The following is a 461,373-nucleotide window of genomic DNA, read 5'->3' on the forward strand; positions in this document are numbered from 1 at the left end:
TGTTCCGGCTTGCCTTGCAGCACATCCACAATGTCTTTTAACACCACGGGCACACCCACATTCGCCACCTTGGACAAAATCAAGCAAGCCAGCGCAAACAACGCCCGCCCTCGGTATTCCCACAAAAACGGCAGTACCGATTGCAAATTATGCCAATCACGGCGGTTAACATCGGGGCGTTCAGTACGGTTGGGCATCATGAGGGGGTACGTATCCGGTTACAAGTTGACGGGGATGATAGCGTGAAATGACACAGCAAGCGCGGCATTTCACACGTCTTCATCAGCAAATGAATATATAATAACATTATAAATCAAATAGTTAATTATTGGTACGCTAATTGCTATGCCCATACATAAGCAACAGATTTTGAAAGGTTTACCTATGCAGCCCACTCTAGCCCGTTTGACCCTACTCAGCTCCTTACTGGTCTTGAGCACCACGCCCTTCGCCGCAGACACGCTGACCATCGACATTAAAGCCAAGAAAAAAGCTCCGTCACCCAATGAAGTGACCCCACTATCTGCCGAACGCAGCGCGGTATTGCCTGCCGATGGCGGCGATTTCCTCAAGCAATTGAACGGAATATCCGGCAGCCGCTTTGGTGGACGTGGCATCGAACCGATCATTCGCGGGCAATCACAAACCCAGCTCAACGTGTTGCTAGACGGCGCTTACGTGCACGGCGGCTGCCCTAATCGCATGGATCCACCCGCCAGTTGGGCAGCCTTAGAAACCTACGAAAAAGTCACGGTCGAAAAAGGCGTGCAAACCCTGCAACATGGCGCAGGCGGTAGCGGTGGCACGGTACTATTCGAGCGCGATACCCGCAGCATTATTGACCCCGAAGACGGCTGGAGCGGCAAAGCCTCCGCCACCACCATGAGTAACGGCGTGAAACACGACGTATCCGGCGATGTCACCAAAGCCACACAACAAGGCTATGTGCGTGTTTTCACACAGGATCGTGAAGCCGATAATTACGAAGACGGGGATGGCAAAACCGTGCGTTCCTCCTACCAACACAAACAAGCGGGCATCGTGCTAGGCGCAACGCCAACTCAAAACCGCCTGATCGAATACAGCTACGAAAACAACGACTTTGCCGACGCACTCTACTCCGGCGCGAGCATGGATAGCCCAGAAGAATCCGGCTCAATTCAACGCCTCAAATACCAAGACCAATTCGAGGGCAAGGTAAACAACGTCGATGCCGAGGTTTACACCAGCAATATCGACCACCTGATGGACAATTACAGCCTACGTCCACAAACGGGCATGAAAATGGCAGTACCCACCACCTCCGATACCGTCGGCGGCAAACTGGCACTGACCTCCCGCGTGGGCAATACTGACATTACTTACGGCGTAAACATCCAAAACCGTGCACGCGATGCCGTACAAAAAAATATGTCATCCGGCGGTGTTGTCACCGGGCTAATGTGGCCGGACGCGAGCACTGAGCAGAGTGGCGTATTTGCCGAAGCCACCCGCAAATTCGACACAGGCGACAAACTCAAAGTCGGGATGCGTGTTGACCAAGTGGATGCCGCCGCCGCGAAAGCTGGAGTCGTCGCAGGTGGGCGTACCGCCAACCAAAACTACAGCGCGGTTTACAGCACGACCGCCACCGATAAGCAAGAAACCAACGTCAGCGGCTTAGTACGCTACGAAAAATCCCTCAATGCCACCACCACTGCTTTCGCTGGTGCAAGCCGTACCGTGCGTACCGCCGATGAAACCGAACGTTATATCAGTAAATGGGGCATGACTGCGCCCGACCGTTGGGTAGGCAATCCCGACATTAAACCCGAAAAACACAACCAGCTCGACCTCGGTATTAGCCAACAACGCGACAAAGTGCGTTGGACAGGCACAGTCTTCGCCGACCAAGTAAACGATTTCATCTTGCGTGACAAGGTAGCTAGCGGTGCACAAACAGGCGCACAAATCTACCGCAACGTCGATGCGGAAATTCTCGGTGCGGAACTCGGCGCGGAAGCCAAATTGACCGACAAACTGCGCCTGTCTGGGGATGTTGCTTACGTCAAACGTACCAATACCGCCGATAATCGCCCGCTGGCACAAACGCCACCCGTCAACGGTAAAGTACAATTGGACTACAATGCAGGCAAGTGGAGTGGCGGCACACGCGTGCGCTTTGCTGCCGGACAAGACCGCATCGACACCAAAATGGTCGGCGTAACCGAAGTGGGTGAAAGTGCGGGTTACGGCGTGGTCGATGCTTACGGACGTTACAGCCTGAATAAATCGACTAAAATGCGCTTCGGGGTGGATAATCTCCTCGACAAGACTTACGCCGAACACGTCAGCCGCCGCAACCTTGATCTGGGCGGCACGATCGAACGTGTCAACGAGGCCGGACGCAGCGCATGGCTGAAACTCGAAACTGAATTTTAATGTTAACGTTAGACAGGATACACCGCATGAAACATTTAGTGCAAACCGCTATTCTCAGCACCCTCATTTCCTTGACCGCCGCGTGCCAAGCCGAACCGGATGCAGGCAAAGCCGCCGCCAACAACGCCACCGCAGCGGATAGCGTTACTGTGGAAAATGCTTACGCTCGCGCCGTGCCGCCGGGTCAACCCAATAGCGCCGCGTTCCTGACGCTAGTGAATACGTCAGACACGGATCACAGCTTAAAAGCGGCTGCCAGCCCCGTTGCCGCTACCGTAGAATTGCATACTCACACCAATAACAATGGCGTGATGGAAATGCGCCAAGTACCACAGATTGATGTGCCCGCCAAAGGGCGTACCGAGCTAAAACCGGGCGGTTTTCACATTATGTTGATTGGTCTGAAACAGGATATGAAAGCGGGTGAGAAAGCCGTGCTGACCCTGACCTTTGAAGACGGCAGTACCACCACCGTGGATGCACCGATTCAAGACATCAACGTTGGTCACTGATCAGACCACGCTGTTGGGAACAAGCGGCTGACGCGCCCCCGGAATACGCCCAAAGCTCACAAACCGCTTTTTCCAATACCCATCCAATTTGCTCACCATAATCGGCTTGCCGGTACGGGGCGCGTGTACGAATTTGTCCGATCCCAAATAAATGCCAACGTGACTCACGCGTTGCCCGCGTGTTTTGAAAAAGACCAAATCGCCGCGTTCGGCTTCTTTCAAAGGCACTTTATGCGCCACTTTATACTGTGCCGCTGCGGTACGTGGAATGTCCACCCTCGCGCCTTGCCCGAAGGAATACTGGGTCAAACCGCTGCAATCGAAGCCCTTCATCGGGGTATTTCCCCCCCAGCAATAGCCTTTACCGCATTGTTTGAGGGCGCAAAACGCTACTTTATCCAGCGTGGTTTTGGCAACGGATTGCGTCGCTAAGGGCGTAACGGCGGGTTCAATCGGCAGGGCTGCCACGGCAATCGGCACTTTTTGCAAGGTTGTGGTATGGGTTCTGGCAGGGTTTTGGGCGAACTTGGTTTTATCGGGCTGAATGGTTTGCAGGGGCAGTTTATCCGCCACCTGTGGATTTAACCCACAGCCCGTTAGCGTTAGCATTGCCGAACCCAATACGGAATATTTCAACACAGCCATTTCATCGCTTAACATCACTCAACACTCCTCAGCTTGTCCTTAACTATCAGTTTTGGCAGAGAAAATGTTGCTGTGCTTATCCTTCCCGACCTATGGCATGAAAGGAGCGCTAAACTGTTTTTTCAAGCGGTAATTGAGGGCATCACGGCTAATACCCAGCAAACGCGCCGCATGAGTTTTGTTATTTTGGGTGCGTTCTAAGGCTTGATTTAGCAAGTCACGTTCCAGTTCCTCCAGATTCACACCATCATCTGGCAGGCTAAACGGCAATGGGCAGGCAGCGGCGGCTGACGAGGAACGTACATCCAAGGGCAGATTAGACGCGGCAATGTCGCGCCCTGCTAGCAAAATACTCAAGCGTTCACACACATTGCGCAATTCGCGCACATTGCCGTGCCACGCGTGACGCTGTAAGTGCTGACGCGCGTCTTTCGTCAAGCTGGCTTCGGGCAAGTTGTGCTGTAACGCAAACTGGCGCAGGAAATGCTTGCTTAACAGCTCCACGTCTTCCTTGCGCTCGTGCAGCGTGGGGAGTTCCACCGGAATAATATTGAGGCGATAAAACAAGTCTTGGCGGAAAGTACCTGCTTGCGCCATTGCGTATAAATCGCGATGCGTTGCTGCAAACACGCGTACATTAAGGCGTTTAGGTTGCGTTTCACCTAAAGGCAGGATTTCGCCAGATTCGAGGAAACGCAACAGTTTGGCTTGCAAACTTAGCGGCAATTCACCGATTTCATCCAGAAACAGCGTACCACCGTCGGCTGCACTCACGAGTCCGGTGTGCTGACTGTCTGCACCCGTGAACGCGCCTTTGCGATGCCCAAACAGCAGCGATTCTGCCAAGGTTTCCGGCAATGCCGCGCAGTTAACGGTGATAAAGGCTTGTTTGGCACGAGGGCTGGTGGTGTGCATGGCACGCGCCACTAATTCCTTGCCTGTACCCGACGCGCCAGTGATCAGCACGCTGGCATCGGTTTGTGCAATCAGGTGCGCGGAACGCAAGATGGCTTCCATCAGGGGGGAACGGGTAAGAATGTTCGTAAACTGCATAGTAACGCCTGCCATTTTCGTCTATGTTCAACAAAGTCTGGCGTAATTTAGCATTGTTTAGCAAGAGCGTGTCATGACTTAAGGCAGATTTTGGGAAATGATCGGGGTAGCGCGTGCGTATTGGCATTGATTTGGGCGGAACGAAAATCGAAGTATTGTTGCTGGATGATGCGGGGCGGGAATGTTTCCGCAAACGTTTGCCCACGCCGCAAGGTCAGTACGACGCTATTTTACAAACCATCAAGCAATTGGTGGATGAGGCAGAATACCATGCGGGGCAAGCCTGTAGCGTGGGTTTGGGCACACCCGGAGCGATTTCACCCGCCACTGGCTTGATGAAAAATGCCAACTCCGTGGTATTGAATGGCAAACCCGTGCAACAGCATTTGGAAGCCTTGCTACAACGCCCGGTGCGCATCGAAAACGATGCCAATTGCCTTGCCCTATCCGAAGCCACCGATGGCGCAGCCGCTGGCGGCGGGTGCGTGTTTGGTGTCATCGTCGGCACGGGTACGGGTGCGGGCATCGTGATCCACGGCAAGGTCTTAACCGGCGCAAATGCGATTGCGGGCGAATGGGGGCATAACCCATTACCGTGGCCGCAACCGGATGAATTACCCGGCAAACCGTGTTATTGCGGCAAACACGGTTGCATCGAAACGTGGTTATCAGGAGTCGGCTTTGCAGCGGAATATCAGCTAGCCACTGGTACTACCCGCGCCTCGGCGGATATTGTGCGGTTGGCGACAACGGGCGATGCGCAGGCAGAACAGCTATTACAGGCTTACGAAGAGCGCATGGCGAAAAGCCTTGCGCACGTCATCAATATCCTCGACCCCGACGTGATCGTACTCGGCGGAGGCATGTCGAATATTCAACGACTGTATACCAACGTACCGCAACGTTGGGGACGCTATGTATTTTCGGATCAGGTCAATACGCGCTTAGTTGCGCCCCATTTTGGGGATTCCAGCGGCGTGCGTGGTGCAGCATGGCTAGGAACTAACCACCTCGATAAAAACGGTTATTAACCCCCAGTGGTCTGGGTGGTATAACGCTGGGGCTTGCACTAGGTAACGGTAACGGAGTCACCACAGCTCGCGGCAAAATAATGGGTTGAATGCCTAACAGCGTTAAGCTAGCCTGATGATCCACCGCTGCATCCGCCCGAAACGGGATGGATTGATTTTCCGAAAACGAACACGAACCACCATACGTCATCAGCAAACTGTGTAACGCTGCCGCACCTTGATCACGGCGGTGGGTGCAATGGGTGAGCTTGCCTGCATTGATGCCAAAGCGGCACGAGGTGTTATTGTCAGTGGCAATATAGAACGTACCAGTCTGTTTATGCCCAAGCACAACAGCTAGTCGCTCCAGAATTTGCGCCAGTGTGAGGGATGAATGCCTTTCCATAGAAACCTCTGGGGTGATAATGCGCTAGTTATTGGTGGTTACTGCTGGAAAGGTAGCAATAACCGTACCACTTTAGGCAAACCTCCCCCACAACGGTGGCATAGTCACGACATAACCATGCCACCCAACGGTTTGACGGCTTAGCTCTTGCACAAATCAAACTCAAAGCATTCATTGAGTATTTGATTGATGGTCACACCAAAGCATACCGCGCCCAGTTTCAACTGGTATTTGCCTGCGCGTGCACCACGCGTATACAGCACAAACTCACGGGATTTACAGGTCGGCTGATTGTCGTGGCAATGCGTAATATCCCCGAAACAAATCGGTCCAATGGGGACAACCATCACGGATGGCGTACCATCCGGCAAATACGGCACAGCATTGCCAGCGGCATCCACCACTTGCAGGTAATTGATCATGACATTGGTGAAGTCGATATTGGTATAGCAGTTACACAGGGTAATGCACAAAATTTCCACGTCATCGGTTTCCATGTGGTCACACTTGCTGTCACCCCATGCGATGGACATACACGGTTTAATCTCTGGCAACTTGACCGCTTTACAACGCTTGCAGGCATTGCAAATAGCTTCGGTCAATAGCGTGGTGTATTCCTCCACGGTCGGGGGATTGCCGATAAAGGCAGCACCACCCGTTTGCGCGGCGAGATCGTGGTAATTTTGCACCGTCGCGGGGTTAGATGCACCAGAACCGGGCGCAAGGTGCAAAAAGACACTGACCTGATTTGCCTGTGCTGCTGCAATGGCGTTGCTGGTCGCCAACGTATCACTCGCATTTTGCGGATCGCCCTGATCAAGCGCTTCGTCGCTGATGTAGAAAATGCTGCGACAAGCGCCTTCTCGCCAATCAAAACAGCGCGACAAATCGTTAATCGCATCCGCACCCTCTTCCATTTGCCCCTGCGCACTGCCGGAATTGGTCGTGGAAGCGGCAAAAGCACAGGGTGCGCCCCCATGAGTGAGGTAATCGCGGTAGGTTTCAGTGAATTGCGTACCTGCAAAACTGCCTTCGATACCCAACCATGTCACGCGCAAATGATTGGGGCAACGCTCGAACGCGGCTTGAATGGCTTGCTCAGCCGCTGCCGACACCGCCGCCGCCTTACCAGACATCGAGCCACTGGTATCAATCAAAACTACGAGGTCGGCGAGGCGCTGGTGATCCCCACACGGGGTACAATCACACGGCTCACGCTCGTCGCAGGGTTGTAAGTGCTTCTGTTTTTGCCCGCATTTACGCGCCACGTGTTCATCCACTTTTTGCATAATTTGATGGCATTTTTTACGCGGATTAGGATGCTTTTCATCAAGCATAGCGCTTAACGATTCCTTATAGAATTCCATGACGATTCTCCTTTTCAATGATGTAGTTAGCCCTTAATAACCTGTAACAATAACGTGTTATTAATTTAATCATCACCTCAAAGAGAGCAGAGAACCATCACCTTAATACGGTATTTTTTTTGACATATATAACGCACTCTAGTGATTATTATTAATATTGATAATAACTGGTTTTGCGAAGAGTTTAGCCACCAGCGTTGAAAAATCCAGCGACAGTGGCGCAATCAAGTTCAAAATATCGGCACTGTACGGATGGGTAAATTGCAACGTATGTGCGTGCAATAGCAACCGCTGGCAATCGAATTGCTCTCGAAACAAGCTATTATGTTTGCCATCCCCATGAGTCGTGTCGCCGACAATCGGGTGAAAAATATGTTTCAGGTGGCGGCGGAGCTGGTGTTTACGCCCCGTTTTGGGTTGCAATTCGAGTAGCGAATAACGGGCGCTAGCATAACGTCCCACGGGGTATGGCAATTCAGTCGTGGCAAGGCGCTGGTAATACGTCAGCGCTACCTGCGCCGGTTTATCTAGATCCGCGTGGGCATCCGCCATTTTATCGAGTTCCTCCCTGAGCGGATAATCAATCACCCCACTCTCAGCCGTATGCCCACGCACCACCGCACGGTAGGTTTTTTGCACCTGCCCTGCGGTAAATTGTGTGTTCAGGCATCGCGCTGTGTCGCTGTCGAGCGCAAACAGCAATACGCCAGAGGTGGGTTTATCGAGCCGATGCACCGGATACACCTTTTGCCCAATCTGGTCACGCGTAAGCTGAATAGCAAAGCGCGTTTCGTGGCGGTCAATCAGGCTGCGGTGTACCAGCAACCCGGCAGGTTTATTGATGGCGACGAGGTAGGGGTCGCGGTAGAGTATTTCCAGCATGGGCATGTGCGTTTTCCGTGGAGGGGGGCTAGTATTATAAGGGTGGGAAGCGGAGCGAAGGAGGAAAATGATGCAAACGATACAACAGGTACTCGCCAAAAAAGGCGGTGAAGTGTTCAGCACCAGTCCGTCAGTTGCGGTGATTGAAGCGATTAAAACGATGGCTGAGAAAAAAGTAGGCGCATTGCTGGTATTGGAGGATGGCAAACTCAAAGGCATTATCTCGGAACAGGATTACACCCGCAAAGTGATCCTGACCTGTCTTGATGCTGACAAAATGCGGGTGGAAGACATCATGACACGGCAGATCGTGGTGACACGACCTGACCAGTCGATTCAAGAGGTGATGGCAATCATGACCGACAAGCGCATCCGCCACCTGCCGGTGATGGTGGATGGCGAGTTGGTCGGGCTAGTGTCGATTGGCGATCTGGTCAAAGAAGTCATTTCTGAACAGCAGTTTATGATCACGCAATTGGTGCGGTATATTCAAGGGTAGTTCAGGCTTGCAGTGTCGGATGCACCTTCCGGTATGCTGCCAATAAACGCTGGTGCATGTCGCAGCCGTGCAATTCCAGCGTCGGCGCAGCTATGCCCCAGAAACGCAAACTGCCATCCAGCAGGCCTTGCGCCTGTTGCAATGCGGTTGCGCCGTACAGCAAACTAATGTTCGGTGAATAACCCTCGACATCATCCATATCCAGCAAGGCTTCGATACAGCGGTACACACGGCGGCGTTCTTCACTGATTTGCTCGAAATGGCGAATCCACTGGCAACCTTCACGGATAGCATCTTCATCATCCATCGCCAATGCCAGCAAGGTTTTCAACTCACCCACGCGCAAATCCGCCCACAAAGACCCCGCGTCCGGCGCAAGCCCAATCAAGGCGGCGACGGGCTGGTGATCATCCACGCCCAGCTCTTCGATGGTATCAAACAGCTCAGTGCATTCTTCATCTTCCAGTTCCGGTAAATGCAGAATCGCTTCACGCACTGCATTACCCGTGCTGTTATTATCCCACTCCAAATCTTCGATCTGATAGATTTCGGACATTTCCGGCACAATAATACGGCAGGCATACACGCCCAAATGCTCGTAATCCATGATGTACGCGTCGCAATCTTCCGCATAAACACGCTCCAGCAAATACTGGCATTCTTCCTGCGTGGTGCCGCTGAAATTCCAATCCACGAATTCATGGTCTGGCTCGCTCCACAAGAAATCCCAGTGAATCGGGCCACTAGAATCAATGAAATGCGTTTCCAGATTTTGCGGGCTAGCCACGTCTTCCAACTCAAAACTGGGTTCGGAGAAACCTGCCAAGCGATCCAACGCCCTGCCCTGCAATAACTCGGTCAAAGCACGTTCCAATGCCACTTCAAAGCGCGGATGTGCGCCAAAGCTAGCGTAACAACCTTGATCGTCGGGGTTCAGCAAGGTCACACACATCACCGGATATTCCCCACCCAATGACGCATCTTTCACCAGAATACCGAAACCCGCGTCACGCAACGCCTGAATTCCCGCCTCAATGTGTGGATAACGCGCAATCACCGCCGCTGGTACATCCGGCAGACAGATTCCCTCAGCAATAATGCGGAACTTGATGTGGCGCTCAAAAATTTCCGATAAGGCTTGGGTACGCGCTTCGGTAGCAGTATTGCCCGCCGACATGCCATTACTGACATATAAGTTGCCGACCACATTGACAGGAAACCATACCGTTGTGCCGTCGCTTTGGCGCACATACGGCAACGCACAAATGCCGCGCTCTTCATTACCGGAGTTCAGGTCAACCAGTTTAGGCGCATCCAACGCAGATTCAGGATCGTAAAAGCTTAAGGTGGACTCATCCAGCAAGCCTGCGGGTAATTGCCCGCTACCATCCAAGGGAAACCATTGCTCGCTGGGGTGATGCACGAAATTGCTATTGGCGATGGTTTTGCCCAGATAAAAATCTGCCCAGAAATAGTTGGTGCTGAGGCGTTCAAAGTATTCGCCTAACGCACTCGCCAACGCGGCTTTAGCGGATGAACCTTTGCCATTGGTAAATAACATCGGGCAATCGCGGTCGCGAATGTGTACTGACCACACGTTAGCCACGGGATTCAGCCAAGAGGCTTCTTCAATAGTAAAGCCGATGCGCTGGAGTTTTTCCTGCATCGTCGCGATAGAGGCTTCCAGTGCGGCATCTTTGCCCGGAATAAAGGTTTGTGCTGGCATGAGGGGAACTCAGTTGGGGGTGGTTCGTCAAACTTTAGGTGAACCATTTTAGCGCACTGCACAAACAGGCGTCTTATTATTCGTTATAATTAGAGGATATTGTTATGACTACATGTTGCAGTCCCGCTTTAAAAATAGACAAAAAGGAAGGTTGTATGTCACGGAGTGACGCTTCCAGCAAAAATTGGTTAATACTCGCGCTGCTATCGGTGTTACTGATCGTGGGGTTAGGGTATGCCATTCAGCACTTGCGCAGTGTCCATGCCGAAGCAACCACCACCGATGGCTTAGGTGAGCTACGCACGCGTCTCTTAGCTGACCCTAGCAGCGTTAGTGGTAATTGGTTGCGCACCCTAAACCCATTGGTCAAAACCGTACAAGGAGATGTGGTGTGGAACAGTGCGCAACAACAAGGCGTCATGCGCTTTATCGACTTGCCCAAGCCGAAAGCAGGCACATTTTATCAATTGTGGTTATACGATGCACGCGGTTCAAGCAGTGAACCTGTTTCAGGAGGAATCGTCACGCAAGGCGCGGGAGATAACGAATTACTGGCGCTCATTGAATCACCGCAAGTGGTGAATGAACCGTATAAATTCGAATTCAAACTACACCTTGCCCCTCAGACAACGGATGGCAAAGTGCTGCTCATGATGCAGCCTTAATGGGGCTTCACTGGCAGTGGCTGGCGTTTACTGGAAGACAAAATAATATTCATCCCCACCGATAACACCACTAATATGCCTAACATGTGAAAGAGCTCAGCCATGGGTAATTGTAAAAAACTTAGACCATAAAAAAAAGCGACTAAGATAAAGCCTAACGAATCAATCCAATTATCGACAACTGATCGCATTATTTTATAAAGTTCATTCATCACCGTTACATCCTCCAGCTAATCCTTGCTAATAAAGTATCCATTAAGTCTAGATAATGGTCAGACTAACTAACAACGCTTGAACCTTACCTTAATGTTTCAGTGAATTATTGTATACCCCCCATTAGGCTATTATGCTTAGCAGATTTTGGATAAACAGGCATTACAGATGAGTGATAGCACACCAGTTGAATTCACCGCGAGCAATGATTCGCATCAATTACTCAAACACGAACTTGCCCAACGTCAAGCACAGTTGATGCAATTAACCCCTGCCAGCAACCCGCTGGAACGTGCCCATGTGCAGTACGAAATTGCTGAAATCATGCTGGAGCTGGAAGAGCCGGGGATGCGCGAAGCCGCGTGGGGCATGACGCGTGAGTCGTTTGAGATTTTCCGCGACCAAGCGCAATGGGAAGATGCAGTGCGTTGCTGTGACGTACTGTTCCGCTGTGATTTGCCTGCATCTGTGCCCGCATTAGGGAATGGTTTGTGGCTGGCTGTCACCTATCCCATTGATCCACAAGTGACCATTATGATGCTCAACAACCTGATTGACGCCACGCCACCGCAAGCAGATGGCGCAGCCGTCGCCGCAACCGTAGCGCACTACATCGCCGATTTGCGCTTAGAAGGTGAAAAACGTGACAGCATGATGTTCCTCACCAGCGCCATGCTCGGCAAAGTGGCAGAACGTCATAGCAAGGTGAATTCACAGGAAGCCATGAATCTGTGGCTCAATCGGTTGGATTTGCTGAACCCTAAAGTCTTTTTGCCACGTTTAGGGCAAGTGATTGATGCCATCGTAGAAAATCAATGGTGGTATGACCGTGACGTATTACGCGCCAGCCTACCCGTACATTAATTAATGGTAATAATCGCAACCGTCTATTTTTCGTATTAGCCGGTTGCGATTATTCTCAAAGATTTTATTGCTTATCACCTATAAATAATAAAACATCATTAACAGAATTATTTAACGTGACACTCTGTAATTGATTATTAGCAGGGTTAACATAAGCTGTTCCGGTACTGCTGGTACTTCTGCCACTATTGCTTTCACTGCATCCTACTCCATACGTAATGGAAACATTATAAATATTCCCACGCAGACGCGGTGTCACATTACCACTAAACGTACAGCCATCAGTACGACTACCGGTAAGCTGCCCCGTCGCATAAATAACGAACGCGGTTGGCACATTACGATTCGCCAAACTGGTACTTGAACCCGTGTAACGCCCACTGATAGTGGCAACATTCGGGGTAATGTTATAACCGCTATCATGCGTCGTATTGAGTGTCACGATGCCGCCGGGAATATCGGTGTAAGTCAATGTGCCTTGCAAACGCGTTTTCGCGGTGTAGCTACCCGTCCATATGAGCGGGAATAAGCTATTGGTTTCAAAGTTGAAATCTTTGCCGTTGCTGGACGTGATTGAACCGTTAGAAGAAATCGTATTACCGACAATCACACCAGCAGTCGTGGCGTTATTACCTGCGGCGGAATACAACACCCAATAAAAGCCGTTATCCGCGATCAAAGCTGTTACCGTGCGGCTAGTATCGCTACTGCCGCGCCACAAGCCTTCCGCATTCAGCACAGCGGAAGTCGTATTACTGTTGCTCGTGCTGGTACTTGTGCTACTCGCACTGCCTAAGCCCACGCCGCTGGTGCTGGTCGTGCCACTCGTGCTGCTAGTATCGACCGTGCGCGTAATGGTGTTATTACCCGTAGAACCTGTCGGCGTGCTGGTGCTCCCCAACGTCGAGCCACTGCCGCCGCACGCGGACACGCCCAGCATTACCCCAAGAGAAAGAGCCATCGCGTGAATTTTCATGAGCCGTCCCAAGATAAGTGATTCATCTGAACCTGTACCTTAGTGCGACGCGAGCCATCGCCAGAGGCTTTACTGGCTAAAGTAACGATAGTGCCCGATGATCGGCCAAAAGAACAAAGCATCCTCAACATTCGTACCGTAAGCGATATTGTGCCCCATCAGCGGTCGCCCATCCTCGGTGACGTAATGCGTCACAATGCCGATATGCCCTTGCCCCTTGCCCAAATCCCACGCCACCACGTCACCGGGCTGGTAATCCGCCGGATCTTTGGTAATGGGTAGTGATTTACCCTTGCGCTCGAAAAACCGCATCAGGTTATACACGCGGCGATGGTCGATATTGCTATCGGGATTTCTCATGCCCCATTTGCGCGGATAGTCACTGAACGCCTTGCGCATGTCTTCATGCAATTCACGTTGAAGATCAATGCCTTGTGCACGAAATGCCCGCACAATTACATCCGCACACACGCCTGTGGATTCTGGCACGTCACCGCCGGGGTATTTCAGATTGACATACGCAGGGTCATACGCACGGGTCACTTCCACCTGTTTATAGACCGAATCCAACAAGGAACGCACATGCGCGGGTGGCTTCGGCTCAAGAATAGGCGGTGGCACAATAATTTGCGGCGGCAATACGGGCGGCAGCATAAAACGCCGATACGCATCCCACGCCAAATACAGGAACAAGATCAGCAAAAACAGCCAAACGAAATACCGCATAAAACGCCGCATGAGGTTATACCGTTACCAAAATGCGCCCATCTTCGACGCTGACCGCATAAGTTTTCAGTGGAATTTCGGCAGGTTCTGCCATTGGCGCACCCGTTTTGACGCTGAATTCTGCACCATGCAAGGAACATTGCACCCGATCCCCGTGCAAACAGCCGAGGTAGAGTGAAGCATCTTCGTGCGTACACATATCATCCACCGCGTAAAATTCGCCCTCGACGTGGCACACGAGAATGCGCTTGCCATTGCCTGCATCGACACGCTTCATCTTTCCGGGCTTGATTTCGTTTATACTGCCAGCATCGAGTCGGGAGTTGTTCATGAGTGTAGCTAACCAAAAAGTGTGGATTATGGGCTGTGGCGATATAGGTCGCCGTGTGGCACGGTTATACCAAAACGAGGGTACGAAGGCTATAGGCTGGGTACGCAGTGAGGAATCCTTGCAATTGGGGTTAGAACAAGGCTTCGCCATGCGCAAGGGTGACGTGGATCGCGGCAGTTTTTTCTCGATTTTCGCGCTGGATGAAGCACTGGTGTATTGGTTCATGCCGCCGCAACCGACGGGCGAAACCGATGACCGCATCCGTCGTTTCCTCAAAGGTGTCGATGCTGCACCCAAACGGGTGGTATTAATCAGCACCACTGGCGTATACGGCGATTGCGACGGACGTTGGATTGACGAATCCGAACCACTAAAACCCGTTGCCGACCGTGCCAAACGCCGCGCTGATGCCGAAAATACCGTGCAAGAATGGGCAGCGCGTTTTGGCGGCGACATCGTGATTTTGCGCGTCCCCGGCATTTACGCCCCCGACCGCTTGCCACTGGAACGCCTTAAACGCGGCGAACCCGTGCTGACAGAAGCCGAAGCACCTTGGACAAACCGCATTCACGCCGACGATTTAGCGATGGTCTGTAAACGCGCCATGGAAGCCGCCCCCGCTGGCGCGATTTATAACGCCACTGACGGACATCCCTCCACCATGACCGATTATTTCAATCAAGTCGCGGATTACGCCGGATTACCGCGCCCGCCGCAAATCAGCATGAGTGAAGCACAAGCCGCCATGAGTCCCGGAATGTTGTCGTATTTACAAGAATCGCGGCGGATTCGTAACGATAAACTATTGACTGAATTAAACATCCGGTTACAGTACCCGTCCTTGACCGCTGGTCTAGGCATGTAGAAAGGATAAGCCCATGATTGATTACGCCAATGACGATGAAGAAGACGATTACATCAGCCGCAGCCACTTCAAACGCGAAGCCGAAGCCGCACAAGCTTTGGGCGAACGCCTGATTACCCTGCGCAAAGAACAGCTAGACCAGTTGGATTTATCCGAAAAGCTCTACGACTCGATTTTGCTGGCACAACGCTTGACCGCGAACGGCGCGATTCGTCGCCAACGCCAATTCATCGGCAAGCTGATGCGCACCGAAATTCTTGAGCCGATTGAAGCAAAACTGGCGGAATGGGATCGGGGCGGCAAAGCCGAAACCGCACGTTTGCACCGTTTGGAACGCTGGCGTGATCGCCTGATTAGCGATGAAAACATGCTGGGCGAATGGTTGAAAGAATACCCCGAAACCGACACGCAACGAATGCGCAGCCTGATCCGCAACGCGCACAAGGAAAAAGAAGTCAACGCGCCACCGAAAAGCAGCCGTGAATTATTCAAGCTGCTACGCGAAATTACCGCGCACGAATCGTTACGCTAAGCGTGCTTTAATCGTACTCGGTATCTTTCCAAATACGCAGCACCGCGAATACGTCTTCCGGTGTATGCGTTTCGCGCCCAGCAATTTCTTCCGCTTTGGCAATCACTTCGGGAATATGAGTACGCAAAAACGGATTGGTGTCAAACTCGCGTCCCAATTCAAACGGCACGGTCGGATGCCCCGCATCCAGTAACTCCCAGCACTCTTCCATACGTGTATCCAGTGTCGTATTGTCTGGCTCAACCCATTTTGCAAAGCCGATATTGTCCACGGTGTATTCGTGGGTGCAATACACTTGTGTCTCCGCTGGCAGTGACGCAATACGCTGCAAGGAATGGTACAAGTCAGTCAACGTGCTACCAAATACCCGCCCACAGCCGTTGGCAAACAAGGTGTCACCACAGAACAAACTGCCTTCGCCATAATAGACAATATGTCCGACCGTATGCCCCGGCAATTCCATCACACTAAACGTTAGCCCTAACGACTCCAGCGCTACCGTAGCGCCGTCGCCTAAGGGCTGCGTGAGGTGTGGGATATTTTCATTCACGGGGCCATACACCGCCAAATTAGGAAAAGCTTCCAGCAATTTTTCAATGCCGCCCACATGGTCGCGATGATGGTGGGTAATCAAAATGGCAATAGGCTGCATTTGCAAACGTTCGAGCGCTGCCAGCACTGGGGCAGCATCACCGGGATCAACAATCGCCACCTGTTGCGCTGCTTCATTACTGATCAGCCAGATGTAGTTGTCGGTAAAAGCGGGTACAGGGGTTACTTGTATCATGGTTTAGACACCTCACTCGTGATTCCTACACTTCGACTATAATGCATACTTCTCTATAATCGAACCTTTATCAGCACATCGGGCGGAATTTCGGATGAACACACGTACAGGTCAGCTTTACATTGTTTCAGCCCCCTCTGGCGCAGGCAAATCCAGCCTACTCACCGCATTACGTGAGCGCGTCGACAATCTGGTGGTATCGGTGTCACACACCACGCGCCAACCACGCCCCGGCGAACAAGACGGCGTGCATTACCACTTTACCCCCGTGGAGATGTTCCGCCAACAAGTTGCCGAGGGTAACTTTTTGGAATACGCGCAAGTCTTCGACAATTACTACGGCACATCACGCTTGTCGGTGGATGCGCTGCGCGATGCGGGTAAGGATGTGATTCTCGAAATTGACTGGCAAGGGGCACAACAAGTGCGTGAACGGGCGGAAGCTGTTACCAGCATTTTCATCCTGCCACCGAGTATCGAAGCCTTGAACCAACGTTTGCACGGGCGCGGACAAGACAGCGCGGAAACCATTCAACGACGGATGCGGGATGCGCAAAGCGAAATGTCGCACTACCCTGAATACGATTATCTGATCATCAACGACGATTTTGATACGGCACTTGCTGACCTATCCTGTATTTTCCGCAGTGCACGCCTGAAACAAGCGCCACAATGCCAACAACATCGGGCATTATTCAACGCCTTAGTCAGCTAAAAAATGTACGGTGGTGGTGATACACCTACTGGAATAGTTGAAAATGTCAGGATCAGCAGCATAGAAATGGAATATGTGATAGTGGTCAATGTGAACTTGATGATTTTAATGTAGCTTAATAAATACATGATTTTAGGCTGCTATTGAGGTGGAATAATGTTTACGTTAAAACCAATATTAAAGGCAGGTGTGCCTGCATTTCTGGCTATATTATCACTGGCAAGTTGTAATACTGGTGATACATCAGCCGTTGTGCCCGAACCTATCGTAGTAACACCATCTCCTGTGATACCCCAACCCACCAAGGAAGAACAACGGGCAAAGCTGGAAGCAGAACTGACAACGGTAGATGCTGAGATCAAAGCAATGATCGGACAAGGACAATGTGCCAGCTCACTCGATTGCCGCCTGCTTGATGTTGTTACTCTGCCTGCATGTGGTGGTATTTCACCTTTTTATGCTGCTTATTCCATTCTCGAAACAAACCAAAATACGTTATTCGTGACTTATGAACAAAGGAGGGAATTGATTAGAAAGATTTCCTCACTCAACACATCACAAAATACTCCAGTGGTAGTTACTCCTCCTGATTCCCTGTGCACGGCGGTGCTGTCGTCTGATCCTGTCGCACAATGTATCAATAACCAGTGCAGAGGCATTTATTCACCAACTGTTAGTATGGGGAACAACGCAGGTGTTACATGGGGTGAAGTCAATACCATGATCGGTGATCCTGTGTGTAGCAGTTCTGAGCAATGTGGGGTATGGCAAGTAGGGTATTCTTTGACCGGAGAATCTCCAACACTTTGTGGTGAAGACACGACTTTTGCGTATTCTACTTTTGCAACCGATCCAAAGGAGATTGCCGAAAAGGTCGGACAATATGCCCAAAGTGTGGCAGCAAATTATAACGCACAGGGGTTAGACGCTGTTTGTCAGTCGAATGTTTCTTTCACAAACGGCGTATGCCGCAGCGAGAAATGTGAGGCAAACTGAAACTTGGGTTAGAATAGGCTACGTGTTGCAATGACTGGAGCAAAGTAGTGAATGCATCGGAAGTGCGTGCGGAAGTTATTTTAGGGGAAGACAGTACCCGCCAGTTTAAAGTCGATATTCGCAATGCCGAATCGTTGGCAGCGGAAATGGCAGCCTTTGCCAATTCTAGCGGTGGCGTGATCTTCATCGGGGTCGCCGATGACGGCACGTTGCCGGGGCTGCCAACCGCAGAGATCGGACGCATCAACCAATTAATCAGCAATGCCGCCAGCCAACTGGTGCGTAGCCCGCTAACCGTACAAACCGAAAATGTTTTACTGGAAAACGGACAATTAGTGATTCGTTTAAGCGTTCCCCAAGGTTTGGATAAACCTTATTTCGATAAAAGTGGAGTGATCTGGTTAAAAGTCGGTGCAGACAAACGCCGCGTTAATTCCAAAGAAGAATTACGGCGGTTATTCCAAATGACGGGACAATTTCATGCTGACGAACTACCGACTAAAGCGGGTATCGACAAGCTGGATAAGCTACGTTTCCAAGATTTCTTGCAAGATGCGTATGCTTTAGATTATCCCGAATCACCCGAAGCATTGATCAACCTTTTGCAAAACATGAGTCTTGCGACTGATGAGGGGCAATTAAATTTAGCGGGTGTTTTACTGTTTGCCAAACGCCCGGAGTGGATCAAACCGCAATTTGTGGTCAAAGCCATTCGCTATCCCGGCAATGACATCCACGCCGATACGTATTTGGATACCGAAGATTTTTCAGGCGCGTTGCGTAAGATTTACGAGGATACGTTGGGCTTTATTATGCGGAACTTGCATAAAGTGCAAGCGGGGCGCGGGGTGAATTCACCCGGTACACCCGAAATCCCCTCAGTGGTTTTCGAGGAATTACTGGTAAACGCACTGATACACCGTGATTACTTGATTGATGCACCGATACGGATATTCGTCTACGACAACCGCATCGACATTATCAGCCCCGGTCATTTACCCAACAATCTAACCGTGGCGAAAATCCGTAGCGGCAATGCGAACAGCCGCAATCCGATTTTGGTATCGTATGCGGCTAAAGGTGTGTTGCCCTATCATGGTTTGAGGTCAGGCATTCGTCGGGCATTGAGGGTTTTCCCGAACATCGACTTTGAGGATGATCGGGAGGGAAATTTGTTTAAGGTGACGGTGTGGCGAAACACAACGCCAACGTAAACCTAAACATTATTAGCCACGCCCACGCGGTTGTGGACGTTTACCACCCGGACGGGCTGAACTACTGGTACTAGGGCGTGACGAACTGCTAGGGCGTGAAGTTCCACTCGGTCTTGCAGAACCACCAGAACGCTCGGAACTACTAGGACGCGCCAAACTCGACCTCCGTGCTGACGGATGGCTTCCGCCAATCGCCGTGCGTCCACTGTCCACCGATTTCATTCCCGGTCTTGCACCAGAGCGGCGTTCTGGACGTTCGGCAGTAAAGTCCGAACCGTCTTCAAACGCCATGTTCACCAAGCCGTAGAGTTTGCGTAATTCGCGTACTTCCAGCTCTTTGTGATGCCCACTGCGCAAGTAACGCGGCAGCATAATATTGCCGTAACGCACCCGAATCAAACGGCTAATTTTCACGCCTTGCGATTCCCACAAGCGGCGTACTTCGCGGTTGCGACCTTCGGCAAGCACGACGTGATACCAGTGGTTGACCCCTTCGCCGCCTGCGTCTTTGATGCGCATGAAGTTGGCTTTGCCGTCTTCCAATTCCACGCCTTCCTGCAAACGGATCAGCATTTCATTGTTGACTTCGCCCAACACGCGGCAAGCGTATTCGCGCTCGATTTCAGACGACGGGTGCATGAGCTTGTTTGCCAATTCGCCATCGGTGGTAAACAGCAATAAGCCGTCAGTATTGATGTCGAGACGTCCCACCATAATCCAACGCCCAGCGCGGATTTTCGGCAAGCTGTCGAAGACCGTCGGGCGATTATCGGGGTCACTCAAGGTACACACTTCGCCCGCAGGCTTGTGATACATCAGCACTTTGTGGGTGGCATTGACGCGGGAACTCAAGTGTAGGCGTTGCCCGCGCAAGGTCACTTGATCGTTTTCGTCGATGGCTTGACCGGAGGCGGCACGCTGACCGTTCACCAGAATTTCACCAGCGTTGACCATGCGCTCAATTTCACGACGTGAGCCGTAACCAGCGCGGGAGAGGAGTTTTTGGATGCGTTCTTTCATGGCAGGGATATTACGCTTTGACCTTCTTTAACGCCACCGCATTCATGCAATAACGCAAGCCACTTGGAGCAGGACCATCGGGGAACACATGCCCCAAGTGTGCGCCGCAGGTATTACAGGTCGTTTCCACCCGCGTCATGCCGTAGGAACGATCCGCGTGGTAAGCAATCGCGTTTTCTGCAACCGGCTGTGTGAACGAAGGCCAGCCCGTCCCCGAATCAAATTTTTCCGACGCATCAAACAGCAGCGTATCGCAACACAAACACCCGTACAGCCCCGGCTCGAACAAGCTGCACATCGCGGAGCTAAACGGGCGTTCTGTGCCTTTGCGGCGGGTTACGTAATATTGATCATCGCTCAATTGCTTTTGCCACTCGGCATCCGTTTTGGTTACGGTACATGCAGGCACGGGGTTGCCGTGGTCGGCAAACTGCAAAATCATGTTCCAATTCAACATACTCACTACTCCTCGTTAAACTAAACGTATCATAGCAAATTCCCTAGTGCGTTAGGTGGTCATTCCAAACGCCTTGCCAATCTACACTACACTGGCGCGATTCGATTACCACGAGATTCGCCATGACTAACGTAGTCAAAAGCACCACCTGTTACGAATGCGATGCCAATTGCCTGTTCGATGTCACCATCGACCCCAGCGGTCGCGCCATTAAAGTCGAAGGCTTGCCGAATTGCCCACGCGGACAATTGCAGTTAGAGCGTCAATACCACCCCGACCGCCTGCTCTACCCGCTCAAGCGTATCGGCGCAAAAGGCTCTGGCGAATTCGAGCGCATCAGTTGGGAAGAAGCCCTCGACACCATCACCGCTGCTTTGCAAACAGCCAAAGCGCAGCACGGCGCACCCGCCGTGGGCTTTTTCGCCGGATACACCAAAGAAGCTCGCCCGCAATTGCAACGCCTTGCGCACGCTTTCGGCAGCCCGAATTACCTCACCGAATCCGGCTGCTGCTTCTCGGCAACGATGGTCGCGGAAAAACTCACTTACGGTTACAAACTCAAAACCACCTCCACCGTCGAATCGCCGAAAACCCAATGCGTGTTGGTGTGGTCAACCAACGCCTCCGGCTCGATTCCACCGTTTGAAAATCACCACCTTGCCAGCCGTAAAAAAGGGCGCAAGATGATCGTGGTTGACCCGCGCCGCACCGAAACCGCCGAAATTGCCGATATTCACCTGCAAATCCGCCCCGGCACGGACGGCGCACTCGCCCTCGGTTTCCACCACCTGATTTTTGCGAATGGCTGGCAAGATCAGGTATTTTTGGACGAATGGGCAAACGGGTTGGACGCTTTCCGCGACTACATCAAAGCATTTCCACCCGCACGAGTCGCGGCGATTTGCGGCATTAGCGAAGCTGATTTACGTGCAGCGGTAGAACTCTTTGCCACCACCAAGCCCGCGCAAATTGCCATGTCGCCCACCTCCACCGTGCAACACAGCAACGGTTTCCAGAATCACCGCGCGATGATTTTGCTCTCCGCCGCCACAGGCAATATTGACCGCGAAGGCGGCAACCGCTTCTTCAACGACAAAGTATTGCCCAAGCCAATCGAACTGTTCGACGTGTGCAAAAACGAATTGCCCCCGCGTATCGGCGACGAAATATTCCCGATTTGGACAAAATACTGGCCTGCCGCACAAAGCATGTTAATGCCAGACTGCATCCTCGAAGGCAAGCCGCAACCGCTCAAAGCCTTGCTCGCAATGGGCATTAATACCGCGATGTGGGCAAATTCCAAACGCATGGAACGTGCATTAGGCGAACTGGAATTTTTCGCCGTCTCCGACTTTTTCCACAACCCCGCCACCTTGCAAGCCGACATCGTATTGCCAGCGGCAACCAGTTTGGAACGCACTGCACTGATCGCCTACCCCGGCTGCGCGTATCAAGGCGAAGTGAAATACCGCCACCAAGCCCTGCCCCCTCGCGGCGAAGCCAAACCCGACGGGCAAATCTTCCTCGAACTCGGTGTCAAACTCGGCATGGCAGCACAATTCTGGCACGGCAACCTTGCCGCTTCGTGGGAAGAAATGGGCGAAGGTTTGCCGCCCGACATCCGCAAAGAAGCATGGGAAAATCCGGCTGGCGTGACCGTTTACAGCCCCGTGATCGACGAATTGGTCGACCTCGGCTTTTTGGATGCGGATCGGCAATGGCGCATCAACGGCTTCCGCACCGCCACCGGCAAAATCGAATTCGATTCAGTGGAACTGAAAGCGCACGGCTACGACGGCTTGCCAACTTACCGCGAACCGATGGAAAGCCCGTTGTCTACACCCGAATTACTGGCAGAGTATCCGCTGGTGCTAACGTCGGGCGGGCGGCAAAAGTTTTTCACGCATTCACAACAACACAATATTCCCGCGATGCTGGCGTATGACCCGTATCCACGGGTACAAATTCACCCCGATGATGCAACAACGCGGGGTATTGCAGACGGTGATTCAGTCGAAATCCGTTCACGACGCGGCGCAGTGACGTTTCGGGCAGCGGTGACAGACATAATGAAACCGGGCGTGGTGCATTGTTTCCACGGTTGGAATGAATCGAATATCAATGAGTTGACCGATGATACTCAGCTTGACCCGATCAGTGGATTTCCGCCGTTTAAGTCGTTGTTGTGTGAAGTGTCACGTCTTTAACAGGGAGATTGTCAATGCCGTTTCACGGAGTGTCACCTCACCGCCAAGCCTTGTTTCAGCCGAAGTCGCTGCATGATATTGGCGTTAATAATACCCATGCATAAAGCAAGTACCTTCTTTCGTCTTAAAAATTTAATAAATGAGCGATTGCGTGGAATCCAAACACTCTGATACAAAAGTCGCTCCCCCAACGATAACCGCACCATCGACCAACTCACCTTCCTTGACTTGGCGAGCACCAACGCACGGCCCACACACATACATTTTGCCACCGGCCTCTGCATATAAACCAATCAGCTCAACCAACGTTGGAAAACCTTTCGCTGCCACATGCTCTGCAATGCCTTTAATCATCAACATACTGCCATTGCCTTGGAATCCCATTACCACTTCTACATCGGATGCTTGCGCAGACGTTGCCATCACAAAAGGAATGGTTGCCAATTCTGGATTTTCAGGGCCATTCGTAACCATGATAAACAGCTTTTTTTTAGCCTCTGACATTTTGATTTCTCCTGTTATCAACAGCTTTATAGACAGTTTCATACTGGCACAAGTGACCAACACCAGAATTGATATGCGTCATAAACAGGTCACAGAAGCGTCAAACAAATCCCCCACAATCATAGCGTACACCTGCCTTCGACGCGAAAACGTATTACAAAGCACCAAACAATCAAGGAATGTCAGATGACTGCTGCCCTAGCTTCAGAATACCAACGCATCCGCCACACCAGCGCGGCGATTTGCGCCCCGCTTGCCCGTGACGATTACCAACTGCAAAGCATTGTCGAAACCAGCCCGCCAAAATGGCATTTGGGGCATGTGACGTGGTTTTTTGAAACCTTTTTGCTGCAAGCGTTTGTGAAAAATTACCAACCGTTTCGCGCTGAATACAACTACCTGTTCAATTCGTATTACCAAACCGTTGGCTCGATGCAACCCCGTGCCGAACGCGGCTTAATGTCACGCCCAACGGTGGAAGAAGTCTACGCCTACCGCGCTGCAATTGATGAGCGCATGGCGGATTTGCTAACGCACGCTGACCCCAGCCAAGCGCAAGCAATCGCCGCACGGGTCACACTCGGCTTACACCACGAACAGCAACACCAAGAACTGCTGTACATGGACATTAAACACAACTTCTGGCGCAACCCGCTGCGCCCGATTTACCTACCCAAAACCTTACCGGTGCGCGAAGCCACCTCGCTTACATGGGAAACCCGCGCGGGTGGTTTGCTGGAAAGCGGTTTCGAGGGCGACAGCTTCGCCTACGACAACGAACGCCCGCAACACAAGGTTTGGCTTGAACCGCATCGCCTCGCTTCGCGCTTGAGCACCAATGGCGAATACCTCGCTTTCATCGAAGATGGCGGCTACCAACGCGCCGAGCTGTGGCTAGCGGATGGCTGGTATCACCGCAAGCAACACGGCTGGCAAACGCCCTTGTATTGGGAACAACGTGATGGGCAGTGGTACGAATTCACCCTGCACGGTTTCGAGCCGCTCGATCTTGCCGCGCCCGTTGCCCACACCAGTTATTACGAAGCCGACGCTTTCGCCCGCTGGTCAGGCAACCGCTTACCGCTGGAAGCCGAACTCGAACACAAATTACGCGAATTGCCGATCACTGGGCATTTTACCAACAGTAACACCTTCCACCCGCAAGCAGGCACGGAGCAACACTACGGCTCGCTATGGGAATGGACAGCCTCACCCTACACCGCCTACCCGCGTTTCCAACCGTTGGAAGGTAGCATGGGCGAATATAACGGTAAATTCATGTGCAACCAGTGGGTATTGCGCGGCGGGGCGTGTATAACACCAGCCGACCACATTCGCCCCACGTACCGAAACTTTTTTTACCCCCACGACCGCTGGCAGTTCAGCGGTATCCGTCTCGCGGAGGACGTATGAACGCTATTTGCCCCAAAGCCACCAAGGTCAGCTTTCACGATTACCAGCCGGAGTTGGACAATTTCCGGCAAACCGTGCTGCACGGGCTGGCGCACGAACACAAACAGATTCCGCCGAAATTCTTCTATGACAAACGCGGCTCACAGTTGTTTGAAGCGATTTTAGAACAGCCAGAATATTACGTGCCACACGTTGAAAAGCAGCTCTACCGCGATTATGCAACGGAAATGGCAGCGCTGATCGGCGAGAATGCAGTGCTGATCGAACCCGGTAGCGGCAGTTGCGAAAAGGTGCAATTGTTGCTGGATGCACTGCGACCGGCTGCGTATGTGCCGATGGATATTTCCGGCGATTTCTTACGCCAATCGGCGGCAACCTTAGGGGCAGCATTTCCGTGGTTACAGGTTCACGCGGCGTGCCTCGATTTCACCCGCGAACTGCACTTGCCGCAAAATGTACCCGCTGGGCGGCGCGTGGTGTTTATTCCCGGCTCTAGCTTGGGCAATTTCGATGTGCCAGAAGCGCAGCATTTTCTGTTCAATATCGCGCAATTGGTCGGCAAAGGCGGCGGCTTGCTGATTGGGGTGGATCGCAAAAAGGCTAAAGCGGTGCTGGAAACAGCGTATAACGATGCGGCTGGCGTAACGGCGGCGTTTAATCTGAACTTGCTGATACGCATCAATAACGAGCTGGAAGGCACGTTCGACCTCGACCAGTTCGCACATTACGCTTGTTACAACGCGGCGATGGGGCGGATTGAAATGCACCTCACTAGCCTGCAAGAGCAACAAGTACAGGTGTCGGGCAAAACCTTTCACTTTGCGCGAGGGGAACGGATTCATACTGAAAATTCTTACAAATACCACCCTGAGGAGTTCATCACGCTAGCAACAGCAGCAGGCTTCAAATGTGAGCAACATTGGACAGATGCTGCTAATCTCTTCGGCATCTATTACTGCACTGTGTGAGCCGATCATGCCAACACCTGAAAGCCGCTTCCCTGCCCTGCAAAACTGCATTTACCTCAACCATGCAGCGGTAGCACCGTGGCCGCAAGTTACCGCCGATGCTGTGCAAGCGTTTGCCGCCGAAAATGCGCGGCAAGGCACACTCAATTACCCTCACTGGCTGACCGTGGAACAAGCCTTGCGTGAACAAGCGCGTGAATTGCTGAATGCCCCTGCCGCAGGCGATATTGCACTGGTAAAAAATACGTCGGAAGGCTTGTCATTCGTCGCCTATGGGCTGGATTGGCAAGCGGGCGATAACGTGGTGGGAATTCGTCAGGAATTTCCCTCTAACCGTTATGTCTGGCAATCATTGACAAAACAAGGTGTGGAATTCCGCCAATTGGATTTGTACGACCATCCCGATGATCCCGAAACAGCGTTGCTAGCATTGTGCGATGCACGTACTCGCTTGATCAGCATTAGCGCGGTGCAATACACCAACGGCTTGCGCATGGATTTGGCGAAAATCGGGGAATTTTGCCGAGCCAAGGGCATCCTATTTTGCGTGGATGCAATTCAACAACTCGGCGCAATGCCGTTTGATGTGCAGCAAGTGCAAGCCGATTTTGTAGTGGCGGATGGGCATAAGTGGATGCTGGGCGCGGAAGGCTTAGCACTGTTTTACGTGCGCCGTGAAATATTGGAGCAACTACACTTAACCCAATACGGCTGGCACATGGCGGAAGGTTTGACCGATTACACCATGGAAGAGTATCAACCTGCGCTGGATGCGCGGCGTTTTGAATGCGGCAGCCCGAATATGTTGGGGATTCATGCGCTACATGCTAGCCTTGGGGTATTGCTGGCAACGGGCATGACGATGGTGTGGGAACAGCTTAGTGCGCGAATACAGTATTTAGTGGATGGATTACAGGCACTGCCGGATGTGGAAATTCTCAGCGATACGCGCATAGAACGGCGTTCAGGCATTGTGACGTTCCGCTCACGCACAATACCTAACGATAAGCTATTTAAGCAGTTGCAGGATAACGGCGTATTTTGTGCGCCACGCGGCGGCGGCATTCGCTTTTCACCGCATTTTTATACGCCGTTTGCACAGTTAGCGCAGGTTTTACGGGTGTTAGCTACATAAGGCTATTTTTTGAGCTTGTCATCTTGCATAAAAGAAATCTATTATTGGAGGAGTAAAATCAACCTAACTAGCGACGCCATCTGTAAAAAGATGCACTATATTCAGACTTGGCCTCGACAGGGGCGTCATGCCAAGGCGCAGGAACATGACGGTTGCAACTAAGAAAGACTCCATGAATAAGAAAAAGATCAACTCACTCACATCGCCAATGATTCTTCAGGGGCAAATAACGTTTTTATCCCGCCACGGCTCGACTTGGTTTTGGGGAAATGTATTAGCGGCTAGTCTGTTCATTCTGCTACGTTGGGTAGAAAGCGATGATAGTTTACCGTTATTGCTGGTCTGGTATGGCGCGATCATCGCAATGAATGTTACCCGCTGGCTATTTGGTCAAGGCTTCCTGCCGTCACAACATTATTCGGGCGAAGAATTAAGTGAATTTGGGCAACGCTACCTGATTTACTCTACCTTGATCAGTGCCTTATGGGGCGTGTCAGGCATTATCTTATTTTCACCCACATCGCTCACGCAAGCCGTGCATGTATTGTTACTAGCGGGCGCAATCGTCGCGGCAATGCCTGTTCTAGCGTTATCCAGTTTTGCGTTGTACGTACAAATTGGGGCGATTTTACTGCCCATTACCCTCAATATGCTGTTATTAGGGGAAACGGCACAACAATCGCTGGCCTTAGCTACGCTGTTGTTGGGGGTGTTACTAGCGATGGCATCACGTTCGATTACCAGCTTGCTGAATGATCTTCATGCTGTGCAAATACAAGTGCAAGAACAAGCGCATACCGATCCCGTCACGCAAATTTCCAATCGGCGGTATTTTGATAGCACCTTTAAAACCGAATGGCGACGTGCGGCACGTGAAAGCAAGCCATTGTCTTTATTAATGATTGATGTTGACCATTTCAAACGTTATAACGACAAACACGGGCATCAAGCTGGTGATCAATGCCTACAAATTATTGCGCAATGCATTAAAGCCGTGGCACGCCGTGCGTCTGACGTAGTGGCACGGCATGGCGGCGAAGAATTCGCGATTTTGTTGCCGGATACATCCCCCGATGATGCAGCGTTACTCGCTGAACGGGTGCGTAAAAGCGTGGAAGATCAACGCATCCCGCATTCTGATGGCGCAATTCCGCGTATTGTGACCATTAGTATTGGGGTATCAAGCTGTACACCGAATCCCCCTCACGATTCTCATCCACCAAATGAAGCAGATGTCATTTACCCAGCAATGTTACTGAATGCGGCGGATCGCGCCCTGTACCGCGCCAAACGTAATGGTCGCAATCAGATTGCGCGGGAAAACTGTGGCGACAGCGTGCTCAAATTGCCAGTAGCACCGATAGCAGTTACGCACGCCGCTTGATTTACGTATTTAGCACTCTTTTCGTTACAATTTGTTACAAAAAGTTATCCCCATGCTTCTCGAAATAGTATTTTCGCCAGCGAAAAACATGCTATAAAGTGGAACGCTGCTTTTTAGAAAAAACACAAGAACATGGGGACGTGCTGGCTTGCATGAATACTGATAAAAAATACATTATTGCTGAACTAGACACTATTCTTAACAGCCCACGTTTCCGCGCCCGCAAAGTCATTAAATTGTTTCTGCAATATGTTGTGCAGGAAACGTTGGCAGGGCGCGGTAGCGAATTAAATCAGCAAAATATTGCCACCAAAGCTTTGGGTAAACCTGCCGATTTTTCCCCGGTATATAATCCTTTAGTACGCATTGAAGCTGGGCGGCTGCGTAAGCTCTTACAAGCGCATTACGCCACTAACGACAGTGCCATCATGATCACAATGCCCAAAGGCACGTATGCCGTGACTTTTTTACCGGGAAATCGTCCCGAACACGTTACACCGACAATTGTCCCAACAAGCATCTCAGTGGGATTAGTCCCCCATGTCACCGAAGGCCCTAAACTTGCTTTAAACTGCCAAGTACTCGATCTCACGCCCACCACAGCTACGCAGGTCTGTCACCGCTTACGCAGCGACTTACTGCTAATGCTGAACCGTTTCCGTAATATTCAACTGGTCGCACAAGCACAACGTTCAGATTATACGTTGAATCTTGACCTGCAAACCGCTGGTGCTGACGTTGAATTATTTATTCTATTAAGCCACACCCTCAGTGACGAATTAATCTGGGCAAACACCTTGCGACTACCCGCTCAGCCCAACCAAACCGACTTAGCGGCACTGTGCTTACAAATCGCGGCGAATACTGTGGCATTGCATTCCGGTAAAATTCTCTACCACTGGGCACAATACCAACAGAGCTTGAATGCTCCTATCCCCGCGCATCATGACGCATTAGTGTATTACCTCGCGTTCCTCCACGACATTCGCTACGCCAGCTTCAGGACAGCACTCACCGCTTGCCAACAGCGTTTGCAGCACTTTCCTGAGGACAATAAAGCGTTGGTCATTCTCGCCCGCTTGTGTGGTTACGACCACGTATTGCAATACCACTGTGTGGAACAGTTGGAAACGACGTGGACTCATGCGGCACGTACCGCCATGAAGCTCGACCCCGGCAATGCCGAAGCGCATTCTATTTTTGCGCATAACCGCTATTTTTTGGGGGATCACGCCCTGTGTCGGGCAGAGCTGGAAATAGCACGCCAAACCAACCCTTTCGACACGTCCATCGAATACCTCTACGGTTTTGGGTTGTATCTGACGGGTGATAAAATGGCAGGTATACACGCCATTCAGACACTCATGGCGATTTCTTTCCCACAACCGGATTGGTATCACGTCCTACCTTTCCTGCACGCCTTTAACGAAGCGAATTACACCGAGGCGTTAGCACTCGCCGAACGCATTCAACACTTCGGCTATTGGGGTGAAATGGCACGTTGCGTGAGTTATTTTCGACTCGGGCAAACCGAGCGTAGCCTACGGGAGCTTCAGGATTTATTTCAGTATAATTCCGCGTTGTTAAATAGCCAAAATTCTGATAATCGGTCTATTTTTTCGCATGAAGCATTAAAAAAAGTGTTATCAACACTGCAAGAAATCAAACAGCTTATTATTATTTAGCAATATCTAATCTTAATGACTTGCATAAACTATACTCAATAATTATCTATACAAAACATATAGATATAATCTATAATTCTTTAAAAAAATTGATTTAATTAATTACATCAACAAGCCTATAAATCAGCATAGTTTATCAAAACGCTAAGGCGGAGAATTTTTTATGTATACGATTCCACAATCCCGTGCACGCTGGATGCCTATCATCGCAGTACTATTAGTCATTACACCCTACGTAACAGGCTGTACAGGAGAAAGTACAACAGCACAAGATACAAGCACAACAAATACGGGATCAACAACGACTGCCACGGTAGCCACCACCGCAGTCACAACACCTTCCACGACGACATCCAGCAGTACAACAACAAGTACGAGCAAAAGAAGCTACAGCCTCGTTTCCAGTAGCGGACAAATCATTGATGCCAATAATTTGAACCAAAACAGCTCGCTGTCTTTTGGATCAACCGGAGTGGCAGGGCGTCCAGAACTCGAAGGTGCAGACTTAACCCCGTTAAGTGATGCTGAACTTACCGCGATGAAAACAACCACTACACCCGCATCTCGTATCATACAAGAATCTGTTTTAGGTTTTGATAGCCGTTTTCTCGTCAATCCGTATGCCTATCCCGAACGAGCGGTGGCACTGATTACTTATAATGGCAATACGCATTGCACTGGCTGGTTAGTGAGCAAGGATACCCTAGTCACCGCCGGACATTGCGTCCATAGCGGTGGCAGCAAGGGCAACTGGGGTGCAGCAACGTCTTTCAAAATTTATCCGGGTTTATCAAATGGCTATGCCCCTTACGGCTCTTGCGCTCCCAAAGAACTCTATTCTTCTTACGGGTGGATTACGGCTGCTGACGGTGATGCTGACATCGGCATTATCAAACTGAATTGCTCTGTCGGTAATTCCACTGGCTACTTCAGCTATTTCGTTGCCAACCCTGTCGATAATACCAGCATCACAATTAACGGTTACCCCGGAGACAAAGCCAACGGTGGTCAGAATCAACAATGGGGAAGTAAAGGCACAGTATCTCATTCTACAGAGTCTAAAATTTACTACGATAACGACACTGTTGGCGGCATGAGTGGTGCGCCGACTTGGGTCAGTAATAATGGAACAGCATGGGCATTAGGCATTCATACCAATGGTGAAAGTTTGCTGACCCCTAATACCAACGCTGGCACACGCATTTCCCAAGACGTATTCGACCTGATTACCGCCGTCAAAGAACTGCCATAAAACCCACATCCCCAAGCGACAGGTGAATCCCACAAGGCGGCGCGTTACAATGCCCGCCTTGCTTTAATGCTTAACGCTGGATTCCAACCTGACCGTGAGTACTCTCATCCAAAAACGCGCCCTGCGCCTACAAAATCTGCCCAAACCCGAATACCCAGAAGAACTGCCGGTCGCGGCTCGCCGTGCCGAAATCATCGAAGCCATTGCCGCCCATCAAGTCGTGATTATATGCGGCGAAACCGGCTCAGGCAAAACCACCCAGATCCCCAAAATGTGCTTGGAACTGGAACGCGGGGTAAACGGCTTCATCGGTCACACCCAACCACGGCGGATTGCGGCACGCAGCGTAGCAGCGCGGATTGCCGAAGAACTCAAGGTGCAACTGGGGCAGCAAGTCGGCTACAAAGTACGTTTCCACGACCGCTGTTCGCCCGACAGTTACGTAAAACTGATGACCGATGGCATTTTGCTCGCGGAAATTCAGCAAGACCGCTTCCTCAAGCAATACGACACCCTGATTATTGATGAGGCACACGAACGCAGCCTCAATATTGACTTCCTGCTCGGCTACCTCAAATGGCTGCTGCCAAAACGCCGTGATCTGAAAGTCATCATCACCTCTGCCACCATCGACCCCGAACGCTTTTCCCAGCATTTCGACAACGCCCCGATCATTAACGTGTCAGGGCGCACCTATCCAGTGGATATTCGCTACCGCCCGCTGATGGATGTGGATGCCGAGGAGGAATTCGAGCGCGACCAGACCCAAGCGATTTTAGAAGCTGTTGATGAATTAGGGCGCGAAGCCCCCGGCGATATTCTAATCTTCCTGCCCGGCGAACGTGAAATCCGTGAAACCGCCGAAGCCTTGCGCAAACATCACCCGCCCGCCACCGAAATTCTACCGCTGTACGCCCGCTTATCGAACGAAGAACAGCACCGTATTTTCGAGCCGCACGGTCGCCGCCGCATTGTGCTTTCCACCAACGTAGCGGAAACCTCCCTCACTGTCCCCGGCATTAAATACGTGGTGGATAGCGGTTACGCCCGCATCTCGCGCTATTCGTGGCGGGCAGGCGTGCAACGTTTGCCGATTGAAAAAGTCTCGCAAGCCTCCGCCAACCAACGTTCGGGGCGCTGCGGACGCGTCAGCAACGGCATCACCATTCGCCTCTACAGCGAAGACGATTACAACAAACGTCCCGTGTTTACCGAACCGGAAATTTTGCGCACCAACCTTGCCGCCGTCATCTTGCAACTGGCAACGATGTGGACGGCAGACGTGGAGCACTTCCCTTTCGTCGAGCCACCGGACACCCGCCTGATTCGCGACGGCTACAAACTGCTGTTTGAAATCGGTGCGGTAGATGCGGATTACAACGTCACCCCCAGCGGACACCAACTCGCCAAACTGCCGCTCGACCCGCGTTTCGGGCGCATGTTGCTCGCGGCACACGACAACGGTGCGTTACGCGAAGTGCTGATCATCGTCAGTGCTCTGACCTTGCAAGACCCGCGTGAACGCCCACTGGACAAACAACAAGCCTCCGACGAAAAACACGCGCGTTTCAAAGACGAACAATCCGATTTCCTCAGCTTCCTGAAGCTCTGGGACTATTTCCACGAGCAACGCAAACACCTCAGTCAGCGCAAATTCCGTGATCTATGCCAAAAAGAATTCCTCTCCTACATGCGCTTGCGCGAATGGCACGACATTCACACCCAACTGCATCAAATGGTGCTGGAAATGGGCGGTAAGGAAAATGATACGCCCGCCAGTTACGACGCGATTCATCTCAGCCTGCTAACCGGCTTGCTCGGCAATATCGGCATGAAAGACGAAGAGCGCGAATACATGGGTGCGGGTGGACGCAAATTTCACCTTTTTCCCGCATCCAGTCTACGCAAAAAGCCGCCGCAATGGGTCATGGCAGCCGAATTGGTGGAAACCTCGCGCCTGTTCGGGCGCACCCTTGCCAAAATTCAGCCAGAATGGGTGGAAAAACTCGCCGAACACCTGTTGCGCCACCATTACACCGAGCCGCATTGGGAACAAAAACAAGCACAAGTCGCCGCGTTTGAACGCACCTCGCTGTACGGCATTACCATCACGCCGCGCCGCAAAGTCAATTACGGGCGCATTGACCCTGTGTTGTGCCGTGAAATATTCATCCGCCACGCGCTAGTTTACGGCGAATACCGTACCCCTGCCCCGTTTTTCCAACACAATGCCGAGCTGATTGCGGACATTGAAATGTTGGAAGCCAAGGGTCGCCGCCGTGACATCCTCATCGACGAACACCGTTTGTATGCGTTTTATGACGAACGCATCCCCGCACAAGTCGTCAACGGACATTCCTTCGAGCGCTGGCGCAAAAAAGCCGAGCAAACGGACAGCCAGCTCCTCCACCTGAGCCGTGCTTACCTGATGGAGCGCGAAGCGGGGCATGAAAAAAGCGGGCAATTCCCCGACACCCTACATGTACAAGGCATGATTCTGCCGTTACGTTATCACTTTGATCCTAAAGCAGAAGATGATGGCGTCACCGTGCGCGTGCCACTACTGGGATTAAACCAATTGAACCCGATTCGCTTTGAATACTTAGTGCCGGGGATGTTGGAAGAAAAAATCACCGCGCTAATTCGTGCCTTGCCCAAACAAATCCGCAAACAGTTTGTACCAGCACCCGACTACGCCCGTGCCTGCATGGAAGCCATCCAACCCAGTGATACCCTGCCCCTGCAAACGGCGGTGGAAAAACAGTTATTACGCATGAGCGGTAGCCAAATTCAACCGGAAGTATGGGCAGAAGTGACGTTGGAAACACACCTGCAAATGCGCTTTGAAGTCGCCGACGAAGCAGGCAAAGTGATTCGCAGCGGACGTGATTTTGACACCTTGCGTGGTAAAGTTCGTCAGCAAACCCGCGCAGAACTTGCCAGCAAACCTGTGCAATCCATCGAACGGGTTGGCATTACAACATGGGATTTTGGCGACTTGCCGGAACTCTATTGGTTGGAAGCAGGCGGCACGAAATTGCGCACCTGGCCTGCCCTAGTCGATGCCACCAACAGCGTCACCATTCGTCTGTTTGATAATGAAGCCGATGCCAGCAACGCACATTGGCAAGGTGTATTGCGCCTGTTCTGGCTCACGCTACCCGCTGAAGTGAAAGATGTACCGAAATATGTGCCACAGATGCAGACTTTATGCCTGCACTACGCCGCCACCGGCAAATGCGACGAACTCAAAGAAAGTATTACTCGCTACGTGTTCCGGCAAGCATTTAAACATCACCTGACCATTCGCAAGCAAGACAGCTTCTCCCACGCACTAGGGGAATGCCGTTCACAGATTTTCCCGCAAACGCAAGAAACGGCACGACTGGTTGCACCGATACTCGCGCTCTACCACGAATTACGCAAGCAATTGAAAGGTAAAGTGCAACCCACTTGGTTGGAAGCCATGAATGACATCAGCGAACAACTGAACCATCTGGTGTACGTGGGTTTTTTGGACGCAGTATCCCACGAGGAGTTGCGGCACTTTCCGCGTTACCTCAAAGGCATTCAGAGACGTTTGCAAAAATTGGCGGAGAACCCGACCAAAGACAGAGCATTACGGGTGCAAGTACAACCGTATTGGGATCAGTGGAAAGCGGCTTCGGCTACGCTCAGTCACCGCAGCGAATACCGTTGGATGTTGGAAGAATTTCGGGTATCGCTGTTTGCGCAGGAGCTAGGCACCGCAAGGCCGGTATCGGCCAAGCGGTTAGAGGAATTGTGGAAGAAAGCACTTACTGAGTAGCCACCATCGCGGTCTGACCGCTACGTGGGTAGCGGTTCGGGTAGCCGTAGTACTTGTTAGACACTTCAGGCGATTTCATTTTAGTCAGCACCGCGCCAATGATATTGCACTGTGCTTGATTCAAACGACCGATAGCATCTTTCAAACCACGCTTACCGGTTTGACTGTAAGCACTCACGAACACAGTATTGCCAGTACGGTTGGAAATAATCAAGGCATCCGCCAAGCCCATGACTGGCGGACCGTCGATAATAATGTGGTCAAACATGCCTTCCACTTCGCTCAACAGGTCAGTAAAGCGGTCGCCTGCCAACAATTCTGTGGGGTTAGGCACAGCAGAACCCGCTGAAATAGCGGATAAGTTCTGCACAGTGGTTTCCTGAATCAGGTCAACCACTTGCTTCTCACCTAACAGAAAATCACTCACGCCAATACGGTTTTCCAGACCCAGCTTGTTATGGGCTTCAGGGTGGCGCATATCGCAATCAATCAGCAACACTTTTTTACCAGTGTAGGCAAACACCGTTGCCAAATTCACGGCAGTCGTGGTTTTACCTTCACTAGGAGCAGGGCTGGTGACATTCATAACCAACGCCAACCCTTGATGCGGCGGAGATTTCATCATCAGAATATTTTCACGCAAGGAACGAAAGGCTTCCAACATGAACGAACTACCCACCTGACCACGCAGTGCCAGCACGTTCTTATTATTGCGACCCGAAATATAAGGAATCACCCCTAACAAAGGGATAGAACCCAGCACACGACGCATGTCTTCCAGACTTCTCAGACGGTCATCCATGATTTCTGCCATGATCGCAGCTAACAGACCCAGCAACAAACCAATCGCCGTTCCCATCACCAAATTCAACGGAATATTGGGTGAATAGGGCTTAGATGGCACGCTAGCTTTATCCACAACGGCTACGTTGCTCGCACCACTGTCTTCAGCAAGGCGAACTTCACTTAAACGCGCCAACAAACCGTCATAAGTACGGCTATCAGCGGTGACTTTACGTTCTAAATTATTATACTCAACGGATTTATCGCGCTGTCCGATCAAACGACCTTCCTGCTTTTTAACCTCATTTTTCAACTCAGCTTCACGTTGCTTCGCCGCCTCAAACTCGGCCTGCAATTTGCCACGCGCCGTCGTATCAATACTGGAAGATTCTTTAGCGATTTCACTACGCAATTCGCTAATACGACCATCAAGTTGCTGCATTTCAGGGAAACCAGGTTTAAACAAACGTGATTTATCCCGATATTCTGCTTGCGCCCGCGCCAATTCTTCCTTCAATGCCTGAATTGCAGGATTTTCAAGAGTACGGTCAGCACCCGCCACATTTTTAGAGCGGTTAAATGCTGCTTCAGCGGCAATCCGCGCCCCCGTAGCCTCGGTTAGCGCTACGTTGAGTGAGTCCATCACACCAGAAGCAGATGAACGATCACCATCCAGCGTAATAATGCCTTGATCTTTCGCATATTTGACTAACGCGCTTTCAGATTTCTCAAGCTCACGTTTCGCTTCTCCCAGTTTCTTGGTTAGGGTTTCTTTCGCATGCGAAACGGCTTCATTACGTAAATCAAAACTCATCTGTTTATAATTATCAGCTAATTTATTAACCACATTGGCTGCTAATTCAGGATCTCCGTGATCAAAGCTGATTTTGAAAATTTGGGAATTTTCTACAGGGTAAATGGAAAGCAAACGTGTAAAGTTTTCCTCAACCACATGCGTTTTGTCATCCACTACGGCATCGCCTGTCAGGCTACGCTTCACCGATGCCAACCAATCATAGGCTTTGGTTTTGAGCGAATCTTGGCTCTCAAAGCGCGATTCAATACCTAATTCTTTAATGGTGAGATTGGTTAAACGCTCGCTACGTAATAATTCTGTCTGTGTCTGGTAAAAATCACGTTCGGTGACGGGAGCACGCGCCGCGCCCTCGCCTTCGCCAAAGTTCAGTGAAGGGCCTGCCTCAGGCGTTACTTGTAATGATGTCGTGGCACGATACACATTCGGCGTAGTCATGGTGATAAACATCGCCAGCAATAAAGTGGTTAGTGCGATACCCAGCACTAACCACTTGCGTTGCATGAGCCGACGCCACAATTCACCAAAGCCAAATTCTTCAACCTGTGCTTTCGGAGCCATGTCTTCTACAGGAATATACTCGATGACCTGCGCATTTCCCGCAGACCGTACCTCGAGGTTTTTCGACTGATTTGTATGATAATTTTCCATCACTGCTCCTTGAGCATTGCCACTATGGACAATATTTTTTCATTGACATAACGTTCTGAAATTCACCCAATAGTAGTACATTGTTCAATAAACAATGTACTTGAAAATAGCCCGAATATTCTACTAGGCTTCGTTGCGCCCATACTGATCTTCCAGACGAACGATGTCATCTTCCCCAAGATAACTGCCCGACTGTACTTCAACCAATTCGAGAGGCACTTTGCCCGGATTTGCCAAGCGGTGCACACTGCCCAGTGGAATATACGTTGATTGGTTTTCAGTCAGCAAAAAGGTTTTGTCATCACAGGTCACTTCAGCCGTGCCTTTCACCACAATCCAGTGTTCAGCGCGATGATGGTGTTTTTGCAGGGATAATTTCGCACCCGGCTTGACCGTAATACGCTTGACCTGAAAACGCTCACCCGCATCCACCGAGTCATAGCAACCCCACGGACGGTTTACCAAACGGTGAATAATAGCTTCGCTGCGCCCTTCCGCTTCCAGTGCTGTCACAATGCGCTTCACGTCTTGCGCTTTGCTTTTGTGAGCAACCAAGGTAGCATCTTTGGTTTCGATCACAATCAGGTCATCGACCCCCACCAGCGTCACCAAGCGGTCTTCGGTAAACACCAAATTATTGCTGGCATCATGCGTCATGACATTGCCGCGCAAGACGTTATTGGCGGCATCACGCTCGCTGACTTCCCACACAGCCGACCAAGCACCCACATCGTTCCAACCCGCATTGAGTGGCACAATCGCCGCATGGCGCGTGTGTTCCATTACCGCGTAGTCAATGGAATCGGACGGGCATTCTTTGAAAGTAGCCGCATCCAAGCGAATGAAATCCAAATCGTGTTGCGCTTGCTTGAACGTCTTTTTACAAGCTTCCAAAATCTCAGGCTTATACGTTTCCAGTTCGCGCAAAAAAGCGCTGGCTTTGAACATGAAAATGCCGGAATTCCACAAGTGTTTGCCACCGCACAGATACGCCGTCGCGGTTTCCAGATTGGGTTTTTCCGCAAACGCCGCTACTTGCCAAGCATTGGTAAAACCAGTGATGGCGCTACCCTGCTCGATATAACCGTAGCCGGTTTCGGGCGATATGGGAGTAATCCCAAACGTTACTAAAAAGCCGTCTTCTGCCAAGGCACTGGCTTGCTGAATGGCTTGCTGAAAGGCAGCAACATCGGGAATTACATGGTCAGCAGGCAATACCAACATCACCGGATCTGACCCATTTTTTTCCAGCAAAGACAAGGCAGCGACCGCAACCGCAGGTGCCGTATTACGCCCGACGGGTTCGAGCAAAATACCTTGATTGGCTTGACCGATTTCCTGTAACTGTTCTGCCACCATGAAACGGTGTTCTTCATTACACACAATAACAGCAGGTTGTTTATCAGCCAGCCCATCTAGACGTTCCAGCGTTGATTGAAACAACGTGCGATCTTCAGCAATCAACGGCAAAAATTGCTTGGGGCGCAGTTTGCGCGATACCGGCCACAAACGTGAACCAGAGCCACCGGAGAGGATTACGGGGGTGATTGGAGTCGCCATCTCTATACCTTCTTTCATTTTAGGATTGTCGGAAATCACGTTGGTGATCCACGAACCATGCATACGTTGATTTAAGCCCATCGGGTAAGGCGATTTGAGGTTGCCAGCCCAAACTTTTCAGGCGGGAAACATCCAGTAATTTGCGCGGTGTGCCATCCGGCTTACTCGCATCAAACACAATATTCCCTTGAAAACCGACCACTTCTGCCATGAGTTGCGCCAGTTGCGCAATGCTACAATCCACACCTGTACCAACGTTAATATGCGATTGGGTTTGTGGCACAAGTGCTTGATACTCCGCATCAGCCATTTCCATCACATGGATGGAAGCCGCTGCCATATCATCAACATGCAGAAACTCGCGCAGTGGTGTCCCCGAACCCCAGACCGTGACCTGCGGTTCTTGTGCCAACATCGCCTCATGGAAACGCCGCATCAGTGCGGGGATAACGTGGGAGTTTTCGGGGTGGAAATTATCGTTAAAGCCGTACAAATTGGTCGGCATGACACTGCGATATTGCGTACCGTACTGACGGTTATACGATTCACACAATTTGATACCAGCGATTTTGGCAATTGCATAAGGCTCGTTGGTAGCCTCTAACTCACCCTGCAACAATTCGGATTCAGACATCGGCTGCTTGGCAAACTTGGGGTAAATGCACGACGAACCGAGGAAAAGCAGGTGTTGAACACCTGCTTGCCACGCTGAATGAATGATATTGCTTTCAATCATCAGGTTTTCATAAATGAAATCCGCCGGATACGTGCTATTTGCATGAATCCCCCCGACTTTTGCCGCTGCCAGATAGACTTGATCAATGTTTTCCGTTTGGAAGAATTGCTCAACTTCCTGTTGACGGTTCAGGTTCAATTCCTGCCGGGAACGTAATACCAACTCCACCTCAGGGCGCTGTTGCAATTGACGAATCAAGGCAGAGCCAACCATTCCCTGATGGCCAGCGACATAAATACGGGTTTTTTTCATGCGGATTACTCGTGGTAAGACATAATGCGGTGGCCGTGGTCTTTCAGATGCTTTTCTTTCAGCATCAGCTTCAGGTCAGATTCCATCATGTCATTCACCAGTGAATTCAGGTCATGCTTAGGAACCCAGCCCAATTTTTCCTTGGCTTTCGTTGGGTCGCCAATCAGCAACTCGACTTCAGTTGGACGGAAATAACGTGGGTCAACTGATACCACTTCACGACCAACGGTTAAACCGTGTTGGTCAGGTGTTGCGCCCGTGACAGTTTCATACACAGCCAGATCAAAACCAGCAATCACGCCTTTTTCATCAACACCCTCACCGTGGAAGTCGATCTTGATACCTGCGCGGGCAAACGCCATGCGTACAAATTCACGTACTTCGGTGGTAACGCCAGTGGCAATCGCGAAGTCTTCTGGCTGGTCAGCTTGCAGAATCAACCACATCATTTCCACGTAGTCTTGTGCATGACCCCAGTCGCGCTTGGCGGACAGGTTGCCCAAGTGCAGGTCTTTCTGTAAACCCAATGCAATGCGGGAAGCCGCACGAGTAATTTTACGGGTAACAAACGTTTCACCACGCAATGGGGATTCGTGGTTGAACAAGATGCCGTTACACGCAAACATGCCGTAGGCTTCGCGGTAGTTAACCGTGATCCAGTACGCATACAACTTCGCCACCGCGTAAGGTGAACGCGGGTAGAATGGCGTGGTTTCTTTTTGCGGTACTTCTTGCACCAAACCGTACAACTCAGAGGTTGAGGCTTGATAAATACGGGTTTTCTTGGTCAAATTGAGGAAACGTACCGCCTCAAGGATACGCAATGTACCGATACCATCCGCATTGGCGGTGTATTCCGGCATATCAAACGAAACGTGAACGTGGCTCATTGCCGCGAGGTTGTAAATTTCATCCGGTTGCACCTGACCGATAATGCGAGTCAAGTTCATGCTGTCGGTCATGTCGCCGTAATGCAGCACAAATTTACCGTCAGAGGTATGTGGATCTTGGTACAGATGATCAATGCGGTCAGTATTCAGTGATGAAGAACGACGCTTGATGCCGTGTACGGTATAGCCCTTTTTCAACAAAAATTCAGCTAAGTAAGCACCGTCTTGACCAGTGATACCTGTAATTAAAGCCGTTTTGCTCATGATTATTCCTTATTTAGATAACTTGATTGTTAAGAGTGGTTTTGCTGCGCATCAACAAATATAAAGGGTAGGAAAATCGTTTCAAATTCATTAGACACACGGAACGTGCCGCATACAAAGCGGAGGATTGCGTGGAACATAATTCATTTTTCACTCGTAACCTGAAATCTTCCTTGATGCCGGACATGCGCCGACTATTGGAGACACCCGCCATATCAAAGCGCGAAATGACCATATCCAGTAGACGCAGATCAGCTGGTGTCTTTAGCATTTTCACTGCCCGAACGATATAGTCATAGTCTGCTGAGAGTTTGTACTCAAGATCATAACGCAACGACGCATAGCGATGATGAAAAAACATGGACTGGTGGTTACAGAACATGCCTTTTTCCAAGCTAATCGTGTTGTTTGCGGGTTTCACAACTTCGTTATCCGCAAACTCTTCACACGCATGACCGTAGACAATGGCAGGCTTGTCACCACCTAAGCCATTGATATTTGAGTCCAATTCTTGCAATGTTTCTGGTGAATACAAGGAATCCCCTGAGTTCAAGAAACAAAAATAGTCACATGAGGACATCCGTTCAAGCCCTTTATTCATAGCATCGTAGATACCACGATCAGGCTCAGACACTACCCGAATATTGCTCTGTTCATCCGCTAATTGTGTCAAATAAGCAGGCGTACCATCCTTAGATGCACCATCAATAATAACGCACTCCCAATCACAGTAAGATTGTTTCAAGAGCGATTCGACAGTACGCTGCAAACCCGCAAGGTTATTGTAACAAATAGTCACAAAGAAGAATTTATTACTCATAAATATATCTCAGCACTTCCTTGACTGCATTAAATTCCACTTTTTCATAAGGCTGTAAACCTTGTGTGCTTTGCTCAATCTTACTGATGGCGTGCGCAATCTCTTGAACATTCTGACAGACTGCACATAAATTCTGCGATTTCACGTACTGAGCCAGCTCAATCTGATGCTTGTCGGCGCGTTCAGTATTCGGCACAACCAAGACGCGCTTACGTTGTTCCAGCAACATGAAAATAGTGCCTGCCCCAGCATGAGTAATAAAAAAATCATACTCATGCAAACGATCTTTTAGCCCTTTGTCAAAATCAAAGGAAGGTTTATGCTTAGGCTGATAAGCACCTTCACCTGTTTGCAAGGTAATGTCATACCCTTTCTCTAATTCCCGACTCTCATCAATTTTGCGCACCAAAGAATCGAAACCGGTTGTTCCTGTAATCACCAGAACCCGGTTTTTCTTAGAGACGTCCTGCGAATTCAGCATCACGATACAACTCCTTCAATGATTCATTCTGCACAAAGAATTTGGTGCTGAATGGCGAACACGCTTTTCCTGAGAGACTTTTACTGGTGAAACGACACCAATCTTCAAAAAAGATGCGTTTTTTAACGTTAAGTACTTTGCAAACCATAAACACCGGAATACAAATACCAGGTCCAAAACCAATCACAGCGCGTGGCTTATGCTGCCGTACCAGCTTGACGGTTAATGCTACCGCTTTTAAGTAAGCATTCACAAAAGAGAGAGGATTGAAGGACTCATTTTTATGCCGAATGGGCGGCACAGTATAAATATTTCCAATACCATCACCTTTCATCGTTTCCGTATCGGTTACGTGAATGAATGCTAGATTCGGATCAAGCGACTGCATCTGTTTCATCAAACGCATCGCCTGATCATGATGCCCGCCCTCTCCATACACGAGCAATATACTTATGTTGTTCATGGTCTACTCCTTGCAACCTGACCAATACCATCAACAAGGCAAATTCTTCAGTGCCCCGCCCTAGAAAGTCTCCGAAGGGGGCTGTCATGAAATCTGTTAGCAACAATGCCACTAAAATAATTGAAAAATTATTTTTATACTTAGCGAATAATTGATAAACAATCATGACCATCAAAAACGCTAAAGGAAAGAATAAGATACCGTACTTAAACAGCAACCCCGTCACACCAATATCTGAAACATAAATATTAAGCCCATACACTGAGCGAAAACCTTCATTAAACTGGAGTGATAACGCACCGTGCGGCATCAAAAAGCCATTCAATGTTTCACGCAACATAATGACAAACTCACGATTACGGTGATAATCGTAAAAAGCCACCGACTCATTAAAAGTGTACACATACAGAAAATAAGTTAGATAACCTAAAATAGACACCACTGGAATTAACAGCAATGCGCTCACAGTAAAGTGATCAGCACGCTGGCGTAGAATCGTAATCCAAATAAAGGTTAAAACAATAGCCAAACCAAAACCACGGGTTTGGTTAATATACAGCATGTAAGCAGCCAACAGAATGATTGGCAATACAGCCTTCAAAAACTGCCCACGCGCCAACAAATAATACGGGTACAACGGCAGTAAAAACCCCGCCTCAAGGAAGCGTGTCGCAAAGCGATCATCTGTTGCAATAAAACCTTCCTCGAATTGCTCTGCATGTACGGAGAATGAGAAACCAGAATTGCGTGGAATTAACTCAAACGCATTCGCAACCGACCAGCCTAACGCCATATAAAACAAGTATTTCAGTATCGTTTCAAGATCAGCATCACCGTAACCTCTGCGCCCCCCCAATGTCACCATAATCAAGAAATACCACAAATACATCAAGGTACGGCGTTCTTCCAGAAAACCGTAATGTAACGGCTGCTGAAAATTCACATACGCAAAAATAGGAGGCATGATAAACAGCATTCCCACCATTGCCAAGAAATACCAATCAACTGTATCTAGCTGCTCTTTTTGAGCAATCAAAATATAAATAACTGCCACGAGTGACAGCGCAATGATGGCTTCACGCAGAAAAACAATGCCAAAACGATGGTCATCACTAAGAAAAAATAACCCAGAAACCAACGCAAGCGCCGCTATCATCAAGACCTTATCCCAAGTGGAAGCAACGATTCCCACTGCGGCTGGTACTTTCAACAATGTAGGTTTCAATGGCATAAGGGTTTCCGTTACTTCTCAAGAACACTAAGAATGTTGGTTGAATATCCCTTGTGGTCAAAACTGCTGACACGCTGCTGACCTCTGACGGCTAATTCTGCTGCCAACGCTTCATCGCGTAACAGTTGCAGCATTTTCTGTGACATATCAATAGGATCATTCGGATTGAAAATCAACGCCGCATCGCCGACCTGCTCTGGTAGCGCCACTACATTGGAACAGCACACTGGCACGCCTAACGCAAATGCTTCATAAATGGGGATACTCACGCTTTCAAACAGCGTTGGCATGACCAACATTCGCGCCATTTTGTAGAGGTAAGGAATATCCTCATAATCTATATAGCCCAAATGTTTGATGCGATATTCTAAACCTAGCTCTTGAATTTTCGCCATCAACTTAGGGTAATTATCCTGCTGAGACCCCGACAATATCAGGAAGACATCCTCATTGGTTTCTGTGACGATGCGATTGAACGCCTCAACCAACTGGATATGGTTCTTATGAAACCAGCACTGTGCAGGATAAAAAATATAGCGTTCTGGCAAACCATACTTTTGGCGAACTGCCGCAAAATTATCGGGTTTCGCCTCATAACGGAGCAGAAAATCCGGTGGTGGCGACTGAATTACCGCAATTTTATCGCTATTCGCACCCAAGAAATTCATGATGTCATTTCTGACATAGTTGGACTCACAAATGACTGCTTTGGCGGATTTAGTCAAGGCGCGATTACGTAACTCACGCTTAAATCGCTCTGTCCACGTAAACGCATGAGGATAGTACTTCTCCTGCATATCATGTAACGTGAACACAAACGGCTTTTTAAGAAATAAATGCGGATACACTGACGTAGCCGGGGATATAAATAAATCAATATCCGCGTAAGCCTGCTTTTCGTCGTCTCTGAGGAAAAAGGACTCGCGCATCCCTAACAATAGCTGAGAAAAAATAAGCGTCTGATTGAGCGTCGAGCGATTAGAAGGCGTTAGCTTTCTAACCTCCAAGCCATAACCATCAAAGCGGTCGTCATTGATGTCAGCAAAAATGATATACGTATTGGTTTTATCGACCGACAAGGCATCGACCATCGACTGGATGTATTGAAAAATACCCCCGCCGTGCATGGGATAAAATGTCAGGATACCGATTTTCTTATGCATACTCATTAACTCAGCTCTTCGTTATTTTTTCTTGAAAAAATAGATTAGTGCGGCAGCAACCAATCCCGCCAAGATGAAACCATCCGCCAAAATCATCCATAAAGGCGAAGGCAAATACCCGTGTAACAGTGCTAACAACCCAACAAGAAGCCCGCCGATGACCAAGAATATACCTGTTAACCACAAGTACTCACTAAACTTATGCCCAACATTGCGTTGCACCCACCCGTAGAAATACGGCATAGGCAACAGCAACAAAAACAGTGACATGGCAGCACCATTGTAACCGTAGGCTTGGGTCAACACGTAAATGCCCACCATGTAAGCCACTGTTCCGAGGAAGGAACTAATTGCCGTCACCTTCGCATTGCCCGACCCTTGCAGTGCCCAATACGCCACCACCGTATTGGATTGGAAGAAGAAGTACAGCGCGATAATCTGTAAGGTCAGCGTACTTTTCGCCGCAAATTCCGCCGAGATCCACAGCTCCAAAAACGCACCGCCCGCCGAAATCAACCCAACACTCAATGCCATGCTCACCACAAACACCAGCAACATGGAACGCTTGTACAATGCCAAACGCCCAACCGCATCATTCAGGCTGGATAGCTCACTGAAACGCGGGAAAGTGATCTGACTCAGCACCTGAATAATCCCGTTCGCCATCTGCGCAATCGTATGGGGTATCTGGTAATACGTCACCGCTTCTGTCCCTAGGATAGCGCCAATAATAAACTTATCCAGTCGTGAAACGACACCGCCTAAGAAATTGCTGACAAACGTATACACACTAAAACCGAGCATTTCGGCAAAAATATGCCTATCAAACGACAGCCCTAGCACCACCCCTTGCGGCAACACTTTTTTTACAAACGTGTAACCTGTCGTCAATGCCACGACTTGAATAGCAACATAGCCCCATAGAATGACCAGCAAATCATAATCCAACAGCAACAATACCGTGGCAGAAACGACGCCCGCAATGTTAGCCACATTCTGAATAACAGCTGGAATATCAAAGCGATGGTAGGCTTTGAAGACATTCAGGAAAAACTGATTGATATAACTCAACAAAAAAGCCAATGCCGTAATAGACAGTGCCTTAGAAGCCATTAACGCCTTGACAGCATCATCGTTATAGATCAACCGCCCCAACGGCAAGGAGAAAAGTGCCACCAATCCCGCTATAGCAATGCCCAAAACAACATACATCATCAAGGCAATGTCTAAGATGGGCTTAACTTTCAGGTATTCGCCCGTTGCTTCATATTGGGAAACATACTTAACGATCGCCTGACCCACGCCGAGGTCAACGAATGTCATAAAACCGATGAGTGAAATACAAATGATATACAAGCCGTAGACATCATCACCCATATATTTGATCATTAGCGGAATAGTCGCTAATGACGCAATCAGTGGCAAAATATAGCCCAAGCCGCTGAACGCAATGTTCCTATGTATGTTTTTCATTATTGGATAACTCTGGGGTTTGGCAAATCAGGTTCGTTTCCAAACCTGATACCAGCATTCTAACGGCTTATTGGAACATTTCCATACATTTTCTGACAGCCGCGCATACACGCTCGACGTCGCGCTTCTCCATATCAAAATACGATGGCAAGTTAATACCTGTCTGATAAACCGCGTAAGTCACCGGCGTGTGCGTACCAGGGTACTCCGCCATTTCAGATAAAGGGTAGAAATACGGGCGGCTATCCACATCAAATTCACGCAGTTTCTTCATGAAAATATCACGTTGTGCTTCATCAATACCTGCAATTTCCAATGTCACCATCCAGTAAACATTCTTTGCCCACGGCGCGGTGCGATTCAGCGAAATGCCATCGATACCTGCCAAACCTGCTTCATACCACTCAAAGGCTTCCTGCTTCTTAGCCAAAATCTCGTCGATACGCTCAAGTTGCGCCAAACCGAGTGCCGCTTGTAAATTCGTCATGCGGTAGTTAAAACCGACTTCCGTATGCCAGTAGCGCTTCGTCGGACTCATGGCATGGTCACGCAAATATTTAGCTCGGGTATACAGCGCCTCATCATCGGTGGTGATCATACCACCCTCACCGGACGTGATAACTTTGTTACCATAAAAACTGAAAGAGCCGCAGTGCCCCCAAGAGCCTACACGCTTACCATTGACTTCCGCACCGTGTGCTTCGGCAGCATCTTCGATAACCAATAAGTTGTATTTTTCGGCAATCGCCATGATGGCAGGCATATTAGCGGGGTGTCCATACAGGTGTACCGGCATAATCGCTTTGGTTTTTTCAGTAATCGCAGCCTCGATAGCTGCCGGATCAATACACAGCGTGTCACGTTCAATATCGACCAATACCGGCACAGCACCCACGTATTTGGCGGCATTGGCTGTCGCAATAAAGGTCAAATCGGGCATGATGATTTCATCGCCCACGCTAATACCCATTGTGACCAGTGCCAAATGCAAGGAGGTTGTCCCATTGCTACAGGTCAGTGCGTATTTTGTGCCACAAAACTCAGCAAACTTTTCTTCAAATGCCGTAATGTATTCTCCTAGAGAAGAAACCCACCCTGATGCGATAGCCGCTGTTACATACTCGATTTCTTTTTTAGTAATGGTCGGCCTAGAAACAGGCAGGAAACCATTGTTCTGTTGTAATTGAGTCATTTGTCTTATGTTCCTATTGCTAAATACTATTTTACTTTGCGTTTTTTTTAACCATTCGACCCACTAAGTGAGCGTATAAAGCAAATCCCACTACGAAGGTCAACATGATGATACCTTGATTCAGATTCCTAACATGCATTGCAATGCCCACAGTCGCAAAAAATGCCGACAAAGTGCAAATTTTCAGAAGCGCGATGCGCTTACTGTCGCCACTGGAATCTTGCAAAATATGATGAAGATGTGAGCGATCTGCCTCTAAAGGAGATTTCTTGCGCAACATACGTCCACCAATCACCCGTACCATATCCATCAACGGAAAGGCAATTAGCCATAAAGCCGTCGCTGCGGAAAAGGCAAACCCTTGTTTGGTATTGGCATCAAAGGCAACACCAGAACTCTGAGGAATTGCCGCGTGCGTACCTTGAATCAACAGCCATACGACGGTGAAACCAATCAACATTGAGCCAGTATCACCCATGAAGATTTTCTGGAACAATGATTGCGAAAGCCCTAGATTAGCCACCAAATAAGGAATCAGCGCTGCCGAGACAATTAAGGCTAAATTCATGTTGATGCTGTCATTATTGATGGAGAATAGGATCGCCATGCCCAAAAAGGTAATAAGCGAACAAATACCCAGCAAACCGTCAACACCATCTATCATATTGAAGGCGTTGATCGCCCCGATGACTGCCACTACCGTCAGTGCATAACCGAACATCCCTATATCAATCGTATTCCCCATACCGAAAAGATCACCGAGATTATGGATGTACAAACCCGTGCCACTACACATCAGCACAGCAACGACAGTCTGAACCAACAAACGTAATTTAGGTGACAGATCCTTAAGGTCATCAGCAACCCCTAATGCAACAATAATACTGCTACATAATAGGTAGGTTAATGAACTCATATCGGGTCTGATCGCTACCGCCAGCCCTATCACCAAACCCGCATAGATTGAGACGCCACCAATCAATGGAATATGCCCATCATGGAACTTACGCTGACTATTAGGCACATCCACCAAACCAAACCTTGACGCAAACGGCGTCAAGAGAAAGATGGATAACGCCGATATAAAAGAAACTAATAAAGCTATGCCCGCAAAACTCACTGGAACCTCCTGTTCACAAAAGCGCTTACTTTATCTCTCAATGACACATTAAAAACACTATCGCCCACACGCTACCGCCATGCAGAAACACATCCCCGCGTAGCAATATTAGGCGAAAAATCTTTTCCAAACACTGACATATCAATGTACTCAGATACATTGGCTTGGCGAGGAATTGAGAAAGCCTAGAACAGAAACCACTTGTCATGCACAGATGTTCCCGTTAAGCCCCTACAATTACCATAAGAGAAATCAATAGCATGAGCATAAAACAATCACTAGACCGTTACAGTTTGCTACTCATCACTAAGCATTTTACTTGCGCCAAGGATCAATCGCTGCCATATAGAAATAATTTATGACGCTTCTGCTCTTTCATAAAATACATCATTTAATTGATGTATAAACATAGTATAGTGTTTTATAGAAATATAGCAACGCTACCTATCACTGAAAGAGCACTTTTCATCAAAAAATCGTATTAAGATTTACTTATTAAAGCAACCATTTGTTAATCATTGTCAATTTTATTGATTAAAAATAAACATAAATCAATAAGAAAAACATATAAATATAAATAACCTTAATGCCTCAGGGTCAAACTATAGTTCGTTTTCTAGCAATTTCTGCTGATTTTCAGGGTTTTTGATATTTTTTTTTGATCGTAAATAAAAGAATGATCTCTTTATCAATCTTATGCTTATTTTTTGATCACAAATCAGCTACATGGCACAGAACGAGGGGATTTTCACGGCAACATACCTATTCTCATCCCTCCCCACTGCTACCTGTTTAAGCAGAAAATCACGGATGCAAACGGCAAAAATCGCACTGTTTTGGCGTGTTACCCAGAAATTGAATCCCTTTATTGGTGCCCCCCTCAATCTCATTCACTTTAGTATTCCAGAAAGTCCTACTCGACTCATCAGCTATTGCCTAAACTTATTGCTGAAGACTAATGTGGGCATTAGCAGATAAAGCTGACCAATGAATGAGGCCCCCCCCCTGACAAAGTAGAACCCACAGAAAATCCCACGCTGACGCTAGCATGGTCTGACTTAAAGCCGTTAAAATGCACGTACTGAATAGACACATAAAATACTGATCTCATGGAAAAACAAACTTCCCACCTCCTTTCCCCTCATATTCGGCGCGAAGAAGCCTACGCGGATGAACACATTCGCCCCCGCCGCCTACAAGACTACATAGGGCAACCCGTAGTGCGGGAACAGATGGAAATTTTCATCCACGCTGCTCGCCACCGAGGCGATGCACTGGATCATGTCCTGATCTTTGGTCCCCCCGGTCTAGGCAAAACCACCCTTTCCCACATTATCGCGCATGAAATGGGCGCAAACTTGCGCCAGACTTCGGGGCCGGTACTCGAAAAAGCGGGTGATTTAGCCGCCTTACTCACCAATCTCGAACCGCATGACGTGCTGTTTATTGACGAAATCCACCGCCTCAGCCCAATGGTAGAAGAAATTCTCTACCCCGCGATGGAAGATTTTCAGCTAGACATTATGATTGGCGATGGCCCCGCCGCACGCTCCATCAAGCTTGACCTGCCACCGTTCACACTGGTCGGTGCAACCACGCGAGCGGGCTTGCTCACCTCGCCGTTACGTGACCGTTTCGGCATTGTGCAACGCCTAGAGTTTTACAACGTCGCCGACCTTGCCTACATCGTGCAACGCGCCTCCACCATTATCGGTGCGACCATTGACGAAGGCGGTGCACACGAAATTGCCAAACGGTCACGCGGCACACCGCGTATTGCCAACCGCCTATTACGGCGCGTGCGTGATTACGCACAAGTCAAAGGCAATGGCTTGATTGATGCCGACATCGCCGACAAAGCCCTCAATATGCTCAATGTCGATCACCAAGGCTTCGATCACATGGACAGGCGCTTGCTACTTGCCATTATGGAAAAATTCGACGGCGGCCCCGTCGGGGTCGACAGCCTTGCCGCAGCCATCGGTGAAGAACGCGGCACGATTGAAGATGTCCTCGAACCCTTCCTGATCCAGCAAGGCTTTTTAATGCGTACCCCACGCGGGCGCGTGGCTACACGCCATGCGTGGCAACACTTCGGGCTAAACATTCCTGCCCGCCTCAACCTATCCGGTGACATCCCAATCGAGGGCAGTAGCGGTGACTTATTTGAATGAATTTACTTTCCCCGTGCGTGTGTATTACGAAGACACCGATGCAGGCGGCGTGGTGTATCACGCCAATTACCTCTGTTTCATGGAACGCGCCCGCACCGAATGGTTACGTGCCTTAGGGTTTGAACACGACACCCTAGCAACGACACTAAATATCTTGTTTGTCGTGGGTAGCATTGACATTCAATACCGCAAACCGGCACGCCTCAATGACGCCCTGAGCGTTAAAACCCGCATCGAGACACTTGGTCGGGCTAGCCTTGCTTTCAAACAAGAAATCTGGCGCGAAACCACAAATAATTCGCATGAACTCTTGACAACTGCCAGCGTCAAAGTAGTCTGCGTTGCCGTGGGCACATTTCGGGCAACAACTATTCCAACACAGATAAGGGAACTCCTTCAGTGACAACAGATCTCTCCATCCTCAAGCTGATCATGGATGCCAGCGTGGTCGTGAAAATCGTCATGACTTTACTGCTACTGGCTTCATTACTCTCTTGGACACTGATCATGGTTAAATCCGGCACGATCAGCAGCACCCAAAGCAGCGTCACCAAATTTGAAGAACGTTTCTGGAGCGGCGTGTCATTGAACTCCTTATACGAAGAGTTGTCTCAGAAAACGAATCGGTACGGCTTAGAGCGCATTTTTTACGACGGCTTCCACGAATACAAACGCGCCCTGAATACAGACCCCACCTCGCGCCTCTCCGTCACTGATTCTGTGCAACGCTCGATGCGGGTTGCCGCCTCCAAAGAGGTGGATGATCTGGAAAGAAATCTAGCGTTTTTAGCCACTGTCGGCTCTACCAGTCCTTATGTAGGTCTGTTTGGAACGGTCTGGGGGATCATGAACTCCTTTATTTCACTGGGACAAATGCAGCAAGCCACCCTCGGCGTGGTCGCCCCCGGCATTGCCGAAGCCCTAATTGCCACGGCAATCGGCTTGTTTGCGGCCATTCCCGCCGTAATTGCCTACAACCGTTTCAGTGACAAAATTGACCGTTTGGTGGTGAGCTATGACAACTTCCGCGAAGAATTCACTGCGCTGCTAGAACGCCATGCCAGTACGCAAAGGAAACCCGTATGAGCGCTCCCGCCCCACGCCGCCGCCGCAAAATCATGGCTGAAATGAACGTCGTGCCCTACATCGACGTTATGCTGGTACTGCTAGTCATCTTCATGGTCACAGCCCCCATTATGCAAACCGGCGTCAAAGTAGACGCACCCGATGCCCAAGCCGACCCCTTGGATGCCAATAACCAGCAAGCGCCACTCACCCTCTCCGTGGATGCCTCTGGCAAACTGTTTTTAGAAGATGGCGCAGAAATACCCGCTGCCGATGTTACCGCTTACGTGACCAGCCAACTCGATGCCAAAGCCGAGCGCCCCGTCTACGTCAAAGCAGACAGCACGGTAGAATACCGCCACCTCATGAACGCGATGGTTGCCGTACAAAAGGCAGGTGCAAAAAAGATCGGTTTAATGGCTGACCCCGCACCGCCCAACCAACCCTAATGATCTAAACAAGGGCTAACAAGATCATGTTTAAAGAAATACTCAATAGACCAAAAGCATTGTTCTGGGCAATCTTACTGCACATTCTCATCGTGTTCGTGCTCCTACTCAGTTTCAAATGGACAGATCGCCCCGAAGTCGCCGAAAACAAAGCGATTGAAGTCGTCGTCCCCGAAGAAACCATACCCAGCGAAAAGCCCACGGATAAAGCACCCGCCCGCAGTGCCTTAACAGCAACCGAAGACACATCGCCGGACGTTCCCGAAAAAGCGACCGAAACCGCCAAAGAAGCTGAGCAAAAAGCCGAAACCGAAGCCAAAGCCAAAGCTGCTGCCGCAAAAGCAGCCGCCACTCTTGCCAAACAACAAGCCGAAGCCCAACGCAAAACACTCACTGAAATCCAAGAAACAGCTCAACAAAAAGCCGCCGCCGAAAAAGCCAAAGCGGACGCCCGTGCCAAAGCCGCCACCGAAAAAGCAGCCGCACAACAAGAAAGTGCCGCCGAAGCCCGTGCCAAAGCGGAAGCCCGCCGTCGCGCCGAAGCCCGTGCCGATGCCAGAGAAGCCGAACAACGCAAAATCGAATCTGCGCAAAAAGAAACCGAACGCAAAGAAAGCCTTGCTGCCAACCGCGCCCGCGCCGAAGCAGAAGCCAAAGCCTTAGCTGCCGAAAAAGCCCGCGAAAAAGCCAAAGCGGACGCACGCGCTGAAGCGAAAGCAGAAGCCAAAGAAGCCGCTAACGCCCGTGCTGACGCAGAAGCCAAGGCAAAATCCGAGGCGAAAGCCAAAGAAGCTGCCAATGCTCGCGCTGACGCAGAAGCCAAGGCAAAATCCGAAGCGAAAGCCAAAGAAGCCGCTGATGCGCGTGCTGAAGCAGAAGCCAAAGCAAAATCCGAAGCCCTTGCTCGCAAAAAAGCCGACGCAGAAGAAGCCAAACTCGCCGCCGAACGCGAAGCTTGGAAAGCATCCGAAGCCAGACGCAAAGCGGCTGAAGACGATGCCCGTCGCGATGCCAATGCCGCAGCCGCTGCTGCCGCCGCAGGCCCTAGCAGCCGTGATTTAAGCAACGCACGCGCCGCGTGGACGAGTGCGATCAAACGCAAAGTCAAAGGCAACTGGAACAAACCGTCTGAAAGTTTCAGCATGTCCGCCACAGCGCGAGTCAGCGTGCGTAACGGTGGTGGCATTGGGCGCTTCTCACTGAATTGCGACGGTAGCCCAGCCTTTTGCGAATCCCTAAAATCCGCCATTCACAGTTCTGACCCATTCCCCAAGCCGGAATACGACGAATTGTACGGTGATACCCTTGTCATTACGTTTTGAGTAACAGTTATGAAAACAACACTACTAACCTCCCTCCTGTTATCCGCCAGCGTGTTATTCCCAGTCATGACACAGGCAGAAGAATTGCACATTCACATCGACAGTGACGCGTCCACCGACGGGACGCGCCTGCTGGTTGCGCCGTTCGGCCCTTTAGCTAAAGTGATTGAAGCCGACTTGCAACGCAGCGGACGCTTTGCGCTGATCGACCCTGCGCGGGCGGGCGGTGGCGTTACGCCGGATGCGCTACGTGCGGCAGGTGCAGAATACGCCGTGGTGGGCAGCCAAGCCGGTGGGCTGGATTTCCAGCTCATTAACGTCAATAGCGGGCAAGTGGTTGGCTCATTCCGCATTCCGGCGCACCCGAATGAACGCCGCATGGCACACAAAGCCGCTGACTTGGTGTTTGAAAAACTTACCGGCGTGAAAGGTGCATTCGATACACGCATTGCCTACGTATCGGCGAATGGCCCGGCAACCAAACAAACCTTCCAACTGATCGTGTCGGATGCAGATGGCTATAACCCGCGAACCATCGTGTCGTCCCAAAAACCGGTGATGTCGCCGAGTTGGTCGCCCGATGGCAAGCAAGTCGCCTACGTATCGTATGAAAACGGACGCCCCGTGGTTTACGCTCAAGATCTCGCGTCGGGTGGCAAACGCACCATTTCCGACCCAACCCGTTCCAGCACTTCGCCATCTTGGTCGCCAGATGGACGCTCCATTGCTTATAGCGTGGCGGAACGCGGTAATTACAATATTGTGGTGGCGGGTGCAAGCGGTGGCGGCGCACGTCAAATCACCAATACACGCGGCATCAATACTGAACCACAATGGGCGGACAGTGGCACGATCGTGTTTACCTCCGACCGCAGCGGGCAGCCGCAATTGTATAAAACCTCTGCCAGTGGCGGTGGCGAAAGCCGCATGTCATTCAGCGGTGGGTATAACGCTGGCGCAAGCATTGCAGGCAATGCCGTGGCAATGGTGCGCCAAAGCGGCAGCAGCTCCAGCATTACCATTATGGATGCCGCAACGAAACAGGAACGCACCATTTCACGCGGGACTCAGGATGATTCACCCGCCATTTCCCCGAATGGCATGATGGTGCTCTACGCCACCGACGCAGGTGGGCGCAATTCCTTGGCGGTGGCAAGCGACAACGGCAAAGCCCACCAAAGCCTGTATTCTCAGGCGGGTGATGTACGCGACCCCGCGTGGTCCCCCTATCTTGATTAATGAATAGCGAGATGAGTGTTATGAAACTGAAAGTATTAGCCTTTTCTGTATTGGTAGCCGCACTGAGTGTGACGGGTTGCCAACAAGTTCCCACCGCTGGTGCAGGTGGCACGGGCGGTGTTGGTGGTGCAGGCGGTAACGGCTATGGCACAGGTGGCGGCAACGGCGCAGGCGGCACGGGTGGTACAGGCGGCGCGTATGGCAATGGCTATGGGAACGGCGGCTACGGCAATGGCACAGGCAGCGGGCAATACACTCCCGCCGATTTGCGCAACCCTGGCAGCATTCTGGCGCAACGCGTCATTTACTTTGACCTTGACCGTTCTGAGATCAAACCGGAATACATGAGCGTGTTGAATGCCCATGCTGCCTTGCTGAGTGCTTACCCTAACCTACGTGTGCGGCTGGAAGGTCATGCGGATGAACGCGGTTCACGCGAATACAACGTCGCCCTCTCCGAACGCCGTGGCTACTCCGTGTTAGATTACATGCAGGTCAAAGGCACGAGCAGTAATCAGATGGAAGTCATCGGTTATGGGGAAGAAGTGCCAGCGATTTTCGGGCATAATGAAAGCGCGTGGGGCAAGAACCGCCGCGTCGAAATCAAATACGCCGGAGAATAATGCAATGCAAAACAAGCTAAGCCGCAGCGCCTTGAGCGCTCTGGTAGCTACCGTGTTGGCTATGCCTGCGTGGGCAGAGCCAATGCCTGATGAAGCGGCTTTACAATTACTGCAACGGGTCAATGATCTGGAGCAGGAATTGCGCAACCTCAGAGGCGATAACGAAAAGCTGCAAAACGAACTGGAAACAATGCGTAAAAGTCAGAAGGAAAACTTTCAGCAAGTCGATGACCGGCTGGAAAAGCTGCAAGACACCGCTGCGGATAAACCAGCTGATACGGCGGTTAAATCCGACAGTATCACGGCAGATAAACCAGCGGACAAACCAGCTGATAAACCGCTGGATAAAGACCCGAATGGTTTTTACAGCTACGGCACGGGCAAGTCCGATGACAAAAACCCGGCAACACCGCTGAATAAACCAGAGGACAAGCCGACAGACAAACCAGCGGACACGGCAAAAGCAACGGAAAGCACCCCGCCTGCGAGCGCCACTTCCAGTGCCAGCACCACGGGCGACAAAGACAAAGTTGCACCTGCACAGGATGAACGTTCGGTTTACGATCATGCTTTCCAAACTTTGCTGCAAGATCCGAAGGAAGCCGTACCGGAATTCCGTTCGTTCCTCAAGGAATACCCGAAAAGCTCCCTCGCCCCCAGTGCGCAGTATTGGGTGGGTGAAGCGCTGTATGCTGAAAAGGATTTCAAAGGAGCGATTGAAGAGTTTTTGGTAGTGCTAAAGGAACACAAAGGCAGCGATAAAGCCCCAGATGCCGCGCTCAAACTCGGTTACAGTTTCTATGAGCTGAAAGAGTGGGACAAGGCCAGCCAGACCTTAAAAGACGTGATCAGCTTCTTCCCAGACAGTGCTGAAACCGTCAAAATGGCGCAAGAACGCCTCGACAAAATGAAAACTGAGGGGCATTAGCCCCTCTTTTTTTAATCATGCCGACACCTTTCTCCAGCAAAATTGCGCATCTTTGCATATAGTTATCGGGCATGGATGACGATTAAATAACAGCGGAGATGCGCATGTTCGGCAAGAAAAGCCCTAAACCAGCCCCAACCCTTGATCTGATGCAGGCCATTGCGCCTGCGCCATTAAAAACAGCCGCTGCTCGGCGCTTCATGGAATTCTGCCAACAAGACTTTCCAACGCATGACAAAGCCGATGGTTTTGACCCAAAAGTGTACGTGGATGCGGTCAAATTAGTGATCGACCGCCTTGAAGCCACGCGGCACATGGAGTAAGCAGCATGATCATCACCTCTGTTATTGCCGACAATTTCCGTAAATATGCGCACCTGCAACTCGACAACTTGCCAAACCAAGGTTTAATCGCGTTAATCGGTGGCAATGAATCCGGCAAAAGCACCATTGGGGATGCCATCCAGTTCGGTCTGTTTGGGCGCACCGATCAAGTCCCCGCCGAAGATGCCGCGAAACTGATTCATTGGGGCGCAAACAAAGCTAGTGTGGCTTTGCGCTTGCAACATCGCGGGCATGAATACCGCTTGATTCGCTCGATTGACAGCGACGGCAATGTGGCGGCGACCCTATTTTCCACCGAGGAAGAAGTCACCCTCGCGGATACACCCGAAAGCGTGGAACGCCAACTGAAAGCCTTGTTTGGTTATTACTACGAGGCGTTTTCCAAAGCGTTTTATTGGGGGCAACAAAGCAGCAGCGCCAAAGATGGTGACAGCGACAACCTGCGAGCGATTGCGGGGCTGAAAGAACACGCCAACATCAGTGCGCAATTAGAACGCGAACAACAAGAACGCGTGCAAACCCTGAAGGAATTGCAGGCACGACGGCAGCATACTGCCAACGCCGTCGATACCTTGCACATTGATGAAACCCAACTGCCGCACTTCACAACCATCAGCGCCGATTTGCAAGATCGTCAGCAACAACTCACCCTGCTGGGGCAACGCTTAGACAAAGAATCGCTGGCTTACCCCAATAATTTAGAGACATTCCAACGGGTTGACAACCGCAGCCGTCAAATTGGGCGCTGGACACTCATGACGTTGCTGGTATTCCTCGTCGCTTTAGTCGTAGGCTTGTTCCTGATGTTTACGCCCGAATGGGGCAACAAACTGCTGAGCGGTGTGGCTTCGTCTACGCTGGATTTCATCGGTAGAAGCGCTATTCGCTTAGCCTCTGTCACCGCCTTGAGCGGAGCAGTATTGCTGGTATACGGGTGGTATGTGGAAATGCGCCATTTACGCCCTTTGCACAATCAAGCCAGACACCTGCGTAAAGCGTTTGAAGAAAGTTACCAAGCCTGTACGCAACCCCTTAACCGTGTGCTACCCACCGATAGCACTGATTATTTGGTCGGCAAGCACGTCGAATGGCCAGAAGCGAGCACCACCCACCCTGATATGGCTTCCATCCCTGCGTGGACACAACAAGCCAGCCAGTACAAAGCCAAAGCCTTGTACGTGCACAGTGCGGCGGATACGCTGAACGTGGGACTGGCTAACCGTAACAAGGAAATGGCAGAATACGTGGACTGGTTGAATGCTGATATTCATACCGCCGAGCAACAACTCGCCCACAAAGCCCAGTTACAAGCCTTAGTCACCCAACAAGAAGACGCGTTGGAATACGAACACCGTCAGCAAATCGTCACGGCTACCGCGTTGGATCTGTTAAAGCGCGATGCCAGCCATTCGATTGCACGCTTTAATCAATTGGTGAAAACGCGTTGCCCCGAATTGCTGCAACGTTTCACCCAAGCCCATTACAAATCACTGGAAATCACCCCTGAATTCAGCCTGAAATTATTGTCGGAAGAAAAAGGTGACTTCCTCGATTTCAATGAAATCTCCACGGGAACACAACGCCAAGTCGCGCTAGCCATGCGAATTGCGCTGGCGAATGCACTCGCAGATGCCACCAAAACCGATAAACAAATGCTGTTCTTGGATGAGCCATTCGCGTTCTTTGACCCCGAACGTACCAATAATACCCTGCAAAGCCTGACCGAAACCAGCAAAGGGGTGATCAGTCAAATTTGGCTTACCGCGCAAACCAAACCGGAAGGCGTGAAGTTGGCACAGGAAATTCACTGCGCCCAAGGCAATACTACTCTGAAGGTATAGATCGCTCTTTTTTGCGATTTCTCAAACTATAATCGCCTCTACACTACAGTTAGAGGAGAGGTTATGACGTTTGATAATTTTGCATCCGCGCAGTCATTTTTGCTGATGGCGGGTTTTGTGATTGCCTTCATCATGGGGGCAATCGTCAATAAAACACACTTCTGTACGATGGGCGCAATCTCCGATTGGATCAATATGGAACACACCGGGCGCTTGCGTGCGTGGGGTTTGGCGATTGGCGTGGCATTGCTGGGTGTGGTGGTTCTGGAAATGTTGGGGCTGGTCAATCTGAACAGTTCTTACCCCCCTTACCGTAACGGACAACTGATTTGGGCAGAAAATCTGCTGGGCGGTATCCTGTTCGGCATTGGCATGACCATCGCAGGCGGTTGCGGCAATAAGTGTTTGGTGCGCATCGGCGCGGGCAATCTGAAATCCATCATCGTGTTTTTAATCATCGGCGTGGTGGCGTATTTCATGCTGAACCCGTTCCCCGGTTCGGATAAAACCTTGTATTCACTATTGTTCTACCCGTGGCTGAATCCGCTGGCACTTAATCTGGGGAACTCGCAGGATTTGGGCAGCGTCGTGGCGGGGGAAGGCAATGCTGTCATGGCACGTTTGGTGATTGGCTTGCTCCTTGGCGCAGTATTGATCTGGTTAGCCTTCAAATCCAAAGACTTCCGCAGCAGTAGCGATTTTGCCGTGGGCGGTATGGCGGTGGGTTTGTGTGTGTTAGCCGCGTGGTACGTCACCAGCAATACCGTGGTGATGGTGGATGATCAACCTTATCCGCTGACGCAATATTACGGCGAATGGGACATGCTCGCTGAATCTGAGGAAGGCAAACCGGCGCTTGGAGCAGCGTTAGGCTCGCAATCGTTTACCTTCATTAACCCCATGGGGCAAGCCGTCGGTTATGCTGCGGGTGGCTTCAATAGCAGCTTGCTGACATTTGGTTTGATGGCATTGTTTGGGGTAGCGGCAGGTTCGTTCGTGTGGGCGTTGCTGACGCGAACTTTCCGCATCGAATGGTTCTCTTCCAAAGCAGATGTTGCCAATCATCTGTTGGGTGCAATCCTGATGGGCGTGGGCGGCGTATTGGCGATGGGTTGCACAGTTGGACAAGCGATTACCGGCGTATCGACGTTAGCGGTTGGCTCTTTCATTGCATTTGCGGGCATTGTGGTAGGCAGCGTGTTGACGATGAAGGTACAGTTCTACCAAATGATGTACGAAGACGAAGCCAGTTTTGGCAAAGCCTTAATCACCGGACTGGTAGATTTGCGACTTTTGCCCGAATCGTTGCGCAAACTTGAAAAAGTTTAACCGAAGCTGAAAAAAAGACTTGCCAGCCGCATTTCTTTCCCTATAATAGCGCTCTCTCACGGGACATTAGCTCAGTCGGTAGAGCATCTGACTTTTAATTAGGTGGTCGTGCGTTCGAGTCGCACATGTCCCACCATACAAAACAAAGGGTTGCATCCAACAAGATGCAGCCCTTTTTTGTTTTTGCGATTTACGGTACGGTTTACGGTGTCCTTTTGTCTTGCCAAGCAATACTGGCTTAGAAATTGCATACTAAATCACTCAACCACCAACAATCACGGAGACAATAATGGGTAGGGTACATTTCATCGGCGGCGAAAAAGGCGGCGTAGGCAAATCACTGACCGCACGCGTGCTGGCACAATATTTCATCGACAACGCCACCCCGTTCATGGGGTTTGATGCGGACGAATCTCATGGGACTTTTTCCCGCTTTTACAAAGACTTCTCTGCACCATTGCGGGTCGATGACTACGACAGCTTGGATAATATCGTCACCCTCGCGGAAACACACCCCGATCACGATCTGATTATCGACCTCGCTGCTCAAACCGCCTCGCGACTGGGGCAATGGCTCAAGGAAAGCGATGTCTTCGGTATTTTCACCGCAATGGGGCATCAAGTATTTCTCTGGCACGTTATGGATGATGGCGCGGATGCGATGAGCCTGCTGGACAAAACGCTGGAAAGCTATCCCCAGCAAGCCATTCAGTTCATTGTGGTACAGAACATGGGGCGCGGTGAGAATTTTGACATCTTCGAGAAATCGCCCATTTTCCAAAAAGCGCAGCAACGCAATGCCTATTGCATGACATTGGGCAAGCTACACCCCAAATTGGTGCAAAAAGTCGATTTCAATGACCTAAGCTTCTGGGCAGCCGCCAATAACCGCGACCTGATGAACACACCGGAACGGCAACGGTTACGGGTATGGTTAGACAATACCTACGCGCAATTAGATCACTTCCTCAAACACGACTCACCACAAGACGAGTAAATCTCATGCAAACGCTCACCGATTACGGTCAAAACGCTATCAATAACCTCGCGCAACGCTACGGTGTCTCCAACGATGCGGTAACGACGCTGCTCTACGCCGTCATGAATGGCAACGGTACGATGGCGCAGTTTTACCACCCCGAACTCGGCGGCGGCGGGCAATGGATGCAGGGCGGCATGACGATGGTGGGTGATATGTTCAACTACGGTCTGAAATCGACCGTGGATGGCTTGTGTCAGGCATTATCCAACCTCTTGAATCAGCCCAACGCACTCTTCGTCCCCCAACCACAACAGCAGGGCAACCGCAATTGGTGGCCGGATGATCTGGGCATGGCTGCTTCGACAGGTGGGCAAAACAACGTGCGCTACGCCTACTTCCCCAGCAGTTGCCGTTTAGCCATCGACATCAGCGGGCAAGTCACGATCTATAACACGCTGGATCATCAAATCGGCGGCGTTTCGCAACAGCAAGGTGGCAGTACTTCGCTGACTTTCAGCAGCCAATACGGCACGCTGACGGTGGATCAATTGCCCATCGTGTCGATTAACGGCGTAGCCCCGCAACCGCAGCCTGTGCAGCAACCGTTTCAACCCGCCGCCCCGCAGCTCTCTTTCAACACAAACGAGGGCGGTGATATTTTTGCGCTCATCGAACGCCTTGCCGACCTCAAGCAAAAAGGCGTGATCAGTGAAGATGAATTTGCCAGCAAGAAAGCCGAATTGCTGCAACGTTTGTAAGTTCATCCTCCCAGCCTGCACAACAAACAGGGGAGTCATCATCACGATGCCCCCCCTACTCTCAACGGTAATGTTATGCCAGTCGTGAAGGCTTAATGCTTACCACCCTTCCCGCCTTTAGCACCACCACCCATGCCAGCGTTGGCTGGGGCGACTGGCACTACAGTGAACTCCTCTAGTGACACGAGCTTGTTCGCATCGGTATCCAAACGCGCAAATTCCCACATGCCGCTGTTGCTGCCCTTGCTTTGCAATTCGGTGAATTCTGCTACACTCAGCACAGCATTAGCGTCTTTGTCTGCCAAATTGAATACGTTGGTCAGGTAAGTGGCTGCTGTACCCGTCGCAGTGGCGGTAAACTCAGCCAAGGTAATGTCGCTGGTTGTGTCGGTGTTAATCTTAGTAAACGCGGCGTTGACACGGCGGGTCTGGATAATGTTTTCCAAGCCTGCAAATTCAGCCAGTGTTAGGTCGTCGTTGGTATTGGTATTAGCGGTATTAAAATCAGCCGTTTTACCCGCAAGTGCTTCTTCAGCCGTCACCGTGCCGTTAGCGTCGGTGTCGTACTCAGCCATACCAGCATGAGCCGCCAGTACCAGAGAAGAGGCAGACAGCAGGACACCAGCAACCAGTAAAGACAGAGTAGTATTCGTTTTCATCGTTATTGCTCCAAACATTTTTCAAAAGCCTTACCCAACACGGGTAAGTGTTAGTTGACCCAGCGCTGCAACGCTGGGTTTTTTTATACCTCAACTCACGCTGAGGATTCGGTTAGTGACCCGCTTCACGCACCAGCGGAAGCAAGTCATCATTCGTATTCTTAGGGGGCATCAAAGGCAACATGCCGCCTTGCAAACGCAAAACCCGCAGCGTACCGTCGGCTTGCAACAACGCATCCACGGCCACCGTATCACCCACATTCAACAGCGCAAACGCCGTCGTGCTTTGATGATTGAGCGCATCGCGATCCCCCAGCAACATGCTGGCTTGATCGACCACAAAGGTACTACCCAATAAGCTGAAGGTTTTTTGCGCCGCATCTATCGCCGTAATCGCCCCCTGCCAGCGCACCCCAGCCGTATCTTTCGCATGGCGCAACGCCACCCGCGTGGCTTGCAACACGCCACTGGCATCCATCGTACCCTCCACTTCCAAACCCGCATTCAACACAATGCCGCTGGCGGATAAGCCATCAAAACGCGTACTGCTGCTGGTCGCCACCGCTTGCCCATTGAGCGTGAAACGGCTGCTTGATTCCAATGCTGTCACCACACCTTCCATTTCCAAGCGGGTATTTTGAGGATAATCCGTCCGCACGGGTTTCACGCGCACTTTCGTGGCGATGACGCGCTGCCCTTGCAAAGCTGCACGGCTTTCCACCTCGACAAACACACCGTTGCTCAGGCTTGTTCCTGCTGTAAAACCTTCCAACCGCGCCGTGGCATAATCCACCACCACATCGCCTAGTTGGAATGTGGTTTGCGCCGTTAATAAACCACTCACAGTCCCCGCCAGCTTCAACAACGCACCATCGTTGGCGTAGCGATCCCGCTGCAAGGTTACGCTGGAAGCCGTAATCATCCCCGCCGCATCACGCACGCCCGACACTTCCACCACATTGCCCCGCTGTAAGGCACTTAATTGCGTGAAACCGTGCAATACCGTCAAGTCATCCGTCGTGACCGTTTGCCCCATCACCGTCAGGCTGACGTTATCGCTGGAAAACGCCGTCACCTCACCCACCAATAAGCTCTCAAAGCTCACTTGCGTGGCGATGCTGGTACTGCCATCTTCTGCGGGTACGCCTGTCACCGTGACGAATTCGCCGACACTGAATGCCGCTTGCCCGCTCACCAACTCGCCCTCACGGTAAAACGTGGCTTGATCCACGTCATAGCGCACCCCATTGACGTAAATACTGCCAAAGCCGGTGATCCGCCCGCTGGAAATACCCGTGCCGCTCATGCCGCCTTCTACCAGCGTTAACGCACTTTCCACGCAACTGCTGAGTAATACCGCACTGAATACCGTTGCCAGCACGCGCTTAATCTTCATGTTTCGCATCCTTTTCCACATCCACGGGCTGCTCGAAATAATAAATACCGACACCCGCCTGCATTCGTCCTGTGCCTTTTATATCGGCATTGCTGTCACGGTCATGGCGGTATAACCACGCATTAAAACGCAGCAACAATTGTTGGGAATCGTGTTGCACAAATTCGCGGAATTCGGGCAAGACTTCGATAGGCAAATTGTCGTAACTGACCTTGCGCTGATACCGCAGGTCTTGGGGGTTACGACTGGTTAAGTTGTGGTCGATGGTGCTAATCAACAGCGGCACATCCAACCCTAGCAACGCGACTTTTTCGCCCTCATCGCCTTGCGGAAGGTAGACCTGACTAAGCAATTCCACGCTGCTGCCGTCCAACGTTTCGCGCACCACCTGAATACGCTTCATTTCTTCGAGCATCGCAAAATTCGACATATCACCGCTGTAACGCTGCACCAGCCGCTCGAAACTGCCCTGCTCCCCCCGAAACGGCAAAATCGCTGGTTGACCCGTGCTCGCATCCACGAATTCAGCATCATGTAACCAACCCGTCAACACGCGCACGCCACGGTTATAACGCTGGCTGGTTTCGGTCGCTTCACGTTCGCGCAATACTGCCACGTCTTTGCGGGTTAAGCCGGTAATCGCCGCCACGCGTGAAGTCGTCACGCGTTCACCGCCACGGGCTAGCTCTTGTTCGACCACATCGACATACGCTTGCTTGACCAATTGAGTGAAATCGCCAAGGGCGACCCCTTTGCGGTACAGAATCCGCATCAAGGTTTTGATGATGCGGTAAAAAGCGAGGCGTAGTGTTTTGTCCATGAATGGGAATTTATTCCCATTCATGGTAGACAGTCAAGCACTATTCCATAAAACAGGCTTATTTAGATGAACGATGATGAGGTTTCAGACAAAATCGGGCGATAACCTTCCGGCCAAACCGTGCCACACGCACGCTGAGTGGATTGGGAATAAATCGCCAATAAGTCCGGTGTGGTGGTTTTCAAGGCCGCCGCGACGGCTATCAGGGTGGAAAGTTTAGCCTCCTTGATGTCGGCGACCATCAGCTTATGCCAGGTTTGCCGGGAAATACCGGAATACTCGGCGGCTTCTTTTACACTTAATCCCAAGACTTTTGTGCGAGACTGCATATACTGCGCCAAATCCAATGCTGACATGTTGTCACCCCTCAATGACAAGTGTACATGGACTGAGTATCAGACTTTGGACAAACGGTATCAAGGTGGAAATTTCCACCCTTGACAAGCATTAGGATGAACCTTGTTAGCGCTGATCCAACAACTGGAGCAAACCGAGGTAATACAGCAACTGGGCTTTGTTGATGCTTCCAAACTTTTTCAGGATACTTTCGAGCAATTTTTCACCGTATTTCTGAGAAATACCCGGCAAATATTTCGGCAAGATTTTCATCGGCAAACCCGTGATCAGAAAAGGCAAAAGCTGGCGCTCTTTCACGCTAAGCTGTTCCAGCAATGCTGCTAGAAAAAAGGCGCGTAAGGCGGGCTTACTCATGACATGCTCATGAAAAATCTGCGTACAACACATCAAAGTCGACAAGTTCGTCGCTAGCAGCCGTTGGTAAAGCGCGTCTTTTTCGGCACTGATAATACTCGCACCGCCAAAACCCGCCGCTCCCACCAGCGGTAACGATAAACCATGTTTAATGCCATAGTCTTGCTCAGCAGTAATCACAACATGACGTTCTGGAGCAGTGGTCTCGGGTTTTCTAGCTTCTACCCACCAGTCAATGACGTGGGTTTCTCCTTGGGTTATTTTTTTGATAGTAAAATCATGCTTCTCAAACCCTGCCTCTTGATAGTGTTTGAGAAAATGCGGATTATAAGTATCTGAGGTAATAAACAACGGAGCGAGTGGCAGCCCTGACTGTAAATGTAACTGAGGGATGAAGGTGTATAAAACACCCTCAAACCCTAGAGACTGCACACACCGTGTATAAACGGCGAAGGCTTCATCAAACGTATTAGCTTGAAACAACGCGGCTACAAAGTCCAGCGGGTTAAAAACACCCGGTGCAGATAGTAGCGGTTTCACGGCTTTAGCACAGTCACCATACAGTACAAGCCCGCCTGCCGTGGAAACACAATATCCCCTGCCGCATTCACGCATTTCCATTGCGAAATAGCGTTACACGCCAACGTAGGCGCACGCAATTGCACGCTCAACTGTACGTGTTTCCCAGACGGCGTATCGGGAATCGCAATGCTATTATCCACAGGCTGTAAAGGTGATGTACCCGGAACATCCATACACTGCAAACGCCAACCCACCCACGATTCCGTGCCGACATTAGCGATTTCCCATGTTTTTTCAAACACTTCACCGGCACGCACCGTACTATTATCCGGGTAGGTCACATCCGCGATAAACCCCGAAACAAAACGGGTGTCACCACTGCGATGCGCCGCTTGGGTCACTTCGCGTCCATTAAAAAAGATACGCAACATACTCAGTGGATGCGTTTCCAACGTATCCGCTACCTGTATCAAGGTGGATAAACGCGCTTCACCAATCTCGGCACGCAGCAATTTATGCCATGTTTGCCGTGAAATTCCCGAACGTTTTGCCGCTTCAGTAGTGGTCAAACGCAACGCGCGTAAACGTAAACGCAGATATTCTGCTAAGTCCAATGCGGACATAATTATTTTCCCCTTCAATTCAACTGACTAGCGGCAATTTATCAGAAAGTAAACAACGACGATAGAATAAATCCTAGCAGATTAACGCTTATCAGGGGTAAAACACCTGAACCAGCAAAGAATTGCCGAGTTGATGGGTATCCTTTAGTATTCAAAACTGCTCTTGCCCCACAGGATTGTTAATGCCGTGATGAAATATTTAGCACAGATCGGTTTAATCGGTTGTTGCAGTTTACTGCTTGCTTTGCAAGGCTGCGATCAAACCGTCGATCCAACCCCTGCCCCTAAACACGTTTCCGTGCTGGAAACCTATATACAAGCCTTAGCCTTAGAAGATGAAGCCCTCGAAACACGCTTCGGTAAATTAGTCATCACCCACAGTAAACCGGATATGCCTCCCGACGCGCTGACCTTGGCGGGAAAACACATTTTTCAACAGGAAGGCTTTTACCTGTCATTGCATCAATACATCAAACAAAATGCCCGCGATGTGGTGTTATTTGGCTCAAATTGCGGCGGCACAGCTTGTCCACAAAACCAATTTTACTTCTTGCTGTTGGATAAAGATAAAGCACCAGAAATCATTACCCACTCTGATTTTACCGCTGATCCCGAAGACCTAAAACTCAGCGTGGATGGTGAACGCCTAATTCTTGATCTAGGTTTCCAAGCGGGTAAGCACAAAACTGCGGTCTTGCAAGGCAATACTTTCGGCATTGAGCTGGATACTGTGCCGAAAAGTTTCGTGGGCGAAGAAAATTGCCGCTGGCTCTACGACGAAGTATTAGGCTCTTGCAAAGAATACCAAGAAGCCGATGCAAGCTGTCGTGATCCCCAAAGCAGCTTCCCCGGTCACTTAATACGCGGTATTGCAGCGGTAGCAGAACACCCCGGTTTTGTCGCCGAATCCTTTGAACGGCGCTGCAAAATTGCCTGCGAAAGTGCCAAAATCGTCGATTACCCCACCTTCGCCAAGGAAGTGTGCAGCAAAAGCCATTAAAGCAAACCGCTACTCTTCCTGCGTCACAAAACGCAACTGCCGCTGGTTGCCGCTTTTAGCCCCGACCAGATACGGATTATGCGAATTCTTGCGCACTTCACTCAGGAAGGGAATCTGCCCTTTCTGACCCGTCAACGCATAATCTTGCAGCAAAGTATCTTCCAACACGGCGCGGTCAATGCCCAAGAGCGTCACCCCTGCCCCATGCACCAAGACAAACAAGCGCGGCAAAGCGATCTTATGCGTTTGCTGCACCTCGGCATAAATCCACGCCGTCAATGCCCAGAAACGCGCAAACGGCGCATCCCCCAGCAAGAGCGGCAACGTTTGCCCAAAGCGCCCCGAATTCGCGATCATATCCCAATAACGCGCAAAACGGTTCATCTGCTGCATCGTGGCAAAATCCACCCGATCCGTGCGTAAAATGTTGTACGGTGGTTGCGGGTTATACACCATTCCAAACGCTTCGGTATGCCGAATAATCGGTGTGCCACGCAAGCGCTTCAAAATGCCCACTTGAATTTCGTGCGGCTTCAGCGCGATCAAACGATCAAAGCCTTCGCCAAAACTCTGCAAATCCTCCCCCGGCAACCCAAAAATCAAATCGGTATGCAAATGCGCGGTGGAATGCTCGCACAACCAACGGATATTCTCGGCGGATTTGGCATTGTCCTGCTTACGACTCACCAACGCCTGCACTGCTGGGTTAAACGTTTGAATACCAATCTCAAACTGTAACGAACCCGCAGGAAAACGCGTAATACGTTCTTTCAGTGTTTCTGGCAAATGATCGGGGATCAATTCAAAGTGCAGAAACGTGTCGACATCCAAGCGTTCCAGAAAAAAATCCAGTATCGCAATGGTGGTTTGAATTTTCAGATTAAAAGTCCGATCAACGAAACGGAACTGACGCAAACCACGCTGCCAAAGCTGCTCCATTTCGGCTAAAAAGCGGCTCAGCTCAAACGGCAATGCGGTTTTATCGAGCGCCGATAGACAAAATTCACACTTAAACGGGCAGCCGCGTGAGGCTTCTACATAGATTGAACGCGTCGCCAAATCGTCCGACGTGTACTCAGAATAAGGCAAAACCAGTTGCGCCAAGGGAACTTGTTCCCCTTTAATCACTTTAAGCACCGGCTTCTGATGATTTAATAGTTGACTGCATAATTGGCGAAAACTCACCTCACCAGCCCCCGTCACCACATAATCAGCTAATCGCGTGATCGTTTGTTGTTCGGTTTCATAGCTCACCTCCGGGCCGCCCAAGACAATAACCACATCAGGATCAAGGGATTTAAGCAGTTCAACCAACGCCGTCGTTTCCGTGATATTCCAGATATAAACACCCAGCCCAATGATACGCGGCTTACCGCTTAATAATTGCTCTGCAATATCTAACGGACGCATAGTAATGGTAAATTCCATGATTTTTGCGTGCGCTTGCCACTCACCCAAATTCGCGAAAATGTAGCGTAAACCCAACGAGGCATGGGTATAGCGGGCATTCAACGTTGTAATAATAATAGGCTTATTCATAAATATAACTACAATTTAAATATATAAAATTCTAATAAAGAAGCGGTTAATGCCAAGTTCATATACAAGTCATTGTTTAACATGAATATAAATAACTGCTATTGATTAATACAACAGCCCTCAGAACATTTTATCACCAAAAACCTGACAAATGGCAAATGCTCCTATACACTCCGAGTCCTGATAGTATGTTGTTGTATGGATACAGTGAAGGTAATTAGTGTCGTAAATCATCCACCAATCAGTACCATTCGTCTCTTCTGACGCAACTTTTCCTTCATTAGTATATTTGAATATGCTAATCTCCGCCGAATTCCTTCAATCAAATTTAGTTATTTATTTTTGAAATCAAATATTTGGGTTAATTTATGTTTACTGTAAAACGTCTTCTCACAGTGGTTCTTCTAACCATTAGTATGGTTGGAATCGCCTCCGCTGGGCAGAAGCGGCCTAACAGCCTAAAGGTAACCGCTACCGCCTATAACTCGGTTTCTAAGCAAACCGACAGTACTCCAAACATCGCCGCATGGGGCGACAAACTGACACCGGGCAGAAAAGCCATTGCCGTTTCACGCGATTTGCTCAAGCAACATGGCTTAGCACATGGCGACAAAATCAAAATCAGAGGTCTCGAAGGTGAATACGAGGTTCTAGATAAAATGCACCCGCGCTGGCGCAAAAAAATTGATATTTACATGGGAAAAGATCCCCGCGACGCGAAGCGCTGGGGGAGACGCACCGTCACCATTCACTGGTGATCAGCTCCACGATTGAAGGAATTCTCGAAGCCCGCTCTATGCGGGCTTTTTTATCGCTTGAAACACGCATTTACTACGAATTCAGGCACGTAAAACAAGAATTTTAGTCTATCTTTAATACCATGCAACGACTCCAAGCCTTTAAATACGAACTGAAGCCCAGCGGCGAGCAACAGCGCAATCTGTGCCGTTATGCGGGTTCGGGTCGGTTTGTTTACAACAAGGCGTTAGCGTTGCAACAGGCTAACCATGCGGCGGGTGAAAAGTTCATCAACTATGTAGCGATGGCGGCATGGCTTCCCGTTTGGAAGCGAGAACAGGATTTCGCGATGCCAAACAAATCAAGCTCGATCAGCGCAACAACCGCGTTTTCCTGCCCAAACTGGGTTGGATTTGCTACCGCAACAGCCGCGAGGTGTTGGGTGAGTTGCAAACCCAACAAGCGAAACTCGCCAATGCCCACCGCAATTTCCTGCACAAAGCAACGACCAGGATCAGCCAAAACCACGCGCTCGTATTCGTCGAAGATTTGCAGGTACGGAATATGTCCAAATCAGCGGCAGGCATTGGCGATTTGTGTGCGTGAAGTGTCACTATGAAAATCACGCCGATCATGTTGGCGCAATCAATGTTAAAGAGCGGGGACACCGCTTGTTAGCCTGTGGAGATGCGGTATTAAGCCGCTCGATGAAGCAGGAACTCGCCGAAGTAAGTCAGCTATTTAGCTGAATGCAGTAGGAATCCCCTTTCTTCAGGGAGGGGAGGATGTCAAGATGCACCCATGCAAACCTTAAATCATAACTTAGCGACTTACGATGTCGTCATCCTCGGCGCGGGTGCTGCCGGATTACTGTGCGCAGCGACCGCTGGACAACGCGGGAGGCGCGTCTTGCTGCTCGATAAAGCCGACAAGATTGGTAAAAAGATCCTCATCTCCGGCGGTGGGCGTTGTAATTTCACCAACCTTCACGTTAACCCCGCCGCATACTTGTCGCAAAATCCCCACTTTTGCAAATCCGCTTTGGCACGCTACACCCCACAAGATTTCCTCAACTTGATGCGCAAGCACGACCTAAGCTGGCATGAAAAAACCCTAGGGCAACTATTCTGCGATCAAAAAGCCCCTGCTATCGTCGAGATGCTCTGGGAAGAATGCCGCGATGCTGGAGTGAACTTGCAACTCAATACCGAGATCGACACGCTAGTCCACGACGGTGAGCACTTCCATCTGCACACCATGCAAGGGCAGCAAATCCGCACCCAATCCCTAGTCATTGCCACAGGGGGACCCTCGATTCCGCGCATGGGTTCAAGCGATAGTGGCATACGCATTGCAAAACAGTTTGGTCTAAAAAATATCCCGTTCACCCCTGCCCTCGTACCGTTTACGTTGACACAAACCATGCTGGAAGGGTTATTCGCTGGTTTAGCGGGCGTGAGTACACCGATTGCGGTCAGTTGTGGGGAAGGCTATTTTCGTGAACAGATGTTGTTTACCCACCGTGGCTTGAGCGGGCCGGCCATGTTGCAAATTTCCTCGTATTGGCAACAAGGGCAAGCGGTACACATTGACCTGCTACCGGGGCAAGATGCGCTGGCGTGGTTACAAACCCTGCAAAAACAACGCCCGAAAGCCGAGCTAAAAACCGTCTTGGCAGACGTGCTCCCCAACCGTTTAGCGCAACGCTTGTGCGAAACCCTGTTCCCCAATCGTCCACTGGGGCAATACGGCGACAAACTGCTTCAGTCGATTGCGACACAATTGCACAACTGGGAATTAACCCCCGCAGGCACAGAAGGAATGCGTACCGCCGAAGTGAGCCTCGGTGGCGTTGACACCCGAGAGCTATCCTCCAAAACGCTGGAAGCACGAAAAGTAGCCGGGTTATATTTTATTGGGGAAACCGTCGATGTAACGGGTTGGTTAGGCGGGTATAACTTTCAGTGGGCGTGGGCATCCGGTTGGTGCGCGGGGCAAGTTGCCTAGCCCCGCTCATCTGCTTACACGCAGCCCGTCGGCTTAGGCAGACCACCGTATTTGGTAATCGGCTTCATCGGCCCGGTTTTCCACTGCGCGAACAGTTCTTTCTGATCCATATTAATGAATTTAGAGAACTTACGAATCGGCGGTACGACAGCTTGATCATCGTAATATTCGCGGGCTTTCAGGATTTGCTCCCACTTCGCATCGGTCAGTTCCACGCCGTCGGCTTCTGCCATGGCTTTGCCGATTTCCGGTGTCCAGTTGTCCATGCTCAGCAAGTAGCCGTCGCCGTCACGTTCAGGGATTTCTACACTCATTGTCAGTCTCCTCAAATTGCCTAGTAATTTAATCGGGTATAGCAATGAAATGACAAAAGGGCGGGTAGTGTCAATACTCACACTGGCTATGGACATATCCCCGCCCGCTTTTCACGGTGTTGCCGGAGCAATCACGCTGCTATCCCCAATACTAATCGCGGTGCCGCGAGCCAGTTGAAATGCCGCCACTTGCCGTTGCGTTTCCACCGTTGCCGCAAAACTGCTGGTCGGGTCAAGCAACGAGCCGTGTACCCCGCTGTTAAAGCGCACCATGCCATCTTCAGCCGCTGTTGTAGTCGTAATGCTACGTAACGGCATCACACTCGCCAAGGCTTCTGTCCCCGACAATGGCGCATTCGCTACCCGATTCGGAATCACCTGATCACCCAGCACTTCAATCACATGCAGCGGGTGCGTCGCGGCGGCTTTTGCGCCCAACACCACCGGATCAGCCGGATCAAGCGCAATTTGCGCCACTGCCATGAAGGTATCGTAATCCGGCGTACCTGCTGTCAGCCCCGCGCTCGCTAACCCTGCCTTAATCACGGGGCCAAAACTGGCAGAGCCATCCAATAACCGCGCAATCCCGCCACCGGGTGCAACCAAAGAAGCCGGAGTCACCAGCGGTTCTGCCGCCAAATACCCCGTGCCCACAATACCGCCCAAGGAATGCCCCACAAATCCCACCTTACTGGCATCCAACGGCACAGCACCAACATTGCCCAAGCTACGCCGCAACACCAACAAATCCGCAATGCCTTGGCGAATATTATCCCGCGAAGTCAGCAAACTGCTTAAATTGATGAAATGCGTACCCGAACTATCCACTAAGGTATCCGCCCCCGCTGCCCCGCTGGCGTTATTGCGCAAATCGAGGTTAAAGGTGCGCTCGGTATCGGTCGCAAACGCCGCATTCGTATCCGCCCGCAACGGATCAGTTGCCTCGGTCACGCCGTGCAAAGGCAAATCAATCGCCACGCCGACAAACCCCGCATCCGCCAGCGTATCCGCCACTGCCAACAAATCTTCACGATTACGGGTAATGCCGTGCTGGAAAATCACCACCGGCCAACCGCTCGCTGGTGGGGTTGCCCCCGCCAACGCTTGCGCATTCGGCACACTCATCAACACCGGAATGGTTTGCGCCCCCGTGGCGACAGGTACAGCGTTAAAGCGGGTCAGGAAAGCGCCACTCGCCCCCGTCCAAAACGTCGAGAGCGGCGCAGTAGGATTCGTGCTGCTCGGTGCCGTCAGGTAATACGGCACAGCCAATGTCCCCAGATGCACATTCGCTTTGCCTGCTAGCGCTGGCACAAACGCATTGGTTGCCCCCACTGAAGGCGACATGGGCATCGGGCTAGCACTTGCTTGCGTGACCAGCGTATTCAACACGGGCGTTACCGATTGCGTGGTAAAGCTCCAACTCAACACGATGGAGGAACGCGTTACGCCTTGGCTTACTGCCACAGTTTCCTGATTATTGATCAGTTGACGCAAGGGTTCTAAGGAGGCATTTTGCCCAGTTAATGGCGTTGTACCCTGCATGGCTTGATACGCCACGTCTCGCGCCGCCGCCAAACCATCTGTCCCACGGATGGCGTTAGTCAACACCACCAAGTAACTGGTGCTTTCCTTCAACGGTTTTAGCGGTAATAACGTCAGCGTTTCTTGCTGTGTGCCTGCTGCGGTGGCGAACAACTCTGCTGCCGTCAATTCACGGGTCACGCCTGTAATGGCTTGCGTCGCAGCATCCTTTGCAACTTCAAACACGCGTACACTGCTCCCCACTTGCAGGGATGCGGCATTCAGCCCACTGCCAAACGTTGCCGCAATCGGCGCAGTTAACCCAAAGCCATCCAACGTATTCAACGTATTGATCAAACCCAGTTGACCCGCGTTGGTGATCGTCGTGGTGGGAATGTTTAACGTGCCATCCTGCGTCCCCAGCAATAACAGATCATTGGTTTGGGGAATCTGCCCCGTCGCAGGGTCAAAACGGGCAACGGCTGCCCCCGTGGTGGTCGTATCCGTCGACACGGACTCATTCGATTGGCTACACGCCCCAACCCCTACTAAGGTCAAGGCGAGCAATACGCTCCGAGATAGGTAATGCAGTTTCATGAAAACGCCTCCTCGTGGTGATTATTATCCTCGCCCTCATAATCTACCAGAAATACCCAACGGATACGCAGCTTATCGCCGTTAATGCGCCTCGTCCCAGTTAGCACCAACCCCAGTATCCACCACCAAGGGAACGGCTAGCGTGACAGCATTCGTCATCAGCGCAATGACTTGCGCTCGCACCGTGTCCAGCTCCGCCTCCGGCACTTCAAACACCAATTCGTCATGCACCTGCATAATCATTTTGGTGTGCAAACCGCTGTCACGTAACCACGCTGCCACCGCAAGCATCGCCTTCTTAATAATATCCGCCGCCGTGCCCTGCATCGGCGCATTGATCGCGGTACGTTCCGCATACTGGCGCGTCGCCGCATTCTTGGACTTGATGTCGGGCAGGAACAGGCGACGCCCGAATAGCGTTTCCACATAGCCTTGCGCCCGTGCCTGTTCACGCGTGTCATCCATGTACTGCTTCACGCCGGGGTAACGCGCGAAATACAGATTCACGTAAGCTTGCGCGTCTTTACGATCCACCCCAAGCTGTTTTGCCAAACCAAACGTGGACATGCCGTAAATCAGCCCAAAATTGATCGCCTTAGCAGCACGGCGTTGCTCCGTCGTCACTTCATCCAATACCACGCCAAACACTTCTGCCGCCGTGGCACGATGCACATCCAACCCCTGCGCAAACGCGTCCAGTAAGCCCTGATCACCCGACAAATGCGCCATAATCCGTAATTCGATCTGCGAATAGTCCGCCGCCAACAGCTTGCACCCCGCCTCCGCGACAAAGGCTTGGCGAATGCGCCGCCCTTCTTCAGTACGAATCGGAATATTCTGCAAATTCGGATCAGATGACGATAGCCGCCCCGTCGAAGCCACTGCCTGATGGTAAGACGTGTGTACCCGCCCAGTACGCGGATTAATCTGTTCCGGTAATTTGTCGGTGTAAGTGGATTTAAGTTTCGCCAAACCGCGATGCACCAAAATCAGCGCAGGCAATTCATGCCCCATTTCCGCCAATTCCTCCAACACATCTTCAGCGGTAGACGGCTGCCCCTTGGGGGTTTTGCGCGGCGCAGTTAGACCCAGCTTGGTGTAGAGGATTTCCCCCAATTGTTTGGGTGATGCAAGGTTGAACTCCTGCCCTGCTGCTTCGTAAGCTTGCAAGATGACCGTGTGCATCCGCGTTTCCAGCTCCTTGCTGTGGATGGCTAGCAAAGTGGCATCGACCTTCACGCCATTGCGCTCAATGTCGGAGAGCACACTGACCAGCGGCACTTCCACTGCTTCATACAGCTTGCGCTGTGCATCCAAGGCTTGCAGTTGCGCCCAGAAATACTGGTGCAATTGCAGGGTCATATCGGCATCTTCGGCAGCGTAAGGCGTGGCTTCTTCCAGCCCCACCTGATTGAACGTAAGCTGGTTTTTGCCCTTGCCTGCAATGTCGGCAAAGCTAATATTGGTGTGGTTGAGGTGCTTGGCACACAGCGTATCCATGTCGTGGCGGCTGGCTGTGGAATCCAACACGTAGGATTCGAGCATGGTGTCGTGCGCAATGCCACGCAGTTCAATGCCGTGATTCAGCAGTACACTGCGGTCGTATTTGAGGTTTTGCCCGATCTTGCGTAACGTGGGGTCTTCCAGCAAGGGCTTAAGTTGCGCGAGTACCGCTTCGCGATTGAGTTGCGGGGGTGCGCCGAGGTAATCGTGGGCAAGCGGCAAATACGCCGCTTCACCAGGCTGAATCGCGAAGGAAACGCCGACGATTTCCGCCTCCATGTAATTGAGGCTGGTCGTTTCGGTGTCGAAAGCGAATTCACCAGCGGCTTGCAAGCGGTGCAGCCAAGTGTCGAGGTCGGGTTGGGTGAGGATGCAAGTGTAAGCAGCGTTGCCGCTGCTCTTCCCCCCTTCCCCAGCCCTTCCCCCGCAAGGGGGGCAGGGAGCAAAGAGGTCGCCGGTGACACCTTCTTGTTCCTTCACCCCTTGCGGGGGAAGGTTAGGATGGGGGGTAACGGCACTGCCAAGTGCCGCCAAGCGCGTCCGCAACCCATACCGCTCATACAACTCGCGCAAGGTTTCAGTATCTTCAGGATTAAACGCCAGCGTTTCCGGCTGCAAATCCAGCGCCACGTCGCACTTGATCGTCACCAGCTCATACGAAAGCGGCAAATGCGCCAAGGCTTCACGCAAGTAGTCGCCAATCTTGCCCTTGAACTCGTCAGCGTGCGCCATGATGTTTTCCAACGAGCCGTATTCTTGCAGCCACTTCACCGCTGTTTTGGGGCCGACTTTATTCACCCCCGGCACGTTATCCACACTATCGCCAATCAGCGTGAGGTAATCGCGGATGCGTTCCGGCGCGACCCCAAACTTTTCCAACACGCCAGCAGGATCCGCGTAATGTCCACTCATGGTATTAATCAGGTGCACACGTTCATCCACCAATTGCGCCATGTCCTTGTCACCGGTGGAAATGATCACTTTGCCTGCGTATTCCTGCGCTAGCGTGCCGATGACATCATCGGCTTCCACGTCGGGAATAATCAGTAACGGGTAGCCTTGCGCCCGAATAATCGTCAGCAACGGCTCAATCTGGCAGCGCAAATCCTCTGGCATCGGCGGGCGCGTGGCTTTGTATTGTGGGTATAAGTCGTCGCGGAAAGTTTTACCCGGTGCATCGAAAATCACCGCCATGTGGTCGGGGTTATAATCTTTGCGCAACTTATCGAGCATATTGAGCACGCCGTGCATTGCGCCCGTGGGTTCGCCATGCACATTGGTCAGCGGCGGCAGCGCGTGAAACGCACGAAACAGGTAGGAAGAACCGTCAACGAGAACAAGCGGCTTGGTGCTATTGTGAGTCATAGGGGGTCGGCTGGGGCTGGTAAAACACGGAGTATAGCCGTTTCTGTGAGCCTGCCCTATTCTCGAAACTGTTCACGCTCCAAGCCGTACTTTTTCAGCTTGTCGGTTAAGGTTTTGCGCGGCAAATCTAAGGCTTCCATCACCGCCCGCGTATTGCCTTGGTGGTGGTTCAACGCCTGCACCAGCAACGTTTTCTCGAAACACGCGACTTGCTCGGTCAGGGATAGCCCTTCCAGCCGATCCCCCGCATTCATCAGGGTAGCCAGATCAAAATTGTACGCTTCACCCAACAGCACATAACGTTCGGCAATATTGCGCAATTCGCGAATATTGCCCGGCCAGTCATGCCCCATCAAAACGTGCAGGGCTTGGCTATTCAGCGGCGGCACTTCGGTTTCGCAACGAGCCGCCGCAATCAGCACAAAATGCTGAAACAGCAGCGGAATGTCTTCACGCCGCGCCCGCAAAGGTGGAATTTCCAATGTCACCACATTGAGGCGGTAATACAAATCCTTGCGGAATTCAGCACGTTCGGCAGCATCTTTCAAATCCACCTTGGTCGCTGCAATCACGCGGATGTCGAGCGGAATCAGTTTATTAGAACCCAGTCGTTCGATCTTGCGTTCCTGCAATACCCGCAATAAGGGAGCTTGCGTGGTCAGTGGCATTCCCTCGATTTCATCCAGAAACAGCGTGCCGCCATTGGCATGTTCAAACTTACCAATGCGCTTGCCTTTTGCGCCCGTAAATGCGCCCGCTTCATGCCCAAACAACTCGCTATCCAGCAAGCTGGCGGGAATCGCCGCGCAATTGATTGCCACGTAATTGTGGTTACGCCGCTGGCTTTGTTCGTGGATGGAACGCGCCACCAGCTCTTTGCCCGTCCCCGTTTCGCCCCACACCAACACATCGGCGTTGACCGTAGCAATGCGGGTAATCATTTTGCGCAAATTCATAATACCGGGGGTTTGCCCAATAATTCTGGGGCCGGGGCGAGTTTGGTTCGCTAAGGCTTCTTTAAGCGCTCGGTTTTCCAACGTTAAACGGCGTTTGTCGCTAGCACGTTTCACCACCTCGACCAATTGGGTGTTGGAAAACGGCTTTTCCAGCAAGTCATATCCACCTTTGCGAATGGCGGAAACAGCGGTGGCAACATCGGCGTGTCCGCTGATCAGAATCACGGGTAAATCGCGATCAATGCTCAGAATGCGTTGGAGGAATTCCAAACCATCCATTGCTGGCATACGGATGTCGGAAATCACCACGCCAGCAAATTCAGCAGTGATTTTCGGCAACGCATCCAGCGCACTGCCAAAGGTTTCGACCGCGTAACCCGCCAGCAGCAGCGATTGCGCTGTGGCATCACGCACCGCTTTTTCATCATCGACCAGCAGGATATTCGGGGTAGTCATCACGGCACTCCGTCAGTGGCTTGTTGCAGGGTTAGGGTGAAAATCGCCCCACCTCGCGCAGCATTCGCCACACTTAACTGACCGTTCATGTCGCGAGCAAGGCGGTAGGAAATCGACAGCCCCAATCCTAACCCTTTACCGATGGTTTTGGTGGTAAAAAACGCCTCAAAGACATGCGGCATGGCATCTGAGCTAATGCCTGCGCCATTGTCACGTACACTGACGTTCACTTGCCCTGCGGTGGCTTGCAGGGTAATCCACACCCGTTGTTCCGCTTGTTCCTGCACCGCATCGGCAGCGTTGCTCAACAGATTCACCAGAATTTGTTCTAACCACACCAAATCGGCTTGCACATAACGGGTGTGCTCAGCACGTTGCTGTTCCAGCACAATGCGGATTTGGGCGAGTTTGGGCTGCACAATGTTCAACGCAGAATCCAATGCCCAATGCAAATCGCAGGTTTCAATTTGCCCTGCACTTTTGCGCGAAAAGGTTTTGAGCTGGCGGGTAATGGTCGCCATGCGTTCGGTCAGTGCCACAATTTCTAGCAGATTATTGCGAGCAATCTCCAGCTTACCAATATCGAGGAATTGCGTGGCATTGTCGGCATAAGCCCGAATCGCGGCGAGCGGATTATTCAGTTCGTGGTTGATGCCCGCCGACAGTTGCCCTAACGCCGCCATCTTTGCCGCTTGCACCAACTCTTCTTGGGTGCGCTGCAATTCGCGGGTGCGTTCGGCGACTTTCGCCTCCAACTCTTCACGGGCTTTTTGCTCGTAGTCGCGGCGTTGCCGCTGGTTTTTCCACAGCACATACAGCAACAACAAAGAGAGCAGCAACATGAACGCGGTCACGGATACAGTAATCAACACAGTACGCGTCACACTGCCCCAATCGGTGAGGATATACACATCCCAGTCGATGAAATCCATCGCCCGCTTGTGTACCAAATAGTGCTGTTGCCCCGTATTCAAGCGTTGCAACTCAAGCGTGGGATTAATCCGCCAATGACCTGCCAGCGGCTCAATCGGCAATTTATCGTAACGTTGGTTTTGGTATAACGCATCCTGCGTGGCAGCAGATAATGGCTGCAAAGCACGTAAACGCCAGTCACTATTACTCGACATAAACACCACGCCTGCACGATCTGTCACCATAAAATCGGCATTTTCCTGCTTCCACTGCGCTTCTTGGGTATTAATATCGACCTTTACCACCATCACACCAATAGGCTTACCCGCGCTATCATTCACCGCATGAGCGAAATAGTAGCCGCGCTTTTTGGAGGTTGTGCCCAGCGCGTAGTAGCGCCCCACTTGCCCCCGCATGGCTTGCTGGAAATATTGGCGAAAAGCGAAATTGCCCCCAATAAACGAGGCGCGAGTATTCCAATTACTCGCGGCAAGGGTCAAGCCATCCGCTCGCATCAGGTAAATATCGGCAGTGCTGGCAATGCGATTGGCTGTTTCGAGGGTTTGATTAAACGCCATGACGGCGGCAGGCGCAGGGCTGGGGGATTCCAGTAACGCACGTGCTGCGGGGTTTTGCGCCAAGAGTTCCGGCAAATAACGGTGCTTTTCGAGTTCTGCCGTCAATTGCCCGACCAATTGCTGGGAAAGGGCGACGGTTTCTTGCTGCAAACGCTGTTCGGCACTTTGGCGCACTGCGTAATACACGGTCAGTAACGTGAGTAGCGCGAACAGCGTTGCTAAGCCAAAAGCGACCGCACGCGAATGCACGGGTAGCTTTAAGTAAGACTTTATTCTAATACCTCAACTTTTACTTTGGCTGTTCCCATGCCCACCATGCCAATTTCCTTAGCAGCGGCTTTGGAGAGGTCAATCATTCGACCATGCTTGCTGAAACCACCTCGGTCGTTGACTTTGACTTCAACGGCTTTGTTATTGCGCAAATTCGTGACACGAATGCGGCAACCAAACGGCAAACTGCCGTGTGCACAGGTCAGATCTCCTTGGTCGAAACGTTCGCCGCTGGCAGTTTTACGCCCGTCAAATTTGTCGCTGTAGTAAGACGCTGTACCGACTTGGTGGGCTTTGCTTGATTCGGCACCTTCACGCGGGGTATCCGTGGGTGGGTTTAAATAAGCGGGCTGTTGTTGTGGCTTAGCGACTTCTCCCCTTAACGAATCCGGCATCACATAGTAAGCCTGTTTTTTTGCGATTTTCTTGTGTGAGGTGTGCTTATGCGAGGTAGTTTGTTTATGGGCAACGGTGCGGATCGCCTTGCGGTGCTTGCTGGTCACGGTTTTTTTCGTGATTTTCGCTTTCGCTTTTGAGGAGACTTTCGCGGTAGATTTCGTGGCAGATTGGGTGTGCTTTGCAACCGTTTTAGGCTTGCTGGACTTTTTGCTGAGCTTCTTACTAACCTTCTTTTCAACGCTGACTTTGCTCACTTTCGGCGACGTTTTCTTTTGCTTTGCCAGCGCGGCTGTGGGCAAACTAAACGTCACCGCAAGCGCTAAAGCGGTCATGCCGACCCCAATACGGCGCGTCAAACCTGATAAGAAAGTTGATTTTACAGTTTTCATTTTATAGATTTCCTCCGACTAAACTTGAGTCTTAAGTAAGGATAGCACGTCATAAGCCATTGTAAACACCCGTAGAATGGCATTCTGTCAAGGTCATTCACGCCCAAGATTGAACTTATTACGCGAATTAAGTCTCTATTTATGCAGGTCATGACAGACTTATCCGATAACTGGGCTTACAATACGCATTTTTTATCTAACCTGTTTGCAAACGGGGCGCTAGAATCATTAGGTACGGAAACATGAAAAACGGGGAATCCATGCGGATCTTGCATCTTGGTACACTTTTAATGCTGTCTATTTCGGTGACAGCGTGCAGTTCCCAAAATGTCCAACCGGGGGCTACGGTTGCTAATGCGGGCAATACGCATACGCAAACCGAATTATTTGGTGACGCAAAACCCACCGCACGCAGTAACCAAGCGCAAACCTACCGCCAAGACGCACACCCAGCACAACGGCAGGTCGCCTTTGCTGGAAATGCTGTTGGGGCGCAAATCCAACCCACGCAACTGGGTTCAGGCGGTGGCGACAAAGTGTATCGTGGCGAAGGCAAGCTCAACCGTTTGCCCGATAATATTGCCAGCAACTTACGCTTACGCGGTCTGTCAGAACAAAACCTTGGCGCTTATATCCGCCCAGTCAACGGCGCACAACCACTGTTGACCGCGTATTCTGATACCCCGCGCAACCCGGCTTCCACCATGAAACTGGTGACTAGCTATTCAGCCTTAGGCGTACTAGGACCGACGTACCGTTGGCCGACCGAAATTTACACCGCTGGCAACGTGGTGGGTGACACCCTGCAAGGCGATGTCATTATCAAAGGCTACGGCAATCCTGATTTCCGCGAAGCCGATTTCCGCCAATTGCTACAAGCGCTGCGCGGGCGCGGCATTCGCAATATCGCGGGCAATTTCGTGGTCGATAAAAGCTATTTCAACGTCCCCCCACAAGCCGCTATCGACGGCAATGCGGGCGCAGAATACAACGCGCAACCCGAAGCCTTGCTGTATAACGAGCGTGGCAGTTGCTATGAAATGCGCAACAAAGCCGGGCAAATCCAACGCATGTGCCCGATTGCCCCGCGTAACGGCGGCGACTTAAATGCCAACCTGTTTGGCGATTTCTGGAAGATCTGGGTCGGGGAAATGGGCGGTCGCCTCAACGGTGGCTTGCAAGTCAATGCTGTCCCTGCTGGCGCACAACTGGTTGATACCCACCATTCTGCCCCGCTGCGGGATGTCATTGTCGAAATCAACAAAGAGAGTAATAACGTCAAAGCGCGGCAATTATTGCTGTCGATGGGTGCAAAACAATTCGGCGCACCGGGTACGACCCAAAAAGGTGCAGGCGCAGTTGGGCAATTCATGGAAAGCCGTGGTTTACGCTTCTCCAGCTTGAAAATCGAAAACGGATCGGGTTTGAGCCGCGTCGAACGCATTTCCAGCCGCGAAATGGGTGAAATGCTAGTCGATGCGTATAACAGCCCGTACCGCGATGAGCTGATGAACTCAATGGCAGTATTGGGTGTGGATGGCACGGTCAAAAACCGCATGAAAAACCTAGCAGGGCGCGGCAAATTTAAAACTGGCACATTGCGTGATGTCCGTGCGCTAGCCGGTTACTTAACTGCTGCGAATGGGCAAACCTATGTCATTTCCTTGCTGCATAATGACGCGAGCATCCGTGCCACAGCGAAAGAAGCACACGATGATTTGGTGGAATGGGTGTATTACGGGGCGCAGAATAATGTAGCCAGTGCGCAATAAGCGATTGCTTATTGGACGTGATAAAAGCCCCACTAGCGTGGGGCTTTTTATTTTTATAGGATCATAATCATACCAAATGACACGAATACGACCCAGCCAACCATCTCCACGATGTCTTGCACCGGCAATTCTAGGATGGTCATCTGATAAAATATAGCTATAAGCAGAACAGGCAGTGCATCGTGTAAGTTTGTCACGACATTACCGCATAACCTATTGAATTTCTTAATCATCTTAGTTAGCCCTTGTAGAGGCGCTTTGTTAAACAGTCATTAGTTGAATTAATTTAAATGTATCATACGCCAGATGATGACACCGTGACAATGATCACTTCCTAAACAAATCAAACTATTTAACGCTCACTATCCCTGAATCGTTCTATTTTTAGTCAACTCTCAACCCCAAGAGTTCAATTTCAGAATAGATAAATCCAACAATTTGAGCAAACTAAAATATCTTATTGATAATGATTAAATTTTTCCCCACAGGTCATGCTCATCAGCGTGAGTAATCTGCACTTGCGCAAATTCACCTACCGGCAGCTCTACGCCTTCAATGATGACTTGCCCGTCAATCTCTGGTGCATCGCGGTGAGTACGCGCAATACTTAGCCCATCACCCGCTTCATCCACCAGCACGGTCATGGTCTTGCCAATCAAGCGGCTGAGCTTGGCGGCACTGATTTCGGCTTGTAATTCCATGAAGCGCTCTAGGCGTTCTTCTTTGACTTCTTCCGGCACAGCACCGTCGAGGGCATTGGCGGGCGCACCGTCCACTGGTGAATAAGTAAATGCGCCTACGCGGTCAAGTTGCGCTTCTTCCAAGAAATCCAGCAGCGTTTCAAAGTCGTCTTCGGTTTCACCGGGGAAGCCGACAATGAAGGTACTCCGCACGGCGATGTCTGGACAGGTTTGCCGCCAGCTTTGCAAGCGATCCAACACTTTTTCAGCATGGGCAGGGCGGCGCATGTTTCTCAATACGGAAGGGCTAGCGTGTTGGAAGGGAATATCCAAGTACGGCAGGATTTTGCCTTCCGCCATCAAGGGAATCAGGTGATCAACGTGCGGATACGGGTAAACATAATGCAAGCGCACCCATACGCCCATCTCGCCCAAGGCTTCTGCCAATTGCTGCGAATGCGTTTTGATCGGGCGACCTTGCCAGAAACCGGTACGGTATTTCACATCAATCCCGTAAGCACTGGTGTCTTGTGAAATTACCAGCAATTCTTTCACACCCGCATTCACCAGATTTTCGGCTTCTTGCAAGACATCGCCAATCGGGCGCGACACCAAATCACCACGTAATGAGGGAATAATGCAGAATGAGCACCGGTGGTTACAGCCTTCGGAAATTTTCAGGTAGGCATAATGGCGCGGGGTCAGGCGTACGCCTTGCGGTGGAATCAGATGCATGTACGGGTCATGCAGCGGCGGCAAATGCGCGTGTACCGATTGCATCACCGCTTCATACGCGTGCGGGCCGGTGACGGCTAAGACATTCGGGTAAGCATCCAACACGGTGTTGGCGTTCGCACCCAAACAGCCGGTGACGATCACTTTACCGTTTTCATGCAGGGCTTCACCAATCGCTTCCAGTGACTCTTCCACGGCGGAATCAATGAAACCACAGGTATTCACGACCACCAGATCGGCGTTGTCGTAACTGCCACTGATTTCGTAACCTTCGGCACGCAGTTGGGTAAGAATACGCTCGGAATCCACCAAGGCTTTGGGGCAACCGAGACTAACGAAACCGACGCGGGGTTGAGCTTGCTTCATAACATTGGGGGCTGAGTAATTGGAAAGGCGGATATAATAGCTGATCCTCAACAATTATGCTGCTAGTGTGTATGAAATCCTTGTAACACTACATGTTGTGTCAAGGGTTTTTGTAAGCCTTTCGTCGAGTTATGCACAACAATGCGCTAACTCGCTGAAAACAGCCAATAAAGCCTATAATAGCTGAGCACATCACTCAGAAACACGTAACCAATTGATTATATAAACAATAATAGTTGTTGTTTTTTTGATCATTTTGATAAGAACCGTTAAAAAACAAGGCTTACTCAGCCTTTTTTTGGTGTTGTCCACAGACTTATCCACAGGTTCTGGGGATAACCTACTTAACCATCTGATTAAGCTAATATTAAGACTTGATGACAAGCTGCTGGGCACATCCCTATCGAAAGGCATATACAGGCAAGCTACCCGTTTAGTTAGAATGTTGGTGGATTGCGCATTCACATTTCTTGAGAGGAGAAAACCTAATGTCCCAAAAACACCCAGTTATCGCCGTCACCGGCTCATCCGGTGCAGGTACAACGTTTGTCAAACGTGCGTTTGAGCACATTTTCTTCCGCGAAAAGATCACGGCAACCGTGGTTGAAGGCGATAGCTTTCACGGCGTTACCCGCACGGAATTCAAACAACGCTCAGCCGTAGAACCCAACTTCAGCCACTTTGGCCCTGAAGCCAATGATTTCCATGCGTTAGAAGCGCTGTTCAAAAGCTACGGCGAAACCGGCAGCGGCAAAAAGCGTTATTACTTGCACAACGATGCGGAAGCGGTGCATCACGTGCAGCGTTTGGCGAATAAGGGCGTGACTTGCACGGCAGGTTCTGGCGACTTCACCCCGTGGGAAGAGACTGAAGCCAATACCGACATTTTGTTTTACGAAGGTCTGCACGGCTTGGTACAAGACACAACCGGCGACAAAAAATACGGCGGTTATGACGTTGCCAAATACGTCGATCTGGGCATTGGTGTTGTGCCGAGTGTGAATCTGGAGTGGATTCAGAAAATCTCGCGTGACCATAAAGAGCGCGGCTATTCACCGGAAGCCACCGTCGACACCATCATGCGCCGGATGCCGGATTACATTACCCACATCACCCCGCAATTCTCGCGCACGCACATTAACTTCCAGCGTGTGCCGACGGTGGATACCTCTAACCCGTTCATTGCGCGTGATATTCCATCACCGGACGAAAGTTTCGTGATTATCCGTTTTGCTGATCCGAAATTGTTCAATGTGGATTTCCCGTTTCTGCTTTCCATGATCCATGACTCGTTTATGTCACGCCGCAACAGCATTGTTGTGCCGGGTGGCAAAATGGTACTGGCAATGGAATTGATTCTGAACCCAATCATTCATGAGATGATTGAGATGAAGAAAAAGGCGTAAGAATCCATCAATCGCGTAGGGGCGGTTCGCGAACCGCCCTTACAATCTACAATCCTGCCCTTACAATAATTGTAGTTGCGTGCGGAGGGCTTGGCAGCGTGAGGTGGCGGCATCGGCAGTGTAAGGCTCTGGCGCGAATTTGCCCCATACGGGCGCAGGCCATGAGGCATCGGTTTGGAAGCGGGCAATGTGATGGATGTGTAATTGCGGCACGATGTTTCCCAATGCGGCAATGTTCAACTTATCTGGCTGGAATAGCGCGGTTAACACGCGGCTAACGTGATCGGATTCTTCCCACAATTGCTGGCGGTCGGCGGGTAGCAATTCGTGAATTTCACGCAGATTTTCCCGACGTGGCACGAGAATTAACCACGGATAACGGGCTTCATTCATCAGCAACACACGGCAAAGCGGTAAGTCGACCACGAAGTGGGTGTCTTGCGCCAGTTGCGGGTGGAGGTTGAAGTCGTGATCACTCATGCCTGTTTTTCCTGTATCGCTTTCAGCGTATCGGGGCTGTATTCAAACGAATCGTAATACAACTGCTCTTCCGGCAAACCTTGCGCCAAAAACGCCGTTTTCGCGGCATTTACCATTGGCGGCGGGCCGCTCAAATACACGTCATACCCTGCCAAATCAGGGAAATCGGCAGCAACGGCAGCATGTACCCACCCCGTGCGCCCTGTCCACGCATCCGCCGCCAACGGCTCAGACAACACCGGCACATAAGTCAATTGCGGGTGACGTGATACCCAACTGCGCACCACGCTATCCATGTACAAATCCGCCTTGGCTCGCACGCCCCAATACAAATGCACGGGCTTGTCGATGCCTTGCGCCATCATCTGTTCCAACATACCTTTGAGCGGTGCAAAACCAGTGCCGCCGCCCATTAAAATCACCGGACGCTCAGAATCACGCAAGTAAAAACTCCCCAACGGCCCTTCAATACGTAGCAAGGCTTTTTCTTTCATCTCATTGAAAACGTAGCTAGTAAATTGCCCACCCGGAACATGCCGAATGTGCAATTCCAGCAATTGATCGTTAAACGGCGCATTCGCCAACGAAAAGCCGCGTCGCTTGCCATCTTTCAGCAAAATGTCGATGTATTGCCCCGCAAAAAAGCGTAAACGTTCGGAAGCGGGCAATTTCAGCGTCATCTCCATCACATCATCTGCCAACTTGCGCAGCTTTTCGACGCGCACGGGCAAGGCTTTAATCTCGATGTCCGGTTCTGCACCGACACGCGGCGCATCCATCACCACATCGCTCGCGGCGGCTGCCATGCACAAAAAGGCTTTGCCGCGCTCTTCCTCATACGGCGCTAAACCTTGCGGCTCACCAAACGGGTAATGCACTTGCCCACTCAACACGGTCGCGGCACATGACCCGCAAACCCCACCCCGACAGCCATACGGCAAGGCGACACCTTGACGTAACCCCGCTTCCAAAATCGACTCGTTGGCTTCGGCTAAAAAAGTATGCCCGGAAGGTTGCAGCGTTACTGTGTACGTCATGTTGTGTCCCGTTGAATAATCGAATGGCTGGATTTTAACGCGCTAAACAGCCTTGTGCTATTCTTCCCGCATTTACCCCCACTATTGCCAGAATGGAGACCCCGATGCGTATTGGAACACCGCTTTCCCCCTCCGCCACCCGTGTCATGCTGCTGGGCAGCGGCGAACTCGGCAAAGAAGTCATCATTGCCCTGCAACGCTTCGGCGTGGAGGTCATCGCGGTCGATCGCTACGCCAATGCGCCGGGGCACCACGTCGCCAACCGTTCCCACGTTATCAATATGGCAGACCCTGCCGCGTTACGTGCCTTGGTGGAAGCGGAACAGCCGCATTTTATCGTGCCGGAAATCGAAGCGATTGCGACCGATGAGCTGGCAGCAATTGAAGCGGATGGGCTGGCGACCGTCATCCCCACGGCGCGTGCCACGCAATTGACCATGAACCGCGAAGGCATTCGGCGCTTGGCGGCGGAAGAATTGGGTGTGCCGACCTCGCGTTACCACTTCGCCTCCAGCCTTGCCGAGATGCAGGCGGCGGCGGATGACGTGGGCTACCCCTGCTTCGTCAAGCCGGTGATGTCGTCGTCGGGCAAAGGGCAGTCGATGCTGAACAGTGCGGATGAGGTGGCAGCGGCGTGGGAATACGCACTGTCCGCCGGACGGGTAAACCACGGGCGCGTGATTGTGGAACAGTGCATTCATTTCGATTACGAAATCACCTTGCTGACCGTGCGGGCGAATGGCGCAAACGGTGAAGTCGAAACGCATTTCTGTACGCCGATTGGGCATCGTCAGGTGAAAGGCGATTACGTCGAAAGCTGGCAGGCACAGCCAATGACCGATACCGCCCTCGCCAAAGCGCAAGACATTGCAGCGAAAGTCACCGGCAATCTGGGCGGACGCGGTTTGTTTGGGGTGGAATTATTCGTCAAAGATGATGACGTGTGGTTCTCCGAAGTCAGCCCGCGCCCGCATGACACCGGCATGGTGACGATGGCGACGCAATTCCAGAACGAATTCGAGCTACATGCTCGGGCGATTTTGGGCTTGCCAGTGAATACGGCACTGCATTCTACGGGCGCAAGTGCGGTGATTTACGGCGGGATGGAAGCAGAAGGTATCGCGTTTGAAGGCGTGGAACATGCGCTGCAAGTGCCGGAAAGCGACGTGCGCTTGTTTGGCAAGCCAGTGGCGTTTGAACGTCGCCGTATGGGTGTGGCGTTAGCGCGGGGTAAGGATACGGATGAAGCGCGGGCGCGGGCGGTGGAAGCGGCGAGTCGCGTGAAGCTGGTGTTGGGTTAAATCGTTAGCGAGGGGCAGACGCATCCATTGCCTGCCCCGCGCCAGTTTTACCTGACAGTCTCAAACCAGTTCTCAACCCGCAAGCCACTGAACATCACAAAATCATCCACGTTGCGTGTCACCAAAATCAGGTTATTCACCACTGCCACGGCAGCAATTTCGCTGTCGTACTTCGGTGGTGTTAACCCTAAACGTTTGAGTCGAACACGTTCCAACGCCAACCATTCAGCCGCTTGCTCACAAAATGGGAGGATATGTAAACCACTCGCTTTTACAATCTCTAATGCCCCTACCAAACCTTGTTTGCGTTTGCCTTCATCCAGCAAATGTACCCCGTGCCAGAGTTCATGCCAGACGGTGGCGGAAGTACACGCAAAAATGCTATCCAACTCCCAACGGCGGATGACTCCAGCATTCGGTAGTGGCTTAGTTTGTTCGGAAATGACGTTGGTATCCAATAAGTAGCGCATCACCAACCTCAATCCCAAACCGAAGTCGTTTCAGGGTAGGGTTCGCGGGTGCGTTGGTGCATTTGTGCCTGCTCAGCATCCGTAAAACCTTGCGCATCAGGATATTGTTCGCGCCAACGACGGAAGGCACTGACAATAGTTGCCCCGCCCGTGAAGGCGTGTTGATACTTGGCTAGGGAAATCATCACCGCAACGGGTTTACCGTGGCGGGTAATGTGAATATCTTGCCCCGTTTCAGCTAAATGCACCCATTCGGGCAAGTGATTTTTGAGCGTGGAAATCGCTGCTTCTGACATGGAAACACCTCATTGCGGAGAAAATATAGCCACAATGATACTGAAAATAGCCAGAAACTTCAAAGCAATTCAGAGCTTGCTATTTTGGCAGCCAGCACTCGCGCACTCCCGAATACGGTCTTGCAAAAACTGCGAACGTTCGATGGTGGTATTCGTTGCACAATCCAGATTAACGAAAAACTCATCGCCTTCATGTTTTGAGCAACTGGAATTTCTGTCTTCAATCCACGCCAATTGACCGGATTTCAGAAGGTCTTTACCGTCACTATCCAATTTGCCTTTGAGCTTTTTATAATTCTCATTGAGTTCTTTATCGGCTTCTTGATAAACCTTGTTCAGGCAATATAAACCGTCGAAATCGTTTTGCGGCGCATCGCAGGCAGAATTTGCTAAGGCGATGCTGGATGAGCATAACAAGGCTATAAACGTGAAAGTAATTTTATCCATTTTAAACATTCCTGACTTAAGTATCGTTAACGTTAAGCCTGACGAGCAAGGCTGGGAGTAGATCAGACGAATAACGTTTGCTATCATCGCATTGGTCATCGAGTGCGATGATAGCAAACAATAAATCAATTATTTTTTATACGTTATAGTGAGCGATCCTGTAGCTATATTTTTTGCCACTTCGTAATCTGGATCCCATGTTGCTATGTTATGAGCGGCTATAAACAGACCTGCTGCCCATCCTCCAATTACTGTCGGAGATATTGGTATTGCTGCTGCTCCCATTGCTGCTGCTCGTCCTTTTGTATAAACACGGCATTTTAACCCTTCTGATTCTATTAGTTTTTCAACTGTACTTGTAGCATCAGAAAAAGATGTTCTATCAATATTATCAAGTACAAATGATTTATTACCTCTTATCATTTGTTTGATTTTATCATCACTGATTTCTCTTATAGGATAAACATTTATATCCATAATATAGCCCTCATGCATAAATTAATTTCAAACTGAAGCATTAAAAATTTCTTTGATTTACTTCAAGTTGTTTCTTGGCAATATCTGTCTGTGTAGTTTGCCAATTTGTATTAACTTTGGCTTGATTGTCATTCCAATTTTTTTGCACTTCAGCACTTTGTGAAAAAAATGCAATATCAAATTTTGTTTTCTGCTCAATTAATGAAACATAAGCCTTAACCATTTCCTGATTTTCAGGGTTTTGGGAAATGCATTGTTCAATAAAAAATTTACATTGATAGAATGCGTTATCATTCATTTTTTATTTAACCCTTGGTTTGAAAAATTCAATCGAAAATTCTAACAATCAATTGGGAAAAATTCAGAGTTTTATATAGCCCAGTATTTCCCAAGCTCTCACTCATAATAAGTGTCCCCAATGCCGCCAATCTTAACAAAAGCTGTATAGCTAAAAAGTGATCACTATCACACAAATAGCAATTAATGCACAAAAAATCCGCGACCTAAGATTTCTCCCGACTTTGCACCCACACTTGCTCCCCCACCAGACAACACCGCAGAAAATGGCGCAACGCCGCCGATTGCCTGTATAGTCAAACCTTCCCAGTGGAGGCAACCATGCAAGCCATCAAAACCCAGATCAGCCGCGATGACTATTTACGGCTAGACGAAGCCGCAACGGAAAAACACGAGTTCTACAGCGGGCAAATGTTTGCAATGGCAGGCGGTACATACCAACACGCCCGCATTGGCTTGAACGTCACCACGGAACTCGCGGTACGCTTGAGCGGCAAACCCTGCCAACCGATGAACAGCGATATGCGCGTAGCCACCCCCTCAGGGCTGAACACCTACCCCGATACCTCGGTCTATTGCCACGCCCCCGAATTGACCGACAACAACCGTACCCTACTGAACCCCGTACTGATCGTCGAAGTGCTATCCCCCAGCACCCGCAGCTATGACCGTGGCGACAAATTCATGCACTACCGCTCCATCCCCAGCTTGCAAGATTATGTGCTGATCGACTCAGAAATGGTTTTGGTCGAACACTACCAGCGCATCGGCACGTATGAATGGCATTTGCACGAATACCGCCAGTTGACGGATGTACTCACGCTGGAATCGGTTGGGCAAACGCTAGAGATTTCATGTTTTTATGATGGTGTTGAACTCCACGACCGCCAATATCCCTAAACCGCTGGCAGCATCTCCCACACCAGCCTATCAAACCCCAACGCCACCACCGCCAAACACCGCAAGCGCTGCGGTTCGTGGTATTTGTCGATCAACACCTGCTGATAATGCTGCAATTGCTCACTAGCTTCCCGCAAAGCCGCTTGCACCGCCGGAATAGCACGGGATTCATCGCGACTTTGCGCCCGCACCTGCTCACCCGTCAGATTCAGATCAGCCAGCGCCAAGTATTTAAATTCCATCACCATGTCCAACAGCGCGTACTGACGCATGTTCGGGCGCACAATCAAAGTTAAATCGCTATAGCGCCGTTGCAACGCCGTTTCCGAATCCACGATGTAATAGGTATCTTCAAACAGCACTGTCAAAAACGCCGTTTTAACCGTTAACTCATTGCTCCAACGGTAATCACGGTTATTAAAAACCGCGAAGTATTTGTCTTCCATAAACGCCACCAAGGGCTGCAAATCGGCAGTTTGGTAGAACGTTTTTGCCAATGCCTGCAAAGTACGGCGGTCTTGTGCAGCGGGTAGCGTATTGCGTTTCAACTCATCCACATACAAAGCGCGAATCACCAAATTAGGAATACTCAATTCCAACCCGCCCACCACGTCACGCCCACTCACGGTCAACACCCCAAAGAAATACAGCAAAGACACCATGTAATTGGGGTCAGTTTGCAAATCGTGGAGTTTTTCCATCCCAAATTGGCTTTCCAAATACGGAATGGCAACGGCGCGTTGCTCGTCGAGGATGTTAGCAATCACCTCTTGACCCAACGGCAAATTAGCAATGTAGCGGATTTTGTTCGCATCCATTGCCAGATTACCATCGAGAATTTGGTCGGGTGCAACGCAGTGTTTTTGGAAGTGGCGCAAGTAGTAAAAGCACAAGGTTGGGTTATAAACTTGTGATTCCGCCATGTCGCTGCAAAAACGGTAGCCGTTGTAAAACACCCGTAACGTTTCCAACGTAGTGGCAATGCTATCACTGGGTTGCTGGCAGTGCGTGCTAATGGTCGTGACCAGTGCTAACAATTCTGCGGTTGTTACCCCGCATAAACCATTGAACTCTTTATCAAGGTAAATATTGGTGGCAACGTTATAGCCGCTCGTCATATCGCTCATCACCAACGGCGACACGCCCGTAATGAAGACACGCCCCACTTTGCCTTCTGAGGCATTGGCTTTGACGGCTTTGAACAGCGTTTTGAGAATGCCTTCACTTTGCACCAAATCCTGATAACGCTCAGCGTTGGGCTGGATTTGCATCAGCACTTCGTTGGCGAAATTGTCGTATTCGTCGATCAACAAATATAACGGGTAGCCACTGTGGCGAACCGTATTAACCAGCGATTCAAACGAAGCAATCGCATTGGTAGGAAAAATCTCAATCTCAGCTTGTAACTGCGCTTGGTAGCGCATTTGAAAGCCGCGAATCGCTTGGTTGATGTGGTCAAACAAATGCTGGGTAATCGCGGCAGTATCGCCTTGCGCGGATACTTGCGAAAAATCCCAACGCAACACCATGTAAGTATTATGTTCCGGTGTCGGATGCTGCCCGACATGCAAATTGCCGAACAATTTATCAAAGTCAGCCGCACGGTTTATGTCGTAGTAATTCGCCAACGTGGATAGCAACAGCGATTTACCAAAACGGCGCGGACGCAGAAACACCAGTTGCTTGCCCGCCTGTTCCAGCGCTGGAAGGTATTGGGTGCGATCAAGGTATAACGCACCACTCGTGCGAATATCGTGAAAATCACTGTTGCCGTAGGGGAAAATAATCATGGCTACGTCCTGCTGCTTTTATGCGGTTCAGTATAGCATGGCGAAACATACCCGACTGCCTGAGCCCATTGTTAGGGCTACCTTCATGAACTCACAGCTATAATCGCCCCCCAACAATAACAACAAGGCAACACCTCATGGCACGCAAGCAAGCGCCGCGTCGCGCAAAAAAACCCCTGCGCCACACGATCGAACCCGTGATTAAAGGCTTTATTGCATGGGTAGGCACATTCGTTCTAGTCGGTGGCATAGGCATCGTTGCCAACGGCATTCGCAGCCTGTAGCACGGGAATGATTAGGCATTCAATATCAGCACATCAGAATATAACCAAGGGTTGATATTTATCATACTTGCACAAATTCATAAATTTATTTGATTTGCAAATCAATAAAAGCACCTATCCCTATCAGGGTACACGCTAGAATCCGGCGCATAAAATATAGTATGCTGCCTGCCACTAAAGAGCACGCCCTACCCTATACGTACACTGTGGGCCAATCGCAGGTGCTGCTTACAGGATTCCAAAATACTGTCTTTGACGGAGGAGCCTCAATGACGGCTGTCGTTGCAACCAATCAGACCATTATCGTCGTCGGCGGCGGTATCAGCGGCATGACCGCTGCACTCGAAGCTGCCGAAACGGGTAAACAGGTTATCCTGCTGGAACAGCGCCCTTACTTGGGCGGACGTGTTTCCCAGCTTTACAAATACTTCCCTAAAATGTGTCACCCGACCTGCGGTCAAGAAATCAATCAGCGCCGCATTAAGATGAACCATAACCTCACGGTGCTCACGCAAGCGGAAGTCTCCAATATCAGCGGTGACAAAGGCGATTACACGGTTTCCGTGACCCTGACCCCGCGTTACGTCAATAACAACTGTACTGCGTGCGGCGACTGCGCCAAAGCCGCAACCACTGAGTTTGACGACGAATTCAACTACAACCTCGGCAAGCGCAAAAGCGTGTACCTGCCGAACGCGATGGCGTTCCCGCAGCACTACGTGATCGACTCGCGCATTATCGGCACAGCCGAAGCGGACGCGGCGAAAGCAGCCTGCAAATACGGCGCAATCGACCTCGACCAGCAAACGGAAACCCTCGACCTGAAAGCAGGCGCGGTAATCTTTGCGACGGGCTGGAAACCTTACGACGCGAACAAGATTCAGGCTTACGGCTACGACCGTTTTGCTAACGTCATTACCAACGTCGAATTTGAACGCTTGATGGATCCACACGGCCCCACCAACGGCAAATTGCTGCGCCCATCTGATGGCAAAGAAGCGAAAAACATCGCCTTCATTCAGTGCGCGGGTTCGCGGGATAAAAACCATCTGGCGCATTGCTCACGCATTTGCTGCATGGCTTCCCTCAAGCAAACCAACTACGTGCAAGAAAAGTTTGGTGACGACGGCAAATCCACGATTTACTACATCGACATGCGGGCGATTGACCGGTTTGACGATTTCTACCAAAACGTGCAAGCCAACCCGAACGTCAGCTTCATTAAGTCCAAAGTGGCGAAAATCGACGAAGACAAAACAACCGGCAACCCTGTCCTGCACGGCGTGAATACCGAAGGCTACCACCGTTACGCCAACCAACACGATCTGGTGGTATTGGCAACGGGTATGGAACCGAGTGTGGATTTCAAAGGTTTCCCGATCAAGATTCTGGTCAACGATGAAGGCTTCATCGAACATGACGACAGCAACGGCGGCATTTTTGCGGCTGGGGTTGCCTCCGACGCGCTGGACGTAAACCGCGCAGTTCAACACGCCACGGCTGCGGCCTTGCGTGCGGTGCAAGTCGTCAATCAGGTAGCAGGAGCATAAGATGAAAATTGGTGGTTATCTGTGTACGGGTTGCGGTATTGGCGACCGTCTTGACACTAAATCCCTCGAATCAGTAGCCGTGCGCGAAGGTCGGATTGGCTTCTGCAAGACCCACGACTTCCTGTGCAGTCAGGCAGGCGTGGACATGATCAAAGCCGACATGGCAGCGGAAGGCGACGACAAAGTAACCAAAGCGGTCATTATGGCGTGTTCGCGCCGTGCCAAAACCGAAAGTTTCAACTTCGGTGCTGTGCCAACCGCTCGCGTCAACTTGCGTGAAGGTGTCATCTGGATTCGTCCCGAAGGCAGCGAACACGACGAAACCACGCAGGAAATGGCAGCCGACTACATCCGCATGGGTTGCGCCGAAGTCAAAGCGATGCAACAAGCCGATGCCAGTGGTGAGCAAGGCAAAAACAACCACATTATGGTGGTCGGCGGCGGCATTACTGGCATGACAGCGGCACTCGAAGCCTCCAAAGCCGGTTACTACGCCAGCATTATCGAAAAGTCCGACCGTTTGGGCGGCGTGATGGGGCAACTCAAACAACGCCAGCCGGAACATTCCCCGTTCCAAAACCCGCAAGATACCGGCGTTGCTGCCCTGATCGCAGCGGTGGAAGCGGATGACAAAATCACCGTTTACCTGAATTCTACCATTGCCAAAACAGCGGGTGCACCGGGTCGTTTCGAGGTGGATATTGCCTCTACCGTAGGCGCAGGCACGCACGCTGAGTTTGGCGCAATTGTGCAAGCCACTGGCTTCACCCCTTATGATGCGAATAACCTGCCGGAATTCAGCTACGGCAAATCGCCGAACGTGGTGACTCAACTGGAACTGGAAGCACTGGCTCGCGCCGCAGGCGATGGCCCGATCAAACGTGCTGACGGCAAAGTGGTCGAAAACGTGGTATTCGTGCAATGCGCGGGTCAACGCAGTACCAAGGAAGGGCATTTGTCCTACTGTTCGGGTCATTGCTGCGCTACCAGCATCAAACAAGCGATGTATTTCAAAGACAGCAACCCTGACATTGAAACCACCGTATTGTTTGACGACATCCGTACACCGGGTGCGGGCGGCGAAAACTTCTACCGCAGTGCGCAAGACAAGTTTGTGACTTTCCGTAAGGGCAAAGTTTCCACGGTTGACGTTAAAGGCAATGAGCTGCAAGTCAATTTCAAAGACTTGATCCTTGACGAAGATGCGCAGATGGGTGCTGATCTGGTGGTATTGGCGACGGGCATGTTACCCAACTCCGGTACTGACATCGACACCATGAAGGACAAGGACGAAAGCGGCGAAGTGAAAGTCTCCGTCCAATCCATCCTTAACCTGAACTACCGCCAAGGCCCGGATATGCCGCAATTGGTGAATGGTTTCACCGATTCGCATTTCATCTGCTTCCCGTATGAAACCCGCCGCACGGGTATCTACAGCGCAGGCCCAGTACGCCGCCCAATGGATGCCGCGCAAGCGCAAACTGACGCAATGGGCGCGGTGATGAAAGCGATTCAGGCGATTGAAAACTCCGCGATTGGTCGCGCTGCGCACCCACGTTCCGGTGACTTGAGCTTCCCGTCATTCCGTAAAGAAGGCTGCACCCAGTGCAAACGCTGCACGGTGGAATGCCCGTTCGGCGCGATTGACGAAGACGAAAAAGGCTACCCGAAATACAACGAAGCGCGTTGCCGCCGTTGCGGGACGTGCATGGGTGCTTGCCCGGTACAGGTTATTTCCTTCAAGAACTACTCCATCGAAACCGTCGGGGCGCAATTGAAAGCCGTCGATGTGCCGGATGAGTTCCAGGAAAAGCCGCGTATTCTGGTACTGGCGTGTGAAAACGATGCGTACCCCGCACTCGACATGGCAGCGATGAAACGTAACGAATCCAGCGCGTTTATCCGCGTGATTCCGGTACGTTGCCTCGGCTCTACCAACACCATCTGGATCAAGGATGCCTTGGGTAGCGGTTACGACGGCGTGGTCATGATGGGCTGCAAAAAAGGCGCAGATTATCAGTGCCATTTTGTCAAAGGCTCAGAAATGGCGCATGTTAGGATGGCAAAAATTGGCGACACCCTGTCTACCATGAACCTCGAATCCGATCGCGTCGCGGTGCATGAAGTCGCCATTACCGACATCGACCGCGCACCCAAACTGCTGGATGAGATGGTTGAAGTGATTAACCGTGTCGGCCTCAGCCCGTTCAAGTTCTAAGGAGGATGCTGGAATGACTACTGCTGTCAATCAAGCGATGGTTGAAAAATACAAAGGCAACTTCCTCAAAGAAGTGACGGATAACGTCGAGGAAGGCAACTGGGTCAAAATGTGTATGCAATGTGGCGTCTGTTCCGGTTCGTGCCCGCTGGGGCCGCACTGGGATCACCCGCCGCAAGAGCTGTTCATGATGATCCGCGCCAACAAGCGTGACGAAGTGCTGTCGTCCACCTCGATGTGGATGTGTACGTCGTGCTACAACTGCGTGGCGCGTTGCCCGCGTGGTCTGCCGATTACGCACATCATGCACGGCTTGGCGCACTACGGTAAGCGCATGGGCATGAAACCCAAGAACCAGCCGACGGAAAAATTCGGGCAAATGTTCTGGGATAACCTGATCAAAAAAGGTCGTGTCAACGAGCTGAAACTGGGTCTGGGCTTGTACTTCAAAGACGGTTTCGCGGAAGGCGTAAAAGTGTCGATGAGCAAGCAAAAACTGGGTTTGAACATGATGAAAGCCAAGCGTATGTCACCGATGGAAATGCTCGGTGGGCATGGCGTTAGCGATCTTTCTGGCTTCCACGCCATGCTGAAAAAAGCCGAAGAGCTGGAAGCAGCACGTGTCGGCACCAACACTGACGCGAAATGAGGAGGATGAGGTAACAATGGCAAAGCATGAATATTCTTACTACCCCGGCTGTTCTTCCCAGAAGGGAGCATCGTCTTCCAACTTGGAAAAGTCGGTCGTAACCCTGTGCGAAGAGCTGGACATCAAGCTGAATCCAATCCCGGATTGGAACTGCTGCGGCGCATCCATCGGTTATGCTGGCGGTGGCGAACTGCCGCGCATGACGCTTTCCGCGCGTAACTTGGCCTTGTCCGAAAAGCATCACCCGGATCAGGACGTGGTAGCCACTTGCGCTGCTTGCTGGCTCAACACCCGCGAAGTGCAAGAACGTTTGAACCACAACCCTACTCTGAAAGCCGAAACCAATATTGCCCTGCAATCGGTGAAGCTGGAATACAAGGGCAACAAAAAAGTCCGCCACATGGTGGAAGTCCTGATCGAAGACATCGGTTACGACGTGCTGGGTTCTAAGGTTAAAAAGCCGCTGGAAGGTCTGAAAATCGCTGGTTACGTCGGTTGCCAAACCAACCGCCCATTCGGGATTGCCGGTGAATCCTTCGAGAACCCGATGTATCTGGACAAGATGGTCGAAACCCTCGGCGCGGAAGCCCTCACCAAGTACGACAAAAAAGTCGCTTGCTGTAGCGGTGCGCTAATGTTCTCTGAACCCGAAAAAGGTCAGGCATTGGTGAAAGACATCATCGAATCCGCTTACGACAGCGGCGCGAACATGATCGTTACCCCTTGCCCATTGTGCCAAGCCAACGTGGAAATCTACCAAGATGACATCAATGCGCGTTACAAAACCAATTTCGATATGCCGGTCATGTACTACAGCCAGTTGATGGACGTAGCGTTTGGGCGTTCCGCGCTGGATGCGGCGTTGAATGGCAACATTATCCAGTCCAAGAAATTGCGTGAGATTGCTGACAAATAAGCGTTCAATAACCGTTTATCGCACGTTTAGGAGAAAAGGGGCATAATGCCCCTTTTTTCTTGCCAAGGAATTGATAAACATGAAAACAACCACATTATTGGCGCTGGCAGTGGCACTCTCCAGCAGCGTTTTTATGGCAGCGTGTTCGGACAAAACTGCCACGACGAGTACCACTGGCACTTCTTCCCCACAAGCAACGGATATTAAAATGGTCGATTTAGTTAAAACGGATGTAAAAGTAGGCGACGGTACGGAAGCCACCGCTGGCAAGATGGTGTCTGTGCATTACACGGGCTGGTTGTATGATGAAAAAGCCGCCGACAAGCACGGAACGAAGTTTGATAGTTCGCGTGATCGCGGACAGCCTTTCCAATTCCCACTCGGCGGCGGCCAAGTCATCAAAGGCTGGGATCAAGGCGTGGTTGGCATGAAAATCGGCGGGCAACGCACCTTAGTCATTCCTGCTGAAATGGGCTACGGGGCGCGGGGCGCGGGCGGCGTAATTCCACCGAACGCCACACTGGTGTTTGATGTTGAGCTGCTCGGCGTCAACTAATCCGCAAAGCGGATTTCCCGCACATCCCACACCTGATCGTTCGCGGTCAGCACCAAACAGGATGGCCCGCCATGATTGCGGGTCAGCCCTGCTGCACCGGGGTTCACCACCCACGGCAGCGCACTTTTATCCTGCACCATCTTATGTGTATGCCCGTACACGATCATCCGCGCATCGGGGTGTTGCGCACGTAATGAATCGTGGCAAGGGGTGTGATGCCCATGCTCATGCCCGTGCTCAATGCAAATTTTACCGCCCGGCAACTCCAGCTCACTGCTGGTGGGCAGTGGGAAATCGACCATGCAACGCGGCTCATTATTACCCGCCACCGCAATCACCATTGCGCTTTTAGGCTGCATCGCCGCGAGTACATTTTCCCCGCAAATATCACCCGCATGAATGGCGTAATCGCACTCACGAATGATGTCGATAATGCGTGGATCAAGATGCCCATGCGTATCGGAAATAATTGCCACAGAAACCGTCATTGTTCTATACCCTAAAAGTTTTATTCAAATTGAATGGTCACAACGGCAAAAACCCAGCACAAGGCTGGGTTTTTGGATTCGGTATTGAGCCGGTGAGGGCTGCTTACCAGCGACCACCGCTGCTGCCACCACTGCGTGATGAACCGCCGCCGAAGCCGCCGCCACCACCGCTGCGTGAACCACCGCCAGCGCCGCCGCCGAAGCCACCGCCACGGTTATCGCGTGGTGCTTGTGGCTTAGCTTCGTTAACTTTAACGCTACGACCGTCGATGTCAGTACCGTTCAAGCCATCAATCGCTTTCTGTGCGTCGCTACCACTGGACATTTCAACGAAGGCAAAGCCTTTGTTTTGCCCTGTGTCGCGGTCAGTGATAACGCTGACTGATGTCACGTCACCGTACTGGCTGAATTTATCTTGCAGAGTTTGCTGGGTAATAGAATAAGGCAAATTGCCAACGTAAAGCTTAGTAGCCATGTGTAACCTCCTAAAGGTTTCAGTAAACCGCTCAAGAGGATGTAGGCAGAATACCCGCAGACTCGATAGAAACGATGTGATAAAGTGCACAGTATACAGGGTTTCTGGCGAGTAGCTAGCTCGCCAGTGCTTTAAAGCCTGTAAAATCCGTTTTTAAGGCTGGCAACCATCCGAACCGCACAAATCGTTACCTTTTTGGTCACTGCTGTCCAGTGCTACCCGCCGATCTTCTTCGGCTTTTTTCAGGTGTAACTCAACTGCCGCATTGTGACGCAATTCGATAATATCCTTACGCTCTTCCCAACGTTTTTCGAGCACATTCTCGTGCGTTGGAATGGTTTGCTCATCAAACAACACCTGACGTAACAAGCGGAACGCAAATTTTTGCAAGATAACATCATCTTGGAAAGCCGCACGGTCAGCATCACTCACGATGTACACTTTGGCAAACGCGGGGCTTTCTACAAAGCGGCGGAAACGGTCAATGTCGAAACTTGCCATAAAATACAACTGGAAGCTGAGCGGATCAGGCTTACCGATCGCAGGGCCTGCTGATTTCTTTTTCAGCATCAACTGCATCCATTCGCGGTTGATTTCGTCGTATTCCGGCACGCCTTGTTGCTGGCGGTAATCGCGCACGGTGATCACCTGTTCGCTGTTCCAGCCTTGGCAATGTGCTTCCTTGTTACGGAAATAGTATTGCACATCATCAGATGAACCTTGCGCACGGTGCGATAGCAGCCCCAAGCCATAATAACGGCAAGCGGCAGGGCGATCTTCATACACGCTGCAACCTTCCTCACGCACGAACAAGCAGGTTTTGTTGTCGTCGGTACGCAATTTGATGCCGGGAGTGCCGTGACCATCCGTCTCAAACGGCACGGTATGCTTGTCGAGGAATTCGCTTGAAGTCATGCCCAAGCGTTTTTTCAGGCGCAGGATGTCATACGGTGCGAGGGTTACATCCGCAGCCTTACAGCAAATATTGAAACAGGAAACACCAGGGTGGCAGTTAAACTGGATAGTGGTGTCATCCGTCAGCAGTTCAGGAATGAGGGAGCTTTGGAATTCCTCAGGAATGTCGAGTTTTTCAGCCATGATCTTTAGTTACCGGGGTATGTACTGTATGAAACGATCAGTATAAAAAGAACGCCCCTGTTGTGCAAACAGGGGCGTTACTTGTGGGGAAGTTAAGGTTTACAGCTCGAACGCTGGCAGCTTTTTATCCAACAATTCGTGCTTCAACGTCACGTATTTCGGCATACCGTTCTCGTATGGCGGATAGTCTTCGCCTTCGATCAACGGTTGCAGGTATTCGCGGCAAGCGTCGGTAATGCCGTAGCCGTCTTCAGAAATGTATTCCATCGGCATCATTTTTTCGACGTTGGCAATGTCTTTCAACTCGCCTGAACCAATGTGCCAAGTGTATGGATTATTGGAGTCACGGATAACCGCTGGCATGACAGAGTTTTTGCCTTCCAACGCCAACTCAACCGCAGCCTTGCCCAATGCGTAAGCTTGCTCAACGTCAGACTTGGACGCCAGATGACGCGCCGCACGTTGCAGGTAGTCTGCCACCGCCCAGTGGAATTTGTAACCCAGCGCATCTTTGATCATATTAGCAACAACCGGAGCAGCACCGCCCAATTGCGCATGACCGAACGAGTCACGAGTGCCCTGCTCTGCCAAGAACGTACCGTCTGGGTAATGGCAACCTTCGGACACCACGATGCTGCAATAGCCGTACTGTTTTACTTTCGCATCGACTGTCGCGAGGAATTTTTCTTGGTTGAATTCAACTTCAGGGAACAGGATAACGACTGGAATATCGTTGTTTGCGTCCGTAGCCAAACCACCTGCTGCTGCAATCCAGCCCGCGTGACGACCCATGACTTCCAGCACGAAAATCTTGGTGGAGGTGGCACACATGGAAGCCACGTCGTAGCTCGCTTCACGCGTAGACACCGCGATGTACTTAGCAACCGAACCAAAACCAGGGCAGTTGTCAGTAACAGGTAAATCGTTATCCACAGTTTTGGGGACGTGAATGGCTTGAATCGGGAAGCCCATTGAATCCGCTAACTGGGAAACTTTCAAGCAAGTATCTGCCGAGTCACCGCCACCGTTGTAGAAGAAGTAGCCGATGTTATGCGCCTTGAATACTTCAATCAGGCGGTCATATTCGCGCTTGTTCTTTTCCAGACTCTTCATTTTGTAGCGGCAAGAACCGAATGCACCCGATGGGGTGTGACGCAATGCCGCAACATCCGCATCAGAAACCTTGCTGGTATCAATCAGGTTTTCCAGCAATGCGCCGATAATGCCGTTTTGACCCGCGTAGACAGTACCGATCTTGTCGCTGTGTTGGCGGGCGGTTTCAATCACGCCGCAGGCTGAAGCGTTGATGACGGCGGTAACACCACCGGATTGTGCGTAAAAAGCATTCTTAACGGTCATAACACAAACTCCTCTATGCAATCTCTCAAACTAACGTGTGGGTATCTCTAATTTCATGACGCTTTGGGAAAATTCTGTTGGCGCTCGCTCTCGTGGTCGGCCTGCAAACGCAGCAGGAAGAGCACGCAGTCGCCTAAGTCGGTGTATTCCTCAATGCCGGTGTTGAATTGTTCTTTGGCAGAGTAGAAAAATTGGGAGCGGTAGCGGTTATCGCCAGTCTTGGCAACGAGGAAGGTACAGCCTTCATGTTCCCAATACAGCGCGGGACAAGGGGTAACTTCCCGATCGCCTTTGGAAAGTCGTAATTCGACTTCCACTTCTTCCGCCACCACGCCGCCGTTGCGCCAGCGCTCATTAATGCTTTGCTGGATAATGGATTTTTCGAGGTCGGTCAAATCAGGAATAGCCATCAAATGCTGCCTCTATCATCAGTGAATGGTGGGGTTACTAAATTCAGTGGGTGCGCCGGATTCAATACCGTGCAATAACTCATCCTTGCTGGCATCACGGATCGCGATAACTTTGACGTGGAAGGTCATGGTTTGCCCAGCAAACGGGTGATTACCATCCAAGGTCACGGACTCCTCGGTGACACTGGTCACTCGGAAGGTTTTGATCTCGCCATTTTCGGCTTGAAATTGTGCTTCCGCACCGATTTTGCGGTAAGGTGGTGGCACATGCTCAATGTCTTGCACCAGAATCAGGTCAGCATCGGCTTCACCCCATGCGCCATCAACGGCTGGAACATCAACGGACACTTCATCACCCACGCGACAACCCACCAAGGCTTTTTCCACCACGTCATACAAGCGGTTATGGCGCATGAATACCATGCTTAAGGGTAAATCCACTTGCTCCATAATCTCACCATGACGGTCAGCAATGCGGTAAGTGAACTGGACTACCTTGCCAGCAGCCACTTTTTCGGGAGATGCAGTCATTGTTGCTCCTAAAATCTTGCTCCCTTCACCCCTTGCGGGGGAAGGGCTGGGGATGGGGGTCTTTTAACCCAATGCCGCGAAAATATTGTCGCGAATCGAGTCAACCGAACCCACGCCTTCGATACGGATATAACGCGGTGCTTTGGCTTCGCCAGAGGTCGCCCACGCGGAATAGTAGCCGATCAGCGGCGCAGTTTGCGCGTGATACACTTCCAAACGCTTCAATACGGTGTCTTCCGCATCGTCAGCGCGTTGGATCAAATCTTCGCCGGTTTCATCATCTTTGCCTTCAACTTTTGGTGGGTTGAATACGACATGGTAAGTACGGCCTGATGCAACGTGAACGCGGCGACCGCTCATGCGACGCACGATTTCAGCATCCTCAACCGCGATTTCAACGACCGCATCAATATCAACACCTTGGGTTTTCAGGGATTCAGCTTGCGCCAAAGTACGTGGGAAACCGTCGAATAAGAAACCATTGGCACAATCGGCTTCAGCCGTGCGCTCCTTGACCAGACCGAGGATGATTTCGTCAGAAACCAGACCGCCTGCGTCCATCACTTTTTTGGCAGCGATGCCCATTTCAGTGCCTGCTTTAACCGCAGCACGTAGCATGTCGCCAGTGGAAATTTGAGGGATATTGTATTTTTCTTTGATGAAATTGGCTTGTGTGCCTTTGCCCGCGCCGGGGCCGCCTAACAGGATAACTTTCATGTGGTGAACTCCTCCAGAATTACTACCGTAGATAAAAATCAGGGCATCATGAGATGCCCTGATTTGGCCTAAACCCGATAGTAAGGTTTAGAGCTGTAGTCAAGCAACCCCTTCTTAGTGGGCAGCAGGTTTAAACAGCTTAGACTTATCAACCAAGTCCTTGTGAGCGCGTTTGAACACAGTCCAAGTTTTGGTTTCTTTGTCGTAAACAGAGTTTACGAAGCAGTGCCAGTTTTCTTCGTCTACCAGGTTGTAGTCCATACGGTAGTAGAAACCAGGGTAACGGCTTTCCTTACGGAATTGGATGTGCTTCATGTGCGCTTCCGCCGTCAGGATACGGTGATAGTTTTCCCATGCGCGGAGCAATTCGTGCAGGTCTTTTGCACGCATTTTCATCGCATCTTCTTTCAACATACCCAGCTTTTCTTCCGCTACTGCCAACATGTGACCGTTGGTAGTGTAGTAAGTCGCAACACCTGCAACATACTCGTCCATGATTTTCTGGAGACGGAACTGCAACATACGTGGAGTGATGTAGTGTGGGTTTACATCAATCGCAGTGGTGTAGTCTTTGTGTTCCAGGAAAGTACGAACTGGACGGTAGATTTCTTCAACCAGTGCTTCAACAGAAGTATCCAGTGTAGGAACCCAGTCTTTGTTGTCCATGACGAACTTAACCATAGACTGTGCACACATACGGCCTTCAGTGTGTGAACCAGAAGAGAACTTGTGACCAGAAGCACCAACACCATCACCCGCTGTGAACAGACCACGGACAGTAGTCATGGAGCGATAGCCCCAGTTCCAGCCTTGTGGCAGGTGAGCAGGGATCAGAGCTGCGTCTGGATGTTCTTCAGTAGTCGGTGCACCAACGTCATCTGGACCAGAAGCCCAGATACCGCAGCAGCCTGAGTGTGAACCCAGCAGGTACGGTTCGGTAGGCATCAGTTCGGAGTTTTTCTTTTCTGGTTCGATGTTTTCACCAACCCAGATACCGCACTGACCGATACACATGTCAAGGAAGTCTTCCCACGCTTCTGCTTCCAAGTGCTTTACTTCACGAGGAGACAGTGTTTCACGCAGTTTTGCCAAAGCGGTAACGGTATCCATATAGATTGGACCGCGACCTTCTTTCATTTCCTTGAGCATCAAGTGGTTACGCAAGCAAGATGCTGGAACCGCTGCTTGACCATACGGAGGATAGTCGTTCAGCAATTCTTTGTTCTTGGTCATGTAGACTTCGCCATAGGCGTTAGTCGCTTGAGCTTTGAACAGCAGGAACCATGCGCCAACCGGACCGTAGCCGTCTTTGAAACGTGCTGGAACGAAACGGTTTTCCATCATGGTCAGTTCTGCACCGGCTTCAGCAGCCATGGTGTAGGTGGAACCTGCGTTCCAAACTGGATACCATGCACGGCCTTGGCCTTCACCAACGGAACGTGGACGGAAGATGTTTACGCAACCACCAGCTACCAGCAGGCAAGCCTTGAATTTGTAAACGTATACTTTGTCTTCACGAGTAGAGAAGCCAACAGCACCCGCAACGCGGTTTTTGTCGTTAGCATCATTGACCAGCTTAACGATGAAAACACGTTCCTGAATGTTGTCAGAACCCAGTGCTTTCTTAGCCGCTTCAGCAACGATCCATTTGTAGGATTCGCCGTTGATCATGATCTGCCATTTACCGGAACGGACTGGATCGCCGCCGTCTTTCAACAGCTTGCCGCCTTCTTTCGGCCAAGTAGCACCGTCAAAACGTTCGCCGTTAACGGTTTTCCAGATTGGGAGACCCCATTCTTCAAACAAATGCACGGAATCGTCAACGTTACGGCCTAAGTCGTAAGCCAAGTCGTCACGGGTGATACCCATCAGGTCGTTAGAGACCATGCGAGCGTAGTCCGCTGGGTCTTGGTTTGGACCGATGTAAGTGTTGATTGCAGACAAACCTTGTGCAACTGCGCCGGAACGATCCATTGCTGCTTTGTCAACCAACTTAACGGTGATGTCAACGCCAGCTTCTTTCGCTGCGCCGATCCACGGCATGATTTCATACGCCGCGCCACACGCAGCCATACCGCCACCGATGATCAGGATGTCCACTTCTTCTTGGACAACTTCTGGATTACCAAATGTACCTGCCATTTGTGTTTCCTCAATGCTTAAATGTTAATAACGAAGCGTGTCTTGTGTTACAAATCACTTGCAGATCAGTTCAGCCGGGTTGCCAGCGCGGTAGCCGCCCATGACATCACGAGTCAACAGTGCTTTACCCAGATTAGCCAGATCCGCTTTAGGCTTGCCGCCGTAGCAGTCGATAGAGCCTTCTGGGGTAGTACGGATTGGGAATTTGAAACGCTTCATTACGCCGTTACGGAATTTGATAGACCACATAATGGAGTCTTGACCGCGCAAAGGCTGTACAGAACCACCGAGTGGTACCACGTCAGCATAGTGACGTGCTTCGATTGCGTTGGAAGGGCAGATTTTAACGCAGGAATAGCATTCCCAGCATTGATCCGGCTCTTGGTTATACGCTTTCATCGCGTGACCTGTGGCAGAACCATCAACGTCCAGCTTCATCAGGTTGTGTGGGCAGATGTACATGCAAGCGGTGCGGTCGCCGCCCTTGCAGCCATCACATTTGTCAGTACGTACAAACGTAGGCATTGTGTAACTCCTTCAAATTAATTGTATTGCTACATACGGTCACAGAACTCAACCAGTGAAGCCTGTGCCCTTTCCTCAAAGCTCAGACTGCACCAGAGATACTTTTCCAGGCGGCTTATTGTGCCGAATGCCCAGAGATTTTCATTTCGACTTTAATCTTAGCCGTTTTCACTTTGATAATAATCGATCAGGATCTGAGCCACTTCAGGACGAGAAAACTCCTTTGGTGGTGCAATGCCCTGACCAAGCATTTCACGAACTTTGGTACCAGAAAGAAGTACAAAATCTTCCTTCTTATGATCCGGTGCCTCGCACATCATCACAACCTTATCCAGCTTCTTGGAGTAAGCCGTGTGGTCTGCGCGGAAGATTTCGATTTTAAGCGCATCCTTAGGCACTTCATTATCGAAAATTTCCTGAGCATCAAATGCACCGTAATGATCGCCAACACCCGCATGGTCACGACCAATAATGAAATGCGTCGCCCCCATGTTTTGGCGGAATACGGCATGTAATACCGCTTCTTTTGGTCCTGCGTACAACATGTCGAAACCGTAACCCGTTACCATCGCGCTGTTCGGCGGGAAATACAGCTCAACCATCTTGCGGATGGCGGCATCACGTACCGGAGCGGGGATGTCACCCTTCTTCAGCTTGCCCAGTAACATGTGGATGACCAAGCCATCACAGCCGAGACGATCCATAGCCATGTGGCACAGTTCTTCGTGCGCCAGGTGCATCGGATTACGGGTCTGGAAGGCAACAACCTTCTTCCAGCCGCGCTCGGTAATTTCGTTGCGAATTTCAACAGCAGTACGGAAAGTATCTGGAAATTCGCCTTGGAAGTAGGAGAAGTTCAGGACTTTGATCGGCCCTGACAGGCAAAACTTGCCTTGGGAATTGAACGTATCCGCACCGATATGCGCTTCACCTTCAGCAGGACGATAAATCTGCTGGGTCATGGTAGCCATGTCTTCAGCGCTGAATTCTTCAACAGCTTCGACATCCATGACCGCAAGTACCGGATGCCCTTCGACGTTGGGGTCTCTCAAGGCAATGCGATCACCCGCTTTGAGACTGCCAGCATCTTCAACCAGGTTCAGCACTGGCGTTGGCCAAAACAAGCCAGAGGTGGTGTGCATAGTTGCAGCGACTGACAGCGCATCTGCCTTGTTCATGTAGCCAGTCAGCGGGTTGAAGTAGCCACCGCCGAGCATCACAGCATTCGCTGCTGTCGCCGAGCTGACGACGATTGAAGCAAGACCTTCTGCTTCTTTCTGCAGCGCTTCGTTTTCAGCACTGTCATATACGAATAATGGATTCAGTTCCTCAGAACCATGAGGCTTGATCATGCCAATCTCCCGTAAGTGTGGTACTCGCCAAATCTTGTGTAGATTTTCAAGTGACCAACACCAACTCTATATGCCATAGAAAAATTTCATTAGCCACTTGCTTGAAATTTTGAACCACGCACACTTTATACACTTTTAGTGCACAAACCAAAGAGTTTGTTTCTTCTGTATCATAAGCAAATTGTATTAAAAGCACCCATAAATGCTTATATTTAAAGTATATTATAATATTTTTATATACAAATACTGAAAATTACAATTAGTTGATTTTATTACTAGGTTATTCGTAATTACCTGAATATCCTTCAAGTTTTGACTTTGGCAAGACGGTGCAACCACACATCTAAGCCTTGCGCATTCAAGGTGGCATCTACCTCCAACAATTGACGCATATCCCCTTCGGGAAGGTTAACCCCACGTCTGCCTATCTCTTCAAGCCAGAGGCAAAACACCTGTTCTTTTAGGGTTTCAACGCGCCCTTTTGGTGCATTGAGCTGTTCTAACGCCAAAGCACTTAACGCATCAATGCTTGCACGCAATTTAGGCAATAAACCTTGCACATCCGTCACCCGCCCATAGTGGGTGAGCAACATCGCACTCGGTTGCAAAGCTGCCAATTTATCCAGACTCTGGTGCCATTCTTGCGGGGAAAAAGCCACGGGCGTGGTTGGCGCAAACATCCAAGCTCCCTGCGCTGTCACAAACTCACGGTAGGCAATGCCGAAGGTATCACCCGTGAAGCAAGCGCGACTCTGCGCATCGAAAATGCAGCCATGATGATTCGCGTGTCCCGGCGTATCGTAAAACGTTAGGGTGCGTCCGTTCAAATCAATCACGTAACCATCGCTAGCAGCCACCACCCGTTCAGCGGAGATGGCGACCAATTTACCGTAATCCTTCGCAAAGCCTGCCTCACCGTACACAGCCGTAGCACCCGCCTGCAAACGTGAAGGATCAATCATGTGTGGTGCGCCTTTGGGATGCACGATCAGCGTGGCATTCGAGCAACGCGCCATCAACTCACCTGCCCCGCCCGCGTGATCCAAATGCACATGGGTCGGCATCACATAACGCACATTGTCAGCACTCAAGCCCAAATCCGCCAATACTTCCATCAGCAATGGCACAGTGTGGTAAGTGCCAGTATCCACGAATGCCACCGCATCGCCTTCGCGCACCAAATAACACGCCGCCAATTGCGGGCGGTATAAATCCGTGTCGATGCAATAAATGCCATTGCCTAAATCTTCGTAACGTGCCGCCATTGCTGATTCCTCCACCCATAACTATTGCAGTGCAGCACAGTATAAACAGAAAACGCGGGAATTTGTCACCCACCCCCACAATTTGCGTATAATCAACGCCTCTTACCCATCACAGTCAGACTTAAGGAGGCGGCTATGGCACGCACCCCATCCACCATGCTGGAACTTAGCACTCAAGCCCCCGATTTCACCCTACTAGAACCCGCCACTGGGCATGTCGTTTCACGGCAAGATTTTGCTGGCAAACCCTTATTGGTCGCCTTCATTTGCAACCATTGCCCGTATGTCATCCTCATCCGCGAAGTTTTTGCGCAACTCGCCAAGGATTATCAGGAGCGCGGGGTTGCCATCGTCGCCATTAATGCCAACGATGTCGCCAACTATCCCGACGATAGCCCAGAAAAAATGATCGAGGAAGTGCAAACACACGGTTATACCTTTCCTTACTTATACGACGAAACCCAAGCCGCCGCCAAAGCCTACCAAGCCGCTTGCACCCCCGATTTATTCTTGTTTGACCACGAGCACAAGCTGTTTTATCGCGGGCAATTCGACGATGCTCGCCCACGCAGCGACATACCCGTGACCGGCAATGATTTACGCCATGCGCTGGATCGCCTGCTCGACAATATGTACCCACCGGATGAACAAAAGGCTTCACTGGGTTGCAATATCAAATGGAAAGCTGGCAATGAGCCAGATTATTACGGAAATTGAGGAAGTTTAAATACCCATGAAACGCCCTGAACTGCTTGCCCCTGCGGGTACACTCAAATCCATGCGCCACGCCTTCGCTTATGGTGCGGATGCCGTCTACGCTGGACAGCCACGCTACTCGCTGCGGGTGCGCAATAACGAGTTTAAAAATGACAACCTCGCGTTCGGTATTGCCGAAGCGCATTCCCTCGGCAAGCAGTTTTTCGTCGCAGCCAACATTTCCCCGCACAATAGCAAGATCAAAACCTTCATGGATGACCTTGCCCCGGTAATTGCGATGAATCCCGATGCGCTGATCATGGCAGACCCCGGTTTGATTATGTTGGTACGCGAAAAGTGGCCAGATATGCCCGTACACCTGTCCGTGCAAGCCAATACCGTCAACTACGCCACGGTGAAATTCTGGCAAAGTCTGGGCTTGACCCGCGTAATTTTGTCGCGCGAATTATCGCTGGATGAAATTGCTGAAATCCGCCAAGAATGCCCGGATATGGAGCTGGAAGTGTTCGTCCACGGGGCGTTGTGCATTGCGTATTCAGGGCGCTGCTTGCTCTCCGGCTACTTCAACCACCGCGACCCGAATCAGGGCACATGCACCAATGCGTGTCGCTGGGAATACAAAACCACCGAAGCCATCGAAGCGGCGGAAGGCAAATTCGTCCCCAAAGAAGCGGTGCTGTCGATGGATGCGTTCAACCAAACCCAAAGCATGGGCAGTTGCGGCAACCAAGAACGCCATCCGCTGGCTGACAAGGTGTACTTCCTCGAAGAAACCAACCGCCCCGGCGAATTGATGCCTGTCATGGAAGATGAACACGGCACGTACATTATGAATTCCAAGGATTTACGCGCCATCGAACACGTCCAAAAACTCACCGAAATCGGCGTGGATTGCTTGAAAATCGAGGGGCGTACCAAATCGCATTATTACGTGGCGCGTACTGCACAGACGTATAAACAGGCGATAGATGACGCAATGGCGGGGCGTAGCTTCGATCCCAAATTGCTGGGCGTTTTGGAAAATCTCGCGAATCGTGGTTACACCGATGGCTTTTACGAGCGTCATCATACCCACGATTACCAAAACTACATGCAAGGCGCATCCATGGGACACCAGCAGCAATTCGTTGCCGAAGCCATGCACGTTGACCGCGAAAACGGCTGGATTGAGCTGGATGTGAAAAACCGTTTCAGCGTGGGTGATCGGCTGGAGCTGGTATTACCAGAAGGCAATCGTGAACTGGTATTGGAACGTATGGAAAACATGGACGGTATTCCTGTCACGACTGCACCGGGTAGCGGTCACAAAATGCGTATTCCGCTACCAGAAGGCGTTGATAGCGATATGATTTTGGTCAGCCGGTTCTTGTAATGCTGCATGTTCTAATCATCGCCTTAACCATCGCCACATGGATGGTGACAAATAACCTGCTGTATACCGCTATCGTGTTGGGGGTTGGCTGGATAGCTGCGTCACTACTTAGTCGGGTGTTGACGTGGGTGTTTTACGCGCTGCTAATTGGTTTGGTGGGGCTGTATGTGTATGCCCACCAGACCGACCAATCGTTTATGCTATTGTTGTGGAAAGTGATTTTCTAAAACGGGAAGTTGGATCATGCTGAAACAGATTCTACTCAAAAACTTCAAAAGCTATCGGGATCAAGCCCTACCGCTTGCACCGTTGACACTGATGATAGGCGCGAATGCGTCGGGCAAAAGCAACGCAATTGAAGCCTTCCGTTTCCTGAGCTGGCTTGCTGGCGGGCAAAAACTGTCGGTCATCCAGCAGCAGGTTGATGATTCTGACCAGTTATTTCGGGGTTCTAGTAAGGATCTAGGCTACCTTGGAGCACAGCAGTTCTCATTAGGCTGCACATTAGACTCCACAATAGTAAATAGTGATGCCCTGTTTTCAAGAATTGAAGAAGCAACCTCTCTGAGTTTTAAAATTTTTACGGCTTTAGGACTAAGAAAAAATCAACCAGACGATGAAGAAAAATTTAGAAAAAAAGAAAAACTATCAACACGATTTCCACCTGAAAAGCTTATGTGGGAATCATTTAATATAACATTAGAAACTCGTGATACTGAGTTGCATATTATACAGGAAGAAATTACTGCTCCTTCAAGTACTAAGGGAAAATTTCCATTATACAAAATAATAAGACCATCTGAAGATTCGGACACGGATGTCCAAGTTGCATATAACAACTTCAGAGCCGGAGGGAACAAACCTCAGTTAACCTGTACAGATCAGATCGCCCTGATGTGTCAATTGGAGAGTCCTGCCACATTTGCATATGAACATGAAAAATCGAGGAAGGAAATTCCTGCTACTGTTAAATACTTTCAAATTTTTTTAGAACATACATTAATTCTTGACCCTGTTCCATCACAAATGAGAGGTGATAGTTTACCAGAAAAGAAATTGAGGACTAATTGCTCTAATATTTCTGGAGTACTTTACCAACTTTGGCAACATAAAGAAAATCAGGCCGTAATTCTTAATTTTATCCAAAGTCTACCAGAGCAAGATATAAAGAGCCTGAATTTTGTTAGTGGTAGACCCGGACGGTTTTTTCTAGAGTTAGTCGAAAGCTTTGGTGGTAAGAATAAATCATGGTCAGTGGAATTACTGTCTGATGGTACATTGAGGGTTTTAGCGATTGCTACCGCTGTATTATCTGCCCCTGAAGGCTCTACCGTGGTTATTGAAGAGGTAGACAATGGCGTCCATCCTTCACGTGCCAGTCATTTGCTGACTACGATGCAACTTCATGCCAAACGGCGCAACATTCGGCTATTGCTAACCACGCATAATCCTGCTTTGATGGATGCCTTGCCAGATGATGCTTTAGGTGATGTCGTGTTTTGCTACCGTGACCCACAAGAAGGTGACAGTCGTTTGGTGCGGCTGAGTGATTTACCGGATTACGTGGAATTAGTAGTGCGCGGTTCGTTAGGTGATTTAGTGACAAATGGTATCGTGGATCGCTTTGTGAAATGCCCAACAACACCTGAAGCCCAAAAGCAGAAAGCGTTGGACTGGTTAGCACGATTGCAGAGTGAGACAGCATGAGTAGCATTTGTGTGATTGATACCAGTGTTTTTACCAATTTGCTCAAAGTGCCGGGGCGAAACCAAAACGAAGCTGAAGTGCTTCGAGCGTACCAAGAATACGCCGAATTAGGTTGCAAATTTATACTGCCCATTGCGACGATAGTTGAAACTGGCAATCACATTGCGCAAAACGGTCATCGCCCAGCAAAATAATCACGGTGTTCAATACTGCTCAATCGTCGTCCCCTCGTCGCGATCCACCTGCACCTGTTCTAACACGCGACCGCGCAGAATCACCCGTCCCAGCCGCCGTTCCACACCGTTGCTGCTGTATTCAAAGCTGTAAATGCGTCGCCACACCAAATGCCCGTAACTATTGCGAGTAGGCTTCATGCTTTCCAGCGCAACGGTTTGATCCAGAAATTGCACATCAATCTCGCGGCAAGCACGTATCGCCACCGTGACTGCACGCTCTTTGGCATTCATGGAGTCCACCCAGAACCAGATTCCCAGCCCTAATAACCCCAGCCATACTAGATTTTCCATTCTTGTCCTTGAAAATAGTAGAATGCACCCATTATTACGGAATTCCGCTAACTGACACAAAGAAAGAGCGCACATGGACACACCTCAACTCGCACAAAAGCCTACCACCATTACCTTCATCGGCGCAGGCAATATGGCACGCAGCCTAATCGTCGGCCTGTTGCAAGACCAAGCCAACGTCGTGTTGCGCGTCGCCGACCCTGATCAGCAACAACTTGATGCCATCCGCAAACACTGGCCGGATGTACTCGCCACCACCGATAACCTCGAAGCCATCCAAGGCGCGGATGTGGTGGTACTCGCCGTCAAGCCGCAAATCATGCGTGAAGTGACCGAAACACTCGCTGAAGCCGCGCAACGCAGCCGCCCGCTCTTCGTTTCCATCGCCGCTGGTATCCGTGAGGAAGCGCTGAATCGCTGGCTCGGCGGCAATCAAGCCATCGTGCGCTGTATGCCGAATACTCCAGCACTGGTACAAGCGGGCGCAACAGGCTTATACGCCAACACGCAAGTATCCGACTCACAACGCAGTGCTGCCGAAAGCATCCTCCGCGCCGTCGGCATTACTCTGTGGTTTGCAGATGAAGCCAAGCTGGATGCCGTCACCGCGATTTCTGGCAGCGGTCCCGCCTATTTCTTTCTAGTGATGGAAGCCATGCAAGCGGCTGCCGAACAACTCGGCATCGAAGCCGCCGACGCACACTTGCTGATCATGCAAACCGCCCTCGGTGCGGCTAAATTAGCAATGGAAAGTGGCGAATTACCCGCCGACTTGCGCCAAAAAGTCACCTCCAAAGGCGGCACGACCGAAGCAGCCCTCAAGGTGCTGACCAGCGGTGGCTTACACACCCTATTCGCACAAGCCTTACAAGCCGCTGAAAGTCGCTCGAAAGAACTCGCTGCCGCCAATAGTTAATCATTACCACTCATCCATTGGGGATCGTTTTACATGGAAGCATTACAGAATGTCGGCATTTTTTTGGTCGAAACATTATTTTCGCTCTACATCGGCGCGGTACTGATCCGCTTCTTGCTGGCAGTATCACGGGCAAACTTTTACAACCCGTTATCGCAATTTCTGGTCAAAATCACCAATCCGGTGCTCGTACCCTTGCGGCGCATTATTCCGCCGATTGGTAAGTTGGATACTGCTGCTATCGTGTTGGCGTTGGGCTTAAAGATTATCCAAACGTTTCTATTGGTCGCCTTGCAAAATAGCGAAGCCAGTTTACCCGCCGTATTCGTCTACGCCATCGTCGACTTAATGCGTACTGTGATCAATATCTACATTTTTGCACTGATTATCCAAGCGGTCTTGAGCTGGGTTGGCAACAGTTACGGCAACCCAATGGCGGATATACTTAACAGCCTAACTGAACCCTTGTTACGCCCTATTCGCCAGTTTGTCCCCACGATTGGCATGGTGGATATGTCGTCTATGGTAGTGCTATTGTTGCTGTATATTCTGCTGATTGTGTTGCAATCGGTCGGTCTGTAGCGATTAACGCATGACCACGTTTTACCGTTGGGAAAAGGATGTGTTGCACCTGTTTGTGCGGGTGCAGCCTAAAGCGAGTCGGGATGAATTTGCAGAAGTGCAAGAAGATCGTATTCGGGTCAGAATTACTGCGCCACCAGTGGATGGCAAAGCGAATACACACCTTGTGAAATTTGTCGCAAAAACCTGTGGCGTTGCTAAATCAAAGGTGCACATTATCAATGGCGAGACGGGCAGGAATAAACATCTGTCTATTGAAAGCCCTGTTTGCTTACCGGAAGGTATTGTAAAGGCAGGCTGAAGGAGATTCTTTCAGCCTGCCCAGCGAAACAGTTATCGCTTAAGGGGTATTAACGGTAGCCACCGCCGCCACCGAAACCGCCACGATCGCCACCGCGACCACCGCCGTCACGGCTACCACCGCCGAAACCACCACGGCTACCGCCGCCGTCACGGCTGCCGCCGCCACCGAAACCACCACGGCTACCGCCGCCATCGCGGCTGCCACCACCGAAACCACCACGGCTACCGCCGCCATCGCGTGGACGATCTTCGCGTGGTTTTGCTTCGTTAACTTTGATGTTACGGCCTTGAACAGCTTGCTCGTTCAGACCTTGAATAGCTGCATTGCCTTCAGCACCGTCTGGCATGTCAACAAAACCGAAGCCCTTGGATTGCCCCGTCATTTTGTCTTTGATCATGCTGACGCTGGTTACTTCGCCATAAGCGGAGAACAGGTCACGCAAGTCGTTTTCGGTAATTTTATAGGGCAGGTTGCCAACGTAAATATTCACTGTTTGTCATCTCATAAAAAACGTGTGCTGCTTGGGAATTTACGTTATAGATAATCAGTCACACCAAATTACCTGATAACGATCGACCACTGTGGTTCGATAGGTTATGCGCTGTGAAACCTGCAAGTCAAAACGTGGAAGCACAAGGCAAAACGCACGAAACTAAACTTTCAAGTATCAGGCAAGTTGTCAGCAGTGTAACCCACTTTTTCGCTGCTGGTAACAAAAATCGGATGATTGTTAGTTTAATTTTTTTTGTCATCCAAAGTCCCTGAAAGATAAGCGTTTAGGAAGCTATCAAAATCCATTTTTTCGCTAGCTTCAATGGCTTGCTGACGGCTTAACGAGTCTACGGCTTGCTGCTGAAACACCGCCTCCAATGCCGGATCAAGCGGGCGTTGCAAGAAATAATCGCGGTGTTCTTCGGACTTGCGCCGCGCAAAGGCGAAGAAACTTTCCTGCTTCGCCTGCATCTCTGCCAGCATCCGCGCCGAGGGAGTCAGGTCAGGGTTGTAGGCAAGTTGAATCTGATTATCCAAGCAATCGGTGTAGCACTCTTCAGAATGCACCGCATTGAGCATTTCCGCGACGGGGCGCATCGCTTGCAACAATTCCCGCGCTTGCTCACGCAGCAATACACTTTTACCCAAGCAGCTCAAGCGCACCTCTGGGTCACGCCCCCGATGTGCAGTGAGCATCTGATTTTGATTGATCGCTGCAAACTCCTCGGCAGACACCAGCGGGCTATCCTGCAACAAACAAAAGTGCATAAACACCTCAAGGAAAAACAATTGCTGATGCGTCAAGCCAGCAGGGTGGAACGCATTCACATCAATCGAACGTAATTCCACGTAAGCAATACCGCGCTTTTCCAACGCATCACTGGGTTTCTCAAAGCCTTGTAACGGCTGTTTCGGGCGCACCGTGCTGTAATACTCGTTCTCGATTTGCAAGATATTGGCGTTTAACTGGCGATACTCACCGTCTACTTTCACCCCAATCTCCGCGTATTCGGCGCACGGTGTGGCAATCGCGTGGCGCAAGCTGCTCACGTAAGACTCCAGCGTGTTGTAACACACCTTCACGCCGGTTTTGTTTTCCTTGCTATTGGTGTAACCGATATTGCCCATGCGTAACGATGTGCCAAACGGCTCATACAGCGTGTAGGCGTTAAAAGCCTCCATGCCCTCCGGTGGCGTTCTGCCCCCAAGGAAGCTTTTGCAAATAGCAGGCGATGTCCCAAACAGGTAAATAATCAGCCAACCATAACGCTGCAAATTGCGCACCAACCCCATGTATTGCGCATCACGGAAGGTACGTAATTCACCTGTATCGCCCTGCACTTGCTGCCACGGCTGCCAAAACGTATCGTCAATGGAGTAATTGAAATGGATACCCGCAATCACCTGCATGGCTTTGCCATAACGCCATGCCAAGCCTTCGCGGTAAATGTGCTTCATGCGCCCCGCGTTAGAACTGCCGTATTCCGCAATGCGAATATCGTCTTCACCTGCTAACACGCAGGGCATACTGGTCGTCCACAGCAATTCCTGATCAAGCTGCTGATAGACGAAGGTTTCAACGTTCAGCAAAAAATCCAGTGATTGGGCAGCACGTTCTTGCGGCGGGGTAATCAATTCCAGCAAGGATTCGGCGTAATCGGTGGTAATCCACGGATGCGTGAGTGCAGCGCCTAACACTGGCGGATGCGCGGTTTGGGAGAGACGCCCTTCTGCGTTAACGCGGAGGCTTTCTTTTTCCAACCCCGTGCGAGCATTGCGTAAATAAGGGTGTAATTGGTGGGTGTCGATCTCACGCAGGCGTTGTTCCAACAAGTGGTACACAGGGTACTCCCGATTCAGGCTAAACGCGGATTACAGCACAGAACCGCTATAATGCAAATTTCCCGTGTCCAAAGGCGTGGCTATCCTATTATAGTTAGCCCATCATAACCGGAAGCCTGTTTAATGATGAAACACCTGATTCTGACCAGTCTGACCGCATTCAGCCTGAATTTTGCACTACCCAGCCATGCCGCACGTGATCTGGACATGCCCAGCATGAACCTCCCCGATCTCGGCGACCCTGCCAGCACCACCTTAAGCAGTACCGAAGAAACCCTGCTAGGCAAAAAATTGATCCGCGAACTGCGCGGCAGTGACCCCGTGGTCGAAGACCCCGAACTCAGCGGCTGGCTACGCGCCCTCGGCAACCGCCTTGCTGCACACGCCCCCAACGGCGGTAATTACTACTTTCTGATCGTTAAAAATCCCGAAATCAATGCTTACGCCATGCCCGGCGGTGTCATCGTCATCCACTCAGGCTTAATCCTCAATACCAGCTCAGAAAGTGAACTAGCGGCGGTCATTGCCCACGAAATTGCCCACGTCTCGCAACGCCACATTGCCCGCATGATGGATGGGCAAAAAAGCAACCCACTGATTACGGGTCTGGGCGTACTTGCTGGCGCTGCCGCTGCCAGCAAAAGCCCGGAAGCCGCCCAAGCGATTATCAGCACCACCGTTGCCAGCCAATTGCACCGTGAACTCAGCTTCAGTCGCCAAATGGAAACCGAAGCCGACCGCACGGGCTTACGCATTCTTGCCAGCAGTGGGCTAGACCCGCAAGCCATGCCCTTATTTATGGAAAAACTGGATCGGCGCACGTCCGATTTGAACGGCGACATTACCCAATATTTACGTACCCACCCGCAAAGTATCGACCGCCTCAGTGACACGCGGGAACGTGCCAATCAATTAGGCAAACGTGCCGCACGCGAAGATAGCACTTACCTATATGCTCGCGAAAAACTCCGCGCCCTAACCGCGCCCAATTCCCCCGCCTTTACGCAAGGCAACCCCGCGCTCACGCAATACGCGCAAGCGATAAGTCACTTACGACGCGGCAATGCCTCTGCTGTTCTGCAAACACTGGGTACACAATCACAGCAACTGCCAGTCGCCTTAGCCATTGCGGCTGCTTGCAATGCCACGCAACGCTACGCCGATACCGAAACGCTACTTACCCCGCTCGCCAAAGCCCACCCCAATCAGGAAGACATCCTAACCTTGCTTGCCGAAGCCTTGCTGGCTAATCAACAAGCAGTACACGCGTGGCAACTGCTCAACCGCACCCAACTGACGGAACAAACCAGTTTGGAATTTTTGGAAATTCGCCAGCGCGTTGCCGAACAGGCAGGGCAAGCAGCGGAAGCCTACCGCTCTGCCGCTGAACGCAGCTTACGCATGGGCGAATACAAACATGCGCGTGCCGTCCTCGAACAAGCCTCCCGCCTTCCCGGCAACCCTGCCCAGACCAGCGCGCGTTTGCAGGCAATGGCACGCGACATTGAACACATGGAAATCCAAGAAAAACAACTGAAAAAGTTCTAGCCGAATACTGCAATGCAACATAAGCATATAATGATTCCCTTATTTAAGACACTGGTTTCATTAAAGTTTTTTTGCGTGATTTACCACAATCGGTTAAGCTCCAAGTCCGACTATTGATATATCTCAAGTTTACTGGGCATCAGAAGCACAACGCTCACCCAGACACTTTTGAGGGGTCGTTTTATCGTTATGATCAAGTTAGAGAGGAGGTAGTTATGCGGAAACTTTTTCGCATTTTGTTCATATCAGCATCGGTTTCCGTGCTGGCCTTGAGCGCAGGGTTCTCGTCTGCCTATGCGGCCGACGATGCCAAAAAAGCGGATGAGGCAAAAGCCACAGAAGCTAAACCAGCCGATGCAAAACCAGACGCAAAAGCCGCTGAACCCAAAAAAGAAGTCACAGGCAAAGACTTAGCCTTTGATCGCGCAATGGGTAACTGTCTGGCTTGCCATATGATTGCAGGCGGTGAGCTACCCGGCAATATCGGCCCACCACTGGTTGGTATGGCAGCCCGTTTCCCCGACAAAGCCAAGCTCAAAGCCCAAATCTATGATGCGCGAGTTGCCAACCCCAATACCATCATGATTCCGTTCGGCCCCATGGGCATTTTGAACGATGAGCAGCTTGATAAAGTCGTTGATTTCATTTCAACCCTGTAACACATCACCATTGACTGAATTCTTGGAGAGAGGAATTTATGAAACGCAGAACATTTTTACAGGGCACACTGGCAGCTAGCGCGGCAAGCCTCGCGGTCAGCGCAGGCTTATTGACCCCCAGCATGGTCATGGCAGAAGGCGGCGGCGCCTTTGATGCCAAAACATTGGATGATGCCCTCAAAGCGATGGCACTCACCCCGACGGAATCCGCTGATATTAAAATCAAAGCCCCTGAAATTGCTGAAAACGGCGCAGTTGTTCCCGTCACCGTCACATCCGGCGCAGCAGGCACAACCGAAATCAGCATTCTAGTGGATGGCAACCCTACCCCACTGGCAGCAACCTTCACCTTAGGGGAAGGCGCACAGCCTGAAGTCTCTACCCGTATCAAAATGGGTAAGACCGCAAACGTGGTCGCCATTGCCAAAGCGGGTGATAAATCCTTCACCGCCAAGCAAGAAGTTAAAGTCACCATCGGCGGCTGCGGCGGCTAATCAGAGGAGCATCTATACATGTCTAGCATCAAATTAAAAGCCAAAGTCGAAGGCGATAACGTTGAAGTCAAAGCCCTGATGACCCATCCTATGGAAACGGGACAGCGCAAAGACAAAAAAACCGGCGAACTCGTACCCGCGCATTTCATTCAGGACATCACCGTGACTGCCGGTGATAAAACCATCCTGACCGCAAAATGGGGTGGTTCTGTCTCCAAAAACCCTTACCTTGCTTTCAGCTACAAAGGCAAAGCAGGTGATAAGGTCAAATTGGCGTGGACGGATAACAAAGGCGAAAAAGACGCTGCTGAAACAGACGTAGCCTAATGGGAGGAGTTTTTATGAAACAATCACTTACCGCAACAGCCATTGCCTTGACTCTGGCATTTTCTGCGTTTAGCCCAGCACAAGCGGGCCCGGCAGAAGATTTAACCGCTTTCCAAGATCACTTCAAAACAGCATTCAAAGATGTCCCGTTTGAAAACTTTAAAGACGGTGCTTATGCGCTGGATGAAAAGCTAAAAGCGCAATGGGAAGAAATGGAAGAATTCCCCCCTTACGAACCGGATATTGATGCCGGTAAGAAAATTTGGGAAACCGCGTTCAAAGATGGCAAAACTTATGCGGATTGCATGGGTGACATCAAATCTATCCGCACCAAGTACCCGTACTATGATGCAGACAAAGACACCATCATGACGGCTGAAAGCGCCTTGAATGACTGCAAAAAAGCAGGCGATGGTGAAGGTTTCACCGACAAGGAAGGCAAGCCACTGCTGAACAAAGGCAAGATTGCTCAATTGATGGCTTACATTGCGATGGAAAACCGTGGCGGCAAAATCGCCGTGGCAACCCCAGAAGGCAAAGCGGTGGATTGGTACGAAAAAGGCAAAACCTTCTACTACGCCAAGCGCGGTCAGTTGAATATGTCGTGTGCTGATTGCCATACTAGCAACGCGGGTAAAATGATCCGTGCGGACTTACTCAGCCCTGCGCTGGGTCATGTGACGCATTGGCCAACGTATCGTTCAGCCGATGGTGAAATCACCACGCTGCACAACCGTTTCATGGGTTGCAACACAATGGTGCGTGCCGCCAGCTTCAAGCCACAAGGCGACGAATACAAAGCGTTGGAATATTTCCTCACGTACATGTCCAACGGGCAAGAATGGAACGGCCCCGGTTCACGTAAGTAAGCACACACTCGCATACGTTTGATCTGACAATCAACGCAAAACCCGGCAGCAATGTCGGGTTTTTTTTGCCTGAAAAATTTCAAAAAAAGTGGAATATTTTCACTACCTATTACGTCACATACTGTGAATGTTGGTAACACATCACGAGAGAGGAATTATGAAACGCAGAACATTTTTACAGGGCACACTGGCAGCTAGCGCGGCAAGCCTCGCGGTCAGCGCAGGCTTATTGACCCCCAGCATGGTCATGGCAGAAGGCGGCGGCGCCTTTGATGCCAAAACATTGGATGATGCCCTCAAAGCGATGGCACTCACCCCGACGGAATCCGCTGATATTAAAATCAAAGCCCCTGAAATTGCTGAAAACGGCGCAGTTGTTCCCGTCACCGTCACATCCGGCGCAGCAGGCACAACCGAAATCAGCATTCTGGTGGATGGCAACCCTACCCCACTGGCAGCAACCTTCACCTTAGGGGAAGGCGCACAGCCTGAAGTCTCTACCCGTATCAAAATGGGTAAGACCGCAAACGTGGTCGCCATTGCCAAAGCGGGTGATAAATCCTTCACCGCCAAGCAAGAAGTTAAAGTCACCATCGGCGGCTGCGGCGGCTAATCAGAGGAGCATCTATACATGTCTAGCATCAAATTAAAAGCCAAAGTCGAAGGCGATAACGTTGAAGTCAAAGCCCTGATGACCCATCCTATGGAAACGGGACAGCGCAAAGACAAAAAAACCGGCGAACTCGTACCCGCTCATTTCATTCAGGATATCACCGTGACTGCCGGTGATAAAACCATCCTGACCGCAAAATGGGGTGGTTCTGTCTCCAAAAACCCTTACCTTGCTTTCAGCTACAAAGGCAAAGCAGGTGATAAGGTCAAATTGGCGTGGACGGATAACAAAGGCGAAAAAGACGCTGCTGAAACAGACGTAGCCTAACAGTGAACAGAAAGAACCCGGCAAATGCTGGGTTTTTTCTTATGGAGAGAGTATTTCAACCGTAGGAGGAGAAAACCCATGATAAAACCCATCATTTTGAGCGTCATGCTGGCAACTAGCTTGATCGGCACCGCAATGGCAGAAGATGCTAAGCCTGCCGCCCCCGCCGCCGATGCCAAACCCGCTGAAGCCAAGTTCGACCCCGGCGTTCCCGCCCCCAAAGTCGCGGATGACTACTACGCAGGTGCAGAAAAAGTCGTGATACACGTTACGATGGAAGGTGACGAGAAAAAATACCTCGGCGTACTCGGCAATGTCAGCAATTACATCAAAGCACTGGATGCCACGGGCAAGAAAACCGACGCAATCATCGTCATGAACGGCGACGGCTTAGGCTTACTGAGCACAGCCAAACAAGTGGAGATGAATGCCGATGCCAAATTACCTGCCAAAATCACCGAATTGAAGGAAAAAGGCGTGAAGTTCCAAATCTGCTACAACACCCTGACGGGGCGAAAAATTAAGTTCGACGAACTGTATGACGCGAAACCTGAAGACGTGATCCCCTCCGGTGTTGCCGAAGCCGGACGCTTGCAAGCGCAAGGCTATCAATTACTGAAACCATAAAGCAGTGTTGAGGCTGGGCTTATCCAGCCTCATTTTGACTACCAAAGGGGGAACACCAATGCTGAATTGGATCATTGCTTGCTGCAAAGATTTGTGGTTTCGTGACCGCAACGAAGTCAGCCCATACATCAACGACACGGCAGTACGCATTCGTGCCGGACTCTTGCTAGCGATTCCCATCTACATGGCTTTCACACTGTTCGATGCCATCTTTGGCTCGGATTGGGTGATCACGGGCGAGGTGATTAATGACACGTTGGAAACCGACTTTGACGGGCGCATTATTTACAGCGTCGAAGCGGTAAAACGTACCTTTGATTACAGCACTCAAACGCTGGTGCTGTTTTATGCCTTGTTTGAAATGATTTCCGGCATGTTTGTCAGCACGTCACGGCTTTCCCCCACCATTTTGCTCAGTAGCTTTTTGGCGAAAAATCTCCGCCCCGTATGGAAACCCTTGCTACCGAAACGCTTTGCGTGGTCGATCGGCGCAAGTTTTATTATTACCTGTTTGATTTTCTTCAACCCCGAAGTCTTTGCGGGTTGGGTGAATGCCATTGCAGGTAGTGAACAATTGCCCGAAACCTACAACTACATGCCATCGTGGATTCCGCTGGTGCTGGTCTGGGTGTGCTTTGGTTTCATGTGGATGGAAACCGTACTGGGTTTCTGTGCCGGGTGCAAAGTCCATTCCCTGCTGGTGTGGATGGGGGTGTTGCAAGAAGAATGCGAAGCCTGCAACAACCTCGATTGGGGTGATAAGCAAAGCTAGATCGCGATATAGCGCCAGCCTTGGCGCATGTGATCCACCACGAACTGCACGGCGGAGGGAGCAACATCGGCTTCATCCACCAACGCTACCAATTCACCGCGTTGCTTGAAGGAATACAGCGTATTGCTGCACGCCACAAAGCGCAGATGCGGGTAGTTCGCGCTCATTTGCACAATCCGACTAGCGTGCTGGGTTGTGCCAAGCCGCAATAAATCAATGCCTTCCGCACTGGTCACGACATAAACACTGCCCTCTTTTTTATCGACTTGCTGGGCAAGATTTTCAGCTTTCACCAACGCTTGTTCCAATTTAGCAGGCTCGTGAGAATCCAAAAACACGATGAAACGGTTGTCATGTTCCGCAGCATTTTCCAGCGTCAAACCTTCCACTTCCCCTAAACGAGGTAAGTACTGCGTGCTTGCGCCAGCGAGAAACGTTAAACCAAACACCAGTGCATACACCGCCGCCTGCTGCCAGATGTGCGGACGACGGCGCATACGCGGCGCACTGTTCATCACGGGCAACGGGTAAGCCGATTTCACCAAGTGCTTGATACGCTGGATGTCACACAGCTCTTTTTGCAAAGCGAGGTCAGTTTCCACCTCGGCGAGTAACTGGGCACTTTGTTCAGCATCCAATTGCCCATCCGCTAAGGCGTGCAGACGGTCGTGGATGGTTAGCGAATCCGGGTTCATTTCACGCTCCGTAAATAGTGAACATTGTCAGTGTTACGCATGTTTTGTAAGCGTTTTTTCATGGTGTCGCGGGCGCGGCTTAAGCGACTCATCACCGTCCCTATCGGAATATCCAAGATAGCGGCGACTTGTTCGTAGCTGCATCCTTCCAAATCCACCAGCGTCATCACTTGACACTGGCTGATAGGCAGGGCTTCCACCGCTGCACGGACTTGGGTGACAAGTTGCGCATCAGCAAACTGCTTTTCGGGGCAATCCGTACACGTCAATTCCAACGCATCAATGTCTAACGCGGGACGTTGGGTACGCAAATGCTCCATCCAACAGTTATGCAAAATTTTGTATAACCACGCCCCTAAACGCTCGTCATCCTTGAGTTGCTCTTGCTTTTCTAAAGCTTTGGCGAGCGTATCCTGTACCAAATCGTCCGCCAACGTGGGGTCACCACACCACGCCACCGCCATGCGGTGCAACTTGGCACGGTGTTCCGACAATTTGTGGTCGAGTCGGTTAAAACGAAAATAATGGCTAAACATGGGGTGTATCGTATTTCTCTAGCGGCTCTTTTCAACATGATGCAAAAAACGGAACAAATATTCCAAAAAAGATGGAATATTTTGGGCTGCACCCCGTCACTCAAGGTGTAGCGAGAACAACCTGATTCGTTTGAGGAGAGAGAACGTGAGTCTAACCCGTCGTGAATTTATGCAAATGTTGGCGGCTGCCAGCGTTGCCGGTTTCAGCTTGAATTCGGCGTTTGCCGCCGATGCCACCCAAGAAGGTGACAAAGCCGCCGTCAAATCCCCCAATAATCCGTATGAACTGCCCGCTTTCGGCAATGTATCGCTGATGCACTACACCGACTGCCACGCACAGTTATTACCGATTTACTTCCGCGAACCCAACGTTAACTTGGGTCTGAATAGCATGAAAGGTGCTGTACCGCACTTAGTCGGCGAACACTTCCTGAAAAAATACGGCATTGCTGCTGGCACAATGGATGCACACGCGTTCACCTACCTCGATTACGTTGAAGCCGCGAAAAAATACGGCAAGGTCGGCGGCTTCGCTCACCTGAAAACGCTGGTAGACCAAGTACGCGCCCAACGCCCCGGCTCATTGTTGTTGGACGGCGGCGATACCTGGCAAGGTTCGTGGACAGCCCTAAAAACCAACGCGCAAGACATGGTGGATGCCCAGCTTGCGTTAGGCGTGGATGTCATGACCCCGCACTGGGAAATGACCTTCGGCGCGGATCGTGTCAAAGAAATTGTCGAGAAAGATTTCGCGGGCAAGATTGATTTCGTCGCGCAAAACATCTTCAGCAACGACTTTGACGAGCGCGTGTTTGAACCGTTCGTGATCAAAGAAATCAACAAAGTACCGGTTGCGATTATCGGGCAAGCCTTCCCGTATGTTCCTGTTGCTAACCCGAAACACATGGTGGCGGATTGGAGCTTCGGTATCCGTGACGACGATATGCAGAAAGCCGTTGACGATGCGCGTGGTAAAGGCGCAAAAGTCGTCATCGTGCTGTCGCATAACGGCATGGACGTTGACCTGAAAATGGCGAGCAAAGTCACTGGCATCGACGCGATCATGGGTGGTCACACCCACGATGGCGTATTCCAGCCAGTGGTCGTCGACAATGCGGGCGGCAAAACGCTGGTCACAAATGCGGGTTCTAACGGCAAATTCCTCGGCGTGCTTGATCTGGACGTGAAAGACGGCAAAGTGGCGGATTTCCGTTACAAATTGCTGCCCGTGTTCTCCAACTTGTTAGAAGCCAACAAGGACATGCAGGCACTCATCGACAAAATCCGCGAACCGTACAAAAAAGAATTGGCAGAAGAACTCGCGGTGTGTGATGACGTGCTGTACCGCCGTGGCAATTTCAACGGCACGTTCGATCAATTGATTTGCGACGCGTTAATGGAAGGATTGGATGCACCGATAGCGTTTTCACCGGGTTTCCGCTGGGGTACGAGCGTACTACCGGGGCAGCCCATCACGTTTGAACACGTTGCTGACCAAACCGCGATCACTTACGGCACAGTCACCCGCAACGAAATGACGGGTGAAACCATTAAAACCATTCTCGAAGACGTGGCAGATAACCTCTTCAACGAGGACCCTTACTACCAGCAAGGCGGCGACATGGTGCGCGTCGGTGGTTTGAAGTTCACCTTTGACCCTACCGCAAAAATGGGCAACCGCGTTTCTGACATGGAACTCGGCGGCAAACCACTGGATGCCGCGAAAACCTACCCCGTCGCAGGTTGGGCAAGCGTCCAAGAAGAAGTGAAGCCTAATAAGCAAATCTGGGAAGTAGTCGCCGATTACTTACGCGCCAAGAAAACCATTGGCAAGATTGAGCTGAATACGCCGAAGTTGAAAAACGTCGACGGCAACGAAGGCTTAGCCTAACGCCGTAGGGGCGGTTCGTGAACCGCCCCTACATACACACCCGCCAATCCATTCACTCTACTGACACTCGCCCGCAATAAACCCCTGCACCTTGGGGTCAGCACACGCTTTACAATCGTTAGCATAGCTGTTGCGTAGTTGCGATGGACACGGCGCATTCACGCAACGGATCAGCGGATCTGTCAGCGTCGCGCAGACTGGCGCAAACACTTCGTAACAAATCGCAGGGCGTGGCTCTTGGCATAATTGATACGCTGTTCTATTCGACGTTACTCGATCTTCCGCTGCGTCGGAACGGCTACACCCCGTTAACGCTGCTGCCGACATCGCTAACAGCAGCCCCCCGTACAGCAGCATTCCTAACCTTTTCATAAAAAACCTCGCACTAGATTGTTTTGGGGAGTACTCAATCACTTGCGACAAGTCGCCGTAATCCGTACTCTTATCCCATTCTTTGTCTGGAGCACTCACATGAATCTGGAACACGCCCGCTTTAACATGATCGAACAGCAGATACGCCCGTGGGACGTTCTGAATCAGACCATTTTGGACACGTTTGGTTGCATTCAGCGTGAGCTGTTTGTACCCAAGGTTCACAAGGCACTCGCCTTTGCCGATGTTGAAATTCCGCTAGGACACGGTGAACACATGATGTTCCCGCGCATGGAAGCCCGATTGTTGCAGGCGTTAGCCATTACGCCTGCCGACACTTGCTTAGAAATTGGCACAGGTAGTGGGTTTGTCACTGCCTGTTTGTGCCATCTTAGCAAACACGTCGACAGCGTGGACATTCACGAGGACTTTACCCGACAAACGGAAGAACGTTTGTATGCCAGCAAGCTGCGCAACCATACGCTGCACACGGGCGATGCGCTGCGGGATACGGCGCATCACAGCAAGCAATACGATGTCATTGCTATCACTGGCTCGATGCCGACGTACCTGCCATTGTTTGAAGCGCAACTCACGCCGGGTGGACGTTTGTTTGTGGTAGTGGGGCGCGGGGCTGCCATGCAGGCCATGCTGATCAAGCACGAAGAAGACGGTGAATTTACCCGCACTGTATTGTTTGAAACACACTTACAAGCACTGGTAGGCGCTGACAGCGATGCTGGGCAAACGTTTGTGTTCTAATGATACGTCACTGGACACCGAGTGAATGTGCCGCGTATTTGAAAACACCGCAAGCACCCCGCATATTGGATGTTCGCGAAGCGTGGGAATATGATATTGCCCACCTCGAAGGTTCTACCTTGATTCCACTGGGGCAATTAGCGGCACGGTTAGCGCAACTGGATAAAACGCACGAGTGGCTGGTCGTGTGCCATCATGGTATTCGCAGCGCTCATGCGTGTTATTATCTGGAACGAAATGGCTTTCAAGTGATCAATCTAACAGGCGGTATCAACCGCTGGGCACAAGAGATTGACCACGATATGTCTCTCTACTAACCCGAATTAGGGCTATAATTCGCGTTTGAATAAACATGCTCCTGCATGTGGCTAACTACAAATTTTGGAACCGTTTTTTTATGAAACAACAGACACTGGCATTCTTGATTGCAGCTTCCCTGACACTCGCAACCCAACAAGTGCAGGCGGAAAACCTGCTTCAGGTTTACCAACAGGCGAAGGGCTATGACGCGCAATTCAAAGCGCTCGAAAGTGACCATCTGGCTATTCTAGAACGCAAACCCCAAGCACTGGCAGCCCTCAAACCCCAAGTCGGTATTTCTGGCTCACTGACCGAAAGTACCCAGCGTTCTTATGACGCTTCATTCGCCGACTCCAGTGATACAACCACCGGTAGCAGCGCCAATTACAGCCTCAGCTTGAGCAAATCGCTGTATAACCAAGCCTTGAATGGTCAGGTCAAACAAGCCGATTCCATCATTGCTCAAGCCACGGCGGGGTTAGAAGCCGAACGTGAAGCACTCATCTTACGCGTAGCGGAAGCCTACTTTAATTTCCTGCTAACCCAAGACAATCTGGAATTTGCCCGTACCGAGAAAGGCGCAATCAGTCGCCAACTGGAACAAACCCGTGCATATTTTGATGCAGGGCGCTCCGCGATTACCGATGTTAAAGAAGCGGAATCCCGGTACGACCTCGCCACTGCTCAGGAAATCAATGCAGTCAATCAACTGGATCTGGCACGCGAACAACTGCGGGTACTGACTGGCGGCTTTTATCAAACCCTCAATGCACCTGCTGCGAATTTACCCCTGACCGTACCCACGCCAGCAGACATTGAGCACTGGGTAAAAACAGCGAAAGCCAATAATAAACAGTTAATAGCTAGCCAACATGCCATCCAATCAGCGCAAACTGCCGTTGATATTCAGCGGGCAGGCAAAAAGCCCGTCGTTGATCTGGTCGCAAAACAAACAGGCAGCGACACCCAAAGCAACGCCGCTCTTGATCCGCGTAACTACGGGGCTAGCGTGGGCGTACAAGTTAGTATGCCGCTATATACTGGCGGTGGCACGGACTCCAAAATCCGCGAAGCTCAACATAACTTTCGCCAAGCACAACAACAGTACGATTTCCAAAACCGTACCACCGAGCAACAAGCACGCAATGCTTTCCTGACGGTGCAATCCAGCATCAGCCAAGTGAAAGCCAACCAACGCGCCCTTGCTTCGGCAGAAACGGCGGCTGAAGCCACCCAAGCAGGCTTTGAAGTCGGCACACGGACGGCAGTTGACGTATTGACCGCATTACGTAACGTATTCAGTGCGCGGCGTGACTATTCCCAAACCCGTTACACTTATTTGCTGAATACGCTAAAGCTGCGTCAAGCGGCAGGTATTTTGAGCGATCAAGACATCGCAGCAATGAACACCTTCATGACCTCCACACCTAAGCAACTCGCGGCTGCCATGCAAGACAATGCACCACCAGCAGACTTAGAAGACAACGGCAGTTTCGAGAAATACAGCGCCACGCCTGCTGACGTAACTGAAGCTAAAACCGATGCCAAGGCAAGTGTCAAACAAGCACCCATCAAAGCAAACGACAAGGCAGCAGCAGAAGCTGACAAAGCGCCCGCTTTCCAAGAACCCGGCGAGCCTGCGAAAAAGTAAGCCTCAACGCCGGTAAGCGTATTTCCAGCGACACCCCGATGCAGCCTCCAGCGCACTCAGCAAGGCAGCATCGGGAACCGCTTCCGCCTCGTGAATATTGCCAATAATCACCCAAGTTGCCACACTCAGCGGGGGCTTGCGGATACAATTAAAATCCACTACTGTTTCACCCTGCGGCAATTGCAGGTAACAAAAAGGTTTGTCTGCGTGCGGCACTAATTCAATATCCGGCGAACATCCCAGAAAACACAGCAAGCTCAGAAACGCCTCCCCCACTGCATACCGCCCCTCACCTAACGTCTCCCCCAACAAATCCAAGCCACGCAAACAACGTTCTAGCTGCATTGCAGCAATCGGCACACCTGCCGTTTGCACAGGAAATAACACCAGTTGGTGATCGGAATACTGCATGAACTTGCCTCTCGCGCCGCAAAAGTGGATAACCAAACCCTATAATACCTACCCCTAAATGACAAATTTATGTAGTATCATTTGCCTACATTCCCCGACCAAACCTGAAGGCGAAATTGGATCTCATGGACAACCTCCTCATCCTATTGTTAATGCTGCCCGCTGTGGGTGCGGGTGTCTTGGCATTCTTGCCGAGTGAACACCCGACATTAATCCGCAATACTGCAATTGCGGTGGCACTTTTAACACTGGTCTATGCGTTTGGCTTGACCAGCCAGATGGATTTTGCCAATCCCGCCATCCAATTACAGACTAGCGTGGTATGGAATGCGCAATTAGGCACATCCTTTAGCATCGGTGTAGATGGGCTATCATATCCACTGATTTTACTGACCACCGTATTGGTACTAATGGCGTTGCTCGCCTCGCACATGATTACCCACCACGTTAAAGGCTATTACTTGCTCATGCTCTTGCTGGAAGCCGCCACGATGGGGGTATTCATGGCGCAAGACTGGGGCTTGTTTTACGTCTTCTGGGAACTGGTGCTGATTCCGCTGTTCTTCCTGATTGATCGCTGGGGTGGTAAGAACCGCCAAACCGCCGCGCTGAATTTCGTGTTGTATACGATGGGCGGCTCAGTGTTCATGCTGTTAGCATTGCTAGTGTTGTTTGATGCCACACCCCAGCATTCGTTTACCTTTGCCGCGATGGCAGAAGGCGCAGCAACCCTCAGTTCAGCCGAACAGGTAATGATTTTTGCGGGGCTGCTGATTGGTTTTGGGGTAAAAATGCCGCTGTTCCCGCTGCACGGCTGGCTGCCGTTGGCACACGTCGAAGCGCCCAGCCCTGTGAGTATTTTGCTCTCCGGCATTCTCTTGAAAATGGGGTCGTATGGTTTGCTACGCGCCATTGACGGTTTACCGTTGGCAGCGCAAGCGATGCAGGGTTTGCTGTTTACCTTAGGCGTGGTCGGCTTGCTGTACGGCGGCTTGCTGGCATGGCGGCAAAGCGATATGAAAAAAATGATCGCATATTCTTCCGTCAGTCACATGGGCGTGGTGCTCATTGGCATTTCCACCTTGAATGTGCACGGCATGACCGGCGCGGTGTATCAGATGGTGGCACATGGCTTGGTGGCAGGTGCAACCTTCATGCTGATCGGCTTGCTGTATGAACGTACCCATACCCGCGACATTAACGATTACGGCTCACTCATCAAAGTCACCCCGCGCTTTGCCTTTCTGATTATCCTTGCGTTTGTGGGTGGAGTAGGTTTGCCGAGTACTGCCGGATTTGTGGCGGAACTGCATGTGCTGATTGGCGGTTTCGAGCGTTGGGGCTGGTCTATCGTGCTGTTATCACTGGGTGTATTAATCACCGCAACGTACAGCATCCGTACCATCAAGCAACTGTATACCGGCCCGGTGCGGCTGGATATGCAGCAAGTGGAAGACATGCGCCCACTGGAAATGGTGGCAGCGGGTAGCCTGATTTTCGGCACATTGTTGCTAGGCTTTTACCCCACCCCGTTGCTGGACATGATGGCTATGTCGGTGCAACAACTCATCAGCCACGTAGCCTCAGGAGGATTGATGCCGTGACAGCAGGGGCATTCCAGCATTTGTTGGAACACTTGGCGCATGTGTTGCCCGGTCAAGCCCCGTTACGTGATTTTGTGCATCACAATACCCTGCACGGCTTACAACACCTGCCGTTTCCTGAGGCACTGCGTGCGGCGCATGACATCACGGGAGCTTACGGCTACTTACCTGCCGAGACATTTCGCGACCTGTTCCAACGCGGGCGCATCAACAGCGCCGACATCCATGCCGTCTTAACCGCGACACCACACCTACACAGTGCTGAAGAGCTGTTTCATCATGCCGCGAGTGCAACACCCATTACCCGTGGGGATGTGTATCGCACTGCCATGACTCACCCAATAACGGCGATCAGCCCCACGCAATTCGTTTGGCAAGTGGAAGAACAGCAAATATTGGAACACCGTGGGGATACTTGGCTAGCCTGCCTGAGTGCCTTGCAACTCGGTCACCACCTACAGCATTCCGAAGACTTAGCACACGCCATTACCACTGAGACGCTCCTACCCCAACTTGCCCAACACGCCCAACAACACCTGCTGGAATTAACCGAGCATGTCGGCACGACCCTGACCTTGCGCGGTTTATTATTGGCAGTGACGGGCGAAGACATCCTCCACGACGTGCGCCCCTTGCTGCTGCGTCAAGCCGCGTCGTGGCTGGATCAAGGCATGGCGGCATGGCACAACGGCACAGCAGGTGACAGCTTTTTCGAGGCATGGCGCAATGCCAGTGCCGACGACCTCACCAGCACACTAGAAGATTTGCCAGACTGGAACGAACACCTACGCTCCCTGCCCGATACTGCCGAAGCCGCCATCATTGCCGAATTGCAACGCATCGGCATCCCCAAAGAACACTGGGACAGCTATCTAGAACGACTCGCGCTGGAACTCCCTGGCTGGTCAGGCATGTTCCTATGGCGACACGAGCACCCCGATTACGCAGGCACAGCCACGCCCCCCGCCAATATGCTCGATTACCTCGCAGTACGCTTGAGCATGGAACACCTGTTTGCACGGCGTTTGTGCCGCCAAATCTGGCTGATGGAGGCGAACCTTGGCAATATTCGTGGACGCTTTCGCCACCACCCCAGCGAATTCTTCGTGCGCTATTACACCTTCAACCGCCGTCTGCCGGAATACTTGCTCACCACCGCGCAACAACTCATCCGCCACAGCCGCCCGCGTGTTTACGAAGAACAGCAATGGGAACAGCTTGCCCAACAGATTTGGATGTGGATGCAAAAAGCAGGCGAAGGCACGGGGTATTCGGCTTACGATCACGGCTGGCGCTTATTCCAACTCGCGCAACACTTAAAGCTGAGTACGGATACTCTGCGCAGTTTAACGCCTGAACAACTTGCCACGATTTTTACCTGCCTCGACGCACTCGATGCTGAGCAAAGCGGCTTCCTCTGGCTGCAAGCGTATGAACGCCATTACCGCGAACAAATTTTCAACGCAATTGCCCTCAACCACGGACGCGGTACCTGGCGGCAGCGTGAGCAACGCCCACAAGCGCAAGTCGTGTTCTGTATGGACGAGCGTGAAGAAGGCATTCGCCGCCACTTGGAAGAAGGCAATCCGCAGATTGAAACGCTGGGCGCTGCCGCCTTCTTCAATCTGCCGATGAACTGGCAAGGGCTGGACGATAAAACGGTTACCAAACTGTGCCCTGTCCCCGTCACACCCGAACATCTGGTGCGCGAAGTGCCGGACTTGCCCGCCGACGATGCACCGCTGCTTCAGCACCAGCGCCGCGTCACGTGGCGCAAACGTTTATTTGCCGACCTTCAACACGTTACCCGCCACAACTTGCTGCTGGGAACACTCAGCCAGATGGTGCTTGCACCTGCCTCGTTGGGGATTATGTTGGGCAAATCTTACCTGCCACTCGGTTTTGGGCAATGGGTGAAAAGCCTGCGCCGTAGCGTGGATGTGCCGATTCCCACCAAGCTCGAATTTAGCGCTTTGCACGCGGATAACCGCCGTTCCAGCCAGCAAAACCAGATGGGTTTCACGGATACTGAACAAGCGGATAAAGTCGGCGGCTTCTTGCGCATGATCGGTTTGACCGACGGCTTTGCACCGCTGGTGGTGATCATGGGGCATGGCTCGACCAGCCAGAATAACCCTCATGCTGCCGCTTACGAATGCGGCGCGTGCAGCGGACGGCACAGCGGCCCGAATGCCCGCGTGTTTGCCGCTATGGCCAATCGCCCCGAAGTGCGCACCCTGTTAGCGGCGCAAGGTATCCACGTTCCGGCGGATACGTGGTTTGTCGGGGCAGAACATGATACCTGTGACGAACACATTCCGTGGTTTGATACGCACAAAGTCCCTGCCGCTCGGCACGCCGATTTGCAGGCATTGCAAGCTGCCCTCATCACCGCCGCGCAGCATTCCGCACACGAACGTTGCCGCAAACTCGCCTCCGCACCGCGCAACCCCACGCTGCGCCAAGCCAGCCAGCACATTGCCGGACGTGCCGTCGATTACAGCCAAGCTCGCCCTGAATTGGGTCATGCCACCAATGCCTGTGCGCTGATTGGGCGACGTGCCGTGACGCGTGGCAGTTTTTTGGATCGGCGCTGCTTCCTGATTTCCTACGACTGCACCCGCGATGCCGATGGCAAGATTCTGGAAAATATTCTGTTGAATGCGGGGCCAGTGGGCGCGGGTATCAATCTGGAATACTATTTTTCCACCGTGAACAACGAGCGTTACGGCGCAGGCACAAAAGTCACCCACAACCTGACGGGCTTGTTTGGGGTGATGGAGGGTGTGTTTAGCGATTTACGCACGGGCTTGCCTGCGCAGATGATCGAAATCCACGAAGCGATGCGCTTGCTGGTCATTGTCGAAGCAAAAACGGCCACGGTTGGCGAGATTTATGCGCGGCAAGCGCCCTTGCAGGAATTGATCGGCGGCGGCTGGCTGATTGTGGCGGTGAAAGACCCCGATTCGCGTGCCATTGAGCTGTTTGTGCCGGAACAAGGCTTTGTGCGTTGGGAGGGGGATATGCGGGAATTGCCTATCGTCAAACGGTCGGTGGATTGGTATGCGGGGGATTATGGGCATCTTGAACCGGCATTAGTGACCGCCAATGCACGCGAGGCACATCATGCCTGATTTCCCCAATAGCTTGCTCCTCCTCATCCCCGGACTCCCCTTCCTAGCCGCCCTGTGGATCATCCTCGGTGTGATGTTCGGCTGGAATCGCGGCGAATCCGGCGAACGCGAAACCGCTCGCGTCGCCGTCACCGCCAACACGCTCAGCTTGCTCATGATGCTGGGGCTGGCGATTTACGATGTCACCCACGGCGCACCCGGTCACGTCATGCTGTTTTCGTGGTTACGCAGCGGCGATTATCACGCCTCGGTGAGCCTGATACTCGATACCCTGAGCCTCACCTTCGGCGTGGTCATGGCAACCATTATCTTGGTGGTAACGCGCTTTTCGGTGAATTACCTGCATCGCGAAGCCGGATTTCAACGCTTTTTCATCGTCATCTCGCTATTTTCCTGCGCAATGTTGCTGATTGTGCTCTCCGGCAGTGCCTTGCTCGGCTTTATTGGCTGGGAAATGGCGGGAATCAGCTCCTACATGCTGATTGCCTACGCATGGCAGCGCGAAACCGCCGTCGAAGGGGCAACCCGTGCGTTTGTCACCAACCGTTTTGGCGATACCGGCTATTTGTTCGGCATGTTCATGGGGTTTAGCTGGCTAGGTAATGTGGAATGGAATGCGCTGTTTGCCGACAAACCGCAGATGTCTGGCATGGCGGTCGGCATTATGACGATGGGCTTCATGCTGGCAGCGCTGGTAAAATCGGCGCAATTTCCGTTCAGTGCGTGGATTACACGGGCGCTCGAAGGACCCACACCCTCCAGCGCGGTGTTTTATGGCTCAATCATGGTACACGCGGGCATTTACCTGTTGCTGCGCCTTGAACCTTTACTCAATGAAACACCGTTACTCAGCAATGTGCTGATCATAATTGGCACACTCACCGTCTTGTACGGTTGGCTGGGTGTGCAAGTGCAAACCGACATTAAAAGCTCGCTGATTTTTTCCACCCAACAGCAAACCGGGCTGATGTTGGTGGAAATCGGGCTGGGGTTTTATACCTTCGCGGCTATTCACATGGGGCTGCACGCCATTTGGCGGGCGTACCAGTTTTTGCATTCGCCCTCCTTCCTGCAACAGACCGAGTGGCAACCCGCTAACCCCGCTCCGGCATGGCTACGGCAGCACAAGTGGCTGTATACTGCTGCGCTCCAACGGTTCTGGCTCGTACCGCTGGAAAATTGGTTATTAGTTCGCCCCACGCAAGCGCTAGCGCATGAAGTGCAAACCCTTGACTCGCGGGTGATTGACCGCCTTGCAGGCACAGCATCACGGGAAAATGGTTTAGGCACAGGCTCTGGCGTACTCGGTCATCTCATGCAGTGGGTAGCAGAACACTTTGAATGGCTGGAAGACCGTCTGCTATTGCAGAAAGGCGGCGGCAAGCTGGGTAAACGCTTGCAGCAACTCGGCGAATATTTGGATCTGGTAGAAGAACTCCTAGCACAGCCTCGCTACCTGATATTGTTAATAGCGGCTACCCTCGCCGTTATTTTGTAGGAAAACGATGACATGACCGACCACAGTCAGGCACATAACGAACAACGCGCGTATTTGCAGGAAGCCATCGCGGGCTTGGATGCGGTCTTACCGATCCAAGCCCCGTTGCAGGATTTCGTGCATTTTAACCCGCTGATGCATTACGAACACCTACCGTTTGCGGAAGCCTTACGCGCTGCCCACGCCCATAGTGGCTCATTGGGCTATTTACCCAACAGCGATTATCGACGCTTTTTTCGGGAAGGGCGCATTAATCGCCACGATATTTTCAGCATACTCGCCAGCGATGCCGAGCAAGCCGCCGACCGTGAGATTTACCTCACCGCGCTTGCCAACAACATCAAAGCGATTACCTTTCAGCAAATGCGCTGGCAAGTAGAAGAAAACGCCGCATTGGAACGCTTTCAAGCCGATGTTGCCTACGAACAACGCGATAAATTGCTCGAAGCTGCCGGACAAAACGAAGCCACTGCCATCCGCGCCTTGTGGGAAACGTGTTTGCAAAAGCTGGAACTGCACTACGATTTACCGCACCCCGAAGCCTTGCTGAACTTGCGCCTCACCGACATTAACGGCATCTGGGATCAAATCAAGCAACAAGGGCAAATCGGCGCGAGCATTCCCGATGCGGAAAGTTATATTCACGCCGAAAGCCGCGAATTGCTACACACCTTGCTGGATCAAGTCGGCGACACCCTGACCTTACGCAGCCTGTTGCTCAAACTGGTCAATGTGGATGTGATGGAACAACTCCTGCCGCTGCTCAATCGCCATCTGGCAAGCTGGCTGGATCAAGGCATCGCCTCCCTCCGTTCCCTGAGCGCAGTCGAAGGGAACACACAAGGCTTCTACACCTACTGGAAGTCAGCCACCCTGCAAGACTTGACCCTCACGCTCGAAGGCATGGATGATTGGGACGATTACCTCGAATCCCTGCATGACGACCCGCTGGAAACCATTCTGCAAGAATTGATGCGTAGCGGGATCGACAAAGACCGCTGGGGTGGTTACTTGCGCGTCTTAGCACTGGAGTTACCGGGCTGGTCGGGCATGTTCAACTGGCGCTCGAAAAACCCTGATTATTACGGCATCAACACCCCCGTCAGCATGGTCGATTACCTCGCGGTCAGGTTGGTCTTGGAACACTTGTATTGCCGCCAATACACCAGCGAACATTGGAAAATCAATGCCAGCGTTAGTAACCTACGTGGCTATTTCCACCAGAATCAGGATGAATTTTTTGTCCGTTACCACGCTTACAACACCACCTTGCCGGAATTCCTGCAACAGCTTGCTCAACAATTCTTAAGCAGTGAAGAAGACATCCTACCGCAAGACTGGCATCAACTTGCCCACCAAATCCTAACGTGGAATCTTGCCCCCGAAACGGTCATCCCCGTTGGCACCGACATTTACCGCAAAGCATGGCGTTTATTCCACCTCGCACAACATCTGGCAATGGATGCCGCCGCATTTGCGCAACTCTCACCGGAACGCATCCAGCGCCTGCTGGCCATTCTGGAAGAACTCGACGACCCCAATACCAGCGGCTATATCTGGTTACAAGCGTATGAACACCATTATCAGGAAGAAATCTTCAGCGCAGTGCTGAACAAGCATAAAGAAACCCCGCTTTCCACCCCGCCCACGGCGCAACTGATTTTCTGCATGGATGACCGCGAAGAAAGCGTGCGTCGCCATCTGGAAGAAATCGCCCCCGATGTGGAAACCTTCGGCGCGGCGGGCGTGTTTGGGCTACCCAATAACTGGCGCGGACTGGATACACCCCGCCCCCTCAAACTGGCACAACCCGTGGTCACGGCAGTCCACGAACTCCGCGAAATAGCGGATACCGCAGCGCAAGCCCGCTTGCCAGCCCACCAACGCCACCAGCGTTTCCTCAACGGCTTGAGCAAGCTGAAAAACCACCGGATGCGCCACAGCGTATTCGGCACAACACTGGCGTTACCGTTGCTCGCGCCGTTTGCGTTGCTGGAACTGTTAGGGCGCGGCTTGCTACCTGCCACTTACCAGCGTTTCATGAACAAGGTACAACGCCGCGCCAGCTTGCCACTCAAAACCCGTGTTGCCTACACCGCCAGCGAGGTGTTGGAATGCCCCAGCAAAGAACACAACCAGATGGGCTTGAGTGCGGCAGAAAAAGTTGCCAAAGTGGCTGCGTTCCTGAAACTCACCGGCTTCACCAGCGGCTTTGCACCGTTGGTGGTGTTAATGGCGCACCGTTCGCGCCACTTGAATAACCCGCATATCCTCGGCTACGGCTGTGGCGCGTGCAGTGGACGTTTCGGAGGGCCGAATGCCCGCGCTTTTGTGGGCATGTGCAATGAAGCGGAAGTGCGTACCCAGCTTGCCACCCAACACGGCATTCACATTCCTGACGGCACGTGGTTTATTGCCAGCGAACACGACACCACCAGCGATGACATCGACTGGTTTGATACCGATTTAATCCCTGCCAGCCATCAGGCAATCGTCAAGCGCGTGCAACAAGCTACCGAACAAGCCGCACGTCAATCGTCATTGGAGCGTTGCCGCAAATTTGCGTCTGCCAGCCCGCACCTCACCCCGCGCAGTGCCAAGCGCCATGTAGAAGGACGGGCTGCTTCTCCCGATCAAGTCCGCGCAGAATTGGGGCATCAAGGCTGCGCCGTCGCTTTCATCGGGCGACGCAATCTGAGTAAAGGCGTTTTCTGGGATCGGCGTTCCTTCCTGATTTCCTACGACCCACACAACGACCCCGATGGCAAGCTGCTGGAAGCGCAATTGAACGGCAATGGCGTGGTCGGCGTGGGCATTCAGATGGATTACTACTTTTCGCGAATGCAAAGCGGCTACTTCGGTTCAGGCAGCAAAGCCACCCACAACCTCACGGGTTTATTCGGAGTAATGGAAGGCGGCGCGAGCGATTTGCGCACCGGGCTTGCCCAGCAAATGGTGGAATTGCACGAACCCATGCGCTTGCTGGCGATTGCCGAAGCGGACATTGACACGCTGGTAGCGATTTACCAACGCCATGAGTATTTGCGGCGCTTACTGGATAACGGCTGGGTGTTACTGGCAGCGAAACCACCGGATCGCAATGAAATCCACGTTTTCCAACCCGGTAAGGGCTTTGTGCAATGGCGCGGTTCGGTACATCAATTGCCGCAAGTGCAGCATTCCCGCGACTGGTACGCGGGGCATCATGGGCATTTACCGCCTGCGGCAGTGCGGGGTTCTTCGGCGCTGGAGGTGAACCATGCCTAATGTCATGCTGTTATTGATTCCTGCCCTGCCCTTGCTGGCAGCTTTATTGCTGGCAATGGATCGGCTGTTTCGCTGGAGTCGCGGGGATGATGGCGAACGTTTTGCCGCTGGTTTATTGCAAGTCGCCAGCCTGTTAAGCCTGTTACTGGTGCTGTGGGCGGATGTGCATTACTGGCTAAACGGTAGCCGTGACGTGGTGGTGTTGCCGTGGTTGCACAGCGGTATCTACAACGCCAGCATTAGCTTTACACTGGATCATCTGAGCTTGAGCATGGCAACGCTGGTGGGGGTGATCACGTTGTTAGTGACACGCTTTTCGGTAAATTATTTGCATCGGGAAGCAGGCTTCCAACGCTTTTTTATGGTAATGGGCATTTTCACTGCTGCCATGTATTTGATTGCGCTGTCCGGCAGTGCCTTGCTGGCGTTTGTGGGCTGGGAATTGGCGGGGGCAAGTTCGTATTTGCTGATCGGCTATAACTGGCAAAGCCGCACCGCCACCACGAATGCAACGCGTGCGTTTGTCACCAATCGGATGGGTGATGCAGGGTTTATGCTCGGTATGTTCATGGCGTTTTCGCTGTTTCGTACCACGGAATGGGCGGTGGTGCTGACGACACCCGCTGACAAATCCAGCTTGCTGGTCGGCGTGGCGGCACTCGGCTTTATGACCGCTGCCTTGGTGAAATCGGCGCAATTCCCGTTTTCGGCGTGGATTACCCGTGCATTAGAAGGCCCCACACCGTCCAGCACCGTGTTTTACGGCTCGCTGATGGTACACGCGGGCATCTTCTTATTACTGCGTATTCATCCGCTGCTGGAGCAAGCCCCCGTCTTGCAAGCCTTATTGCTGAGTGTGGGTATTCTCACCGTGCTCTATGGCTGGTTGGGAGGCTTGGCGCAAACCGACATTAAAACCTCGCTGATGTTTTCAACCTTGGCGCAAACGGGTTTGATGTTGGTCGAAATTGCGCTCGGTTGGTACACGCTGGCGTTGCTGCATTTGCTGTGGCACGCGGTGTGGCGAGCGTATCAGTTTTTGCATTCGCCTTCCTTCGCGCTGCATACGCAATGGCAAGCTGCCCCGCCTGCGCCGCTGTGGTTGCGCAAACAGCGTTGGTTGCACAATGCAGCCTTGCAACGCTTCTGGCTTGACCCGTTGGCGGATTGGTTGCTAATCAAACCAACCTTGGCGATTTCACAGGAAACCCAAGTGTTCGATGGGCAGATTCTCGATAAACTCAGTGGCACACCCAGCCCGCACAGCAGCATGGCAACGCTTGCCGATATGCAGGCGATGCAGCAAGGGCGAATGCGGGTGGAAAGCAGCATCGGTGTCGGTTCGGGTTTCTTGGGCAAGCTGATGCAATGGGTGGCGGAACACTTGGAATGGTTTGAACACCGTTTGCTCTTGCAAAGTGGCGGCGGCAAAGCCAAAACCACCTTGGACACATTGGGGCGGTACTTGGATAGGATCGAGCGCCTGCTGACCCAACCACGTTATCTGGTGTTGCTGATTTTTGCAACGCTGGTTGTCATTTTCCGGGGGTAGTCTACACATGATTTTTTCTGAATTAATGGCAACCAAGCCCTTGCTGACCATGTTGCAATTGCTGCCGCTTGTAACGGGATTGGTGCTGATCAAAGTGCGCGGTCATGCCGCGATTGCGCTAGCGGGCATTATGTCGCTGGCGCAAATGTTTCTGGCGATGGGTTTGTATCAGCAATTCGATATTCACCAACCCGCTGGGGTGATGCAGTTTGCGGAAAATGTGCCGTTGTGGGGTGCATTCCACTACCACGCGGCGGTGGATGGTATCGGGGTCATGTTTGTCTTGCTCACTAGCTTGATCAGCTTGCTGAGTGTGGCGTTTGTGCTGGTGCGGCGCTTACACGAAAGCTCAATTCTGGCGGTGATGATGATGATTCAAGCGGTCGTCACCAGCCAATTCGTGACGGTGGATCTATTATGGTTTACCACCATGTCGTTTCTGGAAGTGGTCTTGGTGGGCTATTTGACGAAGCGCTGGTCGACCTTCCACGACATTCAACCGACACTCGCCCGTTACCTGCAATTCATGGTGGTGGGCTTGCTGCTGATGGTGTTTGGAACGCTGGTACTGGGCTGGAATTACGCCGATGCGAACGCAGGGCGCTGGAGCTTTAGCCTGTACGAGTTATCGCAACTGGGTTTCGGTAAGCATGACATGGTAGGCACGCTGGTGTTCTTCGCGCTGTTCTACGCGTTGGCGATACGGATTCCGATATTCCCGTTTCACGGCTGGCTGCCTGCGTTTATGTTGCATGGCAATGTGGCAGTTGCACCGATTTATTTGCTGGGCTTGAAAGTGGGGGTGTACGGCTTGCTGCGTTTTGTGTTCCCCATCGTACCTCATGCGGTGTGGGAATGGCATTGGGTGGCAACAGTGTTTGCATCCACCGGGGTATTTTATGCAGCCTTTTTGGCAATGCGCCAACGCACGTTGCGGGAATTGCTGGCGTTTGCGGTGATCAGCCACACAGGGATTTTGACGATTGGTTTGTTCAGTTTGCACCGTATGGCGTTTGAAGGCGCGGTCTTACTGGCGTTGAACTTTGGCTTGGCGATTACGGGCTTGCTTCTAATGACGGGCATGGTGTGGCAACGCACGCGCACCACGCGGCTGCACAAATTGGGCGGCATGTTGGACTACATCCCCATTGTCGGCTTGGCGTTTTTGGTGGCAGGTCTGGCGGTCGTGGGAATGCCGGGAACACCGGGGTTTGATGCGGTGCATTTCGTGTTGGAAGGTTCGATCAAAAGCTTTGGTGCAGTCGTCACGGTGGCGGCGGCATTGGGTAACTTAGTCGCTGCGGGTTTCTTATTACGCGCTTTCCAACAAGCCTTTTTAGCAACACCGGGGATGGATACCAGCCGCTGGGATACCAGCCCGACCTATCCGGCAGAAACCTTGATGGCGGGTATTGTGATTGTGGTGACAGTGGTGGCAGGCTTTTATTCCGCCCCGTGGATTGCGTTAATTGGCGAGCCAATTAGCGGATTGGCGGCATTGTTTGCTGAATATACCGGCGCAGTACACGGAGGGGGTCACTGATGGATGGTTTAACGAGTATGAATTTTCCGTGGTTAAGCTTGCTGATTTTGATGTTGCCGTTGGGCGCAATTTTAACCGCCCTAATGCCGGGTAAAGAAGCACGCTTGGCGGCATTAACCACAGCGGTGCTAACGCTGGGCGTGACGCTGGTGATTGTGGCAGGCTTTGACCCACAACAAACCGGCTTCCAATTTGTGGAAAAAACACCGTGGATGCCGAGTTTGGGTATCCACTATTTCATGGGCGTGGATGGCTTGTCGGTGCTGTTTTTACCGTTTACCGCGCTGCTATTTATTGGGGTGATTTTGGCATCGTGGAACGCGATTCGCACCATGCGCCAGTTTTATTTTGCGCTGCTATTAATGCTGGAATGCACCATCATGGGCATTTTCACGTCGCTGGATACGATTTTGTTTTTCCTGTTCTGGGAAATGACCTTGCTGCCGCTGTTCTTCCTGCTCAGTTTGTGGGGCAGCGGAGCTAATCGCCGCTATGCAGGGGTGAAATACAGCTTGTTTATGCTGGCGGGGGGCTTGCCGATTTTGGTCGGTTTTGTGGTGTTGGCGCTGAATAATTCCACGGAGCTGAGTTTTTCCTACACGGATTTGCTGGCAGGTAGCCACAGTAAAGACGTTCAAATCGTGGTGTTCTTCCTGTTATTGGTCGGGTTTGGGATCAAAGTGCCGTTGTTTCCGCTGCATACGTGGTTACCCGTGGTGGCGCAAGAAGGGCCTGCGACCACGGTAGCGTTACTGACGGGCTTGAAAGTGGGCGCGTATGGTTTATTACGCTTTGGCTTGCCACTCGTGCCGGAAGCGGCACTGGAATTCCGCTGGATTTTGGTGGGTTTGGGGATGATTGGCGTGCTGTATGGCGCAGTCGCCGCGTTAAGCCAAACCAGTTTGCGGCGCATGTTGGCGTTTTCCTCGTTAAGCCACGTCGGCTTGGTGGTGCTGGGCATTGCTTCGTTTAGCCCGCAGGGAATGCAGGGCGCGATCTTCCAATTGCTGAACTTCACCCTGATTGCGGGTGGGTTGTTCCTGATCACGGGATTCTTGCATCAGCGCACGGGTTCGACGGAATTATTGAGTTTGGGCGGGGTGGCGAAGTCGATGCCGTTGCTAGCATCGCTGTTCTTTTTCCTCGGCTTGGCGGGGATCGGGATGCCTGCCACCAGCGGTTTTCCGGCGGAATTTTTGCTGATCGTGAGCATTTTGGAAGTGCATACCGGCGCAGGGTTGGTAGTATTGTTTGTGGTCATATTGGGCGCGGCGTATTTCCTGAATTTCTACCGCAAGGCATTTTTGGGTGAAGCGCGTCACGCTATTATCCGTGATGCACCTGATTTGAAGCGGCGCGAACTCGGTGTCCTGCTGCTGATCGTGATACTGGTGCTGGTCTTCGGCTTCTACCCACAGGGGATTTTGGATATAACCGAAACCAGCAGCCAGTATTGGGTGAGCTTGCTGCTGCCTTAAGCCAAATATCAGGCAACGTTTATTGGCGTGTCAGGGTGTTGCCACTGTGGGCAACGCTTGGGCATAAAGCGTCAGGCACAGCTCCAGATCGCTGACCGATTCGTACTGGGGAAGTTTGCCTGACAGTTTTTCGCTTTCACGCAGGATCATTTCCACGCCAAAACCGCGCCTGTCCATCAGGTAACTTTTGCCTAAGTCAACCTCATCCACTGGATAGTAACGGGAAAATAAGCTGGCGAGGATTTCGTTGCGTGGCACGGACAAACGACTCATGGATTCCAACGACAAGGTGTTGGGTAATGCGCCCGGTGAATGGATTTCCAGCCGATCGGCAAACATAAACAAGCGGATACGTTGCGCGTGCAAGGAATAATCCCGATGCGCCACTGCATTCACAAGCGCTTCAAACACCGCTCCCAAATGGTATTGGGGATAATCAACCCTGCCTAACGGTTTGCGAGCGGCAGTAGTCATATTACGGCGCACAAATGAAAAGCATCCAAGATTTGCCGATCCAGTGGGCCACGGATTTCCTGCGCATCGATCTGTTCGTTAGGGTCATTGCGCACCCCAGTATGGGCGACAACCAGAATTTCGGCGTTGCGTAACCATTTTGCAGGGTCTAGCGTACAGAGTAACACCCCAGCTATGGTGGGCAGGGCTTCACCATCACGGTTATCAATCAGGTGTAGCCGTGCCAGTTGCGTGATGATGTCGCCTTGATCGGGCTTGATGAAACGGCGTAACAACAACGCATCGAGGTCGTCAAAATGAGCCTTGGGAACAACCTGCTCTTCAAAGCGCACAATCCGCGCCTGACTACGCTGTTGAAACAAGCGTGCCAGCATATCCGGCTGCATTTCGCGTTTGGCGTGCCCAATGCGTTTGAAATAGCCATTAGCACTTTGGTGAACCCACAAACTACGCGGCACTTCTGCAACAATCACGGCTTGTAATTGTCCACTTGCATCCAGTAATTCGAGGTGATGAGTGACAACTTCCAGTGGTGGTTTAATACGGTCGGTGCAAATCGCCGTCAGCCATGTTTCCACCCGATCCAGATGTTCAGCGGGAATCCCCGTGACGGTGCGCGTTTTATCATCGACCCCAAAGACCATCAAGCCACCGCTGGCGTTACCCATAGCTGCCAATTCATCGGATAAACCATCAGGATGCGGTTCGAGGTTCTTACCGTCTCTGAGGGTAATCTGTTTGAGTTCCAACGTGGAGTCTTCGCCCAAACGAATGCGTTGCATGAGGTGCGTGAGGTTCATGAATCATCTCCAAACAGGCTGCTTTGCCCGATTGTAGCATCCTCTCGTGGGTCGGGTTTGTTAGTGTTAGATATACCAGTTGCTGGTCTTCGGCCTCTACCCACAGGGTTTGAAGCAGCTACCACAAAACCCACCCAAACTTCTCCAATCTTTGTCATTTTGGAGAAGTTGTAAGGCACAGACTACCGTTCATCTGTCGATAGCAACATCAAAAACACCCACCCCTAGACACAAAATCTGCTGTATTGCATCCTATCCCTCATGATTATCAGCCACAAAATCCGCCTAGACCCCAACAATAAACAAGCCACGTACTTGGCGAAAGCCGCAGGTACAGCGCGGTTTGCCTACAACTGGGCATTGGCGGAATGGCAAATCCAATACGCGGCGTGGAAGGAAGACAACAGCCAGCCAAAGCCCAACCAGATGTTGCTACGTCGCCAACTCAACAGCATCAAGCGCGAACAATTCCCGTGGATGCTGGAAGTCACCAAAAATGCCCCGCAAATGGCAATTATCCAACTCGGCGCAGCCTTCAAAAACTTCTTTGCAGGACGTGCCAAGTACCCGCAATTCAAAAAGAAAGGCAAAAGCCGCGACAGTTTCACTCTTACCAATGACCAGTTTGCCATCGACGGTTGCCGCATCCGCATTCCCAACCTTGGGTTAGTACGGATGCGGGAAACGTTACGCTTTTCCGGTAAAATCCTCTCTGCCACGGTTTCCCGCACCGCTGACCAGTGGTTCGCCAGCATCACCGTGGATACGGATCAAAACCACCTCCCGCCTGCCGAAAACCAAGGCACGGTGGGGGTGGATTTGGGCGTATCCGCACTGGCAACGTTATCAACGGGGGAAAAAGTTACAGGAGCAAAGCCGCATAAAGCCTTGCTTTCACGCCTAAAACGGCTATCCCGCAGCCTGTCGCGCAAGGTCAAAGGCAGTGCCAACCGCCACAAAGCCAAGGCAAAACTGGCAAGGCTTCACGCCAAGATAGCCAACATCCGCCAAGACAGTTTGCACCAACTCACTACGGATTTAACCCGCCGTTTCCACACCATCGGCATTGAAGACTTGAACGTATCGGGCATGGTGAAAAATCGCCATTTATCCCGTGCCATCAGTGATATGGGGTTTTTCGAGTTTCGCCGTCAACTGGAATACAAGGCGGGAATGCGGGGCAGTGTGGTGGTGGTGGCTGATCGGTTTTTTGCCTCCAGCAAGACTTGTTCTGCCCCCGGCTGTGGGCATAAAGTGGACAAATTACCACTATCGATACGTGAATGGACTTGCCCCGTTTGCGGTGCAGTCCATGACCGTGACGTAAACGCTGCCAAGAATTTGCAAGAGTATGCTTCGGCTACGCTCAGCAACCACGCCGTGAGTTCCACGGTGTCGGCCTGTGGAGGGGAAGGCGCTGGTCTTGGGCGCAAGCCGAAGACGAAACCAGCCCCAATGAAGCAGGAATTTAACCGCAAACTTGACCTTGGTTAAGTTTGTATAAGTTTAAAGGAACGGTTAGCGATTGCGCACCAAGCGAACATACATACCCGCGCCCTTGAAGTTTTCATAGGCTTTGCCCTTGGAAAAATCCAGACTCCAAGCGCGTGGGTCAGATTGGTCACTCGACCATACGCCCACCGCACGCATGTGTGGGAAAATCTCCAAATTGACCGCCGGAGCAGTGCAACGGTGCTCGACCAGACCGCGTAACTCCGCCAAGGTCGGCAAACGCCATCCCGCTTGCGCCGTATCCGCTGCTTTGTCCCATGACATACGCCGAGGGCTGCCGCTACACTCGCGCCCGTCTTGCCCTTCTAAACACTTTTTCCACGTCAGACCGCTACGGGAATCCGTTACCGTGCCATTGCCGTGATCATTAAAACGCTGCGTAGGCGTAGACGCTGGCAGATGAGTGTTACAACGCTGTTCTGCCATGACCAATGTTGCACTAGCAAGCAGCACACAGCCGCCCAACGTGAGGGTGAACCTTTTCATCATATTATTATTTACCAAGCAAGCTATTATTTATTAAATTTATTGAATATCATCAAAATAGTTTAATAATCAAACTATAAGACGTATATTTAATCAAAATGGTTCAAGCTAATAAGATAAATCTATCATTAAGTGTGCAGCAGGGTAAGTATCATTTGTGCAGACCGCAGTACAACTACCTAGCATCAGCCCTGAGCAATGACGCTAACACTGGTATCGCTCACTTTGTAAACATTCATTTAGGAGGTAAAACCCTGCTCCAACACGACAGGGTATCATCACAAATGATACGTTATAGTTACGGTTATGCCGCGTCACTGCGGAGAAACGCACGATTATCAACCAAAGGTTAAAAGTTATTTCATCAAAATGACTTGATTTTCAAGTACAAAGCTTCACATGATAGGTGTTCATAAAAAATACGTAAAACACCACCACAGGAAATCAAAGGTAATGGCATGGGTATGATTGTTCCCTCTCTGGCTCACTGGCTGGAAGCATCGGAACTACTGAACGGCAAGGGCATGTTCATGACTGGCACAGACACCAACGTCGGCAAAACGTGGGTAGGCAAACAATTGATTCACACCTTGCGTGTATTGGGACGTGAGGTTATCCCGCGCAAACCCGTCGAATCTGGTTGGAATGCCGACATTCAGCAAACCGATGCGTGGCAACTCGCGAATGCGGCGGGGTTGGAACTCGATAACAGTATTTGCCCGTATCGCTTCAGCGCCGCGATCTCGCCCCCACGGGCAGCGCACTTAGTCGGCAAACACTTAACCTTGCAAACCCTGGCCGCCACCTGCCCGACACGCTGGGATAAGCGCCAATTTTTATATGTCGAAGGGGCGGGCGGTTTCTATTCACCGATTGCCGATGACGGCTTAAACGCGGATCTGGCGCAGATTTTGGGCTTACCGGTGGTACTGGTGGCAGAGAACAAACTGGGCTGCATTAATCACGTATTGCTCGCTGCCGAAGCCATCCAGCAACGCCGCGTACCGTTTGCGGGTGTCATCCTCAACAACCGCCAGTCGTTGCCGGAGAGCATGGATAACCTGAACGATTTACGCGCTTACTTGACTGTACCTGTGGTGACATTTCCGGCGACTTAAACCATTTCTGGCAAGCCATGATTAAAATCAGCCTCATCCGGCACGCCCCCCTTGAGCTGTTCTTGTGCGCCGAAATTGATTTGCCATTCCAAATCATTGCGTGAACCCGCGTACTCCAGTGCCGTTACCTTGCTAATGTGCTTATCGCTGTAGAGTTGGTACAGTGCTTGATCGAAGGTTTGCATTCCATCCACCGTGCCTTTGGCAATAATGCTTTTCAGCTCGCCAAACTGCCCAGTACGGATCAATTCCGCCACATACGGCGTATTCACCAGCACTTCCGCCGCCAAATGCAGCCCGTCTTTGTCATCGGGAATCAAGCGTTGCGCCACAATACCGCGCAGGTTTAAGGATAAATCCATCAACACGCGCCCTTTGTTTTCGCTAGGGAATAAATACAGCATCCGTTCCAACGCTTGAATCACATTGGTCGCGTGCAAGGTCGACAACACCAAATGCCCCGTATCGGCAAAACCCAACACCGCATCCATCGTTTCGGTATCACGCACCTCCCCGACCATAATCATATCGGGTGCTTCGCGCATCGCCTCACGCATGGCATTCGCGTAACTTAAGGTATCAAAACCCACTTCGCGCTGCCCAATAATGGATTTACCGTGGCGGAAGGTGTATTCAATCGGGTCTTCAATCGTCAGAATGTGTCCAAAGTGATTTTCGTTGCGAAATTGAATCAACGATGCCATCGAGGTCGATTTACCCGAACCGGTCGACCCCACAAACAGCAACATACCCTCTTTTTGCAACACCAATTTTTTCAGCACCTCCGGCAATTTTAAATCTTCAGGTGTACGAATATCGGAACGAATATGCCGAATCACCATCGACACTTCGCCGCGCTGAAAATAGAAATTCATGCGAAAGCGCCCAATGCCTTTCAGCGAAAAACCTTTATTTAATTCACGATCGGTAAAGAAAGATTCAATTTCGGTGGCAGTAAGAATTTCTTCTGCCAACTGGCGAATCGTGCCCGGCTTCATCGGGTCACGGCTAATCCGCCGCAATTGTCCGCGTACTTTGAGCGTGGCGTGCGCCCCGGTGGTCAAATACAAATCGGAGGCACTTTGCTTCACCATCATGTTTAACAATGGGGTAATGCGTAAATCGGCTTCGGTCATGACGGTCATTAGCGGGCGTTCTCCATGGGTTCAATCGCCAAATCATCTAACCCCTTGAAGAAGTCGTTTTCTTTGCTGAAACGGCTTTCCAGTTTGAGGCGCAAGCGTAAATCGTTTTGTGAATCGGCATGGCGCAAGGCTTCCTGCACGGTGATTTGCCGCGCTTCGATCAAATCAAACAAGGCTTGGTCGAAGGTACGCATCCCGTGTTCACGCGATTTCGAGGTCAGCGTTTTCATCCCCGGCACATCGCCTTTGAGGATTAAATCCGCCATCAGCGGGGTATTGATCACCACTTCCACCGCCGCCAAGCGCCCTTCCCCTTTGGCTTTGCGTACCAAGCGTTGCGACACCACCGCTTTCAAGTTCAGCGATAAATCCATCAATAACTGGCTACGCCGCTCTTCAGGGAAAAAGTTAATAATGCGGTCAATCGCTTGGTTGGAACTGTTCGCGTGCAAAGTCGTTAAACACAAATGCCCTGTTTCGGCGTAAGCAATCGCGTAATCCATCGACTCGCGGTCACGAATTTCCCCAAGCAAAATCACGTCAGGTGCTTGCCGCAATGTATTTTTCATCGCGATTTCGTAATTGGCGGTATCCACGCCGATTTCACGCTGAGTAATCAAGCATCCCTTATGCTGGTGCACGAATTCGATCGGATCTTCAATGGTGATGATATGCCCTTTGGAATTAGTATTGCGAAAATCGACCATCGATGCGAGGGTCGTCGATTTCCCCGAACCCGTCGCCCCCACCATGATCACCAAACCGCGTTTGGTCATGGCAATGTCACGTAACACGGGGGGCAAACCCAAATCCTTCAAACCCGGAATGTGGCTCGGAATATGCCGCAATACCATGCCCGCACACCCGCGCTGCGTGAAGGCATTCACACGAAACCGCGCCTTGCCGGGCAAGCTGATGGAAAAGTTACACTCCATCTCTTCCTCAAACTGCTTGAGCTGGCGGTCATTCATAATGGCACGCACCAACATGCGGGCATTTTGCTCGTTCAATGCCTGCGTCGTCAGCGGCACCATTTCGCTGGAAATTTTGGCGGAAGGTGCAGCATCTGCCGTGATATACAAGTCAGAAGCACTTTTTTCCAACATCGTAGCCAGCAATTTATGCACGTAACTAACGGCGGCATCGCGATCCATACATTACCTCTATTAAATACTGTCCGGGTTTTCGGCTTTGCGACGAGCGGTTTCACGATCCACCAACCCTTTCATCACCAGATTTTTCAGCGACTGGTCGAGTGTTTGCATCCCTTCATTTTGTCCGGTTTGCATCGCGGAACGCATTTGTGCAATCTTGTTTTCGCGGATCAAGTTACGTACCGCCCGCGTACCGATAAGGATTTCGTGTGCTGCCACGCGCCCACCGCCTTTTTTCTTCAGCAAGGTTTGCGAGATCACCGCTTGCAAGGATTCGGAGAGCATCGAACGCACCATTTCTTTTTCTGCCGCTGGAAACACATCCACAATACGGTCAATGGTTTTGGGAGCGGACGTGGTATGTAACGTACCAAACACCAAATGCCCCGTTTCAGCGGCGGTCAGTGCCAAACGAATGGTTTCCAAGTCACGCATTTCCCCCACCAGAATGGTATCCGGGTCTTCACGTAACGCGGAACGTAACGCCGCTTCAAACCCACGGGTATCACGGTGCACTTCACGTTGGTTGACTAAGCTTTTTTTGCTTTCGTGCACAAATTCAATCGGGTCTTCGATGGTGAGAATATGCCCGTAATCGGTGTCGTTTTTGTAATCGACCATTGCCGCCAAGGTGGTGGATTTGCCCGAACCCGTTGGGCCTGTAACCAGCACCAAACCACGCGGATTTTCGGAAATCTTGCGGAAAATATTGGGTGCACCCAGTTGATCCAAAGTCAACACTTTGCTGGGGATGGTACGAAAGACCGCGCCCGCACCACGATTTTGGTTAAACGCATTCACACGAAAACGTGCCACACCGGGGATCTCAAACGAGAAGTCGCATTCCCAATGTTCCTCATAGTTTTTGCGCTGGTAATCGTTCATGATGTCGTAGACCAGTGCGTGAACTTGTTTGTGGTCGAGGACAGGCAAGTTAATCTTGCGCATTTCGCCATCGACACGGATCATCGGTGGCATCCCACCCGACAAGTGCAAGTCGGACGCATTGTTTTTGACGCTGAACGCCAGCAGTTGGGTAATATCCATTATTGTTATAATTCACATTGTGGGTTTAGTTCAGTGATTAATAAGGAAAGTAACACATACCATGACAATCCGTGACAATATCCAGACAATCGGCGAACGCATCCGTGCTGCCGAACAGCATTTCGGTCGAGAAGCAGGCAGCGTAGAGTTGCTAGCCGTCAGTAAAAAACATCCCGCCGCCAGCATCCGCGAAGCTATTGCCACGGGGCAAACCCAGTTTGGCGAGAATTATGTGCAAGAAATGGTGGAAAAAGCGGCTGAATTAGCCGGGCGTGGCATCGAATGGCATTTCATTGGCCCGATTCAGTCCAATAAAACGCGCTTGATTGCAGCCACGGCGCGTTGGGTACATTCGGTGGATAGTGTCAAGATTGCACAACGCTTAAGCGAACAAAAACCAGCGGATGCACCGGACATTAATATCTGCTTACAGGTGAATATCAGCGATGAAGCCAGCAAATCAGGCGTAGCACCCGCAGCTTTGCCGGAACTGGCAGCGCAAGTGGCAGGCTTACCGGGGATTTGCTTGCGGGGTTTGATGGCGATTCCCGCCCCCGAACCGGATGTTGAACGGCAACGCGCCGTGTTCGCGCAAGTACGCCATTTGCAGGAAAGTCTGATTGCACAAGGCTTTGCGCTAGATACGCTCTCAATGGGCATGACCGACGACATGGAAGCAGCGATTGCCGAAGGCGCGACCATCGTGCGCATTGGTACGGCGATTTTCGGGGTGCGTCACTAAGCCGACGCGAGGTGCTTATTGCCCTTGCAGCGCCGAGAAGCGCAATACGCTGAATTTAACGGGTTCGGTATTCTGAATAATATTGCCGCCTGCGTCGTTCAATACCGCAAACACGCTGTGTTCGCCGCGCTCGACGTCGGTCAGGTTGAACGACAGGGATGCACCCGTGGCGACCTGTTTCGCGTCCAGATACAACGTCACCCCATCACCCGCTTTCAATTGCGGTTTCAAGGAAATACTGACCGCTAGCGTCCCTTCATTGGCGCGGATCGCTTCTTCTGCCGTGGGTGAAGTGATTTTGAAATCCGAATAGGCTTCCGCCTCATCTCCGGCTTTTTTGCCTGCGGTTTGTGCGGCATCGGGATTAGCTTGGACGGGTTTGGGAGCGGGGCTGTCTGCCACGGTCAGCAACGGCAAATTCACGGGTTTGGCAGCACCTTTTTCGGGCGGGTTATCACCGTAGACTGTCTTACCGTCAGCATCCACCCAGCGGTAAATTTCCGCCTGCACCGACACATTCGCAAGACCGAGCATTAACAACAGCGATAGTAATCTGACACGCATACATAGCCACGCAGGTTGGTTGATATACCGATGATTCTACGCAAATAAACCAGCAGGGCAGCAAGTGGGAGGATAAACGGTGGCGATTCGCGGCGGAGGGATTATAGGCCCTATAGCAGTACACCTATCTCCCCCCTATCCATTTTAGCTAGCACATCCTATCTCTTTTGTCTTGTGCAATGCAGGGTAAAACATTGATCTAGATCATTATTGCGACGCACAATTTTGGGTAATTTAAATAGCGTATTTCCCTAAAATAGGACATTTATCGTGATTGACTCCAGCTTGTTCTCCACCGACACCTTGGTTGCCCTTGGTTACATGCTGGCATTGGGCGTTTCACTCGCCGTTCTGCTGGCAATCGCGAACCGTTTCCTGTTTGTGTACGAAGATCCGCGCATCGACGAGGTGGATTCTGCCCTGCCGCACGCCAATTGTGGTGCATGTGGTCAAGCCGGTTGCCGCGTCTTTGCCGAAAAGCTGATTACCGGCGAAGTCCAACCGGGACAATGCACCGTTAATGCGCCTGCTAACAACGTCGCCATTGCCGAATTTCTCGGTGTTTCACTCGGCGATCAAGAAAAGCGCATTGCCCGCCTCGCCTGTGCAGGCGGTACACACGTTGCTTACACCCGCGCCCAATACGAGGGTATCCATTCCTGCCGCGCTGCCGCGCTGATTGGCGGCGGTGGCAAAGGCTGTACGTGGGGCTGCCTCGGCATGGCGGATTGCGCCGATGTCTGCGATTTCGACGCGATTACGATGGATAAACACGGTCTGCCCGTGGTCGATGCTGCTAAATGCACCGCCTGTGGCGATTGCGTGGATATTTGCCCCAAACACCTGTTTGAACTACACCCCATCAGTCATCAACTGTGGGTAGCCTGCAAGAATTTACACTTCGCGGACGCGGCAGAAGCCGAATGCGAAGTCGCTTGCACCGCTTGCGAGCGTTGCGCCACCGATTCCCCAGAGGGATTAATAACGATCAGGGATAACCTGGCAGTGATTGATTACAGTAAGAATTCCCTAGCCTCCAAGGTCAGCATCCAGCGTTGCCCCACCGGTGCCATCGTATGGCTGGATGACAAAGGGAACATCGAAAAAGGCTTGAAAGCAAAACCTGTCATCAGAAAACAGGCATTGCCCATCGGTCAAGCATAACCCTTTAAAATTTCTCACTCTGAGAGGCAGTCAACATGTTCGGAAGCAAAAAACCTACACCTCCTACCGTCAAGTACCCCGGTACACGCATGGCAATGGACGGCAACGCCGCCGTCATCATGTGCGAACGCGAGGCATCCGACGCGGCAGGTGCATACCCGATTACCCCTTCCACCCAGATGGGCGAATACTGGGCGGAAGAAGTCGCGAAAGGTCACATCAATAACGCCGGTCAGCCGTTGATTTTCGTTGAACCGGAATCCGAACACGCGGCAGCAGCCGTCACGGCAGGTATGTCGATGACGGGCTTGCGGGCAACCAACTTTTCATCGGCACAAGGCGTGGCATTCATGCACGAATCCTTATATGCCGCCGTCGGTAAACGTCTGCCTTACGTGTTGAATATCGGTTGCCGCGCCATTACCAAAGCCAGCCTCAACGTACACTGCGGGCATGATGACTACCACTGCATCGACGACACCGGTTTCTTCCAGATTTTTGCCAAGAACGCGCAAGAAGCGGCGGATCTCAACCTGATCGGGCGCAAGATTGCCGAACTCTCCCTGACACCGGCTGCGGTGGCGCAAGACGGCTTCCTCACCACTCATTTGATCGAACCGCTACAAGTGCCGGAACGCGAACTGATTGCAGAATTCCTCGGCAACCCCGCTGACATGATCGACTGCCCGACTCCGGCGCAGGAAATGATTTACGGCCCGAAACGCCGCCGCGTCCCCGAAGTGTGGACAGTGGATAACCCAATGGTGGCGGGTACGGTACAAAACCAAGATGCCTATATGCAGGCAACGGCGGCACAACGCCCGTACTTCTTCGACCACATCCGCGACCTGTCCGAAAACGTGATGGCGGAATACGCCAGCCTCACCGGACGCTACTACGGGCGCATTGCCGAATACCGCTGTGATGACGCTGACTACGTGATTCTGGGGCAAGGCAGCATGATCGTGCAGGCGGAAGCGGTTGCTGATTACCTGCGTGAAACCCGCAAGCTCAAAGTGGGCGTGATCAACCTCACCATGTACCGCCCGTTCCCCGGTGATTTGATCAGCAAAGCCTTGCAAGGCAAAAAAGGCTGCGTGGTGCTGGAACGTACCGACCAACCACTGGCAGAAGATTTGCCGGTGATGCGTGAAGTCCGCGCTGCCCTCACCAAAAGCATGGAAAACGGTTTCGCGGCGCGGGGCGAACTGCCTTACCCGCTGTATGCTAACTACAAAAACGGCGACGCACCCGCCCTCTATTCCGGCTGCTACGGGCTAGGAAGCCGCGACTTGCAACCGGATGGCATTATCGGCGCTATCGAAAACATGCTGCCCAACGGCAAACACAAGCGTTTCTTCTATCTGGGTATCGACTTCTACCGCACCGCCGCGACTCCACGCCAAGAAGTGTATTTCAATGACCTGCTGAGCCGTTACCCGCAAATCAAAGATTTGTCGGTGTATGGCAGCGAAAACCCCAACCTGATGCCAAAAGGCTCAATCACCGTGCGGATGCACTCCGTCGGCGGCTGGGGCGCAATCACCACCGGTAAAAACTTGGCGATGACCTTGTACGACCTGCTCGGTTTCGACATCAAAGCCAACCCCAAATACGGTTCGGAAAAGAAAGGTCAGCCGACCACGTACTACCTCTCTGCTGCTCCTGAACCGATCCGTTTGAGCTGCGAATACCACTACGTTGACGTGGTGTTGTCGCCCGACCCGAACGTATTCCTACACTCCAACCCGCTGCATGGGCTGGACAAAGGCGGCGTATTCATTATTCAAAGCAGTCTGGAAACAGCGGCTGAAGTCTGGGCGCAAATTCCGCGTCAGGCACAGAAATACATCGTGGAACATGACATCCGCATCTTCTACCTCGACGGATTCAAGATTGCGCGGGAAGAAGCCTCCAACGCCGAACTGCAATTCCGTATGCAGGGTAACGCTTTCCAAGGCGCATTCTTCGCCGCATCGCCGTTGATGGCGCGTAACAATATGACCCGCGACACGCTGTTCTCTGCTATCGAAAAGCAGTTGCTGGACAAGTTCGGCAAAAAAGGCGCACGGGTCGTGGAAGACAACCTCAAAGTGGTACGCCGTGGCTTCGATGAAATCGTCGAAATCACTGACAAGCCAGTCGGCTTGACACCGGAAGCGGTGCGCAAACAAGCCAGCTCCTTGCCGCTCATGCTCAAGCAATTGCCAGAAGGCGACGGGCGCATTTCCGACATCCACCGTTTCTGGGAACAGACCGGCAACTTCTACATCGAGGGCAAAGGCAACGGCAACCTTGCTGACCCGTACATGGCGTTGAGCTTGATGCCGGTGGCGACGGGTGTCTATCGCGACATGACCCAAATCCGCTTCGAGTATCCTGAATACAAGCCGGAAAACTGCACCGCTTGCGGTAACTGCTACAGCGTGTGCCCGGATAGCGCGATTCCGGGGCTGGTGAATTCTGTCAGCGATGTATTCAACTCCGCCATTATGACCATCGAACGCGGCGGCAACCCGACCCGTTTCTTGCGCCGTGAAGTGCGTACCGTCGAAAAGAAACTGCGTGACTTGATTGACCAAAACGGCGAAGCCGCCAACGTCAGCCAATTGATCGACCACGCAGTACTGGAAACGCTGGCAGAATCCCCGCTGGAAGGCAAAGAGAAAGAGAGTCTGGAGCGCGAATTCAGCCGCTTGCTCGCCACTATCGGTGATTTCCGCTTTGCTATTACCAAGCCTTACTACTCTACCCGTGAGAAAAAGGCGAAAGGCAGTGGTGGCTTGTTCTCCGTGACCCTCAACCCCAACACCTGTAAAGGCTGTATGGAATGCGTCAAGGTCTGTGAAGACGGTGCATTGGTAGCCGCCCCGCAAACCGAAACCAGCGTGGAGCGGATGCGCAAAGAATGGAAATTCTGGGTCGACCTGCCTACGACCAGCCCAGAATTCAGCCGCATTGACAGTCTGGATGAAAAAGTCGGCGCACTCGAAACCCTGTTGCTCGACAAGCATAACTACCAAGGCATGGTGGCGGGTGATGGCGCGTGCTTGGGTTGCGGCGAAAAAACCAGTATCCACCTGTTCACCAGTACCGTGACCGCACTGATGCAACCACGGGTACAACAGCATTTAGCCAAGCTCGATGACCTGATCAGCAAGCTGGAAACCAAGGTACGCATGATGCTCGCCAGCAACATCGACCTCGGTAACACCAGTGCCTTGCGCAGTGCCATTGACAGCAATCAGGAAAACGACCTGACGCTGGGTGTGCTGTCGCATTCACTGGAAGCTAACAGCAAAACCAACCCGCTGGATCAGCAATGGCTGAAAGATGTCACCAAGCTGCTGGATGCTTTGCGTGACCTGAAGTGGAAATACACCGACGGTCAAACCAAGCAAGGGCGTGCCTCAATGGGGATTATCAACTCCACTGGCTGTACGTCGGTGTGGGGCGCAACCTTCCCGTTCAGCCCGTACCCATTCCCGTGGGCCAACCATTTGTTCCAAGACTCCCCGTCAATGGCGATGGGTATTTTTGAAGGTCACATGGCGAAAATGGCGGATGGTTTCCGCACCATCCGCAAAGCCGAACTGATCCTCAGCGACAGCTACAACCCGGCAACGCATGACAGTTTCTTCACCTACTTCGACTGGAAACAGTTCAACGATGAAGAATGGCATCTGTGCCCGCCCGTCGTAGCCGTCGGTGGTGACGGCGCGATGTATGACATCGGCTTCCAAAACCTGTCGCGGGCGTTAATGTCCGGCGTGCCGGTCAAAGTGCTGGTGCTGGATACGCAAGTGTATTCCAACACCGGTGGTCAGGCGTGTACTTCCGGCTTTATCGGGCAGGTGTCCGACATGGCGCCTTACGGCAAGTCACGCAAAGGTAAGTCAGAAATCCGCAAGGAAATGAGCCTGATTGGCATGGCGCACCGCACCTCGTTTGTGCTGCAAAGCTCCATTTCCAATATGACGCATTTGATCGAAGGCTTCATCGACGGTCTGAACAGCCGCCGCCCTGCCTTGTTCAACATCTACGCGGTATGCCAACCCGAACACGGCGTGGCAGATGACGCATCCGAACTGCAAAGCAAGCTGGCGGTGGAATCCCGTGCTTACCCGCTGTTCCGCTTCGACCCCGACGCAGGCGAAACCTTGCAAGATTGCACGACCCTCGAAGGCAATCCGTCCATCGACACCGACTGGCCGACTTACACGCTGGAATACACCGACGAAAAAGGCAAAACCGCCAGCATGAAAGTGCCGATGACCTTTGCTGACTTCGCCCTGACCGAAGGCCGTTTCCGCAAGAGCTTCCGCAAAGCCCCGCCGGAAACCTGGAACGACAATATGGTGCAATTGCACGAGTTCCTCGACATGGATGCGGATGCACGCGAAGGCATGTTCCCGTACATCTGGGCAGTCGACAGCAAAAACCGCCTGATGCGCGTCTTGGTAGCGGAAGAGCTGGTGAAATCCACCGAAGAACGCCGCCGTTTCTGGCATCAACTCAAGTCCCTGACGGGCGTGGATCAAGTCGTCGATCTGGATGCCATCAAGCTGCAAGCCAAAGCCGAAGTTGCACAGCAATTGACAGCTACCCTGATGGGCATGGCAGTGGGTAGTGTACCGGCGGGCTTGCTGGCAAGTGGTGGCAATGGTGCGCTGCCAGCGGCGGGTGGAGCGGTGGCTAACGCGGGCAGTTACGAACCAGTGTGGGTCGATACCCCGGAATGTACCGCTTGTGACGAGTGCATCAATATCAATGCAGGCATTTTCGGCTACAACGATGCCAAGAAGGTGATTGTCCTCAATCCAGCGGGCGGCCCTTTCAAAGACATCGTGAAGGCAGCGGAAAAATGCACGGCAGGTTGCATCCACCCCGGTACGCCGTCCAACCCGAACGAAGCGGGCGTGGACAAACTGGTAGCGCGGGCTGCGAAATACCAATAATGTGATGTCGTGGTCATATGTAGGGGCAGACCCCCGTGTCTGCCCTCTTCCAAGAAGGGCAATCACGGGGGATTGCCCCTACATCGGCCTACCGTAACGTAACAGGTGACAACCATGCTTGCTCTGTTTGATAAATTCCGCAAAGGTCACTTTGCACACGGGGTGCATCCGCACTACCACAAGGAAACGACGCAAGGGAAAGCCATCAAGCGGCTGCCTTTCGCGCCGCGCCTGATCGTGCCGGTGTCGCAGCACATCGGCGCACCCGCCAAACCCGTGGTCAAGGTGGGTGAGGAAGTGCTGCGCGGGCAAGTGATTGCCGAGGCAAACGGGTTTATGTCCGTCCCCGTCCACGCGCCAGCCACGGGTGTGGTCAGTGATATTGGGCTAATGCCGAGCGCGGCAGGCCCTAAAACGCTTGCCATCGTGATTGATGTGTACAAGGGTGATTCGCAGCAAGTGCACTACAGCGATCCGGTAACGCTGGAAAGGCTGTCACGGGATGAACTGCTCCAGCGCGTCCAAGCCACTGGCATGGTCGGGCTGGGCGGTGCGGCTTTCCCCTCGCACGTCAAACTGCGCGTTCCCGAAGGCAAAGCCGCGCACACGCTGGTGATCAATGGCTGCGAATGCGAGCCTTACCTCACCTGCGACCATCGGGTAATGCTGGAAGACCCGGAAGCCTTGCTGCAAGGTATCCGTTACGTCCTCAACATTTTGGGCGCAAGCAAAGCCATTGTCGGCATCGAAGACAATAAAGCCGATGCTGCTGAAGCAATCAAAGCCAAGCTCAAGCCCGATGACCCGATCACGGTGGAACTGGTGGAAACCAAGTACCCCCAAGGGGCGGAAAAGATGCTGCTGAAATCGCTGTTGGGCATCGAAGTTCCTGCTGGCGGCTTGCCCATCGACCTCGGCATTGTGGTCAACAATGTCGGCACGGTGGCGCAACTCGGCAAACTGCTGCCGCAAGGCGAAGGCTTGATTGAGCGCGTCGTTACCGTCACCGGTTCTAATATCGAGAAGGCGGGGAATTACCTCATCCCAATTGGCACACCCGTGCGCTTCATCCTCGAACAGCTCGGCATTACGGCGGGGCATGACGAGATTATCCTCGGCGGCCCCATGATGGGCATGGCGCTGGCATCGCTGGATGTACCGATTACCAAAGGCACGTCCGGTTTGCTGATCTTTAAGGAACGCACCTTCATTGATAAGCAGGGCGAACAGAGCGGCACGGTATTCCCTTGCATCAAATGCGGGCGCTGCGTGGATGCTTGCCCGATGTACCTCAATCCGGCGCAAATGGGTTGGCTGGCGGGCAGCCGCGAATACGGGCAGATGGAAAGCGATTTCCACCTCAACAGTTGTTTTGAATGCGGCTGTTGTAGCTTTGTGTGCCCGTCGAATATCCCGCTGGTGCAATATTTCCGCATTGCCAAGAGCGTCAACCGTGAAATGAAGGGGAAAGCATGAGCCAGAAACCTATTGTTCTGCACACCGCGCCGCATGTAAAAAAGCCGCAGGATGTGCCGATGATCATGCGCAACGTGGTGTATGCACTGCTGCCGATCGTGGCGTTTGCGGTGTACCAGTTCGGTATCAGCGTGTTGCTGCTGACCATTGTGGTAGTACTCAGTTGCCTTGGGACGGAACGCTTTTTCAACTGGATGAGCGACAAGCCCAGCAGTTTGAATGACTGGTCGTCCACCATTACCGGCTTATTGCTGGCATTGACCCTGCCACCCGGCTTCCCGCTGTGGATGGGGGCGGTGGCGGCGTTCGCGGGTGTTGCCATTGCCAAGGTGGTGTTCGGCGGGATTGGTTACAACGTGTTCAATCCGGCATTGGCGGGACGGGCATTTGTGCAAGCGGCGTTTCCGGTAGCGATTACGACGTGGACACCTGCGTTTTTCAGCGGACGTTTTACCGAGTTTGTGCCTTCCACCTTGACCTCGCCCCTGATGATGCCGCCCGAAACGGCGGAATGGGTGAAACAAGTTGCCGTGGATGGTTTCAGCGGGGCGACCCCGTTGGGTATGATGAAATTCCAGTCTATTTCAACCCCGACAGCGGATTTATTGTTGGGGACGGTAGCGGGTTCGGCGGGGGAAACGTCAGCGCTGCTGATCTTGCTGTGTGGGGCGTATCTGATTGCCCGCAAGATGATGAATTGGCAGATTCCTGCGTGGATTTTCGTCGGAGTCATTATCACCTCTGGGGTGTTGTACCTGATTAACCCAGACAAATATGCCGACCCGATGTTCATGCTGTTCTCCGGTGGCTTGATGCTGGGGGCAATGTTCATGGCTTCCGACATGGTGGGTTCGCCACTGACACCCAAGGGCGTGATGATCTACGGCTTGCTGATCGGTTTCCTCACCGTGCTGATCCGCCAGTTCGGGAGTTTGTCGGAAGGCATTATGTACGCCATTTTGCTGGGCAATGCGATGACACCGCTGATTGATACGTGGACACAACCACGCCTGTTTGGTGCACAACCGAAAAAGGGGAAATCCGCATGAGTGGGAATACCAGTACGTCAATGATTGTCACCTTGGGGTTTGTCACTGCGCTGTCCGGTTTCCTGATCGTGACGGCGTATCAAACCACCAAACCGGCGATTGAGGAAAACAAACGCTTGCGCATCCAGCAAACGGTGCTGGAAGTCATCAAGGGCGCGACCGCTTATAAGCCTTTCGTGATCACCGCCAACGGTGACTTGCTGGAGGCTACCCCTGACCTGAAAGGCACGAATGTGTACGCTGGTTACGACGCACAAGGCAAACTGATGGGTTTGGCGGCGGAAGGTCGGGCGCAGGGTTATTCCGGTTCGGTAGAAACCATTTACGCTTATTCGCCCGCCTGTGAGTGCATCACCGGCGTCAAGGTCATTAAGCAGACCGAAACACCGGGGCTGGGCGACAAGGTGATTACCAACAAGGATTTCGTCGCCAACTTTGAAAAGCTGGATGCCAAACTGGATGCAGCAGGCAAAGCCTTAGCCAACGCCATTGTCACGGTCAAACACGGTTCTAAAAAGAACCCATGGGAAGTGGACGCGATCAGTGGTGCAACCATTTCTTCCCGCGCCATTGCCAAAGGGCTGAACGGCAGCGCCCAAGAAGTGCTGCCCAAAGTTGTGCCACTGCTGTCGACCATTGAAGGAGCGAAGCCATGAGCCTGATCAAGCAGGATGACACCATTACCGTCGACACCTTCATGGAAGGCATCTGGCGCGAAAATCCGGTGTTCGTGATGATGTTGGGGATGTGCCCAACCCTCGCCGTTACCACCTCCGCCATCAACGCGCTGGGTATGGGGGCTGCCACCACCTTCGTGCTGATTGCCTCCAGCCTGCTGGTATCGCTGTTCCGCAACCTGATTCCGGCGGGAGTGCGAATTGCCACCTACATCGTGATTATTGCCACCTTCGTGACGTTGGTGGATTACATCATGCAGGCGTACAGCCAAGCGTTGTATGCGGCAATGGGCGCGTTCATCCAGCTCATCGTGGTCAACTGCATCATTCTGGGACGGGCAGAAGCCTGTGCCTCACGCAACAAACCGCTCAAATCAATGGTGAATGCAGCGGGCATGGGGCTGGGTTTCACCCTCGCGCTGCTGTGTCTGGGTGGGGTGCGCGAAATCCTCGGCAACGGTTCGCTGTTTGGTTTGCCGCTGTTCGGGGAACATTTCCAGCCGTGGGTCATTATGGTGCTGCCAGCCGGTGGTTTTCTGGTATTGGCGGGCTGGCTGATCCTGTTTGAGTGGCTGAAACTGCGCAAGCAAGGGCGATCACAGCAAGTCGGAGGAGCCGTGCATGAACACTGATAGCGTTACCTTTATTTTTTTCAACTCGGTGCTGGCGAACAACTTCGTGCTGGCGATGTTCCTCGGTCTGTGCCCGTTCCTTGGAGTATCCGGCAAGCTGAATACTGCCGTGCCGATGGGTTTGGCAACCACCTTCGTTATGCTGGTGAGTTCGATCTGCGCCTATTTCCTCAATGAATTGCTGGTCGCGTTTAATATCGAATACCTGCGCCTGATCAGCTACATCGTGGTCATTGCATCCTCCGTGCAATTGGTGGAAATGGCGATGAAGAAACTCAGCCCGGCACTGTTCCGCGCACTGGGGATTTTCTTGCCATTGATTACCACTAACTGCGCGGTGCTGGGTGTGGCGTTGTTCCAGACTTCGCGTGAATACGACTTTGTGCAATCGGTGGCGTTTGCCGGGGGCGCGGGTACGGGGTTCATCCTCGCACTGGTGCTGATGGCAGGCTTGCGGGAGCGGCTGGCACTGGCGAAAGTGCCGAGCGTGACACAAGGGGCTGCCTTGAGCCTGATGATCGGGGCATTGCTGTCAATGGCATTCATGGGATTTGCAGGCTTGGGAGCAGAATGATGCGGGATTATTTGATTGCAATGCTGGTGATTCCGGCGTTATTCGGCGCGTGGATTGTGGTGCAACGCATCGTGCGTGAGTTTGCTTTGCGCCACCCCGAATTGGGGCCACCACGGGAGGAAGGGGGCGGCTGCGGGTCGTCGTGTGGGTGCAGCGGCAAAAAGGCGTGCAAGAACCGCGACAACCATGACCACCACCATCATTAATGAGAGAGGATTTTATGACTGATACCAACGAACAAACTTACAGCAATACCTGTGATGCCATTATTCGCTCCAGCAAACGCATTACCGATACCAAAACGGATGAGGTGCGTGAGCTGGTGTTGACCATCCATGACCCAGCGTTCCGGGCAATGCCGGGGCAGAACATTGGCGTGCTGGTGGAAGGCAAGCACCCGTTTGGCAACCGCTTCCATCACCGCTATTACAGCGTGTTATCGGTACAGCCGCATGGCGAAGGCGCTGACATTGAAATTCTGGTGCGGCGTTGTTCTTATATCGACGAGGTGTCGGGCGAAGAATACCCGGGCATTGCCTCTAACTATTTGTGCGATGCTGCACCGGGCAAGCAGATTACCCTGACCGGGCCTTACAAGGCGGCGTTCAAAGTGCCAGCGGATAACACCAGCAACTTGTTGATGATTGGGACAGGGACTGGGATTGCGCCCTTCCGCACCTTGATCAAGTCGATTTACGCGCAACATCAGGGCTGGAAAGGGCAAGTGCGGCTGTTTTACGGCGCGAACAGTGGCTTGGATGCGCTGTACATGAACGACCAGAACAACGATTTGACCAACTATTACGATCAGGCTACTTTTGAGGCGTATCAGGCGATTGACCCGCAATCGTGGCGCGATGCGTCTGGCAATCTGGGCAAGAGTCTGGCGGAAAACGGCGCGAAAACGTGGGTAATGATGCAGATGCCGAACACCTACGTTTACCTCGCCGGGTTGAAGAAACAGGTGGCGGTGCTGGATAAGGTGATGGGCGAACTGGCGGGTTCGGCGGCGAACTGGCAGGCGTTGAAGAACCGGCTGGTGGCAGATGGGCGTTGGGCGGAGTTGGTGTATTAACTCGACGGATTAGCTCCCTTCACCCCTTGCGGGGGAAGGGCTGGGGATGGGGGGTTAGGTTCGGAGTGATAACCCCTGCAATTCCTCCAGCTCTTTATCGCGGCGGTGATAACCCGTTTCTTTAATGAGTTTGGCGGCGGCGGCAATGTGGTACGCAGGGTCAGCCGCTGCGCGGCTATTCCCCCCTTCCCCAACCCTTCCCCCGCAAGGGGGGCAGGGAGCAAGAGACTCCGCCACCAACAACCGCGCCATCTCCAAATGATAATCCGTCAAATGCAGCCGCATCCCGCTGCCGTCGGCGATGTCGAACACTTCCTGCAAATCCTGTCGGGCACTGGCGAAGTTGTGGGTGTGGCGGTGCAGCGCAGCGCGGGCGAGCAGACCGCGTGATAAGTCAGTTCTCCTTTCTAAAGTTCGTGAAGCTGCAATAGCTTGATCTATATTATCAATAGCCGAAAGAAATTTTCCATGCTTCAGAAATTTACGACCATTTGCAAGTTTATTCAGTGAAGCGTCTATTAATAATTCTTCGGCTTGATTTATAGGCAAGATCACTGTTCTTTCATCATTTAGAAGATCATCAAATTTAGAAAAAACTCCACGAGATAAGAACACATTACCCCTAGTCGTAACTGTTCCCCAGTTTTTTTGAGAAAATGGGATATTTTGATTAGATACAGTATATTTTTCTAAAAAATTCTTACTCTCAAAAATACTTTTTTTTGCTGTCAACTCATTTCCAAGTAAAAACTGAAGCTCACCAATATCGCTGGCTAAAATCGCAGCGTCCACCCAATTCTTCTCATTTGAATAAATTAATAGTGCTTTCTTTGAAACCTTTAAGGCTTCTTCTAATCGACCTAATGCATACAAATTCATGCTAAGCCACCTTAATAGTTTCCCCTGCCAATAAAAGCTTATTTTATTAGTTAATAACTGCCACTGCTCATCAAATAAATGAGCTAAAACACTTAGATTATCACTGAATGCTCCTAACTTAATGGTAATGTATGCATTACTTTTCCGATGAATACGTATCCAATAAACCTCCTCCAACGCCTGCTGATGCAACCCCGCCGCACACCCATGCGCCACCGCACTGAACAGCGGCTGCATTTCCTCCAGCGTATCGGGAAGCTCTTTCTCCGGCAGGGCTTTGTAGTATTCGTACAGCCATTCATGCGCTTGCTGCCACGCTTGCGGCTGCTGGGTTTGCAATTGCCCGCCGAAGTATTCGCGGATCAGCGGGTGGCAGTCGAGGTCGCCGCCGCCGTCATGCTGCGACAACAGGTGGTGTTCTTCGCGCAAACTGGCGATGGCTTCCAACCATTCGTCTTCATCAATGCCTGCGGTCAGGTGCGGAATTTGCGCATCCCACAGCATGTGCAGCACCTCTTGCCCGATGGGGTGGTCGAACAGCCCCAACAAGTGCAGCAATGCCAGTTCCGGCTCGCCCGCCAACCATTCCGCGTAAGCCTGCATCACCTTGAAGGCGTGGCGGCTGTCGCGGTTGCCCGTGGGTTTGACCAAAGCCTTGAGCGTGTCGCGCTTGCGTACATCGCCCTGATGCCGCAGCCGCAACACATTCCCCAGCAAACTCAACGCCAGCGCATGACCGCCGTATTCGCGCACCGCCTTGCCCAGTTCCGCCGCACTGCCCATGACCCCCAGCGATTGCAGCAACTGGATGCCATCCGCCGCCGTCAGGTTTTGCAAATCGTGGCGGATGACGGTAGGCGCGTCGCGGTCACTGAGTTCATGCAGCGCAATCCGCGTGGTGATAATGCACAAACCGCACGGATGGCGGGCAAGCTGGCGCAGCAACTGGCGGATGGCTTTGTCCTTGAGTTCGCCGCGCATTGCCGCACCACCGTGTTGCAGCGGCTCCAGACCGTCCAATACCAGCACGTAGCGTTTGCCGTGCAGCAACTCTGCAAGGTGATCGCCCTTGTCCTCCTCCGACGCAAACCGTTCGCGGGTCGAACCCAGCTTGGCAAACGCATGGCTGAAAAACGGCGTGGCGGAAGTCTGCTTGTCTTCGCTTGACCCTTGCGAATAGAACGACCACGCGATTAGCACCGGAATGTCGGTGGTGTGGTCGAGCCAGTGGCGCAGGAGTTTGGTTTTGCCTGTGCCGCCGGGGGCGATGAATTGGATGATGCGGGTGGTGGTGTTTGCCCATGCGTTGGTGAGGAGTTGCAGTTCGGCGGAGCGTCCGAAGAAGCCGCCTTTGACGGTGGGGAGGCGGTCGGAGTGGATGACAGTTGGCGTGTGTCCGTTCGCGGCAGGTAAGGAACGGATTTCCCCCAACGGCGGCGCAATGTATTCAGCTTGCCCCGTCAGCACACGGTACAACTTGTCGTAATCACTGGGCAGGCAATACGTCGAATAAGGTTTCAGTGTTAGCGGCACATGCTCCAAACTGCCATGCGTCGGAATTAGCGGGATGAACTTGGTGTTGCGGTAATAGTGATCGTACAACGTTTGCGAAATCACCACACCTTCAAATGTCACACCACGCCCGCCCTCAGTTTCCTGCCCACGGTAACGCCGCAAATAAGTTTCGGTGCAAACCAGCAACACAAAATCAGCCGCTTCGATTTGGTTTTCCATCCAACGTTGCCAGCCTTCGGGCGGAAAGCCGTTGATGTATTGGTCTATCAGGCACTCCAGCCCATCTGTGCGCAAACGGTCAGACACACCCCGAACAAAATCCCGATGCGCGTCCGAATCGTGGCTGTAACTGATGAAAACCCTGGTCATGTGAGCAAGCCCTGTTCACTTTACAATGGGCTTGATAATACCGTTTATCGGCGATTTTGTCTGGTTTATCGACAAAAATCCCAGGGCGAGCGCATATAAACTTTCCCAAAAACAAGGAAGTTAGCGACACTATCCACTTTGCCCTGAAAGGAAAGCGGATGAGTGCCAGTTTGTTAGACCACTTTGCCTCTCTCGCCGATCCACGGATAGAACGCAATAAACGCCATGAGCTATTGGACATACTGGTATTGGTCATCAGCGCGGTTTGTAGCAATGCCAAAGGTTGGGAGACGATAGAAGAATTCGGTCATACCAAACTGGAGTGGTTACGTCAGTTTGTCCCCTTAGCCAATGGAGTGCCGTCGCATGACTGTATCCAATACGTGATGTGCCGCCTGTCTCCCGTCCAGTTTCGCGAATGCTTTATCAACTGGACACAGGCAGTTAAGCAAACAGTCGGTGATGAAATCATTGCGCTTGACGGCAAAACGGCGCGTGGTTCACGCGACCGCGCAAATGCCTTGAATCCTCTCCACATGGTGACGGCGTGGGCATGTGAAAGCCGTTTGGTACTGGCACAAGAAGCGACTGACGAGAAGTCCAATGAAATCACCGCCATCCCCAAATTGCTGGCCTTGCTGGAGCTAAAAGGCTGCATCGTCACGGTGGATGCGATGGGCTGCCAACGCACCATTGCTGAGCAAATTGTGGCACAAAAAGGCGATTACGTGATGGGACTAAAAGGCAACCAAAGCAACCTACACGAAGCGGTTGACGATTACTTTACTACCGCACAACAGTTTGATTTCAAAGCTGTTCCCCATGACTATACCGAAGAAGTCGACAAAGACCACGGCAGGCTGGAAATTCGCCGTTACTGGATCACAGAAGACCTTTCCACCTTGCCAAACCCCGATGGGTGGGCGGGTTTGCGCAGCATCGGCATGGTGGAACGCGAATGCATCCAAGGGGGCAACACTATACGGGAACGGCGTTTTTTCATTGCCTCCATTCCCGCCGATGCTAAACGCTTCGCCAAAGCCGTCCGGGGGCATTGGGGAATTGAGAATACCCTGCACTGGCGACTGGATGTCACACTTTCAGAAGATGCCAGCCGTATCCGCAAGGGTAACAGCCCCGCGATGATGACCAGCATCCGCCATTTGAGCATCAACCTCTTTGAGCGCGAAGGCTCCAAGCTCAGTTTGCCCAAGAAGCTGAACAAAGCTGCATGGGATGATGCCTATCGCGCTAAGGTCTTATTCGCTTAAGAATTTATATGCGCTCGCCCTGGCAAAAATCCCCTCTGTCTCCCCGTTCACTCCGAACTTCCCCCCCCCATCCCCAACCCCTTCCCCCGCAAGGGGTGAAGGGGCTAAGAGGCGTGGTGACTGCGTTGTAAGGCTTGGCGGATTTGTTGTAAAACGGCTTCTTGGTGATTCAGTATTTCGTGATTCCAAAAGCGCAGTACTTGAAACTGTTGTTGCTGCATCCAGTTATTGTTTTCTTTTTGCATTTTATCAGTGTCAGTAACTTTATCTGACCATGCAATTCACGCTGACAAAATATACTTCTTAGCCCCTTCACCCCTTGCGGGGGAAGGGGGTGGGGATGGGGGGAAGTTCGGAGTGACACAGCACAGCACATCACCAAACTTGTGACCCGTTGGTGGGTGTCTTCTGGCAATCTGACGGTGATTACGCCCATAACGCCTCCTTGATATGACCTGCTTACAAGATTAGTACATATTAGCTTGTGAATGATAACTTCTGCTTTATGTTCTAAACTACACTTTAGACAAAAGCCACTTTTCACTTAAACAGGTTTCACAGACGATGATTCCCCCCATCCTCCGTCAGACATCCGCCTTAATCCTTGCCCGACGGCAACCCGAATACCGCCGTTTCCTGCACACTCGCATCGACTTCGGCGAACAACTGATCGGCATCAAAGGCGCACGCGGTTGTGGCAAGACCACCGTGCTGCTGCAACACGCACAAAGCTGCGGCTTGGAAGCCTCCCGCATCCTGTACATTGCGTGTGACCACCCGGCGATGGTGGATGTGGATTTGTATGCCTTGGCGCAAACCTTTTACCAAGAAGGCGGGCAACTGCTGCTGATTGACGAAATCCACAAGCGCAAGGGCTTTGCCGTTCATCTCAAGGCGATCCGCGATACCTTTGATTTGCAGGTGATCTTTTCCGGCTCGTCGGCGTTGCGGTTGGAACACGAACTGGCGGATTTGTCGCGGCGTGCAGTAGTACATGAATTGCCCGTACTGTCATTGCGTGAATTCATGGAAATCGAAACCGGGCAACGTTTCGCGGCTTATGCCCTGCCCGACATCCTCGCCAATCACGCCAACCTTGCGGCAAACGTCATGCAAACGCTGCGCCCGATTGAACAGTTCAAGAAATACCTGCGTTACGGTGCTTACCCGTTCTACCGCGAATCGCTGGATAATTACACCAGCAAGCTGCTGGAAGTCATCAACCTGACGATTGATTCCGACCTTGCCAGCCTCTACAGCATCGCCTCCGACAAACTGGATAAGCTGAAAAAGCTGCTGTACATGCTGTGCAGCACTGACCCGGTGGAATTGAACATTTCCAAACTGAGCACGGGGGTGGGTACATCCTGGCCGACGCTTTCACGCTATCTCGACAGCATGAGCGCGGGCAGTCTGGTGCATATCGTGCGCGGTGGCAGCGGGATGCGCACCGTCAATAAGCCCGACAAGTTGTTGCTGGACAACACCAACCTGTTTTACGCGCTGTGTGCCAGCCCCAATGTCGGCTCGCTGCGCGAAAGTTTTTTTGTCTCGCAACTGGGTTATCAGCATCAGGTGCATTACCACGACAAGGGCGATTTTGTGGTGGATGAGCGTTGGGTATTTGAAATCGGTGGTGCGGGCAAAACCCTCAAACAGCTTGCCAATCACCCGGATGGTTATGCGGTGGTTGATGATGTGGTCATCGGCGATGGCAGGCGGATTCCGTTGTGGTTGTTTGGGATGTTGTATTGAGCACGGCAAGGCAAGCTGTTCAAGCCTCCACCAACCCCACCCAAACCGCTCGCACCGCCTCCCGCTCACGCACAAACTGCCCCGCGTCCACCACCGCTTCCTGCTCCTGCAACGACAGTGCGTGGATACGATCACGCAAGGTGCGGTAAGCATCCGCCAACATCTCCGCCGTTTCCACTGGTAGAATCCCCGCCTGTTGCAGAGAATCCAGTTGGCGGATATTGTCGCTCCAATGCACCAGCTCCGGGTGTTCGTGCGCATGGGCGAGGATCAGGAATTGCACGATGAATTCAATGTCGGTAATCCCGCCGGGGTCTTTTTTCAGATTAAATATGCTGGCATTTTTGCTACCCATACTTTCCCACATCTTCTGGCGCATGGCGATGACTTCCTTGCGCAACTCCACCCGGTCACGCGCTCGGCACAGGATGTCATGACGCACTTGCTCAAACTGCGCCCGCAAGCTCTCTGAACCCGTGATCACCCGCGCCCGTAGCAAGGCTTGATGTTCCCACACCCACGCCTTGTCCTGCTGGTAAGTGCGAAACGCATTCAAACTACTGACCAACAAACCCGAAGCCCCGCTAGGGCGCAAGCGCGTATCGGTTTCATACAAGCGTCCCGCAGGGGTAAACGTCGTCAGCGTGTGAATAATTTTCTGTGCAAATCGCGCATAAAACACCGCATTTTCCAGCGTCTTTTTGCCGTTGGTCTGCTGCGCCGTACCGTGACTGTCGTGCAGAAAAATAATATCGAGATCCGACCCGTAACCGAGTTCCAGCCCGCCGAGTTTGCCGTAAGCAATAATCGCAAAACCGGCTTGCTGCGTTTCCCCAACCTCATCCTTGTAACACGGCACGCCCGTTTGCGCCGTCATCGTCGCCCACACATGCCGCTGGGTTTCTTCCAGCACCGCCTCCGCAATCCAGGTCAACTGATCCGACACTTTCATCAGCGGCAATACGCCGGTAATGTCCGCCGCCGCCACCCGCAACACTTGCGCTTGCTTGAATTGGCGCAACCGTTCCATCACCTGTTCGGTGTCGCCCTGATCAATACGCTCCAATTCCAAGCGCAATGCCGCACCCAGTTGCTCGCGATCCAACGGCGTATACAACTGGCGCGAATCCAGCAATTGATCCAGCAAAATCGGGTGATCCGTCAACTGGCTGGTAATCCACAAACTGTCACTGACCAGCTGCACGAATTGCTCTAACGCATTCGGGTGATCGGCAAGCATCGCAATATAACCGGAACGCGGCGCAATCTTTTGCACAATTCGCAAACACCGTTCCAGCGCCTGTTCGGGGTCAGCCAAGGCATTACACGCATCCAGCAACGCAGGCAGCAAACGGTTCAAACGGCTGCGCCCCGTATCGGTCAAGGTGTTGTACAAACGGCTGTGCAACAGTGCTTGAATCGCGGGATGTTCCGGCATCGGCTGGCTTTCTTGGGTTTCAAGTGCAAACACGCGCTGGAAAATCTGCGCTACCGCCCGCTGATGACAATTCAGTTCCGCTTCAAAACTCGCCCAATCCGCAAAACCCATCGAGCTGGCAAGGCAGGCTTGACGTTCCGGCGTGGTTGGCAGCGAATGCGTTTGTTCGTCATTCCACATTTGCAGGCGATTTTCGGTACGGCGCAGGAAATGGTACGCCGGTTGCAACACCCCAAACTCTTCCGCCGTCAGCAGTTGTTGCGCCAGCAAGGCATCCAACGTCGGCAATAAACTACGCCCCCGCAATTCGGGAATCCGCCCGCCGCGCATCAATTGAAACACTTGCGCAGTAAATTCGATTTCGCGGATACCGCCCGTGCCGAGTTTCACATCGAGGTATTTGCCACGGCGTTCGGCTTCGCGGTTGATCATCGCCTTCATGTCGCGTAATTGCTCAATCGCGCCGTAATCGAGGTAGCGGCGGAACACAAACGGGCGCAAGCGTGCCATCAATTCCGCGCCGTTGGTTTTGTCGCCCGCCATCACCCGTGCTTTGATCAGGGCATAACGTTCCCATTCGCGCCCATGGGTTTCGTAGTAATGTTCCATTGCATTAAACGACAACGCGAGTGCGCCGACTTCACCAAACGGGCGTAAACGCATATCGACGCGGTAAGCAATGCCCTCCGCCGTGGTTTGCCCCAATACCCCAATCAGGCGTTGCCCGATGCGAGTGAAAAACGTTTGGTTATCGAGATCACGCTTGCCATCGGTTGCGCCTGCCTCAGGGAAAGCGAAAATCAGATCAATGTCGGAGGAAAAGTTGAGTTCCTGCCCACCGAGTTTGCCCATGCCGATAATCACCATCTGCTGGGGTTCACCGCTGCGGTTGCGTGGGATGCCGTGTTTGGCGGTGAGTTCGGCGTAACACCACTGATAAGCCGCCCCCACCAAACCGTCGGCGAGGTCGGAAGTGGTTTGCAAGGTTTCGGCGAGTTTCGCGATACCCATAAGGTCACGGTAAGCGATGCGCACCATTTCGCGGTTGCGGATGATGCGCACGGTGCGCAATACACTGTCGTAGTCGGGGAGTGCAACGATGGCAGCAACAATGGCTTGCACCAATTCACCCTCGGCATAGGGCTGGCTAGCGGCGCACGCGGCTAGCCACTCAGGGTGACGCGTAAACTGGTGTTGCAAGTAAGGACTGTTCTGAAAAATAGCATCAAGGCTTGGCATTATTATTCTCACGAAGCAAAACGTAATGCACATTATAGGTGCATTTTAGCCGCCGTGCCGCACTAACACATCCAGCAAATCCTGCGTATTAAACGGCTTGCTCAAGAAGTCATTCATGCCCGCTTGCAGGCATTTTTCGCGATCACTGCTCATCGCGTTCGCGGTCAACGCAATAATCGGCGTAGGCGGCGCTAAATCCCCCGCCGCTTCGTGTTGGCGGATAAGCTGGGTGGCTTCCACGCCGTCCATCACCGGCATTTGCATGTCCATCAAAATCAGATCGGGGCGCTCGGCGAGCCAACTATCCAGCGCTGCCCGCCCATTTTCCGCCACGATGACGTTATGCCCAACTTTGGTCAGCAAGCGTACCGCCAACATGCGATTCACCGCATTATCTTCCGCCAGCAAAATCGTTAAGGCTTGTTTGGCTTGCGTCAACACGAGGCGTTTTCCCGGCGCAAGCGCAGCATCCTTGAGTGCCAAGCGAAACGGCACGCTGAAATGGAAAATGCTGCCATGACCGGAGTCACTTTCTACCTGCAAGCGCCCGCCCATCATGCCGATCAATTGCGAGGAAATGGTTAAGCCCAAGCCCGTGCCACCGTAACGGCGCGTAATCGAACTATCTGCTTGCTGGAATGGCTGGAAAATCGTTGCCTGCTTTTCCACCGGAATGCCAATGCCGGTATCGCGTACCGCAAACAATAATGCTGCCTGTCCCGCTGCGGCGCCGCTTTGGCGCGTTACGGTGACACTGACTTCGCCCATTTCGGTGAATTTAATGGCATTTCCCACCAAATTGATCATGATTTGCCGCAAACGCCCTGCATCACCTTCCAACGCATCCGGCACATCGGCAGCAATATCCCACTGAAACGCTAGGGATTTTTCGGTAGCCCGTACCGTGAGCGGTGTAAACGTGTCTTGCAACAATGCCCGCAATTGAAACGTGCCGTGGCTTAAGGTCAACGTACCCGCTTCAATGCGCGAAAAGTCGAGGATTTCATTGATAATATCGAGCAAAGCGGTGGAAGACGATTTGATCATGCCGAGGTATTCGCGCTGCGAATCCGATACATCGCTGTATAGCATCAAATCGGTCAAACCGATCACGCCATTCATCGGGGTGCGGATTTCGTGGCTGATCATCGCCAAAAATTCGCTTTTGGCTTTACTCGCCTGCTCCGCCAATTCTTTGGCTTGCAAGGCTTCTTGGTGGGCGCGTTCTGCCGCTTCTTTGGCTTGCAAGGCTTCTCGGCGGGCATCTTCCAAATACGCGTGTTGCATACAGGCTTGGCACGCCGTATCTAAACGCTTTAACACCAACCCCAGCGCCAGTAAATGCGGCTGCGGCAAGGGTGGATCACGCAATAACACCAGCAAACCCGTCGCCCCAATCGGCAGAAAATGGTAATACTGCCCGTGAAGTTCGATGATTTCGCCCGGTTTTTTCATCCGCCAACCGCTGGCAACAATGCGTTGCAGATGCGCGGCGAGCAGCGGTTGCCCCTCCGGTAACGGGCTGCTTAATGACGGGTAGCTGTAGCAAGGTTGTGGCACAGCCACATCAGGCATATCCGCCTGCCGCAACCAGATATAACCGTTGCGGCAATTCAGCAGTTTCAGCGCAGGCGGCAAAAATTTGCGTAACATAATGCGCAAATCCAAGTCCTGCCCCACCAACAATGCCAAGGCATACTGAATGGAAACCAGTTCTAAGGTCGGGTTCATACGCTTGCGTCCCTGCTCTCCGACAGAATACCGAGCACAATGGTTTTATTGAAAAACTCTAAACACGTATGCCCTGCATCCGCGATTTCCCCCAGCGACAACACGCCGATCAGCGGCACATTAGTGGGTAAATGCTGGCGAATATTGCCAATTTCTTCGGCAAAACGGGCTTGTAAAAACAGCGTGCGACTGATGCAATCAAACAACAAACCCAACATCGGTGGCGTCTGTGCTCGCGTAGCATGACGTGCACACGTGGTGGAAGCCGCCAACAAACTCGCCGCCTCACCTTTAAGAATATAGATAATGTGATTCGCCGGGACTTCGCCCACACACACCAGATTATTGCCATCTCGCAACAGTGGGTCGCGCACTACCACTTCGCCTTTCAAACGATCCAAACCGAACGGATAAGCTTTGGCTAAATCAAAAAAGTTAGTGTCATTGAAACGTTGCCCGCTGTCGGCTTCAACCACTTCTTGATACACCTCAAACGCAGGGCGATAGTCCAATGAGGTAATGATATTGTCGTATGCCCCTGTCACAAAAAAGGGCCCCGCAAACTTATCCCAGCCGTGTTCAATGCCGATATGGATGGGTAAGTGGAGGGCGGTGACTTGAGCGCAATCCATTTTCAGCCCTTGATTGCTAAACAGGCAGGGTTTTTGCGTAAAACTTAACGAACCCGCCCCACCACCAATATACTGGTTGCGTGTGCCTAAGGCTTCGTAGAGATTTTCCAAAAACGTCGAAATGCGCTTGCTCAAACCATCCACGAGGGTGACTAAGGTTGCTCCGGCGGGAATGCTGGCAATTAAGCCTTCAGCATACGGTAGGTAATCCTCATCCGGGTCGGAGAGGCGTTCGATGTGGTGCACACTCGCACTGACTGCCAGCCCACACACGATACTGCCCCGGCTCATTTCCTGCGCACCAGCAATGATCTCTGGAAAAATACCCCCAAAGATGGGAATGGGTAGAGCACACAAACGCGCATCCAATTGCGCTGCTGTAAACGCATTGGCATCACAAGCGAGCACTAACAGGCTGTTTGCTCCGGCTTGCACCGCTGCATCAATATGCTCGAACAAGGTTTCAGCAGAACCAAGCGGGTCAACCAAAATCAGTGGAAATGCAGCGGTGTCAATCATATTCAGTCTACCTGTCTTATCTTTCTTATGAATGGGAATACCCGCTAACATTCTACGCAAAAATAAATACTTCCCCTAGCAGCACACGACACACGGCGACACGGTTGCATAAGACTTAACCGATGCTGTACCATTAATAAAACAGATGAATACCATAACAATCCACTAATAAGTTCATTGCGGGGGCAAAAATGAATAAGCATAAAATCGCTTTGGTTGCACACGATAATCTAAAATCCACCCTCATAAGCTGGGCAAAAAAAAACCATCAGGTACTCGCTGACTGTGAGCTGTTTGCAACAGGCACAACCGGCTCGCTGCTTATCGAACAAACGGGGTTAGCGGTCACTTGCTTGCTTAGCGGCCCTTATGGTGGCGACCAGCAGATCGGGGCAAAAATCTCGGAAGGCACTATTGATATTCTGATTTTTTTCTGGGACCCGATGACACCTATGCCGCACGATGCCGATGTCAAAGCCCTATTACGCTTAGCCACGTTGTTGAATATTCCCGTCGCCAATAACCTCAGCACTGCCGATTGTGTGCTCAGCCTGCTTCAACCGCGCAGCGCAGAAACCCACCCGTGGGTGGTTAATTTCAACACTCAGGAGAAAGCACGGCATTTACCCACCACTACCTATAATAGCCCACGCAAACAGACCATTATTCCAAAATACAGTGTTGCACCAGCGTATCCAGCAACACCGTCACCTCGCAAGGTTTACTGAGAAAATCCGTCATTCCCGCTTGCAGGCAACGCACGCGGTCGCTCGCCAAGGCGTTCGCGGTCAGCGCGATAATCGGGGTGGCGGCAAGTGCATGGCGGTGCTCGTGCTGGCGCAACAGCACCGTGGCTTGCAGCCCATCCATAATCGGCATTTGCATATCCATAAGGATAACGTCGGGGCGATATTCCAACCAATGCGCTAACGCCTCCTCGCCATTGACCGCTTCCACCACCTGATGCCCCGCTTGCTTCAGCAACAATGCCGTAAATAAACGGCTCATAGGATCGTCTTCCACCAACAATACCGTCAATGCGCGTGCTGCTTGCGCCAATACCTGTGGCGGGGCAGCGACGACAACAGGGCTAGCGCTCAGCTTGAATAGCACACTGAAATAAAAATGACTGCCTTCACCGGGGCGACTTTCTACCTGCAATTCCCCGCCCAGCATCGCCACCAAGGGTGCGGCAATCGCCAACCCCAAGCCCGTGCCGCCGTAACGGCGATTAATGAAACTATCGACTTGCTGGAACGGCTGAAAAATACTGACCTGTTTATCCAGCGGAATGCCAATGCCGTTATCGCGCACACTGAAGGTTAAACGCGCATACCCGGCGGGCGCATCCGCCTCGACATGAATACGAATCGTCACCGCCCCACCGCTGTCGGTGAACTTGATCGCATTGCCCGCCAGATTGATCATGATTTGTCGCAAACGCCCCGCATCACCCTCTAATACCGCCGGACAATCCGCCGCAATCGTCCAATTGAAGGTCAACCCTTTCTCATGCGCCTGCAATGCCAAGGGTACAAACGTTGGTTGCAAGACCTCGTGCAGTTGGAACGGCTGCTCATGCAGTTGCAGCTCCCCCGCTTCAATCCGTGAAAAATCCAGAATCTCGTTAATAATATCGAGCAACGCATTGGAGGAGGCTTTAATCATCTCCAAGTGTAACTGAACAGTCCCCCCTTACCCAAACGCACTAAATTTGCGACACTCCCCCGATGACCCAACAACTGAAAGACCACAGCCTCAAACAGCTTAACAGCCAGTACCTTGCCAAGCTCACGCCGGAGGAACTGCTGCACCTGTCGACCAAGTTGTTGCATGACCTGAAAGAAGCGCGGGAACAGATCAACCAAAACTCCAACAACTCCTCCAAACCACCCAGCAGCGGTTTCCCGTGGGAAACGTCACCCAAAACGGTGGCTTTGCCCGAAACAGAAGGGGTGGGTGCAGCCAGAGGAAAGCCAACCCCGGAACCAGAAGCTGTGGCGGGCACAAAGCCAGCCCAACCAGCCAAACGCAAAGCGGGTAAACAACCCGGCGCACCGGGTTATGGTCGGGTATGGCATCCGCCCATCAATGCAGACGAACACCATTACCCCAGCCGATGTGAAGCCTGTGGCAGGTCCCTGGATGCGGCTGTCTCCCGTATTTATACCGCCTATGACAGTGTGGACATCCAGTTTGGCACGGATGGGAACCCCGGACTGACCGTCATCACCACCCGCCACCACCTTCACGATAGCGTATGCACCTGCGGTCATGTGAGCCGCCATATCCCGCATCGCCAAGCTCCCGACCCGTTATACCCGGAGGTTGATGTGGGCGAGTGGCGGCTGATTGGGGGCAATCTGGCGGCACTTATTGTCCACCTACGGCTGCGCTCACGCTTGTCACTGCGTGGCACACAAGAACTGTTGCGGGAGGTGTTGGGCATTCCCCTAAGTGTCGGGGTGTTGCAGCAATGTTTTGAGGAAGCAGCCGCGAGTGCTTCTCCATTGGAAGATGCCTTGGTGGAAGGGCTGTTGGCAGAAGCCACCGCTGACGGCGGGGTGCTGTATATTGATGAAACCTCTTGGAAAGAGCGTGGCGAAGCCCTGTGGCTATGGACATTCGTCACCACCCTCAGCGTTTGTTTCTACGTAGGGCAGCGCACCATTGAAATGCTCGACAACGTGATTAGCCCCCACTTTGGGGGCTGGCTGATGAGTGATGGCTATGCCGCTTACCGCCACCACCCCAAACGCTTGCGTTGCTGGGCGCACCTGATCCGCAAAGCCCGTGGGCTGGCAGAATCACTGGACAAAGACGGGCGGACGTTTGGCAACTTCACCCTCGCTTGGCTGAGGGTATTACAGGACGACATTTACGCTTGGCGGGCAGCAGGCGGCACGGTGGGGACGCAAACCGACGTGATCCGTCAACGCCATCAGGCAAAACTCCTGGAATTCAGGGCATTATGCTTGATCCATGCCGTATCTGCCCATGACAAGACGGCGGCACTGGCGAAAGAGTTCATCAATGATTGGGATGCCATTTTCCGAATCCTTGACCACCCGTGGCTTCCCTTGACCAATAATGAGGCTGAGCGGGCGTTGCGCCATTGGGTGATCCTGCGCAAAACCAACCATGGCACAAAGAGTGCTACGGGGAGCCGTGCGTTTGCCATGCTGGCCAGCATCATCGGTACTTGCCGCAAACGTGGACAGTCTGCCTTGGCTTATCTTGCCAGTGTTATTACCGCTGCCCGCGCTGGCTTTGCCCTGCCCGCTTTACCGCAAGGGGTGGGGATGTGATCAATTACCTCCAAGTAGTCACGCTGTACTGACGACACTTCGCTATACAGCATCAAATCGGTCAAACCCAACACACCATTCATCGGCGTGCGGATTTCGTGGCTGATCCGTGCCAGAAAATCGCTTTTCGCTTGATTCGCCTGTTCCGCGATGGCTTGAGCTTGCAAGGCATGTTGCCGCGCTTCTTCGAGAGCAGCATGTTGCAAACACGCCAAACACGCGGTTTCCAAACGCTTCAACACCGGTTCAAGCGCCAGTAATTGTTGGCTCGTCAGCGCCACATCACGTTGCAACACCAGCAAACCGCTGCTACCAATCAGCAGGAAATGGTAATAACGCCCGTCGGCAGCCACTGCTTCGCTAGATGGCACAGCACGCCAATTAGTAGCGACCAAGGTTTGCACCTGTTGCGCCAACACAGCGGAATGCTCTGCCAGCCCCACATGCAGGCGGGGGTAACTGTAGCAAGGCTCAATACCATTGATGTGCGGCGCAGCGGGTTCACACGTATGCAGCCACAAATAACCACTGTTGCAATTCAGTAATTTCAAGGCAGGCGGGAGGAATTTGCGCAACATCTGACGCAGGTTTAAATCCTGACCAATCAACAGAGCCAGAGCGTATTGGATGGAGACCAACGTAATCGGGGAATTCATGCGTTTGAATCTTGTGGCTTACCAAAAACACTGCCCGCATTTGGCGGGCAGGTTATTTTTCGATAGGTGGTTGGATTTTTATAGATTTATAGTGTACAGCCAATTACAGCAGCTTCTCAATTTCACGCGGGATATTTTCACGGCGTGCGCCACGTTGCAAGCAACGGGTCGTATAACAAGCGGCGACAATAATAATGGCGAAGATCACCAAACCAAATATACTCATCATGCACCTCCATAAGGCTCAAAGAGCAAAGGTTATTGTGGTAGCAAAACAACAAGACAACGAAAACAAGGCATTGAAGTTTAAGGAAAAAATACCACAATTCGCCGAGTATAGTACACGCATTTCGGTGTTTTCTTAAACAAGAACTTTTTTATACGTGCGTGGGTCTGCCCTAGCCCTTGAAATTTACCGCAAACACCCACACGCTATGCCCTACACACACATATCTGGAGTCGATTGTGGAACAATACCGAGGAACGACCATCCTAAGCGTGCGCCGCGACGGCAAAGTTGTGGTAGGCGGTGATGGTCAGGTAACGATGGGCAATACCGTCATGAAAGGCAATGCCCGCAAAGTCCGCCGCCTGTACAATGACAAAGTAATCGCAGGCTTCGCAGGCGGTACAGCCGATGCCTTCACCCTGTTTGAACGCTTTGAAAGCAAGTTGCAAGCGCACAACGGCAACCTCACCCGCGCAGCGGTAGAACTGGCGAAAGACTGGCGCACCGACCGCATGTTACGCAAATTAGAAGCCTTGCTGATCGTTGCAGACGCGACTGCTTCCCTACTCATCACTGGCAACGGCGACGTAGTAGAGCAAGAAAATGATTTAATCGCCATCGGCTCGGGCGGTGCATTTGCGCAATCCGCCGCCCGCGCCTTGCTGGAAAATACCGAGCTTTCCGCCCGCGAAATCGTCGAAAAAGGCTTGCACATTGCCGCCGACATTTGCATTTACAGCAATCACAACCTGACCATTGAGGAACTCTAATGAGCGTCGGCACGATGACCCCCCGCGAAATTGTCCAGGAACTCGACAAACACGTTATTGGTCAGGATAAGGCCAAGCGTTCCGTCGCTATTGCCTTGCGTAACCGCTGGCGCAGACAGCAGCTTGATGATGCGCTGCGACCCGAAGTGACCCCGAAAAACATCCTGATGATTGGCCCCACGGGTGTCGGTAAAACCGAAATTGCCCGCCGTTTAGCCAAACTCGCTAATGCCCCCTTCATTAAGGTCGAAGCTACCAAATTCACCGAAGTCGGTTACGTGGGCAAGGAAGTCGATTCCATCATCCGTGATTTGGCGGACATGGCGATGAAAATGATGCGCGAACAGGAAGTGGAAAAGGTTAAATACCGCGCTGGAGAAGCGGCGGAAGAACGCATTCTCGACATCCTGTTACCTGCGCCGCGCAAAGAAACGCCGGTCAACGAATGGCTTTCCAGCGGTGATGACGAACCCGCTAAACCGGTGCGTGAAGATTCCGTCACTCGTCAAAAATTCCGCAAAAAATTGCGCGAAGGCGAACTCAACGACAAAGAAATCGAACTGGATGTCTCGGTCGGTGGCGCAAGTGTGGAAATCATGACCCCACCGGGCATGGAAGAAATGGCGAGCCAATTGCAAGGCATGTTCCAAAACCTCAACCAGAGCAAAAAGCGCAAACGTAAGATGAAAATCAAGGATGCGCTTAAAGTCCTGACCGAGGAAGAAGCGCACAAAATGGTCAACGAGGAAGAACTCAAGCAACGCGCTTTGTTTGCAGTCGAGCAAACCGGCATCGTATTCCTCGATGAAATCGACAAAGTGGCACGTAGCGGACAAACCAGCGGCGCGGATGTTTCCCGCGAAGGCGTGCAACGCGATTTGCTGCCATTGATCGAAGGTTGCACCGTTAACACCAAATACGGCATGGTCAAAACCGACCATATTCTATTCATTGCCTCCGGCGCATTTCATGTCGCTAAACCCTCCGACTTAATACCGGAATTACAGGGTCGGCTGCCAATTCGTGTAGAAATGGATGCCTTGAGCGCGAATGACTTTGAACGCATCCTCACCGAACCGAACGCATCCCTCACCGAACAGTACGAAGGGCTGCTGGCAACCGAAGGTGTGAAGCTGACCTTTGCCCCCGATGCGATTCGCCGGATTGCGGAAATTGCGTTTGAAGTCAACGAACGCACCGAAAACATCGGCGCACGCCGCCTACACACCGTGGTCGAGCGTTTGCTGGAAAATGTGCTGTTTGAAGCGCCCGATTGCGATGACCAAATGACGGTTGATGCAGCATACGTCAACCAGATTTTGGGCGAATTGGTCAAAGATGAAGACCTTAGCCGTTATATTTTGTAAAGAGAACCAACGATGACACCACTTGATATTACCCTGAACCAGAAAACCCGTGAATTGCTGATTACCTGGCCGGGCGATGAAGTCCACGCGCTGAGTTGCGAATACTTGCGGGTGAATTCGCCGTCAGCCGAAGTGCGCGGGCATGGGCCTGGGCAGGAAAAGCTGCAAATCGGCAAGGAAAACGTCAATATCAAAGGCATTGAGCCAGTGGGACATTACGCTATTCAGTTAACCTTCGATGACAACCACGACAGCGGGATTTACGACTGGAACTTGCTGTACGAGTTGGGCAAGAACATGGAGCAAAACTGGGTGGAGTATTTGGCGAAGCTGGATGCGGCAGGGTATACACGCAAGTTGCCGGGGCAGGTGATTTAAACCGGTTGCGGGTCGTGTGCGAGGAACACATAACGATCCGGCAATGCCTGCCAGTTACCAGCAGTACTCAAATCATCCAGCCCTGTCAGGCGGAATTTAAAATCGCGCATTCCGGGAACAAGCACCCGTATTCCCAACCGTAGCGGTGCACCTAACGTAAACAGCCAATAAACCGCATCTGGGTCACGTATTTTGCGTGAACCGGATTGCGCTTCCGTAATCGCGCTGCGCTTGACGCATTCCACCGCCAACACGGGATAAACAAAGCCAATTTCACGTTCGGCTGTGCCCAAAACAGGCACAGCCGGCGCACAATAACGCAACTCCTGCATCACAAAATGCGCCACCCGCCGCTGTTGCGGGGTTGTGACTGGCAGGTGATACCATTGCGCCGCGCCTTCACGAAAAGCCGTCATATAGTCGGCGGAACGCCCGCCACCCAATCCCGCTACCAACGTCAAATCACGGTAACGCACGGTCTGCATACCGCTGTAACTGATCCGCCCTGCATCCTGCACAAAATAACGATCAGCATCCGCCTGCGGATACGCGGCTGTTTGTTGTGGGGTAATCTTGCCCAGTTGCTGTTCCAGAAATTGCTGTAACCACAGGCACGCCTGCCCCGGTAATAACGGGAATGAACCGATACCCACCGCATCAATCGCCGCCTGCGCCGGATTGGTCTGCGCGTGTTGTTCAAACCAGCCGGGAAACAGCACAAATGCCCCAAACACAGGACGGCTTTTGGTGTGTTGCATGGCATCGCGGCTATCGGCATAAATCAGCGCGTCACGGTAACGGTGCATCTGATTAATGGCATCATCCGGCGCGGTATCCTGCCCTGCTGCGCCTTCCTGAATCCGGTATTTGGCATCGAATATCCAGCACAGCCGCTGCCCGTCGGGTAAGGTAATATCCAGCAAAATGTCCGGCTTCTGAGTGGTTGTCCACGACACCAGCCCCTGCCGCAACCCCTTGGTTAAACGCCCGATCACGGGTTCATGTGCCAGCCGCAGGCGCACACCATCGGCGCGTTCCAGCACAAACGCACTGCCGATACCGTCGTGGAGATGGCGTTCTAGCCGCCGCCGGTCTAATTGCGCTTTGGTACTGGTCTGCTCACTAAAGCCTAGCGTCTCCGTCAACACGCGACGGATTTCCAGAAAACACCAGACTTCGTACAACTCAGCCACCGATTTCACCGACACTGCCGCGTGCCGCCCCAGCACCTCCAAATACATCCGCAACTGCAACCAAACGCGGTAAACAGCGGCATAACCGGCTTTTTGGTGCAACACCAACGATGTACCGTTCAAACCGGAAAATGCGCCGATGTCCCTGAAAAACGGCTGGTTCAATTGCTGTTGCAACGGGGTTTGCCAGTCTTGCAATGCCTGAAAGAAACTCGCTGACAAGCGGCTGTTTTCCGGTGCGGCATTTTCGGCGGTGGCGCGTTGGGCAAAACGGCTGAGTTCCCTGACGCAATGTTGCAGCACCATTTTCACGAAACGGTTTTCCGGCGTATCAGCGGACAAATGCCGCTGCTGCTGGCGGTAACGCCGTTGGGTTAAGCCTTGTTGCTGATCGGCGGTAATCGCCTCTTCCTGACGACGGGTTAGCCGTCCTTGCAAGCGATCTGCTCGGCAATAATCCGCCTGTGACAACAAACGGCTGTGCGGGGCATTCAAAATTTGCCGCACGCCTGCCTGCAATGCCTCGCGCAATCCGGCAAATTGTGCCAGCCATAACAGCGGAAAGCGTTCATGCGGCTGGCGCGAACGTTCCAGTTCCGTGTCAGTTTTATGGCTGAGGGCGAACCGCCACAGCGGGTACTGACGGTCAATCACTTGCTGGATTTGTACCAAATCGGTGTGCAAATCCATTTTCAGCGGCAGGACTTCAAACGCTATGCTTTGCTCAATCCGCTTCGTGGCGCGGGTGTAGGTCAATTTCAGCCGAAACCAGCCGACATCATTGGCAAAATTCAGGCTCCCGCGCAGAGAATCGGTATGGGCAGCGTAGTGAAACGCCTCCTCCACCGCTTGCAACCGATGCAACACCGCCGGACTTCCCGCATCGTAACGACCACAGCGGAAACGGAATTCAAATTCGTACAGTTTATTTTCAAAAAACAGTGGGGTAGCCGCAACCTGATACTCACTCAGCACACAATCCTCATCCGTCACCAGCAGGGCGGGGCTGAAAGACAATAGCGTGGGCGGTAACGGTTTATCGCGGTGTTGCAGAGTGTGTTGTAAACGTCTGATAGCGGTGTCGGTATCTTTTGTCCAGACCACCAGCATCCAGTCGGGGGTATCCAGTTGCAGGATTTCCGGCATGATTCAAGCTCCCTTATGGCCAGAATGCCGTGAAACCCTGCGCATCCAGACGCTGCTGCATCTGGCGTAATTTCGGCACACTGCGGCATTCGGTCATCATGTTTGCCTCCCCCGTCAGGCTGACGTTAAACCAGTCAGGGCGTGATTTGCCAGCGCCGTTAATCGCGCTGAATGCCATTTCCAGCAGCAATGCCAGCCGTTCGGGTAGGGCTTTCCCGTCCGCATCCGTGCCTAATTTGTCGCTGTCACCTTCAATACGCGGCAAGACTTTTGCCATGAGAAAATCATCCCAGACGGCTTGCAACGCCACATCTGATTCAGGGTGGAAACAGACCACCGCCAGCAACAACTCATTCAAAGCACGGTACGCCAATTCAAACGGGGTATTTTTTAACAGCGCGTTCACGGTTTTCAGGAAGGCAATGCTGCGGCTGCCGTCAGGGTCGGCGGTTACGGTTTGCAAATCCTCACGGCTGACTTGAGTCAACTCGGCATAAGTAAGAGTGCGGAAGGTGGTGGCGGGGGTGAAAAAACGGTCGTAATCGTTCGGGAAAAACACCCCGAAATCGAAGGTAAAGGCGCGGTCAATCACCTTGCGGGAAAAGCCGTGGGTGGTTTCATCCATATTCACCGTACCTGCCACCATCAGATTGGGCGGAATCCCGATGCCTTGGGTGGTAAAGGCTTCCCACAAAAAGGTGTGCGCATCCGCTGCCAGCCCCAGATCATCCCGCAGTGTTTGCCGCCCTACCGCATCCAGTTGGCGGAGAATGTCCGGTTTGAGCAGCGGGTCACAGGTATAATCGCGGCCTTCCCATTGGCGCGTTTCCAGCACCGACAGAAAATCGGCAAAATACTGTTCAACGGGGGCAAGGTTCATTTCATCCAAACACAGCCAGAACGGCACACCTGTGGTTTGCAGTGCAATATGCCCGTCAGCGTCAGCACTTTCAGCAATATCCGCCCACGCCCGCACCATAAAGCGCAGCACATCCGTCACCACATAACGCGCCCCGTCTGCACCGATACGCGACACATAACCCAGCAAATCGGAAGGCTCATGCCAGTCGGGGCGCACTGCCACATGGCAATAATTGGCTCTGCCAGCCGCTGCCGCCTCCGCCTGCTTACGCACAAAGCGCGTTTTCCCCGTCCCCGAAATCCCCGCCAACAAAATAAACGGCTTCGGAAATGTGATCGCATTATATGGGGAAGACGCTGAATTAAATAATTTTTTTATTTTTACTTCACGCGGCGTGAACTCAGCTAATAAAGATTCTAATTTTTCACGTGTTGTTATAAGGCTATTCTCATCCAAGATGATTTGCTTATCATTTATGTGCTCTTTGCCATTTGCCCATGAAATTGTTTTTGATAGCATAACAAAACTAGGCATCGTCTGAACAGCAATTATTGATTTCATAGGTAAGTCACTAAAAAACTTTTTACCTAATTCTCTCCAAACATCCTGAACAAAATCACATGCATTATCTTTATGAAAATCATCAAGATTGTTTAAAATATCTGTTATAGCCAGCTTAATAGACTCAATAGAAATAGAAAATTCTTTAGTTTCGCTCCCTCTACCTGAGTTACTAAATGTAATGTAACTTCCAAACTTTATAACTCTGGCATCACAGTTACTATGCGTTTTAGCTTCCGTTAGAAATTCTTGAAAATCTTTATGTAAAGACATTACAACCTCAGTATTTGTTTAGCTATTTCTTCCACAACACGCTGAACAACTGGAACAGTAACACTATTACCAAATTGTTTATATGCCTGAGAATCAGAAGGCGACACCATGAAACTATCAGGAAATCCCTGAAGCCGAGCCGCTTCTCGCGGTGTTACCTTGCGTGGATTCTTGTTTGGTTGAGCAATAAGAATTTCGCTGCCATCTTTATAGTATCGTGCAGAAATAGTACTCGTGTACGAACTATCACGACTAACCAAACTATATCCAAAACCCTTTCCATTGATTTTGTTCATTTTTTTTCGGCGTTGATGCCCTTCCCAAAGACAGTTTGAAATGGTGTATTTAGGTAATGGGTTAGATTCCAGCATATCCCCCACCCGCGTTGGCATATTCATTTTTTCTGGATAAACAAAACTGTCACACAGCCCAGTCTTCCATAACACTATGTAGATTCTTTGCCTATTCTGAGGAATGCCGTAATCAACAGATTTCAGAATCATCTTTTTTGCTTCGATCTGAATGTCTTTGGGCGTACCATACAGTATCGTTTTACTGGGTATATTGCAGCTATAACCCATTTTTGTCAGCACTTTCAGAATAACCTGAAGTGTGTAACCCCCATCATGACTAACCAATCCCCTGACATTTTCCAGTAAAGCAACACGAGGTTGCTTTACTTTGAGAATATTCGCAATATTATGAAATAACGTGCCTCTGGTATCATCAATGCCGAGCTTTAAACCCGCATGAGAAAATGGCTGACAAGGAAAACCCGCTATCAATAAATCATGTTCAGGAATACTTAATGGTTCAATCTTGGTAATATCACCAAAAGGTAATTCACCATGATTCATTTTATAGGTTTGTTGTGCAAAACGATCAAATTCTGAGGAAAACACACATGCCCCCCCCACCTGTTGTGCCCCAACCCGCATTCCACCAATACCTGCAAACAGATCAATAAAGGTGAATTTAACATCACTGGCTGTTTTTATGGCAGAAATATTCCCAATTTCACTTTTTAGAATAGCCACATCAGGATTCACATGGTTGAGCAATAATTGATGTGAAACTTTTTCAATCCCAGTATCACCTAATCCGAAGAAATTAAATCCATAAGCAAACGCATGTAACCATTGATTAACAACTGCATGAGGAGAACTTCCGTCAGGCGTATACTGTTTAGCCAACGGTAATAGCGCATTTTCTGCTTTTTCCAGGTACAAACTCACCATTTCTCTCTTTTTATCTTTAAAAACAATAATTTAAAAACGAAGACACTCGAAATTATGCTTAATGTTACCTGAACTGCGCCTAAAATAGTATGGCTAAGTCTCCCAGAACACATTGGTAAAATGGTTACGCGCATAGTCGCGGTAAACCGTAAAATCGCTGTCAACACTTGCCACCGTGCGGGTGTTGATACGCTCACACAAACCAATCAGGGAAGCATCGGCAAAGTCAGCAGGCAAATCAGCGTATTTCTTCAATAACGTCAGAATGCGTTCCCAATCGCCTACCGTGCTTGCGTCGATTTGCACGGCTTGATTCACCCACAGCAGAAAATCCTGTTGTGCTTGCTGTGAAAAATCCAACATGTGGACAACTTCCGTAATGACCGGCAAATTGGTGTGCAATCTGCCTCGAACGTGTTTAATGAAGTGCTTTGCCTGTGCATGATAACGGTCGCTACCATCAAATAAAGCAATGAATACCCCGCTATCAACGACGATGTTTAGCATTCAGCTTCTCCCGTAACAAGGCTTTGCGATTAATGCTGAGATCGTCACGCCCACTGCTATAACGCCCGAACATAGGTTCACCCAGCTCATAGGGTGTCGGGCGGTTTTCGTAACGGGAAAGTTTCTCGCAGACAGCTTCACGGATAAAATTCGACAACGAAATACCTTCAAACTGCAAACGCTGCCGCAGGCTTTCCTCTACCGATTTATCCAGACGAATCGAAATACTCATGGTGATACCCCCTGTAATACAGATGTACTACAAGTGTAGTTCGCTGACATGCTGGCAATCAAGTAAAAATGATCCAGCCCAGCGGCACAGGTAAATTACGCGCCCATCATCCCCCGACACGCCTCATACCACCGCCCAAACGCCGGATTCGTCACAGCGGCTGTTTCCAAAATCCCCATGCCTTGCGCGGAACGCAACACGCCAAACACGCTGGTATCCACCAAACCCGGTTGTTCACCCGCATAAAAGTCTTTGCCAGCTAACCCCTTATCAACCCAATGCGCTAAAGCAGTTTGAAATTCGGCAGCAGGATTCTGAATAGTGTGTTTCAGCTTCATTTTATTGGCGACACGCGGCATCACCATTGCACCGACCAGCCGCACGAAGAAACGCTTAACCGCGCCATCCTTACTCCCCGTCATCACCAAACCAAGGTTGTGAAACGACTTGCCAATGTTAGGGTGAATCAAGGGGGGCAAGTAATGCACCAAGGTGTTATCCACCCAAGCCTGCCATTCGTCATCCTGCGGAGCAGGCAATAAATGCGCGTAGTTGTCATTCAAGTAATGCACAATCGCACTGGATTCGACCACAATTTCCGCGTCATCTTTCAGCACGGGGACTTTTTTATGGTCGGTGAAATCCAGCTCTTTCATCCCAAACGGGGTCACTTCCACCACGTCATACGGGATCTTGGTGTAGTTGAGGAAGGCTTTTACTTTCCAGCAAAACGGGCAGGAATTGAATTGGTACAGGGTTATCATGTGTCGTTTATTTCATCATAGTCAGGGATGGGTCACATCCTACAACATGCTGGTATACTCGCACCACTAACTGACTGCCGAAACAGGAATTTCCATGACATTGACCGAAACCCTCGACGCCCTCAAATACAACAGCGATGGCTTGATCCCCGCGATTGCCCAGCAATTCGACACGCACGAAGTGCTAATGATGGCGTGGATGAATCGTGCCAGTATTGCGGAAACACTGGAAACGGGGCGGGTGTGCTATTGGTCACGTTCGCGCAATAAGTTCTGGCGCAAGGGCGAATCGTCGGGGCAGATGCAGGTGTTGAAGGAATTCCGCTTTGACTGTGATGCCGACACGCTGTTGCTGCTGGTCGATCAGACCGGGCCTGCTTGCCATACCGGACGGCGTTCGTGCTTCTACAATAAGGTGGAAGGCGATCAAGTGATTATTGACCGCGATGTGTTGATTGACCCTAAAACGCTGTACGCTTGATGGACGTTTGGCAGTATGCCGCTGCAACGGCGATTGTGGTGCTGGCGTATTTTATTCGCGGCATTACGGGGTTTGGGTCGGGGTTAATTGCGGTGCCGTTGCTGGCGTTGTTTCTGCCGTTAACCTTCGTTGTGCCGCTGATTTTGCTGCTGGACTTCACCGCGTCGTTAGTCATGGGCGGGCTGGATTTGAAACGGGTGCAATGGCGTGAAGTGGGTATGTTGATTCCCTTCAGCTTGATCGGGGTGATTGTCGGCACGCAATTGCTGGTGAATTTGCCGCTTACACCGATGTTACTGATTTTGGCGGCGTTTATTGCCGTGTTTGCGGTGCGCAGTTTGTTGAATTTGAAGGGTGAAAAGCCGGTATCGGCGTGGTGGGCAATACCGGCTTCGTTCACGGGCGGTACGGTGGGCGGGCTGTTTGGCACAGGTGGGCCGCCGTATGTGATTTATTTGAATCACCGGATTCAGGATAAAACATTGTTGCGTGCGACGTTTTCGGCACTGTTTTTTATTGAAGGTGCAGTGCGGATTGTAACGTTTTTTGTCGCTGGTTTGCTGATGGCGCAAACGGTGTGGTGGAATGCGTTGTTTGCCTTGCCCCTGATGTTGGGAGCGCTGTGGGTAGGCGGTCATGTGCATACGGGATTGACGCAAACGCACATGACGCGCCTGATTGGGGTGTTGTTATTGCTGGCTAGTTTATCGCTGACGTTGAAGGCGTTGAATTAGTGTCAGCACCCCAACCTATAAAATCTCAATACGCGGTGGTTTACGTTCGACAATATCCAACACCAAATGCAGCAATTCATCGGGGCGATTGGTGATGCCAAATGCGCCCAGCGGCACGCCGTCCTGCACATTGAAATTACCCACGTAAAACAAAGCCGGTAGCGTGGGATGATGATCGTGCAGCGTTTGCAAGGTCGCTAAACCATTCGATTGCCCTTCAGAGCGAGCAATATCCGAGATCAGCAAATCGAAATGCCCCATGCGCAAATGCCCTAGCGCATCGCCCACCGCTGTTACCGTTTCGACTTCCACCCCCAATTGTTGGAACAAACGAATTTCGTTCGCGAGCGTATCGGGGCGATCATCCAGCCACAGCACGCGCCGTTCGCGTAACACATCCCGATTGCGGCGCAAGCGCTGTACCATTTGGGTTTTATCGGAATCTGCCACTTCCACATGCCAATGCGGATTTTTGTGCGCAACTTTGAGGACATCCTCAAAAGCCCGTTCCACGTAGCGCAAATCGCTCGCCGTATCCTGCACTTGCTGCGCGTAATAACCCGCCAGCGTTTGGCGTGAATGCAGGTCATACCACAAAAATAGCGCGATAAATGCGCCGATGACCCATAAAAAAGACGGTATTATTTTGACGATTTCCAGCCAAAAGTTCTGATTCTCTAACATGCCTAGCCCCCGCGAGACGTTTTAGCCCTTCTATGTTGAAAATTCTAACATTTAAACGGTACGAATTGGCAGATATTTGGCATTGACGCACCGTGACAATGCGCGTTTAATCATAAACAGCTTGGATAGACCAAGCTCAACCATTCTCAGTAAGGAGCTTACTGACATGTTCAAACCTGATTTTGATTTTCTGGTCTTCATTGGTCGTTTCCAACCGTTTCATACGGGTCATCAAGCCGTGGTGGAAACCGCGTTGCAACGTGCCGAGCGCGTGATTGTGCTGGTCGGTTCGAGTTGCCAGCCGCGTACTTTGCGGAATCCGTGGACATTTACCGAACGTGAAACGTTTATCCGTGCCACGTTTCCTGAAACAGGCGAACGTTTGATGCTTGCGCCATTGCTGGATGATACCTACAACGAGCAAGGCTGGATTACCCGTGTGCAACAATCCGTACACGGCATTACGTGCCGTTTCCCGCCCAAAGTTGGCAGTGCCGCGCCGCGTATCGGCCTGATTGGGCATAGCAAAGACCACAGTTCCTATTACCTGTCGATGTTTCCGCAATGGCAATCGGTCGCAGTGGAAAACGTGCGAGGGGTATCGTCTACGCCGTTGCGTGAACAGTATTTCCAACGGGGTGCTGCAAATGGCGAGATGCCGCCAGCGGTGCAAAACTGGCTGGAAACCTTCCGCGAATCTGACACCTTTCAGCACATTGCTAGCGAGTGGGAATTCGTTAACCAGTACCGCAAAGGTTGGGAAGCCGCACCCTACGCGCCGACGTTTGTTACCGTGGATGCAGTGGTGGTGCAAGCCGGACACATCTTGCTGATCGAACGCAAAGCTCGCCCCGGCAAAGGGCAATGGGCATTACCCGGCGGTTTCCTTGACCCGCACGAAAAGCTGCGCGATGCCGTCATCCGCGAATTGCGCGAAGAAACCCGCATCAAAGTGCCTGCACCCGTATTGGCGGGGTCGATTGTGAAAGAGCAAGTATTTGACGATCCGTATCGTTCGGCACGAGGGCGCACCATTACCCATGCGTTCCTGATTGAACTTAAAGCGGATGCGCACGGCTTGCCGAAAGTGAAAGGTGGCGATGATGCGCAGCACGCTTTCTGGATGCCGTTGGGCGATCTCGATCCCGAACGGCTGTTTGAAGACCATTTCCAGATCATCAAAACGATGATTGGGTAACTATTCTCTCTCTCCACGCTGGATAGACCGGCGTTTAACTCAACACAGGAGGATTTCCTATGTTCACTAACTTGATTCTCAACACTGACAGCTACAAAGCCAGCCACTTTTTGCAATACCCGGCAGGGACGCAAGTGGTGTCATCCTACATCGAGTCACGCGGTGGGCAATTCCCGCAAACGTTGTTCTTTGGCTTGCAGGCGTTCATCAAGGAATACCTGCTCAAACCTGTCACCACGGCGGATATTGATGAAGCAGAGGCATTATTTGCCGCGCACGGTGTGCCATTTTTCCGCCAAGGCTGGGAACAGATTGTGCAGCAATACGGCGGTTTTTTGCCGATTGAAATCCAAGCGTTACCCGAAGGCATGGTTGCTCCGACCGGCAACGCGCTGGTGCAAATCCGCAATACTGACCCGCAAGCGTTTTGGTTGACATCGTATCTGGAAACGGCGTTGCTGCGGGCGGTGTGGTATCCGACCACCGTTGCCACGTTGTCGTGGCAGGTGAAGCAAAGTATTCGCCAATCCCTTGAAAATACTTGCGACAATCCGGTGGCAGAATTGCCGTTCAAGTTGCATGATTTTGGCGCACGCGGGGTGTCTTCGCACGAATCCGCAGCCCTCGGCGGTATGGCGCACTTGGTCAATTTCATGGGTGGCGATACGGTCGTGGCATTACTAGCTGCACGTAAATATTACGGTGCGGACATGGCAGGCTTTTCGATTCCGGCGGCAGAACATTCCACCATCACGGCATGGGGACGCGCAGGCGAAGCCGATGCTTACGCCAATATGCTGCAACAATTCGGGCAAGCGGGGAAATTGCTCGCGGTCGTCTCCGATTCCTACGACATTTACCACGCCGTTTCCGAGATTTGGGGCAGGCAATTGCGGGCGCAAGTCGAAAACAGCGGCGCAACCGTGGTGATTCGCCCCGATTCCGGTGTGCCGGAAGACATCGTGCCGGAAGTACTGGAACGTTTGTATGCCGCATTCGGCGGGCACGTGAACAGCAAGGGTTATAAGGTATTGAGCGATTGCGTGCGCGTGATTCAGGGCGATGGGGTGGATGTGGATTCCATCGGCGTGATTTTGCAACGCATTCAACAGGCGGGTTTTTCTACCGAAAATGTCGCGTTTGGCATGGGTGGCGGGCTATTGCAGAAGGTCAATCGCGATACCTTGCGCTTTGCGATGAAGGCTTCGGCGATGCAAATCAATGGCGCGTGGCGCGATGTGTATAAGCAGCCGGTGACGGATTCCGGCAAGCATTCCAAGCGTGGGCGGCTCGCGGTGATTAGGGATGCGGGCGTGCTCAAAACGATTCGTGAAGATGCGCTGTCGTGGGAAAGCAATTTGTTGCGCCCTGTGTTCCGCAACGGTGAGTTGTTGGTGGATGATGGTTTTGATGTGATTCGCACTCGGAGCAACCAAGAATGAATTATATAGAAATTCCGAATACTGGCGAGGCTATTGGAGAATCTGTATTTCTTGCGGGTGGCATTACCGGCTGTCGAGATTGGCGAGCGGAGGTCGTGGCACAACTGATGGATAGCAATCTAACCGTTCCTTTAAACTTATACAAACTTAACCAAGGTCAAGTTTGCGGTTAAATTCCTGCTTCATTGGGGCTGGTTTCACCTTCGGTTTGCACCGAGAGCCAGCGCCTTCCCCTCCACAGGCAGACACCGTGGAACTCACGGCATATTTTTCCAAATTTTTGGCGGCATTGATGTCACGGTCATGGACTACACCACAAAGGGGGCAAGTCCATTCACGTACCGACAGCGGCAGCTTGTCCACTTTATGCCCACAGCCAGAAGCAGAACACGTCTTGCTGGAGGCAAAAAACCGATCAGCCACCACGACCACCGCACCCCGCCTATCGGCTTTGTATTCCAGTTGCCGCCGGAACTCGAAAAATCCCATATCACTGATCGCACGGGATAAATGGCGGTTTTTCACCATGCCTGACACGTTCAAATCTTCAATGCCGACGGTGTGGAAACGGCGGGTCAAATCCGTGGTGAGTTGGTGCAAACTGTTTTGGCGGATGTTGGCGATACGTGCGTGAAGTTTTGCCAACTTCTGTTTCGCCTTGTGGCGGTTGGCACTGCCTTTGACTTTGCGTGACAAGCTGCGGGATAGCCGTTGTAGGCGGGAAAGCAAGGCTTTATGCGGTTTCGCTCCGACCACTTTTTCCCCCGTTGACAGGGTTGCCAGTGCAGATACGCCCAAATCCACCCCCACCGTGCCTTGGTTTTCGGCAGGCGGGAGGTGGTTTTGATCCGTATCCACGGTGATGCTGGCAAACCACTGATCAGCGTTGCGGGAAACCGTGGCAGAGAGGATTTTACCGGAAAAGCGTAACGTTTCCCGCATCCGTACTAACCCAAGGTTGGGAATGCGGATGCGGGATGCGTCGATAGCAAACTGGTCGTTGGTGAGGGTGAAACTGTCGCGGCTTTTGCCTTTCTTTTTGAATTGCGGGTACTTGGCACGTCCTGCAAAGAAGTTTTTGAAGGCTGCGCCGAGTTGGATAATTGCCATTTGCGGGGCATTTTTGGTGACTTCCAGCATCCACGGGAATTGTTCGCGCTTGATGCTGTTGAGTTGGCGACGTAGCAACATCTGGTTGGGCTTTGGCTGGCTGTTGTCTTCCTTCCACGCCGCGTATTGGATTTGCCATTCCGCCAATGCCCAGTTGTAGGCAAACCGCGCTGTACCTGCGGCTTTCGCCAAGTACGTGGCTTGCTTATTGTTGGGGTTGAGGCGGATTTTGTGGCTGATAATCATGGCAAACAGAATGCAGCACGGTGTGATAGTTGTCTAGTCATCCGTGCTTTTGCTGCTATCCTTTACGGATAAACGGCACTACGCCTTTATAAACCTAACCAAAATGATGAAGTTTGCATAGATTTAGATAGATTTTATGGTAACTGTTTCAAACCCTGTTTAACCCACTGCGCCCGAATTTCCCCATTGATGATCCTTCAGCCTCGGTCTTTCAAATTCAATGGGAGCATGAATATTTACGCAAAGCCACCGCGATTCTATTTTGGTTTCCAGCAGAAACACTTTGCCCGATTACGCTATACGAATTGGGTGCGTGGTCAATGACGACGAAACCGTTGTTTGTGGGTGTGCATCCCGATTACGCCCGCATCGCCGATGTGGAATTGCAAACGCGGCTAGTGCGTCCTGATGTTGAAATTGTGTATTCTGTTCAAGCACTTGCCGCACAACTGCGTCATTTGATGTGATTCGCACAAGGAGTAATCAAGCTTGAAGCACACCCATACCCCCAAACACTACCAAGGTAGCTCGGAACAATTAGCCGAGGAAATCGGCGACTTGTTTTACGATTCACTTGCGGATTTATTGCACTTACTGAGTGAAAAACTCCATCGGGATGCGAATGCTGACCTCGCACGGCAACGCTTCAAGCTGGGTGGGCATTTGAAAGAATGCAGCCTGCACTTGGAACGCGCCTCCCGCGAAATTCAGCAAGCGTGGCAGATTTGCGAACCGCATGTGCCGCAAAAATACCAGCGCCCCACATCGCATAACGTCAATGACAAGCGCATTGAGCGCGTGCGCGTGGCACAGGAAACCTTGAGCATTTTGCAAGCTGGGCATTACATCAATAGCCAAGGCAAACGCATCGACATCGCTGCTGCGATGCAACGCACTCAGCAACTGACCCGCTTGTATACGCCTGATGAACAGCTACGCTTGCCGCTTGCCCAAGCCGCCGCAACCACAGTAGAGGTGGTGAATGAAACCACCTTGGCAGGAGCGCAACGCCTGTATAACACCCAGCAATTTCAAAAAATTGGCGTGTTAAATTTTGCCTCGGCGAAACATCCAGGCGGTGGTTTTCTGGGGGGTAGCCAAGCGCAGGAAGAAAGTTTGGCACGCAGCAGCACGCTGTACGCCAGCCTGCAACAGTGTCCCGCTTATTACGCGCATCATCAGCATGTTGAACGCAGCTTGTTGTATAGCGATCATGTGATTTATTCACCGCAATGCGTAGTGTTTCGCCATGACGACGGGCAATTGCTCGACACACCGTATACGGTGGATTTCATCACCAGTGCTGCTCCCAATCGTGGTTCAATGGCACGCAATGAGCCGAAGAGTTTAGGCAATATCAACGCGGTGTTAGCGCAACGTATCGCGCATTTTCTGGAAGTTGCCGCCGAGCAAGGCTGTGATGCATTGGTATTGGGGGCATGGGGATGCGGAGTGTTTGGTAATGACCCTGAATACATCGCCGCCCTATTTGCAGCGTATTTGGGCGACAATGGGCGTTATGCACACGCTTTCCAGCATATCAGCTTTTCGATTCCAGCCAACGCGACCATGCTAGTGAATCTCCGTGCGTTTGAGTTAGCTTTTACCTGAACCATTTCTGCTACCATAGCAGCATGAAACACCTCCTCATCGCCATCATCCGCTTCTACCAATTGTTCCTCAGCCCGCTGCTGGGGAGCAATTGCCGCTTCTACCCCACCTGTTCGCACTACGCCAAAGCCGCCATTGAGCAACACGGCGCACTCAAAGGCAGTTGGCTTGCGATCCGGCGCATTGGGCGTTGCAACCCCTGGCACGAAGGTGGCGAAGATCCCGTCCCTGAATGCTGCACTTGCACAACACACCCCAAGAAACCGACCGAACGCTAGCACGTTCATCTGCCTAAGGTTTACAAGCCGATACCTGACCGCTACCCTTTTAAAAAAACTGAGTAAAGCGCATGTCAGAATCACAACTGGTTGACCTTGTAGTCGTTGGGCATACCTCCGAAAAATCCGTCGAAACACTGGTGCGGGACATCCTCACCCTGCTGAACGACCACAGCGCCCACCTCGAATTCAAGCTATCCGATGCGCTGCTGTTTAATAACGGCATGGTGTCTATTCGCGATAATATCGGCACAGACGAAGCACAAGCGATTAGCCAAAAGCTCAGCACATTAGGCGTGCAATGTCTCCTACGCCCCACGCTACAAATCGTCCCCAAAGACCTCGAAACAGACGATACCAGCGAGGCAGCAACGTACACCTGCCCAGCTTGCGGTCACAAACAAGCCAAGCTCAAAACCAGCAACATTGGACGGATGGATGCGTGCGAAGCCTGTGGCATTGTCGGTGAACGCTACCAAAAAAAGCAGCGTTTCCAACAAGTGGTTCAAAGTGAAAGCCAGCGCAATGATAACGACCGCGCCAAACGCATCCGCGAAGTCTTAGAACGTGCCAAACTCGACGAAGAAGCCATGTTGCAACAAGAGGCACGTAAACACCTCGGTCTTGCTGAAAAACCCGATAACATCGGCATCAAAATCGCGGGCGTGGTCGCCGCTTTCAGCATCGCTTTTGGTGGTTTGTATTACTACAACCAACCCACTCCCGCAGAATTAGCGCAACAAGCAGAAATAGCCGCCAAAGCCCAAGCCGATAAAGAAGCAGCCCAATCCGCCGCACTCGACAAAGCCGTGGAAAAAGCCAATGCTATCAGCGAAAAATTAGGCAATATGCCAGCGTCTGAGCCAAGTGAAACCACCACAGCAGCAACGCCCGAATCCGCCGCAGACACTACCGCAGCCAGCGAAACCCAAATCACCGCAGCGCTCAAAGCCGATACGCAAGCACCCGAAACACCCGTGGCAGCCACCGAAAAGAAAGTCCAAACCGATGTTTCTGCAAGCGCTATATCAGAAATGGAAGGTCAACAATTAACGCCAATGCGCTTCCAAATCAGCCAAGAAGAACACACCGAAAACCGCCGCCGTATCCAACAATTGCTGAAATTGGATGAGGTTGATCTCACCGAAACGCTGATCACCCGCACGCAAGAAGCTTACCCACGCACCCTGCTGCTGCTAGACATTGCCGAGTGGCAATTGCAGCAACAAAAAACAGAAAATGCCCGCCAAACCATTGCCCGCATTCAGCAAGAACTCACCCAAACCCAAGACATCACCCAGCAAGCCCTGATTCTCGGTGCAATCAGCAAAGCGCATTTACTGTTGGATGAGTGGGAACAAGGTGGCAAAAGCCTGCAACAAGCTATCGTGAAAGCCAGTGAATTAACCCCACTCGCCGCACAAATGAATCTGTTAATTCGCATCGCCAACGAACAAGCCCTATTCGGCAACCAAATCGCCGCCCGCCAAGTGCTAGAATCAGCAACTACCCTCAGCGCAAAACTACCGGAAGGGGTTGAACCGCGTTCCAGCAGTTTCGTGCAACTTGCCTCCGGTTACGCCATGCTGACCGACTTTGCCGAAGCCAACAAATGCTTACCCAAGATTGAAGATTCTGGTAAACGGCAAAAACTCGTCGAATTCATCGACAAACTGCAACACCGTGTCGAACAGGTACGCGCAGAATACTTACAAACCGCCCAAACCACTCCGCCTTAATGCGGGGTCAGCACGTACACTTTTTCGTCCAATTGGGTTAACCCCCGCTGGCGAAAATTAGGCGAATCGTCCAACGCATCGACCACCAGCAAGCGTATTACTGTAAACGTTTGCTCATAAAACTCGCGTACTTCCGCTTCATGCACCGCAAACGGTGGACCGTGCATCACGCTTTGATCGTATTCAAGCGTCACCAGCAACGTCTGCACAGGTGGCAAAATCGCGATCAGGTGTTGCGCATATTGCACCCGCATGTCAGGCGGCAGCGCAATCAACGACGCACGGTCAAACACACCCGCACATTCCGCCACATCCGCCGCGCTCAGTTGGAAAAAATCACCGCACAAAATGACTAAGCCATCGCATTCCCAGCGCTCAAACGCACCGTGTTGTGTCACGCTCGGTTCTAAAGCGTTTTCGGCAAAGAAATCGCGTACGGCAATCGCACTCAGTTCCACACCTAAGACGTTAAAGCCTTGTGAACGCAACCACAGCATGTCACGGCTTTTGCCACACAAGGGCACAAAAATCTGGCTACCCGCCGGTGCGCGTATCTGCTCCCAGAATGCCTGTAAGTGGCTGTTAATCTCAGGTTGATGAAACCCGATTTGGTTTAGCTCCCACCGTTCGTGCCAAAAATTTGCTTGCATAGTGTTCATTCCCTGCCTGTAAATGCCCTAAATCAATCACTGTATCAGGGCTGGCTGTTCCCTCAAAATATAAACGTAGCAACTGCATAGGCGTGGTTTCCAACGCATCCGCCAAACGAATCATGGTCGAGAGTTTAGCATCGTTAACGTCTCCACTGAGGAATCGATACCACGTTTGGCGAGAAATATCGGCGCGGCGAGCGGTTTCTGATTTAGACATCCCCAACATGGCGACGCGGCTTTCCAAATAATTAGCAAGATCTTTTGCTGACATGAGTGCCCCTCTGGCTCTGTTTTGTTGTAACGATCCTTTCAGATTGTGTCGCACCAAAAGCGCAAAATGTTCACATCTATCATCCAAAAAATAGATTTTTCTGATAGTAACGTCAAACTATTGTAAGACCACCGTATAGGCTAACGGCGCTTTTGCGCCACCGCGCTCCACCGCCACCTGCACCGCATCGCCCACCTGACGCTGCGCCAGCGCTAATTTCAAGTCCGCCATGGTGTGTAATTCCTGATTATCCACTCGCGCCAACCGATCCCCTTGTTGCAACCCTGCTTTGCTCGCCGCGCTGTTTTTATCCAGTGCCGTAATGTGTAAGCCGTTGTCTTGCGTATCCAATAACACCCCCAATTTACCGGAAGGCGGTAACGTCAGCGATGTGCTGGCTAATACCTGATCGACCGTACCGGAAGGCAATGCGGGTATATCACTGCTCGCCAGTGTCAGCAGTTTCGCTTGTGGCATATGCCGTGCCACATCCGCCGGAATCCCCGCATCATTGCTAATATGCCCCACGCCCGCCAACACCACCATCTGATGCTGCGGATGCTTTTCAAGGTAACGTACCGCCTGTTGCGCCATCGTTTCCTCCCAAATCCGCTGTACCAACAAGAAGTTCTCGAACTGTTGTTTGTCATCAGAATGCACCGCAAAAATCTTCTTTAACTGCTGGCGATAAGCAGCGGAAGGCGGATGAATCACGGCGGGCAACTGCGCCCGTTCCGTCGCCGTCAATGCCTCCAAGCCACCTTTAGAGACTTTGCGGGTTAATTCTACTGGCGCATTCAATGCCACTACCGGCAAACGGTTGGCTTTGGCGTATGCCAAAATCGGGCGCAATTGGCGGAAATCGTAGCCCCAACGCTCGTAATATTCGCTCTGACGCAAAAAGGCGGTTTCGTCGATTTTCCCCGCTAGAAAGTCATTCACAGCACCTTGAAACGGCTGCTGAAACCATTCCACACCAATCGCAATGTTGGGATTTTTTTGGTGTAATGCCTGCAATACCGCCAACTGATTGAGGTGATGGTCGTAACGATCGTGTATTTCGCCGACAAATACCACACGGTTTTGCGGCAACGCCGCCAATACAGAGGCAGCAAGTGGCTGCTTTTCGACGTAAGCCAACGCATCCGCCAAGCCTGTGTCTGGCACGGTATCGGCTTGCGTATGCAACGGCAAGACACTCGCCATGCCGCAACACAGCGCCAACACGATCCAGCTAACCTGATGAGAAAACCTTGTATGTCTATTCTGAAACATCTTGTTGTCCTGTTTATCTTGTATTTGCCTGCGCTCGCCGCAGCAGACGATTTGCCTGTCTTGCATCATACCCTGCGCCTCACGCCCGATGTTAAAACAGGTGACTTGCAGGTGGAAGATACCGTGCGCGTACCCGACAGTTTGCGTGTCAATGGGCAGTTTGCATTTACCTTGGGCGCAGCATTTACGCTGGAAGCAGCACAGCCCCAGCCCGCGACTAACCGCTATAGTATTTCACTTAATGCGACACAGCGGGAAATCACACTTAAATACCGTGGTAGGCTGACCTCCACGCCCGATTGCGCATGGCTCACCCAAGCCTGTGTGTTATTGAATGACAAGGGAATTTACCTCGACGGTAACAGCCAATGGTATGCACAAGCAAGCAATGCACTGCATACGTTTACGCTAAAAACCACCTTGCCAGAGGGTTGGGTAAGCCTCAGCCAAGGCCAACAAAGCGCTGATGGCTGGGCAGAAACGCAGCCACAAGACAGCATTTACCTCCTGGCAGGCAAGTTCCACGTCTACCAACAAGCAGGCAAACACGCCACCGCGCTGGTGTATTTACAGGAAAAAGACGACGCACTCGCGCAACGTTACCTGCAAACCACCGACCAGTATTTGGCGGAGTATTCCAAACTGCTCGGCGCTTACCCCTACGCCAAATTTGCCACGGTGGAAAGCTTCTGGGAAACGGGTTGGGGAATGCCGTCGTTCACCCTGCTGGGGTCACGGGTGATGCGCTTACCGTTTATTTTGCACTCGTCGTTTCCGCATGAAATTTTGCATAACTGGTGGGGTAATAGCGTGTATGTCGATGCCAGCCAAGGCAATTGGACAGAAGGCTTGACCGCGTATCTCGCCGATCAACGTATCAAAGCGCAAGTGGGCGAAGGCGCGGAATACCGCCGTAGCGGCTTGCAGAAATACGCCACGTTTGTGGGTACGCAAGATGATTTCCCGCTGACCCATTTCCGTAGCCGTCACGATGACACCACGCAAGCGATTGGCTACAACAAGTCGCTGATGCTATTTCACATGCTGCGCCAACAGAACGGCGATAAAGCGTTTTATGCGGGATTGCAGCAGTTTTACGCGGCGTATCGCTTTAAAACGGCGACATTTGGTAATTTGCTGGATAGCTTGCAGGCGGATAAAACCTTCCGGCAGACGTGGTTGGAAGGCACAGGTGCGCCGAGCTTGAGCATTGCCGCACACACATTAACGCAAGAGACTAAAGGCTACCGTTTGCAACTAACGTTGCAACAAGGGCAACGTGGCAAAGCGTTTCCGCTGGCGATTCCGGTGCGTAGCCGTTTCGCGAGGGAGCAAGCGGAACGCACCGACATCTTGCAGATGACGCAAGCCACGCAAACGTTTGAACTGGCGTTCCCCGTCAAACCGGTGCAAGTGGCAGTTGACCCCGATTTTGACCTATTCCGCTTGCCGGATGCGGCGGAAATGCCTGCCACTATCGGCGTTATGAACGGTAAGGGCGACAAAACCTACGTGCTGTCGCGCAAAACCGATGAAGCGATGCAGTTGGCGTGGCAAAGCTGGCTGGATGCGTTGAAAGCGCGTGATCCGACCTTGCGGGTGCAATACGACGATGCGCCCTTGCCGGATACGGGAACGGTGATTTTGCTGGGCGGCGACAATGCAGCGCTGCAAAGCTTACTGGAACGTGCCAAGCAACCGTTCCGCATGACAGATGCTGCGTTTACCCTTAATAGCGTGAATTACACTTGTGGGCTGCATACGCTGGCACTGGGTTTGCGGGCGGGGCAACAAAACATCGTGTTGCTGGATGCTACCAGCCCCGATGGTTTGGATAAGCTGCTGGCAAAACTGCCGCATTACGGCAAATACAGCTATCTGGTGTTCAATAGTGCAACAGGTGAAAACGTCGCGAAGGGGCAGTGGGAGGTGACAGATTCACCCTTGGTCGTGGATTTTTCCACTCATCGCCCCTAATGCTACGGATGTCGTGAATGGGCATTTCTATTCATTTTTCTTATGAGAAACTACTTTCAACAAATCAGGAACGACCTGATCTTGGTAACAGATTTTTTCTCTCGATTCTCTTGTAGATGGATTTAGCCGGGCAATTGCCCGGCTTTCTTTTTGGCTACAAGGGTTACCTAAAAGGCAAACAAGTTAACATCGGGCTGTAATAATACATCAGCGACCGCAGCCGGTTCCGCTTGTGTTACACCGTCAATCACATCGGTCATGGATGCGCCTTTGTTTGGCAAATACAAGGGGCACACCTGCACATTAACGCCTTCCTTAATCAGGTTCTTCAGCAACATTTGGGGGGATTTCTTTTGTGGTTCCAGAATGACTTCCTGTGAATTCTTGAGAGCCAAATCACCACCCGCGCTGCACAGCAGCACTTGCACGCTTTTACCTTTTTTCAATGTTTGCGTTGACAACACCATTGCCATCATTTGAGTTTGCGGGTCAGGCGTTGTCACTACCACGAACAAACCTTTCACTTCATCACTAGCATTGGCAGCTACGGGTAAAGAAACCATCATGCTGATCAGTAAGGAACGAATAAGTGATTTAAATTTCATGACATTTTCTCCTTGTAAAAGACATCTGAAACTGTCGAATAACGCCACCATCCTCGTTTGATCATCCTGCCTTTATTAATTCTACTGTTATTATGATAATGGATGTCTTGGCATTAACCGATGATAAATATCAGGTCAGGATAATTAAGATTCCCAATCTCCTACTGCGATTACATCGCCCGATGCAACCAGCGAATCTTCAACAAATCGCTAAACATGCGAAGCGAATCCTTGATCGGGTCAACCTTGGAACCGTCCATGTGTTCCCACTTCACCGCCACTTCCTTGATTTTGAAGCCTTGCTTGCGGGCAATGTACAAATGCTCCACGTCAAACCCAAACCCGTAAATCCGCTGCAATAACGCAATCCGCTGCGCCGCTTCCCGCCGATATGCCTTAAACCCACACTGCGTATCCTTAATCCCCGGCACGGACAGTGTGCGTACCGCCATATTAAAGATCAAACTCATCGCATCGCGATACCACGGCTTTTTTTCCACCTCGGAATCCGCCAGTTTGCGCGAACCAATCACTACATCGAAACCTTGCGCAAAATACGGCAGCAGCTTCTCGATTTCCTCAATCGGGGTGGAAAGATCAGCATCGCTAAACAGCACAATGTCACCGGATGCCTTGATCATGCCGCGTGCAATCGAAAAGCCTTTACCGACGTTTTTGATGTTTTCCATCAACTGGCCTTCCTCCTGCTCCTTGGTTTCCTTGCCGTAGATGTCGATGAATTTCACCACTTCGGTCGTCAAATCGCGGCTGCCATCGTCTACCACAATGATTTCGCTGCGGTACGACTGTTGCGACAGGTAATCTTTCACCTTGTACAGCGAATCGGCAATCCGGCTTTGCTCGTTGTACGCCGGAATGATAATGGACAGGTAAGGTCGTTCGTTATTCATGATTATTTGCCTTTGTCGGAGTTGCCACCAGCGCCACGCCCAGCATGATCAGCACAATTCCCGCTGTTTTTCCCAACGTGAATGACTCGCCAATCCGGGGCCACAGCACCGCGCCTAAATACACCAAAATATACCCCACACTCAGTAAAGGGTACGCCACGCTCAGTTCAAAATGCCCAAGCACATAAATCCACACCAGCATTGCTATGCCGTAACACACAATGCCCGCCATCACCCACAGCACGCCAAACCACTGTTCAGTGCTCACTGAGCCAGATTGCAACGCCGGGAAAAACGCCGCCAGCGCCCCCACCGACTGCATTCCTGCCTTCATGAACAATTGCCCCAATGCGCCGCAAATAATGGACGTTGCCATCAGCAACCATTTCATAACACGCCCCCCACCAGTAGCGAGATGCCCGCCATAATGAACGCCGTCCCCAGCCAACGGCGCGGCGGAATGGTTTCGTGAAACAGCCAACGTGCCGCCAGCATGACCACCACGTAGCCCATGCTCAACATCGGGTAAGCGACGCTCAATTCCAGCTTGCCCAACACCACCAGCCACAACAACAAGCCCGTGCCGAGAAAGAAAATGCTCAGCAAAATATTGCGCTTCAATAACAGTTGCAGCGGCGAACCGTTATGCGTTGCCAAATCCTGTGCCGCGAGTTTCTGGAAAATTTGCGCAGCACTGCTGCACCCAATCGACACGACCAGCAACACGTAAACCCACACGGGAACGTTAGCCATCACTTTTTCTCCTGCGCTGCATAGCGAATCTCGACATGGTGCGCCTGCTTGGCTGCCAACGCTGGCAAGCGCACACTCAAGGTATTGGAATTGCTGCGTTGCCAACCGAAGCCGGATTTGTCGGCAGCTTGCACCGGCTTGCCATCCACCGTAACCGTTTCGACCGGCGCAATTTCTGCCAGCACCAACTGTACCTCACGCTGCTCCGGTGCGCCTTGAAAGTCACCTTGCGCCGCTTCGATCCAAACATGCTGAAGGTTAGCATCGCGCTGTTGGCGGATGCGGGTGGTGCGAACTTTGCCTTGTGTATACGCTGTGGTTTCGCCATCGTCTTCATACACAGTGAATTCGCTGGCTTGGCTGTGTGGGAAGATTTTCAGCTTCAGCAGTGTGGGTTTATCCATGCTGCCCAGCTTGCGCCCAAAAGCATCGACACTGCCATCGCCCACCTCCAGCAACGGCAGAATCGCCCCCGCCCGCGCATACAACGGCAAGCGGTACAACTTATCGTGGAACAACGGCACCTCTTCCAACCATGCGCCTTTGCTGCTTTGCCATGCGTGGCTGTGGTAATCAAACCATTCGCCTTTGGGCAGGTAAACCCGCATCGACTTGCTATTCGGGTGGGTTTCCAACGCTGCCAACAACTTGTCGCCGATCAGTTTTTGCGCCCCCATGCCGCGCAAGGTCGGGTCGGATTCGTCGGCATAAATGGCTGGCGCAATGATCGGATCGCCCACCCGATTCGCTCGGTGCGCCAGCGAATAATAGTAAGGAATCAGCTCATACCGCAGTCGCGCATTGGCACGATTGCTGGCAAGATCACCCACCTTATCCGGCGCAGTAGCGTAGCAATTGCACACATTATCCGCGTGCGGACGCAACGGCAGATCAATCAATGCTGACACCGCAAACCAGCGCGTGTACAACTTCTCGTATTCCTCCGGCGTACCCGTGAACGAATTGCGATAAAACCCACCCGCATCCGAGCCGAAATAATCCACGCCCGACAAGCTCATCTGCATCTGTGCATTCAAATGCGCCGCAAGGTTGTCCAGCCGTGCCGGAATATCCCCCGACCACATGCCCGCACCGTAACGCTGCATCCCCGCTCCACCAGCGCGAGACAACATAAACGGGCGTTGCTGGCTGTGATGACGTTGGTAGCCATCGAAAATCGACTGATGCCACAGCACGTTATACAAATTGTGCAAATCAGAATGCGTGGTTTTACCAGGCGTAAAGCCGTGGTAAACCGCATCGGCGGCAAAATCCATCGGTTCGCCCAAATCCGTCCAATGCCCAAGAATCCCCATATCTACGAGTGCTTGGCGCTTGGTATCGTGCCAGTAAGCGCCTGCGTCGGGGTTACTCCAGTCAATCATCCCACCCTTGCCCCACCACGGTTTTTTTGCCAGATACACCGGCTTCCCGTCGGGCTGTTTCACCAGAAAGCCTTTATCCTGCAACGCTTGGTGTTCCGGCAGACCGCGACTGATGTAGGATTCTTCAATCAGCATCAAGCCAATATGCTGCTTTGCCAGCGCCTTAATCTTGCCCGCAGGATCAGGGAAATGGCTTTCATCCCATGTCAGTTTGCCCATGCTGCTGTTTTCGGAATTGTCGCGGATGCCACCGAACCACTGTAAATCCATCACCATGCCATCCAGCGGAAAGCCATTGTTCTGCAAGGATTGGCTTACCCCATCCAGTTCCGCCCAATCGTCGTAACCAAACTCCGATACCCACAACCCAAACAACTTACGATTGGGAATCAGTGGTTTGCCCACCAATTGCATGTAACCGCGCCGCAAATCCGCCAGCGATTCACCTACGCGGAAATAGAAGCGCAAATCGTCACCGCCCTTCACACCTACCTTGAACGGATCGCCTTGAAAACTCCAGTTTTGCGGGTAACTGTTATCCAAAAATAATGACCACGGGGTAGCGTCTTTACCGAGTGCATACAAAATCGGGAATTGGGTATTACCGACCAAACCGCCTTTGGCATCCACCAATTGGTTGCCGTATTTGCTACCCGCGACTCGCGTGCCACGTTGCAACCAATCGCCGTCGGTTGTCCCCGGTGCAGGATGTTGTTGCCCCAAACCGTAAAGCTGCTCGGTGTTGCCCTTAGCCAGTGCCAGTGTAAAGCTGTTATTTTCACCTGTACCGGGGCACAGTTTGGTGACAGCGCGTTGCTGGCGTTTGTCGTAAATGCTCAAGCACAGGGATGTGCTATCCAACGTGAGGCGCAAGCGGGCGGTTTCGGTGCTGCTTGGCAATGGCTTGAGTTTGTCGGTCAACACATACGGGCTGGCTGGGAATACGGGTTTGTCACACTGTTCACCTGTGCGATAACTGGCGCGTAGCAAACCACTTTCCAGCCATTCTACCTCCAGACATTCCTGCCCGACACGCGCACTCAGTGGCGCGGCGTTGGCAGCGCCAGTCCACAGTAACAATAACGGTAACAGGCTACGTTTCATGGGTATCCTTACTTAAACAAGGCGTCGTCAGCCGTGGCAATACGCGGGGGATTCGTGCGCTTATACAGCTCCAGCGTCCCCTGATTTTGGCGACTCATGACTTGCGAGGTTTGCCACGGAATGTCCAAGACTTTTTCGTAACCACGGCTCAGCATCACTCCCCGTAAATCCTGATTGGCTTTGGGTTGAATCAGGTTATTGAGGAAAACATAAGTGAACTTGCTATCCCATACTGCTTCAACAGCATCTTTCTTCTCGTATTTACCGTCCCTATTGTTATCCATCCAGCCCAGTTCTTTGATGCGGTTTTGTGGCAATTTGCCGAAGGTGGCGTATCGCATCAGGTAAGGGTCTTCGCTGGCAATAGTGGTGGTGTCATCCAAAGGCTGGGTTGCCATTGCTGCAATAATCGGGCGCACATCGGGGTAAGCCTGTTCCATATCTTGCAACAAGCCGTAGTTCCACCAGCCCATGCCCACGATCAGCGCTGCGGCGATTGCTTGTGCTGCCCATTGGTAGTTAAAACGTTGCAAGACCTGCCACAAAAACCACGCCATGACGGGCATAAGGAAAAACAGTGCATACACCAAGTGCTTAAACAGCGAGATCATGTTCTGCCCCTGCAAGTGGTAAGCCGCCAAGGGCAATGCAAAGACCAACGTCCCCAGTACAATCAATGTCGGACGCTCACGCAAGGCGTGCCCACGTAAACGCACTACCTGCCACCCCAATGCCAGCCCCCACAGCAACAATGGCAATGCCAAATACAAGATTTCCATTTGCAAAATAAACGCATAATTGGAATTTGCACCGTGCGTTCCCTTGATCTGGATAGTGTACAAGCCCTGCAAATCCTGCCAATGCCAACCAGCATACGCCCCCAGCACCAGCGTCATGCCTAAGCCAAACAACATCCCGACTACAGGTGATAACCACAACGCTAATAATGTCAGTAACGGCACATACACCACCACGATGTACTTGCTCGTCACCGCCAAAGCACACAATACCACCGCCCCCAGCAAGGCTGGGTAACGCATCTTGCCTTGCCGTTGACAAGCCGCCAACAGCGGTGCAAGGGACAAGCTGAAAAACGCCAGCGCAATAATGTCGTAAGTGGCAAAACGGCTAATGAAAATATGCGCCGCCTGCATTGCCAGCAATGCCACACTCAACCACGCCACCGCGATGGACTGATACAACTGGTACACCAAGCGATACATGCCCCACAATGACAGCAAGCCAAACAAGGCTGCGACAGCACGCGCCCCTTCTAACCCACCCAAGGCTTCACCCACGCCTAGGATATACCAATTCAAATTTGAGCCGAAAATATAGAAATACGTCCCCCAAGCGTGACCTGCCAGCAATTGCTTGCTGACAAATAAATAATCGTATTCGTCGATATGCCCACCATTAAAACTCAGCATCAGGCGCAAGGCAGCAGAAAAAACGACACCACACATCACGACGAGGAGGAACAAAGACGGCATCTTGCTAGGCTTCTGGATTGCCACAGGCTTTCTCCCTTGGCTTATTTTTATAGAGCATAATGGGTTTGGGTAGCACCGTATGGCGGCACACGCTTGCTTACGATCATCCTAATCAATAATATGGATTAACGCGATATAAAAACTGATAAATGGCGGTATACCATGACCACAGCAACCCTACGAGTCTCACGCGCTTTCACCGACCTCATTCCCACACGTTGGGCATACCCTGACACGGGTGCTACCCGCGACTTACGCCTCGACTTCATGCGCGGCTTTGTTATTCCCCTACTATTTGCTAGCCACTTTGATTACTTTTCGCTGCTGATGTTTATCGGTTGGGAACGTCTCGGTGTGGTTTCCACAGCGGAGATTTTCGTTATCCTCTCTGGCATCGTAGTGGGCATGGTCTACGGCAAAAAAGTGAAACGTGACGGGTTGTCGGCGGTGATGCCGGGGCTAATCCAGCGCTCGGTGGATTTGTACCGTATTAGCGTGGTCATGATTTTGCTGGTTGCCGCCATCCGCTTTATTCCGTGGATTGACAGCAGCATTATTACCACGTTTTACGACGCGCCCCTCAATCTGACTTACCAACTGTATCCCGCGCGGGATGCAAACATTTCCGAAGTCATCAGCAAAGCCTTGCTACTGCAAATTGGCCCGCACCAGTTTCAGATCATTGGCATGTACGTGGTCATGTTCATCCTCTTCACCCCCGTGGTGTTTTTCATGCTTGCTAAACAGAAAGTGGGCTTGCTGCTGGGATTAAGCTGGGTCATCTACGCGATTCATTACGGTGCACCGTTCCAATCGTTACGCCCAACCGGAGCGCAGTTTGAATACGCTTTCCCCATCATGGCCTGGCAATTGATTTATGTGCATGGCGTGGTGGCGGGGTATTACAAGCAAGAATTGTTGGCGTTTTTCAGTACTGAATGGGGTAAACGCTTGATTTACGTGTGCATAGTGTTGTCGCTGGGCTTTCTGGTGTTTACGTGGCATCACGCCCTGCCACACATTCCGCAGTGGATTTCACTGCACCTAATCTCAGCGGAAACGTTCAACTATTGGAACGATAACTACTTTCTCAAAAGCAAAATTGGCATCGGGCGGCTGCTCAACACGGTGGTGCTGTTCGTGGCGATGTACGCACTAATGACACGTTGCTGGCAACCGCTGAATCGAGCATTGGGGTGGTTTTTCATTCCACTAGGGCAAGCATCGCTGTATGTTTTTTTCATCCACATCTTCCTGTTGCTGGCAGTGGCAAATACACCGTTACCCGGTTACAACGATTTCTGGATCAATACCGCGCTTCATGCCGGATTATTAGCACTGGTATGGGTCATGGTGAAAAAAGAATTCTTGTTTAAATGGATTCCGCATTGAGCGGGCGAGCTTAGGCACAGAAACGATAACCTACGCCGGTTTCTGTCAACAAATGCAGGGGAATGGTTGGATCGGTTTCCAGCTTTTGGCGTAATCGACCAATGTAAATGCGCACATAATGCCCGTCTTCGGAATGCCCCGCGCCCCAGACTTCGCGCAATAATTGCCGTTGGGTTAAGACTTTGCCGGGTTGTGCCATGAGGACAGTCAATAAATGGTATTCGCGGGGCGTGAGATGAATGGTTTTGCCCTCGCGTGACACACAGCGTTTAGCGCGATCAACAATCACCTGACTGAATTGAATAATAGCAAAACCATCTTCTGGACGTTTATCGCGCCTGCGTTTCAGCGCCCTTAAACGCGCTAGCAACTCAGCAACCCCAAAGGGCTTAATGACGTAATCATCCGCACCGGCATCCAGTGTGGCTACTTTTTCAGCCTCTTGAGTGCGGGCAGATAACACTAAAACGGGAACATCCGACCAATCACGTAAGGTGTGAATAAAACTAAGCCCATCAGCATCGGGCAGACCCAAATCGAGAATAACCAGCCCCGGGCGGTATTCACCCGCTAAAGCTAAGCCACTCGCAACGGTCGACGCTTCCAATGTCTTGTAGCCTTCGGCTTCTAGCATGATCCGTAACACTTGGCGAATACGGGTATCATCCTCAACGATCAGAATGGCATTATTGTTCATCTGGCTCACTATCACCCCTTATGACGACGCTTACAAGAAAAACCCCCGTACAAGACGGGGGTTTTTTCTAGCTAAGGCAATGGGAAGCCTTAATGGGCTTGCGCCCCTTCTGCATTGATACCGGTGTTCTGACGAACATACAGCTCATCCCACATCTCATCTGAGCGGCGGTCACGCGTGAACAGTGACAACAGAATCGTCACTAAGAAGCCGATTGGAATGGAAAGCAAACCTGGGTTTTTCAACATAAACCACGGTTTTTCCAAGCCCATCATGCTGGTAGTTTGACCTTCAAATTTCTTCAAGTCGCCTTCTGCAGCGGTGATGGATTTTTCCAGACCCGCAATTTCCTTGGTTTTCGCGGCTTTCGCTGCGTCATCCGTCAGCGTTGCCAGATCCGCTTGCGCTTTCGCCAGCTTCTCTTTAGCGCCTGGAACGGCTGGCTTTTCAGGAGCAGCTTTCACTTCTTTCTTACAAGCAGCATCAGCAAACAACTCGCAAGAGAAGCCCCATTGTGCCGGTGCTGCTTCTTTCGCTACGACTAATGGCGTACCTTCCAGCACTTTCTTCGCATCCGCGAGTTTCGCCAATGGGTAAGTCATGTTCGGAGACAGCATTACCAACAGAATCGCAGAACCCGCACCCGCTAACATACCCCCAACGATACCGTAGGTATTCGCCTTCTTCCAATACAGCGTCAGGAAGACCGCTGGCAAGTTAGAAGATGCCGCCACCGCAAACGCCAGTGCCACCAAGTGAGCAACGTTTTGACCTTTCGCCGCGATACCAACGTAGATAGCTAATGCACCCACGATAACCGTCGCAACACGCGCTGCGGTGATTTGCTCTTTCGCTGTGGCATGTTCGCCACGGATAACGCCAACGTACAAGTCATGTGACATTGCAGAAGCAGAAGCCAATACCAGACCCGCTACTACCGCAACGATGGTAGCAAAAGCAACCGCTGAGACGAATGCTAGGAACAAGTTACCCAAGTAAGAATCAGCACCACCACCAACGAACTGTGCCAGCAAAGGTGCAGCCATGTTGCCGCCTTTATCCAAAGCCATGATAGCATTAGGCGTTACGTTCATCGCCGCGCCTAGACCCAAGAACAGGGTCAGAACGTAGAAGCCACCGATGATCGCCATCGCCCAGATAACAGATGTCCGTGCATCTTGTGCTGTCGGTACAGTGAAGAAGCGCATCAGGATGTGTGGCATACCCGCCGTACCCAGAACCAACGCCATCCCTAAGGAGATTTGGTCGATAGGGCTTTTCAGGTACAAACCCGGTTCTAAGAAGCGTTGACCCAGTTCAGCCGGTGTCATGTTAGTAGCAGCATCACCAATCAATTTAGCGACTTGCTTTTGAATGTCAGGATTGTCAACGGCTGCTTGCAAGAAGCCGGGGAAGGAGAAGCCGTATTGACCCCAAGTGAACACTACCAGCAGGATAGACGCTGTTACCAGCAGAATAGCCTTAATAATTTGTACCCAAGTAGTGGCTTTCATGCCGCCGAATACCACATAAGTCAGCATCAAGATGCCTACTGCGATAACGGACACTTCATAGTCGATACCGATCAGGGTTTTAACCAGAACGCCGCCGCCTACCATTTGAGCCGTCAGGTAGAAGGTGGAAACCGTTACGGTAGAAATCGCTGCAACCACTTTTGAGGCTTTCGGGTTGTTACGGAAGGCAAGGATGTCGCCCAACGTGTACTTCCCGATATTCCGGCAGGGTTCTGCAATCACCAACAATACGGTGATGTACGCGACCAACCAGCCTACGGAGTACATGAAACCATCATAACCATACAGGGAGATCAGACCCGCGATACCCAAGAAGGAAGCGGCTGACAGGTAGTCACCTGCAATAGCCCAACCATTTTGGATACCGGTAACGGAACGACCCGCTGCGTAGAAGTCAGCCGCAGAGGATGTCTGCTTGGCAGCGCGGTATGTCACATACATGGTCATACCGATGATCAGACCAAACACCAAGAAGGTCAGCCATTTGAATTTATCGGCAACAGCACCACCTTCAGCAAAGGCGGTTTGGCTTGCTAACAAGCCTAGCAATAGGGCGATTGAGCCTGCCCAAAACGTTTTCTTCATATGTGTCTCCCTTACTTGATCAGGCTAGAATCGCGGACAATTTCCGCAGCCATTGCATCGAAATCGCGGTTAGCACGACGCGCATAAATAGCCGCAATTGTCCACGCGACAATGAACTCGGATAACGCAAACAAGATGCCCACGTTCATTGGTCCCCAAACCTTAATTTTAAACAGCTCAGGATAGTAAGCCGCCCCAATCGGTAGTAGGAAGTAATAGATGGTTGAAATAGCCATCAGACTCCACAAGAATGTTGTCTTTCTCTTGTGTAATGCCTGAAAGCGGGGATCACGATCAATCGCGGCCCAGTTAATGTTTGATGACATAATTATGAGACTCCTCCATTTGCAAAAAACGCTGCGAAACTAATGCTAGCTACGACACAAATATGTATGAAAAATAAGCTGTAAACCAAAACCATTTCTCATATTGTCGACAATTTATTATCAGATGAACCAACAATGCGCGTTTACACCGCAGATTTATCCCTTCGCAAGGTAAATTTGTCGATCATGTCAATAATGTCATCTGATCTGTAAAAAAGGTGTAAACAAGCCAAGAGGATCAGTGCAAAAGTTGCGGGAAGAAAACAGGTGAGAATGAGCCTATCAACCCAACGACATTAGCCAGAGTAGCCCTAGCCAAACCGTCAAATGCAGCCATGCTGCCCAACGATACCGAGCAGCAAGGGTAGCAGGAAGAATATTCGTAATCAGAAACAACTGCCCAGTACGTGCGCCATCCATCAGATGCGTACCCGGTGCACGTTGTTGTTCGCGGATGTCATCATTAACCCACTGTTCAGCAGCCTGACGTACCGTCTGCCACTCCTCAGCGTCAATTTGACCATTGCCATCGGCATCAAAATTGTGCAGCAATTGATGGCGGTCGCGTTTCCACTCAGCCAGCACTGCCGCTACGCGCTCGCGCCGTTCCAGCGGCAGATTATCACCCCGTTGGGTATACAACTCACCCAACACATACAACGTCTGACCGGGGTAAATGGCTTTCAGCCAAGAAAAATGCGTATCAGCGGGGCGCGTCACGATTTCAGCGTGAGCAGGATACAGCAAACACTGTCCTTTGCCGTCATCCAACACAAACGGTGCAGCGTCGATATAACCCGGCAACCACACCGTCACGGGTAAATGCGGTAAGCCACGGCAACTTTCGCCATCCGGCAATGCCGCTTTGCCCTGCAATTCCACATAACCTTGCGCACCACTGCTCAGACGCGAGGTTGGCGTATCCACAATCAAGCGGTAACGGCGAAACAGCCCTAGTGCAAACCACAGGCTAAGCGTGGCAGGCAGCAACAACCAGTGCAGCTCTGCATAACGTTGCACCCCGAAACAAACACCCATCCAGACAATCGCAAAACGGGGCGCAGCCGTCAGATTCATCAAACCACCACGCCGCAACACCGCTAACCGCTGGTTTTCAATTACCTGATACGCGTTCAAACCACCCGCATCACTGCTTAGCGCTAACTCAGGAAGTAAAGTGTGCAGCCACGTCCACATCGCTGGTTTCCTCGGCAGTAAAACTCATCAGACGAAACCGCTTAAAGCTGAACGCTTTAGCAAGAATCACGTCAGGAAACTGTGCAATACGCGTGTTATTGATCGCTGCCGAATCGTTGTAGAACTCCCGCCGATCCGCAAGGCTGTCTTCTAACCCCGTAATGCGTTCGCGCAAATGCTGAAACGAATCACTGGCTTTCAGTTCAGGGTAGGCTTCCGCCACTGCAAACAAGTTACCCAAACCGACCCGCAAGGCGTTTTCCGCCGCACCCAATGCGCCCATATTGCCGGACTGCATCGCACTGGCAACGCGATTACGTGCCTCCATGACTTTTTGCAGTGTTTCCTGCTCGTACTGCATGTGTTGCTTGCATACAGCAACTAATTTAGGCAATTCGGCATTGCGCTGCTTGAGCAAGACATCGGTATTGCTCCACGCCTTTTCGGTATTGTTTTTGAGCACGACCAGTTGGTTGTAGAGCAAGATACCCCACAGCACACCACCACCTAACAGGGAAACAAAAATGAGGAGTCCAGTATTCATGGCATTATTTTTATCAATGGTTTATCGAGGTAATCCCAGTCTAGCAGCTAGCCCTACCCCAACCAACGTGGTATAGATAAGTGGTTATCATCTGAGCAAAAATTAGGAGAAGGTGTGTATGCGTACTGTCTTGAAATATGGGTTGGCTTTGCTGTGTTTACTACCGATACTCGGCTATGCTGCCGATCAATTTCCCGCCCAACAAAGTTTCGCAGGACAAGCATTAAATTTGAATGGCAAAGGCATCCGTTCCAAAGCTTTTTTTAACCTTTACAACGCTGGTTTGTATTTGCAAGCAAGCAATAGTGATGCCGCCGCCATTCTCACTTCTGATCAACCCAGTGCAGTACGGCTCGAAATCACCTCATCCATGATCACTAGCCGGGTGCTAGAAGACGCGGTGCGGGAAGGTTTCAAATATTCTAATCCTGACCCCGCCCTGCAACCCCGTATTGAAAAACTCATCAGTGTGTTTAAAGAAGAAATCAAAGAAGGCGATATCTACGATTTCGTCTACAAACCGACCAATATGAGCATTATCAAGAACGGCAAAGCCGCCGCCACGATTGCCGGACACGACTTCAAGCAAGCCCTGTACGGCATCTGGATCGGCAACAAGCCCGTGCAAGCGAGCTTGAAAAAAGCCTTACTGGGGCAATAAGCACTCAGCCTTTACGCTGGGCATCAATCACCGATGACAATTGCAGCAGCTTTTCAAGCACATCACCGAGCTGCTGCACATCACGGATTTCCAGCGTAAAGTCCATCACCGTTAAACACGGGTCGTTAGTCGCACGGATATTCAGGCTATGAATATTAACCTTTTCCTTGGCAAGTAAACTCGCCACATCCCCCAAAACGCCTAACTTATTGTAACTTAACACGGTAATATCCACCGCATACGCAGCGGCGGCATGTGTCCCCCAATCAACTTCGATCATGCGCTCTTCGCGTTCCTTGCGCAGATTAGCAAGGTCGGGGCAATCTGCCCGATGCACAATGACCCCACGCCCTTGCGACAAATACCCCACAATCGCATCACCATTCACCGGATGGCAACACGTCGCCATACGGCTGTAGATTTTGCTGACACCGCGCACCGCCACGTCACTGGTCAGCGCATCAGGGCTACCTGTTTTACGCAGCTTGAATTCCGACTCGTGCGCACTTAACAGGAAGTTGCGTATTTGTGCCGCCGAAATTTCCCCACGCCCCACCGCAATCAACAACTCGCGCTCATTGCTACGGTTAAACTGCTGGAGCAATTCCGCGTAATCCAGTTTAGGGAGATTCAGCAAATGGCGTTCTTTTTCGAGGATGCGTTCGCCATCCTTGAGGTTACGCTCATGATTTTGCTGGCTAAACCACGAACGGACTTTTTGGCGCGTGCTGACCGAACGCACGAAACCCAATTCCGGCTTCATCCAATCCTGACGCGGCTGTTCATTGCGGCTGGTGATAATGTCCACCTGTTCGCCGTTTTTCAGCACGTAATTGAGCGGCACAATGCTGCCGTTCACCTTAGCACCACGGCAACGATGCCCGACGCTGGTATGCACATGGTAAGCAAAGTCGATCGGAGTTGAGCCTTTCGGCATATCAATGATTCTGCCCTTGGGCGTGATCACGAAAACCCGATCGGTAAACACTTCCGTGCGGAAATCTTCCAGCAAATCACTATCGCTGTCGTTCGCATCCAGCAAGCGGCGCATCGAATTGATCGCCTCGCTCATCGCTTTGTCTTGCTTGCCGCCTTCCTTGTAATGCCAGTGCGCCGCAACGCCTAACTCCGCAAAGCGGTGCATCTCGCGGGTACGGATTTGCACTTCGACGTACTTGCCTTCAGGGCCCAGCACCACGGTGTGGATGGATTGGTAGCCGTTGGGTTTTTTATTGGCAATGTAATCGTCGTATTCTTCGGGGATATGCCGCCATTCATCATGCACCACATCCAGCGTTTGGTAGCAAATGCTGGAATTTTCCACAATCACCCGTACTGCTCGCAGGTCGTACAGCTCATCAATCGGAATGTTTTTGCGACTGAGCTTTTTCCAAATGCTATACAAATGCTTGGGGCGACCGAATACCTCGCCTTTGATACCTTGCTTTGCCAATAACTCTTTGAGAATGTGGATGAAATCGGCAATGTATTGCTCACGCTCAATACGCTTGCCTGCCAAGGATTTGGCGACTTCTTTATATGTCGTGGGATGCAGGAAGCGGAACGACAAGTCTTCCAATTCCCATTTGACTTGGCTAATGCCTAAACGACTGGCAAGCGGCGCATACAAATCCATACTCTGGCGTGCCACGCAACGGTGCAAATCGGTTAGCTCTTCACGCGCCAATAAGCGTAAATATTGCAGATTCCACGCCAGCTTGATCAAAACAGCACGAATGTCTTTGACCATCGCCATCAACATACGCCACAATTGTTCGCCTTGCTCTTGGCGCGAACTGCGCGGGTCAGTGTTTTCCACGCAATCGCGGAAACCTTGTAGGTTGCGAATGTCTTCGCACAGCCGCCGCGTGGCTTGCCCGTAGCGTTGTTCCACATCATCCAACGTCAGAATGGGCTGGAAACGGTTATCACACAGCAAGGCTGCCATTAGGGTGGTTTGATCGACATCCAGATGCCGCAGAATTTCGGCAACCTCTAAGCTGGACGGTTGTAAGCTGTCGGTAGAGGGTGGGAATTGCAATAGGTCGTCAATGATTTGACCTAACTGGTAGAAATCGTGGTCGTTATCGGATACCCAAAAACGTTCAATCCACGCCTGCCGAGTCCGAGACTCGGTATCACTGGTTCGGCTATGTCGCATCTTAACGATGCCTCCTTTTTGCCAAATAGTTATCGTTATAGTCGTGCCACCACCGCCTCCAATTGCGCAAGATTGTCGATGATGGCATCCGGTTTTTGCCCACCTACCCATGCTTGGTGGTCAGGGTTAAACCAAACGGTGCGCCAACCTGCTCCGGCTGCCCCCTGAATATCCCGCAATGGATCATCACCGACATAAACCGCCTGATGCGGCAGAATGTCTACTTGCGCCAAGGCTTGCTGAAAAATCGCCGGATGCGGTTTGGCGACACCGGCTTGCGCCGCGCTGTGTACGAATTGGAACAAATGCCCCACGCCGATGTGGTGGACACTGGCGTTACCATTGCTGATCACACCGAGCAAAAAGCGAGCTGACAATGCCTCCAACACCGTCAACGCCCCTTCAAAGAAGGTCACTTCATTCCGCGCCAACCAAAACACCTCAAAGCCTTGCTCAACTAAGTGTTCTGCTGGGTAAGCGTGTTCTATCGCCAGCGTTGCCAACCAATCTTTACGTAAACGGGTCAGATTATAGTGCAATTCAGGGTATTGCTGCATGTAGTTCATGCGCTTTTTCACGAGTTCTTCAGGGGTATAAGCGGTGGTAATGCGTGGGTAGTGCGTTTGCAGCCACGTATAAAAACGCTGCTCGGCGTGAACAATCACGGGCTTACATGCCCACAACGTGTCGTCAAGGTCAAAAGCAATACAACGGATAGTCATGATGAAACTCAATGCTTGCAGTAGAATACAGGGCTAATATTAGCACTAGCTAACAAACAAGAATGAGAGGGTTACATGAAAAACCGTGATTGGATAATACTGGCTATCAGCCTGCTGTTATTCCCAACAACGTTATGGGCGCAAACCGTGGTATTGGTGCACGGTTTCCAAGGCAATGGCATGGATTGGCGCGAGGATGGCATCACGCAAACCTTGCAACAGCAGGGCTTTGTGGATGGCGGCGACCTTATCTTCACGCCACGCGGCATCTACAATCCGCTGCCGACAGCCGTTTTTCCCACCAAACCCGCACGCATGGTTTACACGCTGGAATTGCCGCCGCGTGCGCCTATCTTGCAACAAGCGCAATGGCTGAACCTGTATTTGCAGCAGATTTACGCACAACGCCAAGAACCACTCACGCTGGTCGGGCATTCGGCAGGCGGGTTGGTGGCACGGAGCTGGTTGGTGCAATATGCCAGTGTGCCCGTGGATACGCTGATTACGATTGCCACGCCACATCTGGGTACACCTCGCGCCAATATGGCTAGCGCTGCAACCAACACGCCGATGACGCTGCTTGCCGAGGCAATGGGCTTCAACGAGTGGACGGAAGAAGCGCAAGATTTATACCGCGACATGCGCACCGAAGAACCGGGGCGTTTCTTGTATTGGTTAAATCACCAACCGCACCCAGCGATTCGCTACGTAGCCGTTGCTCGTGACGACAAACCGCGCCCTGACCAATTTGATTTTGTGGTGCCGACGTACAGCCAGAATATGAATAACGTGTTTGCGCTGGCGGGTAAAGCGGAATATTGGGTGAGTGGCGATGGGCATTCGCTGGATAGTGAAGATGGTTTGCTGCTGGCACGGCTATTGTCACGCTAAAAACCAGTCTTCCCGCGTCTACTACCACTGTTCGCACTGGCTATTAGCAAGACGCACCACAGGTGATAGCGTGCACTTATGTTAAACCTTGAGTTTTTTGCATGAGCGCCACCACTATCCTGTCTGCGTATTACCGGCACAAACACGGCGGCTTTACCACCCGCCTGTACGGTGCCTACCGCGCCTTGGATGCAGCAGGTTATCAAGTCATTTACGTTGCCACCGAAAAATTGCCGGTCGAGGGTGAAAACATCCACCCCGTGATTTTACCGATGCGCTCCCGCCCCAACTCACTGTGGTATTGGCCGGAATTTTACCTTCGTGCCGCCCGTGAATTACGCCGCCTCACCCGCGAACATCGCGTCAAACAACACCTCATGTTTTCTTTTTTCTACGCCAGCCTGTCGATTCTCGCGGGTCGGGGTTTAGGGGTAAAAACACTCACGTTTGTGCGCGGCGATGACGTATTCGATGCTGCCAAAAAACGCTTTGCTCGCCCACGCATCTGGGTGCACAGCCTGTTGGAAAAGCTCGGAATGCGCTATTCGTATCAGGTGATTACCACCAACGCCAGCATGAAAGCCAGCATCAATGCCCGTTCCGGCGGGGAACACAAAACCACCAGTTTACCCAATCACATTACCACGCAAGCCCTCGCCATCCCTCGCCCCAATATCCGCACCGACACCATTCGGATTGCCACTGTCTCGGTCTTGAATCCGCGCAAAAATTTGCTGCTAGTCTTACAAGCCCTGCGTCACCTGCCCACCACGCAACGCTGGGAATATGTACTGATCGGCAGCGACAATAGCGGCAAAGATTATCTCGGCGAATTGCAAGCCTTCACCGCGCAAGCAGGCTTAACCGACCGCGTGCAATTCCTCGGCTGGCGTGATGATGTCCCCAATATCCTGCAAACCTGCCATCTGTTGCTCTTGCCTACGCTGCACGAAGGTTCACCCAACGCGCTGCTCGAAGCAATGGGTTACGGTCTACCCTGCCTTGCCAGCCGCATTCCCGAAATTCACGAAGTCTTGCCCGATGACGAATTGTTGTTTGACCCGCACGACCCCGCCGAATTAGCCCGCAAATTACAACGCTTTCTACAACTCCCCGGTTATGCGGGCGTGCTGCAAGCCAAAACCGCGCAATGCACGGCGCGTTACCGTTTCGATTGGGATCAGCGTCTCGTCGCTATCGTTGACGATGCCAATGGCTAAAAGCTACGCCAGCGCCACCCTCATTCGCTTGCTGGCGATTGCACTCAACGCGGTTGGTGCATTGCTATTACTGCCGTTTGTGCTCAACGCCTTGGGTGCAAATGACTTCGGTATCTGGGCAATGGCGACCTCCATTACCGGCTATTTGCTGCTATTGGATTTTGGGATTGCGTTGGCGTGTACGCGTTATTTGTCTATCCATGCGGCTGATCAAGCAGGTTGGCGGCGCACTTTCAGCAGTTCCCTATTACTATCGCTCGGTTTAACCGCCGTCTTAGGTGTCGCGGCACTCGCCGTGCAAGGCTTAGTGTACAGCGGCATTTTGCCCAACACTGCCCAACCTGTTCCCGATGTCATCACGCTATTGCTGGTCGAAGTCGCGTTGTCGATTCCCTTACGCTTATACCAAAGCATCTTACGGGCGGAAGTACGCTACACCGAGATTGGCTGGTTTGAAATCATCCGCATTGTGCTGCGCTTGCTGGGCATCCCTGTGCTGCTGTGGTTGGGTGGCGGTTTAATCACGATTTTGGTGTACGCCTCGTGCATCAATATACTGTTTTTTGCGCTGATGATGCTCAGCGTGTACCGCCGTGATCGCACATTTTACATCGACTGGCAAGCGCTCGATTGGCTACACCTGCGCGAACTACTCAGCTTCAGCCGCTATGCCGCCATGACCCAAGTTGCCGAATTCTTCAAATACCGCACGGATAATGTGTTGGTCGGGCTATTGCTGAGCGTAGGCGCAGTCGCACCGTATGCCATTATGGTCGTGGTGATTGATATGCTTACCCAAATTTTGATGCGCTTTCAAAGCTATTGGGACACCATCATTATGCGCCATGCCGGTGAGCAACGCCTCGCCAGTGCATTGGATACCACTCTAAAATCCCTGCAAATTGGCGTAGCACTCGCTTTACTCGCCACCTTCAATACGGGGTTCATTGGCAAACATTTTTTACGCCTCTGGGTCGGAGAAGCATATACCGATCTTGCTGTACCGCTAACCCTGTTTACCCTGATCTTATTAGGGCTTGCGGTGCAACTCGCCACGTCACCGTATTTCAATGCACTGGGCAAACAACGCCTCAATGCAGGCTTGGCTTTAGCGGAAATTCTGCTCAAGCTGGCATTGCTACTCCCGCTGGTGCATCTGTGGTCAGCGCAAGGCGTGATCGGGGCAAGCGTGCTCGCAGCCAGCGCCGTCGCACTTATGCGCCTCCACGTTCTGGCTGGCATGGTGCAATGCTCACTGACCCATCTGGCGGGCATAATTCTCTGCCGCTTATCGCCCGTTTTACTGCTTTTAAGTGTGTTATTGAGTGTAACAGGCGTATTACACATCTGCGACACCAGCGCCTTCCTGCAAATGGCGGTGATTTTCATGCTACAAGGCAGTGCCCTGCTATTTTTCGTCAAAAAACCACTTTATACGCGTCATCCCGTGCTTAACGCCATTTGTCCACGCTCCCATAGCGGCGACTGAACACATCCCCTATTGTCAAACTTAACGAAATCATTATTAACGGGCATACCTTGAAAATCGCATACATCGCAATCAAAGGCATCGACCGGATTGGCGGGGTTGAAACCTATACAGTGGAACTCGGTAGAAGGTTGGTGGATGCTGGACATCAGGTGATTGTGTATACCGCCAAAACACCTGAACATCCCACACCCTTCTATTATCAAGGGATGCGAATAATCCCACTGCGTACTTTGCCGCATAAATACTTTGAAAAAATGCTGCTAGTCATCCACGCCAGCTTGCACCAATTTTCGATCAATGGCATTGATGTCGTGCACTACCACGCCGTGGGTCCCAGCCTATTTTCATTTCTGCCACGCTTAGGCGGACGTTACACCGTGTTCCAAAGCCACGGACACGAATGGGAACGCAGTTCGTGGAATGGTTTGGCACGGCTGTTTTTCCACATTTCCGAAAAATTAACGTTTTGGTTTGCGAATGATGCCACCGCCGTTTCGCGTACTCTGCGTGAATATTACGGGAAAAAGTATCACAAGGATGTGACCTACATTCCCACTGGCATTACCCCGCGCTTGCATCCCGCCAAACTCGACAAAATTGCGCGTTATGGCGTGACCACGGGCAGTTACATCCTGTATGTCGGGCGCTTGTCGCTGGAAAAACGCGTGCATGACCTGATTCAAGCCTACCAGCAATTGGAGCAACCCCGTGTCAAGCTGGTGATCGTCGGCAGCGCTCGCGACCAAGACCCCTATGGGACTGAATTAAAAACGCTAGCAGACACAAATCCCAATATCATTTTTACCGGCGCAGTTTATGGCGAAGCATTGGCGGAATGGTACAACCACGCTTACGTATATGTACTGCCTTCACAAATGGAAGGCTTGCCGATTACGCTATTGGAAGCGATGAGTCTTGGCTGCTGCTGCATTGCCAGCGACATTGATGCCAATACCGAAGCATTGGATGGCAAAGGCATCTTATTCCCCACTGGCAATAGCGCCGCCTTGCGGGAACGCTTGCAAGCCGCGCTCGACGACCCTGCACACGTCGCCGCAATTGGTACGACGCTGCACCAGCATGTCCTCAACCATTACACCTGGACACAGGTGACGCAACAATTCATTCAATTTTACCAAAAAGCATTACCTGCTACGGTTCACAAAGGCACTGTTACCATGATGAAAGGCAACGACACCTCACCCAATGCTTACGCCACGAATAGCGTGCCTGTCGTGCATAATGCCCCGCATATCGTGCTTGCCGACCCACCGCCGGGGCGTGATTACAGTACGTATGCCACCGCCCCCAACATTCCCCTCTCACATTATTGGAGCACTTTGCGCCAACATGCGGGAGCAATCTTGCTGTCAACTGCTGCCATTACCGCGCTGATGTTGGCACTGGCAGCGTTAACCAATCCCACGTATACCGCCAAAAGCAGCGTTAAAATTGAAACGACTGCGCCCAAGTTGTTGGAATACGATGTCGATACCGCTCGCCCGCCGTCTTACATTGATGAAACGGTGTTCTACAATACCCAGTACAAAATGCTGCGTAGCCGCGATTTAGCCACGGAAGTCATCGACACACTCGGTATCCGCGACACCTTGCTGCAAGAACGCGCCTTTAAAGAACCCGCGTATTGGTTAATCGACCCGCTGAAATCACTGGTCGGCGACGTGCGCCATTTGTTTTCCGGCGACACAGAAGCCGTCTGGGATACCCCACAAGTCAGCGCCGAAGAGATTTTTCTGGAACACCTGACCATTAACCCCGTCAGAAATTCGCGCATTATCGACATCCATTACACTGCCACCGACCCCGCGATGGCGCGTGATGTGGTGAAAAGCATGACCGATGTTTTCGTGCAATTGCAACAACGCGGTAAGCAACAATCCGCCGAACAAGCCAAGCACTTCCTCGACAAACAGATTGACGCAGCGCGTGACAAACTGCAAAGCAGCGAAGCCGCGATGATCCGTTATGCGCGTGCCAAAAACATCGTGGATACCAATTCGGATGAATCGATTATTGCCAAAAATTTAGCCGACATGAGCAAAGCGCACATGGCTGCCAAAGAAAAACGCATCCAAACCCAAAGCTTGTACAACAGCAAAGGCAAGCTCTCCGGCTCATTAAACGTGGATGAAAACCCGCTGATTCAAGAACACAAAAAGGAATTGGGTAAACTGGAAAGTACGTATCTCGCCAACTTAGAGCTATTCAAACCCGACTACCCTTCCATGCTCTCGCTGCAAGAACAAATCAACAGCCGTAAGGCACTAATTGCGAAAGAAAGTGACCACATTAGCGCCAGTACTACCAACAATATGAAAGCCTCGTATGAAGCGGCGATGGCGGAAGAAAGCAAGCTGGAAAATGAAATCAAGCTGCTGGAAAAAGAGCTGCTGCAATTCCGTGACGACAGCATTGGCTACGCCAACCTCAAACGCGATGTGGACACCTCGCGCAGCCTGTACGACGGCTTATTGCAACGCCTCAAAGAAATCAGCGTGGTGGAAACGGCACAAACCGGCAGCGTTTCTGTGGTGGATAAAGCCATTTTGCCCTCCCGCAAAGATGGCCCCAGCTACCCTAAATACGCCTTACTCGGCTTGCTCTCTGGTTTATTCCTGAGCGCGTTGGCGGTGATGATGCGTGAAACCGTGCAACCAAAAATTCGCCTCACCGCCGATTTACAAGACATTGGCGGCAAATACCAAGTGCTGCATTCCTTACCCTTCAGCAAACACTTGCGCGGCAGCACCGCCGAATTGCTGCGTAAAAACCCGAATCCAACGTGGTTGGATGCGCTGCGTTACCTGAAAACCTCATTGGTATTGGCGAACAACGGGCGTTTTCCGCAAATTTTGCATCTGACCAGCGCGTTACCCGGTGAAGGCAAAAGCACCACGGCAGTCAACCTCGCGCTGATGCTCGCCAACACGGGCAATAAAGTGCTGCTGATTGATGCGGATTTGCGCAAACCCACGGTTCACAAGCATCTGGAACTCGACAATAGCTACGGCTTAACCCATTACTTAACGGGAACGGCGAGCGAAAGCCCGCTGACCCGGGTAAAAGGTTTGCGCCTGTTGTTTGTAATTTGTGCGGGTCCTGCTGTACCTGATCCGGTGGAAGCACTTTCCGGCACTCACATGCAAACCTTGCTGAATAAATCCCGCGAAGTGTTTGATTACGTGATTATTGATGCACCACCCGTGTTGGGCATGGCGGACTCGTTGCTGCTGGCAAACCGCGCCGACGGCACATTACTGATTGCCGCCAACAACCGTTCCAGCAAGCAAGACGTGCGTACCGCTATCGACTGTCTGGAAAAAAGCCACGGCAAGATCTTGGGGCTGGTACAAAACATGGTGCCTAACAAAACCAGTAACACTACTAGCTATTACACGGATGGACGCAGCATGATTGCTCATGCCTGAGGCTATACCAAACGTGACTGTACATCACTTAACCCTGCATCAGCAGAGGCGTTACCCATTGCACTATCCGCAAAGGCAAGAATGCGGGGTGCGGTGATCGTGGTGGCTAATCGATTTTTTGCCTCCAGCAAGACCTGTTCTGCCCCCGATTGTGGGCATAATGCTAGAATTGAAACCAATAATTGCCATTCCAAGGTACAATCCCCTGTTTTGCAAACCTTTAGACTCAGGGCAATCTTATGCAATACCTCACTATCCCTGTCACGGCTTTTCAACAGAATTGCAGCCTTATCTGGTGTGCAACCACGCGGGAATGTGCGTTTGTTGACCCCGGTGGCGATACCGATAAATTGATCGCTGCCGTTAACAAACACGGCTTGAAACCCATCGGTGTGTTCCTAACCCACGCGCATCTGGATCACGTTGGCGGCACGTTAGCATTAGCCCAGCATTACCACATTCCGATCTCAGGGCCACACGAAGCCGATAAATATTGGCTGGATGCGCTGCCGATGCAGGCGAAGCAGTTTGGCTTGCCGCATTGCGACGCGTTCGTGCCGGATACGTGGTTGCGCGAGGGCGATACCTTAATGGTTGGGCAGCAAACATTGGATGTGCTGCATACGCCCGGACACACGCCCGGTCACGTTGTATTGTTCCAGCGGAGCAGCGGCGTGGTGTTTGTCGGTGACGTATTGTTTAACGGTTCAATCGGGCGTAGCGATTTTCCGGGCGGGAACCATCGGCAGCTTATCGAGTCTATAAAGGTTAAGTTGTGGTCACTGGGTGATGATGTTATCGTCATTCCGGGTCACGGACCGAACACAACCATTGGCGAGGAACGCGCCCACAACCCCTTTATCCCGTAATGCGAGGACGATAAAGTGCGTCAAGTTGTTATGATTAGCCTCACGCTATTGCTGACTGCGTGCGGCGGTTCTTCTGATTCCTCCAGCAATCCACCAGTAACGACGGCGAATACCGCGCCTACCACCACCGTGCCACTCACACCCGCTGCCGAACCCGCCGCCATGACGGGTATGTTAGAGGCACATAATCAAACCCGTGCCACCGTTGCCGTTATGCCGTTAACGTGGTCAAGCCAAATGAGCAGTTACGCGCAGGAATGGGCAACCCATCTGGCAACGAACAACGCTTGCACCATGCAGCATCGTGCCGCCGTTGGTATGAATACCTTGGGTGTTGGAGAAAACTTGTATCGGGCAAGCCCTACAATGTGGAGTGATGGGCGCACGGAAATACAAGCCATCACGCCCGCCCAAGTAGCCAACAAGTGGGCTAGCGAAGCATCTGCCTATGATTACGCCAGCAATACGTGTGCGTCCGGTGAAATGTGTGGGCATTACACCCAGATGGTCTGGAAAACCACCATCGAAGTGGGTTGCGGCATGGCGATTTGCCCCGATAAAGGTCAGATTTGGGTATGCAATTACAACCCGCCCGGCAACTATATCGGTATGAAACCGTATTAGTGCCACGAGCAATTAGCCTTATTTTTGTTGCATATTGTGACAATTTATTAACGGTTTTGATTATAATGTCTTTTCCACTCAAGAAATCTATTCCTTATGGCAAAACCGAATGTTTGCACTTGCTCCCATTGCCTGACATCTGCACGGATTATCCGTACTCCTTGGTGGAAACGCCTCTTTTCCGGCGGAAAAGCCTATTACCATTGCCGCGCTTGTGGGAATCGTTTCTGGAGTGCTGGGTAGCTTTCCCGCTACAATCGACGTTTTTCTAGCATCAAGGAATGGAACACCATGTCGCAAGTGGATATTGCTGCCGTCAAAGCCTACCTATTGGCTTTGCAGGATGATATTTGCAGCCAATTAGCCGCCGAAGATGGCGGGGCAACCTTCATGGAAGATGCGTGGGATCGTGTCGGTGGCGGCGGTGGGCGTACTCGCGTGATCAGCAATGGCGCGGTCTTCGAGCAAGGCGGAGTTAATTTTTCACACGTTTTCGGCGACAAATTGCCGCCTTCTGCCACGGCGCAACGCCCAGAATTAGCGGGGCGTAGTTTTCAAGCAATGGGCGTGTCCTTGGTGATTCACCCGCATAACCCACTCGTTCCCACTTCACACGCTAATGTGCGCTTTTTCATTGCTGAAAAAGAGGGTGAAGCACCAGTATGGTGGTTTGGCGGTGGGTTTGATTTGACCCCGTATTACGGGTTTGAAGACGATTGCATCAACTGGCATTCTACCGCCAAAGCCGCCTGCGACCCGTTTGGTGCGGATGTGTATGCACGTTATAAACAGTGGTGTGACGAATACTTTTTCCTAAAACACCGCAATGAGCCACGCGGTATCGGCGGCTTATTCTTCGACGATCTGAATGAATGGGGTTTCGAGAAAACCTTTGCGTTCATGCGCAGCGTCGGCGATGCCTACATTAACGCTTACCGCCCGATTGTCAGCAAGCGCAAAGCCTTGCCTTTCACCGAACCACAGCGAGACTTCCAGCTCTATCGGCGCGGACGCTACGTGGAATTCAATCTAGTGTACGACCGAGGCACATTGTTTGGCTTGCAATCCGGTGGGCGCACTGAATCCATCCTCATGTCACTGCCGCCCTTGGTGAAGTGGCGTTACGCGTGGCAACCGGAAGCAGGCAGTGAGGAAGCACGGCTTTACACCGATTTCCTACGCCACCGTGATTGGTTAGCACTCACCTGAAACCTGTTTCAACCCCTAAGCGCCACACTTACCAGCTTTTTTCACCGGGAGTTGGTTTGTGACCTGAGAGTTTGTAGAACTTCCACGCCAGATAGCCCAAAAAGCCTAAAATGAACACGATGGTAAATACCGACATAAACAGAATGCCTTGGGTGCTGTCAAAAAATTGCATGACTTTGCTCCTTGCTATGAAATAGGAGCTTCATCGTAAGGTGCGAGTGCGGTGGTTGCTTTGCGCGAAATCAAACTGAAATACAGTGACATAATGCTTTCTTGCTACAGGTCAAGTTTTGCAGCGTTTTGCGTTAACGTGCGCCTAAAGCACTCATGGTATTGATTAAACCATAGCCGTAATCTCGGTCACGCCCCGGATTGCCCAAGTCGGTTGCCGTGGCATTTAACGCTTCAGGGTTGAAGTTTGGATTCAGGGATTTCAATAAGGCGATTACACCCGTGACGTGGGCAGTGGCTAAGGATGTGCCGCTGGAAATTTGAAACGTGCCACGCGGTGCAGTGGTTAAGACGCTGACACCGGGGGCTGCCAAGTCAATGTAATCGCCCCGATTGGCACGGCTAAAGATGCTTTCACCCTTGTCCACCGCCGTTACCGCAATCACGCCGGGGAGCGCAGCGGGGTACGCTGGGGCAGCGCCAGGCCCCCCGTTTCCGGCGGAGGCGACCACGATAATGCCTTTCTTAAGCGCGGCTGCGACCAACTTATCCACCACCGGGTCAGAGCCACCCGCAAAACTCAAGTTGAGAATATGCACGCCCCGATCTATCGCGTGCTGTAAGGCGCGTGCGACCAAACCGGAATTGCTGCGGCGTTCATCAGGATTGACAGGATTGGTGCTGAAGGCACTGATAGCGATCAATTGCGCATCGGGTGCAATGCCAATTCGCGGGTGTTTGCTGGCAATAATGCCCGCGACTTCTGTGCCGTGCAGGCGGTTGCTTTCGTCACCCGCAGGAATCAGTTCCACGCGTTGCACGTTCGTGCCAAAGGCGGTGTTGGCGATGTCGATGGGGGTGTCGATCATGCCAATAATCACGCCATCGCCGCTGGTACGTTGCCGTGCGGTTTCTGCGCCCGTCAAACCAAGGGGGTAAGTGCTAGCATCGCTACGGTTTAGGGCGGCGGTAGTGTAGAAGTTGTTGGTGCTAGCATCCACATCTTTTTCATTGGTTTTGATGGACTTCACCAGATCATAGGGGTCTTGACCATTGGTGGCAGCGGTAATCATAGTGGTATTGATCGCACCTAAGGTATCGCTGCGTTTGGCACGTAATTTGTATTTTTTCAGTACTGCATCGGTATTTTCAGCCGGTTGCTGGCTATCGTAAGTGATGAGCATTTCATCTTTGGCGTAATCGACGCGGCGGAATACGGGCGTTTCCACACAAATGCTGTGACTGAGATGGCAAGCAGGTGAATCGCTGGTTTTACCAATGACTTTGTATTCGGCGGAGCTACAAGCTGTCAGGGCGAGTGTGGCGGCGATTAAGAGGGACAGAGAAATAGCGTGGGATGACATAAAGTTTTCAATATTGGGATTCTTGACCGATAAAGGCAATCACAGTTTGATCCTGCTGCATTTGTTGCAGAATTGAGCTGGATTGTTGTTGATCAGAGGGTTGAACGCCTTTGACTTCAATTTTGAAAAAATTGCCATCATCCGGGCCATCCACAATACGCGCATTCCACTGGTGTAAGAAATCCCGTACCTGATGCACTTGCGCTTCCGCATGGAAGTCAACTAATAATACCAGTCCCTTAGTGACGGAGATAGCATTTTGGTCTTTGGCAACAGCGGCAGTCGTGTAAAGACTACCGACTGCTGACTGATTTGATTGGATAAACCAGCTCATAAAACCCGCTTGCACCAGTAATAACAGCGCGAACACGGCATTGGCTGGTGTGAGCCATTCAAATTTGGGTAGCAAACGGTGCAAGGATGCGGCTATGCCCTCTAACCAAACGGAGGGACGTGTGAGGGGAGGTGCGGTATGGGTGATTTTTGCACTCTCTTCTTGCCCAATGCGTTTCATCAACTTGTCCAGACGGTGGTGCGTGGTATCCATAGCGGATAGTTGCAACAAACCGGTGTTGGCGCGAATCATGCCAACTATTTTGAGTTCACGCTGATATTCGTCTTGCAACGTGGGGTGCTTGGCTAGCATCTGTTCTACTAGCTTACGTTCCGGCTCGCTTAATTTTCCAGTGATATACCAAGGCAGCAGCAAACGCGCTTCTTCAACTGGATCACCGTGTGGGTATTGGCTCATACAACAATATTCTCGAATGCCATTTAAATGTCAAAACCGACAATGCCTGCTTTTTCCAGTAACTGCGCGAGGCGCTTACGGGCATAAAACATGCGTGTTTTGACGGTGTTCTCGGAAATATCCAGGATATTGGCAACTTCCTTTACTGATTTATCTTCAAAATACGTTAACCTGATGACTTCACGGTGCTCTTCTGTGAGCTGATCCATTAGGCGTAACAACTGCTGTTTCATGTCATCCAATGCCAATTCCTCGTGAGGGCTGGCGGCTGGGTCAATCATGGCATCCAGTAACGACTCGTCTTCCAAGGTAAGTTCCGAGGTTTTGCGTAACCACGACACCACCTTGTTGCGGGCGATGGAATAAATCCAGGTCGATACCTTTGACCTGCCTGCAAAATTTTCCGCTGACCGCCAAACATCAAACATGGCCTCATCCACCAAGTCGGCGGCCTGAGCAATATCGTCACGCAATACGCGAGCACAATACTTGACCAGTCTGGGCTGGTATCTCAGGTATAACTGACTGAACGCTCGCTGATCACCCTTACTAATGAGTTCCATGAGAACGTCATCACTGAGTTTACTGGTCGTTTCAATCCGTTGTTTGCTACTTTGTGGGTGGCCTTCCATCTTCTGTGTCGCTCTCATTGCCAATTTGGTTCTAATTAATTTGGGTCAATTCCAAAAAATAATTAATGATCTTTTTTTCACTTTTTGTTGAACCACACGCCTGATGGCTGCGACTCAGCATTAACACTACACACTCAACTAGTAATATTCAAAAGTTATAATACTCCCTCGCAAGTCTGGCGGGTCTTCGGATCCGCCTTTTTTTATTTACAATCCATACATCAGCATATCATAATCAACTTATATGCAATTTTTTTTCAATCACGAGAAGCTGGTTATGTACCAAATTGGCACCACACTGACACAATTTATCCTAGAAGAACAACGTAAACACACGGGCGCAACCGGAGAATTCAGTTGCGTACTGAACGACGTTGCCCTTGCCTGCAAGAAAATTGCTGCATTGACGAGCAAAGGCGACCTCATCGGCGTACTGGGTTCTGCCGGTTCTGAGAACGTGCAGGGCGAAGAGCAAAAGAAAATGGACATCATCACCAACGATGTGATGATTGAAGCACTTTCCCGTGGTCATGCGGCGGCACTTGCCTCCGAAGAAATGGATGAAGTTTACCATTTGCCCGGTAATGTGCCACGCGGTCATTATCTGGTGACATTCGACCCGCTGGATGGCTCATCCAACATGGATGTGAATGTATCGGTTGGGACGATTTTCTCCATCATCAAAGCGCCTGAAGGCGTGGAAAACCCGACCGCTGCCGATTTCATGCAGCTGGGTACCAAGCAAGTGGCGGCAGGTTACTGCTTGTATGGCCCTTCTGCCATTATGGTCTTGACCACGGGCAAAGGCGTGAATATGTTTACGTTGGATAAAGATTGCGGCGAATTCTTGCTGACCCGCGAAGATGTGAAAATTCCTGCGGATACCAAGGAGTTTGCGATCAACGTCTCCAACCAACGTTACTGGGAACCGCCGATGCAGCGTTACATCGGTGAATGCTTGTTGGGGGTTGAAGGGCCGCGTGGTAAAGATTTCAATATGCGTTGGGTCGCGTCAATGGTGGCTGAGATTCACCGTATCCTCACCCGTGGCGGTATTTTCATCTATCCGATGGATAGCAAGATGAAAGCAGCAGGCAAAACCGGTAAGTTGCGCTTGTTGTACGAAGCTAACCCAATGGGGTTTATCGTTGAACAGGCGGGTGGTATGGCGACTACGGCTTATTCACGCATTATGGAGCTCCAGCCGACTGATTTGCACCAGCGTGTGCCGGTGGTGATGGGTTCACGTAATGAAGTGGAACTGGTCACGGGTTATCATAACGCCTAAGTTAGGTAGGGGCGGTTTGTTTGCCGCCCCTCATTTTTTCCTACCGACTTTTTTCGGCATACGATACGGTGTACGACTGACCTTGTTTGAGCTTATCGAAATTACCGAATACTTCCTTTAGATTGCGCTTCATGTACTCGCGTAAGCCGTTAATCGTCACGATATACACGCGCCCGCCCGGTTTGAGGTGGTGCTTCATGTCGTGCAATAAAATGCTCATCATTTCCTTGCCCACTTTCGCGGGTAGGTTAGACGCAATCACATCAAACCGCGCATCTTTGTCGAGGTGCTGAAAACCGTTGCTGAGCATGGCGCGGGCATTCGCGAGCTTATTCACGCCTGCGTTGCGATTTGCGTATTCGACTGCCATGAAATCCTTATCCACCATCAAGGTTTGACCTTGTGGGGCAAGTTTTGCCATCACCAAGCCGACTGGACCATAGCCACAGCCGAGGTCAAAGCAATCATCGGTCGGGTTGATTTTCAGGTATTTCAACAACAAATCCGTGCCGTCATCAATTTCACGCGGAGAAAAGATCCCCCACGTTGATAGAAAAGTGAAATGCTGCCCACACAGTTCCGTATCAAAACGGATGTCGTCACGCAGGCTTTTGGTGTAAGGAATATCAGCCATTTATAGTATTGCCGGTAAGAGGTTTTTCGCGAATAGGAAGGTGTACGCAAACGTCGCTGCACCTACCAACCATAAGATGACCGCCGCTGCTTTGTCCAAGCCCGGTTTCAGCGCAATCACGCCCAACACCACGTACACAATCAAGCCAATCGCTTTGATAATGACAAAGTTATCAACACCGTGCGCGGTGCTCACAAACGCTAACCACAAGCCCGTGCCCAGTAAGATCAGCATCGACAGCGACGCGCTAGCAAGAGCGGCTTTGCCCGTGACGGCGGGATTATCGGTTAACATCCAGATACCCCGAATCAGGTAAAGGGCGATGGAAAGTAGCGCGACGATGGCGTGTATTTTGATGATTAAGGTGTTGGTATCCATGTGGTGTGTGCCTTATTGCAATTGTTGGAAAATGCGTCCCGCTTCTGCCAGTGCGTCGTCAAGTTGCGGCGCTAGTGTGCAGTAATGCCCCATCTTGCGAGCGGGGCGGGCTTCGTGTTTGCCGTACAAGTGTAGCTTGGTATTTGGACTTTTCAGCAAGGCTACCCATTCTGGTTGCGTGTCGTGCCACAAATCGCCGAGCATATTGACCATGACGACGGGTGAAAGCAGTTCGGTTGCGCCGAACGGCAGTTCGCAGACCATGCGTACTTGTTGCTCGAATTGCGAGGTGATGCACGCATCGAGGGTGTAATGCCCGCTGTTGTGGGTGCGCGGTGCCATTTCATTCACCAGCAATTCGCCTTGGCGGGTGACGAAGAATTCCACGGCCATCACGCCCACAAAATCGAGTTTTTGCGCCATGCGCGTGGCGGCGGCTTGCGCGGCTGCGACGAGTGCGGCATCAATTCGGGCGGGTACAATGCTCTGGTGCAAAATGCCATTGCGGTGTTCGTTTTCGGCAACGGGAAAACAACGCACTTCACCGCCAACACTGCGGGCGAGGATGACCGAAATCTCACGTTCCAATTCCACCCGCTGTTCGAGCACACACGCCACACCGTGCAATTGGGCAAACGCGGCTTGCGCTTCGGCAACCGAATGCACTGTCACCTGCCCCTTGCCGTCGTAACCCATGCGGGCGGTTTTGAGAATGGCGGGAAATTGGATGCTGTGGGGTGCAGCCGCAATGTCCGCTGCGGTGTGAATCGCCGCAAACGGCACAGGCTGCAAGCCACACGCTCGCACGAATTCCTTTTCCACAATGCGGTCTTGCGCCATTTTCACGGCATGGGCAGACGGGCGTACTGGGCAGAACCGTGCGAGGAATTCCAACGTTTGCGCGGGAATATTCTCGAACTCGGTGGTGATCACATCGCAGCGTTGCCCGAAAGCGGTGAGTGCGTCATCGTCATCGTAAGCGGCAATAATGTGGTCGTCAGAGAGTTGTGCGGCAGGGCTGTGAAAATCCGGTTCGAGGATAATCACGCGGTAGCCGAGGGTGCGGGCGGCGACGGTAAACATGCGTCCGAGTTGCCCGCCGCCGAGCATTCCGATGGTTGATCCGGGGAGTAGTGTCATAAAGTGTCGAGTAAGCTGGGGTTACGAAATAACAGATAAGGATACAGGAAATTCATGCTTTCTCCACTCCCCACCACAGCGACAACGGCACGGCGAAGAGCCGTTCACCAAACGGCACGAGTTCGCGCCCGCTATACAGCACGATGCCGCGTTGAAACAGGTTGGATTCGGTTTCTTGCAAATGCCGCAAGCCTTTGAAATCTTTGCTATCTATGGTCGCGCTGGCTTTGACTTCAATACCCGTGAGTTTGCCCGCCCGATTTTCCAGCACGAAATCGACTTCTATATCGCTTTGAGTGCGGTAGTGCCATAACGATAAACGCTGGGCAGAAAATGTCAGGTGTTTGAGTAATTCACTGAGGACGAAGGTTTCGACTAGCCCGCCGAGTACATTGGGTTCGTGCTCGATGCGCTCCAACGAAGTGTGGGTAAGATACGCCAGCAAGCCGCTATCCGGCAAAAAGATTTTCGGGGCTTTCACCATGCGTTTGCCGAAATTGCGTTCCCACGCGGGGAGGCGATACACCAAAAACAGGGTTTCCAGTAAAGTGAAGTAGCGCTTCAGAGTGGATTGTGCCAAGCCGCTGGTGCGGGCAAGTTCGGCAAAATTCAGCAGTTTGGCACTGCGCGTTGCCAGCAATTGCAGCAAGTGTGGGATTTCGCTGAGTTGCTCAACGTGGGCTAACTCACGCACGTCACGGTACAAAATCGCTTGTAGGTAATTGTCGAACCATGCCGCTCGCCGCCGGGTTTGCGTGCGCCCCACGGCTTCAGGGAAACCGCCCGCCAGCAAGCGTTCCAGCAGCATGGCGCGTTCACACGGGGCGATCGTCACGCTATCCAGTGCGCCATCGAACAGCCAATCCGCCCAGTTGAAGGTGGGGGAATGCGTAATTTCAGCACTGGAGAGCGGTAATAACGACAGCACTTCCATGCGTCCTGCCAGTGAATCCGCCAGTGTCGGCAATAACATGACATTCGCCGAACCCGTTAGCAGGAAGCGTCCGGCTTGGCGGTCACGGTCAACCGCTGCTTTGATGGCAAGAAATAACGCGGGGGCGCGTTGCACTTCATCCAATGCCACCTTGCCTTGCAGACCTGCGATAAATCCCGCCGGATCACTCTGTGCGGCGGCTAACACAGCATGATCATCCAGCGTCAGGTAGCGGCGCTGCTGCGTTTTTGCCAGTGTTTGCGCCAAAGTGCTTTTGCCCGTTTGACGTGCGCCATTGAGCAATACCACGGGGGTATCGGTGAGCGCTTCGTGCAGCAGTGGGGTGATGTGGCGTGTATACATAACCGTGAGTATAGCTCAGGAAAATCAGCCAGTGAGTGGTTGATTTTCAGTTATCCGGTGGGAGCGGCATATTCATCGCGCACTGGCGCTGTTCTTCACGGAATTGCGCCAACTTTTCCGCCAGCACCGGGTCGTTATTCGCCAACATTGCCACAGCAAATAGCGCCGCATTCGCAGCACCCGCTTCGCCAATCGCAAACGTGGCGACGGGAACACCTTTGGGCATCTGTACAATGGAATACAGGGAGTCTATCCCGTTCAAAGCACGGCTGGTGACGGGTACGCCTAAAATCGGTAAGGTGGTTTTTGCGGCTAACATGCCGGGCAAGTGCGCTGCGCCGCCAGCACCCGCGATAATGCACTTTAGACCGCGCTCGCGAGCGGTTTCTGCGTATTCAAACAGTAAATCGGGTGTACGATGGGCGGAAACGACGCGGTATTCATGCGCAATACCGAATTTTTCCAATTGTTCAACGGCCTTGGACATCACGTTCCAATCGCTGTTGCTACCCATGACAACCCCTACCACTACCGCCGAATTGGGTTGAGTCATGAAGCTCCCCTTATTTCTCTGCAAAATCTGATATTATAACGCGATGTACCTTTTACGCACTAACTAACCGCAACCTTAATGAATACAAATAGTAACCCAAGCAGCGTTCTTGAGACGCACATCACCTCCCTGCCGTTGATTGCACGGGGCAAAGTCCGCGATATTTACGCCGTCGATGACCAGCACATGCTGATCGTGACCACGGATCGTTTATCGGCATTCGATGTGATTATGCCGACCCCGATTCCGCAGAAGGGCGTTATCCTCACCCAAGTGGCGAATTTCTGGTTTGGCTTGCTGCATGACGTGATTCCGAATCACTTGAGCGACAAAACGCTGGATGATCTGCCGCTGACGGCGGATGAAAAAGCGCAATTGCAAGGGCGCAGCATTATCGTGAAACGCCTCAAGCCCTTGCCGGTGGAAGCGATTGTGCGCGGTTACTTGATCGGTTCTGGCTGGAAGGATTACCAGCAAACCGGCGCAGTGTGCGGTATCGAATTACCCGCAGGTTTGCAGATGGCAGACCGTTTGCCCGAACCGATTTTCACGCCCTCCAGCAAAGCCGACGTGGGCGATCACGACATCAATATCAGCTTTGCCGATATGCAAACCCGCATTGGCGCAGACCTCGCCGAGCAAGTGCGCAGCGTGAGTTTGGAGCTGTATCGCCAAGCGGCGGAATACGCCCTCAAACGCGGCATTATTATTGCTGACACCAAGTTCGAGTTCGGGCTGGATGCGGAGGGCAAGCTGGTATTGATCGACGAAATCCTCACGCCCGATTCTTCACGTTTCTGGCCTGCTGATCAGTACAAACCCGGCATTAGTCCGCCATCGTTTGACAAACAATTTGTGCGGGATTATTTAGAAACGCTGGATTGGGGCAAGGTCGCGCCGGGGCCGGAATTGCCTGCGGAGATTATGGAAAAAACGGCGGCTAAGTATCGGGAAGTTGCCGACTTACTCACAAAATAACCAAAAAACTAACAACACAGGAATAAGCCATGCGCGTATTGATCACAGGGGTAGCGGGATTCATCGGGATGCACCTCGCCTTGCAATTGCTGCAACGCGGCGATGAAGTTGTTGGTATCGACAATTTCAACGATTACTACGATGTGACCTTGAAAGAACGCCGTTTGCAACGGGTGATCGACGCGGATGCGGCGGGTAAATTCAAGTTCATTCGCTTGGATTTAGCCGACCGCGCTGGCATGGCGAAGCTGTTTGCGGAAGAAGGCTTGGATGCGGTGGTGAACCTTGCTGCGCAAGCTGGCGTGCGTTATTCCATCGACAATCCGCTGGCTTACATTGACAGTAATCTGGTGGGGTTCGGGCATATTCTGGAAGGTTGCCGTCATAACGGCGTGAAGCATTTGGTGTATGCCTCGTCCAGTTCGGTGTACGGCGCGAATGAATCCATGCCATTTTCGGTGCATGATAATGTGGATCATCCGCTGTCACTGTATGCCGCTTCCAAGAAAGCCAATGAGTTGATGGCACACACGTATTCGCATTTGTACGGTTTACCGACCACGGGTTTACGCTTTTTCACGGTGTATGGCCCGTGGAGTCGCCCGGATATGGCGATGTTCAAATTCACTAAAGCGATTTTGGCAGGTAAGCCGATTGATGTGTTCAACTACGGCAAACACCGCCGCGATTTCACTTATATCGACGATATTGTGGAAGGCGTGATTCGCACGCTGGATCATACCGCGACAAGCAATCCAGCATGGAGCGGGATGCAGCCTGACCCCGGTACGAGCAAAGCCCCGTGGCGCGTTTACAATATCGGCAATCAAAATCCGGTGGAGTTGATGGACTACATCCGCGCCATTGAAGATGCACTGGGCATGAAAGCCGAGCTGAATTTGCTGCCGCTGCAACCGGGTGATGTGCCGGATACTTACGCCGATGTGGATGCGTTGGTGCAAGATGTGGGCTATCGTCCGAGTATGTCGGTTGACGAAGGGACACGCCGTTTTGTGCAATGGTACCGTGAGTACTATCAGGTTTAGGTTGTTAAAGGGGTTTGCAGATGCAGGGTACGCAACATGCGCGTTGGTTTGACCGCTTACTGGGACGCGCCCCGGATTATGTGAGCTTTGGACTGGTGATCGTGTTTGGCTTTTTGCTGGCACGCCTAGCATGGCTATTCTTTCCCGCTGACCCTTTGGCGCTGAGCAGTACGCCTGATGCAGGGATGGGTAATAATAATCCCGTGACCCAGACGCAAAGTTTGGGCGATAAGTTAGCCAGCTACCATTTGTTTGGGCAGTATCAAGTCGATAGTACGAAACCCGTCACTGCGCCTATTCAAAACACCCAATTGGCGTTGAAACTGCAAGGCTTGTATGCCCCCGCTAAGGGCGCAGGTTTTGCGGTCATCGAAGAGGGCGGTAAGCAGTACACCTTTGGCATCGGCGAAAACATTGGCGCATCGGGGGCGGTGTTAGAGCAAGTGTTAGGCGATCATGTCTTATTGCGGCGCAATGGTTCGTTGGAAAAGCTGGTATTGCCAAAACTAGGGCAAGGCAGTAGCCGCAGTGCGCAGGCTGGTAGCGGGAATTTGCCAACGGATTTACCCGTGCCTACACCGGACTTTGCCCCACCGCCAGCAGAAGCGGAGATGATGCCGCCGCCGGAAATGTTTACGCCGACTGACGGGGCGATTCCGCCGCCGCAGAATGAGCAAATGCCACCACCCGAACAGCCACCCGAACAGCCACCCGAACAGCCACCAATGGTCGAGCCAGCGGCGGAGGGTGATGCAGCCAATTTAGGGGATTTCCGACAAGCCGTGCTCAATAACAATATGCGCTTGATGGAGGTCGCCAGTCCGCAACCGTATGAGCGCGATGGTAAGTTTCTCGGCTTTCAGTTAAGCCCCGGCAGCAATGTCGCGATGTTTAACCAATTAGGCTTGCAAGCAGGTGATATTGTCACCGCAGTGAATGGCACGACGCTGGAAAACCCCGCGATTGCCATGCGTTTATTGCAGGAAGCTGCCACGGCTTCACAGGTCAATTTGAACATTACCCGTAATGGTCAGGAAGTCTCGTTACCCATCAATTTCCAGTAGAGTCTGCGTTGCTAAGCTGTTCGCGGTAGACTAAACCGTACTCACATCTGGAAGCCGATGCTGCACGAAATTGCTTCCGGCAGCATGGATTACACGCTGCACGAAATCGACTACCTTGCCCAAGCGCATTGGCATCATTTTCGCTACCGCATTGGCGCAATGACCGGCATTGACCGTGAGCAACAACTGGTGCATGTCGCCTCCCATCAGGATGAAGATGGCAAACCTGTTACCCAAGAACGCAGCTTCCCTTACGATACGTTGGTGATTGCGATTGGCAGCCGTACCAATGACTTCAAAATTCCGGGCGTGGCGGAACACGCGATTCAATCAGTTGCTTGTCAAACCGACCTTGCAAACAACGCGGGATGACAATGTGTTTGTGTTCGGCGATTGTGCCGCCGCCCCGTGGCTGGGCGAACCTGCCGGAACGCTGATTCCCCCTCGCGCTCAAGCAGCGCATCAACAAGCTGTGCACCTCGCCAAGCAGTTACGCCAGCGTTTAGACGGCAAACCGCTGGCGGATTTCCACTACCACGATTTTGGCTCACTGGTGTCGTTGGGAGAAAATTGGGCGGTTGGCGGGTTGATGGGCAATCTTGCCAAGGGAACGTTGTTCGTGGAAGGCTATATTGCGCGTTTTATGTACAATATGCTCTACAAAAAGCACCAAGTGGGTCTGCACGGCTTTTGGAAAGTCGCGCTGAATTCGGTATCAGGGTTTATCCGCCGTAGCACCACGCCACGCATCAAACTGCATTAACCGCATACCCAGACTTTCATGACTTTACACAAGCGGTAGCGGGGACGAAGCGTGCTACACTGAAACAAGAACATTAGGGAGTGATGTGTCATGCGCTTATCCCGTTTCTTGTTGATTGTGCCGCTCCTCGCCGCTGGCGGTTGGTGGGTTTGGCAACAACAACACCCCACCGCGTTAGACGTCAGTGCCGCTAGCGTTAGCCGTGGCGTGGTCGAATCCAGCGTTGCCAATACCCGCGCTGGTACGGTGAAAGCCTGCCGTCGTGCCAAACTCTCGCCGTCTATGGGTGGGCAGATCAGCGTACTCCCCTTTGCCGAAGGTGCTCACGTCAACACGGGCGATGTCTTGTTACGCCTGTGGAATCACGATTTGCAAGCCAATGTGGAGGCGGCGGATAAAGGTGTGCAAGCGGCACGCTCACAACGTAGCGCGTCCTGCTTGCAAGCCGCTGAAACCCGTCGCGCTGCTGATCGCGCCAGTCGCTTACGCCAATCCGCCAGCATTTCGGTACAGGAATTGGATAAAGCTAGCACGGCGGCTGCGGTTACGGAGGCTACGTGTCAAGCCGCCGCCGCTCAAATTACCCTCACCGAAGCGCAGCTCAAAGCGACACAAGCGCAATTGGAACGTACCGTATTGGTTGCGCCGTTTGCAGGGGTGATTGCTGACATCAATGGCGAACTCAACGAATACGTCACACCTTCGCCGCCCGGTATCCAGACCTTGCCCGTGGTGGATTTGATTGAGCCGGGGTGTTTCCTTGCCAGTGCGCCGATTGATGAAGTCGATGCGCCCAATATCAAAACGGGCTTGCCTGCCCGCATTACCCTCGATGCTTGGCGTGGGCGTGATTTCCCCGGCAAGGTGACACGCGTCGGTTCTTACGTGATTGATCTGGAAAAACAGGCGCGGACGGTGGAAGTCGAACTCGCGTTTGATAATCCTGCCGACCTCCAGGATTTGCTGGTCGGCTACAGCGCGGATGTGGACATTATTCTGGAAACCCGCCCCGACGTGTTACGCATCCCTACCGAAGCGTTGTTCGATAAGCACTACGTGTACGTACTCACTGATGCGGGCAAGCTGGAAAAGCGCAAGATTGGCGTGGGTTTGAGCAACTGGAGCTTTACCGAAGTCACCGATGGGGTGGCGGAAGGTGCGAGTATCGTGACCACGCCGGGGGCGGCTGGCGTTGCCGAGGGCGTGGCGGCGCAAGCGCAGGAAACCACGGATGAATGACGAACCCCTTATTGCCCTACGCGATGTTTGCCGCCAATTTCAGGTAGGCGATGAAACGGTACACGCGTTGGATCACGTCAGCCTCGACATCCACGCAGGCGATTACATCAGCGTGATGGGGCCGTCGGGGTCGGGCAAATCGACTTTGCTGAATATGTTGGGTTTGCTGGATCAGACCAACGCCGGGTCTTACTGCTTTGCAGGGCGCGAACTGACTACCTTGCCAGAAGAACAACGGGCGCAAGTCCGCCGTGACAATATCGGTTTTATTTTTCAATCATTCCACCTGATCCCGCGTTTGACGGCAGCGGAAAACGTGGAATTGCCCTTGGTACTGACCGGAATGCCTGCCAGCGAACGCAAGATCAAGGTGCGTCAGGCATTGACTGGCTTGGGGTTGGCGGATCGGGCGGATCATCGCCCCGCGCAATTGTCCGGCGGGCAGCAACAACGCGTCGCGATTGCCCGCGCTACCATTATGCACGCGCCCTTATTGCTGGCGGATGAGCCGACGGGGAATCTGGATTCGCATTCCAGCACCGAAGTGATCCGCATCCTCGAAGATTTGAACACGCAGGGGATTACCTTGGTTGTGGTGACGCACGATACGGAGATCGGCAAACGCGCACGGCGGCGTATTCGCATGGTGGATGGGCGCGTGGTCGGGGATGATGGATGAAACCGCAAGACACACTGCACTTTAGCTACCAAGCCTTACGCGCTTATCCGGGGCGCACGGCGTTGATCTTGCTGGCAATGTGTATCGGCGTAGCAGCGATTATCTTGCTGACCTCGTTGGGTGAAGGGGCGCGTTTGTACGTGATTGGGCAATTCCAAGGCCTAGGCTCGAATTTGCTAATTGTATTGCCGGGGCGTTCGGAAACCACGGGCGGTGCGCCACCAATGCTCGGCACGACCCCGCGTGATTTGACGCTGGATGATGCGTTGGCGTTGCAACGCAGCCCTGCGATTAAAGACGTTGCACCGATTATTTTGGGAGCTGCTCCGGTGGCGTATGAATCCCGCGAGCGCGAAGTGACCATCATGGGGTCTACACCCGCGTTATTGAGTGCGCGGCAATTGGATTTGGCGTTGGGGCAATCCTTGCCCGACACCAATCCTCGTGTGGCAACGGCAGTGTGTTTGCTGGGAGAAACAGTGTGGAAAGAGCTGTTCGGCAATCGCCCCGCCTTGGGCGCATGGGTGCGAATTGGCGAATCCCGTTTCCGCGTGATCGGCGTATTAGCCGGTAAGGGGCAGTCGCTGGGGTCGGACATGAGCGATATGGTGGTGATTCCGGTGGCGAGTGCGCGGAATTTGTTTAATGCGCCGTCTTTGTTTCGCATCATTGTTACCGCGTCCAGCCAAGGGCAATTGCCTCAGGCCGAACAGGATATTGAACAGATTATTCGTCAACGCCATGACGGTGAAAATGACATTACGATCATTGCGCAAGATTCGCTGATTGGCACGTTCGACAATATTCTCGGCGCATTGACGTGGGCATTGGGCGGCATTGCCGCCATCAGCTTGATCGTGGCGGGCATTCTGATCATGAACGTGATGCTGGTGGCGGTTAGCCAGCGCAAGGCTGAAATCGGTTTGCTGAAAGCCTTGGGTGCACCCACCTCGCAAGTGTTGCGCTTGTTTTTGACTGAAGCGACCTTGTTGGCAAGTGCAGGCGGGGCGCTGGGCTTGGTATTGGGCTTGAGCGGGGTCTTGGTGTTGAATCAAGCCGTGCCGGATTTTAGTGCGCAACCTCCCTTGTGGGCATTGATTGCTTCCGTGCTGATCACGTTTTTTACGGGCTTGCTGTTCGGCAGCATTCCGGCACGACAGGCGGCACGGCTTGATCCCGTTGCCGCGTTGTCAGGGAGGTAACGGTGTTATTGGCCGATTACCTGCACCTTGCCACCACCAGTATCCGCTTTAGCCGGATGCGCAGTTTTCTGACGGCGTTGGGGATTGCGGTGGGGATTGCGGCAGTGGTATTGCTGACCGCATTAGGCGGCGGGGTGCAGCACTACGTTCTCAAGCAGTTTACCCAGTTTGGAGCACACATTATTGCCATCAACCCCGGCAAAAGTTCGACCTTGGGTGTGTCGGGCGCAATGCTCAGCAATGTGCGTCCGCTGTCGATTGAGGATGCGGAGAGTTTGCGGCGGATTCAGGGTGTGCAAACGTCCGTACCCGTGGTGCAAGGCAATTCGCCCGTAGAAGCTGATAAACGAACGCGCTGGACGACGGTACTGGGGGTGAATCACGAAACCTTGGCAACCTGGCAGTTGCGCGTTGCCAGCGGGCAATTCTTGCCAGACGATGCTGCACGCCAAGCCCGCAATCTGGCGGTGATTGGCGCGAAAGTGCGGACGGAATTATTCCCCGACAGCAATCCGCTAGGGCAAGCCATCCGCATTGGGCAGGAACGCTTTCGGGTCATCGGCGTGATGGAATCCAAAGGGCAAATTCTCGGTTTTGATATGGATGATTCCGTGTATATTCCTGTGGCACGAGCGATGGCATTGTTTAACCGCGAAGGCTTGATGGAAATCGACGTGTTGTATCAGGCGGGGGCAAATGAGGCGGGGATTATTGCGCAAATCAAGGCATTACTGATCCAACGCCACGGCACGGAAGACGTGACCATTACCAGCCAAAGCGATATGCTGAAAACCTTGGGTTCGATTTTGGATATTCTCAAAGCGGTGGTGGCTGGGATTGGCAGCATTTCTTTGCTGGTAGGGGGCGTGGGGATTCTGACCATTATGAGCATCGCGGTGAATGAACGCACGGGTGAAATCGGTTTGTTGCGGGCATTGGGTGCGTCACGTCAACAGGTGACACGGTTGTTTTTGCTGGAAGCCGCTGCCTTGGCGGGCTTGGGCGGCATTGCCGGATTGGTGGTGGGGATCAGCATTGCGTGGTTATTACACTTAACACTGCCTGCATTGCCGGTGCAAATCGACTGGTTATACGTGATGTTAGCAGAAGCGGTGGCGGTGGTGACAGGGTTGCTGGCAGGTTTTGCACCCGCGCAGCGAGCTTCCGCCTTACCGCCGGTGGATGCGTTGCGGCGGGAATAATGATCACTTAATTATTCTGCATAACTTGACAGTTTGCCTATCTCAATTAGAATATAAGTAAGTTTTAATATTTGTGGGATGTAAGGTCGTTTATGTTTGGGATTCGTGAAGTTGACGCTGCTGGTTTGAAAACCTTGTTGGATTCTGGCGAAAAAGTCCGGCTGATTGATGTGCGTTCCGCCTCAGAAGTGGCGCAGGGCATTATCGAAGGCTCTGAATTCATGCCGCTGCACACCTTGCCCTTACGCATGAACGACTTGCCGAAAGATGAAACCATCGTATTTTATTGCCGCAGCGGAGCGCGTTCGGCGCAAGCCTGCATGTTCTTGGCACAGAATACCGGCATTGACGCGGTAAATCTGCGCGGCGGGATTATCTCATGGTATCAATCAGGTATGAAGGTAGTGCTACCGAACGCTGCCTAAATTAGAGAATTCTGTTATAGTGAATTCGGTATTTGAGAGAGGTGGGTCTTTATCGACCTGTGAGTTACAATTTATCATGAGACATCAAACATGAGCAAAAAGCTGGCGATCATCGCAACTAAAGGTACGTTGGATTGGGGCTACCCTCCGTTCATTCTGGCATCCACTGCGGCTGCACTCGGTTATGACGTACAGATTTTCTTCACATTTTACGGCCTGCAATTATTGAAGAAAAAACTTGACCTGCAAGTTAGCCCATTAGGCAACCCCGGTATGCCTATGCCGTTTCCTGTGCCGGTATTGATGCAGGCGCTGCCGGGTATGCAAGCCATGATGACCTCCATGATGAAAAAGAAAATGGCGGACAAAGGCGTTGCTGACTTAGCAGAACTGCGTGAACTGTGTCAGGAAGCGGATGTCAAATTCATCGCATGTCAGATGACCGTTGACCTGTTCGAGATGGATACCAAAGAATTTATCAGCGACGTGGAATACGCCGGTGCTGCGATGTTCTTTGATTTCGCCGGTGATGCTGACATTTGCCTGTACATCTAATTCCCGAAGGTTATTAGACAGTCACTAAAAAGCCGGGTATATCCCGGCTTTTTACTTCAAGGAAGCGTACTATGAAAATCATGCTCATCAGCGGTAGCCACCGCGACAACTCCCAAAGCGAAAAGGTGGCACGTTATATGGCGCAATCCTTGCTGGATCATCAGCAAGCCACTGAAACCGAAGTGTTTACCTTGGCGGGCAATCCTTTGCCACTGTGGGATGAAGGCATCTGGAACGGGGATGAGAAATGGCAAACCTTACTCAACCCTTTATCGGCAAAACTGGCATCCAGCGATGGTTTTGTCATCATTGCACCCGAATGGCATGGGCAAGTCCCCGCCGGTTTGAAGAATTTCTTTTTATTGTGGGGTGCGGGCGAATTGGCGCATAAGCCTGCATTAATCGTGGGCGTGTCATCCTCTGATGGTGGGGCGTATCCGGTAGCAGAGTTACGCATGAGCAGTTACAAAAATAACCGCATCTGTTACATCCCCGAACAATTAATTGTGCGCCACGTAGAAGCTGTCCTCAATGCGGAGGCGAGTAAGAATGATGCAGTGGCAGATCAGTATTTTCGTGAGCGCATCGTGTATGCAGGCGGCATTCTGAGCGCGTATGCAACCGCCCTCAAGGATGTGCGTAACTCCGGTATTACCCAGACGGACGCATTCCGTAATGGTATGTAACCTTTTTTTCACGAGGCAACGAGCATGTTGAAAACGGCGGCGATGACTCCCCAGCGGGTACTGAACCGTATCGGGCGTATGAACTATTTCCACGATGATCGGCACGCGGATCGTACTAACGAAATTCGTTGGTTGGTGGAAGAGTTCGTGGAAATTCCGGTGAAAAACCTGCCATTAGCGTTGGAAGGTTTTACGATAGTGCAACTGACTGACATGCACTTGCGCCCGTATACGCAAGTGGAACACATCCAACGGGCGGTGGAAAAAACCAATGCGCTCAAGCCGGATTTAGTGGTGTTGACGGGCGATTACGTGTGGCACGATGGTGAAGACATTCTCGACCTCGTACCCGTGTTAGCAGGGCTGAATGCGCGTTACGGTGTATTTGCGGTGATGGGCAACCATGACATCAAAACCAACCCGGTGCTGATTGAGGAAACGTTTGCCAAACACGGCATTCCGGTATTGCGTAACGAGGGCTTGGATATTCAGCACAGCGGTGGCGTATTCCATTTGGCAGGCATTGATGATGGCTGGTTGGGGCAACCCGACATCAAAGCGACGTTGGATAAATTGCGTGGTAATAAGCCCGTAGTCTTGCTGGCGCATGAGCCGGATATGATTGATTGGTATGCCGATGATGCGCGAATTTCGCTGCAACTCTCTGGGCATACCCATGGTGGGCAAGTCCAGCTTAAACCGGGTAAGCCGTTTATTCGTCCGTACTTGGGGCGCAAGTATGTGCAAGGTTTGTATCGCGTGAACGAATCGTGGGTATACACCAGTCGTGGCATTGGCTCGACGGGTTTGCCGATTCGGCGTAATTGTTCACCGGAAATTACCCACGTCACTCTGGTGGCAGGGGATTATTATGTGCAAGCGGCATAACGCTTTATCTGAAAGCCTTGGGTAATCGGTAGGGCTGTTGGGTAAACTGTATCGTAGATAAAAGACCTTCTGTAAGCGCAGGCTTGCTTGGTCATTTGGTTAGTCTGTAATAATTAAAAAAACAACGAACTAGGTCAAAGTGTGAAATATGCCTGATACCCTAAATAAGACGCTCGAACGCGATCTGACCGGCCTGAAAGTCGTGGTAGTGGACGACAGCAAGACCATTCTGCGTACTGCCGAGGTTTTGCTCACTGAGCAGGGCTGTTGGGTCGTGACAGCAGGCGATGGTTTTGAATCGCTGGCAAAAATTGCCTCTTTCAAGCCCGATGTCATTTTCGTTGACATTATGATGCCCCGTTTGGATGGGTATCAAACGTGTGCGCTGATCAAAGCCAACCGCCAATACCGTGATATACCCGTAGTGTTATTGTCGAGTAAAGACAGCATTTTCGACATGGCGCGTGGGCGTTTAGCGGGGTCGGATAAATACCTGACCAAGCCCTTCACCAAGGAAGACCTCCTCACCGCCATTTATACGCATGTGAAACTACCGAACGTTGCGGCTGCTGTCGTGCCTGCTGCACCTGTGGATTCAGCCCCCTTCATTGATTTAATCGACGATTAAAGGGGTTACACCATGGCAGCGCCACACATACTGATCATTGACGACTCTTTGGCTGAGACCCGTATTTTTACCGCATTGCTGGAAAAACGCGGCTTTCAGGTCAGTGTTGCCTGCAATGGTCAGGAAGGTATCCAAGTCGCGAAAGCGCGGCAGCCGGATATTATCCTGATGGATGTGGTGATGCCCTTGGTGAACGGTTTTCAAGCTACTCGTGAGCTGACGCGTTCGCCCGAAACCGCGCATATTCCGATTATCGTGTGCAGTTCCAAGTCGGCGGAAACCGATCGGGTGTGGGCGACACGTCAAGGCGCGAAAGCCTACCTCGTTAAACCCGTTGACCCTAAGCTACTGTTGGCAACCATTGCGCAGTTCATCGGCAAGGCAGATAGTCATGGTTAGCCCTTACGAACTGCTCGCAGGGTTGGCGTTACTGCGTGAAAAGAAGCGCCGCTCACATCAGCACCACACCCAAGATTTACAGGAATGGTCAGGGTTTCAGGTACACATCGGCGATTTGGTTTGCCTGATTCCGTGTGATCAGGTGGAAGAGGTGGTGACGCCCGCCAGTGTCGCGGCAGTACGCGGGGTGGCAAGTTGGATCAATGGGGTAATTTATTGCCGCGCACAATTAGTGACGCTGGTGGATGTTGCCGCGTTGTTATTGGGTAAAGAACGGGTTTCCAGCACCGGACGGGCATTCGTGGTACGCGGTGCACGGGAATGGTTTGGTTTACAAACGGGCAGCTTTGAAGGGGTACGGCATATTTGGTCGGATACCCCCGTCTGCGCCGCTCCTCACTTGGTTAAGGGTAAAGGGCTGCACTATATCCGCCAATGGTTGTTGTTGGATGATCAGCCGGTCGCGGTGGTGGATGCGCTCAAGCTGGTCAGCGCCTTGGAAAGCGGGGAGATTGCCGTATGAGCGAGCTTGCTTACCAGAGTGTGATTGGTGTGCTGCTGCTCGGTGTTATCGGCTTGGGTTGGCTGTTATGGCACTTAAAGCGCCAAGCCCATACGCAAAGTGCGGGGGAAGCACGGCAGCAACAGCAGGCGGTGTTGCGCTTGCTGGATGAAATGAGTTCGTTGGCGGATGGTGATTTGACCATGCGCGCCACGGTGACGGAAGACGTAACCGGCGCCATTGCGGACGCGGTTAACTTTGCGGTGGATGCGCTGCGGGCGTTGGTGGTGCGCATGGATATGACTTCGCACCACCTGACGGGATTTGCACAGGATGCAGAAACGCGGGTCAATAATCTGGCGGGTTCATCCTCGCGCCAAGCGCAGGAAATTGCGGTCGTCACTTCGACGATTGCTACGTTGACCAAATCCATTCAGAAAGTCTCGCGCAATGCGTCGAGTTCAGCCGACGTGGCGCGGAAGTCTTTGGATATTTCGCAAGCAGGGGCGCAAACCGTGCGGGCGACCATTGTGGACATGGGGTCGATCCGCGAAAAAATTCAAGCGACCTCGAAGCGTTTGAAGCGCTTGGGGGAAAGCTCACAGGAAGTCGGCGACATTGTGCGCCTGATGAATGACATTGCCGAACAGACTAATATTCTGGCACTGAATGCCTCGATTCAAACCAGCAGCAGTCAGGTGAATAGCGGTACGGGCAATGCGTCCAGCGGTTTCCGACGCTTGGCGGATGAAATGCAGCAATTAGCGCAACAAGCGGCAGAAGCCTCGCGCAAGATTGACGTATTGATTCGTACCATGCAGGCGGATACCAGTGAAGTGATGGCCTCGATGGAAGAAACCACGGCCAAAGTGGTCGATGGGGCGCGTAATGCCGAATTAGCAGGCGCGGCACTGGATGAAGTGGAAGACGTGACGGTGGGTTTAGCTCGCTTGATCGGCAATATCTCGGAAGCCGCCGGTAAGCAGGCGAATATGGCTGGGCAAGTGGTGAATACCATGAGCGCGATCCAAGAAATTACCCAGCAAACGGCTCGCTACAGCGAAGAAACCCGCGCACTGGTGACCGATCTCAATGCCACCGCTGCCGATTTACGCGGGGCAATTACGGACTTCACGCTGGCTGAAGAAAAACAAAAATGACAGGTGCAATATGATTTCGGATAAATCAAGTTTGGCTAGCCGTCTTGGATGGATCGTCAAGGATGTTGAGCAAGCCATTGAGCAAGTGCGGCAAGCGTTTGGGCGTTACACCGAAACTACGGACAAGAGTGAGTTAAGTGGCTGCCGCGAAACATGCCGCCAACTGAATGGCACATTGGAAGTCTTGGATGCCAGTGGCGTGAGTATGCTCAGTGGCGAACTCGTGCATTTGCTGGATGCGTTGATTCAAGGTCGGGTCGACAATTTGCGAGCAGCGCAGGATGCGGTGGCGGAAGGTTTATTGCAATTGTCGGAATACCTCAAGCATTTGCAGGAAGGCTATGCCGACTTGCCGATGATTGTGTTGCCGACCTTGAACAATCTGCGGGCAGCGCGGGATGCTGATTTATTATCCGAGCATTTAGTGTTTTTGCCGCAAGACGGTCATGCTAGCGATGAACAGATCGGCACAGCGGAATACGTGGCGTTGCCGCTGGATCGCTTGCATCAGGTGAGTACTAAGTTACGGTTTTTCTTCCAAAAAGCGCTGTTGGGTTGGTTTAAACACGAGCAGCCGCAACGCATGTTGCAAGCCGTGGGTAAAGTTACCGATAACATGATTAAGCTCAACCGTTCACAACGGGTGCGTTCGCTGTGGTGGATTGCGTCGGGTTTAGCCGAAGCCTTGGAACAGGAGCGCTTGGAGCACGGTGTTGCGGTCAAGATGTTGCTGGGACGGTTGGAGCGCGAAATTCGCCTGTTCAGTGAAGTGGGCGAAGTCGGTTACGACAAGGGTTTGGCGGATGAATTACTGAAAAACTTGTTGTATTACGTGGGCTTGGCGGAAAACGGTGCGTCAACCACGGATAAAGTGAAAGCCGCGTATCATTTGGATTTGTATCTGCCGCAAGGCGAAACACTGGATGAATTACGCCACTATTACACCACGCCGGGGCGCGATATGTGGCGGGCGGTGTCGTCTTCTGTCACCGAAGAATTACGCAGTTTGCAAGGCGTGTTGGATGCGATGCAAGACCGTGAGCGTCAGCCAGAATTGCTGGGTAAATTAGCGGATCGTACCGATAGTTTAGCCAGCACCTTGGCGATGTTGGGCTTGGGGCGTGCGTCGAGTTTAACGGCGGAATTGGTTACGGATTTGCGGGCGCGTTTAGCCAGCGGTACGGTGCAAGATTTGGAGGCGATGCTACACATTAGCACCCATTACGCCCGTTTAGAAAAAGTCTTGGGTGAATACGCCGAAACGGGGCAGGATGTCACCGACACAATTTTCAGTCAGGATGGCGAAAACCAAGACCCCTCCGGCGAACGTTCGCTGCTCCGCACGACTTTGACCGAATTGAGCAAAGCGCAATCACGCATGGTGGCGTTTTACAAGGAAGGCTGGGCGTTTGTGTGTTTGGAAGAAGTCGCGACCTCGCTGGAAACCATCAGCGGCGCGTTGACGATGGCAAATGCCACCGAATTGTTGCCGATGGTGGATACGGCGTTGCGCTATGTGCGTGAAGATTTGTTAGTACGCAAACGTGAACCGTCGTTGGATGAATTAGCCGTGTTTGCGGATGTGCTCACGCTGTTTGAAGCCTCGGTATCGGCGCGTTTGCATCATGACGATGACCTTGCATTGTTGCCGACGGGGTTTGCGAAGCTGCGCGAATTGGATGGTTTTAGCGATTTGAACTTGCTGGGTGAAGTCGATTTGACCGCGTTGGAAGCGGATGTTGTGGCAAAAAAAAAAGCACAACAGCAAACACCCTCGACTTTACTGCAACGCTTACGGATGCCGCTCCAACAACCCACCGCTTACGCGATAGCTTAGGCGATGACATTTTCGATATTTTCAGTGAAGAAGTCACTGAGATTGCCGAAAACCTGCATCACTTATTCCCGCAATGGCAGCAAGCGCGTAAAGATCGGGCAGTACTGACGGAGATTCGCCGTGCGTTCCATACCCTCAAGGGCAGTGGGCGCATGGCGGGGGCGTTTGCACTGGGGGATTTTGGTTGGATTCATGAAGACCTGTTGAATCATGTTCTGAATGGGCAAGTGGTCGCGGATGACCGTGTGGTGGAGCAAGTCGGCAAAGCAATTGTGGAATTGCAGGCGCGTTTGCCGTATTTCTTGGAAGCACAGCAAAAAGATGCGCGGGTGGAGGCGATGATTGCCGCCGCCGAAGCGGTGTTATTGCCGCCGGAAGCTGCGCCGCTAGAAATGTTTGATTTTTCTGCGCCAACCCCTGCGCCAGCCAAGATGGTTACGCCAGAACCGATCTTCGAATTGCCCCCCGAACCTATTCCACAACCAATCTTCGAATTGCCCCCCGAACCGCAGCCAGAAGAACCCATGACAGCCCTGCCAGAGCTGTTGCCAGCGTTCACATTGCCCCCCGATCCAGAACCCGAACCCGAACCCGAACCCGATGACGCGGCGGAGGTGGATGCGGAGGCGCGGTTGATTTGGCAATTGTTCTGGGAAGAAGTCCCCGAACAACTGCAAGCCCTCGACCGTAACTTGCAACATTTACGCGATACCCCAGACGATCAGGACATTATTCACGAGCTGGAACGCGAATTCCACACCCTCAAAGGCGGGGCGCGGATGGCGCAATTGACCGCCTTAGCAGATGTCAGCCACGAAGCAGAAAGCCTGTTAAGCCGCTTGCACCATGTCAGCGGCGTAAGCGCGGCGGATATTGAAACCTTGCAAGTCGCGGTTGATCGTTTGCACCACTTGGCGGAAGAATTTAGCCGCTATCCCAGTGCAACCGTTCCCGCCCCTGTGTCAGAACCTGTGCCGGAGCAGGTTGTTGTGCCGGAAGCGGTGGAATTGCCCGTCCCTGCGCCAGTGGCGGATACATGGGCGCGGCAAACTCGTCCTGTCACCCCGGAATCCGGCAGTTTGCTGGAGCGTTTATTGCAAGAGCAAGCCGATAGTTTGCCGGATATTGCCTTGCTGGATACGGTGGTGCGTCCGACTCCGGCGTTAGAAAGTGCTGAGGCGACGGCAGCGACAGTGAATCCGCACGAAACTATCCGTTTGCCTGCGGTGTTTGTGGATAGCTTGATTGATCGTGTGGTTGAGCTGAATGTGCAACAAGTGCACCTATCCGAACATTTCAGCAGCATGGGCATGGATGTGGATGAGTTGGTGCGTACCGTGGCACGCTTACGCCAACAAATCCGTGCCCTTGAGGTAGAAAGTGAAGCACGTATTCACGCCGGACGCAGCAAGCAATCCACGATCACCAGCGCAACACCTACCAATAGTGATGGCTTTGACCCGCTGGAAATGGATCAATACGCCGAAATTCAGCGTGTGTCACGTTCCCTCGCCGAAAGCCTGAATGACTTGGTGAATTTAGAGGTGGATCTCGCTGCGCAAGTGCGCAAAGGTGAGCAATTATTGCAAGCCGATATGCGTTCCACCCGCCAATTGCAACAGGATTTGCTGGATACGCGCTTGGTCGCCGTGACCATGCTTGTGCCACGTTTGCGCCGTTTGACACGGCAAGTCGCAGGCGAATTGGGCAAGCAAGTCGCGCTAGAAGTCTTGGGTGAAGATTGCGAACTCGACCGCAATTTGTTGCAAAGCATGACCGCACCGTTGGAACACTTGATCCGTAATGCGATTTCACACGGGTTGGAATTGCCGGATGAGCGGGAAGCGCAAGGCAAGCCGCGTACCGGCAAAATCAGCCTGAGCATTAGCCGTGATGATGCGGAAATTGTGATCCGTTTCCGTGATGATGGGCGTGGTTTGAACCGTGAGCGTTTGCGTGAACGTGCGTTGGAAATAGGCATTACCAGCAAAGGGCAAGAGTTGCTGGAAACCGAATTGGATCGCTTGATTTTGCGCCCCGGTTTTTCCACCGCGACCAGCATTAGCCAAATTGCAGGGCGTGGAATCGGTATGGATGTGGTGCATTCTGAGCTGAAAGCACTGGGTGGCAGTTTGCACATTAGCTCCAAACCCAATGAGGGCGTGGAATTTGCGATGCACTTACCGTTTACCTTGGTGGTGAATCCGGTCTTGCTGGCGGAGGTGCAAGGGCAACTCTATGCACTACCGATCAATGGCGTGCAGGGCTTGGCGCGGATTTCTGGGCGGCAGCTTCAGGAAACCTTGCAGGCGGAAGTGGCCTTGCTGGATTTTGCAGGTGAACCTTACGTCTTGCACCATCTGGCGGAAGTGCTGGGGGTGCAACGCTTTGAGCCAGTCTTTGAGGCGGAAGAACGTTTTCCGGTGGTGTTCATCCAATTGCAAGGGCAAGCCGTGGCGTGGGTGATTGATAGCATACGCGGGCGGCGCGAAGTGGTGTTACAACCGCTGGGAACATTGTTCAAAAACTGCCGCTTGTATTCGGCAGCGACGGTATCACCGGATGGCAGCGTATTTCTTGTGCCGGATATGGCGGAGCTGGCGCGGTTGGCGTTACTGGTGCAGCCGTTGGCGGAAACGTCCGCCGTGCTGGAAGAGCAACCTGCTGAACCCGTGGGACCACCGCGTGTGTTAGTGGTGGATGATTCCATTACGGTACGGCGCGTGACTGAGAAATTCCTCAGTACCCGTGATTACACAGTGTTTACCGCAAAGGATGGCATGGAGGCATTGGAACGGATGAGTGAATTCCAGCCGGATGTGGTGTTGCTGGATATTGAAATGCCGCGCATGGATGGCTTTGAGTTGCTGGGACATTTACGCCGTGACCCGCAATGGGCAAGGTTACCGATTATTATGATCAGCTCGCGCACCGCGCAAAAGCATCGCGAACACGCCGGTTCGTTGGGCGCAACCGGCTTCTTAGGGAAGCCGTATCAGAATGAAGTGCTGCTGGATGCCTTGCAAGAAGTGCTCGCCAGCGGTCACGCAACCGATAATACCCACGTGTGGGAGGGGCAAACAGTATGAACCTTGGTAAACAACCCGCGATTAAAAGCCTGATTGTGCGCTTGCACAAAGGCAGTTTGATTTTACCTGTCAATCTGATGGCAGAATTGGTGACGGGGGGCGAACTCGTGCCCTCCGAACATCCCGGCGTAGAAGGTTGGTTGCATTGGCGCAATCGGCAAATCCCCGTGGTTTCTATCGAGTCCTTGTGTATGCAGGAAGAGGAAGGCGAGTCTGATGAAGGCAAGTGCCTGATTTTGCATACGGTATCAGCGTTGCCCGGTTTACCCTTTATTGCGTTACGGGTGCAAGGCGGCTTGAATACGCTGGAAATTTTACCGGATACCTTGCGCGATGATCACAGCGGCAATATGCAGCGCTGCCCGTATGTGGCACGACAGGTGCGTGCCTCACATTTGCTGTGCTTTATCCCCGATTTGCCCGCGATTGAAGCCGCGATTGCCGAAGTGCTGCAATTGACCGCCGAACAGCGCGAACCCGTGTTAGAGCAGGATTAACGACAGAAATACCGCCAGCATAAACGTCATCGCAATGGCGGCGTTCATGGTGTTGTGATTCATAATACGATCCATGAACACACTTTTCTCGGCAACATTACGCATCATTTCAATGCGTTGCTTGACGGGAAAGGTTTCCGGCTTTTCAAAATTAGCCGTGCCGCCTTTGAGGTTGATCAAAGGCACAAGCATACTGATATTGATGTGCGCTTGAATCGCATCTTGCGTGGGTCCGTCGTAATTCAACGTCCACGGGGCGGCGTATTCAAACGCTTCCATAACAAATGTTTCCCGCATTTTGTCTTGGCTTGCTTTGATGATGGCGCGGTTGCGTTCTAGCCCCTTCACTAGATCGTCTAAGCCCATCATCGGCATGGGTGGAGACATATGTACGTAGTAGTCCCGTCCACGTACCGCTATTTTTACTGTACCAGCGTAGTTGCTGGGTTCTGTGTTTTTTTCGTCAGCCATAGTCGTCACATTGAATGCAGATTAATTGTTGATTGTTGTCGATTCTAAAAGCGCTGAGCTGACCGCCCCAAACACAGCCAGTATCCAGCGCAATGGTATTATTTCCATTATAGTACCCCAAAGTAGACCAATGACCAAACAGCACGGTTAACCCTAGGGATTGCTTTGTTGGATATTTAAACCACGGAATAAGTTCCGCAGTTTCTGATGGTTTCCCTTTGGCGTCAAAATCGAGGCTGCCATCGGGGTGGCAATAGCGCATTCGGGTGAAGGCATTGAGGATGTAACGGTGACGGTCGTGCCGTGCCAGCTTAGGATTCCACACATCGGGTTGGTCGCCGTAAACCTGCGCGAGCCACTGGGCAACGTGCGGGCTGGCAAGTTCGTGTTCGACTTCGCGGGCGCAGGCTTGCGCGGTGGCTAAATCCCATTGCGGGGCAATTCCAGCGTGGCTCATGGCATAGCCCAGTTGCGTATCGACGTGCAGCAGGGGGCGTTGCGCAAGCCATGCCATTAAGTCGAGGTAATCGTGGGCTTCGGTCAGCATTTTCAGGCTTTTGTGCGGCTTGCGTAAACCGTGGAAGGCAGCCAGCAGGCTAATGTCGTGATTGCCGAGTACGCACACGGCAGCATCCCGCAGGGAACGCACGAAGCGTAAGGTTTCCAGCGATTGTTTGCCGCGATTCACCAGATCCCCCGCGAACCACAGCGTATCGTGGTGGGGGTCAAAGCGAAGTTTTTCCAACAGGCGCATGAGTGGGTCATAACAGCCTTGTAAATCACCAATTGCGTAAGTTGCCATCGTTAACGTTTCTCCCAAAACAAAAAAGGCATCCCGAAGGATGCCTTATCAATACCGTAAAACACCGCGCTGTGTTTAGTCTTGACCGGTCAAGCTCATCAGGAATTGCACAATGTAAAAGAACATTAAGCCCACGCTAGAGAACAGCGAGAGCGATGCCGCAACGTGTTGTTGCGTATTGTATTCATGAATAATGTTAGAGGTACTGTACAGCACAGCCGCTGCGGCAAACACAATCATCACACCAGAGAATACCAAGCCTAGGGTGAAGCCAAACAAGACGCTTGCCAAAATGACACCGAGTGCCAGCATCCCGCCAATACTCAGGACAGGCCCCAGGAAAGAAAAGTTCTTACGGGTTGTAAACGCCGTAAAGGTAATTCCTGCAACCAGTACCAAGGTCAGCAATGCCGCGTGGCTGAGTACATCTGGTGCTTTATTGAGGGCAATGTACAGCAGCGGCATAAATACGATGGCTTCTGCTACCACGAATAAACCTAAGCCTGCGTACTGCATTTCCTTGGAAATAGCCGAATGCGCCCAGTTGTTCGCAACGTAAGATGCGCCCATGAACAAACCCATCACGACCAACCACATGAACATGCCACCGCCTTGCAGCAGGTGTACAAATGACTCAGCAATGCCGGATTGGATCAGCGCCGTTTCAACGCCGACAAACGCGAGGATTGCACCGCCTAAGTGCAGGTAAGTGCGCCGGATAAAACCAGCGCGTTCGGTTTCGCTAGCATTCGCTGCCAGTACCCCAGAGTGAATATCTAAATAGGCCATGTGATGCCTCCCTTGTTTGGTTTACGTGTATGTGTATGTGTATGAAATGATGATGATCATTACATACGTACAGCCATTGGGCTAATTCCCATTCCAGATAAGGTTTGTTGCCACTTGTGGAACATTGCGGCGGAACTGGCAGGGCCGATTTTGACGCGATACCACGTTGCACCTTGCACATTAGCGGCTTCGATGCGGGTGTTCAGACCGTTTTGTTGCAGGCGCTGCTGCATGTTTGCTGCTTGGTCTTGGGTTTTGTAAGAACCAATTTGAAAACCGTTGAAGCCGGTCGGTGTCGCCGAGGTTGGCGCAGGGGGAGCTTTCTTCTCTGGGACAGCGTTGGCTTTTTCGTGCAATTTTTCAGCAGTTTTTTCAGTGATCTTTTCAGGTGCTTTGTCGGGAGTCGCGGTTTTTTTCTCGGTTTCTGGCTTCTCAGGTGCTTTCTTTTTATCGGCGGCGGTTTTATCCGGCGCGGGCTGATTTGCGTTCATTTGCTGTTCTACTTGTGCGGACAGCGGTACGTCGATTTCCAGTTGTGGCAAGACGGCGTGATAACTGAAGCCGGGGGTTTCGTCGATGGTTTCATTCGTTTGGGCAGGGCTATCTTGTAAGGATGCTGTGCCGTTATTGCCTTCGAGTGCTGCGGTGGTGTTGGGTGTAGCCGTTGGCGGCGTGAGCGCACTACTGGTATTCACCGTGGTGGTATCTGCTGAAGAGGGGGCGCTGGTATTGGCAACATTGCCTTTGTTGGCGAGTGCGTACATGCCTGCGCCGATCAGTAGCCCAATGGCAACACCGCCGATCATCCAGCCCAGACCGTATTGCCCAAAGGCACTGCCTGCGGCTGATTGTTGTTTGAAATCTTTGGTCATCGTAGATGTCTCGATTTTAGGGATAGTGGTGAGTATAGCTATTTTCGAATCATTTCTAGCTGAAATCAATTGGGTCAACATCAATTGACCAGCGTACTCCAGAACGTCCCGGTAGCTTTGCTGATTGTTGCAGCAGTTGCTGTAAAGCAGCATGAAGCGCGGCACGCTGCTGACTACCCAGCAACAGTTGGGCGCGGTAACGGTTGGCTCGTTTTTCTAGCAATGCAGGAATAGGCCCTAGCCGTTGCAAGTCTGTTCCCGTAGCGCTCACCAGTAATTGGCTGACGTGTTCCAGAAATTGCAGGGCTTTTTCCATGCTGGCAGTGCTGCTGGCGCGGATCAACGCTTGATAGCCGAACGGTGGAAAATGCCAGCGTTTGCGGTCTTCCAGCAGTTGCTGCGCGAACGGGGTGTAACCGTGTCCGACCAGTTGGTGCAGCATGGGGTGGTCGGGCTGGCTGGTTTGCAGAATCACGCGCCCTGCTTTGTCGGCACGTCCGGCACGCCCGGCGACTTGCACCAGCAATTGCCCCAAACGTTCGAGGGCGCGGTAGTCAGTGCTGAGCAGCGATTGGTCAATGTCGAGGATAATGACCAGCGTGAGGTTGGGGAAATCGTGACCTTTGGCGAGCATTTGCGTGCCGACCAGAATCAGCGGGTCGTTGCTGCGCACGGTGGCGAGTTTGGCGTCGAGTTCACCTTTGCGGCTGGTGCTATCGCGGTCGATACGCACGACCACGGCATCGGGGTAGTGGCTTTGCAGGGTAAGTTCGAGGCGTTCTGTGCCTTGCCCTTGCGTGGTGAGCTTGGGGTTTTGGCATTGCGGGCAGCGTAACGGCGTGGGTTGTTCGGTACTGCAATGGTGGCAAATCAGTTTATTGCGACGGGCGTGCCAGGTCATTTTGGCGCTGCAATGTTCACAATTGGCTTGCCAGCCGCACGAGGGGCAGTACAAGGCAGGGGCAAAACCTCGGCGGTTGAGGAAGACCATCGCTTGTTCGCCGCGTGCCAGCGTGTCGCGGATGGCAATCAAACTTTGCGGGGTTAAACCCGCTTGTAACTCGAACGGGCGCGTGTCTTGCAGTTGCAGGTCGGGTTTGCGGGTAGTGCCGGGGCGCTGGTTGAGACGCACGTAGTGGAAGCGCTTGGTTTGCGCGTTGTAGAGCGATTCCAGCGCGGGCGTTGCTGTGCCCATGACGATGGGGATGTCGAGCATTTGGGCGCGTTTAATGGCAAGGTCGCGGGCGTGGTAGCGGAAACCTTCTTGCTGTTTTAAGGAGGCATCGTGTTCTTCGTCGATGACGATCAGGGCAAGGTTGGGCGCGGGGGTGAAAATGGCGGAGCGTGTGCCAATGATGATCTGCGCCATGCCGCTACGCGCTTGCAGCCATGCTTTGAGGCGGTCGCCGTCGCTGAGGGCGGAATGCAGGCAAGCCATCGGTGCGTCGCCAAAAAAGCGGGCGAAGCGCAGCAACAATTGCGGGGTCAAGCCGATTTCCGGCACGATGATCAGCACTTGTTTACCAGCGGCGAATAGTGGGGCGATGAGGCGTAGGTAGATTTCGGTTTTACCGCTGCCGGTGATGCCGTGGAGCAGGATGGGGCGGCGTGGGGTTTGCGTGTTCCATTGCTCGATGCTGTGCAGGCATTGTTGTTGTTCGGCAGTGAGTTGTAGAGCGTGGGTGTCGGCGAGTGGTGAGGTGACCGCTGCGTGTGCAAGCAGCAGTTTTTGGAGGCGGTTGGAGAGCGGTTTGGGCTTGCGCAGGGCGATGGGTAAGGCGGAAAAGAGTACTTCACCGACGGGGTGGTGGTAATAGCCTGCTGCCCATTGCAGCAGCTTGAGCAGGTGTGCATCGGGCAAGGGGGTAACGTCGAGGATGGCTTCGACGGGTTTCAGGGTGAAGGGGCTATCGGTATCGTTGGGTGGGGTGGCTTGAACCCGTATCACTAAGCCTACGCTGTGTTGACTGCCAAAGGGAACGAGGACGCGTGTTCCGGCGACTGGCTGCTCGCCGTCGGGTAGGGCGTAACTGAGCAGGGTGTGCAGCGGGCGCGGCACAGCAACGAGGGCAATGTAACGGGGTGGGTCTTGACTCATGCAGGCAAGTTTAACGGAATTGCAAGGGGATGATGTAGACGTTTGCGTGTTGGCAGGGGGAAAACTTGCTGAAACCTTAACAACTCCTTGCTACATAAGCGGAAATGGCGTTTATGCACAGAACCTGTGGATAACTCTGTGGATTAATCGAAAAATAGCCCTGCTAAGCCTTGTCAAATAAGTACTTATGCACTTTGCCTAAAAAATATACATATGTATTAAGTTATTAAAAATCAATGATTTGAAATATATTTTTTGACGGGGTTGACAAATTTACAGGATAGATGAACGTGGGATGACAATGTGGACAACTTACCGAAAAGTTCGGATAAAGTGAGTAATTTCGCTGATTGTCAAGTCTTGACGTTCAGTTTTCTTTCATCTTTGTGGTGAAAGAACCACTAATGGGAATCTCTAAAAACCTCCTGAACCCCGCACAAATGTGAGAAAATGCTCAATCGTCGATGCCACGCTGGTGGAAGCCCCCAAACAACATTTCCACCAAGAAGAAAAAGTACTGTTGGAACAAGCGGCAACACCGGCGGACTGGACACCTGCGCAACGTCGCCAAAAGGATACGGAAGCAAGCTGGACGAAGAAACACGGTAAAAGCTACCACGGCTACAAACTCAACATCAGTGCCGACCGGAAATACAAACTCATCCGCAAACGCCACGTCAGCACTGCCAAAGAGCATGACATCAACCATTTTGAAGTGGTGCTTGACCGAGCCAACACCAGCCGTGACGCATGGGCGGACACCCGCATCGCCAGACCCCGCGCACGAGTTGAGCATGTGTTTGGGTCAATCTGTGCGATGGGTGGCAAAGCCATCCGTAGCATTGGGTTGGCGCGGGCAGAATTTGGACTCAGCATCAAGGCAACCGTATATAACCTGCGTCGACTTTGTTCGCTCAAAGTAAGCGGAGTTGTGCCTATTTGAGGGGAAATCCCCGAAAAATCCGCAAAAATGCTGGAAAACAACCTGAAAATTGAGATGGATTGGTGTTTTTTAACAAAATGCCGATAGGCCAACGCTAACCACGGCAATACACCGGGTTTTTAGAAGCTCCCAATGGGTTAGAATTTTTGTCGTGTACAGAGAACCTCGATAGAAACATTGAAAATTTAGTTATATCAACTCAAATCCCAATGCAGTATTAACGGTGCTTTTCACTACACCAAGTGCAGCATTTATTGCATGTTCTACTGCAAGCAGCCCTAAACCTTCAATCGTCAATAGAACCATCAGCGTAGCATTTCTCTGAATATTCAAAAGAAGTCTAGCTTGTTCTTGATTTATACTCCTGCTAACAATCAATGCCTCAATCATACTCAGTGATTGAGCTAGCTTCTGGCTTTCGGCTTCAGCAAACTCTTTAGTATCTGACCATTTTATGGAAAATTCCTTTTTGAAAGCCACTGTCATATCCGTAGCTAGCGTTGATATATTTATGCTCATATAGCCTCCTCAATTACGGCGTTTAGCCAGTTCCAATTTCAATATTGATGTAAAACTTGTGTTGAACTGTATGCTTAGGATTTTAATCTGATCTTTTGAAAGACATGAGATTTTATGCAGGCTTTCAAGATCATTGAAACTACGAGAAAGTAATTCTGTTTGATCTATTGTAATTTTATTATCAGGAATTGCCGCCACCCTAACTTTAATACCGCTAACATCCACTTTAGTTTTGTTATAAAACTCCTTATGTTTTTCATATTTACACTCTGGCAAACCTGCAACTGAGTCAAGCAAGACAAAATGTTCTTCTGTTTTTTTCTGTAAAGCCGTTACCGCTTTATCTGTTTGCTCGTCATAACTGCTAATTAAACTAACAGCACAACCTGTTAAATTAACAAAGATTATGAATATTGCAACAAGATAAGATATAATGATCATTGGAGACCGATTAGCTTGTTCCATATCGTTAAGCTCCCAAGCAATAACTTGAAAAAATTGAAAATAAGCATGACAACGTTAAAAATTGATCAATCCTAATCGTCATGCCATCAGTGAATATGCTGATAAATTATCAATTAATAGAATATTGATAAATAACACAAATGTCTATATAAGAAGATAGGCCACACTACTTGCTATATATCTTTTGTCATAACCAATAAAATTATTGTGACTAATAAGTCTAAAATGAGAATTCTTGGGGGGGGGGGAGACTATTTAAACAACACAATCCTCACCCCAAACCGACAAAACTCCCCCTCCCCCGACTCCACCGCCAACTCAAACCCATTCCACACACACTCCCGCCATACAAACTGCAACCCCAGCCCATGTCCATCAATCTTGCCGCTCACCACCACCTGCCGCCGAATATCTTCCACCTGCTGCGCCGACATCCCCACCCCATTGTCATACACCGCCAGCACCAACCGCCCCCCCTCCACCGCCGCACTCACCTGAATCACCCCACCCGGCTTCCCATCAAACTTAGCCAGTACCGCCTCATACGCATTCTTCGCTAAATTATGCAAAATCAAATAGGTAGATCCCGTGCGCTCCTCAAACCAGTAATCCACTGCATTCGCTGGAAAGTCAAACTCCAGCCGCGCCTGACAATGCGTCACCCCATTGCACAGCAACAAGCGCAAATCATCCTGCAATTCCGCCAGCGAAATACGGCGTTTAACGACACTTTCACTGCCCAAATCGTCCAGAATCAGCCGCGACACTCGCTCCATGTAACTGAGCGCCTTTTCCAACCGCGCCACATCTTTCGCGGTAGCCTCCTCCACTTGCCGCTCACCGATCCGCTCCGCACTCAACCGCGCCACGCCGATCAGCGTATTCATCTCATGGTTGATCGCACGGGTCGAATGTCCAATCGCCGCCTCACGCTGCAAACCCGCCGCCTCGCGCTCTACCCGTTCCCGCTGTAAACGTTCGGCGAATACCGCCGCCATTTCCGCCGCCACATAGCGTTCCAGCTTCCACAAAATGAACACCAGCCCCAGATAACACGCAATCAGGTAAACCTCGGTACGCAGATCCGTCGGATACAACCACAACACCAGCACACAAAAACTGCTAAAAGCCGCCCCCACCGTGATCAACTTATTGCGCGGCTGATGCACCTCGGTCAACGCCCCAAAGGTCAGCAGCAGCCACGCAATCACCGCCGCCGCCTCGTGCGCATTCAAGCTCCACGCGATATACACATCAAACGGAAAATTTACGCACCAGCGCAGGGTATCAAAGGTATCTGAACGTGCCGAAATCGCGCCCCACGGGGTAGGAATAGCTTTAAGCTGGGAAAGCCACACATTCAGCCCCGCCACCACCGCAATAACCACCATGCCAGAAAAAACCCGGTCATTGCCGGGTTGCCAATGCGACAGCACCAGAAACAGCGTCGTCACCACCATCACCGGCACAACCACTTTGGTAAACAGCAGCTTGTAACGCTCCTGCAAGCGCTGGTTCAGCTCGACATCCTGAAGCATCACACCACTCCTACACTGTTCCCTCTATAACAGATAGTGTAGGACAAATGTCTAGATTGCTTTGGATTGACATCCTCCCCTCCCTAAAGGAAGGGGATTCCTACTGCATTCAGCCAGATAGCTGACTTACTTCGGTGAGTTCCTGCTTCACAGAGCGGCGTAATGCCACATCTCCACAGGCTAACAAGCGGTGCCCCCGCTCTAAAACATTGACCGCCCCGACCACATCGGCGTGGTTTTCATAGTCACATTCCACACACGCAAAGCGAGCTTGGGTTTGGCGGTTAGCGGCTGACACATGACCGCAACACGGGCAGGTTTGGCTGGTATGGTGCGGTGGCACGGCAAACAGTATCCCGCCGTTCCATGCCGTTTTGTAATCCAGTTGCCGCCGAAATTCGCCCCAGCCTTGATCGAGGATCGCCTTGTTTAAGCCAGATTTGGCTGCAACGTTTTTGCCGGGATTTTCTGCCGTACCTGCCGCTGACTTGGACATATTCCGTACCTGCAAATCTTCGATGAACACGAGCGCGTGGTTTTGGCTAATCGTGGTCGTCGCTTTGTGCAGGAAATCACGGCGGGCATTGGCTATTTGTGTATGCGTTTTTTGAACTTTGGCTTTGGCTTTTTTCCAGTTGTTGCTGAATTTCTGCTTGTGTGCCATGCGTCGTTGGTATTTGGCGAGCTTGGTTTGTTGGATTTTAAAGCTGTTGAGCGGGGCAATATAGCTGCCATCCGAGAACGTGGCGAAACGGGTTATGCCCAAGTCAATACCAATGCTTCGGCTGCACTCAGCACCAGTAGCCGTAGTAGACACAGATTGTTCCACTTCCCGCTGGGTTTGGATGCTGATGTACCACTTGCCGCTTTTGCCGGAAACGGTAACATTGCGCAATTCCCCCAACGCCTCACGGCTGTTGCGGTAGCGTATCCAGCCCAGTTTGGGCAGGAAAATACGGCTGTTCCCTTGGTCAATCTTGATTTGTTTGGGATCAGGGTAGCGGAAACTGTCACCGCTACCCCTGCGTTTGAAACGCGGAAAATCAGCGCGTTTGGCAAAGAAATGTTGGTAAGCTGTAATTGATCACATCCCCACCCCTTGCGGTAAAGCGGGCAGGGCAAAGCCAGCGCGGGCAGCGGTAATAACACTGGCAAGATAAGCCAAGGCAGACTGTCCACGTTTGCGGCAAGTACCGATGATGCTGGCCAGCATGGCAAACGCACGGCTCCCCGTAGCACTCTTTGTGCCATGGTTGGTTTTGCGCAGGATCACCCAATGGCGCAACGCCCGCTCAGCCTCATTATTGGTCAAGGGAAGCCACGGGTGGTCAAGGATTCGGAAAATGGCATCCCAATCATTGATGAACTCTTTCGCCAGTGCCGCCGTCTTGTCATGGGCAGATACGGCATGGATCAAGCATAATGCCCTGAATTCCAGGAGTTTTGCCTGATGGCGTTGACGGATCACGTCGGTTTGCGTCCCCACCGTGCCGCCTGCTGCCCGCCAAGCGTAAATGTCGTCCTGTAATACCCTCAGCCAAGCGAGGGTGAAGTTGCCAAACGTCCGCCCGTCTTTGTCCAGTGATTCTGCCAGCCCACGGGCTTTGCGGATCAGGTGCGCCCAGCAACGCAAGCGTTTGGGGTGGTGGCGGTAAGCGGCATAGCCATCACTCATCAGCCAGCCCCCAAAGTGGGGGCTAATCACGTTGTCGAGCATTTCAATGGTGCGCTGCCCTACGTAGAAACAAACGCTGAGGGTGGTGACGAATGTCCATAGCCACAGGGCTTCGCCACGCTCTTTCCAAGAGGTTTCATCAATATACAGCACCCCGCCGTCAGCGGTGGCTTCTGCCAACAGCCCTTCCACCAAGGCATCTTCCAATGGAGAAGCACTCGCGGCTGCTTCCTCAAAACATTGCTGCAACACCCCGACACTTAGGGGAATGCCCAACACCTCCCGCAACAGTTCTTGTGTGCCACGCAGTGACAAGCGTGAGCGCAGCCGTAGGTGGACAATAAGTGCCGCCAGATTGCCCCCAATCAGCCGCCACTCGCCCACATCAACCTCCGGGTATAACGGGTCGGGAGCTTGGCGATGCGGGATATGGCGGCTCACATGACCGCAGGTGCATACGCTATCGTGAAGGTGGTGGCGGGTGGTGATGACGGTCAGTCCGGGGTTCCCATCCGTGCCAAACTGGATGTCCACACTGTCATAGGCGGTATAAATACGGGAGACAGCCGCATCCAGGGACCTGCCACAGGCTTCACATCGGCTGGGGTAATGGTGTTCGTCTGCATTGATGGGCGGATGCCATACCCGACCATAACCCGGTGCGCCGGGTTGTTTACCCGCTTTGCGTTTGGCTGGTTGGGCTGGCTTTGTGCCCGCCACAGCTTCTGGTTCCGGGGTTGGCTTTCCTCTGGCTGCACCCACCCCTTCTGTTTCGGGCAAAGCCACCGTTTTGGGTGACGTTTCCCACGGGAAACCGCTGCTGGGTGGTTTGGAGGAGTTGTTGGAGTTTTGGTTGATCTGTTCCCGCGCTTCTTTCAGGTCATGCAACAACTTGGTCGACAGGTGCAGCAGTTCCTCCGGCGTGAGCTTGGCAAGGTACTGGCTGTTAAGCTGTTTGAGGCTGTGGTCTTTCAGTTGTTGGGTCATCGGGGGAGTGTCGCAAATTTAGTGCGTTTGGGTAAGGGGGGACTGTTCAGTTACGGTAAGCTTTGTCGAGATCTTTCAGCGCATGTTGCAGCGGATGAACGGGAGAATCTTTCAACCACGGGGTCTCTGTGCCATTACGCCATGCCGTCAGGTGTTTTGCCATTGCCACGTAACCGATGAACTTTTCACCTGCTTCATGATTCGCTTGCTGCAACGCTAACGCCTTGTTGTAAACAAATCGGCACGAACCCGCATAACGGCGCAGATTGCGCTGTTGTCCACCGTCTGGCTTGAGTTCGTATTTGAAGGCTTGGAGTCGTTGCATTTTCTGGAGTGTAGCCAACAATCGCATGGATGAGAGTGGATTTATGTGCTAAACGGTGTTGCTTGGCAGATTAACCTGCGAACATAGGGCTGCTTCGCCACTCGCGCTATCCTCCCCGCCATAAAGGGCGAGGTTTGTAGCGCAATCTGATCAAGCGGTTAAATTTATATCTAGTAAGTTTTTACCCAGCAGCCATCCCACGTACCTTTGCCGCCACCACTGGTATCACAATGCGCAAAATGATCGTAATGAATTTCGCACTTGTTTTGCACCCAATAGCCATTTTCACTCCAGCCACCGTAAGGGGTCGAAATATATTCAACGCCTTTGCAGTTGTGGTTCACTTCACAAGCCAATCGACAAATATCGAAACCCACGTCATAGACCGCATAACCCTTATCGTCCTGCACCCAACCGTGCGACCCGTGAGTACGCCAACCGCCATAACCCTTATCAGACCAACGTAGCGGGTCAGAATAACCATGCCCACTGGTTGTGTAAGCGGATGCCCCCGTGTCTCGCCCATCGGCTACCGTTATCGAAGCGCTCAAGCACAACACCAACGCGATGACTGGTTTTATCGTTGCAATAATGTATTTCATTTGATCCTCCTTAAGGAAAACTCCCTGTCAGTTACATCGTTGCAGGTATGTCGCCAAACCTGTCCGACAAGGCATTGTTACGTCCTTAACGCTGGAATAAAATAGCACTCATTGCATAGCATCAATGCAATATATTAAAATTAAATATTATGAAAAAATTAACCGTAAATATTTTTATTAAATTTTATCAATGCCCAAACGTAATACCGCTTGCACCGCTTCGGTACGGTTACGCACATTCAATGCCCGTAACACCGCACTCACATGCAACCTGACCGTGCCTTCCGCACAAGCTAGCTTGCGGGCAATCGCCTTATTCGGCAGACCCGCAATCATCAAACGGCACACTTCAAGCTGGCGCGGCGTCATACCGAACGCCACTGGCACATTCGCCGCATCCTCAAGTGGTGGCGGTGTGGGCGGCGGTGCATCCAACCCCACTTCCACCAAAATTGCGGGTGAAATATAGGTTTCACCCTGCAAAATCAGCAGCAACGCATTCTTTAAATCACGCCCGCCCACCGTTTTGCTGATATAACCGTTTGCGCCGTTGGCAATCGCCACATGCGCCAATGCTGTATCGCCAATACCGGACAGCATCGTAATCGGCACATCCGGCACTTGTGCACGGATGCGCCGCAACCCCGTGATGCCGTCTTCAACCGGCATGGAAACATCTAACAGAATCAGGGAAAAATCGGTGTATTCGGTCAACACACCCAGCGCTTCCTGCACCGAACCAGCTTCCAGAATCCACACATGAGGGAAACACGCCTCGACATGCAGGCACAGCACCTCACGGAATAACGGATGATCATCCACAATCAAGACACGCATAACACATCTCCTCGCACAAGGGGATTTTTGTTCAGGTTATGCGTAAAGAGTATAGAACAGAAATTAAAACACCAACTCCACCTTCACCGCTTTCAACAATACCTGCTCACGCTCCAAATCCGCCAGTAACAACGGCTTTTGGGCTTTGATGTCATCCACAAAGCGTAATTCAATGCGGTTTTTACTCACGCGGATACGTTCAATGCTCGGCGCTGCCTCTTTATGCGAACGGTGCAACAACACCGCCAGCCGTAGCAACACGCTTAAATACAACGCATTCTGGTAATGTTCCACATCCAGCAAGGCAAACAGTTTGCTGGAAATTTTCTGGCGATGCGTGCGTACCAATACACTCAACCAACGCTGATCTTCGGTGGAAAACCCCGGCAAATCAGCATTTTCCAACACATAGCCACCATGCTTGTGGTAGCTAGAATGCGAAATCGCCAGCCCCAATTCGTGTAAATCCGCCGCCCAACCCAGCAAGTTTGCCAAATACTCCGGCAACTTCCACTCATCGCGGCAACGGTTAAACAACTTTTGCGCCGTGTCATGCACTGCCGCTGCATACGCCTGATCCACCTGAAAACGCTGCTGCCACACCCGTACCGTCTTGTCGCGGATGTCGTCGTGTTGGTAACGTTCCAGCCGGTCATACACCAAGCCTTCCCGCAACGCCCCATCCGACACCAACATGCGGTCGATTTTCAGCGCCTCAAACACCGCAATCAGCACCGCTAAACCACCCGCAAACACAGGCTTGCGTTCGTCACTCAGCCCCGCCAACTTCAGCTTATCAATATGCCCCGCTTCGATCATCATATCGCGCACGCGGTACATGTGCTCCAACGTAATCCCGTAAGGCGCAAGCCCAGTTTGCTGGATGACCTTTTTCACCGCGCGAATCGTGCCGGAAGCACCTGTTGCCGATTCCCAACCAATCGCTCGATACGCCGCTTTAATCGGGCGCAATTCCAATAAAGCAGCGGTAATCGCTTTATCCCAACAAGCGCCAGTCAACTTACCATCGGGGAAGAATGCCAGCGTGCTGCTCACACAGCCCATACGCAAACTCTCCAAATGCAACGGCTCGAAGCCTTGTCCGATAATCAGCTCAGTACTGCCGCCGCCAATATCCATCACAAAGCGTTTACCTTGCTGGTCTTTGGCGAGAGAATGCGCCACGCCGAGGTAAATCAGCCGCGCCTCTTCGCGCCCACTGATGACCGCAATCGGATGCCCCAACGCCGCCTCCGCCAGATGCAAAAACTCGCGCGAATTCTTGGTCAAGCGCAGCGTATTCGTACCCACCGCAGCGACATTTTCCGAAGGAAAATCACGGATACGCTCGCCAAATCGTCGCAAACAATCCAGCGCTCGCTGTTGCGCGGCCTGACTCAGATTGCCCTTCGCATCCAACCCGCCGCCCAGCCGCACAGGTTCACGCAAGCGATCCAAAATGCTGACCTGCCCGTAAGCGTCAATCTGCACCACGATCATGTGGAAACTATTTGACCCCAGATCAATTGTCGCCAGTTTGTACGGCTGTTGCAGGTCAGTCATAGTCAGCTCACCACCATAATGGCATCAACTTCCACTTGCGCCCCACGCGGCAACGATGCCACGCCAATCGCCGCCCGCGCCGGATACGGCTCATCAAAAAACTCCGCCATTACCTGATTCACCACGGGGAAATTCACCAAATCAGTAAGAAATACATGCACTTTCACGCAATCATTCAACGAACCACCCGCAGCCTTAGCTACCGCCGCCAGATTCTCGAAAACTTGGCGCACTTGCGCGGCAATATCGCCATCCACCATCTGCATCGTCGCAGGGACAAGCGGAATTTGCCCCGACAAATACACCGTATCGCCCACGCGTACCGCTTGGGAATAAGTGCCAATCGCTTGCGGCGCATCCGGGGTTGAAATGATGATCTTGTTCATGGAAATCCTTTATTTCGTTAATTTACTGACATTCAATACATTGGGGATGTGTTTTAACTGACGCATGACTTCTTGTAAATGCCCCGTATCATCAACCTGCAAGGTAAAGGTATCCTGCTTGATGCGCCCTTCCCCACTGATTTTCAGGTCAACGATATTCACATCCAAGCCATCCATGCACTTGGTAATCTGACGCAACATGCCTTTCACGTCACGCACGTCGATCATAATACCGACAGAAAGCTTTTGCCCGATGCTGCCTTCCGCGCCACTGTCTTGCAAGAGATCGTGCTGGCGTAACCAACTGCGAATATACGCATACGCCCGACTGGTTTTCACAAAATTCAACCACACCGCCTGCGGGTGCGCGTTTTTATCTGTCAGAATTTCAATCGTCGCCATATTGTTGGGCACACGGCTGCGCAACGGCAATTCTTGCCCATCCACCTTCGCACCAATGCAATGATGCCCGACTTCGGTGTGTACGGCGTAAGCAAAATCCAGCAACGTCGCACCACGTGGTAATTCTTTCACATCACCTTGCGGGGTATAGGCATAAATTTCCGTTTGGAACATATCGGCCTGCATATCCGCGTAAAATTCATCAGGATTTTGCGCGTGACTATCGAAGTCCTTCACCTGCTTGACCCAATCATCAAACACTGCCTGCGTGTATTCCTGCTTGTGCATGGAACGCATATCGGGGTAACGCCACTGTGCCACCAAGCCGTGTTGCGCCATCTGAAACATATCGCGGGTTTGAATCTGGAAGCTCACCACTTGCCCACTCGGCGCGGTCACGGTGGTTTGTAATGCCTGAAAACCGTAGGCACGCGGCGAGGCAATGAAATCTTTCACCATGCCCATACGCGGACGGAACATGCTATGGATCACGCCCAAGGCTTGATAGCATTCGGCAATTTCACCGACCTGCACACTGATTTCCAATAAATCGCATTGCTGACGGAAACGGACTTTTTTGCGGCGACATTGTTCATACACACGGAACAGATTTTTTTCCCACGGCGAGGTATTGCTGGTGGGAATACTTGCCAATAAAGCATCGGAAACACTATCAAAAATCTGTCGATGTTTTTCTTCGTTTGCCGTTATATAGTGATCAAGCGAGCGCTGCAAAATCTCGCTGCGCCAACTGTATAAGTTCTTAAACGACAGCCATTGCAACTGGCGACGAATATCGTTCATCCCCATCCTGCGGGCTAAGGCAACATAGGTGGTAGAGGTTTCGTGCGCAATCCGGCGGCGTTTGTGCGGGGGCATATTGCCGAGGGTGCTCATATTGTGCAGCCGATCCGACAGCTTGATCAGCACCACACGAAAATCCTTGGTCATCGCCTGCATCATCTTGCGAAAACTGGCTTTGGTGACCGCTTCTTTGCTACACAGCTCGTCACTCAGATGTAACTTAGTAACACCCTCCACCAGTTCAGCCACGGTTTCACCGAACTGCGCCGTAATATCGGCTTTGGTGTAATCGGTATCTTCAATGACATCGTGCATAAGGGCTGCGGCAATGGTATCCGCATCCAAATGCAGTAACGCCAACGAATGCGCCACTTCCAGCGGATGGGTAATATACGGGGTAACTTTATCAGCGCGGAACACGCCATCATGCGCCTCTGCCGCTAGCAGAAATGCCTCGTAAACCTTACGAATGTCTTCTGGCGTCATGTAACGTTCGACCAGTCGCATCAAGTCATTGGAACGAAAAACGGACATACAGCACCTTCCCCACGCGAATCAGGTCAAGCCCTTACAAACCTCAAAAAAATACCCGCTGGGGATGCACAGCGGGTATTTTTAAGGGTATTAGTTGTCGATTACGTGAGTAGAAATCACCACGGGTTTTTGATCCAGCAACCCTTCCGCGATCTCGCGCAGGGCGATAACCGTTGGCTTGTCGCCTTCTTCCGCCACCAAAGGTTGTGCACCGTGAGAAATATCACGAGCGCGTTTGGCCGCTTTCAAAACCAGTGCGAAATTATTCTCTACATGTCCTAAGCAATCTTCAACCGTAATACGTGCCATTTTGATTCCGCTCTAAAATTTTAGTAATTAGATAAGCTAAGCTGAATCCAAGCTAAGGTCAACCCTAATATTTCAACCGCGCATAATACGTCTTCTGCGCTGCTTCCCGCGCTTGCCCCAAGGTATGAATCCCCATTTCCGCCAACAACGGAATCAAGCGCATAAACACTTCCGCCGTCGCCATCGCATCCCCCAGCGCGGTATGCCGCCCCAAAATATTAATATTAAAGCGCTCGGTAATCGCCTCCAGCCGATGCGATTCCTGATTCGGATGCACCACCGCCGACAGCAACAAAGTATCCATGACCGGATGGTCAAACACCACACCCGTCACTTTTTCCTTCACCTGCAAGCAACGCATATCAAACGCGGCATTGTGTGCCACCAGCACCGTCTCTTGCGCAAACAGATGAAACGCTGGTAACACCGTATCAATCGTCGGCTGCCCGCGCACCATTTCCGGCGTAATCCCATGAATCGGAATCGTAATCGGTGGAATATTGCGTTTTGGGTCAACCAACTGGTCAAAGTTTTCATTGCGCAACAGCTTGCCATTCACAATGCGTACCGCCGCAATCTGGATGATTTCATCACCGTTCGCCGGATCAAGCCCCGTGGTTTCGGTATCAAACACCGTAAACGACAATTCGCTCAGCTTGCTGTCTTCCAAGGAACGCGACTGCGCCGAGGCTTGAAACAAATCGAAATCGTAGTATTCGGGGCGGCTCTCATTACGCACCACACTGCTGGTTTCCAACTGCTCTTGCGGGGCTGCCAACGGCAATAAAAAGCGGAAAAAGACCGTGCCTGTCTCTGCTTCGCGTTCAAACCAGAACGCGCCACCGTGGCGTTCCACCACATCTTGAATGGTCAGCGAGGTGTCTTCACCGCCAGAACGCATTGGGTCATTTTCCCAACCCGGCACGACTTTATCGGTCAACTTCGCGGCACTTGGTGTCCAGCACAAATCCAATTGCGCCCGACCTGTGCCCATGCTCAAGCGCAATTGCACCGTATTAATCACGCATTCTTGCCGCAAACGTTCAGCCAAATACGACAAGGCTTGCAACAGCGAAAAGCTTTCCACTTTCAGCCACAAGGAATCGTCCACCTCGGTCGCCACCACGGACAAACCACCCAAGGCTTCGATACGGCGAATCGCCGCTGCCACCAAATCCGACCCCAACATGTCTTCCAGCGGCCAACGCAATACCGTGCTATCCAGCGCCGACGACTTGAGTTCACGCAAGCGATTGCCCAATCCTGCGGTTTCTTCGCGCAATACGGTCAACAAGCGCTCGCGCATGTCCGGCTCAACATCGGGATATTCCAAAATATCCAACGCCGCCTGCATATTCCCCAATGCCGCCCGACTGCGTTCCGTCAGTGTATGCAAAATATGATCCTGCCGCGCTTGCGCCTCAAATTCGCGAGTAATATTGTCGAGCATCAGCACGAAACCCGTCATTTTGGCAGTTTCATCAGCACTTTGTACCGAACGCACGGGAGCCATTTGCGCCCGTAACAACTGCCCCGAAGGTGTCGTGGTAATGAATTGTGCGGAGGGGGCTGACGCGCCCCGTTGCAACCGATGCTGAATATTTTCCAAAGCGTGCATCACCAACTTACGATCAAACACGCCATACACCGAACGCCCCAACCCAATCAACTCGCCGCCACCCGTCACACCCGGCGCTTGCGACAAGGCACGAAATTGCATCCGCGCCCGATTGTTGTACAGCAAAATGCGCCCATCCAAATTGCACACCACCACGCTTTTGGTCAGTTCCGACATTAGCGCGGCAAGGCGGTTTTTTTCCTGTTCCGTATTACGCGCTGCTTCTTCGACGCGCACATCCATTTCTTCACGCAAGGCTTCGCGTTGCTGCACCAATTGGTTAAACAAATCGGTCAGACGACGGTTTTCAATACTGCCGGAGGGTATAAGCTGGCGTTTTACATCCGTCCCCAGTAACACTTGCGCCTCTTCTGCCAAACGAGCAGGAGCGGTCATGAAATACGACACCAGAAAACGTAATGCTGAACCCACCGCAATCAACGAGATTGCCCACATCGCCAGCAACACAATCATGCGTTCGCCGAGCGTATCTTTAACGATCGTGCGCCCTGTCTCATCCAAGGTTGACCAGATCAACCCGCCCGTTGCGCCCAACCACACCAAGCAAATCAAGCCAATCAGCGCCACGCCGAGTGCCACGCGCTTATCAAAACGTCTCATGCTGCCGCCTCCAATAAATCGCGCACCTTTTGCGCTAATTCTTTGGTGGAAAACGGTTTAGTCATGTAATCATTCGCCCCCAATGCCAAGCCTTTGGCGACATCGGTATCGCGCCCTTTTGCCGTTAACAGCAAAATAGGCATCGTCTTAAAGGCAGCATTGGCGCGGATTTCATGGCACACATCAAACCCGGTCTTTTTCGGCATCATCACATCCAGCAACACCATGTCAGGGTGTTCGCGTTCAATCAGCTCACAGGCTTCCTGCCCATCGTGTGCCACCACCACGCGATAGCCTTCACGCTTCATCAGGTATTCCAATGAAATCAAAATATTGGGTTCGTCATCCGCAATCAGTACGGTTTTTGTCATGGTATGCTCTCCTCTCTCTATTCGTTATCGCGGCAAGAAAAAGCTAAAACACGCGCCTTTTCCCGCCTCTGACACCAACCACATCCGCCCACCAAAATGCTCCACAATTTGGCGGCTGATCGGCAAACCCAAGCCTGTACCCGGTTGTGACCCGGCGTCATTTTCGGCTTGCCGGAATTTTTCAAACACCAAGGCATGTTTATCGGGAGCAATGCCCGCACCATTATCCGTGACCTCCACCGTCACGCCAACGGGAGCATCCAACACGCGCACTGTAATCTTGCCACTCCCCGCTGGCACAAATTTGATCGCATTTGACAGCAAGTTCAAGACCACCTGCATTAAGCGATCCGGGTCAGCACGTAACGGCGCAACGTGGGGCGGCATTTCCGTTTGCAAGGCAATTTCACGTTCGCGGCACATTCCTGCCACACTATTCACCGCTTGCTGCACCACGTCGCGCATGTCCACGTCGCTGTTATGCCATTCGGCGTGACCCGCTTCGATCTTCGCCATATCCAGCACTTGATTCACCAAACGGCTCAAACGCTCCGCTTCCGCCACCACAATGCCGAGGAATTGCTGGCGTTGCTCCAGTTCCATCTCTGGGTCATCCTGCATCATTTCGGTCAGCGCCCGAATCGAGGTCAGCGGGGTACGTAATTCGTGGGTCACGGATGACATGAAATCATCTTTCAAATGATCCAAACTTTTGAGCTGCTCCAAGGCAATGCGTAATTCGGAAGCTTCCTCCAGAATCCGCATCACGTCATCTAACTCCAGCGCTTCCTCTTCCACCACCGATGCCACCATGACGCGAGCCGAAGCGCTGCCAATCGCGCCGGTTAATTGCGTCTCTACGAAGTGTACCAGCTTCGCATCAGCGGGTATTTGCCCTATGTCATGCACACCTGCTTGTTGTGCATACTCGGCGAATAAACGTTCGGCACGCTCTGTTCCCAGAAAACGCCCGGTCAGGTGCAATAAATCGGTCACTTTTGCCTGACCTTGCCAAAAGACAGGATGCGTAGCATTCGTGCGTTGAAACACATCCACAAACAGCAAGGCTTGACTGGCTTCGCGGGCGGCGGGGCGATGCCACAACGATACCCACACATACGCCGTCACATTCGCCAATAAGCTCCAGAACAAGGCATGGGTTAAATTATCCAACCCTACCAAACCCAAAAACGCTTCCGGCTTCAGCCATGCAATGCCCCAAGGCCCTTGCTGCAACACATCCGCTGCTACCCACCCCGACTTTGCCAACGACGGCAACATGAGCATGTACGCCCACAACACAAAGCCCGCCAGCAAACCCGCCAATGCGCCGTTGCGTGTGCCGCCTTTCCAATACATCCCGCCCAATACCGCCGGAGCAAACTGCGCCACCGCCGCGAAACTGATCAAGCCAATGCTGACCAGCGCGTAAGCCTCACCCGCCAAATGAAAATACAAATACCCCAGCAATAAAATCAGCACGATCGCCAAGCGCCGAATCGTCAGCAATAACCCCGTCAAATCGCCATCTGAGCGCACCCCAAACCGCTCAGTACGCAACAATAACGGCATCACCAAGTCATTGCAGACCATCGTCGACACTGCAATAGCTTCCACAATCACCATGCCCGTCGCCGCCGATACGCCACCGACAAATGCCACCAGCGCCAACCAACCATGCCCCTGTGACAACGGCAACGACAATACAAACGTTTCGGGGTTAACCGTGCCGACCCCAAAATACAGCAAGCCCCCCAACGCAATCGGCAACACAAACATATTGATCAGCAACAAATACAGCGGAAACACCCACGCCGCACGGCGCAAATGGCGTTCATCGACATTTTCCACCACCATCACCTGAAACTGGCGCGGCAAAAACACCACCGACAGCATTGCCAACAGCGTCAACGCAAACCACTGCGAATACGCAAACGGCTTGCCCTGATCAAACGCCAATAAAGGTTTAAGGTTTTCCTGTACCAAGGCTTGGCTGGCAATATCGCCCATGCCATTGAACATGCCGTAAGTGACAAAGATCCCCACCAGCAAAAACGCCAGCAATTTCACCACCGACTCGAATGCAATCGCCGCCACCATCCCCTCGTGACGTTCGCTGCTATCCAGATGGCGTGTCCCAAACACAATGGTAAAACCCGCGAGCGCCAATGCCATGTACAGCGCACTATCCGCCCACCAGGCTGCCGGAGTTGCTAAGGTTTCCCCCAGTGGCAACGTCAGCACCGCATAACCGCTGGCAATCGCTTTCAATTGCAGCGCAATGTACGGCACGATCCCCACCACCGTAATCAGCGTCACCAAACCCGCCAGCAACCGACTTTTGCCGTAACGGCTTGCCACAAAATCCGCAATCGAGGTAATCCGGTAGGTTTTGGCAATGCGGATCATCTTGCGCACCACCAGCCATGCCAACAACATCGCCAACATCGGTCCTAAATAAATCGGCAAAAACCACACGCCCGCACTCGCCGCCCGCCCCACGCTGCCAAAGTACGTCCACGCCGTGCAATACACCGCCATCGACAGCGCATAAACCCACGGGCTAGCAATGATCGAACGCCCTGCTTCCGCCCGCTTATCGCCCACGTAAGCCACGCTAAACAGCGCCAGCAAGTACGCTACCGTCACCCCGATTACCAGCATGGGCGTTAACATGGCTTAGTCCTCCCCGGTTTCCATCACCCACGCCAGTGCGGCAATCAGAAAGCCCCACACCAAAAACAACCCCAGCGGAAACAATGGGATACCCAGCAGTTGCGCTTCATGATCCCACAGCGTCAGCAAAGGAAAATTCAGCAACGCCACGCCGGTCACGAACAGCGCTACCAAGCGTTGCGATGTCATGCCTTTCAACATAAGTATTCCTCCTTTGCGTTATGTATTCATCTCAACCTTGCTTAAGTATCCGTCTATCCCGTTCAAAAAAGTAACAACGGGAATCACCTTAATCCCATCCACTTCCAACACGTCATCACCACCATATAGCAGATACGGGGTCACTTGCGGATAATCTTCACGGAAACTTTTCAACCCGCTCAAGTGTTTGTTAGAAACCTGCCGGGTGCGTTTAACCTCAAGCGCATAGAAACCGTTTTCGCCGTAGCAGATAATATCCACCTCAATCCCCGTCGCCGTGCGCCAGAATGACAAGTCGTAGCCCCAATCACGGTAGGCGTTCATGGCGCGGATTTCCTGCAACACCAACGATTCCAGACACACTCCTTCCAGTTCTTCCGGGCTATCCAACACACCTTTGGGGCGCACATGGTAATAAATGCCGGTGTCGAACAGGTAAAACTTGCGGTGCTGGGTCAACTTCCGTTTGGCGCGTTTGCTAAAGACCGGCAGACGGTAGGCAATCAGCAAATCTTCGAGGATGGTGAAATAGTTTTCCGCCACCTTGCGGTTGATATTGGCTTCACGTGCCACCTCGGTGATGTTCAGCGATTCGCCTTGGGAAAAACTGGCAATTTCCAGAAAGCGGCTGAACGCGCCGATATTGCGGGTCAAGCCTTCTTGCTGTACTTCCTGTTCCAAATAGGTTTGGAGGTAGGCTTGCAAGTAGTGCTTGGGATTTTCTTCGCTAAATACCGACGGCAGCATCCCGTAGCGTAAAGCGTGTTCCAGCACAAAATCATTGCCCACTTCCTGCACCGTCAGGGGGAAAAAGTGGTATTGCAAAGCACGCCCTGCCAGCAAGTTGACATTGCTGCGGCGCAATTTGCGGGCGCTCGACCCCGTCAGCACAAAGTACAGATCCTTACGTTCTTCAATCAAGCGGTGGACTTCATCCAGCAGATTGGGAATTTTCTGCACCTCGTCCAACACCACCCAGCCGCTGTAGTCAGACGGGATGTATTCCTCCAGCCGATTTTCCGACCCCAGCAGGCGTTGGTATAACGCTGGGCGCAGGAAATCCAGATAGATAGCATCCTTGAAATGCGTTTTCAGCCAAGTGGTTTTGCCCGTGCCGCGTGGCCCGAACAGGAAAAAGCTCTTGTTGTTGGGTGGAGTAAACAATCGGCTGTACATCAGCATCACCGTAAAATGGAGTTAGTAACGCCATTTTACATAGTTTTTTGGCGTTTACGATGCCATTTTTCCAGATTTCATCATCAAGTTCCACTCCGATACGCCCGAAACATTCCCTGCTGCAACCGCGCCACCACTTCACAAGCCCCTTTCAGATGATTGCGCTCCAACGCCGACAAACTCGCCAACGGCAAGGCATTATCCGGCGCTACCCCTGCCTGTACCTGCCGTGCCTGATGCTGTAAACGCAAGCGGCTGATCACCTCCAACGCTTCCAGCAATTCACCCACATCAGCGCCGTTCAGCACACCTACTTCTGCCAAGGCTTGCAAGCGCTCCACCGTATTCACCGGCGGCAAACCTCGCGCCAGCGCATACACCCGCGCTAAATCAATCACCGGCACAATTCCGCGCTTTTTCAAGTCGATGACTTTTTCGCCTGCTGCATTGCGCTCACTGGTAAACCTGCCCCAAAAGTTGAGTGGAGGCTGAAACGTTTGCGCATTGTCTGCCAGTAAGCGCTGAAACAGGCTGCTATTGCGGGTACGTCCCAGCAAGTCATCACGCAGCCGCAACAACAAGCTGTCATCACCATAGGTGCAACGCAAATCGAAGAAGATAGTGGCATTCACCAACGCCTGTGGTTCAGGCGTATCCACCCATGCGCGAAAATACTCCCGCCACACCCGCAGCGGTTGCCGCCATTCACGGTTGCTTGCCATGATATTGCCGGGGCAATACACATAACCGCACGCATTCAAGCCATCACTAACAAAATGCGCCACTTGCTGGAAATAGGCATCGTGCAATTCGGGCACAAAGCTATCGTCCAGAATCATGGCGTTATCTTGATCGGTGTAGATGGTTTGCTCATGCCGCCCCATCGAACCCGCCACCATGAACGCGTAAGGAATCGGCGGTGCACCGAAACGGCTTTCTGCCAATTTCAGTAAGCGATGCACGATTTCTTGCCCAAGCAGACTGAGGGAGTGCGCAATATCGCGGGCGGGCGTACCGTTTTGCACCATGCGTACCAAGGTGCTCGGCAAATGTTGGCTGAGGCGTGTTAAGGCTGCCACATCCGGTGCAACATGAATATCACCCACCAGCCATGCCGCGTTGTAATCGTATTGGCGCAACAGCTCAAACACCGACACGATACCGAAACCACCATCAGGCAATGTGACCAGAATGTAGCGCACGTTACGCCGTGCCATCAGCAACAGCGCATCCGAGGCGGTTTGGGTGGCAGGAACAATGAGCGGCGCGACCGTCATAATGTCACCAATCGGCGTGGTGGCAGGATCAAGCCCCACCGCCAATACTCGCGCCCGCAAATCAGTATCCGTCACAATACCTTGCAGGCTGCCGCTGGCATCTAGCACCAGCACAGCACGGCTGTCTGCCTGCGTCATACAAGCAGCTACAGCCTGAATACTCGCGCTGCTTGCCACCGTCAAGGCGGGGCAAGCCAGCTCGGTCAGGTGAACATGTAGCAGATTGACGTTTCTCCTTATCTAAACTGATCCGCTTTGTAACGTGTGGTCATACCATCCTGCATACTGGAAACCACTTCAAACGCATCCTTCAAATGGCGGCGTTCCAGCGACGACAGTTCTTCCGGCGGCACGTAATTGTTAGGCTTCAACCCTTTCTCGATTTGCTTTGCCTGATGTTGCAAACGCACCGTGCTGATGAATTCAAACGCATCACGTAAATCTTCGATCATGGAGCGGTTCATCACCCCTGCTTCCGCAATGGCTTCCAAACGCTCCCACGTATTGATGGGGCGCAAGCCCCCCGCCAGCGAATACAGCCGTGCCAGATCAATGACCGGCACAACACCACGCTTTTTCATGTCCATGCCTTTTTCGTCAGAGCCGTCCTTGTCTTTGTCCAATACAAAGCCTCGGAAGAACCCAATCGGTGGCTTGAAGCCCAAGGCATTGCTCGCCATGAAGGCTTGGAATAACGTACTGGCTTTGGTTTTATGCAGCACTTCTTCCTGCAAGTCATTGAGCAGACTTTCCTCACCGTGCAAACAGCGCAGATCAAAGAAAATACTGGCGTACATGAGCGCCTGCGGTTCGGGTCGATTGATCCACGTTTCAAAGTAACCACGCCACACCGACAACGGTTGCCGCCATTGATCATTGGTTGCCATGACATTACCGGGGCAATACACATAGCCGCACGCATTCAAGCCATCGCTAACAAATTTGGCAATGCTGCGGAAATACTCACCGTGTTCCGCTTCATTGTACGCATCCGACAAGATCATGCCGTTATCTTGGTCGGAATGCGCGGTTTGTTCACGCCGTGCCATCGAACCCGCCACAATAAACGCATACGGAATTGGAGGTTTGCCAAACTGCCCTTCCGCCATCACCAACAAACGCCGCGCAATCGCCTGCCCGATGGAAGTAATCGCATGACCAACATCATTCGCAGGCAAGTTCTGTTTAACCAAACCGACCAGCACATTCGGCAAGCCTTTGCTGAGTTCTGCGAGTCGTGCCACATCCGGCGCGGTGAAAATGTCACCCACCATGTAGATCGCATTGTGGCTTTGCCCACGCAGCAAATCGGTCGCCGAAATAACGCCGACCACCTCATTATTGTTCACCACTGGCACATGACGCAGGTTAAAACGCGTCATCAGCAACAAGGCTTCGGAAGCCTGATCGTTGGGCGACAACGTATAAAGCTTGCGCGTCATAATGTCGCCGATGGGCAAGTCGATACGCAAACCTTGAGCAATAACACGGCGGAAATCGGTATCCGTTACCATACCGTGTGGTGTGGAATCATCCTCGGTGATAATGGCAGCACGGCTCTTGGTTTCCGTCATTTGCTGCGCGACGGCTTGCACCGGCACATCTTTACGAATCAACAAGGCAGGTTTCATCAGATCCTGCACATGCAGGGTGATCATGGCGTAATTATCAGAACCACGCATTTCCTGAATGGCACTGCGCAGACGCTCTTGCTTGCGTTCGGAGAAGTATTGGGAAACACGCTCAAAGCTATCGACTAATTCCAGAAACAGCGCAGCGGGGATGGCAAAAAACAGGCTGTCTTCCAGTGCTTTAACCGTCATGCCCACCACGCCACCGCGCATGACCGAACGGTAGCCGACCCAATCGCCCTTGCTAAAGCGCCCATACAGCTCGCCGTTTTCCAGAAACACATCCACAGCCCCACGGCGGATCAGCAGCACTCGGTCATTTTGCTCGCCGATACTCATGACCGCATCGCCGATGCCATTACACTGGAACGTGACGTTTGCCGCGAGTTTATCCAACCATTCCGCTGGCAAATCCTTTAACGGCGAACACTTCGCCAAGTAACTACGCACCTTGAGCTGCTCAAGTTCCATACAGTACACCTTATCAAGATAAAATTTTGTTGCAGCACAGCATAGCGAATTTTTTAAAGCGCTTTCGTGCTTTATAGCAAGGAAATGACGTGTTTTGGCAGAATTTTCTGGAGACAATCGAGATGTTGCAGAGGGCATTCGCGCTTGAAGCACGGGCTGCACACCAATCCAAGGTAGAGGATCTGCGCTTTGTCACTCAAAGGCGGGGTATAGGTCGGGTCAGAAGAGCCATATAAGGCAATCACGGGCGTACCGACAGCGGCAGCAACGTGCATCAAGCCGGAATCATTGCTGACCACTTGCGTGGCTTGTGCGAGCAAACCCAGCACTTCCTGTAGGCTGGTTTTGCCTGCAAGGTCTTGGCAGGCGGGGGAATTAACAGCGGCGGCAATTTGCGCGGTGACGGGGGCATCTTTGGCAGAGCCGAGTAGGATAACTTGCCCGCCTTGCGCGATGTAATACTGAGCGACTTCGGCGTAATACTCAGCAGGCCAGCGTTTTGCTCCACCGTATTCTGCACCGGGGCAGAGGGCGAGGAGAAACCCTTCGACTACGCTCAGGGAACGGGTGGGGGTGAGGTGTGGCGGCTGAATCTCCGGCGGTAGCGTAGCATCCTTCGGCAACCCCAACGCTACAAACCGTTGCACCGTCATCGTCAACACCGAGTTATCCATAGGGCGAATATCGTTCAGCAAACCGTAACGCATTTCCCCCTTAAAGCCCGTCCGCACCGGAATCTTTGCCCAAAACGGCACAAGCGCGGCTTTCAGCGAACGCGGCAACACAATTGCCCAATCATACGCCTTCGTCCGCAAGGCTTTACCAAGTTGGTAACGTTTACCCAATGCCAATTCGCCGTGCTGTAATGGCATTTCAATCGCCGCCCGAACTTCAGGCATTGCCGCCAATATCGGCTTGCTCCACGCTGGCGCAAGCACATCAATCTGCAAATCAGGGAAACGGTGTTTAAGTGCCATGAACAGGCTTTGTGCCATCACCATATCGCCGACCCACGAAGGGCCGACGACTAGGCAACGTTGGGGGGAAAACGCCATAGCGTTAGTCGATCAAACGGTAAAGCGTACCGCAATACGGGCAACGCGCCGTCTTATCCGCACTACCCTCAATCGCCAACGACACACGCGGGTGCGAACACCACAACGCAGTCGCATCGGTGGGGCAACTCAAGGGTAAATCCTGACGCTTCACCACCACTTCGCGGGTGTCATTCAAACGTTTGTAATCAGCAATGCTCGGTGCAGACATACAGCCTCCCACACAATCCGTTAAACAAGGGTCAGCCAGTCGCGGTATTTTTCAGAGCGACCGTGCACAATATCCAAGTACAAAGTTTGCAATTGCTCGGTAATCGGGCCGCGTGTGCCTGAACCAATGGCGCGACGATCCAATTCACGAATCGGGGTAACTTCCGCTGCTGTGCCGGTGAAGAATGCTTCATCTGCCACATACACTTCGTCACGGGTAATGCGCTTTTCACGGACTTCAAAGCCCAAGTCACGCGCCAGTGTGATCACGGTTTTACGGGTAATGCCATCCAGCGCCGCCGTCAGTTCAGGGGTATACAAGACACCTTCTTTGATCAAAAAGAAGTTTTCCGCGCTGCCTTCTGACACAAAACCGTCCACATCCAGCAACAATGCTTCGTCATAACCATCATCCAAGGCTTCACGCAACGCCAGCATGGAATTCATGTAATTGCCGTTGGCTTTCGCCTTGCACATGGTGACATTGACATGATGGCGGTTGAAGGAAGAGGTCTTGATGCGGATACCTTTTTCCATGTTCTCCGCACCGAGGTAAGAACCCCATGTCCAAGCTGCCACCATTGCGTGGGTTTCCAGATTGTCAGCACGCAAGCCCATGCCCTCCGACCCGTAGAAGCACATAGGGCGGATATAAGCGGAATCCAGATTATTTTCACGCACGGCGGCACGTTGCGCTTCGTTAAGTTGTTCTTTGCTGTAAGGCATCGGCATCCGCATGATTTTGGCGGAGTTGAACAAGCGATCCGTATGATCTTGCAAGCGGAAAATCGCCGTGCCTTGATCCGTCTTATACGCCCGCACGCCTTCAAAAACACCCATGCCGTAATGCAGGGTATGGGTTAAGACGTGGGTTTTGGCTTCGCGCCAAGGCACCATTTCGCCGTCCAGCCAGATCAGGCCATCGCGGTCAGACATCGACATCGCTCATCTCCACAGATCAAAATCAAACGTCAAAGCATACACGCAGCGTTTGATTATGGCAAACCACGGAAAACCGCGAAATCTTGCACCGGACGCGCCCAACCTTGTCCACGCGCCACCGCCGTCGTTACCCGCGCATTGCGTTGAAAGCCAGTGGCTTGGGATAGTTGTGCTTGCGGTACAGGACGAGCTTGCCCACCACGGTAATCGCCCATGATTTTGGCAACATAGTTCTGGGTTTCGCGGTAAGGGGGAATGCCGTTGTATTTGCGTACTGCTCCAGAACCTGCATTGTAGGCTGCCAAGGCCAGGGCTTCATTGCCGTTGAATTCGCGCAACATCTGCGAGAGGTATTTCACCCCACCTTCGATATTTTGGTGCGGATCCCACGCATTATTCACGCCCATCATATCGGCAGTTCCCGGCATGAGCTGCATCAAGCCCATTGCGCCGACGGGTGAACGCGCCCCAGCATTAAAACAGGATTCTTGCTTCATTAACGCCATGACGAGATTTTCATCCACGCCGTAAGTTCGTGCGTGGATACGAATGGAGTCCAAGTGTTGCAGCATTTTCTGTTGCAATTGCACCTGACTTTGCCCACCACAATGCCCTCGCGAACTACGCGCTACTGGCGGCACAGCCGAAGAACTCGGATATGTCGGGCTTCCCAACAAAGTAGCAGGTTTAGGGCTTTTCTTTTGGGGGGCGCCGTATTTAGCGACTAACTTGTATTTATTGCCTTTCTTAGGGGTATTGGTTAACCAACGCGTACCGTCGTTATCGACGTAGGTATACACCGCTGCTTCGGCTGATGGACTGTGTACAGCGGCTGCACCACACAGCACAGACAACGCCACAAGACCGTTGACAGGGTCTGATTTTGGGGTTTTCATCGTTACCACTTTTTGTTTTTATAGACACTATTGTGAAACCGATGCTCAATATACCCCGCGCTTTTCAAGCCTGTCTAGCAAGGGCTTGATAAGCGGTAACGTTGATTTTTAAGCATAAAATAGCTCAATGCAGCACACGCGGGTCAACCAGACGGAAGGGGGAAATCGCTGCATCAAAACGCTCGCCATCGTCGGCTAACATTTGATACGACCCCTGCATCACACCCAAGGGGGTATCCAAAATTGTACCACTGGTGTAACGAAAACCCTCCCCCGGTTGTAAGTGCGGATTCTCACCGATGACACCATCGCCGCGTACTTCTTGGGTGCGCCCATCCGCATCGGAAATAATCCAATGGCGTGCCAGCAGTTTAGCGGGAACGCTGCCTTGGTTAACAATGGTTACGGTATAGGCAAATACGTAACGCGATTGGTCGGGGTCAGACTCTTTTTCGATGAAATGGGATTCCACCGACACTTGAATATTGTAACGTTCGCTATCCATACCTAATCCTCCGTATACACTGATACCAGCACGATAGCACCTCCAGCGTACACCACAATAAAATCCGACTAAAGCGAACCTTTCCTTACAATAACACCAGATTATCGCGATGGATCAGTTCCAGAGCATCCACGTAGCCTAGTACTTGTTCAATCAATTTGCTCGGCTGACGTTTGATACGGTGCGCTTCTTCACTCGAATAATTCACCAATCCCTTGGCAATCAAACGACCGTCTTCCGTCACGCAACTGACGACCTCGCCACGGTCAAACACGCCCTCGACGCGCACGACACCGACGGGCAATAGGCTTTTGCCAGTATTGAGAATCGCATCAGCAGCACCCGCATCTAACCACAACGTCCCCTTCGCCGCCAATTGCCCTGCAATCCACTGCTTACGCGCTGCAATCGGGGCAGCATCCGGCAATAACAACGTACCCAATGTTTCACCGCTGCGTAGCCGTTCCAATACCAGTGGTTCACGCCCAGACGCAATCACTGTGGCACAGCCCGAACGCGCCGCCCGTTGCGCGGCAATGACCTTGGTACGCATCCCGCCGCTGCCAATCAACGTGCCTGCCCCACCCGCAAATTCCACGTAATCGGGGTTGTTGGCACGCCCCTCAACAATCATCTGCGCATCGGCAAACTTGCGCGGGTCTTTGTCATACAAGCCGGACTGGTCGGTGAGAATCACCAGCACATCCGCCTCGACCAGATTCGCCACCATTGCGCCCAGCGTGTCGTTATCACCCAAACGGATTTCATCAAACGCCACCGTATCATTCTCATTGATCACCGGAATGACGTTGAGTTCAATCAAGGTGGTTAAAGTGCTACGCGCATTCAGGTAACGGCGGCGATTCGCCAGATCGTCATGCGTGAGCAGCACTTGCGCCGCGTGGAAACCGTGTTGTTGGAACACCATCTCGTAGGCATGAATCAGGCTCATTTGCCCGATTGCTGCCGCCGCCTGCTTTTCAAACAGGGCTTTGGGCTTGGTTTTCCAACCCATGCGGCTCATGCCTTCCGCGACCGCGCCGGAAGACACCAACACGATTTCTACACCGGACTGGTGCAGGCGAGCCATTTGCCCCGCCCAATCTGCCAGTGCTTCGCGATCCAAGCCTTCCCCATCACGGGTCAGCAGGGCGCTGCCAATCTTAACGACCCAACGCTGGGTCTTCGGCATGAATTCAGTTCGACTTGTCTGCATGTTCGTCCAAATACTGCATGATGTGGAAACACAAATCTTGTGTGCCTGCGCCGGTCGCCGCTGAAATCTGGAAGACTCTGCCTGTCCAACCGAGTGCATCGACAATTTCCTGACAGCGTGGAGCACGCTCTTCAGGGGGCAAAATGTCGATTTTGTTCAGCACCAACCAACGCGGGTAATTGGACAGCTCTTCGCTGTATTGCTCCAACTCGCCTTCGATGGTACGCACCGCACGCACTGGCTCATTTTCCTCCGCCATCGGTGCCACGTCTACCACATGCAGCAATAAACTGGTACGCGCAAGGTGACGCAGGAATTGGATGCCTAAGCCTGCACCTTCCGCCGCGCCCTCGATCAAGCCAGGAATGTCCGCCATCACGAAACTTTGCGTTACCCCAACACTGACTACGCCCAAATTCGGGTACAAGGTCGTGAACGGATAATCTGCCACTTTCGGACGAGCAGACGATACCGCACTGATCAGTGTCGATTTACCCGCATTCGGCAAGCCTAACAAGCCCACATCCGCTAGTAGCTTCAGCTCCATGCGCAATACACGTAATTCACCCACTGTGCCGGGTTTCGATTGGCGCGGCGCACGGTTGATCGAGCTTTTGTAACGCAAGTTACCCAAACCATGCCAACCGCCTTTAGCCACCAGCAAGCGTTGACCGGGTTCGATCAAATCGCCGATCATCTCGCCAGTTTCTTCGTCGTAAGCGACTGTACCCACCGGCACGCTGACTTCAATATCATCGCCACGCTTGCCGGTCAGATTTCTACCCGCGCCGTTTTCACCGCGTTGTGCTTCGTAATAACGCTGGTGGCGGAAATCAATCAGCGTATTCAAGTTACGTTCGGCAACCAGATACACATCGCCACCATCGCCACCGTCACCACCGTTGGGGCCACCAAATTCAATGTACTTTTCGCGGCGGAAGCTCACACAACCATTGCCACCATCACCCGCTTTCACGCGGATTACTACTTCATCAACAAACTGCATAAATCCTATCCCAGTAACTTGGCTTCACGCTCAAGTACTTCTTTAACAAACTCAGGCACTTCCTTGCCAAGTTCATGCGCCGCTGCTTTCAATTTCTCGTAAACAGCGACCTCATCACCTTGCCAAACAAGATCAATACGACGCATGTGGCACGTTGCCACATGGCTATAATTTTCTGGGAAAGCCCAGTAACAGGTCAGGCAAACCTGCTTATCTTTACTGCCGTTCCAATTGTCACAATGCTCACACGACCAAGACTTTGCCCGATTCGCGGAGGCAGACAGCAGCATAAAATCGTCAGTGCTTAACGCCCCGTCGCCATCTCCACCTACCTCATAGGGAACACGATGGTCGATTTGTAAATCACGCTCATCCATCACCTCCAAATAGATGAAACACTGGCAACCGTACTTGGCAATCAGGGCATCTTTAAGCCGCTTGGATAAACCCGTGCGCCCCGATAATTTCCTAACCGCCACGCCGCTCAAGTCACCAAAGCGATAAGCGGCAATCTTACGCCCATCTGAACCCGTTACCCGAAACGTTTCCACTGGAATACCATTTTCACGCACATCCCGTACTGCACGCGGCGGATGGTTGTAGCCGTAAACATCTTTCAACGCTTCGGTCGTGATAAAGCCATGCGCCAAAATATGATCAATAACCGTTTTAGGACGTTTTGCCGTAACAGCGCGACAAAGTGCTAATAATTCTGCTGACACCTCAAACATGGGATTCCGCTGCAAACAAAGCATATTGCGGCTGTAGTGGCATATGGTAACTGCTACGTGAAGCAGACAACGCTCGCTGTTGCAGCAATGCGGGCGACAAGTATAACGATTCATACGTTATTTCATCACGCCCTAGCAAAGTGGACTGGCTGGAACGCCCTGCTGACAACTCGACACGGGATAGCTCCAAGTAAGCAGGCAATACTGCACCAAAGACTTTATCACCCCTGCGTCCGTCATAACTGACGACGTAAGCGATACCCCGCTCATTCAATTTTTCCAGTGCCAATACAAACTCATGGTGGTCAATACCAGACAAGTAGCGGGAATCGTGTTCACCACAAACGCCCTGATAAGGCGGATCCATGTATACCAGATCATCGGTTGTAGCCGTTCTCAGCACATCACGGTAATCCAATGCTGAAAAGGCACTTTTGCCTTGCAACAACGCAGACACCCCGGAAATATTGTTACGCATAGTCGTGGGGCGAGTACCCTTGCGGCGCTTATCTGGACTTTGATTGAACATCCCATCAGCATTGTAACGCACCGCACCTTTGACACAACGCGCTAACAAATACAGGAAAAGACGGGGGTCTTGGCTGCGGTTAAAGGCATCTCGCATCTGATAATAATGGCTCGGACTATCCTGTGTGAGCTGCCCATTCCAAGTCTGCTCGTAATAATCAGCCGTTTCTACAGGTTGCTCCACCATCAAACGTAGTAATTCTACCAATGGTTTGTTGACATCATTAATCTCATAACGCGCCGCCAATTGACGTGCCGCCGCCGCAATACTAATAGCAGCCGAACCCGCAAATGGCTCAACCAAACGATCCACATCCTTAGGGAAATAACCCAGAATGACGGATGCCAGATTGCGCTTACTGCCTTGATATTGAATGGGGTGCGGGATATTTTTCATGGGGTGATCATAACACGCGAAAAGCCCCGACAGGCGGGGCTTTTACGCAAATCGTCCGAAGACGGAAGTTTTTAAGCTGAGCAACCTTCAACAGGTTGGATGCTTACAAACTTACGGTTTTCAGCGCCTTTTTGCTTGAAAACCACTACGCCGTCTGCCTTGGCGAACAAGGTATGGTCTTTGCCAATACCTACGTTATCACCAGCGTGGAAGCGCGTACCACGCTGGCGAACCAGAATGTTACCAGCCAGAACGAATTGACCACCAAAGCGCTTAACGCCAAGTCGTTTCGATTCTGAATCGCGACCGTTGCGGGTACTACCGCCTGCCTTTTTGTGTGCCATTGCTGTCTCCCCTTACGCTGCTGAAATGCCAGTGATTTCGATTTGTGTCAGGTACTGGCGATGACCAGTACATTTCTGATGGTGCTTACGGCGGCGGAATTTCATGATCCGCACTTTGACGCCGCGAGTCTGGGCCACAACGTTTGCAGTTACTTTCGCGCCTGCAACGTAAGGTGCACCGATTTGCACGGTATCACCTTCCCCGACCATCAGGACATTATCGAAATCAATGTCTGCGCCTTCTGCTACATCCAGTTTTTCAACAAAGATGCTGTCGCCTAGAGCGACGCGGTACTGTTTACCGCCGGTTACGATGACCGCATACATGATTCGATTCTCCAAAAAATGTCCTGTTAAAGAGCCGCAGGATTATACCGTTTACGCCCGTTCAGGTCAAACGAGAAATAAAATATTTCAAGGAGTTGCGCGTATCGCTTGACATCGCAGGGGGGGCTTCCTAGCATTCGGGGCTTTACCGCAGCCTGCATAATCATGGATTTCAATACAATTCGCCAACTTGCCGATGCTGACATGCAGGCAGTCAATGCTTTAATCCAGCGTCGCCTGCATTCCGATGTCGTGCTTATCAACCAACTCAGCCATTACATTATTGGTAGCGGGGGTAAACGCTTGCGCCCCTTGCTAGCGTTGCTGGTGGCGCGTGCCTGTGGGTATCAGGGCGACAGACACGTTGATATTGCGGCAATTGTGGAATTTATCCACACCGCCACCTTGCTGCATGACGACGTGGTGGACGAGTCTGATATGCGGCGTGGCAAGGAAACTGCAAACAATGTTTGGGGTAATCAAGCCGCCGTGCTGGTCGGCGATTTCCTGTATTCGCGCTCGTTTGAAATGATGGTGGACGTGGGCAGTATGCGCGTGATGGAAATTCTCTCTACCACCACCAATGTGATTGCGGAAGGCGAAGTCTTGCAATTGCTCAACTGCCACGATCCCGATACCTCCGAAGAGCGTTACATGGAGGTCATCCATTCCAAAACCGCGAAATTGTTTGAAGCGGCGTGCCAGTTGGGTGCGGTGCTGACGGGATTGAGTGCGGAACACGAAGAAGCGATGGCGAAGTATGGGATGCACTTAGGCACAGCGTTCCAGTTAGTCGATGACGTGCTGGATTACACCGCTGATGCTGAGGAAATGGGCAAAAACGTCGGTGATGATTTAGCCGAAGGTAAGCCCACACTGCCGCTGATTATTGCGATACAGCGCAGCGATGCGGCGACGGCTGCCATACTTCGCAGTGCGATTGAGCAGGGTGGGTTGGATCAGATTGATGCCATTATGCAGGCGATTACCGACACCAAGGCGATTGATTACACGTTGGAACGTGCCAAGGGTGAAACGGAAAGCGCGATTGCCAGCCTGCAATGCCTGCCAGATAGCGACTATCGACAGGCATTGGAGTCATTGGCGTGGTTTGCGATTAATCGCAGTCATTAACCCAAATCAGCGGCGAGTGAAGCACGCGATGCTTCACTCAACGTCGCGGTATCCGTGTAATTCGGGTGCTCAATCCCCATCTGAATCGCCGCACCTTCCTTCACCGAAGCCACCATAATCGGGGTCAACTCAAAGCGCATAAAATGCACTGCCGAGGTTTTTTCCTCGGTTTCGCGCTCCAAATCCTCATTGGCAATCGCGTAAACCTTGTCGAAACCCGCCACCTGCACCCACGTATGCCGCTCGATCCCGATCAGCCGCCCCAGTTGCACCTTGCGCTCTTCCACATCGGAAAACTCGACCATGAAGGTCGCTTTCCAGTTCGAGCCATCGGGAATCAACGGGTTATACGCCTCCAGTTCCTCATTAATGCCAGCGGACTCGAAAATCTTCTCAATCCGCAGCATTTCCTGAATCTGGTATTGCATGGTTAAGCGATCTTCAAAATACAGTGTCGCATTCGGACCAATGTGTATTTTGCGGTCAGCTTTGTGCGCCATCACTCTCTCGCGGAAGGCTTTGCGCTCGATTGAATATTGTTCCAGACTCAGCAAGTCTGCACGGGTCAACTTTTCCATCATCACTCTCCTTACAAACCGTAAGCAATGCGTAACATGGTCAGCGGATGTGTTGGCGGAGGCATACCCTCATCCAATCCACTCTCGATTTGATGCCCTGCCATCGGGCAATCGCTGCCGTAATAATCTGGCTTAGCTTGATTCACCTTGGTGAAAATCGGGCGGCAAATTTTCATCGACACGTCGTGGAATTCGCTTTTCACCGCATACGTGCCATCATGCCCGGAACAGCGTTCCAGCAATTCCAGCTTAGTATCCGGCACTAATTCCAACAATTCGCGGGTTTTGTAGCCGATGTTTTGTACGCGCAAATGGCAAGACGTGTGGTAGCTGACCTTGCCCAAAGACTTTTTGAAGTTGGTGTTCAACTTGCCTTCCTTGTGGCGCAGCATCAGGTACTCGAATGGGTCGAAAATGCGCCCTTTCACCGTTTGCACATCGGCATCATCGGGGAACATCAGCGGCAATTCCTGCTTGAACATCAGCACGCACGACGGTACAGGGCCGACAATATCCCAGCCCTCGTTGATGAGCTTCATCATTGCTGGAATATTGGCTTCTTTCGCCGCTGCCACAGATTCCAAGTCGCCCAATTCCAATTTGGGCATTCCACAGCATTGCTCTTTATCCAGCAATGTCACAGGAATGCCGTTGATTTCAAATACCTTACGCAAATCATCGACAATGTGCGGCTCGTTGTAATTGCCGTAACAGGTGGCAAAAATCGCCACTTTGCCGGTAGTACGCCCTGCCGCAACCGCCTTGGATTCATCCAACGTCTTGTAACGCGCCACACGGTCACGCCCTTTGTCGCTGTGGTAAGACGGGATTTTCGCCTGCGGATGCACGCCCAACACTTTGTCGAGTTGCTGGCGGAAGGCGGGGTTCTGATTGACTTTATTGACGATGCCCGCAACGACGGGAATGCCCGCCAACTTGCCAACCATATCGGTAGAACTCAGTACTTTATCGCGGAATTTGGTGTCGCCTTTCTTAAACTTCACCGCTTTGGCACGCAGCATCAGGTGCGGGAAGTCGATATTCCACTCATGCGGCGGAATGTACGGGCATTTGGTCATGTAACACAGGTCGCACAGATAGCAATGATCCACGACCTGCCAGTAATCTTTTTTGTCAACACCATCCACTTCCATCGTCTTGGAATTGTCCACAAGATCAAACAGCGTGGGGAAGGAATTGCACAGGCTGACGCAGCGGCGGCAACCGTGACAGAGATCAAAGACGCGCTCCATTTCGTGCAGGACGGCATCTTCGTTATAAAATTCGGGGTTTTTCCAGTCGAGCGCGTGACGGGTGGGTGCTTGCAGGCTGCCTTCGCGGATCGGGGTTGCCATGTTTGTTGTTCTCCGTTGGGGGTGTAGGGGTGAAAAGGCTTCACCCCTACCAAGACCTTATGCGTCCAGATTATCCAGTGCTTTCTGGAAACGGTTAGCGTGGGAACGCTCCGCTTTTGCCAGTGTCTCGAACCAATCCGCGATTTCGTCGAAACCTTCTGCGCGTGCGTCTTTCGCCATACCGGGGTACATGTCCGTGTACTCGTGGGTTTCGCCAGCAATCGCTGATTTCAGATTAGCAGCGGTCGGGCCAATCGGCAGACCAGTCGCTGGGTCGCCAGAGACTTCCAAGTATTCCAAGTGACCGTGCGCATGACCGGTTTCACCTTCCGCAGTGGAACGGAACACAGTCGCAACGTCGTTGTAGCCTTCCACGTCAGCTTTAGCAGCGAAATACAGGTAACGGCGGTTAGCTTGCGATTCACCTGCAAAAGCATCTTTCAGGTGTTGTTCTGTTCTACTTCCCTTCAGTTCCATGATGGACTCCTCGGTGTGGTTGATTAAACTCTTTGGAGCGTTGTACTCTAAGTAAAAGTAACACCAACGTCCAATCGTATATTTTGAACGTTTTATTCGATTTTAACAAACACCCCTATGCCAAGGAGAGGAACATGAGAGTTGCCACTGCCGTTTATACGCTGGCTTCTGTTGCCGTGCTGGTTCTGATGATAATGCGCCCACCTGTTGAAGTGAGCAGCCCCAGCGCTGCTGCCAGTGCGCCTGCACCCGAGGCAACCGCACCCGTCGCCGCCAGTGCGCCTGCACCAGAAACAACAGCACCTGCCGCCGCTGCCACGTTGCCAGAGCAAGCCATGCCTGCGACTGCACCGGTTGCAATTGATGCTACTGCTCCCATTGCACCAACAACGGCAATAGCCCCTACTGCGGTCGCACCTGTCGCGCCAGTAGCCCCTGTTTCTGCTGTCGCGCCTGTCGCACCGATAGCAGTACCGCCGCCGCCACCAGCAATCGACCAAGCGGTGATGATGCCACCGCCCCCCGCCCCGACCGCCATCGCACCACCCTCACCTTCTGGGCTAGCAGCACCGGAAGAAAAAAAAAATGACACCGTAGCGCCAGCAGCGGCAAAACCTGCTGCCACCGCCATACCGGATTACGCCCAAGAACAACGCTTAGTCGGTGAACTGAGCGGGGCAATCCGGGAAGGTGAAATCGTCAGTCTGAACGACGGGGCGCAACCCTTCATGGGTATTCTGACCGCAGCGGAACAGCCGCGTGGCGGGGTTATCCTATTGCATGGCTGTGGCAAACACCCCGACTGGGCGGAGGTAGTGCATCCACTACGGGTGGGCTTAGTTTCCAAAGGCTGGACGACGCTATCCTTGCAAATGCCGCTCTTGGCTCCCACCGCGCAACCTACCGATTACATCCACCTGCTTGGCAATGCAGACCAACGCATTGATGCGGGTATCACCCTGCTACAACAAAAAGGCATTAACAACGTGGTATTAGCCGCCCACAGTTGCGGAGCGCAGATGGCAATGCACTGGCTAGGGACAAAAGGTGATAGCACGATTCGCGCTTACGTAGGCATGGGAATGGGTGAAGTGTTGCCACTGGATACCGTGAAAGTGCCCGTACTCGACGTGTACGGTGAGAAAGATCTTCCAGCCGCCATCAGCTATGCACCCGAACGGCAACGTTTGATGCAGAAAGCAGGCAATACTCATTCCAAACAAATGGTACTACCAGAGGCAGACCACAACTTCAAAGACAAAGGCGATGCACTGAACGCCGTGGTAACAACGTGGCTAAATAGCTTGCCGCTCTAAAGTAAAAAGGTCGCAATAGCGACCTTTTTAGAGGAATAAATTAGGAATAAGCAGGTTTGCAAGCTCCTGGAATACGTCCAAAGCCAGCTAGCTTGTCCGCCCAGTAACCTTCCAATTTATCCGTAGTAATCGCTTTACCAGTACGTGGTGCATGGACAAATTTATCTTCGCCCAAATAGATACCCACGTGGCTGATACGCTTACCACCCGTTTTAAAGAATACCAAGTCACCTTTGCTGGCTTCTTGCTTGGATACTTTAACAGCGGCGTTGTATTGATCAGCAGCAGTACGCGGTAATGAGACTCCAGCACCTTGCTCGAAAGCATACGATGTCAAACCGCTGCAATCGAAACCGGTCTTAGGACTTTCACCGCCAAAACGGTACATTTTACCTTTCTGCTTTTCCGCACTCCACACCACACGATCCAACAACGTTACATCCTTAGACGCTTGCGTTGGAAGTTTCATCACAGTCGCCGTTGTATTATTAGAATGGGCGAATTTCGCGGTGTAGACTTGGGTGTTTTCTGCATCCGCAGTCTTAACATTTTCAGAATTACAGCCAGCCAGTAACAATGCCATCATCCCCAGACTAACCAAGGTAAATGGCTTTACACTAACACTACTCATAATCTCTTGTATAACCTTTTCAGCGTTCTCTTGTAGAACAATCTTTTATTGTAAATGACGCGTTTAAACACACTCAAAACGTCATAGAAGGAAACGTTAACAGACTATCAACACAAGAGACAACCACCATGAGTAACATTTGATCAAATCTACCATTGAATGTTTCAATTGTTTTGATCTCACCAATATGTTGCTTTATAGCAACATATTGGTTAATAAACGTGCAAAATGCAACGTAGCGTGGATTCAGGCAGGAGGCGATGCTAGCAGACTAACACCGTCATAGATTAATCTGGGTAAATCACAAACTGCCTGTATTTCTACCGTAGTAAATCTCTTTCATTTCTTTGCGCAATTGGGCTTCGATTTGCTTGAGGTCTTTCTCGAAATAATCATTTTTACCTAATCCAAACAAATAGTTATCGAGATCAAACTCTTTCAACATCATCTTGGTGTGAAAGATATTTTCTTGATACACATTCACGTCGAGCATGGAATAAGCACGCTTAGTTTCCGGCGACAAGAAGTTCTGGATAGAGTTAATCTTATGGTCGATGAAGTGCTTTTTGCCCTTCACGTCACGAGTAAAACCGCGCACCCGATAGTCCATAATGACAATATCGGACTCCAAACTATGTATTAAATAATTCAATGCTTTCAATGGCGAGATGCGCCCACACGTCGATACATCAATGTCCGCACGGAAGGTACTAATGCCATTGTCGGGGTGACTTTCTGGGTAAGTATGCACCGTCAGGTGGCTCTTATCCAAGTGCGCAACGACATCTTCAGGGTAAGGGCCTGGGCGTGCTGAAGTCGAGGTAGAGATCTTTTCTTCTGATAAAACAGGCTCTTCCGACACCAGAATCGTGACGCTTGCCCCTTGAGGGTCATAGTCTTGCCGTGCCACATTCAGAATATTAGCGCCGATAATATCTGCCACATTCGTGAGGATATTGGTCAAACGGTCAGCATTGTATTCTTCATCAATGTACGCGAGGTATTCTTCACGGTGAGCCGGACTCCTTGCGTAGCAGATGTCGTAAATATTAAAACTCAGGGTTTTAGTCAGGTTGTTAAACCCGTGCAGGCGAATCTGCTTTTGATGACGCTCAACCAATTCCGATCATCCTCTTGTAGGCGTAGCATAAAAAATCAGCCAGTTGACCACCAACCAGCATGGGGGTGAACTATGCAAAACTATGCCCCTAGGTGCAAGTGAAATAAATGCTTCACGGCGCTTCGCATACTTCAAAATCGTGGGTAATCTCAGCGGTTTTACCCAGCATGATCGACGCGGAACAGTATTTTTCCGCCGACAATTTCACCGCACGTTCGACTTTTTCCGGCGACAAGTTACGCCCACTCACCACGAAATGCAGGTGAATGCGAGTGAACACTTTGGGGTCTTTATCAGCGCGTTCTGCTTCCATCAGCACTTCACAGTCTAGCACTTGCTGCTTGGATTTCTGCAAAATCAGCACCACATCGAACGATGAACAGCCCCCTAAGCCCAATAACAACATTTCCATCGGACGCATTCCGAGATTACGCCCACCGAATTCGGGCGCACCATCCATGACCACGGCATGACCGCTGCCAGACTCGCCGACGAAACTCATATTGTCCAACCATTTAACTCTGGCTTTCACATGCTGCTCCTGTTGTAGGGAAAAGCCGATTCTACCATAGTCACAGAATTTGACTTAACTCACGCTGCCGATCAAAACACTGTGATAACCTGAAACTGAATTTAATAAAGGAGCGTAACGAATGTTTGGAGAATCCCATAATCTGGCGATTGAATTTCCTGAGCACAAAGAGAAAATTCATCAATTGAAAATGGAAGATCGGCACTTTGCCCGTCTGTTTGACGAATACCACGAAATTGACACGCAACTGCATCGCGTCGAACAAGCGATTGAAGTCCATGCCGATGATTTCGTCGAAGGGCTGAAGCTGCGCCGTTTACACCTTAAAGATGAATTGTACGGTATGTTGCAACAATAAAGTATCTAACGGCTAAAGCTGCGCCAGCCTGCGCTCAATTGCATCAAACAGCAGGCTGGCGATATTAGCGGCATAGAGCGTATCCAATTCACGAATACAAGTAGGGCTGGTCACATTGATTTCCGTGACATAATCGCCAATCACATCCAAGCCCACGAATAGCAAGCCCATCTCCCGCAATACCGGCGCAATGCCCGCACAAATGGCGAATTCACGCTCCGTCAAATCCACACCAACGCCTTTGCCACCCGCCGCAAGATTTGCTCGCCCTTCGCCTTCTGCCGGAATCCGCGCCAGTGCATGAGGGAATGGCTCGCCATCAACCAACAGAATGCGTTTGTCACCTTGCTTGTATTCGGGCAGAAAACGCTGTGCCATCACCATGCGTGTACCGTGCGCGGTAATCGCCTCAAGGATCACGTTAGTGTTGGCATCGCCCTGCTTGATTTGGAAAATCATCGAACCGCCCATACCATCCAGCGGCTTCACCACAATATGCTGCTGCATAGCCAAAAATTCGCGGATACGCCCCATATCACGGGTCACACGCGTCGGTGGGCAGTACTCAGGAAACCACGTCGCAAACAGCTTTTCGTTGGCACTGCGAATACTGTCGGGGCGATTCACCACCAACGTGCCGCGTTTTTGCACCATTTCCAGCAAGTACGTGCTGTAAATGAATTCCATATCGAAGGGGGGATCTTTGCGCATCAACACCACAGGCAATGCGTGGAGCGGTCTGACCACAGCGTCATCAAAGGTAAACCAGCCGTGCGGATCGTCTTGCACCGTCACAGGATTCATCTTGGCATAGACCACGCCATCATCGACAAACAGATCACCTTGCAAAATATGGAACAGCGGGCAACCGCGCCGCTGGGCTTCCAGCATCATCGCGAAGGTACTGTCTTTTTTGATATTGATGGTGCTGATCGCGTCCATAATGACACCGATAGCGTAAGTTTGCGTATTGCTCATGGGCTACAACCCCTGATAGTAGGTAATCAGAATTCCGCTTTCAGGTCGCGGGAAAGCAGTTCAGCGACAGCCTGCCGAGGCGGCAGTTGTTCGTACAGAATACGGTAAACTTGTTGGCAAATGGGCATTTCAACACTGGCACGTTCCGCCAACTTGCCGATGGAAAGTGCAGATTTTGCACCCTCGACTGCTTGCCCGATTTCCGCAATCGCGGTATCACGGTCTTTGCCTTGCCCTAAAGCTAATCCTAAACGGCGATTGCGGGATTGGTTATCGGTGCAGGTCAACACCAAATCACCCACACCCGCCAAGCCCATCAAGGTTTCGGATTGTGCGCCCAGCTTCACGCCCAAGCGCATGATTTCCGCCAAGCCACGCGTCACGATAGCAACGCGGGCATTCGCACCGAAGCCTAAGCCATCCGAGATACCTGCCGCAATTGCCAGCACATTTTTGAGCGCACCGCCCAATTCCACGCCCACCACATCATTGCTGATGTAAGCACGGTAATTAGCCGCTTGGAACGCGGCCGCCATCGCCTGTGCCAACGCAGGTTGATTCGCCGCAACGGTCATCGCCGTTGGCAAACCACGCGCCACTTCCCCCGCAAACGTAGGCCCTGACACCACCCCGTAAGCAGCACATTGTGGCAATACTTCCTCCAAAACCTGATGCAACAATTTACCTGTATCCAGTTCCAAACCTTTGGTTGCCCAGATAACCGCATCCTGTGCCGTTAATAACGGGGCAAGGTTTTGCAATAGACTGCGGAAACCGTGACTTGGCACTACAATCAGGTGGTAGTCAGAGGATGCAGCGACCGTGGCTAAGTCACTCTCGCAACGCAAATTATCAGGAAACGGGATACCGGGTAGGTAATGCGTATTCTCACGCTGGCGATTCAACGCCTCAACGTGGGCAGGATTGAAATCCCACAGCAGCACATCCAGCCCATTTCGCGCCAATTGCAACGCTAACGCCGTTCCCCACGAACCCGCGCCATAAACAGCAATGGACTGGATGCGCTGGCTGGTCATGCCACGCCAGCTTTTGCTTGCTCTTCCTGTAAACGCCGTGCGTACAACGCATCGAAATTAATCGGGGAAAGATGCAGTTCGGGGAAGCTACCCTTGGACACCATGCCTGCGATCACTTCACGTGCATACGGGAACAGGATATTCGGGCAATAAGCCGCCAATAAATGATTGAGCTGATCTGCGCCATAGCCTTGAATAAAGAACACACCAGCTTGTTTCACCTCCACCAAGAAAGCGGTTTTATCATCACTTTTAACCGTGATGGTGATAAACAGCTCAACTTCATAGTTGTCATTCGCTAGTGGGTTAACCTTGGTATTCAAGTCCAAATTGGTATTGGGATTCCACTCTTGGGTAAAAATGCCGGGTGAATTGGGTGCTTCAAAGGAGACATCCTTGACGTAAATACGCTGGATGATGAATTGTTGCTCTTGTTGTTCGCTCATGTCCTACCCCTTGGTGAAATCTTGATGAAATGGATATTAAGATTCAAATAGCAAAGCGTCCAGTTTACCTGCACGATCCAATGCCGCCATATCATCATAGCCACCGATAGATAAATCGCCAATGAATATTTGCGGCACGGTGTCGCGTTGACTCAAGCGTTCCATCTCTGCCCACAACGTGGCATCACCACCAACATTGATTTCTTCGTAGGCAACCCCCTTACGCTTGAGCAGCATTCGGGCGCGTAAGCAGTAAGGACAAAATAACGTGGCATACATGCGCACCGGACGGGCTGGATTCATCGTTTGCTAACCGGAAGGTTGGCTGACTCCCATGCCGTGATGCCGCCCGCCAAATTACTGACATTCTCGAAACCGGCTTTGGTCAATAGGTCACAAGCATGGGAAGAACGGCTACCACTGCGGCAATACACTAGCACTGGTTTAGTTTTAGCAGATTCCAGTTCAACCAAACGCGTTTTGATCTGCGCCAAAGGAATATGCTTTGCACCCTTGATCTTGCCGCTGCGCACTTCGCTGTCTTCACGCACATCGATGACGACAGCCGTGTCTTGATTGAAAATTTGCACCGCTTGCGTGGTGTTGACTTGTTGGTATTTGCGGGTGATGCGACTGAATTCAGTCCAGATAATCATGCCAACGATACCAAACAGCCCTGCAATTAACAGGGGATTGTTACGGGCAAAAACAAGATACTCTTCCACATTGAACCCTAATCGGCTGATGAACAGGGACTAACGATATACATCCGCTAGAAGTAGGTAAACCCCTAAACACACGTTTTTGGTAATAGTCAGCGATATATTCAGTGTGGAGCGGAGCAAAAGACTTCCTGCATCATGCTGATCAAGCGTAGTGTACGATAATCACCCACACGATAATAAACGCGATTAGCATCCTTACGTGAGGCCAAAATACCTTTATCACGCAAAATCGCCAGATGCTGAGAAATATTGCTTTGGGAAGTACCAACGTTGTCAACGATGTCTTGTACGCTGACTTCTTTGTCACCTAGAACACACAGAATTTTCAGACGCAATGGATGTGAAATCGCTTTTAAGGAACGGGAAGCACGGTCAATGTCTTCTTCCTTGACCAACATATCATCAATACTGAAGTCACACGTACTGCCGAGAGCGATGCTACCCATAGATGTCCTCATCGAAAATGATTTTGCTAAAGCAACCTGTAAAGCTTCGCGCTGTGGAGCAGGCAACCTTAGTATATTAGTATAGACAGAAACAATAATATACCCTATTCCATTCCGTGTCATCCCTTTCTTATGGTAGACTTCTGATTATCATAAATACCCAGAACCCTGACGCACGGTGAAATTTTATCTATCTCTATTGCTGTTAGTCCCACTACTGTGGAGCGCGTCCTATGCAGCGGATACGCAGAAGCAACAGCAACTCCAACGTGACATTCGTCAGCTATCCAATAGCCTTAGCACCCAAAAAGGCGAATCCAAGGAATTGCAGGAAGAAGTCACCCTGCTGGAAAAAAAACTCGGCGATATTTCTGACAAGCATTATCAAACCGAAAAAAAAGCCGAAGCCACTCTAAGCAAGCTGGAAGAATCTGCCCGCAAACAAACCCAGCTTGATGCTGAATTAGCTGCCCAAAAATCGGGGCTTGCCCAACAACTGCAAGCACTTTACACCGCTGGCGAACAATCCCATCTGCGTCTGCTGCTGCGTCAAGATGAACCCTCTGACATTAGCCGCACTATCCGCTATTTTGAATACCTGAATGAGAATCGCGTGGGACGCATCCAAGCGGTGCAAAAAACCCTGAAAGACATTGATGCCACCCGCCTTGCCATCGAGAACGACAATACCGAACTACGAGCGCTCAACAAAACGCTTGAGCAACAAAAAGTGGAAATGGAAAGCACCCTCAAAGCACGCTCCACCGCCCTTGGCACACTCAAAGGCGATATTCGTGTCAAAGAAAAACAACTTGGCAAACTAAAAGCCGAAGAAGCCAACCTACAAACAGTTGTTGATCGTTTAGCGCGTAAAGCAGAAGAAAAAGCCACCACCGAGAAAGTCCCTAAAGCCACCGAAACGCTCGAAAAGCCCGTTAATACCAGTAAAAAAGCTGCTTCCGAAACAGAGCGTAGCGAACCTGTCAAAACCCGCTTTACCCCCAACCAAGCGTTATCCACCTTGCGCGGACAATTGTCTTGGCCGGTACAAGGTAAAATCATCCACAGCTACGGTTCATCCCGTAACGAAAAACAACGCTGGCGCGGTGTCGTATTAGCCGCCGCCGGTGGCACAAAAGTCCGCGCCATTGCCAGAGGGCGGGTCGCCTTTTCCGGCTGGATGGATGGCTATGGACACTTAATTATTATCGAACATGACAATAATTACATGAGCTTGTACGGCTATAACCGTGCCGTTTACAAAAAAGAAGGGGCAATCGTCAACGCTAACGAAACCATTGCCGCCGTAGGGAACTCTAGCGGTCAAAGCCAAGATGCACTCTACTTCGAGATACGGCAGGGTACATCCCCGCAAAACCCAGCACGTTGGTGTCGCTAAACCACTCTTAGCAATTGCACCCTTTTTACAACAACTAAAGTGCATTTTCGCTACACAATGGTAAACTGACCCCATTTTTTAATGCCAACACAAAAAGAACCCTGCTGATATGCCTGTTAGCAGCCAAAAGATTTGGAGAAAGTTGATTATGCATACACGTTACCGCGTTTTGGCTGGCACTATGGCTGGCGTTCTGATTGGTGCAACCACCAGCATTAGCCTCAATGTGTTCGCTTTCCGGCAAACGGTTGAAAATTCTCCACCACTGGATGAGCTGCAACAATTTTCCGAAGTCTATTCACGTATCAAAGAAAATTACGTAGAGGACGTGAAAGACAAAGACCTGATGACCAATGCCATCCGTGGAATGCTCAGCAACCTTGACCCACACTCTTCCTATTTAGATGAAGAAGAATTCAAAGAACTGCAAGTCGGTACAAGTGGCGAATTCGGCGGTTTAGGCATCGAAGTCGGCATGGAAGACGGCTTTGTCAAAGTTATCTCCCCGATTGATGACACGCCTGCGCAAAAAGCGGGTTTGCAGGCGGGTGATTTGATCATCCGCCTCGATGACACCCCCGTGAAAGGCATGACCCTCAACGATGCGGTCAAACTGATGCGCGGCAAACCCGGCAGCCCCATCAACCTGATGATTGTCCGCGATGGCAAAGATAAGCCATTCAAAGTCACCATTAAACGCGACATTATCCAAGTCAAAAGCGTCAAGCAACGCGTTCTCGAACCCGGCTATGGCTACGTGCGCATCACCAGCTTCCAAGCCAAAACCACTGATGCCTTGTTAGAAGGTCTTGAAACCCTGAAAAAAGAAAACAAGGGTAAATTGCGCGGCTTAGTACTCGATTTGCGCAATAACCCCGGCGGCGTATTGAATGCAGCTGTGGGCGTTTCTGACGCATTCCTGGATGCAGGCAAAATTGTCTACACCGAAGGGCGCGTTGCTGATGCCAAAATGGAATACAGTGCACAAAAAGGCGATGCCGTTGAAAATGCTCCCATCGTAGTCTTGGTCAACCAAGGTTCGGCCTCCGCCTCAGAAATCGTTGCTGGCGCACTAAAAGACCACAAACGCGCCTTGATCGTTGGGCAAAAAACCTTCGGCAAAGGCTCAGTGCAAACCGTGCTGCAATTGGATGAAAAAACCGCCGTTAAATTAACTACGGCACGTTACTTCACCCCATCCGGTCGCTCTATCCAAGCCGAAGGCATTGCGCCGGATATTGAACTGAAAGCCCTCAAAGTCAAAGGCGAAGAAAACACCGATGAAGCGTTAGACCCGCTGTCTGAAGCCGATTTGAGCAAACACCTCAGCAACCCTAACGGTGACAAAGACGCGGTAGAAACCGCCAAACCTGAAGACAAAACAGAAGAAGCCGCACCAGCGCCAACCCCCACGACAACGGAAGAAAAAACCGATAAAAACGCGGATGCTGACAAAACCAAAGCCCCGTTGGCGGAAGAAGACTACCAACTGTTTGAGGCACTCAATATCCTCAAAGGCATGGACTTGGTGCAAAATCGTGCCGCTCCGGCAGCACCTGCGACAGAAGCCAGCAGTGGTAAGACCTTGTAATGTCTGAGCTAACCCATTTCAATGACCAAGGCCAAGCACACATGGTCGATGTTGGTGAGAAACAAGCCACGCACCGCATCGCCATTGCCGAAGGGCGTATTGACATGCAACCCACCACCCTGAAAAAAATCTTACAAGGTGACAACAAAAAAGGCGATGTGCTCGGCATCGCCCGCATTGCGGGTATTATGGCAGCCAAAAAAACGGCTGACCTAATCCCGCTATGCCACCCGCTTGCGCTGACCCGCGTCGACGTTGAACTCACCCCTCAACCCGCTACCGCTTCCGTCTATTGCCGTGTCACGGTCGAAACACGCGGGCAAACGGGTGTGGAAATGGAAGCGCTCACCGCCGTACAAATTACCTTGCTCACCATTTACGACATGTGCAAAGCCGTTGATAAAGGCATGACGATGGAAAGTATCCGCTTATTACAGAAGTCCGGTGGCAAATCAGGTCAATGGCAACGCGCCTAAATTTAAAACAACTCACCTAGTTCAGCCTCTTACTTTGGTGCACGCAAACTCTTGTGTAATTGCTTAAAAATTGCATTACACTATACGGAGTGGTCGGTTTTTGGCTCAAATCGACTGTTTAAAGCAATAACTAATTTCCAAAGGAAGGGCAACATGGCATTACGTTCCCATCATTCTTCTACAAGTACCAGCAAAATCATTAGCTTGGCTATTGGAACACTGATTTTACTGATGGCGGGTACTGCCGCCGCTAATCGTATTACGTTGGTGGCGACGGTCAACAATCAATCGGTATTGCTGCCCGCTCATTGGGTAATTTTTAAACTAGAAGACAAAGAGCAACGTGACCCAGTAGCGGTACTTCCACGTCACAGTGGCACCGTGCAACTTTCTGCGGGTCAATACCTAGCAAAAGTTACCCGCGAAAACACCACCAGGCACACCGAATTTCGCGTGGAGTCTAATACGGATAAAACAGTTCGCGTTGCCTTAGATTAAGATTCAGCCCGGCGTATTGTTGTCTACCCAACGTACTGCACCATCAGCAAGGGTTTCACGTTTCCAAAACGGTGCAGAATGTTTGAGTGTTTCCATCAACTGACGGCAAGCCTCGAAGGCAGCCGCACGGTGTGCTGACCATACGGCGACCAACACAATCGGTTGTGCAGGCGTAATGTGTCCAATACGGTGTACGATTAAGACATCATCTAACGACCATTGTTGGAGCACGTTTGTCGCCAAGCGTTCCAAGTGACGTTCCGTCATACCGGGGTAGTGCTCCAGATACATGTCACGTACCGTGTCACCTTCGTTGAAATCACGCATCGTCCCGACGAATACCGCCGTTGCACCGGAACAAGCCGACACGCCGTGGTGCGCCTGACGTTCTGCCAAGTATTGCCACGGATCAAACGGATTTTCCCGTACTTCAATCAGCATACTCAACCTCCGGTCACGGGTGGGAAGAAGGCGACCTCATCTCCTGATTGCACCAAGGTATCCGCACCCGCATACGTTTGATTAACCGCCATCAAGACATTTGCAGGTAAGCTATCTTCCCCGCTGCTACGCTGCCAAACGGCTTGCACACTGAGCGGTTCAGTCAGTGCCAGTGTTACCTGCCCGACCCCAAAACGTTCACGCAAACTGGCAAAAAACAAGACTTTAACCGACATAAAACGCCACTCCCACCTAAAGCTAGCACACAAAAGAAAGGTCACTTGCGTGACCTTTCCAAGGATACCTTACTTCGTTTCAGCAGGGATATAGTGCTGGAATGGCTCTATATCAATCGCATCCCCGAACTGCTCTTTCGCGTAATTGATCGCGTATTTACGCTCGCGGAAGAAACGTTCCTCTCCGATGTGTTTCGCCAACCCCGAACGCTGAAAGGCTTCATAGACACGCAACTTAGCCCGTGCAATGTAGAATTCAATGCCCGCAAACTTGAGACGATCCGCCAATTTTTCCAGCATTTCTTCCCCGGTTGAATCCACTTGGTCGATGGATTCCATATCCAAAATCAGCACTTTCAGCGCAGGCTTTTGCGCGACATTGTTCAGCAATTTACCTTCCAAATAACCGGTATTGGCAAAATACAAATCGCCATCGAAACGGTAGACCGCTATCGTATCGCTGGTTTTCAAGCTATGCGCGGCTGCATCACGCATCGTGCCATCCGCATCACGCGCCACTTCCACCAACGCAGGGCTCATGGTGCGATACAAGAACAAGCCCAATGACAACACCACGCCCAACAAAATACCCTTATCCAAATGTGGCGCAAATGCCAAAGTCGCCAAGAATGTGGCTACAGCCACCACACCATCATGCGGCTCAACCTTCCACGCGTGCTTAATCGGCGAAATCTTAATCAAGTTCACCACCGCCATAATAATCACCGCTGCCAAGGTCGCTTGCGGCAAGTGATACAGCAACGCAGTCAAATACAGCAACGTCACGCCCACCAATAAACCCGTAATGAGCGAGGAGAAGCCAGTGATTGCGCCCGAAGCAAAGTTCACCGCTGAACGCGAAAACGAACCGGATACCGCATAGCCACCGAATACACCGGAGGTAATATTCGCCAAACCTTGCCCCACCAATTCCTGATTCGCTGACAACCGCTGGCGGGTTTGCGAAGCCATCGCCTTAGCAATGGAAATAGCCTCCACGAAACCGATCAACCCAATCATCACCGCTGTCATGGCTAACGACACAAAATTCTGGAAACTCATCTCCACAACAGGCAACGAGAATGACGGCAAGCCTTTCTTAATATCCCCGATAATGCTGCCGCCCATGTGTCCGTAGTCCACTGCCCACGACAAAACCGTGGTGATCAACACGGTAATCAGCACCCCTGGCAAACGCGGCGCATACTTCTTCAAAACAATTAAGGTAGCCAATGCAAATGCACCCAGTGCTAACGTTGTCGGCTTGGTATCACCCAACGAGGTAATGGTTGCCCACCAAAATTGATACGAATGCTCAAACTGATCCGGTTTAACATTTAAACCAAACAGTTTGGGCACTTGTGATGTCGCAATAATCAACGCACCCGCATTGGTGAAACCCACCACGACCGGATGCGATAAAAAGTCCACCAACACGCCCATCCGCAATAAGCCCAGCGATAACTGGAATATCCCGATCATCAACGCCAACATCGCCGAATAAATGACAATGGTTTCAATGGGTAAGCCTTGTGCGGCAAACGGCTGCATCGCAGCAGCAGACATAATAGAAACAATCGCCACCGGCCCCGTTCCCAACTGCCGTGAAGAACCGAAAATCGCCGCCACCATGACGGGTAAGAAAGACGCATACAAGCCCACCTGAGCAGGCAAGCCCGCCAATTGTGCATATGCCATGGACTGTGGAATCAACACCAGTGCTACGGTCAAACCCGCCATTGCATCCGCTTTTAATACCTCAGGACTTTTTAACTCGCCGATCCAGTCTTTGTATGGCGTGAAACGGTCTTTCCAATCGCGTAATAGCGACACTAGCCAGCTACCCATTGTGGTGCTTACCTCCACCTAAATTCGTACACATTACCTAAAAAGAAACCAGCGACAGGAGCGCTGGTTCATTAGAATATAAGAGTGTACTAAAATTACCACAAAACTGACAGTGAAGGGATTCAATACTGAACCCCGTTTACTATAGGATTCTTCAATACTATTCGACGGTCACGGATTTCGCCAAATTGCGCGGCTTGTCCACATCCGTGCCTTTCAACACCGCAACGTGGTAGGACAACAATTGCAACGGAATCGTGTACACAATCGGCGCAAGCATTTCAGGGACGTGTGGCATTTCCAGCACATGCAAATTATCCGCAGCGACGATATGCGCATCGCGGTCGGCAAATACATACAACTCACCACCGCGTGAACGCACTTCCTCCAAATTGGACTTTAGTTTCTCCAACAAGGCAGTATTGGGTGCTACCGTGACAATCGGCATCTCGCTGTCGACCAACGCGAGTGGCCCATGCTTGAGTTCACCGGCGGGATAGGCTTCAGCATGGATGTAGGAAATTTCCTTGAGCTTGAGCGCCCCTTCCATTGCAATCGGGTAGAGTTCGCCACGCCCTAAGAACAGCGCATGGTGTTTCTCGATAAAATGCTCTGCCAGTGTTTCGATTTTCGGGTTCAAGTCTAACACTTGCTCGATCAGCGCAGGCAATTTGCGTAAATCCGCCACCATCTGTGCCACTTTCGCTTTGTCCGCACCTTTGGCTTGCATCAGCAATACCATTAGCAACTGCAACGCCACCAACTGCGTCGTAAACGCTTTGGTCGAAGCCACGCCGATTTCCGGCCCTGCCATCGTCATCAGTGACATATCGGATTCGCGGGTTAAGGAGCTTTCCGCCACGTTGCAAATGGTCAGGGTTGCCAATGCACCGTGGTTTTCCTTGATCTTTTCCAGCGCCGCCAACGTATCAGCGGTTTCACCCGACTGCGAAATCGTCACGAATAGCATGTTCTTGCGCGGCGGTTGACGACGGTAACGGTATTCGCTGGCAACTTCCACGTTGCATGGAATATCCGTATTCGCCTCAATCCAATAACGCCCCACCAAGCCTGCGTGGAAACTCGTGCCGCACGCAATGATTTGAATTTCATCCACTTGCGCCAAACGTTCCAACGCATCCGGCACACCCAGCAATGCAGGCAACACATGATCACCCGCCAACCGGTTTTCCAATGTACCCGTCACCGATTGCGGCTGCTCAAAGATTTCCTTGAGCATGAAATGACGGTAGTCGCCCAATTCCGCCGAACACATCGACGCATTCGACTCACGCACCGGACGTACCACGCGCTCGCCATTCAGATCAAAAATGTCGATCTTCTTGCGGGTAATCCGCGCCACATCACCATTTTCCAAATAAATAAAGCGGCTGGTCACAGGCAGCAAGGCTTGAATGTCTGAACCAATGAAGTTTTCACCGATCCCCAAGCCCAGCACCAGCGGGCTGCCTTGACGTGCCACGATCAGCGTATCCGGCTCATCCGGTGAAATCACCGCCAGCGCATACGCACCGTGCAATTCGCAACGCGCCGCCATCACCGCATCCAACATGCTCACACCCTGACGACGGAAGATGTCGATCAAATGCGCAATGACCTCGGTATCGGTATCCGAATCAAAGCGGTAGCCGTCATCCTGCAAACGTTGACGCAGTGCTACGTGGTTTTCGATAATGCCGTTATGCACCAAACCGACCCATTCGCCACTGAAATGCGGGTGTGCATTGCGTTCGGCAGGCACGCCATGCGTTGCCCAGCGAGTGTGTGCAATGCCCAAGTTGCCATCAATCGGTTCGCCTTCGAGACGCTCCATCAGCGCGGCAACTTTGCCCACTGCACGGCTACGCACCAAATCACCCTCGGCACGGACTACCGCCACACCGGCAGAGTCATAACCGCGATATTCCAGACGGCGTAAGCCTTCCAATAAAATTTCCACCACCGGACGTTGCGCGACTGCGCCGACAATACCACACATTATTTTTTCTCCTTCACTGGACGCTGCCAGCCTTTCAAGGTCATTTGTTTGGCGCGGGACAAGGTGAGTTCACCTGCCGGAGCATCTTTGGTAATGGTTGAACCTGCGCCAATCGTTGCGCCGTCGCCAACGCTCACAGGGGCAACCAATTGCGTGCAAGAACCGACGAACACGCCATCACCGATGACGGTTTTGTGTTTGTTTGCACCGTCGTAGTTACAGGTAATCGTGCCTGCGCCAATATTTACATTGTCGCCCATCTCGGTATCGCCGATGTAGCTCAAGTGATTGACCTTGCTACCTTTACCAATGTGCGCTTTTTTGGTTTCAACGAAATTGCCAATCTTGGCTTTATCTTCCAGCACTGTACCGGGACGCAATCGCGCAAACGGGCCAATGTCACAACTTGCCCCAATCACTGCTGCTTCGAGCACGCAATGCGCTTTAATGTGCGTATTGTCGCCAATCGTCGTGTCTTGAATCACGCAACCCGCTTCCACCGTGACGTTATTGCCGAACTGAACCGTGCCGATTAGCACCACATTCACGTCCAAAAATACATCTTGCCCAGTTTCGACTGTGCCGCGAATATCCAAACGGGCGGGGTCTGCGACGGTCACGCCTGCCAACATCAGCTTTTCGACCTGACGTTGCTGGCAAGCACGTTCCAAACGCGCCAATTGCACACGGTTATTCGCACCTTCCACTTCGACCGGATCAGTACACAGCACGGTATTCACACTGCCGCCTTCGGCGACTGCCAAGCCGACACAATCGGTCAGGTAGTATTCGCCTTGCGCATTTTGTGGGGTTAATTGCTGCAACCAACGCTTTAAATCGCTGCCACGCGCCGCAATAAAACCCGTATTCACTTCGCAAATCTGGCGCTGTGCATCACTCGCATCTTTTTCCTCAACAATCGCCTGCACTTGCCCTGCTGCATTACGCACCATGCGCCCGTAACCTTTCGGATCAGCCAGCTCAGTGGTCAGCACGCACAAAGCATGATCCTGCAAACCCTGTGCCAGCGCCTGCAAGGTCGTGGAACGAATCAACGGCACATCCCCGTAAGCAATCAATACCACGTCATCATTGTCAACGAGGTGAATGGCTTGGCTCACCGCATGACCCGTGCCTTTTTGTTGAGATTGCAATGCCCAGTTCAGGTTTTCACCCTGAATATGTTCACGCACCAATTCGCCGCCATGCCCGTACACAATCGCCATGTGGCACGCCACTTCACGGTATTGCAGCACAGAGCACGCTTCGACCACATGCTGCAACATGGGTTTGCCCGCAATCGGGTGGAGAACTTTTGGCAAAGCAGAGCGCATCCGAGTGCCTTGACCCGCTGCGAGGATAATCGGAAAAATATTCATTGGGGAATGCCCGTCGGTAAATTTATTGTCATAAATAATAGTCAAGTTGCTAGAACTACCTATGTGATAGCCATCACATCTAGCTCATCAAAGTTTTTTACCCAACGGTGTTGCAAGGTATCCGTTGGTTGATCTTCACGCACCAAGCAACACGTCTGTAACCCTGCTTGCGCCGCCGCATCCAACTCTTCCGCAATATCCGACAAAAACAGAATTTCGCTGGCTGGCAAACCAAGCGCCGCCACAATGGTATGATACGATTTAGCTTCACGCTTGTGACCCACCGCCGTATCGAAATAGCCTCTAAACAGCGGGGTTAAATCACCCGCATCAGAATAACCGAACAAGAGCTTTTGCGCATACACCGAACCCGACGAATAGACATACAATTTCAGACCAAGCTCATGCCAGTGCAATAAATGACGCACCGCATCCTCGTAAACATGCCCGGTGAAATCGCCATTGCGGTAGCCCTCTTCCCACATCAAGCCCTGAAGCGCCTTCAGCGGGGTAATCTTTTTGTCTTCCGCAATCCACTGGCGCAATTGCGCAATCGCTTCCGCCAACGACAACACCGCATTGCCGGTTTCTAGCCGCACGTCATCAATCAATGCCGCCACCACCGGATCTTGGCGATGCGCCACCACGAATGCCTGCATTTGCTGATCAGCATAAGGAAACAGCACGTCTTTCACGAACGATAAACTGGTGGTCGTCCCTTCGATGTCGGTGAGTATCGCTTTGATCATGCTCAATTCTCCAAACGCGGGAAACGCTCGGCAATGTCATTGCCCGTAAAATTTGCTACCCAGCCGTCGGTATTGGTGAACAAACGGATTGCCTTGAAACGCGGATTCGCCCCCATATCAAACCAATGCGTTGCCCCCGCTGGCACGCTGATCAAATCGCCCTTTTCGCACAACACGGTATATACCTTGTCGCCGAGATGCAGGAAAAACAAACCTTGCCCATCCACAAAAAAGCGTACTTCATATTCGGTATGGGTGTGTTCATTCAGAAATTTCTGGCGGAACAGCGCCTTATCGGGGTGGTCGGGAGTTAAACTGATCACATCCACGCTCTGAAAACCATTTTCAGCCATTAAACGGTCAATATCCACACGGTATGCCGCAATCACTTCCTCTTGCGTTGCCGTATCCTCCAAGGGCGCATTGGCTTCCCAGCGTTCAAAGCGCACGCCCTGCTCCTGCAATAACGCACTGATGGTGGCGTAATCGGTGTACGTTTGCGCCTGTTGCGGATTAGTGTCCGCGTAAATCTTCAATTCACTCATGGTTTCTTACCTATCTAACAGCATTTGCCGATAAACACATTCAAACAAAAATTCTAACGCTTCGATGTGACGCTGCGTATCCGCCACCGTCACACCCCACGTATACAGGCCATGCCCACGAATTAAATAGCCGACAGTGTGCGGGTTTGCGTCCAAATAAGCGTCCACGACTGCCGCCAACGCGGGAATATCTTGGCTATTCGGAAAAACGGGGATGACGACACGGCCTTCATGCGTTTCTACACCGGGGAAGGCTTTTTGCACTTCGTAGCCATCAAACACCACCTGATCCAGCCGCATCGACAATACCGTCGCATTGACTGAATGCGTGTGCAGCACACTGCCGATAGCCGGATCACGCCGATACATTACCGTGTGCAAACCCGTTTCCGCCGACGGTCGTTTACCCGCGTCCAACGACACACCCTGCAAATCGGCGCGTAAAAAGCCGCCCTCATCCAAGCGCCCTTTGTGTTGCCCCGAACTGGTAATCAGGATTTCTGCGTCAGCCAAACGCGCCGAAAAGTTGCTGCTCGTCGCCGGTACCCAGCCGCGTGAATGGAAGAATTGCCCCGCCGCAATCAACTCGGCACGCAGGCGCGATAAGGTGTCAGACATAGGATCACTCATGGCACAAAGCATAGCATTTTCGCAGCATTCCAGCCGTTTGTCAGACGATTTGCAAAAAGTTCCAAAAAACGCCAAAAACCCCTTTACATTAGCAAAGTCTAATATTAGAATTATCTCATACTGAAACTTACACAACAATTTGCTAGGAAATATACACATGAAATTACAAGCTATCGCATTCGCTGCCCTGATCGCTATCTCTGGCGCTGCTTCTGCTGAATTCTTCGACGGTATGGACAACGGTGCAGCGGCTGGTAACGGCGCAGGCAACGGTACTGCTTCTACTGCTGCTAACGGCACTGGCTACAGCAACGGCGCTGGCGATGCCAACGGCTGGGGTCGTGGTAAAGGCGATGCAGACGGCGAAGTTGAATTTGCTGTTACCTTCAAAGGCAAAGGCAAAACCAACATGGATACCGACATGGCTGCTAACGGCAAAGGCAACGGCGACTGGTACGGCGCTGGCAATGGCTACGGCTACGGTGAAGGCAAAAGCGATGCGGCTGCTAACGGTCAAACCGCTAAAGCAGGTTCTGCACCAATGCCAATGATGATGCCTACTGCTCCACAAGCACCAGCAGTAGCAGCGCCTACTGCACCTGCAAAGTAATTTGGTCCCTAGCGAGGGTGTCATTCTTCGGAGTGGCACTCTCGCTTTCGTTACTGCACCAAACAGCTCAGTTGCGTTCAACTGGGCTGTTTGCGTTTCAGGCAAAGCGTAGGTTTAATCCCACTTCAATGCCCCACCCGTTTGGTATTCGGTCACGCGGGTTTCAAAGAAATTCTTTTCCTTGCGCATATTGGATTGTTCGTCCAGCCACGGCAGTGCGTTTTGCGCACCGGGGAACGGTTCATCCATGCCCAACTGCCGCGCTCGGCGATTGGCAATGAAACGGAACTGTTCGCAGTGGTCTTGCTGGCTATAGCCCAGAATCGGCTTGGGCAGGATGTATTGGGAATAGCCGATTTCCGCCGCTTCCGCCTCATCCCACATATCCCGCACCGCGCGTGGGTCGAGTTTAACGTTTTCTTCCTGCATGATCTGGCGCACCACGCGGATCCCGAAGGAAGCGTGCAAGACTTCATCCCGCATAATGTATTGGAATTGCTCTCCCGTACCTTTCATCATGCCGCGCCGTTGCAGCGCAAAAATTGGTGAGAAACCGTTGTAGAACCAGCAACCTTCAAAAATCCCTGCAAAGAACGTGTATGACATCACGAAGTTGTGCAAATCGTCGCGGTTCTTCAGGTCGATGTCGTGGCGCAACGCATCGTTCAAGCGGCGATTCGCCAGTTGGATTTTGGCATTGATTTCTGGCACAACGCGGTAACGGTTGTAGATTTCCACCTGATCCAAGCCGATGGTTTCGATGCAATGCTGATAAGTCCAAGTATGCAGTGCTTCTTCATACACTTGGCGGGCTTGGTAGATTTGCAATTCTGGCGCGGTCATTTTTTCCATCACCGCCAGCCCGATATTGCGCATCGCCAGAATGTCGGAAGTGGTCAGGTAGGCAAGGACGTTTTCGTAAACGTGGCGTTCGGCGGGGCTGAGGTTGTGATGGTAATCATGCACATCCTGCGCCATATTGATGTCGAGCGGTGTCCAGTGATTTTTGTTGGCGTTGAGGAAAAATTCCCATGCCCACGGGTATTTGAACGGTGCAAGCTGGTTGATGTCGCCACTGCCGTTGACCACGCGCTTGTCATCGCTGCTGATCGGCTGTTGAGGCTTGAAAGGTTCTGGTGCAATTTGAGCGGCTTCCACATTCATGTTAGAAGCCGCCTCTGTTACCGCCGTTGCAAGCGTCGCCGACTCCGTTGGCGATTTAACTGCAACTTGGGTTTTTGCACTGAGCTCACTTTCATCTACCTCCACAGTAGGTTCTTCAACAAACACTTCGTCAAGACTAAAAGTCGGTTGGTAGCCGTTCGTGCGTGGCACGGGTGCGGCAAGTGGGTTATCCCAATTGAGGGTCATGATTTTACTCTCCTGAATGCTTAATGCCAACTAAACCCATCTAATTCCTTAATTTAGAGCAGATGGGTGTTATGAATCTTTGCTCGGTATCGCTTATCCCACAGCGCAAGCCATCGGCATGAATGGTGCTAAAACGGGCTTTGCGTGGTGTATCGTTCCATATAATAAAGTCCCCAATAGAGTAGACAACCTGACAGGCACAGCATTCCCGACCTGCCGCATTGCCTCACCCCATGCTCCTTCAATATAAAAATCTGGCGGGAAAGTTTGCAGCAACTTGGCTTCATGCACAGTGAAATAGCGCACCGTACCATCGCGGTAACGCAGCATGTTTTCACCACCCGGCACGCCATGCCCACCGGCCTTCAAGGTTTTGGCAGGCAAATCATGATCACTGCCCGTATGCCCCGGATACACTCGTGCGCCATCACGGAAAAGATGGTCGGGAATGGCATGATCGGAACGCGGGTCAGGTAAATGTCCCAACGCATCACGCACGGTCTGCCACGGCTTCAACGCAGGCGGGAACAAACCATAACGGGTTTTGAGCGCATTCACTTGCTTTTGGGTTGCTGCATTTGGCTGTTCACGTTGGTCGTGTGCCAAACCGTGTTTCTCCCAGTATTCGCCTGTCACAAATTTGTCCCACAGCAATCGGCTATCGGAATACGTTGGAGCAGGAAATGACCATTCAACCTCCAGATCGTCACGAATACCGACCATGAACACCCGTTCTCGGCTTTGCGGCACACCGTAATCCGCCGCATTGACAAGCTGATAAGCCACTTTGTACTTCAGCCCTTGATGGGTTTCGTACTTGAGCTTTCTGAGTAATTGGAGGTGTAACTGCCAATCCAATCCGAATTTGGGCTTATAGTCGGGGAAAGTCAGTCGCAGCACAATGTATTCAAAGTAATCAGCGAAGGATGAGCGCAACAAGCCTTTTACGTTCTCAAAAATAAACGCTTTGGGTTGCAGTTCGCGGATGGCATTGATGGCATAGGGGAACATATCGCGATGATCTTGATCCGCCTGATGCTTGCCACCCAAGGAAAACGGCTGGCATGGTGGGCCACCTGCTACGATGTCCACACCGTTCAATCCGTCATAGCTGAAATCACGAATGTCCCCTGCAAAAACTTTCTCTGCACCGAAATTAGCTTGCAGGGTGGCGCAAGCGTGTTTATTGAACTCCACCAATTTGACGTGATGAAAACCAGCAAGCTCCAATCCTTTTGCCAATCCGCCTGCACCGGAGAATAGTTCCAGCGTTTTCATGACTGGCTTCCCAACTGATTCAGGTGAGCATCAACACGTGACAAAATAGTGGCTGCGGAGGAATGCACCCCTTTGCACTTTTCCGCCCAAGCACGCCCCGGATGAATCACATCCCAATCAGATTTAGCCTGTTCGTAACGGCCTTTTCCCGGATCATGGTTACCGAAACCATCCACTACCGTATTCCACAGCGGCATATTGAGTTTGATCAGTGCCGCTTCAATCGTACCAATCATATCCGAAGCTTCGCCTTCAAAGATGACGAAACGGCACATGAAATCCTCAACTGCCAGACTGCTTGCCGCACCAATACTGCGGGCATGTTCACGCAGGCGGGTGTGCAATTCCTTCGACTGGTTCAACACATCATCTGACAATCGCGCCTGCCGCCAACCTTTGGGAACAGCTTTGCCCACGTAAATAGGGAAGTTATAGGCAAGACGGTTCAACCCGGCATATTTTTTATAAGCTGAATGTTGCCCCGTGTAATAGATGGCATACACGCCCGTTCCCCCAAAGGCTTCAGGAGGCGGGAGTGTATGCACGGGCGTGCCGTTGAAAAACCTGACCGCATCCTTCACCAGTTCAGCGAAAGCCGTACTGGTGTAGATGTGCTTTCTACGGTCAAAATCCAGATTTTTCATGGTATTACTGGCACGCTTCGCATTCTGGATCAAGCAACGAACACGCCTTCGGTGCTTCCGAACCCACCGATACCAGATTCGCCGCCCGCTTAATCCCCGCCACGCTATCCGCTGCCGAAGAATCATCCGAACTAGTCTTTTCCGCCCCCGTCGCCCCCAAAGTGCGCAAGTAATAAGTGGTTTTCAGCCCACGTACCCACGCCAACTTATACAGATTATCCAACTTCGCCCCATTCGGCTCTTTCATGTACAGGTTGAGCGATTGCCCCTGATCAATCCATTTCTGGCGGCGGCTAGCGGCTTCGACCAACCAACGTGCGTCGATTTCAAATGCGGTGGCGTACTTGGCTTTAAGCGCGTCCGGCACACGATCCAATGGTTGCAACGAGCCGTCGAAATATTTGAGGTCGTTAATCATCACCTCATCCCACATGCCGATGCGCTTCAAATCTTGCACCAGATACGGGTTGATGACGGTGAATTCGCCCGACAAATTGGATTTAACAAACAGGTTTTGGTAAGTCGGTTCGATGGATTGCGACACGCCGCAAATGTTAGAAATCGTCGCCGTCGGTGCAATCGCCATCACATTGGAATTGCGCATTCCCTGCGCTTTGACTTGGTTGCGCAATGCATCCCAATCCAGCGTTTGAGTGTGATCGACCACGAAATATTCGCCACGCTCTTCGCCCAGTAGCTCCAGCGAGTCGATCGGCAGAACGCCCTTGCTCCACAACGAACCGTTGTAGCTCGGATATTTGCCCCGTTCCGCCGCCAAATTGCTGGACGCACGAATCGCGAAATACGACACCGCCTCCATGCTCTGATCGGCGAATTCCACCGCTTCGGTCGTGGCGTAAGCGAGGTTCATTTTGTACAGCGCATCTTGGAAACCCATAATCCCCATGCCAACTGGGCGGTGGCGTAGGTTGGATTTTCGCGCTTGCGGCACGCTGTAATAGTTGTAGTCGATGACGTTATCCAGCATCCGCATCGCGGTGGTGACGGTGCGTTCCAGCTTCGCCACATCCAACTTGCCGTCGTTGACGTGCGCGGTCAGATTGACGGATCCTAAATTACAAACCGCAATTTCAGTATCATTGGTGTGCAAGGTAATTTCGGTACACAAGTTGGAGCTATGCACCACGCCCACATGCTGGTTGGTGTAACGGATATTGCACGGGTCTTTGAACGTAATCCACGGATGCCCCGTTTCAAAGATCATCCCCAACATTTTGCGCCACAACGTCAGCGCTTTAACCTTGCGGTGCAATTTCATTTCGCCGCGTTCGGCTTTGGCTTCGTACTCTTTGTAACGCGCTTCAAACGCTTTGCCAGTCAGATCGTGCAAGTCTGGCGCATCATCGGGTGAAAACAGCGTCCAATCCCCTTCTGCCGCCACGCGCTTCATGAACAGGTCGGGAATCCAGTTGGCTGTATTCATGTCGTGGGTACGGCGGCGTTCGTCGCCTGTATTCTTACGCAGTTCGAGGAAGTCTTCGATGTCGATGTGCCACGTTTCGAGGTAGGCACAGACAGCGCCCTTACGCTTGCCGCCATTTGACACAGCACCAACCACGGTATTATAACTATGATCACCCTCCACCTTGAGATCGAAGACAAAAGGAACAGGGGTCATAGGTGTGATTTTCTGAATTCGTGAAAATAGCGCACCTTTCCATTCAAACCAGAATTGCTTTTTAGCGATTTTGTAATCGAAATATTCAGCAAAATCTGCCACTGCTGGAATTCTTAGATCATAGCTTTTAGTCACACCAGAAAACTGAACCTTAGAACCATCAATACGAGTACCCACATGCTGATTATCACGCTCCCGATAAGATGCTGCGGCTGGAATTCCCAAACGCAGTAATTGATAACGTAAACCCTCAATTAATGCGTGTGATGTATTGCTAAAATTTAAAAGCAAACCACCGGATACACTGCCATCTGTTTCTAGCAAACCTCTAATCAAAGCTGTCGTCTGCTGCTTAGGCAAATGTGCCAAGCGGGGTGCTATATGTTTTTCACCTGCGGCAGTATAGAAATCAGACTTCGTAAAAGGCAAAGCAGAACCCGTCCCTCCCACAAATTGACCTGTAGTTGCACAACGCAACAAACCTTTACCTAACGACCATTTAATTTGTTGGTAAAAATCATTGCGCTTGGAAATCCAATAGTGAATGCCTCGCTCTTGGAGGTATTCTTCAATAAAAGTCATGAAACCATCTTTAGTGGGATTACCTGAAACTCCCCACTCTGCATCTTCCCTAGTGATATGCCCATCACCTAACATGATCCCATAAAAACGAGCATCTTCTTCTGTAAAATCTGCAATAGGTACGATTTCTTGAGGAATCGTTTGAGCAACAAAATCTCCCTCTTTTAATTGTCCTGCTTCACAATAATCAACAGCCAACTCTTGTTTAGCTAACATAGCCAAAATTTGATTAGGCACGTGATAATTTTTTTTGATTCTTACTGACCAAATAGGATGTCCAGTAGTAACTTTCAACGTTTGAGCCGCATGACGAACATTAATTTCAACCATTGGATCAGTTTGGTTATATACCATATGTTTTACGACAGAACGGTAATAGCCTTCTTTTCCTAATACTAAGTCACCGATTTTAATGTTTTGAATCGCTTTACAGCCTTGATTTGTCCAAACATGAGTATCCGGTGCGAAACACTGATTCACCGCTACCGCCGTATCATTCGCCACTTTCAAAAACGGCACAACGCCTTGCGATTTACCATTTGTGCCTTTGATGTGCGCCCCCATGCCGCGCACCCGTGACCAGTCATTACCCAAACCACCTGCGTATTTCGACAACAAGGCATTATCTTTAATTGCGTCGTAAATCCCTTCCAAATTATCGCCCACCGTGGTCAGGTAGCACGACGACAACTGCGGACGCAATGTGCCAGAATTAAACAAGGTCGGCGTACTGCTCATGAAATCAAAGCTGGACAGCAGGTTGTAAAACTCAATCGCCCGATCCTCACGCTCGACTTCGTTAATCGCCAAACCCATTGCCACACGCATGAAAAACACCTGCGGCAATTCAAAACGCACCCCGTCATGATGCAGGAAATAACGGTCATACAGCGTTTGTAAACCGAGGTAAGTAAACTGCAAATCACGTTCCGGCTTGATTGCCGCGCCCAATTTCACCAAATCGTAACGCCCCAACTCATCCGCCAGCCGCTCGACGTCCACGCCGATCTTAATGGTTTTCTTCAGCACTTCAGGGTACAACGCCACCATTTCATGCTGGGTCGCTTCGGTGTGCTGCCCTTCAAGAAAACTCAAGGCTTCGCGGCGCAAACTATCCATCAACATACGTGCTGCCGCTTGTGAATAGTTCGGCTCGCGGTCAATCATTACGCGGGTACTAATCACCAATGCCGTTGCCACTTCTTTCTCAGAAATGCCGTCATAGAGGTTGCGCATCGTCGCGGTCATCACCTGTTCGGCACTCACGCCCTCCAAACCATCGACCGCTTCCGCGACGATCTTGCGCAAACGCTCTTCATCCAGCGGCTTCAAATCGCCAGCGGCATTTTTGACGTGAATGACATTCTCGATTTTCTTACCGCCTTTTTTCTTGTTTTTAGCATCTTTTTCGGCACGCAACCGCGCACGTTCGGCACGGTACAGCACGTAACTCCGCGCCACTTTGTGTTCACCTGCTCGCATTAAGGCTAGCTCCACTTGATCCTGAATGTCTTCGATATGCACCATGCCGCCCTCTGGCGTGCGGCGCAGCAAGGCATCCACCACCTGTTCCGTCAAACTACGCACCCGATCATGGATACGCGCCGAACCGGACGCTTGGCTGCCTTCCACATCCAAAAATGCCTTGGTCATAGCGACCAAAATCTTACTACCATCGAAGTCTGTTACCTGACCATTGCGGCGGATAACTTTACATTTAGGGGTCATTTCAAGGGTAATGGCGGCTTGCATTCGGCGTCCTTTGGTAGTTCGGTGTATTTTGGGCAAAGCACTATAGGATGTGTTTCAGGGCACGGTCAAGCACAAGATATGGTCTAATTTGGTCGTATTTTTACTTGCTTTTTGCGATGATTTTACAAAACAGTGACTTGCCTGCATCCACTCGCAACGTTTTTGCGTACAATCCTCCATGCCAGTTTCACTGCGCATAAAACAACATTTCTATTCCTCGGAGATTGAGATTATGAAAACAACCACATCCCTGAAACTTGCTTTAGGCACAACCTTCGCCGCCGCACTGACACTCGGCGCAACCACAGCAACCGCAGAAAATCCATTCGCGGCCAGCACCCTCAGCAGCGGTTACATGCAGCTTGCCGAGAACAAAGCAGGCGGCGAAATGAAATGCGGCGCAGGCATGTGTGGCGGCAATATGAAAAAAGCGGGCAGCGAAGAAATGCCTTGCCCTGCCGATGCTGACAAAGATGGTAAAGTCACCAAAGAAGAATTCATGACGCATCACGAAACCATGTTCACCGAAGCCGATGCCAACAAAGATGGCTCTTTGGATGCGGATGAGCGCAAAGCCCTGCACAGCAAAATGAGCGAAGGCAAATGTGGCGGTAAAGAAGCCAAGTGCGGCGATGCAAAAGCCGACGACGCTGCTGCAACACCAGCCGCTGAAGCTGCACCAGCCGTAGCAGCCCCTGCTGCTGCACCTGCTGCTACCGAAGAAAAGAAGTAAACCATGCACAGCCCTAACTTACGTGGGGCAGGCTTAGGTTTCCGGCGCGATCATCTGGTCGCGCTGGAACAGCAAGTCCCCGACTGCATTGATTTCTTTGAAATCGCCCCCGAAAACTGGATCGGCACTGACCCCAGCAGCGCCAAACGCCTCCGCGCTTTCACCGAACGTTTTGCGTTTGTCGCCCACGGCTTATCGCTATCCCTCGGCGGCTTAACCCCGCTGAATACCGACTTGCTCGGCAACATCAAACACTTCATGCGAGAACACCACATCCCACTCTACACCGAACATTTGTCGTGGTGTTCCGACCACGGGCAGTTGTACGACTTGCTGCCCATCCCCTTTACTGCTGATGCCATTCAGCACACCGTCGCCCGCATCCGCCAAACGCAAGACATCTTGGGGCAACAAATCGGCATTGAAAACGCCTCGTTCTACCTACAAGCCCCGATCAGCGAAATGGACGAAGCCACTTTCATCAATGCCGTGCTCACCGAAGCCGATTGTTTGCTGCATCTGGATGTAAACAACGTCTACGTCAACAGCGTCAACCACGCTTACGACCCGTATGAATTTTTACGCAAACTGCCCAAAGAGCGCGTGGTCTACCTCCACACCGCTGGGCATTATCAGCAAGAACCGAATCTGTTGATCGACACCCACGGCGCACCCGTGATTGACCCCGTATGGGCATTATTGGATTTCACTTACGCGGAATTCGGGGTATTCCCCACGTTATTAGAGCGCGATTACCACATTCCGCCACTGCAAGAACTCGTCCCCGAAGTGCAACACATCGCCAGTCTGCAACGGAAATACACCGCATGAACGCTACCGAAGCTTTCCAACGCGCTTTTGCCGCGCACTTGCGTAACCCCGATGTTAACCTGCCGCCTGCCGGAGTCGATCCCGAACGCGCCGGTGTTTACGTGGAATTGCTCTTCAACAATGTGGAAGATTTCCTCACAGGATGCTTCCCCGTATTGCGCAGCCTTTTGGATGATGCGGCATGGAATGCGTTGGTACGCCAGTTTTATGCAGAACACGCTTGCAGCACGCCGTATTTCCGCGAAATTCCCGCCGAATTCGTGCAATGGCTCACTTCGACTTCGCTCAGTGACCGTCCGCCGTTTCTGCTGGAACTCGCGCATTATGAATGGGTGGAAATCCCGCTGATGTTGGCTGACAGCAGCATCGACTGGAAGCACATTGACCCCGACGGTGATTTGCTAGACGGCATTCCCGTGCTGAATCCCGTGCTATTACTGCAAAGCTACCAATACCCCGTGCACCGCATCGGCACAGCTTACCAACCCACAGCACCCGAACCGACGCATTTACTGTTGCTCAAACATGCTGAACAGAAGGTGGATTTCATCGTATTAAACGCCGTTACCGCCCGTTTGGTGCAACTGTTGCAAGAAGGTTGCAACGGACGTAACGCGCTTCAGCAAATTGCTGAAGAAATTCAACATCCTGACCCCGTGCAATTATTGGAATTTGGTTTACAATTGCTGACCCAGTTTAAACAGCAACACGTTTTACTGGGTGTAGTCATGGCTTAAATGACCTATTTTACAAACCTTTGGAGGAGTTATTGTTATGCAAACCCCTAAATTCAATCTTGCTCTATCTGTCGGCACTATCCTATTAGCGGGTTCTACCCTGACCGCTTGCAGCAGCAACCCGTTCTCTGCTGAAAAAGCGGCTGAACCTACTAAAACCGAAGCTGCTAAACCAGCCGATGGCAAATGCGGTGCTAAACAAGATGGCAAATGCGGTGCTTCACCTGCCGCTAAAGCAGCGCCTGCTGCAAAAGCCGCTGCACCTGCCGCTACAAAAGAAGTCAAAGCCGAGACAAAGACTGACGTAAAGGCAAAGTAATCCTGCCATTTGTCAGCCATAAGTGCCGCTATTCGTAGATTCTATGTTTATCGGCAACGGGGATGTGTTATCTAAGTAGCACATTCCCGACTAAAGGCATTCATTCATGCACACCTCATTCATCTCCTTGAGCTTTCTGCTGCTGACTAGCTTACTAAGCGGCTGCACCGAAACACTTCCCGTTAAAGAATCCACACCAGAACCCGTCAAAGTGGCGGAAACAAAAAGTATTCAAGACATTGCCAAAGAAGCGATGACATCTACAGGCAAACTCAGCCAAGCACAAGTCAGCGCCCTGATCCGCGCTAACGCCGCCTGTCGCCCCAACGATAAGTACTGATCCTATGCAGACACTCGCTATCCTGCTCACTGGCTTTTCGGTCTTCAGCGCCGTGCTGCTCATCTTGACGCATTTCCGCTGCCACCACTATCAAGGGCAAACACTGGCGCAAGCCATGGGCATCATTTTGCTGTTGACCCTCAGTGGTCTACAACTGGCGCATTTTGCCTACCTGCAAAACACGCTGGATATGATCCATACCCCGTATTACGCGGTACTGTTGTTCGCGGTTGCACCTGCCTTTTATTTATTCAGCAAACCGCTGTTGCAACCGCTCACTGCAACAAGTCCTTGGCAATTGCTGCATTTACTCCCGGTATTGCTTGCCCCCCTGCTGCCCTACACGCTGGCATTACCCTTAGCATTTGCGGTGGGTGCGGGCTATTTGCTGTGGTTAGCACGTAATTTGTATGCTTTACGGGCGCAACGCAGCCGTTTCGCGTTGGAATTCGCGCTATTGGGGGGGATTTTTGCCCTTGCCGTAGGCGTGTTGATCTTCGGTTTAAGCCTGCCGCTGCTGACGGAACAATGGTTTTTCACGCTCTACGCCAGCGCCATTGGTTGTGCGTTTTTGCTGGTGCACCTGACACTCAATGTAACACCACAACTTTCGACGGAGGTGAGCGAAGCGGCGCAAGCCACCTACGCGATTTCTACGTTGAACAACGTCGATTGCGACAAGGCACTCGCGGAACTGGAAGCCTGTATGCAGGAGGAAGAATTGTTCCGTCGCCCTGATTTGGATTTGCCCACCTTAGCCGCACACATCGGGCTTTCCAACCACCAGCTCTCGGAATTAATCAATACCCGTTTGGGCAAAGGCTTTGCGCGGTACGTGCGCGAATTTCGGGTAGAAGCGGCGGAAGATATGTTGCAGGAAGAGCCGTCCGCCTCGGTGTTATCGGTGGGGATGAGTGTTGGCTTTACCTCGCAATCCACGTTCTACGAAGCCTTCCGTGAACTGACGGGGATGACACCGGGGCAATTTCGCAAAATCAACGCACTATCTGCTCCGCCATGATCTTTCCGTAACGAAAATCTATTCCTGATCTATCAAAACGGAGGCATTCCTGCCTCCCGACTCCTTATGCTGACCCCATCGAATAAGCATAAGGCATCACCATGAAAATTCTACTGACAGGGGCAAGCGGCTTCATCGGCGGGCATATCCTGCGAGCGTTGCAGACGGCGGGGCATGAAGTCGTGCCAATCACCCGCCACCACGGGGTCGATTTCACCCACATGCTCACGCCTGAAGCGTGGCTGCCGTATCTCAAAGGCGTAGATGCGGTCATTAACAGCGTGGGCATTATTGCGGAAACCCGTGGGCAAACTTTTGCCGCCTTGCATTATCATGCCCCTGCCGCGCTGTTCCGAGCGTGTGTGATGACGGGTGTGCTGCGCGTGGTGCAAATTTCGGCGCTGGGTGCAGATGCAAACGCCTTCACCCCGTACCAATTGAGCAAGCAAGCAGCGGATGAAGTCTTACGCAAGCTACCGTTGGAATGGTTCGTGCTGCGCCCATCGCTGGTATACGGTACAGGCGGGGCGAGCATGGCAATGTTTCAGCGCATGGCGAACTTGCCCGTGATACCGCTGATCGGCTCTGGCACACAACGTATTCAACCCGTGCATGTCAGTGATGTGGTCGCCACGGTGTTGCAGTGCCTGAGCGTGGCATCGTCGCGCCGCACCGTGGATGTGGTTGGTGCAGCGCCGCTCACTTTCGTTGCATGGCTGCAAACTCTGCGACGGACAGCGGGTAAACCGCCTGCGCTGACCCTGCGTATTCCGTTGAGCTTGATCATGGCGAGTGCGCAGGTCATGCGCTTCCTTATCCCCCTGTTACACCCCGATAACGTGCGTATGTTGCAACACGGCAATACTGCCGACGTACAACCTTTGGCAGCGTTTCTGGGGCGAATGCCGTTGAGCGTCGAGGAGGGTTTATGTTGTATCTGAGCCTGAAATACCTGCATATTTTGAGCATGGTGCTGCTGTTCGGTACGGGGCTGGGCAGCGCATTTTATAAGTGGCTAGCAGATCGCAGTGGCAATCTGGCGCACATCGCGGTGGTGAATCGGCATGTGGTGTTGGCGGATTGGATTTTTACCACGCCGACGGTGATTTTCCAGCCCATCAGCGGGTTGTGGTTGGCGTATCTACTGAATTTGCCGCTGACTACGCCGTGGATTGCGCTCAGCCTTGCTCTGTATGCCATTGCGGGTATGTGCTGGTTGCCTGTGGTGTGGCTGCAAATTCAGATGTGCAACCTTGCCGACGCCGCACTCATTTCCCAAACCGCGTTGCCTGCGCAATACTGGCACTATGCACGCATCTGGTTCTGGCTGGGTGTACCGGCGTTTATCGCGATGGTGCTGGTGGTGTTCCTGATGGTATTCAAAACAAATTTCGGAGACTGAGATGGACGCAAACACACGCAAACCCTTGATGCAGCAAGCCCTTGGCGCACAGTGGGAACAATTGCCGCCCACCTTGCAGGCGCATTACCAGCACGACCCCAACACCGAGGTTGGCGAACTGGATATTGAATATCCGGGCTTTATGCAGCCCTACCTCAGCTTCATGCGCTTACTGGGGGCGTTGGTTAACCGGCGCGGCCAAGCCGTTCCGATCACGGTGGAGACTTGGATGGAGGGCAGTATCCAACGCTGGAAACGCACGCTGCACTTTCCCGATGGTCAGAAAATCTTGTTCAAAAGCATCTGTGTGTACGCGGGCGGTAATGAATTGATCGAGTACGTCAATCCTTTCGTGGGGATGCGCATGGCGGTCACGGTGAAAGACGGCAAATTGAACTATGCGGGCAGGCATTACGTGCTGAAGCTGGGCAACGTGCTGCTGCCTATCCCCGAATGGCTGGTGCTGGGGCATACCACCGTCGTGGAAACGGCGCTGGATAACGCCAACTTTGCGATGGATTTTCGGCTGACGCATCCGTGGTTTGGGGAGGTGTTTCGGTATGCGGGGGAGTTTCGGACGAAATCTCTCGCCTGAAACTGAAATCGCCGCCGCTACGCGGCGGGCGCGAACGCTGCTGCCATGAGCTGGCGCTGCTCCGCGACGCGCCTGCTCACGTCATCCGCGCCCGCGCAAGAATCCCGCCTCCGGCGGCTGCGGCTCCGCCACCCTGCTGGCCTGAGCTCAAAGACCTAGGGCAAGCCGGAAACCTATGAAGTCGTAACGGAGAGCGGGATCGAGCCTGCGACGGATGGCAGAACGCACGCCCCCGCCGTGGAAGTGCCACGAACCGCCGCGAACGACGCGCTCAACGCCCGCCTGTGAACCCTCCGGGTTCGTAACCGGCTCCGCCGGATAATCTCCGTACCAATCTCGACACCATTCCAACACATTGCCGTGCATTTCATGCAAACCCCAAGCATTGGCGGGAAGTGATTTGACCGGAACAGTTTTGTGCCGATCCAAACCTTTCTTACCATTAGCGTAGGGATAATTGCCATTGTAGTTGATCTGTTCAGACGTAATATTGTCACCGAAAGAAAATGAGGTATTCGTTCCAGCACGACAGGCGTATTCCCACTCTGCCTCAGTCGGGAGACGTGGATTCAAGCCAGCAACACGGGTATTCAATTTTTGCAGGAATGTTTGAGTATCGTTCCAACTTACTCCCTCTACAGGATTATTAGCATCATCAGTAAAATGAGCAGGATTATTATCCAGTACCGCAGTCCATAGAAATTGCGTACAAGTCGTATCGGCTAACCAAAAACCTTTGGTTAGAGTTACCTGATGTCGGATTTCATTATCGTATCTACCCGGCTCGGATTCTGGCGACCCCATCCAGAACGTCCCCGGCTCAATCCAGCGAAACTTCTGGGTAATACCTTTCACCACCAGATCGGCATAACGCCCGTATTCATCCTGCCCTACATCGTTTGCCCACACGGGGATTTCCCTCACCCCAACCGCGCCACTACCCACATGATGTCCAAGCGCCCCCAACAACAAACTCCAATCCATCGCCCCGCAAAAATCCAAACTCTGCAAATGCCGCAACCACAATGGATACCGCACTTTCTCCGCCAGCACCGGAATCACCGGAATGCCGATTTCCTCCGCCATGCTGACTTCGTTATGCACCCACTTCGACGTGCGCACTTTTTCAGAAACCACCAGCACCATCACATCACTGGTTTCCAGTTCAAACTCCAGCGTGCGATACCACACATCACCGGGTTTCAACCCAATCACATCGCGGAACACGGCAAAGCCAGCCGCCAACAATTGCTGCTGAATTTCAACAGCAAGGTTTTCACCGTAGCTGCCATCACGGGCATAACTGATAAAGACTTTGGACATGGGGAAATGCTGATCAACAAAAAAGATGCAGCATTAATAGCAGATTGTGGGGGTGGAAGGAACGGAACCACCGCGCTAATCAAAGAAAAGCATTCGCCACTCACCGCGTGGCGAATTTACCGTTCATCATGAAATTCATTGGAAGATTTCCGCCACGTTGGTATACGGCAACGCCTCAACCCCATCACTAAACGCCATACGCTCACCGCTATACACCACATAACGGCGCGTCAATGCCACATTCGTGTCTGAAAACCGCTGCAAGCCTTTCTTAAAGCTACTGTTCCACGTCGCTGCTGCCTTGATTTCCACCCCCGTCAACTGGCTGCCCGATTTGAACAGCAAGTCGATTTCATTGCCCTGATAATCGCGGAAAAAGTACAGGTTGGCGCTCAAACCTTGGTTATAACGCGTCTTCAACGCCTCCAACACCACCAGATTTTCAAACAAGCTACCCATGAGCGGGTCACGCGCCACTTGCGCGGCTTTTTCAATATCCAGCAAATAACTGAGCAAGCCCGTATCGGTGAAATAATATTTGGGTGACTTGATGATGCGCTTGCCGAAATTTTCAAAATACGGCGGCAATGCAAACACAATGAACGACGCTTCCAAAATCGATAACCACTGTTTGATCGTTTTGCTATCGACCCCAACATCACTCGCCAGCGATTGGTAATTGATAATTTGCCCCACCCGCCCCGCCAATAATTTGATGAATTTCTCAAACAGATTGGCATCTTTCAGGTGAATAAGCTGGCGAACATCGCGCTCCACATACGTCTGGTAGTAATTCGCGTAAGCGGTATACGGGCGTTGTTGCTGATCATACACACGCGGCAAAAAACCGTGGTGGATGTATTCCGCAAAATCATCGAAGCGAATCCCCGCCGCCGTCAATTCTGCCATCGACAATGGCAACAAGTGCAGAATTCCCGTGCGCCCTGCCAACGACTGCGTAATCGCCGCTCGCAATTCCAGTTGATGCGAACCCGTCAACACGAACTGCCCTTGGCGACCGCTCTGGTCAACGATGCCCTGCAAATAGCTCAACAAGTGCGGCACACGCTGCACTTCGTCAAAAATGACGTTCCCAGCATAGCGTTTCAAAAATGCCTTGGGGTCATCGAGGGCGAATTGGCGCGTTTCGGGCGTTTCCAGACTGACGTATTCGTACTCAGGCAGAACCGAACGCACCAGCGTGGTCTTGCCTGCCTGTCTGGGGCCAATCACTGTCACAATCGGGTATTCACGCAATTGCGTCAAAAATTCGTTGGTAATATCACGTATAATCATAGGACTAGAGCATAGTTCATGACTATCTGGAGTTCAACTCCATTAAATCTCATCTAGATAATAACCATGACCCTTAATCCTATCTCAGACAAGGCTGTATCTATCCCTTAAAAGTTGTTACACATAGTGACAATCTATTCCCCACATTGATTATTTTACGTTAGTATCTGCCTTCGATTTCAGCGTAGTAAACTCTTTACAGGACAAATAATTCCCCCTCAAATTTGTCCCTTGGTAACCACAGCACAGCTCTGGTTGCTTTTTTTATAAGGCTTGGGTTGTGGTGCGTAACCGTTACGGGTATCTGCTGGGCAAGAATGATCCGGTGAAGGAATGGGCGCGGTTTTGTTTGTCTGAGGCAGTGTTGGGGCATCGCTGATCAAGAAGCAGCGTAACAGAGTGTAGGCGAATGGAAAGGAAATTCAAGTATGAAATGTAATGTAATATTTCTGGCAACGCTCATGGGGCTAGCCGTTGCTGGCTGTAGTGGTGATCATGATAGTGCACAAGTCCTATTTGCTAAAACGGCTTCACAACAAGCAGCAATAGCCAATGCCAAAAGCTATATCGGCAAATTTCATGAAAACAAAGCCAGTAACTTAAGTTGTGAAGCTGATGATGACATTGAAGAAAGCAATCTTTACGGTGATGGTGATGCAGATTGTAAATTCGTAGATCCTAAGACCCAAAAGAAAATCAAATTGGAATGTGTTACCACCCTTGGTAAGGGCTGTAAAAAGCACTAGCATCGCTTAACTAGCCCAGCGGACACATGGGTAACGCTTGCTCTGCTGACGGGTTTCGTATGGTGTAAAATATGCTATACTTTGCCCCGCTTGCACGGTTTAAGACATCCTCCATGATTTGCAAGCACGACAATTAGCCAGCCAGCGGTAACAAACCCTCTCCATTGGTTGGTTATTTTTTACCACACCCAGTCTGAGCCTGCCAATGGCGCGTAAAACCAAACAAGAAATCAAACCATTACAACCGCCCACAAAATCCCGCCAACGCAAAGCACCTGCTCAACCAGTATCAATAACCCCCCGCACGCAGCGCAAGCGAAAATCGAAGGTGGGTAAAATGGATGAGTTAATGTTATGGAGTAAGGCGCTGGATTATCTGGGAAACTTCCTGTTACTGATATTCGTGTCTACTATCATCTTGGCATTGGCATACTTTTTCATGAACGTTTTCGATGCATGAGTATGGGTTTCATAAGGTTGGGGCAATATTACCGACTTATCCACCAACGTAAGTCAGCTATCGAGCTGAATGCCGTAGGAATCCCCTTCCTTCAGGGAGGGTAGAATGTCAAAATGTGTCGACAATCCACCAAACGAGACACTAAAAACTCATGGAACGCAAAGAACCCGGACACAAAGAACGCGGTGCCGACAAAGTATCCCGCATCCCGATCAAGGTCGAGCCAACCACCGAATTCCGCCGCAAACCGGCTTGGATCAAAGCCAAAGCCCCGACCACGCCAGAAGTGAAACGCCTCAAAGCCATCTTGCGCGAACAAAAGCTACACACTGTCTGCGAAGAAGCCGCTTGCCCAAATCTTGGCGAATGCTTCACCCACGGCACGGCAACCTTCATGATCATGGGCGACATTTGCACGCGCCGCTGCCCCTTCTGCGACGTATCCCACGGCAAACCGCTGCCCTTGGATGAAGCCGAGCCGGACAATATGGCAGAAACCATTCGCGCCATGAACCTGCGTTACGTGGTGATCACCTCGGTTGACCGCGATGACTTGCGCGATGGCGGCGCGGCACATTTCGTGAAGTGCATCCAAAAATCCCGTGAGCTGAACCCGAACCTCAAAATCGAAATCCTTACCCCCGATTTTCGCGGACGCATGGAAATCGCCCTGCAAATCCTCGAAACCGCGCCGCCGGATGTGTTTAACCATAATATGGAAACCGTGCCGCGCCTCTACAAGCAATCACGCCCCGGTGCGGATTACCAGTATTCGCTGAATCTAATCAAAGAATTCAAGAAGCTATTCCCCGACATCCCCAGCAAATCCGGTTTGATGTTGGGCTTGGGCGAAACTAAGGAAGAAGTGATTGCCACCCTGCAAGACTTGCGCGACCACGACTGCGATATGTTGACACTCGGTCAATATTTACAGCCCAGCCGCCACCATCTGCCAGTAGATCGTTTCGTGCATCCTGATGAATTTGCGGAACTCGCCGAGATTGCCACCGCGATGGGTTTCAGCAAAGTGGCGAGTGGCCCGATGGTACGTTCGTCGTATCACGCGGATCAGCAAGCCGCTGGTACGTTCCCGAACACATGAGTCCGGTCATCAGTCGCACGCTAGAATTTCTAGCGTTGCCACCGGGTAATTTGCTGTTTTTTCTTGCATGGACATTACTGCTCGCCAAATGGCGCAACGCCATGCTAGTGGTATTGTGCCTAGGCATCTTGCAAACCGTGGTATTAAGCCTACCTGTCGTGGCAGAAAAACTCATGGACAGTTTGGAACAACAATACCCTGCCAAAGCCGATTTGTGGTTGCAACAACCGCTGCCCGAAGCGATTGTGGTATTGGGTGCGGGACGTAACCTCGAAGCGGTTGAATATGAAGGTAAAATGAGCGCCAGCACGGAGTTGGAACGCTTGAATTACGCCGCGTATTTGCATCGCAAAACCGGGCTACCCATCCTGATTTCGGGCAGCAGCAATGAAGCCGAATACATGCTTGATGTCATGGAAAATACCTTCCAAGTACCGATCCGCTGGCAGGAAGGTAACAGCCATACGACGTGGGAAAATGCCGCATTTTCCGACCAGATTTTGCGCGAGGCAGGCATTCGTTCCGCGTGGGTAGTGACGCAAGCGTGGCACATGCCGCGTGCTATGTTGGCGTTTCAAAATCGTTCGATACACTATTTACCCGCCTCCACCACTTACGGGTCGAGCAACTTCTGGCAACACGAATGGCTATGGTGGACACCGCAAGCCAATGCCCTTTCACGCAGCCACACCGCCTTGCACGAATGGCTGGGACTGCTCACCTATCGCTTTAAAACGAGGTAAATACCGCCGTATGCCATTATCAACACCCAACCCGCGTAGTCCGCTGCATACTCGCAGCCTCACCTTTCAAGGCTACCAACGTGAGGATGGCTTATTCGACATCGAAGGGCATCTCATCGACACCAAGCCATTCGACATTCCCAATACCGATCGGGGCGGGATTATCCCCACAGGCGGGGCGCTGCATGAAATGCGCATCCGCATCACCCTCGACCAAGCCATGGTGATACATGCCGCCGAAGCCGTCACCGAATGGGCACCATTCCATTATTGCCAAGGAGGGCCTGCCACCTTCAGCCGTTTAGTCGGGGAAAAAATCGGCCCCGGTTGGAATAATCGCGTCAAGGAATTGCTGGGCAAAACCAAAGGGTGCACCCACATTACCGAAATGTTGGCACAACTGGCGACGACGGCATTCCAGTCGATGTATAGCCATCGCCGCCAAGCCGAAACCCAAGTGATCGACACAAAGCCGGTGATTCTGGATACGTGTTTTGCGCTTGCCAGCGATAGCCCTGTGGTGGAGCAGCACTGGCCGCTGTTTTACCAACCTAAAGCCACGCCCTAATTGCCATTACCTTTCTCTACATTACTGATATACAATTAAAAATAATTACACACATCAAATCATAAAAATAACGGCGCGACCGATAGGGCATCCGCGCACTTTTCCTGTAAAAATGCTTAAAAACCAAGCAGATCCCGTAGGAAAATCACGATAAAAAACTTTAAAAAAATCATACTTAACGTTCAACTTATTGTTTTTTAAATTATTATTTTTACAATTATATTATTTGAAAAATACAATAGTAAATCTGGCGGCAATTGGCTTTCACCTGTAGTACCATGCACCCCCAATGGGATATGCAGGTGATTCAGACCCTCCCTTTCGGGGTATCCCACGACCAGAAGCACGTCAAACGTGCCCCTAAATCGCTATGGAGGAGACCTTATGAGTCTGGATTATCAAGACCTCGACCCGCAAGAAACGGCGGAATGGCAAGAAGCTATCGATGTGGTGGTGGAACGTGTCGGTGCAGAACGCGCCCGCCACTTGCTGCAAAAAACCATTGAGAAAGCATTCGAGTCCGGCATTGAGCCACCCGACATGCACACGCCTTACGTCAATACCATTCCGGTGAGCCAACAGACTGTTTATCCAGGAAATTTAGAACTCGAACGCCATATTTTGCGGGCATTGCGCTGGAATGCTACCGCCATGGTAGTACGCGCTAACCGCAAGCCAGCCTCCCCCGGTGGTCACATTGCCTCGTTCCAATCCTCAGCGATTATGTACGAAGTCGGTTACAACCACTTCTGGAAAGGCCATGATCACCCGAATGGCAGCGACATGCTGTTTATTCAAGGACATACCGCACCCGGCACGTATGCACGCGCTTTCGTTGAAGGGCGTATCACCGAAGAGCAGTTAGAAAACTTTCGTATTGAAGCGGGTGGCAAGGGGATTTCATCCTACCCACACCCGTATTTGATGCCGAATTTCTGGCAGTTCTCCACCGTTTCAATGGGCTTGGGGCCAATCATGGCGATCTACCAAGCGCGTTTTTTAAAATATTTGGAAAACAGAGAGTTAACCAAGAAAGCTGAAAATCATGCGGAAGCTCGCAAGGTTTGGGCGTTCTTGGGCGACGGTGAAATGGACGAACCGCAATCCCAAGGCGCGATTGCACTGGCTTCCCGCGAAAAACTCGACAATCTGGTGTTCGTGGTTAACTGTAACCTGCAACGCTTGGATGGCCCAGTACGCGGCAACAGCAAAATCGTGCAAGAACTGGAAGGCAACTTCCGGGGCGCGGGCTGGAATGTGATCAAGGTACTGTGGGGTTCAGGCTGGGATCGTTTGCTGGCTGATCCACAATACGGGCAATTACTGCGCAAGTTGATGATGGAATGCATCGACGGCGAATACCAAAACTTCAAAAACAAAGGCGGCGCGTACATCCGTGAACGCTTCTTCGGCAAATACCCTGAGCTGAAAGCGATGGTTGCCGATATGACCGACGACCAAATCTATTACGATTTGATGCGTGGTGGTCACGATCAGGAAAAAGTCTACGCGGCGTACCACAATGCGGTGAATTCCGTGGGTCGCCCCACCGTTATCCTCATGCACACCGTCAAAGGTTACGGCATGGGCGAAGCGGGCGAAGGCATGAACATCAGCCATCAGCAGAAAAAGCTCAGTTCCGACCAATTATTGAAACTGCGCGACCGTTTCAACATTCCGGTGTCGCAAGAACAAATCGAAGGCGCGGAATTCTACAAACCCGCCGCAGATTCTCCAGAAATGCAGTATCTGCACGAACGTCGCCAAGCCTTGGGTGGTTATTTACCAAACCGTCCGCACAACTTCGAGACACTGCCAATCCCTGATCTGTCGATTTTCGACGCACTGTTGAAAGACACGGGCGAACGCACCCTCTCCACCACGATGGCAATGGTACGCGTGATGGTAGCGATTGCGCGTCACAAGGAATTGGGGCCACGTTTAGTGCCAATCGTGCCGGATGAAGCGCGTACTTTCGGCATGGAAGGCATGTTCCGCCAAGTGGGCATTTATTCCCCTGAAGGTCAGAAATACGAGCCGGAAGATGCCAACGACATTATGCCGTACAAGGAAACCCAAAAGGGTCAGTTGTTGGAAGAAGGCATTAACGAAGACGGCGCAATGTCGTCGTGGATTGCGGCCTCTACCTCTTATGCGAATAACCATAAGATGATGATTCCGTTTTATATTTTCTACTCCATGTTTGGTTTCCAACGCATTGGCGACTTGGCGTGGGCAGCGGGCGATATGTTGGCTCGCGGTTTCTTGGTTGGCGGGACTTCAGGGCGTACCACGCTGAATGGCGAAGGCTTACAACACCAAGACGGTCACAGCCAATTGTTCGCGGGTTTCATTCCTAACTGCAAATCGTATGACCCGACCTTCGCGTATGAAGTGGCGGTGATTGCGCACGACGGCATGAAGCGCATGTATCAGGACGGCGAAAACGTGTTCTATTACATCACCACTCTGAACGAAAACTACGCCATGCCCGCACTCCCAGAAAGCTCAGAAGCAGGCATTATCAAGGGCATGTACCCGTTGCGTGCAGCGGAAGGCAAAGCGGCAAACCGTGTGCAATTGCTGGGTTGCGGTTCAATTTTGCGCGAAGTAATTGCTGCCGCCGACTTGCTACAAGCGGATTGGGGCGTGGAAGCTGACATCTGGTCAACGCCAAGTTTGAACGAATTGGCGCGGGATGGCGCAGCGTGTGCGCGGTGGAATTTGCTGCATCCTGATCAGGAAGAGCGCAAGCCGTGGGTCACGCAATGTCTGGAAGGTCAGCAAGGCCCTGTTATTGCTTCGACCGACTACATCCGCAGTTTTGCCGAGCAAATTCGTGCGTATGTACCGGGGGATTACCATGTGTTGGGCACGGACGGTTTCGGGCGTTCCGATAGCCGTGATGCGTTGCGCTCACATTTCGAGGTTGACCGTTATTACGTCACCGTAGCGGCGCTGAAGGCACTGGCTGACCAGCAAAAAACCAGCAAAGCCAAAGGCAAAATCACAGTGAAAACTGTGCTGGAAGCACTGGCGAAATACGGCATCGACCCTGAAAAACCCAACCCGCTGTACGCTTGATTTGGAGTTGCCCTTATGAGTATCGAAATTCACGTTCCCGACATTGGCAACTTTTCCAATGTCGAAGTTATTGAAGTCCTCGTTAACGTTGGCGACACGGTTGCCATTGACGATTCATTAATCACGCTCGAATCCGACAAAGCCGCGATGGAAATTCCGTCCCCGAAAGCGGGCGTGGTGAAACAACTGAAAATTGCGGTCGGCGATAAAGTCTCCGCAGGCAGTTTGATTTTGGTTTTGGAAGTGGCAGGCGCATCCTCAGAGGCGGCTCCGGTAAATGCCGTAGCGCCTGTTGCTTCCGCTTTGATGACCCCAGCGGCAAGCGCCCCGGTAGTGGATGCGGACAGTTTCCGCCGCGCTCACGCCAGCCCGTCGGTGCGCCGCATTGCCCGCGAATTGGGCGTTGATCTGACAAAAGTTGCCGGTTCAGGTTCACACGGGCGCATTACCGAAGCCGATGTACGTAACTTCGGCAAGGGTGGCAATACCGTAGTCGCACAAGCGGCTGCACCTGCCCCAGCGGCAAAACCTGCCGCACCTGCTGGCAGTGAAATGGGCATTCCGCTGATTACCCAACCCGATTGGGCGCAATTCGGCGCAATCGAAACCATTCCGATGTCACGCATTGGCAAACTCTCCGCCAAGCATTTACACCGTGCTTGGCTGAACGTGCCGCAAGTCACCCATTTCGACGAAGCCGACATTACCGAACTGGAAGCCTATCGCAACAGTTTGAAAGACAAGGCCAAGGCGATGGGCTTCAACTTCACCCCGCTGGTGTTCATGCTGAAAGCGGTGGTGGCAGGGTTGAAGGAATACCCGAAATTCAACTCGGCACTGGCGGACGATGGCGAAAACCTGATCCAGCGCAAGTTCTACAACGTGGGCATTGCGGTCGACACGCCGGATGGCTTGGTTGTGCCGGTGATCAAGGACGTGGATCGCAAAGGCTTGTTTGAATTGGCACGCGAATTGGGCGAAGTCTCGAAAAAAGCTCGCGACGGCAAGCTCAAAGCGGCGGATATGCAAGGCGGTTGCTTCACCATTTCCAGCCTCGGCGGGATTGGCGGCACCAACTTCACCCCGATTGTGAATGCGCCGGAAGTCGGCATCCTCGGTTTAACCCGTGCGCAAGATCGCCTCAAGCGCGTGAATGGCGAAATCGTCGACCGTCTGATGCAACCACTGGCGGTGTCTTACGACCATCGCGTGATTGATGGCGCGTATGCGGCACGTTTTGTTAGCCATATCGCGTTTGTATTGTCCGACGTGCGTAACCTCATTCTGTGAGCGGGAGTGGAATCATGAGTAACTTAAAAGCAGATCTTAGCTGCCAAATGTTGGTATTGGGTGCAGGCCCTGGCGGTTATACCGCTGCGTTCCGTGCTGCCGATTTGGGGCTGCAAACCGTGCTGGTGGAACGTTGGAGTACCTTGGGTGGCGTGTGTTTGAACGTCGGCTGCATTCCGTCCAAAGCCTTGCTGCACGCGGCAAAAGTGCTGGATGAAGCGCACGAAGTGGCGGATTGCGGCATTGAATTTACCCCGCCCAAAGTCGACATCGACAAACTGCGCGGCTGGAAGGAAAAGATCGTCAACCGCTTAACCGGCGGTCTGTCGGGCTTGGCAAAACAACGCAAAGTGCAAGTGGTAAACGGTGTGGGTACATTCCTCGACCCCAACCACGTCGAAGTCATCGGCAACGACGGCAAGAAAACCGTGGTGCGCTTTGAAAAAGCCGTGATTGCGGCGGGTTCAGAAGCGGTGAAATTGCCGTTCATTCCAGATGATCCACGGGTGATCGACTCCACGGGTGCGTTGGAATTGGCAAGCGTGCCGGAACACATGCTGGTCATCGGCGGCGGCATTATCGGACTGGAAATGGCCACGGTTTACGCCGCACTCGGTTCTAAAATCACCGTGGTCGAAATGCTGCCCGGCATTATTGCGGGCGCGGACAAAGACGTGGTGAAACCGTATTTCACGCGCATTAAAAAGCGTTACGAAAACATCTGGTTAGAAACCCGTGTGACCAAAGTCGAAGCCACGGCGGCAGGCATGAAAGTCACCTTTGAAGGCAAGCAAGCACCTGCCGAACCGCAGTTGTATGACCGCGTATTAGTCGCGGTCGGGCGCACGCCGAATGGCAAGCGCATCGGTGCGGAAAAAGCCGGTGTGGCGGTGGACGAACGCGGCTTTGTGCAAGTGGTGGACACGCAAATGCGCACTACCCAACCGCACATCTTCGCGATTGGCGACATTATTGGGCAACCGATGTTGGCGCACAAAGCGGTACACGAAGGCAAAACGGCTGCCGAAGTCGCGGCGGGTTTACCTAGCCACTTCGACGCACGGGTAATTCCATCCGTCGCTTACACTGACCCCGAAATTGCGTGGGTCGGCGTGACTGAGGAAGAAGCCAAAGCCAAAGGCATCAACTACGGCAAAGGCGTATTCCCGTGGGCAGCCAGCGGACGGGCGTTGTCATTAGGGCGTGACGAAGGCATGACCAAGCTGATTTTCGACGCGGAAACCGAGCGCGTGATTGGTGCGGGCATCGTCGGTACGAATGCAGGTGATTTGATTGCCGAAGTCGCGCACGCGATTGAAATGGGGTCGAATGCGACGGATATTGGCTTGACGGTGCATCCGCATCCGACGCTTTCCGAAACGATCGCCATGGCAGCGGAAATGTTTGAAGGCACCATTACCGATTTGATTGCGCCGAAGAAAAAGCACTAAGCTGCAATGGTTTAGGTGATGGAAAGGGCGGGGAAACTCGCCTTTTCCTAACTAAATGTTAGTTCAGTCAAGGGCTGCATCGTAGGCAAGGACTCTCTCAAATCTACCATTTCACTCTACCTTGACATCCTCCGTTCCCTAAAGCATAAGTATCTACACAAATGCCCCCGATTTCTTGATAATCGGGGGATGATTTCAAAAAAAACCTTGCCCGATAAGGTTGACAGTTTTGCCAGCACCCAAGCGGCGTGGCGTTTTTATGCCAATGAATCCATTCGCTTGGCTACCTTGCAAGAACCATTGACGGAAGCAGCGCAAACAGCAGCTCGGCAGCGTTGTCATACCTATGCCCTGTGTGTACATGATTGGTCACGCTTGAGCTATAAACACGCCAACTCCACCACTTAGAACGCCAGGACATCGGCAAGCCGTTGGTACATATCATTGATCGGGAAGCTGATTCGGTGGGGCATATCCGTCAGTGGCAACAAGCGGGTTATCGCTGGTTGGTGCGGGTGAAAGGCAATTCTCGGTTAACCCATCAAGGGCAAACGACGAACGGCAAAACCCTTGCCCAGCAGTTACCGTTTGAAAAAGTCCGGGAAGTCATCCACCAAGGCAAGCCACAGTGGCAATGGCTTGCCGAAACCACGGTGAGTCTGACTCGCCCCCGCCAAACCCAGTCGTAAGAAAACGCCTAAAGCCATGGTGCTGGGTGATCCCGTCGAAGCCCGCCTCATTATCAGCCGCATTCTGGCCGATGATGGCACGCTACTGGCTGAGTGGTTTTTGCTAAGCAACGTGATGGCGGTCGACAGATCCACCCTCGCGCTTTGGTATTACTGGCGGTGGCAGATTGAATCTTTCTTCAAGTTGATGAAATCAGCGGGACACCCATTGGAATCATGGCAACAAGAATCCGCCTTAGCCATTGCCAAACGCTTGCTGGTAGCGAGTATGGCGTGTGTGACTGTCTGGGCTATAGCAGCACCGAGGACTTGAGGACATTCTTATCCAGCTCTATTGGATGGACTGTGGACATTATTATCCATGCTGGAAATCATGGATACTTACACGGATTGATGGTAGGAAGCGGGAAAGCGGTGTAAACCGTTAGACGATTCATAGGTTATTGTGTTGTACGATCTTTAGGTTATTGTGCTTTTTTCTGTGGCGATTCTGGGTAAACGGTCTGTCGAGGCGACGGATTCATTGAGTTTACGCAGTTTGGTGAGCGAGATTTGAAATTGCCCATTGACGGGGTTTTACGCGATTTCTGATAAAATTGCCAGCCGTTTGATCAGGCAATACATTGCAAATCGTCGTATCTTTTTTGAGCGGATGTTGTCCGGCGGGCTTTTTCAGGACGAAGGCTCGCCACCAACCCTGATGGATACGCGCTCGTTTGGTTCGAGGGCTATCGGATGTGGAGATAGTATTTGCGAATGAACTTACTGAACTGAAGCCACCTTCCATGATGAGAGATGGCTTCATGTAGATACAATTTTTGTTATTTTTCCAACTGCGTAACGTCGCGCACCGCGCCGCGTGATGCGGATGTCGTCATTGCCGCATACGCCTTCAACGCCGCACTCACGTAACGCTCACGGTTAACGGGTTTCCAGCCTGCTTTGCCTTTAGCCTCCATCGCAGCGCGACGGATTGCCAGCATTTCATCGCTAATACGCACATTGATCGTCCGGTTCGGAATATCGATGTCGATCATGTCGCCTTCTTCCACCAAGCCAATCGCGCCACCCTCCGCTGCTTCTGGGGATACATGCCCAATCGACAAGCCCGATGTACCGCCGGAAAAACGCCCATCCGTGATCAATGCACACGCCTTGCCCAAGCCTTTCGACTTGATATAAGAGGTGGGGTAAAGCATTTCCTGCATTCCGGGTCCACCGCGAGGGCCTTCATAACGGATCAATACGATGTCACCCGCCACGATTTGGTCGCCGAGAATGCCTGCCACCGCCGCATCTTGCGATTCAAAAATACGCGCAGGGCCAGAGAATTTGAGGATGCTGTCATCCACCCCAGCGGTTTTGACCACGCAACCGTCCAGTGCGATATTGCCAAACAAGACGGCAAGCCCGCCCTCTGTGCTGTAAGCGTGCGCTTTGTCGCGAATGCAGCCGTGTTCACGGTCGAGGTCGAGCGTATCCCAGCGTTTGCTTTGGCTGAATGCGACTTGGGTGGGAACGCCGCCTGGGCCTGCGCGGTAGAATTCTTGGCGCTTGGCATCGTCAGTCAGACGCACATCCCACAACGATAAAGCTTCCGCCATCGTAGTCGCGTGAACCGTGCCAACGTCGCGGTGCAGCAAACCCGCCCGATCCAATTCGCCCAAAATTGCAAACACGCCACCGGCACGATGCACGTCTTCCATGTGGTAAAGCTGGGTGGAAGGTGCAACTTTGCATAATTGCGGTACTTTGCGGCTCAAGCGGTCAATGTCGTTCATGGTGAAATTCACCCCGCCTTCTTGTGCGGCTGCCAGCAAGTGCAGGATGGTATTGGTCGAGCCACCCATGGCAATATCCAAACACATCGCGTTTTCAAACGCTTCCATCGTCGCAATCGAACGCGGCAACACCGAAGCATCGTCCTGTTCGTAGTAACGTTTTGCCAAGCCGACAATGATGCGCCCTGCTTCAAGGAACAAACGTTTGCGGTCGGAATGCGTCGCCAGCGTCGAACCGTTCCCCGGTAAACTCAAACCGAGTGCTTCGGTCAAGCAGTTCATGGAATTGGCTGTAAACATACCGGAACACGAGCCACAGGTCGGGCAGGCGGAACGTTCCATCGTTTCCACATTTTCATCGCTTTCGGCACTGTTGGCGGCGGACACCATTGCATCCACCAAATCCAGCTTCACCAGCTTGCCACCGATCACGGCTTTGCCGGATTCCATTGGCCCACCGGAAACGAAAATGGTGGGAATATTCAAACGCAGCGCTGCATTCAGCATCCCCGGCGTGATTTTGTCGCAGTTGGAAATGCACACCAGCGCGTCGGCGCAATGCGCGTTGACCATGTATTCCACCGCATCGGCGATCAATTCGCGGGAAGGTAGAGAATAAAGCATCCCGCCATGCCCCATCGCAATACCATCATCCACTGCAATGGTATTGAATTCTTTCGCAACACCGCCAGCGGCTTCGATTTCACGCGCCACCAGTTGCCCCATGTCTTTGAGGTGGACATGCCCCGGCACGAATTGAGTGAACGAGTTGGCAATGGCAATGATGGGTTTTTGGAAATCCTCATCCTTCATCCCGGTAGCACGCCACAAAGAACGGGCGCCAGCCATATTGCGGCCTGCGGTTGAGGTGCGGGAACGGTAAACGGGCATGGTGTACTCCTGACAACGAAAGCTTGCAAAGCGGCATTCTAACGCTGGAAGGGCTATACGTCATAATTTTAAGGATTTAGTGTTGCCCTTGCGCTTTATCCACGCCGCTTTCGAGACTATCGTTTTGATACGCCGTCAAAAATTCGTGCGGATTCACGTAAAAGACTTGTTCTAGTCCCAGTGGTTGTCCAGCTTTCCATTCGGTGACTAGCGGTGGGAGGCTACGAATGGAGTAATACAAATTCGCCACAGGTGTTTTGCTTTGGGTTGGCGTACCAATCGTGCCAATCTTTTCGCCGGTTTTAACCCAAGAGGCAGGTTTTACGCTGACTTTTTCCAGATTGGCGTAGTGATGTAAGCGCCATTTTGCGCCAAGTACCCAGACAGAGCTTTCGCCTTGTGAGTCTTTATCACTGTACAGCACTAAGCCGCTCGTGGTGGCTTCGACTGGCGTGCCGTTGTTGGCGAAAATATTGATGCCTTTAAGCGCATTGCTGCCGCCGATTTTGTAGGCATAGGCCGCGTTGGCGCTCCAATCATAGGGTTGAGCACCTTCCACGGGTACGTGGCGGTCTTCTGGTATCCAGTAGCCAATCATGTAAATGGTTAATGCTAGCAACAGTAGCAGAGGTTTTTTGTTCATTGTTCACACCCTATCGTCCCTATCCGTTTTTCTTATTTTTAAGACGGATATTCTGCTGGAAAGTTCGTATTATGCTTCAATCTATTATAAAAATATTTACTTGGCAAAAAAACCTTTTTCCGAAGGGTGGTAGGATTAGCTGGGATTTAGCAAAGTTTGCTTAATGGTGTTGATGGTTTCGCTCCATTCGGATGGAACGTTTTTTTGCCAGTCAGACAGGTATTTATTCAATGATTTATCGTCGCTGTCCTCGCCGAGGTTGATATAGTTCATGATCACCCACGTTTGCGGTTTTGCGGCGAAGATCGGTAGCAGTTGATTGGCGACGAGTTCGTTCAAGTCGCGTCCTTGCGCAACGGGGTCAGCGCTCAAGGCTTCCGCGTATTGTTTGTACCATTTGGGCAGTTTCATGCCTTTAGGAAGACGGCGATGCGTCTGCTTGTACATATCTTGTTGATAGTCGATGAATTTAGGCGCGTATTCCTGCCATTGCGGGTATGGCGGGTTGGTTTCCCAGTGCTTTGCCATTTTTTCCAAGGTAAATAGGCTGAAGGCTTCGCATAAGGATTCTTCAAACCATTGTTGCTGGGAGACGTTACGCGGGGCAAGGTCGTAATTGGACATCAAATGGCACATTTCATGCGAAAACTGGTAAGCCAGTTGCGCCCAATAGCGCCCGTTCACGTTTAATAAGACGATGTATTCACCGGTAGCACCGCGTTCATACAGCGAAATGGGGCCACCTTTGTCGTTGCGCACCGTAATCGCGCCAAAATTGCGCCCTGCCATGTAGGGTGAAATCACCTCGATCACCGATTGCAGCACGGTTTGCACATCCGCTGGGCTGGCATCCCCCCATTCTTGGCTTTCCACCGAGACTTGCGCAGGCGCAACGAATGCCTGAAGTTGGAACGGCAGCAGCGTCAGCAAAAATAGCAGCAAGATTTTTAGGTAGCGCATAAACGATCCTAGGTTTTTCGGTGATAGCGTGCGTATGGTTAATCATGGCGGGTGCGACTGAACAGCGTGAGTGTGCTAGTCGGTAGTGGAAAAACGATAGCCGTGCAGCGGCTAGTGCTTTTCCACAGGAAGATTCAAGATGAATTCAGCGCCGCTAGTGGCATCGCCTAAGCGAATATTCCCGCCGTAAGCTTTGAGGATAGAGGTCACAATTTCCAGCCCTAACCCTGTGCCACCTTTGGTGCGTTTGGTGGTGAAAAACGGCGTGAAAATCTTGTCACGGTTTGCGGCGGAGATACCGTTGCCGTTGTCATGCAGGCGCAAGCGCAAGGTGTCACTGCCCCCGTGGGTATAAAGGTTTACCTGTGTTGCGCCGTGTTGCAAGCTGTTATCCAGCAAATTGGTGACGACGGCTTCGAGTGCATCGGGCGCAATCGCCAACGCGGTGCTGGGGAGTGGATTGCCGAAGTGTAATATTAGCCCGCGATCTTGATAGCGGTTGCGGAGGGCCTTGAACAGGTTGGTTAAGGTGCTGCTGTCTTTGCTGGTTTCCAGCGAATCGGCGCGTGCTAATTCCAGTAAGCGATTCACCAATCTTTTCAGGCGTTGGGTATCGTCGAGCAGGTTTTGGATGAAGCGTTCACGGCGTTCCATCGGCATGGTGTCGATGTGATCATGCAGCAATTCCAGTGCGCCTTGTATCGCGGTCAGTGGCGTTTTAAATTCGTGCGAAACGTGCGTGGCAAAACGGCGGATGTAGTCGGAACGTTCCGCCAACGCGTGGGACATGCCTGCAAAACTCTCGGAAAGTTGCGCAATTTCTTTGGTGACAGGGTTGTGAATGGGTTCAACTTCGCGCTGTTCGCCTTGGCGTACCCGTTCGGTTTGGCGCAACAATTCGCGGATCGGGCGCGAAATGGTGGAGGATACCAACAGAATTAATAACACAGCCAACACCAGCAAGCTCAAGGTCGCCAGCAAGACCACGCCTTTGTTTTCATAGAGGTGTTTGATGATATTGGTAGGGGTACGCGAGAGGTAAACCACGCCTTGCAAACGCCCTTCTTCGATCACGGGAAAGGCGGTGAAAATGCGGACATGTGTGCCGCGACTCACCGAATACAGCGGCGGGGGTGGTTCATCCGATACCCGTTGGCGAATGACGCTGGCGTATTTGCCTTGCAGCGCTTGTTTGATTTCGGGGATGTGCGCTAACGATAAGCCGACTTCTTCGCGACCCGCAATCACCGTGCCGTTAGCATCCAGCAAGCGGATGCCGGAGAGCGTGACTTGCTGGGTATCTTGTAAAATATGGCTCATGTGTACGCCAATTTTGTGGGCAAGCGGGTCAGTCGCTTGCGTGCTGGGGCGAGCATCGGGGCGGGGGGGCGCAATCGGGTCGATGAGATCCACACGGGGTGTGACGGGCGCATAAAACGTATCATCCAGCGGTTGTGGTTTGTGCAGATAGGGATTGTCTGGCAAGGTCAGCGAGCTGGAAAACTGCACGTAACCGTAATCCTCTTCACGGCGTTGATCGCGCACGAATTGCCGAAAGGTCGCTGCCAAGACGGCGGATTGCGAAATCAGTTCCAGCTCGGTTTGCTGCACCAATTCATTTTCGTAAATGCGGAAGAAATACAGCCCTCCCAGCGGTAACGCCAACACCGCCAACATCACCAACAGCAAAATGCTCCGCAAGCGGAACAGGGTTTTGCGTGGTAACGGCAGGTGAGCATTTATTGGCATGAAGCAAGTTTATAACCGACTCCATGCACCGTTTCAATCACATTTTCACAGCCACTATCGGCAAATTTCTGGCGAATGTGGCGGATATGGCTGTCGATGGTGCGGTCGCTGACGTACACATTGCCGTCGTAGGCATTGCCCATAATGCTGTCGCGGCTGAAGACGCGGGTCGGCTGGCGGGCAAACAGTTGCAGCATGGCAAATTCGGTGGCAGTGAGATTGAGGGCTGTGCCATCCCACTGCGCGGCGTGTTGTTCGGGCTGAATACTGAGCTTGCCGTAACGTAATGTGCCCAGTGGTGGCTCGACGGCAGGTTTGCTTTGCTGCTGAGTGCGTTTGAGGATGACGTTGATGCGTGCCACCAATTCACGCGGGCTGAACGGTTTGGTGACGTAATCATCGCCGCCGATTTCCAAGCCCAGAATGCGGTCAATCTCATCATCCCGCGATGACAAAAACAAAATCGGCACGTCAGAAAATTTGCGGATTTCGCGGCAGACTTCCAACCCGTCCAGTTCCGGCATATTAATGTCGAGCACCAGCAAATCGGTGGGGTGATGGCGGAAGGTGTCCAAGGCTTGGCGACCGTCCTCGGTTTGGGTGACTTGCATTCCCGCTTTTTCGAGCGCGAAGCTAATCACATCGCGGATATGCGGGTCGTCGTCGGCAATGAGTATGTGTTTATTCATAAGGCGTAGTGTAGCAAACAATAGGAAACCCCAATCGGCGGGTGTCGTACCGTCGATCGGGATCTAGGAGTCTCAGGGTTTCTAAAACCCCGCCGGGAAAACTGGTCGTAGCAGAAGATTATTGTTGTCATCTCCAGTACCCGTTCGGTGAGTAGTGTCAGGACTGTATGCTACGTAAGACATGTGCAGGCTTTATCCCGATAATGTGGAGATACGTCGGAAATAGTTTGCAGATTGTGTGCAGAATAGAAAAATCAGGGGTTTCTGCAAATCGTGCTTGAATTTCCTCTTACTCCGTGCTGCAAGATGGATTACAATCGCCCCCTTATCCGCAGTTCCTGCGCTTATTCTTAGAGATTTGGACAAATGACTGACTTAACACTTTACCGGAATATCGGCATTTTCGCCCACGTTGACGCGGGCAAAACCACCACGACCGAACGTATCCTGAAACTCACCGGCAAAATTCATAAGCTGGGTGAAGTTCATGATGGCGCATCGACAATGGACTTCATGGCGCAGGAAGCTGAGCGCGGGATCACCATCCAGTCGGCAGCGACCACCTGTTTCTGGAAAGGTCACCGCTTCAACGTTATCGACACTCCAGGGCACGTTGACTTCACCATCGAAGTTTACCGTTCCTTGAAAGTTCTTGATGGCGGCGTGGGCGTATTCTGCGGTTCCGGCGGTGTTGAGCCACAATCAGAAACCAACTGGCGTTATGCGAATGACTCCGGCGTTGCCCGTGTTATTTATATCAATAAACTCGACCGTATTGGTGCTGACTACTACCGCGTTGTCAAACAGGTAGAAGACGTACTCGGCGCACGCCCCATGCCAATGACATTACCGATCGGTCTGGAAGACAACTTCGTGGGTGTGGTTGACCTGTTAACCCGTAAAGCATGGGTATGGGACAGCTCCGGTGACCCGATGAAGTACACCATTGAAGACGTTCCGGCAGATATGGAAGCTCTGGTGGATGAATGGCGTGAAAAGCTAATCGAAATGGCGGTTGAGCAAGACGACGACCTGATGGAAATGTATCTCGGTGGTGAAGAACCCGCCTTGGAAGACATCAAGCGTTGCATCCGCAAAGGCACGATCAATTTGGACTTCTTCCCAACATTTGCTGGCTCTTCCTTTAAAAACAAAGGCGTGCAGTTGGTGTTGGACGGCGTGGTTGACTACCTGCCAAGCCCGATTGACGTAAAACCACAGCCTGAAGTTGACTTGGAAGGTAACCCGACTGGCGAATTCGCTATCGTTGATGCAAACCGCCCACTGCGTGCCTTGGCGTTCAAAATCATGGACGACAAATACGGTGCACTGACGTTTACGCGTATTTACTCCGGTACACTGAAAACCGGCGACACCATCCTCAACACTTTCACCGGCAAAACCGAACGGGTTGGGCGTATGGTGGAAATGCACGCGGATGATGCGAACTCCATTGATTTCGCGCAAGCGGGTGACATTATTGCACTGGTTGGTCTGAAAAACGTGCAGACTGGTCATACCCTGTGTGACCCGAAAAACCCTGCGACACTTGAACCGATGGTCTTCCCTGATCCGGTCATCTCCATCGCTATCTCACCGAAGAACAAAGCCGGTGCAGAAAAAATGGGTATCGCCCTCAACAAAATGGCGAAAGAAGACCCGTCTTTCCGCATTGAGACTGACCAAGAAACCAATGAAACCATCCTCAAAGGCATGGGCGAATTGCACTTGGACATCAAAGTCGACATTTTGCTGCGTACTCACGGCGTAGAAGTTAACGTGGGTAAACCACAGGTTGCTTACCGCGAATCTATCACCACTCGCGTTGAAGACAGCTATACCCACAAGAAGCAGTCGGGTGGTTCTGGTCAATACGGTAAAATCGACTACACCATCGAACCGGGCGAACCGGGTACAGGTTATACCTTTGAATCTGTGGTCGTCGGTGGCTCTGTACCGCGCGAATTCTGGCCTGCGGTCGACAAGGGTTTCAAAGACAGCATGGGCAAAGGCCCACTCGCTGGCTACCCGGTCGTTGACGTGAAATTCACCTTGCGCGAAGGTGGTTTCCACGCGGTTGACTCCTCAGCCATTGCGTTTGAAATTGCGGCGAAAGGCGGCTTCCGTCAAACCATGCCTAAAGCGGGTCCGCAAATCCTTGAGCCAATCATGAAAGTTGACGTATTCGCACCGGATTCCCATGTGGGCGACGTGATCGGTGACTTGAACCGTCGTCGTGCAATGATCAAATCCCAAGATGCCGCGCCTATCGGTGCACGTATCAAGGCAGAAGCGCCACTGTCTGAAATGTTTGGTTACATCGGTACACTGCGTACCATGACTTCGGGTCGTGGTCAGTTCTCGATGGAATTCTCCCATTACGCGGCTTGCCCGAAATCGGTTTCCGATGCGGTCATCAAAGAAGCGCAAGAACGTAAGAAAGCGTTGGACGCTGAGAAGTAAAACCCCTCACCCCAACCCCTCTCCCTCAAGGGGCGAGGGGCTAAGAAAAAGCCTCGCTGGGTAGCTAGCGGGGCTTTTTTTCGTCTGGAAGAACTTAAATTGACTGTTTTAATAATTAAATTAAAATATTTTATAGATAATTTTGATCTATCTAATTCGTGCTTCTGAACAAAAGCTATGCTTTTTGTAAGGGATTTGTAAGTTATTTTGCCCATAATACAATCAAGAAGAATAACTATTAGGCTCGAAACGCGATTAGGTTTTTATTGATTAATTGGGTTTGGGTCACTTGCGAGGGAGGGCTGTTGAGGGACAGCCTTAATAGAGTATTCGTTGAGGGCTTAACTTATGTGTCCAGAAAGCATTGTGTGGGCTGATTTACGCTTTAACCGCACCACCCCTAGTAACCGTCGCCTGATCCCCAGTGGCTGGCGAGTCGAGAAAGTGGAAACCCCTAATTATGTCAGCAACGTGACGGAGCGTGAATCGCCTAGGTTGCTGGTGTTTGAATTCGACCGCCCTGACATCCCTTCCCTATCCAGTTTGAGCAGTATCCGACGGCGGTTTGCGGCTATTCCGGTGTTGATGCTGACCGAATACCATTCGGAGGCGCTGGCAATCTGGGCATTACGTAACCACGTAACGAACTACTTGGTGGTTCCCATCTCGCAACATGAGCTGGTGGGGAGTGTGGAAGAGGCCATGATAGCCTCTTGTTCACAAGGGGCGAACCCGATCCCTAATGAGTTGCGCTTCCGCACGGTTGCTTGCCACAAAACGGCAGCAGCGGTGAGTTATGTGGAATCACATTATTACGAAGCAGTACGGGAAGAGGCAGTGGCAGAGGTTTGCAACATGTGCGTGAGTGCTTTCAGCCGGACTTTCAGGAAGGAGCAGGGGAAGACGTTCCGGGACTATTTGCTGGCTTACCGGATTGGTAAGGCGTGTGAGTTGTTGCGGGTGTCGGGGGTGAATGTGACGGATGTGGCGTTTACGGTGGGGTTTAATGATTTATCGTATTTTTCGAGGATGTTTAAGCGCTTGATGGGACAAACACCAACGGGCTTTCAAATATTATTAACTTTGCAAAAAAATACTGGCACTGAGCATAATAATCCTAGCAGTTTTCAACCTATTTTCAGTAACATAAACGATAAGGAATGTAATTATGACTGCTGTGGGTAGCGATTATTCTGACAATAGAAAAGCAAAAGGAGATGGTTATGTCTAAGTTTAATTATTGTATCACAATAAATGGTGAGAAAATTTGCATTGATATACCAGTTATTCATGAACCATGGTTGCTGTTAAAAAATCTACTGGAAGTAAGACCTACACCTGATCCGTGGATAATCCGTGACAAGGTTATACCCATCTCCTTATACACAAATCAATCCATTCCTAACTCACTAGCCATCTGAATGCCATAAATGCAGTCCAGCACGCGTGAATAGCCTAACCAGATACTTTTAGCCCCCGGTTCGCCGTCGGATTTTCTGCCCAAAAAGCCACCCAGTTCTGCCAGATTGCGGATCACTTGATGGAGGGTCGGTATGCCATCGGGTAGTGCTTTTTTGCCGAGCCGGAAGGAGACTTTCCATTCCAGCGGGTCAAACACCCGATTAGCCGGGAGTTCTGGGCAGGTACGCCCCAGCCGCATCAGAAACATAATCCGCCACGCCACCATGATGTAGAGCGCGAGGGCTTTTTCGATGCGCTCTTTGGTCTCCAGTTGCAGTTTTTCGACGCGGCAGCCGACTTTCAGGACATCAAAAAACATCTCGATTTCCCAACGCGCTCGATACCAGTCGATAAGTTCACAGGCAGCATCGGCTGTTTCCACACAACGGTTGGTGACTAAACGCCAAATAAGGGGAGATTTTCCGGCGGGTGGGTTGATTTCTTTGGCTTGAACCAAGGTCAATAGCATCGGATGCTGACTCTTGGGACGCAAGGTATAACGTAACACCTTGATTTCTTGTACCACTTTGCGGGGCTTTTCACCCTGCTTGCGTGGTTTGGTAAAGGTGATACGGGTCAACGCCTGTTGTTGCTCAATGGCATCCCACAGTTTGAGGTCATCTCCTAAGGCACGGTTATGTTGCGCCCGTATCAGCAGGTCAGCCGGGTAATTCAAGGCTTGCGCCCGTTGGAGCAAGTTGACGAATTCGGTACTCTGTCGCTTCAAAGTGGGATGCCATCAAAGCCTCATGGCTCACCGCTTCATTCCAGAAGAAACGGTACGTCGCCAAGGTGCTTGACCAACTTTGGCAAGCCCTAGGGATGCTGGACTGGGGGGCTTTCAGCATAGCGTTGAGAATATGGACAGCGCGTGTTTCGAGACGCTTGTCTCCCAAATCAAGATCGGTGAGTTCGCTAGATGACCCGTTCATGGGCGAAAATTGCTTATCTTACATCAGCTTGGGGACTTGTGTATAAGGAGATGCATTCAAGCGGGTCGTGGGGCAGACGCCTACAGCTTTTCAGCAGGGTGGTGAAATACTTGCAAAAAACTACCAGTCATTTGCAACAAAATCCTAATAGTCAATAGTATTGATCACCTATCCTGACGGCTAGGTTATTGCGTAGAGAGGGAATAATATGAAGATTATTACTGCCACCACCGCAAATAATAAGTACTTGAGTGATTTTAGATATAGCATCAGCAATTGAGTTATCGGTTTCGATATTTTCTGTAGCCCTGTACGTGTTTGATTTGTTGTTGTGGGTGCAAACTTTGAAGAATGATAAATCAATGAGTTACAAGCAGCCAGAATTTTTTGTCGTGTACAGAGTCATTTAACTATCAACGATTTGCGAATTTATTTCTTAAGAGACGTCAGGGGCACGGAGGTAAACCTTCTTCCTTGATCTAAACACCGAGGAGATATTTATGAAAAATGATTTTAACAGTGACGGCAAAGCCGACATATTAGTCACTAGTCCATGGGGTTTAGGACTCCTAAGTCTATCGCAAAACAACATCTCTCTACACACCATGTCGCCTAATGGCACACGATTTGGTAGTTGGCTATTGAATACAAAAGATAATAATACCGAACTAAAAGCTGATTTTGATGGTGATGGCAGAGCCGAATTATTGATGTCCAGCCCGTGGGGGATCGGCATACTAAAACTTATCAACGGTAAATTCAGTTCTATCGCCATGGCACAAAATGGCACTCGGCACGGCGGGTGGATAATTAATACCGCCGACAACCAGTTTTTGCACGCCGCTGATTTTGACCGCGATGGTAAAGAAGAAATATTAATGACTAGCCCGTGGGGTATTGGCATTTTGAAATATGCCAATAACGGCATCACCTCTCTCATGCTCGCAGCGAATGATACCCGATTTGGCGGATGGTTATTGAACACCCGAGACAACTTCTTTACTCTCGTTGGCGATTTTGACGGTGACAAGCAAACGGAAATTGTGGTGACTTCGCTCTGGGGTTTAGGCATACTCAAATTCAATGGCACAACCCTTACTTCCATTGTTATGGCATCTAATGGCACAGATTTCGGTAGTTGGGTGCTGGATACTTCTGCTGACAAATTCGAAGTCGTAGGAGATTTCGATGGCGATGGCAGAGATGAAATACTAGTCAGCAACTCTAGCAAAATAGGCATAATCAAACTACAAGGCAATCACTTGACTAGTATTTGCGCAGCCAACAATGGCAATCACTTGGGTAGCTGGGTACTAGACAGCAAAACCAACAAAATGAACACAGTTGGGGATTTCGATGGCGACGGAAAAACTGAAATCTTAATCACGAGCGACTGGGGTTTGGGCGTACTAAAACTCAATGATAAAACACTACACTCGAGTGTCGCTGTCCCCAACGGTACTCGTTTTGGCGGTTGGCTATTGAATACCCGAGATAATCGACTCAACTACGCTGCCGATTTTGATGCCGATGGCCAAGTCGAAATCCAAATTACCTCACCATGGGGTATGGGGGTATTGAAACAATCAGGTAATACTTTCAACGCAGTTACAATGTCACCTAACGACACCCGTTTTGGCGGTTGGTTACTGAACACTGCCGATAATGACTTGGAAGCAGGTCTTGGACAATCTTATGGGCTGATCATTTATAACTCGCAGTGGCAAGGTTCAGTCGATAGCACTACGGCCTTTTTGAGAAGCAGAGGCTACACTGTGTTTGTTACCCCTAACGCTGCTACAGGAATTGGGATATTGAAGAACTTAGCTCTTTACCTTAAAGCAAGCGACAAACTTTTTGTATATTTAGCAGGGCATGGGGGAAGTAGTAGATCTTTAGGTGATACAACTAAAAGTGTATCGTTGACACATATACTTCAATTTGAAGACGGTGCTATTGTAGGCTACGACCAATTTGCCCCTTCATTTCAATTGATAGGCAATAAAGGTGTTGATTTGTCGGTATTTGACGGAAGTTGCGATGGCGGTGAGGCTGTGCTAAATGCCCTTGGAGAACGTTATTTAGCAATGTCAACCACAACTGTATATGCGCCAGGACTTACTAATACTCCCAATCCATCAGAGATAATGCAGATTTTCGGGAAGCCAAGTATGTTTGGGTTATGGTGGTCTCCGTACTATGCAGCCAGTCTGTTGACTTCTAAAACACCACATCGCTTTTATCAAAAAATCTACCGAAATGACAATACCGAAATAAACACACTATCGCTGTTTTACAAACCAGCTATCACGTTCTATATAGCATTAGGTAGCGGATGGGATCTGATGGTAAGGCATTGTTATTTGTATCGCTACATTTACCCTACAGATTTTAGTAAGTTAACGCAAGCGGAAAAAGACAAAACAACAGTATCTACAGCAGATTTTTTGGCTTCTATGAAGGCAGACTTCAATGCTTTTGCGCCCTCAATTGCAAGTTTGAAAAATATACTCAACAATACAACTTTTGTAAATCGAGCTGCCGATGTCTATACACGGTCATTCCCCAAACCTTGGCAAACTATCTTTGGGGACATGAATTGGGATGTCGTGGCTGAGCCAATTAGGCATTCTAGTATGAACAATGAGCTAGTTCCCGGTTCTTATACAGATACAGCAGGTTTCGTGCGCATGATCAACGAAATCTCAAATCTGATTGTTTTATTAGAGCACTGTTATATTAGGTCAGAGAGTCTGATCAATCAAATTGATGCTGAAGTTATGCGGAGAAACATATACAAAGGCATATTCAAAGCACAACTACTGCCAGTTAAAAAAATTACGGACTACCTAAAATTTAATGTCCATGAGCAGGAAATGACTATCCATACCCACCACATCTTAAATAGCCTGAAAATAGACAGAACAGTGTTCTACAAAACACTCGGAGAATCCCCTAAGGAATTACAAAAGAAAAAAGCATTCAATCACTTAATAGATGCCAATTTAGATATTATTAAACAACGAGTTGCAGAAAATTTCTTTGCTATCGCCTCTTTAGATAACTTAATCACTAATTTAAAAAGCATTTCAGTTGAAAGTGCAGTGTACTTAGACAAGCTTTTCTACTTGCTCATTATAGTCGAAGAGGCTATCTCACATGTACAGGCGAAAAACGTAGAATCGGGAGATTTGATTAGGTTTTAGGCATCTTTTATTTCGCGTAAACCTTTGTCTAACCCGCCCTTTCCAGCACATCCGCGCCACGAAGTAACTTTGTATTTTTGGGGTTCGTGGGGGGGGGCGGGACGCTGAACTTAGTCAAGATATAACGGTGTTCAGTTTGGACAGCCTCCGGTCTTTGCTGCGCCTGTTGGGTTTCGTCTGGAAACGTTGCAGCCGTTCTTGCAGCGACAGGTACGGGAGGAAACGGTGGCAGAGGTTTGCAACATGGGCATCAGTGCTTTCAGCCTGACTTTCAGGAAAGAGCAACGATTGAGCAAAAAACTTCAAGTCATTTGCAAAAAACTACAAGCCCTAATTTCCCCCAAAAACTATTCTAACCATGTCAAGCGACATGAGTGTATGTAAATCAATATGAGGAAATTATCATGGCTATTAACCTACAAGATATTCGGAGTGCTGTTATTAACTATATTGACACAAAAGTTACTGTATCAATTTCACCACTTAACCCGGCAGCAGGATTAACAGTTGGCCCAGACGAGCAGTTTGGCTTTACGTTGAAAGCCAAAAATGCAGATATTCCACTGAAAAATGTTATCTGGCATGTATGGGTAGAAAATTCATCTGTAGGGAAACTGATTGTCCCAGCATCGCCCAAAGCACATTCCAGCCTATATCCAAGTGAAGCCAACAAATTAACACCAGGAACTTCAGTTGCAGGGATGTATTTATTCCCCCCCTCAACAATTTTTTTCCCATTCCCGGTTGTAGATGCAATGCCTATTATTCCTGATCCTGCTGGTTACCTCGGTGTTGACGATACTGATAGTATCAGTTTACAAGGCAAGGCTGGTTCAACCGCTACGGGCGGCATTACCAATATTAGGTTCAATATTTATGCCGAATGTGACATGGATTGGCTGTTTCCAAAGTCACAAGACAGCGCCACCGCCATCAGGGCGTTGACGGTTGTTGGCTAGCAAACGAGAGAGCGATAACATTTGCAAAGCTATTGGTTGTTTAGCTTTATTATACAAAGGAGTGATAAGTCATGCCTTCAGACACTATTATAATTTCATCCTCACCATCCGTTACTAAACATGAATGATAAAGCACAGGAGAATTTGAAATGAGCACAAAACCAACCACTCATAAATTTGAATATGTACTTTCAGGTATTGAATTGACTGACAAACAGCACGCAACTATTGCGGCTGCCATCGCAAAAGCAGTGACAGAAACAGTCATTGCAACCCCTGAAAGCAGGATTAGCAAATTAATTGGCTCGTTAAAGATGGACAGACCTAATGGCGGAATGCTCGCTTTAATTAAAGATCAAGCATCCCTTGTGGATGCTTTCAAAAAAGAAGAGGAAATACGGCGAACACTGCCTGCTATGTAATCATCAGCCGCTGGGGTTGTTCTTGATCGACAGCCCCACTGTGCCATATCGCTCTGTATTGAGGATCACGTTAATGAGTACGCCTAAAATAGCTGCATCAACTTGCCCCAGTGCCCCTCCTGAGATTGGCTCATCCCTATTGGGAATCGTACAGGATAACGGTTCTGTTGCTTATCTCTCGCCAAATATCAAACTGACACAGGCACTGCTGGATGATTTCAGCAAGCAAGGGATAGCCACAGGAAAACGCCTGAGATTTTCCGGTTCTTGCATGAAAGAGGATTGTGTCCAGTGGGAAGCGGAGCATTGTGGATTAGCCGATGTGGCGGTTGCCATGAAAGCCAACCTTCCTGAAGCCAATACAGCGTTGCCCAAGTGTGGGATACGGGATACCTGTCGCTGGTTTTTCCAAGATAAAAAAGATGCCTGTTTGGTTTGTAAATATGTTATCCGTGACCCCTCATGATCAGTCAGCATTGATAGCCGCCGTGGATGGAAAACCCTGCTGAAGCCGAACGCTGTTTTGCTGCCGCCTTCCCGCTGTTTAAGCCGCACGGAGACACCGCTGGAAACCAATTTGCGCTGGCAACTGGATTCCGTCATCGGTTTTCAAGAGAAAGTCTTCGATAAGTTGCTGGCGGGTCGCCGAAGAACGGCGGAAATTCGACTTTTACGGAGGATACCTTATCGCCTTCTCGACTTATGAAAACCCCCATGGCGGGATGACTCCAGTTAGCTTCGGGCATCAGATCGACAAACAAGAAGTAGCCAACAAAGGGTATCTGATATTCTCTCGACCCCAGCCGGATACTTGCTCCTTGGGGCATCAACTGTGTATCCAGATACACGACGGCTTCGCCGCTTCGATCCAATGGCATCAGAGGCTCTAGTAATTCAAGCATCCTGTTATCGGATAAATCCATTTTCCCTTCTCCAGTCAAGCATTGCATCGGGTTCGCAAAAATATAAAACAGGCACAACATTAGACACCAAGCCAGCGAAAAAAGGGGAAATCCCCCTCTTTCCGTCCCGACTTTGGATGTCAAGTCAGCTTTCCCCATGTACTCCAGCCGTTGTTGGGTGCCGTCTGCCAGATATGCCACAACGCATTGTCCGAACCGATGGCGAATACTTCGAGGCGACCGTCTTGGTTTTTTGCCGTCGCAATTTCCTTCACGATGCCGCCCATGCTAGTCCAAGCACTCCAGCCGTTATTGGATGCCTTCTGCCAGATATGCCACAACGCATTGTCCGTACCGATAGCAAACACTTCGATGCGACCGTCAGCGTTGTTGCCCGCCCGGATATGTTTTACCCCACCGCCCATACTAGCCCAAGCACTCCAGCCATTGTTGGGTGCCGTCTGCCAGATATGCCACAAGGCATTGTCCGTACCGATGGCGAATACTTCGAGGCGACCGTCTTGGTTTTTTGCCGTCGCAATTTCCTTCACGATGCCGCCCATGCTAGTCCAAGCACTCCAGCCGTTATTGGATGCCTTCTGCCAGATATGCCACAACGCATTGTCCGTACCGATAGCAAACACTTCGATGCGACCGTCAGCGTTGTTGCCCGCCCGGATATGTTTTACCCCACCGCCCATACTAGCCCAAGCACTCCAGCCGTTGTTGGGTGCCGTCTGCCAGATATGCCACAACGCATTGTCCGAACCGATGGCGAATACTTCGAGGCGACCGTCTTGGTTTTTTGCCGTTGCAATTTCCTTCACGATGCCGCCCATGCTAGCCCAAGCACTCCAGCCGTTGTTGGGTGCTGTCTGCCAAATATGCCACAAGGCGTTGTCCGAACCGATGGCCAATACCTCAAGTCGACCGTCTTGGTTTTTTGCCGCCGCAATTTCTTTCACGATGCCGCCCATGCTAGCCAAAGCACTCCAGCCGTTGTTGGGTGCTGTCTGCCAGATATGCCACAACGCATTGTCCGTACCGATGGCCAATACCTCGAGTCGACCATCGCTGTTACCTGATGCAATGACCGCAGAGAACGTCTTCTGCGGAATGCCAGTAAGATACTGCGACTTTCCGCAATTCGCAGGCTTGTCGGCAAACTGCGGGGAGTCTCCCTCAACCTTGACAGCGTTGGCGTAGGCGAAGACATCATATGCCGAAGCTGGCTCCGAAACCGTAGTGGAAAGCGCCGAACCATTAGGATTGCGCCCTGTAACCCCCGCAATCCAATCCTTGGCGAATGGATCGAAATCCGCACCACCCATGGAATTGGCAGTCGCGATACATGCCGCAGCGAAAGAAGTACAGGTAGCCTTGGAATTATTCAGTACCGCATCTTGGAAGCCACCGGAATGGCATTGCTCCATCATTACCACCAAGCTCCCGAAAACCGGCAGCACTTTGACCTTGTTGGCAAAATCGGTAGCGGTGAAGCTGTTCCAGTTGGGGTAGCAACAAAGCCATGCTTCTGGATCACTAGTCGGCCCGCCACCGTGATTATTGGTATGAACGAGAAGCAGGTCGTTGGATTGCAATTTTGTCTTAATGGCATCCAGTGCCTGTCCGAGAGCCGTATTGGTTCCCGATCCATTGACCTTGATGCGATAAGGTGTGTTATTGCCAGGCCACGTTGTGACTGGCTGCGGAGTACCTGCATAATTGACCGTGCCGTCATAATTGAGCACGGTGATATTCACCGGATCGAACGTGTAGACATCCACCAATGTCCGGTAGAGAAACTCGAGATCGTTCAAATGTCGGTTATTGGACATCCCGGAAAACAAGATTGCATATTTTTTTCCGGTAGTATTGGCAATCGCATAATTGAGTTCTGGAATACTTGTGGGCTGCGCTGCGACCGCTACACCGCTGGTGAGTGTAGGTATAGCCACAGGTGCATGAATCGCGTCGTAATGATCGGGTGAGTGGTAATAATCTGCTGGTGGAAACTGCGAGGGATGGGTATCGTAATAATCGCCAGTTTTGGCGTCATACAGCATATGTTCGCAAGAATGTCCCCAGTTATAGAGCGGTGCATGATCCACCAGCACGATGACTGATTCCCTAGGCAGAGTAATACGGCGATTCAGACCCAGAACCACATCATCTCCCGCTGGAACGCTCCGGTTGGACATGTAGAGATTTACACGGTTAGTTCTAATGTCGTGTCTGACTTGCAGTTTCGCTTTTGCACTTATTCTGATTTTATTGAGTATATCATTGGAAACATTCATATTTTATATTCTCCCATTGTTAAGCGTTATTCCTGCCGCGAAAAGACACTACCCCATACGCGTCAGGTATTCGTTAAATGCTGAAGACTTAGGTCAATTTCTCTTTGTCATGGATATGAAACATCATCATCCTTCATTATTTTTTAAATAATGAACCAAGGCAAAGTCTATAGATTTATTTTCAATAATGGTTAGAACTTTTTTGCACGTTAGTTGTATTTTTTTGCAAGAAAATAAAATTTGGCGCACTGGGATCGATCCGTCTACGATCATGCCTCATATCCCCATGATTCCCCCGACCTACCTTATGCTTGATATTTATCACTACCCTCATCCGCCACCGCCTACTACACTTGTAACCGAGTGTTACAGGGGATAGCAATGCCCACATGGAAATCATCCGTCAAAATCAACCCGCCCAAAATCGGCAACATTTATTCCCGCAACGCTCTTATCCAGCAATTGCAGGCCACCCTCCCTAAGCCGCTAATCTGGATTTCAGCCCCCGCAGGCGCAGGCAAAACCACACTGATTGCCGATTACCTCGCAAGTCGCGCCATCCCGGCACTCTGGTATCAGCTTGATAGCGGCGACACCGACCCCGCGACTTTTTTCCATTATTTGGCGCTGGCCTCCTATCGTTTATGCAAGCAAGACCTACCCCTCCCCAAACTGGCAGCGGAATATCAGGGTGACCTTGCCACCTTCACCCGCCGCTTCATCGAACGCCTGTGTGCCGGAATCGATCCCCCCGCCGTTTTTGTCTTTGATAATTTTCAGGATTTGCCACCCAGCTCGCCGTTGCAGCCTTTGTTCCGCGAAGTTATTGCCACTTTGCCCGATGGATGCCGCGCCTTCTTCCTCAGCAGAGAAAAGCCTCCGGCTTGGGTTGCGGGGTTTGCTGCCCGCCATGCCGTCCATTTCATCGACCCGGATAGACTGCGGCTAACAGAAGAGGAGGCCATTGGCATCATCCGGCTGCTGGGGGATGGTTTTGCCACCCGCTACAGTGATGCCGATATCCGCCAAATTCACCAAACGGTGGATGGTTGGGCGGCGGGCTTGATCCTGATGTGCCGCGCATGGCAGCAAAGCCCAGCACTTACCCCATTGTGGAAAGACGAGCGTAGTCATGCACTGATCTTCGATTATTTTGCCAGCGAATTGTTTGAGCGGCTCAATGCAGAAAAGCAGGCATTTTTGCTCCAGTCAGCGTTGCTGCCCATGATGCCACCTGCTCAGGTATGCCAATTGACGGGGCATCCCCACACCGAACGAATTCTGCAAGAGTTATACGCACGCAACTTTTTTCTCACCCGCACCACCGAACAGGCATTGATTTACAAATACCACCCCCTGTTCCGCGAATTCTTGCTCAAACAAGGGCGGGAACGCTGGGGCAGTGAACAGCTTGATAGCCTGCGCCGCCAAGCCGCTCAGGTGTTGCTGGAAGCTGGGCAGCTAGAAGCCGCGCTTGAGTTGGCGTTGTCAGGTAGTGATTGGCAAACCGCCACGACCCTCATTACTTCACAAGCTACCCAACTCATTGCCGAAGGGCGCAACCAGACGTTGTTGGGTTGGTTGCAACGCCTGCCAGATAGCTTGGTGAATACCACGCCGTGGCTGCTCTATTGGCAGGGCATCGCCGTGGATGGACACAACCCTGCCGCCGCCGCACACTGTTTCGCCGCCGCTTTCCCGCTGTTTGCCAGTAGGGGGGAAACAGCGGGTATGTACCTGACCATTGCCAGTGTCATCTTGATGTCGTGGATGACCCAGCAGAACCATCAGGGCATGGATCTGTGGTTACAACGCTTTGACCAACTGTATGCTACTGAACCGGACATTGCCTCACCCGCCACGGAAGCCAAAGTGGTGGCGGCGGTACTGATGGGCATTTCCTTCCGTTGCCCCGCGCATCCGCAGGCCGAACACTTGCTGACACGTGCCCGCCACCTGTGGGCGTTGCCGCTGGAGGCGAATTTGCGCTGGCAACTGGGTTCTGCTATCGGCTTTTTTATTGCGGGGCGCGGCGATTTGATCCACTGGGGTAAGACCGTGCGGCTGTATGAAGCAACGGGCAATGAGGCGGGATATTCCCCGCTCGAACAGCTCCATTTGCTGCTCTCGCTGGGTTTCATCGACTGTTTTGCGGGGCAGTACGATACCAGCCGCGATTATGTGCGCAAGGCATTGGCGTTGGGGCAGGAAAGCGGCGTGCATGTGTACGACCTGTTCCTGCTGGCAGTGGGTACGTATAACGGGCTGATGCAGGCTAGGCTAGCGGAAGCCGATAGCCACCTGAATACGATGCGCTTAATTCTGTCCACCCAGCCACCGAATTTTCACACCGTACATTATCGGCTGCTGCTGAACTGGCGGGCGCTGGTGGCTGGGGCGTTTGCCGATGCGCTGGATCATGGGCGGGCGGCGTTGGAACTGGCTTTGGAAAACGGCGCAGTCTATCCGCTGGCGCGTTGCCGTCATGGGTTGGCGCTGGCCTTGTTTATGACGGGGAATCAAGCAGAAGCCCTAGCCCTGCTTGATCAGGCCAGAATCCCTTGGGGAGACTCCCACTATCAACAGCTTGTGTATGACTGCGGTTTATCCGAAGCGTGGTTTCGGCTGCGTATGGGGGATGAAAACGCAGCGGCTACCTTGCTCGCCAATGCGCTGCAACAGGGGCAGGCACAGGGTTGGGGTTTGCCTTTATGGTCATTCCCCAACTGGATTGAACCGCTGTTGCGGTTTGCACTGGAACAGGACATCGCCACCGCGCAGGTGCAGCAACTCATCCGCCAGGCCGGAATGATCCCGAAAGAACCTGAGCGTCTCCCCGCCAACTGGCCGATGTCGGTCAAGATCCAAACATTGGGGCGCTTTGCTGTTGAGGTTAGCGGTGAACCACTGCCCGTTGACACCCCGTCAAAAAACCGCCCGCTGGAACTGCTGAAAGTGCTGGTCGCCTTTGGCGGGCGGGATGTCAGCGATACTCGGCTGATGGATGCTTTATGGCCAGACGCTAGCGGTGACGCTGCTACCCGCTCCCTCAACACCACCTTGCACCGCCTCAGAAAAGCACTCGGCGTAGAACAAGCCATTGTCCTCAAAGACCGCAACGTTTCTTTCGATGCCCGTCATGTGTGGCTGGATGTATGGGCGTTTGAACGCACGTTGGAGCGGCTTAGGCAGCAATTGGATTGCCCTCAGACCAATGCTGCGGGGGTCAAACAGCTCTGGGACGCTGCCAGCACCTTATACGTTGGACCATTCCTCGGCAAAGGGGCGCAACAAAGCTGGGCACTGGACATGGCAGAACGCCTGCGTAGCCGGATGTTACGCTTCACCTTGATGGTGGGTGATTATTGGGAAAAAGCCTCCGACTGGGAACAGGCTATCCGAGTCTACAGCAAGGGGCTGGAGATCGACCCGCTGATCGAAACCTTCTACCAATGCCTGATGCGTTGTTATGAGCAGTTAGGTAAACCCTCTGAAGCCCTTGCCACCTACGAGCGTTGCCGTGAAGTGCTGGGCAAGGGGTTGGGCGTCATGCCCGGTACTGAAACCGTGAAGTTGTACAAGGAAATCTGGGCGCGTGCCGCCTCTCTCTGAGCATTCACATTAAATGCAAAAAATTGCCAGTGTTTTGCAACAAAGTTCTAAACAGACATTCCCACCATCCCCTATCCTGCTAGAGACGTTTCCTATTCACCAAGCAGATGGGGTCGCCTCATGTGGAAGAGCAAAGTTTCATCGTAAGATTTTACCGCTTCGATAACCAACAGCCTGATAGCACCGTAGGCACGGTTCAGGCTGTCGAATCCAGTTTGCGTTTGCATTTCACGGGAATGGATGGGCTTTGGCAAGCCATGATCCGTTTGAAAACGTGTGCGGACGAAAACAAACAGACGCAAAGCCCATAAACAGCTTAAGGAGTTTGTCGTTCTGGGGAAAAGGGAGTAATGGCAGCAGAAAAGTACCAGTATTTTGCAAGAAAGTGCCAGTCAAAAAGACCTGCCTACATTGATACTGATACTCATGGTTTTTACTGATTTTTTCAGTAAATTTTGAACGGTTGATCCCATCCATGTTAGTGAGGTATTAAGTATGACTACCAAAATCAAATTCCCGGCCGAAGAGGTCAGAGAACATATTAAAAAAATCGAGAAAGTTATCGAAAAACAGAAACAGGAAAACAAGGAAGTGAATTTCACGGCAGTTACGCCTGAAGAAATTGAGGAAAAGCTTAGGCGTGTTGACTCGCCGATGATCATATCCCAAGGCTGGGGCAGTACGATGCCGGGAGGTACGATCAATTATAATCTCGGTATCTATAATCCCGACCCAACACAAGCTATCTGGTTGTTTGCACATGTATGGGTGGGTTCTGGCAATATTGACCCCGTAGTGGGGACGTTCTTGCTAAATGTTGATAACCGCTTTCCTCGTTTGACCATGCCGTCATTCAGTGGTCTAACGCTAGCGGCGGGTGCTTCAGCGACACTGAACTTTACCCTGAAGGTGCCTGCTACTGTTGAGAAAACCAACTATATCGGTAACAGTTGCCTGATGCGGTTCAACTGGCACGATGTAGGAGCTTACCTTGATCGTGGTGTCTTTGTATTCAAAGTTTCTTAGTAAGGAAAAGCAAAAATAGTTATACCCTTGATAGATTGATCGGACTAAGGTCGTGTTAATTGTAGTTTATCCCGAAAGGCACTGCCCAAAAACACGAGCTTACGGATTGCATTAAATGGGTAATTAACGCATAAGTACATGAGCCTAAGTTTTTGCGCACTTACTTCTTTTGACTCAATGAAAATCGCGTCTCACGATGGCTTGAGCTTATCACCGCAAAATGACTTTGTTTGGCCAAGATTCGACGTAGTAAGCCACCCTTATATTAAGTGGGGCTTGGGTATTTCTATCGGTGTCAAATTTGGTGATGGTGCTAATCTGCCTGTGAACAAACTATTACTGGACATTAGTTCGGTGGCGTCAGGTTTTACCGTACCCACGGGCTGCATTCAGACAAGGCTGGTGGGTACGGTACAGACCGCCGAATCCGGTGTGCGCCTGAACTTCAGCGGGATGAATGGGTTATGGCAAGCCATGATCCGTTTGCATGACATATCAACTAGCCAAGCGAGGTACAACACAATGTCTTTGAAACAATACGGGGTGCTGGTAGGCAAAGCCACTGCCGGAAAACGTGAGGATGGTCAGGATACCCCTCACTATCAGGTTCAAGTGCGCAGCGCAGGCGTGGACTACCGTCTGGCGGTCAACGTCAAATCCAAAGGCGACAAGCCGGAATTGCTCTACCTCATCGCCGACCCTTTTGAACACCCGATCCTGAATCGGCTGGCGGGGCTGGCAGAGGGCTTCACTCTGATTCCCTCCCAAGCGGGCGGGGCAGCACTGGATTTTGTACGCGGCAACCTGTTCGACAAAGACGGGATGCGCACGCTGCCCCACAACCTGCCAGGCCCCAGCAATGACCTGAACGACCGGATCGAACATCTGGTGGCTCGTGCCATCAGTGAGCAGGATGCTCAGGTGTTTGCCTTTGGTGAACGCTGGGGGCCAGAACAGGATCTGAAGGACAAGATTTTCGGTTTTAAGCCCGGCAATGGCATCCATGACATCCACATGAACCAAGGCAACGATGCTGCTTACCGCAAGGATGATGGGGTATGGCAGGACGGCGGGTTGCTGTTCCACTTCCCTTCCACCCGGCAATGGGTTGGCGTCTTTCTCGCATTCCAATCACAGTCTTGGCATACAGATGACCAAACCGGTCATGCGCTTGAGGGGGATGAGGACAAAACCACAGACAAGCAGGTGCGCATTGTGGCAGCGATGGTAAACCCCGCCGGGCCAGACCCAGAAGTGGAAACCGTGTTGCTGCTCAACCCATCACCGCAAGCCATTGACCTGAACGGCTGGCACATCGCCGACCAGCAAAAGCGCAAATGCCCATTGTCTGGCAGCTTGCCTGCCCACGGGACAGTCAGCGTGCAACTGGGGGCAGGGGTAAAACTGGGCAATTCTGGAGGGCTGATTACCCTGTTGGATATGAAGGGTCTCAAAGTGCATGGTGTCAGCTACACTAAAGTACAGGCACGGGAAGAGGATTGGCTGGTCGTGTTCTAATGTAAGAACGGAGACACCCCCACGGCACAGTGAGCCGCTAGAATAGCGGCTCACGTTAGGTTCAGATGATAATCTGAATACTTAAAACGCCATCACGTAACTTTTGCTACCTTGCTCCAGCACGCTGTAACGCTCCGTACCATCCGCATTAAAGAACACAAAGCTCGGTTTGACCACCGTGCTGCTGCCATCAATGCTCAAGCCTTGCAACGATAAGCTGTTGTCGAGGTTCAGCAACGGCATGGTGTACGTCTTCAAGCGATAGCTTTCCGCCGCTTCAATCGCCACAAATTTTGCAGCTTTTTGCGAATGGTCGGCATGTAACAAATACGTGGCAGGTTTGTCATCATCATCCGCGACGGTGCGTTGGTAACGCATATCCGCGTCTTTTTGCGCCGCTATTTGGAATAAGCTGCCGCCTGCGGTCAGCAAATACATGCCATCATCCGTACTCCACAGGTTGCTATTGGCTGCGCCAACATCGTATTGACCTTGATAGGGCGAATCATACAACCAGTTGGGTTGCGCGGCACTGGTGTCGTAGCGGTTTAAATCATTGCTCTCAAAACCGGTATCCAGCGTGTAAACCGCTTTTAGGCTTGGTACGGCTTGCAGGTGTGCGCCCCCGAACAGGCGTTGTGTGCCGTTGTCTTCTTGCACTTTGCCACTGGCAAGATCAATCACGTACAAATAGCTCCACTGCATTCCCGCTGGTGGGGTGGCGTAGGCTTTGCCATTATTGCCCAACGCTACGTCATACACGTTGAAGCCAAGATTGCCGTAAAAGTTGATGACTTCCCCCATTTCCACGTCGATATGGCTAATCGCGCCGTTGTGACCAACGACGGCAGTTTTGCCATCTGCACTGAGCGCGAGGCTGGTGGGAGGGAGTTTCAAGGCGATGGTTTGTTGCCTGCCGCTGGTGGGATTAATGAGGTTCAGCGTATTGCTGGGCTGGCTGCTAACGGTCAGCAGTTGGTCGGTCGCGTTGTTGTATGCCGCATCAATCACGTTGCCGCTTAAGGGGTTGGCGGTTGCCATGACGGTGATGTTTTTGCTGGCAACGTTGGTATTGCCTAACGCGTCGGTTACTTTCAGGCTGAAAGTATACGTGCCTTGGGTATCGGGCGTGAAGCTGGCAGTCGTGGTATTGGCGGCAACGAGTGCGGCAGTGCTGCCTTGCGGGGCGCTTTCCAACGTCCATTGATAGGCGAGGAAATCGCCGTCGGGGTCGGTGGTTTTGCTGCCATCCAGCGTGATAGTTGTACCCAGTGTGATGGCTTGTGGCAGGGTAGCGACCGCTGTGGGCGCGGTATTGGTGCTGACCGAAAAGTTTTTCAGTACGGATTCGTTACGCACCGACGGTGATTCGTATACGCCGTCGCCATTGCTGTCCAGATTGACCTGTAACTTGCGCTGTGGTGGGGTGGAGGTGTCGTAACCTTGCGCAATCACTTGAACTTTGCTGTTGGCAGCACCCTGCAAGGCTAACTCGCCTTCGATGGGTACGCCATCCGCCGCAAACATAAAGGCTTTCACTGTGCTGGCGGTGACGCACCCTTGCACGCCTTCGCAGAATTTACCGTTAATGTCGGTGTAGCCGCTGCTTTCGACAACCATTTTCACGGTTTCGGCGAGTTGCTGTTTGCCCGTGCTGAGGTTGCGCTGGTATTGGTTGACCAGCAAGGTGCTTTGCCCAGTGGCGACGTTTAGGTCGGTGCGCAGTGTGCCTGTCGCGGTATAAGGCACATCGTCGACGCGAACACCTACGCCTTTCATGCTGAGGGTGTAAGATGTCGGCGTAGCATATGCGACGTTGACTGCATGAACAACCAGCAGGGCGCTGCCATTAGTGACGACGTTTTCGCTCTTGCATTGGTTGTAAGTGACTTGCAGTGTGCCAGTAAAGGTAGCGTCGTCGACGTTTCCTGTGAGTGTTGCTGTACCGCCATTGGGGCAGGCCTCACTTTCGTTGACTGCACGCGCTTGATAGCGTTGCGCGGCAATGTGTTGCGCCGCCAGTGAGGACAGAATCCGTTGGGATTGCAACAGGTTGGCTTGTGCGGTGCTGGTTGCAGCGGATGTGCTGGCATCGGCAGGACGTTGCGGCGCGGTAATATTATCGTTGATATTTTCTGTGCCTAACACCAGATTGACGAATGCCATGCTGTTGGCGGTATTCAGCAATGCTAAGGAACGGCTGCCGGTATAGACGCTGTTAGCATCTGCCAGCGTGGTATCCATGCCACTGGTGGGTGGGGTGGTTGTGCCACCCGTGGTACTGCTAGAGGTGGTTGTACCCCCGCCGCACGCGGTTAAAAGTGTGCCTGCCACCAGTGCAGGCAGGATGTGTGTTGTTTTCATGAATAGCCCCAATTATTAGTACATACGAGAAAGTAATGACTAGAACGCCAGCAAATAAGTTCCCGTGCCTTGTTTCAACACCGCGTAGCGTTTCGTGCCATCGCTATTGAAGAATGCGAACTGTGGAATCACTGGATCGGCACTTTTATCCAGATCCATTTCGCTGAGTTTCTTCTCTTCGCTCAAGGCAAGTTGTGGCGCGGTATAGGTTTTCAGGCGGTAATCCGAATTCATGCCAGTAATGCCCTTATCCAGAATGACCACGAATTTGCCCGTTTCCTGCGAATGGTCGGCGTGCAGTAGCGTGGTGGTGGAGTCGTTATCATTGTCCGACAGGCTGCGCTGATAGAGCATGTCTTGGTCTTGCGTGGCAGCCGTGCGGAATAAGGTTTCGCCAGCAGTGAGGATGTAAGCGTCATCTTCCGTTACCCAAAAGCCCTTGGCATTTTTGCCACCAAGGTCGTAGTCACCATTAAACGGTGAGTCGTACAGTCCAGTGGGAGGGGTTGCCAGATTGGTCTTGAATAAATCGGTGAGGGTGCTCGGTAGACCCATATCGAGAACATACAGCGCATTCAAGCTAGGCACGATTTGCACGTAAGAGCCGCTTATCTGTCTTACATTGATGCTGCCTTGTGCTTGTCCTGTTCCCAGATTGATGGATTGCAATACTCCCCACAAATTATTAGCAGGTGTGGCATAAGCGATACCATTAGATCCCAAGGCAATATCAAATACATCAAAGCCGATATTGTCGTAGAAATCCAGCACGCTGGCGGTTTGCAAGTTGATGTGGGTAACACCGTGCTTATGCCCGACTACCGCCGTTTTACCGTCTGGACTCAGCGCAAGGCTAGTCGGTGCAAGGCTCAACGGCACGGCTTGCTGTTCGCCTGTCGTTGGGTTGATGATGGTGAGGGCATTATCGGGCGAGGTGCTGACGGTAATTAAACGTTCCAATGCATCGCTATAGTCCGCATCCAAGACGCTACGGGTTAAGGTGCGGGGATTAGGGGTGGTCGTTGTCCCCGTGCCCGTAGATGTACCTGTTCCGGTTGAAGTCCCCGTGTCTGTACCCGTAGACGTACCTGTTCCAGTCGAAGTGCCTGTACCGCTTGTACCTGTTCCGGTCGAAGTCCCCGTGCCTGTACCCGGCGTGGTAGTCGTTGTGCTAGGCAAGGTAAGGGTCGCACCCGTACCACCGCCACACGCCACCAATACACTGGACATTACTATAGATGAAAAAAGAGTGCGCACGCGCATGAAAACCCCCATTGTTATTAATCATTGTCGTCGGGAAAACTATACCGTCTAAGTATAAACCCATTATCTCTATAAATTAAAATCATAAATTAAACTTGTGCTTTGGGTATGCCCCACAAGCTGCATACACACTGCTATAATCCGCACACCACTAAAACGAGGAGAACTCCCTATGGCAATCATTCTGATCACCGGCGCTAACCGAGGCATTGGGCTAGAACTTACCCGCCAGTACGCGGCGGATGGCTGGAACGTCCTAGCTTGCTGCCGTTCCCCGGAAAATGCGCACGACTTGAATAAGTTGGCAGCCGCATCCGCTGGCAACATCGCGGTGTATTTGTTGGATGTCACCAACGCCGCGCACCGCACGTCATTAGCGGCACAACTTAAAGGCCAGCCCATCGACATTCTGTTCAACAGTGCGGGCGTATCGGGCAGTTGGAGTACCCAAGGTTTCGGGCAATGCCAAGCCGATGAATGGCTGGATGTGCTGCACATCAACGTCATCACCCCGATGCTGATGATGCAAGATTTTGCCGCTAACGTTGCCTTAAGCGAGCGCAAAATCATTGCCAATATGAGCAGCAAAATGGGCAGCGTGACCGACAACACCTCTGGCGGTAGTTACATTTACCGCTCCAGCAAAGCCGCGTTGAATATGGTCAACAAAAGTGCAGCGCACGATTTAGCACGCAAGGGCATTAGTGTCGTGGCACTGCACCCCGGTTGGGTACGCACCGATATGGGCGGGGCTAACGGCGAGCTTTCCGTGGAAGAGTCCGTGACCGCGTTGAAACGCAATTTGGCAAACGTGACCTTGGCGGATTCTGGGCGTTTGATTGACATTGATGGCAGTACGATCCCGTGGTAGACACCTCCGACAAGCAGCAACGCCTGCTAACCATTTTTGAACGCCTGTTACCGTTGGTGGATAGCGTGTCTGACAAGGTGCGCTTTGCCGCCTTGTTGGGCGTGGGGCTGGATGTGTGGATTTTCATCTGGCTGTTTTTCCTCAAAAGCTGGTCGCTAACCAGTGCGCTCATTGTGGCGGGCGTGGTCTTGCTGCCGCTGCTGATCTTGCTGCGTTTCTGGTGGGCGTTGGAAGAATTAAAGGATTTGCCCAATATCGCGGGGCGCATGATGACGGATGCCAAAGGCGAGATTCAGGAAACGGTGCAAGGTATCCGTGCTGGGCAGGTCAAAAAGCTGGGTTTCTTAAGTTCGGCGAAAAGTTTGTGGAGCATTGGCTCGATGGCAACAGAAGCGCGGGAGCTGCTGGGGTCGTATATCAGCATCGGTACGCTGGTGAACCCGCTATCACTTATTCTTGGCTTTTTATCGTTGTTATTTGTTTTATTGTTGATGGTGATCGGTTTAGTGCTGCTAATTCTGGCATTTTTCTGATGTGCGGTGGTTTTTACCCGACTGCTGGGTATTGACCAAAAAAAACTAATTACAAAATTTTTTTTATATATTTTTACAAATAAAAACAAGCTGCTAACATCATTAGCATGAAAGATCACGACTACCTCGCCTTAGATGGCTATTCGATGCACGTCTTCCTGACCGTACTGGAACAGGGGTCGCTTGCCAGCGCCGCTGATAAGTTGGGGATTACCAAAACCGTTATTGGTAATTGCCTCACCAAACTGCGTTCGGTATTTCACGACCCGTTATTTGTACGTACCGGCGGGCAAGAGATTGTCGCCACGGCACGAGCGGAAAGCCTCGGCGAGCAAATGCGCGTGGTATTGGCAGGAATGCAGCAGTTAACGGCTGAACAGGTGTTCAAACCTAAACAGACCGCGATGCACTTCACGGTGGGTACAAACGATTTCTTGCGTGACCTGATTTTGCCAGAGCTGTATCGGCAAGTCGCCAGTGCAACCAAAGAGTTTTCGCTGCGCACCATTATCTCGGAATACCCTTCATTGGATTTGTTACGTACCGGCAAGGCGGATTTGCTGCTGTCGTCGGCTGCACCGGAAGGCGTGGATATTCTGTACAAGCGCTTGTTCATTGATCAGCCACGTTGTTTCTATGACAGCACTGCCCGCGAAGCACCGCGTACCTTGGCGGATTTCCGCAATGCGCGTTATATCGGCTTGAATTTGGTGGATGGGCAGCGCGTTGTGCCATTGGCTGCACCGATTTCACGCGAATTGGAGCAGCAAGTCGCGATTCGCGTCCCCAATTTTTCCGATATGGCGAGTTTTATGCGTGGCAGTGATTTGCTGGCGCTTGCGCCGGGAATGCTGCGCATGGGGGCGTTGGCGGGGTTTGCATCGAGTGCGCCGCCGTTCAATATGCCGTCCATTTTCATGTTTATGCTGTGGCACAAACGCCATCAGGGCGACGCGGCTCATCAGTGGATGCGTGTGCAATTAGAATCCGCCGTCAGTGGCGTGATGGAGCGGGTGAAGTTGGTAAAAGCCTGAGTATTTTTTACAAGGGTTTGAAACAGTAAACTAGAAACTTCCACAAAATTGTACTAAACTATCCAAAATGGATAAGTTAATCACGATCAGCGAAGCAGCAAAACGGTTAGGTATCAGCCCGACGACCTTACGGCGTTGGGAGGAGTCCGGCAAACTGATACCGGAACGGACACAAGGCAACCAACGCCGCTACCGCCTTTCACAAATTGAACCCGCCACGCACCTGCGCCAACAGGACAGAAAAACGCTCGCCTACGCCCGTGTTTCTAGCCACGACCAAAAAGACGATTTGGAACGCCAAAAGCAAGTGCTGGAACTCTATTGCGCCCAACAGGGTTGGACATTCGAGCTAATATCCGACATTGGTTCAGGTATGAACTACTACAAAAAAGGGCTGAAACGCTTGCTGAATGAGATACTTATCGGCAACGTCGGGCGGCTAGTCATCACCCACAAAGACCGCCTGCTGCGGTTTGGGGCGGAACTGGTGTTTTCCATCTGTGAAGCCAAACAGGTGGAAGTGGTCATGGTGAATAAAGGTGAAGACACCACCTTTGAAGACGACTTGGCAACCGATGTGCTGGAAATCATCACGGTATTTTCCGCCCGTTTGTACGGCTCACGCTCCCGCAAAAACAAAAAGCTGCTGGACGGCGTTAAGCAAGCCGTGGAAGATTCCCGCACATGATCATCAGCCACAAAATCCGCCTTAAGGGTAACGGCGATGTTAACGGTTTCGGTCGTGGTAAAGGCGATGCCGATGGCGAAGTGGATTTCAGTCTGACCTTCAAAGGCAAAGGCAAAACCAATATGGATACCGACATGGCTGCTAACGGTAAAGGCAACGGTGACTGGTATGGCGCAGGCAACGGTTATGGCTACACCGAACAAAGCCGTAACTTCACTGGCAATGCTGCTACTAGCAAAGCGGGCAGCACGCCAATGGCAGCACCCGCAATGCCAACGATGCCACAAGCGGCTGCACCTGTTGCACCGACTGTTGCAAAGTAATTCTCAGCTTTCACGCTGAATGAAAAGGCATCCCTTGGGGTGCCTTTTTGCGTTTTACCCAACATAGGAATGGATACGATGACTCAACCCATTGCCCGCATTGGCATTTTGACGATTTCCGATCGCGCCAGCCGGGGCGAATACGAAGACAAAGGTGGCCCCGCCATCCACGCATGGTTCAGTCGCGTATTGACCAACCCGTGGGAAGCGGTGGCGCGAGTGATTCCCGATGAACAGGCAGATATTGAGGCGGCGTTGTGCGAATTGAGCGATGTCGCAGGGTGCAGTTTGATTGTGACCACGGGCGGTACGGGGCCTGCGTTGCGCGATGTCACCCCAGAAGCGACCGAGGCGGTGTGTAGCAAAATGATGCCCGGTTTCGGCGAGTTAATGCGCACGGCTTCGTTAAAGTTTGTGCCGACCGCGATTCTGTCACGGCAAACGGCGGGGATACGCGGACGCAGTTTGATCGTGAATTTGCCGGGTAAACCCTCAGCGATTGATGATTGCTTGCAAGCGGTGTTCCCCGCGATTCCGTATTGCTTGGACTTGATTGAAGCGGCGTATTTGGAAGCGGATGCGGCGCAATGCAAGGCGTTTCGCCCCGCTCATGCGAAACCGCGTGTCTAAGGAATGGGCTTTTTGGTGTACCATGCACGTCCACTATCCCTTTAGCCAACAGAGCCATTGTTATGAAAATCGGCGTTACCAGCCAAAATTTGCGTACCGTTACCGGACACGCCAGCAAAGCCCGCAGCTTTTTGATGTATGAATGGAGTGCTGAGCAAGCGGTGCAGCCTCTTGATTCGTTGGAATTGTCGATGGAAATGTCGATCCATGCGTGGGATAAGCGCGGTGATCACCCGTTGTTAGCGTTGGATTATTTGATCACCGGCCCGTGTGGAAAAAGTTTTATCAATCAAATGAAGCAATACGGTGTGCGGGTAAGAACCACGGACGAAACCGATCCGCTGGTGGCGGTGCAAGCGTTAGTGGCGGCCGTTGTGCCGTGGGCGCGTAAGCCTGCTTGATTAGGCTTTTTTGCCTTTAGGCGGGGCGGGTCGCCAGCATTGACGGGCGTGTTTGGAGCGCTTCATAGGGGTTGGCAGCGTTGAGGGCTGTGTTTGCCTCGAAAGGGTCAACTAGGATGGTTTCAACTTGTTCGCCCAGCCCTTTTTCGAGGATGACCAAACGGACTTTGCGTGAATAAGGCGAAGTGTTGGAATAGAACAGTTTCATAGCGGATGCTTCTCCTCTTCGTGTTGATACGACATTATGCCTTCCTTGGCGTTGATAGAGCAGCTTGGCACCTGTCGTTTGCTTAAAAATCGCGTTCGACGTGCAGCGCATTCGACACAATATCGCCTGCCACCATCCATGCCCCCAGTGCCAAACCTTCGTAAATGTCTTCATCGCTGTAGCCGAATGCCCGTAGCGCATCCACATCCGCTTGTGTGGTGCTGTTGGAATCTTTCACCGCTTTGAGGATGAACAGCAACAGGGCGGTTTCGCGCTCATCGAGATTGGCGTTGGCGGGGTCGGCTTGCGTTGCTGCCACTTGCTCCGTTGTCCAGCCGAACATATTCATCAGCATTCCGGCATTCATGTCGATGCAATAAGCACACGCAGTACCCTGTGAAACGGTCATGCGTATCGTGGCTTGCAATGCGCCCGACAAATTGGGATTTTGCATACTGTGTTTGATGAATTCCCATTTCTGGCGCAAATGGAAGGGCACGGCGCTATGCACCTGCATGATGCCCGGTACGCCGCCAAAGCTGGCGGTGATTTCTTGGTAAACATCAGCAACATCGCCAGTGGCTTCGCTGGTAGCAACAGTTTTCAGATAACTCATGTGGCTTCTCCTTGGTTGGTATGGTCAGTAACATTGTTGGTTTTCATATCGAGACCGCGCTCTATATAGAATGAATAACCGTATTCTCCTTCCGCTAGGGCTATGTGTTTTGAGCCTGTGGATTTGCATAAAAATTCAATATCGTTGACAGAACCCGGCTCAATCGTCACGATTTCGAGTATTTCCCCCACGGCTAAGCGACGCAGTGAGCGGGCAGTATGCACTAACGGCAGCGGGCATCCCATGCGTCTAGCATCAAGGGAATCTGCTATCTGTGGGTGTTTTGGTGCGTTGGGTAGCGCCTTGCCTAAGCTATGATTTTGTAATTTTGATGATTTCATTTTATTAGAGGAAAGCTGTGCAGCATCCATTGTGGCGATTACCCAACTTGGTGCGGGCGTATTGCCATAGATATTGCACATGGAGGTGAGATATTTTGGGTCAAAAACACGAATTAATGTGGGTTCTGTTAATGAGTCGGCGAATGCGAGTCCGCAGTAATCGCGGGGATGTGATTGTCGAAGGTAGTTTTTAAGTGCTGTTAAAGCAGAGCTAATGTTACCACTGGTATTGACATCATTGAGCCGAACATAACCAGCGGTAGAGGCATCATTATTGTGAAGATACCATTGGGTATTCTCCGAATGCTGTATGGCATACCAAACCTGATCGAGGGTATCCCAGTCAATGATACCCGCAAGCGTATCTGGCATTAACTCGATAGATCGCGTTGAGACGGTGTTGTTTTCTAACATGGTAATAGTCTTATAGGTTTGATGAATAGCGAAATTAAATAAACAGGTTTACATCCGCTTTCTGTGCAATCGGTAGGAAACTCGCCGCACCTACCCATTCGCTGATGCCGTCAATGAAGTCGGATTTTTCATGACCGAACAAATCCACCGTCATCTGACACGCCACCATTTTCACCTCGGCTTCTAATGCCAACTCACGCAGCTCCTCAATGGATGCGACACCCTTCTGTTTCATGGTTTCCTTCATCATGCCGGTAGCGGCAGTCTCGAAACCGGGAATACCTGCCATCAACAAATTGGGGATGGGCAAATTGGTCTTGCGTAACCACTCCGGCCCCATCGGCATTTTCATTGGCATGGCGGGATTGCCGAGTGGGCTGACTTTCAAATCCAGCTTCTTTCTCAGCAAATCCAGACCATAGAATGTGAAAAATACCGTTACGTCCCAGCCCAAGGCAGCGGCGGTGGAGGCAAGGATGAACGGCGGGTAAGCCATATCCAACGTCCCCTTCGTAGAGATGATGGTCATGGAGGGTATGTGGTTGGCTTCGCGTTCATCCATTTTGTGCTGAAAACGTTCATCGAACCATTGGTCAAACAAGGCTTTATCAAAACCCATCGGGCTGGTTTCTGCGGTGGCTGTCATCGTGCAACTCCTTACGATTTACGGATGTGGTTAAAAATGGGCAGAATTTTACCGACTGGTCAGTCAAGTTTTAGTATAAATTTTTTTCAGCTAATCGCTGTCTCTCCAATGCGGATGGTCAACATGGCAGCACCGATTTCACGTATCAATTCGGGATCATTGCGGGTTTTTGCCAACAGCATCAGCCCTTCTATGAAGGCAAACATCGCCGCAGCCGTGGCAGCCGTATTGCACGGGGAAATTTCCCCCTCGTGTAAGGCTTTATCCAGCGCGGTTTTCAGTGACATTTCCATTTGCTGCAACAGGCCATTGAGACGCTGGCGGATGACTTCATCCTGCGTACTCATTTCCGACGACATATTTCCATAAGGGCAACCCAGCGTTTTGCCGATTTGTTCCTTGGTGCCTTTCTGGAATACATAAATATTTTCCAGCAGGGCATTCAGTTGCTTCATTCCTGACCATTCAGGGCGGAACGAGCGGGAGAAAATCTCCTGTTTTGAAATAATGAAAAACTCATCCAGCACTGCCAGCGTTAGCTCCTGCTTGGAAGGGAAAAAGTGGTAGAAGCTACCTTTTTGTACCCCCGCCATGTCACAAATTTCCTTCACGCCCACGTTACCGTAGCTGCGCGAGTAGAGCAGTTCACGGGCGCTGTCGAGCAGGCGTTGGCGGGTATCGGTGGATGCTTTCATGGTTATTATCGTAGTTGACCGATCGGTAAAGCGCAAGTAGCGTTCATGATTCTTGGATTGATGGAGGATTTACCCGTAGAAGCGTTGAAGAGTCCCTATTTAAGACCTATAGTACCCAAAATGTAACTTACCTAATTAGGCAATCATGGCAGTAAGCAGTATCGGTGACACCTTGTTTTCCAAAACACAGCAGCGTGTCTTGGGTTTGTTGTTTGGAAAACCTGATCAAAGTTTCTACCTAAACGAAATGGTGCGTCTTGCCAATATGGGTAAAGGCACGATCAAGCGCGAGTTGGAACGGATGACTGCCGCTGGTTTACTGACCGTTACCACCATTGGCAACCAGCATCACTATCAGGCTAATATTGCCTGCCCCATTTACCATGAATTACTCGGCATCACCCGTAAAACGTTTGGTTTGAGCGACGTGATTAGAACGGCACTGGTGCCATTGGATGCCAGCATAGACAGGGCATTCATTTATGGTTCGATTGCCAAGGAACAAGCGACAGCGCAAAGCGATATTGATTTGATGGTGGTGAGTGACACGTTGGCTTATGCCGATTTAATGGCGGCATTGCTTGAGGCAGAAGCCGCTTTAGGCAGACCGATCAACCCTAACATTTATACAACTCAACAATTCAACGAGAGGCTGCTGGCAAACAATGCCTTTGTCACGCGGGTAATGCAACAGCCTAAACTGTGGATAAAAGGCTCAGAAGATGACATTGGAAAAACTGGATAATCTAGTAAAAATTAGGCAACTCAAAACCGAGCCTTTTGACCAAGCTGAATTCGATGGCATGGTTGCTTCAGCCAAACGTCGCTTGCAAGATGCGATGCTGGAAGCATTATCAGAGGAAAGCCGTTTTTCCTTGGCTTATGGTGCTGCTCATGCTTTATCCCTTGCCGCGATGCGTTGGCACGGCTACCGTTCGGACAACCGCTATCTGGTTTTCCAGTGTTTGGAGTACACCGCCAATTTTGATACGCAAAAATGGCGCGTATTGGACAAATGCCACAAACTGCGGAATTTGGCTGAGTATGAAGGGCAGTTGGATATTACCCCGCAATTATTGCAAGAACTGATCAGCATAACGCGGGAGTTGTTTGCACGAGTTGAAGCATCATGCAAGCCTACTTAGCCAACAGCCATTACATCGACTGGCAACATCCCGCCGTTTTGGCACAAGCCCAAGCGTTAGCGGCAGGCTGCACCACACCCGAAGCCATTGCCAAAGCCTGCTTCGAGTTTGTGCGTGATGCCATTAAGCACAGTTGGGATTACCGCCTGAATCCGGTGACGTGCCAAGCGTCGGACGTGTTGCAACACGGCACAGGCTATTGCTACGCCAAAAGCTATTTGCTGGCAGCGTTGTTGCGGGCGAATGGTATTCCGGCGGGTTTGTGTTATCAGCGTTTGACCATCACCGACCAACCACCGTTTTGCCTGCACGGGTTGAATGCGCTCTATCTGCCAGAATACGGCTGGTATCGGGTGGATGCACGGGGCAATAAACCGGGCGTGGATGCCGAATTCTGTCCACCTACCGAAAAGCTGGCGTTTCCGCTGCTGAATCCGCAGGAACAGGATTTGCCGGGGATTTTTGCCGAGCCGCTACCTGTGGTGGTGCAGGTGTTGGAAAGCAGCGAAACTATCGAACAGGTTTATGAAAATCTGCCAGATGCTGTTTCGATTTGAAACAAGGAAATTAAAGAGAAAATGAATACTGTAACCGTTCGCCAAGCCACCTTGTCTGATCTTGATGCGCTCGTACCGTTGTTTGATGGCTACCGTCAGTTTTACGGTCGAGCAAGTGATACCCAAGCGGTGCGGGCGTTTCTATCGGATCGTTTTAATCATGGCGAGTCAGCTCTGTTCCTTGCTTTTGAGGGGCAAACACCCATCGGGTTCACCCAGCTTTACCCAAGTTTTTCTTCGGTATCGCTTGCTCGCACGTTCATACTTAATGATCTTTTTGTACAGGAGCAGTCGCGCCGTAAAGGGATTGCATCAAAACTGCTGTCTGCTGCCGTTGTATTTGCAAACACGCTAGGTGCTGTCCGTGTCTCGCTATCAACGGCAATAGCCAACGAAACAGCCCAAGCCCTTTACCAATCCGCTGGTTGGAAGCGTGACGAACAATTCTTTGTTTTCCACTTTCCACTTCCAGCATGAGAGCAACGACATCAACATATCCTGCGAAGGAGTCAATATGCAAATCCACCCCGCCACACCCGCTGATGCGCCAACTATCGCCGTGATGGTTGGCGAATTGTTGCAAGAAATCATGCAAGCTATCGGCGAACAAGCATTCAACTTCGACCTGCCAGCCACCACCGCACGTTTGCAAACCTTCCTCCACGACGGGCATTACCATGCGTTCGTGGCAACGGATGAATCCGGCACGGCGGCAGGCTTCTTGACCCTGTACCAAAGTTACGCGCTGTACGCCGAAGGCAGTTTCGGCACGATTCCCGAACTGTATGTACGCCCAGCTTACCGCTCGCACGGCACGGGCAAACAATTGCTAGCAACCGCCCGCGCATTCGGTGCAAGCAAGGGCTGGACACGCTTGGAAGTGACCACGCCGCCATTGCCCGCGTTTGAACGCACCCTCGCATTTTATGAGCGCGAAGGCTTCGCGATCACTGGCGGGCGCAAACTGAAAACCTTGCTCCCAAAGGAGATGCCCCATGCTTGAACTGCGCCCCTCTTGCGAAAACTGCAACAAACCGCTGCCACCTCATGCTACGGATGCGATGATTTGCAGCTTTGAATGTACTTTTTGTAGCGATTGCGTCAGCTTGCTCGGCAACACCTGCCCGAATTGTGGCGGTGGTTTTGTGCCACGCCCGATACGCCCCGTGACCAACTGGAAAGGTGATAATTACCTTGGGCACGATCCTGCCTCCACGACCGTCAAGTTTCGCCCCGTGGATTGGGAGGCGCATCAGCATTTGTTGCTACGCTTGCAGGGGATACCACCAGAACAACGTTGAGTAACAGGAATACTGCCGATGTACATCCCCCAACACTTTGCCGAACACGACCAAACCGAAATCCTACGCTTCATCGCCGCCAACGCTTTTGGCACGCTGGTCACGGTGGAGAATGGCGTTCCCTTTGCCAGCCACATCCCGTTTTTGTTGGAACAGGGCGACACGCTCACGCTGTCTGGGCATCTTGCCAAAGCCAATCCGCAATGGCAGCACTTGACCGCAAACCCGCAAGTGTTGGCAATGTTCCAAGGCGCACACGCCTACGTTTCACCCACATGGTACGAAGGCGCAGGCGTACCCACTTGGAACTACACCGCTGTGCATGTTTATGGCACTGTCCGCGTCATCCACGATACCGCATGGTTGCAAGCACAAGTGGAATCCCTCAGCCATTGTTACGAAGGCGACACTCCCAACGCATGGATTCCGAGCTACCCCGCCAAAATGCTGGAAGCCATCGTTGGCTTTGAAATCACCATCGAATCGCTGCAAGCCAAATACAAACTCAGCCAGAACCGCAGCGCGGCAGATCAGCACAACGTCAGGCAAGCCCTAGAAGCCAGCAGCGGGGAAAACGAGCGTGGGGTGGCGGCATTGATGGCGAAACATCAGGAGTAAACATCGCTGATTTCCATCCCTGATGTTCCACCATGTCAGGTTTTACACCCCTGCTGCCAAGCCTCCAACTCCCGCACCGAAAAGCCCATCCCCGCAATGCTAAACGGGGCGAGATTGGCGAGATCCACCTGCAAATCTGCCGCGAATTTCTCCTGATGTTCGGGCGGAATATGCGTTTCTGTATACGTTTGGATATGCGTCGCTAGCGCCTCACCGTGCAGGGATTGCTGCACAATAGTGCGGATCAGTTCGCGCCGTGTTTGACGGTATTGGACGCGCAACGGGTCGATGCCCATTGCCTCCACAGTGACGCTGTACAATTTACACGAGCGTAAATACGAACTCACATACAGTTCTGCCAGCGGTGTGACATTATTGCGTTCATACGTCACCAGTACGGCACTGGCGTAATCATCCTTATCAATATCGTTAAACGACAGTGGCACAAGGTTGTTACGTACCAACGGAATATTGCACGCCAAGCGTGAGGTGCGCTTATTCACGTCAATAAATGCCTGCAAATAAGCAATGTGAACCAGCAGGAAAAAGCTCTGCTCAAACGGGTCATTGATTGCTTGCGCGGTTGTGGTAATCGCGGTGAGTTGTTGTGCTAAACGGTTTTGATTATCCATTGGCAGGTAGGTACTGGCAGAAATTCGCACGGAATCTTGCCGTATTTGCCCTGCTGCGCCCGCCGTTACCAAACCATCTGCCAATAGGTAATGCAGGGAACGGATATTATCCGGCGTAATGTCGAGCCGCTGAATACCATCCACTAAAAAACGGATTGCGTCTTTGTGGTTCAGCAGCATGATTTTTTCTGCATCCAGCTTATTGTCAGCCGCCATGCCCTCCAGTAGCAGTTTTTGCGTATCCAACAGCGAATACGTATTGCCTTCCAGCCGCGAAGAGTTGTAGGACAAATCAATCAATAAACGGTTGAAAATACGTTGGGCATACGTACCCGCCGGTAATTCCACGCGCAGTTGTTGTCCTTGTTGCAGCAAAATCTCGCGCTGTCTGACAGAGAGGTAAAACGTTTGGTTCGGTTGGTAAGCCGCCAGCCATTCGGGGCGGTAGGTGCAAGGTTCACGGGTAATGAGCGGTTGCCGGATTTGGTGCAGCAATTGCAGTGCCGTGGCGGAAAAGTACGGGTGAAGGTTGGTTTCAGCCGCATTAATGACTGTGTAGCGTCGCCCGCGTTTTGTGCCAGTGGCTTGAACTTGCCCTGAAGTAACGGCTTGAGCCAGCCAGCGGTGTAGAGTGCGCTCGGTGATGTCTAAATGCGGCAAAATGTCCGAAATGGCGGAGGGTTTATCGAGCTTTTGCAGGATTTGCAGGAGTGTTTCGGTGTTATCGGTCATATTATCCGCCATTTTTGTCTGATATGTGGGGAATATCCGCCATATTGGGCTTGGCGGTCAAGTTATCCGCCATTATTTGTGGCATTAGGTTTTGATCAGTTGAGGCAGGTAATGTGTTCATGAGAGCCTGATGTGAAAATTCTCATTAGTCTACGGTTTGTTTTTTGAGCATTAATGGTGGTTTGTGTGACACCTGTCACTTTTTGGTTACGTGGGTTTTGTTAAGATTCAAGCGTTAGCAATAAAAATAATTCATTGCTAATTTTTTATATGAAAAGGATTGATTATGCCCTTAATAAATTGCCCGGAATGTGGAAGTTCAGTAAGCGATGTTGCCTTACAATGTCCAAATTGTGGAATTCAATTAAAAAAATCCAAAGGGAGTCTTTTGATTAAGTCCGTAGTGGCTTTTTTAGGGGTTTCATCGGCAGTGGCTGGTCTTTTTCAATTTTATAATGTAGAAACCTTTCCTGTCATAAAGGGTGAGTTTTGTCTATCTGATAACAAAAAAAGTGGTAGATTAGTTGAATTAATTAATGCTATTTCAGATAAAAAAGATGAGATTTTATTTTTTGATGAAGTGCGTATTAATTATGTTTGCCATGAAGGAAATTTATCGGGATCAGACTATCTTACTGTTGAGCCAATGAGCTATGTATTACAGGATTCTGGCATTTCAGTTGTTACGCGAGAGGATTCTGATAAAAAAACTACATATAGGTTCAATTTCGACGGTTTGTTGGATGCCAGTATTTCAAATGTTGAAATGAGTGAGATTGAAAAATCTAAATATCTATTAAATTATCATGAGGTTGCTTTTGATGAATCTGCGCTGAAGGAATTTGAGAAAATGTGGCTATTTGGAATGAGTGGTTATAATGTTTTTCTAAGTTTTGATAATAGCAATCAGAATCAAAATCAATACTCAACTTTTGAAGGAGGTATCGGAGAAGGTACTGGGGATTACATTAATGGCCCTTTTCAAATAAAAGATAGATCAGGTGGTGAATATGTCGAATATGAATTATCATCACCTATAATTGATTCTAATTCAAAAAAACAAATTGAATGTACTAAAAAAGATTGGAGTTCGATTGAGAAGTTATTGCTATGTCCTTTTTTATGAGCATTGGTTTTTCTTTTTAAGAATTCCCTGTTTTATTTGATATATTACGATAGTATTTAAAATGTAGAAACTTATTCTCACACTGATTTTACTGCTATGTGAGCACTCTAGTTTTTCGCAAGATCGTATTCGCGAATGCGTGAGTACTGGTCTTTAAAATGGCAAGCTGTAAATAAAGACGGATTAATCCATGACTAAATCATTTTCTCTGTGCATCGCATTGGTGTTGACTGCAACTACTGTCAATGCAGAAACAATTACTACCCGTTTTGGCTCGTTAAGCATCAATGATGAAAACATGCTATTATTCCAAGGAAAATCACTGACTCCAACTATTCAAGGTAATAACAGTTTGAGTGTGTTAGGTACTTATCCGTTGAAAAATAGTGATGCTGTCTTAATTCAAGATAACGGTGGAACAGCTTGCCCCGCTCAACTGTATTTCGTTGAATTATCAAAAAAAGGTGTGAAAGCTACGTCTGTATTTGGTAGTTGTAGTGATCTGGTTGAAGCCAAACAAACAGGTGAAGTCGTCACTGTCACGATGCCCGGATTCATGGGGCCGTTTGAACCTGAATCGGAAAAAGAGAAAGCAGCTAATAGTACCGAAATCTATCGCTATACAGCAGGTATCGTGACAGAAGAAAAAGCGAAAGTGCCACAAAAATCCTCCGAAAACACGTCAGGTGAATGGCATACTGTCATTGCCGAACCTAATCTCGTGGTACGTAGCAAACCCGCTGTTACGGGTGAAAAACTTGGTAATGTTCCTCATGGCGGAAAAATCAAAGTCATTGAAAAAACAGATAAAACCGATTCAATTGGTGGGCGTGATGGTGTTTGGGTAAAAATCGAATGGCAAGATACTACGGGCTATGCCTTTGATGCTTTTCTAGAATCAATGGATAGTCAGGATTCCGCAGGCGCAAAATAAAATAAAACCCTAAAATTTCCATTGACTTTAGCAACATTACCGCTACACTTTCCCACCATTATCAACCTTATTACATGGAGACACACAACATGCTGAATAGACAAATACGGAGCAATTCAATCAACTAGTGTCTCCCGCGCTTGTGCCGGGGGACTGATGTCAGTCATCCGGCGTAAGAATGCGGTGCTTCGTGTGCAGCATGTCGAAAACCCCGGATGGCCTAAAAACCAACGGGGTTTTTTTATGCCTATCAGTTTTATGCTCAATAAGGGCAAGGTTCCGGTCAAGATTTTTACTGACGATGTGGATAGCGGTTCGCTGACACAATTGGGAAATCTGTCGCAACTGCCCTTCATCCACAGCCACATTGCAGCGATGCCAGACGTGCATCATGGCATTGGTGCGACCGTGGGTTCGGTGATTCCCACCCGTGGCGCGATTATTCCCGCCGCCGTCGGTGTGGATATTGGTTGTGGAATGAACGCGGTACGTTTATCGCTCAAAGCCCATGATTTGCCTGACAACTTGTACAGCATTCGCAGCGCGATTGAACAGCGCGTGCCGACCGGTTTTGACGAACACGAACGCCCCAGCATCAACGGTTCTACACTCAATAATATGGGTAAGCATCTGGATGTGATTACCGACAAGCACCCCGGTTTGGTGAAAATGTTGAAAAACTTTCACCGCCAATGGGGCAAGCAACTCGGCACACTCGGTGGCGGCAACCATTTTATCGAGCTGTGCATCGACGAAAGCGACGACGTGTGGGTGATGCTGCATTCCGGCAGTCGCGGGGTGGGCAATGCCATCGGGCGTTATTTCATCGAAAAAGCCAAAAAGGATGTGGGTCGGGAACTTGGTCAATTGCCGGACAAAGATCTCGCCTACTTCACCGAAGGCACGCAACACTTCGATGATTACGTGGCAGCGGTCGGTTGGGCGCAGGATTACGCGCTGGTCAATCGCCGTGAAATGATGCGCTTGGTATTGGACGCACTGCAACGCAGCAAAGCCTTGCCAGCCTTCACCACCACCCGCGAAGCGATCAATTGCCACCACAATTACGTGCAAAAGGAAGAGCACTTCGGCGCAGAAGTTTACCTGACCCGCAAGGGCGCAATCAGTGCGCAGTTGGGGCAGCTCGGCATTATTCCCGGCAGCATGGGGGCGAAATCGTACATCGTGCGTGGCTTGGGCAACGAACAATCGTTCTGTTCGTGTTCACACGGTGCAGGGCGACGCATGAGCCGCTCTGAGGCCAAACGGCGTTTCAACACCCTCGATCTGGAAGCCCAGACCAAGGGTATCGAATGCCGCAAGGATAAAGGTGTGGTCGATGAAATTCCCAGCGCGTACAAAGACATTGATGTGGTGATGCAGAACCAAAGCGATCTTGTCGAGGTCGTACATACATTGCGTCAAGTGATTTGCGTGAAAGGCTAAACGAGGTGATACATGGAAAAAACACAAGTTGAACTGATCCGCGAATGCTTAAGCGGCAACCGCACGGTGTTCCGCTACGCACCGGATAGCTACGCGCTGCAATTGCTCAAGGATTACATCGGCAATGGCATGGGGATTGCGGCGTTGCGCCGTTCCCCTTACGCCAAATTGTTAACCAAACCGATCGTGACGGAAGCCTTGGCGTTGGCGGGCAAAGGGCAATTAGAACCGTGGCATCTGGAGGCGGTCATTGCCCAATACCGCAACCACAAGCCGCTGAATTTCATCCTCACGCTGGACGAATGGGGCACAGATGACAAGGATGACCGCCACTGGAAACAGACCTGCCGCACGGGTTACGACTTGGTGCTGCAACTGAATTTTGCCAATGATCACCACCAGCACCTCAAAACGCTGGTCGGTGAGGATGATGTTGCGCCATTTTCCTATCATGGGCATCCAGTGCGCAAGGATGGCACAGTGGAAACACTGGCATGGGCGCGGATCGATCTTGATTTCGCCAGTAATCAGGCGTTGATCGAAGAAATCCAGTCCGATTGGGTCAAAGGCGTGGCGGATAGTTACAAAAACTGGCTGTACGGCGAGGACAAGATGCAGCAATACCGCGAGGCATTACGCCCTTACGCTAAGGTGTGGGATGAGGCGATGTTGACGGCGGCACTGTGCTTTATTCGCCGCGAGTTGGGTATTCGCGACGTGTTTTACCACAGCTATGACACAGGTAATCGCCTCAAAGGCATCGAGCGTTACTACCATCTCGGCAAGCCGCCGCGTTACTTGTACACCGAATTGCCGAAAAAGTTTTGCTTCGTCCCAACCAGCGAAGCGCCGGACTTCCTCAAACCTGTCCGTTATTTGCATTACCTGCAACGCCACGGTAAAGCACAATGGTTCAAACTGCCAACACAGGAGCAATCTCATGGCAAAAAAGCAGCCGCGTAAGCGCAATCCCGTCGCCCATCACCTGTTTATTCATCGGGGAGGGGTTCACGAAAAAAGCCAGTCTGCCAAGCGGCAGGAAGACAAACGCCAGTTGCGTAAGCTGGTATCGAAAGTGAGCGCCGGTGACCCCGGCGCTGACGCCCTTGCTGCCTAACTCATTAATTCTTTCCATCCGCAAAAGCACGCCATCTATCCTACCTGAAGCCGTTAATCGGTGAGTCGCACATAGACTTTACGGTAATTTACCGTAGGAACTCTCTTTATGAAACAGTCTGTCAAGCGTCTCGCCAAGCAATGGTTATTGCCCGTACCGAACGCCTTACGCAAGAACCAGCTCAAACCTGACCCCGCCGGATTGGCACACATCGAACACGCCATCCGCACCCATTATCACCAAGATTGGCGCAGCGAAGCGCATTATTCCCCCGAAAAATACCAAGAAGATTTGCAAGCGCATTTATCCGAACGGCTGGAAAATGATCGACGTTTGATTGTGCCGTGGTTGAACAAAGCCAAACCGTTACGCGGACAGCGCATTCTGGAAATCGGCTGCGGCACAGGTTCATCGACCGTCGCTTTAGCCGAGCAAGGGGCGCAAGTCACTGGCATCGACATTGATCAAGGCGCATTAAAAGTAGCGCGTGAACGTGCGGCTGTGTACGGTATTTCCGCCGAATTTCAAAGCATTAATGCGAACCAATTACTCAAAACCTTTGGCACGAATCGCTTTGACAGCATTATTTTCTTTGCTTCGTTGGAACACATGACCTTAACCGAGCGGCTGGCATCCTTGCGGGATGCGTGGCGCATGTTGCAGCCCGGTGGTTTGCTGGTGATTATCGAAACGCCGAATCGGTTGTGGTTTTTCGACAGCCATACCTCGCGCTTACCGTTTTTTAACTGGCTGCCGGACAAACTCGCGTTCCGCTATTCGCAGTTCAGTCCGCGTGAAAATTTCCGCGAGTTGTATCGGCAATACACCCCTGAATCGGCAGAACATTTCCTGCGGCGCGGGCGCGGCATGAGCTTCCACGAGTTAGAAATCGCCATCGGTCCTGTGCAAAAGCTCAAGGTGGTGAGCAGCATTTCCTCGTTTCTGGGGATGCGTTACCGTTTGAAACAATCCGCTATCGACCGCGAATACAAAGCGTTACTAGGCAAGATTTACCCTGACATCCACCCCGGCTTTTTCGACGATCATCTTTACCTCATCCTCGCTAAAAACTAAACGGAGCAGAAACGCCGACGTTGGCGTTATGGCGGTACAAGATCGCGACATACGGCTGCCCCCGTTGTGGGTTGGCAACCGTAATGCCCAGTTTGCCGGAGGCGTTGCCGTCGGTGGTAGTGCCAGACATTCCTGCCTGCCATGCGGTTTGGCTAGCGGGGACGATGCCGATAAAGTCGGTCGGGGTGTTCTCCCATTGCACGCGCACGCGCTCGCCTTCCACCGTGGCATGAATGTTGGCATGGTTGGGAGTTGTCGTCGTGCCTACACCGCTATTGCCGACGCGGTAGGCTTCCTGAAAGGTGTAAAACGGTAAGCCCAGTGCTTTGGCGTGATCAATCACGGCACTCAATTTGCTGGCAGGTATGCCGTAATCGTGGGTTTCACCCGCAGGCAAAATGCGGTGGGCATACAGCGTGAGGAGTTCACCGCGCTCTTTAGCACGTTGCATAGCAGCATGGATTTCGGGCAATTCATTTTGGTAGCTGCTGTCAATACCATCACCCGACAAGAAGTCATAACGGCTGCTGCTGTTATGGTAAAGCTCATTCAAGGTGGATAAGGTTTGCCCGCCATTGGGGGTGGTGGCACGTAAGTAAGGCAGGTAGGGACGAATTGCGTCATCATACGCAGGCGTATGCCGCCCATTCGGATACGCAAAGCTCACCGGATTAAACCCCGCCGCTTGCATATTGGCAATGGCGGGGAATACTTGTTCCGCAAGGTAAAGATTCACGTTGCCCGCTTCGGATAAATACGGCGCATGGTGAATAGGCTTATGGTCATAACTGTGACAACCGATTTCATGCCCTTTATTTTGCAAGGTGCGCAGTTTATCAATTTGCGCACTAGATAAGGTATGCCACTGGCTCACAAAAAATGTGGCTTTAATATCATTCCGTCCGGCAAAAAAATCATACCATTGATCAATTGACGTATCGTCAAAGGTTAATACAACACCCGAAGGTGCAGCATTAACCGTAACGGGTGCTAATAACAACCCAACAGAAAAAACAAAATGGTTGATAAAACGCTGCATGACTTAACTCCCTAGCACTGTTTATTTTAAAGATGATTATCCCTAATCGGTTTACAGGTAATTGATCACATCCCCACCCCTTGCGGTAAAGCGGGCAGGGCAAAGCCAGCGCGGGCAGCGGTAATAACACTGGCAAGATAAGCCAAGGCAGACTGTCCACGTTTGCGGCAAGTACCGATGATGCTGGCCAGCATGGCAAACGCACGGCTCCCCGTAGCACTCTTTGTGCCATGGTTGGTTTTGCGCAGGATCACCCAATGGCGCAACGCCCGCTCAGCCTCATTATTGGTCAAGGGAAGCCACGGGTGGTCAAGGATTCGGAAAATGGCATCCCAATCATTGATGAACTCTTTCGCCAGTGCCGCCGTCTTGTCATGGGCAGATACGGCATGGATCAAGCATAATGCCCTGAATTCCAGGAGTTTTGCCTGATGGCGTTGACGGATCACGTCGGTTTGCGTCCCCACCGTGCCGCCTGCTGCCCGCCAAGCGTAAATGTCGTCCTGTAATACCCTCAGCCAAGCGAGGGTGAAGTTGCCAAACGTCCGCCCGTCTTTGTCCAGTGATTCTGCCAGCCCACGGGCTTTGCGGATCAGGTGCGCCCAGCAACGCAAGCGTTTGGGGTGGTGGCGGTAAGCGGCATAGCCATCACTCATCAGCCAGCCCCCAAAGTGGGGGCTAATCACGTTGTCGAGCATTTCAATGGTGCGCTGCCCTACGTAGAAACAAACGCTGAGGGTGGTGACGAATGTCCATAGCCACAGGGCTTCGCCACGCTCTTTCCAAGAGGTTTCATCAATATACAGCACCCCGCCGTCAGCGGTGGCTTCTGCCAACAGCCCTTCCACCAAGGCATCTTCCAATGGAGAAGCACTCGCGGCTGCTTCCTCAAAACATTGCTGCAACACCCCGACACTTAGGGGAATGCCCAACACCTCCCGCAACAGTTCTTGTGTGCCACGCAGTGACAAGCGTGAGCGCAGCCGTAGGTGGACAATAAGTGCCGCCAGATTGCCCCCAATCAGCCGCCACTCGCCCACATCAACCTCCGGGTATAACGGGTCGGGAGCTTGGCGATGCGGGATATGGCGGCTCACATGACCGCAGGTGCATACGCTATCGTGAAGGTGGTGGCGGGTGGTGATGACGGTCAGTCCGGGGTTCCCATCCGTGCCAAACTGGATGTCCACACTGTCATAGGCGGTATAAATACGGGAGACAGCCGCATCCAGGGACCTGCCACAGGCTTCACATCGGCTGGGGTAATGGTGTTCGTCTGCATTGATGGGCGGATGCCATACCCGACCATAACCCGGTGCGCCGGGTTGTTTACCCGCTTTGCGTTTGGCTGGTTGGGCTGGCTTTGTGCCCGCCACAGCTTCTGGTTCCGGGGTTGGCTTTCCTCTGGCTGCACCCACCCCTTCTGTTTCGGGCAAAGCCACCGTTTTGGGTGACGTTTCCCACGGGAAACCGCTGCTGGGTGGTTTGGAGGAGTTGTTGGAGTTTTGGTTGATCTGTTCCCGCGCTTCTTTCAGGTCATGCAACAACTTGGTCGACAGGTGCAGCAGTTCCTCCGGCGTGAGCTTGGCAAGGTACTGGCTGTTAAGCTGTTTGAGGCTGTGGTCTTTCAGTTGTTGGGTCATCGGGGGAGTGTCGCAAATTTAGTGCGTTTGGGTAAGGGGGGACTGTTCAGTTACGTTTACAGAGCTTAGCAAGAATCAAAAACACTGCACGCTGAAATGCTACACAAACCGTTACCGCGCTAACACACTCGCAACGGTCGAATAAGCCGACCCGCCGCTTGCGTGGGTAGCACGTACTCGGTAACGGTAACGCGTTCCCACCACTAAGCCACTATCGCTAAAGGTCAGCACGTTCGCCCCCACCGTAGCAATGGCGGTGAAATTGGTGCAACTACCACCCTGACAGCGCTCAATGCTAAAGCCGGTTTCGTACAAGTTGCTATCTGCCCAAGTGAGGGTGGCTTTACCACCGATTTGTGCGGTAGCGGTTAGTGCGGTGGGTTTAGCCAATGTTTGTGCATGAATAATAGTGGTGTAAGCGGAATTGGTCGTGCCTTGGTAAGCGCGTACCCGATAGCGGTAGGTCTGATTGGCCGTCAAACCCGTATTGCTAAAGGTTGTGACGTTTGCTCCCAGCGATTTGATGAGAGCGAAGTTCGTACAGGTTTCCCCCAAACACCGCTCGACTTGGAAGCCCGTTTCATTACTACTGTTGTCCGTCCACACCAGTGCGACTTGAGTGCCATTCACCACGCTTGCCGCCAGATTGCTGGGTGGCGCTAGGATGGTGGGCGGTGCGGCAGGCGTGGTGACGCTTGCAACGGGGTAAGAGGTGGAAGCTGTTGTGCCACTGTAAGCCACGACACGGTAACGGTAAGTGGTGCTAGGTTGCGCACTGCCATCCGTGTAGGTGGTGACGTTGGGATTGACTGCGCCGAGCACCACGAAAGTGCTACAACTTGCCCCCGTGCAGCACCCAACCGCGAAGCTGGTTTCATTCATGCTGTTATCTGTCCAACTTAGATTAACCTGATTGCTAGTGGTTGCGGTGGCCATTAAGTTGGTTGGGGCTGCTACCACGACGGGTGGCGGTGGTGGCGGCGGGTTGCCTGCCAGAATGACAAAAGGTGTCGAAATGACCCGTTGCGTGCTGCCAGCGTAGGCAATTGCCACATATTGTGCACCTGCCACGACATTGGGAACATTCATGGCAATTTTGCCACTGGCTGCTCCGCCAGTGCTGGCACTGCTCAAGAAGACGGAGGGTTGGCTGGCAAGCGCAATGTACATCACATCATTCGGCAAATTCGTCCATTGCAGACCGACGCGGTAGGTGTTGTTACCTTTATCTTCGGCGTAGGCAAGGGTGATGCTGTCGGGGTTGCCCGTGCCGCCGTCACCACTACCACCACATGTACTGGTGGTTTCGGGGGCTTCCGCAAACGCATCGCTGAAGCGGTAGAAGGTCAGCCCTTTGCTGTGTGCGTAGAGAATGATTTCTTTGAGGTTGGCGGCAGCAATCCCGTAATTGCTGGTTTCGCCGGGGGGAAGGATGCGATGCGCGTACAAGGTGATCACTTCATCGTTGGCGCTGGCACGATCCAACGCGGCTTTGACCTCGGCAACGTCATTTTGGTAAACCGTATCCAAGCCATCGCCGATCAAATACGGATAGCTTGCTCCGGTGCGCTTGTGGTAGATGGCGTTGGTATCTTTGAGCGGCAGGGCGGCATTGGTTTCCAGCGTGCCACGCACGTACCGTAAGCCTGTCTGGGTTTTGACGGCATTATCGTAGAAGGGGCTGCGTTCCCCAAACGGGTAAGAAAAACTCTTGGGGATGAAGCCGTTATCATTGGCTAAACCGGGGTCGCCTTGTGCCATTGCGGTGAGTGTGGGTTGCACTTCATCCGTCACGTACTGCGTGGCTTGGTCACAGACAAGGTTATAGGGGGCGGAATTTGCGCCCATGTGGTTGATGCCGTGTGAGGCAATTTCATGCCCCGCATTTTCTAATTGTTTGAGTTTGACGTAATGACTGTCATTGCTAAATTTGCCTTGATTCACGCCTTTTAAATCGGTTAACCAGTGCGCCACAAAAAACGTAGAAGTAGGGGTGATTTCTGGATTAGTGGTTTTTAGATCGGTAAAAAAAGTGTGCCATTGATCCACAAACCAATCATCAAACGTTAAAACAATGCCACCGTATTGGAGGGTTGTTGCTGCTACTGACTGCGGTAATAGACTAACGAGCAGGACTATATAAGCCAGCTTGTTAAAAAAACGGTGCATAGATTATCTCCGCTGCATTAAATTATTGTGTTTACTACTGTAGATGAAGTTATCCTAAGCAGATGACGCTGACAGATAAAATGCGGCTTGTTACTGATAAGCTGAATTATGTTGTCTGGGTGAATAAGCTTGCCACCTGCTACCCGCCGATTGTCGTAAATCACTTCAGCCTCGTCATGAGGAAATGACAGACTCACCGTTTATACGTTATCAACAAGAGCCACAAGCCATGCGTACTCTGATTTTGGGGCTGTTTGCCCTGCATTTTATTTTTCTGGCGTACTTTAATAATGTGTATGTGGCGGGCTTGCCAGTGCGCTCGTTTTTGATTTTGTTGGCAGGTGGTTTGGTGGTCATGCGTGATTACAGCACGCTGTTCCGCATCGGGCTGGTGAGCAAGGTGTATTTGTTGCTGGGCATCGTGGGCTTGCTGGTGTCGCTAGCGAATAATGTGACACTCGGCAATATTGCGAATGGCGAGTTGAAGCTATTGCAATCGTATCTGATGGTATTGGTGGCGTTTTTTGTGGTGGAACAGTTTGGGTTTCGCACGCTGGGGTATTTGGTGGTGGGGATTGCCTTGCCATCGGCGCTGGTGGGGATTCTGCAAGGCTTGGATGTGCAGTTGGCGTGGAAGTTGCAAAGTGGCTTGCTGAGCATTCAAAACAAGGAACTCAGTGACGAAATCCGTTCACAGATGACCGAAGCCTTGTCACGCCCACCCGGATTGAGTTTGTACGCAATTCCACAGACGTACATGCTGTTGGGCGCGTTAATGATCAATTTGTATTTGGTGCTGCAAAACCGTTACAACCCGCGTTTTCAGATGGTGGCAGTTGGGGTGGGGGTGATTTTGATCGGGGGGATTTTTGCTTCTGAAACGCGTTCGGCGATGGGAGCGGCGTTGTTGATGCCTGCGTTGATTTACGTCATTCTGTTTCCTGCACGGGTGATTCCGGTGACGGGGTTATTGGTGCTGTTGGGGGCGGTGGCAGCGCTGGCGTTGGCGGATAAAGCGGGCATGGATTCGCGTTTGGTGAGTTTGGATGATGCGTCGGCGGTCGGGCGTGCCACGTTGTATAAATACGGCACGGAATTGTTTTGCAGCAGCCATTCGGCTACGGTTTCAATTTTGATACGGTGGAATATGCGGTGGAATATTTCGTCAATGACAATAATCTGTTCCGCTACGAGCCGACTGAGAAGGCGCATTACATTGTGCCAGTGCATAACTCGATCTTGAATCTGGTGCATACTTTTGGGTTTATCGGAGTGTTATTGCTGGTGTATTACGTGTATCGCTTGATTGGCAATAGTTGGTATCGGGCAGTATTGATTGCGGGGGCGTTCGTGAATTCGATTTTTCATAACGCAGGCATTCTGAGCAACGACCTATTTATGGATATGGTGATTGCAGTGATGATGTATGAGTTGTATCGCCAGAATACAGCGGGTGTTACATTGACCCCGTGTTACACAAATTATACTGAGCAAAAAATTTAGGTTGGTAAAAAGTTGGTAGCATTCCCCCCCGCTTTGCGGTATCAAGAAGCCTTCATGTCATCGTGGAGGAGGACATTATGTCGGGTTCATACCGTCGCTTGGTGGTGCGCTGTGTCGCTGTCTTGGGTTTGCTCGCAGGGCTGATTTCCCCCACATTTGCGCTGGAAAAAGTCCGCGTCGGCGTGCTGGAATTCGGCACGGTCAATTGGGAAATGGACGTGATCCAAACCCACAAACTCGCCGAACAACAAGGCATTGAGCTGGAAGTCGTGCCACTCGCCTCCGCCGATGCCTCCACCGTTGCCCTGCAAGGTGGTGCGGTCGACATGATCGTCTCCGACTGGGTGTGGGTCGCCCGCCAACGCGCTGCCGATTTCGATTACACCCTGTTCCCGTATTCCAACGCGGTCGGCGAATTGCTGGTCAAGGTCGACAGCCCCATCAAGACGCTGGCTGACCTCAAAGGCAAAAAGCTTGGTGTGGCAGGCGGTGCTTCCGACAAAAGCTGGCTGCTGTTACGCGCCTTTGCCCAGCAAACCCAGAAGTTGGATTTGCAGGCCGAAACCGAGCCGCAATACGCCGCACCCCCCTTGCTGAATGAGCTGATGCAACGCGGCGATTTGGATGCCGTGCTCAACTTCTGGAACTACGCCGCCCGCCTCAAAGCTGCCGGAATGCGCAGCATCATCACCGTCCCCGATACGCTGGAAGGCTTAGGCATCCAACGCGACCTGCCACTGATCGGCTGGGTGTTCAGCGAAAAATGGGCGAAAGAACACGCCGCCACTGTCAATGGTTTCCTCAAAGCCTCGTATGCCGCCAAGCAAATCATGCAGGCTGACGATGCCGAATGGGTACGCCTACGCCCACGCATGAAAGCCGACGATGACGCGGTATTTACTGCCTTGCGTGACGGTTTCCGCGCAGGCATCCCCGCCTGTTTTGGCGACAAAGAAAAGCAAGCCGCTACTGACACCTTCCGTATTCTGGCGGAAATCGGCGGTGAAAAACTGGTGGGCACTGCCAAAGTGCTCGACAAGGGCGTGTTCTGGCCTGACTTCAGCCTGCCTGCTTGCACGAAGTGAATACCAACCACCGTTACGTGCGGGTGTTAGTGCTGGGCGGCTTTTTGCTGGCTTGGCAACTGCTCGCCGTGCTATTAGCCAGCCGTTCCCTGCCCAGTCCGCTGGCGGTTCTGGACACGCTCTGGCAACAGCTCGTTAACGGTGAATTACTGTTCCACCTCGGCGTCACCCTGTTGCGCGTCATGGTCAGTTTCACGCTGGCAATGCTGGTCGGCGTAGCCATCGGCATCCTCATGGGCAGCCGTAAAGCGTGGGACAACGTGCTGGATGTATTGCTGATTCTAGGGCTGAACATTCCCGCGCTCGTTACCATTATCCTCTGCTACATCTGGCTGGGTTTGGGCGAAACCGCCGCCGTCCTCGCCGTTGCTTTGAACAAAATCCCGATGGTGATCGTGACCTTGCGCGAAGGGGCGCGTGCCGTCGACCACGATTTGTTGCAAGTGGCGCAAGTCTACCGCCTGACCCGCTGGCAAACCTTCCGCAGCGTCTACCTGCCACAACTTTACCCTTACTTGTTCGGCGCGGCACGCAATGGCTTGTCGCTGATCTGGAAAATCGTGCTGGTGGTGGAACTGCTAGGGCGCAGCAATGGCGTGGGTTTCCAGTTGGGTAATTACTTCCACTTCTTCGACATCAAAGGCATTCTGGCGTACACACTGGCGTTTGCGCTGATCGTATTGGCGTTGGAAGCCCTGCTGTTGCGCCCGCTGGAACGGCATTTGAATCGGTGGCGCTCATGAGTTTCCTCTCCGTCGATTTGCACAGCAAAACCTACCCTAACAGCGTATGCGCGGCGCAAGATTTACGTTTTGCCGCCAAACAGGGCGAATTCATCGCCATCGTCGGGCCGTCGGGGACAGGCAAAAGCACTCTGCTGAACCTGATTGCGGGACTGGATACTGACTTTGCCGGAACGATCAGCTACCCGCCGCAAACCACCTTGAGTTTCATGTTCCAAGAACCGCGCTTGCTGCCTTGGCTGAGTGTCGCGGACAACATTCGGCTGGTGCTGGATGCGCCGCAACACTGCCATGACAGCGCACGCTTGGCGCGAATGGATACGCTGTTGCAGCAGCTCGGCTTGCAAGATTTTCGCGACAGTTTCCCCAATCAATTATCGGGCGGGATGAAACGCCGTGCCGCCTTGGTTCGCGCCTTCGTCACCCAGCCGCAGCTATTGCTGATGGATGAACCGTTCCAGTCGCTGGACGAACCCACCGCGCAAGACCTGCGCCAAGTGCTGCTGAAGTTGTGGGCAGAAAGCCAGCCTACGGTGCTATTCGTCACCCACAGTTTGAACGAAGCTTTGTTGCTGGCGGATCGGGTGCTGTTCCTGTCGCCGCGTCCCGCCAAAGTGATTCTGGATTACCGTGTGCCGTTGCCACGTCCGCGCCCGCAAGCGACCAGCGGATTGCAATCCTTGCAGGCGGAACTGCTGCACGAATTCCCCGCGTTGCTCTCCGGTCTGCTTACACCGCCAACCTTTTCCCAACCCCATTCCCCCTAGACTTGTGTGTATACCTTTCAGATTGGCGTTAGCGGAGATTGATAATGAAGTATTTGAAAATCATGGCATTGGCAGCCTTAGTAGGCGTCAGCGGCGCAGCCCATGCCAACGGGCAAATGCTGGAAACGGCTACCAAAAATGGCTGTTTCATTTGCCACTCGGTACAAGCCAAGACCGGCCCAGCTATTCCTCTCGCCCCCGCGTATGCGGATATTGCCGAGCGCTTCAAAGACCAAAAAGACGCCGCGAGCTATTTGTCACAGCGTATTCTGCAAGGCACGGTCAACACTAAGCAAGACTGGGAAGGCAAGGTCAATATGCGCTTCATGCCCCCTAACGTGAGTGTGTCTGCCGAAGAAGCCACCAAACTGGCTGAATGGATTCTCAGCATTAAAAAAGATGCGATCAGCGAAGAAGTCATTACCCACGAAGGAATGCTGACACTGGCAGCGCAAAACGGCTGTATTGCCTGCCACGGTGTTTCCCAACAAACCGATAGCCATTACATCCCGCTCGCACCCGCTTTCCACGCGGTCGCAGAACGCTACAAAGGCAATGCCGATGCCAAAAAGACGTTGGTGGAATCCATTATCAGTGGCACGGTGGACAAGGAAAAGAAATGGCCAGACGTGAACATGCGTTTCATGCCGCCCAACCCTTCATTAAGCCCTAAAGATGCAGAGACATTAGTCGATTGGATTTTATCGCAGTAAGCTGGACAGCCATATGCCAACGGGAGACTTACCATGCTTGATCAGCCAGTGCTGACTGTCGTCGCCGTCAGCAAATCCTACGGCAAGCTATGTGCCGTCAATCAGGTCAGTTTCCAGCTTGGCAGCGGCTTTCACGCGCTGTTAGGACCCAATGGGGCGGGGAAATCCACGCTGTTCCAATTACTTACCGGACTATTTGCGCCGGATCAGGGTGATATTCATCTCAACGACATCAGCCTCCGCCAACACTTGCCGCAAGCCTTGGCGCAAATGGGCGTGGTCTTCCAGCAACCCGCGCTTGATCTGGATTTGAGCGTGCAAGCCAATCTGGATTTTTACGGGCGTTTGCACGGCATGAGCAAAGCTGCCATCCGCGCTCGCAGCACGCAAGTGCTTACCCAACTGGAAATAGCCGAAGTTGCCCCGACCCCCTGCCGCAATCTCAGCGGGGGCAATCGCCGCAAAGTGGAACTAGCACGCGCCCTGCTCACCGAACCCAAGCTGCTGTTGATGGATGAAGCCACCGTCGGGCTTGATCCCGCTTCTCGCGCCACCTTGCTGGCGTATGTACACCGCCTCTGCCGCGAACAAGGTTTAAGCGTGCTGTGGGCAACGCACTTGATCGACGAAGCCGAGCAAGCGGATCAAGTGCTGGTCATGCACAAAGGCAAATTGCTGGCACAAGCCCCCCCTGCTGCTTTGATTAATCAAACCCAAACCGCCTCCTTGTTGGAAGCCTTCTTTCAATTATCTGGCGAAACGCGCGTAGAAACCCGCACCGCCCAGCTATGAACCTGCCCGTTACCCAAGGCCATGTGCTGCATTACGCCGAATTCGGCAATCCGGCGGGAATACCATTGCTGTTTGTGCATGGTGGCCCCGGTTCTGGCTGCAATCCCGCTCACGCCATGCTATTGCACCCTAACGGTTTCCGCATTATCCAAGTCGACCAACGCGGTTGCGGGCAATCAACCCCCAAGGGCAGATTGTTAGGCAATCGTACCGCTGCACTGGTGCGAGACATGGAAGCCTTGCGCCAACACCTCGGCATTCAACACTGGGCGATTTACGGCGGGTCGTGGGGCACAACACTGGCACTGGAATACGCGAAACAGTACCCACAACGGGTGTTGGGCTTGCTGTTACGCGGGGTATTTTTGGCACGGTTGGAAGATTGGGAATGGTTCAGCTTACCTCATGGGGTAGCGCAGCAATTTCCGCTGGCCTACCAAACACTGTTAGACACCTTGTCGCCGCGCCAAGGAGAAAATCCTATCAACAGCCTGTATCGGCAATTGCTGAATCCACGCACGCCCCTCGAAACGGCTTACCGTTACGCGCTCGCTTGGGATGCGTGGGAAGCAGCGGTGATGGGCTTGCCTGCCCCCGCCTTTGACCCTGATGCCACACACTGGCAGGCACGGCTTCACCGCGCTCGTGTTTACAGCCATTACTGCGTCAACCACTTTTTTCTGCTGCCAACAGGCGTATTGCCGAACCTAACAACGTTGCAACACCTCCCCATCAGCGTAGTACACGGCGTGAAAGATCAAGTCTGCCGCTTTGCCAGCGTCCACGCATTGACCAATGCCTTGCCGCAAACGCAATTGTTCGCCGTCGAGGCAGGGCATGGAATGCACGAGCCTGCCCTACAGAATGCCGTGCAACACGCCGCCAGCACCTTACATGCCACGCTGATACGCACCCAGCTCTGACGCACCTCGGCGGATTTGTTTGCGCACCACCCGCAGCTAGCAGAAAATGCAGACTGGTCATTACGGAACGCTTTATTCATGCTCACTGATTCAGAACTTCGCGCTCGCCTGCATTTTTGGCGGGCCAAAGGCATCGGCCCCAGCAGCCTGCGCCGCATTGTGGAACATTTCGGCGGTGCTGCCGAAGCCCTGCGCGTCTCCGACACGGCGTTGCTGGAAGCCGGTTTGAAAAAGGAAGGCATTGCCGCCTACCGCGCCCAAGCAGACGATTCCGCTGTACCCGACTGGCGTTGGCTGGAAGCGGCGGATGATCACCACATCCTCGTACCCGAAGACAGCCGTTACCCCGCCTTGCTGAAACGTATCCGTACCGCCCCGCCGGTATTGTTTGCACTCGGCAATGCTGACTTGCTCAATGACCCGCAAATCGGCATGGTCGGCAGCCGCAATCCCACCCAAGGCGGCAAAGAAAACGCCCGTGCCTTCGCTGCCCATTTCGCCGTGAATGGCTTAACCGTCACCAGCGGTTTAGCCGTCGGCATCGACGCGCACAGCCACGAAGCCGCACTGGAAGCAGGCGGACATACCATTGCCGTGGTTGGCAACGGTCTCGACATTATCTACCCCCTACGCAACCGCAAACTGGCGGAACGCATTACCGCGCAAGGCTGCATCGTCTCCGAATTCCCCATCGGCATCCCCGCGCACCCGCAACATTTTCCGCGCCGTAATCGCATTATCAGCGGTATGAGTTTTGGCGTATTAATCGTCGAAGCAGCCTTGCAAAGCGGCACGCTCGTCACCGCCCGTCATGCGATGGAACAGGGGCGCGAAGTCTTCGCCATTCCCGGCTCGATTCACAACCCGCTGGCACGCGGTTGCCACCATTTAATTCGCCAAGGCGCAAAATTAGTCGAGACAGCTCACGATATTTTGGAAGAAATTTCACCGCAATTAAACGTCTGGTTACAACAGGATAAATTCCCGACTACTGTTCAAGGAAAAGGGCTACAGATGACTGGTCATACGCTGCCTGACAGCGATACCTTTGATCCTGAATACGCACAAGTACTTGATGCGTTGGGCTACGAACCGCTACCGATAGACCAGATTATCCTGAATACAGGCTTGACCGCTGAAGCAGTTTCATCCATTCTCCTTATGCTTGAACTGCATAACCTTGTAGCAGCATGTGGTGGTGGTCATTACATGCGATTGGGGTCAGGAACTGGAAACTGATGAAAGAAAATACGCTGGACGTTCTCTTCTACCTTTTTGACAACTATCCCGACATGGGTGATAACCTGCCGGAAGACCGTGCCTCCATGCACGGTTATTTACAAGACGCTGGTTTCCTGAACAGCGAAATTACCCGCGCTTTTGACTGGCTGGAAAGCCTCGGCGACGACGCAGAGCGCGTGGAAGTCACTTACCGTTCTTCCGCCACCCGTATCTTTTCCCCGCAAGAACGCTACTGGCTGGATGGCGAATGCCAAGGCTATTTAATGTTCTTGGAACACGCAGGCGTGATCAGCGCCGAAGCCCGCGAACAAATCCTCGACCGCGTGTTGGAATTACAAGATGAAGACTTTAACCTCGACCGCCTCAAATGGGTGGTATTAATGGTATTGCTGAATCGCCCTGAAGAAGGCAATAGCTTTTTCTGGGCAGAAGGCTTAAGCGTTTCCGGCGAAGCGCCTGTGTTTCATTGAAGAGTCATTCACCCACCTGACAGCTTGTGGCATCATAGCGCCTTTGTGTGAACAACCAACAGGCGCTGCCATGACAACCCAACCTAACTGGTTTACTGAACTTTCTGATTCCGGCACGATTTTCGGGCTGGAATTAACCGATGCGGGCAAAATTCACGAAGAGCAAACCCCGTTCCAGAAGCTCGCCATCTACGACACCAAAACCTTCGGCAAGCTGATGACGCTGGACGGTTGCACGATGGTGACGACCCGCGATAACTTCGTTTACCACGAAATGATGGCACATCCGGTATTGTTCAGCCACCCATCCCCGAAGCGCGTGTGCATTATCGGCGGCGGTGACTGCGGCACGTTGCGTGAAGTCTTGCGCCACCCCGAAGTCGAAACGGCGATCCAAATCGACATCGACGAGCGCGTGACCCGCGTCAGCGAAATGTTCTTCCCCGAATTGTGCGAATCCAACAATGACCCGCGTGCGACCTTAGCATTTGAAGACGGTATTGCGTGGATCAACAATGCTGAACCCGGTTCGTTGGATGTGCTGATCGTGGATAGCACTGATCCGGTGGGGCCTGGGGCGGTGTTGTATAGTGAAGAGTTTTTCCGTGGCTGCTGGCGGGCGCTGGGCGAAAACGGTTTGCTGGTGCAGCAAAGTGAATCGCCCTTGGTTCACGCGGAAAAGATTATCAAGCCAATGCACGACACCATGCGTCAGGCGGGTTTCAGCGACACCAAACTGCATCAGTTTCAGTTGGTGAGCTACCCGACTGGCTGGTGGAGCTGCACGATTGCGGCGAAAGCAGGCAAGGTGGAATTTGCACGGCAAGCGGCGGCGGAAGCGTTGGCGTTCCCAACCCGTTATTACAATGCGGGGGTGCATCAGGGCAGCGCGGCGTTACCGCAGTTTATGAAGGAATTGCTGGGTTAAAGGAATTTCTGCCTGCAAAATGTGGGTAGTGACCCTGATGGTCACTACCGCGCCTGCAATACGTCCCAGTGAACCTCGACCTCACCCTTATCCCCCGCAACATAAGCAGAATCGCCGGTAATCGTGATCGACAAATCCATCGTGCGGCTCACCAACGCCGCCAACGCTTCAATTTCTTCTGCGGGAAAGCGGTAAAACGCAGCATCCAACTGACTAAACTTCTTCACATTTTGTGACCACCAGACATCCGACTTGCTGTTAAAGCTGTAAACACGCACCGCTCGCGCCCGATGCGTCGCCTTTTTGACGCGCTCTGGCGTAGGTTCGCCCAAATCAATCCACAGAGCGATTTGCTCATCCATCGTGCGTACCCAAATGGCGGGTTCTTCCACGTCTTCCAGCCCTTTGGTTAGCTCAATCCCCTCCTGAGCATTAAGGCAATACGCCAAAATACGCACCATCATGCGCTCCAGCGTTTCGGAGGGATGCTGGGCAATGGTCAGATTCAGGGAATCGTAGTAATTACGTTCCATATCCGATAACGAAATTCTGGCTTTGTAAATGGTTGGTTTGATTGCCACGGTGAACCTTGTCTGTTGCGTTGCTGGAACGGTGCGTGCGCATACTAACAAAAACGCCCGCTGATGCGGGCGTTTTCACGATCACTCACCACCAACCAACTCACGTTGCCTGATAGTAAAGATTCTGCGGATGATTCGCCTGTGCGAAGAAGAACCAGCGCTCCGCCAGCAACCCCACATACTGAATCAACGCTGCCGCCAGCAACACCAGCGCAAACTGATTCGACCAACCAATCACCACCAGCGTCACTGGCACAATAAACGCCATAATCAAGAAAAACACCTTGATCGCCTGCATGAACTGCGGCGTTTTGTGATGGAAAAACTCACGGGTATTAAACGAGCCGCCCATCGCCCCCTGTGAAATCTGGGTAATCTTCGGGTGGCGTACCCCAATGGCGGTACAAGCCGTGCTCTTATACTTGAGGCGACCATTACGACGCAACGCAAATATACGGCTCACAAAGCCCACCAAGGTAAACACTAACGCCCACAACGCATACGCATCTACCAAGCTGCTACAGTAATACGCACTCAGCGCGGCAGCCAGTGAGAACCCCGATGCCAAACCCAACAGCGTGTAGTTAACAATCGTCAGCGGTGTTGCCCATTCCTGAATGAATTTGATCGCCGCGTAAATCATCCCCGTACACACATACAGCAAGAACGCCAGCACACCCGCCACCAAACCCACCAACAAGGTCAGTTTGACTTCTACCGTACCCGTAGTAAAAACGACCGGATCAATCCCGAAATAGTGCAACGCACCCCAAAGAAACGCCGTCCCCGCAAACGCTGGCAACACAATCACTTCACGCGCCAACCAGGAAGTACGCCACATGGTCGCTGCTCGCCATGCCCGTTCCGGTCTTCCTAAATGGAAAAACGACGCAAACAAACCCAACGCCATGAGCAACGTCACGATGACCGTGCCAGCAATGTACAAGGGCTGCGGCGGCATAACATCACCCACCACCCCAAACGTGTTGTAAACCTGACCCGTGTACAGCGCCAGAAACAAGCCCTGACCCGCACCAATCAATGTGGTCAAAAAAATGACCGAAAAAGCAGGATGCATAAATCCAATCTCCTTAGAACAGGAAGTCGTCCAACGATGGCAAGTCAGAGCTGACCGGCGCACGCTGTTCTTCTTTCTTCAACGGGTTATCAATACGGTTCAAGGATTCCTCAGTCACCTGAGACTTCATCTTACGCCGAGGCAGGTAATGGTTAGACGGGCGCGTCCCCCATTCCGGCATCAACTGATAACCGCCACGTTCATTAATTGCCACCGACACGGCTGACATCGGGTCATGCACATCACCAAACAGCCGCGCACTGGTTGGGCAAGCCAACACACACGCCGGTTTGCGGCGATCTTCGCGCAAGCTGGTGTCGTAAATCCGATCCACGCACAAGGTGCATTTCTTCATGACCTTCTGCTTTTCGTCGATTTCACGCGCACCGTAAGGGCAAGCCCACGAGCAATACTTGCAGCCGATGCATTTGTCGTAATCGACCAGCACAATGCCGTCTTCCTTGCGCTTGTAGCTGGCTCCTGTCGGGCAAACCGGCACGCACGGTGGATCTTCGCAATGCAAACAGCTTTTCGGGAAATGCACCGTTTCCACGTTGGGGTATTCGCCCACTTCAAAGGTTTGCACGCGGTTGAAAAACGTCCCCGTCGGGTCTTTGCCATACGGGTTTTTGTCCACCATACCACCGCCGCCTTCGCTGGAGGTGTTCCACTCTTTGCAACTGGTGACGCAGGCGCTACAACCCACGCACACATTTAAGTCAATGACTAACGCTAACTGGGTCATGCTTCACCCCTTTTAAACCGATTCTTAAACAGACCAGAACCACCGATAAAGGTCTGCCATTTACCCACAGGCTTCGCCATGCCGGGGTAACGCGGCTGGGTCGGGAATTGTGGGAAAGTTGAACCTTGGTCTTTCTTATCCGCCTTGTAGACTTTAACGCGCACATCGAACCACGCCGCCTGCCCCGTGATCGGGTCGGAGTTGGAGATATGCTCGCCTTCCGCCTGATTCGGCAGCTCTTCGCCGATAATGTGATTCAGCAAGAAACCACGGGTGCATTCGTTGGCATCTTTTTCCAGACCCCATGCACCAGAGGCTTTACCAATGGCGTTCCACGTCCACACCGTGTTCGGCTCGACCGATTGCGAGTAACGTGCTTCGCAACGCACGCGCCCGTGGGTGGATTCCACCCAAATCCAATCGCCGTCTTCAAAGCCGTACTTTTCGCCGACACTGGGGTGCATGTGCAAATAGTTGTGCGCGTGAATCTGCCGCAACCACGCATTCTGCGAATCCCACGAGTGATACATCGCCATCGGACGCTGCGTTAAGGCACTGAGCGGGAAATCTTGCTTATTGATCATCTCGTTTTCGAGCGGCTCGTGGTAAAACGGTAGCGCATCGAAGAAACGTTCCACCCGTTTACGCAAGCGTTCCGGCGGCTGCTTGCCGTGCGAAATGCCTTGCGCGGCACGACGGAATTTGTGCAGCACTTCAGAATACAGGTGAATATTGATCGGCTCAGCGTGACGGGTCAGACCGTTAGCCTTCGCCCATTGCAGGTAGCCTTCGTTCCAGTTACGCATGTACTGGTAGGATTTCGGCATGACGTGGTGGTGCATACAATTGTTTTTGGCGTACTGTTCCCACTGATTCGGGTTGGGTTCGCCACGCATGGTTTTCTGACCGTTTTGCCCGCGCCAACCGCTCAAGAAACCAATGCCAGACCCCGGTGCGGTTTCAAAATTGATAATGAAATCGGGGTAGTCTTTAAACTTACGCTTGCCCTTCGCATCGGTAAACGCGGGGAAGCCAAGGCGTGAACCCAACTCAATCAATACTTCTTGGAACGGCTTGCACTGCCCCGTCGGTGGCAAAATCGGAATCCGCACCGAATCAACAGGGCCGTCGTATTCAGAAATCGGACGATCCAACATCGACATGACATCGTAACGTTCCAGATAGGTGGTATCCGGCAAGATCAAATCCGCAAACGCTGTCATTTCCGAATGGAACGCATCGCACACCACCAGAAACGGGATTTTGTAGTCGCCGTTCTCATCCTTGTCCTTGAGCATGTCGCGGACTTCGGTGGTGTTCATCGACGAGTTCCACGCCATATTCGCCATGAAAATCAGCAAGGTATCGAGCTTGTATGGGTCGCCGCGCCATGCATTGGTAATGACATTGTGCATCAAACCGTGCACCGACAGCGGGTATTCCCACGAGAAACCTTTGTCGATCCGCACCGGTTCGCCCGCATCATCGACGAACAAATCATCGGGGTCGGCAGGCCAGCCGAGTGGCATCCCGTCCAGCGGCGTATTCGGCTTGACCGCATCCGGCGACGTACCCGTTTTCGGGCAAGGCGGAATCGGGCGCGGATACGGCGCTTTGTGGCGGAAACCACCGGGACGGTCAATCGTCCCCAGCAACGACATCAGGATGCTGAGTGCGCGAATGCTTTGGAAACCGTTGGAATGCGCCGCCAAGCCACGCATGGCATGGAACGCGACCGGATTACCCGTAACGTGATCATGCTCATTGCCCCACACGTCTGTCCACGCAATCGGCAATTCGATTTTCTGGTCACGCGCTGTAATACCCATCTCGTGCGCCAAGCGCTTGATGGTCGCCGCCGGAATACCGGTAATGTCTTCCGCCCATTCCGCCGTGTACGATTCGACCCGCTCGCGCAGCAATTGGAACGCGGGTTTAACCGGTGTGCCATCTTTGAGCTTGAATTCGCCAATGAGGAATGGGTCGGCACCCGGTGTGTGCGTCGAAATCGGCTTATTGAGGTCTTTATCCCACCACAGCTTGTTTTGCGGATCAAAACAGCCTTCTTCCAACGGCACTTCAAAGCGCAGGAACATGCCGTATTCGCGGTTGTTCGGGTCAAGATTGACCAGTTCGGGGCCGTTGGTGTAATTCACCACGAAGTCGCGGTCATACAAACCTTGCTCGATGATTTCACGCGTAATCGCCAGCAGCAATGCACCATCTGTGCCGGGGCGGATCGGAATCCACTCATCCGCCACCGCTGCGTAACCCGTGCGCACCGGGTTGATCGCAATCATGCGTCCGCCGTTGCGCTTGAATTCCGCCAACTCGATTTTCAGCGGGTTGGAATGGTGATCTTCCGCCGTGCCGATCATCACGAACAATTTGGCGTGATGCAGGTCGGGGCCACCGAATTCCCAGAACGAACCGCCGATGGTGTAGATCATGCCTGCCGCCATATTGACGGAGCAGAAGCCACCGTGTGCGGCGTAGTTCGGCGTACCGAATTGCTTGGCGAACAAGCCGGTGAGGGCTTGCATCTGGTCACGTCCGGTGAATAGCCCGAACTTTTTCGGGTCAGTGGCACGGATGTGGCGCAGACGGGTTTCGAGGGTGTCGAAGGCTTCTTCCCACGTAATCGCTTCAAATTGCCCTTCGCCACGGGTCGCGTTGGCTTTGCGGCGCAACGGCGTGGTCAGGCGGGCAGGTGAATACTGCTTCATAATGCCGGATGAACCCTTGGCACAAATCACGCCCTTATTGAGCGGATGGTCGGGGTTGCCCTCAATGTATTTCACCTCACCATTTTTGAGGTGGACATTGATGCCGCAGCGGCAAGCACACATGTAGCAAGTGGTGCTTTTGATTTCGGTTGCTTGATTTGTTTGGGTAGTCATATCAGTACGTAACTAAATAATGAATTACTGAAATACAGCGTTACGCCGATAGTGCTTGAGATAGGTCAAGGAATCAATCATAAAGATTATCTATATCAATAGATTTTTTCTATGGGAAGACAGCGCTACCCACAAGAGGTAGCGTTACTTTCAAAAAGGCTATTACAGAAGGGATAGTGGCTTATACCGCTTCAACCATATCGCGGTAAGCGTGCCAACTCGCATACGAAATCAACGGCATAGCAATAACCAACCCAACATCAAACGTCAAAATCCCCAGCCCGATAATCACCGCAATCGTCGCCGCCCACCACACCATCACCTTCCAATTGGCAAGGATAGCGCGAATGCTGGTATTCAGTGCCGTCACCAAACTCACCTTACGCTCCAGCAACATCGGCACAGTCGCCACGCCGGTCACAAACGACACCAGCGCGAACATCAGCCCCACCGACAAAAACGCCAGCGTAAACAACCAACCAATTTTCGTTGCCAACAACAAATTAACAAATCCCATGTAAGTTTGTTCCGCAACAGGCAAATCGCCAAAAAACAAGCTCATCACCACTGAAGACATGCCCAGCCACAACAACATCAGCATTCCCAAAAACACCGCGTACAAAGTCAAATTGACCGGATTACGCAGCAACGCCACCGCAGACAGCACAAATCGCGTCGGCTCACCTTGGGCACGGCGGTAACTCATATCATACAAACCCAGCGCAAGGAACGGCCCCAGCAACATAAACCCCGCCGCTTCCGCCACATAAAAGCCAGGATTGTTGATGGAAAAAAACCCCATCACAATCCCCACCCCCGCAAAAATCGCTCCATACAACAGGCTAGACAAGGGATTCGCTTTAAAATCATCCCACCCTTGGCTTAGCCACTTAGGAATATCGGCAAGCGTCACCTGACGCACGGGGTATTCAGTGAAGGGCTGTTCGGTGCTGATCGGCTGCATCATTATCATTTACTCCTTAAGGGATTTTCATCTTAAGCAGTATAATACACGCCTACTTCACCTTAAGGATTGCCGATTTGATCCCCATTGCGCACTTCGCGGCTAGCATCCATCACCAAGCCGTAACTCACCCGATCCGTGACCTTATAAATCACTAAATTGGCGACTTTTTCCGGTGGCAACTGACTGCATACCGCGCCGGATTTTTTCTTGCACGATTCGACCTCATCCACTACATACCGGCCTTGGGTGTAAACCCCCAGCGTATGCCCGACCTCAATCCGATCGCGTATTCCTTGGTTAATGACAGCAACCATGTAGTTACCAGCAATCTCTTCCGCATCAAACAACGACACAATGTCACCGCGCACTTTGTGGGTCGGCGCATGAATCACGCCTTGCAACTGATCCACTTCATCGACAGCAGTAAACAAACGGTCACCTTTGCGGATTTCACGTTGCGCATCCAACACCGTGGCGGTGGAGGTGCTATCCACCCGCTCCACGCGGCTGAACCCGCCATACGTCACTTCATAGCCCAGCAATGCGCCCGTGTGCGGGTCATGTAAGGCTTCATTCGGATGGAAAATTGCGCAGCGTTCGCCCACTTGGGTATTGCGCAAGTTTTTCACGTAAATGGTTTCGCCTTCCGCAATCAAGGCATGATCATCGCGGGAAGCCAAAATATACGGCGCATTTTTAATAGTGGCTTCATCCAACACACGCGGCCAGACCGTGAACGGCGCTAGTGTGGCAATCGGCTCGCCTTGACCGCGCTGATCCACGCGGATGCGCGGCTGGAGTTTATTACCCGACCCGCCCCCCGCATAATCCAACGTCAGCACATCGCCGGGGTAAAGCTGATGCGGATTCGCCACGCGCTGGTTTTTATCCCAGATTTCTGGCCAATGCCACGGCGTATGCAAAAACTTACGTGCAATACCCCACAAGGTATCGCCTTTTTTCACGGTGTAGGTTTGGGGGGCAGACGGGTTAACAATAATACTACCGGAATCAACCACATCACTTGATTGTGCAGTCGTTTGCCCATAATACTTATCGTAAGGATCGGTGCCGCTGCGTGGGCTAGACATGGTAGTGGTACTGCACGCACTCAGCGCCAGCACTGTGCCGATACTCAGGCACAGGGTTTTTAAGAAAACGGTGGAAGAATGCCGCATGGTGGTATCCTTGGCTTTATTATGGGTTGGATGTGCGGGTTATAATAAACTACAGCCTGAACAACATTCAGAACTTTTAGATTTTCGGTATTTACAATGGCAAAACTAGCGATTTTACACCATCCCGACCCGCGTTTACGCAAGAAAGCAGCCCCCGTTGCCACCGTCAACGCCAGCATCCGCAAAATAGTGGATGATATGTTTGCAACCATGTACGCCAACCAAGGCATTGGGCTGGCAGCCACACAGGTCAACATCCACCAACGCATCATTACCATTGATGTGTCAGAAAATAAGGATGCGCCGCTGTGCCTAATCAACCCCGAAATCGTTTCCAAAGAAGGGCAGCTTGAACACGAAGAAGGCTGCCTTTCCGTCCCCGATTACTACGAAAAAGTCACGCGGGCGGAACGCATCCGCTTCCGTGCACTGGATCTTGACGGCAATGTGTTTGAACGCGATGCCGACGAATTGCTAGCCATCTGCGTCCAACACGAAATTGATCATTTAGAAGGCAAGCTCTTCGTCGATTACCTCTCCACACCCAAGCAGCAAAAAGCCCGTAAAGTGGTACAAAAGTGGGAAAAAGACCAAGCGCAAAAAGCCGCACGTAATGCAGCAAAGGCAGCGAATTCATGAGAATTGTGTACGCAGGCACGCCCGAATTTGCTGTCCCCGCCTTGCAAGCCTTGCTCGCATCCGCTCATGAAGTTGTCGCGGTGTATTGCCAGCCTGACCGTCCGGCAGGGCGTGGACGCAAGCTCACCTTTGGCGCGGTGAAACAAGTGGCGGTGGAGGCAGGCATTCCGGTCGAACAGCCGCTTTCCCTGAAAGCCGTGGAAGAGCAGGATAAGCTGCGAGCTTACGCGCCGGATGTGCTGATCGTCGCCGCCTACGGGCTGATTTTGCCGCAAGTGGTATTGGATATTCCACGCTACGGTTGCCTGAATATCCACGGCTCATTATTACCGCGCTGGCGCGGGGCAGCACCGATTCACCGCGCCATTCAAACGGGCGACACCGAAACTGGCGTGACCATTATGCAAATGGCAGCGGGGCTGGATACCGGCGACATGCTTTACAAAGTCGTCTGCCCGATTACCGCGACGGATGGCGGGCAAAGCATCCACGACAAACTCGCAGCCCTTGGCGCAAGCGCATTGCTGCACACCTTGGACGTGCTGGAGGCAGGCAAGCTGCAACCAGAGGTGCAAGACGACACCCTCGCCAATTACGCCCATAAACTCACCAAGGCAGAAGCGCAAATCGACTGGACACAATCAGCGGCAGTTATTGACCGCACCATCCGCGCCTTCGATGCGTATCCGGTGGCGTTTACCTTATACGAAGGGCAACCCTTGCGCCTCTTCGCCTCTTCGCTCCCTTCACCCCTTGCGGGGGAAGGGCTGGGGATGGGGGGTAATTCTTCTCCCCCCGGCACGGTCATTGCCGAAAGCAAATCCGGCATCGACATTGCCACGGGCGATGGTGTCGTTCGCATCCTGAGTCTGCAACTCCCCGGTGGTAAACGCTTAACGGCAGAGCAATTCCTCAACGGACGTTCCTTGCTAGGGGTGCAACTGTGAGCGCCCGCGCCACGGCGGCGCTGTGTTTGCAACGCGTCATTTACGAAGGCGAATCCCTCACCGAAGTGCTGCAAGACCGAGCCGTTGCCAATCTCAATCCGCAAGATCAAGCCTTGCTGCGTGACATGTGCTTCGGCACATTGCGCTGGCATGAGCGTTTAAGCGCCATCCTCAAAAAGCTGGTAAAAAAAGCCTTAAAAGCAGCGGATAAGGATGTGGAATGCCTGTTGCGCATTGGCTTGTACCAGCTCATTTACCAGCGTAAACCCGATCACGCCGCCGTCAACGAAACCGTTAAAGCCACCAAAAAGCTCAAAAAAGACTGGGCGGGCAAACTGGTGAATGGCGTATTGCGCACTTTCATTCGCCAACAAGCCGAACTGTTGGTACAAGCGGATAGCAGTGTCACGGCACGTTACGCCTTCCCCGACTGGCTGCTTAAACGCATTCAAATCGCGTGGACAGACGATTGGGCGGACATCCTCAGTGCCAGCAATACGCACGCACCAATGACCTTGCGGGTGAATCAACGCGTGCAAACCACAGCGGCGTATCAAGCCTTGTTGCAAGAGGCTGGCATTGCGGCGGAGCTTGTCCCCGTAGTGGATAGCGCCCTGATTTTGCAAACGCCGGTCGGTGTTGAACAACTTCCCGGCTTTTTCAGCGGCACGGTGTCGGTGCAAGATGCAGCCGCGCAACTCGCCGCGCAATTGCTGGATTGCCAAGCCGGAATGCGTGTGTTAGATGCGTGTGCCGCCCCCGGTGGCAAAACCAGCCACTTGCTGGAACGTACCGACGGCTTACATCTCATCGCCATTGATGAAAGCGAAGCACGCCTCAAACGCGTCACCGAAAACCTGACCCGCTTGCACTTGCACGCCGAATTGGTTACGGCGGACGCGGGAGACACGGCGGCGTGGTGGGATGGGAAATTATTCGACCGCATCCTGCTAGACGCGCCGTGTTCTGCCACGGGCGTAATTCGCCGCCATCCTGACATTAAAGTCTTACGTCGCGACAGCGATATTGCCGAGTTGCAGCAAGAACAAGAGCAATTATTGAACAATTTATGGCATACTTTACGTCCCGGCGGCTTGTTGCTGTATGCGACGTGCTCAATCCTGCCGGAGGAAAACAGTCGTCAGGTCGAAGCCTTTCTGGCAAAACAGCCCGACGCTACCCTTGAGCCAATGAGTGCGGTCTGGGGTCGGGAACAACCTGCTGGTCGGCAACTGCTACCGGGCGAACATGCCACGGATGGGTTTTACTACGCCCTGTTGTGCAAAGCAGGGTAGGAAGCAAACAGTGACTACAATAAAGCGTTTAATAACAGCACGTTTCTGCGGGGGGCTATTGCTCCTCAGTCTCATGGGGCAAGCACTGGCGGCGGAGGATGCTATTCACTTCAGTGAATTTTCGATTCGACTCCAGAAACCGAAAACCTTAATCACCAACCTCAAACTCGATTACGACTTAAGCGAAGACTTGCGTGAAGGCTTGCTCAACGGTTTAACGCTGGAAAACGAAACCCGTTTTACCCTCGAATGGCATAATACGTGGTGGTGGAATACCCAAAAACCGCTGGCTATTGTAAAAACTGAGCTAAAATACCATCCACTCAGTAAGCAATACCAAGTGATGCGTAAAGACACCGATGAAAACCGCAACTTCCCCAACTTGCCTGCGGCAGTGGCGTATATGGGTACGTTAACGGAATACACATTGCCGCGTTTACCCAATGATGCGTGGGGGATAACGCCGCCATTTTTGTGGATGCGACTCTGACGCAACAATCGTTAGCCTTGCCCCTGAAACTCAAAGCCTTGTTCTCTGATGACTACACACTAGAAAGTGATGGAGTGTTGTGGCCGATACCCTAAAAAGCCGCGTGTGGCAGTGGTTGCCCTTAGCACTGGTGTTCCTGTTGCTACTGGCATCGCTAGTTCTGCTTAATTTTCTCACACTTACCCCGAAAAACTTAGAGCATTACGGCGACTGGTATCTCTACTTCAGTGTGGTATTGCTGGTATTGCTGAGTGTTACGACTGTCGCCAATATGGTGCGCATGTTCAACGAATGGCGCACCAAACAAGCCGGTTCACGCTTTACCCTGCGGTTGATGCAAGGTTTTTTGGTGTTGACCTTACTGCCGGTGCTGTTTGTGTCGTTGTTTGCCATCCAACTGATTGGCCCACGTATTGACCGTTGGTTTGAAGCCTCGATTGGCAGCGCCCTGCGTGACTCGCTCGAACTCAGCCAATTGGCATTGGAAAGCAGCAGCCGCCAATACCTTGCCACCTTAAAACGTTTCCGCCCCTCGCTGCATGGCAAAGAGTTGCAAGAAATCCCGCCGATGTTGGAACAATTGGTTAATCTCAACGCCAGTGAAATCTTGCTACTGGACAATTCCCAGAAATTGCTGGCAATGGCACTGGAAGATACTGAAACCCTGATTCCGCACAAACTGGATATTAGTATCTTCCGGGCGCTGCAAGTGCGGAATGACTACTACGCTCTTGAACCCGAAGGGGATGATAAATTGTTTTCGCGTGTAGCTTTAAATGTACGCTACGGGCGCGACAATGAATTCAGTGCGATTTTGACGGCACGTTTCCGGGTGGGTGAAAAAGAAAAAGAACTTGCCGATAGTGTGCAAAAAGCCGTGCTGGACTATTCAAAACAATTGCACGGGCGCGAGATTGTCAAAAATGTGTTTCGCCTCACTATTCTCAGCCTGATGGTATTGAGCACCTTGTTTTCCTTGTGGGCAGCGTTTGTGTTTGCCCGCCGCATTACCCGCCCCGTGCGCAATTTGGTGGAAGGCACACTCGCCGTGGCAGCAGGGGATTTGGATAAAAAAATCCCCGTGTCGGAACGCGACGACTTCAGCATGTTAGCCATGTCGTTCAATACCATGACCAAGCGCCTCTCGGATGCGCGGGCGGAACGCGAACAAGCCCGCCGCCAATTACAACAAGAACACGATTATCTGCATGTGGTATTGGAACATTTATCCTCCGGCGTACTGACTTTGGATGAAAATGGCATTGTGCGCCGTGCCAATTCCGCCGCGAGCAATATCCTGCAACAACCGCTGTTAGGGCAAGTTGGCAAACCCTTAGCCGAACTCGGCACTGACCTTCCCGTGCTGCAACCGTTTTTAGACATGGTGCAAACCCATTGGAAAGACATGCAATCGGGTCAAGAATGGCAGGCAGAAATTACCCTAAATACCGATAAAGGGCGCTTGATTTTGGTGTGTCGGGGTGCATCCTTGCCCACGGGCACAGCAGGCTTGCAAGGCTCAGTGCTGGTGTTTGATGACGTGACTGACCTGATTCAATCCGAACACGATGCCGCATGGGGTGAAGTGGCACGGCGGCTGGCACACGAAATCAAAAACCCGCTCACCCCGATCCAATTGTCGGCGGAACGCTTAAGTCGCAAATTGTCAGGCGAACTCAGCACCGAATCCGCCAGCTTCCTCAGCCGCATGACCAATACCATTATCCAGCAAGTCGATAATTTGAAGTCGATGGTGAATGCGTTCAGCGATTACGCCCGCGCCCCCAGCCTGCATTTGCAACGCGTCGATTTGAACGCGCTGGTGTTGGACGTTGCCGAGTTATACCGCCTTAACGAAGGGCAAGTGCAAATTCAGGTGCAATTGGCAACCGGCTTACCCACCTTGCGCTTGGATGTGCATCGCCTGCGCCAACTGCTGGTCAACCTAATCAAAAACGCGCTGGAAGCCCTCGAAGAGCATCACGTCAGCCCAGCGTGCGTGACCATCAGCACGCAAGCGTCAGCGGATGCCAAACACGTTATCCTCAACGTGCACGATAATGGCTTAGGGATTCCGGCGGAATTATTGCCACGCTTGTTCGAGCCTTACGTCACCAGCAAGCACAAAGGCACGGGGCTAGGGTTAGCCATCGTTAAAAAAATCGTCGAAGAACACGGTGGACACCTCACCGCACGCAATCATGACAACGGCGGTGCTATCATTAGCGTGAAGTTGCCACTGACACAGGAGTAGGGAAACAATGACAGCACAGTACATCATGGTCGTAGACGATGAGCCGGATATTCGCCAGCTTGTCAGTGAAATTCTGGAGGACGAAGGCTACCGCGTCGTCACCGCCGAAAACGCCGCCAAAGCCAAGGAATTGCACCGCAGCCGCAAACCCGATTTGGTCTTGCTCGATATTTGGATGCCGGGGCAAGACGGCATTTCCCTGCTCAAAGAATGGCGTGAAAACGACACGCTGTGCTGCCCTGTCATTATGATGTCCGGGCATGGCACGATTGAAACCGCCGTGGAAGCCACCAAACTCGGCGCACACGATTTCATCGAAAAGCCGTTGTCGATGGCAAAAATGCTGCTGACCATCAGCAATGCGCTGCGTGCCAGCCAGTTGGAAAAGGAAAATCGCGGCTTGCGCAAGCAAATGGTCGGCTCACTCGAACCCGTCGGCGGCAGCCAAACCATGCAGCGGTTGCGCGAACAAGCCAGACGCATTGCCCAACATGACAGCCGTGTATTGCTGTACGGCGAACCGGGGGCGGGCAAGGAAACGTTCGCCCGCCACTTGCACGCGCTAAGCAACCGCAAGCAACGCCCATTTGTACGCGCCGCTTTTTCCAGCAATAAAGACGCGACCAATACCCTCAGCCACCTGCTGTTTGGGCGCGAAGACCACGGCAAAGTCCAATACGGCTTGCTGGATGAAGCCAATGGCGGCGTGCTGTTTCTGGCAGAAATCTTTGAGCTGGATAATGATGCGCAACACCGCTTGCTGAATGCGCTCAAGGAAAACCGTTACCTGCGCGTCGGCGGCAATGACTGGGTGGACATGGATATTACCTTGATGGTGTCCTCTTCCCACGATTTGCAGGATGATGTCAAAGGCGGCAAATTCAACGAAGAGCTGTATTACTTGCTGAATGTTGTGCCGCTATTGATCCCACCACTGCGCGAACACCCCGAAGATGTGCCGGAATTGCTCAGTCATTACGTTGATATTCTCACCGCGCAAGATGGCTTGCCATATCGGCATATTTCCTTGGCGGCGCAAAATTTCCTGCGTAACCATCTGTGGCCGGGCAATATCCGCGAACTGCGCAATCTGGTACAACGCTTGCTGATTCTGGGCACAGATACCGAAGTCACGCTGGAAGAAGTGGAAGAAGCGGTCGGCGCCCGCATCCCCGTGTTTGCCCAAGAAATCGGACACATTCCCGAAAGTTTGTTCGATTTGCCACTGCGGCAAGCACGCGAGCAATTTGAGCACGATTATTTGATTTACCAGCTTAAACAAGCCGATGGCAATGTCAGCAAGCTGGCGGATCAGGTGAAAATGGAACGTACTCACTTGTACCGCAAAATGCGTTCCCTCAATGTCGACCCGAAAAAATACGGACGCTAAACGCAGCTATGAAAATCCTGATCCTAGGTGCTGGGCAAGTGGGTCACTCCGTTGCTGCATCCCTTGCGCATGAAGACAATGATGTGACCATTGTGGACACCAATGCCGCCGCCTTGCGGGATTTGCGCGAAAAGCTCGATGTGCGCGTGGAAGTGGGGCAAGCCTCCTACCCCCGCGTGCTAGAACGCGCCGGTATTGAAGATGCCGACATGCTGATTGCCGTCACTAACAGTGATGAAATCAATATGATGGCGTGTCAGGTCGCGCATACGCTCTACCATACGCCCACCAAAATTGCGCGTATCCGTTCCTCACATTATCTGGATCGCAAGGAACTGTTTATCAGCGGTGCTATCCCCATTGATGTGCTAATCAGCCCCGAACAACTGGTTACGGAACACATTTTCCAATTGCTCACGCACCCCGGTTCATTACAAGTGCTGGATTTTGCCAACGGCAAGGTACAAATGGTCGGCGTGAAAGCCCTGCATGACGGCCCGTTGGTCGGGCATCAGCTCACGGAGATGCGCGAACACATGCCCGGTCTGAAAGCTCGCGTCGCCGCACTGTTTCGCAAAGGCAAACCGATTACTCTCAATGAAAGCACCATCGTTGAAGCGGGTGATGAGCTGTTTTTCATTGCTAGCCCTAAGCATATTCGCGCCATTATCAGCGAATTGCGCAAACTGGATAAGCCCTACAAGCGCATTATGCTGGCGGGTGGCGGCAATATCGGCAATCGCTTGGCGCGTTTGCTGGAAGATTCACGCTATCAAGTCAAAATCATCGAAAAAGACAATGCTCGCGCCTCCAAACTCGCCGAACGGCTGGATAAAACCATCGTGCTCGAAGGCGATGCTGCCGATGAAAGCTTGCTAGCGGAAGAAAATATTGAAAACACCGATGTCTTTATCGCCATCACCAATGACGATGAAGCCAATATCCTCTCCTCCATGCTCGCAAAACGACTAGGCGCAAAGCGCGTGATGTGTTTGATCAACCGCCTCAGCTACATTGATTTAGTGGAAAGCAATATCGACATTGCCATTTCCCCGCAACAAATCACCATCGGCGCATTGTTAACCCACATCCGCCGAGGCGACATTGTAGCGGTGCATTCCTTACGCCGTGGGGCAGCCGAAGCGCTCGAAATCATTGCGCACGGCGACCGGAAAACCTCCCGCGTGGTCGGGCGGCGGCTAGATGAAATCAAGTTACCCCCCGGCACAACCATTTGCGCAGTGGTACGTAAGGAGGATGTCATGATGGCAAATACCGATACGATTATTCTCGCTGACGATCACATCATTATGTTTGTGACCGATAAACGCTACGTGCCTGCGGTTGAAAAACTGTTTCAGGTCGGCATCCATTACTTTTAAGCTGATACCCCCTTATGCAATTCAGTGTCATTCTGCGGATTTTCGGTCTGTTATTGATGGTGTTCAGCCTCACCATGCTCCCGCCGATTTTGGTCGGCTGGTTAATGGGCGATCCTGAATTAGCCCCGTTTGGGTGGGCAGGCGCTATTTTGTTGGGGGTTGGTCTAGTTTTGTGGTCTCCGGTACGACACGCCCGTGCAGTATTGCGTACCCGTGATGGCTTTTTGATTGTTACGCTATTTTGGGTGGTCTTGAGTTTGGCGGGCGCGTTGCCGTTTGTGTTTGCAGAGGCAGTCCCTGCCAGTTTCACCGATGCGGTGTTTGAAACAGCGTCAGGCTTAACCACGACGGGCGCAACCGTTTTTATTGGCTTGGATGCGTTCCCGCGTTCCATTCTGTTTTGGCGCATGGAGCTGCATTGGTTGGGCGGCATGGGTATTATCGTATTAGCCGTCGCGATTTTGCCGATGTTGGGAGTCGGGGGAATGCAAATCTACAAAGCCGAAGCCCCAGGTCCGATCAAAGATGCCAAGCTCGAACCGCGCATTGCCGAAACGGCGAAGTTATTGTGGTACACCTATTTAGCCTTAACCATTTTATGCGCCATTGCTTTCCGATTCGCGGGCATGGACTGGTTCGACGCGGTAGGGCACAGTTTCTCTGTGTTGGGTACGGGTGGATTTTCCAACCACGATTCCAGCCTCGCTTTTTTTGACAGCCCGACTATCCACTACATCGCGATATTTTTCATGTTTCTGGCAGGGGCAAACTTTGGGCTGCATTTCATTGCGTGGCGTGACGCTACCCTTCAACCGTATGCCGAAGACTCTGAATTCCGCTTTTACACCTTGCTGACAGTGGTCAGTATTGGCATCGTCGCCCTTAGCTTATTCATGTACGGTACTTATCCTGACGCGTTTGATGCGCTGCGTTATGCGGCTTTTCATGTGGTTTCGGTGATGACCAGTACGGGGCTGATTATTGGCGACCATTCGGTTTGGCCGACGTTTTTGCCAGTGTTTATTACCTTACTCGTGACCAGCGGTGGCTGTTCGGGGTCAACAGGTGGCGGCATGAAAGCTATCCGCTTTTTGCTGCTCCTCAAGCAAGCGATTCGGGAAATCAATTTATTGGTACACCCACGGGCACACATGCCGATCAAGGTCAATGGGCAGGTGGTGGATGAGCAAATCGTCAAAGCCGTGTGGGGATTTTTCTTCATTTACGCCTCCCTTTTCATGGTATTCATGCTGGGGCTGATGGCGGATGGCGAAGACCAAGTGACGGCCTTTTCAGCCGTCGCCGCCACCATTAACAATATGGGCTTAGGCTTGGGCAGAGTCGCCTCGAATTTCGCGCCCTTGAGTGATTTTTCCAAATGGTGGCTATCGCTGTGCATGATCATGGGACGCTTAGAGCTGATGACTGTACTGGTATTGCTAACCCCCGCATTCTGGCGCAAGTAACACACCCCTGTGTCTGCCTGAGGAAACCGTTCATCCCCTTGCGCCATATCTCTCCGCACAGCTTCGGTATACTCCGAGCCACAAGGAAGTACGTGCACGGCATGGACGCCTTTTCTTCCCTGAATCCCAACAATAAGACACAGCTAAGGGAATAATTTCATGAAGCAGTACGCAAATCAGTACACGCAACGCGGTCTGACGATGATCGAACTCCTCGTCACTGTTTCTATTGTGGCGATACTCGCAACGATGGCGACCCCATCTCTCCGTGAAATGATGGAAAACAGCCGCCTAACGGCATTGAACAACCAACTGGTTTCCACCATCAACTACGTGCGCGGCGAATCCATCAAACGTTCTTTCCCCGTAACAATGTGCGTGCGCGATGGTACGGGGGCTGGCTGTGCAAACAGTGGGGGCTTCGAAAATGGCTGGATAGTGTTCGTAGACTGTAATGGTAACAATACTGTTGATGCCACTGGCTGCAATTACGGCCCTGGCAACACCAATGCGGCTGAAGAAATCCTATTGGATACTACCCCTAACTTTAATGGCATAACCATTACCAGTAACAACGTCAGCCATCCGCGCACGCTGACCTACAAACCCAATGGCAAAGTTTCCAATGCTGGAACGTTAACCATTGGCACAGAAGGCGCGGATGAACTAGAACTGGATTTCAAGCTCGGCAGCACACCACGCTACAAAATCGTCATTGCACCCCTGACCGGACGCGTCCGTTCTTGTCGCATTAAGCCGGGTACAAGTGCCTGTTGATCCCGCCACACACAGGGCAAGCGGGATCACGCGGCAAGGCAAACCCCATCCATTCCATTGCCTGTCCATCAAACAACAATACCCGCCCCGTCAACGTCGTTCCCACGCCGACCAGCAATTTGACCACTTCTAATGCCTGCATACTGCCCAAAATCCCCAATAACGGCCCCACCACCCCGTTTTCACTACAGGTTTGCGCAATACCGCCGACCTTGCCGTAGAAGCAATGGTAGCAAGGATTTTCCCCCAAATACGGCTGGAACACGCTGATTTGCCCCTCCCAACGGATCGCCGCTGCCGACACCAGCGGCTTCCGCGCTGCCACCGCCACCCGATTAATCAGCAAGCGCGATTCAAGGTTATCGGTACAATCCACCACCACATCTGCCCGCTGCATCTGGCTGAGCAATGCAGTCTCATCCAGCTTGCGCGGCAAGGTTTCCACCGTGATGTCTGGATTAAGGCGGCGCAAGGTTTCCGCTGCTGACGCCACTTTAAGCTGCCCAACCTTAGGCGTATCGTGGATAATTTGGCGCTGCAAATTGGTCAAATCCACCACATCAGGGTCGCACAAGACCAGTGTTCCTACCCCGCTGGTCGCAAGGTACATGGCCACCGGCGAACCTAAACCACCCACACCCATGATCAGCACGCGTGCCGCACTGAGTTTTTCCTGCCCTGCAATATCAATCTGCGGCAGCATGATTTGGCGGCTGTAACGCAGCAGTTGTTCGTCATCCATCAGGTTTCTCCCGTCGCTTTTACTTAGCATAACCAAACCTGCCAAAGGTTGTACCCAACTTTTTCCCAACCTTGTCATTTCCCCAACCTTTAGCCAACCTTGATGCCTTATGTTATCCACAAGAGCCGCACAGAGGAGTCGGCTTCGACCTGATTCAAACAGTCATTGAGAGAGGAAAACAACCATGCAATACGCCAACCCCAATACCGAAGGTGCTGTCCTTAACTTCAAAGAGCGCTACGAAAACTTCATCGGTGGGCAATGGGTTGCCCCCGTCAAAGGCGAATACTTCGACAATATTTCCCCAGTGAATGGCAAGCCATTCTGCCAAATTCCGCGTTCTAGCGCTGAAGACATTGAACTGGCGTTGGATGCTGCACACGCTGCCAAAGATGCGTGGGGCAGAACGTCTGTGACTGCACGTTCCAATATCCTGCTGAAAATCGCGGATCGCATTGATGCGAATCTGGAAATTCTGGCCGTCGCGGAAACTTGGGACAATGGCAAAGCCGTGCGCGAAACCCTCAACGCTGACGTACCGCTTTCCTCCGACCATTTCCGTTATTTCGCAGGCTGCTTGCGTGCGCAAGAAGGCACAATGGGCGAAATCGACGAAAACACCGTCGCGTATCATTTCCATGAGCCATTAGGTGTGGTTGGTCAGATCATTCCGTGGAACTTCCCACTGTTGATGGCGTGCTGGAAACTCGCTCCGGCACTGGCAGCGGGCAATTGCGTGGTATTGAAACCTGCTGAACAAACCCCTGCCTCTATCCTGATCATGATGGAACTGATTGCGGATTTGTTGCCAGCAGGCGTATTGAACGTGGTTAACGGCTTCGGCGTGGAAGCAGGCAAAGCCTTGGCAACCAGCACCCGTATCGCCAAAATCGCCTTCACTGGCTCGACACCTGTTGGCTCGCTGATTATGAAATATGCAGCAGAAAATATTATTCCATCCACCGTCGAACTGGGCGGCAAATCCCCGAACATCTTCTTCGCTGACGTGATGGATCAAGAAGATGCATTCGTGAGCAAATGCGTAGAAGGCGCGGTACTGGCATTCTTCAACCAAGGCGAAGTGTGCACTTGCCCATCACGCTTGCTGATCCAAGAATCCATCTACGAAAAGTTCATCGGCATGGTGATCGAGCGTGCAGCGCAAATCAAACGCGGCAACCCGCTGGATACCGAAGTCATGGTCGGTGCACAAGCTTCCCAAGAGCAGTACGACAAGATTCTGGAATACATCCAGATCGGTAAAGACGAAGGTGCTGAAGTGATTACCGGTGGTAATTCAGAACAACTCGGCGGCGATTACTGCGATGGTTACTACATCCAGCCGACCCTGCTGAAAGGCACCAACAATATGCGCGTGTTCCAAGAAGAAATCTTTGGGCCAGTCGTATCCGTTGCCACCTTCAAAGACGAAGCCGAAGCGCTGGCGATTGCCAATGACACCGAATTCGGTCTGGGTGCGGGTGTGTGGACGCGTGACATGAACCGTTCTTACCGCATGGGGCGTGGCATTCAAGCTGGTCGTGTGTGGACAAACTGCTACCACCTCTACCCAGCTCACGCGGCGTTCGGTGGCTACAAAAAATCTGGCGTAGGCCGCGAAACCCACAAAATGATGCTGGATCATTACCAACAAACCAAAAATCTGCTGGTGAGCTACGACATCAACCCGTTGGGCTTCTTCTAAGTTTCCTTCCTCCTCACTGCGATGTGATTCGGGTCAGGCTTATGCCTGACCTGTATTTTTGAGCTTACCAAATAGCGCCCATGCTGCTACCACAAAGGCTGCCGAGAAAGACACCAACGCCCAATTCGCAAGGGAAAGCCCCAAAATCACCAATTCCGCGTCTTCACACAAGCCGCTAACCTCAAACAGGCTGGGTACATTATCGCTCAGGAAATACACCAATTGCTCAATCAGATTCGGTTGACTGCCTGCGCAAGAAGCACTTCCGGGCGGCTGTAATTGCAACCATGTTTGATAGCTTGCGGTGCCTATTCCCACACCTGCCAGCAATAGCACCAGACTACCCCACACTTTCTCACCAAACCCGGTCACCGCCAGCAGGCCAAGCACACCAATCAACATGAACAGTAAGCGCTGGAAAATACATAAATAGCAGGGGTGAAGATCCAGCAATGCCGTTAGTACAAAGCTGCTGGCCGCGAGGCTCAGTGCCGCGAGGCCAATAGCAAGCCAGAGGTTTTGACGGGTTAGGGTTAGCATTTTTCGGGGTATCCTTTGTTTGTATTCTTCCAGTGTAGCCTGCTTGCCGCACAGAGGGGATGACAAAAGACAAGTTCTTCCATTCACTGTTCACCTGTGCCAAAATCCCAGACACATATACCAAATACATTTGGAGGCATACATGCCACAACTTCACTGTTACGTCGCGGAAGATGTCGCCGCTCAACTTCAGCACAAGGCTGAACAAGTACACTTGTCCCTATCCAAGTACCTCGCCCTGCTGATTCAGAAAGACATTGGCACACAATGGCCGGAAGGCTATTTCGACCTGTTCGGCTCATGGGAAGGCGACGTCTTGCAACGCCCAGAGCAAGGTGAATACGAACTACGTGAGGCGCTGTTCTAATGTACCTGTTGGACACCAACACCTGTATCCAATTTCTGAACGGTACGTCACCAGCCGTTAAGCAACATTTTCAACAAACGCTGCCTAGCGAAATTGCCGTATGCAGCGTGGTAAAGGGAGAATTGCTATTTGGGGCACGGCATAGCCAACGGGTGGAAGCCAATTTGCAAAAGTTAAAACTGTTTTTTGCCCCACTGCAAAACCTGCCGTTTGATGACCGTTGCGCCGAAGAATACGCACAAATACGCGCCGATTTGACCCGTCAAGGCAAATTGATTGGCCCCAACGACATGCTGATTGCCGCCATTGCACGGGCACATGATGCCGTTCTAATCACCAACAACACGCATGAATTTGAACGCGTCGCCAATCTACGTTTGAGTGACTGGCAAAAATAACTATCCGACACCTTCAACGTTTCGCACACTGCCGAACCTGCACACCTTTGGGCGCGAGGTAAAACTTCGTCGTGGTACGCAACGCCATTCCCGATATACCAGACGGGTTAGCGGGCGGATCAATGCAAAATTCCACCGCATTCGCCCCCACTCTGGTCTGGCGGTATTCACCAAAGGGCGGACCACCGTCCATCAAATTCACCACCACCAAATCGTTGCGGCTGAAATCCACCGCTTGCGTGGCACGTTGCACCATCGTATCCGCCGCACGCTGCGGATTTTTTAGGTCAGGCATCGTGGCTAATTGCTTGAGCGTATCCGCCCGCAAACTGTCGGCAGAGCCATAGCTGAACACTCTATCCCCTGTCCCGCCATTTACGGTTGCACCAAACGCAAACAACCAGTCGACCAATTCGCCGACAGCACTGGGTAGAGCGGTATCAAGGTGAATCTCCTGCAAGGCAACCTGCGCTTGTGGCTGCGTGCTGCCATTCTGGGACAGCGGCGGGTTGGAAGCCGCAGGCGTTGGGGATGGCGCAACACATCCTGCCAATACCAGTGCTAGGGGTATGAGCAAATAGCGATTTTTCATGGCAAACTCCAAAAGAAGACATAGATACCTCTTAGAGTCATTTACGAACCAACTGGTTCATCCATTAACCCAGTTCAAACGCATGAAACACTTGACCGACCTGAGCTTCCACAACCGCTTCCACGCCCTAGGCTCACATTTCTACAGCGAATGCCCACCACAAGGTTTGGAAAATCCCACCTTGGTATGCAGCAGCCCGGAAGTTTTGCAGTGTGTGGGCTTACCTCCTGACGAAGCCAACACAGATTTATTCCTGCAAGTGTTCAGCGGTAATGCCTTGCTGCCGGGTATGCAACCGTTGGCGCAAGATTACGCCGGGCATCAGTTTGGCAACTTCAACCCATTTCTGGGCGACGGTCGCGCCCTGTTGCTCGGCGAAGTCGCTACTCCCACCGACATTCTGGACATTTATCTCAAAGGCGCAGGCAAAACGCCCTACGCTCGAAACGCTGACGGACGTGCAGGCTTGCGCGAATGCCTACACGAATTCGATACCACCACACAATTAGCCGCCTTGGGTGTGCCGACCGCACGGTGTTTATGCGTCGCTTCCGGTAGCCAACTCGTCTATCGCGCTGGCTTTGAACCCAGCGCTATCGTGACGCGCATTGCTCCTAGCCATATCCGCTTTGGCACGTTTGAAAATTATTTCTTCCAAAAAAATCATGCGGCATTACGCCAACTCACCGAGCATGTCATCGCTTGCCATTACCCAACCTGTTTGGAGGCAGGTGAAAACCGTTATGCCGCGTTTTTTCGGGAAGTGGTGTTACGCACGGCGCGTTTAATCGCGCACTGGCAAGCGGTCGGTTTTACGCATGGCGTGATGAATACCGATAACCAATCTATCCTCGGTATCACCTTGGATGTGGGTGCAAGCAGCTTCACTCCCGACCATGACCCCAACTATGTCACTCACCCTGCTGATGAACACAAGCGTTATGCCTTCGGGCAGCAACCCGTGGTCGGTTTGTGGAACTGCAATGTGCTGGCACGGGCGCTGTCACCGCTGATTGCTGCGCAGGACTTACGGCAAGCATTGTTAGCATATGAAAGAGAGTATTTAAGAAAAAGTAAAATTTTTGTGACAATGTCCGTATAAAATGCGACATTACTACCAGCCCAATTCGGTTAACAAACACACGAAAGAACCAGGAGTATCTATGGATGAGCAACCCTCGGCACGAATTATACTACTAGTACGCGGCACATTAATCTTCACAGGTTTATTACTGTTGGTGTTGTGTGTTGGCTTTTTGTACCACTGGTCATGGGTTATCGGTATATGGCCATGGTCGGATGGTAACTTATCTTACCGATTTTTAGGCTCTATCATGGCAGCGATTGCTATGCCAGTGATTTGGATTGGTTGGTCGGGTGAATTAGCCGCTATGCGTGCCGGAGCACTGGATTTTGCACTAAATTATACAGGGCTCGGGGCGATGGTATGGCTGTTTCAGGAGCAGGTGAGTACGTGGGTCACGTTTTCATGGACGTTGGGATTCTGCATTCTATCCGCCTTGTTTAACTTGTCGTTATATCAATGGGCGCGTAGGTTGCTTTTCAAGGATACAACACCTATTCCTGTCTTGCTTAGGGGAGCATTTTTACTCTTTACACTGGTGTTGATGGCAGTCGGTACCGCCTTGATTTTATGTTATCCCTATGTGTTTCCATGGCCTTTGCAACCCCAAACCTCCATCGTTTTCGGTTGGGTTTTTATGGGAGCTTCTCTTTTCTTTTTACACGGTTTTATCTACGCGGTACGTGGTAATGTCAGAGGGCAGTTACTCGGTTTCATAGCGTATGACCTGATATTACTCATACCTTTTTTCGAACACATTCAAAAAGTGACAGCAGAACGCCAATTAAGCCTGAGCGTATACTTAGGGGTTATTATCTTCAGTTTAGGCTTATCGATTTACTACCTGTTTATGCATCCACACACACGCTTCCGTTGGAGACATGGGTGAATATATTCTGCACCGTGGCAACATTAGCAAAACTGCGTTGGAGCGCTGGATAAGATTCTAAACTCTCTAATAAGCGCTGTAATTGCTGCTGTGCTTGTTGGGTTTGTTGTTGCAACGCGTGAAAACGCCATGCAGAAACGCTGGGTTCAGGCGTTTCTAGTAATGCTTCTGCTGCCGCAATACTGGTTTGTATGGGTTGCTGCTGCGCTTGCTGGGCATGAGCCATGAAAGTATATGCCAACAGCAAATATGTACGTTCCCCTGACTGAGCGGCTAATACCTGTAATTGTTGTGCTGAAGCGACTGCCTGTTGCCATGCACCGATTTCCAACCAATATTCAGTTAACGCTTGTTGCAATGGTAATTTCAATATCCAATCCATAGCTTGCGCATCCTGTGCCAAACAGGTTGTGATTTCATCTACATAACCTTGCGCGGTTTCCCAGTGATGCTGTCCGGTAGCGATCTGTAGTAAAATCGTCAAACTAAAAAAATATGCACTACTTTTCTTTGGTAATTGACATGTTTGTGAATAAATAGGCTGACTTAGAGCCGTTGCCATACTGTAATCACCAACTTGCGCCAATAACCATGCATGTTGTAACAAAAAGTGTACTTTCCAAAAGGGGTAATCGTTTTTATCTACCCATTGCAAGGCTTGCTCGATAACAGTCAGCATTTCTCCCCACTGCCCCCGATAAAACAACGCCCAAGCATGGAAAAATACTCCTGCTAAATAATTATTACCATCCCCTGCGGCTTTTGCTAACGCCTGTGTGGTCAGGGCAAAATCACATGCCTGTGCATACTCGGCACGAATGATTAAATAATAAATGTAAAGCAAATGATGGGTACATTTCAGATTGAGGTCATCAGTTTGTTGAGCCATACCTAGAGCAGCATCGTAAGCAGCCGCGTGTTCTTGCCGATAACCTTCAATAATAGCTTGCCAGTGTGCTTGTTTTCCGCGTGCGTGGATATGCAAATTCGGAGAGGAACAATATTGGCTTATTTGTACCGCTTGTTGCGCGTATTGTAGGCATTGCTTACGATCAATCCAGAAAAATGCGCCTGCTAAACCTAGCAAAGCACGTACTTGAATATCAGATGCATGGGGTTGTTGGCAGGCAGTAGCTAATTGCTGATATGCTGTAATCGCATCCATCAACCTGCCGCTTGCCAATAACAAGGTACAGTATTGCTCCGTAATGTTCAGGAGCGAGCGGGTATCATAAGAATGCGCCCGCAGCAAATGGAGCAGCTTTTCCATGTGTTGGATGGCTTCGGCATAAGCAAAACGTTGACTGGCGATTGCACAAGCTTGTCGCCGAAACGTTATTGACTGTTGAACATCACCACCTGCTTCAAAATGGTAAGCTAATTTGGTCGCAATCTGCTCCGTTTGTCCTTGATAAGCAGCTAGTAAACGTTTAGCGAGACGTAAATGATAATGACGACGCCGGGCGGCGGAAAGGCGGGTATAGAAAAATTCTCGGTAAAGCTGATGCCGAAAACGGTAACTTTCACAGATCGATCCATCTGGCCAATGTTGTTCACCTTGGAGGGTGAGCCAAAAAGCTTTCAAGAGCAAGCGTGTGCAGCAGTCTTCAACACCCAGCACATCTTGTTCTAGAATAGCTGCAATGCCTTCCGCCGTTATCTGGTTAATGGCAATACTGGAAGCTTGTAACAGCGTTAGCTCAGTGCTATCCAACGACATGATTTTCAATTCAAGCAACGTTTTCAAACCGCCAGAAATACAATTTTCCAGCCACTCCGCTTGCACGTCATCAATATCAACAAGGTTTTGTTGTACATGTTCAAGTGCAGTGTAAACAAACAGCGGGTTGCCTTCTGTATACCGTACAAATAATTCTACTAACCAATCATGATGTAAATTTGGGGTTAATCGGGAAAACAGAAAGGACTGTAAGGCTGACCGATCAAGCGTACCCAATACAATGGTTCGGCATTTTCCCTTCAACATCAACTCCCCAATGAGTGATTTCAGGCGGGGCTGACCTTGCTCTACTTCGGAAGGTCTAAAACTACCCACGACCATTAAACGGGCGAGACTCGTGCGATAGGCTAACACCGCTAGCAGTTCAATAGAGGCGGTATCACACCAATGTAGATCCTCGATTACCAGCAGGTGAGGCAAGTACTGACTGAGATTTTCGATAAAGTCAGCAAATTCACGCAATACTCTACCTTGCGTTGCCCCAAACAACTCCTGTTTTAGCACCCCACATTCTTGTTCTTGATAACGAATCGGTAACTGGATAAGCCATGTAGGTGCGTATTTTTTGAGCAATTGTTTGACGTAAGTTTGATGTGAAGATTCCAGCAAATAACCCATCACATCGATAAATGGTTGATAAGCCTCACTTTGTCCGTATTGATCAAGGCATTGCACTTTAATCATATGTACTGTTTCAGGATTAGCCTGTTGTTGTGCAAGCCAGCAAGAAAGCAGAGTAGTTTTACCGAATCCAGCTTCCCCTTGCAAAAAAGCAATGTGGCGCTGTCCCTGTTGAGTGGCATCCCAATCCTGTTGCAAATGCGCGAATGCTTGTTGCCGACCAAATAGGGTTTCGCGTATTTGGGGTAGGGAAATGATAGGTGTCAGTTGTTGGAGTGCTACTGCTTCCAATAGCGGCAGTTCTCCAACGAAGCGGTAGCCACGCCTATGGACAGTTTCGATGTAACGCGGTTGTTTGGGGTCATCTATCAATATTTTCCGCAAATCAGCAATAGCGACTTTTAACACAGCATCCGTCACGAATAAGCCTGGCCAGACAGCGCTTAACAATTCTTCCTTGCTAACCAACTGATGCGGACGTTGATGCAAGTAATCCAGTATCGCAAACGCTTTGGGAGGCAACTGGATAGCTCCATTAACGCTGTGCAAGGACTGATTGGCAGGGTCAAATTGCATAAGGTCTGGCATGTAGGCTTCCACTAGTGATGGTTGTATCTGGATACCTTTATAACAACTTTACCCAAACTTTACCGTATTCTTATGACTGGATTTCGCCCTATACGTAAACTGGCTGCAACACGGTAAGGAACACAACACTCCAACCGATGCAATGCAAGTCAAATACGATACGAGGAATTGAAGATGAAAACGAATACTATATTAAAACTGTCAACAGCTTGTGCTGCAATCCTATTTTTATACGGCAACGCTGCTCAAGCTACTGAACAAGAAGGTGTTAGTTGCCCTTCTGGCTCTACAGCAGAACGCTCTAATAATAATAAAACATTAAAGTGCAAAAAAGGTCTTCATGTATTGCCTTCCATTTGTCCACCCTTGAATAACCTTGGTCATATTATTCCCAAGGTTCGTTCTGGAATAGATATGTGTGGCACAGTAATCATTCCTGCACCAGATGTACCTTCTGCAATGGCACCACCATTGCCTGGAATGCCATCTGCCTCAAAATTCACACGTGATGTAAATGGTGCTAATGGCAATGTTGATAGATTCATTGCTTCTCATTATGTTTTTCCTAATGGTCTTACTGTCGGTCTTGTGCCTGTACCTTATAACCCGCTACATGACTCATCCAAGGGCGTCAGTTGTCCTAGTGGCTATAGCGGTCTAGCTACTGCAAATGGTATTCGTTGTTTTAAAGCTGAATCCCCCAAACCTGCTGATTGCGATTTTCCTTGGAGATTCATTATGAATGGGGGAGCTGGCGACCAAGATTCATGTCAATTGGGCGTACTGGATAATGGTGTAACTAAGCCCCAAGGAATGACAAAAATTCAACATGATTTTGATAGATCGTTGGGTAATATTAGTTGGATTCTGAATATAAAAGCGGGCAATGATGAATGGGTGCGTCGAGTTTATAAATACCCTGAATCAAAAAGCTAACATTATCAAGCTCCCTTGGCAATCTTAACAAGGGAGCTTGGTACCACAAGGCAACTTGACAATTGAATTTTAGTATCAAAAAACAATACTTTTTTCCAAAAAAACGAGGAATTTTCTCATGAAAATCAAACATATTTTTTCCATCAGCGTATCCGCTCTTTTATTAAGTTCATTAACACCTAATGCTTTTGCAGATGTTTATATTAATGGTCACTATATATCACCTAAAAATATTGAGATTTTGGAAAAATTTAGTGGAGAAAAAATTCCGAGTGGACGTTACTGGTTAGATCTTGCAACGGGTAAATCAGGTTATGGTGATGCTCCACCAGTATCTCATACATCTTCACCTTATTATGAAGATCGTGTCGCAGCATCTATTGCAGGCATGGGTTACTCGATCCCAACACCATCAACGGCATTTACGCCAGGGAGTAGTTTTACTTACCCATACTAAGTTTATTTAATTTGAGGTTTTATTAACATTTTGAGAGTTGGATTGGTTAGAATGCGAGGTCATCCTGAGCGCTTCTTCACTTTATTAACGGTGTTTTATCATGTTGCGTACATTACAGCGTGCCGATGCATTCAAAGACCGCAGTTATTGGCTGTTGCACGCAGGCTTTTTTACCTGTGGGTTTGTAACTGAACAGTCCCCCCTTACCCAAACGCACTAAATTTGCGACACTCCCCCGATGACCCAACAACTGAAAGACCACAGCCTCAAACAGCTTAACAGCCAGTACCTTGCCAAGCTCACGCCGGAGGAACTGCTGCACCTGTCGACCAAGTTGTTGCATGACCTGAAAGAAGCGCGGGAACAGATCAACCAAAACTCCAACAACTCCTCCAAACCACCCAGCAGCGGTTTCCCGTGGGAAACGTCACCCAAAACGGTGGCTTTGCCCGAAACAGAAGGGGTGGGTGCAGCCAGAGGAAAGCCAACCCCGGAACCAGAAGCTGTGGCGGGCACAAAGCCAGCCCAACCAGCCAAACGCAAAGCGGGTAAACAACCCGGCGCACCGGGTTATGGTCGGGTATGGCATCCGCCCATCAATGCAGACGAACACCATTACCCCAGCCGATGTGAAGCCTGTGGCAGGTCCCTGGATGCGGCTGTCTCCCGTATTTATACCGCCTATGACAGTGTGGACATCCAGTTTGGCACGGATGGGAACCCCGGACTGACCGTCATCACCACCCGCCACCACCTTCACGATAGCGTATGCACCTGCGGTCATGTGAGCCGCCATATCCCGCATCGCCAAGCTCCCGACCCGTTATACCCGGAGGTTGATGTGGGCGAGTGGCGGCTGATTGGGGGCAATCTGGCGGCACTTATTGTCCACCTACGGCTGCGCTCACGCTTGTCACTGCGTGGCACACAAGAACTGTTGCGGGAGGTGTTGGGCATTCCCCTAAGTGTCGGGGTGTTGCAGCAATGTTTTGAGGAAGCAGCCGCGAGTGCTTCTCCATTGGAAGATGCCTTGGTGGAAGGGCTGTTGGCAGAAGCCACCGCTGACGGCGGGGTGCTGTATATTGATGAAACCTCTTGGAAAGAGCGTGGCGAAGCCCTGTGGCTATGGACATTCGTCACCACCCTCAGCGTTTGTTTCTACGTAGGGCAGCGCACCATTGAAATGCTCGACAACGTGATTAGCCCCCACTTTGGGGGCTGGCTGATGAGTGATGGCTATGCCGCTTACCGCCACCACCCCAAACGCTTGCGTTGCTGGGCGCACCTGATCCGCAAAGCCCGTGGGCTGGCAGAATCACTGGACAAAGACGGGCGGACGTTTGGCAACTTCACCCTCGCTTGGCTGAGGGTATTACAGGACGACATTTACGCTTGGCGGGCAGCAGGCGGCACGGTGGGGACGCAAACCGACGTGATCCGTCAACGCCATCAGGCAAAACTCCTGGAATTCAGGGCATTATGCTTGATCCATGCCGTATCTGCCCATGACAAGACGGCGGCACTGGCGAAAGAGTTCATCAATGATTGGGATGCCATTTTCCGAATCCTTGACCACCCGTGGCTTCCCTTGACCAATAATGAGGCTGAGCGGGCGTTGCGCCATTGGGTGATCCTGCGCAAAACCAACCATGGCACAAAGAGTGCTACGGGGAGCCGTGCGTTTGCCATGCTGGCCAGCATCATCGGTACTTGCCGCAAACGTGGACAGTCTGCCTTGGCTTATCTTGCCAGTGTTATTACCGCTGCCCGCGCTGGCTTTGCCCTGCCCGCTTTACCGCAAGGGGTGGGGATGTGATCAATTACGTGGGTTTCACATTGCGTTTCTGGTGACGCATTTACCCGGTGAAGTTAATTTATGTGGTTTACCGCCTGCTGTTGCCAGTTGGTCGCTTGCCATTATTGGGCTGGCCAATGTATTTGGCAGTTTGTATGCAGGCTCATGTGTTACCCGTTACCGCAGCAAGTAACCGTGCTATCGCATCAGCTCGGTGGCTTTTTAGGGGCTTACCTCGGCGGCTGGTCGATCAGCCACTTCGGTGATTTTACGTGGATGTGGTATGCGGATATGGGCTTAGCAGCCGTTCCTTTAAACTTATGCAAACTTAACCAAGGTCAAGTTTGCGGTTAAATTCCTGCTTCATTGGGGCTGGTTTCGTCTTCGGCTTGCGCCAAGACCAGAGCCTTCCCCTCCACAGGCCGACACCGTGGAACTCACGGCGTGGTTGCTGAGCGTAGCCGAAGCATACTCTTGCAAATTCTTGGCAGCGTTTACGTCACGGTCATGGACTGCGCCGCAAACGGGGCAAATCCATTCACGTACCGACAGCAGCAGTTTGTCCACTTTATGCCCACAACCGGAGGCAGAACAGGTTTTGCTAGAGGCAAAAAACCGATCAGCCACGACCACCACGCTGCCCCGTATTCCCGCTTTGTATTCCAGTTGCCGCCGAAACTCGAAAAAGCCCATATCACTGATGGCACGGGATAAATGGCGGTTTTTCACCATGCCCGACACGTTCAAATCTTCAATGCCGATGGTATGGAAACGGCGGGTCAAATCCGTGGTGAGTTGGTGCAAACTGTCTTGGCGGATATTGGCTATCTTGGCGTGAAGCCTTGCCAGCTTCTGTTTCGCCTTGTGGCGGTTGGCACTGCCTTTGACCTTGCGCGACAGGCTGCGGGATAGCCGTTTTAGGCGTGAAAGCAAGGCTTTATGCGGCTTTGCTCCTGTAACTTTTTCCCCCGTTGATAACGTTGCCAGTGCGGATACGCCCAAATCCACCCCCACTGTGCCTTGGTTTTCAGCAGGCGGGAGGTGGTTTTGATCCGTATCCACGGTAATGCTGGCGAACCACTGGTCAGCGGTGCGGGAAATGGTGGCGGAGAGGATTTTACCGGAAAAGCGTAACGTTTCCCGCATCCGCACTAACCCAAGGTTGGGAATGCGGATGCGGGAAGCATCAAGCGAAAATTGATCGTTGGTGAGGCTGAAACTGTCACGGCTCTTGCCTTTCTTTTTGAACTGCGGGTACTGGGCACGTCCGGCAAAAAAGTTGTTGAACGCTTGCCCCAGTTGGATAATCGCCATTTGTGGAGCGTTTTTGGTGACTTCGAGCATCCACGGGAATTGTTCACGCTTGATGGCGTTCAATTGGCGGCGCAAGCTCATTTGATTGGGTTTGGGCTGGGTGTTGTCGTCTTTCCACGCGGCGTATTGGGTTTGCCATTCCGCCAACCCCCAGTTGTAAGCAAACCGAGCTGTACCTGCGGCTTTCGCCAAGTACGTGGCTTGTTTATTGTTGGGGTCTAGGCGGATTTTGTGGCTGATAATCATGAGGGATAGGATGCAATACAGCAGGTTTTGTGTCTAGGGGTGGGTGTTTTTGATGTTGCTATCGACAGATGAACGGTAGTCTGTGCCTTACAACTTCTCCAAAATGACAAAGATTGGAGAAGTTTGGGTGGGTTTTGTGGTAGCTGCTTCAAACCCTTGCCGTGCTGATCAATTTGCCGATTCGGGAAGCGCCTATCAGCAAACCAACCTTAAATCCGCCGTGGTGGGCGGGAAACTAATTCTTCTAAGCGCTCACGCACCAACTCACTGCCGGAGGTGCTGTGGCAAAGTTTTTCCATCAATACGCTAGGGTCTTGGCAAGAATCCAGTGCTTTGCCCATGACGGCATCAATGCAATGCCGCCATTCTTCCAGCTCTGGCGATGCGGATTGCGGCAAGAACGAACCACGGTACAGCGAAAACGCTTCCTGACTTTGCTGCTGACGCAAGGCTTGCCAAACGTGGATAAAGTCCGCCCACACTGGAATCTGCAAACGATACGGACGTGAACCAATCTGCCCATCCAACAAACGGCGCAAATGCGATAATTCTGCTTTTAGTGTTGTGGTCGACACGCGTGCATCGCCATACAGCGCTGCGTGGAAGCCTTCTAGGGTCAGCCCTTGCGGATTCAGTGCCAATAAGCAAAGGATTTCCACCTGTCGCATCGGCAAATTCATTGGCTTGCCACGAAACAAGATGCGCGGTTGCCCCAGCGCGTGGATTTCGAGTTCGGCACGCGGCAAATTTTGCGGCAAGCACCGCCCAATCGAACGCGCTAATTCCGTGACTGCCGCTTGCCCAAGCGGGGTATGGCGATTCCACGTCGTGGACATATCCAGAATACCCACGATTTCACCCGATTGCGGGTGCATGATCGGCGCGGCATAACACACCCAATCGTGTACAAACGGCAAATAATGTTCGCAGGAAAATACGGTCACGGAACGTTTGAGTTTCATGCACAAACCGACGGCATTCGTGCCAACCGAATGCTCATCCCACAAACCACCGGCGGTAAAATTGACGGATTCGGCACGCGGACGCATGTGACTGCTGGAAAATGTCCACAGCAAGCGTCCGGTTGGGTCAGCAATGGCAGCGACGAGTTCGCCTTCCTTCGCCAATTGCATCATTTGCTCTTGTTCGCGCTGAGCCGCTTGGCGCAACAAGGATTCCTGCCAGCGGTGCGCAGCGCTGTATTCATCTTCCGCTGGCGCATGAACTTGACGAGGTTTAATACATTGAGCACTACGCTGCCACGATGACATGATGTCTTCACGTATCTCGGCACCTTGTAACGACGCACTACCGGCAAGAAGCCGACTCCACTGCGTTTCGATGGTGCGTCTCCGTTGCGACAAATTGCCCGTCGCTAGACTTACTGACTCCATACGCCTCCTCCTGCGCTAAGCACTTAAGCAGATAGGGAAAGAGCCTCCCAACCTTTTCCCAACCTTTACGCTGTTAATATTGGCAAGTAGCTGATGTTAACAGACGACTGGAGACAAGATTACCACGCAATATTGAATATGAAAAGGGCATTATCAATAAATATATCAAGCGAAAAACCAAAGCAATCGCTGCTGATTATTTTTTACAAAACTTATTTTCACCTGACAATGAAAAAATATAACTAATTGATAAAATTGGTAATATTGTTTATTTCCATTTATTTTCATTAGTGAAAAAAATTAAGCTCAATCTGCTAATTTTTTTGTGCAACACCCAACCTTTTTCCAACCCCAACAGTTTTACGCTCAGCCTCGCCGATAAAAGGTTTATTTAAACGACCGACTATTAAGGAGAGGAGATCATGCATAAAAATTTAATCGTTCTAGCGGTGTCTGCCGCACTGGTATCCAACGTTCTGCCCACCGCCCAAGCTGCTTCGTGGAAAGCGGGTGACTGGGATCTAGGCTTAGGCGGCAACGTCAACACCTATTACACCGTGACCACTTGTGATGCGGACAAGCTGGGTACAGGCGGTGGCACGATGGCGGGCTTAGCCTGTTTAGATTCTGATACAGGTACATTTGCAGATGCCAATACGCACAGCGTTTCTAATGGCTTGCTGCCCGCATCCCTGAACTTCAGCGCTAAAACCAAGCAAGAAGGCTACGACTTGAGCGGTAATGTGAACGTCTATTACGGCGTTGCCAGTTCCCAAGGTGGTGCTAACGGAGATGCACTGGACTTTTCCAGCGTCGATGCACGGCAGGTCTACATGACCGTTGGCAATGAAAAGATGGGTACGGTGAAAGCAGGGCGTGACTTCGGTCTGTTCGGTTTCGATGCGGTCATCGGCGATATGTCATTGCAAGGCACAGGTGCGAGTTTTGCTTCCGCAGGCCCTGGGCATACCACGCTGGGTGGCTTGGGCTACGGCTACGTGTACACCGACCGCTTGGCGCAAATCAACTGGACTTCCCCGAAGAAAAACGGCGTGGAAGCCACGCTTGGGGTATTCAACCCGCTGGATGGTCAAGAATCCAATGGCAAATCCACGGGTGACGGCGGACAACCGGGCTTGCACGGCAAAATCAGCTACGACGTGGACAATGGCAATGGAGTCAAAACCCACTTATCTGCCAGCGCCCTGAACCAGAAAGTCAAACTCTCCAACGGTCAGAAGCCTAGCATCCAAGGCACGGATGTCTTTGCACGCGTAGACATCAACAAAGCCAGCCTTGCGGGCGGCTACTTCCAAGGCGAAGGCATGGATACGCTGGGCATTGGCGGTATCGTGTTCCCCGGCTTCAGCAGCACTACGGGTGAAGCGGAAAAAGCCAAAGGTTACATGGCTCAAGCATCTTACAAGCTCAACAAAACCAAGCTGGGCGTGAACTACGCGCAAAGCAAGCAAACCAACCTCACCAAAGTCAAAAACGACAAGGTAACACTGGGCGCTTACCACAGCTTGACCGATAACCTCACGCTAGTTGGGGAAGTATCGCAACAGAAAAGTGAGCTGGACGGCAAAGGTACGGATAAATCCGGCACGGTCGCCGTGGGCGCAATGTTCTCCTTCTAACCAACCTTTCGCCAACCTCATCACGGGCATACTGTAACCTCACCTTAAACCCTTAATCGAGAAGGAGATAGCTTATGAAAAAGTCACTGAAATGGACTAAGCCAGCATTCAACGAAATGCGCTACGGTTTCGAGATTAACCTGTACATCATGAACCGTTAATCTTGTTTACCTTGGTACTCGGTTCTGCGGCGGGGGGTGGATTTCCCCAGTGGAACTGTAATTGCCCAATGTGTACCGGGGAGCGGACGGGTGACATTGTTGCCCGTTCGCGCACCCAGTCCTCGATTGCGGTTTCCACCGACAAAGTGAACTGGTTGCTGGTGAATGCCTCGCCAGACATCCGTACCCAACTCAACGCTAATCACGCATTGCTGCAACCTGCTCGCCACTTACGCGATACAGGCATTGTGGCGGTGATGCTGGCTGATAGCCAAATTGACCATACCACGGGCTTGCTGATTTTGCGTGAAAGCAAGCAGCCACTGGAATTGTATTGCACCGATAGCGTCTACGAAGACCTGACCACAGGCTTCCCGATTTTGAACATGCTGGAACATTATTGCGGGGTGAATCGCCACGCGCTGCCGCTGGATGGCGCTGCGTTCAGCATTCCCGGTTTGGATAATTTACGCATCACCCCCGTAGGCTTGCACAGCAAAGCGCCGCCGTATTCCCCGCATCGCCATAACCCCGGTATCGGCGATAACGTTGGCTTCTGGTTTGAAGACACTGCCACAGGCGGCAAGCTGTTTTATGCGCCCGGTTTGGGTGAAATCGAAGCGCACTTGCAACCGTTCTTTGCCAACGCCGATTGCGTGCTGGTGGATGGGACGTGTTGGACAGATGACGAAATGTTACGCCGTAAAGTCGGCACGAAACCCGCGCTGGACATGGGACACCTGTCGCAATCGGGTGAAGGCGGCATGATGGAATGGCTGGCAAACTTCCCCGACACCCGCAAGATTCTGATTCACATCAACAACACCAACCCGATTCTGGAAGAGACTTCGCCCGAACGTGCTGAACTGGCTGCTGCGGGGATTGAGGTTTCATTTGATGGGATGTTGTTGGCGTTGTAGGAGCATGAGTTTGCTGGTTGCATTTACCGCCTCACTCCGAACTTCCCCCCATCCCCAGCCCTTCCCCCGCAAGGGGTGAAGGGAGCTAAGATTTTCAAGTGCTACGGTTCTGGAATCACGAAATCTTGAACCATCAAGCAGTCGCCATACAACAAATTCGCCAAGCTCTACACGAGCAGTCGCAGCACCTCTTGCCCCCTTCACCCCTTGCGGGGGAAGGGCTGGGGATGGGGGGAAGTTCGGAGTGAGGCGATGAAGATAACCACCAAACTTGTATAAATACTCATGACCTAATCCCAACCAACCTTTCTCCAACCCCGCCCCTTCCATACTGCCGGTAATCTTTGGGAGAGGAGACAGACACATGACAACACCGTGGACACCCGCCGAATTTGAACAGCAATTACGCTCGTTAGGCCGCTATTACCACACCCACCACCCGTTCCAAACCATGATGTACGCAGGCAAACTCAATGCCGCACAACTACGGGGTTGGGTAGCAAACCGCTTCTATTATCAGGTGACGATTCCGCGCAAAGATGCGGCGCTGCTATTTAACTGCCCTGATCGCGAGGTACGCCGCGTGTGGATTCAGCGCATTCTGGATCATGATGGTGGTCCCGCGACTGACCACATTTCCAACGGCGGCATTGAAGCGTGGCTGCGCTTGGGTGAAGCTTGTGGCGTGCCGCGTGAGGAATTGCTCGATCAGCGCCACGTATTGCCGGGGGTGCGTTTCGCGGTGGATGCGTACATCAATTTCGTGCATCAAGCCGATTGGCGCGAAGGCGTGTGTTCCTCGCTGACCGAATTGTTCGCGCCGACCGCACACCGCCAACGCCTGCAAAGCTGGCCTGACCATTACCCGTGGATTGATAACGCGGGCTTGCAATATTTCCGTAACCGCTTGACTGAAGCGCACCGCGATGTCGATCACGGGCTGGCGCTGACCTTGCAGCATTTCACCACCGTGGAACAACAGCAACGCGCCTTGCAAATCCTCAAATTCAAGCTGGATGTGTTGTGGACAATGTTGGATGCCATGTATTTGGCGTACATTCAAGACATGCCGCCGTACTTCAATATTGAGGAAACCAACCATGAGTGACACGCTCAACAGCAAGCCGGGAATTGCGCTCGGTTACCGCTTGCAATGGGAAGAAGTGCAGCAATGCCATGTGCTGCTCTACCCCGAAGGCATGGTGCAATTGAACGACACCGCCGCCGCGATTCTGGCGTTTTGCGACGGCAAACGTAGCGTGCTTGGCGTGATTGCCGCGCTGGAAAACGAATACGAGGCGGAAGACTTACGCGAAGACGTGGTAGCGTTCCTGCACGAAGCAGTCGATCGTGGGTGGGTGCGTTATGGCTAAACCACCTCCACCGCTGTGGCTGCTCGCGGAAGTTACCCATTCCTGCCCGTTGCAATGCCCGTATTGCAGCAACCCACTCGATTTGATCCCCAAAAAAGACGAACTCGATACCGAAAACTGGTTGCGCGTCTTGCATGAAGCACGGCAAATTGGCGCGGCACAACTCGGCTTTTCCGGCGGCGAACCCTTGGTGCGCAAGGATTTGGAAGTGCTGATCGGTGCAGCTCGCAAGCTGGGCTTTTACAGCAACCTGATCACCTCCGGTATTGGCATGGATGCGGAACGGGTGGAACGTTTCCGCGAACTGGGGCTGGATCATATTCAGGTCAGCTTCCAAGCCGACGATGCCGTGTTGAACGATTATCTGGCAGGCACGCATTCGTTCCAGCACAAGCTCGACATGGCGCGGGCAGTGAAGGCGAACGGCTACCCGATGGTGCTGTGTTTCGTGATTCATCGGCAAAATATCGGGCAAGTCCGCCAAATGCTTGATTTAGCCGCCGAATTGCAAGCCGATTACGTGGAACTGGCGACGGCGCAATACGAAGGCTGGGCGTTGCTCAACCGCGATCACCTGTTGCCCACGCAAGCGCAAGTACGCGAAGCCGAACGCATTGCCCACGAATATCAGGCCAAGCTCAAAGGCAAGATGCGCATTTACTACGTGGTGCCGGATTATTACGAAAACCGCCCGAAACCGTGCGTCGGCGGCTGGGGACGGGTGTTTCTGGCAGTTGCGCCGGATGGGTTGGCGTTGCCGTGCCATTCTGCACGCGGCTTGCCGGGGCTGGAATTGCACAATGTGCGCGAGCGCAGCATTGAGTGGATTTGGAACGAATCGCCCGGTTTCAACCATTTCCGAGGCGAAGGCTGGATGAAAGAGCCTTGCCGCACGTGTGATGAGCGCGAAAAGGATTTCGGCGGCTGCCATTGTCAGGCGTTCAAGCTGACTGGCGACCCGACCAATGCTGACCCGACTTGCGCGAAATCACCGCACCATCATTTGGTAGAAAAAGCGATTGATACCAGCGAGTTGGGCATCATTACCAGCAAACCTATCGTGTTCCGGCAACGTAATAAAAATTCAAAATAACAATTTTTACTCATTATAAACCTACTTTTTTAAAGGATCAGTAGGTTTATTGCATACAAGTTCTTGAAAACAACCACAGGCATCCATTTTACTAATTATCTCACCATCTGGACAAAAACTAGGTGCAACGGGTGGTATTTCATGCCTACAACTTGGAGAAATAGACTGACATGAGGATGGCAACGGTAAAGAATTTGTGTGAGATGATGAAATCATTGGCTCATAACAAGCTGTTAATAAACTTGCTAGCATCAAAAAAATAAGAACAATCTTATATTTCATCTTGATATTTCCTCATAAAGTTAGTCAAACAGGCATTCTAATGCAAGTGAGAATACCTGTTTGTTAGAATTAGAACATCTATTGGCTCTTACATTGGCTATTATAACCAGAACCACCAAAATAAAAATAAGTACCCCATGAACCAGTACTAGGTGTAACGGTAATATCATAACACTTAGCATTTGTTCGTGATACTGTAAGTTTTGACTTTGTCCAAACATTAGATGTATTAAGGTAACGAATATTACGGGTATACGCAGCTTTTTTATAACCTAGTTGAGGAAATGCACCGCTGCCCATATCAGTACTTGTGTGAGCTTTATCAACAGCATCAAGAATTTCCCCTCCCCAATCAACACTACTTGCTTGATTCTTCAAGCCATTACTGTCAAACAACTTGCTTGGGTAATAACCAACCCACATATCACCATACTTTAACCACCAATTTCCATTGACACTATCTCTTTGCCATCTGAGAGTTATTTCATACTGATTACCATTTGTAGAGCTATAATTAGAAAACTTACCTCCTAACACAATTGCATTATTAGTTTGAACAAATTTGCCACAATCATGATTGTAACACCCACCAGTACCATAATTATCTGGTGTAAAATAAATAAATAATCGCGAATTATAATCACCGTATTTTAACTTGTAATTTTGCCATCCTGCTTCAAGTGTTTCTAAATATTTACCAGTTCCTCTAGTTACCCACGTTTGAGATAAAGAAAATTCTCCTGCAGTCTCGGTATAAGGGCTCCAAAGATTAAAAATTGCTTCCTGCCCCCAATTACTTATATTTTGATAGGCATGAGCATACTTATGTTTATATGAGGATGCTGCTGAAGAAGACGCATTGCTAGAAGATATTAACTCACTCGGTACTTTCTGGAGAAACTCATTGATACTGTTAAAACGTTTTATTTGTTCAACAGTTACCATTAAAATAGGAATAGAATTTTTTGGGCAAGACATCTCGTTTCCCATTGGATCAAGCCCACCAGTGAGCACAAAAGCTGGCTCTTTTCCATTTGAGGTACTACTGGTATTTGTAGACAACGAATTTACTTTCATATCAGAATCATCAATAGGATCATCAGGTGGTAAGTCTAACGCAGCCATCGGAGCGGATGATAAACCCACTGTTTTTGATGAACGTAATGCAGGCTGTGAATAAATATTTACACAACTGACGGTTTCACCATTTTTAATAAAACGATGAACAACTTGTGTTTCCGTATAAAGATCTATCACATATTGTTGCATTGCTTTAGTTTTTACAGCATCTGCATTTGCCGAAGTATTTGTTTGTGCATCATTTGCTAATACATTGCCCGTAGCACAAGAGAAACCAATAAACAATATAAGCTTCAAATAATCCGCTTTCATAAATAAAACCTCAATTAAAAATCAGAGCGATTAACAATAAAATATAATATTCTTCTTATTGAAAAAATACCCCATCATGCCATGAATAACTAAAATGACATGCTGACTATTAAAACTGACCTATAAGCAGGATTACATATTGACTTTATAAGGCTTGCACACTAACAAACCATATTCCTTCTTGATTAACAAGAGTTACTCTAAATTTACAAAAACATTTATAATCTTTATATATAATAATACATTTAATTACAATGTAATTAATTAGTACATTTTATTAAAAATAATCTAATAATTGGTATACTTCAGGTTTCTGTCTTTAAGCGGAACGGAATCAATAACGCAGACTTGCAATATTTCCGCACCGGATGGTTTCAACCATTTCCGGTGCGAAGGCGGGATGAAAGAGCCGTGCCGCACGTGTGATGAGCGTGAAAAGGATTTCGGCGGCTACCATTCTCAGGCGTTCAAGCTGACCGGCGACCCGACCAATGCTGACCCGACTTGCGCGAAATCACCGCACCATCATTTGGTGGAAAAAGCGATTGATAAATCTAAAAGTAAATTACTGTAACAATCCTTACGGTAATCGCTTACTTGAAACTCACGGCATATACTGCGCCCGCATCCCAAACACTGCCCCAATCGCAGGCGGGAATACTGCCGTACTGGGTCCTTTAAATTCAAACACGCCTTTATCGGTCTGCACCGTCAGCGTTTCATTGCCAGCAATCGGCGGCAGATTCAACTCCGTGGATTTTACCCGCGTAAAATCAGCATCGTGCAACGCCCTCACCAAGCCATCGAATTGCGCCTGTGTAATCGTACCCATTTTGGTTTCCAGCAGCGTACCGCCGTGTATGCTTTTGGTAACGTATTTGGTTTGCAGCGTATTATTCACAGTCAACGTCCAATCATGCCAATAAGACGGCGCAACTGCCCCCGTGGTGGAGACAAACGCGACCGATTGAATGGTCGGCGCTGGGGCGGGTGGTGTCACACAGCCCAGCAAGATCAGCGGTAAGCACCACGTAGCTAAGATTTTCATGAGAATTCTCCCAATGGTTAATAACTTTCCCGCCTCCAATATACGCCCCCGACAGGTATGATGCCTCTCCCCAAAACAAGGTAAAGGAAACGTCAGCACTGCATTGTTCACCTACGTTCTACTGACAGAAACAGAGGCATTACAAGCATACGAACGGCTCACCCAGCAGGGGATTTTCGTGCGATTGTTCCGGCAACTTTGGGCATTACGCTTCGGGTTGCCGGATTTAAACCTTACTTCGGCGAGCCTTTTGAACCGCTGCCTGCGCTTGCAAGGCTTGCGACCGCCCAATTTCGCCGCCATCGGGAGTGACGGCGCTATTCAACGCCATATTTTGCGGCTTAAATGGCACAACAGCTAAGCCGCGCCGTTTGAAGACACGGCACAGCCCCACCACTAACGTGCTTTTGCCAGCATCCGAAGTGCATCCCTGCACCCTCAAAGTTGGCATCAGACGGCTACATCAGACCGCGTTACCTGACGTACTGCAATGTGCAGCAACGTTGCCACGCTCAGATACAGACTCATTATATACAAACCGTGCGGCGCGTATTTCAGCAAAGATGCCATGAATCCTGCCACGCTAATCTCGGTAGATGTTCCCGACAGCACATAAAAACTCCCGCTGGAAATCACTTCCGCCACCGCAAAGCCCGCCACGACTGCTACCATCAACTTGCCCAAAGCCACCAGCGTTTCACCCTGATATTGCCCAGCCAACCAACGCCCCGCTGCAAACAACGCACCATAAGCTGGAACTAATGCCACATAGGCTGACGACACACAGAAATTACTGACACCTAATTGCGAAACTGCCACATAGTCAATGGCTACTGCCATCGCCATGAACACACCAAACGCCAACACATTGCGCAGATAAAAACCTGCCAACAAGAACACCGCCCACGATGCATCCAGCAAATGGTCGCTCACATGAGCGCGGGTAATCAGCATGACCGCCAGCAAAATGCCGCCGACCAACCATTGGTTTTTCGTTGAAAGGGTAAACATAAACATCTCCTGTAACATTATTTCGGTGCGTATTTAACCGTCACCAAACCATTAACACCGTCTTGATTATAGCCGTTGTTGGTTTGGTAATCCTTGCCCAGTACGTTGCCGAGTTTTGCACCCACTGTCCAGTCTTTCGACACACGGTAATCAGCACGTACATCCAACGTGCCATAACCCGCTAGCTTTTTGCTCTCGGTATTGGCGCTATCGGTGTAACGCTGGCTCTCGCCACGCACGGTTGCACCAACGCGGAATTTACCCAGCTCACGGTCAATATCGACGTTAGCGTGCTGTTCGGGACGGTAAATCAACTGCTTGCCAGCATCCACACCGCTGCGGTTTTCTGGCTGTTGCAAAGTGGCATTGCCGTTCACTTCCCACCCCGCCAATTGCGTCGTGGCACTGAGTTCCAGCCCTTGAATCCGTGCCTTGTCGGTTTGACTGACTTGGTAATCCGGTGGCGGGTAGCTAATCAGGTTGTTGATTTCATTGCTGAAAACGTTGGCTGACCATTGCGCCTTGCCCCCCGCTAACTTGCCGGAGATACCGAGTTCGGCATTTTGCGCGGTTTCTGGCGTAAGCGTAGGATCGCCGCTGAACGGGTAGTACAAATCATTGAAATTCGGGGCTTTGAACGCCGTGCCATACGACCCTGTTACGCGCATTCCGTTGGCAAGGTCACGTCCGATGGCAACAGCGCCCGTGTTGTGCCCACCAAACTGTTCGTTGTCGTCGTGGCGGGCAGCTATATCCACACGGTTTTTGCCAAAATCGGTCTGGTAATTGGCAAACACTCCAGTATTATCGCGGGAAGTCCGGTCGTAAACACTATCGCTGGTCACTTGGTCATTCTGCCAATCCAGTCCAACAGTAGCAGAACCGTTTTCCCCCACGCCCACATCCGCCTGCACCGCAGCACTGTTCCGCCGCGTATTGTAGGTGCGGAATGCGGTCAGCGGCTGCCCATTGAGGTAATTGTCAGATTCATCACGCGCCTGCCCAAGTTGCGCCTTGAGCAATACCTTATCACTCAGTGCGTGCGTCACTTTCCCGCTCACCACACTTTGGGTGAAATGGGTTTCATTGTTGAAACTGCTATCAAACTGGCTATCGCCAGCAGCGTGCACGGCGCTGATTTCCGCCTCCGTGCCATTGGCAAAGCGATGTCCCGCCCTCAACGCAACGCTGTCACGGGCATAACCATCCGCATCCGGCTCTTGGTTATTGGCAGTGGCATTAAAACCGTCAGTCTGTTCCGTACCCGCATTGAGGTTATACCACGTTGCCTCAGTGCCACCCGCCAGATTGACGTTGGCTTTTTGGGTATTGTGGCTACCGACACTCACGCTGACTTCCGGCTGGAAACCGTTACCGCCTTTGCGGGTGAAAATCTGAATCACGCCACCTATCGCTTCCGAACCGTACAAGCTGGAACGCGGGCCACGCACCACTTCAATGCGTTCCACCTGATCCAGCGGTAAGTCTTCAAACGCGATGCTGCCCGTGGTGGCAGAACCGACTTTGACACCATCAACCAGCACCAAAACGTGGCTGGAATTCGTGCCACGCATGAATACCGACGTGGTTTTGCCCGCACCACCGCTGTTACTAAGGGTAATGCCGGGTAAACGGCGTAATACATCCGGCAAACTCGTCGCCTGATACTGCTCGATGTCTTGGCGGGTAATAATACTGACGGGGGCAAGGGTGGTATCGACACTGCGTGCTTTGCGGTCAGCAGTCACCACGATGTCATCGAGGGTAGTAGCGTCTTCCGCCAATACAAGGGGGGATCCGAGGCAAATAGCAACAGTGCCACACACGACGGCAAACGGGAATGATTTCATAGGAGGTATGTCCGTAACGGTGCGCCCATCGCGCACGTTGACCAAACGACCGGGGTAAGGTCGTGCCTTGTTAGGCCGGTATCGGACTTATCAGGTGGATTAAACCTGCTTACCGTTGCGAGGGCAGCGTTGGTCTTGCACCAACTTCCCGTTTAACGCCTGTCGAAACAGGCGCACCTGAACAGCGCAGCACGGTACGGGATTCGCGAATAACTGTCAAATAGAGTCTATGGCATGATCATGCACAATAAAAGACAAATAATGCACAGTGGTTTCCACACTGCCATCGGTTAACAGCGCAATATCGCGCCACGCGGGTAAGGTATGGTCGAATTCGATGTTTTTGCGCACGGGCTTCATCTGCACACAGGTTGCGGGTGTACCATGAACTGCCACGCTGCGCCCTGTCGCGTATGCATGTTGCCCGTTGAATTCCTGATGAATATGCCCGTTGAACACCACTTTGACTTGTGGGAAGTGCTCTACCAATTGCCAAAAATAATTTTTTTGCTGCAAGCCCATCACATCCATCCACTCACTATCAATCGGCACGGGATGATGGTGCATAAAAACGGCAGCAAAATGGTCATCTGGAATACTCGCAAGCTTGCTTTCAAAACGCTCGAATTGTGCATCGGTCAAACGCCCATCGGGCTTACCGTCGGAATGCGTATCCAGTAACAACAAATGCCAGTTACCTAGCACAACGTGATCCGCTAGCTGCACGTTACCGTTCAGGTTTTCATGCATCATCTGGGGAATGTCGTGATTACCCGGAATCGCGTAGACAGGCAACGGAAATTGATTCAACAGAGCATTCACCCGCTGATAGGTTTCAGGAGTTTCTTCCTGCGCCAAGTCGCCCGTGAGCATTAGTGCCTGATAGCCATCGCTACGTGCACCCAAATGTGCCAACATCGCCATTAAGGAAAGGTTGGGATAAATGGGCATATCTGTCCACGTTAAGCGACTATCATCGCTGGCGTAGCAGTGACTATCCGTTACCTGAAATAGACGCACTGCGTCAGGTGTTTTTTTCATAGTTCATAGCCCCCTCACAGAGCCTGTTTTTAGCATAACTGACCATATAACCTTATCTTATAGGTATTTTAGTCGCCTTGGCTAGTTCCTTTTTCAGGTAACAATATTCTCGGGATTCTCATTTACCATGCACAGCATCCCATTCATTACACTGACAATAGCATCTTACTGCAAATGAAACTAATCGACACACACTGCCACTTTGATGAACCCGACTTTGACGACGAACGGTCATCATTAGCAGACAAAATTCAGCAAGCAGGCGTAGCTGGGCTTATTTTCCCAGCAACCAGCGCGAAGCACTGGCCGCGATTGCGTGATATTTGCGTCACATCACCACATTTTCATGCAACTTATGGCTTGCATCCCGTTTGTTTAGCAGAACATACTCCCCAAGATCTTGCCGCATTACCCCACTGGCTGGCACAGGAACGCCCTGTTGCTGTGGGTGAATGCGGGCTAGATTTCTTTCTCCCGCAATTGGACATCCAACAGCAAGAAGCGTTATTTATCGCGCACCTAAAACTTGCCCGCGAATTCGAGCTGCCGCTGATTATCCATGCCAGACGCTCGCTTGACTGTGTTCTCAAACACATTCGGCGTTTTTCTGGAAAAAATACTGGGGTAACAGGCGTGATTCATAGCTTTGCAGGCAGTCAGCAGCAAGCGGAACAACTGATCAATCTGGGGTTTTATTTGGGCGTGGGGGGAACGTGTACCTATCCTCGTGCACAACGCTTACGTACCGTACTCAGCCATGTCCCCCTAGAAACACTGCTATTGGAAACCGACGCGCCCGATCAACCTGACAGCGCATGGCGCGGCAAACGCAATGATTCCACCCGCTTGCCAGTCATTGCCCAAACATTAGCCGAGCTACGTGGCGAAAGTCTGGAACAGATTGCTGAAGTCACCACCGCCAATGCGATACACTTATTCAAACTGCAAATTGACTTCCTCCCCTCCCTGAAGGAAGGGGATTCCTAATTCATCGAGAACCGGACGAATACACCGAAATGCACGCGCCACTGACATTCTCTCCAAAGGCTAACACCGCCCGTCCGGCGGCTAAAATATTGCGAGCAGCGTTTACGTCACGGTCGTGGATTACCTTGCATTCAGGGCATTCCCAGACACGTACTGCCAATAGCAAACGATCAACTACACATCCACAACCACTGCACCGCTTACTGGAGGGGAAAAATCTGCCGATTTCGACATACGTTCTGCCCGCCCAGTTGGCTTTGTACGCAAGCTGGCGGGTAAATTCACCCCAGCTTGCATCGGCAATGTGTTTGGCTAATGTGGGGTTTTTAATCATGTTTTTCACGGCGAGATTTTCAGCGCAAACCACTTGGTTCTCGTTAATCAGTTTGCGGGACAGCTTGTGCAAGTTGTCCGAACGGCAATCGGCGATTTTCGCGTGAATACGGGCAACCTTGCGTTTGGCTTTCAGCCGGTTCTTGCTGCCGAGTTTCTTCTTGGCAAGACGACGTTGGTATTTCGCAAGTTTAGCCGCGTATTCTGCGGTATGGCGGGGATTGCCGGATTTAAAACCGTCAGAAGTGACGAACAAATCCTTGATGCCCACGTCGATGCCCACCTTTTTATCGGTAACGGGCAACAACGTGGAGTCGAATTCACACAGGCAAGACACGAAGTAGCGCCCTGCATGATCTTTGGAAACGGTGATGGTGGTCGGGTCAGACGGAAGCGACTGACTCCATTTAATCGCCAATGGCTGAGCACACTTCGCCAGCTTCAATTCACCGTTCTTAAAGGTGAACGCGCGGTAAGTGAATTCGGCTGATTGGCGGTGCTTTTTGGATTTAAAGACAGGATATTTCGCCCGACCTTCAAAGAAGTTTTTGAACGCGGTTTGCTGATTTCGTAAGCATTGTTGCGTCGGGATAAAACCTGAACTTGTAGGCACGTTTCGTTTGCATGGCTCTCAGTATAGTTGATGCGGTGAGTTATGCGTGTTTAACCAAGATAGCTTAACGAAAGAGGAGCGAGAAGAGGGTCGGCTACCGCCGACGCGCTATCCCTCCCCGACCTAAAGGACGGGGTATCTCGCGCAAGATGGATGAAATACTTTTTCCCCCTGCTGATGGCACTGGTCATCCTTGCGGGTGTCAGCCTAGTCGTGACCCCCTACATTGCTGAGTATATTTTCCCCGCATCGAAAACAACCTTACGAGCGGCTGACCCCAAAGAAGCCACACAAGCCCTCGCCGATTGGTTTGGTACGCCACTGAACAGCCTGTCGGGTGTACAAGCGATCAAACAAGTTTCCACGCAAGGCAATACCTCGTGGTTTACGTTTATGCTGGAACGCACGCCGGTGGAACATTTCATCGTTCAGAACCAACTCAAGCAGCAAGCGTTAACGCCAGACATCTTGCAAAATACGTTCATGGCGCAAACACCCCCGATAGCGTGGTGGCAACCGGCTCAATTGCAGCGTGAAACGTGTTTCATTGGAAAAGTGGAAGAGCGTGAAATGGGGTTGGTTTATGATGCGGAACGGCAAGTAGGCTTTTTGATCTTGCGCACTTACGTCAAACCTGCCAAGTTTTAACGTATCGTATGCTAAACAGGTTGCGCCTGCTGAAACAAAGCACGGGCACTCTGTGCCCAGCCTTCTGGCGGCGCAGCAAGCTCTGTACCAATAATCTGTTGGATATGACTCACATCATCCGAGGTAAATTCAGCAACTTGGCGATACGTCACAATGCCTAGCGCCTGTAATTTGCTGGCTAAACGCTGGTTAATCCCCTGAATCCGCGTCAAATCATCACGTTTAGCCGAGCGTAAATCCAGCAGTTCACGCGAGCTAGACTCACACAACCCAGCCAATGGCGCTTGTGGCGCTGTCTGTAACGCTGCTAATACCTGCTGACTAGTGTGCAACTCTGCTTGCAAGTGCTGCACTGTATTTTGCTGCTGATGGCATTGATCCAACAGACCTTGGTATTGTAATCGGGTTTTTTCCAGTGCTTTGCGCAGTTGTAAAAATTGACCGTAATCAGCCTCTGACGGAGGCGTGGTGACTTTGTGCAAAACCTTTTCCAATTGCTGCAATTTATTGCGCAAATTAACATTGTCCAGCGCACGATCTTCGTAATTGCGCCGTAAGCTACTGAGTTCAATGCGACACTGTGCGGTCGCCTGACGATACACCAAACGAGCACCCCACCAACCGACCAAACTCCCCAGCGCAGCAGCCAGCACTAACAACGATGACACCTGAATGGCGAGATACCCCATACACTACTCCTGCAAGACTGTTATCTCGATACGTCGATTTTTGCTCGCGCTATCAGCGTTGGCATGATCCACGATGGGACGGGTAGAACCATAGCCTTTCGCCACCACTTGTTTGGCTTCAATGCCTTGCGAGAGCAGGTAATCATGCACGACATCTGCACGCGCCTGACTCACTGACATATTCCCCAACGCCGTGCCAGCGTGTTCAGTATGCGCAGACACCTCAATGACCATACTAGGGTGTTGACGTAACTCAGCCAGTACTTGCGCCAATACCGTCATACTCGGCTCATTCAACTCAGCGCGGGCATACTCAAACTGGATGACCCCAAGATCGACTTGCTCAATAGGGTATTTTTTAGCAGGGGTATGTAGACCTACCGAAGCATTCGGGGATAAGGTTTCCGCGAGAATCTGGTGTGCGGTTGCCGTGCTCACTGGCATCAAATGATTTTCCACTTGGCGAACGCCATAAACGTTACTGACAATCACGGGTAAGCGTGCAGCATCGGCTTCGGCAACTGTGCCAGTCAGTACGCCATCACGTCCATCAAACTGGATAAGATGAGTAGGCAAACCCGCCTCAGCCAAGGCTTGACGGGTTCGCTGTAACAAATCGGTTTCAATCGTAGGTTGTTGTATCAGCAGGCTCAACGACGTCAAAACGGTGACTGTCACCAGCACCACTAACGCGACGAACGGAAGGACTTGCTGTTTGCTCACAGCGAAAGCAGGAAAAGCCATTCAACACTCCAAAATCATTGCTCAAGCCATAGAATATAGACCAATGGTTGAGCATTAAGATTAGAAAGTTTGACGCTTGTCAGCCAGTGCTAGCTGGATAGAGGGGAATAATGAGCAGATTAGCAGGATAACCTGTTCATTTCTAATGATTAGCGGAAGGTATCACGTAATGAAGGAAAGAATTTCACGGGCTTCCTGACGCTGTTGCTCACCGCCTTCTGCCAACACATCTTGCAAAATATCCGCCGCCGCTTCTGAATCGCGTAAATCCAAATATGCGCGTGCAATATCCAGCTTAAGTGCAGCATCTGGGTTTTCATCCGCGAGCGCTGGCATCACAGGCATCACCACACCCGCTTCACTGCTGACAGCAGGTGCAGGCGGCAAATCCGGCATAAAGCTAGACAAATCCTCGTCAACCGCCACGGGTGTAACAGGCGCAGCCGTCTGCGTAGCAACCAGCGGGGCAAACTCACGTTTACGCCGCAATAACCAGATCAGTGGCAAAGCTAATAAAGCAAGCAAGCCCAACAATATCCACGGCATATTCCCTGTACTGGCGGCATTGTTCTCAGCCAAGGTAGCCGCTGCACGAATTTGCTGTAAATCATTCTGTAGGGTTTCGTTATCGCGCTTAGCCGTCGCGAGTTGTTCTTCTAACGCCCGTTGCGCTTTTTCACTGTCATCCAGTGCTTGTTTGCTGGTATCTACTTGTTTTTGCAACGCCTCAATAGCGCCTGTATCGGGAGTAGGCGCTTCCACATACCCTTTGAGGGTTTCCTGCAAACCGGCGTTTTCATCTTCCAGCAAAGCCACCGTATCTTTCAACTCGGTCACTTCGGTTTCTAGTGCGGTTATTTTGGTTTGCAGAGCAGGGTCAGCACCCGCAACTGGCTTAGGGGCAGGTGGTTGTAGGTTGGGAATATCTTTCGCATCAGGCAGTTTGATGGTTTTGCCAACAATCAAGCTATTCACGTTTTTATTGCTGAAAGCTTCAGGATTACGCGTGAGGACTTCCTGCATAATCGCCTGACGGTTCGGGTAATCGGGGTAATGCTCTGCAATAATCTTACCCAGAACATTGCCCGGCTTAACCTCTACCGATTTTTCCTCAGCCCACGCGACACTGGCTAAGCCAGCACTCAGCAAGACAGCAAGCGTCGCTTGGTTGAATAGCATCAATTTTTTCATGGTTAGCTAACCAGTGTATCCATCAAGTCAATCATAAATTCCGTGTCTTCCTGTTCCTGCACTTCCCAACCCACTAAGCCGAGGCTCTGCAACACACTACTGCCTTTAACATCGTTACCCATCTCCGGCAAAAGACGCTGTAAATCCGCTTGCATCGCCAGCATTCGCGGGCTAGCCAATAACACATGCCGAATGACGTGTATTTCACTGCGGATCACCTCGCGTAACTGGCGCTGAATCATGCCAGACAAGGTTTCAAACGCATCCCGCAAGAAAAAACCCACATCCGCCTTGCCTTGCAATAACTGCTTAGCAACCAACACATACGAATCCACCGTTTGCGTCAGTACATTCTGCGCGGACAAGTCGGCTGGCTCTAACATAATCATGGAGATCAGATTGACATCGGGGTCATCCGTAGTAGCGATACGCGTACCAGGTTGCAAATCTTCGATATGATGTACGGGCGAATCAATGGCAACCGCAATCACGGCTTCATCGGATTTATGCAGCGGTGTCGCAATCGCCTTAAACCCTTTTTCGCGCACCAACATGGCGGCATCGAAGGGATTGGCGTAAATCAGGTCGATACTATCGTTTTGAATCGCCAGACGCTGGCTCGCAAAATTGGGGTATAACTCCACATGGATCTGCACGCCCAACTGGCGCTGTAACCATGTATTAAAAATATACCAACCTGCAATCTGTGCAGGCGGAAAGTCAGGGCTGATCGTCATCACATAACGCATAACTTTACGCCTCTTCTGCTTGTTTTAATTGCGCATACAGTGCCATGCACGCTTCCACTTGAGTGCGGGACGGTTTACGACGCACGGAGGTACAACTGACCGCATCACCATTGCGCATATTCAAAATAATGGTGGCATAGACCCAATAGTAGCGTCCGTCTTTGCGTAAATTTTTAACATAACCATGCCATTTACGTCCTTGTAGCACCGTATCCCAAGCATCCTTAAACGCCGCTTTGGGCATATCAGGATGTCTCAAAATATAATGCGGCTGTCCCAGCAATTCGGCTTCTGTGTAACCGGACATTTCGACAAATGCCTGATTACATTCCGTAATAATGCCTTGCAGGTTCGTTCGAGAAACGATCAATTTCCCTTCAGGAAACGGGACCTCCTCATCACTCACCAATACACGCCGCGAAGTACCATCATGGTAATGCAGCACATGCTCGGTATAAGCACCTTGCACATCCTGAGTCGTCATATCTTCCATCGCCTGTCTCCGTGTTGACCCCCTGCAACCCCGTGCGGCACACCCATACACCGCACACACCAGACTGCATTAACTGAGCAACTTTTTATTCTTCTGTTATCGGAATCAATGCTTAGATAATTTTGCCGATGTTTTCAGCCGCGCGTTTGACATCCAAAAAGATCAGACCCAAACGGGCATTCGGTTTAGCAAGCACTGTCACTACGGCTTCATTACCCGCGTGTGTCATCAAAATGTAACCGCGAGCGCCTTTAATCAGCACTTGTTCGAGCGCACCACGCGCCAGTTCTTCAGCGGTACGATCCCCTAATGACAACATCGCGGCACTCATTGCACCCACGCGGTCTTCGTCCATCCCGCTAGGCAACATAGAAGCCATCATTAAGCCATCTGTGGACAAGACAGCAGAAGCTTCGATGTCCGCAGAAGAACCATTCAGGTCACTCAGGATGGAGTTCAGCATTTCAGAGCGCATGTCGTTTTCTCTCCTTGGTTATAAATATTGATGTTAAACTGGTATTTCGGTATTACCGTAACGCATTTCCAACGCCCATACCAAGCGTTTGAAATCAGGCTGGTTGAATTGTGGAATCCCACCAATGATCAAGGTAAAGCGATTTTGCCCGATGTATAACGGCCAAAAACCCACTTCACTGTTGCCACTCGCATCCACCAAACCCCAAGCACGTTGACGATAACCCAAATTACCGTGCAGTAATTCTTTGTGACGTGCGTACACCGCCGTCAGGTTAGCACTGAGTGCCGCCAGTTCTTCGGCAGCCTCGTGGGTAAACCCTGCACTACCAAGGTATAACCCTCGGCTTTCCGCCAAGATAGCTTTACCTTCATCGGAGAGGGTACGCAATAATTTCGGCAACAAGCGTTCCAGTGTTTCCGTAGGCGCAGCTTCGCTGTGCTCTTGACCGAGAATCAGACCGGCTTCCTGCATCCAGTGCACAAACTCTAGCGCACGCTTTTTCTTGTAACCGCTGAGTTCGCACGCCACCTCCACCGTAAACAATGGAGTCACGGCTTCCTGAAGCAAACGGTGTAAAAACAATCGTCCCGGCTCTTCCGTATGGTCTTGCACGGCATAATACGTACCCGCTGGGGTCATGCCTAAGTGCAAATTTTCCGTGAGAATGTATTCACTCATCAGTTGATTACCCCCGGATCAAGCGAGAACAGCAGTGCCTGAAGTAACATCGTAATATCCTTGTGACTGCGGGCATCGACCTCAAACACGGGGGCTTGCAGTGACAACGATTCCAAATACTGGCGGTATTCCGGTAAACCCGGTCTACGTTGCAGATCCATGCGTGTCACACCCACGACCATCTGCTGCTTTTCGATAAAGTCACGAAACGCATTCGTATAAAAACGAATGTCTTGAAACGGGTCTTTACGGGTATTGTCCAGTAAGAGAATCAGACCAATGCCGCCTTTCGTGAGGATGTCCCACATAAAATCGAAGCGTTCCTGACCGGGTGTACCGTACAAGTGTACCCGTTCATTATCGCTCAGGCGAATCAGACCATAGTCCATCGCTACCGTGGTTTGCGGCTTACGACTCTTGGTCATATCCGAGGCGTATTCATCGGTGGCAATCGGTTTTATATCACTGATAGCAGCAATCGCGGTGGTTTTGCCTGCACCCACGGGGCCGGTAAAGATGATTTTACGGTTGATCATACTCATAAGGCTATTTCGTCCCCCCTCCCAACAAACGCTTCAACAAGCGCGAGAAGAAGCCACGGTTTTCTTGCTTTGGCATCTCTTTTTCACGACTCTTGAGTTTGTTCTGATCCATTTCAAACAGGTTAAGTGCATTGGCTGCCGTGTGGAATGCGAACACATATCGCTGCGGAATATCCAATGCCTTGGCAATGTCTAATGCACTGGCAGGGCGCTGATTCCACAGAGCGGCAATGCGCATAGCATGGGGGAACGACTCTAAACGCGTCAGGTTAGGCCAGTATTTCAGGGAAACCTTTTGCGCTATATCGACACCACGTCCCAAACGTCCTCGCGCAGTCAACAAACTACTTACCCACACAAACGCTTCTAAATCGAGCAACGCATCAGCATCGCCTTCGGCTTGCTTTTCCAATTGCTCAAGTTCAGTTGCACTGGGTATATGTAGCGCAAACTGCCCTGTTTGTACGGGATTATTGCACAAGGCGCGGAATTCTTCTGACAGGGTGTCTATCGTAGAATAAGCCAACCCTTGTTTAGGCATAAGCAGCACAAATTCTTGCGGCGCCAGTGTGAGATATACGGTCTGTTGCGTATCCCGTGCCATCCGTCCCGCTTCCAATACGCTGGCTAACAAATAATTTTCGGGGGTAAACAACGCCACCTCGGCGACCGTTTGCACATCATCCTGCTCACCACATAAAGCTTTCCAACGGCGTTCAGCCTCTTCTTGCGACACGACTGACGCGACAGGGCGATCAATCTCTTCCAAGGGAATATCGGCTTCGGCGGGATCAAAGACCTCAGTAGGCACCACTGGCTCTGGTGACGCTTTATGCGGCACTACCGCCTCATCCACCTCATCCTCATCCGGCAAGCTGATCACTAGGGAGCGTAACGTCTTGGCACTACGCTCTGTGCGGGCAGGAACGCCGAAAGGCTGTGCCAAATCACGAAAATGTGCTTCCGCATGTTTCACTAAAGGCGGCTCAAGTTCCACCACCGTCGGACTAATCACCGGACGCTGCACGGCAGGCGCGTGGGTCACTTCGCGACTTGCCATTAACTCATAAACGCGATCAACCGCATCGGTTAGCGCCCGTGAGGTTAACGGTTTGGGAATCCAAATGCAGTTGGGTAACTCGGCCTGATGCACGGATAGCACCACGCCGGGCTTATGCAAAGCCTCACGTTTTTGCCAATCGTCTTTCGCATCGGGGTGATCAAAATCGAGAATAAAAGCATCAGCCTCCGCTTCGGCAACCACTCTGAACAGATTTCGACCCGCACCTGAAAAGAAAAATTCAAGAATTGCTCTGTTGTGCGGGCTAATCGCCAGAAGTGCCACTTTTAGCGGGCCTGATTTGGAATGTTTCAGCATAAATCCAGCCTGCCTATCGTTATTCTTTTACCATTGTTCGGATTCCTGCTGCTTTTCCAGCCATAAAGCCGAAACCTCGCGTCCTGTTTCTTGTATTTTTTTGATCATAATTGCCAGCCCATCCTTGCTGCGCGTGTACTGATAAATGTTCACTAGCTCCTGATCCATCGCATCATCTGAACGACCCGCAATCACCTCGTCTTCCAATAGCGTTTGTGCGGTATCCACTTGTCCGTATTCCAGACAAGCAAACACTTCCTCCATGACTGTAGAGTATGCAGCCGCTGTTTGGCTACGCTCGACGGATAATAATTTGAGGGAGGTTACGTCTTGCCCTGTCGACAACACTGAACCCTCATGCCACTGCTGATGAGCATCAACCGCCGTTTGCGTTTGCAACCACTGCTCAAAAAACAGCTCATCCGCACGACTCAAATCGTCTTTGACGAGATTGAACAAGCGTTCACGTAAGAGATGCCCGGCATCGCCTAACGCTAAAAACACATCTTGAAGAGTACCTGCCAGACGGCTACGTAACACTTCTTGCTGTGCTAAAAGAACACGCTGGGTGTGTGCACGCAAATCCTGTGGATAGCGCCGAACATGGTGCGAAAGAAATCGCCATATTGCTAACGCGTCGGCATAATGCTGAACACGGAGTTGCCGCTCAGACGCGAGGCTAAACGCTAATGGCAATTCCGGCGGGGGCTGTGCATTCCCGCTACGCAATAATTTTCCTAGCATAATTTCAGGGTCACACAAAAACACTCAACGGTTGTTTATAGTATATTCTATCGGGATACTAGAAGACTTTTTAATCATAGTCTACAAACGTTCGGGAAAAATATTTTTCTGATGAAAGGTGAAGTTCTCTATTGGCGTGATACTGCTACAATAGAGTCGCCAGAACTTAAGGCGAGAGGGAGTCGATGTTTTATTTAACTGTACAAATTGCTTTCCTTTTAACCATTGCAGCCCTTATTGGGTTAGCGGTGGGTTGGTGGGTGCGCAATAAAATCACTCAATTGCGCCCCATATTAACCACTGATACCTCGGAAAACCCGTTTGATGCGCGGTTTCGCTTAGAGCAATGTCATCGCGACAATGCTACGCTGCGCCGTGATTTAAAAGAAACGGAAGAACGCGCCGAAAAACTGCAAACCCGCATAGACAACGGCACTCAGCAGGATAGTGACATGCTAGAACGCCTAGAGATGTATGAAATTCGTGTGCAAGCTTTGATGGACGACTTGCAAATGCGGGATGACACCATTGCCGTCCTTGAAAATGAACTCGAACAACTGCGCGACCAGATACCGCACAGCAATAATACATGATGTTTCAGATAACACCTGCTACTATCGCCCGATTACCTTGATTTTCAGAACCCATAAATAAGATAAAACCATGACAACCAGAAATACCTCTTCAGCCTCGTTGCTTGAAAAAGACCTGGAAATTGTTGGCAACGTGGCCTTCCAAAATAATTTATATGTGCATGGAAAAGTTAATGGCAATATTAGTGCCCCAACTGACTCCCGCGCAGCCTTATATATTCAAGCGGATAGTGAAGTGATCGGCGAAATCCGTGCACCGTTGGTGATCGTTTCAGGCAGAATCTGCGGTGATGTGTTTGCGTCACGCCGTATTTCCTTAAAGTCCACGGCACAGGTAATGGGCAACATTCACTACGCCGAAATACAGATGGATGAAGGGGCGGAGATCAACGGCGTACTGGCCAGCTTAAACAGTATTTCTAATACCCAATAAGCGAACATTAACATTTCATTAAAAACTTATACATAAATTCCAAAACAGTGCTAGCATTAGCGGTGTAGGAATCCCCATCACAGGGAAGCAAGGATCGCTCATATAGACAGGTGGTTTTCAAGGAATAATGAAGATCATCGAGTGAAAGGTAGGTGCACAACACTGCCGACACTTAACTATTTTTTTCAAAGTCAACTTTTGTGGAGATAAAACAATGACTCAATATCGTCTGCTGATCGCTGCGCTGCTGGCTGCTTTCGCTCTGACTGCTTGTGGCGAAAAAGCTGCTGAAGCACCTAAGACTGATGCTGCTCCTGCTGCTGCCGCCGCACCTGCTGCTGAACAAGCTGCGCCTGCTCAAGCTGCGCCTGCTGCACCTGCCGCTGACGCTGCTGCACCTGCTGCACCAAAGTGATCACTAGCCGTTAGGCTGATGAATACGAAACAGGGCGGATTTTTCCGCCCTGTTTTATTTTGTGGGTATCCTTTCCTCTGGCATAATTACCCTAATCTTCTTTAGGCAAGTCATTACCCATGAGTTACTACCAACACCACGTCTTTTTCTGTACCAATCAACGTGAAAACGGGGACGCCTGTTGCGCCACGTTCGACGCGCAAGCCATGCGTGACTATGCCAAACAACGTACCAAAGAACTTGGTTTACACAAAGACGGGCAATCCCGTATCAATTCTGCCGGATGCCTCAACCGTTGCGCCGAAGGCCCAGTCATCGTCGTTTACCCCGAAGCTATCTGGTACACCTACGTCGATAAAGAAGACATTGACGAAATCATCACCAGTCACTTGCAAAACGGCATTCCCGTGGAACGCTTAATGCTTGACCCGCAATGAGGGAAAAACTGCATCATTACGCGCACCTAGTACGCCTTGATCGCCCTATCGGTATTTACCTACTACTCTGGCCTACGCTGTGGGCATTGTGGATTGCGGCTGAAGGTGTGCCTGATTTTACTATTTTGCTGGTTTTCA

General features: G+C 51.6%; 463 protein-coding genes, 1 tRNA gene, 2 pseudogenes and 1 riboswitch (2 of these 467 running past the window's edge). Of the genes and pseudogenes, 239 read left to right on the forward strand and 227 right to left on the reverse strand.

Annotated elements, in window-relative coordinates:
• Window positions 1-200, reverse strand: partial view of an ABCB family ABC transporter ATP-binding protein/permease gene (locus tag J1836_RS03465; protein WP_307792570.1) — the beginning only. 1,585 nt of this gene lie to the left of the window's left edge; the window shows 200 of its 1,785 coding nt (coding positions 1-200); the start codon lies at window positions 198-200; the stop codon falls past the left edge of the window.
• A 184-nt stretch (window positions 201-384) separates the two neighbouring features.
• On the opposite strand from J1836_RS03465, the gene J1836_RS03470 reads away from it, so the two are divergent.
• Both J1836_RS03470 and J1836_RS03475 read left to right on the forward strand, forming a co-directional pair.
• On the forward strand, window positions 385-2,421 hold the full coding sequence (locus J1836_RS03470) for a TonB-dependent copper receptor (protein ID WP_207249704.1): 2,037 nt from the start codon (window positions 385-387) through the stop codon (window positions 2,419-2,421).
• 26 nt (window positions 2,422-2,447) lie between these two features.
• Window positions 2,448-2,933: a copper chaperone PCu(A)C gene (locus J1836_RS03475; RefSeq protein WP_207249705.1), complete on the forward strand. Its 486-nt coding sequence runs from the start codon at window positions 2,448-2,450 to the stop codon at window positions 2,931-2,933.
• Here J1836_RS03475 and J1836_RS03480 read toward each other — a convergent pair whose 3' ends face one another.
• Window positions 2,934-3,593: a C40 family peptidase gene (locus tag J1836_RS03480; RefSeq protein ID WP_242632819.1), complete on the reverse strand. Its 660-nt coding sequence runs from the start codon at window positions 3,591-3,593 to the stop codon at window positions 2,934-2,936.
• Window positions 3,594-3,668: 75 nt separating this feature from the next.
• A complete protein-coding gene (locus J1836_RS03485; protein WP_207249706.1) occupies window positions 3,669-4,631 on the reverse strand; it encodes a sigma-54 interaction domain-containing protein in 963 nt (320 codons plus the stop codon).
• Between the two features lie 113 nt (window positions 4,632-4,744).
• On the opposite strand from J1836_RS03485, the gene J1836_RS03490 reads away from it, so the two are divergent.
• A complete protein-coding gene (locus J1836_RS03490) occupies window positions 4,745-5,662 on the forward strand; it encodes an ROK family protein (protein ID WP_207249707.1) in 918 nt (305 codons plus the stop codon).
• Here J1836_RS03490 and J1836_RS03495 read toward each other — a convergent pair.
• The 3 genes from J1836_RS03495 to truC form a co-directional block, all read right to left on the reverse strand.
• A complete protein-coding gene (locus J1836_RS03495) occupies window positions 5,634-6,047 on the reverse strand; it encodes a hypothetical protein (RefSeq protein ID WP_207249708.1) in 414 nt (137 codons plus the stop codon). The two genes, J1836_RS03490 and J1836_RS03495, sit on opposite strands and share 29 nt — an antisense overlap.
• Before the next feature lie 140 nt (window positions 6,048-6,187).
• Complete coding sequence (locus J1836_RS03500) at window positions 6,188-7,414, reverse strand: hypothetical protein (protein ID WP_207249709.1); 1,227 nt, start codon at window positions 7,412-7,414, stop codon at window positions 6,188-6,190.
• A gap of 138 nt (window positions 7,415-7,552) precedes the next feature.
• Entirely contained in the window at window positions 7,553-8,296 is a 744-nt protein-coding gene (gene truC / locus J1836_RS03505; protein WP_207249710.1) for a tRNA pseudouridine(65) synthase TruC, read from the reverse strand.
• Between the two features lie 67 nt (window positions 8,297-8,363).
• On the opposite strand from truC, the gene J1836_RS03510 reads away from it, so the two are divergent.
• The gene (locus J1836_RS03510) at window positions 8,364-8,795 is read left to right on the forward strand and encodes a CBS domain-containing protein (RefSeq protein ID WP_242632712.1); all 432 of its coding nucleotides are present in this window, start codon (window positions 8,364-8,366) and stop codon (window positions 8,793-8,795) included.
• A 1-nt stretch (window position 8,796) separates the two neighbouring features.
• Here J1836_RS03510 and ycaO read toward each other — a convergent pair whose 3' ends face one another.
• Window positions 8,797-10,521, reverse strand: coding sequence for a 30S ribosomal protein S12 methylthiotransferase accessory factor YcaO (gene ycaO / locus J1836_RS03515; RefSeq protein WP_207249711.1), 1,725 nt, complete (start codon window positions 10,519-10,521; stop codon window positions 8,797-8,799).
• A 155-nt stretch (window positions 10,522-10,676) separates the two neighbouring features.
• Here ycaO and J1836_RS03520 point away from each other — a divergent pair, with 155 nt between their 5' ends.
• Both J1836_RS03520 and J1836_RS03525 read left to right on the forward strand, forming a co-directional pair.
• Window positions 10,677-11,186, forward strand: coding sequence for an anti-sigma factor (locus tag J1836_RS03520; RefSeq protein WP_207249712.1), 510 nt, complete (start codon window positions 10,677-10,679; stop codon window positions 11,184-11,186).
• 381 nt (window positions 11,187-11,567) lie between these two features.
• Window positions 11,568-12,263 carry a hypothetical protein gene (locus tag J1836_RS03525; RefSeq protein WP_207249713.1) on the forward strand — a complete coding sequence of 232 codons (696 nt, stop codon included), beginning with the start codon at window positions 11,568-11,570 and terminating at the stop codon, window positions 12,261-12,263.
• A gap of 64 nt (window positions 12,264-12,327) precedes the next feature.
• Here J1836_RS03525 and J1836_RS03530 read toward each other — a convergent pair whose 3' ends face one another.
• The 3 genes from J1836_RS03530 to J1836_RS03540 all read right to left on the reverse strand — a co-directional run bounded on the left by J1836_RS03530 (window position 12,328) and on the right by J1836_RS03540 (window position 14,296).
• On the reverse strand, window positions 12,328-13,239 hold the full coding sequence (locus J1836_RS03530) for a hypothetical protein (protein ID WP_207249714.1): 912 nt from the start codon (window positions 13,237-13,239) through the stop codon (window positions 12,328-12,330).
• 69 nt (window positions 13,240-13,308) lie between these two features.
• The gene (locus J1836_RS03535) at window positions 13,309-13,977 is read right to left on the reverse strand and encodes a DUF1287 domain-containing protein (protein ID WP_242632713.1); all 669 of its coding nucleotides are present in this window, start codon (window positions 13,975-13,977) and stop codon (window positions 13,309-13,311) included.
• Window positions 13,978-13,981: 4 nt separating this feature from the next.
• Window positions 13,982-14,296: a non-heme iron oxygenase ferredoxin subunit gene (locus tag J1836_RS03540; RefSeq protein ID WP_207249715.1), complete on the reverse strand. Its 315-nt coding sequence runs from the start codon at window positions 14,294-14,296 to the stop codon at window positions 13,982-13,984.
• Here J1836_RS03540 and J1836_RS03545 point away from each other — a divergent pair.
• Both J1836_RS03545 and yjgA read left to right on the forward strand, forming a co-directional pair.
• Window positions 14,295-15,161 (forward strand): SDR family oxidoreductase, encoded by an 867-nt coding sequence (locus J1836_RS03545; protein ID WP_242632714.1) that lies wholly within the window; start codon window positions 14,295-14,297, stop codon window positions 15,159-15,161. The genes J1836_RS03540 and J1836_RS03545 overlap by 2 nt on opposite strands.
• A 13-nt stretch (window positions 15,162-15,174) precedes the next feature.
• The gene (gene yjgA, locus J1836_RS03550; protein ID WP_207249716.1) at window positions 15,175-15,693 is read left to right on the forward strand and encodes a ribosome biogenesis factor YjgA; all 519 of its coding nucleotides are present in this window, start codon (window positions 15,175-15,177) and stop codon (window positions 15,691-15,693) included.
• 7 nt (window positions 15,694-15,700) lie between these two features.
• On the opposite strand, the gene gloB is transcribed toward yjgA, so the two are convergent.
• The gene (gene gloB, locus J1836_RS03555) at window positions 15,701-16,480 is read right to left on the reverse strand and encodes a hydroxyacylglutathione hydrolase (protein ID WP_207249717.1); all 780 of its coding nucleotides are present in this window, start codon (window positions 16,478-16,480) and stop codon (window positions 15,701-15,703) included.
• A 94-nt stretch (window positions 16,481-16,574) separates the two neighbouring features.
• Here gloB and gmk point away from each other — a divergent pair, with 94 nt between their 5' ends.
• From gmk to J1836_RS03570, 3 genes are all read left to right on the forward strand, one after another.
• Window positions 16,575-17,195, forward strand: a complete 621-nt coding sequence (gene gmk, locus J1836_RS03560; RefSeq protein WP_207249718.1) for a guanylate kinase — start codon at window positions 16,575-16,577, stop codon at window positions 17,193-17,195.
• 156 nt (window positions 17,196-17,351) lie between these two features.
• Window positions 17,352-18,191, forward strand: coding sequence for a hypothetical protein (locus J1836_RS03565; RefSeq protein WP_207249719.1), 840 nt, complete (start codon window positions 17,352-17,354; stop codon window positions 18,189-18,191).
• 47 nt (window positions 18,192-18,238) lie between these two features.
• On the forward strand, window positions 18,239-19,405 hold the full coding sequence (locus tag J1836_RS03570; RefSeq protein WP_207249720.1) for an RNA/DNA-binding domain-containing protein: 1,167 nt from the start codon (window positions 18,239-18,241) through the stop codon (window positions 19,403-19,405).
• Between the two features lie 12 nt (window positions 19,406-19,417).
• Here J1836_RS03570 and rluB read toward each other — a convergent pair whose 3' ends face one another.
• Window positions 19,418-20,425: a 23S rRNA pseudouridine(2605) synthase RluB gene (gene rluB / locus J1836_RS03575; RefSeq protein WP_207249721.1), complete on the reverse strand. Its 1,008-nt coding sequence runs from the start codon at window positions 20,423-20,425 to the stop codon at window positions 19,418-19,420.
• A 10-nt stretch (window positions 20,426-20,435) separates the two neighbouring features.
• Window positions 20,436-20,882, reverse strand: coding sequence for a peptide-methionine (R)-S-oxide reductase MsrB (gene msrB, locus J1836_RS03580; RefSeq protein ID WP_207249722.1), 447 nt, complete (start codon window positions 20,880-20,882; stop codon window positions 20,436-20,438).
• A 122-nt stretch (window positions 20,883-21,004) separates the two neighbouring features.
• Here msrB and J1836_RS03585 point away from each other — a divergent pair, with 122 nt between their 5' ends.
• Window positions 21,005-23,089 carry a molybdopterin-containing oxidoreductase family protein gene (locus J1836_RS03585; RefSeq protein ID WP_207249723.1) on the forward strand — a complete coding sequence of 695 codons (2,085 nt, stop codon included), beginning with the start codon at window positions 21,005-21,007 and terminating at the stop codon, window positions 23,087-23,089.
• Between the two features lie 132 nt (window positions 23,090-23,221).
• On the opposite strand, the gene J1836_RS03590 is transcribed toward J1836_RS03585, so the two are convergent.
• Window positions 23,222-23,635, reverse strand: a complete 414-nt coding sequence (locus tag J1836_RS03590; protein WP_207249724.1) for a DsrE family protein — start codon at window positions 23,633-23,635, stop codon at window positions 23,222-23,224.
• Window positions 23,636-23,779: 144 nt separating this feature from the next.
• On the opposite strand from J1836_RS03590, the gene egtB reads away from it, so the two are divergent.
• The 7 genes from egtB (at window position 23,780) to hrpA (ending at window position 35,238) form a co-directional block, all read left to right on the forward strand.
• Window positions 23,780-25,006, forward strand: coding sequence for an ergothioneine biosynthesis protein EgtB (egtB, locus tag J1836_RS03595; protein WP_207249725.1), 1,227 nt, complete (start codon window positions 23,780-23,782; stop codon window positions 25,004-25,006).
• Window positions 25,003-25,974 (forward strand): L-histidine N(alpha)-methyltransferase, encoded by a 972-nt coding sequence (egtD, locus tag J1836_RS03600; RefSeq protein ID WP_207249726.1) that lies wholly within the window; start codon window positions 25,003-25,005, stop codon window positions 25,972-25,974. Before egtB ends, egtD begins: the two co-directional genes overlap by 4 nt.
• Complete coding sequence (locus J1836_RS03605; RefSeq protein ID WP_242632715.1) at window positions 25,934-27,109, forward strand: aminotransferase class V-fold PLP-dependent enzyme; 1,176 nt, start codon at window positions 25,934-25,936, stop codon at window positions 27,107-27,109. The genes egtD and J1836_RS03605 overlap by 41 nt, the downstream gene beginning before the upstream one ends.
• Before the next feature lie 145 nt (window positions 27,110-27,254).
• Window positions 27,255-28,493: a GGDEF domain-containing protein gene (locus J1836_RS03610; protein ID WP_207249727.1), complete on the forward strand. Its 1,239-nt coding sequence runs from the start codon at window positions 27,255-27,257 to the stop codon at window positions 28,491-28,493.
• A 152-nt stretch (window positions 28,494-28,645) separates the two neighbouring features.
• Window positions 28,646-30,178 (forward strand): tetratricopeptide repeat protein, encoded by a 1,533-nt coding sequence (locus J1836_RS03615; RefSeq protein WP_207249728.1) that lies wholly within the window; start codon window positions 28,646-28,648, stop codon window positions 30,176-30,178.
• 163 nt (window positions 30,179-30,341) lie between these two features.
• On the forward strand, window positions 30,342-31,430 hold the full coding sequence (locus tag J1836_RS03620; RefSeq protein ID WP_207249729.1) for a trypsin-like serine peptidase: 1,089 nt from the start codon (window positions 30,342-30,344) through the stop codon (window positions 31,428-31,430).
• A gap of 94 nt (window positions 31,431-31,524) precedes the next feature.
• Window positions 31,525-35,238, forward strand: coding sequence for an ATP-dependent RNA helicase HrpA (gene hrpA, locus J1836_RS03625; RefSeq protein ID WP_242632716.1), 3,714 nt, complete (start codon window positions 31,525-31,527; stop codon window positions 35,236-35,238).
• Here hrpA and J1836_RS03630 read toward each other — a convergent pair.
• The 12 genes from J1836_RS03630 to J1836_RS03685 all read right to left on the reverse strand — a co-directional run bounded on the left by J1836_RS03630 (window position 35,228) and on the right by J1836_RS03685 (window position 49,131).
• Window positions 35,228-37,396 carry a GumC family protein gene (locus J1836_RS03630; RefSeq protein ID WP_207249730.1) on the reverse strand — a complete coding sequence of 723 codons (2,169 nt, stop codon included), beginning with the start codon at window positions 37,394-37,396 and terminating at the stop codon, window positions 35,228-35,230. The two genes, hrpA and J1836_RS03630, sit on opposite strands and share 11 nt — an antisense overlap.
• Window positions 37,397-37,609: 213 nt before the next feature.
• Window positions 37,610-39,064, reverse strand: coding sequence for a mannose-1-phosphate guanylyltransferase/mannose-6-phosphate isomerase (locus J1836_RS03635; protein WP_278189461.1), 1,455 nt, complete (start codon window positions 39,062-39,064; stop codon window positions 37,610-37,612).
• A gap of 1 nt (window position 39,065) precedes the next feature.
• Complete coding sequence (gene fcl / locus J1836_RS03640; protein ID WP_207249731.1) at window positions 39,066-40,034, reverse strand: GDP-L-fucose synthase; 969 nt, start codon at window positions 40,032-40,034, stop codon at window positions 39,066-39,068.
• 5 nt (window positions 40,035-40,039) lie between these two features.
• The gene (gmd, locus tag J1836_RS03645; RefSeq protein WP_207249732.1) at window positions 40,040-41,188 is read right to left on the reverse strand and encodes a GDP-mannose 4,6-dehydratase; all 1,149 of its coding nucleotides are present in this window, start codon (window positions 41,186-41,188) and stop codon (window positions 40,040-40,042) included.
• Window positions 41,189-41,201: 13 nt separating this feature from the next.
• Window positions 41,202-42,008: a glycosyltransferase family 2 protein gene (locus J1836_RS03650; RefSeq protein WP_207249733.1), complete on the reverse strand. Its 807-nt coding sequence runs from the start codon at window positions 42,006-42,008 to the stop codon at window positions 41,202-41,204.
• On the reverse strand, window positions 42,001-42,489 hold the full coding sequence (gene pssE, locus J1836_RS03655; protein ID WP_242632820.1) for a PssE/Cps14G family polysaccharide biosynthesis glycosyltransferase: 489 nt from the start codon (window positions 42,487-42,489) through the stop codon (window positions 42,001-42,003). Before pssE ends, J1836_RS03650 begins: the two co-directional genes overlap by 8 nt.
• Window positions 42,464-42,952 (reverse strand): PssD/Cps14F family polysaccharide biosynthesis glycosyltransferase, encoded by a 489-nt coding sequence (pssD, locus tag J1836_RS03660; protein WP_207249735.1) that lies wholly within the window; start codon window positions 42,950-42,952, stop codon window positions 42,464-42,466. The genes pssE and pssD overlap by 26 nt, the downstream gene beginning before the upstream one ends.
• Window positions 42,903-44,183, reverse strand: a complete 1,281-nt coding sequence (locus J1836_RS03665) for a hypothetical protein (protein WP_207249736.1) — start codon at window positions 44,181-44,183, stop codon at window positions 42,903-42,905. Before J1836_RS03665 ends, pssD begins: the two co-directional genes overlap by 50 nt.
• An 11-nt stretch (window positions 44,184-44,194) precedes the next feature.
• Window positions 44,195-45,346, reverse strand: coding sequence for a glycosyltransferase family 4 protein (locus J1836_RS03670; protein WP_207249737.1), 1,152 nt, complete (start codon window positions 45,344-45,346; stop codon window positions 44,195-44,197).
• Between the two features lie 21 nt (window positions 45,347-45,367).
• On the reverse strand, window positions 45,368-46,819 hold the full coding sequence (locus tag J1836_RS03675) for an oligosaccharide flippase family protein (protein WP_207249738.1): 1,452 nt from the start codon (window positions 46,817-46,819) through the stop codon (window positions 45,368-45,370).
• A 67-nt stretch (window positions 46,820-46,886) separates the two neighbouring features.
• On the reverse strand, window positions 46,887-48,011 hold the full coding sequence (locus tag J1836_RS03680; protein WP_207249739.1) for a DegT/DnrJ/EryC1/StrS family aminotransferase: 1,125 nt from the start codon (window positions 48,009-48,011) through the stop codon (window positions 46,887-46,889).
• Window positions 48,012-48,042: 31 nt separating this feature from the next.
• Window positions 48,043-49,131, reverse strand: a complete 1,089-nt coding sequence (locus J1836_RS03685; RefSeq protein WP_207249740.1) for a hypothetical protein — start codon at window positions 49,129-49,131, stop codon at window positions 48,043-48,045.
• Window positions 49,132-50,240: 1,109 nt separating this feature from the next.
• On the opposite strand from J1836_RS03685, the gene ruvB reads away from it, so the two are divergent.
• The 14 genes from ruvB to J1836_RS03755 all read left to right on the forward strand — a co-directional run bounded on the left by ruvB (window position 50,241) and on the right by J1836_RS03755 (window position 62,185).
• On the forward strand, window positions 50,241-51,305 hold the full coding sequence (gene ruvB / locus J1836_RS03690) for a Holliday junction branch migration DNA helicase RuvB (protein WP_207249741.1): 1,065 nt from the start codon (window positions 50,241-50,243) through the stop codon (window positions 51,303-51,305).
• Window positions 51,289-51,708: a tol-pal system-associated acyl-CoA thioesterase gene (gene ybgC, locus J1836_RS03695; RefSeq protein ID WP_207249742.1), complete on the forward strand. Its 420-nt coding sequence runs from the start codon at window positions 51,289-51,291 to the stop codon at window positions 51,706-51,708. Before ruvB ends, ybgC begins: the two co-directional genes overlap by 17 nt.
• Window positions 51,705-52,391, forward strand: a complete 687-nt coding sequence (gene tolQ, locus J1836_RS03700) for a protein TolQ (protein ID WP_207249743.1) — start codon at window positions 51,705-51,707, stop codon at window positions 52,389-52,391. Before ybgC ends, tolQ begins: the two co-directional genes overlap by 4 nt.
• Complete coding sequence (gene tolR / locus J1836_RS03705) at window positions 52,388-52,819, forward strand: protein TolR (protein WP_207249744.1); 432 nt, start codon at window positions 52,388-52,390, stop codon at window positions 52,817-52,819. The genes tolQ and tolR overlap by 4 nt, the downstream gene beginning before the upstream one ends.
• A 26-nt stretch (window positions 52,820-52,845) precedes the next feature.
• A complete protein-coding gene (tolA, locus tag J1836_RS03710; protein WP_207249745.1) occupies window positions 52,846-54,141 on the forward strand; it encodes a cell envelope integrity protein TolA in 1,296 nt (431 codons plus the stop codon).
• A 9-nt stretch (window positions 54,142-54,150) separates the two neighbouring features.
• Window positions 54,151-55,380 carry a Tol-Pal system beta propeller repeat protein TolB gene (tolB, locus tag J1836_RS03715; protein ID WP_207249746.1) on the forward strand — a complete coding sequence of 410 codons (1,230 nt, stop codon included), beginning with the start codon at window positions 54,151-54,153 and terminating at the stop codon, window positions 55,378-55,380.
• 20 nt (window positions 55,381-55,400) lie between these two features.
• Complete coding sequence (pal, locus tag J1836_RS03720; protein WP_207249747.1) at window positions 55,401-56,003, forward strand: peptidoglycan-associated lipoprotein Pal; 603 nt, start codon at window positions 55,401-55,403, stop codon at window positions 56,001-56,003.
• A 4-nt stretch (window positions 56,004-56,007) separates the two neighbouring features.
• A complete protein-coding gene (gene ybgF, locus J1836_RS03725; protein WP_207249748.1) occupies window positions 56,008-56,931 on the forward strand; it encodes a tol-pal system protein YbgF in 924 nt (307 codons plus the stop codon).
• Between the two features lie 104 nt (window positions 56,932-57,035).
• Window positions 57,036-57,254 (forward strand): hypothetical protein, encoded by a 219-nt coding sequence (locus J1836_RS03730; RefSeq protein ID WP_207249749.1) that lies wholly within the window; start codon window positions 57,036-57,038, stop codon window positions 57,252-57,254.
• Between the two features lie 5 nt (window positions 57,255-57,259).
• Window positions 57,260-59,116: an ATP-binding protein gene (locus tag J1836_RS03735; protein ID WP_207249750.1), complete on the forward strand. Its 1,857-nt coding sequence runs from the start codon at window positions 57,260-57,262 to the stop codon at window positions 59,114-59,116.
• 63 nt (window positions 59,117-59,179) lie between these two features.
• Window positions 59,180-60,445 carry a YeeE/YedE family protein gene (locus J1836_RS03740; RefSeq protein ID WP_207249751.1) on the forward strand — a complete coding sequence of 422 codons (1,266 nt, stop codon included), beginning with the start codon at window positions 59,180-59,182 and terminating at the stop codon, window positions 60,443-60,445.
• A 60-nt stretch (window positions 60,446-60,505) separates the two neighbouring features.
• Window positions 60,506-60,581: transfer RNA gene (locus J1836_RS03745), tRNA-Lys, on the forward strand.
• A 153-nt stretch (window positions 60,582-60,734) separates the two neighbouring features.
• Window positions 60,735-61,442 carry a P-loop NTPase family protein gene (locus tag J1836_RS03750; RefSeq protein ID WP_207249752.1) on the forward strand — a complete coding sequence of 236 codons (708 nt, stop codon included), beginning with the start codon at window positions 60,735-60,737 and terminating at the stop codon, window positions 61,440-61,442.
• A 5-nt stretch (window positions 61,443-61,447) separates the two neighbouring features.
• Window positions 61,448-62,185 (forward strand): SHOCT domain-containing protein, encoded by a 738-nt coding sequence (locus J1836_RS03755; RefSeq protein WP_207249753.1) that lies wholly within the window; start codon window positions 61,448-61,450, stop codon window positions 62,183-62,185.
• A 92-nt stretch (window positions 62,186-62,277) separates the two neighbouring features.
• Here the strand turns inward: J1836_RS03755 and J1836_RS03760 are convergent, their stop codons facing one another.
• From J1836_RS03760 to J1836_RS03785, 6 genes are all read right to left on the reverse strand, one after another.
• Window positions 62,278-62,844 carry an EF-hand domain-containing protein gene (locus J1836_RS03760; RefSeq protein WP_207249754.1) on the reverse strand — a complete coding sequence of 189 codons (567 nt, stop codon included), beginning with the start codon at window positions 62,842-62,844 and terminating at the stop codon, window positions 62,278-62,280.
• 112 nt (window positions 62,845-62,956) lie between these two features.
• Window positions 62,957-64,240, reverse strand: a complete 1,284-nt coding sequence (locus tag J1836_RS03765; protein ID WP_207249755.1) for a DUF5666 domain-containing protein — start codon at window positions 64,238-64,240, stop codon at window positions 62,957-62,959.
• A complete protein-coding gene (locus J1836_RS03770; RefSeq protein WP_207249756.1) occupies window positions 64,230-65,060 on the reverse strand; it encodes a DUF6502 family protein in 831 nt (276 codons plus the stop codon). Before J1836_RS03770 ends, J1836_RS03765 begins: the two co-directional genes overlap by 11 nt.
• 62 nt (window positions 65,061-65,122) lie before the next feature.
• Window positions 65,123-65,416: a helix-turn-helix domain-containing protein gene (locus J1836_RS03775; RefSeq protein WP_207249757.1), complete on the reverse strand. Its 294-nt coding sequence runs from the start codon at window positions 65,414-65,416 to the stop codon at window positions 65,123-65,125.
• Between the two features lie 106 nt (window positions 65,417-65,522).
• On the reverse strand, window positions 65,523-66,311 hold the full coding sequence (locus tag J1836_RS03780; RefSeq protein ID WP_207249758.1) for an autoinducer binding domain-containing protein: 789 nt from the start codon (window positions 66,309-66,311) through the stop codon (window positions 65,523-65,525).
• Window positions 66,308-66,916, reverse strand: a complete 609-nt coding sequence (locus J1836_RS03785) for an NBR1-Ig-like domain-containing protein (protein ID WP_207249759.1) — start codon at window positions 66,914-66,916, stop codon at window positions 66,308-66,310. Before J1836_RS03785 ends, J1836_RS03780 begins: the two co-directional genes overlap by 4 nt.
• Window positions 66,917-67,103: 187 nt before the next feature.
• Between J1836_RS03785 and J1836_RS03790 the strand changes: the two genes are divergently transcribed.
• Entirely contained in the window at window positions 67,104-67,916 is an 813-nt protein-coding gene (locus J1836_RS03790; protein ID WP_207249760.1) for a hypothetical protein, read from the forward strand.
• A gap of 9 nt (window positions 67,917-67,925) precedes the next feature.
• On the opposite strand, the gene J1836_RS03795 is transcribed toward J1836_RS03790, so the two are convergent.
• Window positions 67,926-69,455: a B12-binding domain-containing radical SAM protein gene (locus J1836_RS03795; RefSeq protein ID WP_207249761.1), complete on the reverse strand. Its 1,530-nt coding sequence runs from the start codon at window positions 69,453-69,455 to the stop codon at window positions 67,926-67,928.
• Window positions 69,456-69,823: 368 nt separating this feature from the next.
• Here J1836_RS03795 and J1836_RS03800 point away from each other — a divergent pair, with 368 nt between their 5' ends.
• The 5 genes and pseudogenes from J1836_RS03800 (at window position 69,824) to J1836_RS03815 (ending at window position 72,200) form a co-directional block, all read left to right on the forward strand.
• Entirely contained in the window at window positions 69,824-70,213 is a 390-nt protein-coding gene (locus J1836_RS03800; RefSeq protein ID WP_207249762.1) for a 3D domain-containing protein, read from the forward strand.
• A gap of 122 nt (window positions 70,214-70,335) precedes the next feature.
• Window positions 70,336-70,467: pseudogene (locus J1836_RS22050) on the forward strand (helix-turn-helix domain-containing protein); the annotation flags it as partial.
• 50 nt (window positions 70,468-70,517) lie between these two features.
• Window positions 70,518-70,799: a transposase gene (locus J1836_RS21430; protein WP_242632718.1), complete on the forward strand. Its 282-nt coding sequence runs from the start codon at window positions 70,518-70,520 to the stop codon at window positions 70,797-70,799.
• Window positions 70,796-70,942, forward strand: coding sequence for a hypothetical protein (locus tag J1836_RS03810; protein WP_207249764.1), 147 nt, complete (start codon window positions 70,796-70,798; stop codon window positions 70,940-70,942). Before J1836_RS21430 ends, J1836_RS03810 begins: the two co-directional genes overlap by 4 nt.
• 52 nt (window positions 70,943-70,994) lie before the next feature.
• Window positions 70,995-72,200 (forward strand): BaiN/RdsA family NAD(P)/FAD-dependent oxidoreductase, encoded by a 1,206-nt coding sequence (locus tag J1836_RS03815; RefSeq protein ID WP_207249765.1) that lies wholly within the window; start codon window positions 70,995-70,997, stop codon window positions 72,198-72,200.
• Window positions 72,201-72,214: 14 nt separating this feature from the next.
• Here J1836_RS03815 and J1836_RS03820 read toward each other — a convergent pair whose 3' ends face one another.
• From J1836_RS03820 to J1836_RS03845, 6 genes are all read right to left on the reverse strand, one after another.
• Window positions 72,215-72,514, reverse strand: coding sequence for a TusE/DsrC/DsvC family sulfur relay protein (locus tag J1836_RS03820; RefSeq protein WP_207249766.1), 300 nt, complete (start codon window positions 72,512-72,514; stop codon window positions 72,215-72,217).
• Between the two features lie 111 nt (window positions 72,515-72,625).
• On the reverse strand, window positions 72,626-74,635 hold the full coding sequence (locus J1836_RS03825; protein WP_207249767.1) for a lipase: 2,010 nt from the start codon (window positions 74,633-74,635) through the stop codon (window positions 72,626-72,628).
• A gap of 81 nt (window positions 74,636-74,716) precedes the next feature.
• On the reverse strand, window positions 74,717-77,503 hold the full coding sequence (gene polA, locus J1836_RS03830) for a DNA polymerase I (RefSeq protein ID WP_207249768.1): 2,787 nt from the start codon (window positions 77,501-77,503) through the stop codon (window positions 74,717-74,719).
• 56 nt (window positions 77,504-77,559) lie between these two features.
• Entirely contained in the window at window positions 77,560-78,915 is a 1,356-nt protein-coding gene (locus tag J1836_RS03835; RefSeq protein WP_207249769.1) for a sigma-54-dependent transcriptional regulator, read from the reverse strand.
• Window positions 78,915-80,654 carry a sensor histidine kinase gene (locus tag J1836_RS03840; RefSeq protein WP_207249770.1) on the reverse strand — a complete coding sequence of 580 codons (1,740 nt, stop codon included), beginning with the start codon at window positions 80,652-80,654 and terminating at the stop codon, window positions 78,915-78,917. Before J1836_RS03840 ends, J1836_RS03835 begins: the two co-directional genes overlap by 1 nt.
• Before the next feature lie 20 nt (window positions 80,655-80,674).
• Complete coding sequence (locus tag J1836_RS03845; RefSeq protein ID WP_207249771.1) at window positions 80,675-81,463, reverse strand: septal ring lytic transglycosylase RlpA family protein; 789 nt, start codon at window positions 81,461-81,463, stop codon at window positions 80,675-80,677.
• Between the two features lie 242 nt (window positions 81,464-81,705).
• Here J1836_RS03845 and J1836_RS03850 point away from each other — a divergent pair, with 242 nt between their 5' ends.
• Window positions 81,706-83,235 (forward strand): D-alanyl-D-alanine carboxypeptidase/D-alanyl-D-alanine-endopeptidase, encoded by a 1,530-nt coding sequence (locus tag J1836_RS03850; protein WP_242632719.1) that lies wholly within the window; start codon window positions 81,706-81,708, stop codon window positions 83,233-83,235.
• A 470-nt stretch (window positions 83,236-83,705) separates the two neighbouring features.
• Here J1836_RS03850 and rimO read toward each other — a convergent pair whose 3' ends face one another.
• Complete coding sequence (gene rimO, locus J1836_RS03855; RefSeq protein ID WP_207249772.1) at window positions 83,706-85,016, reverse strand: 30S ribosomal protein S12 methylthiotransferase RimO; 1,311 nt, start codon at window positions 85,014-85,016, stop codon at window positions 83,706-83,708.
• A gap of 488 nt (window positions 85,017-85,504) precedes the next feature.
• On the opposite strand from rimO, the gene J1836_RS03860 reads away from it, so the two are divergent.
• Complete coding sequence (locus J1836_RS03860) at window positions 85,505-86,422, forward strand: phosphoribulokinase (RefSeq protein WP_207249773.1); 918 nt, start codon at window positions 85,505-85,507, stop codon at window positions 86,420-86,422.
• 60 nt (window positions 86,423-86,482) lie between these two features.
• Here the strand turns inward: J1836_RS03860 and J1836_RS03865 are convergent, their stop codons facing one another.
• Window positions 86,483-86,902 carry an HIT domain-containing protein gene (locus tag J1836_RS03865; protein WP_207249774.1) on the reverse strand — a complete coding sequence of 140 codons (420 nt, stop codon included), beginning with the start codon at window positions 86,900-86,902 and terminating at the stop codon, window positions 86,483-86,485.
• The gene (locus tag J1836_RS03870) at window positions 86,899-87,939 is read right to left on the reverse strand and encodes a CDP-6-deoxy-delta-3,4-glucoseen reductase (RefSeq protein ID WP_207249775.1); all 1,041 of its coding nucleotides are present in this window, start codon (window positions 87,937-87,939) and stop codon (window positions 86,899-86,901) included. Before J1836_RS03870 ends, J1836_RS03865 begins: the two co-directional genes overlap by 4 nt.
• Window positions 87,940-88,043: 104 nt before the next feature.
• Between J1836_RS03870 and purT the strand changes: the two genes are divergently transcribed.
• Window positions 88,044-89,240, forward strand: a complete 1,197-nt coding sequence (gene purT, locus J1836_RS03875) for a formate-dependent phosphoribosylglycinamide formyltransferase (protein ID WP_207249776.1) — start codon at window positions 88,044-88,046, stop codon at window positions 89,238-89,240.
• 47 nt (window positions 89,241-89,287) lie between these two features.
• Here purT and J1836_RS03880 read toward each other — a convergent pair whose 3' ends face one another.
• From J1836_RS03880 to J1836_RS03900, 5 genes are all read right to left on the reverse strand, one after another.
• Complete coding sequence (locus J1836_RS03880; RefSeq protein ID WP_242632821.1) at window positions 89,288-89,710, reverse strand: type II toxin-antitoxin system VapC family toxin; 423 nt, start codon at window positions 89,708-89,710, stop codon at window positions 89,288-89,290.
• 8 nt (window positions 89,711-89,718) lie between these two features.
• Window positions 89,719-90,006: a type II toxin-antitoxin system Phd/YefM family antitoxin gene (locus tag J1836_RS03885; protein ID WP_207249778.1), complete on the reverse strand. Its 288-nt coding sequence runs from the start codon at window positions 90,004-90,006 to the stop codon at window positions 89,719-89,721.
• A gap of 69 nt (window positions 90,007-90,075) precedes the next feature.
• The gene (locus J1836_RS03890; protein WP_207249779.1) at window positions 90,076-90,453 is read right to left on the reverse strand and encodes a lysozyme inhibitor LprI family protein; all 378 of its coding nucleotides are present in this window, start codon (window positions 90,451-90,453) and stop codon (window positions 90,076-90,078) included.
• A gap of 129 nt (window positions 90,454-90,582) precedes the next feature.
• Window positions 90,583-90,930, reverse strand: a complete 348-nt coding sequence (locus J1836_RS03895; protein ID WP_207249780.1) for a hypothetical protein — start codon at window positions 90,928-90,930, stop codon at window positions 90,583-90,585.
• Between the two features lie 40 nt (window positions 90,931-90,970).
• Window positions 90,971-91,228: a hypothetical protein gene (locus tag J1836_RS03900; protein WP_207249781.1), complete on the reverse strand. Its 258-nt coding sequence runs from the start codon at window positions 91,226-91,228 to the stop codon at window positions 90,971-90,973.
• A gap of 320 nt (window positions 91,229-91,548) precedes the next feature.
• Between J1836_RS03900 and J1836_RS03905 the strand changes: the two genes are divergently transcribed.
• Window positions 91,549-92,127, forward strand: coding sequence for a Uma2 family endonuclease (locus J1836_RS03905; RefSeq protein ID WP_207249782.1), 579 nt, complete (start codon window positions 91,549-91,551; stop codon window positions 92,125-92,127).
• On the opposite strand, the gene J1836_RS03910 is transcribed toward J1836_RS03905, so the two are convergent.
• Entirely contained in the window at window positions 92,124-93,917 is a 1,794-nt protein-coding gene (locus tag J1836_RS03910) for an AAA family ATPase (protein ID WP_207249783.1), read from the reverse strand. The two genes, J1836_RS03905 and J1836_RS03910, sit on opposite strands and share 4 nt — an antisense overlap.
• A gap of 137 nt (window positions 93,918-94,054) precedes the next feature.
• Between J1836_RS03910 and J1836_RS03915 the strand changes: the two genes are divergently transcribed.
• The 6 genes from J1836_RS03915 to J1836_RS03940 all read left to right on the forward strand — a co-directional run bounded on the left by J1836_RS03915 (window position 94,055) and on the right by J1836_RS03940 (window position 100,090).
• On the forward strand, window positions 94,055-94,201 hold the full coding sequence (locus J1836_RS03915) for a hypothetical protein (RefSeq protein WP_207249784.1): 147 nt from the start codon (window positions 94,055-94,057) through the stop codon (window positions 94,199-94,201).
• A 269-nt stretch (window positions 94,202-94,470) separates the two neighbouring features.
• Complete coding sequence (locus J1836_RS03920; RefSeq protein WP_207249785.1) at window positions 94,471-95,751, forward strand: CoB--CoM heterodisulfide reductase iron-sulfur subunit A family protein; 1,281 nt, start codon at window positions 94,471-94,473, stop codon at window positions 95,749-95,751.
• Window position 95,752: 1 nt separating this feature from the next.
• Window positions 95,753-97,969: a hydrogenase iron-sulfur subunit gene (locus J1836_RS03925; protein ID WP_207249786.1), complete on the forward strand. Its 2,217-nt coding sequence runs from the start codon at window positions 95,753-95,755 to the stop codon at window positions 97,967-97,969.
• 13 nt (window positions 97,970-97,982) lie between these two features.
• Entirely contained in the window at window positions 97,983-98,618 is a 636-nt protein-coding gene (locus J1836_RS03930) for a 4Fe-4S dicluster domain-containing protein (RefSeq protein ID WP_207249787.1), read from the forward strand.
• Between the two features lie 16 nt (window positions 98,619-98,634).
• The gene (locus tag J1836_RS03935; protein ID WP_207249788.1) at window positions 98,635-99,534 is read left to right on the forward strand and encodes a CoB--CoM heterodisulfide reductase iron-sulfur subunit B family protein; all 900 of its coding nucleotides are present in this window, start codon (window positions 98,635-98,637) and stop codon (window positions 99,532-99,534) included.
• 79 nt (window positions 99,535-99,613) lie between these two features.
• On the forward strand, window positions 99,614-100,090 hold the full coding sequence (locus tag J1836_RS03940; protein WP_242632720.1) for an FKBP-type peptidyl-prolyl cis-trans isomerase: 477 nt from the start codon (window positions 99,614-99,616) through the stop codon (window positions 100,088-100,090).
• Here J1836_RS03940 and J1836_RS03945 read toward each other — a convergent pair.
• The 11 genes from J1836_RS03945 to J1836_RS03995 form a co-directional block, all read right to left on the reverse strand.
• Window positions 100,087-100,578: a metallophosphoesterase family protein gene (locus J1836_RS03945; RefSeq protein ID WP_207249789.1), complete on the reverse strand. Its 492-nt coding sequence runs from the start codon at window positions 100,576-100,578 to the stop codon at window positions 100,087-100,089. The genes J1836_RS03940 and J1836_RS03945 overlap by 4 nt on opposite strands.
• 103 nt (window positions 100,579-100,681) lie before the next feature.
• On the reverse strand, window positions 100,682-101,053 hold the full coding sequence (gene rbp / locus J1836_RS03950) for an RNA-binding regulator (protein ID WP_207249790.1): 372 nt from the start codon (window positions 101,051-101,053) through the stop codon (window positions 100,682-100,684).
• A 153-nt stretch (window positions 101,054-101,206) separates the two neighbouring features.
• Window positions 101,207-102,151 carry a YkgJ family cysteine cluster protein gene (locus J1836_RS03955; protein ID WP_207249791.1) on the reverse strand — a complete coding sequence of 315 codons (945 nt, stop codon included), beginning with the start codon at window positions 102,149-102,151 and terminating at the stop codon, window positions 101,207-101,209.
• A 99-nt stretch (window positions 102,152-102,250) separates the two neighbouring features.
• The gene (locus J1836_RS03960; RefSeq protein ID WP_207249792.1) at window positions 102,251-103,510 is read right to left on the reverse strand and encodes a 6-phosphofructokinase; all 1,260 of its coding nucleotides are present in this window, start codon (window positions 103,508-103,510) and stop codon (window positions 102,251-102,253) included.
• Window positions 103,511-103,563: 53 nt separating this feature from the next.
• On the reverse strand, window positions 103,564-103,920 hold the full coding sequence (locus J1836_RS03965; RefSeq protein WP_207249793.1) for a hypothetical protein: 357 nt from the start codon (window positions 103,918-103,920) through the stop codon (window positions 103,564-103,566).
• A gap of 18 nt (window positions 103,921-103,938) precedes the next feature.
• Window positions 103,939-104,451 (reverse strand): FKBP-type peptidyl-prolyl cis-trans isomerase, encoded by a 513-nt coding sequence (locus tag J1836_RS03970; RefSeq protein ID WP_207249794.1) that lies wholly within the window; start codon window positions 104,449-104,451, stop codon window positions 103,939-103,941.
• Window positions 104,452-104,514: 63 nt separating this feature from the next.
• Window positions 104,515-105,168, reverse strand: a complete 654-nt coding sequence (adk, locus tag J1836_RS03975) for an adenylate kinase (protein WP_207249795.1) — start codon at window positions 105,166-105,168, stop codon at window positions 104,515-104,517.
• A gap of 114 nt (window positions 105,169-105,282) precedes the next feature.
• The gene (gene aprA / locus J1836_RS03980; protein WP_207249796.1) at window positions 105,283-107,310 is read right to left on the reverse strand and encodes an adenylyl-sulfate reductase subunit alpha; all 2,028 of its coding nucleotides are present in this window, start codon (window positions 107,308-107,310) and stop codon (window positions 105,283-105,285) included.
• Between the two features lie 54 nt (window positions 107,311-107,364).
• A complete protein-coding gene (aprB, locus tag J1836_RS03985) occupies window positions 107,365-107,835 on the reverse strand; it encodes an adenylyl-sulfate reductase subunit beta (protein ID WP_202715578.1) in 471 nt (156 codons plus the stop codon).
• Window positions 107,836-107,993: 158 nt separating this feature from the next.
• Entirely contained in the window at window positions 107,994-109,187 is a 1,194-nt protein-coding gene (sat, locus tag J1836_RS03990) for a sulfate adenylyltransferase (protein ID WP_207249797.1), read from the reverse strand.
• Between the two features lie 305 nt (window positions 109,188-109,492).
• Window positions 109,493-110,452, reverse strand: a complete 960-nt coding sequence (locus J1836_RS03995; RefSeq protein ID WP_207249798.1) for an MBL fold metallo-hydrolase — start codon at window positions 110,450-110,452, stop codon at window positions 109,493-109,495.
• Between the two features lie 135 nt (window positions 110,453-110,587).
• Between J1836_RS03995 and J1836_RS04000 the strand changes: the two genes are divergently transcribed.
• From J1836_RS04000 to J1836_RS04020, 5 genes are read left to right on the forward strand one after another with little or no spacing between them, the layout of a single operon-like run.
• Window positions 110,588-111,169 carry a thioredoxin family protein gene (locus tag J1836_RS04000; RefSeq protein WP_207249799.1) on the forward strand — a complete coding sequence of 194 codons (582 nt, stop codon included), beginning with the start codon at window positions 110,588-110,590 and terminating at the stop codon, window positions 111,167-111,169.
• 16 nt (window positions 111,170-111,185) lie between these two features.
• Window positions 111,186-112,541: a prephenate-dependent tRNA uridine(34) hydroxylase TrhP gene (gene trhP / locus J1836_RS04005; RefSeq protein WP_207249800.1), complete on the forward strand. Its 1,356-nt coding sequence runs from the start codon at window positions 111,186-111,188 to the stop codon at window positions 112,539-112,541.
• On the forward strand, window positions 112,541-112,768 hold the full coding sequence (locus J1836_RS04010) for a hypothetical protein (RefSeq protein WP_207249801.1): 228 nt from the start codon (window positions 112,541-112,543) through the stop codon (window positions 112,766-112,768). The genes trhP and J1836_RS04010 overlap by 1 nt, the downstream gene beginning before the upstream one ends.
• A gap of 16 nt (window positions 112,769-112,784) precedes the next feature.
• On the forward strand, window positions 112,785-114,248 hold the full coding sequence (locus tag J1836_RS04015) for an AAA family ATPase (RefSeq protein WP_207249802.1): 1,464 nt from the start codon (window positions 112,785-112,787) through the stop codon (window positions 114,246-114,248).
• The gene (locus J1836_RS04020; protein WP_207249803.1) at window positions 114,245-114,442 is read left to right on the forward strand and encodes a hypothetical protein; all 198 of its coding nucleotides are present in this window, start codon (window positions 114,245-114,247) and stop codon (window positions 114,440-114,442) included. Before J1836_RS04015 ends, J1836_RS04020 begins: the two co-directional genes overlap by 4 nt.
• 9 nt (window positions 114,443-114,451) lie before the next feature.
• Here the strand turns inward: J1836_RS04020 and J1836_RS04025 are convergent, their stop codons facing one another.
• On the reverse strand, window positions 114,452-114,775 hold the full coding sequence (locus J1836_RS04025) for a DUF3301 domain-containing protein (protein WP_207249804.1): 324 nt from the start codon (window positions 114,773-114,775) through the stop codon (window positions 114,452-114,454).
• Between the two features lie 73 nt (window positions 114,776-114,848).
• On the opposite strand from J1836_RS04025, the gene proC reads away from it, so the two are divergent.
• Genes proC through J1836_RS04040 form a run of 3 tightly spaced genes read left to right on the forward strand, consistent with a single transcriptional unit; the run spans window position 114,849 to window position 116,574 of the window.
• Entirely contained in the window at window positions 114,849-115,691 is an 843-nt protein-coding gene (gene proC, locus J1836_RS04030; RefSeq protein WP_207249805.1) for a pyrroline-5-carboxylate reductase, read from the forward strand.
• 33 nt (window positions 115,692-115,724) lie between these two features.
• Window positions 115,725-116,273, forward strand: coding sequence for a YggT family protein (locus J1836_RS04035; protein WP_207249806.1), 549 nt, complete (start codon window positions 115,725-115,727; stop codon window positions 116,271-116,273).
• A gap of 10 nt (window positions 116,274-116,283) precedes the next feature.
• Window positions 116,284-116,574: a DUF167 family protein gene (locus J1836_RS04040; protein ID WP_207249807.1), complete on the forward strand. Its 291-nt coding sequence runs from the start codon at window positions 116,284-116,286 to the stop codon at window positions 116,572-116,574.
• A 49-nt stretch (window positions 116,575-116,623) separates the two neighbouring features.
• On the opposite strand, the gene rbp (J1836_RS04045) is transcribed toward J1836_RS04040, so the two are convergent.
• Both rbp (J1836_RS04045) and gshA read right to left on the reverse strand, forming a co-directional pair.
• On the reverse strand, window positions 116,624-117,067 hold the full coding sequence (rbp, locus tag J1836_RS04045; protein ID WP_207249808.1) for an RNA-binding regulator: 444 nt from the start codon (window positions 117,065-117,067) through the stop codon (window positions 116,624-116,626).
• Window positions 117,068-117,312: 245 nt separating this feature from the next.
• A complete protein-coding gene (gshA, locus tag J1836_RS04050; protein WP_207249809.1) occupies window positions 117,313-118,911 on the reverse strand; it encodes a glutamate--cysteine ligase in 1,599 nt (532 codons plus the stop codon).
• A 123-nt stretch (window positions 118,912-119,034) separates the two neighbouring features.
• Here gshA and J1836_RS04055 point away from each other — a divergent pair, with 123 nt between their 5' ends.
• From J1836_RS04055 to J1836_RS04095, 9 genes are all read left to right on the forward strand, one after another.
• Complete coding sequence (locus J1836_RS04055) at window positions 119,035-120,459, forward strand: M48 family metalloprotease (protein ID WP_207249810.1); 1,425 nt, start codon at window positions 119,035-119,037, stop codon at window positions 120,457-120,459.
• 215 nt (window positions 120,460-120,674) lie between these two features.
• Complete coding sequence (soxX, locus tag J1836_RS04060; RefSeq protein ID WP_207249811.1) at window positions 120,675-121,118, forward strand: sulfur oxidation c-type cytochrome SoxX; 444 nt, start codon at window positions 120,675-120,677, stop codon at window positions 121,116-121,118.
• Window positions 121,119-121,156: 38 nt separating this feature from the next.
• Window positions 121,157-121,612, forward strand: coding sequence for a thiosulfate oxidation carrier protein SoxY (gene soxY, locus J1836_RS04065; protein WP_207249812.1), 456 nt, complete (start codon window positions 121,157-121,159; stop codon window positions 121,610-121,612).
• 18 nt (window positions 121,613-121,630) lie between these two features.
• Window positions 121,631-121,939 carry a thiosulfate oxidation carrier complex protein SoxZ gene (soxZ, locus tag J1836_RS04070; RefSeq protein WP_207249813.1) on the forward strand — a complete coding sequence of 103 codons (309 nt, stop codon included), beginning with the start codon at window positions 121,631-121,633 and terminating at the stop codon, window positions 121,937-121,939.
• 14 nt (window positions 121,940-121,953) lie between these two features.
• Window positions 121,954-122,808, forward strand: coding sequence for a sulfur oxidation c-type cytochrome SoxA (gene soxA, locus J1836_RS04075; protein ID WP_207249814.1), 855 nt, complete (start codon window positions 121,954-121,956; stop codon window positions 122,806-122,808).
• A 157-nt stretch (window positions 122,809-122,965) separates the two neighbouring features.
• Entirely contained in the window at window positions 122,966-123,421 is a 456-nt protein-coding gene (gene soxY / locus J1836_RS04080) for a thiosulfate oxidation carrier protein SoxY (RefSeq protein WP_207249812.1), read from the forward strand.
• An 18-nt stretch (window positions 123,422-123,439) separates the two neighbouring features.
• Complete coding sequence (soxZ, locus tag J1836_RS04085; RefSeq protein ID WP_207249813.1) at window positions 123,440-123,748, forward strand: thiosulfate oxidation carrier complex protein SoxZ; 309 nt, start codon at window positions 123,440-123,442, stop codon at window positions 123,746-123,748.
• A gap of 78 nt (window positions 123,749-123,826) precedes the next feature.
• Window positions 123,827-124,375 (forward strand): DsrE family protein, encoded by a 549-nt coding sequence (locus J1836_RS04090; protein WP_207249815.1) that lies wholly within the window; start codon window positions 123,827-123,829, stop codon window positions 124,373-124,375.
• A 58-nt stretch (window positions 124,376-124,433) separates the two neighbouring features.
• On the forward strand, window positions 124,434-125,147 hold the full coding sequence (locus J1836_RS04095) for a DUF4395 domain-containing protein (RefSeq protein WP_207249816.1): 714 nt from the start codon (window positions 124,434-124,436) through the stop codon (window positions 125,145-125,147).
• Here the strand turns inward: J1836_RS04095 and J1836_RS04100 are convergent.
• Both J1836_RS04100 and J1836_RS04105 read right to left on the reverse strand, forming a co-directional pair.
• Window positions 125,144-125,842, reverse strand: coding sequence for a hypothetical protein (locus tag J1836_RS04100; protein ID WP_207249817.1), 699 nt, complete (start codon window positions 125,840-125,842; stop codon window positions 125,144-125,146). The genes J1836_RS04095 and J1836_RS04100 overlap by 4 nt on opposite strands.
• Window positions 125,839-126,378 carry an RNA polymerase sigma factor gene (locus tag J1836_RS04105; protein WP_207249818.1) on the reverse strand — a complete coding sequence of 180 codons (540 nt, stop codon included), beginning with the start codon at window positions 126,376-126,378 and terminating at the stop codon, window positions 125,839-125,841. Before J1836_RS04105 ends, J1836_RS04100 begins: the two co-directional genes overlap by 4 nt.
• Before the next feature lie 145 nt (window positions 126,379-126,523).
• Between J1836_RS04105 and soxB the strand changes: the two genes are divergently transcribed.
• A complete protein-coding gene (gene soxB, locus J1836_RS04110) occupies window positions 126,524-128,269 on the forward strand; it encodes a thiosulfohydrolase SoxB (RefSeq protein ID WP_207249819.1) in 1,746 nt (581 codons plus the stop codon).
• A 57-nt stretch (window positions 128,270-128,326) separates the two neighbouring features.
• Here soxB and J1836_RS04115 read toward each other — a convergent pair whose 3' ends face one another.
• Window positions 128,327-128,641 carry a hypothetical protein gene (locus J1836_RS04115; protein WP_207249820.1) on the reverse strand — a complete coding sequence of 105 codons (315 nt, stop codon included), beginning with the start codon at window positions 128,639-128,641 and terminating at the stop codon, window positions 128,327-128,329.
• Between the two features lie 99 nt (window positions 128,642-128,740).
• Between J1836_RS04115 and J1836_RS04120 the strand changes: the two genes are divergently transcribed.
• The 3 genes from J1836_RS04120 to J1836_RS04130 all read left to right on the forward strand — a co-directional run bounded on the left by J1836_RS04120 (window position 128,741) and on the right by J1836_RS04130 (window position 131,354).
• On the forward strand, window positions 128,741-129,403 hold the full coding sequence (locus tag J1836_RS04120; protein ID WP_207249821.1) for a protein-L-isoaspartate O-methyltransferase family protein: 663 nt from the start codon (window positions 128,741-128,743) through the stop codon (window positions 129,401-129,403).
• On the forward strand, window positions 129,403-129,720 hold the full coding sequence (locus J1836_RS04125) for a rhodanese-like domain-containing protein (protein WP_242632721.1): 318 nt from the start codon (window positions 129,403-129,405) through the stop codon (window positions 129,718-129,720). Before J1836_RS04120 ends, J1836_RS04125 begins: the two co-directional genes overlap by 1 nt.
• 80 nt (window positions 129,721-129,800) lie before the next feature.
• Window positions 129,801-131,354 carry a TolC family outer membrane protein gene (locus J1836_RS04130; protein WP_207249822.1) on the forward strand — a complete coding sequence of 518 codons (1,554 nt, stop codon included), beginning with the start codon at window positions 129,801-129,803 and terminating at the stop codon, window positions 131,352-131,354.
• A gap of 3 nt (window positions 131,355-131,357) precedes the next feature.
• Here the strand turns inward: J1836_RS04130 and J1836_RS04135 are convergent, their stop codons facing one another.
• Window positions 131,358-131,765: a hypothetical protein gene (locus J1836_RS04135; RefSeq protein ID WP_207249823.1), complete on the reverse strand. Its 408-nt coding sequence runs from the start codon at window positions 131,763-131,765 to the stop codon at window positions 131,358-131,360.
• 125 nt (window positions 131,766-131,890) lie between these two features.
• Here J1836_RS04135 and J1836_RS04140 point away from each other — a divergent pair, with 125 nt between their 5' ends.
• From J1836_RS04140 to J1836_RS04170, 7 genes are read left to right on the forward strand one after another with little or no spacing between them, the layout of a single operon-like run.
• Entirely contained in the window at window positions 131,891-133,369 is a 1,479-nt protein-coding gene (locus J1836_RS04140) for a complex I subunit 4 family protein (RefSeq protein ID WP_207249824.1), read from the forward strand.
• A complete protein-coding gene (locus tag J1836_RS04145) occupies window positions 133,366-136,503 on the forward strand; it encodes a DUF2309 domain-containing protein (protein ID WP_207249825.1) in 3,138 nt (1,045 codons plus the stop codon). Before J1836_RS04140 ends, J1836_RS04145 begins: the two co-directional genes overlap by 4 nt.
• Window positions 136,496-138,001: a proton-conducting transporter transmembrane domain-containing protein gene (locus J1836_RS04150; RefSeq protein WP_207249826.1), complete on the forward strand. Its 1,506-nt coding sequence runs from the start codon at window positions 136,496-136,498 to the stop codon at window positions 137,999-138,001. Before J1836_RS04145 ends, J1836_RS04150 begins: the two co-directional genes overlap by 8 nt.
• A gap of 12 nt (window positions 138,002-138,013) precedes the next feature.
• Window positions 138,014-141,268, forward strand: a complete 3,255-nt coding sequence (locus J1836_RS04155; protein ID WP_207249827.1) for a putative inorganic carbon transporter subunit DabA — start codon at window positions 138,014-138,016, stop codon at window positions 141,266-141,268.
• On the forward strand, window positions 141,261-142,820 hold the full coding sequence (locus J1836_RS04160; protein WP_207249828.1) for a proton-conducting transporter transmembrane domain-containing protein: 1,560 nt from the start codon (window positions 141,261-141,263) through the stop codon (window positions 142,818-142,820). Before J1836_RS04155 ends, J1836_RS04160 begins: the two co-directional genes overlap by 8 nt.
• A 7-nt stretch (window positions 142,821-142,827) precedes the next feature.
• On the forward strand, window positions 142,828-144,363 hold the full coding sequence (locus tag J1836_RS04165; RefSeq protein WP_207249829.1) for a complex I subunit 4 family protein: 1,536 nt from the start codon (window positions 142,828-142,830) through the stop codon (window positions 144,361-144,363).
• On the forward strand, window positions 144,363-145,841 hold the full coding sequence (locus J1836_RS04170; RefSeq protein ID WP_207249830.1) for a complex I subunit 4 family protein: 1,479 nt from the start codon (window positions 144,363-144,365) through the stop codon (window positions 145,839-145,841). The genes J1836_RS04165 and J1836_RS04170 overlap by 1 nt, the downstream gene beginning before the upstream one ends.
• Before the next feature lie 30 nt (window positions 145,842-145,871).
• Here the strand turns inward: J1836_RS04170 and J1836_RS21435 are convergent, their stop codons facing one another.
• Complete coding sequence (locus J1836_RS21435) at window positions 145,872-146,315, reverse strand: ATP-binding protein (RefSeq protein WP_242632722.1); 444 nt, start codon at window positions 146,313-146,315, stop codon at window positions 145,872-145,874.
• Window positions 146,312-147,115, reverse strand: coding sequence for an AlbA family DNA-binding domain-containing protein (locus J1836_RS21440; protein WP_242632723.1), 804 nt, complete (start codon window positions 147,113-147,115; stop codon window positions 146,312-146,314). The genes J1836_RS21435 and J1836_RS21440 overlap by 4 nt, the downstream gene beginning before the upstream one ends.
• Before the next feature lie 261 nt (window positions 147,116-147,376).
• Between J1836_RS21440 and J1836_RS04180 the strand changes: the two genes are divergently transcribed.
• A complete protein-coding gene (locus tag J1836_RS04180) occupies window positions 147,377-148,609 on the forward strand; it encodes an RNA-guided endonuclease InsQ/TnpB family protein (protein WP_207249831.1) in 1,233 nt (410 codons plus the stop codon).
• Window positions 148,610-148,633: 24 nt separating this feature from the next.
• Here J1836_RS04180 and J1836_RS04185 read toward each other — a convergent pair whose 3' ends face one another.
• The gene (locus J1836_RS04185) at window positions 148,634-149,116 is read right to left on the reverse strand and encodes an Lcl C-terminal domain-containing protein (protein ID WP_207249832.1); all 483 of its coding nucleotides are present in this window, start codon (window positions 149,114-149,116) and stop codon (window positions 148,634-148,636) included.
• Window positions 149,117-149,571: 455 nt separating this feature from the next.
• Here J1836_RS04185 and bioD point away from each other — a divergent pair, with 455 nt between their 5' ends.
• Window positions 149,572-150,231 carry a dethiobiotin synthase gene (gene bioD, locus J1836_RS04190; RefSeq protein ID WP_207249833.1) on the forward strand — a complete coding sequence of 220 codons (660 nt, stop codon included), beginning with the start codon at window positions 149,572-149,574 and terminating at the stop codon, window positions 150,229-150,231.
• Here bioD and J1836_RS04195 read toward each other — a convergent pair.
• The 3 genes from J1836_RS04195 to J1836_RS04205 are packed head-to-tail and all read right to left on the reverse strand — an operon-like array spanning window position 150,228 to window position 153,577.
• Window positions 150,228-151,376 carry a PilT/PilU family type 4a pilus ATPase gene (locus J1836_RS04195; RefSeq protein ID WP_207249834.1) on the reverse strand — a complete coding sequence of 383 codons (1,149 nt, stop codon included), beginning with the start codon at window positions 151,374-151,376 and terminating at the stop codon, window positions 150,228-150,230. The genes bioD and J1836_RS04195 overlap by 4 nt on opposite strands.
• Window positions 151,376-152,530, reverse strand: a complete 1,155-nt coding sequence (locus tag J1836_RS04200) for a PilT/PilU family type 4a pilus ATPase (RefSeq protein WP_207249835.1) — start codon at window positions 152,528-152,530, stop codon at window positions 151,376-151,378. Before J1836_RS04200 ends, J1836_RS04195 begins: the two co-directional genes overlap by 1 nt.
• Window positions 152,531-152,542: 12 nt before the next feature.
• On the reverse strand, window positions 152,543-153,577 hold the full coding sequence (locus tag J1836_RS04205; protein ID WP_207249836.1) for a type IV pilus twitching motility protein PilT: 1,035 nt from the start codon (window positions 153,575-153,577) through the stop codon (window positions 152,543-152,545).
• A 61-nt stretch (window positions 153,578-153,638) separates the two neighbouring features.
• Here J1836_RS04205 and J1836_RS04210 point away from each other — a divergent pair, with 61 nt between their 5' ends.
• Window positions 153,639-154,319 carry a YggS family pyridoxal phosphate-dependent enzyme gene (locus tag J1836_RS04210; protein WP_207249837.1) on the forward strand — a complete coding sequence of 227 codons (681 nt, stop codon included), beginning with the start codon at window positions 153,639-153,641 and terminating at the stop codon, window positions 154,317-154,319.
• 15 nt (window positions 154,320-154,334) lie between these two features.
• Here J1836_RS04210 and J1836_RS04215 read toward each other — a convergent pair whose 3' ends face one another.
• Window positions 154,335-154,883: a DUF4124 domain-containing protein gene (locus J1836_RS04215; protein WP_207249838.1), complete on the reverse strand. Its 549-nt coding sequence runs from the start codon at window positions 154,881-154,883 to the stop codon at window positions 154,335-154,337.
• A gap of 270 nt (window positions 154,884-155,153) precedes the next feature.
• Here J1836_RS04215 and J1836_RS04220 point away from each other — a divergent pair, with 270 nt between their 5' ends.
• The 9 genes from J1836_RS04220 to J1836_RS04260 all read left to right on the forward strand — a co-directional run bounded on the left by J1836_RS04220 (window position 155,154) and on the right by J1836_RS04260 (window position 166,488).
• Window positions 155,154-156,047 (forward strand): RnfABCDGE type electron transport complex subunit B, encoded by an 894-nt coding sequence (locus J1836_RS04220; protein WP_242632724.1) that lies wholly within the window; start codon window positions 155,154-155,156, stop codon window positions 156,045-156,047.
• 35 nt (window positions 156,048-156,082) lie between these two features.
• Complete coding sequence (locus tag J1836_RS04225) at window positions 156,083-161,005, forward strand: 2-oxoacid:acceptor oxidoreductase family protein (protein WP_207249839.1); 4,923 nt, start codon at window positions 156,083-156,085, stop codon at window positions 161,003-161,005.
• A 114-nt stretch (window positions 161,006-161,119) separates the two neighbouring features.
• A complete protein-coding gene (rsxC, locus tag J1836_RS04230; RefSeq protein ID WP_207249840.1) occupies window positions 161,120-162,481 on the forward strand; it encodes an electron transport complex subunit RsxC in 1,362 nt (453 codons plus the stop codon).
• Window positions 162,478-163,530 carry an RnfABCDGE type electron transport complex subunit D gene (locus J1836_RS04235; protein WP_207249841.1) on the forward strand — a complete coding sequence of 351 codons (1,053 nt, stop codon included), beginning with the start codon at window positions 162,478-162,480 and terminating at the stop codon, window positions 163,528-163,530. The genes rsxC and J1836_RS04235 overlap by 4 nt, the downstream gene beginning before the upstream one ends.
• On the forward strand, window positions 163,527-164,186 hold the full coding sequence (locus J1836_RS04240) for an RnfABCDGE type electron transport complex subunit G (protein WP_207249842.1): 660 nt from the start codon (window positions 163,527-163,529) through the stop codon (window positions 164,184-164,186). Before J1836_RS04235 ends, J1836_RS04240 begins: the two co-directional genes overlap by 4 nt.
• Complete coding sequence (rsxE, locus tag J1836_RS04245) at window positions 164,183-164,839, forward strand: electron transport complex subunit RsxE (protein WP_207249843.1); 657 nt, start codon at window positions 164,183-164,185, stop codon at window positions 164,837-164,839. The genes J1836_RS04240 and rsxE overlap by 4 nt, the downstream gene beginning before the upstream one ends.
• A complete protein-coding gene (locus J1836_RS04250; protein ID WP_207249844.1) occupies window positions 164,829-165,413 on the forward strand; it encodes an electron transport complex protein RnfA in 585 nt (194 codons plus the stop codon). Before rsxE ends, J1836_RS04250 begins: the two co-directional genes overlap by 11 nt.
• The gene (locus J1836_RS04255; protein WP_207249845.1) at window positions 165,410-165,619 is read left to right on the forward strand and encodes a chemotaxis protein; all 210 of its coding nucleotides are present in this window, start codon (window positions 165,410-165,412) and stop codon (window positions 165,617-165,619) included. Before J1836_RS04250 ends, J1836_RS04255 begins: the two co-directional genes overlap by 4 nt.
• Before the next feature lie 14 nt (window positions 165,620-165,633).
• Window positions 165,634-166,488 carry a ferredoxin reductase domain-containing protein gene (locus tag J1836_RS04260; protein ID WP_207249846.1) on the forward strand — a complete coding sequence of 285 codons (855 nt, stop codon included), beginning with the start codon at window positions 165,634-165,636 and terminating at the stop codon, window positions 166,486-166,488.
• Between the two features lie 54 nt (window positions 166,489-166,542).
• Here J1836_RS04260 and J1836_RS04265 read toward each other — a convergent pair whose 3' ends face one another.
• Entirely contained in the window at window positions 166,543-169,251 is a 2,709-nt protein-coding gene (locus J1836_RS04265; RefSeq protein ID WP_207249847.1) for an SEFIR domain-containing protein, read from the reverse strand.
• A gap of 158 nt (window positions 169,252-169,409) precedes the next feature.
• Here J1836_RS04265 and J1836_RS04270 point away from each other — a divergent pair, with 158 nt between their 5' ends.
• A complete protein-coding gene (locus J1836_RS04270) occupies window positions 169,410-170,522 on the forward strand; it encodes an ISAs1 family transposase (RefSeq protein ID WP_207249848.1) in 1,113 nt (370 codons plus the stop codon).
• A gap of 104 nt (window positions 170,523-170,626) precedes the next feature.
• On the opposite strand, the gene J1836_RS04275 is transcribed toward J1836_RS04270, so the two are convergent.
• Entirely contained in the window at window positions 170,627-170,767 is a 141-nt protein-coding gene (locus J1836_RS04275; RefSeq protein ID WP_207249849.1) for a DUF559 domain-containing protein, read from the reverse strand.
• Window positions 170,768-171,086: 319 nt separating this feature from the next.
• Here J1836_RS04275 and J1836_RS04280 point away from each other — a divergent pair, with 319 nt between their 5' ends.
• Window positions 171,087-172,277 carry an ATP-binding protein gene (locus J1836_RS04280; protein WP_207249850.1) on the forward strand — a complete coding sequence of 397 codons (1,191 nt, stop codon included), beginning with the start codon at window positions 171,087-171,089 and terminating at the stop codon, window positions 172,275-172,277.
• A gap of 19 nt (window positions 172,278-172,296) precedes the next feature.
• On the opposite strand, the gene glnE is transcribed toward J1836_RS04280, so the two are convergent.
• Genes glnE through J1836_RS04295 form a run of 3 tightly spaced genes read right to left on the reverse strand, consistent with a single transcriptional unit; the run spans window position 172,297 to window position 177,836 of the window.
• Window positions 172,297-174,954 carry a bifunctional [glutamate--ammonia ligase]-adenylyl-L-tyrosine phosphorylase/[glutamate--ammonia-ligase] adenylyltransferase gene (gene glnE / locus J1836_RS04285; protein ID WP_207249851.1) on the reverse strand — a complete coding sequence of 886 codons (2,658 nt, stop codon included), beginning with the start codon at window positions 174,952-174,954 and terminating at the stop codon, window positions 172,297-172,299.
• A gap of 45 nt (window positions 174,955-174,999) precedes the next feature.
• On the reverse strand, window positions 175,000-176,685 hold the full coding sequence (locus J1836_RS04290; protein WP_207249852.1) for a response regulator: 1,686 nt from the start codon (window positions 176,683-176,685) through the stop codon (window positions 175,000-175,002).
• On the reverse strand, window positions 176,682-177,836 hold the full coding sequence (locus J1836_RS04295; protein ID WP_207249853.1) for an FIST signal transduction protein: 1,155 nt from the start codon (window positions 177,834-177,836) through the stop codon (window positions 176,682-176,684). The genes J1836_RS04290 and J1836_RS04295 overlap by 4 nt, the downstream gene beginning before the upstream one ends.
• A gap of 191 nt (window positions 177,837-178,027) precedes the next feature.
• On the opposite strand from J1836_RS04295, the gene J1836_RS04300 reads away from it, so the two are divergent.
• A complete protein-coding gene (locus tag J1836_RS04300) occupies window positions 178,028-178,564 on the forward strand; it encodes a methylglyoxal synthase (protein WP_207249854.1) in 537 nt (178 codons plus the stop codon).
• Here the strand turns inward: J1836_RS04300 and J1836_RS04305 are convergent.
• Entirely contained in the window at window positions 178,500-179,504 is a 1,005-nt protein-coding gene (locus tag J1836_RS04305; protein ID WP_207249855.1) for a response regulator, read from the reverse strand. The two genes, J1836_RS04300 and J1836_RS04305, sit on opposite strands and share 65 nt — an antisense overlap.
• A 62-nt stretch (window positions 179,505-179,566) precedes the next feature.
• Here J1836_RS04305 and tnpC (J1836_RS04310) point away from each other — a divergent pair, with 62 nt between their 5' ends.
• Window positions 179,567-181,144, forward strand: coding sequence for an IS66 family transposase (tnpC, locus tag J1836_RS04310; protein ID WP_242632653.1), 1,578 nt, complete (start codon window positions 179,567-179,569; stop codon window positions 181,142-181,144).
• On the opposite strand, the gene J1836_RS21740 is transcribed toward tnpC (J1836_RS04310), so the two are convergent.
• The gene (locus J1836_RS21740; RefSeq protein ID WP_207249856.1) at window positions 181,069-181,800 is read right to left on the reverse strand and encodes a histidine kinase dimerization/phospho-acceptor domain-containing protein; all 732 of its coding nucleotides are present in this window, start codon (window positions 181,798-181,800) and stop codon (window positions 181,069-181,071) included. The genes tnpC (J1836_RS04310) and J1836_RS21740 overlap by 76 nt on opposite strands.
• A gap of 103 nt (window positions 181,801-181,903) precedes the next feature.
• Entirely contained in the window at window positions 181,904-182,029 is a 126-nt protein-coding gene (locus J1836_RS21745; protein WP_278189462.1) for a hypothetical protein, read from the reverse strand.
• Window positions 182,030-182,265: 236 nt separating this feature from the next.
• Here J1836_RS21745 and hslV point away from each other — a divergent pair, with 236 nt between their 5' ends.
• From hslV to J1836_RS04330, 3 genes are read left to right on the forward strand one after another with little or no spacing between them, the layout of a single operon-like run.
• Window positions 182,266-182,799, forward strand: a complete 534-nt coding sequence (hslV, locus tag J1836_RS04320; RefSeq protein WP_207249857.1) for an ATP-dependent protease subunit HslV — start codon at window positions 182,266-182,268, stop codon at window positions 182,797-182,799.
• The gene (gene hslU / locus J1836_RS04325) at window positions 182,799-184,166 is read left to right on the forward strand and encodes an ATP-dependent protease ATPase subunit HslU (RefSeq protein ID WP_207249858.1); all 1,368 of its coding nucleotides are present in this window, start codon (window positions 182,799-182,801) and stop codon (window positions 184,164-184,166) included. Before hslV ends, hslU begins: the two co-directional genes overlap by 1 nt.
• A gap of 12 nt (window positions 184,167-184,178) precedes the next feature.
• Window positions 184,179-184,544, forward strand: coding sequence for a gamma-butyrobetaine hydroxylase family protein (locus tag J1836_RS04330; RefSeq protein WP_202715513.1), 366 nt, complete (start codon window positions 184,179-184,181; stop codon window positions 184,542-184,544).
• Here J1836_RS04330 and J1836_RS04335 read toward each other — a convergent pair.
• The 6 genes from J1836_RS04335 to J1836_RS04360 form a co-directional block, all read right to left on the reverse strand.
• Window positions 184,541-186,883 (reverse strand): DUF2357 domain-containing protein, encoded by a 2,343-nt coding sequence (locus tag J1836_RS04335; protein WP_207249859.1) that lies wholly within the window; start codon window positions 186,881-186,883, stop codon window positions 184,541-184,543. The genes J1836_RS04330 and J1836_RS04335 overlap by 4 nt on opposite strands.
• Window positions 186,884-186,896: 13 nt before the next feature.
• A complete protein-coding gene (locus J1836_RS04340) occupies window positions 186,897-188,057 on the reverse strand; it encodes an McrB family protein (protein ID WP_207249860.1) in 1,161 nt (386 codons plus the stop codon).
• Window positions 188,058-188,578: 521 nt separating this feature from the next.
• On the reverse strand, window positions 188,579-189,817 hold the full coding sequence (dcm, locus tag J1836_RS04345; protein ID WP_207249861.1) for a DNA (cytosine-5-)-methyltransferase: 1,239 nt from the start codon (window positions 189,815-189,817) through the stop codon (window positions 188,579-188,581).
• Window positions 189,818-189,910: 93 nt separating this feature from the next.
• Window positions 189,911-190,324: a type II toxin-antitoxin system VapC family toxin gene (locus tag J1836_RS04350; RefSeq protein ID WP_207249862.1), complete on the reverse strand. Its 414-nt coding sequence runs from the start codon at window positions 190,322-190,324 to the stop codon at window positions 189,911-189,913.
• Window positions 190,305-190,556, reverse strand: a complete 252-nt coding sequence (locus tag J1836_RS04355; RefSeq protein ID WP_207249863.1) for a DUF6290 family protein — start codon at window positions 190,554-190,556, stop codon at window positions 190,305-190,307. Before J1836_RS04355 ends, J1836_RS04350 begins: the two co-directional genes overlap by 20 nt.
• Before the next feature lie 95 nt (window positions 190,557-190,651).
• On the reverse strand, window positions 190,652-191,320 hold the full coding sequence (locus J1836_RS04360; RefSeq protein ID WP_207249864.1) for a glutathione S-transferase family protein: 669 nt from the start codon (window positions 191,318-191,320) through the stop codon (window positions 190,652-190,654).
• 94 nt (window positions 191,321-191,414) lie between these two features.
• Here J1836_RS04360 and hisI point away from each other — a divergent pair, with 94 nt between their 5' ends.
• Together hisI and J1836_RS04370 are read left to right on the forward strand one after the other, a co-directional pair.
• Window positions 191,415-191,801, forward strand: coding sequence for a phosphoribosyl-AMP cyclohydrolase (gene hisI / locus J1836_RS04365; protein ID WP_242632725.1), 387 nt, complete (start codon window positions 191,415-191,417; stop codon window positions 191,799-191,801).
• Window positions 191,801-192,535, forward strand: coding sequence for a sulfite exporter TauE/SafE family protein (locus J1836_RS04370; protein WP_207249865.1), 735 nt, complete (start codon window positions 191,801-191,803; stop codon window positions 192,533-192,535). The genes hisI and J1836_RS04370 overlap by 1 nt, the downstream gene beginning before the upstream one ends.
• A gap of 15 nt (window positions 192,536-192,550) precedes the next feature.
• On the opposite strand, the gene J1836_RS04375 is transcribed toward J1836_RS04370, so the two are convergent.
• The gene (locus J1836_RS04375) at window positions 192,551-193,219 is read right to left on the reverse strand and encodes a response regulator (protein WP_207249866.1); all 669 of its coding nucleotides are present in this window, start codon (window positions 193,217-193,219) and stop codon (window positions 192,551-192,553) included.
• A 166-nt stretch (window positions 193,220-193,385) separates the two neighbouring features.
• On the opposite strand from J1836_RS04375, the gene J1836_RS04380 reads away from it, so the two are divergent.
• Both J1836_RS04380 and J1836_RS04385 read left to right on the forward strand, forming a co-directional pair.
• Complete coding sequence (locus tag J1836_RS04380) at window positions 193,386-194,417, forward strand: bifunctional nicotinamide-nucleotide adenylyltransferase/Nudix hydroxylase (protein WP_207249867.1); 1,032 nt, start codon at window positions 193,386-193,388, stop codon at window positions 194,415-194,417.
• 59 nt (window positions 194,418-194,476) lie between these two features.
• On the forward strand, window positions 194,477-195,859 hold the full coding sequence (locus J1836_RS04385) for a nicotinate phosphoribosyltransferase (protein WP_207249868.1): 1,383 nt from the start codon (window positions 194,477-194,479) through the stop codon (window positions 195,857-195,859).
• Window positions 195,860-196,006: 147 nt separating this feature from the next.
• On the opposite strand, the gene J1836_RS04390 is transcribed toward J1836_RS04385, so the two are convergent.
• The gene (locus J1836_RS04390; protein ID WP_207249869.1) at window positions 196,007-197,215 is read right to left on the reverse strand and encodes an RNA-guided endonuclease InsQ/TnpB family protein; all 1,209 of its coding nucleotides are present in this window, start codon (window positions 197,213-197,215) and stop codon (window positions 196,007-196,009) included.
• 155 nt (window positions 197,216-197,370) lie between these two features.
• Between J1836_RS04390 and J1836_RS21750 the strand changes: the two genes are divergently transcribed.
• From J1836_RS21750 to J1836_RS04410, 4 genes are all read left to right on the forward strand, one after another.
• Window positions 197,371-197,682 (forward strand): nucleoside 2-deoxyribosyltransferase domain-containing protein, encoded by a 312-nt coding sequence (locus J1836_RS21750; protein WP_278189484.1) that lies wholly within the window; start codon window positions 197,371-197,373, stop codon window positions 197,680-197,682.
• Window positions 197,683-197,704: 22 nt separating this feature from the next.
• Window positions 197,705-198,826: a TIGR02452 family protein gene (locus J1836_RS04400; RefSeq protein ID WP_242632727.1), complete on the forward strand. Its 1,122-nt coding sequence runs from the start codon at window positions 197,705-197,707 to the stop codon at window positions 198,824-198,826.
• A gap of 23 nt (window positions 198,827-198,849) precedes the next feature.
• The gene (gene yidD, locus J1836_RS04405; RefSeq protein WP_207249870.1) at window positions 198,850-199,104 is read left to right on the forward strand and encodes a membrane protein insertion efficiency factor YidD; all 255 of its coding nucleotides are present in this window, start codon (window positions 198,850-198,852) and stop codon (window positions 199,102-199,104) included.
• 71 nt (window positions 199,105-199,175) lie between these two features.
• Entirely contained in the window at window positions 199,176-200,843 is a 1,668-nt protein-coding gene (locus tag J1836_RS04410) for a hypothetical protein (RefSeq protein ID WP_207249871.1), read from the forward strand.
• On the opposite strand, the gene J1836_RS04415 is transcribed toward J1836_RS04410, so the two are convergent.
• From J1836_RS04415 to J1836_RS04425, 3 genes are all read right to left on the reverse strand, one after another.
• Window positions 200,840-201,493: a thiopurine S-methyltransferase gene (locus J1836_RS04415; protein WP_207249872.1), complete on the reverse strand. Its 654-nt coding sequence runs from the start codon at window positions 201,491-201,493 to the stop codon at window positions 200,840-200,842. The two genes, J1836_RS04410 and J1836_RS04415, sit on opposite strands and share 4 nt — an antisense overlap.
• Window positions 201,432-201,767 (reverse strand): helix-turn-helix domain-containing protein, encoded by a 336-nt coding sequence (locus J1836_RS04420; protein ID WP_207249873.1) that lies wholly within the window; start codon window positions 201,765-201,767, stop codon window positions 201,432-201,434. Before J1836_RS04420 ends, J1836_RS04415 begins: the two co-directional genes overlap by 62 nt.
• 117 nt (window positions 201,768-201,884) lie before the next feature.
• Window positions 201,885-202,994 carry a ChaN family lipoprotein gene (locus J1836_RS04425; protein ID WP_242632728.1) on the reverse strand — a complete coding sequence of 370 codons (1,110 nt, stop codon included), beginning with the start codon at window positions 202,992-202,994 and terminating at the stop codon, window positions 201,885-201,887.
• A gap of 30 nt (window positions 202,995-203,024) precedes the next feature.
• Here J1836_RS04425 and J1836_RS04430 point away from each other — a divergent pair, with 30 nt between their 5' ends.
• Window positions 203,025-205,019: a M1 family metallopeptidase gene (locus J1836_RS04430; RefSeq protein WP_207249875.1), complete on the forward strand. Its 1,995-nt coding sequence runs from the start codon at window positions 203,025-203,027 to the stop codon at window positions 205,017-205,019.
• Between the two features lie 167 nt (window positions 205,020-205,186).
• Here J1836_RS04430 and J1836_RS04435 read toward each other — a convergent pair whose 3' ends face one another.
• The 6 genes from J1836_RS04435 to J1836_RS04460 all read right to left on the reverse strand — a co-directional run bounded on the left by J1836_RS04435 (window position 205,187) and on the right by J1836_RS04460 (window position 211,294).
• A complete protein-coding gene (locus J1836_RS04435; protein WP_207249876.1) occupies window positions 205,187-205,624 on the reverse strand; it encodes a DsrE family protein in 438 nt (145 codons plus the stop codon).
• Window positions 205,625-205,794: 170 nt separating this feature from the next.
• Window positions 205,795-206,535, reverse strand: coding sequence for a dolichyl-phosphate beta-glucosyltransferase (locus J1836_RS04440; protein ID WP_207249877.1), 741 nt, complete (start codon window positions 206,533-206,535; stop codon window positions 205,795-205,797).
• A complete protein-coding gene (locus J1836_RS04445; protein WP_207249878.1) occupies window positions 206,528-206,926 on the reverse strand; it encodes a DMT family transporter in 399 nt (132 codons plus the stop codon). Before J1836_RS04445 ends, J1836_RS04440 begins: the two co-directional genes overlap by 8 nt.
• Entirely contained in the window at window positions 206,923-207,288 is a 366-nt protein-coding gene (locus J1836_RS04450; protein ID WP_207249879.1) for a DMT family transporter, read from the reverse strand. The genes J1836_RS04445 and J1836_RS04450 overlap by 4 nt, the downstream gene beginning before the upstream one ends.
• Window positions 207,288-209,777 carry a TIM-barrel domain-containing protein gene (locus J1836_RS04455; protein ID WP_207249880.1) on the reverse strand — a complete coding sequence of 830 codons (2,490 nt, stop codon included), beginning with the start codon at window positions 209,775-209,777 and terminating at the stop codon, window positions 207,288-207,290. Before J1836_RS04455 ends, J1836_RS04450 begins: the two co-directional genes overlap by 1 nt.
• An 8-nt stretch (window positions 209,778-209,785) precedes the next feature.
• Window positions 209,786-211,294: an ArnT family glycosyltransferase gene (locus tag J1836_RS04460; RefSeq protein ID WP_207249881.1), complete on the reverse strand. Its 1,509-nt coding sequence runs from the start codon at window positions 211,292-211,294 to the stop codon at window positions 209,786-209,788.
• A 138-nt stretch (window positions 211,295-211,432) separates the two neighbouring features.
• Here J1836_RS04460 and opgC point away from each other — a divergent pair, with 138 nt between their 5' ends.
• The gene (gene opgC, locus J1836_RS04465) at window positions 211,433-212,662 is read left to right on the forward strand and encodes an OpgC domain-containing protein (RefSeq protein WP_207249882.1); all 1,230 of its coding nucleotides are present in this window, start codon (window positions 211,433-211,435) and stop codon (window positions 212,660-212,662) included.
• Between the two features lie 10 nt (window positions 212,663-212,672).
• On the opposite strand, the gene J1836_RS04470 is transcribed toward opgC, so the two are convergent.
• The 5 genes from J1836_RS04470 to J1836_RS04490 all read right to left on the reverse strand — a co-directional run bounded on the left by J1836_RS04470 (window position 212,673) and on the right by J1836_RS04490 (window position 217,546).
• A complete protein-coding gene (locus tag J1836_RS04470; protein ID WP_207251474.1) occupies window positions 212,673-213,359 on the reverse strand; it encodes a response regulator in 687 nt (228 codons plus the stop codon).
• Between the two features lie 89 nt (window positions 213,360-213,448).
• Window positions 213,449-215,479 (reverse strand): sodium/solute symporter, encoded by a 2,031-nt coding sequence (locus J1836_RS04475; RefSeq protein ID WP_207249883.1) that lies wholly within the window; start codon window positions 215,477-215,479, stop codon window positions 213,449-213,451.
• 11 nt (window positions 215,480-215,490) lie between these two features.
• Window positions 215,491-215,805 carry a DUF485 domain-containing protein gene (locus tag J1836_RS04480; protein WP_207249884.1) on the reverse strand — a complete coding sequence of 105 codons (315 nt, stop codon included), beginning with the start codon at window positions 215,803-215,805 and terminating at the stop codon, window positions 215,491-215,493.
• 282 nt (window positions 215,806-216,087) lie between these two features.
• On the reverse strand, window positions 216,088-217,002 hold the full coding sequence (locus tag J1836_RS04485; protein ID WP_207249885.1) for an EF-hand domain-containing protein: 915 nt from the start codon (window positions 217,000-217,002) through the stop codon (window positions 216,088-216,090).
• Window positions 216,971-217,546, reverse strand: a complete 576-nt coding sequence (locus J1836_RS04490; protein ID WP_207249886.1) for a LemA family protein — start codon at window positions 217,544-217,546, stop codon at window positions 216,971-216,973. Before J1836_RS04490 ends, J1836_RS04485 begins: the two co-directional genes overlap by 32 nt.
• A gap of 118 nt (window positions 217,547-217,664) precedes the next feature.
• Here J1836_RS04490 and J1836_RS04495 point away from each other — a divergent pair, with 118 nt between their 5' ends.
• Window positions 217,665-218,207, forward strand: a complete 543-nt coding sequence (locus J1836_RS04495) for a chalcone isomerase family protein (RefSeq protein ID WP_207249887.1) — start codon at window positions 217,665-217,667, stop codon at window positions 218,205-218,207.
• A gap of 4 nt (window positions 218,208-218,211) precedes the next feature.
• Here J1836_RS04495 and J1836_RS04500 read toward each other — a convergent pair whose 3' ends face one another.
• Both J1836_RS04500 and J1836_RS04505 read right to left on the reverse strand, forming a co-directional pair.
• The gene (locus J1836_RS04500) at window positions 218,212-220,368 is read right to left on the reverse strand and encodes a RelA/SpoT family protein (protein WP_207249888.1); all 2,157 of its coding nucleotides are present in this window, start codon (window positions 220,366-220,368) and stop codon (window positions 218,212-218,214) included.
• A gap of 35 nt (window positions 220,369-220,403) precedes the next feature.
• The gene (locus J1836_RS04505; protein WP_207249889.1) at window positions 220,404-221,090 is read right to left on the reverse strand and encodes an HAD family hydrolase; all 687 of its coding nucleotides are present in this window, start codon (window positions 221,088-221,090) and stop codon (window positions 220,404-220,406) included.
• Between the two features lie 75 nt (window positions 221,091-221,165).
• Between J1836_RS04505 and J1836_RS04510 the strand changes: the two genes are divergently transcribed.
• The 4 genes from J1836_RS04510 to J1836_RS04525 all read left to right on the forward strand — a co-directional run bounded on the left by J1836_RS04510 (window position 221,166) and on the right by J1836_RS04525 (window position 228,142).
• Window positions 221,166-221,981: an esterase/lipase family protein gene (locus tag J1836_RS04510; protein WP_207249890.1), complete on the forward strand. Its 816-nt coding sequence runs from the start codon at window positions 221,166-221,168 to the stop codon at window positions 221,979-221,981.
• A 101-nt stretch (window positions 221,982-222,082) separates the two neighbouring features.
• Window positions 222,083-223,201, forward strand: a complete 1,119-nt coding sequence (locus J1836_RS04515; protein WP_207249891.1) for a glycosyltransferase family 4 protein — start codon at window positions 222,083-222,085, stop codon at window positions 223,199-223,201.
• Window positions 223,188-224,690, forward strand: a complete 1,503-nt coding sequence (locus J1836_RS04520) for a lipopolysaccharide biosynthesis protein (RefSeq protein WP_207249892.1) — start codon at window positions 223,188-223,190, stop codon at window positions 224,688-224,690. The genes J1836_RS04515 and J1836_RS04520 overlap by 14 nt, the downstream gene beginning before the upstream one ends.
• A gap of 50 nt (window positions 224,691-224,740) precedes the next feature.
• Window positions 224,741-228,142: a polysaccharide biosynthesis tyrosine autokinase gene (locus tag J1836_RS04525; RefSeq protein ID WP_207249893.1), complete on the forward strand. Its 3,402-nt coding sequence runs from the start codon at window positions 224,741-224,743 to the stop codon at window positions 228,140-228,142.
• Window positions 228,143-228,144: 2 nt separating this feature from the next.
• On the opposite strand, the gene J1836_RS04530 is transcribed toward J1836_RS04525, so the two are convergent.
• The gene (locus J1836_RS04530) at window positions 228,145-228,336 is read right to left on the reverse strand and encodes a hypothetical protein (RefSeq protein ID WP_207249894.1); all 192 of its coding nucleotides are present in this window, start codon (window positions 228,334-228,336) and stop codon (window positions 228,145-228,147) included.
• Here J1836_RS04530 and J1836_RS22055 point away from each other — a divergent pair.
• The 4 genes from J1836_RS22055 (at window position 228,245) to hemF (ending at window position 230,844) form a co-directional block, all read left to right on the forward strand.
• Entirely contained in the window at window positions 228,245-228,496 is a 252-nt protein-coding gene (locus J1836_RS22055; protein ID WP_443735677.1) for a hypothetical protein, read from the forward strand. The genes J1836_RS04530 and J1836_RS22055 overlap by 92 nt on opposite strands.
• On the forward strand, window positions 228,382-229,011 hold the full coding sequence (locus J1836_RS04535) for an MBL fold metallo-hydrolase (RefSeq protein ID WP_207249895.1): 630 nt from the start codon (window positions 228,382-228,384) through the stop codon (window positions 229,009-229,011). Before J1836_RS22055 ends, J1836_RS04535 begins: the two co-directional genes overlap by 115 nt.
• A gap of 15 nt (window positions 229,012-229,026) precedes the next feature.
• Complete coding sequence (locus tag J1836_RS04540) at window positions 229,027-229,635, forward strand: CAP domain-containing protein (protein WP_242632729.1); 609 nt, start codon at window positions 229,027-229,029, stop codon at window positions 229,633-229,635.
• 291 nt (window positions 229,636-229,926) lie between these two features.
• Window positions 229,927-230,844: an oxygen-dependent coproporphyrinogen oxidase gene (hemF, locus tag J1836_RS04545; protein ID WP_207249896.1), complete on the forward strand. Its 918-nt coding sequence runs from the start codon at window positions 229,927-229,929 to the stop codon at window positions 230,842-230,844.
• Window positions 230,845-230,872: 28 nt separating this feature from the next.
• On the opposite strand, the gene J1836_RS04550 is transcribed toward hemF, so the two are convergent.
• The 4 genes from J1836_RS04550 to J1836_RS04565 all read right to left on the reverse strand — a co-directional run bounded on the left by J1836_RS04550 (window position 230,873) and on the right by J1836_RS04565 (window position 233,762).
• Window positions 230,873-231,016, reverse strand: coding sequence for a hypothetical protein (locus J1836_RS04550; protein WP_207249897.1), 144 nt, complete (start codon window positions 231,014-231,016; stop codon window positions 230,873-230,875).
• A gap of 133 nt (window positions 231,017-231,149) precedes the next feature.
• Window positions 231,150-232,379, reverse strand: coding sequence for a S8 family serine peptidase (locus tag J1836_RS04555; RefSeq protein WP_207249898.1), 1,230 nt, complete (start codon window positions 232,377-232,379; stop codon window positions 231,150-231,152).
• Between the two features lie 7 nt (window positions 232,380-232,386).
• Window positions 232,387-233,130 (reverse strand): hypothetical protein, encoded by a 744-nt coding sequence (locus J1836_RS04560; protein ID WP_207249899.1) that lies wholly within the window; start codon window positions 233,128-233,130, stop codon window positions 232,387-232,389.
• 23 nt (window positions 233,131-233,153) lie between these two features.
• Window positions 233,154-233,762 (reverse strand): sigma-70 family RNA polymerase sigma factor, encoded by a 609-nt coding sequence (locus J1836_RS04565; RefSeq protein ID WP_207249900.1) that lies wholly within the window; start codon window positions 233,760-233,762, stop codon window positions 233,154-233,156.
• 277 nt (window positions 233,763-234,039) lie between these two features.
• Between J1836_RS04565 and J1836_RS04570 the strand changes: the two genes are divergently transcribed.
• The gene (locus J1836_RS04570; protein ID WP_207249901.1) at window positions 234,040-235,050 is read left to right on the forward strand and encodes a class 1 fructose-bisphosphatase; all 1,011 of its coding nucleotides are present in this window, start codon (window positions 234,040-234,042) and stop codon (window positions 235,048-235,050) included.
• A gap of 40 nt (window positions 235,051-235,090) precedes the next feature.
• On the opposite strand, the gene J1836_RS04575 is transcribed toward J1836_RS04570, so the two are convergent.
• The 5 genes from J1836_RS04575 to purE are packed head-to-tail and all read right to left on the reverse strand — an operon-like array spanning window position 235,091 to window position 239,052.
• Window positions 235,091-235,684 carry a class I SAM-dependent methyltransferase gene (locus J1836_RS04575; protein WP_207249902.1) on the reverse strand — a complete coding sequence of 198 codons (594 nt, stop codon included), beginning with the start codon at window positions 235,682-235,684 and terminating at the stop codon, window positions 235,091-235,093.
• Window positions 235,685-236,062, reverse strand: coding sequence for a SirB2 family protein (locus J1836_RS04580; protein WP_207249903.1), 378 nt, complete (start codon window positions 236,060-236,062; stop codon window positions 235,685-235,687). It lies immediately after the preceding gene.
• A 12-nt stretch (window positions 236,063-236,074) separates the two neighbouring features.
• Window positions 236,075-237,202: a 5-(carboxyamino)imidazole ribonucleotide synthase gene (locus tag J1836_RS04585; RefSeq protein WP_207249904.1), complete on the reverse strand. Its 1,128-nt coding sequence runs from the start codon at window positions 237,200-237,202 to the stop codon at window positions 236,075-236,077.
• 52 nt (window positions 237,203-237,254) lie between these two features.
• The gene (locus J1836_RS04590) at window positions 237,255-238,499 is read right to left on the reverse strand and encodes an ATP-binding protein (RefSeq protein WP_207249905.1); all 1,245 of its coding nucleotides are present in this window, start codon (window positions 238,497-238,499) and stop codon (window positions 237,255-237,257) included.
• 46 nt (window positions 238,500-238,545) lie between these two features.
• Window positions 238,546-239,052 carry a 5-(carboxyamino)imidazole ribonucleotide mutase gene (gene purE, locus J1836_RS04595; protein ID WP_207249906.1) on the reverse strand — a complete coding sequence of 169 codons (507 nt, stop codon included), beginning with the start codon at window positions 239,050-239,052 and terminating at the stop codon, window positions 238,546-238,548.
• 78 nt (window positions 239,053-239,130) lie between these two features.
• Here purE and J1836_RS04600 point away from each other — a divergent pair, with 78 nt between their 5' ends.
• The 20 genes from J1836_RS04600 (at window position 239,131) to J1836_RS04690 (ending at window position 257,891) form a co-directional block, all read left to right on the forward strand.
• The gene (locus tag J1836_RS04600; RefSeq protein ID WP_207249907.1) at window positions 239,131-240,030 is read left to right on the forward strand and encodes a phosphoribosylaminoimidazolesuccinocarboxamide synthase; all 900 of its coding nucleotides are present in this window, start codon (window positions 239,131-239,133) and stop codon (window positions 240,028-240,030) included.
• Window positions 240,031-240,059: 29 nt separating this feature from the next.
• Window positions 240,060-241,076, forward strand: a complete 1,017-nt coding sequence (locus tag J1836_RS04605; RefSeq protein ID WP_207249908.1) for an NAD-dependent epimerase — start codon at window positions 240,060-240,062, stop codon at window positions 241,074-241,076.
• A gap of 20 nt (window positions 241,077-241,096) precedes the next feature.
• A complete protein-coding gene (locus J1836_RS04610) occupies window positions 241,097-242,140 on the forward strand; it encodes a type II secretion system protein N (RefSeq protein ID WP_207249909.1) in 1,044 nt (347 codons plus the stop codon).
• Window positions 242,141-242,197: 57 nt separating this feature from the next.
• Entirely contained in the window at window positions 242,198-242,512 is a 315-nt protein-coding gene (locus J1836_RS21455) for an FAD-dependent oxidoreductase (protein ID WP_242632730.1), read from the forward strand.
• Entirely contained in the window at window positions 242,493-242,903 is a 411-nt protein-coding gene (locus J1836_RS21460; RefSeq protein WP_242632731.1) for an NAD(P)/FAD-dependent oxidoreductase, read from the forward strand. Before J1836_RS21455 ends, J1836_RS21460 begins: the two co-directional genes overlap by 20 nt.
• Before the next feature lie 90 nt (window positions 242,904-242,993).
• Window positions 242,994-244,142 (forward strand): efflux RND transporter periplasmic adaptor subunit, encoded by a 1,149-nt coding sequence (locus J1836_RS04620; protein ID WP_207249910.1) that lies wholly within the window; start codon window positions 242,994-242,996, stop codon window positions 244,140-244,142.
• Window positions 244,135-244,821 carry an ABC transporter ATP-binding protein gene (locus J1836_RS04625; RefSeq protein ID WP_207249911.1) on the forward strand — a complete coding sequence of 229 codons (687 nt, stop codon included), beginning with the start codon at window positions 244,135-244,137 and terminating at the stop codon, window positions 244,819-244,821. The genes J1836_RS04620 and J1836_RS04625 overlap by 8 nt, the downstream gene beginning before the upstream one ends.
• On the forward strand, window positions 244,818-246,023 hold the full coding sequence (locus J1836_RS04630) for an ABC transporter permease (protein ID WP_207249912.1): 1,206 nt from the start codon (window positions 244,818-244,820) through the stop codon (window positions 246,021-246,023). Before J1836_RS04625 ends, J1836_RS04630 begins: the two co-directional genes overlap by 4 nt.
• A gap of 2 nt (window positions 246,024-246,025) precedes the next feature.
• Window positions 246,026-247,225, forward strand: a complete 1,200-nt coding sequence (locus J1836_RS21955) for an ABC transporter permease (protein ID WP_207249913.1) — start codon at window positions 246,026-246,028, stop codon at window positions 247,223-247,225.
• A gap of 92 nt (window positions 247,226-247,317) precedes the next feature.
• Window positions 247,318-247,650, forward strand: coding sequence for a rhodanese-like domain-containing protein (locus J1836_RS04640; RefSeq protein WP_207249914.1), 333 nt, complete (start codon window positions 247,318-247,320; stop codon window positions 247,648-247,650).
• Between the two features lie 90 nt (window positions 247,651-247,740).
• On the forward strand, window positions 247,741-248,205 hold the full coding sequence (gene dsrE2 / locus J1836_RS04645; RefSeq protein WP_207249915.1) for a sulfur carrier protein DsrE2: 465 nt from the start codon (window positions 247,741-247,743) through the stop codon (window positions 248,203-248,205).
• Between the two features lie 71 nt (window positions 248,206-248,276).
• Entirely contained in the window at window positions 248,277-248,891 is a 615-nt protein-coding gene (locus J1836_RS04650) for an NAD(P)H-dependent oxidoreductase (protein WP_207249916.1), read from the forward strand.
• 24 nt (window positions 248,892-248,915) lie between these two features.
• Window positions 248,916-249,779, forward strand: coding sequence for a metallophosphoesterase (locus tag J1836_RS04655; RefSeq protein ID WP_207249917.1), 864 nt, complete (start codon window positions 248,916-248,918; stop codon window positions 249,777-249,779).
• A gap of 148 nt (window positions 249,780-249,927) precedes the next feature.
• Complete coding sequence (locus J1836_RS04660; RefSeq protein WP_207249918.1) at window positions 249,928-250,407, forward strand: response regulator; 480 nt, start codon at window positions 249,928-249,930, stop codon at window positions 250,405-250,407.
• A gap of 12 nt (window positions 250,408-250,419) precedes the next feature.
• Window positions 250,420-250,806: a response regulator gene (locus tag J1836_RS04665; protein ID WP_207249919.1), complete on the forward strand. Its 387-nt coding sequence runs from the start codon at window positions 250,420-250,422 to the stop codon at window positions 250,804-250,806.
• Entirely contained in the window at window positions 250,799-251,329 is a 531-nt protein-coding gene (locus tag J1836_RS04670) for a chemotaxis protein CheW (protein WP_207249920.1), read from the forward strand. Before J1836_RS04665 ends, J1836_RS04670 begins: the two co-directional genes overlap by 8 nt.
• Complete coding sequence (locus tag J1836_RS04675; protein WP_207249921.1) at window positions 251,326-252,468, forward strand: methyl-accepting chemotaxis protein; 1,143 nt, start codon at window positions 251,326-251,328, stop codon at window positions 252,466-252,468. Before J1836_RS04670 ends, J1836_RS04675 begins: the two co-directional genes overlap by 4 nt.
• Window positions 252,469-252,478: 10 nt before the next feature.
• Window positions 252,479-254,305: a FimL-related protein gene (locus tag J1836_RS04680; protein ID WP_207249922.1), complete on the forward strand. Its 1,827-nt coding sequence runs from the start codon at window positions 252,479-252,481 to the stop codon at window positions 254,303-254,305.
• A 53-nt stretch (window positions 254,306-254,358) separates the two neighbouring features.
• The gene (locus J1836_RS04685) at window positions 254,359-257,394 is read left to right on the forward strand and encodes a hybrid sensor histidine kinase/response regulator (protein WP_242632823.1); all 3,036 of its coding nucleotides are present in this window, start codon (window positions 254,359-254,361) and stop codon (window positions 257,392-257,394) included.
• Window positions 257,391-257,891, forward strand: a complete 501-nt coding sequence (locus J1836_RS04690; protein WP_207249924.1) for a chemotaxis protein CheW — start codon at window positions 257,391-257,393, stop codon at window positions 257,889-257,891. The genes J1836_RS04685 and J1836_RS04690 overlap by 4 nt, the downstream gene beginning before the upstream one ends.
• Here the strand turns inward: J1836_RS04690 and J1836_RS04695 are convergent.
• The 5 genes from J1836_RS04695 to J1836_RS04715 all read right to left on the reverse strand — a co-directional run bounded on the left by J1836_RS04695 (window position 257,877) and on the right by J1836_RS04715 (window position 262,923).
• Window positions 257,877-258,362 carry a hypothetical protein gene (locus tag J1836_RS04695; protein ID WP_207249925.1) on the reverse strand — a complete coding sequence of 162 codons (486 nt, stop codon included), beginning with the start codon at window positions 258,360-258,362 and terminating at the stop codon, window positions 257,877-257,879. The genes J1836_RS04690 and J1836_RS04695 overlap by 15 nt on opposite strands.
• Complete coding sequence (locus tag J1836_RS04700) at window positions 258,355-259,164, reverse strand: symmetrical bis(5'-nucleosyl)-tetraphosphatase (protein ID WP_207249926.1); 810 nt, start codon at window positions 259,162-259,164, stop codon at window positions 258,355-258,357. Before J1836_RS04700 ends, J1836_RS04695 begins: the two co-directional genes overlap by 8 nt.
• 75 nt (window positions 259,165-259,239) lie before the next feature.
• A complete protein-coding gene (locus J1836_RS04705; RefSeq protein WP_207249927.1) occupies window positions 259,240-259,953 on the reverse strand; it encodes a Bax inhibitor-1/YccA family protein in 714 nt (237 codons plus the stop codon).
• Between the two features lie 59 nt (window positions 259,954-260,012).
• Window positions 260,013-260,825, reverse strand: a complete 813-nt coding sequence (locus J1836_RS04710; protein ID WP_207249928.1) for an SPOR domain-containing protein — start codon at window positions 260,823-260,825, stop codon at window positions 260,013-260,015.
• 55 nt (window positions 260,826-260,880) lie between these two features.
• A complete protein-coding gene (locus J1836_RS04715) occupies window positions 260,881-262,923 on the reverse strand; it encodes a primosomal protein N' (protein ID WP_207249929.1) in 2,043 nt (680 codons plus the stop codon).
• A gap of 457 nt (window positions 262,924-263,380) precedes the next feature.
• Here J1836_RS04715 and J1836_RS04720 point away from each other — a divergent pair.
• Window positions 263,381-263,866: pseudogene (locus tag J1836_RS04720) on the forward strand (transposase); the annotation flags it as partial.
• Between the two features lie 189 nt (window positions 263,867-264,055).
• On the opposite strand, the gene J1836_RS04725 reads toward J1836_RS04720, so the two are convergent.
• The 30 genes from J1836_RS04725 to rplU form a co-directional block, all read right to left on the reverse strand.
• A complete protein-coding gene (locus tag J1836_RS04725) occupies window positions 264,056-264,385 on the reverse strand; it encodes a hypothetical protein (RefSeq protein ID WP_207249930.1) in 330 nt (109 codons plus the stop codon).
• A 9-nt stretch (window positions 264,386-264,394) separates the two neighbouring features.
• Complete coding sequence (locus tag J1836_RS04730; protein ID WP_207249931.1) at window positions 264,395-264,850, reverse strand: hypothetical protein; 456 nt, start codon at window positions 264,848-264,850, stop codon at window positions 264,395-264,397.
• Window positions 264,851-265,101: 251 nt separating this feature from the next.
• Window positions 265,102-266,388, reverse strand: a complete 1,287-nt coding sequence (locus J1836_RS04735) for a sensor histidine kinase (RefSeq protein ID WP_207249932.1) — start codon at window positions 266,386-266,388, stop codon at window positions 265,102-265,104.
• 109 nt (window positions 266,389-266,497) lie between these two features.
• Window positions 266,498-267,469: an RNA-guided endonuclease InsQ/TnpB family protein gene (locus tag J1836_RS04740; protein ID WP_242632824.1), complete on the reverse strand. Its 972-nt coding sequence runs from the start codon at window positions 267,467-267,469 to the stop codon at window positions 266,498-266,500.
• A 3-nt stretch (window positions 267,470-267,472) separates the two neighbouring features.
• Window positions 267,473-269,050, reverse strand: a complete 1,578-nt coding sequence (tnpC, locus tag J1836_RS04750; protein WP_242632653.1) for an IS66 family transposase — start codon at window positions 269,048-269,050, stop codon at window positions 267,473-267,475.
• A 46-nt stretch (window positions 269,051-269,096) separates the two neighbouring features.
• Window positions 269,097-269,375 carry a helix-turn-helix domain-containing protein gene (locus tag J1836_RS04755; RefSeq protein ID WP_207249935.1) on the reverse strand — a complete coding sequence of 93 codons (279 nt, stop codon included), beginning with the start codon at window positions 269,373-269,375 and terminating at the stop codon, window positions 269,097-269,099.
• A 170-nt stretch (window positions 269,376-269,545) separates the two neighbouring features.
• Window positions 269,546-269,977 (reverse strand): hypothetical protein, encoded by a 432-nt coding sequence (locus J1836_RS04760; RefSeq protein WP_207249936.1) that lies wholly within the window; start codon window positions 269,975-269,977, stop codon window positions 269,546-269,548.
• A 177-nt stretch (window positions 269,978-270,154) separates the two neighbouring features.
• Window positions 270,155-270,814 carry a response regulator gene (locus J1836_RS04765; protein ID WP_207249937.1) on the reverse strand — a complete coding sequence of 220 codons (660 nt, stop codon included), beginning with the start codon at window positions 270,812-270,814 and terminating at the stop codon, window positions 270,155-270,157.
• A gap of 63 nt (window positions 270,815-270,877) precedes the next feature.
• Window positions 270,878-272,377, reverse strand: coding sequence for an exopolyphosphatase (ppx, locus tag J1836_RS04770; RefSeq protein WP_207249938.1), 1,500 nt, complete (start codon window positions 272,375-272,377; stop codon window positions 270,878-270,880).
• Window positions 272,378-272,379: 2 nt separating this feature from the next.
• Window positions 272,380-272,763 carry a deaminase RidA gene (gene ridA / locus J1836_RS04775; protein WP_207249939.1) on the reverse strand — a complete coding sequence of 128 codons (384 nt, stop codon included), beginning with the start codon at window positions 272,761-272,763 and terminating at the stop codon, window positions 272,380-272,382.
• Between the two features lie 9 nt (window positions 272,764-272,772).
• Complete coding sequence (locus tag J1836_RS04780; protein WP_207249940.1) at window positions 272,773-274,503, reverse strand: RelA/SpoT family protein; 1,731 nt, start codon at window positions 274,501-274,503, stop codon at window positions 272,773-272,775.
• A 90-nt stretch (window positions 274,504-274,593) separates the two neighbouring features.
• On the reverse strand, window positions 274,594-274,812 hold the full coding sequence (rpoZ, locus tag J1836_RS04785) for a DNA-directed RNA polymerase subunit omega (protein WP_207249941.1): 219 nt from the start codon (window positions 274,810-274,812) through the stop codon (window positions 274,594-274,596).
• Between the two features lie 64 nt (window positions 274,813-274,876).
• Complete coding sequence (locus J1836_RS04790; protein WP_207249942.1) at window positions 274,877-277,051, reverse strand: 3'-5' exonuclease; 2,175 nt, start codon at window positions 277,049-277,051, stop codon at window positions 274,877-274,879.
• Window positions 277,048-277,422 (reverse strand): response regulator transcription factor, encoded by a 375-nt coding sequence (locus J1836_RS04795; RefSeq protein ID WP_207249943.1) that lies wholly within the window; start codon window positions 277,420-277,422, stop codon window positions 277,048-277,050. The genes J1836_RS04790 and J1836_RS04795 overlap by 4 nt, the downstream gene beginning before the upstream one ends.
• A 24-nt stretch (window positions 277,423-277,446) precedes the next feature.
• On the reverse strand, window positions 277,447-280,098 hold the full coding sequence (locus J1836_RS04800; protein WP_207249944.1) for a sensor histidine kinase: 2,652 nt from the start codon (window positions 280,096-280,098) through the stop codon (window positions 277,447-277,449).
• Window positions 280,099-280,101: 3 nt separating this feature from the next.
• Window positions 280,102-280,299: a hypothetical protein gene (locus tag J1836_RS04805; RefSeq protein ID WP_207249945.1), complete on the reverse strand. Its 198-nt coding sequence runs from the start codon at window positions 280,297-280,299 to the stop codon at window positions 280,102-280,104.
• A gap of 18 nt (window positions 280,300-280,317) precedes the next feature.
• Window positions 280,318-281,481: an ATP-binding protein gene (locus tag J1836_RS04810; protein WP_242632825.1), complete on the reverse strand. Its 1,164-nt coding sequence runs from the start codon at window positions 281,479-281,481 to the stop codon at window positions 280,318-280,320.
• Between the two features lie 77 nt (window positions 281,482-281,558).
• Window positions 281,559-282,929 (reverse strand): DUF294 nucleotidyltransferase-like domain-containing protein, encoded by a 1,371-nt coding sequence (locus J1836_RS04815; protein WP_278189485.1) that lies wholly within the window; start codon window positions 282,927-282,929, stop codon window positions 281,559-281,561.
• 59 nt (window positions 282,930-282,988) lie between these two features.
• A complete protein-coding gene (locus J1836_RS04820) occupies window positions 282,989-284,854 on the reverse strand; it encodes a putative nucleotidyltransferase substrate binding domain-containing protein (protein WP_207249947.1) in 1,866 nt (621 codons plus the stop codon).
• A gap of 71 nt (window positions 284,855-284,925) precedes the next feature.
• On the reverse strand, window positions 284,926-285,909 hold the full coding sequence (gene waaF, locus J1836_RS04825; RefSeq protein ID WP_207249948.1) for a lipopolysaccharide heptosyltransferase II: 984 nt from the start codon (window positions 285,907-285,909) through the stop codon (window positions 284,926-284,928).
• A gap of 4 nt (window positions 285,910-285,913) precedes the next feature.
• Window positions 285,914-286,120, reverse strand: a complete 207-nt coding sequence (locus J1836_RS04830) for a zinc-finger domain-containing protein (protein WP_207249949.1) — start codon at window positions 286,118-286,120, stop codon at window positions 285,914-285,916.
• A gap of 20 nt (window positions 286,121-286,140) precedes the next feature.
• Window positions 286,141-287,061, reverse strand: coding sequence for a branched-chain amino acid transaminase (locus J1836_RS04835; RefSeq protein WP_207249950.1), 921 nt, complete (start codon window positions 287,059-287,061; stop codon window positions 286,141-286,143).
• 53 nt (window positions 287,062-287,114) lie between these two features.
• Window positions 287,115-287,957: a lytic transglycosylase domain-containing protein gene (locus J1836_RS21755; RefSeq protein ID WP_278189464.1), complete on the reverse strand. Its 843-nt coding sequence runs from the start codon at window positions 287,955-287,957 to the stop codon at window positions 287,115-287,117.
• A gap of 124 nt (window positions 287,958-288,081) precedes the next feature.
• Window positions 288,082-288,462, reverse strand: a complete 381-nt coding sequence (apaG, locus tag J1836_RS04845) for a Co2+/Mg2+ efflux facilitator ApaG/CorD (RefSeq protein WP_207249951.1) — start codon at window positions 288,460-288,462, stop codon at window positions 288,082-288,084.
• Between the two features lie 85 nt (window positions 288,463-288,547).
• Window positions 288,548-289,678 carry a glutamate 5-kinase gene (proB, locus tag J1836_RS04850; RefSeq protein ID WP_207249952.1) on the reverse strand — a complete coding sequence of 377 codons (1,131 nt, stop codon included), beginning with the start codon at window positions 289,676-289,678 and terminating at the stop codon, window positions 288,548-288,550.
• A complete protein-coding gene (gene cgtA, locus J1836_RS04855; RefSeq protein ID WP_207249953.1) occupies window positions 289,659-290,684 on the reverse strand; it encodes an Obg family GTPase CgtA in 1,026 nt (341 codons plus the stop codon). Before cgtA ends, proB begins: the two co-directional genes overlap by 20 nt.
• A gap of 5 nt (window positions 290,685-290,689) precedes the next feature.
• A complete protein-coding gene (locus J1836_RS04860) occupies window positions 290,690-291,415 on the reverse strand; it encodes an HNH endonuclease (RefSeq protein WP_207249954.1) in 726 nt (241 codons plus the stop codon).
• Complete coding sequence (locus tag J1836_RS04865; RefSeq protein WP_207249955.1) at window positions 291,408-292,340, reverse strand: Dam family site-specific DNA-(adenine-N6)-methyltransferase; 933 nt, start codon at window positions 292,338-292,340, stop codon at window positions 291,408-291,410. Before J1836_RS04865 ends, J1836_RS04860 begins: the two co-directional genes overlap by 8 nt.
• A gap of 71 nt (window positions 292,341-292,411) precedes the next feature.
• Window positions 292,412-292,684 carry a 50S ribosomal protein L27 gene (gene rpmA / locus J1836_RS04870; protein WP_093065387.1) on the reverse strand — a complete coding sequence of 91 codons (273 nt, stop codon included), beginning with the start codon at window positions 292,682-292,684 and terminating at the stop codon, window positions 292,412-292,414.
• A gap of 12 nt (window positions 292,685-292,696) precedes the next feature.
• Window positions 292,697-293,011, reverse strand: a complete 315-nt coding sequence (gene rplU, locus J1836_RS04875; protein ID WP_207249956.1) for a 50S ribosomal protein L21 — start codon at window positions 293,009-293,011, stop codon at window positions 292,697-292,699.
• Window positions 293,012-293,176: 165 nt separating this feature from the next.
• On the opposite strand from rplU, the gene ispB reads away from it, so the two are divergent.
• Entirely contained in the window at window positions 293,177-294,145 is a 969-nt protein-coding gene (gene ispB / locus J1836_RS04880; protein WP_207249957.1) for an octaprenyl diphosphate synthase, read from the forward strand.
• On the opposite strand, the gene J1836_RS04885 is transcribed toward ispB, so the two are convergent.
• The 3 genes from J1836_RS04885 to J1836_RS04895 are packed head-to-tail and all read right to left on the reverse strand — an operon-like array spanning window position 294,142 to window position 296,555.
• Window positions 294,142-294,726: a DUF3501 family protein gene (locus J1836_RS04885; RefSeq protein WP_242632733.1), complete on the reverse strand. Its 585-nt coding sequence runs from the start codon at window positions 294,724-294,726 to the stop codon at window positions 294,142-294,144. The genes ispB and J1836_RS04885 overlap by 4 nt on opposite strands.
• Before the next feature lie 8 nt (window positions 294,727-294,734).
• Entirely contained in the window at window positions 294,735-296,078 is a 1,344-nt protein-coding gene (locus J1836_RS04890; RefSeq protein WP_207249958.1) for a heterodisulfide reductase-related iron-sulfur binding cluster, read from the reverse strand.
• A 57-nt stretch (window positions 296,079-296,135) separates the two neighbouring features.
• The gene (locus tag J1836_RS04895; protein ID WP_207249959.1) at window positions 296,136-296,555 is read right to left on the reverse strand and encodes a rubrerythrin family protein; all 420 of its coding nucleotides are present in this window, start codon (window positions 296,553-296,555) and stop codon (window positions 296,136-296,138) included.
• 134 nt (window positions 296,556-296,689) lie between these two features.
• On the opposite strand from J1836_RS04895, the gene J1836_RS04900 reads away from it, so the two are divergent.
• Window positions 296,690-297,871, forward strand: a complete 1,182-nt coding sequence (locus J1836_RS04900) for a DUF3530 family protein (protein WP_207249960.1) — start codon at window positions 296,690-296,692, stop codon at window positions 297,869-297,871.
• A gap of 40 nt (window positions 297,872-297,911) precedes the next feature.
• On the opposite strand, the gene J1836_RS04905 is transcribed toward J1836_RS04900, so the two are convergent.
• The 3 genes from J1836_RS04905 to J1836_RS04915 form a co-directional block, all read right to left on the reverse strand.
• The gene (locus tag J1836_RS04905) at window positions 297,912-298,502 is read right to left on the reverse strand and encodes a C40 family peptidase (RefSeq protein WP_207249961.1); all 591 of its coding nucleotides are present in this window, start codon (window positions 298,500-298,502) and stop codon (window positions 297,912-297,914) included.
• Between the two features lie 301 nt (window positions 298,503-298,803).
• Complete coding sequence (speD, locus tag J1836_RS04910; protein ID WP_207249962.1) at window positions 298,804-299,622, reverse strand: adenosylmethionine decarboxylase; 819 nt, start codon at window positions 299,620-299,622, stop codon at window positions 298,804-298,806.
• A 112-nt stretch (window positions 299,623-299,734) separates the two neighbouring features.
• A complete protein-coding gene (locus J1836_RS04915; RefSeq protein WP_207249963.1) occupies window positions 299,735-300,154 on the reverse strand; it encodes an OsmC family protein in 420 nt (139 codons plus the stop codon).
• Between the two features lie 121 nt (window positions 300,155-300,275).
• Here J1836_RS04915 and J1836_RS04920 point away from each other — a divergent pair, with 121 nt between their 5' ends.
• A complete protein-coding gene (locus J1836_RS04920; protein WP_207249964.1) occupies window positions 300,276-300,512 on the forward strand; it encodes an HP1242/YdcH family protein in 237 nt (78 codons plus the stop codon).
• Between the two features lie 12 nt (window positions 300,513-300,524).
• On the opposite strand, the gene gshB is transcribed toward J1836_RS04920, so the two are convergent.
• The 6 genes from gshB to J1836_RS04950 all read right to left on the reverse strand — a co-directional run bounded on the left by gshB (window position 300,525) and on the right by J1836_RS04950 (window position 304,144).
• Window positions 300,525-301,490: a glutathione synthase gene (gene gshB, locus J1836_RS04925; protein WP_207249965.1), complete on the reverse strand. Its 966-nt coding sequence runs from the start codon at window positions 301,488-301,490 to the stop codon at window positions 300,525-300,527.
• A gap of 26 nt (window positions 301,491-301,516) precedes the next feature.
• Entirely contained in the window at window positions 301,517-302,527 is a 1,011-nt protein-coding gene (locus J1836_RS04930; RefSeq protein WP_207249966.1) for an NAD(P)H-dependent glycerol-3-phosphate dehydrogenase, read from the reverse strand.
• Window positions 302,524-302,973, reverse strand: a complete 450-nt coding sequence (gene secB / locus J1836_RS04935) for a protein-export chaperone SecB (protein ID WP_207249967.1) — start codon at window positions 302,971-302,973, stop codon at window positions 302,524-302,526. Before secB ends, J1836_RS04930 begins: the two co-directional genes overlap by 4 nt.
• A 36-nt stretch (window positions 302,974-303,009) precedes the next feature.
• Complete coding sequence (gene grxC / locus J1836_RS04940; protein ID WP_207249968.1) at window positions 303,010-303,276, reverse strand: glutaredoxin 3; 267 nt, start codon at window positions 303,274-303,276, stop codon at window positions 303,010-303,012.
• Window positions 303,273-303,629: a rhodanese-like domain-containing protein gene (locus tag J1836_RS04945; protein ID WP_242632734.1), complete on the reverse strand. Its 357-nt coding sequence runs from the start codon at window positions 303,627-303,629 to the stop codon at window positions 303,273-303,275. The genes grxC and J1836_RS04945 overlap by 4 nt, the downstream gene beginning before the upstream one ends.
• A gap of 170 nt (window positions 303,630-303,799) precedes the next feature.
• On the reverse strand, window positions 303,800-304,144 hold the full coding sequence (locus J1836_RS04950) for an ArsR/SmtB family transcription factor (protein ID WP_207249970.1): 345 nt from the start codon (window positions 304,142-304,144) through the stop codon (window positions 303,800-303,802).
• 178 nt (window positions 304,145-304,322) lie between these two features.
• On the opposite strand from J1836_RS04950, the gene J1836_RS04955 reads away from it, so the two are divergent.
• From J1836_RS04955 to J1836_RS04970, 4 genes are all read left to right on the forward strand, one after another.
• A complete protein-coding gene (locus tag J1836_RS04955) occupies window positions 304,323-305,543 on the forward strand; it encodes a murein hydrolase activator EnvC family protein (RefSeq protein ID WP_207249971.1) in 1,221 nt (406 codons plus the stop codon).
• 148 nt (window positions 305,544-305,691) lie between these two features.
• Window positions 305,692-307,134 (forward strand): S41 family peptidase, encoded by a 1,443-nt coding sequence (locus tag J1836_RS04960; RefSeq protein ID WP_207249972.1) that lies wholly within the window; start codon window positions 305,692-305,694, stop codon window positions 307,132-307,134.
• Complete coding sequence (gene moaC, locus J1836_RS04965) at window positions 307,134-307,610, forward strand: cyclic pyranopterin monophosphate synthase MoaC (protein ID WP_207249973.1); 477 nt, start codon at window positions 307,134-307,136, stop codon at window positions 307,608-307,610. Before J1836_RS04960 ends, moaC begins: the two co-directional genes overlap by 1 nt.
• A 153-nt stretch (window positions 307,611-307,763) precedes the next feature.
• On the forward strand, window positions 307,764-308,108 hold the full coding sequence (locus J1836_RS04970) for a hypothetical protein (protein ID WP_207249974.1): 345 nt from the start codon (window positions 307,764-307,766) through the stop codon (window positions 308,106-308,108).
• Window positions 308,109-308,111: 3 nt separating this feature from the next.
• On the opposite strand, the gene J1836_RS04975 is transcribed toward J1836_RS04970, so the two are convergent.
• The 8 genes from J1836_RS04975 to J1836_RS05010 form a co-directional block, all read right to left on the reverse strand.
• Entirely contained in the window at window positions 308,112-308,549 is a 438-nt protein-coding gene (locus tag J1836_RS04975; RefSeq protein WP_207249975.1) for a molybdenum cofactor biosynthesis protein MoaE, read from the reverse strand.
• Between the two features lie 2 nt (window positions 308,550-308,551).
• Window positions 308,552-308,785: a molybdopterin converting factor subunit 1 gene (moaD, locus tag J1836_RS04980; RefSeq protein WP_207249976.1), complete on the reverse strand. Its 234-nt coding sequence runs from the start codon at window positions 308,783-308,785 to the stop codon at window positions 308,552-308,554.
• Between the two features lie 69 nt (window positions 308,786-308,854).
• Complete coding sequence (locus J1836_RS04985) at window positions 308,855-310,633, reverse strand: SulP family inorganic anion transporter (protein ID WP_207249977.1); 1,779 nt, start codon at window positions 310,631-310,633, stop codon at window positions 308,855-308,857.
• A gap of 160 nt (window positions 310,634-310,793) precedes the next feature.
• A complete protein-coding gene (glmS, locus tag J1836_RS04990; protein ID WP_207249978.1) occupies window positions 310,794-312,632 on the reverse strand; it encodes a glutamine--fructose-6-phosphate transaminase (isomerizing) in 1,839 nt (612 codons plus the stop codon).
• On the reverse strand, window positions 312,632-314,011 hold the full coding sequence (gene glmU, locus J1836_RS04995; RefSeq protein WP_207249979.1) for a bifunctional UDP-N-acetylglucosamine diphosphorylase/glucosamine-1-phosphate N-acetyltransferase GlmU: 1,380 nt from the start codon (window positions 314,009-314,011) through the stop codon (window positions 312,632-312,634). The genes glmS and glmU overlap by 1 nt, the downstream gene beginning before the upstream one ends.
• Window positions 314,012-314,070: 59 nt before the next feature.
• Window positions 314,071-314,760 carry an acireductone synthase gene (gene mtnC / locus J1836_RS05000; protein ID WP_207249980.1) on the reverse strand — a complete coding sequence of 230 codons (690 nt, stop codon included), beginning with the start codon at window positions 314,758-314,760 and terminating at the stop codon, window positions 314,071-314,073.
• 2 nt (window positions 314,761-314,762) lie between these two features.
• On the reverse strand, window positions 314,763-315,305 hold the full coding sequence (locus tag J1836_RS05005; protein WP_207249981.1) for a 1,2-dihydroxy-3-keto-5-methylthiopentene dioxygenase: 543 nt from the start codon (window positions 315,303-315,305) through the stop codon (window positions 314,763-314,765).
• Window positions 315,306-315,311: 6 nt separating this feature from the next.
• Entirely contained in the window at window positions 315,312-315,923 is a 612-nt protein-coding gene (locus J1836_RS05010) for a methylthioribulose 1-phosphate dehydratase (protein WP_207249982.1), read from the reverse strand.
• Window positions 315,924-316,092: 169 nt separating this feature from the next.
• Here J1836_RS05010 and J1836_RS05015 point away from each other — a divergent pair, with 169 nt between their 5' ends.
• Window positions 316,093-316,545 carry a hypothetical protein gene (locus J1836_RS05015; RefSeq protein ID WP_207249983.1) on the forward strand — a complete coding sequence of 151 codons (453 nt, stop codon included), beginning with the start codon at window positions 316,093-316,095 and terminating at the stop codon, window positions 316,543-316,545.
• A 114-nt stretch (window positions 316,546-316,659) separates the two neighbouring features.
• Here J1836_RS05015 and J1836_RS05020 read toward each other — a convergent pair whose 3' ends face one another.
• The 4 genes from J1836_RS05020 to J1836_RS05035 all read right to left on the reverse strand — a co-directional run bounded on the left by J1836_RS05020 (window position 316,660) and on the right by J1836_RS05035 (window position 323,811).
• The gene (locus tag J1836_RS05020) at window positions 316,660-317,916 is read right to left on the reverse strand and encodes a ribonucleotide-diphosphate reductase subunit beta (protein WP_207249984.1); all 1,257 of its coding nucleotides are present in this window, start codon (window positions 317,914-317,916) and stop codon (window positions 316,660-316,662) included.
• Window positions 317,917-318,009: 93 nt separating this feature from the next.
• Window positions 318,010-319,194 carry a DNA cytosine methyltransferase gene (locus J1836_RS05025; RefSeq protein ID WP_207249985.1) on the reverse strand — a complete coding sequence of 395 codons (1,185 nt, stop codon included), beginning with the start codon at window positions 319,192-319,194 and terminating at the stop codon, window positions 318,010-318,012.
• On the reverse strand, window positions 319,191-319,871 hold the full coding sequence (locus J1836_RS05030) for an Eco29kI family restriction endonuclease (RefSeq protein WP_242632735.1): 681 nt from the start codon (window positions 319,869-319,871) through the stop codon (window positions 319,191-319,193). The genes J1836_RS05025 and J1836_RS05030 overlap by 4 nt, the downstream gene beginning before the upstream one ends.
• Window positions 319,843-323,811: a ribonucleoside-diphosphate reductase subunit alpha gene (locus tag J1836_RS05035; protein WP_207249986.1), complete on the reverse strand. Its 3,969-nt coding sequence runs from the start codon at window positions 323,809-323,811 to the stop codon at window positions 319,843-319,845. The genes J1836_RS05030 and J1836_RS05035 overlap by 29 nt, the downstream gene beginning before the upstream one ends.
• Window positions 323,812-324,043: 232 nt before the next feature.
• Here J1836_RS05035 and J1836_RS05040 point away from each other — a divergent pair, with 232 nt between their 5' ends.
• From J1836_RS05040 to J1836_RS05080, 9 genes are all read left to right on the forward strand, one after another.
• Window positions 324,044-324,544 carry a CREC-EF hand family protein gene (locus tag J1836_RS05040; RefSeq protein ID WP_207249987.1) on the forward strand — a complete coding sequence of 167 codons (501 nt, stop codon included), beginning with the start codon at window positions 324,044-324,046 and terminating at the stop codon, window positions 324,542-324,544.
• A gap of 3 nt (window positions 324,545-324,547) precedes the next feature.
• Window positions 324,548-325,375: an HvfB family MNIO-type RiPP peptide maturase gene (locus J1836_RS05045; RefSeq protein ID WP_207249988.1), complete on the forward strand. Its 828-nt coding sequence runs from the start codon at window positions 324,548-324,550 to the stop codon at window positions 325,373-325,375.
• On the forward strand, window positions 325,372-326,112 hold the full coding sequence (locus J1836_RS05050) for an HvfC family RiPP maturation protein (RefSeq protein WP_207249989.1): 741 nt from the start codon (window positions 325,372-325,374) through the stop codon (window positions 326,110-326,112). The genes J1836_RS05045 and J1836_RS05050 overlap by 4 nt, the downstream gene beginning before the upstream one ends.
• A 37-nt stretch (window positions 326,113-326,149) precedes the next feature.
• Window positions 326,150-326,431 carry a hypothetical protein gene (locus tag J1836_RS05055; protein WP_207249990.1) on the forward strand — a complete coding sequence of 94 codons (282 nt, stop codon included), beginning with the start codon at window positions 326,150-326,152 and terminating at the stop codon, window positions 326,429-326,431.
• 106 nt (window positions 326,432-326,537) lie between these two features.
• Window positions 326,538-326,771 (forward strand): hypothetical protein, encoded by a 234-nt coding sequence (locus J1836_RS05060; RefSeq protein WP_207249991.1) that lies wholly within the window; start codon window positions 326,538-326,540, stop codon window positions 326,769-326,771.
• 4 nt (window positions 326,772-326,775) lie between these two features.
• Entirely contained in the window at window positions 326,776-327,792 is a 1,017-nt protein-coding gene (locus tag J1836_RS05065) for an AraC family transcriptional regulator (protein ID WP_207249992.1), read from the forward strand.
• 101 nt (window positions 327,793-327,893) lie between these two features.
• Window positions 327,894-328,733, forward strand: a complete 840-nt coding sequence (locus J1836_RS05070) for an NAD-dependent epimerase/dehydratase family protein (RefSeq protein WP_207249993.1) — start codon at window positions 327,894-327,896, stop codon at window positions 328,731-328,733.
• The gene (locus J1836_RS05075; RefSeq protein WP_207249994.1) at window positions 328,721-329,194 is read left to right on the forward strand and encodes a DUF2269 family protein; all 474 of its coding nucleotides are present in this window, start codon (window positions 328,721-328,723) and stop codon (window positions 329,192-329,194) included. The genes J1836_RS05070 and J1836_RS05075 overlap by 13 nt, the downstream gene beginning before the upstream one ends.
• 1 nt (window position 329,195) lies before the next feature.
• The gene (locus J1836_RS05080) at window positions 329,196-329,789 is read left to right on the forward strand and encodes a DUF4166 domain-containing protein (protein WP_207249995.1); all 594 of its coding nucleotides are present in this window, start codon (window positions 329,196-329,198) and stop codon (window positions 329,787-329,789) included.
• Window positions 329,790-329,936: 147 nt separating this feature from the next.
• On the opposite strand, the gene J1836_RS05085 is transcribed toward J1836_RS05080, so the two are convergent.
• Together J1836_RS05085 and J1836_RS05090 are read right to left on the reverse strand one after the other, a co-directional pair.
• A complete protein-coding gene (locus tag J1836_RS05085) occupies window positions 329,937-331,112 on the reverse strand; it encodes an SUMF1/EgtB/PvdO family nonheme iron enzyme (RefSeq protein ID WP_207249996.1) in 1,176 nt (391 codons plus the stop codon).
• A gap of 135 nt (window positions 331,113-331,247) precedes the next feature.
• Window positions 331,248-332,408 (reverse strand): ATP-binding protein, encoded by a 1,161-nt coding sequence (locus J1836_RS05090; RefSeq protein ID WP_207249997.1) that lies wholly within the window; start codon window positions 332,406-332,408, stop codon window positions 331,248-331,250.
• A gap of 428 nt (window positions 332,409-332,836) precedes the next feature.
• On the opposite strand from J1836_RS05090, the gene J1836_RS05095 reads away from it, so the two are divergent.
• From J1836_RS05095 to J1836_RS05140, 11 genes are all read left to right on the forward strand, one after another.
• Entirely contained in the window at window positions 332,837-333,154 is a 318-nt protein-coding gene (locus J1836_RS05095) for a hypothetical protein (protein WP_207249998.1), read from the forward strand.
• 337 nt (window positions 333,155-333,491) lie between these two features.
• A complete protein-coding gene (locus J1836_RS21760) occupies window positions 333,492-333,614 on the forward strand; it encodes a hypothetical protein (RefSeq protein WP_278189465.1) in 123 nt (40 codons plus the stop codon).
• A gap of 151 nt (window positions 333,615-333,765) precedes the next feature.
• Window positions 333,766-334,716 (forward strand): lipoyl synthase, encoded by a 951-nt coding sequence (gene lipA, locus J1836_RS05100; RefSeq protein ID WP_207249999.1) that lies wholly within the window; start codon window positions 333,766-333,768, stop codon window positions 334,714-334,716.
• Window positions 334,713-335,459, forward strand: a complete 747-nt coding sequence (locus J1836_RS05105) for a YdcF family protein (RefSeq protein ID WP_207250000.1) — start codon at window positions 334,713-334,715, stop codon at window positions 335,457-335,459. Before lipA ends, J1836_RS05105 begins: the two co-directional genes overlap by 4 nt.
• A 10-nt stretch (window positions 335,460-335,469) precedes the next feature.
• On the forward strand, window positions 335,470-336,027 hold the full coding sequence (locus J1836_RS05110) for a DUF2889 domain-containing protein (RefSeq protein WP_207250001.1): 558 nt from the start codon (window positions 335,470-335,472) through the stop codon (window positions 336,025-336,027).
• 384 nt (window positions 336,028-336,411) lie between these two features.
• Window positions 336,412-339,111: a pyruvate dehydrogenase (acetyl-transferring), homodimeric type gene (gene aceE, locus J1836_RS05115; RefSeq protein ID WP_207250002.1), complete on the forward strand. Its 2,700-nt coding sequence runs from the start codon at window positions 336,412-336,414 to the stop codon at window positions 339,109-339,111.
• A 15-nt stretch (window positions 339,112-339,126) separates the two neighbouring features.
• Window positions 339,127-340,401 (forward strand): 2-oxo acid dehydrogenase subunit E2, encoded by a 1,275-nt coding sequence (locus J1836_RS05120; RefSeq protein ID WP_207250003.1) that lies wholly within the window; start codon window positions 339,127-339,129, stop codon window positions 340,399-340,401.
• Window positions 340,402-340,415: 14 nt separating this feature from the next.
• Complete coding sequence (lpdA, locus tag J1836_RS05125; RefSeq protein WP_207250004.1) at window positions 340,416-341,852, forward strand: dihydrolipoyl dehydrogenase; 1,437 nt, start codon at window positions 340,416-340,418, stop codon at window positions 341,850-341,852.
• A 189-nt stretch (window positions 341,853-342,041) separates the two neighbouring features.
• Window positions 342,042-342,260, forward strand: a complete 219-nt coding sequence (locus J1836_RS05130; protein ID WP_207250005.1) for a hypothetical protein — start codon at window positions 342,042-342,044, stop codon at window positions 342,258-342,260.
• 23 nt (window positions 342,261-342,283) lie between these two features.
• Complete coding sequence (locus tag J1836_RS05135) at window positions 342,284-342,541, forward strand: hypothetical protein (RefSeq protein WP_207250006.1); 258 nt, start codon at window positions 342,284-342,286, stop codon at window positions 342,539-342,541.
• A 16-nt stretch (window positions 342,542-342,557) separates the two neighbouring features.
• Window positions 342,558-342,854: a hypothetical protein gene (locus J1836_RS05140; protein WP_207250007.1), complete on the forward strand. Its 297-nt coding sequence runs from the start codon at window positions 342,558-342,560 to the stop codon at window positions 342,852-342,854.
• 216 nt (window positions 342,855-343,070) lie between these two features.
• On the opposite strand, the gene J1836_RS21960 is transcribed toward J1836_RS05140, so the two are convergent.
• The 6 genes from J1836_RS21960 to J1836_RS05165 all read right to left on the reverse strand — a co-directional run bounded on the left by J1836_RS21960 (window position 343,071) and on the right by J1836_RS05165 (window position 349,254).
• Window positions 343,071-343,346, reverse strand: a complete 276-nt coding sequence (locus tag J1836_RS21960; RefSeq protein WP_372447664.1) for a hypothetical protein — start codon at window positions 343,344-343,346, stop codon at window positions 343,071-343,073.
• 16 nt (window positions 343,347-343,362) lie between these two features.
• Window positions 343,363-345,213 (reverse strand): dihydroxy-acid dehydratase, encoded by a 1,851-nt coding sequence (gene ilvD, locus J1836_RS05145; protein WP_207250008.1) that lies wholly within the window; start codon window positions 345,211-345,213, stop codon window positions 343,363-343,365.
• Between the two features lie 76 nt (window positions 345,214-345,289).
• A complete protein-coding gene (locus J1836_RS05150) occupies window positions 345,290-345,856 on the reverse strand; it encodes a M23 family metallopeptidase (RefSeq protein WP_207250009.1) in 567 nt (188 codons plus the stop codon).
• A 135-nt stretch (window positions 345,857-345,991) separates the two neighbouring features.
• Window positions 345,992-346,816, reverse strand: a complete 825-nt coding sequence (locus tag J1836_RS05155) for a hypothetical protein (RefSeq protein ID WP_207250010.1) — start codon at window positions 346,814-346,816, stop codon at window positions 345,992-345,994.
• 111 nt (window positions 346,817-346,927) lie between these two features.
• On the reverse strand, window positions 346,928-348,565 hold the full coding sequence (locus J1836_RS05160; RefSeq protein WP_207250011.1) for a HAMP domain-containing sensor histidine kinase: 1,638 nt from the start codon (window positions 348,563-348,565) through the stop codon (window positions 346,928-346,930).
• The gene (locus J1836_RS05165; RefSeq protein WP_207250012.1) at window positions 348,556-349,254 is read right to left on the reverse strand and encodes a response regulator transcription factor; all 699 of its coding nucleotides are present in this window, start codon (window positions 349,252-349,254) and stop codon (window positions 348,556-348,558) included. The genes J1836_RS05160 and J1836_RS05165 overlap by 10 nt, the downstream gene beginning before the upstream one ends.
• Before the next feature lie 366 nt (window positions 349,255-349,620).
• Between J1836_RS05165 and fusA the strand changes: the two genes are divergently transcribed.
• Both fusA and J1836_RS05175 read left to right on the forward strand, forming a co-directional pair.
• On the forward strand, window positions 349,621-351,717 hold the full coding sequence (fusA, locus tag J1836_RS05170; RefSeq protein ID WP_207250013.1) for an elongation factor G: 2,097 nt from the start codon (window positions 349,621-349,623) through the stop codon (window positions 351,715-351,717).
• Between the two features lie 348 nt (window positions 351,718-352,065).
• The gene (locus J1836_RS05175; protein ID WP_207250014.1) at window positions 352,066-352,902 is read left to right on the forward strand and encodes a helix-turn-helix domain-containing protein; all 837 of its coding nucleotides are present in this window, start codon (window positions 352,066-352,068) and stop codon (window positions 352,900-352,902) included.
• A 205-nt stretch (window positions 352,903-353,107) separates the two neighbouring features.
• Here the strand turns inward: J1836_RS05175 and J1836_RS05180 are convergent, their stop codons facing one another.
• A complete protein-coding gene (locus tag J1836_RS05180; protein ID WP_207250015.1) occupies window positions 353,108-353,905 on the reverse strand; it encodes an IS4 family transposase in 798 nt (265 codons plus the stop codon).
• On the reverse strand, window positions 353,838-354,110 hold the full coding sequence (locus tag J1836_RS05185; protein WP_207250016.1) for an IS4/Tn5 family transposase DNA-binding protein: 273 nt from the start codon (window positions 354,108-354,110) through the stop codon (window positions 353,838-353,840). Before J1836_RS05185 ends, J1836_RS05180 begins: the two co-directional genes overlap by 68 nt.
• A 500-nt stretch (window positions 354,111-354,610) precedes the next feature.
• On the opposite strand from J1836_RS05185, the gene J1836_RS05190 reads away from it, so the two are divergent.
• The 4 genes from J1836_RS05190 (at window position 354,611) to J1836_RS05205 (ending at window position 359,163) form a co-directional block, all read left to right on the forward strand.
• A complete protein-coding gene (locus J1836_RS05190) occupies window positions 354,611-357,316 on the forward strand; it encodes an FG-GAP repeat domain-containing protein (protein WP_207250017.1) in 2,706 nt (901 codons plus the stop codon).
• Window positions 357,317-357,720: 404 nt separating this feature from the next.
• Window positions 357,721-358,275, forward strand: coding sequence for a hypothetical protein (locus tag J1836_RS05195; protein WP_207250018.1), 555 nt, complete (start codon window positions 357,721-357,723; stop codon window positions 358,273-358,275).
• 149 nt (window positions 358,276-358,424) lie between these two features.
• Window positions 358,425-358,697 carry a hypothetical protein gene (locus tag J1836_RS05200; RefSeq protein WP_207250019.1) on the forward strand — a complete coding sequence of 91 codons (273 nt, stop codon included), beginning with the start codon at window positions 358,425-358,427 and terminating at the stop codon, window positions 358,695-358,697.
• 73 nt (window positions 358,698-358,770) lie between these two features.
• Complete coding sequence (locus J1836_RS05205) at window positions 358,771-359,163, forward strand: hypothetical protein (protein ID WP_207250020.1); 393 nt, start codon at window positions 358,771-358,773, stop codon at window positions 359,161-359,163.
• Window positions 359,164-359,296: 133 nt separating this feature from the next.
• Here J1836_RS05205 and J1836_RS05210 read toward each other — a convergent pair whose 3' ends face one another.
• Together J1836_RS05210 and J1836_RS05215 are read right to left on the reverse strand one after the other, a co-directional pair.
• Entirely contained in the window at window positions 359,297-359,620 is a 324-nt protein-coding gene (locus J1836_RS05210) for a hypothetical protein (RefSeq protein WP_207250021.1), read from the reverse strand.
• 119 nt (window positions 359,621-359,739) lie between these two features.
• Complete coding sequence (locus J1836_RS05215; RefSeq protein ID WP_207250022.1) at window positions 359,740-361,800, reverse strand: DUF8189 domain-containing protein; 2,061 nt, start codon at window positions 361,798-361,800, stop codon at window positions 359,740-359,742.
• A 480-nt stretch (window positions 361,801-362,280) separates the two neighbouring features.
• Here J1836_RS05215 and J1836_RS05220 point away from each other — a divergent pair, with 480 nt between their 5' ends.
• The 4 genes from J1836_RS05220 (at window position 362,281) to J1836_RS05235 (ending at window position 368,055) form a co-directional block, all read left to right on the forward strand.
• A complete protein-coding gene (locus J1836_RS05220; RefSeq protein WP_207250023.1) occupies window positions 362,281-365,511 on the forward strand; it encodes an AfsR/SARP family transcriptional regulator in 3,231 nt (1,076 codons plus the stop codon).
• A 122-nt stretch (window positions 365,512-365,633) separates the two neighbouring features.
• Complete coding sequence (locus tag J1836_RS05225) at window positions 365,634-365,822, forward strand: hypothetical protein (protein WP_207250024.1); 189 nt, start codon at window positions 365,634-365,636, stop codon at window positions 365,820-365,822.
• A 184-nt stretch (window positions 365,823-366,006) separates the two neighbouring features.
• The gene (locus J1836_RS05230) at window positions 366,007-366,537 is read left to right on the forward strand and encodes a hypothetical protein (RefSeq protein ID WP_207250025.1); all 531 of its coding nucleotides are present in this window, start codon (window positions 366,007-366,009) and stop codon (window positions 366,535-366,537) included.
• Between the two features lie 177 nt (window positions 366,538-366,714).
• Complete coding sequence (locus tag J1836_RS05235) at window positions 366,715-368,055, forward strand: DUF2278 family protein (RefSeq protein WP_207250026.1); 1,341 nt, start codon at window positions 366,715-366,717, stop codon at window positions 368,053-368,055.
• 81 nt (window positions 368,056-368,136) lie between these two features.
• On the opposite strand, the gene J1836_RS05240 is transcribed toward J1836_RS05235, so the two are convergent.
• Together J1836_RS05240 and J1836_RS05245 are read right to left on the reverse strand one after the other, a co-directional pair.
• Window positions 368,137-370,419, reverse strand: a complete 2,283-nt coding sequence (locus J1836_RS05240) for a YncE family protein (protein WP_207250027.1) — start codon at window positions 370,417-370,419, stop codon at window positions 368,137-368,139.
• Between the two features lie 39 nt (window positions 370,420-370,458).
• Window positions 370,459-371,649 (reverse strand): YncE family protein, encoded by a 1,191-nt coding sequence (locus J1836_RS05245; protein WP_207250028.1) that lies wholly within the window; start codon window positions 371,647-371,649, stop codon window positions 370,459-370,461.
• Window positions 371,650-371,854: 205 nt separating this feature from the next.
• On the opposite strand from J1836_RS05245, the gene J1836_RS05250 reads away from it, so the two are divergent.
• From J1836_RS05250 to J1836_RS05280, 7 genes are all read left to right on the forward strand, one after another.
• Window positions 371,855-372,553, forward strand: a complete 699-nt coding sequence (locus J1836_RS05250; RefSeq protein WP_207250029.1) for an SDR family oxidoreductase — start codon at window positions 371,855-371,857, stop codon at window positions 372,551-372,553.
• On the forward strand, window positions 372,547-373,086 hold the full coding sequence (locus J1836_RS05255) for a hypothetical protein (protein WP_207250030.1): 540 nt from the start codon (window positions 372,547-372,549) through the stop codon (window positions 373,084-373,086). The genes J1836_RS05250 and J1836_RS05255 overlap by 7 nt, the downstream gene beginning before the upstream one ends.
• A 107-nt stretch (window positions 373,087-373,193) precedes the next feature.
• Window positions 373,194-374,120, forward strand: a complete 927-nt coding sequence (locus J1836_RS05260) for a LysR family transcriptional regulator (RefSeq protein ID WP_207250031.1) — start codon at window positions 373,194-373,196, stop codon at window positions 374,118-374,120.
• Window positions 374,121-374,187: 67 nt separating this feature from the next.
• Window positions 374,188-374,808: an IS607 family transposase gene (locus J1836_RS05265; protein ID WP_207250032.1), complete on the forward strand. Its 621-nt coding sequence runs from the start codon at window positions 374,188-374,190 to the stop codon at window positions 374,806-374,808.
• Window positions 374,805-375,131, forward strand: a complete 327-nt coding sequence (locus J1836_RS05270) for a sulfur globule family protein (RefSeq protein ID WP_242632736.1) — start codon at window positions 374,805-374,807, stop codon at window positions 375,129-375,131. The genes J1836_RS05265 and J1836_RS05270 overlap by 4 nt, the downstream gene beginning before the upstream one ends.
• Before the next feature lie 78 nt (window positions 375,132-375,209).
• Window positions 375,210-375,761, forward strand: coding sequence for a molybdopterin adenylyltransferase (gene mog / locus J1836_RS05275; protein WP_207250033.1), 552 nt, complete (start codon window positions 375,210-375,212; stop codon window positions 375,759-375,761).
• A 62-nt stretch (window positions 375,762-375,823) separates the two neighbouring features.
• Window positions 375,824-376,162 carry a NifB/NifX family molybdenum-iron cluster-binding protein gene (locus J1836_RS05280; protein WP_207250034.1) on the forward strand — a complete coding sequence of 113 codons (339 nt, stop codon included), beginning with the start codon at window positions 375,824-375,826 and terminating at the stop codon, window positions 376,160-376,162.
• Between the two features lie 16 nt (window positions 376,163-376,178).
• Here J1836_RS05280 and J1836_RS05285 read toward each other — a convergent pair whose 3' ends face one another.
• The 5 genes from J1836_RS05285 to J1836_RS05305 form a co-directional block, all read right to left on the reverse strand.
• The gene (locus J1836_RS05285; RefSeq protein ID WP_207250035.1) at window positions 376,179-376,370 is read right to left on the reverse strand and encodes a glutathione S-transferase N-terminal domain-containing protein; all 192 of its coding nucleotides are present in this window, start codon (window positions 376,368-376,370) and stop codon (window positions 376,179-376,181) included.
• An 82-nt stretch (window positions 376,371-376,452) separates the two neighbouring features.
• On the reverse strand, window positions 376,453-376,986 hold the full coding sequence (locus tag J1836_RS05290; RefSeq protein WP_207250036.1) for a carboxymuconolactone decarboxylase family protein: 534 nt from the start codon (window positions 376,984-376,986) through the stop codon (window positions 376,453-376,455).
• A complete protein-coding gene (locus tag J1836_RS05295; protein ID WP_207250037.1) occupies window positions 376,983-377,741 on the reverse strand; it encodes a sulfurtransferase TusA family protein in 759 nt (252 codons plus the stop codon). The genes J1836_RS05290 and J1836_RS05295 overlap by 4 nt, the downstream gene beginning before the upstream one ends.
• A gap of 34 nt (window positions 377,742-377,775) precedes the next feature.
• Complete coding sequence (gene dsrE2, locus J1836_RS05300) at window positions 377,776-378,387, reverse strand: sulfur carrier protein DsrE2 (RefSeq protein WP_207250038.1); 612 nt, start codon at window positions 378,385-378,387, stop codon at window positions 377,776-377,778.
• An 86-nt stretch (window positions 378,388-378,473) separates the two neighbouring features.
• Window positions 378,474-379,082, reverse strand: a complete 609-nt coding sequence (locus tag J1836_RS05305; RefSeq protein WP_207250039.1) for a TetR/AcrR family transcriptional regulator — start codon at window positions 379,080-379,082, stop codon at window positions 378,474-378,476.
• 145 nt (window positions 379,083-379,227) lie between these two features.
• Here J1836_RS05305 and J1836_RS05310 point away from each other — a divergent pair, with 145 nt between their 5' ends.
• The 7 genes from J1836_RS05310 to J1836_RS05340 are packed head-to-tail and all read left to right on the forward strand — an operon-like array spanning window position 379,228 to window position 382,703.
• Window positions 379,228-379,827, forward strand: coding sequence for a nucleotidyltransferase domain-containing protein (locus tag J1836_RS05310; RefSeq protein WP_207250040.1), 600 nt, complete (start codon window positions 379,228-379,230; stop codon window positions 379,825-379,827).
• On the forward strand, window positions 379,805-380,227 hold the full coding sequence (locus J1836_RS05315) for a hypothetical protein (protein ID WP_207250041.1): 423 nt from the start codon (window positions 379,805-379,807) through the stop codon (window positions 380,225-380,227). The genes J1836_RS05310 and J1836_RS05315 overlap by 23 nt, the downstream gene beginning before the upstream one ends.
• Window positions 380,212-380,784: a transglutaminase-like domain-containing protein gene (locus J1836_RS05320; RefSeq protein ID WP_207250042.1), complete on the forward strand. Its 573-nt coding sequence runs from the start codon at window positions 380,212-380,214 to the stop codon at window positions 380,782-380,784. The genes J1836_RS05315 and J1836_RS05320 overlap by 16 nt, the downstream gene beginning before the upstream one ends.
• Before the next feature lie 21 nt (window positions 380,785-380,805).
• On the forward strand, window positions 380,806-381,261 hold the full coding sequence (locus J1836_RS05325; RefSeq protein WP_207250043.1) for a GNAT family N-acetyltransferase: 456 nt from the start codon (window positions 380,806-380,808) through the stop codon (window positions 381,259-381,261).
• A gap of 37 nt (window positions 381,262-381,298) precedes the next feature.
• The gene (locus tag J1836_RS05330) at window positions 381,299-381,787 is read left to right on the forward strand and encodes a GNAT family N-acetyltransferase (RefSeq protein WP_242632737.1); all 489 of its coding nucleotides are present in this window, start codon (window positions 381,299-381,301) and stop codon (window positions 381,785-381,787) included.
• Window positions 381,780-382,085, forward strand: a complete 306-nt coding sequence (locus J1836_RS05335) for a DUF1272 domain-containing protein (protein WP_207250044.1) — start codon at window positions 381,780-381,782, stop codon at window positions 382,083-382,085. Before J1836_RS05330 ends, J1836_RS05335 begins: the two co-directional genes overlap by 8 nt.
• A gap of 18 nt (window positions 382,086-382,103) precedes the next feature.
• Window positions 382,104-382,703, forward strand: coding sequence for an FMN-binding negative transcriptional regulator (locus tag J1836_RS05340; protein WP_207250045.1), 600 nt, complete (start codon window positions 382,104-382,106; stop codon window positions 382,701-382,703).
• Window positions 382,704-382,738: 35 nt separating this feature from the next.
• Here J1836_RS05340 and J1836_RS05345 read toward each other — a convergent pair whose 3' ends face one another.
• A complete protein-coding gene (locus J1836_RS05345; RefSeq protein WP_207250046.1) occupies window positions 382,739-384,067 on the reverse strand; it encodes a Fic family protein in 1,329 nt (442 codons plus the stop codon).
• 286 nt (window positions 384,068-384,353) lie between these two features.
• On the opposite strand from J1836_RS05345, the gene J1836_RS05350 reads away from it, so the two are divergent.
• The 6 genes from J1836_RS05350 to J1836_RS05375 all read left to right on the forward strand — a co-directional run bounded on the left by J1836_RS05350 (window position 384,354) and on the right by J1836_RS05375 (window position 389,764).
• Window positions 384,354-385,193 carry a zinc ribbon domain-containing protein gene (locus J1836_RS05350; RefSeq protein ID WP_207250047.1) on the forward strand — a complete coding sequence of 280 codons (840 nt, stop codon included), beginning with the start codon at window positions 384,354-384,356 and terminating at the stop codon, window positions 385,191-385,193.
• Window positions 385,194-385,383: 190 nt separating this feature from the next.
• On the forward strand, window positions 385,384-386,127 hold the full coding sequence (locus tag J1836_RS05355; protein ID WP_207250048.1) for an SH3 domain-containing protein: 744 nt from the start codon (window positions 385,384-385,386) through the stop codon (window positions 386,125-386,127).
• Between the two features lie 243 nt (window positions 386,128-386,370).
• On the forward strand, window positions 386,371-387,573 hold the full coding sequence (locus J1836_RS05360; protein ID WP_207250049.1) for an RtcB family protein: 1,203 nt from the start codon (window positions 386,371-386,373) through the stop codon (window positions 387,571-387,573).
• 12 nt (window positions 387,574-387,585) lie between these two features.
• The gene (locus tag J1836_RS05365; RefSeq protein WP_207250050.1) at window positions 387,586-388,536 is read left to right on the forward strand and encodes a hypothetical protein; all 951 of its coding nucleotides are present in this window, start codon (window positions 387,586-387,588) and stop codon (window positions 388,534-388,536) included.
• Window positions 388,514-388,690 (forward strand): hypothetical protein, encoded by a 177-nt coding sequence (locus tag J1836_RS05370; RefSeq protein WP_207250051.1) that lies wholly within the window; start codon window positions 388,514-388,516, stop codon window positions 388,688-388,690. The genes J1836_RS05365 and J1836_RS05370 overlap by 23 nt, the downstream gene beginning before the upstream one ends.
• Before the next feature lie 108 nt (window positions 388,691-388,798).
• Window positions 388,799-389,764 carry a class I SAM-dependent methyltransferase gene (locus J1836_RS05375; protein WP_207250052.1) on the forward strand — a complete coding sequence of 322 codons (966 nt, stop codon included), beginning with the start codon at window positions 388,799-388,801 and terminating at the stop codon, window positions 389,762-389,764.
• On the opposite strand, the gene J1836_RS05380 is transcribed toward J1836_RS05375, so the two are convergent.
• The 3 genes from J1836_RS05380 to J1836_RS05390 form a co-directional block, all read right to left on the reverse strand.
• Window positions 389,754-390,803, reverse strand: a complete 1,050-nt coding sequence (locus J1836_RS05380) for a polysaccharide deacetylase family protein (protein ID WP_207250053.1) — start codon at window positions 390,801-390,803, stop codon at window positions 389,754-389,756. The two genes, J1836_RS05375 and J1836_RS05380, sit on opposite strands and share 11 nt — an antisense overlap.
• A 65-nt stretch (window positions 390,804-390,868) precedes the next feature.
• On the reverse strand, window positions 390,869-392,446 hold the full coding sequence (tnpC, locus tag J1836_RS05385; RefSeq protein ID WP_242632653.1) for an IS66 family transposase: 1,578 nt from the start codon (window positions 392,444-392,446) through the stop codon (window positions 390,869-390,871).
• 111 nt (window positions 392,447-392,557) lie between these two features.
• Window positions 392,558-394,615, reverse strand: a complete 2,058-nt coding sequence (locus tag J1836_RS05390; protein WP_207250054.1) for a fibronectin type III domain-containing protein — start codon at window positions 394,613-394,615, stop codon at window positions 392,558-392,560.
• 184 nt (window positions 394,616-394,799) lie between these two features.
• On the opposite strand from J1836_RS05390, the gene J1836_RS05395 reads away from it, so the two are divergent.
• The 11 genes from J1836_RS05395 to speE all read left to right on the forward strand — a co-directional run bounded on the left by J1836_RS05395 (window position 394,800) and on the right by speE (window position 403,781).
• Window positions 394,800-395,858: a hypothetical protein gene (locus J1836_RS05395; protein WP_207250055.1), complete on the forward strand. Its 1,059-nt coding sequence runs from the start codon at window positions 394,800-394,802 to the stop codon at window positions 395,856-395,858.
• Window positions 395,834-396,118, forward strand: coding sequence for a hypothetical protein (locus J1836_RS05400; RefSeq protein ID WP_207250056.1), 285 nt, complete (start codon window positions 395,834-395,836; stop codon window positions 396,116-396,118). Before J1836_RS05395 ends, J1836_RS05400 begins: the two co-directional genes overlap by 25 nt.
• A 77-nt stretch (window positions 396,119-396,195) precedes the next feature.
• The gene (locus tag J1836_RS05405; protein WP_207250057.1) at window positions 396,196-397,203 is read left to right on the forward strand and encodes an ABC transporter substrate-binding protein; all 1,008 of its coding nucleotides are present in this window, start codon (window positions 396,196-396,198) and stop codon (window positions 397,201-397,203) included.
• A complete protein-coding gene (locus J1836_RS05410; protein WP_207250058.1) occupies window positions 397,200-397,946 on the forward strand; it encodes an ABC transporter permease in 747 nt (248 codons plus the stop codon). The genes J1836_RS05405 and J1836_RS05410 overlap by 4 nt, the downstream gene beginning before the upstream one ends.
• A complete protein-coding gene (locus J1836_RS05415) occupies window positions 397,943-398,713 on the forward strand; it encodes an ABC transporter ATP-binding protein (protein WP_207250059.1) in 771 nt (256 codons plus the stop codon). The genes J1836_RS05410 and J1836_RS05415 overlap by 4 nt, the downstream gene beginning before the upstream one ends.
• Before the next feature lie 44 nt (window positions 398,714-398,757).
• A complete protein-coding gene (locus tag J1836_RS05420) occupies window positions 398,758-399,426 on the forward strand; it encodes a c-type cytochrome (protein ID WP_207250060.1) in 669 nt (222 codons plus the stop codon).
• Between the two features lie 33 nt (window positions 399,427-399,459).
• Window positions 399,460-400,218 (forward strand): ATP-binding cassette domain-containing protein, encoded by a 759-nt coding sequence (locus tag J1836_RS05425; RefSeq protein WP_207250061.1) that lies wholly within the window; start codon window positions 399,460-399,462, stop codon window positions 400,216-400,218.
• Window positions 400,215-401,141, forward strand: coding sequence for an alpha/beta fold hydrolase (locus J1836_RS05430; RefSeq protein WP_207250062.1), 927 nt, complete (start codon window positions 400,215-400,217; stop codon window positions 401,139-401,141). The genes J1836_RS05425 and J1836_RS05430 overlap by 4 nt, the downstream gene beginning before the upstream one ends.
• A gap of 78 nt (window positions 401,142-401,219) precedes the next feature.
• Window positions 401,220-402,380: a DNA-processing protein DprA gene (gene dprA / locus J1836_RS05435; RefSeq protein ID WP_207250063.1), complete on the forward strand. Its 1,161-nt coding sequence runs from the start codon at window positions 401,220-401,222 to the stop codon at window positions 402,378-402,380.
• Window positions 402,380-402,853 carry a Smg family protein gene (locus J1836_RS05440; protein ID WP_207250064.1) on the forward strand — a complete coding sequence of 158 codons (474 nt, stop codon included), beginning with the start codon at window positions 402,380-402,382 and terminating at the stop codon, window positions 402,851-402,853. Before dprA ends, J1836_RS05440 begins: the two co-directional genes overlap by 1 nt.
• 70 nt (window positions 402,854-402,923) lie before the next feature.
• Complete coding sequence (gene speE / locus J1836_RS05445; RefSeq protein WP_207250065.1) at window positions 402,924-403,781, forward strand: polyamine aminopropyltransferase; 858 nt, start codon at window positions 402,924-402,926, stop codon at window positions 403,779-403,781.
• Window positions 403,782-403,825: 44 nt separating this feature from the next.
• Here speE and J1836_RS05450 read toward each other — a convergent pair whose 3' ends face one another.
• The 6 genes from J1836_RS05450 to J1836_RS05475 all read right to left on the reverse strand — a co-directional run bounded on the left by J1836_RS05450 (window position 403,826) and on the right by J1836_RS05475 (window position 411,230).
• Window positions 403,826-404,362, reverse strand: coding sequence for a YaeQ family protein (locus J1836_RS05450; RefSeq protein ID WP_207250066.1), 537 nt, complete (start codon window positions 404,360-404,362; stop codon window positions 403,826-403,828).
• Window positions 404,363-404,462: 100 nt separating this feature from the next.
• On the reverse strand, window positions 404,463-405,440 hold the full coding sequence (locus J1836_RS05455; protein ID WP_207250067.1) for a dimethyl sulfoxide reductase anchor subunit family protein: 978 nt from the start codon (window positions 405,438-405,440) through the stop codon (window positions 404,463-404,465).
• A 13-nt stretch (window positions 405,441-405,453) separates the two neighbouring features.
• Window positions 405,454-406,185 carry a 4Fe-4S dicluster domain-containing protein gene (locus J1836_RS05460; protein ID WP_207250068.1) on the reverse strand — a complete coding sequence of 244 codons (732 nt, stop codon included), beginning with the start codon at window positions 406,183-406,185 and terminating at the stop codon, window positions 405,454-405,456.
• The gene (locus J1836_RS05465; RefSeq protein WP_207250069.1) at window positions 406,182-409,085 is read right to left on the reverse strand and encodes a molybdopterin oxidoreductase family protein; all 2,904 of its coding nucleotides are present in this window, start codon (window positions 409,083-409,085) and stop codon (window positions 406,182-406,184) included. Before J1836_RS05465 ends, J1836_RS05460 begins: the two co-directional genes overlap by 4 nt.
• A gap of 181 nt (window positions 409,086-409,266) precedes the next feature.
• Window positions 409,267-410,052, reverse strand: coding sequence for a DUF2189 domain-containing protein (locus J1836_RS05470; RefSeq protein ID WP_207250070.1), 786 nt, complete (start codon window positions 410,050-410,052; stop codon window positions 409,267-409,269).
• A 59-nt stretch (window positions 410,053-410,111) separates the two neighbouring features.
• Entirely contained in the window at window positions 410,112-411,230 is a 1,119-nt protein-coding gene (locus tag J1836_RS05475) for a LysM peptidoglycan-binding domain-containing protein (protein ID WP_207250071.1), read from the reverse strand.
• 96 nt (window positions 411,231-411,326) lie between these two features.
• Here J1836_RS05475 and def point away from each other — a divergent pair, with 96 nt between their 5' ends.
• From def to J1836_RS05520, 9 genes are all read left to right on the forward strand, one after another.
• The gene (gene def / locus J1836_RS05480) at window positions 411,327-411,869 is read left to right on the forward strand and encodes a peptide deformylase (RefSeq protein WP_207250072.1); all 543 of its coding nucleotides are present in this window, start codon (window positions 411,327-411,329) and stop codon (window positions 411,867-411,869) included.
• Window positions 411,866-412,816: a methionyl-tRNA formyltransferase gene (fmt, locus tag J1836_RS05485; protein ID WP_207250073.1), complete on the forward strand. Its 951-nt coding sequence runs from the start codon at window positions 411,866-411,868 to the stop codon at window positions 412,814-412,816. Before def ends, fmt begins: the two co-directional genes overlap by 4 nt.
• Window positions 412,813-414,111, forward strand: coding sequence for a 16S rRNA (cytosine(967)-C(5))-methyltransferase RsmB (gene rsmB, locus J1836_RS05490; protein WP_207250074.1), 1,299 nt, complete (start codon window positions 412,813-412,815; stop codon window positions 414,109-414,111). Before fmt ends, rsmB begins: the two co-directional genes overlap by 4 nt.
• 10 nt (window positions 414,112-414,121) lie before the next feature.
• On the forward strand, window positions 414,122-414,601 hold the full coding sequence (locus J1836_RS05495; protein WP_207250075.1) for a DUF4390 domain-containing protein: 480 nt from the start codon (window positions 414,122-414,124) through the stop codon (window positions 414,599-414,601).
• Window positions 414,602-414,680: 79 nt separating this feature from the next.
• Window positions 414,681-416,855, forward strand: a complete 2,175-nt coding sequence (locus J1836_RS05500; RefSeq protein WP_207250076.1) for a sensor histidine kinase — start codon at window positions 414,681-414,683, stop codon at window positions 416,853-416,855.
• Window positions 416,856-416,862: 7 nt separating this feature from the next.
• Entirely contained in the window at window positions 416,863-418,245 is a 1,383-nt protein-coding gene (locus J1836_RS05505) for a sigma-54-dependent transcriptional regulator (RefSeq protein WP_207250077.1), read from the forward strand.
• 8 nt (window positions 418,246-418,253) lie between these two features.
• Complete coding sequence (trkA, locus tag J1836_RS05510) at window positions 418,254-419,627, forward strand: Trk system potassium transporter TrkA (protein WP_207250078.1); 1,374 nt, start codon at window positions 418,254-418,256, stop codon at window positions 419,625-419,627.
• A gap of 14 nt (window positions 419,628-419,641) precedes the next feature.
• Window positions 419,642-421,093, forward strand: a complete 1,452-nt coding sequence (locus J1836_RS05515; RefSeq protein ID WP_207250079.1) for a TrkH family potassium uptake protein — start codon at window positions 419,642-419,644, stop codon at window positions 421,091-421,093.
• Between the two features lie 159 nt (window positions 421,094-421,252).
• A complete protein-coding gene (locus tag J1836_RS05520) occupies window positions 421,253-421,870 on the forward strand; it encodes a GspH/FimT family pseudopilin (RefSeq protein WP_207250080.1) in 618 nt (205 codons plus the stop codon).
• Here J1836_RS05520 and J1836_RS05525 read toward each other — a convergent pair.
• Window positions 421,845-422,612, reverse strand: coding sequence for a HesA/MoeB/ThiF family protein (locus J1836_RS05525; RefSeq protein WP_207250081.1), 768 nt, complete (start codon window positions 422,610-422,612; stop codon window positions 421,845-421,847). The genes J1836_RS05520 and J1836_RS05525 overlap by 26 nt on opposite strands.
• A gap of 184 nt (window positions 422,613-422,796) precedes the next feature.
• On the opposite strand from J1836_RS05525, the gene exaC reads away from it, so the two are divergent.
• A complete protein-coding gene (exaC, locus tag J1836_RS05530; RefSeq protein WP_207250082.1) occupies window positions 422,797-424,317 on the forward strand; it encodes an acetaldehyde dehydrogenase ExaC in 1,521 nt (506 codons plus the stop codon).
• A gap of 39 nt (window positions 424,318-424,356) precedes the next feature.
• On the opposite strand, the gene J1836_RS05535 is transcribed toward exaC, so the two are convergent.
• Window positions 424,357-424,857: a disulfide bond formation protein B gene (locus tag J1836_RS05535; protein WP_207250083.1), complete on the reverse strand. Its 501-nt coding sequence runs from the start codon at window positions 424,855-424,857 to the stop codon at window positions 424,357-424,359.
• Between the two features lie 142 nt (window positions 424,858-424,999).
• On the opposite strand from J1836_RS05535, the gene J1836_RS05540 reads away from it, so the two are divergent.
• Together J1836_RS05540 and vapC are read left to right on the forward strand one after the other, a co-directional pair.
• Entirely contained in the window at window positions 425,000-425,224 is a 225-nt protein-coding gene (locus J1836_RS05540; RefSeq protein WP_207250084.1) for a hypothetical protein, read from the forward strand.
• Window positions 425,224-425,622 carry a type II toxin-antitoxin system tRNA(fMet)-specific endonuclease VapC gene (gene vapC / locus J1836_RS05545; RefSeq protein WP_207250085.1) on the forward strand — a complete coding sequence of 133 codons (399 nt, stop codon included), beginning with the start codon at window positions 425,224-425,226 and terminating at the stop codon, window positions 425,620-425,622. Before J1836_RS05540 ends, vapC begins: the two co-directional genes overlap by 1 nt.
• A gap of 13 nt (window positions 425,623-425,635) precedes the next feature.
• Here vapC and J1836_RS05550 read toward each other — a convergent pair whose 3' ends face one another.
• Entirely contained in the window at window positions 425,636-426,214 is a 579-nt protein-coding gene (locus J1836_RS05550; RefSeq protein WP_207250086.1) for a hypothetical protein, read from the reverse strand.
• 82 nt (window positions 426,215-426,296) lie between these two features.
• Between J1836_RS05550 and J1836_RS05555 the strand changes: the two genes are divergently transcribed.
• A complete protein-coding gene (locus J1836_RS05555; protein ID WP_207250087.1) occupies window positions 426,297-427,316 on the forward strand; it encodes a protein adenylyltransferase SelO family protein in 1,020 nt (339 codons plus the stop codon).
• A gap of 61 nt (window positions 427,317-427,377) precedes the next feature.
• The gene (locus J1836_RS05560; protein WP_207250088.1) at window positions 427,378-428,187 is read left to right on the forward strand and encodes a hypothetical protein; all 810 of its coding nucleotides are present in this window, start codon (window positions 427,378-427,380) and stop codon (window positions 428,185-428,187) included.
• Here the strand turns inward: J1836_RS05560 and J1836_RS05565 are convergent.
• Window positions 428,147-431,137: a winged helix-turn-helix domain-containing protein gene (locus J1836_RS05565; RefSeq protein WP_207250089.1), complete on the reverse strand. Its 2,991-nt coding sequence runs from the start codon at window positions 431,135-431,137 to the stop codon at window positions 428,147-428,149. The two genes, J1836_RS05560 and J1836_RS05565, sit on opposite strands and share 41 nt — an antisense overlap.
• Before the next feature lie 174 nt (window positions 431,138-431,311).
• Here J1836_RS05565 and J1836_RS05570 point away from each other — a divergent pair, with 174 nt between their 5' ends.
• From J1836_RS05570 to J1836_RS21485, 5 genes are all read left to right on the forward strand, one after another.
• A complete protein-coding gene (locus tag J1836_RS05570; RefSeq protein WP_207250090.1) occupies window positions 431,312-432,073 on the forward strand; it encodes a hypothetical protein in 762 nt (253 codons plus the stop codon).
• Window positions 432,074-432,191: 118 nt separating this feature from the next.
• Complete coding sequence (locus tag J1836_RS05575) at window positions 432,192-432,530, forward strand: hypothetical protein (protein ID WP_207250091.1); 339 nt, start codon at window positions 432,192-432,194, stop codon at window positions 432,528-432,530.
• 238 nt (window positions 432,531-432,768) lie between these two features.
• Window positions 432,769-434,346, forward strand: a complete 1,578-nt coding sequence (gene tnpC, locus J1836_RS05580; RefSeq protein ID WP_242632653.1) for an IS66 family transposase — start codon at window positions 432,769-432,771, stop codon at window positions 434,344-434,346.
• Entirely contained in the window at window positions 434,309-434,518 is a 210-nt protein-coding gene (locus J1836_RS21480; RefSeq protein ID WP_242632738.1) for a hypothetical protein, read from the forward strand. The genes tnpC (J1836_RS05580) and J1836_RS21480 overlap by 38 nt, the downstream gene beginning before the upstream one ends.
• Window positions 434,519-434,520: 2 nt before the next feature.
• Window positions 434,521-434,679, forward strand: a complete 159-nt coding sequence (locus tag J1836_RS21485) for a hypothetical protein (protein WP_242632739.1) — start codon at window positions 434,521-434,523, stop codon at window positions 434,677-434,679.
• Window positions 434,680-434,688: 9 nt separating this feature from the next.
• Here J1836_RS21485 and J1836_RS05590 read toward each other — a convergent pair whose 3' ends face one another.
• Both J1836_RS05590 and J1836_RS05595 read right to left on the reverse strand, forming a co-directional pair.
• Complete coding sequence (locus J1836_RS05590; protein ID WP_207250092.1) at window positions 434,689-435,885, reverse strand: RNA-guided endonuclease InsQ/TnpB family protein; 1,197 nt, start codon at window positions 435,883-435,885, stop codon at window positions 434,689-434,691.
• Between the two features lie 209 nt (window positions 435,886-436,094).
• Window positions 436,095-437,279: a sigma-54-dependent transcriptional regulator family protein gene (locus J1836_RS05595; RefSeq protein WP_207250093.1), complete on the reverse strand. Its 1,185-nt coding sequence runs from the start codon at window positions 437,277-437,279 to the stop codon at window positions 436,095-436,097.
• Between the two features lie 422 nt (window positions 437,280-437,701).
• Between J1836_RS05595 and J1836_RS05600 the strand changes: the two genes are divergently transcribed.
• From J1836_RS05600 to pqqE, 6 genes are all read left to right on the forward strand, one after another.
• Window positions 437,702-438,919 (forward strand): porin, encoded by a 1,218-nt coding sequence (locus J1836_RS05600; protein ID WP_207250094.1) that lies wholly within the window; start codon window positions 437,702-437,704, stop codon window positions 438,917-438,919.
• Between the two features lie 74 nt (window positions 438,920-438,993).
• Complete coding sequence (gene pqqA / locus J1836_RS21965; RefSeq protein ID WP_038140970.1) at window positions 438,994-439,080, forward strand: pyrroloquinoline quinone precursor peptide PqqA; 87 nt, start codon at window positions 438,994-438,996, stop codon at window positions 439,078-439,080.
• 2 nt (window positions 439,081-439,082) lie between these two features.
• On the forward strand, window positions 439,083-440,000 hold the full coding sequence (gene pqqB / locus J1836_RS05610; RefSeq protein ID WP_207250095.1) for a pyrroloquinoline quinone biosynthesis protein PqqB: 918 nt from the start codon (window positions 439,083-439,085) through the stop codon (window positions 439,998-440,000).
• 364 nt (window positions 440,001-440,364) lie between these two features.
• On the forward strand, window positions 440,365-441,108 hold the full coding sequence (gene pqqC / locus J1836_RS05615) for a pyrroloquinoline-quinone synthase PqqC (protein WP_207250096.1): 744 nt from the start codon (window positions 440,365-440,367) through the stop codon (window positions 441,106-441,108).
• Window positions 441,101-441,373 carry a pyrroloquinoline quinone biosynthesis peptide chaperone PqqD gene (gene pqqD, locus J1836_RS05620; RefSeq protein WP_207250097.1) on the forward strand — a complete coding sequence of 91 codons (273 nt, stop codon included), beginning with the start codon at window positions 441,101-441,103 and terminating at the stop codon, window positions 441,371-441,373. The genes pqqC and pqqD overlap by 8 nt, the downstream gene beginning before the upstream one ends.
• Window positions 441,366-442,466 (forward strand): pyrroloquinoline quinone biosynthesis protein PqqE, encoded by a 1,101-nt coding sequence (pqqE, locus tag J1836_RS05625; RefSeq protein WP_207250098.1) that lies wholly within the window; start codon window positions 441,366-441,368, stop codon window positions 442,464-442,466. The genes pqqD and pqqE overlap by 8 nt, the downstream gene beginning before the upstream one ends.
• A 21-nt stretch (window positions 442,467-442,487) precedes the next feature.
• Here pqqE and J1836_RS05630 read toward each other — a convergent pair whose 3' ends face one another.
• Window positions 442,488-442,748: a hypothetical protein gene (locus J1836_RS05630; protein WP_207250099.1), complete on the reverse strand. Its 261-nt coding sequence runs from the start codon at window positions 442,746-442,748 to the stop codon at window positions 442,488-442,490.
• 78 nt (window positions 442,749-442,826) lie between these two features.
• Window positions 442,827-444,140: a neprosin family prolyl endopeptidase gene (locus J1836_RS05635; RefSeq protein ID WP_207250100.1), complete on the reverse strand. Its 1,314-nt coding sequence runs from the start codon at window positions 444,138-444,140 to the stop codon at window positions 442,827-442,829.
• 400 nt (window positions 444,141-444,540) lie between these two features.
• On the opposite strand from J1836_RS05635, the gene J1836_RS05640 reads away from it, so the two are divergent.
• Complete coding sequence (locus tag J1836_RS05640) at window positions 444,541-444,714, forward strand: SPASM domain-containing protein (RefSeq protein ID WP_307792572.1); 174 nt, start codon at window positions 444,541-444,543, stop codon at window positions 444,712-444,714.
• Window positions 444,715-444,744: 30 nt separating this feature from the next.
• Here J1836_RS05640 and J1836_RS05645 read toward each other — a convergent pair whose 3' ends face one another.
• From J1836_RS05645 to J1836_RS05665, 5 genes are all read right to left on the reverse strand, one after another.
• Complete coding sequence (locus J1836_RS05645) at window positions 444,745-445,188, reverse strand: hypothetical protein (RefSeq protein ID WP_207250101.1); 444 nt, start codon at window positions 445,186-445,188, stop codon at window positions 444,745-444,747.
• Between the two features lie 226 nt (window positions 445,189-445,414).
• Entirely contained in the window at window positions 445,415-445,639 is a 225-nt protein-coding gene (locus tag J1836_RS05650) for a nucleotide-binding protein (protein ID WP_207250102.1), read from the reverse strand.
• On the reverse strand, window positions 445,639-446,199 hold the full coding sequence (locus J1836_RS05655) for a hypothetical protein (protein ID WP_207250103.1): 561 nt from the start codon (window positions 446,197-446,199) through the stop codon (window positions 445,639-445,641). Before J1836_RS05655 ends, J1836_RS05650 begins: the two co-directional genes overlap by 1 nt.
• 17 nt (window positions 446,200-446,216) lie before the next feature.
• Window positions 446,217-448,049: a TonB-dependent vitamin B12 receptor gene (btuB, locus tag J1836_RS05660; protein WP_207250104.1), complete on the reverse strand. Its 1,833-nt coding sequence runs from the start codon at window positions 448,047-448,049 to the stop codon at window positions 446,217-446,219.
• Between the two features lie 56 nt (window positions 448,050-448,105).
• A riboswitch (cobalamin riboswitch) is annotated at window positions 448,106-448,246 on the reverse strand.
• A gap of 19 nt (window positions 448,247-448,265) precedes the next feature.
• Entirely contained in the window at window positions 448,266-449,090 is an 825-nt protein-coding gene (locus J1836_RS05665) for a metallophosphoesterase (RefSeq protein ID WP_207250105.1), read from the reverse strand.
• Between the two features lie 174 nt (window positions 449,091-449,264).
• Between J1836_RS05665 and J1836_RS05670 the strand changes: the two genes are divergently transcribed.
• The gene (locus tag J1836_RS05670; protein ID WP_207250106.1) at window positions 449,265-450,077 is read left to right on the forward strand and encodes a TatD family hydrolase; all 813 of its coding nucleotides are present in this window, start codon (window positions 449,265-449,267) and stop codon (window positions 450,075-450,077) included.
• A gap of 1 nt (window position 450,078) precedes the next feature.
• Here the strand turns inward: J1836_RS05670 and J1836_RS05675 are convergent, their stop codons facing one another.
• A complete protein-coding gene (locus J1836_RS05675) occupies window positions 450,079-451,023 on the reverse strand; it encodes an RNA-guided endonuclease InsQ/TnpB family protein (RefSeq protein ID WP_242632740.1) in 945 nt (314 codons plus the stop codon).
• 153 nt (window positions 451,024-451,176) lie between these two features.
• Between J1836_RS05675 and J1836_RS05680 the strand changes: the two genes are divergently transcribed.
• Window positions 451,177-451,671 (forward strand): hypothetical protein, encoded by a 495-nt coding sequence (locus J1836_RS05680; RefSeq protein ID WP_207250107.1) that lies wholly within the window; start codon window positions 451,177-451,179, stop codon window positions 451,669-451,671.
• A gap of 11 nt (window positions 451,672-451,682) precedes the next feature.
• Here the strand turns inward: J1836_RS05680 and J1836_RS05685 are convergent, their stop codons facing one another.
• The 10 genes from J1836_RS05685 to J1836_RS05730 form a co-directional block, all read right to left on the reverse strand.
• Window positions 451,683-452,360, reverse strand: coding sequence for a helix-hairpin-helix domain-containing protein (locus J1836_RS05685; protein ID WP_207250108.1), 678 nt, complete (start codon window positions 452,358-452,360; stop codon window positions 451,683-451,685).
• Window positions 452,361-452,363: 3 nt separating this feature from the next.
• Window positions 452,364-453,104, reverse strand: a complete 741-nt coding sequence (locus J1836_RS05690) for an OmpA family protein (RefSeq protein WP_207250109.1) — start codon at window positions 453,102-453,104, stop codon at window positions 452,364-452,366.
• Window positions 453,105-453,266: 162 nt separating this feature from the next.
• Window positions 453,267-454,295, reverse strand: a complete 1,029-nt coding sequence (locus tag J1836_RS05695; RefSeq protein WP_207250110.1) for a FimV/HubP family polar landmark protein — start codon at window positions 454,293-454,295, stop codon at window positions 453,267-453,269.
• A gap of 2 nt (window positions 454,296-454,297) precedes the next feature.
• A complete protein-coding gene (locus tag J1836_RS05700; RefSeq protein WP_207250111.1) occupies window positions 454,298-455,044 on the reverse strand; it encodes a phosphate/phosphite/phosphonate ABC transporter substrate-binding protein in 747 nt (248 codons plus the stop codon).
• A 4-nt stretch (window positions 455,045-455,048) separates the two neighbouring features.
• Window positions 455,049-455,537 carry a PAS domain-containing protein gene (locus J1836_RS05705; protein WP_207250112.1) on the reverse strand — a complete coding sequence of 163 codons (489 nt, stop codon included), beginning with the start codon at window positions 455,535-455,537 and terminating at the stop codon, window positions 455,049-455,051.
• Window positions 455,538-455,649: 112 nt separating this feature from the next.
• Window positions 455,650-456,012 (reverse strand): roadblock/LC7 domain-containing protein, encoded by a 363-nt coding sequence (locus J1836_RS05710; RefSeq protein ID WP_207250113.1) that lies wholly within the window; start codon window positions 456,010-456,012, stop codon window positions 455,650-455,652.
• A gap of 33 nt (window positions 456,013-456,045) precedes the next feature.
• Window positions 456,046-456,693: a hypothetical protein gene (locus tag J1836_RS05715; protein ID WP_207250114.1), complete on the reverse strand. Its 648-nt coding sequence runs from the start codon at window positions 456,691-456,693 to the stop codon at window positions 456,046-456,048.
• The gene (locus J1836_RS05720) at window positions 456,693-457,235 is read right to left on the reverse strand and encodes a GTP-binding protein (RefSeq protein ID WP_207250115.1); all 543 of its coding nucleotides are present in this window, start codon (window positions 457,233-457,235) and stop codon (window positions 456,693-456,695) included. Before J1836_RS05720 ends, J1836_RS05715 begins: the two co-directional genes overlap by 1 nt.
• Window positions 457,236-457,239: 4 nt before the next feature.
• Window positions 457,240-458,613 carry a hypothetical protein gene (locus J1836_RS05725; protein WP_207250116.1) on the reverse strand — a complete coding sequence of 458 codons (1,374 nt, stop codon included), beginning with the start codon at window positions 458,611-458,613 and terminating at the stop codon, window positions 457,240-457,242.
• Between the two features lie 27 nt (window positions 458,614-458,640).
• Window positions 458,641-459,357 (reverse strand): hypothetical protein, encoded by a 717-nt coding sequence (locus J1836_RS05730; protein ID WP_207250117.1) that lies wholly within the window; start codon window positions 459,355-459,357, stop codon window positions 458,641-458,643.
• A gap of 185 nt (window positions 459,358-459,542) precedes the next feature.
• On the opposite strand from J1836_RS05730, the gene J1836_RS05735 reads away from it, so the two are divergent.
• The 5 genes from J1836_RS05735 to ubiA form a co-directional block, all read left to right on the forward strand.
• Window positions 459,543-459,950 (forward strand): hypothetical protein, encoded by a 408-nt coding sequence (locus J1836_RS05735; protein WP_207250118.1) that lies wholly within the window; start codon window positions 459,543-459,545, stop codon window positions 459,948-459,950.
• Window positions 459,951-460,020: 70 nt separating this feature from the next.
• Window positions 460,021-460,383, forward strand: a complete 363-nt coding sequence (locus tag J1836_RS05740; RefSeq protein ID WP_207250120.1) for a bactofilin family protein — start codon at window positions 460,021-460,023, stop codon at window positions 460,381-460,383.
• Between the two features lie 214 nt (window positions 460,384-460,597).
• Window positions 460,598-460,798 carry a hypothetical protein gene (locus J1836_RS05745; protein WP_207250121.1) on the forward strand — a complete coding sequence of 67 codons (201 nt, stop codon included), beginning with the start codon at window positions 460,598-460,600 and terminating at the stop codon, window positions 460,796-460,798.
• Window positions 460,799-460,917: 119 nt separating this feature from the next.
• The gene (locus J1836_RS05750) at window positions 460,918-461,235 is read left to right on the forward strand and encodes a (2Fe-2S) ferredoxin domain-containing protein (protein ID WP_207250123.1); all 318 of its coding nucleotides are present in this window, start codon (window positions 460,918-460,920) and stop codon (window positions 461,233-461,235) included.
• Window positions 461,232-461,373, forward strand: partial view of a 4-hydroxybenzoate octaprenyltransferase gene (gene ubiA, locus J1836_RS05755; RefSeq protein ID WP_207250124.1) — the 5' portion only. The gene runs 773 nt beyond the window's last position; the window shows 142 of its 915 coding nt (coding positions 1-142); it begins with the start codon at window positions 461,232-461,234; its stop codon lies beyond the right edge, outside the window. The genes J1836_RS05750 and ubiA overlap by 4 nt, the downstream gene beginning before the upstream one ends.

It is taken from the genome of Thiothrix fructosivorans (genome assembly GCF_017349355.1).
Classification (GTDB): domain Bacteria; phylum Pseudomonadota; class Gammaproteobacteria; order Thiotrichales; family Thiotrichaceae; genus Thiothrix; species Thiothrix fructosivorans.

Coding starts and splice junctions, on each gene's coding strand:
- trhP (WP_207249800.1), top strand. CDS start 111,186: ATGAAACGCCCTGAACTGCTTGCCCCTGCGGGTACACTCAAATCCATG.
- J1836_RS04455 (WP_207249880.1), bottom strand. CDS start 209,777: ATGAAACGTAGCCTGTTACCGTTATTGTTACTGTGGACTGGCGCTGCC.
- J1836_RS04160 (WP_207249828.1), top strand. CDS start 141,261: ATGCCTAATGTCATGCTGTTATTGATTCCTGCCCTGCCCTTGCTGGCA.
- J1836_RS04950 (WP_207249970.1), bottom strand. CDS start 304,144: ATGGGTAGCATCGCTCTCGGCAGTACGTGTGACTTCAGTATTGATGAT.
- J1836_RS04690 (WP_207249924.1), top strand. CDS start 257,391: ATGAACCTTGGTAAACAACCCGCGATTAAAAGCCTGATTGTGCGCTTG.
- J1836_RS04370 (WP_207249865.1), top strand. CDS start 191,801: ATGGACGTTTGGCAGTATGCCGCTGCAACGGCGATTGTGGTGCTGGCG.
- J1836_RS03620 (WP_207249729.1), top strand. CDS start 30,342: ATGTATACGATTCCACAATCCCGTGCACGCTGGATGCCTATCATCGCA.
- J1836_RS04795 (WP_207249943.1), bottom strand. CDS start 277,422: ATGACAAAAACCGTACTGATTGCGGATGACGAACCCAATATTTTGATT.
- J1836_RS04090 (WP_207249815.1), top strand. CDS start 123,827: ATGATAAAACCCATCATTTTGAGCGTCATGCTGGCAACTAGCTTGATC.
- rpmA (WP_093065387.1), bottom strand. CDS start 292,684: ATGGCACACAAAAAGGCAGGCGGTAGTACCCGCAACGGTCGCGATTCA.
- tolB (WP_207249746.1), top strand. CDS start 54,151: ATGAAAACAACACTACTAACCTCCCTCCTGTTATCCGCCAGCGTGTTA.
- pssE (WP_242632820.1), bottom strand. CDS start 42,489: ATGCTGAATTCGCAGGACGTCTCTAAGAAAAACCGGGTTCTGGTGATT.
- grxC (WP_207249968.1), bottom strand. CDS start 303,276: ATGAATCCAGCCCGTCCGGTGCGCATGTATGCCACGTTATTTTGTCCT.
- J1836_RS03865 (WP_207249774.1), bottom strand. CDS start 86,902: ATGAGTGATCACGACTTCAACCTCCACCCGCAACTGGCGCAAGACACC.
- J1836_RS03590 (WP_207249724.1), bottom strand. CDS start 23,635: ATGAAACTGTCTATAAAGCTGTTGATAACAGGAGAAATCAAAATGTCA.
- J1836_RS03520 (WP_207249712.1), top strand. CDS start 10,677: ATGTCACGGAGTGACGCTTCCAGCAAAAATTGGTTAATACTCGCGCTG.
- J1836_RS04590 (WP_207249905.1), bottom strand. CDS start 238,499: ATGTATACACGCCACATCACCCCACTGCTGCACGAAGCGCTCACCGAT.
- def (WP_207250072.1), top strand. CDS start 411,327: ATGGCAAAACTAGCGATTTTACACCATCCCGACCCGCGTTTACGCAAG.
- J1836_RS04480 (WP_207249884.1), bottom strand. CDS start 215,805: ATGTCATCAAACATTAACTGGGCCGCGATTGATCGTGATCCCCGCTTT.
- J1836_RS05745 (WP_207250121.1), top strand. CDS start 460,598: ATGACTCAATATCGTCTGCTGATCGCTGCGCTGCTGGCTGCTTTCGCT.
- tnpC (WP_242632653.1), bottom strand. CDS start 392,446: ATGACCCAACAACTGAAAGACCACAGCCTCAAACAGCTTAACAGCCAG.
- J1836_RS03530 (WP_207249714.1), bottom strand. CDS start 13,239: ATGAAAATTCACGCGATGGCTCTTTCTCTTGGGGTAATGCTGGGCGTG.
- J1836_RS05110 (WP_207250001.1), top strand. CDS start 335,470: ATGCCATTATCAACACCCAACCCGCGTAGTCCGCTGCATACTCGCAGC.
- tolA (WP_207249745.1), top strand. CDS start 52,846: ATGTTTAAAGAAATACTCAATAGACCAAAAGCATTGTTCTGGGCAATC.
- J1836_RS04010 (WP_207249801.1), top strand. CDS start 112,541: ATGCTGCATGTTCTAATCATCGCCTTAACCATCGCCACATGGATGGTG.
- J1836_RS03785 (WP_207249759.1), bottom strand. CDS start 66,916: ATGTCCGCATTGGACTTAGCAGAATATCTGCGTTTACGTTTACGCGCG.
- J1836_RS05520 (WP_207250080.1), top strand. CDS start 421,253: ATGAAGCAGTACGCAAATCAGTACACGCAACGCGGTCTGACGATGATC.
- J1836_RS04420 (WP_207249873.1), bottom strand. CDS start 201,767: ATGTCAGCAAAAGATCTTGCTAATTATTTGGAAAGCCGCGTCGCCATG.
- J1836_RS05685 (WP_207250108.1), bottom strand. CDS start 452,360: ATGGGGTATCTCGCCATTCAGGTGTCATCGTTGTTAGTGCTGGCTGCT.
- gloB (WP_207249717.1), bottom strand. CDS start 16,480: ATGATACAAGTAACCCCTGTACCCGCTTTTACCGACAACTACATCTGG.
- J1836_RS04475 (WP_207249883.1), bottom strand. CDS start 215,479: ATGAAGAAAACGTTTTGGGCAGGCTCAATCGCCCTATTGCTAGGCTTG.
- J1836_RS05695 (WP_207250110.1), bottom strand. CDS start 454,295: ATGAAAAAATTGATGCTATTCAACCAAGCGACGCTTGCTGTCTTGCTG.
- opgC (WP_207249882.1), top strand. CDS start 211,433: ATGACCACAGCAACCCTACGAGTCTCACGCGCTTTCACCGACCTCATT.
- J1836_RS05650 (WP_207250102.1), bottom strand. CDS start 445,639: ATGCCAACTTTGAGGGTGCAGGGATGCACTTCGGATGCTGGCAAAAGC.
- J1836_RS05080 (WP_207249995.1), top strand. CDS start 329,196: ATGGACGCAAACACACGCAAACCCTTGATGCAGCAAGCCCTTGGCGCA.
- J1836_RS04515 (WP_207249891.1), top strand. CDS start 222,083: ATGAGCGCCACCACTATCCTGTCTGCGTATTACCGGCACAAACACGGC.
- J1836_RS04810 (WP_242632825.1), bottom strand. CDS start 281,481: ATGCTGATGTACAGCCGATTGTTTACTCCACCCAACAACAAGAGCTTT.
- J1836_RS04130 (WP_207249822.1), top strand. CDS start 129,801: ATGAAACAACAGACACTGGCATTCTTGATTGCAGCTTCCCTGACACTC.
- J1836_RS05570 (WP_207250090.1), top strand. CDS start 431,312: ATGAAAACGAATACTATATTAAAACTGTCAACAGCTTGTGCTGCAATC.
- J1836_RS04450 (WP_207249879.1), bottom strand. CDS start 207,288: ATGGCTAACGTTCCCGTGTGGGTTTACGTGTTGCTGGTCGTGTCGATT.
- glmS (WP_207249978.1), bottom strand. CDS start 312,632: ATGTGTGGTATTGTCGGCGCAGTCGCGCAACGTCCGGTGGTGGAAATT.
- J1836_RS05340 (WP_207250045.1), top strand. CDS start 382,104: ATGTACATCCCCCAACACTTTGCCGAACACGACCAAACCGAAATCCTA.
- J1836_RS03800 (WP_207249762.1), top strand. CDS start 69,824: ATGTTTACTGTAAAACGTCTTCTCACAGTGGTTCTTCTAACCATTAGT.
- J1836_RS04800 (WP_207249944.1), bottom strand. CDS start 280,098: ATGTTAACGCCCATGCTGGTAATCGGGGTGACGGTAGCGTACTTGCTG.
- J1836_RS04200 (WP_207249835.1), bottom strand. CDS start 152,530: ATGGATCGCGATGCCGCCGTTAGTTACGTGCATAAATTGCTGGCTACG.
- J1836_RS04485 (WP_207249885.1), bottom strand. CDS start 217,002: ATGTGGACGTGGCTGCACACTTTACTTCCTGAGTTAGCGCTAAGCAGT.
- J1836_RS05060 (WP_207249991.1), top strand. CDS start 326,538: ATGCACACCTCATTCATCTCCTTGAGCTTTCTGCTGCTGACTAGCTTA.
- J1836_RS03585 (WP_207249723.1), top strand. CDS start 21,005: ATGACTAACGTAGTCAAAAGCACCACCTGTTACGAATGCGATGCCAAT.
- yjgA (WP_207249716.1), top strand. CDS start 15,175: ATGATTGATTACGCCAATGACGATGAAGAAGACGATTACATCAGCCGC.
- moaC (WP_207249973.1), top strand. CDS start 307,134: ATGTCTGAGCTAACCCATTTCAATGACCAAGGCCAAGCACACATGGTC.
- J1836_RS05365 (WP_207250050.1), top strand. CDS start 387,586: ATGGAAAAAACACAAGTTGAACTGATCCGCGAATGCTTAAGCGGCAAC.
- secB (WP_207249967.1), bottom strand. CDS start 302,973: ATGAGCGAACAACAAGAGCAACAATTCATCATCCAGCGTATTTACGTC.
- J1836_RS05200 (WP_207250019.1), top strand. CDS start 358,425: ATGAGCACAAAACCAACCACTCATAAATTTGAATATGTACTTTCAGGT.
- J1836_RS04375 (WP_207249866.1), bottom strand. CDS start 193,219: ATGTTAGAGAATCAGAACTTTTGGCTGGAAATCGTCAAAATAATACCG.
- dcm (WP_207249861.1), bottom strand. CDS start 189,817: ATGGTGAGTTTGTACCTGGAAAAAGCAGAAAATGCGCTATTACCGTTG.
- J1836_RS05725 (WP_207250116.1), bottom strand. CDS start 458,613: ATGCTGAAACATTCCAAATCAGGCCCGCTAAAAGTGGCACTTCTGGCG.
- J1836_RS04780 (WP_207249940.1), bottom strand. CDS start 274,503: ATGTCCGTTTTTCGTTCCAATGACTTGATGCGACTGGTCGAACGTTAC.
- J1836_RS05690 (WP_207250109.1), bottom strand. CDS start 453,104: ATGGCTTTTCCTGCTTTCGCTGTGAGCAAACAGCAAGTCCTTCCGTTC.
- fusA (WP_207250013.1), top strand. CDS start 349,621: ATGACTGACTTAACACTTTACCGGAATATCGGCATTTTCGCCCACGTT.
- J1836_RS04860 (WP_207249954.1), bottom strand. CDS start 291,415: ATGTTTGAGGTGTCAGCAGAATTATTAGCACTTTGTCGCGCTGTTACG.
- J1836_RS03820 (WP_207249766.1), bottom strand. CDS start 72,514: ATGAGTGTAGAAATCCCTGAACGTGACGGCGACGGCTACTTGCTGAGC.
- J1836_RS05670 (WP_207250106.1), top strand. CDS start 449,265: ATGAAACTAATCGACACACACTGCCACTTTGATGAACCCGACTTTGAC.
- J1836_RS04930 (WP_207249966.1), bottom strand. CDS start 302,527: ATGACCAGCCAGCGCATCCAGTCCATTGCTGTTTATGGCGCGGGTTCG.
- J1836_RS05740 (WP_207250120.1), top strand. CDS start 460,021: ATGACAACCAGAAATACCTCTTCAGCCTCGTTGCTTGAAAAAGACCTG.
- J1836_RS03545 (WP_242632714.1), top strand. CDS start 14,295: ATGAGTGTAGCTAACCAAAAAGTGTGGATTATGGGCTGTGGCGATATA.
- J1836_RS03770 (WP_207249756.1), bottom strand. CDS start 65,060: ATGGACAAAACACTACGCCTCGCTTTTTACCGCATCATCAAAACCTTG.
- J1836_RS05160 (WP_207250011.1), bottom strand. CDS start 348,565: ATGCCAATAAATGCTCACCTGCCGTTACCACGCAAAACCCTGTTCCGC.
- J1836_RS03915 (WP_207249784.1), top strand. CDS start 94,055: ATGGCACGCAAGCAAGCGCCGCGTCGCGCAAAAAAACCCCTGCGCCAC.
- J1836_RS04945 (WP_242632734.1), bottom strand. CDS start 303,629: ATGATTATCTGGACTGAATTCAGTCGCATCACCCGCAAATACCAACAA.
- J1836_RS05425 (WP_207250061.1), top strand. CDS start 399,460: ATGCTTGATCAGCCAGTGCTGACTGTCGTCGCCGTCAGCAAATCCTAC.
- J1836_RS03890 (WP_207249779.1), bottom strand. CDS start 90,453: ATGGATAAAATTACTTTCACGTTTATAGCCTTGTTATGCTCATCCAGC.
- J1836_RS03755 (WP_207249753.1), top strand. CDS start 61,448: ATGCAAACGCTCACCGATTACGGTCAAAACGCTATCAATAACCTCGCG.
- J1836_RS05645 (WP_207250101.1), bottom strand. CDS start 445,188: ATGAAAATCTTAGCTACGTGGTGCTTACCGCTGATCTTGCTGGGCTGT.
- J1836_RS05165 (WP_207250012.1), bottom strand. CDS start 349,254: ATGAATAAACACATACTCATTGCCGACGACGACCCGCATATCCGCGAT.
- J1836_RS05590 (WP_207250092.1), bottom strand. CDS start 435,885: ATGATTATCAGCCACAAAATCCGCCTAGACCCCAACAATAAACAAGCC.
- J1836_RS05045 (WP_207249988.1), top strand. CDS start 324,548: ATGCACAGCCCTAACTTACGTGGGGCAGGCTTAGGTTTCCGGCGCGAT.
- J1836_RS05630 (WP_207250099.1), bottom strand. CDS start 442,748: ATGAAATATAAGATTGTTCTTATTTTTTTGATGCTAGCAAGTTTATTA.
- J1836_RS05280 (WP_207250034.1), top strand. CDS start 375,824: ATGAAAATCGGCGTTACCAGCCAAAATTTGCGTACCGTTACCGGACAC.
- J1836_RS04570 (WP_207249901.1), top strand. CDS start 234,040: ATGTACCAAATTGGCACCACACTGACACAATTTATCCTAGAAGAACAA.
- J1836_RS04330 (WP_202715513.1), top strand. CDS start 184,179: ATGACACCACTTGATATTACCCTGAACCAGAAAACCCGTGAATTGCTG.
- ilvD (WP_207250008.1), bottom strand. CDS start 345,213: ATGCCCGTTTACCGTTCCCGCACCTCAACCGCAGGCCGCAATATGGCT.
- J1836_RS04975 (WP_207249975.1), bottom strand. CDS start 308,549: ATGCTGATTGAAGTACGGGAAAATCCGTTTGATCCGTGGCAATACTTG.
- J1836_RS04985 (WP_207249977.1), bottom strand. CDS start 310,633: ATGGGTAGCTGGCTAGTGTCGCTATTACGCGATTGGAAAGACCGTTTC.
- cgtA (WP_207249953.1), bottom strand. CDS start 290,684: ATGCAGTTTGTTGATGAAGTAGTAATCCGCGTGAAAGCGGGTGATGGT.
- J1836_RS05750 (WP_207250123.1), top strand. CDS start 460,918: ATGAGTTACTACCAACACCACGTCTTTTTCTGTACCAATCAACGTGAA.
- J1836_RS21740 (WP_207249856.1), bottom strand. CDS start 181,800: ATGAATTCCCCGATTACGTTGGTCTCCATCCAATACGCTCTGGCTCTG.
- J1836_RS05265 (WP_207250032.1), top strand. CDS start 374,188: ATGGATAAGTTAATCACGATCAGCGAAGCAGCAAAACGGTTAGGTATC.
- J1836_RS05050 (WP_207249989.1), top strand. CDS start 325,372: ATGAACGCTACCGAAGCTTTCCAACGCGCTTTTGCCGCGCACTTGCGT.
- J1836_RS03510 (WP_242632712.1), top strand. CDS start 8,364: ATGATGCAAACGATACAACAGGTACTCGCCAAAAAAGGCGGTGAAGTG.
- J1836_RS05070 (WP_207249993.1), top strand. CDS start 327,894: ATGAAAATTCTACTGACAGGGGCAAGCGGCTTCATCGGCGGGCATATC.
- J1836_RS05430 (WP_207250062.1), top strand. CDS start 400,215: ATGAACCTGCCCGTTACCCAAGGCCATGTGCTGCATTACGCCGAATTC.
- J1836_RS05090 (WP_207249997.1), bottom strand. CDS start 332,408: ATGATTATACGTGATATTACCAACGAATTTTTGACGCAATTGCGTGAA.
- J1836_RS05015 (WP_207249983.1), top strand. CDS start 316,093: ATGAAATTACAAGCTATCGCATTCGCTGCCCTGATCGCTATCTCTGGC.
- J1836_RS03470 (WP_207249704.1), top strand. CDS start 385: ATGCAGCCCACTCTAGCCCGTTTGACCCTACTCAGCTCCTTACTGGTC.
- egtB (WP_207249725.1), top strand. CDS start 23,780: ATGACTGCTGCCCTAGCTTCAGAATACCAACGCATCCGCCACACCAGC.
- J1836_RS21745 (WP_278189462.1), bottom strand. CDS start 182,029: ATGATGAGTATATTTGGTTTGGTGATCTTCGCCATTATTATTGTCGCC.
- J1836_RS05380 (WP_207250053.1), bottom strand. CDS start 390,803: ATGCAGCGTTTTATCAACCATTTTGTTTTTTCTGTTGGGTTGTTATTA.
- J1836_RS04250 (WP_207249844.1), top strand. CDS start 164,829: ATGAACACTGATAGCGTTACCTTTATTTTTTTCAACTCGGTGCTGGCG.
- J1836_RS04550 (WP_207249897.1), bottom strand. CDS start 231,016: ATGCAATTTTTTGACAGCACCCAAGGCATTCTGTTTATGTCGGTATTT.
- J1836_RS03675 (WP_207249738.1), bottom strand. CDS start 46,819: ATGAAAAACATACATAGGAACATTGCGTTCAGCGGCTTGGGCTATATT.
- gmd (WP_207249732.1), bottom strand. CDS start 41,188: ATGAGCAAAACGGCTTTAATTACAGGTATCACTGGTCAAGACGGTGCT.
- J1836_RS04580 (WP_207249903.1), bottom strand. CDS start 236,062: ATGGATACCAACACCTTAATCATCAAAATACACGCCATCGTCGCGCTA.
- J1836_RS05025 (WP_207249985.1), bottom strand. CDS start 319,194: ATGAAAACGCTGGAACTATTCTCCGGTGCAGGCGGATTGGCAAAAGGA.
- J1836_RS04890 (WP_207249958.1), bottom strand. CDS start 296,078: ATGGCAACCCCGATCCGCGAAGGCAGCCTGCAAGCACCCACCCGTCAC.
- J1836_RS04150 (WP_207249826.1), top strand. CDS start 136,496: ATGCCTGATTTCCCCAATAGCTTGCTCCTCCTCATCCCCGGACTCCCC.
- fmt (WP_207250073.1), top strand. CDS start 411,866: ATGAGAATTGTGTACGCAGGCACGCCCGAATTTGCTGTCCCCGCCTTG.
- J1836_RS05705 (WP_207250112.1), bottom strand. CDS start 455,537: ATGGAAGATATGACGACTCAGGATGTGCAAGGTGCTTATACCGAGCAT.
- J1836_RS04710 (WP_207249928.1), bottom strand. CDS start 260,825: ATGACCAAAGATTTCAAACAACAATCAGCCGCAGGCAGTGCCTTTGGG.
- J1836_RS04830 (WP_207249949.1), bottom strand. CDS start 286,120: ATGTCTGCACCGAGCATTGCTGATTACAAACGTTTGAATGACACCCGC.
- mog (WP_207250033.1), top strand. CDS start 375,210: ATGACTCAACCCATTGCCCGCATTGGCATTTTGACGATTTCCGATCGC.
- J1836_RS05550 (WP_207250086.1), bottom strand. CDS start 426,214: ATGAAAAATCGCTATTTGCTCATACCCCTAGCACTGGTATTGGCAGGA.
- proC (WP_207249805.1), top strand. CDS start 114,849: ATGGACACACCTCAACTCGCACAAAAGCCTACCACCATTACCTTCATC.
- pqqA (WP_038140970.1), top strand. CDS start 438,994: ATGAAAAAGTCACTGAAATGGACTAAGCCAGCATTCAACGAAATGCGC.
- J1836_RS05375 (WP_207250052.1), top strand. CDS start 388,799: ATGAAACAGTCTGTCAAGCGTCTCGCCAAGCAATGGTTATTGCCCGTA.
- J1836_RS04165 (WP_207249829.1), top strand. CDS start 142,828: ATGATTTTTTCTGAATTAATGGCAACCAAGCCCTTGCTGACCATGTTG.
- J1836_RS03860 (WP_207249773.1), top strand. CDS start 85,505: ATGTCCCAAAAACACCCAGTTATCGCCGTCACCGGCTCATCCGGTGCA.
- J1836_RS03495 (WP_207249708.1), bottom strand. CDS start 6,047: ATGGAAAGGCATTCATCCCTCACACTGGCGCAAATTCTGGAGCGACTA.
- J1836_RS03665 (WP_207249736.1), bottom strand. CDS start 44,183: ATGCCATTGAAACCTACATTGTTGAAAGTACCAGCCGCAGTGGGAATC.
- J1836_RS04650 (WP_207249916.1), top strand. CDS start 248,277: ATGAAAATCATGCTCATCAGCGGTAGCCACCGCGACAACTCCCAAAGC.
- J1836_RS04670 (WP_207249920.1), top strand. CDS start 250,799: ATGGTTAGCCCTTACGAACTGCTCGCAGGGTTGGCGTTACTGCGTGAA.
- sat (WP_207249797.1), bottom strand. CDS start 109,187: ATGATCAAGCCTCATGGTTCTGAGGAACTGAATCCATTATTCGTATAT.
- J1836_RS04295 (WP_207249853.1), bottom strand. CDS start 177,836: ATGATTGACACCGCTGCATTTCCACTGATTTTGGTTGACCCGCTTGGT.
- aprA (WP_207249796.1), bottom strand. CDS start 107,310: ATGGCAGGTACATTTGGTAATCCAGAAGTTGTCCAAGAAGAAGTGGAC.
- J1836_RS21755 (WP_278189464.1), bottom strand. CDS start 287,957: ATGAAAACCCCAAAATCAGACCCTGTCAACGGTCTTGTGGCGTTGTCT.
- gmk (WP_207249718.1), top strand. CDS start 16,575: ATGAACACACGTACAGGTCAGCTTTACATTGTTTCAGCCCCCTCTGGC.
- J1836_RS04470 (WP_207251474.1), bottom strand. CDS start 213,359: ATGAACAATAATGCCATTCTGATCGTTGAGGATGATACCCGTATTCGC.
- J1836_RS05715 (WP_207250114.1), bottom strand. CDS start 456,693: ATGAGTGAATACATTCTCACGGAAAATTTGCACTTAGGCATGACCCCA.
- J1836_RS03795 (WP_207249761.1), bottom strand. CDS start 69,455: ATGAATAAGCCTATTATTATTACAACGTTGAATGCCCGCTATACCCAT.
- J1836_RS21440 (WP_242632723.1), bottom strand. CDS start 147,115: ATGAACCTCACGCACCTCATGCAACGCATTCGTTTGGGCGAAGACTCC.
- J1836_RS04560 (WP_207249899.1), bottom strand. CDS start 233,130: ATGAGCCAATACCCACACGGTGATCCAGTTGAAGAAGCGCGTTTGCTG.
- J1836_RS04505 (WP_207249889.1), bottom strand. CDS start 221,090: ATGACTATCCGTTGTATTGCTTTTGACCTTGACGACACGTTGTGGGCA.
- J1836_RS05065 (WP_207249992.1), top strand. CDS start 326,776: ATGCAGACACTCGCTATCCTGCTCACTGGCTTTTCGGTCTTCAGCGCC.
- ridA (WP_207249939.1), bottom strand. CDS start 272,763: ATGAACAAGATCATCATTTCAACCCCGGATGCGCCGCAAGCGATTGGC.
- J1836_RS04240 (WP_207249842.1), top strand. CDS start 163,527: ATGAGTGGGAATACCAGTACGTCAATGATTGTCACCTTGGGGTTTGTC.
- J1836_RS05505 (WP_207250077.1), top strand. CDS start 416,863: ATGACAGCACAGTACATCATGGTCGTAGACGATGAGCCGGATATTCGC.
- J1836_RS03910 (WP_207249783.1), bottom strand. CDS start 93,917: ATGATTATTTTCCCCTACGGCAACAGTGATTTTCACGATATTCGCACG.
- J1836_RS05360 (WP_207250049.1), top strand. CDS start 386,371: ATGCCTATCAGTTTTATGCTCAATAAGGGCAAGGTTCCGGTCAAGATT.
- J1836_RS03630 (WP_207249730.1), bottom strand. CDS start 37,396: ATGGCTCCGAAAGCACAGGTTGAAGAATTTGGCTTTGGTGAATTGTGG.
- J1836_RS05655 (WP_207250103.1), bottom strand. CDS start 446,199: ATGTTTACCCTTTCAACGAAAAACCAATGGTTGGTCGGCGGCATTTTG.
- J1836_RS04630 (WP_207249912.1), top strand. CDS start 244,818: ATGAAACCGCAAGACACACTGCACTTTAGCTACCAAGCCTTACGCGCT.
- J1836_RS04100 (WP_207249817.1), bottom strand. CDS start 125,842: ATGAACCCGGATTCGCTAACCATCCACGACCGTCTGCACGCCTTAGCG.
- J1836_RS05470 (WP_207250070.1), bottom strand. CDS start 410,052: ATGATGCAGCCGATCAGCACCGAACAGCCCTTCACTGAATACCCCGTG.
- J1836_RS05055 (WP_207249990.1), top strand. CDS start 326,150: ATGCAAACCCCTAAATTCAATCTTGCTCTATCTGTCGGCACTATCCTA.
- apaG (WP_207249951.1), bottom strand. CDS start 288,462: ATGGATAGCGAACGTTACAATATTCAAGTGTCGGTGGAATCCCATTTC.
- J1836_RS03525 (WP_207249713.1), top strand. CDS start 11,568: ATGAGTGATAGCACACCAGTTGAATTCACCGCGAGCAATGATTCGCAT.
- J1836_RS03610 (WP_207249727.1), top strand. CDS start 27,255: ATGACGGTTGCAACTAAGAAAGACTCCATGAATAAGAAAAAGATCAAC.
- J1836_RS04225 (WP_207249839.1), top strand. CDS start 156,083: ATGTTCGGAAGCAAAAAACCTACACCTCCTACCGTCAAGTACCCCGGT.
- J1836_RS05720 (WP_207250115.1), bottom strand. CDS start 457,235: ATGAGTATGATCAACCGTAAAATCATCTTTACCGGCCCCGTGGGTGCA.
- J1836_RS05420 (WP_207250060.1), top strand. CDS start 398,758: ATGAAGTATTTGAAAATCATGGCATTGGCAGCCTTAGTAGGCGTCAGC.
- J1836_RS03730 (WP_207249749.1), top strand. CDS start 57,036: ATGTTCGGCAAGAAAAGCCCTAAACCAGCCCCAACCCTTGATCTGATG.
- ycaO (WP_207249711.1), bottom strand. CDS start 10,521: ATGCCAGCACAAACCTTTATTCCGGGCAAAGATGCCGCACTGGAAGCC.
- J1836_RS05140 (WP_207250007.1), top strand. CDS start 342,558: ATGGTGCTGGGTGATCCCGTCGAAGCCCGCCTCATTATCAGCCGCATT.
- hemF (WP_207249896.1), top strand. CDS start 229,927: ATGTCGCAAGTGGATATTGCTGCCGTCAAAGCCTACCTATTGGCTTTG.
- J1836_RS04600 (WP_207249907.1), top strand. CDS start 239,131: ATGAATACAAATAGTAACCCAAGCAGCGTTCTTGAGACGCACATCACC.
- tnpC (WP_242632653.1), top strand. CDS start 179,567: ATGACCCAACAACTGAAAGACCACAGCCTCAAACAGCTTAACAGCCAG.
- pal (WP_207249747.1), top strand. CDS start 55,401: ATGAAACTGAAAGTATTAGCCTTTTCTGTATTGGTAGCCGCACTGAGT.
- J1836_RS03895 (WP_207249780.1), bottom strand. CDS start 90,930: ATGGATATAAATGTTTATCCTATAAGAGAAATCAGTGATGATAAAATC.
- adk (WP_207249795.1), bottom strand. CDS start 105,168: ATGAAAGTTATCCTGTTAGGCGGCCCCGGCGCGGGCAAAGGCACACAA.
- trkA (WP_207250078.1), top strand. CDS start 418,254: ATGAAAATCCTGATCCTAGGTGCTGGGCAAGTGGGTCACTCCGTTGCT.
- soxZ (WP_207249813.1), top strand. CDS start 123,440: ATGTCTAGCATCAAATTAAAAGCCAAAGTCGAAGGCGATAACGTTGAA.
- J1836_RS04415 (WP_207249872.1), bottom strand. CDS start 201,493: ATGCAAGCAAATTTTTGGCACGAACGGTGGGAGCTAAACCAAATCGGG.
- J1836_RS05640 (WP_307792572.1), top strand. CDS start 444,541: ATGAAAGAGCCGTGCCGCACGTGTGATGAGCGTGAAAAGGATTTCGGC.
- proB (WP_207249952.1), bottom strand. CDS start 289,678: ATGCAGACAAGTCGAACTGAATTCATGCCGAAGACCCAGCGTTGGGTC.
- J1836_RS05535 (WP_207250083.1), bottom strand. CDS start 424,857: ATGCTAACCCTAACCCGTCAAAACCTCTGGCTTGCTATTGGCCTCGCG.
- J1836_RS05665 (WP_207250105.1), bottom strand. CDS start 449,090: ATGAAAAAAACACCTGACGCAGTGCGTCTATTTCAGGTAACGGATAGT.
- J1836_RS04905 (WP_207249961.1), bottom strand. CDS start 298,502: ATGAGTAGTGTTAGTGTAAAGCCATTTACCTTGGTTAGTCTGGGGATG.
- J1836_RS05355 (WP_207250048.1), top strand. CDS start 385,384: ATGACTAAATCATTTTCTCTGTGCATCGCATTGGTGTTGACTGCAACT.
- J1836_RS05220 (WP_207250023.1), top strand. CDS start 362,281: ATGCCCACATGGAAATCATCCGTCAAAATCAACCCGCCCAAAATCGGC.
- J1836_RS04430 (WP_207249875.1), top strand. CDS start 203,025: ATGTCTATTCTGAAACATCTTGTTGTCCTGTTTATCTTGTATTTGCCT.
- J1836_RS05735 (WP_207250118.1), top strand. CDS start 459,543: ATGTTTTATTTAACTGTACAAATTGCTTTCCTTTTAACCATTGCAGCC.
- egtD (WP_207249726.1), top strand. CDS start 25,003: ATGAACGCTATTTGCCCCAAAGCCACCAAGGTCAGCTTTCACGATTAC.
- J1836_RS21760 (WP_278189465.1), top strand. CDS start 333,492: ATGGATGAGTTAATGTTATGGAGTAAGGCGCTGGATTATCTGGGAAAC.
- J1836_RS05075 (WP_207249994.1), top strand. CDS start 328,721: ATGTTGTATCTGAGCCTGAAATACCTGCATATTTTGAGCATGGTGCTG.
- J1836_RS05595 (WP_207250093.1), bottom strand. CDS start 437,279: ATGGAGTCAGTAAGTCTAGCGACGGGCAATTTGTCGCAACGGAGACGC.
- vapC (WP_207250085.1), top strand. CDS start 425,224: ATGTACCTGTTGGACACCAACACCTGTATCCAATTTCTGAACGGTACG.
- tnpC (WP_242632653.1), top strand. CDS start 432,769: ATGACCCAACAACTGAAAGACCACAGCCTCAAACAGCTTAACAGCCAG.
- J1836_RS05190 (WP_207250017.1), top strand. CDS start 354,611: ATGAAAAATGATTTTAACAGTGACGGCAAAGCCGACATATTAGTCACT.
- J1836_RS04360 (WP_207249864.1), bottom strand. CDS start 191,320: ATGATAACCCTGTACCAATTCAATTCCTGCCCGTTTTGCTGGAAAGTA.
- pssD (WP_207249735.1), bottom strand. CDS start 42,952: ATGAACAACATAAGTATATTGCTCGTGTATGGAGAGGGCGGGCATCAT.
- aceE (WP_207250002.1), top strand. CDS start 336,412: ATGAGTCTGGATTATCAAGACCTCGACCCGCAAGAAACGGCGGAATGG.
- J1836_RS05105 (WP_207250000.1), top strand. CDS start 334,713: ATGAGTCCGGTCATCAGTCGCACGCTAGAATTTCTAGCGTTGCCACCG.
- J1836_RS03960 (WP_207249792.1), bottom strand. CDS start 103,510: ATGACCGTTAAGAATGCTTTTTACGCACAATCCGGTGGTGTTACCGCC.
- J1836_RS04755 (WP_207249935.1), bottom strand. CDS start 269,375: ATGCAACGACTCCAAGCCTTCAAATACGAACTCAAGCCAGACGGTGGA.
- J1836_RS04290 (WP_207249852.1), bottom strand. CDS start 176,685: ATGAACCCGACCTTAGAACTGGTTTCCATTCAGTATGCCTTGGCATTG.
- J1836_RS03485 (WP_207249706.1), bottom strand. CDS start 4,631: ATGCAGTTTACGAACATTCTTACCCGTTCCCCCCTGATGGAAGCCATC.
- J1836_RS03615 (WP_207249728.1), top strand. CDS start 28,646: ATGAATACTGATAAAAAATACATTATTGCTGAACTAGACACTATTCTT.
- J1836_RS05240 (WP_207250027.1), bottom strand. CDS start 370,419: ATGAAAACAACACACATCCTGCCTGCACTGGTGGCAGGCACACTTTTA.
- rluB (WP_207249721.1), bottom strand. CDS start 20,425: ATGAAAGAACGCATCCAAAAACTCCTCTCCCGCGCTGGTTACGGCTCA.
- J1836_RS05680 (WP_207250107.1), top strand. CDS start 451,177: ATGAAATACTTTTTCCCCCTGCTGATGGCACTGGTCATCCTTGCGGGT.
- rimO (WP_207249772.1), bottom strand. CDS start 85,016: ATGAAGCAAGCTCAACCCCGCGTCGGTTTCGTTAGTCTCGGTTGCCCC.
- J1836_RS04410 (WP_207249871.1), top strand. CDS start 199,176: ATGTCAGAATCACAACTGGTTGACCTTGTAGTCGTTGGGCATACCTCC.
- polA (WP_207249768.1), bottom strand. CDS start 77,503: ATGACTCACAATAGCACCAAGCCGCTTGTTCTCGTTGACGGTTCTTCC.
- J1836_RS05515 (WP_207250079.1), top strand. CDS start 419,642: ATGCAATTCAGTGTCATTCTGCGGATTTTCGGTCTGTTATTGATGGTG.
- tolR (WP_207249744.1), top strand. CDS start 52,388: ATGAGCGCTCCCGCCCCACGCCGCCGCCGCAAAATCATGGCTGAAATG.
- J1836_RS04235 (WP_207249841.1), top strand. CDS start 162,478: ATGAGCCAGAAACCTATTGTTCTGCACACCGCGCCGCATGTAAAAAAG.
- dprA (WP_207250063.1), top strand. CDS start 401,220: ATGCTCACTGATTCAGAACTTCGCGCTCGCCTGCATTTTTGGCGGGCC.
- J1836_RS03565 (WP_207249719.1), top strand. CDS start 17,352: ATGTTTACGTTAAAACCAATATTAAAGGCAGGTGTGCCTGCATTTCTG.
- J1836_RS03870 (WP_207249775.1), bottom strand. CDS start 87,939: ATGACGTACACAGTAACGCTGCAACCTTCCGGGCATACTTTTTTAGCC.
- J1836_RS04135 (WP_207249823.1), bottom strand. CDS start 131,765: ATGCAGTATTCCGATCACCAACTGGTGTTATTTCCTGTGCAAACGGCA.
- J1836_RS05290 (WP_207250036.1), bottom strand. CDS start 376,986: ATGAGTTATCTGAAAACTGTTGCTACCAGCGAAGCCACTGGCGATGTT.
- J1836_RS03905 (WP_207249782.1), top strand. CDS start 91,549: ATGCAAGCCATCAAAACCCAGATCAGCCGCGATGACTATTTACGGCTA.
- J1836_RS04715 (WP_207249929.1), bottom strand. CDS start 262,923: ATGAGTCAAGACCCACCCCGTTACATTGCCCTCGTTGCTGTGCCGCGC.
- J1836_RS05010 (WP_207249982.1), bottom strand. CDS start 315,923: ATGTCTGACACCTTATCGCGCCTGCGTGCCGAGTTGATTGCGGCGGGG.
- J1836_RS04440 (WP_207249877.1), bottom strand. CDS start 206,535: ATGAATAACGAACGACCTTACCTGTCCATTATCATTCCGGCGTACAAC.
- J1836_RS05150 (WP_207250009.1), bottom strand. CDS start 345,856: ATGAACAAAAAACCTCTGCTACTGTTGCTAGCATTAACCATTTACATG.
- J1836_RS05245 (WP_207250028.1), bottom strand. CDS start 371,649: ATGTCCAGTGTATTGGTGGCGTGTGGCGGTGGTACGGGTGCGACCCTT.
- J1836_RS04495 (WP_207249887.1), top strand. CDS start 217,665: ATGCGTACTGTCTTGAAATATGGGTTGGCTTTGCTGTGTTTACTACCG.
- J1836_RS04335 (WP_207249859.1), bottom strand. CDS start 186,883: ATGCCGGAAATCCTGCAACTGGATACCCCCGACTGGATGCTGGTGGTC.
- J1836_RS03635 (WP_278189461.1), bottom strand. CDS start 39,064: ATGAAAGAAGGTATAGAGATGGCGACTCCAATCACCCCCGTAATCCTC.
- J1836_RS04390 (WP_207249869.1), bottom strand. CDS start 197,215: ATGATTATCAGCCACAAAATCCGCCTCAACCCCAACAATAAGCAAGCC.
- J1836_RS04020 (WP_207249803.1), top strand. CDS start 114,245: ATGAGTAGCATTTGTGTGATTGATACCAGTGTTTTTACCAATTTGCTC.
- J1836_RS05335 (WP_207250044.1), top strand. CDS start 381,780: ATGCTTGAACTGCGCCCCTCTTGCGAAAACTGCAACAAACCGCTGCCA.
- J1836_RS04675 (WP_207249921.1), top strand. CDS start 251,326: ATGAGCGAGCTTGCTTACCAGAGTGTGATTGGTGTGCTGCTGCTCGGT.
- truC (WP_207249710.1), bottom strand. CDS start 8,296: ATGCTGGAAATACTCTACCGCGACCCCTACCTCGTCGCCATCAATAAA.
- rplU (WP_207249956.1), bottom strand. CDS start 293,011: ATGTATGCGGTCATCGTAACCGGCGGTAAACAGTACCGCGTCGCTCTA.
- J1836_RS04095 (WP_207249816.1), top strand. CDS start 124,434: ATGCTGAATTGGATCATTGCTTGCTGCAAAGATTTGTGGTTTCGTGAC.
- ispB (WP_207249957.1), top strand. CDS start 293,177: ATGGATTTCAATACAATTCGCCAACTTGCCGATGCTGACATGCAGGCA.
- J1836_RS03670 (WP_207249737.1), bottom strand. CDS start 45,346: ATGCATAAGAAAATCGGTATCCTGACATTTTATCCCATGCACGGCGGG.
- soxZ (WP_207249813.1), top strand. CDS start 121,631: ATGTCTAGCATCAAATTAAAAGCCAAAGTCGAAGGCGATAACGTTGAA.
- J1836_RS03925 (WP_207249786.1), top strand. CDS start 95,753: ATGAAAATTGGTGGTTATCTGTGTACGGGTTGCGGTATTGGCGACCGT.
- J1836_RS04565 (WP_207249900.1), bottom strand. CDS start 233,762: ATGGAAGGCCACCCACAAAGTAGCAAACAACGGATTGAAACGACCAGT.
- J1836_RS05020 (WP_207249984.1), bottom strand. CDS start 317,916: ATGACCCTCAATTGGGATAACCCACTTGCCGCACCCGTGCCACGCACG.
- J1836_RS04185 (WP_207249832.1), bottom strand. CDS start 149,116: ATGATGAAAAGGTTCACCCTCACGTTGGGCGGCTGTGTGCTGCTTGCT.
- J1836_RS04280 (WP_207249850.1), top strand. CDS start 171,087: ATGATTCCCCCCATCCTCCGTCAGACATCCGCCTTAATCCTTGCCCGA.
- pqqE (WP_207250098.1), top strand. CDS start 441,366: ATGGCTAAACCACCTCCACCGCTGTGGCTGCTCGCGGAAGTTACCCAT.
- J1836_RS05455 (WP_207250067.1), bottom strand. CDS start 405,440: ATGCATCCTGCTTTTTCGGTCATTTTTTTGACCACATTGATTGGTGCG.
- purE (WP_207249906.1), bottom strand. CDS start 239,052: ATGACTCAACCCAATTCGGCGGTAGTGGTAGGGGTTGTCATGGGTAGC.
- ybgF (WP_207249748.1), top strand. CDS start 56,008: ATGCAAAACAAGCTAAGCCGCAGCGCCTTGAGCGCTCTGGTAGCTACC.
- J1836_RS04115 (WP_207249820.1), bottom strand. CDS start 128,641: ATGAAAAGGTTAGGAATGCTGCTGTACGGGGGGCTGCTGTTAGCGATG.
- glmU (WP_207249979.1), bottom strand. CDS start 314,011: ATGAATATTTTTCCGATTATCCTCGCAGCGGGTCAAGGCACTCGGATG.
- rsxC (WP_207249840.1), top strand. CDS start 161,120: ATGCTTGCTCTGTTTGATAAATTCCGCAAAGGTCACTTTGCACACGGG.
- J1836_RS04865 (WP_207249955.1), bottom strand. CDS start 292,340: ATGAAAAATATCCCGCACCCCATTCAATATCAAGGCAGTAAGCGCAAT.
- J1836_RS05600 (WP_207250094.1), top strand. CDS start 437,702: ATGCATAAAAATTTAATCGTTCTAGCGGTGTCTGCCGCACTGGTATCC.
- J1836_RS04140 (WP_207249824.1), top strand. CDS start 131,891: ATGGACAACCTCCTCATCCTATTGTTAATGCTGCCCGCTGTGGGTGCG.
- soxY (WP_207249812.1), top strand. CDS start 121,157: ATGAAACGCAGAACATTTTTACAGGGCACACTGGCAGCTAGCGCGGCA.
- J1836_RS04760 (WP_207249936.1), bottom strand. CDS start 269,977: ATGAAATACATTATTGCAACGATAAAACCAGTCATCGCGTTGGTGTTG.
- rbp (WP_207249790.1), bottom strand. CDS start 101,053: ATGGCTACTAAGCTTTACGTTGGCAATTTGCCTTATTCTATTACCCAG.
- J1836_RS04585 (WP_207249904.1), bottom strand. CDS start 237,202: ATGACACTACTCCCCGGATCAACCATCGGAATGCTCGGCGGCGGGCAA.
- J1836_RS05330 (WP_242632737.1), top strand. CDS start 381,299: ATGCAAATCCACCCCGCCACACCCGCTGATGCGCCAACTATCGCCGTG.
- J1836_RS05185 (WP_207250016.1), bottom strand. CDS start 354,110: ATGAACGGGTCATCTAGCGAACTCACCGATCTTGATTTGGGAGACAAG.
- msrB (WP_207249722.1), bottom strand. CDS start 20,882: ATGTTGAATTGGAACATGATTTTGCAGTTTGCCGACCACGGCAACCCC.
- soxX (WP_207249811.1), top strand. CDS start 120,675: ATGCGGAAACTTTTTCGCATTTTGTTCATATCAGCATCGGTTTCCGTG.
- J1836_RS05295 (WP_207250037.1), bottom strand. CDS start 377,741: ATGTTAGAAAACAACACCGTCTCAACGCGATCTATCGAGTTAATGCCA.
- J1836_RS05405 (WP_207250057.1), top strand. CDS start 396,196: ATGTCGGGTTCATACCGTCGCTTGGTGGTGCGCTGTGTCGCTGTCTTG.
- J1836_RS03965 (WP_207249793.1), bottom strand. CDS start 103,920: ATGGCTATTCCTGATTTGACCGACCTCGAAAAATCCATTATCCAGCAA.
- J1836_RS05440 (WP_207250064.1), top strand. CDS start 402,380: ATGAAAGAAAATACGCTGGACGTTCTCTTCTACCTTTTTGACAACTAT.
- J1836_RS04275 (WP_207249849.1), bottom strand. CDS start 170,767: ATGCAAAAAGAAAACAATAACTGGATGCAGCAACAACAGTTTCAAGTA.
- rsxE (WP_207249843.1), top strand. CDS start 164,183: ATGAGCCTGATCAAGCAGGATGACACCATTACCGTCGACACCTTCATG.
- J1836_RS05215 (WP_207250022.1), bottom strand. CDS start 361,800: ATGTCCAACCGGAGCGTTCCAGCGGGAGATGATGTGGTTCTGGGTCTG.
- J1836_RS03955 (WP_207249791.1), bottom strand. CDS start 102,151: ATGGCTGAAAAACTCGACATTCCTGAGGAATTCCAAAGCTCCCTCATT.
- dsrE2 (WP_207249915.1), top strand. CDS start 247,741: ATGAGCAAAAAGCTGGCGATCATCGCAACTAAAGGTACGTTGGATTGG.
- J1836_RS21435 (WP_242632722.1), bottom strand. CDS start 146,315: ATGACTACTGCCGCTCGCAAACCGTTAGGCAGGGTTGATTATCCCCAA.
- J1836_RS03945 (WP_207249789.1), bottom strand. CDS start 100,578: ATGACGGTTTCTGTGGCAATTATTTCCGATACGCATGGGCATCTTGAT.
- J1836_RS04300 (WP_207249854.1), top strand. CDS start 178,028: ATGAATAAGCATAAAATCGCTTTGGTTGCACACGATAATCTAAAATCC.
- J1836_RS05210 (WP_207250021.1), bottom strand. CDS start 359,620: ATGGATTTATCCGATAACAGGATGCTTGAATTACTAGAGCCTCTGATG.
- purT (WP_207249776.1), top strand. CDS start 88,044: ATGCGTATTGGAACACCGCTTTCCCCCTCCGCCACCCGTGTCATGCTG.
- J1836_RS04960 (WP_207249972.1), top strand. CDS start 305,692: ATGCATACACGTTACCGCGTTTTGGCTGGCACTATGGCTGGCGTTCTG.
- J1836_RS05120 (WP_207250003.1), top strand. CDS start 339,127: ATGAGTATCGAAATTCACGTTCCCGACATTGGCAACTTTTCCAATGTC.
- J1836_RS04640 (WP_207249914.1), top strand. CDS start 247,318: ATGTTTGGGATTCGTGAAGTTGACGCTGCTGGTTTGAAAACCTTGTTG.
- lipA (WP_207249999.1), top strand. CDS start 333,766: ATGGAACGCAAAGAACCCGGACACAAAGAACGCGGTGCCGACAAAGTA.
- J1836_RS04040 (WP_207249807.1), top strand. CDS start 116,284: ATGACCACGTTTTACCGTTGGGAAAAGGATGTGTTGCACCTGTTTGTG.
- btuB (WP_207250104.1), bottom strand. CDS start 448,049: ATGAAATCATTCCCGTTTGCCGTCGTGTGTGGCACTGTTGCTATTTGC.
- J1836_RS04665 (WP_207249919.1), top strand. CDS start 250,420: ATGGCAGCGCCACACATACTGATCATTGACGACTCTTTGGCTGAGACC.
- J1836_RS04500 (WP_207249888.1), bottom strand. CDS start 220,368: ATGCGACATAGCCGAACCAGTGATACCGAGTCTCGGACTCGGCAGGCG.
- J1836_RS04820 (WP_207249947.1), bottom strand. CDS start 284,854: ATGGAACTTGAGCAGCTCAAGGTGCGTAGTTACTTGGCGAAGTGTTCG.
- J1836_RS04705 (WP_207249927.1), bottom strand. CDS start 259,953: ATGGCCTATTTAGATATTCACTCTGGGGTACTGGCAGCGAATGCTAGC.
- J1836_RS05155 (WP_207250010.1), bottom strand. CDS start 346,816: ATGCGCTACCTAAAAATCTTGCTGCTATTTTTGCTGACGCTGCTGCCG.
- J1836_RS05035 (WP_207249986.1), bottom strand. CDS start 323,811: ATGCAAGCCGCCATTACCCTTGAAATGACCCCTAAATGTAAAGTTATC.
- J1836_RS05475 (WP_207250071.1), bottom strand. CDS start 411,230: ATGCGGCATTCTTCCACCGTTTTCTTAAAAACCCTGTGCCTGAGTATC.
- J1836_RS03760 (WP_207249754.1), bottom strand. CDS start 62,844: ATGAAAACGAATACTACTCTGTCTTTACTGGTTGCTGGTGTCCTGCTG.
- J1836_RS04680 (WP_207249922.1), top strand. CDS start 252,479: ATGATTTCGGATAAATCAAGTTTGGCTAGCCGTCTTGGATGGATCGTC.
- J1836_RS03605 (WP_242632715.1), top strand. CDS start 25,934: ATGCTGCTAATCTCTTCGGCATCTATTACTGCACTGTGTGAGCCGATC.
- J1836_RS04575 (WP_207249902.1), bottom strand. CDS start 235,684: ATGGCTGATATTCCTTACACCAAAAGCCTGCGTGACGACATCCGTTTT.
- J1836_RS03765 (WP_207249755.1), bottom strand. CDS start 64,240: ATGAAGATTAAGCGCGTGCTGGCAACGGTATTCAGTGCGGTATTACTC.
- J1836_RS03930 (WP_207249787.1), top strand. CDS start 97,983: ATGACTACTGCTGTCAATCAAGCGATGGTTGAAAAATACAAAGGCAAC.
- waaF (WP_207249948.1), bottom strand. CDS start 285,909: ATGGCGTTTTCCCCCCAACGTTGCCTAGTCGTCGGCCCTTCGTGGGTC.
- J1836_RS04765 (WP_207249937.1), bottom strand. CDS start 270,814: ATGCGTGTCTTGATTGTGGATGATCATCCGTTATTCCGTGAGGTGCTG.
- J1836_RS05195 (WP_207250018.1), top strand. CDS start 357,721: ATGGCTATTAACCTACAAGATATTCGGAGTGCTGTTATTAACTATATT.
- J1836_RS03835 (WP_207249769.1), bottom strand. CDS start 78,915: ATGACTACCCCGAATATCCTGCTGGTCGATGATGAAAAAGCGGTGCGT.
- J1836_RS04700 (WP_207249926.1), bottom strand. CDS start 259,164: ATGGCAACTTACGCAATTGGTGATTTACAAGGCTGTTATGACCCACTC.
- gshB (WP_207249965.1), bottom strand. CDS start 301,490: ATGAGCAATACGCAAACTTACGCTATCGGTGTCATTATGGACGCGATC.
- J1836_RS05005 (WP_207249981.1), bottom strand. CDS start 315,305: ATGAGTGAATTGAAGATTTACGCGGACACTAATCCGCAACAGGCGCAA.
- J1836_RS05315 (WP_207250041.1), top strand. CDS start 379,805: ATGACATTGGAAAAACTGGATAATCTAGTAAAAATTAGGCAACTCAAA.
- J1836_RS04265 (WP_207249847.1), bottom strand. CDS start 169,251: ATGACCAGGGTTTTCATCAGTTACAGCCACGATTCGGACGCGCATCGG.
- J1836_RS05555 (WP_207250087.1), top strand. CDS start 426,297: ATGAAACACTTGACCGACCTGAGCTTCCACAACCGCTTCCACGCCCTA.
- J1836_RS03935 (WP_207249788.1), top strand. CDS start 98,635: ATGGCAAAGCATGAATATTCTTACTACCCCGGCTGTTCTTCCCAGAAG.
- J1836_RS03885 (WP_207249778.1), bottom strand. CDS start 90,006: ATGTCAGAAGCAGCGATTTCCACGCTCAAAAATCACTTGCCCGAATGG.
- J1836_RS04025 (WP_207249804.1), bottom strand. CDS start 114,775: ATGGAAAATCTAGTATGGCTGGGGTTATTAGGGCTGGGAATCTGGTTC.
- J1836_RS03880 (WP_242632821.1), bottom strand. CDS start 89,710: ATGCGCTACTTATTGGATACCAACGTCATTTCCGAACAAACTAAGCCA.
- yidD (WP_207249870.1), top strand. CDS start 198,850: ATGAAACACCTCCTCATCGCCATCATCCGCTTCTACCAATTGTTCCTC.
- J1836_RS04900 (WP_207249960.1), top strand. CDS start 296,690: ATGAGAGTTGCCACTGCCGTTTATACGCTGGCTTCTGTTGCCGTGCTG.
- J1836_RS04725 (WP_207249930.1), bottom strand. CDS start 264,385: ATGAGCATAAATATATCAACGCTAGCTACGGATATGACAGTGGCTTTC.
- J1836_RS03475 (WP_207249705.1), top strand. CDS start 2,448: ATGAAACATTTAGTGCAAACCGCTATTCTCAGCACCCTCATTTCCTTG.
- J1836_RS03970 (WP_207249794.1), bottom strand. CDS start 104,451: ATGACTGCATCTCCCGAAAAAGTGGCTGCTGGCAAGGTAGTCCAGTTC.
- J1836_RS04305 (WP_207249855.1), bottom strand. CDS start 179,504: ATGATTAAAGCCTCCTCCAATGCGTTGCTCGATATTATTAACGAGATT.
- J1836_RS04255 (WP_207249845.1), top strand. CDS start 165,410: ATGATGCGGGATTATTTGATTGCAATGCTGGTGATTCCGGCGTTATTC.
- J1836_RS04610 (WP_207249909.1), top strand. CDS start 241,097: ATGCAGGGTACGCAACATGCGCGTTGGTTTGACCGCTTACTGGGACGC.
- J1836_RS04435 (WP_207249876.1), bottom strand. CDS start 205,624: ATGAAATTTAAATCACTTATTCGTTCCTTACTGATCAGCATGATGGTT.
- tnpC (WP_242632653.1), bottom strand. CDS start 269,050: ATGACCCAACAACTGAAAGACCACAGCCTCAAACAGCTTAACAGCCAG.
- J1836_RS04605 (WP_207249908.1), top strand. CDS start 240,060: ATGCGCGTATTGATCACAGGGGTAGCGGGATTCATCGGGATGCACCTC.
- J1836_RS05260 (WP_207250031.1), top strand. CDS start 373,194: ATGAAAGATCACGACTACCTCGCCTTAGATGGCTATTCGATGCACGTC.
- J1836_RS04555 (WP_207249898.1), bottom strand. CDS start 232,379: ATGTCATCCCACGCTATTTCTCTGTCCCTCTTAATCGCCGCCACACTC.
- J1836_RS03650 (WP_207249733.1), bottom strand. CDS start 42,008: ATGAGTAATAAATTCTTCTTTGTGACTATTTGTTACAATAACCTTGCG.
- J1836_RS05345 (WP_207250046.1), bottom strand. CDS start 384,067: ATGACCGATAACACCGAAACACTCCTGCAAATCCTGCAAAAGCTCGAT.
- J1836_RS05305 (WP_207250039.1), bottom strand. CDS start 379,082: ATGAAAGCATCCACCGATACCCGCCAACGCCTGCTCGACAGCGCCCGT.
- J1836_RS05130 (WP_207250005.1), top strand. CDS start 342,042: ATGATTTCAAAAAAAACCTTGCCCGATAAGGTTGACAGTTTTGCCAGC.
- J1836_RS05560 (WP_207250088.1), top strand. CDS start 427,378: ATGGATGAGCAACCCTCGGCACGAATTATACTACTAGTACGCGGCACA.
- J1836_RS03735 (WP_207249750.1), top strand. CDS start 57,260: ATGATCATCACCTCTGTTATTGCCGACAATTTCCGTAAATATGCGCAC.
- J1836_RS04625 (WP_207249911.1), top strand. CDS start 244,135: ATGAATGACGAACCCCTTATTGCCCTACGCGATGTTTGCCGCCAATTT.
- J1836_RS04535 (WP_207249895.1), top strand. CDS start 228,382: ATGCAATACCTCACTATCCCTGTCACGGCTTTTCAACAGAATTGCAGC.
- J1836_RS05250 (WP_207250029.1), top strand. CDS start 371,855: ATGGCAATCATTCTGATCACCGGCGCTAACCGAGGCATTGGGCTAGAA.
- J1836_RS05370 (WP_207250051.1), top strand. CDS start 388,514: ATGGCAAAAAAGCAGCCGCGTAAGCGCAATCCCGTCGCCCATCACCTG.
- J1836_RS04215 (WP_207249838.1), bottom strand. CDS start 154,883: ATGCGTGTCAGATTACTATCGCTGTTGTTAATGCTCGGTCTTGCGAAT.
- J1836_RS05095 (WP_207249998.1), top strand. CDS start 332,837: ATGAAATGTAATGTAATATTTCTGGCAACGCTCATGGGGCTAGCCGTT.
- soxA (WP_207249814.1), top strand. CDS start 121,954: ATGAAACAATCACTTACCGCAACAGCCATTGCCTTGACTCTGGCATTT.
- pqqD (WP_207250097.1), top strand. CDS start 441,101: ATGAGTGACACGCTCAACAGCAAGCCGGGAATTGCGCTCGGTTACCGC.
- J1836_RS03680 (WP_207249739.1), bottom strand. CDS start 48,011: ATGACTCAATTACAACAGAACAATGGTTTCCTGCCTGTTTCTAGGCCG.
- dsrE2 (WP_207250038.1), bottom strand. CDS start 378,387: ATGACAGCCACCGCAGAAACCAGCCCGATGGGTTTTGATAAAGCCTTG.
- pqqC (WP_207250096.1), top strand. CDS start 440,365: ATGACAACACCGTGGACACCCGCCGAATTTGAACAGCAATTACGCTCG.
- J1836_RS04735 (WP_207249932.1), bottom strand. CDS start 266,388: ATGCTTCAGGATGTCGAGCTGAACCAGCGCTTGCAGGAGCGTTACAAG.
- J1836_RS05700 (WP_207250111.1), bottom strand. CDS start 455,044: ATGCGTTATGTGATGACGATCAGCCCTGACTTTCCGCCTGCACAGATT.
- J1836_RS03850 (WP_242632719.1), top strand. CDS start 81,706: ATGAAAAACGGGGAATCCATGCGGATCTTGCATCTTGGTACACTTTTA.
- J1836_RS04260 (WP_207249846.1), top strand. CDS start 165,634: ATGACTGATACCAACGAACAAACTTACAGCAATACCTGTGATGCCATT.
- J1836_RS03815 (WP_207249765.1), top strand. CDS start 70,995: ATGCAAACCTTAAATCATAACTTAGCGACTTACGATGTCGTCATCCTC.
- ruvB (WP_207249741.1), top strand. CDS start 50,241: ATGGAAAAACAAACTTCCCACCTCCTTTCCCCTCATATTCGGCGCGAA.
- J1836_RS04385 (WP_207249868.1), top strand. CDS start 194,477: ATGTTCACTAACTTGATTCTCAACACTGACAGCTACAAAGCCAGCCAC.
- J1836_RS05390 (WP_207250054.1), bottom strand. CDS start 394,615: ATGCACCGTTTTTTTAACAAGCTGGCTTATATAGTCCTGCTCGTTAGT.
- J1836_RS03775 (WP_207249757.1), bottom strand. CDS start 65,416: ATGTCAGCATTGGATTTGGCGCAGTATATGCAGTCTCGCACAAAAGTC.
- J1836_RS04490 (WP_207249886.1), bottom strand. CDS start 217,546: ATGAATACTGGACTCCTCATTTTTGTTTCCCTGTTAGGTGGTGGTGTG.
- J1836_RS05525 (WP_207250081.1), bottom strand. CDS start 422,612: ATGGATGACGAACAACTGCTGCGTTACAGCCGCCAAATCATGCTGCCG.
- J1836_RS04195 (WP_207249834.1), bottom strand. CDS start 151,376: ATGACCGTCATGACCGAAGCCGATTTACGCATTACCCCATTGTTAAAC.
- J1836_RS03995 (WP_207249798.1), bottom strand. CDS start 110,452: ATGGCGGCACGTTACGAAGATTTAGGCAATGGCATTTATTGCATCGAC.
- J1836_RS05730 (WP_207250117.1), bottom strand. CDS start 459,357: ATGCTAGGAAAATTATTGCGTAGCGGGAATGCACAGCCCCCGCCGGAA.
- J1836_RS05175 (WP_207250014.1), top strand. CDS start 352,066: ATGTGTCCAGAAAGCATTGTGTGGGCTGATTTACGCTTTAACCGCACC.
- J1836_RS04210 (WP_207249837.1), top strand. CDS start 153,639: ATGACAATCCGTGACAATATCCAGACAATCGGCGAACGCATCCGTGCT.
- J1836_RS05575 (WP_207250091.1), top strand. CDS start 432,192: ATGAAAATCAAACATATTTTTTCCATCAGCGTATCCGCTCTTTTATTA.
- moaD (WP_207249976.1), bottom strand. CDS start 308,785: ATGTCGGTTAAAGTCTTGTTTTTTGCCAGTTTGCGTGAACGTTTTGGG.
- J1836_RS05635 (WP_207250100.1), bottom strand. CDS start 444,140: ATGAAAGCGGATTATTTGAAGCTTATATTGTTTATTGGTTTCTCTTGT.
- J1836_RS03900 (WP_207249781.1), bottom strand. CDS start 91,228: ATGAATGATAACGCATTCTATCAATGTAAATTTTTTATTGAACAATGC.
- J1836_RS04015 (WP_207249802.1), top strand. CDS start 112,785: ATGCTGAAACAGATTCTACTCAAAAACTTCAAAAGCTATCGGGATCAA.
- J1836_RS05540 (WP_207250084.1), top strand. CDS start 425,000: ATGCCACAACTTCACTGTTACGTCGCGGAAGATGTCGCCGCTCAACTT.
- J1836_RS05310 (WP_207250040.1), top strand. CDS start 379,228: ATGGCAGTAAGCAGTATCGGTGACACCTTGTTTTCCAAAACACAGCAG.
- J1836_RS05285 (WP_207250035.1), bottom strand. CDS start 376,370: ATGAAACTGTTCTATTCCAACACTTCGCCTTATTCACGCAAAGTCCGT.
- J1836_RS04445 (WP_207249878.1), bottom strand. CDS start 206,926: ATGAAATGGTTGCTGATGGCAACGTCCATTATTTGCGGCGCATTGGGG.
- J1836_RS05395 (WP_207250055.1), top strand. CDS start 394,800: ATGACAGACTCACCGTTTATACGTTATCAACAAGAGCCACAAGCCATG.
- J1836_RS03825 (WP_207249767.1), bottom strand. CDS start 74,635: ATGAAACTGCATTACCTATCTCGGAGCGTATTGCTCGCCTTGACCTTA.
- fcl (WP_207249731.1), bottom strand. CDS start 40,034: ATGAAAAAAACCCGTATTTATGTCGCTGGCCATCAGGGAATGGTTGGC.
- J1836_RS05325 (WP_207250043.1), top strand. CDS start 380,806: ATGAATACTGTAACCGTTCGCCAAGCCACCTTGTCTGATCTTGATGCG.
- J1836_RS03940 (WP_242632720.1), top strand. CDS start 99,614: ATGAAAACAACCACATTATTGGCGCTGGCAGTGGCACTCTCCAGCAGC.
- aprB (WP_202715578.1), bottom strand. CDS start 107,835: ATGCCTACGTTTGTACGTACTGACAAATGTGATGGCTGCAAGGGCGGC.
- J1836_RS04970 (WP_207249974.1), top strand. CDS start 307,764: ATGGCATTACGTTCCCATCATTCTTCTACAAGTACCAGCAAAATCATT.
- exaC (WP_207250082.1), top strand. CDS start 422,797: ATGCAATACGCCAACCCCAATACCGAAGGTGCTGTCCTTAACTTCAAA.
- J1836_RS04920 (WP_207249964.1), top strand. CDS start 300,276: ATGTTTGGAGAATCCCATAATCTGGCGATTGAATTTCCTGAGCACAAA.
- bioD (WP_207249833.1), top strand. CDS start 149,572: ATGGGTATGATTGTTCCCTCTCTGGCTCACTGGCTGGAAGCATCGGAA.
- J1836_RS05465 (WP_207250069.1), bottom strand. CDS start 409,085: ATGACTACCCAAACAAATCAAGCAACCGAAATCAAAAGCACCACTTGC.
- J1836_RS04125 (WP_242632721.1), top strand. CDS start 129,403: ATGATACGTCACTGGACACCGAGTGAATGTGCCGCGTATTTGAAAACA.
- J1836_RS04660 (WP_207249918.1), top strand. CDS start 249,928: ATGCCTGATACCCTAAATAAGACGCTCGAACGCGATCTGACCGGCCTG.
- J1836_RS03740 (WP_207249751.1), top strand. CDS start 59,180: ATGACGTTTGATAATTTTGCATCCGCGCAGTCATTTTTGCTGATGGCG.
- J1836_RS05205 (WP_207250020.1), top strand. CDS start 358,771: ATGAGTACGCCTAAAATAGCTGCATCAACTTGCCCCAGTGCCCCTCCT.
- J1836_RS04380 (WP_207249867.1), top strand. CDS start 193,386: ATGTTCAAACCTGATTTTGATTTTCTGGTCTTCATTGGTCGTTTCCAA.
- J1836_RS05565 (WP_207250089.1), bottom strand. CDS start 431,137: ATGCCAGACCTTATGCAATTTGACCCTGCCAATCAGTCCTTGCACAGC.
- J1836_RS04895 (WP_207249959.1), bottom strand. CDS start 296,555: ATGGAACTGAAGGGAAGTAGAACAGAACAACACCTGAAAGATGCTTTT.
- J1836_RS04805 (WP_207249945.1), bottom strand. CDS start 280,299: ATGTTGAAAGGCATGACATCGCAACGCTTGGTAGCGCTGTTCGTGACC.
- J1836_RS04170 (WP_207249830.1), top strand. CDS start 144,363: ATGGATGGTTTAACGAGTATGAATTTTCCGTGGTTAAGCTTGCTGATT.
- J1836_RS21455 (WP_242632730.1), top strand. CDS start 242,198: ATGCTGCACGAAATTGCTTCCGGCAGCATGGATTACACGCTGCACGAA.
- J1836_RS05235 (WP_207250026.1), top strand. CDS start 366,715: ATGAAAATCGCGTCTCACGATGGCTTGAGCTTATCACCGCAAAATGAC.
- J1836_RS05320 (WP_207250042.1), top strand. CDS start 380,212: ATGCAAGCCTACTTAGCCAACAGCCATTACATCGACTGGCAACATCCC.
- J1836_RS04120 (WP_207249821.1), top strand. CDS start 128,741: ATGAATCTGGAACACGCCCGCTTTAACATGATCGAACAGCAGATACGC.
- J1836_RS03750 (WP_207249752.1), top strand. CDS start 60,735: ATGGGTAGGGTACATTTCATCGGCGGCGAAAAAGGCGGCGTAGGCAAA.
- J1836_RS04350 (WP_207249862.1), bottom strand. CDS start 190,324: ATGCTAAACATCGTCGTTGATAGCGGGGTATTCATTGCTTTATTTGAT.
- J1836_RS21960 (WP_372447664.1), bottom strand. CDS start 343,346: ATGAAGCCATCTCTCATCATGGAAGGTGGCTTCAGTTCAGTAAGTTCA.
- J1836_RS03920 (WP_207249785.1), top strand. CDS start 94,471: ATGACGGCTGTCGTTGCAACCAATCAGACCATTATCGTCGTCGGCGGC.
- J1836_RS04730 (WP_207249931.1), bottom strand. CDS start 264,850: ATGGAACAAGCTAATCGGTCTCCAATGATCATTATATCTTATCTTGTT.
- soxY (WP_207249812.1), top strand. CDS start 122,966: ATGAAACGCAGAACATTTTTACAGGGCACACTGGCAGCTAGCGCGGCA.
- J1836_RS04055 (WP_207249810.1), top strand. CDS start 119,035: ATGATGAAACACCTGATTCTGACCAGTCTGACCGCATTCAGCCTGAAT.
- hslU (WP_207249858.1), top strand. CDS start 182,799: ATGAGCGTCGGCACGATGACCCCCCGCGAAATTGTCCAGGAACTCGAC.
- J1836_RS05415 (WP_207250059.1), top strand. CDS start 397,943: ATGAGTTTCCTCTCCGTCGATTTGCACAGCAAAACCTACCCTAACAGC.
- J1836_RS04355 (WP_207249863.1), bottom strand. CDS start 190,556: ATGAGTATTTCGATTCGTCTGGATAAATCGGTAGAGGAAAGCCTGCGG.
- J1836_RS04695 (WP_207249925.1), bottom strand. CDS start 258,362: ATGGCTGACGAAAAAAACACAGAACCCAGCAACTACGCTGGTACAGTA.
- J1836_RS03480 (WP_242632819.1), bottom strand. CDS start 3,593: ATGTTAAGCGATGAAATGGCTGTGTTGAAATATTCCGTATTGGGTTCG.
- hisI (WP_242632725.1), top strand. CDS start 191,415: ATGACATTGACCGAAACCCTCGACGCCCTCAAATACAACAGCGATGGC.
- J1836_RS04520 (WP_207249892.1), top strand. CDS start 223,188: ATGCCAATGGCTAAAAGCTACGCCAGCGCCACCCTCATTCGCTTGCTG.
- J1836_RS04000 (WP_207249799.1), top strand. CDS start 110,588: ATGGCACGCACCCCATCCACCATGCTGGAACTTAGCACTCAAGCCCCC.
- mtnC (WP_207249980.1), bottom strand. CDS start 314,760: ATGATCAAAGCGATACTCACCGACATCGAAGGGACGACCACCAGTTTA.
- J1836_RS05460 (WP_207250068.1), bottom strand. CDS start 406,185: ATGACCCAGTTAGCGTTAGTCATTGACTTAAATGTGTGCGTGGGTTGT.
- J1836_RS04620 (WP_207249910.1), top strand. CDS start 242,994: ATGCGCTTATCCCGTTTCTTGTTGATTGTGCCGCTCCTCGCCGCTGGC.
- J1836_RS05270 (WP_242632736.1), top strand. CDS start 374,805: ATGATCATCAGCCACAAAATCCGCCTTAAGGGTAACGGCGATGTTAAC.
- glnE (WP_207249851.1), bottom strand. CDS start 174,954: ATGCCAAGCCTTGATGCTATTTTTCAGAACAGTCCTTACTTGCAACAC.
- speE (WP_207250065.1), top strand. CDS start 402,924: ATGACAACCCAACCTAACTGGTTTACTGAACTTTCTGATTCCGGCACG.
- J1836_RS03845 (WP_207249771.1), bottom strand. CDS start 81,463: ATGAAAACTGTAAAATCAACTTTCTTATCAGGTTTGACGCGCCGTATT.
- J1836_RS04510 (WP_207249890.1), top strand. CDS start 221,166: ATGAAAAACCGTGATTGGATAATACTGGCTATCAGCCTGCTGTTATTC.
- J1836_RS03500 (WP_207249709.1), bottom strand. CDS start 7,414: ATGGAATTCTATAAGGAATCGTTAAGCGCTATGCTTGATGAAAAGCAT.
- J1836_RS04655 (WP_207249917.1), top strand. CDS start 248,916: ATGTTGAAAACGGCGGCGATGACTCCCCAGCGGGTACTGAACCGTATC.
- J1836_RS04835 (WP_207249950.1), bottom strand. CDS start 287,061: ATGTCGATGTCTGACCGCGATGGCCTGATCTGGCTGGACGGCGAAATG.
- J1836_RS04105 (WP_207249818.1), bottom strand. CDS start 126,378: ATGTTTAGCCATTATTTTCGTTTTAACCGACTCGACCACAAATTGTCG.
- J1836_RS04885 (WP_242632733.1), bottom strand. CDS start 294,726: ATGATGGAAAAGTTGACCCGTGCAGACTTGCTGAGTCTGGAACAATAT.
- J1836_RS03535 (WP_242632713.1), bottom strand. CDS start 13,977: ATGCGGCGTTTTATGCGGTATTTCGTTTGGCTGTTTTTGCTGATCTTG.
- J1836_RS05350 (WP_207250047.1), top strand. CDS start 384,354: ATGCCCTTAATAAATTGCCCGGAATGTGGAAGTTCAGTAAGCGATGTT.
- J1836_RS04790 (WP_207249942.1), bottom strand. CDS start 277,051: ATGAGACGTTTTGATAAGCGCGTGGCACTCGGCGTGGCGCTGATTGGC.
- J1836_RS05040 (WP_207249987.1), top strand. CDS start 324,044: ATGAAAACAACCACATCCCTGAAACTTGCTTTAGGCACAACCTTCGCC.
- J1836_RS05710 (WP_207250113.1), bottom strand. CDS start 456,012: ATGCGCTCTGAAATGCTGAACTCCATCCTGAGTGACCTGAATGGTTCT.
- J1836_RS04035 (WP_207249806.1), top strand. CDS start 115,725: ATGGAAGCATTACAGAATGTCGGCATTTTTTTGGTCGAAACATTATTT.
- J1836_RS05085 (WP_207249996.1), bottom strand. CDS start 331,112: ATGTCCAAAGTCTTTATCAGTTATGCCCGTGATGGCAGCTACGGTGAA.
- J1836_RS03540 (WP_207249715.1), bottom strand. CDS start 14,296: ATGAACAACTCCCGACTCGATGCTGGCAGTATAAACGAAATCAAGCCC.
- lpdA (WP_207250004.1), top strand. CDS start 340,416: ATGAGTAACTTAAAAGCAGATCTTAGCTGCCAAATGTTGGTATTGGGT.
- J1836_RS05230 (WP_207250025.1), top strand. CDS start 366,007: ATGACTACCAAAATCAAATTCCCGGCCGAAGAGGTCAGAGAACATATT.
- ppx (WP_207249938.1), bottom strand. CDS start 272,377: ATGACTGACCTGCAACAGCCGTACAAACTGGCGACAATTGATCTGGGG.
- J1836_RS04205 (WP_207249836.1), bottom strand. CDS start 153,577: ATGGATATTACCCAACTGCTGGCGTTCAGCGTCAAAAACAATGCGTCC.
- rpoZ (WP_207249941.1), bottom strand. CDS start 274,812: ATGGCACGTATTACGGTTGAAGATTGCTTAGGACATGTAGAGAATAAT.
- J1836_RS04155 (WP_207249827.1), top strand. CDS start 138,014: ATGACCGACCACAGTCAGGCACATAACGAACAACGCGCGTATTTGCAG.
- J1836_RS04270 (WP_207249848.1), top strand. CDS start 169,410: ATGAGTGCCAGTTTGTTAGACCACTTTGCCTCTCTCGCCGATCCACGG.
- J1836_RS04180 (WP_207249831.1), top strand. CDS start 147,377: ATGATTATCAGCCACAAAATCCGCCTAGACCCCAACAATAAACAAGCC.